The organism is Pseudoalteromonas aurantia 208 (assembly GCF_014858725.1).
GTDB classification, from domain to species: Bacteria; Pseudomonadota; Gammaproteobacteria; order Enterobacterales; family Alteromonadaceae; genus Pseudoalteromonas; species Pseudoalteromonas aurantia.
Map to the genome: position 1 here is coordinate 115,344 of NZ_AQGV01000015.1, position 461,373 is coordinate 576,716.

The 461,373-nt window shown below is 40.3% G+C and carries 331 protein-coding genes, 9 pseudogenes and 2 CRISPR repeat arrays (1 of these 342 cut by a window edge); of the genes and pseudogenes, 191 read left to right on the forward strand and 149 right to left on the reverse strand.

All coding sequences use genetic code 11. The features are described 5' to 3' along the window. The 9 genes from PAUR_RS19035 to melR all read right to left on the reverse strand — a co-directional run. On the reverse strand, window positions 1–334 hold the start of the coding sequence (locus PAUR_RS19035) for a M9 family metallopeptidase (protein ID WP_192509313.1). The gene continues 2,306 nt to the left of window position 1, outside the view; only the first 334 of its 2,640 coding nucleotides appear in the window; the start codon lies at window positions 332–334; its stop codon lies off the left edge, out of view. A gap of 94 nt (window positions 335–428) precedes the next feature. Further along, entirely contained in the window at window positions 429–4,703 is a 4,275-nt protein-coding gene (locus PAUR_RS23650; protein WP_318782637.1) for a PKD domain-containing protein, read from the reverse strand. Between the two features lie 219 nt (window positions 4,704–4,922). Beyond that, complete coding sequence (locus PAUR_RS19060) at window positions 4,923–5,987, reverse strand: hypothetical protein (protein ID WP_192509314.1); 1,065 nt, start codon at window positions 5,985–5,987, stop codon at window positions 4,923–4,925. A gap of 65 nt (window positions 5,988–6,052) precedes the next feature. Next, complete coding sequence (locus PAUR_RS19065; protein WP_192509315.1) at window positions 6,053–8,923, reverse strand: TonB-dependent receptor; 2,871 nt, start codon at window positions 8,921–8,923, stop codon at window positions 6,053–6,055. Window positions 8,924–9,289: 366 nt separating this feature from the next. Beyond that, window positions 9,290–10,480: a trans-sulfuration enzyme family protein gene (locus tag PAUR_RS19070; protein WP_192509316.1), complete on the reverse strand. Its 1,191-nt coding sequence runs from the start codon at window positions 10,478–10,480 to the stop codon at window positions 9,290–9,292. Next, the gene (locus PAUR_RS19075; protein WP_192509317.1) at window positions 10,464–11,948 is read right to left on the reverse strand and encodes a Na+/H+ antiporter NhaC family protein; all 1,485 of its coding nucleotides are present in this window, start codon (window positions 11,946–11,948) and stop codon (window positions 10,464–10,466) included. Before PAUR_RS19075 ends, PAUR_RS19070 begins: the two co-directional genes overlap by 17 nt. A 39-nt stretch (window positions 11,949–11,987) precedes the next feature. After that, window positions 11,988–13,973: a glycoside hydrolase family 97 protein gene (locus PAUR_RS19080; RefSeq protein WP_192509318.1), complete on the reverse strand. Its 1,986-nt coding sequence runs from the start codon at window positions 13,971–13,973 to the stop codon at window positions 11,988–11,990. Between the two features lie 59 nt (window positions 13,974–14,032). Continuing rightward, complete coding sequence (locus PAUR_RS19085) at window positions 14,033–16,036, reverse strand: hypothetical protein (RefSeq protein ID WP_192509319.1); 2,004 nt, start codon at window positions 16,034–16,036, stop codon at window positions 14,033–14,035. Between the two features lie 99 nt (window positions 16,037–16,135). Next, window positions 16,136–17,038, reverse strand: coding sequence for a transcriptional regulator MelR (gene melR / locus PAUR_RS19090; RefSeq protein WP_192509320.1), 903 nt, complete (start codon window positions 17,036–17,038; stop codon window positions 16,136–16,138). Between the two features lie 333 nt (window positions 17,039–17,371). Between melR and PAUR_RS19095 the strand changes: the two genes are divergently transcribed. Further along, window positions 17,372–18,913, forward strand: coding sequence for a sulfatase family protein (locus PAUR_RS19095; protein ID WP_192509321.1), 1,542 nt, complete (start codon window positions 17,372–17,374; stop codon window positions 18,911–18,913). A gap of 101 nt (window positions 18,914–19,014) precedes the next feature. Continuing rightward, window positions 19,015–20,226: a tyrosine-type recombinase/integrase gene (locus PAUR_RS19100; protein ID WP_192509322.1), complete on the forward strand. Its 1,212-nt coding sequence runs from the start codon at window positions 19,015–19,017 to the stop codon at window positions 20,224–20,226. A gap of 9 nt (window positions 20,227–20,235) precedes the next feature. Here the strand turns inward: PAUR_RS19100 and PAUR_RS19105 are convergent, their stop codons facing one another. Beyond that, on the reverse strand, window positions 20,236–20,796 hold the full coding sequence (locus PAUR_RS19105) for a hypothetical protein (RefSeq protein ID WP_192509323.1): 561 nt from the start codon (window positions 20,794–20,796) through the stop codon (window positions 20,236–20,238). A 247-nt stretch (window positions 20,797–21,043) separates the two neighbouring features. On the opposite strand from PAUR_RS19105, the pseudogene PAUR_RS19110 reads away from it, so the two are divergent. After that, window positions 21,044–21,642 (forward strand): annotated as a pseudogene (locus PAUR_RS19110) (tyrosine-type recombinase/integrase); the annotation flags it as partial. A 162-nt stretch (window positions 21,643–21,804) separates the two neighbouring features. Here the strand turns inward: PAUR_RS19110 and PAUR_RS19115 are convergent. After that, window positions 21,805–22,797, reverse strand: coding sequence for a hypothetical protein (locus tag PAUR_RS19115; protein WP_192509324.1), 993 nt, complete (start codon window positions 22,795–22,797; stop codon window positions 21,805–21,807). Between the two features lie 658 nt (window positions 22,798–23,455). Beyond that, the gene (ydiJ, locus tag PAUR_RS19120; RefSeq protein ID WP_192509325.1) at window positions 23,456–26,512 is read right to left on the reverse strand and encodes a D-2-hydroxyglutarate dehydrogenase YdiJ; all 3,057 of its coding nucleotides are present in this window, start codon (window positions 26,510–26,512) and stop codon (window positions 23,456–23,458) included. Window positions 26,513–26,680: 168 nt separating this feature from the next. Here ydiJ and PAUR_RS19125 point away from each other — a divergent pair, with 168 nt between their 5' ends. Continuing rightward, window positions 26,681–26,872, forward strand: coding sequence for a PGPGW domain-containing protein (locus PAUR_RS19125; protein WP_404821727.1), 192 nt, complete (start codon window positions 26,681–26,683; stop codon window positions 26,870–26,872). A gap of 42 nt (window positions 26,873–26,914) precedes the next feature. On the opposite strand, the gene ppsA is transcribed toward PAUR_RS19125, so the two are convergent. Next, window positions 26,915–29,290 carry a phosphoenolpyruvate synthase gene (gene ppsA / locus PAUR_RS19130; RefSeq protein WP_192509327.1) on the reverse strand — a complete coding sequence of 792 codons (2,376 nt, stop codon included), beginning with the start codon at window positions 29,288–29,290 and terminating at the stop codon, window positions 26,915–26,917. A gap of 142 nt (window positions 29,291–29,432) precedes the next feature. On the opposite strand from ppsA, the gene ppsR reads away from it, so the two are divergent. Next, complete coding sequence (gene ppsR, locus PAUR_RS19135) at window positions 29,433–30,242, forward strand: posphoenolpyruvate synthetase regulatory kinase/phosphorylase PpsR (protein ID WP_192509328.1); 810 nt, start codon at window positions 29,433–29,435, stop codon at window positions 30,240–30,242. Between the two features lie 34 nt (window positions 30,243–30,276). Here ppsR and PAUR_RS19140 read toward each other — a convergent pair whose 3' ends face one another. Then, a complete protein-coding gene (locus PAUR_RS19140; protein WP_192509329.1) occupies window positions 30,277–31,632 on the reverse strand; it encodes a class II 3-deoxy-7-phosphoheptulonate synthase in 1,356 nt (451 codons plus the stop codon). A gap of 2,772 nt (window positions 31,633–34,404) precedes the next feature. On the opposite strand from PAUR_RS19140, the gene PAUR_RS19145 reads away from it, so the two are divergent. Next, window positions 34,405–35,277, forward strand: a complete 873-nt coding sequence (locus PAUR_RS19145) for a DNA replication terminus site-binding protein (protein ID WP_192509330.1) — start codon at window positions 34,405–34,407, stop codon at window positions 35,275–35,277. Between the two features lie 4 nt (window positions 35,278–35,281). On the opposite strand, the gene PAUR_RS19150 is transcribed toward PAUR_RS19145, so the two are convergent. Continuing rightward, window positions 35,282–36,496 carry a replication protein A gene (locus PAUR_RS19150; protein ID WP_192509331.1) on the reverse strand — a complete coding sequence of 405 codons (1,215 nt, stop codon included), beginning with the start codon at window positions 36,494–36,496 and terminating at the stop codon, window positions 35,282–35,284. 694 nt (window positions 36,497–37,190) lie between these two features. Between PAUR_RS19150 and PAUR_RS19155 the strand changes: the two genes are divergently transcribed. The 6 genes from PAUR_RS19155 to rmuC all read left to right on the forward strand — a co-directional run bounded on the left by PAUR_RS19155 (window position 37,191) and on the right by rmuC (window position 45,392). Next, window positions 37,191–38,423 carry an AAA family ATPase gene (locus PAUR_RS19155; RefSeq protein WP_192509332.1) on the forward strand — a complete coding sequence of 411 codons (1,233 nt, stop codon included), beginning with the start codon at window positions 37,191–37,193 and terminating at the stop codon, window positions 38,421–38,423. Between the two features lie 18 nt (window positions 38,424–38,441). Further along, complete coding sequence (locus PAUR_RS19160; RefSeq protein ID WP_192509333.1) at window positions 38,442–39,404, forward strand: ParB N-terminal domain-containing protein; 963 nt, start codon at window positions 38,442–38,444, stop codon at window positions 39,402–39,404. Between the two features lie 178 nt (window positions 39,405–39,582). Next, on the forward strand, window positions 39,583–42,687 hold the full coding sequence (locus PAUR_RS19165) for a DEAD/DEAH box helicase (protein WP_192509334.1): 3,105 nt from the start codon (window positions 39,583–39,585) through the stop codon (window positions 42,685–42,687). Window positions 42,688–42,971: 284 nt separating this feature from the next. Further along, complete coding sequence (locus PAUR_RS19170; protein WP_192509335.1) at window positions 42,972–43,175, forward strand: hypothetical protein; 204 nt, start codon at window positions 42,972–42,974, stop codon at window positions 43,173–43,175. A 13-nt stretch (window positions 43,176–43,188) separates the two neighbouring features. Next, window positions 43,189–43,872 (forward strand): response regulator, encoded by a 684-nt coding sequence (locus tag PAUR_RS19175; RefSeq protein ID WP_192509336.1) that lies wholly within the window; start codon window positions 43,189–43,191, stop codon window positions 43,870–43,872. Between the two features lie 56 nt (window positions 43,873–43,928). Continuing rightward, complete coding sequence (gene rmuC / locus PAUR_RS19180) at window positions 43,929–45,392, forward strand: DNA recombination protein RmuC (protein ID WP_192509337.1); 1,464 nt, start codon at window positions 43,929–43,931, stop codon at window positions 45,390–45,392. Window positions 45,393–45,454: 62 nt separating this feature from the next. Here rmuC and PAUR_RS19185 read toward each other — a convergent pair whose 3' ends face one another. From PAUR_RS19185 to PAUR_RS19195, 3 genes are all read right to left on the reverse strand, one after another. Continuing rightward, complete coding sequence (locus PAUR_RS19185; RefSeq protein ID WP_192509338.1) at window positions 45,455–45,973, reverse strand: hypothetical protein; 519 nt, start codon at window positions 45,971–45,973, stop codon at window positions 45,455–45,457. A 124-nt stretch (window positions 45,974–46,097) separates the two neighbouring features. Then, on the reverse strand, window positions 46,098–48,071 hold the full coding sequence (locus tag PAUR_RS23930; RefSeq protein ID WP_192509339.1) for an ATP-binding protein: 1,974 nt from the start codon (window positions 48,069–48,071) through the stop codon (window positions 46,098–46,100). A 442-nt stretch (window positions 48,072–48,513) separates the two neighbouring features. Continuing rightward, window positions 48,514–50,118: an isocitrate lyase gene (locus PAUR_RS19195; RefSeq protein ID WP_192509340.1), complete on the reverse strand. Its 1,605-nt coding sequence runs from the start codon at window positions 50,116–50,118 to the stop codon at window positions 48,514–48,516. A 223-nt stretch (window positions 50,119–50,341) separates the two neighbouring features. Here PAUR_RS19195 and PAUR_RS19200 point away from each other — a divergent pair, with 223 nt between their 5' ends. The 5 genes from PAUR_RS19200 to PAUR_RS19220 all read left to right on the forward strand — a co-directional run bounded on the left by PAUR_RS19200 (window position 50,342) and on the right by PAUR_RS19220 (window position 59,805). Then, a complete protein-coding gene (locus PAUR_RS19200) occupies window positions 50,342–52,516 on the forward strand; it encodes a malate synthase G (RefSeq protein ID WP_192509341.1) in 2,175 nt (724 codons plus the stop codon). A 261-nt stretch (window positions 52,517–52,777) separates the two neighbouring features. Then, window positions 52,778–54,799, forward strand: coding sequence for a S9 family peptidase (locus tag PAUR_RS19205; protein ID WP_192509342.1), 2,022 nt, complete (start codon window positions 52,778–52,780; stop codon window positions 54,797–54,799). A 238-nt stretch (window positions 54,800–55,037) separates the two neighbouring features. Then, the gene (locus tag PAUR_RS19210; protein ID WP_192509343.1) at window positions 55,038–55,919 is read left to right on the forward strand and encodes a hypothetical protein; all 882 of its coding nucleotides are present in this window, start codon (window positions 55,038–55,040) and stop codon (window positions 55,917–55,919) included. Window positions 55,920–55,963: 44 nt separating this feature from the next. Then, a complete protein-coding gene (locus PAUR_RS19215) occupies window positions 55,964–56,425 on the forward strand; it encodes a TlpA family protein disulfide reductase (protein WP_192509344.1) in 462 nt (153 codons plus the stop codon). 101 nt (window positions 56,426–56,526) lie between these two features. Beyond that, entirely contained in the window at window positions 56,527–59,805 is a 3,279-nt protein-coding gene (locus PAUR_RS19220; protein WP_192509345.1) for an ATP-binding protein, read from the forward strand. 46 nt (window positions 59,806–59,851) lie between these two features. On the opposite strand, the gene PAUR_RS19225 is transcribed toward PAUR_RS19220, so the two are convergent. Further along, window positions 59,852–61,894: a beta-propeller domain-containing protein gene (locus PAUR_RS19225; RefSeq protein ID WP_192509346.1), complete on the reverse strand. Its 2,043-nt coding sequence runs from the start codon at window positions 61,892–61,894 to the stop codon at window positions 59,852–59,854. Between the two features lie 157 nt (window positions 61,895–62,051). Between PAUR_RS19225 and PAUR_RS19230 the strand changes: the two genes are divergently transcribed. The 4 genes from PAUR_RS19230 to PAUR_RS19245 are packed head-to-tail and all read left to right on the forward strand — an operon-like array spanning window position 62,052 to window position 65,297. Then, window positions 62,052–62,960 carry a MipA/OmpV family protein gene (locus tag PAUR_RS19230; RefSeq protein WP_192509347.1) on the forward strand — a complete coding sequence of 303 codons (909 nt, stop codon included), beginning with the start codon at window positions 62,052–62,054 and terminating at the stop codon, window positions 62,958–62,960. Continuing rightward, entirely contained in the window at window positions 62,950–63,345 is a 396-nt protein-coding gene (locus PAUR_RS19235) for a DUF3019 domain-containing protein (RefSeq protein WP_192509348.1), read from the forward strand. The genes PAUR_RS19230 and PAUR_RS19235 overlap by 11 nt, the downstream gene beginning before the upstream one ends. After that, window positions 63,345–64,034, forward strand: a complete 690-nt coding sequence (locus PAUR_RS19240; protein WP_192509349.1) for a response regulator — start codon at window positions 63,345–63,347, stop codon at window positions 64,032–64,034. Before PAUR_RS19235 ends, PAUR_RS19240 begins: the two co-directional genes overlap by 1 nt. A 9-nt stretch (window positions 64,035–64,043) precedes the next feature. Next, window positions 64,044–65,297, forward strand: a complete 1,254-nt coding sequence (locus PAUR_RS19245; protein ID WP_192509350.1) for an ATP-binding protein — start codon at window positions 64,044–64,046, stop codon at window positions 65,295–65,297. A 231-nt stretch (window positions 65,298–65,528) separates the two neighbouring features. Here PAUR_RS19245 and arfB read toward each other — a convergent pair whose 3' ends face one another. The 6 genes from arfB to PAUR_RS19275 form a co-directional block, all read right to left on the reverse strand. Then, complete coding sequence (gene arfB / locus PAUR_RS19250; RefSeq protein ID WP_192509351.1) at window positions 65,529–65,942, reverse strand: alternative ribosome rescue aminoacyl-tRNA hydrolase ArfB; 414 nt, start codon at window positions 65,940–65,942, stop codon at window positions 65,529–65,531. A gap of 95 nt (window positions 65,943–66,037) precedes the next feature. After that, on the reverse strand, window positions 66,038–67,243 hold the full coding sequence (locus PAUR_RS19255; protein WP_192509352.1) for an ABC transporter permease: 1,206 nt from the start codon (window positions 67,241–67,243) through the stop codon (window positions 66,038–66,040). Between the two features lie 11 nt (window positions 67,244–67,254). Next, a complete protein-coding gene (locus tag PAUR_RS19260; protein ID WP_225738518.1) occupies window positions 67,255–68,520 on the reverse strand; it encodes an ABC transporter permease in 1,266 nt (421 codons plus the stop codon). Window positions 68,521–68,578: 58 nt separating this feature from the next. After that, window positions 68,579–69,268, reverse strand: coding sequence for an ABC transporter ATP-binding protein (locus PAUR_RS19265; protein ID WP_192509354.1), 690 nt, complete (start codon window positions 69,266–69,268; stop codon window positions 68,579–68,581). 16 nt (window positions 69,269–69,284) lie between these two features. After that, a complete protein-coding gene (locus PAUR_RS19270) occupies window positions 69,285–70,565 on the reverse strand; it encodes an efflux RND transporter periplasmic adaptor subunit (protein ID WP_192509355.1) in 1,281 nt (426 codons plus the stop codon). Between the two features lie 966 nt (window positions 70,566–71,531). Next, window positions 71,532–72,353, reverse strand: a complete 822-nt coding sequence (locus PAUR_RS19275; RefSeq protein ID WP_192509356.1) for a chromosome partitioning protein ParA — start codon at window positions 72,351–72,353, stop codon at window positions 71,532–71,534. 104 nt (window positions 72,354–72,457) lie between these two features. On the opposite strand from PAUR_RS19275, the gene PAUR_RS19280 reads away from it, so the two are divergent. Beyond that, the gene (locus PAUR_RS19280) at window positions 72,458–73,351 is read left to right on the forward strand and encodes a response regulator (protein ID WP_192509357.1); all 894 of its coding nucleotides are present in this window, start codon (window positions 72,458–72,460) and stop codon (window positions 73,349–73,351) included. Window positions 73,352–73,384: 33 nt separating this feature from the next. Here the strand turns inward: PAUR_RS19280 and PAUR_RS19285 are convergent, their stop codons facing one another. After that, window positions 73,385–73,837, reverse strand: a complete 453-nt coding sequence (locus PAUR_RS19285; protein WP_192509358.1) for a hypothetical protein — start codon at window positions 73,835–73,837, stop codon at window positions 73,385–73,387. A 201-nt stretch (window positions 73,838–74,038) separates the two neighbouring features. After that, window positions 74,039–74,338 carry a hypothetical protein gene (locus PAUR_RS19290; protein WP_225738519.1) on the reverse strand — a complete coding sequence of 100 codons (300 nt, stop codon included), beginning with the start codon at window positions 74,336–74,338 and terminating at the stop codon, window positions 74,039–74,041. A 125-nt stretch (window positions 74,339–74,463) separates the two neighbouring features. Between PAUR_RS19290 and nhaR the strand changes: the two genes are divergently transcribed. Continuing rightward, the gene (nhaR, locus tag PAUR_RS19295) at window positions 74,464–75,363 is read left to right on the forward strand and encodes a transcriptional activator NhaR (RefSeq protein WP_192509360.1); all 900 of its coding nucleotides are present in this window, start codon (window positions 74,464–74,466) and stop codon (window positions 75,361–75,363) included. On the opposite strand, the gene PAUR_RS19300 is transcribed toward nhaR, so the two are convergent. Continuing rightward, a complete protein-coding gene (locus PAUR_RS19300; RefSeq protein ID WP_192509361.1) occupies window positions 75,360–76,283 on the reverse strand; it encodes a LysR family transcriptional regulator in 924 nt (307 codons plus the stop codon). The two genes, nhaR and PAUR_RS19300, sit on opposite strands and share 4 nt — an antisense overlap. A 204-nt stretch (window positions 76,284–76,487) precedes the next feature. Here PAUR_RS19300 and PAUR_RS19305 point away from each other — a divergent pair, with 204 nt between their 5' ends. Beyond that, a complete protein-coding gene (locus PAUR_RS19305) occupies window positions 76,488–76,952 on the forward strand; it encodes an OsmC family protein (RefSeq protein ID WP_192509362.1) in 465 nt (154 codons plus the stop codon). A 103-nt stretch (window positions 76,953–77,055) separates the two neighbouring features. Here PAUR_RS19305 and PAUR_RS19310 read toward each other — a convergent pair whose 3' ends face one another. Together PAUR_RS19310 and PAUR_RS19315 are read right to left on the reverse strand one after the other, a co-directional pair. Further along, window positions 77,056–78,150 carry a HAMP domain-containing histidine kinase gene (locus PAUR_RS19310; protein WP_192509363.1) on the reverse strand — a complete coding sequence of 365 codons (1,095 nt, stop codon included), beginning with the start codon at window positions 78,148–78,150 and terminating at the stop codon, window positions 77,056–77,058. Window positions 78,151–78,226: 76 nt separating this feature from the next. Beyond that, window positions 78,227–78,898 carry a response regulator transcription factor gene (locus tag PAUR_RS19315; RefSeq protein WP_192509364.1) on the reverse strand — a complete coding sequence of 224 codons (672 nt, stop codon included), beginning with the start codon at window positions 78,896–78,898 and terminating at the stop codon, window positions 78,227–78,229. Between the two features lie 71 nt (window positions 78,899–78,969). Between PAUR_RS19315 and PAUR_RS19320 the strand changes: the two genes are divergently transcribed. Beyond that, complete coding sequence (locus PAUR_RS19320) at window positions 78,970–80,697, forward strand: amidohydrolase (RefSeq protein ID WP_192509365.1); 1,728 nt, start codon at window positions 78,970–78,972, stop codon at window positions 80,695–80,697. Window positions 80,698–80,951: 254 nt separating this feature from the next. Next, a complete protein-coding gene (locus PAUR_RS19325) occupies window positions 80,952–81,890 on the forward strand; it encodes a class I SAM-dependent methyltransferase (RefSeq protein WP_192509366.1) in 939 nt (312 codons plus the stop codon). Window positions 81,891–81,893: 3 nt separating this feature from the next. On the opposite strand, the gene PAUR_RS19330 is transcribed toward PAUR_RS19325, so the two are convergent. Next, the gene (locus tag PAUR_RS19330) at window positions 81,894–82,376 is read right to left on the reverse strand and encodes a YbaK/EbsC family protein (RefSeq protein ID WP_192509367.1); all 483 of its coding nucleotides are present in this window, start codon (window positions 82,374–82,376) and stop codon (window positions 81,894–81,896) included. Window positions 82,377–83,145: 769 nt separating this feature from the next. On the opposite strand from PAUR_RS19330, the gene PAUR_RS19335 reads away from it, so the two are divergent. Next, window positions 83,146–86,559, forward strand: coding sequence for an ATP-binding protein (locus PAUR_RS19335; RefSeq protein WP_192509368.1), 3,414 nt, complete (start codon window positions 83,146–83,148; stop codon window positions 86,557–86,559). A 36-nt stretch (window positions 86,560–86,595) separates the two neighbouring features. Here the strand turns inward: PAUR_RS19335 and PAUR_RS19340 are convergent, their stop codons facing one another. Then, complete coding sequence (locus PAUR_RS19340; RefSeq protein ID WP_192509369.1) at window positions 86,596–87,168, reverse strand: DJ-1/PfpI family protein; 573 nt, start codon at window positions 87,166–87,168, stop codon at window positions 86,596–86,598. Window positions 87,169–87,345: 177 nt separating this feature from the next. On the opposite strand from PAUR_RS19340, the gene PAUR_RS19345 reads away from it, so the two are divergent. Further along, complete coding sequence (locus PAUR_RS19345) at window positions 87,346–89,508, forward strand: M3 family metallopeptidase (protein WP_192509370.1); 2,163 nt, start codon at window positions 87,346–87,348, stop codon at window positions 89,506–89,508. Between the two features lie 274 nt (window positions 89,509–89,782). Here PAUR_RS19345 and PAUR_RS19350 read toward each other — a convergent pair whose 3' ends face one another. Together PAUR_RS19350 and PAUR_RS19355 are read right to left on the reverse strand one after the other, a co-directional pair. Continuing rightward, complete coding sequence (locus PAUR_RS19350) at window positions 89,783–90,703, reverse strand: GGDEF domain-containing response regulator (protein WP_192509371.1); 921 nt, start codon at window positions 90,701–90,703, stop codon at window positions 89,783–89,785. A 186-nt stretch (window positions 90,704–90,889) separates the two neighbouring features. After that, complete coding sequence (locus PAUR_RS19355; RefSeq protein ID WP_192509372.1) at window positions 90,890–93,673, reverse strand: methyl-accepting chemotaxis protein; 2,784 nt, start codon at window positions 93,671–93,673, stop codon at window positions 90,890–90,892. A 475-nt stretch (window positions 93,674–94,148) separates the two neighbouring features. On the opposite strand from PAUR_RS19355, the gene PAUR_RS19360 reads away from it, so the two are divergent. Together PAUR_RS19360 and PAUR_RS19365 are read left to right on the forward strand one after the other, a co-directional pair. Continuing rightward, window positions 94,149–95,198 carry a hypothetical protein gene (locus PAUR_RS19360; RefSeq protein WP_192509373.1) on the forward strand — a complete coding sequence of 350 codons (1,050 nt, stop codon included), beginning with the start codon at window positions 94,149–94,151 and terminating at the stop codon, window positions 95,196–95,198. Window positions 95,199–95,355: 157 nt separating this feature from the next. Next, window positions 95,356–95,817, forward strand: coding sequence for a GNAT family N-acetyltransferase (locus PAUR_RS19365; protein WP_192509374.1), 462 nt, complete (start codon window positions 95,356–95,358; stop codon window positions 95,815–95,817). Here the strand turns inward: PAUR_RS19365 and PAUR_RS19370 are convergent. Next, complete coding sequence (locus PAUR_RS19370) at window positions 95,806–96,075, reverse strand: Rho-binding antiterminator (RefSeq protein WP_192509375.1); 270 nt, start codon at window positions 96,073–96,075, stop codon at window positions 95,806–95,808. The genes PAUR_RS19365 and PAUR_RS19370 overlap by 12 nt on opposite strands. 269 nt (window positions 96,076–96,344) lie before the next feature. Here PAUR_RS19370 and PAUR_RS19375 point away from each other — a divergent pair, with 269 nt between their 5' ends. Then, window positions 96,345–96,713, forward strand: coding sequence for a response regulator (locus PAUR_RS19375; protein ID WP_192509376.1), 369 nt, complete (start codon window positions 96,345–96,347; stop codon window positions 96,711–96,713). Between the two features lie 13 nt (window positions 96,714–96,726). Here PAUR_RS19375 and PAUR_RS19380 read toward each other — a convergent pair whose 3' ends face one another. Then, entirely contained in the window at window positions 96,727–97,515 is a 789-nt protein-coding gene (locus PAUR_RS19380) for a helix-turn-helix domain-containing protein (RefSeq protein ID WP_192509377.1), read from the reverse strand. Window positions 97,516–97,580: 65 nt separating this feature from the next. On the opposite strand from PAUR_RS19380, the gene PAUR_RS19385 reads away from it, so the two are divergent. Then, the gene (locus PAUR_RS19385) at window positions 97,581–97,964 is read left to right on the forward strand and encodes a DUF3224 domain-containing protein (RefSeq protein WP_192509378.1); all 384 of its coding nucleotides are present in this window, start codon (window positions 97,581–97,583) and stop codon (window positions 97,962–97,964) included. A gap of 9 nt (window positions 97,965–97,973) precedes the next feature. Here PAUR_RS19385 and PAUR_RS19390 read toward each other — a convergent pair whose 3' ends face one another. The 3 genes from PAUR_RS19390 to PAUR_RS19400 form a co-directional block, all read right to left on the reverse strand. Continuing rightward, window positions 97,974–98,528 (reverse strand): DUF3833 family protein, encoded by a 555-nt coding sequence (locus tag PAUR_RS19390; protein WP_192509379.1) that lies wholly within the window; start codon window positions 98,526–98,528, stop codon window positions 97,974–97,976. Continuing rightward, the gene (locus tag PAUR_RS19395) at window positions 98,525–99,046 is read right to left on the reverse strand and encodes a chalcone isomerase family protein (RefSeq protein ID WP_192509380.1); all 522 of its coding nucleotides are present in this window, start codon (window positions 99,044–99,046) and stop codon (window positions 98,525–98,527) included. Before PAUR_RS19395 ends, PAUR_RS19390 begins: the two co-directional genes overlap by 4 nt. A 62-nt stretch (window positions 99,047–99,108) precedes the next feature. Then, a complete protein-coding gene (locus PAUR_RS19400; protein WP_192509381.1) occupies window positions 99,109–100,029 on the reverse strand; it encodes a LysR family transcriptional regulator in 921 nt (306 codons plus the stop codon). 92 nt (window positions 100,030–100,121) lie between these two features. Here PAUR_RS19400 and PAUR_RS19405 point away from each other — a divergent pair, with 92 nt between their 5' ends. Next, entirely contained in the window at window positions 100,122–100,604 is a 483-nt protein-coding gene (locus PAUR_RS19405; protein ID WP_192509382.1) for a GNAT family N-acetyltransferase, read from the forward strand. Window positions 100,605–100,611: 7 nt separating this feature from the next. On the opposite strand, the gene PAUR_RS19410 is transcribed toward PAUR_RS19405, so the two are convergent. After that, window positions 100,612–100,995, reverse strand: coding sequence for a hypothetical protein (locus PAUR_RS19410; RefSeq protein WP_192509383.1), 384 nt, complete (start codon window positions 100,993–100,995; stop codon window positions 100,612–100,614). A gap of 95 nt (window positions 100,996–101,090) precedes the next feature. After that, window positions 101,091–101,663: a uracil-DNA glycosylase family protein gene (locus PAUR_RS19415; protein WP_192509384.1), complete on the reverse strand. Its 573-nt coding sequence runs from the start codon at window positions 101,661–101,663 to the stop codon at window positions 101,091–101,093. Between the two features lie 223 nt (window positions 101,664–101,886). On the opposite strand from PAUR_RS19415, the gene PAUR_RS19420 reads away from it, so the two are divergent. From PAUR_RS19420 to PAUR_RS24005, 3 genes are read left to right on the forward strand one after another with little or no spacing between them, the layout of a single operon-like run. Beyond that, on the forward strand, window positions 101,887–102,189 hold the full coding sequence (locus tag PAUR_RS19420) for a hypothetical protein (protein ID WP_192509385.1): 303 nt from the start codon (window positions 101,887–101,889) through the stop codon (window positions 102,187–102,189). Further along, entirely contained in the window at window positions 102,186–103,772 is a 1,587-nt protein-coding gene (locus PAUR_RS19425) for a PepSY-associated TM helix domain-containing protein (protein WP_192509386.1), read from the forward strand. The genes PAUR_RS19420 and PAUR_RS19425 overlap by 4 nt, the downstream gene beginning before the upstream one ends. Continuing rightward, window positions 103,769–104,101, forward strand: coding sequence for a DUF3325 domain-containing protein (locus PAUR_RS24005; protein ID WP_192509387.1), 333 nt, complete (start codon window positions 103,769–103,771; stop codon window positions 104,099–104,101). Before PAUR_RS19425 ends, PAUR_RS24005 begins: the two co-directional genes overlap by 4 nt. 537 nt (window positions 104,102–104,638) lie before the next feature. Here PAUR_RS24005 and PAUR_RS19435 read toward each other — a convergent pair. The 3 genes from PAUR_RS19435 to PAUR_RS19445 form a co-directional block, all read right to left on the reverse strand. Continuing rightward, window positions 104,639–106,285 carry a hypothetical protein gene (locus PAUR_RS19435; RefSeq protein ID WP_192509388.1) on the reverse strand — a complete coding sequence of 549 codons (1,647 nt, stop codon included), beginning with the start codon at window positions 106,283–106,285 and terminating at the stop codon, window positions 104,639–104,641. 77 nt (window positions 106,286–106,362) lie between these two features. Further along, a complete protein-coding gene (locus tag PAUR_RS19440) occupies window positions 106,363–108,258 on the reverse strand; it encodes an alkaline phosphatase PhoX (RefSeq protein ID WP_192509389.1) in 1,896 nt (631 codons plus the stop codon). Window positions 108,259–108,421: 163 nt separating this feature from the next. Continuing rightward, window positions 108,422–108,940, reverse strand: a complete 519-nt coding sequence (locus PAUR_RS19445; RefSeq protein ID WP_192509390.1) for a lipocalin family protein — start codon at window positions 108,938–108,940, stop codon at window positions 108,422–108,424. A gap of 111 nt (window positions 108,941–109,051) precedes the next feature. On the opposite strand from PAUR_RS19445, the gene PAUR_RS19450 reads away from it, so the two are divergent. From PAUR_RS19450 to PAUR_RS19460, 3 genes are read left to right on the forward strand one after another with little or no spacing between them, the layout of a single operon-like run. Further along, complete coding sequence (locus PAUR_RS19450) at window positions 109,052–109,504, forward strand: YaiI/YqxD family protein (protein WP_192509391.1); 453 nt, start codon at window positions 109,052–109,054, stop codon at window positions 109,502–109,504. Continuing rightward, entirely contained in the window at window positions 109,501–110,028 is a 528-nt protein-coding gene (locus tag PAUR_RS19455) for a DUF6942 family protein (protein ID WP_192509392.1), read from the forward strand. Before PAUR_RS19450 ends, PAUR_RS19455 begins: the two co-directional genes overlap by 4 nt. 41 nt (window positions 110,029–110,069) lie before the next feature. Continuing rightward, a complete protein-coding gene (locus tag PAUR_RS19460; RefSeq protein WP_192509393.1) occupies window positions 110,070–110,468 on the forward strand; it encodes a response regulator in 399 nt (132 codons plus the stop codon). On the opposite strand, the gene PAUR_RS19465 is transcribed toward PAUR_RS19460, so the two are convergent. Genes PAUR_RS19465 through PAUR_RS19480 form a run of 4 tightly spaced genes read right to left on the reverse strand, consistent with a single transcriptional unit; the run spans window position 110,425 to window position 116,256 of the window. Further along, complete coding sequence (locus PAUR_RS19465) at window positions 110,425–111,090, reverse strand: class I SAM-dependent methyltransferase (RefSeq protein WP_192509394.1); 666 nt, start codon at window positions 111,088–111,090, stop codon at window positions 110,425–110,427. The two genes, PAUR_RS19460 and PAUR_RS19465, sit on opposite strands and share 44 nt — an antisense overlap. A gap of 4 nt (window positions 111,091–111,094) precedes the next feature. Further along, a complete protein-coding gene (locus PAUR_RS19470) occupies window positions 111,095–114,748 on the reverse strand; it encodes an AAA family ATPase (RefSeq protein ID WP_192509395.1) in 3,654 nt (1,217 codons plus the stop codon). Beyond that, a complete protein-coding gene (locus tag PAUR_RS19475) occupies window positions 114,748–115,962 on the reverse strand; it encodes an exonuclease SbcCD subunit D (RefSeq protein WP_192509396.1) in 1,215 nt (404 codons plus the stop codon). The genes PAUR_RS19470 and PAUR_RS19475 overlap by 1 nt, the downstream gene beginning before the upstream one ends. Window positions 115,963–116,016: 54 nt before the next feature. Further along, the gene (locus tag PAUR_RS19480; RefSeq protein WP_192509397.1) at window positions 116,017–116,256 is read right to left on the reverse strand and encodes a hypothetical protein; all 240 of its coding nucleotides are present in this window, start codon (window positions 116,254–116,256) and stop codon (window positions 116,017–116,019) included. Window positions 116,257–116,805: 549 nt separating this feature from the next. Between PAUR_RS19480 and PAUR_RS19485 the strand changes: the two genes are divergently transcribed. From PAUR_RS19485 to PAUR_RS19500, 4 genes are all read left to right on the forward strand, one after another. Next, complete coding sequence (locus PAUR_RS19485) at window positions 116,806–117,306, forward strand: DUF6702 family protein (RefSeq protein WP_192509398.1); 501 nt, start codon at window positions 116,806–116,808, stop codon at window positions 117,304–117,306. Between the two features lie 108 nt (window positions 117,307–117,414). Next, the gene (locus PAUR_RS19490; protein ID WP_192509399.1) at window positions 117,415–118,047 is read left to right on the forward strand and encodes an HAD family hydrolase; all 633 of its coding nucleotides are present in this window, start codon (window positions 117,415–117,417) and stop codon (window positions 118,045–118,047) included. 93 nt (window positions 118,048–118,140) lie between these two features. Next, a complete protein-coding gene (locus tag PAUR_RS19495) occupies window positions 118,141–118,863 on the forward strand; it encodes a YebC/PmpR family DNA-binding transcriptional regulator (RefSeq protein WP_192509400.1) in 723 nt (240 codons plus the stop codon). A 180-nt stretch (window positions 118,864–119,043) separates the two neighbouring features. Further along, the gene (locus PAUR_RS19500) at window positions 119,044–120,606 is read left to right on the forward strand and encodes a serine hydrolase domain-containing protein (RefSeq protein ID WP_192509401.1); all 1,563 of its coding nucleotides are present in this window, start codon (window positions 119,044–119,046) and stop codon (window positions 120,604–120,606) included. Between the two features lie 126 nt (window positions 120,607–120,732). On the opposite strand, the gene PAUR_RS19505 is transcribed toward PAUR_RS19500, so the two are convergent. The 4 genes from PAUR_RS19505 to PAUR_RS19520 form a co-directional block, all read right to left on the reverse strand. Then, window positions 120,733–121,476 carry a 5-oxoprolinase subunit PxpA gene (locus PAUR_RS19505; protein ID WP_192509402.1) on the reverse strand — a complete coding sequence of 248 codons (744 nt, stop codon included), beginning with the start codon at window positions 121,474–121,476 and terminating at the stop codon, window positions 120,733–120,735. A gap of 10 nt (window positions 121,477–121,486) precedes the next feature. Continuing rightward, window positions 121,487–122,284: a D-glutamate cyclase family protein gene (locus PAUR_RS19510; RefSeq protein WP_192509403.1), complete on the reverse strand. Its 798-nt coding sequence runs from the start codon at window positions 122,282–122,284 to the stop codon at window positions 121,487–121,489. A gap of 20 nt (window positions 122,285–122,304) precedes the next feature. Then, window positions 122,305–124,095 (reverse strand): glycoside hydrolase family 3 protein, encoded by a 1,791-nt coding sequence (locus tag PAUR_RS19515; protein WP_225738520.1) that lies wholly within the window; start codon window positions 124,093–124,095, stop codon window positions 122,305–122,307. Window positions 124,096–124,420: 325 nt separating this feature from the next. Then, complete coding sequence (locus tag PAUR_RS19520; protein ID WP_192509405.1) at window positions 124,421–124,597, reverse strand: hypothetical protein; 177 nt, start codon at window positions 124,595–124,597, stop codon at window positions 124,421–124,423. A 76-nt stretch (window positions 124,598–124,673) separates the two neighbouring features. Between PAUR_RS19520 and PAUR_RS19525 the strand changes: the two genes are divergently transcribed. Both PAUR_RS19525 and PAUR_RS19530 read left to right on the forward strand, forming a co-directional pair. Then, complete coding sequence (locus PAUR_RS19525; protein WP_192509406.1) at window positions 124,674–127,139, forward strand: LodA/GoxA family CTQ-dependent oxidase; 2,466 nt, start codon at window positions 124,674–124,676, stop codon at window positions 127,137–127,139. A gap of 43 nt (window positions 127,140–127,182) precedes the next feature. Then, the gene (locus PAUR_RS19530; protein ID WP_192509407.1) at window positions 127,183–128,292 is read left to right on the forward strand and encodes an FAD-dependent monooxygenase; all 1,110 of its coding nucleotides are present in this window, start codon (window positions 127,183–127,185) and stop codon (window positions 128,290–128,292) included. Between the two features lie 1,190 nt (window positions 128,293–129,482). On the opposite strand, the gene PAUR_RS19535 is transcribed toward PAUR_RS19530, so the two are convergent. Continuing rightward, entirely contained in the window at window positions 129,483–129,857 is a 375-nt protein-coding gene (locus tag PAUR_RS19535) for a YybH family protein (protein ID WP_192509408.1), read from the reverse strand. A gap of 101 nt (window positions 129,858–129,958) precedes the next feature. On the opposite strand from PAUR_RS19535, the gene PAUR_RS19540 reads away from it, so the two are divergent. The 6 genes from PAUR_RS19540 to PAUR_RS19565 all read left to right on the forward strand — a co-directional run bounded on the left by PAUR_RS19540 (window position 129,959) and on the right by PAUR_RS19565 (window position 136,377). Beyond that, window positions 129,959–130,828: a LysR family transcriptional regulator gene (locus tag PAUR_RS19540; protein WP_192509409.1), complete on the forward strand. Its 870-nt coding sequence runs from the start codon at window positions 129,959–129,961 to the stop codon at window positions 130,826–130,828. Window positions 130,829–131,067: 239 nt separating this feature from the next. Beyond that, window positions 131,068–131,874 carry a hypothetical protein gene (locus tag PAUR_RS19545; RefSeq protein ID WP_318782638.1) on the forward strand — a complete coding sequence of 269 codons (807 nt, stop codon included), beginning with the start codon at window positions 131,068–131,070 and terminating at the stop codon, window positions 131,872–131,874. Window positions 131,875–132,026: 152 nt separating this feature from the next. Beyond that, on the forward strand, window positions 132,027–132,626 hold the full coding sequence (locus tag PAUR_RS19550; RefSeq protein ID WP_192509411.1) for a glutathione S-transferase family protein: 600 nt from the start codon (window positions 132,027–132,029) through the stop codon (window positions 132,624–132,626). Between the two features lie 242 nt (window positions 132,627–132,868). Continuing rightward, the gene (locus tag PAUR_RS19555; protein WP_192509412.1) at window positions 132,869–134,872 is read left to right on the forward strand and encodes a methyl-accepting chemotaxis protein; all 2,004 of its coding nucleotides are present in this window, start codon (window positions 132,869–132,871) and stop codon (window positions 134,870–134,872) included. Between the two features lie 53 nt (window positions 134,873–134,925). Next, window positions 134,926–135,285, forward strand: a complete 360-nt coding sequence (locus PAUR_RS19560; protein WP_192509413.1) for a hypothetical protein — start codon at window positions 134,926–134,928, stop codon at window positions 135,283–135,285. A gap of 228 nt (window positions 135,286–135,513) precedes the next feature. Further along, window positions 135,514–136,377 (forward strand): AraC family transcriptional regulator, encoded by an 864-nt coding sequence (locus PAUR_RS19565; RefSeq protein ID WP_318782639.1) that lies wholly within the window; start codon window positions 135,514–135,516, stop codon window positions 136,375–136,377. Between the two features lie 72 nt (window positions 136,378–136,449). Here the strand turns inward: PAUR_RS19565 and PAUR_RS19570 are convergent, their stop codons facing one another. Next, window positions 136,450–137,088, reverse strand: a complete 639-nt coding sequence (locus PAUR_RS19570) for a glutathione S-transferase family protein (protein WP_192509414.1) — start codon at window positions 137,086–137,088, stop codon at window positions 136,450–136,452. Between the two features lie 91 nt (window positions 137,089–137,179). On the opposite strand from PAUR_RS19570, the gene PAUR_RS19575 reads away from it, so the two are divergent. The 10 genes from PAUR_RS19575 to PAUR_RS19620 all read left to right on the forward strand — a co-directional run bounded on the left by PAUR_RS19575 (window position 137,180) and on the right by PAUR_RS19620 (window position 155,104). Continuing rightward, window positions 137,180–137,722, forward strand: coding sequence for a TetR/AcrR family transcriptional regulator (locus tag PAUR_RS19575; protein ID WP_192509415.1), 543 nt, complete (start codon window positions 137,180–137,182; stop codon window positions 137,720–137,722). 1,115 nt (window positions 137,723–138,837) lie between these two features. Next, window positions 138,838–140,245: a CRISPR direct-repeat array (repeat unit 28 nt; unit sequence GTTCACTGCCGCACAGGCAGCTTAGAAA). Window positions 140,246–141,756: 1,511 nt separating this feature from the next. Continuing rightward, entirely contained in the window at window positions 141,757–143,172 is a 1,416-nt protein-coding gene (locus PAUR_RS19580; protein WP_192509416.1) for a hypothetical protein, read from the forward strand. Window positions 143,173–143,395: 223 nt separating this feature from the next. Next, window positions 143,396–144,226, forward strand: a complete 831-nt coding sequence (locus tag PAUR_RS19585; RefSeq protein WP_192509417.1) for a helix-turn-helix transcriptional regulator — start codon at window positions 143,396–143,398, stop codon at window positions 144,224–144,226. Window positions 144,227–144,322: 96 nt separating this feature from the next. Then, window positions 144,323–145,324, forward strand: coding sequence for a type I-F CRISPR-associated endonuclease Cas1f (gene cas1f / locus PAUR_RS19590; protein WP_192509418.1), 1,002 nt, complete (start codon window positions 144,323–144,325; stop codon window positions 145,322–145,324). Beyond that, window positions 145,321–148,731, forward strand: coding sequence for a type I-F CRISPR-associated helicase Cas3f (gene cas3f / locus PAUR_RS19595; RefSeq protein ID WP_192509419.1), 3,411 nt, complete (start codon window positions 145,321–145,323; stop codon window positions 148,729–148,731). Before cas1f ends, cas3f begins: the two co-directional genes overlap by 4 nt. Then, complete coding sequence (gene csy1 / locus PAUR_RS19600) at window positions 148,722–150,071, forward strand: type I-F CRISPR-associated protein Csy1 (protein ID WP_192509420.1); 1,350 nt, start codon at window positions 148,722–148,724, stop codon at window positions 150,069–150,071. The genes cas3f and csy1 overlap by 10 nt, the downstream gene beginning before the upstream one ends. Before the next feature lies 1 nt (window position 150,072). After that, window positions 150,073–151,089, forward strand: a complete 1,017-nt coding sequence (gene csy2 / locus PAUR_RS19605) for a type I-F CRISPR-associated protein Csy2 (protein WP_192509421.1) — start codon at window positions 150,073–150,075, stop codon at window positions 151,087–151,089. 17 nt (window positions 151,090–151,106) lie between these two features. Beyond that, window positions 151,107–152,090: a type I-F CRISPR-associated protein Csy3 gene (gene csy3, locus PAUR_RS19610; protein ID WP_192509422.1), complete on the forward strand. Its 984-nt coding sequence runs from the start codon at window positions 151,107–151,109 to the stop codon at window positions 152,088–152,090. 9 nt (window positions 152,091–152,099) lie between these two features. Next, window positions 152,100–152,738 (forward strand): type I-F CRISPR-associated endoribonuclease Cas6/Csy4, encoded by a 639-nt coding sequence (gene cas6f / locus PAUR_RS19615; protein ID WP_192509423.1) that lies wholly within the window; start codon window positions 152,100–152,102, stop codon window positions 152,736–152,738. A gap of 149 nt (window positions 152,739–152,887) precedes the next feature. Further along, window positions 152,888–154,475: direct repeats of the CRISPR family, unit length 28 nt; unit sequence CTTCACTGCCACGCAGGCAGCTTAGAAA. Between the two features lie 485 nt (window positions 154,476–154,960). Beyond that, window positions 154,961–155,104 (forward strand): hypothetical protein, encoded by a 144-nt coding sequence (locus PAUR_RS19620; RefSeq protein ID WP_192509424.1) that lies wholly within the window; start codon window positions 154,961–154,963, stop codon window positions 155,102–155,104. 226 nt (window positions 155,105–155,330) lie between these two features. Here PAUR_RS19620 and PAUR_RS19625 read toward each other — a convergent pair whose 3' ends face one another. After that, on the reverse strand, window positions 155,331–159,170 hold the full coding sequence (locus tag PAUR_RS19625) for a sensor histidine kinase (RefSeq protein ID WP_192509425.1): 3,840 nt from the start codon (window positions 159,168–159,170) through the stop codon (window positions 155,331–155,333). Between the two features lie 431 nt (window positions 159,171–159,601). Then, on the reverse strand, window positions 159,602–161,176 hold the full coding sequence (locus PAUR_RS19630) for an ATP-binding cassette domain-containing protein (protein WP_192509426.1): 1,575 nt from the start codon (window positions 161,174–161,176) through the stop codon (window positions 159,602–159,604). Window positions 161,177–162,151: 975 nt separating this feature from the next. Between PAUR_RS19630 and PAUR_RS19635 the strand changes: the two genes are divergently transcribed. The 3 genes from PAUR_RS19635 to PAUR_RS19645 all read left to right on the forward strand — a co-directional run bounded on the left by PAUR_RS19635 (window position 162,152) and on the right by PAUR_RS19645 (window position 164,336). After that, complete coding sequence (locus PAUR_RS19635; protein ID WP_192509427.1) at window positions 162,152–162,349, forward strand: hypothetical protein; 198 nt, start codon at window positions 162,152–162,154, stop codon at window positions 162,347–162,349. 63 nt (window positions 162,350–162,412) lie between these two features. Then, window positions 162,413–163,675, forward strand: a complete 1,263-nt coding sequence (locus tag PAUR_RS19640; RefSeq protein WP_192509428.1) for an RNA polymerase sigma factor — start codon at window positions 162,413–162,415, stop codon at window positions 163,673–163,675. Window positions 163,676–163,916: 241 nt separating this feature from the next. Beyond that, window positions 163,917–164,336 (forward strand): hypothetical protein, encoded by a 420-nt coding sequence (locus tag PAUR_RS19645; protein WP_192509429.1) that lies wholly within the window; start codon window positions 163,917–163,919, stop codon window positions 164,334–164,336. 62 nt (window positions 164,337–164,398) lie between these two features. Here the strand turns inward: PAUR_RS19645 and PAUR_RS19650 are convergent, their stop codons facing one another. Next, on the reverse strand, window positions 164,399–165,334 hold the full coding sequence (locus PAUR_RS19650; RefSeq protein ID WP_192509430.1) for a DUF4097 family beta strand repeat-containing protein: 936 nt from the start codon (window positions 165,332–165,334) through the stop codon (window positions 164,399–164,401). A gap of 159 nt (window positions 165,335–165,493) precedes the next feature. Further along, window positions 165,494–165,850, reverse strand: coding sequence for a YciI family protein (locus PAUR_RS19655; RefSeq protein WP_192509431.1), 357 nt, complete (start codon window positions 165,848–165,850; stop codon window positions 165,494–165,496). Between the two features lie 469 nt (window positions 165,851–166,319). On the opposite strand from PAUR_RS19655, the gene PAUR_RS19660 reads away from it, so the two are divergent. The 18 genes and pseudogenes from PAUR_RS19660 (at window position 166,320) to PAUR_RS19745 (ending at window position 186,210) form a co-directional block, all read left to right on the forward strand. Next, window positions 166,320–166,994 (forward strand): M15 family metallopeptidase, encoded by a 675-nt coding sequence (locus tag PAUR_RS19660; protein ID WP_318782640.1) that lies wholly within the window; start codon window positions 166,320–166,322, stop codon window positions 166,992–166,994. 620 nt (window positions 166,995–167,614) lie between these two features. Then, window positions 167,615–168,190: an RNA polymerase sigma factor gene (locus PAUR_RS19665; RefSeq protein WP_192509432.1), complete on the forward strand. Its 576-nt coding sequence runs from the start codon at window positions 167,615–167,617 to the stop codon at window positions 168,188–168,190. 473 nt (window positions 168,191–168,663) lie between these two features. Then, window positions 168,664–169,215 carry a UpxY family transcription antiterminator gene (locus tag PAUR_RS19670; protein WP_318782641.1) on the forward strand — a complete coding sequence of 184 codons (552 nt, stop codon included), beginning with the start codon at window positions 168,664–168,666 and terminating at the stop codon, window positions 169,213–169,215. Next, window positions 169,208–169,636 (forward strand): glycoside hydrolase family protein, encoded by a 429-nt coding sequence (locus PAUR_RS19675; protein WP_192509433.1) that lies wholly within the window; start codon window positions 169,208–169,210, stop codon window positions 169,634–169,636. Before PAUR_RS19670 ends, PAUR_RS19675 begins: the two co-directional genes overlap by 8 nt. A gap of 6 nt (window positions 169,637–169,642) precedes the next feature. After that, the gene (locus PAUR_RS19680) at window positions 169,643–171,628 is read left to right on the forward strand and encodes an ATP-binding protein (RefSeq protein ID WP_192509434.1); all 1,986 of its coding nucleotides are present in this window, start codon (window positions 169,643–169,645) and stop codon (window positions 171,626–171,628) included. Continuing rightward, on the forward strand, window positions 171,606–172,241 hold the full coding sequence (locus PAUR_RS19685; RefSeq protein ID WP_192509435.1) for a Pvc16 family protein: 636 nt from the start codon (window positions 171,606–171,608) through the stop codon (window positions 172,239–172,241). The genes PAUR_RS19680 and PAUR_RS19685 overlap by 23 nt, the downstream gene beginning before the upstream one ends. A 121-nt stretch (window positions 172,242–172,362) precedes the next feature. After that, on the forward strand, window positions 172,363–174,396 hold the full coding sequence (locus tag PAUR_RS19690; protein ID WP_192509436.1) for a tail fiber domain-containing protein: 2,034 nt from the start codon (window positions 172,363–172,365) through the stop codon (window positions 174,394–174,396). A 27-nt stretch (window positions 174,397–174,423) separates the two neighbouring features. Continuing rightward, a complete protein-coding gene (locus tag PAUR_RS19695) occupies window positions 174,424–176,439 on the forward strand; it encodes an Ig-like domain-containing protein (protein ID WP_192509437.1) in 2,016 nt (671 codons plus the stop codon). 321 nt (window positions 176,440–176,760) lie between these two features. Beyond that, a complete protein-coding gene (locus PAUR_RS19700) occupies window positions 176,761–177,195 on the forward strand; it encodes a hypothetical protein (protein ID WP_192509438.1) in 435 nt (144 codons plus the stop codon). A gap of 148 nt (window positions 177,196–177,343) precedes the next feature. Further along, window positions 177,344–177,727, forward strand: a complete 384-nt coding sequence (locus PAUR_RS19705) for a hypothetical protein (protein WP_192509439.1) — start codon at window positions 177,344–177,346, stop codon at window positions 177,725–177,727. Window positions 177,728–177,831: 104 nt separating this feature from the next. Next, window positions 177,832–178,332: a hypothetical protein gene (locus tag PAUR_RS19710; protein WP_192509440.1), complete on the forward strand. Its 501-nt coding sequence runs from the start codon at window positions 177,832–177,834 to the stop codon at window positions 178,330–178,332. Between the two features lie 66 nt (window positions 178,333–178,398). Continuing rightward, complete coding sequence (locus PAUR_RS19715; protein WP_192509441.1) at window positions 178,399–178,767, forward strand: eCIS core domain-containing protein; 369 nt, start codon at window positions 178,399–178,401, stop codon at window positions 178,765–178,767. Between the two features lie 415 nt (window positions 178,768–179,182). Further along, window positions 179,183–179,959, forward strand: coding sequence for an HNH endonuclease (locus tag PAUR_RS19720; RefSeq protein ID WP_192509442.1), 777 nt, complete (start codon window positions 179,183–179,185; stop codon window positions 179,957–179,959). Between the two features lie 359 nt (window positions 179,960–180,318). Continuing rightward, window positions 180,319–181,327: pseudogene (locus PAUR_RS19725) on the forward strand (IS3 family transposase). A 128-nt stretch (window positions 181,328–181,455) separates the two neighbouring features. Then, window positions 181,456–182,964, forward strand: a complete 1,509-nt coding sequence (locus PAUR_RS19730) for a hypothetical protein (RefSeq protein ID WP_192509443.1) — start codon at window positions 181,456–181,458, stop codon at window positions 182,962–182,964. Between the two features lie 210 nt (window positions 182,965–183,174). Continuing rightward, window positions 183,175–184,014: an REP-associated tyrosine transposase gene (locus PAUR_RS19735; protein ID WP_192509444.1), complete on the forward strand. Its 840-nt coding sequence runs from the start codon at window positions 183,175–183,177 to the stop codon at window positions 184,012–184,014. A gap of 220 nt (window positions 184,015–184,234) precedes the next feature. Further along, on the forward strand, window positions 184,235–185,146 hold the full coding sequence (locus PAUR_RS19740; RefSeq protein ID WP_192509445.1) for a hypothetical protein: 912 nt from the start codon (window positions 184,235–184,237) through the stop codon (window positions 185,144–185,146). A gap of 257 nt (window positions 185,147–185,403) precedes the next feature. Beyond that, a complete protein-coding gene (locus PAUR_RS19745) occupies window positions 185,404–186,210 on the forward strand; it encodes a hypothetical protein (protein WP_192509446.1) in 807 nt (268 codons plus the stop codon). 444 nt (window positions 186,211–186,654) lie between these two features. Here PAUR_RS19745 and PAUR_RS19750 read toward each other — a convergent pair whose 3' ends face one another. Next, complete coding sequence (locus PAUR_RS19750) at window positions 186,655–187,413, reverse strand: hypothetical protein (protein ID WP_192509447.1); 759 nt, start codon at window positions 187,411–187,413, stop codon at window positions 186,655–186,657. A 292-nt stretch (window positions 187,414–187,705) separates the two neighbouring features. Here PAUR_RS19750 and PAUR_RS19755 point away from each other — a divergent pair, with 292 nt between their 5' ends. After that, complete coding sequence (locus PAUR_RS19755; protein WP_192509448.1) at window positions 187,706–188,080, forward strand: hypothetical protein; 375 nt, start codon at window positions 187,706–187,708, stop codon at window positions 188,078–188,080. Window positions 188,081–188,185: 105 nt separating this feature from the next. On the opposite strand, the gene PAUR_RS19760 is transcribed toward PAUR_RS19755, so the two are convergent. Genes PAUR_RS19760 through PAUR_RS19775 form a run of 4 tightly spaced genes read right to left on the reverse strand, consistent with a single transcriptional unit; the run spans window position 188,186 to window position 189,762 of the window. Next, window positions 188,186–188,962 (reverse strand): M48 family metallopeptidase, encoded by a 777-nt coding sequence (locus PAUR_RS19760; RefSeq protein WP_192509449.1) that lies wholly within the window; start codon window positions 188,960–188,962, stop codon window positions 188,186–188,188. Next, window positions 188,940–189,311, reverse strand: coding sequence for a TM2 domain-containing protein (locus PAUR_RS19765; RefSeq protein WP_138597432.1), 372 nt, complete (start codon window positions 189,309–189,311; stop codon window positions 188,940–188,942). Before PAUR_RS19765 ends, PAUR_RS19760 begins: the two co-directional genes overlap by 23 nt. Before the next feature lie 9 nt (window positions 189,312–189,320). Next, on the reverse strand, window positions 189,321–189,545 hold the full coding sequence (gene yidD, locus PAUR_RS19770) for a membrane protein insertion efficiency factor YidD (protein WP_138597431.1): 225 nt from the start codon (window positions 189,543–189,545) through the stop codon (window positions 189,321–189,323). After that, window positions 189,538–189,762 (reverse strand): DUF4177 domain-containing protein, encoded by a 225-nt coding sequence (locus PAUR_RS19775; protein ID WP_119860791.1) that lies wholly within the window; start codon window positions 189,760–189,762, stop codon window positions 189,538–189,540. Before PAUR_RS19775 ends, yidD begins: the two co-directional genes overlap by 8 nt. A gap of 776 nt (window positions 189,763–190,538) precedes the next feature. Here PAUR_RS19775 and PAUR_RS19780 point away from each other — a divergent pair. The 26 genes from PAUR_RS19780 (at window position 190,539) to PAUR_RS19905 (ending at window position 229,042) form a co-directional block, all read left to right on the forward strand. After that, a complete protein-coding gene (locus PAUR_RS19780) occupies window positions 190,539–190,955 on the forward strand; it encodes a hypothetical protein (RefSeq protein ID WP_192509450.1) in 417 nt (138 codons plus the stop codon). A gap of 920 nt (window positions 190,956–191,875) precedes the next feature. Continuing rightward, window positions 191,876–192,274 (forward strand): 3TM-type holin, encoded by a 399-nt coding sequence (locus PAUR_RS19785; RefSeq protein WP_192509451.1) that lies wholly within the window; start codon window positions 191,876–191,878, stop codon window positions 192,272–192,274. 320 nt (window positions 192,275–192,594) lie between these two features. Further along, on the forward strand, window positions 192,595–194,313 hold the full coding sequence (locus PAUR_RS23665) for a phage tail sheath family protein (protein WP_225738521.1): 1,719 nt from the start codon (window positions 192,595–192,597) through the stop codon (window positions 194,311–194,313). Between the two features lie 115 nt (window positions 194,314–194,428). Then, window positions 194,429–194,875, forward strand: a complete 447-nt coding sequence (locus PAUR_RS19795; RefSeq protein WP_192509452.1) for a phage tail protein — start codon at window positions 194,429–194,431, stop codon at window positions 194,873–194,875. Between the two features lie 51 nt (window positions 194,876–194,926). After that, a complete protein-coding gene (locus PAUR_RS19800; protein ID WP_192509453.1) occupies window positions 194,927–195,382 on the forward strand; it encodes a phage tail protein in 456 nt (151 codons plus the stop codon). Between the two features lie 26 nt (window positions 195,383–195,408). Further along, window positions 195,409–195,666, forward strand: a complete 258-nt coding sequence (locus PAUR_RS19805; protein WP_192509454.1) for a hypothetical protein — start codon at window positions 195,409–195,411, stop codon at window positions 195,664–195,666. A 5-nt stretch (window positions 195,667–195,671) separates the two neighbouring features. Next, window positions 195,672–196,406, forward strand: a complete 735-nt coding sequence (locus PAUR_RS19810; RefSeq protein ID WP_192509455.1) for a CIS tube protein — start codon at window positions 195,672–195,674, stop codon at window positions 196,404–196,406. Between the two features lies 1 nt (window position 196,407). Next, window positions 196,408–198,030 carry a phage baseplate assembly protein V gene (locus tag PAUR_RS19815; protein ID WP_192509456.1) on the forward strand — a complete coding sequence of 541 codons (1,623 nt, stop codon included), beginning with the start codon at window positions 196,408–196,410 and terminating at the stop codon, window positions 198,028–198,030. A gap of 18 nt (window positions 198,031–198,048) precedes the next feature. After that, entirely contained in the window at window positions 198,049–198,453 is a 405-nt protein-coding gene (locus PAUR_RS19820) for a GPW/gp25 family protein (protein WP_192509457.1), read from the forward strand. 239 nt (window positions 198,454–198,692) lie between these two features. Next, window positions 198,693–202,007 (forward strand): hypothetical protein, encoded by a 3,315-nt coding sequence (locus tag PAUR_RS19825; RefSeq protein ID WP_192509458.1) that lies wholly within the window; start codon window positions 198,693–198,695, stop codon window positions 202,005–202,007. Window positions 202,008–202,126: 119 nt separating this feature from the next. Continuing rightward, window positions 202,127–204,838 (forward strand): hypothetical protein, encoded by a 2,712-nt coding sequence (locus tag PAUR_RS19830; RefSeq protein ID WP_192509459.1) that lies wholly within the window; start codon window positions 202,127–202,129, stop codon window positions 204,836–204,838. A gap of 14 nt (window positions 204,839–204,852) precedes the next feature. After that, entirely contained in the window at window positions 204,853–209,829 is a 4,977-nt protein-coding gene (locus PAUR_RS19835; protein WP_192509460.1) for a polymer-forming cytoskeletal protein, read from the forward strand. Window positions 209,830–210,027: 198 nt separating this feature from the next. Further along, complete coding sequence (locus tag PAUR_RS19840) at window positions 210,028–213,597, forward strand: contractile injection system tape measure protein (protein ID WP_192509461.1); 3,570 nt, start codon at window positions 210,028–210,030, stop codon at window positions 213,595–213,597. A 44-nt stretch (window positions 213,598–213,641) separates the two neighbouring features. Beyond that, entirely contained in the window at window positions 213,642–214,250 is a 609-nt protein-coding gene (locus tag PAUR_RS19845; RefSeq protein WP_192509462.1) for a hypothetical protein, read from the forward strand. Window positions 214,251–214,384: 134 nt separating this feature from the next. Beyond that, on the forward strand, window positions 214,385–214,858 hold the full coding sequence (locus tag PAUR_RS19850) for a hypothetical protein (RefSeq protein ID WP_192509463.1): 474 nt from the start codon (window positions 214,385–214,387) through the stop codon (window positions 214,856–214,858). Window positions 214,859–215,133: 275 nt separating this feature from the next. Continuing rightward, complete coding sequence (locus tag PAUR_RS19855) at window positions 215,134–215,658, forward strand: hypothetical protein (RefSeq protein ID WP_192509464.1); 525 nt, start codon at window positions 215,134–215,136, stop codon at window positions 215,656–215,658. Window positions 215,659–216,247: 589 nt separating this feature from the next. Further along, window positions 216,248–216,706 carry a winged helix-turn-helix domain-containing protein gene (locus PAUR_RS19860; RefSeq protein WP_192509465.1) on the forward strand — a complete coding sequence of 153 codons (459 nt, stop codon included), beginning with the start codon at window positions 216,248–216,250 and terminating at the stop codon, window positions 216,704–216,706. A 210-nt stretch (window positions 216,707–216,916) separates the two neighbouring features. Next, window positions 216,917–217,525 (forward strand): GNAT family N-acetyltransferase, encoded by a 609-nt coding sequence (locus PAUR_RS19865; RefSeq protein WP_192509466.1) that lies wholly within the window; start codon window positions 216,917–216,919, stop codon window positions 217,523–217,525. A 2-nt stretch (window positions 217,526–217,527) separates the two neighbouring features. Beyond that, complete coding sequence (locus PAUR_RS19870; RefSeq protein ID WP_192509467.1) at window positions 217,528–218,625, forward strand: glycosyltransferase; 1,098 nt, start codon at window positions 217,528–217,530, stop codon at window positions 218,623–218,625. Beyond that, entirely contained in the window at window positions 218,615–219,790 is a 1,176-nt protein-coding gene (locus tag PAUR_RS19875; protein ID WP_192509468.1) for a radical SAM protein, read from the forward strand. Before PAUR_RS19870 ends, PAUR_RS19875 begins: the two co-directional genes overlap by 11 nt. Before the next feature lie 8 nt (window positions 219,791–219,798). Beyond that, window positions 219,799–220,476, forward strand: coding sequence for a glycosyltransferase (locus PAUR_RS19880; RefSeq protein ID WP_192509469.1), 678 nt, complete (start codon window positions 219,799–219,801; stop codon window positions 220,474–220,476). Then, entirely contained in the window at window positions 220,473–222,116 is a 1,644-nt protein-coding gene (locus PAUR_RS19885; protein WP_192509470.1) for a cyclic peptide export ABC transporter, read from the forward strand. Before PAUR_RS19880 ends, PAUR_RS19885 begins: the two co-directional genes overlap by 4 nt. A gap of 12 nt (window positions 222,117–222,128) precedes the next feature. Further along, window positions 222,129–223,229: a glycosyltransferase gene (locus PAUR_RS19890; RefSeq protein ID WP_192509471.1), complete on the forward strand. Its 1,101-nt coding sequence runs from the start codon at window positions 222,129–222,131 to the stop codon at window positions 223,227–223,229. After that, on the forward strand, window positions 223,226–223,957 hold the full coding sequence (locus PAUR_RS19895; RefSeq protein WP_192509472.1) for a DUF1796 family putative cysteine peptidase: 732 nt from the start codon (window positions 223,226–223,228) through the stop codon (window positions 223,955–223,957). The genes PAUR_RS19890 and PAUR_RS19895 overlap by 4 nt, the downstream gene beginning before the upstream one ends. Window positions 223,958–224,029: 72 nt before the next feature. Then, window positions 224,030–225,793 carry a carbamoyltransferase family protein gene (locus PAUR_RS19900; protein ID WP_192509473.1) on the forward strand — a complete coding sequence of 588 codons (1,764 nt, stop codon included), beginning with the start codon at window positions 224,030–224,032 and terminating at the stop codon, window positions 225,791–225,793. Between the two features lie 126 nt (window positions 225,794–225,919). Continuing rightward, window positions 225,920–229,042, forward strand: coding sequence for an amino acid adenylation domain-containing protein (locus PAUR_RS19905; protein WP_192509474.1), 3,123 nt, complete (start codon window positions 225,920–225,922; stop codon window positions 229,040–229,042). A 226-nt stretch (window positions 229,043–229,268) separates the two neighbouring features. On the opposite strand, the gene PAUR_RS19910 is transcribed toward PAUR_RS19905, so the two are convergent. Together PAUR_RS19910 and PAUR_RS19915 are read right to left on the reverse strand one after the other, a co-directional pair. Beyond that, on the reverse strand, window positions 229,269–230,744 hold the full coding sequence (locus PAUR_RS19910) for an alkaline phosphatase family protein (RefSeq protein WP_192509475.1): 1,476 nt from the start codon (window positions 230,742–230,744) through the stop codon (window positions 229,269–229,271). A gap of 49 nt (window positions 230,745–230,793) precedes the next feature. Further along, window positions 230,794–231,153 (reverse strand): hypothetical protein, encoded by a 360-nt coding sequence (locus PAUR_RS19915; RefSeq protein ID WP_192509476.1) that lies wholly within the window; start codon window positions 231,151–231,153, stop codon window positions 230,794–230,796. A gap of 648 nt (window positions 231,154–231,801) precedes the next feature. On the opposite strand from PAUR_RS19915, the gene PAUR_RS19920 reads away from it, so the two are divergent. The 5 genes and pseudogenes from PAUR_RS19920 to PAUR_RS19940 all read left to right on the forward strand — a co-directional run bounded on the left by PAUR_RS19920 (window position 231,802) and on the right by PAUR_RS19940 (window position 237,313). Beyond that, window positions 231,802–232,635: a tyrosine-type recombinase/integrase gene (locus PAUR_RS19920; RefSeq protein ID WP_192509477.1), complete on the forward strand. Its 834-nt coding sequence runs from the start codon at window positions 231,802–231,804 to the stop codon at window positions 232,633–232,635. Then, a pseudogene (locus PAUR_RS19925) lies at window positions 232,632–233,144 on the forward strand (IS91 family transposase); the annotation flags it as partial. The gene PAUR_RS19920 and the pseudogene PAUR_RS19925, both read left to right, overlap by 4 nt. Before the next feature lie 91 nt (window positions 233,145–233,235). Further along, a complete protein-coding gene (locus tag PAUR_RS19930) occupies window positions 233,236–234,252 on the forward strand; it encodes a transposase (RefSeq protein WP_192509478.1) in 1,017 nt (338 codons plus the stop codon). A 144-nt stretch (window positions 234,253–234,396) separates the two neighbouring features. Then, window positions 234,397–234,717, forward strand: coding sequence for a GNAT family N-acetyltransferase (locus PAUR_RS19935; RefSeq protein ID WP_192509479.1), 321 nt, complete (start codon window positions 234,397–234,399; stop codon window positions 234,715–234,717). Window positions 234,718–235,135: 418 nt separating this feature from the next. Next, window positions 235,136–237,313, forward strand: coding sequence for a M3 family metallopeptidase (locus PAUR_RS19940; RefSeq protein WP_192509480.1), 2,178 nt, complete (start codon window positions 235,136–235,138; stop codon window positions 237,311–237,313). Window positions 237,314–237,552: 239 nt separating this feature from the next. On the opposite strand, the gene PAUR_RS19945 is transcribed toward PAUR_RS19940, so the two are convergent. After that, entirely contained in the window at window positions 237,553–238,173 is a 621-nt protein-coding gene (locus PAUR_RS19945) for a hypothetical protein (protein WP_192509481.1), read from the reverse strand. Window positions 238,174–238,819: 646 nt separating this feature from the next. On the opposite strand from PAUR_RS19945, the gene PAUR_RS19950 reads away from it, so the two are divergent. Then, window positions 238,820–239,278 carry a nuclear transport factor 2 family protein gene (locus PAUR_RS19950; protein WP_192509482.1) on the forward strand — a complete coding sequence of 153 codons (459 nt, stop codon included), beginning with the start codon at window positions 238,820–238,822 and terminating at the stop codon, window positions 239,276–239,278. Window positions 239,279–239,447: 169 nt separating this feature from the next. Further along, window positions 239,448–239,708 (forward strand): annotated as a pseudogene (locus PAUR_RS24040) (helix-turn-helix domain-containing protein); the annotation flags it as partial. A gap of 230 nt (window positions 239,709–239,938) precedes the next feature. Here PAUR_RS24040 and PAUR_RS19955 read toward each other — a convergent pair. From PAUR_RS19955 to PAUR_RS19980, 6 genes are all read right to left on the reverse strand, one after another. Beyond that, complete coding sequence (locus PAUR_RS19955) at window positions 239,939–241,069, reverse strand: serine hydrolase domain-containing protein (protein ID WP_192509483.1); 1,131 nt, start codon at window positions 241,067–241,069, stop codon at window positions 239,939–239,941. Between the two features lie 682 nt (window positions 241,070–241,751). Continuing rightward, entirely contained in the window at window positions 241,752–245,165 is a 3,414-nt protein-coding gene (locus PAUR_RS19960) for an Ig-like domain-containing protein (protein ID WP_192509484.1), read from the reverse strand. A 41-nt stretch (window positions 245,166–245,206) separates the two neighbouring features. Next, a complete protein-coding gene (locus PAUR_RS19965) occupies window positions 245,207–245,995 on the reverse strand; it encodes a hypothetical protein (RefSeq protein ID WP_192509485.1) in 789 nt (262 codons plus the stop codon). 50 nt (window positions 245,996–246,045) lie between these two features. Beyond that, window positions 246,046–246,837 (reverse strand): hypothetical protein, encoded by a 792-nt coding sequence (locus tag PAUR_RS19970; protein WP_192509486.1) that lies wholly within the window; start codon window positions 246,835–246,837, stop codon window positions 246,046–246,048. 252 nt (window positions 246,838–247,089) lie between these two features. Further along, window positions 247,090–247,416: a hypothetical protein gene (locus PAUR_RS19975; protein WP_192509487.1), complete on the reverse strand. Its 327-nt coding sequence runs from the start codon at window positions 247,414–247,416 to the stop codon at window positions 247,090–247,092. 131 nt (window positions 247,417–247,547) lie between these two features. Beyond that, window positions 247,548–250,664 (reverse strand): fibronectin type III domain-containing protein, encoded by a 3,117-nt coding sequence (locus PAUR_RS19980; protein ID WP_192509488.1) that lies wholly within the window; start codon window positions 250,662–250,664, stop codon window positions 247,548–247,550. 434 nt (window positions 250,665–251,098) lie between these two features. On the opposite strand from PAUR_RS19980, the gene PAUR_RS19985 reads away from it, so the two are divergent. Then, window positions 251,099–255,370 carry an Ig-like domain-containing protein gene (locus PAUR_RS19985; protein WP_192509489.1) on the forward strand — a complete coding sequence of 1,424 codons (4,272 nt, stop codon included), beginning with the start codon at window positions 251,099–251,101 and terminating at the stop codon, window positions 255,368–255,370. Window positions 255,371–255,780: 410 nt separating this feature from the next. Here PAUR_RS19985 and PAUR_RS19990 read toward each other — a convergent pair whose 3' ends face one another. The 3 genes from PAUR_RS19990 to PAUR_RS20000 form a co-directional block, all read right to left on the reverse strand. Next, a complete protein-coding gene (locus tag PAUR_RS19990; protein ID WP_192509490.1) occupies window positions 255,781–258,141 on the reverse strand; it encodes an Ig-like domain-containing protein in 2,361 nt (786 codons plus the stop codon). A gap of 88 nt (window positions 258,142–258,229) precedes the next feature. Next, the gene (locus tag PAUR_RS19995; RefSeq protein ID WP_192509491.1) at window positions 258,230–258,970 is read right to left on the reverse strand and encodes a hypothetical protein; all 741 of its coding nucleotides are present in this window, start codon (window positions 258,968–258,970) and stop codon (window positions 258,230–258,232) included. 256 nt (window positions 258,971–259,226) lie between these two features. Beyond that, window positions 259,227–263,465, reverse strand: a complete 4,239-nt coding sequence (locus PAUR_RS20000; protein ID WP_192509492.1) for an SIR2 family protein — start codon at window positions 263,463–263,465, stop codon at window positions 259,227–259,229. A 481-nt stretch (window positions 263,466–263,946) separates the two neighbouring features. Here PAUR_RS20000 and PAUR_RS20005 point away from each other — a divergent pair, with 481 nt between their 5' ends. From PAUR_RS20005 to PAUR_RS20025, 5 genes are all read left to right on the forward strand, one after another. Beyond that, window positions 263,947–264,810 (forward strand): PhzF family phenazine biosynthesis protein, encoded by an 864-nt coding sequence (locus PAUR_RS20005; protein WP_192509493.1) that lies wholly within the window; start codon window positions 263,947–263,949, stop codon window positions 264,808–264,810. A 252-nt stretch (window positions 264,811–265,062) separates the two neighbouring features. Then, window positions 265,063–265,350: a hypothetical protein gene (locus PAUR_RS20010; protein ID WP_192509494.1), complete on the forward strand. Its 288-nt coding sequence runs from the start codon at window positions 265,063–265,065 to the stop codon at window positions 265,348–265,350. A gap of 227 nt (window positions 265,351–265,577) precedes the next feature. Further along, the gene (locus PAUR_RS20015; protein ID WP_192509495.1) at window positions 265,578–266,273 is read left to right on the forward strand and encodes a fimbria/pilus periplasmic chaperone; all 696 of its coding nucleotides are present in this window, start codon (window positions 265,578–265,580) and stop codon (window positions 266,271–266,273) included. An 8-nt stretch (window positions 266,274–266,281) separates the two neighbouring features. After that, window positions 266,282–268,741 carry a fimbria/pilus outer membrane usher protein gene (locus PAUR_RS20020; RefSeq protein ID WP_225738585.1) on the forward strand — a complete coding sequence of 820 codons (2,460 nt, stop codon included), beginning with the start codon at window positions 266,282–266,284 and terminating at the stop codon, window positions 268,739–268,741. Next, a complete protein-coding gene (locus PAUR_RS20025; RefSeq protein ID WP_192509496.1) occupies window positions 268,738–269,604 on the forward strand; it encodes a hypothetical protein in 867 nt (288 codons plus the stop codon). Before PAUR_RS20020 ends, PAUR_RS20025 begins: the two co-directional genes overlap by 4 nt. 188 nt (window positions 269,605–269,792) lie before the next feature. Here the strand turns inward: PAUR_RS20025 and PAUR_RS23670 are convergent, their stop codons facing one another. Next, window positions 269,793–269,981: a hypothetical protein gene (locus PAUR_RS23670; protein ID WP_225738522.1), complete on the reverse strand. Its 189-nt coding sequence runs from the start codon at window positions 269,979–269,981 to the stop codon at window positions 269,793–269,795. Between the two features lie 321 nt (window positions 269,982–270,302). Here PAUR_RS23670 and PAUR_RS20030 point away from each other — a divergent pair, with 321 nt between their 5' ends. The 5 genes from PAUR_RS20030 (at window position 270,303) to PAUR_RS20050 (ending at window position 274,930) form a co-directional block, all read left to right on the forward strand. Then, window positions 270,303–270,809, forward strand: coding sequence for a hypothetical protein (locus PAUR_RS20030; protein ID WP_192509497.1), 507 nt, complete (start codon window positions 270,303–270,305; stop codon window positions 270,807–270,809). 565 nt (window positions 270,810–271,374) lie between these two features. After that, window positions 271,375–271,881, forward strand: a complete 507-nt coding sequence (locus PAUR_RS20035; RefSeq protein ID WP_192509498.1) for a hypothetical protein — start codon at window positions 271,375–271,377, stop codon at window positions 271,879–271,881. A 230-nt stretch (window positions 271,882–272,111) separates the two neighbouring features. After that, a complete protein-coding gene (locus PAUR_RS20040) occupies window positions 272,112–273,071 on the forward strand; it encodes a DUF4350 domain-containing protein (RefSeq protein ID WP_192509499.1) in 960 nt (319 codons plus the stop codon). 387 nt (window positions 273,072–273,458) lie between these two features. Beyond that, a complete protein-coding gene (locus PAUR_RS20045) occupies window positions 273,459–274,241 on the forward strand; it encodes a hypothetical protein (RefSeq protein WP_192509500.1) in 783 nt (260 codons plus the stop codon). Window positions 274,242–274,606: 365 nt separating this feature from the next. After that, window positions 274,607–274,930, forward strand: a complete 324-nt coding sequence (locus tag PAUR_RS20050; protein ID WP_192509501.1) for a hypothetical protein — start codon at window positions 274,607–274,609, stop codon at window positions 274,928–274,930. 136 nt (window positions 274,931–275,066) lie between these two features. On the opposite strand, the gene PAUR_RS20055 is transcribed toward PAUR_RS20050, so the two are convergent. After that, a complete protein-coding gene (locus PAUR_RS20055; protein WP_192509502.1) occupies window positions 275,067–275,498 on the reverse strand; it encodes a TraR/DksA family transcriptional regulator in 432 nt (143 codons plus the stop codon). 305 nt (window positions 275,499–275,803) lie between these two features. Further along, a complete protein-coding gene (locus tag PAUR_RS20060) occupies window positions 275,804–277,153 on the reverse strand; it encodes a sphingomyelin phosphodiesterase (RefSeq protein WP_192509503.1) in 1,350 nt (449 codons plus the stop codon). A gap of 372 nt (window positions 277,154–277,525) precedes the next feature. Here PAUR_RS20060 and PAUR_RS20065 point away from each other — a divergent pair, with 372 nt between their 5' ends. Then, the gene (locus PAUR_RS20065) at window positions 277,526–277,759 is read left to right on the forward strand and encodes a hypothetical protein (protein WP_192509504.1); all 234 of its coding nucleotides are present in this window, start codon (window positions 277,526–277,528) and stop codon (window positions 277,757–277,759) included. A gap of 69 nt (window positions 277,760–277,828) precedes the next feature. Here the strand turns inward: PAUR_RS20065 and PAUR_RS20070 are convergent, their stop codons facing one another. The 3 genes from PAUR_RS20070 to PAUR_RS20080 form a co-directional block, all read right to left on the reverse strand. Next, a complete protein-coding gene (locus PAUR_RS20070) occupies window positions 277,829–278,719 on the reverse strand; it encodes a sterol desaturase family protein (protein WP_192509505.1) in 891 nt (296 codons plus the stop codon). Between the two features lie 9 nt (window positions 278,720–278,728). Continuing rightward, a complete protein-coding gene (locus tag PAUR_RS20075) occupies window positions 278,729–279,304 on the reverse strand; it encodes a hypothetical protein (protein WP_192509506.1) in 576 nt (191 codons plus the stop codon). 79 nt (window positions 279,305–279,383) lie between these two features. Next, the gene (locus tag PAUR_RS20080; RefSeq protein WP_192509507.1) at window positions 279,384–279,962 is read right to left on the reverse strand and encodes a TetR/AcrR family transcriptional regulator; all 579 of its coding nucleotides are present in this window, start codon (window positions 279,960–279,962) and stop codon (window positions 279,384–279,386) included. Window positions 279,963–280,103: 141 nt separating this feature from the next. Between PAUR_RS20080 and PAUR_RS20085 the strand changes: the two genes are divergently transcribed. The 4 genes from PAUR_RS20085 (at window position 280,104) to PAUR_RS20100 (ending at window position 285,847) form a co-directional block, all read left to right on the forward strand. Continuing rightward, window positions 280,104–283,193, forward strand: coding sequence for a YncE family protein (locus tag PAUR_RS20085; RefSeq protein ID WP_225738523.1), 3,090 nt, complete (start codon window positions 280,104–280,106; stop codon window positions 283,191–283,193). A gap of 1 nt (window position 283,194) precedes the next feature. Next, window positions 283,195–283,395, forward strand: a complete 201-nt coding sequence (locus PAUR_RS20090; RefSeq protein ID WP_192509508.1) for a hypothetical protein — start codon at window positions 283,195–283,197, stop codon at window positions 283,393–283,395. A gap of 21 nt (window positions 283,396–283,416) precedes the next feature. After that, a complete protein-coding gene (locus PAUR_RS20095; protein WP_192509509.1) occupies window positions 283,417–284,568 on the forward strand; it encodes an aromatic ring-hydroxylating oxygenase subunit alpha in 1,152 nt (383 codons plus the stop codon). A 112-nt stretch (window positions 284,569–284,680) separates the two neighbouring features. Next, the gene (locus tag PAUR_RS20100) at window positions 284,681–285,847 is read left to right on the forward strand and encodes a murein transglycosylase domain-containing protein (protein ID WP_192509510.1); all 1,167 of its coding nucleotides are present in this window, start codon (window positions 284,681–284,683) and stop codon (window positions 285,845–285,847) included. A 242-nt stretch (window positions 285,848–286,089) separates the two neighbouring features. On the opposite strand, the gene PAUR_RS20105 is transcribed toward PAUR_RS20100, so the two are convergent. Then, window positions 286,090–286,947 carry an alpha/beta hydrolase gene (locus PAUR_RS20105; RefSeq protein ID WP_192509511.1) on the reverse strand — a complete coding sequence of 286 codons (858 nt, stop codon included), beginning with the start codon at window positions 286,945–286,947 and terminating at the stop codon, window positions 286,090–286,092. Between the two features lie 311 nt (window positions 286,948–287,258). Here PAUR_RS20105 and def point away from each other — a divergent pair, with 311 nt between their 5' ends. After that, the gene (def, locus tag PAUR_RS20110; RefSeq protein WP_192509512.1) at window positions 287,259–287,804 is read left to right on the forward strand and encodes a peptide deformylase; all 546 of its coding nucleotides are present in this window, start codon (window positions 287,259–287,261) and stop codon (window positions 287,802–287,804) included. 104 nt (window positions 287,805–287,908) lie between these two features. On the opposite strand, the gene PAUR_RS20115 is transcribed toward def, so the two are convergent. Continuing rightward, a complete protein-coding gene (locus PAUR_RS20115) occupies window positions 287,909–292,366 on the reverse strand; it encodes a S8 family serine peptidase (protein WP_192509513.1) in 4,458 nt (1,485 codons plus the stop codon). Between the two features lie 328 nt (window positions 292,367–292,694). Here PAUR_RS20115 and PAUR_RS20120 point away from each other — a divergent pair, with 328 nt between their 5' ends. Then, window positions 292,695–296,321: an amino acid adenylation domain-containing protein gene (locus PAUR_RS20120; RefSeq protein WP_192509514.1), complete on the forward strand. Its 3,627-nt coding sequence runs from the start codon at window positions 292,695–292,697 to the stop codon at window positions 296,319–296,321. Between the two features lie 661 nt (window positions 296,322–296,982). Here PAUR_RS20120 and PAUR_RS20125 read toward each other — a convergent pair. Beyond that, on the reverse strand, window positions 296,983–297,486 hold the full coding sequence (locus tag PAUR_RS20125) for a hypothetical protein (RefSeq protein ID WP_192509515.1): 504 nt from the start codon (window positions 297,484–297,486) through the stop codon (window positions 296,983–296,985). A 659-nt stretch (window positions 297,487–298,145) separates the two neighbouring features. On the opposite strand from PAUR_RS20125, the gene PAUR_RS20130 reads away from it, so the two are divergent. Further along, a complete protein-coding gene (locus PAUR_RS20130) occupies window positions 298,146–298,847 on the forward strand; it encodes an NHL repeat-containing protein (RefSeq protein ID WP_192509516.1) in 702 nt (233 codons plus the stop codon). 75 nt (window positions 298,848–298,922) lie between these two features. On the opposite strand, the gene PAUR_RS20135 is transcribed toward PAUR_RS20130, so the two are convergent. Both PAUR_RS20135 and PAUR_RS20140 read right to left on the reverse strand, forming a co-directional pair. Continuing rightward, window positions 298,923–300,047: an FAD-dependent monooxygenase gene (locus tag PAUR_RS20135; RefSeq protein WP_192509517.1), complete on the reverse strand. Its 1,125-nt coding sequence runs from the start codon at window positions 300,045–300,047 to the stop codon at window positions 298,923–298,925. A 245-nt stretch (window positions 300,048–300,292) separates the two neighbouring features. After that, complete coding sequence (locus PAUR_RS20140; RefSeq protein WP_192509518.1) at window positions 300,293–300,826, reverse strand: methylated-DNA--[protein]-cysteine S-methyltransferase; 534 nt, start codon at window positions 300,824–300,826, stop codon at window positions 300,293–300,295. Window positions 300,827–301,529: 703 nt separating this feature from the next. On the opposite strand from PAUR_RS20140, the gene PAUR_RS20145 reads away from it, so the two are divergent. From PAUR_RS20145 to PAUR_RS20155, 3 genes are all read left to right on the forward strand, one after another. Further along, window positions 301,530–309,776, forward strand: coding sequence for an ExeM/NucH family extracellular endonuclease (locus PAUR_RS20145; protein ID WP_192509519.1), 8,247 nt, complete (start codon window positions 301,530–301,532; stop codon window positions 309,774–309,776). A gap of 448 nt (window positions 309,777–310,224) precedes the next feature. Then, window positions 310,225–312,324, forward strand: coding sequence for a TonB-dependent siderophore receptor (locus PAUR_RS20150; protein ID WP_192509520.1), 2,100 nt, complete (start codon window positions 310,225–310,227; stop codon window positions 312,322–312,324). A gap of 44 nt (window positions 312,325–312,368) precedes the next feature. Then, window positions 312,369–313,532, forward strand: coding sequence for a DUF1624 domain-containing protein (locus PAUR_RS20155; RefSeq protein WP_192509521.1), 1,164 nt, complete (start codon window positions 312,369–312,371; stop codon window positions 313,530–313,532). A 47-nt stretch (window positions 313,533–313,579) separates the two neighbouring features. Here PAUR_RS20155 and PAUR_RS20160 read toward each other — a convergent pair whose 3' ends face one another. Continuing rightward, a complete protein-coding gene (locus PAUR_RS20160; protein WP_192509522.1) occupies window positions 313,580–314,017 on the reverse strand; it encodes a GNAT family N-acetyltransferase in 438 nt (145 codons plus the stop codon). Between the two features lie 162 nt (window positions 314,018–314,179). Here PAUR_RS20160 and PAUR_RS20165 point away from each other — a divergent pair, with 162 nt between their 5' ends. Continuing rightward, window positions 314,180–314,929 carry a DNA alkylation repair protein gene (locus tag PAUR_RS20165; RefSeq protein ID WP_192509523.1) on the forward strand — a complete coding sequence of 250 codons (750 nt, stop codon included), beginning with the start codon at window positions 314,180–314,182 and terminating at the stop codon, window positions 314,927–314,929. A 72-nt stretch (window positions 314,930–315,001) separates the two neighbouring features. Here the strand turns inward: PAUR_RS20165 and PAUR_RS20170 are convergent, their stop codons facing one another. Together PAUR_RS20170 and PAUR_RS20175 are read right to left on the reverse strand one after the other, a co-directional pair. Then, window positions 315,002–315,448, reverse strand: a complete 447-nt coding sequence (locus tag PAUR_RS20170) for a GNAT family N-acetyltransferase (protein WP_192509524.1) — start codon at window positions 315,446–315,448, stop codon at window positions 315,002–315,004. A gap of 666 nt (window positions 315,449–316,114) precedes the next feature. Next, window positions 316,115–316,507, reverse strand: coding sequence for a hypothetical protein (locus PAUR_RS20175; RefSeq protein ID WP_192509525.1), 393 nt, complete (start codon window positions 316,505–316,507; stop codon window positions 316,115–316,117). A 292-nt stretch (window positions 316,508–316,799) separates the two neighbouring features. Between PAUR_RS20175 and PAUR_RS20180 the strand changes: the two genes are divergently transcribed. The 3 genes from PAUR_RS20180 (at window position 316,800) to PAUR_RS20190 (ending at window position 318,691) form a co-directional block, all read left to right on the forward strand. Next, entirely contained in the window at window positions 316,800–317,432 is a 633-nt protein-coding gene (locus tag PAUR_RS20180) for a LysE family translocator (RefSeq protein WP_192509526.1), read from the forward strand. 40 nt (window positions 317,433–317,472) lie between these two features. After that, window positions 317,473–318,012, forward strand: coding sequence for a hypothetical protein (locus PAUR_RS20185; RefSeq protein WP_192509527.1), 540 nt, complete (start codon window positions 317,473–317,475; stop codon window positions 318,010–318,012). Window positions 318,013–318,202: 190 nt separating this feature from the next. Next, window positions 318,203–318,691 carry a GNAT family N-acetyltransferase gene (locus tag PAUR_RS20190; protein WP_192509528.1) on the forward strand — a complete coding sequence of 163 codons (489 nt, stop codon included), beginning with the start codon at window positions 318,203–318,205 and terminating at the stop codon, window positions 318,689–318,691. 143 nt (window positions 318,692–318,834) lie between these two features. On the opposite strand, the gene PAUR_RS20195 is transcribed toward PAUR_RS20190, so the two are convergent. After that, entirely contained in the window at window positions 318,835–321,417 is a 2,583-nt protein-coding gene (locus tag PAUR_RS20195; RefSeq protein ID WP_192509529.1) for a M1 family metallopeptidase, read from the reverse strand. A 433-nt stretch (window positions 321,418–321,850) separates the two neighbouring features. Between PAUR_RS20195 and PAUR_RS20200 the strand changes: the two genes are divergently transcribed. The 4 genes from PAUR_RS20200 to PAUR_RS20215 all read left to right on the forward strand — a co-directional run bounded on the left by PAUR_RS20200 (window position 321,851) and on the right by PAUR_RS20215 (window position 331,846). Further along, complete coding sequence (locus PAUR_RS20200) at window positions 321,851–324,235, forward strand: ATP-binding protein (protein ID WP_192509530.1); 2,385 nt, start codon at window positions 321,851–321,853, stop codon at window positions 324,233–324,235. 456 nt (window positions 324,236–324,691) lie between these two features. Further along, window positions 324,692–327,199 carry a PKD domain-containing protein gene (locus PAUR_RS20205; RefSeq protein ID WP_192509531.1) on the forward strand — a complete coding sequence of 836 codons (2,508 nt, stop codon included), beginning with the start codon at window positions 324,692–324,694 and terminating at the stop codon, window positions 327,197–327,199. A 318-nt stretch (window positions 327,200–327,517) separates the two neighbouring features. Further along, window positions 327,518–329,551 (forward strand): bifunctional 2',3'-cyclic-nucleotide 2'-phosphodiesterase/3'-nucleotidase, encoded by a 2,034-nt coding sequence (locus PAUR_RS20210; protein WP_192509532.1) that lies wholly within the window; start codon window positions 327,518–327,520, stop codon window positions 329,549–329,551. Between the two features lie 117 nt (window positions 329,552–329,668). Continuing rightward, window positions 329,669–331,846 carry a DUF6359 domain-containing protein gene (locus tag PAUR_RS20215; protein ID WP_225738524.1) on the forward strand — a complete coding sequence of 726 codons (2,178 nt, stop codon included), beginning with the start codon at window positions 329,669–329,671 and terminating at the stop codon, window positions 331,844–331,846. 102 nt (window positions 331,847–331,948) lie between these two features. Here the strand turns inward: PAUR_RS20215 and PAUR_RS20220 are convergent, their stop codons facing one another. Continuing rightward, window positions 331,949–335,992, reverse strand: coding sequence for a rhombosortase-dependent M36 family metallopeptidase (locus PAUR_RS20220; RefSeq protein ID WP_192509534.1), 4,044 nt, complete (start codon window positions 335,990–335,992; stop codon window positions 331,949–331,951). Window positions 335,993–336,089: 97 nt separating this feature from the next. Between PAUR_RS20220 and PAUR_RS20225 the strand changes: the two genes are divergently transcribed. Continuing rightward, a complete protein-coding gene (locus PAUR_RS20225) occupies window positions 336,090–336,608 on the forward strand; it encodes a hypothetical protein (RefSeq protein WP_192509535.1) in 519 nt (172 codons plus the stop codon). A gap of 152 nt (window positions 336,609–336,760) precedes the next feature. On the opposite strand, the gene PAUR_RS20230 is transcribed toward PAUR_RS20225, so the two are convergent. The 4 genes from PAUR_RS20230 to PAUR_RS20245 form a co-directional block, all read right to left on the reverse strand. Continuing rightward, window positions 336,761–337,054 carry a YciI family protein gene (locus PAUR_RS20230; protein WP_192509536.1) on the reverse strand — a complete coding sequence of 98 codons (294 nt, stop codon included), beginning with the start codon at window positions 337,052–337,054 and terminating at the stop codon, window positions 336,761–336,763. A gap of 110 nt (window positions 337,055–337,164) precedes the next feature. Further along, entirely contained in the window at window positions 337,165–337,572 is a 408-nt protein-coding gene (locus PAUR_RS20235) for an MAPEG family protein (protein ID WP_192509537.1), read from the reverse strand. Window positions 337,573–337,656: 84 nt separating this feature from the next. After that, window positions 337,657–338,022 (reverse strand): GFA family protein, encoded by a 366-nt coding sequence (locus PAUR_RS20240; RefSeq protein WP_225738525.1) that lies wholly within the window; start codon window positions 338,020–338,022, stop codon window positions 337,657–337,659. An 8-nt stretch (window positions 338,023–338,030) separates the two neighbouring features. Beyond that, complete coding sequence (locus PAUR_RS20245) at window positions 338,031–338,915, reverse strand: NAD-dependent epimerase/dehydratase family protein (RefSeq protein ID WP_192509538.1); 885 nt, start codon at window positions 338,913–338,915, stop codon at window positions 338,031–338,033. Between the two features lie 320 nt (window positions 338,916–339,235). Here PAUR_RS20245 and PAUR_RS20250 point away from each other — a divergent pair, with 320 nt between their 5' ends. Beyond that, window positions 339,236–339,718 carry a hypothetical protein gene (locus PAUR_RS20250; RefSeq protein WP_192509539.1) on the forward strand — a complete coding sequence of 161 codons (483 nt, stop codon included), beginning with the start codon at window positions 339,236–339,238 and terminating at the stop codon, window positions 339,716–339,718. Between the two features lie 345 nt (window positions 339,719–340,063). Then, window positions 340,064–341,275 (forward strand): lactonase family protein, encoded by a 1,212-nt coding sequence (locus PAUR_RS20255; RefSeq protein ID WP_192509540.1) that lies wholly within the window; start codon window positions 340,064–340,066, stop codon window positions 341,273–341,275. Between the two features lie 430 nt (window positions 341,276–341,705). Here PAUR_RS20255 and PAUR_RS20260 read toward each other — a convergent pair whose 3' ends face one another. After that, window positions 341,706–341,984 (reverse strand): hypothetical protein, encoded by a 279-nt coding sequence (locus PAUR_RS20260; RefSeq protein WP_225738526.1) that lies wholly within the window; start codon window positions 341,982–341,984, stop codon window positions 341,706–341,708. A gap of 209 nt (window positions 341,985–342,193) precedes the next feature. Here PAUR_RS20260 and PAUR_RS20265 point away from each other — a divergent pair, with 209 nt between their 5' ends. Continuing rightward, complete coding sequence (locus PAUR_RS20265) at window positions 342,194–342,934, forward strand: dienelactone hydrolase family protein (protein WP_192509541.1); 741 nt, start codon at window positions 342,194–342,196, stop codon at window positions 342,932–342,934. A gap of 36 nt (window positions 342,935–342,970) precedes the next feature. Then, entirely contained in the window at window positions 342,971–343,588 is a 618-nt protein-coding gene (locus PAUR_RS20270) for a nucleoside/nucleotide kinase family protein (protein WP_192509542.1), read from the forward strand. 80 nt (window positions 343,589–343,668) lie between these two features. Here the strand turns inward: PAUR_RS20270 and PAUR_RS20275 are convergent, their stop codons facing one another. From PAUR_RS20275 to PAUR_RS20285, 3 genes are read right to left on the reverse strand one after another with little or no spacing between them, the layout of a single operon-like run. Beyond that, entirely contained in the window at window positions 343,669–346,767 is a 3,099-nt protein-coding gene (locus tag PAUR_RS20275; RefSeq protein ID WP_192509543.1) for an efflux RND transporter permease subunit, read from the reverse strand. Beyond that, on the reverse strand, window positions 346,767–347,873 hold the full coding sequence (locus PAUR_RS20280; RefSeq protein ID WP_192509544.1) for an efflux RND transporter periplasmic adaptor subunit: 1,107 nt from the start codon (window positions 347,871–347,873) through the stop codon (window positions 346,767–346,769). The genes PAUR_RS20275 and PAUR_RS20280 overlap by 1 nt, the downstream gene beginning before the upstream one ends. Then, entirely contained in the window at window positions 347,870–348,613 is a 744-nt protein-coding gene (locus PAUR_RS20285) for a TetR/AcrR family transcriptional regulator (protein WP_192509545.1), read from the reverse strand. The genes PAUR_RS20280 and PAUR_RS20285 overlap by 4 nt, the downstream gene beginning before the upstream one ends. 203 nt (window positions 348,614–348,816) lie before the next feature. On the opposite strand from PAUR_RS20285, the gene PAUR_RS20290 reads away from it, so the two are divergent. Beyond that, window positions 348,817–350,616 (forward strand): FAD-binding oxidoreductase, encoded by a 1,800-nt coding sequence (locus PAUR_RS20290; RefSeq protein ID WP_192509546.1) that lies wholly within the window; start codon window positions 348,817–348,819, stop codon window positions 350,614–350,616. Between the two features lie 184 nt (window positions 350,617–350,800). After that, a complete protein-coding gene (locus tag PAUR_RS20295) occupies window positions 350,801–353,122 on the forward strand; it encodes a glycogen debranching protein (protein ID WP_192509547.1) in 2,322 nt (773 codons plus the stop codon). Between the two features lie 44 nt (window positions 353,123–353,166). Here PAUR_RS20295 and PAUR_RS20300 read toward each other — a convergent pair whose 3' ends face one another. Both PAUR_RS20300 and PAUR_RS20305 read right to left on the reverse strand, forming a co-directional pair. Next, entirely contained in the window at window positions 353,167–353,970 is an 804-nt protein-coding gene (locus PAUR_RS20300) for a DUF2145 domain-containing protein (RefSeq protein WP_192509548.1), read from the reverse strand. 29 nt (window positions 353,971–353,999) lie between these two features. Further along, on the reverse strand, window positions 354,000–354,347 hold the full coding sequence (locus PAUR_RS20305; RefSeq protein WP_192509549.1) for a hypothetical protein: 348 nt from the start codon (window positions 354,345–354,347) through the stop codon (window positions 354,000–354,002). Window positions 354,348–354,479: 132 nt separating this feature from the next. On the opposite strand from PAUR_RS20305, the gene PAUR_RS20310 reads away from it, so the two are divergent. From PAUR_RS20310 to yiaA, 3 genes are all read left to right on the forward strand, one after another. Continuing rightward, window positions 354,480–355,223 carry a helix-turn-helix domain-containing protein gene (locus PAUR_RS20310; RefSeq protein ID WP_192509550.1) on the forward strand — a complete coding sequence of 248 codons (744 nt, stop codon included), beginning with the start codon at window positions 354,480–354,482 and terminating at the stop codon, window positions 355,221–355,223. A 1-nt stretch (window position 355,224) separates the two neighbouring features. Beyond that, window positions 355,225–356,586 carry an alpha/beta hydrolase gene (locus PAUR_RS20315; RefSeq protein WP_192509551.1) on the forward strand — a complete coding sequence of 454 codons (1,362 nt, stop codon included), beginning with the start codon at window positions 355,225–355,227 and terminating at the stop codon, window positions 356,584–356,586. 130 nt (window positions 356,587–356,716) lie between these two features. Then, the gene (gene yiaA, locus PAUR_RS20320) at window positions 356,717–357,148 is read left to right on the forward strand and encodes an inner membrane protein YiaA (RefSeq protein ID WP_192509552.1); all 432 of its coding nucleotides are present in this window, start codon (window positions 356,717–356,719) and stop codon (window positions 357,146–357,148) included. Between the two features lie 71 nt (window positions 357,149–357,219). On the opposite strand, the gene PAUR_RS20325 is transcribed toward yiaA, so the two are convergent. Continuing rightward, a complete protein-coding gene (locus PAUR_RS20325) occupies window positions 357,220–358,029 on the reverse strand; it encodes an AraC family transcriptional regulator (RefSeq protein ID WP_192509553.1) in 810 nt (269 codons plus the stop codon). Window positions 358,030–358,134: 105 nt separating this feature from the next. Here PAUR_RS20325 and PAUR_RS20330 point away from each other — a divergent pair, with 105 nt between their 5' ends. The 14 genes from PAUR_RS20330 to PAUR_RS20395 all read left to right on the forward strand — a co-directional run bounded on the left by PAUR_RS20330 (window position 358,135) and on the right by PAUR_RS20395 (window position 368,912). After that, window positions 358,135–358,728 (forward strand): class I SAM-dependent methyltransferase, encoded by a 594-nt coding sequence (locus PAUR_RS20330; RefSeq protein ID WP_192509554.1) that lies wholly within the window; start codon window positions 358,135–358,137, stop codon window positions 358,726–358,728. Between the two features lie 469 nt (window positions 358,729–359,197). After that, window positions 359,198–359,332, forward strand: coding sequence for a bacteriocin (locus PAUR_RS20335; protein ID WP_192509555.1), 135 nt, complete (start codon window positions 359,198–359,200; stop codon window positions 359,330–359,332). 360 nt (window positions 359,333–359,692) lie between these two features. After that, complete coding sequence (locus tag PAUR_RS20340) at window positions 359,693–359,827, forward strand: bacteriocin (RefSeq protein WP_192509556.1); 135 nt, start codon at window positions 359,693–359,695, stop codon at window positions 359,825–359,827. A gap of 215 nt (window positions 359,828–360,042) precedes the next feature. After that, complete coding sequence (locus tag PAUR_RS20345) at window positions 360,043–361,059, forward strand: hypothetical protein (protein ID WP_192509557.1); 1,017 nt, start codon at window positions 360,043–360,045, stop codon at window positions 361,057–361,059. Beyond that, window positions 361,059–361,766, forward strand: coding sequence for a glycosyltransferase family 2 protein (locus PAUR_RS20350; RefSeq protein WP_225738588.1), 708 nt, complete (start codon window positions 361,059–361,061; stop codon window positions 361,764–361,766). Before PAUR_RS20345 ends, PAUR_RS20350 begins: the two co-directional genes overlap by 1 nt. Next, the gene (locus tag PAUR_RS23935; RefSeq protein ID WP_192509559.1) at window positions 361,766–362,635 is read left to right on the forward strand and encodes a radical SAM/SPASM domain-containing protein; all 870 of its coding nucleotides are present in this window, start codon (window positions 361,766–361,768) and stop codon (window positions 362,633–362,635) included. The genes PAUR_RS20350 and PAUR_RS23935 overlap by 1 nt, the downstream gene beginning before the upstream one ends. A gap of 18 nt (window positions 362,636–362,653) precedes the next feature. Continuing rightward, on the forward strand, window positions 362,654–363,448 hold the full coding sequence (locus PAUR_RS20360) for a glycosyltransferase family 2 protein (protein ID WP_192509560.1): 795 nt from the start codon (window positions 362,654–362,656) through the stop codon (window positions 363,446–363,448). 51 nt (window positions 363,449–363,499) lie between these two features. Then, window positions 363,500–364,417: a polysaccharide deacetylase family protein gene (locus tag PAUR_RS20365; RefSeq protein WP_192509561.1), complete on the forward strand. Its 918-nt coding sequence runs from the start codon at window positions 363,500–363,502 to the stop codon at window positions 364,415–364,417. A gap of 18 nt (window positions 364,418–364,435) precedes the next feature. After that, on the forward strand, window positions 364,436–365,191 hold the full coding sequence (locus PAUR_RS20370; RefSeq protein WP_192509562.1) for a hypothetical protein: 756 nt from the start codon (window positions 364,436–364,438) through the stop codon (window positions 365,189–365,191). Then, window positions 365,155–365,709, forward strand: a complete 555-nt coding sequence (locus tag PAUR_RS20375) for a DUF6817 domain-containing protein (protein WP_192509563.1) — start codon at window positions 365,155–365,157, stop codon at window positions 365,707–365,709. Before PAUR_RS20370 ends, PAUR_RS20375 begins: the two co-directional genes overlap by 37 nt. 38 nt (window positions 365,710–365,747) lie before the next feature. Then, a complete protein-coding gene (locus PAUR_RS20380; RefSeq protein WP_192509564.1) occupies window positions 365,748–366,218 on the forward strand; it encodes a protein-tyrosine phosphatase family protein in 471 nt (156 codons plus the stop codon). Further along, window positions 366,215–367,795, forward strand: a complete 1,581-nt coding sequence (locus tag PAUR_RS20385; RefSeq protein ID WP_192509565.1) for a hypothetical protein — start codon at window positions 366,215–366,217, stop codon at window positions 367,793–367,795. Before PAUR_RS20380 ends, PAUR_RS20385 begins: the two co-directional genes overlap by 4 nt. Continuing rightward, window positions 367,785–368,216 (forward strand): hypothetical protein, encoded by a 432-nt coding sequence (locus PAUR_RS20390; protein ID WP_192509566.1) that lies wholly within the window; start codon window positions 367,785–367,787, stop codon window positions 368,214–368,216. Before PAUR_RS20385 ends, PAUR_RS20390 begins: the two co-directional genes overlap by 11 nt. 180 nt (window positions 368,217–368,396) lie before the next feature. Next, on the forward strand, window positions 368,397–368,912 hold the full coding sequence (locus PAUR_RS20395; protein ID WP_192509567.1) for a DUF2141 domain-containing protein: 516 nt from the start codon (window positions 368,397–368,399) through the stop codon (window positions 368,910–368,912). 386 nt (window positions 368,913–369,298) lie between these two features. Here PAUR_RS20395 and PAUR_RS20400 read toward each other — a convergent pair whose 3' ends face one another. From PAUR_RS20400 to PAUR_RS20505, 22 genes are all read right to left on the reverse strand, one after another. Further along, window positions 369,299–370,249 (reverse strand): hypothetical protein, encoded by a 951-nt coding sequence (locus tag PAUR_RS20400; RefSeq protein WP_192509568.1) that lies wholly within the window; start codon window positions 370,247–370,249, stop codon window positions 369,299–369,301. 94 nt (window positions 370,250–370,343) lie between these two features. Further along, window positions 370,344–371,363, reverse strand: a complete 1,020-nt coding sequence (locus PAUR_RS20405; RefSeq protein ID WP_192509569.1) for a hypothetical protein — start codon at window positions 371,361–371,363, stop codon at window positions 370,344–370,346. 134 nt (window positions 371,364–371,497) lie between these two features. Beyond that, window positions 371,498–372,454, reverse strand: coding sequence for a hypothetical protein (locus tag PAUR_RS20410; protein WP_192509570.1), 957 nt, complete (start codon window positions 372,452–372,454; stop codon window positions 371,498–371,500). Window positions 372,455–372,500: 46 nt separating this feature from the next. Further along, complete coding sequence (locus PAUR_RS20415) at window positions 372,501–373,424, reverse strand: hypothetical protein (RefSeq protein WP_192509571.1); 924 nt, start codon at window positions 373,422–373,424, stop codon at window positions 372,501–372,503. A 31-nt stretch (window positions 373,425–373,455) separates the two neighbouring features. Beyond that, window positions 373,456–374,508 (reverse strand): hypothetical protein, encoded by a 1,053-nt coding sequence (locus tag PAUR_RS20420; RefSeq protein WP_192509572.1) that lies wholly within the window; start codon window positions 374,506–374,508, stop codon window positions 373,456–373,458. A 57-nt stretch (window positions 374,509–374,565) separates the two neighbouring features. After that, window positions 374,566–375,627 (reverse strand): hypothetical protein, encoded by a 1,062-nt coding sequence (locus PAUR_RS20425; protein WP_192509573.1) that lies wholly within the window; start codon window positions 375,625–375,627, stop codon window positions 374,566–374,568. Window positions 375,628–375,842: 215 nt separating this feature from the next. After that, a complete protein-coding gene (locus PAUR_RS20430) occupies window positions 375,843–377,090 on the reverse strand; it encodes an NAD(P)/FAD-dependent oxidoreductase (RefSeq protein WP_192509574.1) in 1,248 nt (415 codons plus the stop codon). A 140-nt stretch (window positions 377,091–377,230) separates the two neighbouring features. Next, complete coding sequence (locus PAUR_RS20435) at window positions 377,231–387,073, reverse strand: non-ribosomal peptide synthetase (RefSeq protein ID WP_192509575.1); 9,843 nt, start codon at window positions 387,071–387,073, stop codon at window positions 377,231–377,233. Between the two features lie 2 nt (window positions 387,074–387,075). Then, window positions 387,076–394,950, reverse strand: a complete 7,875-nt coding sequence (locus PAUR_RS20440) for a non-ribosomal peptide synthetase (protein ID WP_192509576.1) — start codon at window positions 394,948–394,950, stop codon at window positions 387,076–387,078. Window positions 394,951–394,953: 3 nt separating this feature from the next. Then, window positions 394,954–399,486: a non-ribosomal peptide synthetase gene (locus tag PAUR_RS20445; RefSeq protein WP_192509577.1), complete on the reverse strand. Its 4,533-nt coding sequence runs from the start codon at window positions 399,484–399,486 to the stop codon at window positions 394,954–394,956. A 23-nt stretch (window positions 399,487–399,509) separates the two neighbouring features. Next, complete coding sequence (locus PAUR_RS20450) at window positions 399,510–400,262, reverse strand: thioesterase II family protein (RefSeq protein ID WP_192509578.1); 753 nt, start codon at window positions 400,260–400,262, stop codon at window positions 399,510–399,512. Continuing rightward, window positions 400,259–400,966 (reverse strand): hypothetical protein, encoded by a 708-nt coding sequence (locus PAUR_RS20455; RefSeq protein WP_192509579.1) that lies wholly within the window; start codon window positions 400,964–400,966, stop codon window positions 400,259–400,261. The genes PAUR_RS20450 and PAUR_RS20455 overlap by 4 nt, the downstream gene beginning before the upstream one ends. Continuing rightward, window positions 400,963–401,682 carry an SDR family NAD(P)-dependent oxidoreductase gene (locus tag PAUR_RS20460; protein WP_192509580.1) on the reverse strand — a complete coding sequence of 240 codons (720 nt, stop codon included), beginning with the start codon at window positions 401,680–401,682 and terminating at the stop codon, window positions 400,963–400,965. The genes PAUR_RS20455 and PAUR_RS20460 overlap by 4 nt, the downstream gene beginning before the upstream one ends. Before the next feature lie 13 nt (window positions 401,683–401,695). Further along, window positions 401,696–402,094, reverse strand: a complete 399-nt coding sequence (gene fabZ / locus PAUR_RS20465) for a 3-hydroxyacyl-ACP dehydratase FabZ (RefSeq protein ID WP_192509581.1) — start codon at window positions 402,092–402,094, stop codon at window positions 401,696–401,698. Continuing rightward, complete coding sequence (locus tag PAUR_RS20470; RefSeq protein ID WP_192509582.1) at window positions 402,091–403,206, reverse strand: ABC transporter permease; 1,116 nt, start codon at window positions 403,204–403,206, stop codon at window positions 402,091–402,093. The genes fabZ and PAUR_RS20470 overlap by 4 nt, the downstream gene beginning before the upstream one ends. Continuing rightward, window positions 403,199–403,966 carry an ABC transporter ATP-binding protein gene (locus PAUR_RS20475; RefSeq protein WP_192509583.1) on the reverse strand — a complete coding sequence of 256 codons (768 nt, stop codon included), beginning with the start codon at window positions 403,964–403,966 and terminating at the stop codon, window positions 403,199–403,201. Before PAUR_RS20475 ends, PAUR_RS20470 begins: the two co-directional genes overlap by 8 nt. Beyond that, window positions 403,963–406,146: a beta-ketoacyl-[acyl-carrier-protein] synthase family protein gene (locus PAUR_RS20480; protein ID WP_192509584.1), complete on the reverse strand. Its 2,184-nt coding sequence runs from the start codon at window positions 406,144–406,146 to the stop codon at window positions 403,963–403,965. Before PAUR_RS20480 ends, PAUR_RS20475 begins: the two co-directional genes overlap by 4 nt. Next, window positions 406,139–407,662, reverse strand: a complete 1,524-nt coding sequence (locus tag PAUR_RS20485; RefSeq protein WP_192509585.1) for an AMP-binding protein — start codon at window positions 407,660–407,662, stop codon at window positions 406,139–406,141. The genes PAUR_RS20480 and PAUR_RS20485 overlap by 8 nt, the downstream gene beginning before the upstream one ends. A 35-nt stretch (window positions 407,663–407,697) precedes the next feature. Beyond that, window positions 407,698–407,973: a phosphopantetheine-binding protein gene (locus PAUR_RS20490; RefSeq protein WP_192509586.1), complete on the reverse strand. Its 276-nt coding sequence runs from the start codon at window positions 407,971–407,973 to the stop codon at window positions 407,698–407,700. A 28-nt stretch (window positions 407,974–408,001) separates the two neighbouring features. Continuing rightward, window positions 408,002–409,615 (reverse strand): HAL/PAL/TAL family ammonia-lyase, encoded by a 1,614-nt coding sequence (locus PAUR_RS20495; RefSeq protein WP_192509587.1) that lies wholly within the window; start codon window positions 409,613–409,615, stop codon window positions 408,002–408,004. A 579-nt stretch (window positions 409,616–410,194) separates the two neighbouring features. Then, entirely contained in the window at window positions 410,195–410,854 is a 660-nt protein-coding gene (locus PAUR_RS20500) for a hypothetical protein (protein ID WP_192509588.1), read from the reverse strand. A 323-nt stretch (window positions 410,855–411,177) separates the two neighbouring features. Then, on the reverse strand, window positions 411,178–413,034 hold the full coding sequence (locus tag PAUR_RS20505) for a S8 family peptidase (protein WP_192509589.1): 1,857 nt from the start codon (window positions 413,032–413,034) through the stop codon (window positions 411,178–411,180). Between the two features lie 319 nt (window positions 413,035–413,353). On the opposite strand from PAUR_RS20505, the gene PAUR_RS20510 reads away from it, so the two are divergent. Next, complete coding sequence (locus PAUR_RS20510) at window positions 413,354–415,633, forward strand: aminotransferase class V-fold PLP-dependent enzyme (RefSeq protein ID WP_192509590.1); 2,280 nt, start codon at window positions 413,354–413,356, stop codon at window positions 415,631–415,633. A 72-nt stretch (window positions 415,634–415,705) separates the two neighbouring features. Here PAUR_RS20510 and PAUR_RS20515 read toward each other — a convergent pair whose 3' ends face one another. Beyond that, the gene (locus PAUR_RS20515; protein WP_192509591.1) at window positions 415,706–416,125 is read right to left on the reverse strand and encodes a hypothetical protein; all 420 of its coding nucleotides are present in this window, start codon (window positions 416,123–416,125) and stop codon (window positions 415,706–415,708) included. Window positions 416,126–416,399: 274 nt separating this feature from the next. Here PAUR_RS20515 and PAUR_RS20520 point away from each other — a divergent pair, with 274 nt between their 5' ends. The 3 genes from PAUR_RS20520 to PAUR_RS20530 all read left to right on the forward strand — a co-directional run bounded on the left by PAUR_RS20520 (window position 416,400) and on the right by PAUR_RS20530 (window position 418,663). After that, a complete protein-coding gene (locus tag PAUR_RS20520) occupies window positions 416,400–417,089 on the forward strand; it encodes a response regulator transcription factor (protein ID WP_192510153.1) in 690 nt (229 codons plus the stop codon). A 25-nt stretch (window positions 417,090–417,114) separates the two neighbouring features. Beyond that, a complete protein-coding gene (locus PAUR_RS20525) occupies window positions 417,115–418,359 on the forward strand; it encodes a sensor histidine kinase (protein ID WP_192509592.1) in 1,245 nt (414 codons plus the stop codon). 94 nt (window positions 418,360–418,453) lie between these two features. Further along, window positions 418,454–418,663: a DUF1289 domain-containing protein gene (locus PAUR_RS20530; RefSeq protein WP_192510154.1), complete on the forward strand. Its 210-nt coding sequence runs from the start codon at window positions 418,454–418,456 to the stop codon at window positions 418,661–418,663. A 136-nt stretch (window positions 418,664–418,799) separates the two neighbouring features. Here PAUR_RS20530 and PAUR_RS20535 read toward each other — a convergent pair whose 3' ends face one another. Continuing rightward, a complete protein-coding gene (locus PAUR_RS20535; RefSeq protein ID WP_192509593.1) occupies window positions 418,800–420,683 on the reverse strand; it encodes a methyl-accepting chemotaxis protein in 1,884 nt (627 codons plus the stop codon). Window positions 420,684–420,771: 88 nt separating this feature from the next. Between PAUR_RS20535 and PAUR_RS20540 the strand changes: the two genes are divergently transcribed. Continuing rightward, complete coding sequence (locus PAUR_RS20540; protein WP_192509594.1) at window positions 420,772–421,953, forward strand: porin; 1,182 nt, start codon at window positions 420,772–420,774, stop codon at window positions 421,951–421,953. Further along, a complete protein-coding gene (locus PAUR_RS20545) occupies window positions 421,953–422,756 on the forward strand; it encodes a substrate-binding periplasmic protein (RefSeq protein ID WP_192509595.1) in 804 nt (267 codons plus the stop codon). The genes PAUR_RS20540 and PAUR_RS20545 overlap by 1 nt, the downstream gene beginning before the upstream one ends. Before the next feature lie 99 nt (window positions 422,757–422,855). Here the strand turns inward: PAUR_RS20545 and PAUR_RS20550 are convergent, their stop codons facing one another. Further along, the gene (locus tag PAUR_RS20550; protein WP_225738529.1) at window positions 422,856–423,296 is read right to left on the reverse strand and encodes a winged helix-turn-helix domain-containing protein; all 441 of its coding nucleotides are present in this window, start codon (window positions 423,294–423,296) and stop codon (window positions 422,856–422,858) included. A gap of 184 nt (window positions 423,297–423,480) precedes the next feature. Further along, window positions 423,481–423,756, reverse strand: a complete 276-nt coding sequence (locus tag PAUR_RS20555; protein ID WP_192509597.1) for a SelT/SelW/SelH family protein — start codon at window positions 423,754–423,756, stop codon at window positions 423,481–423,483. 516 nt (window positions 423,757–424,272) lie between these two features. Between PAUR_RS20555 and PAUR_RS20560 the strand changes: the two genes are divergently transcribed. Beyond that, entirely contained in the window at window positions 424,273–424,443 is a 171-nt protein-coding gene (locus tag PAUR_RS20560) for a hypothetical protein (protein ID WP_192509598.1), read from the forward strand. A gap of 109 nt (window positions 424,444–424,552) precedes the next feature. Here the strand turns inward: PAUR_RS20560 and PAUR_RS20565 are convergent, their stop codons facing one another. Beyond that, window positions 424,553–425,179: an arylesterase gene (locus PAUR_RS20565; RefSeq protein WP_192509599.1), complete on the reverse strand. Its 627-nt coding sequence runs from the start codon at window positions 425,177–425,179 to the stop codon at window positions 424,553–424,555. Between PAUR_RS20565 and PAUR_RS20570 the strand changes: the two genes are divergently transcribed. The 10 genes and pseudogenes from PAUR_RS20570 (at window position 425,178) to PAUR_RS20615 (ending at window position 436,528) form a co-directional block, all read left to right on the forward strand. After that, window positions 425,178–425,891 carry an ABC transporter ATP-binding protein gene (locus PAUR_RS20570; RefSeq protein WP_192509600.1) on the forward strand — a complete coding sequence of 238 codons (714 nt, stop codon included), beginning with the start codon at window positions 425,178–425,180 and terminating at the stop codon, window positions 425,889–425,891. The genes PAUR_RS20565 and PAUR_RS20570 overlap by 2 nt on opposite strands. Next, window positions 425,881–428,382, forward strand: coding sequence for an ABC transporter permease (locus tag PAUR_RS20575; RefSeq protein ID WP_192509601.1), 2,502 nt, complete (start codon window positions 425,881–425,883; stop codon window positions 428,380–428,382). Before PAUR_RS20570 ends, PAUR_RS20575 begins: the two co-directional genes overlap by 11 nt. Before the next feature lie 281 nt (window positions 428,383–428,663). Further along, a complete protein-coding gene (locus tag PAUR_RS20580) occupies window positions 428,664–429,854 on the forward strand; it encodes a porin (protein WP_192509602.1) in 1,191 nt (396 codons plus the stop codon). A gap of 10 nt (window positions 429,855–429,864) precedes the next feature. Continuing rightward, window positions 429,865–430,269: a type 2 periplasmic-binding domain-containing protein gene (locus PAUR_RS20585; protein WP_192509603.1), complete on the forward strand. Its 405-nt coding sequence runs from the start codon at window positions 429,865–429,867 to the stop codon at window positions 430,267–430,269. Window positions 430,270–430,618: 349 nt separating this feature from the next. Then, a pseudogene (locus PAUR_RS23690) lies at window positions 430,619–430,831 on the forward strand (GNAT family N-acetyltransferase); the annotation flags it as partial. Between the two features lie 109 nt (window positions 430,832–430,940). Then, window positions 430,941–431,672, forward strand: coding sequence for a hypothetical protein (locus PAUR_RS20595; protein WP_225738531.1), 732 nt, complete (start codon window positions 430,941–430,943; stop codon window positions 431,670–431,672). A 73-nt stretch (window positions 431,673–431,745) separates the two neighbouring features. Then, complete coding sequence (locus PAUR_RS20600; RefSeq protein ID WP_192509605.1) at window positions 431,746–432,045, forward strand: helix-turn-helix domain-containing protein; 300 nt, start codon at window positions 431,746–431,748, stop codon at window positions 432,043–432,045. 91 nt (window positions 432,046–432,136) lie between these two features. Then, window positions 432,137–433,756: an FAD-dependent oxidoreductase gene (locus PAUR_RS20605; RefSeq protein ID WP_192509606.1), complete on the forward strand. Its 1,620-nt coding sequence runs from the start codon at window positions 432,137–432,139 to the stop codon at window positions 433,754–433,756. Between the two features lie 98 nt (window positions 433,757–433,854). Beyond that, entirely contained in the window at window positions 433,855–434,898 is a 1,044-nt protein-coding gene (locus PAUR_RS20610) for a PLP-dependent cysteine synthase family protein (RefSeq protein ID WP_192509607.1), read from the forward strand. Window positions 434,899–435,097: 199 nt separating this feature from the next. Beyond that, window positions 435,098–436,528, forward strand: a complete 1,431-nt coding sequence (locus PAUR_RS20615; RefSeq protein ID WP_192509608.1) for an EAL domain-containing protein — start codon at window positions 435,098–435,100, stop codon at window positions 436,526–436,528. A 178-nt stretch (window positions 436,529–436,706) separates the two neighbouring features. On the opposite strand, the gene PAUR_RS20620 is transcribed toward PAUR_RS20615, so the two are convergent. Next, on the reverse strand, window positions 436,707–437,630 hold the full coding sequence (locus PAUR_RS20620; protein WP_192509609.1) for a bile acid:sodium symporter family protein: 924 nt from the start codon (window positions 437,628–437,630) through the stop codon (window positions 436,707–436,709). An 877-nt stretch (window positions 437,631–438,507) separates the two neighbouring features. Between PAUR_RS20620 and PAUR_RS20625 the strand changes: the two genes are divergently transcribed. Beyond that, a complete protein-coding gene (locus PAUR_RS20625; protein WP_225738532.1) occupies window positions 438,508–441,642 on the forward strand; it encodes a M43 family zinc metalloprotease in 3,135 nt (1,044 codons plus the stop codon). 137 nt (window positions 441,643–441,779) lie between these two features. Here PAUR_RS20625 and PAUR_RS20630 read toward each other — a convergent pair whose 3' ends face one another. The 8 genes from PAUR_RS20630 to PAUR_RS20665 all read right to left on the reverse strand — a co-directional run bounded on the left by PAUR_RS20630 (window position 441,780) and on the right by PAUR_RS20665 (window position 449,147). Further along, window positions 441,780–442,694, reverse strand: coding sequence for a cyanobactin maturation protease PatG family protein (locus PAUR_RS20630; RefSeq protein WP_192509611.1), 915 nt, complete (start codon window positions 442,692–442,694; stop codon window positions 441,780–441,782). A 9-nt stretch (window positions 442,695–442,703) separates the two neighbouring features. Then, on the reverse strand, window positions 442,704–443,519 hold the full coding sequence (locus PAUR_RS20635) for a hypothetical protein (protein WP_192509612.1): 816 nt from the start codon (window positions 443,517–443,519) through the stop codon (window positions 442,704–442,706). A gap of 25 nt (window positions 443,520–443,544) precedes the next feature. Continuing rightward, a complete protein-coding gene (locus PAUR_RS20640) occupies window positions 443,545–444,525 on the reverse strand; it encodes a cyanobactin maturation protease PatG family protein (protein WP_192509613.1) in 981 nt (326 codons plus the stop codon). Window positions 444,526–444,630: 105 nt separating this feature from the next. Continuing rightward, complete coding sequence (locus PAUR_RS20645; RefSeq protein WP_010366567.1) at window positions 444,631–444,903, reverse strand: RebB family R body protein; 273 nt, start codon at window positions 444,901–444,903, stop codon at window positions 444,631–444,633. 538 nt (window positions 444,904–445,441) lie between these two features. Beyond that, window positions 445,442–446,827: an ATP-binding protein gene (locus PAUR_RS20650; protein ID WP_192509614.1), complete on the reverse strand. Its 1,386-nt coding sequence runs from the start codon at window positions 446,825–446,827 to the stop codon at window positions 445,442–445,444. 95 nt (window positions 446,828–446,922) lie between these two features. Then, window positions 446,923–447,315, reverse strand: a complete 393-nt coding sequence (locus tag PAUR_RS20655; protein WP_192509615.1) for a LysM peptidoglycan-binding domain-containing protein — start codon at window positions 447,313–447,315, stop codon at window positions 446,923–446,925. Window positions 447,316–447,379: 64 nt separating this feature from the next. Further along, window positions 447,380–448,087, reverse strand: coding sequence for a glycoside hydrolase family 25 domain-containing protein (locus tag PAUR_RS20660; RefSeq protein ID WP_192509616.1), 708 nt, complete (start codon window positions 448,085–448,087; stop codon window positions 447,380–447,382). Between the two features lie 217 nt (window positions 448,088–448,304). Further along, a complete protein-coding gene (locus PAUR_RS20665) occupies window positions 448,305–449,147 on the reverse strand; it encodes a glycosyl hydrolase family 18 protein (RefSeq protein ID WP_192509617.1) in 843 nt (280 codons plus the stop codon). A gap of 401 nt (window positions 449,148–449,548) precedes the next feature. On the opposite strand from PAUR_RS20665, the gene PAUR_RS20670 reads away from it, so the two are divergent. Beyond that, window positions 449,549–450,711 (forward strand): IS3 family transposase gene (locus PAUR_RS20670; protein ID WP_192509618.1). Its coding sequence is split into 2 segments (ribosomal slippage): window positions 449,549–449,804 and window positions 449,804–450,711, totalling 1,164 coding nucleotides; the frame shifts between segments, so codons are not numbered across the junction. A 38-nt stretch (window positions 450,712–450,749) separates the two neighbouring features. On the opposite strand, the gene PAUR_RS20675 is transcribed toward PAUR_RS20670, so the two are convergent. Together PAUR_RS20675 and PAUR_RS20680 are read right to left on the reverse strand one after the other, a co-directional pair. After that, a complete protein-coding gene (locus tag PAUR_RS20675; protein ID WP_192509619.1) occupies window positions 450,750–451,274 on the reverse strand; it encodes a hypothetical protein in 525 nt (174 codons plus the stop codon). 145 nt (window positions 451,275–451,419) lie between these two features. Beyond that, window positions 451,420–452,070, reverse strand: a complete 651-nt coding sequence (locus tag PAUR_RS20680) for a hypothetical protein (RefSeq protein ID WP_192509620.1) — start codon at window positions 452,068–452,070, stop codon at window positions 451,420–451,422. 150 nt (window positions 452,071–452,220) lie between these two features. Here PAUR_RS20680 and PAUR_RS20685 point away from each other — a divergent pair. Then, window positions 452,221–452,535: pseudogene (locus PAUR_RS20685) on the forward strand (transposase); the annotation flags it as partial. A 343-nt stretch (window positions 452,536–452,878) separates the two neighbouring features. Here the strand turns inward: PAUR_RS20685 and PAUR_RS20690 are convergent. Further along, a pseudogene (locus PAUR_RS20690) lies at window positions 452,879–453,583 on the reverse strand (IS256 family transposase); the annotation flags it as partial. Between the two features lie 64 nt (window positions 453,584–453,647). Between PAUR_RS20690 and PAUR_RS20695 the strand changes: the two are divergent. Beyond that, window positions 453,648–454,726 (forward strand): annotated as a pseudogene (locus PAUR_RS20695) (IS3 family transposase). 40 nt (window positions 454,727–454,766) lie between these two features. On the opposite strand, the pseudogene PAUR_RS20700 reads toward PAUR_RS20695, so the two are convergent. The 8 genes and pseudogenes from PAUR_RS20700 to PAUR_RS20735 form a co-directional block, all read right to left on the reverse strand. Beyond that, window positions 454,767–455,063 (reverse strand): annotated as a pseudogene (locus PAUR_RS20700) (transposase); the annotation flags it as partial. 127 nt (window positions 455,064–455,190) lie between these two features. Beyond that, entirely contained in the window at window positions 455,191–456,216 is a 1,026-nt protein-coding gene (locus tag PAUR_RS20705) for a hypothetical protein (protein WP_192509622.1), read from the reverse strand. A 233-nt stretch (window positions 456,217–456,449) separates the two neighbouring features. Further along, the gene (locus PAUR_RS20710; RefSeq protein ID WP_192509623.1) at window positions 456,450–456,884 is read right to left on the reverse strand and encodes an eCIS core domain-containing protein; all 435 of its coding nucleotides are present in this window, start codon (window positions 456,882–456,884) and stop codon (window positions 456,450–456,452) included. 522 nt (window positions 456,885–457,406) lie between these two features. After that, the gene (locus PAUR_RS20715; protein WP_192509624.1) at window positions 457,407–457,670 is read right to left on the reverse strand and encodes a hypothetical protein; all 264 of its coding nucleotides are present in this window, start codon (window positions 457,668–457,670) and stop codon (window positions 457,407–457,409) included. Window positions 457,671–457,736: 66 nt separating this feature from the next. Next, complete coding sequence (locus tag PAUR_RS20720) at window positions 457,737–459,290, reverse strand: hypothetical protein (RefSeq protein WP_192509625.1); 1,554 nt, start codon at window positions 459,288–459,290, stop codon at window positions 457,737–457,739. Window positions 459,291–459,293: 3 nt separating this feature from the next. Beyond that, window positions 459,294–459,836, reverse strand: coding sequence for a hypothetical protein (locus PAUR_RS20725; protein WP_192509626.1), 543 nt, complete (start codon window positions 459,834–459,836; stop codon window positions 459,294–459,296). After that, complete coding sequence (locus PAUR_RS20730) at window positions 459,836–460,903, reverse strand: hypothetical protein (RefSeq protein ID WP_192509627.1); 1,068 nt, start codon at window positions 460,901–460,903, stop codon at window positions 459,836–459,838. The genes PAUR_RS20725 and PAUR_RS20730 overlap by 1 nt, the downstream gene beginning before the upstream one ends. A gap of 20 nt (window positions 460,904–460,923) precedes the next feature. Further along, window positions 460,924–461,304 carry a hypothetical protein gene (locus tag PAUR_RS20735; protein WP_192509628.1) on the reverse strand — a complete coding sequence of 127 codons (381 nt, stop codon included), beginning with the start codon at window positions 461,302–461,304 and terminating at the stop codon, window positions 460,924–460,926. Window positions 461,305–461,373: the final 69 nt, after the last annotated feature.

The window sequence follows — 461,373 nt, forward strand, 5'->3', positions numbered from 1 at the left end:
ATAAAGTGTCTATACACTCTCTCCCCTTATTCTTTATTGCCGTTAAAAATACAGCACCTTGTAAACCGGTGAAGACATGGTCGGGACACATGGATTCTGCGTCAGTTGATTGGGTGTTTAGTATTGTCTGTGGAGATTGTTGCTTTTGGCGTTTTTCCATTAAGTGGGTATTTGGGTATAAAGCACTTGGTATGTAGCGCGAATTATGATCATGATGTGTGTCTATATTCACATGAAATACATGCTCTCTGGAATCTACCGCTGATGTATTTGCCCATGTGGCACTTGATACAAATGTTAGTAATATGAATGACAACTTATGGTAATTTCTCATAGCGTCCTCTCTTTATATGTTGTGTGAATTGTATTTCTACGGCATGAAAGAGGCCTAGCACGCAGTGCTAGGACTCAAAAGTAACAATGTAGTGTTAGTGAGTGTTTGAGCGGCAGCTTTGAGTATCAAAGTCCATAACGATTGTTGCCCCTTCAGAGATGCCAGATACATCAATATATCCCCAGTATCTTGCATTACTTGGTATATCGTAAATTAGGCATTGTTGCTCACCTTGTGCCACTGATTTAGCGTCAAAATGGTTGCGTGGTATAGAAGGTCGGCCACCGTTTTTGAAATACACTTGAGCGTCAGCAGAGGCATTTATCATAGTGATAGCAACACTTGTATGTTGGTCGACGGCTCTAAATGCATAGCTTGCACGGTTACCAATACAGCGAGCTTCTCCTGATAACAAATCTCTGGTGGTTTTGTCAGCATCACTGACAGAACATGCATCTGTTAAAGCTGGCATTGCAATTGTGAGAGACTTACTTGTACTAGAGACTAGGCCATCATCATCGGTGACAGTGAGCGTTACATCGAACAGCCCTAATTGGCTATAAGCATGAACAGGGTTTTGTTGAGTGCTGGTCGTGCCGTCACCAAAGTCCCAAAAATAACTGACAATATGTCCATCAGAGTCGTAAGAATTTGCAGCACTGAAGGCAACGTGTTCGTTTACAACACTGCCAGATATCACTATGTCGGCATGAGGAGCTTGCTTAGGTATATCATTGACCAGTGGTCTACATCCAGGTACATCATAATCCATAACGATGGTCGCCCCGTTTGGCTGGCCAGATACTTCAATATATCCCCAGTAGTTAGCATCGGCCGGAATCGTATAATAAATACATTGCTGATCGCCCTGTGTCTCAGATACAAGGGTATGATCGCCATTGCCTGTTTTAGGCCAGTTACCATCCCCGAAATAAATCCTTGAGTCATCAGGCGCATTGATTAAAGTAATTGCCACGTTTTTATGGTCACTATTTAAATCGCTAAAAGAGAAGGATTTTCGATTTTCAATACATCGTGGTGTCGATGGCTGAATATCTCGTGAATCATTGGGTGCATTATCACATGCAGAAACAAGCGGTGGATGATCAATATTAACGATAACGCGTGCGGTCGATGTCATGCCATCGTTATCTGTTATGCTTAAAATAACATCATAAATACCAGGCTTTGCAAATTGATGTGTAGGATTGGCAAAATCACTGTGAGTGCCATCTCCAAAGTCCCAATCATAAGTAACTATTTGACCATATTGATCTGATGACCCTTGGCTACTAAAGTTGATGGGACTATTTACTTGTACATCGTTTTGTAACGCTCTAGCGATAGCAATTGGTGCTTGCGGTGGTGGTGGAATATTTGTACAAGCATTGTAAGAACATAGTTCTCTGACTGCCGTGATATCTGCGGCATCAATTCTACCATCACCATTAATATCAAATGACGAGTCTATGGGGTCGTTGTTACTGAGGGCGGCATTAAATGCGGCAATATCATCTATATCTACGTCCCCGTCGTTATCCATATCACCAATCGGGAGAATTGTCACCGTCGCTTTATTTTCATGGGTTGCACCGTCATTATCAGTTACTGCTAATGTTGTAAAGTATGTCCCGGCTTGTGGGTAGGTGTGAGTAACAGATTGCCCTGACTTGATAACACCATGGCCAAAATTCCAAGAATGGTCCACTATTTGCCCGTCTTCATCGCTAGATTTGCTGCCATCAAAGTTAACGCGGTATGTTGCGCGACCGACATATTCCCCTCCAGCATTGGCCATGGGTAAACGGTTAGGTGCAGAATGGTCAGCATCATCTCGAATGTCGTAATATGCTCTAAATCTAAGTGAGTCGTAATTTAAAAACGGGTCAATCATGACATTAAAAATCCCGCCACTGGTAAATTGGCATAGCTCAGTCTGGCCCGGTGCTTCCCAAGGACGGCAATCGTACACTTCTTTAGAGACAGATTTATTTTGGCTCACATGGATATCTGGATCGCCATTGTAACGACTGACAAGTTCGTATGTTACTAAAGATGCAGCATCGGGCACTGCAAACTCATAATTGCGTGGTTGTGAACCAGCGAGTGCCGATAATTTAATTTCATCATTTAAATAAAAACGAGAGCAACCCGCACATAGTTCCGCATCGTTAGGTGAGTTTTCAGTGATGACGGCCGTGGTCGTTCCCACTACTGATGCGCCAGAGTTGTCAGTGACTGTTAGCTTAACTGGGTAACTTCCAACATTGTTATAGATGTGAGACGGGTTTGCTTGAGCACTTGAATTTCCATCTCCAAAGTCCCAAGCGTAACTGATTATATTACCATCTGGGTCATTTGAATTGGCACTACTGAATTCAATAGCATGCCCAAACGCTTCCTCATATTTTTTGCCGTTAGTGTTAGCAAAAGGGAGTTGATTTGCAGTATTTGAGGTTTCATAATAAACATGAAGTGACGCTTTAGTATAAGTTTGGAATGGGTCAATTAAGAGGTCAAACTTTCCGCCGCCATCAAACTCGCAGTACTCCGAAATACCTTTCCATGTAAATGGTCTACAGTCATAACTTTCGCGGCTAACTTCACTATTTTTACTTACGTATAAATCTAAGTCGCCATTGTATTTAATACTCCCATCGGCCATTTTTGGACCTTGATATCCCCCAGGGACTACCACCACCACTCGGCTTGCATCTTCAGGGATACTGAATTGAAAGTCGTGTGTTTTACCTAACCTGTCAGTCCACATACCATCGGTTTTATTTGCCCATAGATCATCGATTTTTAAAAGCGTGAATCGACGTTCACCCGCTTTAAGGAAAGGGTCGTCAGCTTGTATGACTTGTAGTTTAGAGTTACTAAAGTCACTAAAAGCATGCACCGATGCATAGTAAGGGACCTTTGTGTCGGGTTCATCAATTGATAACACTTCTGCATCACCTGGTGAATTAAAAGATGTGAAATCTGCTATCCAATCTTCAAAGCCTTCTGGTGGAGGAGTCGGGACAACTCCTTTAGATAAATACATATCTGGATCTTCAGTATGTCCGTTCAAGTAAAAAAGAATATTATTGGCCCCGTCTGGCAGGTTAATTTCAAACGTACTGATGTCACCTTTTAATCCAGATATGTTATCGAATGACATGAGTTCAGTACCTTCAGGCTCAACATCGATACCTGATATTCCGTCCCATGGGTGACCTGAATTGCTAATATATTCTTCTAACCCCGTCGCGATTAAATTGTCATTTGACCACAGAGTGTTTCGTGAAGGACCATGTAACGCAGCCGTTATACGGGCAACTTGGTCTGCAGTGAACATGGCATAGTTGTCAGAGTAATGCATAAAGTTTTCGGTATTTGTTGGTTCACCGAAACAATTTGGTGCGTTGTTTTGCATAGGGGACGGTAAAGACATCTGCGGAGTATCGCAATTTCTATCACCGGTAGACTCACACAATGTTTGATTGGTTATGGTGCATTGCTTATCTTCAAATGTATGGATTAAGTTTAACCAGTGGCCAAATTCATGGGTAAGTACTGATCTGAAGTTCTCATTGGTATTGCTGCCAACATAGTTACCGTTATAAACGACCCGGGCTGTACCAGCTTCTGACATGGCTACTTCTGGGTACCACGCAATGCCAGAATTATTACCTTTACCATTAGCGTGTAAGTCATTCATGATATACACATTCATGTATTTGAAGTTATCCCATGAATCTTGATTGATACGACTAAGCGTTTGTGCATCGTGGTTGCCATAGCCGGCCTCTTCTCTGTCATAACGTACGATACCATTGGTGTCGCGCCCTGCTGGATCTTTTTTGGGCAATACGAACTCAATATTGACGTTCTTTCGAAGTGCACTAAAAATTGGGGATATTTCAGGAGAGTCTACAGCTAAGCCTTGAAAATCATCATTTAGTTTACGTAGTGCATTTCTTATCTTAGCGTCAGTTAAGCACTTTTGTGTAGAGTCGCTGCAATTATAGGCTTGGCCGTAAATATGAAATACGACGGGAATATAATAACGACCATCTTCCGCAATACTGCTATTTAACAGGTCATCAGGAATCGCGTTAGTTCTGAGCTGTTCAGTTACACGATTTAGTTTTGATTGTTTTATTTGCGCGTTAAACTGAGACTGTAATTTGGACCAATTTTGGCCGTTGTGATCCGTTTGGCAATTATGATCGATATAGTTGTCTATGGCGGTTAAATCATGGGGGTGTTTACTGTTAATATCTGTGTGTTTATGACTTGCTTTGGTTGCTGCCAGCACCGATAGCGGACTCGTAAGCAGGGTAAATAGGCATAAACTTACAACTTTGCCTGACGTGTTCATGTTGTTTCCTTGTTAGTTAGTTTAATATTCTGCGAACAATGTTAAATTTATTCACGGTTACAAATTAACGTATCAAGTTATAAACTTCTTATTACTTATTAAATAAACATTCCTGATTTACACGCTTTTTTTACATTATTGTTTCATATATTCCCTATATACTTGGAGTTTATATGCAAAAAGGGAGCGTTAGCTCCCTATTGCACTGAAATAGTACCTTTATTTACATTGCTTTTTAACCTGTTGCCGGATTGTGCAGTTTAGAAACGTTTCAGGCCCTAATCCAGAATAACCTTTACCTTGTCTGACCTGACCTGATATGAGGTCTTCATACCAATCCATCCAAGGATATGTATAACCGTATTCTGAAGCGGCATGCAAGATGAGTTTGTCTTTGGGAGGAATAGGCACAGAAACGCCTTTATTCGGGTAAAATTGTTCAATAACAACGTGCAACCATTCGTGGGTCCATACACCCGGGTCGTCATTTAAATACTTATTTATACGTTGTTTTACACCCATTTCTCCTGGATTAAACTTTACCGTTACGTATCCTGTTTCAAGGGTGTCGGGGGATGTTGGTTCTAGCCAAGCTAGACCAAAGTATGGACTCTCAAAACTGCAATCTCCCATTTCCGCGCGCCAAAATAAGAATATCGTGTCGTAATCCCCAGGTCTTATATGTTTAAGTTGCGCCAAACCTTGTTGGGCTTCAAGCGTGTACCAGTCATTGTCCGGGTTATGAGTGAGTTCAACGGGGTCGATTAAGTCTTGTCGATTTATATCCCACTTTATCGTCCCGTACGAAAATGGCTCTATATGCTCTCGTAAATTTTGTTTAAAAAAATTGTACCCCTCATCCAATTCTTTCTTGGTAAAGTTGCTATGACATTTTTTATCGCCTATGCCAGCATATACAGACGGAACACCGACAAAAAGTGCTCGCCACTTTGAAGCTGGTTGGATTTCATCACGACTAAGGGTAACTTTCATTGGATTTTTTGGGGTATGTTTATCTAATATATGGATTTGTTTTTTTAAGTACTGCTTTTCTTTTTCAAGACCAACGCCAATTGCGTGTGTACCCTGTGGTAAATTTAATTTTGCGGGGGTATATTTTCCGGTGAAATGACCATTTAAATATACAGCCCCTTGATTGAAAGCGCTGATTTCAACATTACTTTTGTTGCATTCCTTGGCATTATCACATGACAATGTTTCAGCGTATGTCGAGTTTGTTACGAGTAATATATAAATAAAGCGTAAAGGGAATGTCTGTTTCATTTAACGACCTATGTACTATGTGGCAAGGTACAGCCAATTATTATGTATGACTGCACCTGATATATTTAAAATTTGTATCGAAGACCAACGGAGTAGCTTTTACCGTAACTGGCGTTCTCAAAAATGTAACTTCCTTCGTTTGCTCCGGCTGTTAGCAATTCTGTTTTTAATGCATTAACGGTTAATGTTTCATCAGGATCAAGCAGGTTATATACATCCGCTGTAACCCTTAAATTATCAGTAATGTCGTATGACATCCCAACACTCAAGTTTCCCCAACTTGGTGCAACAGCTTGCTCCGTATCAACCGAACCACCTGTTTCATATGTCCAGTGACTTACCTTTTTCACGCTGTAACTAGAGCGTTTGTTGTAAGCGATGTTTAAGCTCAAACCATTTTGCTCATAAAATAGATTTATATTCGATTGGTGTTTAGATAAGCCAAAAAATGGAATTTCTTTTCCTTCGCTGTCACTTTCACCTGAGGTACTATTGTTTAACGTATAGTTAGCAGATACACCGAATCCAGCTAATTGCTCTGGCAAATATTCGTCAAATGTTTGGAACCATGAAATCTCATACCCTCGAATTAGGCTATGGCGGTCGTCGTTGACTTCGCGCGTTGCGAGAAACTTATTGCCAGCGATGGTTTCTTCGAACTCATCATCTTTTACAAAGCCTGCAAATTGCTTGAAATATGATGCGAACGAAAGGTTACCATTTTCGCTATAGTACCATTCTAGGGCCGTATCAAACTGCTTTGATGAATATGGTGTCAACCCAGGATTGTTGTACTTTATGGTACGTCGCTCCTTGTCATCGTTGACGTCTTCTAACTCTGGATCAATTTTTGTATTTGGAATAAGTTGTGATAGAAATGGGCGTGATATTGCTTTTGCGGCGGCAAATCGTAATACCAGTTCTTCTGATAAGTTTAATTTGAGATTCATACTCGGTAATATATCTGAATAACTATCTTCAAATTGCTGTAAATCACGTTTTTTCCAGTCACTATTTGCAACCGAACCATCGTCATTGAAGGCTAAATTGGCCGGGTTTCGAGAGTAACTAAAAGAGGTAATATCAGTTTTTATATAACGCATGCCGATATCTAGCATATAAGGAAATCCAAACATATTATCTTCAAATTTGGATTCTATGTATGCGTGGATAGTTTCTTCTTTTACGCCATAAGTGTCGCCATTCTCAGAGGATTGTGGTATCAAAGATTTGGCTGCAATCGGATCTAATTTATTAAAGTAGGCAAATAAAGCCGATTGGTTAATACTTGGCCACACTTGTGGCACATTAGCACCCCCACCGAAACCATTTCCTGTCCCTGCAGAAATAACATCATTTGGTAATTGCCACATGGTATTCCCTCCAATATTGACGGTTGGTGCAGCAAATGTAGGGTTTACTTCATCACTGTGATCAAACGCGAATTTACTAGGGGAGGAAGGATAAAAGTTATATTTTTCTTTATCTTGTGAGTTGTAACCAATACCAAAAAATAGTGTACTCATAGTGCCACTAAGGGGCTCCCATGTACCGTCTATTACGAATCTAGATGTTTTGTCATCAACGGTATTACCAAATTTGCGAGAATGATGAGCACCATACACTGCATTTTCATCTAACGCCTGTGCTAGGGTCATATCTGGGATCGGGTGATTGCCATTAAAGTTAATTGTCGCACCACTGACTCCAGCTCTGACCACGACAAGGCTACCATTTCCATCATCTTCATTTTTTGCACCAGAAACTGACATATCAAAATTTAAGGTGATATCGTCAAGTACCCAATTAGTATTTAGACCCACTTGGTATGTATCACTTTTTCTCGGTACTCCAGTTTCAAGCAGTTCAACGGTTGCGTTATTCCATGATATGTTATCAACAAAGCCATCTGGACCAACATTAAACTCTGTTATTTTGGCGGCACCATCATAAGCTGGTAGCACAAGTGTCATCGCTTTGGCTTTGTTATCTACATCATAAGAGCTAAATAGCACATCAAAGTTGACGTCTAAATCGTCATTTGGAAGCCATTGTAGTGCCAGTGTGCCTCCAAGACGTTCACGTTCTGATTCAGTTTGAGTAATACGAGGCCAACGGGGCATTCTAAAGCTGTCATTGATATTTGCATTGTTGGGTGTAACCACGTCCTCTTGTTCAGAATTTGGATTTGCTGAGCTATATAGTTCGTGATATTGCCAATCATCCCAATTGGTAGATTTGTACTTATCGTAACGAGATATGCGTTTCGTGTGTACTAGGGATGCAAGTACGCCAAAGGTATCATCCAAAAATACATCACTTACTAAAAAAGATGTTTTTGGGTTATGTGATTTTGCTCGGGCATTGTATTCATTTTTAACTGAAAGACTCAACTCTTCACCAAGATCTAGCGGTTTACGAGAGTAAATATTAACGACTCCTCCAACGGCGCCTTCTTGAAGTTTGGCTTGTTGTGTTTTGTACACCTCTATTTTGCCAACTAGTTCAGATGCAATGACATCATAGTTGAAGTCTCGGTTTTCGCTATCAGTAGCTAGCTTACGGCCATTAAACGTTGTGATATTATACTTACCAGACATCCCACGAATTGTTACTTTTTGGCCCGCACCATCAGTCCGAGTGACGCTGATCCCTGGGATACGTTGCAGCGCTTCTGCTACGTTATCATCAGGGAATTTGCCAATATCTTCAGCGACAATCGCATCAACCACGTTATCCGATTGTCTTTTGATGCTTTGCGCCTCTCGCAGGCTCCCTAAAATTCCTAAGGTTGCTTTTACCTCAATAACTTCTATGTCGTCTTTTTTATCGCCTTGCTCAGCGTATGCTGAATGACTTAGCATAGTGCTTAATGCAAGTGCGAGAGGAGATAATATAAATATGTTATTTTTATCTTTGCGCTTACTTTTTTTCATATGACACGTTCCAATCTAATTATTATTTTTGAACTAACTTGCTTTGCAATAAATTAATTTGCTTAAACATTTCCCTGTACCAAAAAGAAAAACTTTTTGGCTCTGTTAATTCAATCATATGTAAGTAATTTGAACGTCTCGAATTAGTAGATATATATCCTGTTATATAACATGGTTGGATATAAGGTGGAAATTATTACGATGTAGCATAAAATAAGTTTATTGTGAGTTCTGCAATGGGAATATTAAATAAGATATGAATGTAATATATACATTAACTTTGTATTTATTCTATAGGAAAAGTATTGTGAAAGGGAGTGAAAAAATAAGTGCTTTATTCCCCACTCTCTTTCAAATGTGAATTCCTTACTTAATACAACTTAATGCTTGCTCTAAATCAGTGATCAAATCATCGCAGTTTTCAAGGCCAACCGAAATTCTCATATCACCAAGTGAAATCCCCATTTTTTCGAATTGATCAGGGGTTTGTTCTTTTATACAACTGATGGCAGGAGCATATATTAAACTCTCATGCCCGCCCCAACTAACACCTATCTGAAATAGTTCAAGATGATTAAAAAACGACTTAATACTGGCTAAGTGTTTTGTTTTTAGTTGAAAACTCATAAGCCCACTTACACCGCTCATTTGCGACTCAACTAAGGGCTTTTGCTCGAAGTTATCTAGGCCAGGGTAATTGACATGTTTGATTTTTTTGTGGCGATTTAAAAATTCAGCTATTTTTTTCGCCGTACTTTGGTGGCGATCCATTCTTAAGTGCAATGTTCTCAGGCTTCTTAGTAAATACCAAGCTTCAACGGGCGCCATTTTAGCGCCCAAAAGTTCATACTCACGTGCACAGATCGCACTAACCAACTTATCACTCCCAATGAGAACCCCTGAGACTATATCACTATGACCTCCAAGATATTTAGAACAAGAGTGGAGCTCTAAATCTATCCCCATATTTAGCGGCTTTTGATAAATAGGAGTACTCCAAGTATTGTCAATAATAGTTGCTATATGATTTTTTCTTGCTAACTGGGATATTTTACGTATGTCTTGCAGTGAAAAAACTACAGAAGAGGGACTTTCTAAGTAAATCAGTTTTGTATTTGACTGAATTGCTTGCTCTATCTCGTCATTGTCTTTTCCTGAGACAAATGTAACCTGAATGTTCATTTTTGGAATTAAAAAATCATTAATAAAACTGATTGATGGGCCGTAAATATTGTTTAACGTAATGATATGATCATTATACGATAAAAAGTGGAGCATTCCTGCAGAAACCGCCGCCATTCCTGAAGCAAAAAGTTTGGCTTTTTCACCATTTGCCAGTTGTGCAATTTTCTTCTCAACAATCGATACTGTTGGATTATTTCCTCTAGTATAAATTGCGTTGTTTATTTTGTCTTCAAATGCCATTTCAATGGCATCCCAACTATCAAAAGTAAATAACGAATTTTGGTAGATAGGTGGCACAACAGCACCAAATCGATCGTTTTTTTCTATATTATCATTGATTAATAATGTACTGGGTTTAAAGTGATTGGTCATAATTTTTTACGCCACCTTCGGATATTAATGATGTGGATTTAAAAACTCGGCTGTTGTAAAAACCAACGCCAAAAATAGCAAATATAAATGCGATAGATATATTAATTATTGATAGGAACTGCCATTGCCAGTAGTCAATAATAGATACACCTAATGTTGAGAAGATAAAAACCGAGGTTGTACTCCACGGAATCAAACTTTCTATCATGGTACCTGTATCTTCTAAAGAACGGGAAAGAACTGGTTTCGGTAAATGAAACTCATCATATTTGTTGCTAAATGCCTCGCCAATAATAAAACTATTAGCGTACTGGCTTGAAGTTAATGCATTTGTTAGCGCAGAAGAGAGTAAAGTGGTAATTACCAGCATGCTTTGGGTTTTTATTTTTTTTAAAATGTAATGTATGACCGTGGGTAATGCGTTGATCCGGTCAATGGCGCCGACATAGATAAACACCATAATGGTGATTATAATGGGGTCGATTAAGGCATATAGCCCACCTCGATTGAATAAGCTCGCTAACATTGGAGTAAGTGTGGTTGTTAAAGGTTGACTTTGGACCATGTCATACGTGAAACCTTTATAGACTGTTTGCACTATATTATCTAATGATGAAGATTGAATGATAGCGGCTAACACACATGCTAAAAGTGATGAAGCAATTAAGGTTGGCAACGGAGGTTGTTTTAATATTGAACCTACCATGATAATTAAAGGCGGGAGTAATAATAGCGCGTTGATGTTGAACATAGTTTCAATAGTGCTGAGCGTATTATTTAATAATGAAGCCGTATTTAGTTGTGCGCTTGTAGACGGGTAAAAGTAGTCAAGGGAAAAAAATAGACCGGCCGAAATAATTGCCGATGGGAAGGTTGTTGTTCTCATTGCTTTAATATGGTCTGTTAGAGGAACTTTAACAGCAATGGCGGCAATATTGGTAGTATCTGATAAAGGAGACATTTTATCGCCAAAGTATGCACCGCCGATGACAGCCCCTGCCGTAATACCTACATCGGCACCTACGACCGTGCTAACAGAGATAATGACTAATCCAATGGTTGCTATTGCGCCCCAAGATGTGCCTGTACACATAGAGAAAAGTATCGGAATAACAAACGCATAAAAATAAATGTGTTCGGCTGTAATTAGTTTTAAGCCAACATAGATCAGAAGTGGAATAGTACCTGAAATCATCCATGTGCCTATTAATATGCCAATTGCAAATAATAATAGTACTGTAGGTAAAGCTTGGGTGAGGCGTTTGGTGAGCGAGTCTTGAATTTGATCCCAAGAGTAGCCGAGAAACATAAGTTGGATAACGACAAATACTGCTGAGAACAAAAATATAACTTCTAATGAGAAAGCACTTTGTTCAAACATCAATGGTCGTAGAATTAACCCGTACACGACAGTTAAAAGCAATGACAAGATCGAAATAAATGATTGTAATACGTGCTTACTTTTCATAAATATCCCTATTGGTTAGCGGTAATACTATTGTGCATTTCATTGGGCTTCCTTAATGATTGCAGCGGCGCCACCGCTTGGGGCGAGGTTAAGTATGAAAGTAGAGTTATGAGTTACAGACTTAGTTTCAATTTTATGGTCACTGGCGAATTTATCGGCATTTGCCCCATCTTTAAATAATGTCATTTCAAAGCGCTTATTGGTGGGCAAAAATGATAGGTCAACATTGATTTTGTGCTCGTTACTGTTCCCCATGGCACCAAGGTACCATTGTGTACCGTTGCGTCTGGCAATAACAATATGGTCTGCCAGCTTCGCGGATATCACGTGAGTCTCATCCCATACGGTTGGAATTGCAGTTATAAACTCTGTGGTTTGTGACTCTTTAGCATAGGCAGAAGGACTATCGGCAAGCATCTGAAGAGGACTTTCATAAACGATATACATTGCGACTTGATGGGCTCTAGTTGTTTTGCTCATAGGTCTAGCAAAGCTTATTGAGAAATTGCTGGGCTGTGCATTATTTATTGCGCCTGGAGTGTAGTCCATCGGCCCTGCGAGCTGGCGAATGAACGGCAAGGTCAAATTATGTTCTGCCGTAATGTAATTGGCCCATTTATTATGCTCTAGCCCTCGTACCCCTTCACGCGTTATGACATTTGGGTAAGCTCTTCGTAGGCCAGCAGGTTTATAAGAGCCATGAAAATTCACAAGCAACTTTCTTTTTGCGGTTTCTTGTGCAATTTTCCAGTAGTAATTAACCATAGCTTGGTCATCTCTTTGCATAAAGTCGACTTTAATACCGGCAGCGCCCCAATGTGCAAATAGATCTAATGCTTCGGTGAGTTGGGTGTCTAACGTTTTCCAGATAACCCATAGGATAACGTCGACATTTTTTAACTTTCCATAGGCAATGATTTCCTTAACATCGATGTCTTCAACAACATTCGTAACACTATCTAAATGGTGCCAACCCTCATCTAGAATGATATATTCGATGCCGTTCTTTGCCGCAAAGTCTATGTAGTATTTGTACGTTTGAGTATTGATACCGGCAATAAAATCAACCCCATACAAATTGTTTGCATTCCACCAATCCCATGCAACTTGGCCAGGCTTAACCCATGACGGATTGATAGCTAGCTCGTTTGCCAATAAATAACTTAATTGGTTGGTTAAAAGCTCGCTGTCATCTTTGGATATAGCAAGAATTCGCCATGGAAAAGACCTTGAATTCGGCTGTGGCGCTAACTTTGATTCAAATATAAAAGGAGAACGCTGTTCAATAAGCTCATTTCTATCAGATCCTTTTTGTAATTTAGATGAAACTATTGTTTTTGGGAATGTTGCCCTTAAGCTTTCTCTTCCTGTACCTTGTAGCCACATACCAGGATAGTCTTTTAGCCCAGACTCGGTAATAACGAGTTTACTCTTATTAAACTCTACCATTAGCGGCAAACTTGCAAACTCACTCTCTGTTATAGTGCTTAGCTGTTTTGACTCGTAAGTACGTTCGTTATGGGAAACAAAACTATTTTCTGCGGGAAATAATGTACGCGTACTATCTATGAATTCGAACAGTGCAAGTTCATTTTTAATCGCAAAATGGTCATCCATAAAGGCGTTGAATCGATACGCAACGCCACTATTGAATACTCTAAAGTTAACAGTTTGCTGGTTATCAAAAATCATGGTTATTTGGTTGTAGTGTTCGACAATTTGCGCTGATTTTTGTTTAATATGTGGAGTTAATAATCTATTTTGTGATGACCTTTTTATATTTTTTACAGTTATAGGACTATGAGTCTCTTCAGGTTCGTTAAAATATAACGCTGCTGTTGCTTTAGAGATAATCATATTTCCTGAGACAGAGATAGAATATTCAATGGGATAGGTTTGCGATAGTAATACCTCTATGGAACCGTCAGGAGATGTGACTTGCAACGGTTTTGCAAACACCGAAACGTGAATATTGAAGAGTAAAAGCGTGATAAATACACAGATAATGCGATATAGATAATTCATAAGTATCTTTATTTTTATTTATTAATGATATGGGGGCTGTGAGCCCCCATTATAGGGTTTCAATCGAATGTGTAGGTAATGGGCGCAATGCCATCCCAGTCAAATTTATCTATTTGACTATCATGCGTAATGACAATTTCAAATTTATTTATTTTGCGTTCTACACAAATATCAAACTCTTGTTTAAACGCTTTAATTGATTTTAAACACATACTCGGCCATTCACTAGGAAGGTAAGGTGCAAGTTGAAAGCGATTAAAACCAAGTGGTTCGATACCGAATATACCTTCAGTGACAACACGCGCATACAGTGCGCTTTCAGCAGATAAGTGGCGTTGATTACCCTCAGGCCATGCTTCTACGGCGTATGGAACATGTTCCCCTAAAAGACGTTTCCTTGAGTAATATTTAAAATAACGCATGGCTATATCGGTTTCGCCCGCCGCAAAAATACCTCTAAATGCATATAAGGTTGCACGATCCCAAAACGTATTATTACCTGCTTCGGTGTAAATACCGTCAGCACTCCATAACTGTGGAGACAATAATGCATTTAAAGTGTCTTGTTTTTTATCAAAAATACCCATGGTTAAAGGCAGCGCAATCCAAGACCTTAATTTAGTGTTCCCTTTAAAATACTGGTAGGTATCATAGCCTTGTACGTTAGCTGAAAAGTAGTTATTCATATCAGCTTTAAGCTTAAATGCACGTTTGCTGTAACCAACTGACTTGACTTCATTTCCGAGCTGGTCGTGCAAATTTGATGTTGTCTTTAGCGCCCCATACGTTAGCATGTTAGTACTTAGATTGTACTGGCCTGTTTTAAACCTTCCTTCTAATTCATCACTGTCTGATCCTATGACACCTTCGCTATTCATTTGTTTAAAGCTGTACTCTAGGCACCAATCAATCAACGGCGTTAATTCGCGGGCAATTTTTTCATCAGCAAAACTTAGAGCAAAACGGCTAGCGCCATAGGCAATCATTGCGCAATCTCCCCGGTCACCGGCACCATTCCAGATGTCGACACCTTCAGCAATAATAGACGATGGTATGGGATCGAACTTATCATTCATAAACCGAGCAAAATGACGGTAACTATTTACTGCCGATTCATTGCCATTGTTATCACCTAGAAAAGGAAAAAACGGGTTGATATACTCAGCTTGGTCATTTGCCCATAACGCAGCATAATAACGCCCGCCACCAGGGCCGTGCATTAGTCCACCTTTGGTGCGATAAATACTTTCTGCGGCGCGCAACTTCGAAAATTGAAACATTTGATTTAATATCGGGTCGGGCGTTTCGAGTACCAAAGCATGATTTAAGCTAGCAATATAGCTCAGGCGTTTTTTCAGTTCGTCTTGACTGTTAAAATCTCTATTTTCAGCTGTTTTCGTCGCGACAAATTGAGCACTGAATTGGATAGAATCACCAGAATTTAGAGCTGTTTTAGGTATTGCATTACTTTTAGCTGTAATTGTATATGCGCCGTAAACCCCGTCTTTTGTAGGTGTTTTAAATTGGTAATTCAGGGAGGCAATTTCAACGTTTTGTGATGAATTACCTGTGTTAGTTATTTTATAGGTTTCAATTAAAGCTGGGTGTTTGGTACTTGGTGATAATACGCGAGTTAGCGTTAAATTATCGCGAAGTGAACTGGTCAATGTCAGTACACCATTAAAACTCACGTCTGTCAGTTTCTCTGACTTATAGAGGACGTCATTGATATAAATATTGGGTGAAATGGCGGTAGGAAATTCATGAATAAGACTTGCATGTGTATCATTTGGAACCGTTCGTAACATAGGCCAAACAATTTTCCGATTAAGGACTAAATTGCCTATTTCATTATTTCCATAATAGATGATTGCAGATAATTTTTCGCCGCTAAATTCCAAATGATCATTATGTTGATTCTTTACTTGCCAAGTGATCGTATCGTTGTCGAGTACCCATCGATTATTTAATGTGTTTGCTAAGTCATCAAGCTTATTATTAACCGAACAAGCAACGGTTAAACATGATAAGCCAACCAATATAAACGCTTTATTTCCTAACACATCCTACTCCAAGCTTTTTAATATTATAATTATTGAAGCATTTTGCTTTTGTAATAACGTATCGTTAATCACTTAATAGTTCCCAAAAACTAACTTTCGTTAAGTTTCTGCTGTAGTATTGTCGTGTGCCTTGGCGATATCATTTCTAAATTGTTGCGGGGTTTTATCAAACTCTCTTTGAAAAATATCGTAAAAACGGCTAATTGAGCCAAACCCTGCTTGTAACGCAATGCTTAGTACTGCGTCATTTGTGTCAATTAATAGCGCTTGGGCATGTTGCAGCCTTAATTTATTAATGTATTGTTTAATAGAAATTTTCATGACTCTATGGAACAATTTCATTGCGTAGTTCGGGTGCAGTCCGGTGATGTTTGCAACGTCATCTATGGTTATCTTTTGATCATAGTGGTCAGCGATATACTGTAAAATGACTTCTATATGACATAGGCCACTGACGATCGATTTTTTGTCTGTTAATTCTGTCGTATTGGATAGGTTAAATGTGCTGTAAGGCTCTAAAGACATTCTACGTATCCTGTTTCGGATTTCGTCAATGACTTGCATGATCAATGGTAATTTTTTACTCGCTAAATCATTTTCCCACATTGAGGTGGTTAGTTGGTCGCCCAGATGTAAGTTATCAGCAACCAGTACTTCACCATGTAATATCTCACTAATAAATTCATCTGAAAATCGCCAAGATAAAAATGCATGTAAAGGAATATATATATTTACCATTTCCCCATCACCTTCAGATGCAATCATTTGATGAGGAATTGACGCCCAAAAAATAATCATTTTCCCTTCAGGCACACTTATTTTTTGGCCATTTATCAGATAATCTGCAGAGCATCCGAATAGGTAATTTATTTCTACATGACCATGCCAATGGCTAGAATCCATAATTTTAGGGCTGTGTCGTTGGAACCCCCAAGAGTTTTCATGCCCCTGTACCTCTAATGGACTATTTTCATTAAATTTTATTCTACTGACCCAGTCCATATCGAACCCTTAGTTACGATTACGGTACAAACGCTAAACTAATCTATTGATTAAAACAATATGAAGGTTGTTTTTCGGGAATAAATAGTACAAAAACAGGATACGATGGCCGAGTATGCAAATTAAACTGGTTATAAGGTACAGGCCTTCTTTTACACAAATTAGTTACCTTATTATTCGGGAAGTTTTAATACGAGTTTAAGAAGTAAAGCGGTGTTATTGAAGGTTATAGTGAATTGATTCACAGCATCTAGGTACATCGTTGTAATATGTTTAGTTAAACTGAATCAGCCATCTAGGGTAACCACATAATAATTATTAGGCAGGTAAAGTATGATTCCTTGGTTCAAATATATATTATTCTTATGCGTGATAGCCGTATCGCTCATATCTAGTTTTTCATATGCAAATGAGCAAGTTAAGAAAAGGCCAAATATTCTTTGGATATACGTTGAAGATATTTCGCCGCACTTAGGCACATATGGTGAACCATTGGTAAATACACCGATACTAGACGAATTAGCCCATAATGGCGTTAAGTTTACGAACACAATTATGCCCGCACCTGTTTGTTCAGCGTTACGCTCGGCTATGATGACAGGTGTCACACAAACTAAACTAGGGTTACATAATCATCATAGTGCAAGAACCAAAGAGTCAGAGTTTTATTTACCCCCTAATGTAAAAACAGTACCTGAGTTATTTAAAGCAGCGGGTTACTATACTTTTAATAGTGGTAAAGATGACTATAATTTTTCATATAATCGTGCTGATTTATATAACGGGGATTATATGGTACATCCGTTATACGGAAAATCAGGGGTAAAAATCGATTGGCATAGTAGAAGTAACAAGTCACAACCGTTTTTTGGGCAAATTCAACTTAAAGGTGGTAAACACATTTTTAGTAAAACTTTTAAAAACAAAGTTAAACAGCCCATTGATCGAAGCGAAGTTGTACTGCCCCCCTATTACCCCACCCACCCTACTGTGACTGAAGAGTGGGCAAGATATCTTGAATCATTACAGATCACTGATTCTGAAGTCGGTGATATTATAAAAAGACTTGAACGTGATCAGTTATTAGATAATACAATCGTGTTCTTTTTTGCTGATCATGGAATGCGGTTTTTACGCCATAAGCAATTTCTCTATGAAGGTGGCATAAAAGTCCCATTTATCGTTTATGCACCGGGTTACAAAAGATTGATAAAGACTGGCACGCGAGCCGAGTTGATTAACGGGCTGAATATCAGTGCAACATCACTTGCATTAGCTGGTATAGAGATCCCCGACTATTTTGAAGGAAGTAATTTGTTTGATGAAAATTTTCAAGGAGATAAGCACGTTATTTCTGCAAGGGATAGGTGCGATTTTACGATTGACCGTATTCGTTCCGTAAGAACAGAAAACTATAAATACATTCGAAACTATTATCCAGAACGCTCGGCGATGCAGCCAAGTTATCGAGACGAATGGGAGTTAACGAAAGTGATGAAACAGCTTTATGAGCGTGGAAAACTAGACAAGGTCCAAGCTATGCATTTTTCGGCAACACGCGAAATTGAAGAGCTGTATGATTTACGAAATGACCCTCACGAAATCGTTAATTTGGCTGCTAAGCCGGACTATAAAACGACTCTAGACCAACATAGAAAAATTTTAGATAATTGGGTTAAAGATAATGATATGGGCCAATTCCCTGAGCGAGAAGAGTCATTAAAACTTATGTTGGGTATTTGGGGAGATACCGCAATAAATCCTGAGTTTGATAATTTGCGGAAACAGTACCCTAAGCTCTCTGGCTCTCAATATCATCTTAAAAATAAGCGTTTTAAAAGAGTCTTAAATAAAGGAAATAATTCTTATCAATAATAAAAAGGTTGAGTTTAATTAGGTATATATGTCCGATTTAGCTATACAAATTGGAGAGAACCCTCTACCATAATAGCGACTTAATATCGGACATATTGAATATGCTTACCCCACTTGTCGATACCTTGAAACAACTTCGTTATCAAATAGCACATATTGAAGACGATACACTTATTCAAGAATACCCAGAGCTTAATGCATATTTGTCTACACTGAACCATGATGTTCCGAGTGCGCTCGAAGATATTGAGTTTTTATACCAATTCTTATATGTTTATGGCCGAAAATCAGAAGCGACATTTAACCGATTTAGAAATGAATTGGAACGGTTCTATTTGTGGTCTTGGAACTTTAAACAGATGTCGGTCTTTGATTTAAGGCGTGAAGATATCGAGGCGTATGTTGAATTTGTTGTCGACCCAGATAGTAATTGGGTGTCGAATTCTGTGCAGTGGCGATTTAAAGATAAGCAAGGCGTGCGCTGTGTAAATATAGCATGGCGCCCATTTGTATATAAAGAGAATGGCCTAAGCCAACAAACATTTGCAGCCATGTTCACTGCACTTAATGTGTTTTATAAATTCGCAATTCTGGAAGAAAAAACGTTTGCCAACTTTGTACCAGTGGTAAAAAAAAATAGCCCCTATTTAATAACTGAATCGCAGATAAAATTACCTGATACATTGAGTAATTTACAGTGGGAATATGTGTTTGGTGTAACAAGGGATTATTGTGATGCTAAACCTGAGTTAGAGCGTAATTTGTTTGTGCTAGCCTGTTTAAAAGGCTTGTACTTACGTATTTCCGAATTATCGGAGCGACCGCAATGGTCTCCTGTTATGTCACACTTTTGGCAAGACCCTGATGGGTTTTGGTATATTAGAGTTATGGGAAAAGGTAATAAACTCCGAGATGTAACTCTGAGTGAAGACTTTATCGTATATTTGCGTCGTTACAGAGAATATCGAGGTTTACCTGCATTGCCGAGAGTTGATGAGCCCTCCCCGATTGTGCATAAATTACGTGGTCAAGGGGGAATGAATGTCAGACAAATTAGACGGATTGTACAACAAAGTTTTGACTTGGCGATTGAGTCTTTAAACCAAGATGGCTTTTCGGATGAGTCAGAGCAATTGAAAGCGGCAACAGCACACTGGTTAAGACACACAGGCGCGACTCATGATGCTCAACATCGCCCACTTAAACATTTATCTGAAGATTTAGGGCATGCCAAAATCGCGACCACTGATCAAATTTATATTCAAACTAACATTAAAGACAGAGCTAAATCTGGAGCGAAGAGAAAGCTCTGAGCTAATATATTAATAGGCTTCAACAATAGTTAGTTTAAATAAACCAGGAGCATCCTCATTTTCTGTTTCTCTATAGAGTGTAGCTTCGTAGAAGTAATCGCCTATGTACCATGTAACATACTCCCTAAAGTCATACTCAGTGTCTTTGCGTGAGACTTGAACATCGGCGGCCCCTTGTTGTTTCACTATTCTCACTAGGTCTTTCTTAAGCGTCCCGTGCTTATTGTCCTCGTCATCTCGAAACTTCAAACCTAACTTTTTCCACTTTCTTGGCATGCTATTGCTTAGTTCGAGAGAGCTTGATCCATTAAAGAAATAGAGTTTACTGACAATTTCATTTTGAGAACTGTAAACATAAAACCGATTTGACATGCTGTACTTTTCACATCGGAAATGGTTATCTTTTAGTTTTATTTCTCTTATACATGTACCTCTATTTTCTATTTCTTCATTGGTGGTTTTACCTATAACGATCCCAAAAGGCAGTGTCGTCAAATCATTTTTCGCTTGCACGAATGTTGAAATATTTAGTAGTGTAAAGAACAGCGCAGTTTTTGCAATGATATTCATAGTTAACCTTTAATTATCAATAAATTACGTATACTTTAGTAAAGTTTTTGCTACTAACTTTGAAGTTCGGTATTTGTGTTATTAGCAAAACAAAGTTCATAACGCCCTTCAACAATACGTTTAGCCATTTGTTATCCCAACATATTGAATTTTATTGTATTAAACAAAAAGTTGTAAATCAATAAGTGACACTTATTCATTAGAAATAGTACAGGTTAGTGACTCTAGATCTATTTTGTTACAGTAAGAATATGTGTTATGTGCAACAAGGGGAAATTGTGATGCTAAACCTGAATTAGAGCGTTTAGCCTGCCTAAAAGGGTTGTACTTACGCATTTTTGTATTGTCGAGCGGCCGCAGTGGTCCCTTGTTATGTGACACTTTTGGCAAGACCCAGTTAGGCCTTGGTATATATGAATAATGGGTAAAGTTAATAAACTCCGCGATACAACTCTGAGCGAAGACTTTGTCCTATATTTGCGTCGTTACAGAAAATATCGAGGTTTACCAGCTTTGCTGAGAGTTGATGAACCCACCCCGATTGTGCATAAATTACGTGGTCAAGGGGAATGACTGTTCGACAAATTGGCCGCATTGTACAACAATGTTTTGACTTGACAATTGAGTATTTAAAGCCAAGATGGCTTTTCGGATGAATCAAAGCAATTGAAAGCGGCAATAGTGCATTGGTTAAGACAAACAGGCGCGACTCATGATGCTCAACTTCGCCCACTTAAACATTTATCTGAAGATTTAGGGCATGCCAAAATCGCGACCACTTATCAAATTTATGTTCAAACTAACATTAAAGACAGGGTTAAGTCTGGAACTAAAAGAAAACTCTAATTAGATCTTAATCAGCATGTTCAGGAACTAAAAGCTATTAATGTGCATCATAATGTATAAGTTAATTAAAAATAGATAAAAACATCACGCCCTAATATCTAGGGCTTGATGTTGGGTCAAACTAATAAAAATCGTTCTGTAATACGATGATGTGCATCTAAGTTATAGGCCTCGTAATTTAGCAACTACGCTATTAAAGTCAGAGCCTTTGATCTCAGCAGCGTACGCGATCCGCATTTGGTTTAGGTATTCATATGCCATTTCTTCAGCTTCCATTCTACCTATTCTAGAGGCATTCCATGTTTTTGATGGTTTACCTGGAAAGCTTGCTGTTACTAGACAGTCTACTGGCGCCATAGGAGCATCTTCATCGATTTCAATTGTTACGCTGTTTAATGTTTGCTCTTGATATAAATTAGACTCTAAATTTGAGAATTCACCGCCCCAACATCTGCTACCTATACTACGAACATAGCCGCGAGTGTATGCATGACTGCTAGCTAAGCTACCAAGTTCCTCAAGTTTTGTCGCCATGAGATTACCTTGATTCTTAACATAGGCCGCGCTGATGAACCCCTTCACATGACGTTCGGTTAAAACTGCAATATTAAGGGCTGCCATTGTTGAATAAGAGGATGTTAATGCAAATGCTTTTGTATTGTAACTTGCCTCGTATGCCCTATGATGACGTAAAGAGTTTACATATGTTAATAAAGAAGTAAGAATAGATACATCAAATTGGTTACTATTTAGTGAGTCTTGATAGTAATCAAATGTTGTACTGAAAGCGGCTAGGTCACTTTTTGCATCATACACTGCATCATTGATCACCACACCTGACACAAGGCTTTCTATTTTTTCAAGGTCTTCAGAATGAAGTCTTACAATTTGGGGACCCGCTGGACCACCGCCAAATAGTAAATTTGAAATAAAGTCTTTAGCGCCCCCTTTTATTGCGCTCTTTGCACCATCAAGGATCCAACCTCTAATTAATGCGCCTGTTATAAAACCTTGTGCTGCAGCGGTATTTGCCTGGTCAATATTCAGTATATCAGCTGAATGTATTGCTGGATTTATTACTTCCTCAGTTGAAGCTGAAGTATTAAAAGAGCCGAAAAGTATAGCCATAGTAGCTGCGATTGTTTTTATTTTCATTTTATTATCCTTTAAAATTGCTTTTACTTATTAGGTTGGTAATTTCCAAAAACCTATTTATTATTAACTTTAAGCTAATGGACAGCCAAAAATTTAACAAAGAGCATATTGAATTTCAAATTTGGTAATTTAGAGTTATTGCTTTAAATATCAATGTGATGGATTTTTTGATGTTGCTACTCTAATGTTTTTATAATTAATGAAGGTTTTAAAATCAATGAGTTACTGCCTTTGGTTACTCAATGGTAATCTATTCTTATTGAATATTATATCGCGTTTATATATTGACTTTTGTTTGTTTTTTTCAAGTGGCAGGTCATTAATTGCACATGCATTACTATTAAGAAGGTTCTAATATTTTCATATCTTTAGCATTTATTATAAATAAATGATGTGAATTACTATGATTGAACTGTTTCATTTTTTTGGAGAGTTACAGAATAGTTGGCGAAGCAAACAAACAATTTGAGATTTATCTATCTCCAATACTTAGGAATATAGAATAGTTAAAGTGTGATTATATAATTACTGATGGAGCATTTGTAAAGAAAGAATACACTACTAGCGAGGTTATTAGTGTATTCTTCCCAGTTTTATATATTATGTTAAATTGTTGGTTGTGTGATTTTCACTTTCCCTAACCCTATTTATTTTAAAATCAAGAGCGTAAATTAGCGGCAATAAACTCTATTGGATGCTTAGGTTTCCTATTTTCATAGCGCTTTACTTGGCTTCGGCATGAGAATCCGGTTGAAAGAAGGTTTCCTTTGGCTGTTTTTTCTACATGTGGTTTCCAAGACATGTTGTAGAGTGACCTTGAGTTTTCTTGGTTTTGTAATTCATGCCCGTAGGTTCCGGCCATACCACAGCAACCGGTGACTGGGGTATTGAGTGTTACACTTAGCTGACTAAAAATGGATTTCCATATCTGGCTTGCATTTGGTAATGCAGTAGTTTCTGTACAATGAGAAAGTAAGGTATAGTGTTCTTTTTGACTGGCTTCAGTTAAAGATATACTTTGCCAATTTTGTTTTTCAAGCCACTCATGAGCGAGCATAACTTCAAAGCTACCACGTAAATCGCCAAGTAGAGTTTTGTATTCATCACGGTAGACCATAACGAGAGATGCATCCAAGCCAATCATTGGAATTTTATAATCATTGAGAGAGTTCAAAAAATCACACGCAGTTTTAGCTGTTGACTTAAACTCTTTTAAAAATCCCTTAACATGTTGTGCTTTACCATTTGGCAAAAATGGTAATAAAATAGGGTTAATTCCGAGCGCCGCAATAACTTTAATACATGAAGAAACCAACTCAGCTTCATAGAAACTTGTAAATGGATCTTGCACAATAAAAACTGAGTTTTCTCGTTCAGTCTCTGATATACGTTCTAGTTTTGTTTGATCGAATAGATATTTTTTATTTACTCGGTTAGCGAGAGTTGGCGTACTTAATAAGGGAGTGTCTACGTACCCAAATACTTTTTCTATTACATATGCGGTTGGTTTACTTTTGACTATCGGGTTAACAACAGGTCCTAACTTTGAAAGTATGGGCGCCGTCGTTTCTATGTTACTGACCAAATAATCTTTTAAAGGTCTATTGTATTTACTGTGATATAAATTTAAAAATCGAGATCTGAACGTGGGTACATCTACTTTTATAGGACAGGCTGTAGTACAAGCTTTACAAGCTAGACACTCATCCATCGATTCTTTAACTTCATGTGAAAAATCGTATTGGCCTTTATTTTTTTCTCGCGTATTTAAGTACCTTTCCCACCAAGTAATGTCATTCTCTTTATTGATCAATTGTTTTTCAACATCAATAATATTTACGTTCGCTTTTTCTTGTAACCGAAGCCATTCCCGAATTAAACTGGCTCTACCTTTTGGTGAATGTCTTCGGTCTTTTGTTACTTTATAAGAAGGACACATTGGTGAAGATTCATCGTAGTTATAGCAAAGACCATTACCATTACAGTTCATCGCATTTTCAAAACTGTCTCGAACTTTGATATTAATTTTTTTGTCGAACCAAGCTCGTTTTTGTGAGTCAACACTTACTAACTCATCAGTGCTTTCAATTGGTGTGCAAATTTTCCCTGGGTTTAATCTATTATTCTTATCAAAAACAGACTTTATTTTTCTTAACTCAGTAAAAAGTATTTCGCCAAAAAATTCAGGACCATATTCACTTCGATAACCTTTACCGTGTTCACCCCACATTAAACCTCGGTACTTTGCTGTTAAAGCGACTACGTGATCTGAAATTTTACGTAATAGTTTTTCTTGTTCTGGATCACACATATCAAGTGCGGGTCTAACATGTAGGACACCCGCATCGACATGGCCGAACATGCCGTAATTTAAATTGTGGGAATCTAATAAAGCTCTAAACTCTACAATAAAATCAGCGAGGTTTTCTGGGGGAACAGCAGTGTCTTCCGCGAAAGCGAGTGGCTTTTGTTTTCCTTTCGTGTTTCCTAATAGCCCAACTGCTTTTTTACGCATGGCATAGATTTTTAGAATATCGGCTTTATCATTTATAAGTTGGTAGCCGATCACTCCAGCCTGTTTATGTGCGATCAATTTGTCTAATTCTTTGCACAGTGATGAAATTTTCCCGTCCATTTCATTTTCGGTTTCACCGTTAAACTCGACCATATTGAGTCCTTGCATCTCGATGCCAGGAACACTGGTTATTAAGTCTGATACGGAATGCCAGACAATATCTTCTTTTGCTAAATTTAATACTTTACTGTCAACCGTTTCAACGGACGTTGCTTGAGCGGAAACTAGAAATGGTGAATTTCTTAATGCTGAGTCAAAACTATCATACTTAATATTGATTAATGTTTTGAGCGGTGCAATTGGTGTAATATTTAGTTTGGCTTCTGTGACAACCCCCAATGAACCTTCAGAACCTGTAATAATTCTTGATAAGTCAAAATTCTCGAGTGTATTATCGAATACGTTTTCAAGATCGTAACCCGTTAGGAAGCGATTTAGCCTTGGAAACTTAGATAAGATCAACGCTCGGTTTGAATGACAGCTTTCTATCACTTGTTGATAAATTTGTGACGCCCGTCCTTCTTGAGCGGCGATTAATTGTGCTTTTTCAATGGATATTTTTCGGGTATTAAGCTCGGTTCCATCAACCAAATAAGTTTTCAAGCCTAAAACATGATCACTGGTTTTGCCATATACAAGCGAACCTTGACCTGAAGCATCGGTGTTGACCATTCCGCCAATAGTTGCTCGATTACTTGTTGAAAGATCAGGCGCAAAGAAAAAACCATATGGTCTAAGGTAATCATTTAATTGATCTTTTATAACACCAGCCTGTACTTTAACCCATTTTTCTTCCACATTTATTTCTATGATTTCACGCATATGACGTGATAAGTCAATGACGATGCCGGGAGTAAGTGACTGACCATTTGTACCTGTACCCCCGCCTCGAGGCCCAAATGTTAACGACAAAAATGGATTTTGCTGAGCACAATGCAATGCGGTTTGAATATCTTTGTTATTTTTTGGATAAATTACGGCTTGTGGCACATTTTGATATATGCTGTTATCCGTGGCAGTTACTAAGCGAGTAGCATAACTGCTGTCTGTTTCCCCTAAAAAACCATTGTTTATTATAAGGTTAAGGTAATCATTGAGTAATTCACTTGCGGTATCTTGCTGATTTATATTGGCAATCATGACGGTAATAATTTATTGCTTTTAACTAATTGTACCACGGAGTGAAGGACAAAAAGTTGAGAAATTTAATCTTTGTTACATATTAAGCAAACTAATACATACTTTGGCTTGTATACTTTAATTGTGGTCATTTTGTTAAATAGGGAAAAGTAGAAGATGAAAAAAGTAATGGTCCTTGGGATAGGTGTAGTATTTGTATTTCTTGCGATTATATTTTTTGTTGTGCCAGGACCTTCAATCATATTCGCAATGGCTGCATTAGTGTGCTTTTCTATATATTATCCAACAGCGAGAAAGTATTTAAGAAAATTACAAAAGATATTTACTAAAGCGTGTCACAAACTTGATGGTATTAAATAAAAAAGCCGGCAACTTGAGCCGGCTTTTTCAGATTCTTAGATACTAGTCTTTTAGCTTGTCAGCTAGGTATAACCAAGTTTCTAATACAGTATCAGGGTTAAGTGAGACTGAGTCGATCCCCTGCTCTACCAACCAAGCTGCAAAATCTTCATGATCCGATGGACCTTGACCACAAATACCAACGTATTTGCCTTTTGCCTTAGCCGTTTGAATTGCCATCGATAGTAATTTTTTAATCGCTGGATTACGCTCATCAAATAAATGTGCAATTAATCCTGAATCTCTATCTAAGCCTAGTGTAAGCTGAGTTAAGTCATTTGAACCGATTGAGAATCCGTCAAAATACTCTAAAAACTCTTCAGCTAACAGGGCATTTGAAGGTAGTTCGCACATCATAATTACTTTTAGACCATTTTCGCCACGTTTAAGGCCATGCTCTTCAAGTAATTCAATAACGCGTGCTGCTTCTTCTAATGTTCTAACAAATGGGATCATTACTTCAACATTTGTTAAGCCCATTGAGTTACGAACACGTTTGATAGCTTCACACTCTAATGCAAAACACTCTCTGAAATCTTCAGAGATATAACGCGCTGCACCCCTGAAGCCAATCATAGGGTTTTCTTCTTCTGGTTCGTATTGTTGCCCGCCAACTAAGTTTGCATATTCATTAGATTTAAAATCAGACATGCGAACAATAACGCGTTCTGGTGCAAACGCACACCCTAGAGTAGAAATACCTTCAACAAGCTTAGATATATAAAATTCTACCGGCGATTCATAGCCTGCAATAATTTCTTTAATTTCAGCTTGTAACTCTGCAGGTTGATCAGCAAAGTTGATAAGGGCTTTAGGGTGGACACCGATCATTCTATTTATAATGAACTCAACACGAGCTAGACCAATACCTGCATGGGGTAACTTTGCAAAATCGAATGCACGATCCGGGTTACCTACATTCATCATTATTTTCATTGGTAGGTCTGGCATGGTGTCGACACGGGATGAAATAATATCAAACTCAAGTTGACCTTCATAAATAAAGCCGGTATCACCTTCGGCACAAGATACAGTAACTTCTTGATTATTTGTTATTAGATCAGTTGCATTGCCACAACCAACTACTGCTGGAATACCTAACTCACGCGCTATGATCGCTGCGTGGCAAGTGCGGCCACCTCGGTTTGTTACAATTGCAGCGGCGCGTTTCATGATTGGTTCCCAATCAGGGTCAGTCATGTCAGTTACAAGTACATCGCCCACTTGGACTTTGTCCATTTCGTCAATGGAGTTTAGTACGCGAACAACACCTTTACCAATTTTATGGCCAATTGCTCGACCTTCTGCAATGACTTTAGATTGAGATTTAAGTTGGAAGCGCTCCATGACGTTTGAATCTTCATTTGAACGCACGGTTTCTGGACGGGCTTGTACGATATACAATTTGCCATCGTTACCATCTTTTGCCCACTCGATGTCCATTGGACGTCCATAGTGTTTCTCGATAATAACAGCTTGCTTTGCCAGCTCTTGGACTTCGTCATCTGTTATAGAAAATTGTGCTGATTGTTCAGCGGCAATATCAATAATTTCAACTTGCTTACCATGAGACTCGTCTGATGAATAAACCATTTGAATTGCTTTAGAGCCAATGTTACGTCTAACAACAGCTGGTAACCCTTTTGCAAGCGTCGGCTTATGAACATAAAATTCATCTGGATTGACTGCGCCTTGGACAACCATTTCTCCCAGTCCATAACTAGAAGTAATAAAGACAACATCTTCGAAACCAGACTCAGTATCGATGCTGAACATAACACCAGATGATGCTTTGTCTGAGCGGACCATGCGCTGAATGCCCGCGGATAGAGCAACACCACGGTGATCGTAACCCTGGTGTACACGATAAGATATTGCTCGGTCGTTAAATAATGAGGCGAATACGTGCTTAATTGCAACCATGACGGCGTCAATACCACGTACATTAAGAAATGTTTCTTGCTGTCCGGCAAATGATGCATCTGGCATATCTTCGGCTGTTGCAGAAGAACGCACTGCGAACGAAACATCGGAATTTGTATCACCGTGAAGGGTATTATAAGCGTCGTGAATTGCTTTATTAAGTTCTGGTTGGAATGGAGTATCGATGATCCATTGTCTTATTTCGGCACCAACCTTGGCGAGTGTAATAACGTCATCGACGTCTAGTGTGTCTAAAATTGTGTGGATCTTTTCGTTGAGTCCAGATTGCTCTAAAAACTCATTAAAGGCATCGGCTGTAGTAGCGAATCCACCAGGTACTTGTACACCAGCGTTAGAAAGGTTCGATATCATTTCCCCAAGTGAAGCGTTTTTACCACCAACTCGAGGTACATCTTGCATACCTAACTCTTGATACCAGAGAACGTAGTCTTGCACGGAACTGTCTCCAAAACAAATTGTATTTAATGTGAGAGATTGTTTGACCTTTAGTATAGGTCAAGGGCATTCTACACTGGCAAGTACGCTTACGTAAACCACGGAAGCGAAAATTCAGCTAATTTGTAAGAACAAGGTTAAAATGAGAACTGCATTTTATATATCAGATGGTACTGCAATTACATCGGAAGTGTTTGGGCACGCAACACTTTCAATGTTTCCAGTGGAATTTAATCATCAAACAATCCCATTTGTTGAAACAGTCAGAAAAGCTGAAGAAATCAAAGAGCTTATTGACCTAAATGCAAAGAATACTGGCGAACGGCCACTCGTATTTTTCACTTTTGTGAATCCAGAATTGTCAGACATTATTTTGTCGTCTCAGGGGGTTTGTTATGATTTCTTGGCATTAGCTAGTAAGGTGGTTAAAAAGGAATTGAATGTAGAGCCTGTCCCAAAAATACATCGAACTCACTCAATTCATGAAGCGAGTTACGACTTTAGAATAGATGCTGTTAATTATGCGTTGGCAAATGATGATGGCGCTAATATAAAAGATTATGAACAAGCTGATATTATTTTAGTTGGTGTGAGCCGATCTGGTAAAACCCCGACGAGTTTATATTTAGCACTTCAGTACGGGATAAAAGCAGCTAATTATCCAATCACGGAGGATGATTTAGAAAAAGGTAACTTCCCTAAGTGTTTACTCACTTACAAAAAGAAGCTGTTTGGGTTGACAATAAATCCAGAAAGGTTAGCGGCAATAAGAGAAGGGAGAATGGCGAATTCTAAATACGCGTCACTACGTCAGTGTAGAATTGAAGTGAGAGAAGTAGAAATGTTATTTAAAAAGCATAAAACCCCTTACTTGAACTCAACAAGTCACTCTGTTGAGGAAATATCAGCGAAAATTATTTCTGAAACGGGTTTAACTCGTCGGAAATATTAAAAGGCTGTATTACAGCCTTTTTATTTGCCTTAACTTAGACTTTGTTTCGCGCATCTTTAAGTAAATCTGCGACAAGAAAACCGAGTTCTAATACTTGATCAGCATTAAGGCGAGGGTCACATTGAGTCCGGTAGCGCTGTGCTAAATCTTCATCAGATAAACCGTACGCCCCACCAACACATTCTGTAACGTGTTGGCCTGTCATTTCTAAGTGGACACCACCCGGATAAGATCCTTCAGCTTTATGTACTGCGAAAAATTGGCTGATTTCACGCAGTATATTATTGAAGCTTCGAGTTTTATACCCTGTACTCGCCTTTTCAGTATTTCCGTGCATTGGGTCTGAGGTCCAAACAACTTTTCTGCCTTCGTCTTGTACTCTACGAACTAGGGCTGGTAGTTTTTCTGGTAGTACGTCTGCTCCCATTCTTGTTATTAGCGTTAAACGTCCAGGAATGTTATCTGGGTTTAGCGCATCAATTAACTTTATGAGCTCATCAGGTGTCATGCCTGGACCTACTTTGACACCAATTGGGTTTTTAATGCCTCGGAAAAATTCAATGTGGGCATGGTCTAGTTGTCGTGTGCGCTCTCCAATCCAAACGAAGTGCGCAGAGCAATCATACCAGTCACCTGTTAGATGATCCCGGCGAGTAAGTGCTTCTTCATACCCTAATAACAGTGCTTCATGAGATGTATAGAGTGATGTTTCTTTTAGACTGGGTGCTACGCTTGAATCTATACCACACACTTCCATAAACTCGAGAGCGTCTTGAATTTTATCAGCCATTTGCTGATACTTCTCTTTAAGAGGGTTTGCAGCTACAAAGCTCATATTCCAACGGTTTACTTGGTGTAAATCAGCTAAACCACCTTGTGCGAATGCACGTAATAAGTTTAGTGTTGCAGCGCTATGGTGGTAAGCCGTCATTAATCTATTAGGATCCGGAACGCGAGACGTTTCGGTAAACTCAAAGTTATTTATTATATCACCACGATATGATGGCAAAGATACCCCATTAATTGTTTCAAAATTAGAAGAACGAGGTTTTGCGTATTGACCTGCCATTCTTCCTATTTTAACAACAGGACATTTCCCGCCATATGTTAAAACAACAGCCATTTGTAACAGTGTTTTAAAAGTATCGCGAATATTGGCTGCATTAAAATCAGAGAACGATTCTGCACAGTCTCCGCCTTGAAGTAAAAATGCTTTACCTTCACAAACATCTGCTAAACTCTTATAAAGACTTCTTGTTTCTTCAGCAAAGACCAAAGGTGGAGCTTTATTTAGTTGGTTCTCAATATCGATTAACGCGCTATTATCTGGGTATTCAGGTTGTTGAACAATTGGGAGTTCTCTCCAACTGTCTGGGTTCCAAGGTTTCATTAATTTTCCTCATTCCAATGTAGTGTTACCTCACCACGAAAGTAACGTATAGACGTACTCGCTTCAAGATAAATTTAGTATTTATTTCAGGAAAGAACACATCATCCTGAAAGGGTTCAAAAGTGTCAACTTTATAGCCCAATTTACACTGCCACACCCATTAAAGAACACATCATACTCAATCTTAAACACAAAATCTTAGCATCTCTCCAAATATAAAAAATGCTTATCAAAGTAACTAAGTAAAATTCATTCTTAAAAAAGTAAAAGAGCCGGTGATAATTACTACTCCTTTTATGGTAAAAAATAGAGTGGTCAACTCCCCCAAATTTGTATTGTTAAGTTACTCAGAAGATTAAAATAAGATGACCAAGAATTAAAAATTCATTATTTTAGCCTGCGTATAAGAAAGATAAATCACTAACTTTATCTGACGAGCCAAATCTTAGAAATATAAAAGAGCCGATTATTGGATTTCTAGTAACTACTAATATATTGGCTATATAAGTTAAACAAGAACACTTTTAAGCATAGCAAAGAAGAATTTGCGAGAGTACTAAAGCGTTATGGGTAATGGGTAATGGGTATCAATTAAAAAATATTATGTTAAATTAAGTGTCATTAGTAATTATTCTTATCGTTCCCTTGAACTTTCAATTGTAAATTTAGAAAATCGAACCTTGAGCATTAAATTTATAAAGTTAATTAATAAACTTTAACTCTATAAATCAAAGCCTAGCCTCTGAAGCATAGGCACCCGTTTATCTAACGGTTAAGCAATCTTTGAAAGTAACATAAGATAAAAAATGAAATAGAAATGTCTGTAACTCCAGCCAATTTTGTACAGCTATTCAGTAGAATTATACAGCCTAAAGGTAACCAATTAGTATCATGGGCGCCCCTCAAAATATAGATAACTCGTCACTAATCTATGATTTCACGTACTTCTTGAAGTGATTCAAGCAAGTATCAAGCTAACACTTCTTCGCATTAACTTTGGTTGAACATCTTCACACTGCCATTTTGATAAGCGCTACCCTGTTTTATATATTCTAGTTTGCTGTTTTTTCCAGAGCCAACTTTCCAGCCCTGTTGAAATAAATCCAAGACTATTGTCGACTCAAATCTGATTTAGTTTGCCGCGCCAAGCCGTGGGGTAATTTAGTGTACTAATTACTTTCTCAGCTTTTAAACTTGTTTAGCCCTTGTCGATTGAAGTCAACACATGTGTTCAATGTTTCTAAAACAATAACCTTAGCTTAGTACATCACTTATAAGTTTCATCGACCAAGATTCATTATATTGATTTTGCACTCTCAATGGCTGAGTTGTTCTCGTTGGTTGGTACACAGCGTTTTCCTTTGTTAGCATGTGTAGACACGTTCAGCACATTTTTTATTCCAAGGCTTGCCTTATTGCAAATACTTTTAAATAATTTTGCTACCCCGATCTTTTGAGTACGTCAATGAACTCATCATCTGGCGAAAGTTTATTTTTGTAATTAAAACTAAGCGACTTAGCCATCTTACTTGAAAAGGAAAATGCGACGCTCACTTCAAATTTGGCTATTAAATGTTTTACCGAGGCTCGGCGGCTACTTATCTTTACGCCTTTTTGCGATGATATCGTCAAGCATATCAAATACTTTTAGCTTACGGTTTTATTCTTCAGCTCTTTAAGTCGCCTAGCATCTGATGCTTCCATACTTTGAACGCCAGTTTTAAAAGGTGACCTGGCCGATGCCATGTTTACGATAAACTTCAGGAACATGAATACTCGATTCAATTTTATTTGTCATGCAGAGTTTAGAGTTTCAATGACCTTACTTTTTCTCATTGTAAATTTTCCTATTTTTGTTAATCGAGAATTCTACTTATGATTTGTTTTATTTTTGGGAAATTACATTGATTATTTTTACTGTAAAGGTGCACCTGTAATGATAAATTGAGTTAGCTTACTAAAGCTTAAATTAATTAAGTTTATTAGACATATTATTCTGTTCAATGTTAGAATAAGACAACAAGAACACATCATACTCTATAGTCTATACCAACAACGTAACCATTCAACCTAACTAGATAATATAGCTTACAGAACACAACCGTTTTTTCTGCTGCATAAATGGTTATTCGAGGCTTTCATCCGCTCTAAAGTAAGTAGTGCCCGCAATGATAAATTGAGTTAGCTTACTAAAGCATAAATTAATTAAGTTTATTAGACTTATTATTCTGTTCAATGTTAAAATAATACAATAAGAACACATCATACTTTATAGTCTATACCAACAACGTAAGCATTCAACCTAACTAAATAATATAGCTTACAGAACACAACCGTTTTTTCTGCTGCATAAATGGTTATTCGAGGCTTTCATCCGCTCTAAAGTAAGTAGTGCCCGCAATGATAAATTGAGTTAGCTTACTAAAGCATAAATTAATTAAGTTTATTAGACTTCTTATTCTGTGCAATGGTAGAATAGGAGAGTAAAGAACACATCATACATATAGTTTTAAATAAGAATCCTGATCATTTCACCTAAATAAATAATATAATTAACAGAACATACTCATTTTTGCTGCAACATGATCTAATCACCAGATTTTCAAAGCCCTCAGTAATTATTTTATCAATAGTAACAACATAGTAAATCGGTTAATCAACAGACAGAGTTTTGAGACCGTTTATTAGACTTGCCATTAGATTCAATGTTAAAATTATAGATAGAGAAAGAACACATCATATATGTATATAATAGGAACAATTGTCACTAACATGATAACACCATTTTCAATACGATCTCATTTTGATTATTTACACGAACAGATTTCTCTATTTTGCAACGAATTAGCGGAAGCTGATATCGTCTCTGCAGATTACTATCAGCTCCCTCTCATAACTAAAGAAGATGAAAACAAAGCGCCGGAAAGCATTCATGTAGAAAAAATCTCAGGAACAAGTGCGCTAAACAAAGCAATAAACGCTTATAAAGACCTTTATTTAGATAAAAAAATAAGCGGTAAAATAATCCAACGTCATCCAGGGCTAATAACGGTTAATGATAAAAATCTACATATACAATCAAGATTAAAAGAAGTAAACAAAGCCAAAAATGATTTTAAAAACCTTATCTTATCTATTGAAAATAATGATGCCCGCTTCGATGCTGTGCACAGTGCCATTCCTAATTTAGTTACTCTTGCAGCATATAGAAAAATCCATAGTGAAATAGCTGACCCTTACTCAGTTCGATTTACTTGGATGACAAAACATGCTATACGCACGTTATCAAAAGATACAGCACTAAAAATGTTGAATAACTCATCTAATTACACAAACCCAAGAATGATCGATCAACAGTCTTGGATATCTCTTGTGGAAACTGAAAAACTGAGAGTTTCAAAATTAAATGAAAAAAGTAAGCTAAGAATTAGAAGACCAACTAGAGTATCACCTGAAGTTAATATTCGCTTTACTGCAGAAAATAGATATCACGTTAGTGCAGCGCTCCCATTTATTTTGTTTAACCCTAGTAAAAATACAAAGCTTGGAACGCTAACTAATTATGAAAAAGTAGAAAATCACCCAAGAAAAAGAGCATACAACTTTCTTGTTGATAGAATATATTTAGAAAAATTAGCTGAATAATCGGTTATTTTTTGACTATCTGTTCAAGAATTTCTTCATCAATAACTTCTACATCTTCAACAATACGTTTGCCACCTTGAATTTCTATTCGTTTATTATGCTTATTTAGTGCCAATATTTCTTCACAAAACTGAGCTGAAGGATGCATTTCATACACATAATCTACGATTTTTCCACTATTATCGTCTTTAACATTGCTTATACTGTAATCAGAAATCGCACCTTTTTCAATCAAGTCCTTCATTGTTGTAGTCATATCTCGACGTAGTGCTTTTAATTTGTTCTCAACAATTTCATCTGTTGAATAAATAGAACCATATTTTTCCATTATTGATAAAAGACGGAAGTGGTAAGTTTTTCCTGGAGCTGCATAGCGCCATAAGTGATATAAACGAAGCATCATCCAACGGGATAATCCACGCTTTAACTCTTGTGCACTGTTAAAATAGTAACCTTTATACTCTAAATTATCGATCATATTATGTACAAACGCGTTGAGACATGCGACACATTTGATATTACCACCTTGCCCTTTTTTCCCACTAAAATGTAGGGAAGATAGGAAATTCATATTTGACTCATAAAATGAATCATCAATATCCGTATTTTTTGTATCTGTCGCTGAATATTTAAATGACAATTTAGAACCTTGCAATGCCTCTAAAGATTCTTTTATTTGTGGGTAAGGCATTGATTGTCCAACGGCTTTTAACTCTTGAGCCAATTCATTCATCGAAAAAATTACAGCATATTGAATACCGGACTTAAAATTTATTTTAACTATTTTGCCTTTTGAAGCTAGCCGAATAAGTGCCCGCTCTACTTTTTCTTCTCTGTCAGAAGGCCATACAAGATACTCGACATCTTCCCCTTCTTTTTTACTACTCACTACCGCAGGCGTTATTTTTATTTCACCTTCGTATAAAATGCCATCAACTTTTTCAGATATACGACGAGTAATGATTGTTTTTTTTGGTGCTTCTTCTAACGGTAGCTTTTTGTGCCCAGAGCGAACAAACCTTCCCCATAAATCATAATGATTAAAAGTATTAGAGTATGCACGTAACCCATGAGCTGCATTTTCTAATGATACTCGAACATCTTTATTATCAGTAAATAGCGCTAAACTTTCATTATCAATAGCACTTTCCACACCATGGATCTGACCACGCAATGAATCGGGCAGATTATCTACAGAGATGTTCACCTTTCGGCTCATTATATTACTTCCAAAATTTATGACAGCTAATAACAACATATTCATGAACAAAAGTTAATGATTTAAGTTAGTATAAAAGTGATCTGGACGTTTTTTTTTTCATAGATCCAATTTTTACCAACTAAGAAATATTTTGGATCAATATATTACTAACATAGAGTATATTTCCGGCCCAGCTTTCAAAAAACCTTTCAAATATACGTCAAAATAAGGCGATTCCTTAACGCTATGTGGATAACTTTAGTCTCTGTTGGTATAGATCAGATCTATACTTAGAATGGATCCGATCCTAATCTACTAGATCTATGAAGTACAAAAGAAAATGTTTATAACTTATTGAATTTACTTAGTATAAACACGATCCAACCCAATAGTTTTGTGAGTAACTGTGTGCATAAGCTGTGCTCAATTAACCTTTTCAGTTTATACTTAGTAGAATAGTGATCTGGGAGTACATAAAGATCGGATCTTTACTTCGTTAAAACCCGATCTAACATTTAAATTAATCTTGATTATTATCAATGGTTTAGTTGTTATTTTTATGCTCTATCCTTTAATACCTATATACTTAACCAATTTAATCTTCTTATTTATTCTAAAGTAAATTGAATTGATACTATGTCTTTATATTTTTATGTTTACTACTAAAGTAATGGACATTATAATGTTTGGTATCAAGTCAAGGATATCGCGTATGTCAATCAATAATAAAGCACTATCAACCTATCGTTTGTTAAAAGCAACCGCTGAGGTTGCTGAACAATCATTAGAAGGTCGAATTCAGCATTACAGAGCTCATTTAAAAACAGATGAAAAAGAGCTTAGAACATACACTCAAAAAGCAGCTGCCGACTTATTAGGTTGTAACAATAGAACATTGAAAAGGCGACATGATCAAGGAGACTTCGATCATTTGCATATTCAAAAAGGTGCAAATGGACATTACGCATATACATTGGCTAATATTTTTTCTATGGCTGACATACTTGGAGTTGCAGCAGATCAACGTAAGTCAACTGATAAATTACAAGTTATCGTTATCAATTCACTTAAAGGTGGTTGTGGTAAAACAACATCACTTGTCAATATCGCTGCTGCACTTGCAACAACAAATATTAAAAGATACAGAATTGGCATAATAGATCTAGATCCTCAAGGATCATCATCAAGCTTTTTTCCTGCGAATGATCCTGAACCAATTACGGTTGGCGATTTAATGAGAGATTGTATTGAATTAGATCAAGATGAAAGTTGGTCTGATGTTGTTACCAATGCTTTTAAAGAAACCCATATTCCAAATATTAGAGTATTACCTTCAGGAATGGATGATTTTTATTTTGAACATGAAACAGCAACAGAACTAAAAGAGAGTTCAAGCTATGATCAAACTCGGCATTACCATAAACTTTTAGAAAGAGTGATAACACCAGTTGAATCACAATTTGACATAATTTTAATTGATACTGCCCCATCATTAAATTTTATGTTTTATAATGCATTAATGGCGTCTACTGCAATGCTCATTCCTGTACATCCAGAGGCTGTCGATTTTGATGCGAATAACAAATATTTAAAAAGACTTGGTGAGATATACCATACTGTCGCAGCACTGGGTCATGAGGGCTGGGACTTTATGCAATTTTTGGTTACTAACTATGTTAAAGGTAATCATTCGCAACGAGATATTGTTAAAGACGTTCGCAGTGCATTTGGTCGACAAGTTATGAGTTATCCAATAAATCATAGCTCAGCAATAACCGCGAGTTCCTCATCGTTTAATACTATTTTTGATCAAAAAACATCTGATAGCTTAGCCAGTAGAGAATCTTTAGTAAAATCACAAGAAAATATAAAAGATGTTGTCGATGAATTAGAAATGTTAATTCGTTCTAATTGGTTATCTACACAATCATCACTCGGTCAATGATAAAAGGTTTTTAATAACATGGCTAAAAAACGTAAAAATGACACCCGTTTAGATCCTTTTGCAACTCCAGTAGAAGGAAGTAGTCTGGATGATCTATTGGATCAAGCTAAAATTGGTGATGTGATCACTATGCCTGCACCAAGTGATCCACAACGTACAATTACATTAACCTGCCAAGTGATAAAATCACATAATATAGAAAATCATACTCAGGTTTATGGTCAAAATAGACGTGAGCAATCATTACTAAATGAAAAGTCCGTCGCAGATATCTTACCAGCGATAAAAAATGATAAGAGAAACCTCCACCCGGCTCTGTGCTGGCAAAAAGGACAACAACAATGGGTCTTATCAGGTTCAAGGAGAAGAAAGGCCTGTATGCTCGCTGAGGCTGATTACGTTATACTCACTTCTTCTGATTTTAATGATCAAGATGCTAAAGCATTGGCTATTTCATCAGATCAATACATTGCACCGAGTCTATGGGAATTAGGACAAGCTTATCATGCCACCAAAGTTTATCTTATGGAGCAAGGCTTAAAGGGGTCATATCGCGAGATCGGCTCACTTGAAGGCGTATCTCATACAGCTGTTGCTGATGCTTTAAAAGCATTTGAATATATTCCAAAGGAAGTGCTTAGCTTGTATCCAACAGCCAATCATTTGGGTAGAGAAGCTGCAAAGAAATTAATTGAAGCTATTAAGATTAATAAAAATGCATTCGAAATTAATCATTTAAATATTCATGATCAAGAATTTTTGAATGATACAGTCAGTGATGAAAAGCGAGCAATGTTGATAACCCATTATTTAACAACATTTGAAAACAAACCGGCCCGCTCAGAAGCTTTGTTAGACAACAAATTCATTAAAGTTCAAAGGAACCTTAAAAGTGGCGACGTAACAATTAAAATTGATAGTAAGGTATTGACTCAGAAAAGAATTGATCAATTGCAAAAGCTATTAGCTAATTACAATTAATCCACATAATTAAGTTAGCAAAATAATAGAAAAATTTTAACTGGTTGAAATACAAGCAATGAGAATTAATTCGCTACTCCAACCAGTTAAAAATCGCGACTTTATTACGAGATAACCCTTTTGGTAGTTCCTATAATTTCATATACTGGCGAAATATTTCATTTTACATGCTGAACTGATGTCAACGCAGTTATCTAAAGAACAATTATTTGCATTGTTCGAAGAAATTAAACAGGAACAAGCAACACAATTTCCTTTGTCTGAACGGTTTTTGAAGCAGTACTTCAATAGCGCTTTATTAGTCAAAGCAAAGGAATATTTAAATAATTCGCAAATTAGTTACTTAGATCACTCGGATGACTTTTCTCGTATAGATTCTCAAGTATTAGGCAATTTTGGGAATACTTTTTCTCAGTATATTAAGATTTCTCAAGTTAATAATTCAGCTCGTGTAGAGGCCCAATGTACGTGCTCTAACAATCCCAAGTGTCGTCATATTGCTGCAGTGTTGCTTAAATTAAAAATAGAGCACTCAGGCGGGTTTGGAGAAGCTTATTTAGTTAACGACTGGTTTAATGAGCTTATTCAATTACAACAAGATAGCATCCAAGGCGCCAACAACGTTTTGTTATTTGTTTTAGAGCCTCATAACAAAGAAGTGCTGTTAAGCCCAAAATTATCACCATTGCGGCCTGATGGTCTGTATCCACTAGGCCGACCATTATCGGAACAACAACTAAATAGCCATATCCCTCTTCAAGATTTACTCGAATCAGACTTTAGGTTATTTAACTGGATCCGTTCGCAAAACCCACCGGGTCATTTCGAATTATTTGGACGCTGGGGGTTTACAGCGATTGAGCAACTGGTAAAAACAAAACGATTTTACCTACAAACTCAACGCCAACCTTTGACATTGGGTCATCAGCAACGGTTGCAGTTTGTTTGGGATATGAGCCAATCTAATGCGCAATTATGTGCTCAATTATCTTCCATTGATAACTGGTTACTACTTAGAACTGATCCGCCAATGTATGTAGATACAGATAAGTTGGTGCTTGGTAGGATAAACTCCGAACTCAGTGCCGCAGAAATCGCTCATTTACAAAGTATGCCTAGTGTTGCAAACGATCAGTTGCAGCAAGTCATGAAGCGATTTTCAGAGACATTTGCAACTGATGTAATTGGCAGTCCAAAAGGGGTCGTAGCGCCTACTCATTCAGTACATTTACGTACAAGGCTTAATATTGTAAAGCTCGCACCAAGTAAAGGCTTTTCATTGTCGATTGATAAAACTGATGAGCTTTCTAAAACGGAATATGCAAAATACATTAAGCGATGTGAAAAAGTACTATTAGGCTTGGGTCTTTTAATTGAAAATGGATTGTTTTTATTACCAGTAAATGATGCAAATGGAGTACATTGGTTTAATCACGAGGTGCGACCTAAACTGCAATCGCAAAATTGGCTTGTTGATGAGCTAACACATGAGTTAACAGTGCAAACGCCTAAAATTACATTGTTACTAAAGCGAGATAAGCAGCACCATATTTTAGGTAAATTGATGTTTGATGGTAAGTCTATCTTACTTGATTGGGATGTGACTGAGCCACTTGATGTCAATAATTTAGCTGATTTGCATCAGTATATTCAAATTGCAGATCAGTTCTATGCAATACCTACACTTACTTTTAATGAATTGCTTGGTTTGAAAGCTCGATTTAGTTATTACAGTTCAAGTCAACAGTTCAAGTTTCCTTTATCGTACGCCAGAAAGCTCTACGAGTTAGAGAATACCACAGTGGTAAGCTCAGATGCGAAATTGACTGACTATTTAGCTGAACTTGATTCACCCCAAAGCATTCAGTTTAATATCCCATCTACTGATAGCCAAACGTTTGTACTACGAGATTATCAAGAACAAGGAGTACGTTGGTTAAAGTTTCTGAATAAACATCAGCTTGGCGGTATTTTGGCTGACGATATGGGTCTTGGTAAAACACTGCAAGTGATTGCTTATTTTATTAGTCAACATAATACATTAATGACTCAGCCTAGCTTAATTGTTTGTCCTACGAGTCTGGTAAGCAATTGGCAGAATGAATTTAAGCGGTTTGCACCGCACTTAACATTAACTACAGTGCACGGCTCCGATAGAGAAAAAACGTTAGAATGTGTACATACAGCTCGGTTTATATTAACAACTTACCCATTGTTAAAGCGTGATTTGCATTATTACAAAGGCCTTAAATTTGATTCTATTGTACTGGATGAAGCTCAGTATATTAAAAACGAATCAGCACAAGTATCTAAATGTGTTAAGCAATTACAAGCGGAATTTAAATTGTGTCTTAGTGGTACGCCTGTTGAAAATAATTTATTGGAGTTAAAGTCATTACTGGATTTTGTGATGCCAGATGTTTTGGGAACTAAACAACAATTCAAGCACTACTTTCAAATTCCTATTGAAAAAGAACAAGATATTGCTCGTGCTAACGAGTTGAAAGCTTTAATTGCCCCTTTTATTTTAAGGCGCACAAAAGTGGATGTTGTTAAAGAGTTACCAGATAAAACGGAATTAATTAAAGAGCTTGAATTTACTTCAGAACAAGCGAATTTATATCACAGTGTCCAGACCAAAATTGAAGATAAGTTATTGACATTGTTTAAAGAGCAAGGAGCGCAAAAAAGTAAACTTGTATTTTTAGATGCGCTTTTAAAGTTGCGTCAGATTTGTTGTCACCCACAGCTTGTGGATAAGCAAGTTAATAGTGAAAGTGCTAAGTTTCAGTGGCTTTGTGAACACCTGCCCGTCATGCTATCGCAAGGAAGAAAAATAATTATTTTCAGCCAATTTACATCAGTACTGGAATTAATTGCAAAGCAATTGACTGAAAGTGAAATCGGATTTTCAACTTTAACGGGCCAAACACGAAACCGTGAACGTGTAATAAGTACGTTTACAGAAGGGCTATGTGATGTATTTTTGATTAGTTTAAAAGCGGGTGGCACGGGACTAAACTTGACACAAGCTGACACCGTGATCCATTTTGACCCATGGTGGAACCCTGCAGTAGAAAATCAAGCGACGGACCGAGCCTATCGTATTGGACAAGATAAACCGGTCTTTGTTTATAAACTTATTATGGCTAATTCTATTGAGCAAAAAGTGCATAGTATGCAGCAGCAGAAGCAGGCGTTGGTTGATGCTTTATTTGAAGATAAGAGCTTAAATTTAAGCCAATTTGATGAAACTCAGATGTTAGAAATGTTGAAATCATAAAATAATTTTGAAATGAGTGAAATAATTCTGAACTAACTTCAAAGTATGCTGTCTATTATTATGCTTATTGGCAGCAGTGAGCTTAACGTTGATTTCCCCCTTGATTACTTATTTGTAATAAAGCCAGCAGGTTTTGCTGGCTTTTTTGTTTCTGTCCGTAAATTTTATATTGGGTTTGAAATTCCACATTTGATCCACATTGTTTCGTTTAAATAGATACATTGAAATAAGGTAACTGGTTCATTGAACTAGTATTACTTAGTTAATCTAGAAGGTGAATATATATGTTGTGTCATGAAGAAACACCATCGCATCTAAACTTTATTGAACCTGTATCACAATGTGACTATGATCTACTGGTAGAGGTCGCAACCAGTGACGACCTAAATAGTATTTTAACAATGTTATTGTTTGACGAAACACTGTCTGATTCGTTAAAAAATGATGTGAAAAACCAATTAAAAGCAAATCAATTAAGTAATAATTAAGCAAAGAGAAATTATGCAGCACATCCTAATCGTTGAAGATGACTTTGATATAGCAGAGCAAGTTATGCTATTTTTTAAAGCATCGGGGTTTAAAACGTCACACATTGCTGACGGTGCAGATGTGGTTTCTTGGGTTGAGAAAAACAGCCCTAATGCAATCTTGATGGACATCATGCTGCCAAATCAAGACGGCGTTGAATGTATGAAGAAAATTCGTGCCTTTTCCATGGTGCCGATTATTATGATGACAGCTAAAGTAGCAGAGTCTGATCGGCTAAAGGGACTTGAATTTGGTGCAGATGATTATGTGTGTAAGCCTTTCAGTGCAGCAGAATTGGTAATGAGAGTGAAAGCTATTTTGCGAAGATGCGCACCCGCTGTTGAAACTGAGAAATTAGTGAATGTTGATGAGCAGCAACTCACTGTAACGTTAAAAGGTAGAATCCTCGCGCTAACGAAAGTTGAGTTTGATGTGTTTGCGCTATTGTATAATGCACCTAGCCGCGTTTTTTCAAGGCAGCAAATTTTAGATTACATTCAACCAGATAACTTCGATATCTCAGATAGAGTGATTGATAGTCATATTAAAAACATTCGAAAAAAGATCAAGTTGTTGGATTGTTCTCCAAAATTGGTCGGGTCTGTTTATGGCGCAGGCTATCGTTATGACGAACAACAAATCAATGACACTAATTAAGTGATATCAGTTAGGCTCTCAGGTATTATTAACTAAAAATATTACCTGAGAACATTATGTTAGATGCACTCTTTTCTCAATTATCTTGGTTGCATGGCACGTTATTCTTATCGGCGATTTTATGTCCCCTCCCCTTCTATTATCGAGGTCGCCACTTACTTAAAACGCAATGTACAGTGCTTGAACAACAATACATTCATTGTTTGAGTGCTAAAGAACAAGTGCAATCTCAGCTTCAAACTTTGCAAACTGAGCATCAGCAACTTCAAGCAGAAAAAGTACAGCTTCATGGTCATTGTCAGCAATACCAAGCAAGACTCACTGAAAAGCAAACCCAAGTTCATCAATTTCAGGAATTATGGCAGAAAAGTGAGCATAATTTGTCTCATGCTCAAGCTCACGCTCACAAACTTGAAATCGAGCTTACGGATATTAAAGCTATGTTTGAGCAGAAACAGCAAGCATTTGATGCACAAATAGCGCAACTAAAAAATTCAAAAGAGCAGTTAAAGCTGGAGTTTGAAAATATTGCCAATCAGATCTTTGAAGAGAAAACGGCACGCTTTAGTCAACAAAGCCAAGAGACAATCGACCAAATTTTAAAGCCTGTTCAAGGTGAACTAAAGGGTTTTAGAGACAAAATGGAAGCGATTCATAGCGAGGAGTTAAAGCAAAGAGCCTCATTAAAAACCGAATTGCTTCACTTACAAGAGAATAATCGAAATATTACCGAGCAAGCCAGCCAGTTAACAAATGCTTTGCAAGGCCAGAAAAAAGTTCAGGGTAACTGGGGCGAGCTTATGCTTGAAAATGTGTTAGATAGCGCAGGATTAAGGGCCGGGTATGATTATAAAAGAGAGGTTTCATTCTCCACAGATGACGGTAAATATCGACCTGATGTGGTAGTGTATTTACCACAAAAAAGACACCTAGTTATAGATGCGAAAACCTCGCTGAATGCGTATACACGATATGTTAATGCAACGAGCGAAATAGACGCGAATACAGCCTTAATTGAACACTCACAAGCTGTTCTATCGCGTATCAAAGAGCTCGGAGATAAATCCTACGAGAGGTTGCCAGGGCTCAACTCACCAGATGTTGTGATTATGTTCATTCCGATTGAATCAGCGTTTGTTGAAGCTATTAAGCACACACCGAATATGTATCAGCAAGCACTTGAGCAGAATGTGCTAGTAGCGACACCCACTACGCTGTTGACGAGTATGAATATAGTAAAGCAACTGTGGAGATTTGAGGAACAAAGTAAGCACAGTAGAGAGTTAGCGCTTCGAGCTGAAAAATTTTATGGCAAGTTAAATAGCTTTTTGCACAGTATGGAAGGTGTTGGTCGCCAGTTAGATAAGGCCAGAGAAAGTTATGATCGGGCTTTTTCACAACTCTATCATGGTAAAGGAAATTTGATTAAGCAAGCGTCTGACTTTAAAGAGTTGGGAGTATCGGTGAGTAAAGAGTTGCCAGTAGAGTTATTAGAGAAAGCCAATTTAGAGCTTGAGTAAGTTGTTTTTTGGTGTAAACCCCCTTTACAAAAGCTGTGTACAGGGGGCTAAAAAAGGGAGGATTAAGTTTGGCGGTTTGGGTTACTGCACTGCGCAAAACTTCCTTTTCTTGGTGAATCAACATAAAGGTTGATGAATAAGTTGTTTTTATCAATGTCCAACCAAACTCGGCTATTTTCAGGTGGACATAAAGAGTGTTTAATATAACCTTCCAGCTCATTCTTATTCATCGCAAGTTTTTGCGGGATGCTGATGAATATATTGACTTCACCAGTATCAAATTTTGCTTGTTTAAACTGCCAGCTGCCCATCATAAATTGTTTTGAAAAATAGCGGGATATCTTATTTTGAGCATTTGCATTTAAAAGTGAGCTGTGCGTTGTACTTTCTTCAAAAAAATACACCCAAGCGCTTGCTAGGATAATAAAACCAGCCAATAACATTGATACAATAGGGAATTGGGTTTTTTTATTCAATACTACTTTTTTACGCGACCCTTTGCGCAGTGATTGTTTTTTTTGCTCCGTGCGTGACTCGACGATTTTTACCCAATCACCATGCTTAATTGTTCGTTGTGTCATAAATTTCTCTCCAATATTCTATGTTGGTATTAAAACAATACAATGTGGAAGAAAAATGAAGTGAAAGGCCTTATTTAGGGCTTCTAAAGGTGAAACTGGTATGAACAGTATCGTAGTGAAGAAACTACATTGTGGGTGTTATAGGTAATTTCATGCGAACACATAGACCTCCGGATTTACCGTGATGTAAACATATTTCACCTTGCAGAGCTTGTGTCAAACTTTCACAAATTGACAACCCTAACCCAGATCCCCCTAATGCTCGACTGCGAGATTTGTCTATACGATATAAGCGCTCGAAAAGTTTATTAAGCTGCGCATCTGACACTCCTGGAGTGGTATCATCGATCTGAATAAAGATATGTTCAGTACATATTCGGACTTTTAATCTGATATGCCCTGGGGTATCTGTATATAAACATGCATTTTTGATTAAGTTAGTAATAATTTGATCTAGCTTTTGCTTATCGGTCGTTATATAGGTGTCATCAGCAATCTCAATATCAGCAATAAAGCGTAGATTATGTTGTTCAGCTAATGCCTTTGAGTCTGAGAGGTAGTAGGCAATAAGTGTGCTCAGCTGGTATTGTTGCCAGTTAAGCTGTAGTGCTTGGTTTTGTGCTTGTGACAGTTGATATACATCTGAAATAAGATTATTTAGTTGAGATATTTTATTATTAATTTTACTGTGCGCTAATACTTTATTATCTAACAGGTTATGTTCAAGTGCTTCAACATGTAGCTTTAGAACACTAAGTGGAGTTCGAAGTTCGTGTGATATATCAGCTAGCATTTGATCTTTTTGTTTGAGGTTAGTTTGATATAGCTTAGCCTTATACTGAGCGTTTCGGTGTTTGATGATGTACAGGTAAACAACGATAGCGCTAAGGAGGAGTACCATAATGCAAGCTAAGAGCCACGAGCGTTTTAGTAAGATTTGGTTCTTTAGCTCAACTTTCATTAATGCTGACTTTTGCTCTGTTTGCGCTAATTTTTGATATTGCACAAGTGCATTGACTTGTTGTTTGTATTGCTCTGTGGCACCTTGATTAACTTCAATGTCAGCTAATCGATGGATGGAAAATGCTTTATTTAAGTAAGTGTAGGCTTCTTTGTGTCGTTGTTTTAGTTTTTCGTACTTTGCTTTGTATAGGTATAGTTTTGCCTCAAAGATATGATTGTTCATTGTCTTAATTAATGGCTCAGCTTTGGCAATGTATAACTCGCTTAGGGCTATATTTTTTAACTTGAGATGATATTTGATGATATGTAAATATGAATAAGATTGTTGTATTGGTGATTGCGTTTTTAATGAATGATTTAAACTCTTTTGAATGCTACTTAGTGCCATATGATGATTGCCAAGTTCTATGTAGATTAAGTGTAGAGAGTTATAGGCTCTGGATAGATTAGAGTTGGCATCCAGCGGCGTTAAAATCTTTATGACATCTAAAAATTGCGATAAGGCCTGTGGATATTTTTTATTTTTCAACGTCACTTCAGCCAGCCGGATCGCAGTATCTGCGATATTCATTACTTGTTTACTTTTTTTGTCATTAATAAGCGCGTTGGTGAAAAAGAATTCAGCTTGTTCTAGGTTATGAATACGTACTGAAAGGTCTCCTAGATTGTAAAAGTTTGATGCTTTCACTTCCCAGTTAATAGAATCTTTTAATATCTCCTGTGCTTTGAGGTGATACTCCATTGATGTGGCTACGTTATTTTTTGTGTCGTATAGCGTGCCTAAATTATTATAAGATTGGCCTATTAAGGTTGTATCTTGGGTTAGTTTTGCCAATTTTAGTGCATCTAGATAGGTGCTTTCAGCCATATCTAACTGATGGTTTCTTCGGTAGTTGATCCCGCGCTCTTTAGTCACTTCATATTGAAAGAGCAAAGGTGCTGAAGGTGATAACTCTATTTTATTGAGTACGGCTATTGCTTCGACATACTTATGCTGCTTTCTTAAAATATTCGCGAATGTCAGTTGTATTTTATTTTGATTTTGCTTACCACTTGCCTCAACGGTTTTTAATGTAGAATAAGCTTGCTCTAATTGTCCCTGTGAAATTAAATTCTCAATGGTTGAAAGTGACACTGATGCCTCTGTGTTATAAGAGGTAATTAGTATGGTAATGAATATAAAATTTGCGAAGTAGTGCATTATAATTTGGTTTGTATATGGAGCTGTGCGTATTGTTAATCAATAATGTGGTTGAATTATGAAGAGTGTAAAGGGCCTTTACAGGTTGCAATTTATGCAACTATTGACTTTTTTGATGATAAATAGGAGTTAGTAAAATTGTAATTTATCCGATATGGGAGTTAGTAAAATTGTAGCCTGGGGAGTTGTTTATGTTAGTAAAATTTTGTTCCATGGCATGGAACACATCTGATAGTGTCGCAAAATGACGTTATTTTTAGTTCTGGCAGTGTATTTTCCGGTTTGTTCGTCATTTTTATAGAAGATAGTAAAAATATGATCCAAAGCTGGATATATGAAGAAGGGCCATAGGCCCCTCAAAGGTTAATTTATATAGTTAGAACTGGTTCATCGTATTTGCAGTTCCACCTGCTTTTAAGGCATTTTCACCAGAAAAGTACTCTTTATGTGTGTCACCTATATTTGAGCCAGCAAGGTCTTGATGTTTAACTGATGCTTGCTCCCTCCTAATTTCTTGACGCTGAACATCCCTGACATAAGCGAGCATCCCAAGTTCACCAAAATACCCTTCAGCTAAAATATCGGTACTTAGTGCAGCTGTATGGTATGTGGGTAAAGTAATTAAGTGATGAAATATTCCGGCTTCTCTGGCACCATCTTGCTGGAAGTTTTGTACTAATTTATCTGCTTCTCGTGCTAATTCTGTATTATCTAGTTCAGGAGCCATGAGGGCTTTAGCATTAACGTTTGGATTTGGGTAACGACTTAAGTCTTTTCCTTGTGTTTCCCATTGAGAGTAGACTTGTTCTCGAAACTTCAACGTCCAATTAAACGAAGGGGAGTTATTATAAACAAGCTTCGCATTTGGCACTTGTTCTTTAATGCTATTAACGAGCTCAGCGATTTGATTTACGTTGGGCTGCTCTGTTTCTATCCAAAGTAGATCCGCACCTGATTGTAAACTGGTAACACAATCTAAAATCACCCGAGCTTTTTCTGTGCCTTCTTTAAATTGGTATAGTCCATTATCTAATCTGACGGGTTTACACAGTTTACCATTGAGCTTAATGGCCATTTCCCCATCTGTGAGGTCGTTTACGTTATGTATCTCTGTGGTATCAAGAAAAGCGGTATATTGACTTGCTAGGTCTCCTGGAGACTGAGACACAGGGATTTTCTGAGTTAAGCTTGCACCAAGTGAATCGGTTCTCGCTACAATGACACCGTCTTCCACTCCAAGTTCTAAGAAGGCATATCGAACGGCATTGATCTTCGCAAGAAAGTCTTCATGTGGAACGGTTACTTTACCGGCTTGATGCCCACATTGTTTCGCATCTGAAACTTGATTTTCTATTTGAATAGCGCATGCCCCGGCTTCGATCATTTTTTTTGCGAGTAAGTAAGTGGCTTCTTCGTTACCAAACCCTGCATCAATATCGGCTATGATCGGAACCACGTGGGTTTCAAAGTTATTAATTTTGGCCGTAATTTCTTGTGTCGCTTGTCCTCGAGATTTTGCTTCATCCAGAGCTTTATAGAGGTGGTCAAGTTCTCTAGCATCTGCCTGTTTTAAAAAGGTGTAAATCTCTTCGATTAATGCTGGTACCGACGTTTTTTCATGCATACTTTGATCTGGTAATGGGCCAAATTCAGAGCGAAGTGCTGCTACCATCCAGCCACTTAAGTATACATATGAGCGTTTTGTGGTTTTTTGATGCCTTTTTACTGCCATCATCATTTGCTGAGCAGTGAAACCATGCCAGCAGCCCAATGATTGCGTGTATTGGCTATTGTCTGCGTCATAAGCCGCCATATCTTCACGCATAATGTTTGCTGTATATTTTGCTATGTCTAATCCTGTTTTGAATCTGTTTTGTAAATTCATTCGACTTGCAAACTCAGGGTTAATTGACTGCCATGAAGTGTTCTTGTTCTGACATAAAGTTGTGTAGTGGTCTATTTTAGATTGATAGTTTGTCATGACTAGTTGTCCTTCGAACGGTTAATTTTACGATATTTGATTGTGAGAGTGCGTTGAGTGGTCTGACCCCGCGCTTAATTAAACATTAGGCCTGAATTTAAAATTTTTTAAATTTATAGTTGTTATTACCAACATACATTTCATGAATGTCATTTGCAGTTTAATTTGAGTGTATTTGAGATATGGTTATTGAGGACCCGTTCAGCATAGTTAGGATTTAGATATGAGCATGACGACTCAACAATCAGGTTTAACCATCGACCGACAACTTTTCGATTTTGTAAATATGCAAGCATTGCCCGGCACTGATATCGAACAAGAAACCTTTTGGAGTGGCTTTGCAAAGCTTATTGAGACCCTCTCACCAATCAATAAGCAGTTATTGTTTAAACGCGATAAACTACAGTCTCAAATTGATGAATATCATAAGAGTAACCCCGTATGGAATGGTGATAAATATCGGACATTTTTAGTGGATATAGGCTATTTGGTGCCTTCTCCAGAACGAGTTAGCATTGATACTGACTCTGTTGACCCAGAGATAGCATCAATCGCAGGTCCACAGCTTGTAGTACCCGTGAGTAATGCTCGGTTTGCGCTAAATGCAGCGAACGCAAGGTGGGGTTCTCTTTATGATGCTCTTTATGGAACCGATGTATTACCACAAGAAGAAGGTGCCGAAAAAACACAGGAATACAACCCTGTACGCGGTTTTAAAGTGATGGCCTACGCTCGCCAATTCCTTGATAACACTTTTCCTTTGAGAAATGGCTCGCATATTGAAAGTACACATTATGCGGTGCTAAATGGGCAATTGGTGGTCACGCTTAATGATAGTAAACAAGTTAGCCTATTAGATCCCCAGCAATTTGTAGGTTATCAAGGTGAAGCGCAAAACCCTTCCTCATTATTATTAAAGCGCAATGGTCTGCATGTTGAGATCCAAATAGATCCGCATCACCCAATAGGTCAATCCGATAAAGCAGGGATCAGCGATCTTATTTTAGAGTCAGCCTTGACGACCATTATGGACTGTGAAGATTCCGTAGCTGCCGTTGATGCACAAGATAAAGTCGGTGTTTACACAAATTGGTTAGGCTTAATGACTGGCACATTGAAAGAAGAATTTAAAAAAGAAGATACTGTAATTACACGCGTTTTAAATAAAGATAAGCATTTTGTAATGGCTTCAGGGAAGATACTTAAATTAAAAGGTCGGAGTATGATGTTTGTTCGCAATGTCGGTCATTTAATGACAACCCCTGCTATTTTAGACCAAAATGGTGAACAAGTTTTTGAAGGCATTTTAGATGCGGTCATAACGTCACTGTGTGCATTACATGATTTAAAAGGCAATTCAGAATATCGGAACTCAATTTCTAAAAGTATCAATATAGTTAAGCCAAAAATGCACGGACCAGAAGAGGTTGCTTTTACTTCTAGACTATTCTCGGCGGTTGAAGGTTTATTATACTTACCTAACAACACCATAAAAATGGGGATAATGGATGAAGAGCGGCGAACATCGGTTAACTTGAAAGCATGTATTGAGCAGGCTAAGTCTCGAGTTGTATTCATTAACACAGGTTTTTTGGATAGAACAGGCGATGAAATACATACTTCGATGTTGGCGGGGCCTATGCTGCCTAAGTCTCGTATCAAGTCGCAACCGTGGATTTCAGCGTACGAAAAGGGGAATGTTGAAGTCGGGTTGGCCTGTGGGTTTAGCGGCAAAGCACAAATAGGAAAAGGGATGTGGCCAATGCCAGATTTAATGGCATTGATGATGAAGCAAAAGTTAGCTCATCCAGAGTCTGGTGCTAGTACGGCTTGGGTCCCCTCCCCTACGGCTGCAACGTTACATGCCATGCATTATCATACTATCGATGTTTTTCAAGTACAGGCAGCAATAGGTCAATATGAAGAGGCTGCTTTGACTGACTTATTGACCCCTCCATTGTTAGGTGAGTTAGTGTTAACGAAAGAGGACATTCAGGCCGAATTAGATAATAATGTACAAGGGATCCTTGGTTATGTGGTACGTTGGATTGATCAGGGTATTGGCTGCTCTAAGGTGCCAGATATAAATCATATTGGTTTAATGGAGGATAGGGCTACTTTGCGCATTTCAAGCCAACATATTGCAAACTGGTTGGTGCATGGAATATGTTCACCGCAACAAGTAAAAAGCACGTTTGCAAAAATGGCTAAGGTTGTTGATGGACAAAATCATCATGATGCGAGTTATATTTGCATGGCTGACAATGAAGTTAAGTTAAATGATAATTTGGCTTATCAGGCCGCTTTATCTCTCGTTTTTGAAGGTAAGAATCAGCCTAATGGCTACACGGAACCTTTATTGCACTCTTATCGTTTGAAACATAAAGCTTTCCAATAAAATACGATTTTAGAAGCCCTTTTGATGAGTGTAAGCCCCCTTTACACTCACAATGATCTCAGTATTCAATAATAGTTATGCGCCTCTAAAGGCTCGAACCAGTTACAAAGAAATGAAACGGATAGGTCATTTTGAAATCGCGATATTTTCATTTTGTAAATAACATAACTGAATATCCAGAGAGCTTAAGCATAAACAGTTGACTCGTCTTACCATATGAGCTTTTATGATCACAAATTAATGTCCCTTAAAGGAGTTTGTATGAAGTTATCACTGATAACGATTGGGCTCAGTTTTTTTGTAAGTTCAGCCTTTTGTGAAGCTTCACCACTGGAGCTTGATGATGTGTTTGACCTAGAGTACGCAAATCAGGTTGAGTTTAGTGAAGACGGTAAAGTCGTTTATTTTGTTAGAAATCGCATGGATATAAAGACTGACAAAAAGGTGGGAAATATTTGGTCAATCGATGTTGACACTAATCAGTTAGAACCTGTGACCTCGGGTATTCATATCGATTATGCTCCACAATTGTCTCCGGATGGAAAGCGGCTTGCCTTTATTTCCACCAGAGATGGTAGCAGTCAAATTTATATGAAATGGTTAAACTCTGGCGCAGTAGCCAAAGTGAGTAACTTAACACAATCTCCAAGTGGGATCACTTGGACACCAGATAGCAAGCATCTTGTCTTTTCTCAGTTTGTACCAGCAAAGGCTCGTTCACCTATTAACCTACCAGGCAAGCCTAAAGGCGCTAACTGGGCTAAACCCCCCGTTTTTATAGATGATGTCTATTATCGTTCGGATGGTGCAGGTTATTCTAAGCCAGGCTTTTCTCACTTATTTAAAATAGATGCAAATGGTGGTAACGCTCAGCAGTTAACGTCAGGTAATTTTAATCATAGGGGTACTGTCAGTTTTGATAAAGACGGTAAGGTACTCTATTTTAGTGCTAATCGGCATAAAAATCATGCTTTAAAACCGAATAATAGCGAGGTGTATGCACTAAATATGCATACTAGAGTAATCTCTTCTGTAACTGAGCGAGTTGGACCCGACAGCTTTCCACAAGTTTCACCTAATGGTCGGCTTTTAGCCTATATAGGTTATGATGATAAGCTAATGAATTATGAAAATTCAGATATTTATGTGCTTAATTTTAAAACTGGTGAGACAAACGTTATCACCGCAGCACTAGACCGAAATGTAAAAGACATTCAATGGGATAACAAAAGCAGAGGGCTTTATTATAGCTATGACTCTGAAGGGAAAACAACGGTAGCGCACCAGCCCCTAAAAGGAAAAGCGAAAGTGCTTACTGATGAAGTTGGGAGTGTCGCATTTGGTCGACCTTATTCTGGCGGCAGTTATGATGTTAGTGCTCGAGGTGATATTGCCTTTACACTTGCAGATCCAAATAAACCAGCTGACGTTGCGTTAGTTAAGCGTGACAAAACAACGCAATTGACAGACTTAAATAGTGATGCGCTTGCAAGTAAAACGCTAGGCAAAGTTGAAGAAATTTGGGTTAAATCTAAATATGATCAGTTGGATATTCAGGGGTGGGTTGTATACCCTCCAGGTTTTGATAAATCGAAGAAGTATCCTTTAGTACTGGAAATACATGGTGGACCAGTTGCAAATTATGGGCCTCATTTTAGCGCTGAAGCTCAGCTGTTTGCAGCGAAAGGTAATGTCGTTTTATATATGAATCCAAGAGGAAGTGATTCATATGGAAAAGAATTCGCGCAAAAAATTCATCATAATTATCCAAGTAATGACTTTGATGATTTAATGACTGGAGTCGACTCGTTGATTGATAAGGGCTTTATTGATGATAAGCGTTTATATGTTACGGGTGGTTCGGGTGGTGGTGTATTAACCGCGTGGATTGTTGGTCATACGAATCGCTTTGCAGCTGCGGTTGTTGCTAAGCCGGTAATTAATTGGTTTAGCTTTGTATTAACGGCTGACTACTATCCATTTTTTGCGGGCTATTGGTTTCCCGGTAAACCCTGGGATCATATGGAGCACTACATGAAATACTCACCAATTAGTTATGTAGGTAATGTGACGACTCCGACCATGTTATTAACTGGTGAAGCTGATTATCGCACACCAATATCTGAAACTGAGCAGTATTATCAAGCGCTTAAGTTACAGGGTGTTGAAACGGCGATGGTGCGTATTCCTGATGCATCACATGGCATAACGGCGCGTCCATCGAATTTAATGAACAAAGTTGCTTATATTCAGTGGTGGTTTGATAAGCATACAGGAAAGTAACCACCTATTTTGCGTAGATAGTTTGCTTGTTCGTTGCGAGTAAGCCATCTGCGCAGGACAAAATATTAAGGTTAAAAATTCAGAATATAATGCGTATATTACTATTTTAATCCACACTTACGCGTCTCTATTAATATTGCCTTTGATCACTTTTTTAAACAGGTAGTATACAATGAAGTGAGCTCGTAATTTTTGTTTTCCAAGGTGATGAGCCTACCACCTGTTCATTTGGAGCATTATGCAATCATTTAGACAATGGGTCAGATATAGAGCTGTGCTATTTTCTTTTATTGCGTTTAGCAATATAAGTATTGCTGAGTCATTACGTATCTATATAGATGATGAAAAAGATCTCTTGGTGTTTACTGGACAAGTTGCACCTTCAAATATTGCCGGCGCGACAAACAATATGCTATTTAACATGATTGATGGAGTGGATATTGAATTTGTGCCATCGAGTTATAAGCGTGCTTTGAGGATTATGAGTCAGCAGCCTGAACCTATTTGTGTTGTTAATAAAGTAAAAACGCAAGAAAGAGAAGCTGCATTTTTATTTAGCCTGCCAATTAATCTGTATCTAAGCCGACGGCTATATTTACAATTAGATGCAGAGCCATTGGCGCCTTCATTGCTTGATGAGCAAGGAAATGTAATCTCTTTGCCTAAACTATTTCATGCCCATAGACATAAATTAATTGTGCTTGCTGGGGCATTTTCTTATGGCCCATTTTTAGATAAGCAATTGGCGCAAGTAAGCAGCGCAAATAAAGTGATTCGAGAAGGCAGTAATCATTACGATACGGTGTATAGAATGTTTCACTTGCGTCGCGTAGATTTTTTATTGGCATACCCTGCAGAGGTGTATCGGCATGCTAAAACGGATAAATCACAGTACCAGTCATATCGAATGGCTAACTCTCCAGGGTTCATCTTGGGACACATTATGTGCAATGATACGACAGCGAGCCGTACGTTCATTAAGAAAGTGAATACAATAATGTTACAGATGTACAATCAAGATGAATTCACTAATGCGCACTTACACTTTTTACCAAAACAAGAGCATGATGTGACAAAACAATATATTGAACAACTTAAGCGTTATCAAATTCAGCCTTAAATTATATGATATGCGTAATTGGCAATGCTTAGGGGTATAAAATAATGCAAAATAGAGCGATTCTATGTGTTTTTGTTTGCTTTAGTTTCATTGGTAACTCTGCTTTGGCAATGTCGGCAGAGCAACAGCTGGAAGAGCTTTTAAGTCAACATAGTGGAAAAGTTGTATACGTGGATTTCTGGGCTTCATGGTGTGTACCGTGTCGTTATGCTTTTCCGTGGATGGGCAGTATACAGAAGCGGTTTTCACAAGATGTGCAAATTATTGCTGTTAATATGGATACCGATGTAGAGGATGCGAAAAAGTTTCTATTGGAAACTCCGGCTAATTTTCCGGTTATTTTTAATCCCTCGATGAGCATAGGTAAAGCAAATAAGCTCAAAGGTATGCCCAGTAGTATTATTTTTGATAGAACGGGTAAAAAAATAGTGCAGCTATCGGGGTTTAATGATGAAAAGAAAAAAGATTATGAAGCAATACTAATTCACTTGGTAAAAAGTCGCTAAATGCATCCGAGTTTAGGTAAGAGTATAGTGATAAAAGTTTGCCGTATCAGATGCATTAAGCTATAACAGCACATAGCTCATTTTATTTTTTGGAAAACTATTTGTATCGTTATTTTGTTGTGTTTATTTGCTTTTTTCTTGTTTCATTGCGTTGTTTTTCACAACATCAGTTACCAGCAAAAACCGACCATATTCTACCGACTAACTTAGGAGAAGCAAATTGGCAGCCTTTGTTTCAGGTGGAGTTACCCAGTGGTAAGCCTCGTTTAAAAAAAAATGAATTGCTCAACTTAGACCTTTCTTTTGCCTTTACACCTACGGCTCATCAACGTATTGAATCTCCTGAAATAGTATCTTCTGAGTGGGTCTCTTTTAAGTCTCAATTTAAGCCGTTTACGTCACCCGTAAAGTCATCTTGGAAGTCCGTCAAGCCTGCGCAATATGCGTTGAATGTGCAGTCGGATATTCGACACTTTTCAATACGGCAAGGCTTGCCTACTGGCGCCGTATATAGTGTGCAACAAGATGTTGACGATATGATTTGGCTTGGTACGAATGGAGAAGGAGCATGTCAGTATACAGGTAATTACTTACGCTGTTTAACGGACCAAGATGGTCTGAATAATAATCGGGTATGGGATATCGCAAAACACGTTAATGGTGAGTTGTGGCTAGCAACAGATCGAGGAGTGAACGTTTTTGATGGCAATGTGGTATCCGCGTTACAGATTGATGGTGCACTTTATACCCCTAAAGTGAATGATATTTTGTTTGATGATGATACCACTTATTTAGCATCAGATGAGGGACTATACCTAGCTAAACATGGTTCCCTTTCTCGTTTGAAAATCGGTAACTCTTTAAAAATAAATCAATTATTAAAAGGACCTGAGCAGAGTATTTGGCTCGCGACTGATATTGGGTTGTTTCAGTATCGAGAAAGTAAGCTGTATAAAGTCGAGTTGCCTGAGCCATCATGCCAAGGGCCTATCTTAGCGATGGCGAGCGCTCAAAATACCGTGTGGTTGGGAGTAAAAGGAACCGGTGTTTGCCAAGTTGATTGGAGTTCCAAGCAAATTGTTTTTTTATCGGGTTTGCTAATGCCGAATATTCAAACACTAGCATACGATCAAAATGCTGTAGCACTCTGGATTGGTGATGACAGCAAAGGCGTTATTCGGATTACGGGTAACTCAGCGCATACTCTTAATAGCGCTAATGGATTAAACGATCACCATATTCGAGATATTATGTTGGGTAGTCAAGGGAATGTGTGGATTGCAACGTATGGCGGTGGAGTTAACCGCCTTAAAGAACATAGTTTTCAATTGCTAACAAAACGCAATGGGTTATTAAATGAAAGAGTCAGCGCCCTCGCGAATATCAATGAGCGATTATGGATTGGGCAATATGGAACTGGATTTCAAATTTTAGATAATAGTCAATGGTTTAATTCTATTTATGATTTTTCAGATCAGTATGTGCATGCGATTAGCATAAGTGAAAATGAAAGTGTTTGGGTCGGTACTCGTGCAGGACTTATTGTTATTGGAAATAACGGTTATCAGCGGATGGACCGTCAAATGGGGTTGGACGCTGACATTGTGCACCGAATTATAGCGAGCCAAGACGGTTGTATGTATTTAGCTGCTCAAAGTGGGGTTATTCGTGCTTGTGAAGGTGCCTTTGAGAAATTGGTTCTACCAGATATGGCATATGTGGTCAGTATCTTTGAAGATACCAGCAAGCGGCTGTGGTTTGTCACAAATGGGCAAGGGATTTATTATTTAGAGCGCGGTACTTTGTTTCACATAACAGAAGCACAGGGGCTTCCTAGCAATTGGGCTTATAGTATCGCTCAGGTGTTAGATGATTTTGTCGCACTGGGTACCCGCAGAGGGGTTCTTTTACTTAAAAAAGACATCAATGGTTGGCGTAGCAGGCACGTGAGTGTGAGTGATGGGTTGAGTAATAACATTATTTTATCGTTGTTAGTGCAAGGTGATGTGCTCTGGGCTGGCACTGAGCGGGGCATAAACAGGTTTAAGCCACAAGCAATGTTTGGATCAAATAGTTCATCAAAACCCCAGCAGTATACGTATGATAATGGTTACATTGCTGTTGATAGTACTCTTAATACAGCGCTGCTTTTTAAAGGCAGTTACTATTGGGGGGCTGGGAAAGGAGTGTCTTATTTTAAGCCTGAGAGTGTAAAAATAAATGTGAATTCTCAAGTTAATTTATTGCGCGTTAGTGCGAGTCAAAGTGGCAGCCCTCGGCCTAAATTTAAGGATATAGAACATTTAACACACCCTCTAATTGATTTACCTGCGACGACATTTCAAATCCGTTTTCAATATAGCCATAGCGAATGGGGTAACCCAGAGAGGATTATGTATCAAACTCGTCTAATCGGTAGTAATGAATATTGGAGTGACCCTTCTTACGATGACGAGATGACCTTTACACAATTGTCACCGGGTAATTATGAGTTTCAAGTTAGAATATCAACGCAAGATAAGACAGCTGATTATGAGTACTTTTCTTTTGTAATTCAGCCACCCTGGTGGCAAACTTGGTGGGCTTTTTCTCTGGGCCTATTATTCGTCATTGGCGCTATTTATAGTTTATTAAAATTGCGATTTGAGTTTATTCAAAAGCAACAAAGAATAAGCGATAGAGCTGAGTTTTCTGAAGCGCTTTTAGCGCGGAAAAAACAACTGTTGGCGGAGGTATCTCATGAAATCCGCACACCATTAAGTGTACTGAAAATGCAAATAGAAGCACTCGAGTACAACCTTGTTGAAAATACGGAACAGACCTATGAGTTGCTACATCGTCGTATAGGCGATATTAGTACGCTTATTGCAGACATAGATCAATTAGCGATGACGGAGCTGTCTGAACTGAGCTTAAATATCAAAGTGATAGATGTCGTGCCTTGGTTGACGTCTTGGGCGGATGATGCACGTACACGGTCATCTCAGCTACGAGAGTGTGAGTTCAGTCATGTCGTAAAATTACCCAAAAACTTGTTTATAAACGCAGATCAAGACAGATTAACTCAAGTGCTTAATAATCTACTCTCTAATAGCCTACGATACACCACGCCGCCTATTCGTATTACATTTGAAGCTACTTATACCGAAACGCAGTTAGTATTATCTTTGAGCGACAGTGCACCTAGTGTATCAGAACACGAACTATCATGCATATTTACGCGCTTATACCAAAATGAAAGTAATAAGACGTTATTCAAAGGTGGAACTGGGTTAGGGTTGACTATCTGCAAAGACTTGATTGAACGCCATAGTGGCGAAATAGAAGCGCAACATAGCGAGCTGGGAGGGCTTACTGTTCGTGTTACCCTACCTAGGTAGGGTAACACGAATACCGACAAGTTATGCAGGCCCTAATCATAGAGCACTATAGCGGGCCATTATTAGCAGAGGGAGTTTGCCATAAACTGTGCCAAATATAGTTACCATGAATATAATAAATATCGTCGTTGTGAAGTACTGCCCGGTCTTCATTACCATATATTAATGGAATTTGTTGTGGGCCAGTTACTTCATATTTTATATGGCTACTGCCTATGTAAGCTAACTTTTTAGTTTGGCTATTTATTTCAAACAATGTTAATTGGTTTTGCTTTATCCAGTCATAGTTTTGAGGTGTATTACCTGTTTCAATCCATCGCTCAAGTGGCATCGTAAACCGGTATTGATATGCAGCTGTTTTAACGAAACTAAGCGAATGGTAATCTTGTTCTGCAGGAGTATAGGCTTCGGGGAATACCTTACTATCGAGTAAGATGGGAGAAGAGGTATCACTGATGTCAAATAAGCTTACTTTCGCGCCTTGCGTTATATTCGGCAGCTCAGGTATTGTGATATCGGCGACTTCTTGACCGATGCCAAGTAGTAGACTGTCTCCGATAGGATGAAGGTATGCAGAGTACCCTGGAATTTCTAGCGCGCCCTTAATCATAGGGGCTTCCGCATTCTTCAAATCAATAACATATAAAGGATCTGTTTGTTGAAATGTGACTATATAGGCCTGTTCATCAACAAAGCGAACTGCATAAATATCTTCGTCGACAATACCTGTTGCACTATTTACTTTTCCAATAGGCGTTGGGTGGGATTGATTTGGTAGTTCGGAGATCAACACAAGTTCTGAGCCTTGTTGACGCAGTATTCGAAGTTTATGCTCAAACCCATCAAACTGATTACCTTCGCTCGTCATTACGCGCAGCTGGTTGTTATACTCACTGAATCGTAAGTTACGCATATTTTGTCCGAAATGGCCTGATAGTTTGCCTGTGGCTGAATACTCAAATGCTTGTTCATTAATCGTAAATTTGTGAATTACAGACTTTGGGCCCTCTGCATTGAAGTGCGTACTATGTGTATAGATTGCTGTCTCTGAAGCATAAATCCCTTCAACTTCAGTATTTACGCAAAGTGAAACTTGCTGGGACGGGTCAGCTAACGATATACGCGTAATGGTCATTATTGAATCGTAACCATCGGTGTCGGAAGCGGTATCGGATAAATAGCATTCGTCAGCATTAAACAGCGGCTGGCTGTCACCCGATTGGCTATGGGTTATAGTCGGTATGAAGTGTGTAATAGGTGTGTCGTTGAGCGTTTGGTAGTTTTTTAACTGTGTTTCAGGCTGTGAGTTCGTCAGATCAAAACCGCTGAAGGAAGGTCTGAAATTGCTTACTAAATAGAGTTGGTTGTTAATGACTCGACTTTCAATGAGTTGCCCATCAATACTATATGTGTGTGATATGTCGGCTTGTTCTGGTGTGGTGACATCCGCAAAATTTAATTCAAATTGTGTATGGTTTAAGTTTGGTGCTGTTGAATTAGCGCTGAGGGGTTCAATTGTTGCGGTGCTAAAGATTGAAAACCAGCCGCTATTCGCACTGATGGATACGAGCGTATCTTGCTCTAAAAATAATTGTTGCTGTGCATACTCATTGGAAGAGGTTGGTAGATCTTTTACCGCTTGAATTAGGCCATTATTATTGCGTTTCATGATACGAATATAATGAGGTAATTCACTTTCATTTGGTTGCGTTAAATTATGATATTGATTTGCTGCAATGTACAAGTAATTACCATCATATTTTACTCGGTCCGCTTCATTGACGTTCTGCTCTTGTTGGTTTGTACCTGAAAATGCGCTTGATGTTGTGCTGGGATCCGATGTCTCCCTGCTATCATTTACTGGAGGCGTAATATCATGTTGGTGGTAACGCATGAAAACCCCATTTTTTATATGGGTTGTAAATTGTGCTGTATTGGCTTTTTTTAACGGGGCTGTAGAAACCGAGAATCCTGTAAAGTTAGGAAGCTTTTGGATTTTTTGGGGATCACTGGATATTGTATCAGTGTCATTACCGCAACCACTTAAAACGGTGAGCGCAGTAATTCCCAGTAAACGTGTATAATACATAGTACTTTTCCTTGAATGAAGAACTCAGCATTTACTTTACGAAATACGTTAGAAATAACTGTTACCTTTCACAAATGATTTGTTATTTAATGTAACCCTTTCTGGTAAATCACGAATACAATGTTAAATTAGCAGCGGTAATATAAGGAATTGCAAATTGAAATATTTTATTGCTGCAATAGCATGGCTGTTGTCCACATCTACTTTTGCGTCGAGCTCACTATGTAATAGTAGTGATAGTGACTGTGTGAACACCAGTCAGTGGCAGTTTTCAGTGGCTATTGGCATTGGTGAACTGACTAACCCATTAGCGGGTGGAGATAATATTCCTTTATTCGTTATCCCTTATGTTAGCTATTATCGAGACCGGTTTTTCTTAGAAAATACGACCCTTGGTTTTACATTACTGGATAAACCAAAATTCGATTTGAGCTTCATTGTAGAGCCTAATTCAGAGCAAGCATTTTTTGAACAGTTTCATTTACGCAATATTATTGCGCCAGGCTCTTACGTTGCCACCGATGGTAATATTGTTGATTCCCCCGATGGCGCTTTAGAAATACCAGATGACGTAACCCCTCCCATTGAGCAACGAGAAGTTACGGTTGATGATATAGCTAATAGAAAGTGGGCGATTGATTCCGGGCTTTTAGGGCATTGGTATATTAATGACAGCAGTAAATTATCTATGCAGTGGCTACATGATGTATCTGGGGTGTACCGAGGACATCATGCAAAAGTAACTTATCATTATGAATTCAGAGCAATAAGTAAATTGCCAGTAAATGTACGACTCATCGCAGGCGTACATTGGAAAGAGAATGCATTAGTTGACTACTATTATGGTTTAAGAAGTAGTGATGAAATAGATGAACAGTTATATTATCAAGGTCGTAGTGTACTAAACCCCTTCTTGGGCGCGACATTGCAATATAAACTCACAGATGATTGGCAACTAAAGGCCAGCGTTAAACGACAGTTTTTAGGTGCTGGTATAACGGACAGTCCGCTCATTAGAAAAGATGATGTAAATTACTTTTTTATTGGGGGGGTCTATGCATTCTAGTTCTGCTTGTTTATTTAGCCTAAGTCTATTTTTATCTTTTCAAGGTGTTACGCAGAGTGAGTTTGTTAATCAAGTCCCCTTTGATATTAAACCCGTTACGTGCATAGTTCACCAATTAGGTGAGCCTTGTCAAATGACGATAAGCCTTCAATGGCAAAACCCGCAAGTAATAGATGCTTGTTTGTACCAAGAAACCAATAAATTACGATGTTGGAAAAAGCAAAGCGCAGTGCAAGAAAAACTGAAGATTACATTAGCTCAAAGTATGAATTTTAGTCTATTCGATTTACACGGCAGGTTGTTGGCAACGCAAACTGTTAATGTACATGCTACCGTAAGTAAGCGGTACCGTAGAAAATTAAAAACTGATTGGAGTTTCTTTTAATGGCCCATATTATGCTCGTCGAAGATGACGAACGTCTTGCAACTTTGACTGCTCAATTTTTACAAAGTAACGAGTTTGAGGTAACGATTGTCAATGATGGTGCTGAAGCTGTTGAAGCCATTATTACCAAACAGCCTGATATTGTTATATTAGATATCATGTTACCTAATCAAGATGGATTTAGTATTTGTCGAGCTGTTCGGCCCCATTACAATGGCCCTGTGCTATTCCTAACCGCTAAAGACAGTGATTTTGACCAAGTAAAAGGGTTAGAAATTGGTGCCGATGACTATGTTATTAAGCCTGTTGAACCGTATGTGTTATTGGCAAGGCTTAATGCTTTGCTACGCCGGAGCTTTAGTAAAAAAGAAGCACTTGATAGCTTAGTGCTTGGTCAATTACGAATTGATAAAGCTGATCGAGCTGTGTATTTGGCTGACCAAGAAGTTGAGTTGACCAGCTATGAATTTGATTTGTTATGGGCTTTGGCAAGTAATGCAGGGGAAACACAAAGCCGGGAATATATATACAAACATGTTGTTGGTCGCGAGTATGATGGTTTGGACCGGAGCGTGGACGTGAGAATCTCTCGTCTTAGGAAAAAGCTAGGGGATAGCCCTGAGCAACCATTTAGACTGATAACTGTATGGGGAAAAGGCTATTTATGTTCTAAATCAGCCTGGGAGTAGATTAGAGATATGATCAGGTTATTGATCAGTTTATATTTTGTTGTGTTTATTAGTATTGTATTGATCAATCAAAGCAGTGAAGTAATTTGGCAAAGCTGGGGCCATCAGGCCCCAGATGAATTACGCCATGCTAAAGAGGTTGCAAAGACTCTCCAAACAAGTATTTCCAGTATTAAGCAGCTACCTAATCCCGTTAAGACGTTCCATGTAGGAGATATTGCTTGGTTACCAGAGCAGAGCGCTACCCTAGAAGCGGGAGGGATTGTTACCACGTTTACTGAAGATGGGCATGCACTGTTGACGTTCTCTGTTGATGATAGTGAACAATTAGCTCAGTTGGGACCTTTTCTGCCTGCACAGAGTCAATTAGCCAAGAAGTATTTGTTTAAGCTGTTCTCTTTTGCAGTATTAGCATTGTTATTGATTTTATGGCTAAGGCCATTGTGGTTAGACTTAATGCAGCTGAAACGTGTGACTGGGCAACTTGCGCAAGGGCATTTAGATATTTCTATTAGTCCATCAAAGTTTTCTGCAATTTCTAGTTTAACGAGTCAATTTCATGCTATGGCGAATAAAGTTGCGAGTTTAATGAGTGATCAGAAGCAGCTAGTTAACGCGGTATCTCATGAATTACGTACACCTTTAGCAAGGTTGAAATTTGCTTTGGCAATGCTAGCATCAAAAGACCCTAAAGAAGTACAAGCTATGTCTCAAGATGTGCAAGAAATGGAATTATTGATTGATGAAATGTTAGGTTATGCCAGACTTGAAATTGCAGCAGAAACTTTAGTGTACCAGCAGTTTAACCTAACAATCTTAATCGAATCTCAAATAGATAAACTACAGCGTACTTATTGCAAAGATTTACACGTTGCATTGATGCCTAATGTGATGATTGTCGCGAATCAACATTATCTAGCACGTGTTGTACAAAATTTACTCTTAAATGCATGCAAGTATGGAGATCGTGAGATCCACGTGTCGTTGTTGGAAAACAATCAACAGATAGAACTGATCATTGAAGATGATGGCCAGGGGATCAAGCCTGAAGATCGGGATAAAGTGTTTTCACCTTTTGTCCGTGTTGATAGTAGTCGAAATAAGGCCTCTGGAGGAGTTGGTCTGGGGCTTGCGATAGTTCAGAAAATACTAAACTGGCATCATGGGCAGTGTGAAATTCGCAGCTCTCAACTGGGGGGAGCTTTATTTGCAATTGGTTTACCCAAAGATGCTACCCGCCTTAAAGCAAAAGATCTGGCGTAAAACTTACCTCTGCATTTTCATCATTGTATTTAACCTCAGGTTTGGATAAGGGTTTTGGAATAGGAAAAATTTTGTAAGCAAACTTACATACAATCCAATGATGATATTTTGTTCAATATCAAGGCGCTTTTATGCAGTAATAGCGAGCTATTACAAATGAAAGCAACGCCGAGAGTGAGAGAAATAGCTTTATTTGGCAAATTCGCTCATCCAGAGCTGAGGTTAATTAGGCTAATACTTCAGCTTTTTACGTAAGCTTTTTGTTTGTCCGTGTTTTACTTTACTGTCAACGCGTTTTCTTTGAGAGTTTCGTGTTGGCTTTGTTGCTCGTCTGGTTTTTTCTATTTTTATAGCATCTAATATGAGTGTTTTTAAGCGCGTTAAGGCCTCTTCTTTATTCATTTCCTGCGTTCTATGGCTCTGTGCCTTAATGACAATGACACCCTCTTTAGTGATACGGCTATCTTTAAGTGACAGTAATCGAGATTTATAAAATTCAGGAAGTGAGGAGCGTTTAATATCAAATTTTAGGTGAATGGCGCTCGATACTTTATTTACATTTTGGCCACCTGCACCTTGTGCACGAATTGCTGTCATGTCAATTTCCCATGCAGCGAGTTCAACAGCATTTGATATTTTTAACACAATAATCTTCTCAAAATAAATACACAGACGCAGTTTATCATAATTGCCTAATGGAGCGCACTGCCGCTCTACTAGCGCCTAACATGATAGATAGATTAAGCGCCTCGTGTTGTTATTGCGGGAGAAACTTTAGCTGCTTGACTCACAGGATAAGCAACAGCTATTTGCCCTAATAACACAATAGCAATAGCGCCAAAGAGCAAAAAGTTTATCGGTACTGGTGTGAGTGAAAGTAGTTCTACAAATTGGTTATTTAGTATTATGGCTGCCAAAAAGCCAATGAAAACCCCTATTACTGATATGATGGCATTTTCCAACATAAAGTAGCTGATGACTTGATGCTTACTGGCTCCGAGTGCTCTACGAGTCCCTATTTGTTTTGTTCTACGACTGATACTGAACTTTGCTTGCCCTAAGATACCAAAGACAGTAATAATTGTAAGGCTGATACACACCGCTGTGAGTAATTTATTTGTAGCTAAATCCTCTCGGTAACTGCGCATTTTTACGTCAGTTAATAATTCAATACTTTCTATTTGTTTTTGAGGGTGTGTTAATAACCTCTCCGGTATCACAGCTATCACGTTTTCTATTTGAGCGGGGTCAACACGAATAACATAACGTTGAGTATCGTTGGCTTCTTGAACCGCAGAAATAACCGTATATTCTATTGCACTCCAAAAGTTCCAAGCATTTTGGAGTGTGTCCACAATACCAACAACTTCATGGGGTTCATTATGGTAATACAAGTTTTTGCCGAGTACCTCTAGCCAATCATCTGGGTATAACTTTTTAGCCAATGCTTGAGTTATGAGTAGCTTTGATGATTTGAATACGCCATCATTTTCAACTTTTTGAATATCAGAGGGCAAAAAGTTTTCACCTGCCACTAAAGTTAAGCCAAAGGTATCAATCAGCTGATCATTGGAGCCAAAATAGCCACCATATGCGACATCCTCGCCATTTGGTTCTAATTTAAAGTCTGTATACATACCCCAACCTTCCAGGGGGAGTCCGGTAATTGGAGCCGCATTAATAACACCATGAATACTTTTTAATATAGTTAAATCATGTTCTAACTGGGCTGTTAAATCGCCTTGCTGAGTAGGCAGGTTAGTAATGATGGTGAGTGTGCTCTCCATATTTGCCCCGATAGGGCGTGCAATGAGTTCGCTGCGTTGCGCAATCATGTAAATGGCATTGACGAGCACCATAAATGTGACCGCAATTTGAAATGCCATTAATGCAGGGGCCATTTTTTGCTTTTTAAAGGTTTTGAGTATGGGTATTAGGTCGCGCATATACTTTCGTCCTATAAACTTTTAAGTTGGCTCGATGGCTGCATTTGACTAGCTCTAATGATTGGGTATAAGCCGAAAGTTAAACTAGAAATAACGGCCAATACTACAGTACCAATAATAAGGGGGGCATTCATTTGCATCAGATCGGAATGTAGGTAAGAATAGGTGTTTGCTGCGCTAATGAGCCCAATCTTAGCAAATAACAACCCTAATAACCCTCCAACAGTACCGACAACGGATAGCTCGATAGAAAATTGCTTAATAATGTCTTGCTGGCTTGCTCCAATGGCTCGGCGTAAACCAACCTCCCCAGCTTTGGCGTGAAATTTAGCTATCATCAAGCTCATGCAGTTGAGCAAACACACTACAAGAAACAATGCGGCTAGCCATACGGCCATTTTACTATCATCACTTACCACTTCTTCGTCGATTAAGTATTGTTTTAATGGCACTAGCTTATTGTAAATACGATTTTGAAAACGACCCAAAGATTGTTGAACTAAAGCATGGTTATCTATAAATGATTGGTATTGTTGATGTATTTTTTTGCTGGGAAGTTCGACCCAAAAAATCACCCACATACATTCAGATGTTAATAAAGAGGAGAATGATTCATCATCTGGTTTTTTCCAGCAGTAATTACTTACTAACTTTTGAGAGAAAAGTTCATTTTTTACCTGTGTATTGAAAGGAATAAATAAGTCGTGAGGTTTTGTAAATGCCGTATGAGGAAGTGCATAGTACTTTGGAAGAGGATCCCATGAGTCCAAAACCCCCACAACTCGGTATGTGTCGGCGCCCAATTTGAATGTTTTACCAACCGAATTTTCCCCATTAAAAAGCCAACTATTTGTCTCTTTTGATAAAACTGCAATTTGTGCCGCATCTTTGCCATCTTGTTTACTCCAACCTGAACCATATAAAAAGGGCGTCTCAAACATACTGAAAAAATCACTGGTCGTCGTGCGAACTTTTAAGCTTTTAGGTGTCAGGTGTCTATTCGCTTCATGACTAACTCTCTGCTGGATTGCGGCAATCGCAACTTGGTATTTTGGTACATCTGAGTCAAGCAATGCTTGCGCATCTTGATATGAAATCATGGTAGGTAAGGTTTTTCCATCACCGTAAATTTCATCCATACTATCAAGTTGAACTTGAAATAAGTGTGCGCTCTTATTCGGGATTGGGTCTTTTGACATCATATAACTGACGGTATACGTTGTCATGGTTGCACCAATACCAATGGCAATCATCATCACCATGAGTAAACTTAACATGGGGGTTTTTCTTAGGCTGATTAATGCAAGTTTAAAGTAGTATGGGTACATGATTTACCTATGCAATAGCTTGTTGAGATTGCGAGTATTCAGATAGTTGACCGTCTTTAATTTGTATTACGCGGTTTGCTTGTGTCGCTTGAGTATTATCGTGCGTGACCATGATGACACTAGTACCTGATGTATTAATATCCTTTAGCAGTGACATTATTCCTTGCGCCATTTTTGAGTCTAAATTTCCAGTGGGTTCGTCAGCGAAAATAACCGTAGGTGTTCCTGCAATCGCTCTTGCGATAGCTACACGCTGCTGTTGCCCTCCAGATAACTGGGTTGGGTAATGATCTTTTCGGGTTGCAAGGCCTATTTGCTCAAGCGCTTGCATAATTCGTTGATGCCTTTGCTCCCGGTTAAACCGACGATACCGCAATGGCATGTCGACATTATCATAGAGAGTGAGTTCAGGAATAAGGTTAAAACTTTGAAATACGAACCCAATTTTTTCATTTCTATAGGCTGATTTCTGTTTATCTGAAAGTTCAGCAACATCTTTTCCATCGAGTGTATACAGCCCGCTTGAGTGCGTTTCTAGGAGACCCGCAATATTCAAAAAAGTTGTTTTCCCTGAACCAGATGGTCCGATAATACTGACAAATTCACCTTGCTGAATTGTTAGATCAAATGGATGGAGTGCTTGCGTTTTAATGTCATCCGTGTAAAACGCTTTAGCTAAGCTCTTCATTACTAACATTATTAATAGTTCCTTGTTACTGTAAAATGCGAACACTAGGAGCATCTTTAAATATTTCTGAATCAGATATCACAACGGTATCTCCCACTTTAAGCCCCGTTATCACTTCAACTTTTGCGAGGCTCCTAGAGCCAATTTTTATAGGTGTTTTAACGGCCGAGTTATTGGCTATTACATACGCAAACTGTCCATTGTAAGTATTCAAGAACTGGCCGCGAGGTAAATAATGTATGTTGTTCTTTTTCTCTAAAATAACGCGAGTGGTTAGCCGTTGATTTTGTCGTAACCCAGTCAATGACTCATCGTTAAAGCGAATTTTCCCTTGAACTCGGCCTTTTAAAATTTCAGGGGAAATCGCAACAAGTTCACCTTTATAGGTTTGTTGATTTAGTGTGATTTCAGCTTCCATACCCAGAGCTAAATCATCGGCGTAACTTTCAGGAATTTGCACTTCTAACTGATAACGAGATAAGTCAACAATACTTAAGAGAGATTGATTTTTCGCAACTGCATTTTTTTGCTGTACGTTGAGGTTCCCTACCAAACCGCTTACTGGGGATTTTATTTTAAGGCTATCAACCTGTCTTTTTAACTCAGTAACTTTGACTTGCTGTGACTTTAATTCCAATTCACGTGTTTTGATTTCAAACTTTTGACTTTCTTTTATGAGTTCAATTTCCTTAATAACGTGTTTGTACTCTCTATTGGCATTTTGTAAGTCGTCTTTTGCTTTTTGATAATCAATATCACTGATGACTTGATTTTTCATTGCGTTTTCAGAACGACGCATCTCCCTTCTAGCTGCATTAAGAGAGACATTCGCATGCCCGATTTGATTTTCTTGCTCTAAATTAGATCTTTTTACTTGAATTTTTTCACGTTCAAGTTGGTTCTTTAACCTTGTTAGATTGGCAACCTCTTGATTGTATTCGCTTTTTAACTGCGGACTTTCAATGATTGCAATAGTTTGCGTGGCAGCTACACTATCTCCGGGTTCAACGAGGTACGTCACGGTTCCTTGTGCTGAACTATATAATACAGGTCTTCTGGCAGCTATAACTTTACCTTGTACCGATAAGTCTTTAACAAATAGGCCTTTCTCTACTGTTGCTAGATGCAATTTTTCTTTATTGATAGCGCTTTGTCCTGTACTCCAATTAAGTAAAGAGGGCAAAATAAATATATAGCTCAATATCAAAACCAGTACCACATAACTCAATATGACTGTTATTTTCTTGATGGAATGAGGTGTAGCAATTTTTGTATCTTGCGCACTTGTATCAGCTATATAGCTCATTGTGGGTTAAGGCTTCCTTTCAATGGTCGTATTTCGATAGTTTAGATACATAAAAGTTACTTTTGAACTTCTAATCAAAGGCATTTCCGAAATAAACTACACTTTATTTTATCAAAAGTCACTTAAGTTAATTAAATGTTTATTTGGTTTTTTGTGGAGGGGGTTGTTATTCTTCGGTTATGGTTAGTTTGAATTGTTTTTTGTTCTTTTATGTTGTTGTTTTTGTGTGTTTTGTTTTTTAGTCTGATCATTTTTTATCTAATGAATTATTTTTGATAAATGTTGTTTTTAAAAATCAAGTGTTGCAATGTTGTAATATCTGGTGCGTTTTCTGGGTTTTAAAACGCTACGGCTATATCTGGAGGTTGCTTTCTATTGCTGGGAATCATCTGCAGCGTTTGTATGGTGCGCGCGAATATTTGCACTGACGATACCTTTTTATAGTACTGCCTGCTAAGTTATAGTCTTGATATTAAAGATTTTAGTGATAATTTTATACGCTTTTGCATTTATAATACGCTGTTTTTCTGTGTAATTTAGTTAAGCAAGGAAAAAGATTGCTGATAGTACATTGCCTTTTGCTTGTTGGTGTTTTTATTAGTGCAATAATGTGTTTTTTTTGCTCTGTTATTAATGGGATTTAGTTAATTATTTTTACGTTAATGGCTAACTTTAATTTAAGTGTTTGTTTTTTATATGTTTGTAACGTGCTGATTTATTACTGCGAATAACAAGAAAATATTAGGTTTTGTAGCACCGCGTTCCTTTACATAACAATCGTTAGATTGGTCGTAGGGTATGCTTAAAGTAACTAGTCGAACACAGATTGTTAGATACTCATTTTGGTTAGGTTTTGTATGGCATTCTTATTTTTTACGAAACGACAATATAGAGTACCTAAAACTGAAGCATCACAGAAACATACGCAACTGGATGCTCAGCCATAGGGCTTGAATGCGATTTAACTTATGGCTCTTTGTTTTCGTGTGTTTTTACAATATCTAAATATCGACTTTCAATAAATTTCTTCTCTTTGGTTAAGTGTTTTAGTGCTGACTTTGTTTGTGCTAATTCGCCCTGTAATTGAGCTAATGCAGGGCCATCTTCGGTATTGTGAGCTTGCAATGAAAGCTGCTCTAATGCTTGGCTTTGCTCCGATATTTGACGTTTATAGTTATTCAGCGTATCAATCATATCAGCTTTTTCTCGCTCAAATGAGAGCATCATATTCTGTACATGTTGAGGTGAAGAGTTTGTTTGCTCATTTTCAAGTTGTAATGCCTGGTATTTCTCTTCTAACTGCTCTTTTTCTTTTTGTAACGACTCCACCGTATCGTATTGATCGTAGAGTTTCTTCCGCGTTACTTTCAACTTATTGACACTTTTATCAAGATCGCCTTTTAGCTTGCGTATTAATGCATGCGACCTTGATAGCTTCTTATTAAGGTCTTTAATGGATTGATCTTCTTCAGGTGTTATATGGTCTTTTGTAGAGGCTCTTATATCGGTGAGCTGTTGTTCTAATGCAATTTGTACTTTTGCTAACTCTGCAATAGTATTGCTGTGGTCATTAATATAGCCTAGTGCGTTATCAACAGACTCTCTGCACATGATGAGCATTTGGTCATCTTGTTGCTGCTGTGGCTTGTTAGATACCACGCTTGTAGCAAACTTTCTGAACTCTCTCAGTATTAATAGTAAGATATAAAACCATGCAGCAAGGATCAATAATCCAAAATTAATGGCTAAATATTGGTAAACAGTAATCGGTAATTGTAAACTCGGCATAATGATGGTTTATTGTTAATTTTGTTGATCATATCTTTTCAGTTTAGTGATGGATGAAAAATATGCCTATAATAAAAAACAAGTTTTTATAAAAGTGGCGCAGAGTGAAAATCTTAATTGTTGATGATAGCCATGCAACTCTGGAAATCGTAAAGCGCGGTTTGGAGAAGTTCGGTTATCGTAAGTTGTTAATTCAAAAAGCAAATAGTGCGAAATCGGCATTGCAATATATAGGTAGTTGGAAGCCAGATATTGTTTTAACTGATTGGCACATGCCTGACATGTCTGGTTTAATTTTATTGCAAGCAATAAAACAACGGCAACTAAATATTACCGTTGCGATGATAACGACAGTCGATGAGCCGTCTCAAATAGATCAAGCACTTGAAGCAGGTGCAAGCTTTGTATTATCAAAACCATTCAGCGATGATGAATTACATGAAAAGCTGCTGCCTTTAGTACAAGGTGCGGAAGAAAATGAAATTATACTGGATGATATTGAGGTTAATGGTGAATTAGCTCTACCGAAATTAAGTCAGCTAGAACGTTTGATTCATAAACACATTGATGAATCTTTATGTATTAAACCGATTCAGTCACAAGTGTTTGATGAAACAAAAGTGCCTTGCGTTATGGCCGTTTATGAAGATCGAGAAAGCCAAAAAGTGAGAGCGATTGGGTTGTTAGATATTTATGCGACGTGCGTTATGGCAAGTGGTATTCGCATGATATCTGAGGCAGAAGCACAACAAGCAATCCACCAAAATTTGGTGTCTTCTGAGATATTGGAGGCGGGCAAAGAAGCCCTCAGCGCGACTGCTTTTGCATTTCTGGATAAGAAAACAAGAATGAGCTTAAGAATTAAAACGGTGAAGTTTATAGCATCTCCGTTTCGAAAGCTTGAGCTTTTATATCAAACCCAAGCAGATAGTAGGATCGATTTTAGCTGTCAGCGAGATGGAATGGCGCTCGGAAAGATTTTGCTAGTTGGCTTTTAGCATGTTAATTGAACACAGTTTTAAAACATTCTGTTATGCTATGGCACTGATCAATACGCCCGGATCGGTGATCCCAGCATCCTTCATTGCTTCTTTTACATTATCGACTAAAGTCAGTAAGTTCATTTGTAGCTGTGCGATATAATTGGCTTGTTGGAGTATCATATCTTTTTTAGTATCTTCGTTTAGATCTGTTTGATTTTTCAATTTTACTAAGCGCTCTTCTTCTTCTTTTATTTGTTCTTTAATACGCTCTATTTGTTCGAGCATTTTTTGAATATGTTGCGGTAAGCCGTCCTTTTTGGATTTTACTTGTTCAGAGTCGTCGGTATTACTCAACTGTTCTCGGTCTTTTTGAGAAAGGCGGAAAGTTGTCGATTTTTCATCTAATTCATTCTTGTTCTCAGTTTGGGATAATGCGTTTTGATGAACCTGCGAATTAGAGTGTGGTAGTAGGTACTGAGATGCCGGTTGCTGAATTTTCATCCTGTAAATCCATAAAATAATATAAGCTACTAAGTAATGTTATCGGCGCAGGATAAATTTTCTTTAGAAGAAATAGGCGGCATCCGTGCCGCTGCAAGTGCTTGGGAATTGCTGTATTACTGTTTCATGAAAATATTACTTAAATTCTAAATATATCAATTTTTTATTTATTATTGAGCAAAGCTTATAATGAGATTTTGGTTAAGACAATTTGTACTTTTGAGCAAGGACTAATTGACTATTATGGAGCGCTCGCATTAACGCTTGCAGTAAATCTTTGCCCTTTGCTTTGACTGAGATGTCGGGCAACCCTGGCATCACTAGGCTGATATGACATAGCTTTAAAGCGCCATGGCGAGCATGTCGTATATCACTGACTTGTATATCTATTTTTCGAATATTTGCCTTATATCGGATGAGTTGGCCTGAAACGAGCTTTGACAACTTGATCCTCATAGCGGCATTCATTACCTTATCTTTCACTGTCAATTTTAGCTTCATGGCTATATCCAAGTATAAATTTAGTGTAATTAGTCGCGCCTTTATTGCAGGCATGTAGTTAATCTACTAAGGTATATAAAAAGATTAAAGCTGATTATTTCTTACTTATTCATCGGTAAAAACGAATGATAACAAACATAAATTACAACCACCTCTACTATTTTTGGCAGGTAAGCAAGCATGGCAGTATCGCGAGTGCAAGTAAGGTCTTACATTTGACGCCGCAAACCGTCAGCGCACAGATTACCAGTTTAGAGCAGCGCTTAGGGAAACCATTATTCATACGCGAAGGGAGAGGGCTGAGATTGACTGAATTTGGTCAAATTACCCAACAGTACGCTGATGATATGTTTGCGATTGCTGAAGAGTGGTTAGAAACTACACAAGGAGACTTGGATCATATATCGCGAACGCTAAGAGTTGGGATTTCTGATGCATTACCTAAATCTTTGGTATCAAAGTGGTTATCACCGTTTATAGATAATGAACGGATCACGAATTTACATTGTATTGATGGTCAGCAAGCTGAGCTGCTTGCCCAGATGTCGATCCACAAGCTAGATTTAGTCTTAGCTGATAAGCCATTAGACAGCACATTGCCATTTAAAGCATTTTGTCATGAGCTCGGTAAAAGCCAATTAGGTTTTTTCGGTAATAGAGCATCACTTGATGCACTAAAAGAAAGCTACCCTAACTCTCTTGCCGATGTTCCTGTCATTCTCCCTGCTAAGTCAAGTCCGATGACGAGTGCAATTAAATACTGGTTAGAGCAACAAAGTATCGAAATATCTATAGCAGGTCATGTCGATGATAGTGCATTGATGAAGGCATTGGGTCAACAAGGCTTCGGCTTATTTGCAGCCCCGTTGCTTGTCAGTAAAGAAATTGAACGTCATTATGATGTGAGTCTAATAGGTAGCATTGACAATGTTTACCAGCACTATTATGCATTTACGCCAGATAGGTTAATTAAAGACTCTATCTATTCTGAATTTGTAAAATATGCGCAGCACATTCATATTTAAAGATTGTGTGGCTGAGATGTGTGAACAAATTTATGTTTTAACCATGATGTAAATTGATGAAGGTCTGATGCTTCCTGTGGCTTTTCTGGGCTTACTAAGTAATAGTTGTAATCGAGTTTTAACACTGTATGGTCACACTGAACCAGCATACCCCATTTTATTAAGTCTGAAACCATATGATGCCATGCTAACGCGAGCCCTTGTTTGTGCTTGGCAGCTTCGAGTGAAAGTCCTACATGGCTAAAATGGCGGTGTATCATTTTTGAGTTAACACAAATGTGATGTTTTGATAACCAATATTGCCAAGTTAAGTTACTCGGCCCATCCTCAAGTGCTGCGTTGTATTGTAATAAGGGATATTGAGAGACGAGCCTTGATATATGATTATCGCATCCCACCGTCAACAGATCTGGGTGGCAGACTGGATAAACGTATTCTGAAGCGAGAAATTGGGCATGGTTGTTTTGGGTATAGCCAGTACCAAAATGTAGGTGGGCGTCTATATGGGATGTGGAGAAGTTGACGAGTTGGTCTTGTGCATGTAATACGATGCTAATATCAGGGTGCAAATCATAAAAATCAGGTAGTTTTGGCAATAACCAGTTTTGCGCTAATGATGGGATGGCTGCAATATGTAACGTGCGCAGCTTTGTTGTAGAAATACTTTTTGAAACGCCCTCTTGAATTAATGATACACCTTTGTTGGCATTTTCCATCAGAGCTTTGCCTGCTTCAGTGAGCATGATCCCTTTAGATTGGCGCGTAAACAGTGATACACCAAGCTGCGATTCAAGTAATTTCATTTGATGACTTATTGCACTGGGAGTGATGTGTAAAATTTCTGCAGCGCGTGAGAAGCTCAAAGTTTGTGTGATAACCGTAAAAGTGTGAATTGCTGAGAAAGAGAATTGAGTTGTCATATCTTTGATGAGTTTAAATCATAGGTGTGCTGATTATGACCGTATATTTAAGTATAACTCAAGGTTTTACTGGGGCCATTATTTAAAAATTAAGTTGATATGTGAGTATTGCTCATATGAGGGTGATGAATTTTCGCTTTTTTTAGAGCCGCGAGTTACGCAAAATATGTGGTGTTGAATTACGATAAAGTTTGAGGAAAAAGCATGTCTAACTATCAGGCCGTTATACAGTGGAATAAACAAAGTACAGAGTTATTTGTTGATAGAAAATACAGTCGTGTACACCACTGGCTATTTTCAAGTGGCACACGCATAGCTGCATCATCATCACCGAGTATAGTCCCAGTTCCCTACTCTAATGAAGCTCATATTGATCCTGAAGAAGCATTTGTAGCAGCGCTATCAAGCTGTCATATGTTGTTTTTCCTTGATTTGGCTGCACAAAGAAAACTCATGATTGAGTCGTATTATGATGATGCACTCGGAACACTTGGTTTAAACCACCTTGGTAAAAAAGCAATGACGAAAGTTGTCTTAAACCCCAAAGTAATTTGGGGTGCAGGTGTTGAGGTTGAGCATAGCTTGATTGAAAGCCTTCATCATCAAGCTCACGAGTTATGTTTTATCGCCAACTCTGTACAAACTGATGTGTCAATTAACTTAGCTTGATATGATTTATTGGGTTAGAAAACAAAATCCTATGCCAATGTAAGTACCAACTTACATTGCGCGATGTATTTATTGCTACTCACTCATGGTGATACTTAGGTGATTAAATGGACTTGCTAAATATTACTTCTAACGAAAATAACGGAGGTTCATGTGCTATTTCATGGTGCCAATTGAGTTTTTGGCATATCTGCTTTAGTAATAATAGGCCTAAGCCAGAGCCCTTTGTATCCATTTTTGATGCAATGCAGGGGTTACTAAATACCATCCGTGTATGAGATAAAGTCGTGGTCACTTCGCCATTGCCATGTTGTAAAGCATTTCGATAAACTTGTGTGAGTAGTAAACTGACAAGCGGTTGATGTGCATTAATGAATGTCTCCTCGGTGGTTATTAGGTTGTGTATGAGCCCATGAGTGGTATATAAAGCTGCGACAGAGTTGATTGTTGCACTGAGGTTTATGGGTTTAATTTCATGAGGATTAAGGTGCCACAAAGCTAAAATGGCGGTACTCGTCTCAGTTAAATTAGCTTGAGCGCACTCTAATTGCTCGATGATTGATAAAGACTCAAATGGTAAATCATCTAGTTGTTGTAAACGGGCCAAACTGTGCCTAATTTGTGTTAAAGGTGTTCGCACTTCATGACTTAAATAGGCTGAAAGTAAGCGGTCTTTTTGTTGTGCATAACGCTCGGCTTGTCGTGAAATAACGAGTGCGTCAGCGATATTTTGTAACTCAATAAACTTAAATTCTAGTGCTTTGTGCTCTGGGGTTATTAACTGTTCTAGCTGGTGGGTTTGCTGTTTGATGCGGTAGGCTGCTTTACCTATCACATAAAGGAATATGGTCGTCAAAGCACCCATTAGTAACATCAGAAAAGGTAGAATCGGCGCCGATTCATACTCATCAAAATAGTGCATGACGAAAATCATTGGTGTATCAGCATCATGCTGATATGGCAAAATATAGACGGTGTCTTCTTGATAGTTACTAAAATATATGTCGTTAATAGGAAGTAGCTTTGCTTTCCATAGCGATAAGGCCCAAGCTGGTAAATCCTGTTCATCGGAGGTTATCAGCTTAAAGTCATCTATGTATGGTAATACCTGATTTTGTATAATGGCTTGTTCTGCATCATAAAACAGATAATGAGCTGCCGTTTCATCCAGAGCAAAGTCATAGCTTACTTTCACCATACAGCCCCATAGAAACATGACTATTAGCGCACATAACCCGAAACGCACAATAAGATAATGAAGGAGTGATTGGTTGTTACTCATCATCGCGCTCTTTAAGTGCTAAGCCTTGTTTCTTCAACGTGTGTAACAGTACTTTCTCGTTCGGCTTTGTTATATTTGTACGTAAACGTGTTACAAGTGATTTATACATATTATTATTAACATCTTGGTCTGGCCAAATTGTGGCAATGAGATTGTCTTTACTTACAGGGTTGGGGCTGTGGGTGATAAGCAGAGCCAATAGGCTCCATTGCTGGGGAGATAACACTATTGTTCGTTCGGCTCTTTTTGCTATCTTGGCATCTAAATCAACAAACAGGGAGTCGAGCTGGAACGTGGTATTTTTTGCCGGGGTGTTTTTTCGGGCAAGCAGTTTTATACGTACAGCGAGCTCCTCTAATGCGAAGGGCTTAGTGATGTAATCTAAGGCTCCGACAGAAAACGCAGCAAGTTTGTCTGTGAGCGCATTACGCGCAGATAGAAATAATATGGGGGCACTGTTTTTTTCTAGTGTTTTGGCAAATTCAATACCAGTGCCATCAGGGAGATTTATATCTAAAATAATGGCCTCATAATCCGTACCTTCTGAAATACTTCTAGCTTGTGTTAGTGAACTTGCATAATCAACTTCGATACCCTCTGCATTTAAAAAATCGATGGTTTGGGCTGCTAAGATAGAATCGTCTTCTACCAGTAATATAATCATAGTTAGCCTATGCTGTTACCTTATGGTTACCTCTATCCTGATATTGTATCGTGAAACTTAAGGAGTCAACTATGAGTAAACCAACGATGATATTAAGTACGACTTTATTGGCAATATCCTGTGCTATTTCTGGCTGTGATAGCGATTCGAATTCTGCGACAGCACCAACAGTCGAAAGTGATGGTGACTTATCTAGTCATGTAGTCGCAACAAAGGTGTTCACAAATGGTGAAGTGTATACGGTAAACCCTGAGCAGCCTTGGGCACAAGCTGTGGCACTCAAGGGAAACAAAATTATTTTTGTTGGTAATAACCAAGGCGTAAAAACGTATTTAGGGAAAAGTACCCACATTATTGACCTTAAAGGGAAGATGATGATGCCAGGTTTTCATGATGTGCATATGCACCCTTTGGAGTCTGCATCTGCAGCAACGCAATTCACAATTCCTGCCTATGCAAGTGAAGGAGAATACATTGATGCGATTTACACAGCGTCAGTGCAAAATCCAGACGCTCAATGGTTAATTGGGTATGGCCATGAAATTACTTCTTTACTTGAAATGGAAAGCGCTCCTTTGTCGGTTATCAATGAAGCCGTAGCAGATCGGCCCGTCATCATTATGGAGCAAACTTCTCATTCGATGTGGGTGAATGGCAAAGCATTGCAACTTGCTGGTATTAATGTCAATAGCCAAGATCCTATTGGCGGAGTTTATGGCCGGGATGTTTCCGGAAAATTAGATGGTATTTTATATGATAATGCCGGCAATCAAGTTATGGAATTAGCGATGAAGTCGCTGTCGAATGCACAGCAGCAAGATCATTCTGGCCTAATTGAATACACTATGCCTGAGCTAAATAAAGCAGGGATCACTTCGATTAGTGATGCGCGCACTTATTGGCAGCGAGGTCACTTAGAAACGTGGCAGCAAGTTGAAAAGGACGATAAGTTGACATTACGTGTCAGTTTGGGGTTATGGGCATATCCAGAAATGAATGATGAGCGCCAAATTTCAACGCTTAAGTCTTTGTACCAAAATGACCCACAGAGTTTGCTCAAAGTGGATCAAGTTAAGTTCTATATGGATGGTATTTTGGTTAATACGACTGCTGCGATGCATGAGCCATATGATACAAATTGGCTCGATTTGTATCAAAATAAAGGCTTGAATTACTTTACGCAAAGTCGTTTGGAAAAGTATATTAAAGCGCTAGAGACTACAGGTTTTGATTTTAATATCCATGGAATTGGCGATAGAGGCATTCATGAAGCACTGAATGCTATTGAGCGCGCATCAAAGGGTGATGCTCGACATCGTATAACCCATTTGGAAGTTGTTAACCCAGAAGACTATACACGTTTTGAAAAGCTGAATGTGATCGCTGATGCGCAAGTTGCAGGTGAGTTTACAGATCCTAACCATTGGCCTGATACCATACCACTGATAGGTAGCGAGCGCGCCCAAGACCTTGTGCCAATTAAAAATTTGCAGAGTGCAGGTGCTACCCTCACGCTCAGTAGTGACTGGAGTGTGAGTACTTTTAACCCATTTGTTGGCTTGAGTAATGCGATATCGAGGGCTCCACAAAACATTACACTTGCCCAAGCAATCGAAGCATATACAATAAATAGCGCTTATGCGATGCGTCAGGAGCAAGTGGTTGGTAGTATTGAGGTAGGAAAATTAGCAGATCTTGTTGTGCTAGACAGGAACCTGTTTGAGCAAAATGCATCTGAAATAAAAAATACCAAAGTTGAAATGACGTTACTAGACGGTGAGGTTGTGTATCAACGTTAACTCATTGACTATATTTATGTAATATAAGGGGAAAGAACGCCCCTTTTTCAATTCTGATTTAGTTCTTTGATTTAGCTCTGGGAAGTAGTTTGAATTTTGATGATAAATACCTTGCTAGGCTATACCGTTTTGTTACTCAATAAATCTCTCATAGCCGTGATTCCTAATTTATACGCGATTTCTTATTCGACTGAGCTGTTACTTTTTTTCAAGGCACGTACAATATGCATATTTGAAATTATGTGTACATTATTATGACCCCAGCAGCTCTAACAACGCTTGATCAGCACATTCGTGAGGTGAGTTATTTTGGTGATGAAGTGCGTCGCCTGTTTCATGGGCGAGGTCGGTTTTACCCTGGTTTAGAACAGCTCACTGTTGATTGGCTAAATGGACAAATATTAATTTCTTTGTTTAAAGAACCTTCAGTTGAATTTATTGATAAATTGACTCAACTAGTTGATAAATGGATGAAAATACCAATTTGGCAAGAGCAGGTTCGCAGTGTTTTATTGCATCACCGAAGCCGACAAGGTGCCCCTATGGATGTGCTATTTGGAGAGCTCACCCCAACTCAAGTAGTGATTGAGAATGGTTTAAAGTTTTCACTTGATTTAGGGTTAAAGCAAAATAATGGACTGTTTTTAGATATGAGAAACGGTCGAAAATGGGTAATGGAAAATGCCAGAGATAAAAATGTGCTCAACCTTTTTGCTTATACGTGTGGTTTTTCTGTGGCGGCAATCGCAGGAGGTGCGGCTCAGGTTGTCAATTTAGATATGGCAAAAGCAGCATTGAGTAAAGGAAGAGATAACCATCGTCTCAATGAACATGACACGGATAAAGTGAAATTTTTAGGTCATGATCTGTTTAAATCTTGGGGGAAATTGAAAAAGTCTGGACCTTATGATTTAGTCATAATTGACCCGCCAACATTTCAAAAAGGCAGCTTTGCTTTGACTAAAGACTATAAAAAAATATTACGCCGTTTGCCTGAACTGTTGAAAAGCAACGCTTATGTACTAGCATGTGTGAATGATCCAAATTTAGAGTCACAGTTTTTGATAGATGAAATGTTAGAACAGGCGCCAGAAGTAACATTTGTTACGCGATTAAACAATCCGCCAGAGTTCGTTGATAATAATATTGAAGGAGGGTTGAAGAGCTTACTATTTTCATATGGCAAAATTTAATGTTTATTTTGCAAGCTCTATCCATACGCCTTGAGTCAGTAGGTTAAAGTTACAGGCTTTAAGCTCAAAGACTGCATTGGGCGTCCCTGCGGCTGCCCAAATGACATTATAGTTTTTTAGTTCATTATCTAATATTGTGATGACTCGCTTATTTAATGCAACAGGAGGGACGCCGCCGATTGCATATCCAATTTTTTCCTTAACAAACTTGGCATCAGCCTTGTCTAATTCAATTCCTGTTGCGGCAAATACTTTGTCTTTACAGACCGCGTGCTTTCCAGAAGTGACGACTAATACTGGCTCCCCCGACTCTCTATTTTTGAAAATGAGAGATTTGGCTATTTGAGCGATATCACAGCCTAGGGCTTGCGATGCATCGAACGCAGTTCTAGTTGAATATGGGAGTTGTTTAACGACAAATGCGATATCAAATTGTGCAAGGTAGTCTTGCACTCGTTGGGCACTTCCTTTTAGCGTAGTTGACATCTTAACCTCACTCGGGCGGGAGACTTACTGGTTGCGTATTGTATTTATATCGAATGGGCATGTGATATTCAAGCTTGTGTTACATTCTGCAAGCTTTTGCAATGCTAGAAAATAAAATTAACTCGCAAAATTTAGCTAAATATTACTAGTTTTTGTTTTGGAAACGTAAATTTTATGGGGTTATTTAGATAAATTTAAATTTGAGATGCAACCCAACCGTGAGAATATTTCATGTTTTTATTGACAAATAATAATACTCTAGGGTGCTGAAATATAGGGTTTTAAGTTAAGTGTATTGACATAATGTTGTTGCTTTACCTACTTACTTAAGGACTCTGTTTAGGATATTCATCAAGATTCCGTTAATTGACCTGTTATTTAGACAGAATCATTTTTTACATAACACGTGATGAATGTGTGTTTTACGGTAGTAAGCGGCTTTGTTTAGCACTTTTGCAAAAAATGCACGATAAGAAAAATGTTGACCTAGTATTAGAGTGTAGGGCTAATACGTGTATTTTTAAATGAGTAACCGCTTCGATGAATGTGCAGTACTGCCGGTAAGAGTATGCATCAAATCTTGATTTATGTCCTAACTATAGAAACCAAAATAAGCAAGTGTGGCTTTATATTAGAATTGTTCAATCTGTATGGTTGTAAATTGATCTATATATCCTAAAGTGTAGTTAGAATTAGATGGTTTTGACTGAGTAGGTTGTGCAGTAAGTCAGCATCATCAGGGATGTTGTTAGCTGGTTTGAAGGAATATATGTACTCTCGTTACGCAATGCGACTTAAGCGGATGTCGGTACCATTCATCTTGTTGGTGCTAATTGGTACGCTGATCATATCTTTGTTCTTTTTTGAACAGAAAATTCAACGTGAGGCCCAACAAAGTGTTGATGAGTCTTTGACATTTTTATTGAAAAATAAAAAACAGCACTTGTCTGAATATATTCAAATAAATAGTGACTTTTTATTTTTTTTGTTAGATACCCCACCGATACAAGGCGTTTCCCGAGCGTTGTTGAATGAAGGGGTAGACCCCGTTGATGGTATAACTGTAACACGTTGGAAAGAGCGGCTAAGTACTATTTTTCAGTCAATGATGCACACTTATACTGATATTCGGCAATTGAGGTTAATTGATAGCAGCGATGGTGATGAGCTGGTCAGGGTTGATCGTTTCGGTGGTATTGTTAAAGTACAACTTGAACCTAAGTTACAAAATAAAGCAAGCAAAGATTACTTTACTGAAACGCTAAAATTAAATGAAAGAAGCTTGTACATATCTCAATTAGATCTAAATAAAGAGCGTGGTAAAATAGTACACCCTATCGAGCCTACGTTAAGGTTTGCGTTACCTGTTTATAATGATGATAACGTATTACTTACTGTACTGGTATTAAACCTCAATGCCGAAGAGCTATTACAAAATCTATACAGCAACGTAGAACCAGCGTTACAGTTATTACTGTTAACCCAAACGGGTCATTTCATTTATCATTTTGACGAGGCATTACGCTTTAGCCGTGATCTGAGCCCAGATACAACATGGCAATCTTTATATTCAAAAGAGCCTTGGCTGCATGGCGGCCTATCTCTTGTCACGTTAAAGAAGGATGAAAAGCAGCAGTTTATTTCAAAAGAGGGAGTTTTAAGAACATCATCGAGTGACCAGCATGGTTTAATTAAAATTATGGTGGCTATGCCTATTTCAACGTACACAGAATTATTATTTGAAAAGAGATTGAGTACTTATGGTTTGCTTGTGGTGCTGAGTTTGATCTTTGTGATTGTTTTGACAATTATATGGTTCTACTTTAAAAGCTCTCAAAAACTTATCGACACTCAGTCAGAATTTGCAGATATTATTGATGGGGCTTCTGGTGGCATTATTGGTTTTAATACGAAGCTACAAATAACCAGCTTTAATCGCACCGCGGAGCGGTTTTTTCCTGAATTGGCGCGCAATATTGGTATTGGGTATAAAATCTTAGAGCCGTATGTGGAACAAGGTTTTTTCCACCATGTATTAAATCAAGTCAGTAAAAGTCAAGTAATTAGCCCTTTAGAGGTCACTTTAGAGCGTGAAGAAGAGCAGGTTATTGACCTTGAGTTTACTATTTCTCCCATTCGAAATGCCAATACAACGATAAAAGGGTTTGCTTTATTCATTACAGATGTGACCGCTCAGAATAAGGCCAAAGACAAGATTAAGAATAATAATGCATTACTAGAGCAGCAAGTCACAGAGCGAACTGCAGAGCTTGAAAGTGCGAAAAAACGAGCTGAGGAAGCGTCCAACATAAAAAGCTCATTCATCTCAAGTATTAGCCATGAAATGAGAACCCCCCTCAATGGCATTCTGGGCACATTAAACTTGGTGTGTAGAGATGTCGTATCTAAACAACAAAAGAGTTACTTAGATATGATGAAAACCAGTGCACAAACATTAACGAGTTTAATTAATGATATTTTGGATTTATCAAAAATTGAAGCTGGGAAATTGGAGCTAGATAGTGAATTGTTTGATCCTATTTCTTTGTTGGAGCATGTCACTTCATCTATAGGGGTAAAAGCACAAGAAAAGCAATTAGATTATCAATTAGATGCTCTAGATATTGAGTATTTAGGGCTATTTGGTGATGCGAGTAGATTGAAGCAGGTGTTGTATAATCTATTAAGTAATGCAATTAAGTTCACGGATAAAGGTGGCGTATATGTAGTTTCAAAAACGGTGACAGATAGCGAGTATGTTTGGCTTGAAATAAATGTGCGTGATACGGGCGTTGGCATCTCGAGAGAAAATTATAATAAGTTGTTTCAAGCATTTTCTCAAGAATCTGCAACAGTCACAAGTCGATATGGTGGTACTGGCCTTGGATTATCTATTTGTAAACAACTGTGTAAACTGATGGGAGGAGATATCTCTTTTTCTTCAGAGAAAGGTTGTGGCAGTGAGTTTATATTGCGGTTGCCCTACCCTATTGAAAGTGCCAAACCACTTCATGTTATGCCTGTATTATCAGGCACTCGTGTTTACATTGAAAGCCCATCTCCTGAATTCGTTCAGTTTTTAGAAAAGCTAACGACCCGTTTTGCAGGCGAAGTAACGCATCAAGATAACGCTGATTATTGGTTTATCGATGCACCAAGTGGTGCTATGGAACGACATATTAAACATCCGTTGGCGAGTAAACGCTGCTGTGTATTTTATGATGCGATGAATTGTACTGTACCAGCTAATGTTCGTGCGAGTGTGGCCAAACCAATACGTTATCTCGATGTATTGGTATTAATTAATAAAGATAAAGCGAATATCATGTTTGATTTGATAGAAGACAATCAGCCTAATCCGCAAGAGCCCGAACAGTACCGATCGCTGAAAGGAAAGGTTGTTATGGTGGTAGATGATAATCAAATTAATCTTGAGGTAGCAAAAGGAATGTTGGTGTCACAAGGTATCGATGTATTGATGGCAAATTCTGGAATTGATTTATTAGATAAGCTTAATGTGGCAGCAGCCCAGTCTTTGGAGATTATGGCAATTTTGATGGATTGTAACATGCCATTAATGGATGGCTATGAAGCGACGAGTGCCGTTCGCGCTGGAAAAGGCACCGAGTACTACCGAAATATACCTATCATTGCGATGACCGCAGGTACTATGTCGGGTGAAAGAGAGCGCTGTTTGTCTATCGGCATGAATAATTACATCACTAAGCCGGTAAACCCCGATAACTTGTTCAGTACATTGATACTATATATCTCTGATGATATTGAGCGTGGAATAGAAAGTTCCACGACCTTTTTGGAAGTGCTTGAAGATGAGCAAACCCTCAACATTGAAGATGCATTAGAGCGCATGCAAGGTGATAAATCACTATATTTAATGATTTGTGAGTTATTTTTGGCTGACGCCCCTGCCAAGTTTGATGAAATAGCACTGGCAATAAAGAACGAAGCGCACGAAGAAATTAGACATTTAGCGCATGCGATTAGAGGTCAATCAGGTGATGTAGGTGCAGAAAAACTATTCTCGCTGGCGGTAGTGCTTGAAGAGGATGCTTGTACACAACGAACGATTGCTATTTATGAGGCGACGTACAACAAAATGCTTGAAGAGCTAATACGAGTCAATAAAAAGATCGATAGTATGCGTCATGTTAAAGCGAGCTGAAATAGTTGTTTTGCGCGCTGTTGATATTACTTATGTTTACGGGAGCCAATCATAGTCCATCTGCCGTGCAGTTTTATGGGCTATGTCTTTACCAAACTTAGATTGAATGATTGATAAGCTCATATCTATCCCAGCCGCTATCCCCGCAGAGCTAGTAAAATTTTGATCTACAACAAAGCGTTGGTTTTTTATTACTTCTAGTTCTGGGTAACTATGTTGGAGGTCACTCACATCACTCCAGTGCGTGGTGACCTTTTTTCCATCAATAATACCTGCTTGAGCAAATAGAAATACGCCTGTACATACTGATGCGCATGCGGGAGTGTGCCTCGCTGTTTCGGCCAACCATCTAAGGACTGTGGGGTTTTTTATGATACCTGTGTGTATACCTCCTGCAGCGATAAGTAAATCGAATTTCGGGTGACCATGAATACTGTAATGGGGGTTGACACTCAGTCCTCCCCTTGCTTTTACAGGGGAATGAGTTGGTGCGATTAAACTGACATTAATATGTTGTTCGGTAAAGCGGTTAGCAGTGCAAAATACCTCAAAAGGCCCACAAAAATCGAGTACTTCAACATTGTCATATATAAATATACCGATTTCCATATTTATACCAAGATCAGTTTCTTACTAACTTGCATCAATATGAGGACAATTGCAACAGTCATTTTTATTGACCGTGATAAATTGGCTTTTGCCGCGAATTGATTGCATGTTTTGATAGTAATATTAGACTAACGCCCATTGAAGGTTGTAGACATAACTAAATTGAAAGAGAACAATATGATTAAATCAACAATAACGGCGCTAAGTGTTGCTGTTGTTATCGGCTTAAGTGGCTGTAACAATACGTCAGAACCACAAGGAACTGATACGGTGAAAAAAGCAAATTATTCAAATGTTCTATTACAAGAATTCTCAGGCCCATTTCAGGGCGTTCCACAGTTCGACAAGATGAACCTTGTAGATTTGAAACCTGCATTAGAAATGGGGATGGCTGAACATTTGGCTGATGTAGATAAAATAGCAAACAACCCTGCATCACCAACATTTGATAACACCATTGCAGAATTAGAGCGAGCAGGGAAAAGCTTAGATCGCGTTTTTACGTATTACGGTATTTGGAGAAATAATAAGTCATCAGCCGAAGCGCGTGAATTGCAAAAAGAAATAGCGCCTAAGCTTTCGGTGTATGACTCAAAAATAATACAAAATAGTAAGTTATTTAATCGTGTTAAAGCGGTTTTTAATAGTGATGAGTATAAAGCATTAACACCTGAGCAGCAGCGTATTACTTGGCTAACTTATAATAGTTTTGCTCGAAATGGCGCTACATTACAAGGTAATGCAAAATTACGTTACGCAGCAATTAATCAGCAATTAGCCTCTTTGCAAACGAAGTTTTCTAGTAATGTCCTCGCTGATGAGGAAAGCTATGTTGTTTATTTAAATGCATCTCAATTATCAGGTTTACCGAAGTCATTTGTGGTAGGTGCGGCAGCGGCAGCTGCGGAGCGAGGCAAAGTTGGTCAATATGCAATAACAAACTCTCGTTCATCTATGGATCCGTTTTTAACCTACTCAACAGAGCGCTCACTTAGAGAGCAGGTATGGAAAAATTATTACAACCGAGGTGGGAATGGCGATCAATATGATAATAATGGAATAATTAAAGAAATCTTAACGCTACGCCATGAACGAGTACAGTTGTTGGGGTACGAGAACTACGCACAATGGCGTTTAGAAGATAGAATGGCGAAAACACCAGAGAATGCTAAGGCATTAATGGACCAAGTTTGGCCTGCGGCTGTTGCACGCGTAAAGGAAGAAGTTGCAGATATGCAGGCGATAGCGGATAAAGAAGAGGTAAAAATAACAATTGAACCTTGGGATTATCGCTTTTACTCAGAAAAAGTCCGTAAAGACAAGTATGCTTTAGATTCAAATGAAGTGAAGCAATACTTACAACTCGATAAACTTCGCGAGGCCATGTTTTATGTCGCTGGGCGACTGTTTAATTTTGAGTTTTCAGAGGTGGTAGATGGTTCGGTGCCTGTGTATCACGATGATGTACGTGTCTGGGAAGTAAAAGATAAGGCGTCAGGTAAACATGTCGGATTATGGTATTTAGATCCATTTGCGAGAAAAGGAAAGCGTTCAGGTGCTTGGGCAAATACATTTAGAAGTTATACCACGATGGATGGTGAAACTAATGTGTTGAGCACGAACAACTCTAACTTTGTAAAAGGGCCAGAAGGTAAAGCAACATTAATTTCTTGGTCTGATGCACAAACGTACTTCCATGAATTTGGTCATGCATTACATTTTTTATCTGCTGATGTTGTCTATCCTCAATCACATTCTGGTGTGCGTGATTACACTGAGTTTCAATCACAGCTACTTGAGCGTTGGTTAACAACTGATGAAGTGATTAATCAATTCCTAGTGCACCATGAAACGGGTAAACCGATACCCAAAGAGCTGGTCGCTAAGATTAAGAAGTCAGCAACCTTTAATCAAGGCTTCTCTACAACTGAGTATATGGGTTCAGCAATAATGGACTTATTATATCATAGTACGGATCCGACAAAGATTGACCCCGCTAAATTTGAAAAAGAGCAACTGACAAAGTTGGGTATGCCTGCGGAGTTGGTAATGCGTCATCGCAGCACTCACTTTGGGCATATTTTTTCAAGTGAAGGATATGCAGCAGCATATTATGGATACTTGTGGGCTGAGGTTTTAACTTCAGATGCTGCTGAGGCGTTTGCTGATGCGCCAGGTGGGTTTTATGATGAAGCACTGGCAAATAAGTTGGTTAAACACCTATTTTCGGTCAGAAATGCGATGGATCCAGCTCAAGCTTATCGTTTGTTTCGTGGACGAGATGCGGATGTTAGCGCACTAATGCGCGACCGAGGCTTCCCTGTTAAGCAATCAGATTAAATAAGTTTTGAAGAGAGCTCACAATAGTGGGTTCTCTTAAATTATGTGCTTATATCTGGCGAGGGGACGAATTGTCACGAACGTTTTTTTGGAAATAATTTCCACCAGAACATGGCTTCAAAAGTAAAGCCGCAGATTATAAAAATAAAAAAACCGCTTTTAATTCCAGCACTGTAGCTTGATAGTGCTGCTATAAGCAGCAAAAATAGAATCATAACCCGATATATAATATTCATAATTGCTTCCTGCTGTTGGTTCTAATTAACTTACACAACTATTCATTTAAGATTGAAAACTTATTTCGACCTGTTTCTTTCGCGTTATATAATGCAGCATCGGCGCGACTTAGTAACTGTTTGGTATCACATCGCTGACTTTCAGCTAAAAAGGTCATGCCCACACTCACTGTCACTACTTCCATAGGCGAACCGATGTTTATTATCGACAGGTTTTTAATTGCTGAGACAAGTTGGTTGGCAATACTTTTGGCGCCGTCTTGAGAGGTGTTGGGTAATAGTACAATGAACTCTTCCCCTCCATACCTAAAAACCGTATCTATGGGTCTTTTTATTTGGTTTTTCAGTGTTATGGCAACTTGTTTCAGTACATCATCTCCTTGTAAGTGGCCGTATTCGTCATTGTATTTTTTAAAAAAATCAATATCAATCATCATTGCGGCAAACGGCTGTTGTAATCGGGTTGTTTGCTTAAGTAACCGTACTATTTCCATATCGAAGAAGCGGCGATTGTAGATACCGGTTAAACCGTCGACAAAAGAGTATTTTTTTAATAAATCAGTTTGTAGCTTGTACTTTAAGTGTGTTTTTACTCGATTTTGTAATGTTTTTGGGACTATTGGTTTTGGTACAAAATCGACAGCACCAGAAGACCAACAAAGTTCTTGGTTGGCTTCGCTGGTGTTCGATGTGACAAAAATAACGGGAATTTCAGAAAGTTCTGAAATATTCTGCATTGTTTGACATGCTTCGATACCTGACATTCCTTCTAATATCCAGTCCATTAATACCAAATCAGGTTGAGAATCTTGGCAGACACGAATTGCCTCTTCCGCGCATTCAACGGCTGTTACTTTACACACGCTTCTTAAGCAACTCACCAGTAGTTGGCGCATTAAAGATGAGTCATCGACCACAAGTACCCAGCAGTCACCCATGTCATTCAAGCCTTGAAACATAGTCCTTTAAAACCCTTCTTCTGTGGCGCATAAGCCGTATTACTAACGTTACTTAATCCAAATTTAAACTAAAACAAAGATAAAATCACGTTAATATACGATGCGTGATAAATAAATACGCTTATACGCTCCTTAAATTAAGCACCTTATCAGTGCACCACTGTTGCTAAAAAGTATGACAGTTCATTATGAATTACCAGAGACCAATTGGAACATTTTTGGTGGCGTAGGAGCCGGCAATAACTCCTGGTTTTGTGATGTATTAAATGTTGATATTTGTTGTAAAAGATATCGTGCTTGTTCTCGCATTTCTTGTCCAGCTTGGGTTGATTGTTCAACCAATTGCATGTTCTTTTGAGTTAAATGATCAAGTTGGGCTACGGTAGATGAAACGGCTACAACACCATCGGATTGTTCCTTACCTGCACGAGCGATATCCATAATCATACTATTAACTTCTTGAACGACGAGGGTCAATTCTTTGAAGCGTTCACCGGATGTCACTACCAACTCACTGCCTTTGGAAACCGCTAAGCTGCTATCTTCAATTAGATTTTTAATTTCTTTGGCTGCTGATGCACTTCGTTGTGCTAAATTGCGCACTTCACTTGCGACCACCGCAAAGCCTCTACCTGCCTCCCCTGCTCTAGCAGCTTCAACAGAGGCATTGAGTGCAAGTAGGTTTGTTTGAAAAGCGATTTCATTAATTACTCCGATAATATCGGATATTCTGTTACTACATGCTTCAATATCAGACATGGCAGATACGGCGTTTGACACGGTTTCACCACCTTGTGACGCCTTCTCCATTGTAAGCTTAGTGCGTGCAGAGACATCTTGGGTGCTTTTAGCATTTTGTTGCACGGTTGCGGTTAATTGTTCCATGGTGGATGCCGTTTCTTCTAAACTAGATGCTTGGCGCTCAATACGTTTACTTAACTCTTCGCTGTCAGTCGCGATGTTTTGTGCACCTTGGAATACATTGTTTGATGCTGCGGTGATCTCATGAATCATGTTGTTTAGGTTGCGTGTAAGTCCATTCATTGCGTCTTTTAATATATTGAATTCACTCCCTAAATCGTCATGTATTTGATGGGATAGATGCCCCTCAGAAAGCGAGATGATGGCATCTTTAATACTCTTTATTGCTAACTTTCTCGCCGTGATATCGGTTGCGTATTTAACAATTTTAAAAGGTTTATCGTTGGTATCAAAGATGGGGTTGTACGATGCTTGGATCCAGATATCAGTGCCATCTTTAGCCTGTCGCTTATATTCTCCGCTATCGAATTGACCCTGATTCAATTTCTGCCAAAATAAACTGTATTCATTGCTAACAGCATAGTCTGGGTCGACAAATATACGATGATGCTTTCCTTGAATTTCTTCTAAGCGGTATTGGGTGGTTTTCAAAAAGTTGTCATTGGCATGAAGTATGGTGCCGTCCAAATTAAACTCGATAACAGCTTGTGATTTATTTATTGCACTGAGCTGCCCTGCATAGTTTGCGCTTTTGGTCTTTTGTTCTGTGATATCGGTGGCGAACTTTACGACTTTTATGGGTTGGTTATCAGAATTAAAAATTGGATTGTATGTTGCTTGGATCCAGATTTCCTTTTTACCTTTTCCGAGGCGTTTATACTCGCCTGAATGAAATTGACCTTGGTTCAATGAAGACCAAAAATCACGATACTCTTGACTATTGGCGTAACTTGGCTCGGCAAATATACTATGATGTTGGCCTTGTACTTCATCGAGCGTGTAACCCATAGCAGACAAAAAGTTGTCGTTCGCGGTCAGTATGGTGCCATCCATGTTAAATTCAATGACTGCTTGAGATCTATTGATTGCTTCAAGTTGGCCTTCAAAGTTGGTGGTTAATTGTTTTTGTTCTGTAATATCTGCGGCATATTTAACTACTTTAAAAGGTTTACCACTTAAGTCAAAAATAGGGTTGTAGGAAGCCTGTATCCATATTTCTCGTGCATTTTTGTCTAATCTTTTAAATTCTCCAGAGCTAAATTGTCCTGCGTTTAATTGCGCCCAAAAAGTGTGGTATTCATCGCTTTGGGCATATTGCGGGTCTAAAAATATTTTATGATGTTGCCCCACTACTTCATCAAGCGTATATCCCGTTGTAGCTAAAAAGTTTTCATTAGCAGAAAGGATTGTGCCATCCATGGCAAATTCTATCACCGCTTGAGATGTACTAATTGCATTAAGTTGACCTTCATAGTCGGCCGCTTGCAATTTGCTCGCGGTTATATCTGAGGCGTATTTTACGACCTTAAAGGGTTTATTTTCGCTATCAAAAATCGGATTGTAAGTTGCGTGTATCCATATTTCTTTGTTGTCTTTAGCTAGTCGCTTAAATTCTCCTGAGTAATATTGTCCTTGTTTTAAGTTACGCCAAAAGTCACGGTATTGCTCGCTTTTTGCGTAGTCTTGCTCGGCAAACATACTATGATGTTGGCCAATGACTTGATGACGTTCATACCCCATGGTGCTCAGAAAGTTATCGTTTGCTTTTAAAATATTTCCGTTTAAGTCAAATTCTATTACAGCTTGTGATTTATCGATGGCTTTAATTTGTCCATTGCTATCAATTTGTTGTTCTTTGTATGACGAAATATCAAACAGTATGAGTATTATTTTATCCCCAAGTGAGCTGTCAGTTGGCACTGTTGAGGTGACTCTAAACCAAAGAGTGCGGCCTGCTTTTGTGGCTACTTTAAATTCACCAGGTGATGTATTCGAGCTTGAGTGCTCGAAACCTTGCAATACAGCCTTGATGGGCGAACCGATTAAGTCAGTATCAAGGTAGCCGGTTAGGGATAAGAAATACTGGCTAAGGTGAATGACATTTCCAGCATTGTTGACTTCAATAATGGATTGACTATGTTCGATTAAACTTAACTTTGATTGTATCGCTATTTGCTTTAAGCGATCAGTCCTTGAAGTAAATATCATGGAAAACCACGTATATAAATGAGTTATTTATACAAAAAGATAGTTCAACATAAAGGTTCTGCCACTGTGCAGTTCGTATATTTCTAAATAGTTGGGTTACAGCCAACAGGGTGACAGTGTTTACCTACAAAACGGCTCAGAAGTTTTAATACTTTCTAAGTCTGCCTTTGTTTTTAGGTACAAATGAGAGAGAGTTATAGATAACGGCCTCTCTGGTCAGACCTGTGTGTAGGGTTATGAATTTATTATCGAAGCTGTGTATTTGTTTCTGTTTTAGGTATATAAAAACTAATACTAAAAAGTCATTTTTATTACTTTAACTAGAACAATGGGATTTATTTTGATACAAATGATGCAACTTTTGACATACTAAATAATAAAAAACTAATACAAAGGATTGTTTTGGCAAGCCTCATGGAGCAGGAAAATTGCTATATGTCACTTTTGATAGCTAATTATACTGTTGGAGGTCTTAATGGCTTTGTATCCGTCTTTTTCATTCACACCGTATGGTCGAAGTTCGTTGCCGAGTATTGTTTTAACGACACTGGTTTTATTATTAGTGACGTTACTGAGCTTTCCAAGCTATGCACATAAAGTAATGTCGGGAGAGCTGGCTAAGCATTTAAAGGCCATAAATTACGGCTCTAAATCGGATGATAAATGGGTACAACCAAGTCTTCATGAACAACAGCAGTTTGAGGCCGGATTTGCAGCTTTTATTTCGCAAAACTACCCGCTAGCCCAAGAGTTAGTCGCGCCAATTGGGTATGACGTAGCACAGTTTTTTGATACCAATACACAAACCACATATTATTTATTGCAAGAGCGTGCCACATTACCAAGTGCAGATTTCCGTGGTGGTGGTACGTACATTTATAACCCAAATGGATTAAACGCTATTTTACAAGCGCCACACCCCAAAAGAGACTCATTTACAGGTACGCAAGCCATTGATGCATTTCTATTTACTGAAACTAAATTATTGATGCTTGCCGGTACGCGTAGAGACAGTAGTCACGCATTAAGTTCGTGCACAAATGGGCATTATGAAGCCAGCGATGTGGCACATCAAACCGACTCATATTTCAACGTGGTACACAAATACATGAGTGACTTTGACGATAACTCAGTTTTTATTCAGTACCATGGCTTTGGGAAGACAACGCTTGCTAAGTTGCAAAATCAGTGTATGACAAACAATGATCTCATGCTTAATTTGAGTGAAAGTGTGAATTACAACACAACCGAGAATGAGCAAAGTATTTTGCACTCATTACGCCGAGCTGTTGAAGAGGATGGTAAAATTGCAGCATGCGTATATGGTAATGATACAAAAAGCTTGGGCGGAACTTGGAATGTACAAGCGCGGTACACCAATGGGTCTGCCAATATATGTTCGACAAGCTCTACGGCCTCGTCGAAGCGGTTTATACATTTAGAGCAAAGTTATAACGTCCGTAAGTTTCATCGAGATGACATGCAAAAATACTTGAAGAAAGCTTTAGAAAACCACTTTTTGTAAGTAAGTTGTTGTTTTATATTTGCTATTTTAGTGTCGATAGCGATGCGTAGTAAAAGGTTACAAATTTAAACTTATTTTACTTGTTACTCACTATTATGTCGGTATAGTTTGTCCTCACATTTGGAATGTTTCGTTAAACACTGAGTTGAGTGAGTATATGCAATTAGTTGATTTAAACCCTGAAGATAGCCATGTTATTGAATTATTCTCAGAAATAGATCGATTAATGAATTCCTTATATCCCGTGGCAAGTGCACAGTCACTTGAATTACCAGAATTAAAACAACCGAACGTACATGGCATTGGCTTAATGAACGATGATGGCATCGTTGCGTGTGGTGCAATTGTAAAGCAGTTTGATAATACCCTGTACGGAGAGCTTAAACGGTTATATGTGAAGCCGAGTTACCGTGGTAAAGGGTTATCTCGTCGCATAATGCAAACACTTTTACATTATGCAGGCGAAGCACAAATCCCCCTTATGCGATTAGAAACCGGTAGTAAACAAACAGAAGCTATCAACTTGTATGAAAGCCTCGGGTTTTCTCGATGTGAAAGGTTTGGTTTGTATCGTGACAATTCGTTAAGTGTGTTTATGGAATTGCCATTAAACTCGTAGGTAGCTGAAGTGGGGATTAGGCGTCAATACGTGTATTTCTGCGATAGTGTCTAATTCAATGAGTATGGGCTGTTCATCACATATTATGCATATGCACTGTTGCCGTTGCTGGTTATATTGCGTATCAAGGGCCCTACCTTGGTAGTTATCCGCCGAGCGAGTTGTTACTTTGATTGAATAGTTATACAGGCAAGCTATTTCAATAAAATCATGATCATCACATGTCATTACTTGGTTTACCCTTGTGCGGTTATTCATCGTGCTACGCTATTTAATCCGTAAAACGTGCAAATGTCACGCATTACATCTTTCTATTATTGTCTCATATCTGCTTTGACTAAAATTTGATAGACAACTTTTTAATACATTGACTTGCTATCTTAGCATTGCTTTCAAAGCGCAGAGATTGATATTTGAATTCGATGCTATCGCTTACTTTCAAGATAGTAGATATAGGCTACACTCATTACCTACTAAGTTTTAACTCGCTCATAATCGTTTGTTTTTAATCTAGGTAAGGAGGCCCAATGCGTATACTCGTAGTTGATGATATGGCATCTATGCGGCATGTGATGATAAATATGTTACGCCACGTTGGATTTAAAGATATTGATGAGGCGGTTGATGGTTATCAAGCAATGGTCTTACTAAAAAGTCGGCCATATGATTTAGTTATCTCTGATTTAAATATGCCTAAGATTGATGGACTACAATTATTGCAAGCGATCAGGCAAGATCGAATATTAGCGAATACACCTTTGCTAATGGTGACTTGCGAAAGTGATAAAGAAAAAGTACAGCAAGCGTTGTTAGCGAAAGTAAATGGCTTTGTGATCAAGCCTTTTAACATGAACACATTAGAAAAACAGCTTAATCGATTGCACTTGTTGGAGTAGATGTAAAACCCCTTTACAGCTTGAGGTATTGATTAGGTGTCAAGCCAAGTATTTTTTTAAATTCTTTAATTAAATGAGCCTGGTCGGTGAGACCGAGCAATGTAATTACATCATATATATCAAATTTTTCCTCTTCTAACAGTTGCAAAGCATGTATACAGCGTTGCTTTCTGATCAACCATTTAGGTGCAAGGCCAATATGTTTAATACATAGCCTTTGCAATGCTCTGACTGACAATTGAGATTGCTTGGCCCATTGCTCAACGGTATTTATGGTGGGGTTGTTTGCTAGAATTTGCCAAGTTCTATTCATTTTTTCTTGTGAATCGTCAGGTTGTGGAAGATGTGACAGAAGCTGGTTGAGAGTTGTAATACATATTTGATGATTTTCCGTGTTATGCAGTGCATCACTTTGGCATTCATCAAAAAGAAAGCCACTATTAAAATGCAAATTTTGCAGCTCCTGATGAGGATACGGAAGTATTGTATTGAGTGCACCGACACGAAACTTCACACCAATTAAGGTTTTGCTACCCTGTAACGGCGTTTCATATGCGTGCGTCATAACACCTGTACAATATAGACTTTGCTGGTCAAAAATTAAATGCATATTAGGGCTAGGTAAATTTCGCTGTATACAAGTAGCACCGTATTCGAGTTGCCATGATACAAACCAATAGCAATCAACGAGACGTTTTAAGTTTTCAGATGGTTGATATTTTTTTAGATTATAATTAAGTGTACTTTTGTTGGCATGGTATACGCCTGAACTTGGTTTGGAATGAGTATTAAGTTGTCGCATTTTTACAATTACCAACAGAGAAGGTCTTGTAATCTTGCCATACACCGTGAATTATAGGAAAAGTTATGACAAAATTTACCATAGAAAGTTGGCAAGAGAGTGATATCTGCAAAGAAAGCACGAATGAAACGACTATACGCAGCGCCACGATTAAAAAACACTATATAGGTGTTTTGCAAGGCAACTCCATAACGCATTATAGTTTATGCTATTTGCCCGATGGCAGTGCGATTTTTACTGGAATAGAAGTTTTTACTGGTGAATACAACAACTGCAACGGACAGTTTGCACTATCTCATGAAGGGAAATTCGAAAAGGGCGAGGCCAAAGGTTCTTTAACGGTTGTTGCAGGCAGTGGAATTGGACAGCTGAAAACCATATCTGGCCATGCTCACTTTTGTGCCGGAGAACAAAGTGAGCATGAATTACATACGTCGTTCACACTGTAAAAAAACCGACTAATGTGGGTCTTTTGTTGAGCGTTGCTTTTGCATAAAGATGGTTACTTCGGCCATTACGATGCCAAACTTACTGATATAAGAACGGTTTACAATAGTATCGCTATCAAACGCCCACATCCAGTCGTCAAAGTGTACGGTGTAACTTGTACTATTAACCGGTAGATCCATGTTGTAACTCCATTGCATGGCATTGCCGTACACTCTGCCTGTTGCGTTATTTTTTATATCAGATGCAGTGCCTCGAAACTGTTTAGCCCCCTCTTTTTCAATTTTCCATACTCGCTTTAGTGTGCCGTTACCGACACCGTATTTGAACGTTTCATCAAGGGTAAGTACATTGTTGTTGCTCACGCTACCGCGAATATTAACGGTGAACCTCTGTATGAGTTGGCCGGACCTATCTTGTACTATACCCCAAGCTTTTACGTCTGAATTGAAAAACTTGAATGGGTCGAAATATGGTGTAGCATCTTCATACACCTCACCTTTAATCGATACACCGCAGCCACTGATTATCATACATAGCGTTGCAGCAAATAACCCTTTTTTCATGGTGCTTCCTCAAGTGCCAATAATTCTTTTCTCATCATCGGCTCCGATGTGCGTTCGTTAAGCCAAATGGCAAAAAAGTGCGTAGTAAACTCAGTGTCACTGACTTGACCAATGAGCTGATCATCATTGTAAAAAAGGCTTTCTCCGGCTGCATTTCTAACACCTAATAATTGAGTGCCATTTTTAACATCAGGAAAAATGTTTTGCATAGTAACCCGCCATAGCTGTAATTTTTGATGATTGTTAAAACCTTGTTTTTCCATCTCATCAATCGAACGGTTAGCGATATCATGTCCAGACAAGTCTCTTAAGTAATTGAGCTTTAAAGCAAATGGTTTAGCCGCATCGTAGTGGCCATTTTGAGCATAGAGCGTTGCATCATAAATATCCCAAAATAAATAACTCATACGGCTTGTACTTCCTACTGCCTTCGGGTTTTCTATGAATAAGCTCATAGGGGTTGCGTATACCAACTTTATATTCATTAGCATGACAATGACAAACGCTATGGTTTTCATCTTGGATGTCCTTAATACGGAAGGTTTTTATACATACGTAATGTAAGGTGCTGTTGGTTCACTCACTCCTCAGTAATATGATCAAAGACTGTGTGTAGTGTATTTTTGAACCACATAATTTTTGGATCTTGTAGACGAGTTTTATGTATATAAAACTTTAAGTTGTAGTTTGGCACCGCGACAGGAGGTTGATGTATCTTTAAGGCCAATTGTTTTTTGACGAAACGGGCGTAATGTTGCGGTAATGTCAGTAACCAACTGGTGTTATTGAGCATATAGGGTGCATTTAGTACATAGGGGGTCGTCAGTGCTATTTTCCGTATTGTTCTATGCTTGACGAGTGCTTTATCTACGACTCCTCTCCCCTCGTTCCAAGGTGCGATCAAGACATGTTGATATGCAATAAAATCGTCTAAAGAAATGCTCTTTTGATCAGCAAGCGGGTGCTGTGTAGACATGACAGTAACATAATTGTCTGCAAACCAAGTCACACCTGAAATGCTTTGTGAAAGCTCAGCTTGGTGAGCAAAGCCACACGCAAGATCAATTTTCCCAGATTTCAATTTTTCTTCAGGGATCCGCTGTTCAAGTGAAACGAGTCGAATTGAGATATTGGGGTGATAACGTTGAATGTGCTCTAGCAATGGTTGCATGCACCATGCTGTGTAATCTGTTACAGCAATAACATAAGTTGTATCGGCGTTGGGGTTGAATTGCTCAATCGGTGTTAGTCCCAATTGCAATATCTCCATTGCTGGCAATATTTTTGCCGCTAAGTTTTCTGAAAACAGTGTTGGTTCCATTTTATTTTCGATGCGAATAAATAGGTCATTATTGAGTTTTTGCCGTAATCTAGTTAATGCGTGACTGCATGCAGATTGACTGATGTTTAACACATCAGCGGTATCACTGACTGAACCCGTTTGATACAAAACGGAAAAAAGTTTGAGTAAGTTTAAATCTATATTTGATATATTATGCATGGAATTCATTCGCTCAGTGCAATATATGCACTTAATACATGTGTTTTTTTAGCATACACTGAGGTTTGTTAATTCACTAAGGGAAAACCATAATGACACTGCAAATACGTGTAGCTGAGCAGTCTGATGCTGCAACGATTCTACATTTTATCAATGAGCTTGCTATCTATGAAAAAGAACCCGAGGCGGTGCTTAACTCAATAGCTGATATCGAAGAGAAGTTATTTGGAGAAGATGTGCGAGCTCACGCATTGATTTGTGAAGAGCAAGGGGAAGCCATAGGGTTTGCGGTTTACTTTTTTAATTATTCAACTTGGCTTGGGAAGTACGGGCTTTATTTAGAAGATTTATATGTTGCTCAAAATAAGCGTGGTAATGGCGCAGGTAAAGCTATTATGAAATATCTAGCCCGCCTGGCGATTGAAAAAGATTGCGGCCGTTTTGAGTGGGTGGTTTTAGATTGGAATCAGCCCGCGATTGATTTTTATCATAGCATTGGCGCCAAGCAGCAAAACGAATGGATAATTAATCGTTTGTCAGGAGAAGAGTTGCACGCTTTTGCATTTGAGTCATAAATTTGATTTATAATTGTGACTGAGTGACTTTTTTATTGGGCGCTTCATATGCATCTTGGCTAGAAGCGTCTTCCCGCCTGATCAAAAAGCTGCAAATACTCCCGATCACGAAAAATATGCCATACATTGAACCGATATAGACCCAGTCGGTTTGTTTGATAAGCAGCATAACCCGAGTGCCATCGTTAATTATGAAAACATTAATAACGGCAATCAAAAATACAAGTCGATAATAGAAGTAATTCCCTAAGTGACTTGCAAAAGCACTTATCAGTAGTGAGAAAAGACATAAGTAAAAGCCTATGACAGATAAAGCACCTGTTTGATAGCTGGGGAGTAACGCAGATAAAGCGAGTATAATCGCTGCCCAACCAGTAATTTTATAAAGCATATTCAAATCCTTTGAAAATGTTAATGTTATTATTATTATGGTGTGTTGATGGAATTATGCGTAATAAATCAAAAATACGCAATTGGATTCCGGGTTTATTTAACTTTTGTTATAACTTTGTGTGTTATTTTTTGCAGTTCTGGTAGTAGCTCGTTACTAAACCAAGGGTTTTTTTTCAACCAATGCTGATTCCTGGGACTTGGATGAGGCAGAGCAATCATGCTCGGAAGCAGAGATTGCCAAACGCGCGTTTGTTCCGTGACACTTGTAAAATTTGGAAAATGATATTGTTGAGCATATTGACCGATAACAATAGTCAGTTTTACTTGTGAGAATTGTTTCAGCAATTGTGAGCGCCAAGTTTTTGCGCAAATAGGAGGGGGTGGTAGATCTCCACTGCTCCCCTTGCCAGGGTAACAAAACGCCATGGGTACAATGGCGAATAGACTCGGATCGTAAAAAGTACGTTCCGTCACATTTAACCATGCTCTGAGTCGACTTCCACTGGCATCATTAAATGGTTTACTTGTTAGATGGACAGTTTTACTTGGCGCCTGTCCTGCGATAAGAATACGTGCACTTTCATTACCTTGAACAACTGGATTAGCACCTAGCTGCAAAGTGTCATGGCAAATTCTACATTTTTTAATATCATCAAAAATAGTCACAATAATGTCGTGCCTTACCTATCGCCATGGCATACGAATACCTTACGAAAGTATACACTGATTTTTACGTATTTCTTGATAGTTTGGGATTTGCGTAGGCAGTTTCTAAATAAACTTTCGAATATGCCATATTTACATATAAATACAAATGAGAATGACTATCTTTTTTGTGTCTAATTTAGCATAATTTATTTTTCAATTTGTTATTTCCTAGGGTTTTATAGTGGTTATACCCCAATTTAGTGCTTGGTTTCAAAGTGCTGCATTTTTAGTGTGCTCACGGTTTCTTGCGGCAATTCTCGGTGGCTATATATTTTCAGCAATATCAGTATCTCTTTTAGCTGTATTAGTGCCTCTATCTAAAACAGACTCCGTGTTACTCGCTGTGAGCTTGAGTGTTTTAGTGTATACATGTGTATTTATATGGGTGTTTAGTGTGCGCTCGCTCGTGAAAATATATGGCTGGTTAATTGCGTTAAGCGCAAGTCAGATTTTCTTGCTGGCTGTTATCAAAGGTTGGTTATGAAAGAGAATTTTTTCCGTTCAATGACATGGTTGCATACTTGGACTGGCTTACTCGTGTGTTGGCTATTATTTCTGATTTTCTTTGCTGGGACACTGAGTTTTTTTCGTCATGAAATTACGTTATGGGCACAGCCCGCCGCACACGATGTGCAGCCGCAATTAAATCGCGTTGCAGCTCAAAGGCAGCAGATTAGTACAGCTTTAGAGCACTTAGCTATGAAAGCGCCTGAGGCCGAAACTTGGTGGGTAGGTTTACCTAATGAGCGTAATCATACCATGGCCGTTTCATACCGAGAGAAGGGCGACGATGGGGTTCGAGGTAAATGGCAAGATAACTACATGGATCCTAATTCACAGTCGATCCTTGCTGAGTATCGAGATACCAAAGGCGGACATTTTTTTTATAGGTTGCATTTTGACTTGCACTATATGGATCGCACGGTTGCCCGGTGGATTGTGTCATTTGCTAGCTTGTTTATGTTAATTGGCTTAATTTCGGGTGTGGTGATTCACAAGCGCATTTTTAAAGATATGTTTCAATTTCGCAGTGCAAAGGGAGTTCGGACATGGCTAGATGCGCATAACTTATCGTCTGTCTTGGCGCTACCTTTTCATATTATGATCACATATACCGGTTTAGTAACGCTCATTTTCATGTTGTTCCCTTATCCAGCTATGACACAGTATGAAGGAGGAAATCGCGCTTTTTTTGCAGACCTTAACTCTGCGAGGCAACATGCTGATGCAACAGGTAAACAAGTCGAAATGTTACCCATGAAACAGCTTGTAGATCAATTTTATACTAACTGGCCAAACGTAGATATAAAGCGCGTTATTTTAGATCACCCTTTTGATGAAACTGCGATTGTGAAATTTTATGCGAACACCGGTACTCAAGTACAAGATGAGATGCCTGTGTGGGTATATAGTGCGGTCACTGGAGAATTAAAGACGTCGGCAAATACTGATTTATCACCGAGTGAAACATTATATGATGGCATGATTGCTTTACATACTGGGCGTTTGGCTTTACCTGGGTTGCGATGGTTGTATTTTATTTGTGGTATTGCTGGTTGTGTGATGATTGCAAGTGGTGCTGTAATGTGGGCGAAACGAATTCGCGCACGTATGAAATCCAATGAGCAACCAGGTTTTGGCTTAAAGCTGGTTGAGGCATTGAACTTGGCTACGCTGATGGGGCTACCTGTTGCGACGACTGCATTTTTCTATGCAAATCGACTATTACCTAATGATTTATCTAATCGTGCAGATATGGAGGTACATCTATTTTTTGTGACTTGGCTTTGTGTGACCGTGTTTGCTATATACCGAGCGGGTACAAAACAGTGGAAACAGTTGGCACAACTCAATGTTATTTTGTGGCTTTTGTTACCTATTTGCAATGCCCTTACGACACAAGGAAACCTGATCAGCTATCTACTCGAACAGCAGTGGATATTGGCAGGTTTTGACTTGCTTTGTATCTTGACCGCGTTCGGCTTTTTTATACAAATGAACAAACTAGCAACACAAGAAAAAGCAAATGTCGTTGGTACATTTAAGTTGAAGGAGAGAAACACATGACACAGTTACTTGCTTTTTTGCTGTGCTTTACAAGCTTCTCTTGTTTTGCATTGATAAAAAATAGTCACTGTAAAGCTGTATTTGCTAAAAGGGTTGATGCAGTGCTGGGGCGGCGAATGCTTATGATTGCGTGGTGTGCTTTAATCGCAAGCGTTATAATAAGTCTCTGGGATCTTGCTGGATATGGTGGTGTGCTGTTTTGTGGTTATATGGCTATATCAATCATTTTGCTGGCTTTGTTATTAAGTTATCACCCCACTAAATTGAGATCACTAATTTACGTACTGCCAACTTTAATCAGTACAACATGCATAGGTTTATTGCTTTAATCACGGATATTACTGCTTACTTTGCATTATTAAGGCTTATTTTCCATAACGAGTTGATTCAAGCCTTATAGAGATCACTATATTACCAACTAAGCTTAGTAATATAGTGATCTCAGTTTAAACTCCCTTCTTTTTGTTAGTAAAAATGTGATCTATTCAGCACATTTCTGAACTCATCTTAGTAAAAATCTGATCTTTAACTAGTTTTGAATTATATCAGTAAGTAAAATAGTGATCTCAAGGAGGCTTGGACATACTATCTAGCGCTTTTAGACTTATAAATCGAGGAAATATTTGACTTAGCAGAGCATTAAGTTGGTAAAATCATGATCTAAAAGGATTTGCTTAGTAAAATAATGATCTACCTTTGTACCTAGTTGGTAAAATACCGATCTATGAATACATGTTGGTAAAATGGTGATCTGAAAGAGTGAATATTTAAACATTTGCGTGTTGAGTACTCGATTAAGTTAGTAAAATATTGATCTGTACTGGGAGCGCTATTTTACTAACTTAGAAGAGTACGAGTCGTTTTCGTTATTGCTTAGCCCATGCTAATTGCATGTCCCACACATAGCGATGATTGGGTTTTAATGGTTGTTGGCTATCGTCAATATACTCTAATACGTTACGCGCCTTACCTAATGTTGCATCTCGGCCAAAGAGGTAGCTTTGTTCTTTTACGATGCTGAGGTACGCTTTATTTAATGCAAGTGCTCGAGTAGGCGAAGGCGTGATTAACTCATATAAGTTGGTTGCTGAGGTCACTTTTTTTATGTCAACCTGTCCATCTTTAGTGAACCAACGCATCAACATTTCTTGATTTTGTCTAAACTCGTCCCCTCCTCCAACACGCTGCATGTAGGTTAAAAACTCCCCTTGAGATTCTCCTTTGTTGGGCACATCAGTCATTGATTTTAAATCGATATAGCCCCAGCCTGCTGCGCCAGTGACTTTTCTAGCAAATGAAAATGTCTGGTCGTATGTCGCGCCAACTGTTTTGTGACAGCCATTACAAAATGCCAATTCTTGTTTATGCTGTGGTCTTAATTTTCCTTGTCCATCTTCAATATATCCATTAATTGTCCAGCCAAAGCTGTTATTGATACCAGCGTCACCTAAATACAGTGTTTGTGGTAAATTTTCGAATGCTTTCTCTTTAGCCTCACGATAGTAAGAAGTAGCAAGCTCTTGTTTTGATTTGAAATTGTGTTTTTTCATATAACGCACTTCTTTCATGCGAGGCGCATTGAATATGGTGCCGTTATCATTTACACCAATATAGCGTACCGTATGCAAAAACTCAGTTCCCTCAGGGTAGAGTTGGTAGGCGAGTGGTGATTGTGCATCGCCTACGTAATGCGATCGTACCTTGATGTTTTGAATAGTTGTATATTTGCCATCTTGGTTAAGGTCGATACCGATACGCTTTTCGTTTAATGGAGGCGTTGAAATATTTTTCAGGCCTTTTAGTGTCAATTCTACTAAGCTGAGATTTGCCAAATATACATCTTGATTGTAAACCCCTTGTTGTTGTCTATATTCGCTTGGTAACCGGATCATGACATCACCCGTAGAGCCGTTTGTGGGCCAAAATGTACTTGGGAATGGCTTGTAATTAAAGGCGACCCACCCGCTGCCATCTTCAGCAATACCTAGAGCGTTAAATGCTTTCTCTGGATATGCAAGGTTTTTAATGGGTGTGATCTCCCCTTTCCAATCTGTATTTGCTTGTTGGGTTTTAATGAATTCGCTGTAATTATCTTGATTGATCCAATCAAGAATTACGTCATCCGAAATACCACTGATTAAGTGTGTGCGATCAATAAATAGATTTTTCCAATGGTTTTTTGCGCCAAGGTCTGAGAACTCATACGCACCTTGTAAATTACCATCGGCCATTTGGTTTGGTCTGTGGTGATCTGTTGTGTCAGTTTGGTGGCAGGCATAGCAAGGGTTGTTTACGCCGTCCGTTTTAGTATAACACTGCGGCGGGATCACTGACTCTGCATTATAAGTTTCATTGTGTTTCATATAATCCAGCGCAGGGATATTATCGCCAGGTTGATACGGGGCTGACGTATCAGTAATAACAGGTGATTGAGTCGTTGGTAAGCTGTGCTCGGAGCACCCAAGCAAAAGCGTTGCTGGTATAAGTAATAGAATAAGTACGTGGCATTTCATTTTTATGACTTCTATTTTTGCTGCGAAAAAAGCGGTAACACCTTGGTTACCGCTATTGCGAGTAATAAGTAATTACACTATTTAGATTTTGGGTCGTACATCCATAGCGTATTGTTTTCTTGAAAACCATCTTCACCAATGAGAATGCGCCCATCTCGCATCACTATGACATTATCAGGCTGTGATAGCTGATTGACATCACAACGTTCAGCACCGGTGAGACTTGAGCGATATGTACCTCCCATAACGACGGGCTCAATACGAGTTAGGTTATAGTTGCTATCAATTGCTGCGCGATAAACACCACCACAATCTTTTACGCGTGGAGAGAGTTGGATGTCGCCTTCACTATCGGTCATGGTGTTATCTAAATCTGCAATGCCAATATACATATAGGCACTTTTAACAATTTCGTCAGCAATAACATTTTGGCCGGTAACGGCTTCCAGCACACGATCATGGTTGATGCTGATCCCTTCGAGTTTACGCCACTCAGCTGTAGCGCCTTTTAACTTAGCTGCTTGTCGTGACTCTAAAAAGGCAACTCGGTCGTCCATAGGCTTACCAGCAGTAATTGGGCTGCCACCTTCTGCAACGGATGGATAGGTTGCTTTACCATCAACCCACGCCTGTACATCAGCAACAGAAATGTAGCTGGTTTTGCCTTCTACATAGTCAGCGCTGGTAATATCATCATATTGCGCTACCCACGTTTCTATCTGTGCATTTGTATTAGACGCTAATTCTACCCACTCAATGTCAAACCCAGTAACGGCCGGATCACTAAGCCCAGTATCTTGGGTTAACTTTGCACCATATAATGTGCCTGAACTGAGATCTTCAGGCTGATCTGCAATGAATTTAAATAGTACGCCGCCGGTATCATCTTGTGATGAATACACTGTTTTACGGTCAGGCATCACGACTGAATTTTCATGTTCGTAGCGACCGATTGTAAAATGTTTAACAACGTCAGGTGTGTCGGTTGTTGGGTTTTGGACTTCAGCGATATATCCATAGCGGTAAGGGTTTGGAAATTCAGGTGCAAGAAATTGTCTGAAGTTTTCTAACCGAGATCCCACGTCGGTGGGCTTATTCCATGTCGGATTGGTTGTGGTGTCTACTGTGGAATTTACAATCCATTCTTCAGACGTCAGGGGAGTTCCCCATGGTGAGACAGAGCCAAAGCAGTTTGCAGCTGTACCTTTAACCGAATCAAAGTCAACCATCATTGCTTCTTCAACCGACCAAGCTCCATTGGTCGTTTTACTCATTTTCAAGCGGCTCATACCACCAGGGTAGTCTTCCCAGTTAGTAAATAAATAACCTGTGTTGTCACCAGTTGGGATAAAGCCATTAAAATCAGGCATGTTGTTTTTGATGATTTCTTGTTTTGTATTAAGGCCATATATGACACCTAATCCGCCAGACAGGCTTTTTTCGTTGAGTCCGGAGAAAGTATCACCGGTTTGACCCAGTATTTGGTATTGACCAATGGCGGATACAACCGTCTGCTGCTCAAGCGCTGATGAGGTGGCAGGTACGGGAGAGCTGACGATATTACGTGGTAATTCATTGAAGTTTACACCAGTAAGCACGCCCACAGTACCTGTATTAAAAGGTGTGTTATTGAGCGTGTCTACTTCGGTATTTGCGTCATTAGGGTGCTGGATATTAAAAAACAAATCCCCTTGCTTGGTTAAATGTAACCCTGTTACTTCTGCACCTGCAGGTACGGTCGCAATACGAATTAGACCAGCTCCACCATTAGTACCATTAGTGCCATTAGTACCATTAGTACCATTAGTACCATTAGTACCATTAGTACCATTAGTACCATTAGTACCATTAGTACCTGTTTCACCTTGAACTCCTTGTTCACCGGTTACTCCTTGTGCTCCGTCATCACCATTACAAGCGGTTAGCGCTAGTGTGACGGCACTTGCGATAAGAGAATATGCTACGCGATTCATCAGTTACTCCAGATTGCTATCATTCATTATTGTTTTAAACCGAATAGCAGTGTGGAGTGGACCTGTTACATGTACCTGACAGTTATATTAATTTTTTCAGACAGTTATAATACATTGATTGGTCTGGGTTATTGGCTGACTGTAAAGGGGGTTTACATATTACCTATTTAGTGTGATTCAAATAAATTAGAGATTGAACATCAAATCCTTTTGCTTGCGCCGTTGTTTTAAAGTGTTCAAGACGTTGTGTCGAAACCGTGGGAGTGCGAGCTAGCAGCCACAAATACTTTTTATTGTAACTGGTTACATAGGCAAATTGGTATTGTTGATGATCAAGTTCAAATATAATATAAGATCCATAAAAAGGGCCAAAAAACGACACTGTCAAATGGCCTACAGAGGTATTATGGGCAAATTTCGCAGTGCCAATAGCTTGTTTCCATTTAGACTTTTCTTCAATGTAGCCTTGGTTTATGACTTGTACTGTGCCGTCCGATAATACCTTATAATTTGCTGTTACGTGACTCATTCCTCTTTCAAACCGATGGTCAAGTCTGGCAATTTCATACCATTTACCTTGATATTTTCCTATATCTAAATTAGCAACGGGTTTGACTCCCTGAGGAATGCCGGTACAGGCGCTTAGTACACATGTTAAGGTGAATGTTAACATTTTACGCATGGGACTCTGTCTCGATTTATCGTTTTGAATTAATGCAAATTAAAGTAGGTTACGATTACAATAAGGGGTAAGATCACTATTTTACCTACCAACAATGATAGAGATTATATTATGCAAATTTGGGTTGATGCTGACGCCTGTCCTACACCGATCAAAGAGATTATCTTTCGCGCTGCTGAGCGAACTCAAACGCCAACAACCTTAGTCGCAAATCATGCCATGAGGGTTCCTGCGACGCGCTTTGTAAGTTTGTTACGGGTCAGTCAAGGCTTTGATATCGCAGACAATGAAATTGTGAAACGTGTGCAAGCAGGTGATATTGTCATTACCTCTGATATCCCTTTGGCAGCAGAGGTTGTAGAGCTCAATGTACATGCAATAAACCCCAGAGGAGAAGAGTACACTGAGCATAATATTAAGTCGATTTTAAATATGCGTGATTTTATGGATACCATGCGCAGTAGCGGCGTAGAAATGAGTGGCGGCCCAGCAAAGCTATCAGCAACGGATAAACAAGCATTTGGCAATGCACTAGATCGTATTCTGCAACGCGCCAAATCATGAAAATACTAACTCATGGTTTTGGTGTGAAAAACGGCATATTTGCTGTTTATATTGAACGCCCTCCTCCGATGTCGGAATATAATTATTTAGATATAATACAACCACTTGCCAGTGGAGAGATCACAGCTATAAATACGGCTTGTGGTAATGGTTGGCGGAAAATTTTTAATGTTTACGCTAAATTTCTCGCGGAATTCAATCATAAAGATCACGATTTTACTAAGCATAAAACGTGGCAAGAATATCGAGATAAATGCTTACTTCAGCAACATAGTCATGAGGTTTTGCTATTCAGCCCCCCTAATTTTGCTGATAAAAGCTACAAGTATCACATTATTGCAGGTCGAGGTTATGCAAAAAAAATATTGAGAGATCATATTTTTACTAACTCTTTGATATGGATAGATGAAGAATTTGCTATTGATCCAAAGTTAAATTTGGTGATTTGCCCTTATTTTGATTATAGGCAACTTAGCAATATCAAAATCAGTAAATTATGTGGCATTTTGAAAAGCCTAGACTAATCTCAAATTAATATTGTTGGAAAAAGAGTCATTGTTAGGGAATGAAAATACTCGTTGTGGATGATATGCCCTTAATGCGTCATGTGTTGATAAACATGTTGAGGCGGCTTGAATACGCTGATATTACCGAAGCAACCGACGGTATTCAGGCTATGTCATACTTAAAGAAACAGGCATTTGATTTGTTAGTGACAGATTTAAATATGCCGAAAATGGACGGCTCAACATTAATTGATAAAGTTAAGCATGAACTAAACTGTGCTGATACAGCCATATTGGTCGTCACATGTGAAGATAATAAGCGAATATTGCTCAAACTAATCTCTGCTAAAATTGACGGTATAATGGTGAAACCGTTTTGCTTAAAAACACTCGAAAAGCAACTTGCTTATATTGCTACAAAGCGCGGCAAGCAAAACCAGAAAAACCAAGTGCTTTGAAGTAACAGTTTGCACTTGAGAATGCAGCTTGGTCGAGTAGTTCAGCCAACCGCATCCGCTCTAGCGGGTAGAACTCGTGATTTAAGTTGTGTCGCATGCGTTGCTCCCCTACTTCAGTTAACCCCAAACTTCGACACATTAATAGCTGAGACTCTCGCTCAAATTGTGTTTCTGGGGAAACTAAATCGGCTAGAAAAAGAGGTGCTTTAGGCTGTAGATTTCGGTGAATCGATTTAAGTAATGCGTGCTTTTCTCCTGTATCAGGTAAAAAGTGCATGACGAGTAAGCAAATTGCAGCGTCAACGGGCGTATCTAGTACTGAGAGTGCGCCATAGTGAAATGTAACGCGTGAAGCAAGGCCGTGATGTGCAAGTTGTAGCTTAGCTATATTGAGCATGTCACAAGAAATATCTTGAGCAACAAAGTGCCAGCTGTCGTTATGCTGGGCAAGCTCAATAATATCTTTACCTGTGCCTGCACCAATTACGAGAATCGTTGATTCATCAGGCAATAAAGTAACCAGTTGTGCCGCTGTTAGTTGATGTAACAACTCATAGCCCGGTACCAACTTAATAATGTTTGAATCATATCGCTTAGCTTCATCACCCTGAAAATGAGGCATGGTTTTATCCTTTTACCGTAATACTTGAATAGCCGCCAGGTTGTTTTTTAACATGTATTTGTGTAGCAACGCGTTCGGTCATTTCACTCACATGAGAGATAACCCCTACTTTGCGCCCTTGTGCTTGAAGTGAGTCTAGCGCATCTAGCGCAACACTCAATGTTTCGGGGTCTAAAGTCCCGAAGCCTTCATCAATAAACAATGAACCAATTTTTACTTTATTTGATGATAATGACGCAAGTCCCAATGCCAATGCTAAAGAAACTAAGAAAGATTCTCCACCAGAGAGGGTATTAACAGAACGTTGTTCATCTGCCATGTCTTTATCAATAATTGCAATGTCTAGAGATTGACCAATCACACTGAGTTTATAGCGTTTGGATAAATTCTTTAGATGAAGGTTTGCATATTGCAATAGTATTCTTAAAGTTTGTGTTTGCGCGATATTACGAAGTTTCTTTCCGGTGGCATCGCCTAATAGCTTATCGAGCAAGTGCCAATGTTCATACGTCGCTTGTTGTTGTAACAGTTGCACTTTTCTCGACTGCAATTGTTTGGTGTTTTGAGTATGCTGTGTCAGTTGCGTATTACATTCTAGCCATAAGTTTTGAGTTACTTCTCGTTGTGTATTGAGCTCGTGATATTGTTCTTCTAGTGCACTCAATGGTAAATCAGTGAGAGCGAGTTGTTGGTGCTCAAGGTGTTCGCTTTGCAAGTGCGCTAAGGTTGCTTGTGTTTGATTCTGTTGTATTTTTAACTGCTCAAGTAATGCTTTTAATTTTACGAACTGAGTGTTGTCTTGAGACAAAATATCAAGTACGAGAGTGCTATTTAATTGAGGGTAATCATGTTGCTGGACTAAAATCCAGTCATTAAAGCGTTGCTCAACAATGTGCTGTTGTTCATTGTTTTGGCGTATTTGTTGTTGTAAGTTATCAAGCTTTAAGGTTTTTTCTTGCTGTGCTTGGGTAAGCTGCACTAAGGTATTTTGCAGTTTTTGCTGCTCGCTTTCAGCATGTTCAAGCGTATTTTGTAATCGCTGATGCCACTGGTCTGGGCTGTCATCAAGAGGCAATAACAGCGCCCGTTCAGCATTTAATTGGTGTGATAAAGCAGTTAAGGTATCAACGGTACTTTGCGTTCTTTCCAAATGTAGGCGTTGTTCCTTTATTTGAATCATGGTAACACTTAATTCATTTTTTAGCGTCAGTAGCTTGGTATTACACTCATTTAATTGAATGTCTGTTGTTTGCAATAGCGTGATACGGCTATCAAGCTCAGATAGAGCTTGTTGGTTGTTTGTTGAGAATACATTCCACCAATTTGGGTCCGTAAACAAAGTATGTGCTTGGTTGTACAATGCAGTTATATCATGACTTACCCGCGTAAGCTGTTGTGTATTATGCTGCTGTGTTTGCTCATTAGAGTGAAGTGATTTATCTAGGTCTTGTAGGGCTGATTGAGTTACTTGTAATTGGCTTTGATAAAGCTGAAATTGTTGCCAAGCAGCCTGCTGTTGTTGTGTTAGTGCACTGTATTGTTTTAGTTGCGATTCTATAGAATCTAGTTCTGATAAACAGTCTTGTGTCGTCCAATTAGCAATGTCGTCAAGTGCGGCTAATTGGTCTTTAATCTGCTGCCACTTTTGCTTGAGTTGGGCCTGTTGTTGTAGTGTTACTTGTAGCTGAGCGTTAATTTGTTCTATTGCACCAAGATGCTCAGAGTAACGTTGCTGCGCTAATTGATTCGCATGTTCTGCATGTTCATTCTGCTGCTTAAAATCATTTAAGAGGTTTTGCCAATGCTCGTCAATATGTTCAACACCATATGGATGCTCAGTTGCCCCGCATACAACACATTCTTTGCCAGGCTGTAACGCTGCACGTAAGGCACTGATATTTTCACTGGCACGTAATTGTACCTGATTGTAATTATCTTGTGTGAGAATAAGCCGTTGCTTCGATAATTCGGTTTGTTTTTCGGCATCTTTTAATTGTTGATTAAGTGTATGTTGTTGATGGCGTGTTTTATCTAAACGGGCTTGTAACTGGATTAACTCCGAATCGATAGTATTTTGTTCGTTTTTGTACGCTATGCAGTTTTGTAGTGCAAAACGACGCTTTTGCATGGCTTCATAATCGAGTTGATCTAGCGTTGTTTTTAGTTGCTCGAGTTGAGCTTCGCTTTGGTCATTGTCGACTTGATGTTGAGCGAGTTTCGTCAATAAAGGGGCGCGTTGCTCGCTCAGCTTTAGATGTTGCTGCACTGCGTCATTGTACTGTGTTTGTGTATCGTGCTGTTGCTGCGTTAATTGTGTTAACTGAGTGAGTAACACATTTAAGTGCTGCCAATGTGGTAATACTTGAGTGCCATTAGGGTCAGCCTCTAGGATCGAGTGCAGGCTGGTTTGAGTGACGGTGTTTTCATCTAAATCTTTGTGTAAGTTATGCTGCTGTTGTGTGGTTTGAGTCAATGTCGAGTGGGCTTTCTCAGCGAGCAGCTTCGCATTAGTCAGTTGAGAGTGGTTCTCTGAACGTTTGGTATCAAGTGCTCTTACAGCAATAATATCAGGCTGATATCGGTTAAAGTCAGACTTCGCATGCTCTGTTATTTTTGTTATTTCGAGCAGTCTTTTTTCTTGTTGAGATATGGCTTCTGCATGATCAATGGCGTTGACCTTTTTTAGCTCCGTATTTAAGGCTGTTATTTGTGAGTTTAACTGGTCCGCTTGGGTACGGTTATCAGCGATTTGTTGGACCACATCAGCTAGGTTCGCGAGTTCAAATTGGGCGGATTGGGCGGTTATTTTTTCGTTAATATCGTTTAACTTAACCGTATGGTTACTTACCTTAGAATGAAGTAACTCCCCAGCTTGTAGCCAACTTTTTTGCTGCTCGATACCTTGTTGCTGCTGTTTAAATAGTTCGAGTTCATTATGGTACTTACGGGCTTTATTTGTGACGTCTTCCAGCTCTTCGTCAGTTAACAAAGAGTATGCTTCTAAACTAAGGCGCAGTTGTTCTAATGCCGTTTTTTTCTGTTTGTGTTGTTCGAATATTATTTGCCCCAAGCGACTAAATTTATCAGTACCAGTTAAGCATTCGAGTAGTTGAGCTCGCTCATCGCTACTGGCTTTTAAAAATGCTGCGAACTCATGTTGAGCAAGTAATACAGCGCGTGTAAATTGATCGAAATTAAGACCGATTAACTGTTCGATTTTTTTTACCGCCGCTGACTTCTGTGCGAGTAAGGTATCATCGCCGAGTGCAAATACCTCATGTTCAGCCGTTTTTAGTCGGCCATCAACTTTATTGCGCGCGCGCGCTATTTTCCACCGGGCCATATAACGCATGTTGTCTTGACCTTCAAAGGTGACTTCAGCGCTCCCATTAGCACACCCTCGGCGTAGCAAATTTCTTGGGTCGTTTAACTTAATGTCGTCGCCATTAAAGGCTACGGTATTTTTTAAATCATTTTTAAGGCGAGCTGTTTTACCATAAAGCGCTAAGCATATTGCATCAAGTAATGTGCTCTTTCCTGCGCCAGTATCCCCTGTGATTGCAAATAAACCGCTTTGATGCAACGGGGCTTGCTCGAAGTCAATGGCGGCGTTTGTAATGGATGCTAAGTTATGTAATTTTACGCTGATAAGTTTCATTATTCACTGACCTCACTCAGAAAAGCAAGGGCTTCGCAGAGACATTTCTGTACTGATGCCGGCGCACATTCATCGCTATCCATATGTTCTTTAAACGCCAAATCGAGCAGTCTTACTGGGTCGAGTTGTTCCACCTGCCCCAAATCTTCAAGTTGTGAGTCATGCTTATTATGCGTACTACTTTTGACGCGTTCGATACCGCAAAAGAGAACGTGCTTATTCGCAAGTGCGTCGTCTATTTTTGCACGGAATTGGCTATCCGTTTCATTGGCATTTAACTTAAGTCGAATATATGGTGGGGGAGCATCAATATCACACTCAAGTTGCTCAATTAAATCACATAAATCGTCCAATGTGGCGCCTCCTGTTTCAGGAAGTAAACAAACATCTTGGTGCCTAGGAATGAGTATGGGGTCGACGGCAATACACGTGTGCTTATCAAATTGCGCGATCAGCACTTGATGTTGGTAATGTCGTTCGGAGAAAGACATTGGCATCGGCGTGCCACTATAGCGAATGAATTCGCTTTTTGCGACGCGTTGTGATTTATGAAGATGTCCTAAAGCGACGTAGTCAGCGTGCTCAGTAAATACAGTTGCGCTTATGGCGTCAAATCCACCAATGGTGATGTTTCGCTCTGAGTCACTGGAAATATCACCCCCTTTAGCATGTAAGTGGCCCATTACAAGTAAGGGCCCCTGTTTTATATCCACCGCGTAAGCAATACTGCTTTGATAAGCATTGTGAACTCCTTGCTGGTACGCATCGGGGTGTTGATTGTCGAGTGTCAAGTCGCCTGCACGTAGAAAAGGCATTGCAACCACTGTCAGCGGCCCATGCTGAGTGTGGAGGGTTAGAACAACATCTTCTGGACTATGTTTGTTGAATCGGCCAACAACATAGGTATCAAATGCTTGCAGTAATGGTTTCGCGGTCTCAATACGATTAGCGGAGTCATGATTACCCGCAATGATGATAATGTGTAAATTAGGGCAATGGCGTTTTGCTTGTTTAATGAAGGCGTAAAGTTGCTGTTCAGCGTGTGCTGGAGGTGTCGCGGTGTGATAAATATCACCTGAAATTAGTAACACATCAATAGCATGCTGCTTTAGTGCATTGCTCAGCCATGTTAAAAAGGCATCGTGCTCTAATGTACGATTATGTTCATAAAATTGTTGACCAAGATGCCAATCAGATGTGTGCAGTACTTTCATTAAACGTCCCTATACTCATAGAAACGCTAATATAGCATTGCAAAACGAATTTGTTTATCGAGTTATTTGCAACCAAGCAAAAATAATTATAGGTAAAACAAGTAATAACAACAAAGTAGGAGTTTTAAACAGCCTATTTTGTTTTGCCTGTTGCCTTTTTAGTGCAGATTTTTCGTTACAAGCAGCTATTTTATCTACATAAAAGTAGCCATCATCTAAGTACTGCTTGCAGTTTTGCTCATCTGCAGGGATGGCAACTAATTTTTCTTGTTTTTTTAGGATGTAAAAATCCATACTGCTCACCACATGTCTATTACTAAACGGGTATAATTAACAGAGCAAAACTAACGCCAACTTTTTGAAGTGAGTTTTACCTGAAATAAAAAAGAGCGCGATTTTAAAGATAAATTGGTCCAAATATCAACACTTTTTTTTCGCTTTCTTTATTTATTTAAAAAATAGGCATAATAACCACCAGAAATACCAGAGTGGCATGCCCGCCATTGCACGAATTAGCAACAGTAAAGTCGAATTTTACTCAAGTTTCTCTTGTACTTTAGTCTGTACTACTTAATCAACGCTGAATACCCTTTTTATAGGGTGTTTCTATATTTGTTACATTATATCAATATAACGAACAAAAATAGCTGTTTGCGCCACCGCTTATTTGGTAAGTTAGCTTTTATTTCTTGTTTGAATAAAGCGTATAGATAAAACGCGACGGGCAAGCATGTTCCCACTTTTTCAATTTATAACTGAGTGTTGTTGGGTTAATAAGTCAGTATGAAAAAGCAACTTAACCAAACAACCCATATTTTTGGTATTTCAAGGTGATGGTTTTTGATGAACACTAAATTGCTAATAATGTCTTTGCTGTTTGTTTCTTCGTCTGGGGTCGCACACCAATTAAAGTCAGCCAAAACGACTGTACATATAAACCGTGTTAATGGTCACGTTGAAGTGTTACATCGATATTATGTCCACGATGTAGAGCACGCTGCAGAGGTTTTATTTGGTACTAACACGGATATATTTACCAATATGGAAGCTCAAAAAAGATTTGCTGATTATGTTAGTGAGCATGTCCACTTTAAAGTAGCGGGAGGCAAGCGCTTGTCTCTTGTTAATTTGGGGACACATATTGATGGGCCGTTTTTTATTGTGTATCAAGAAACTCAATCATCAGGAAAACATGCTATTGTGAGTATGCAAAATCGTGTTTTGCAGGATATTTGGCCAGAGCAAATTAATATGGTGTATTTTGAAGAAAAAAACAGCATTCGCTCTTTGCACTTTGATAAGGGGGATGACTGGCTACCAATTATTTTTAATGAAGCCCGTTAGTTATGGCTTATAGCATAGTGAGAAAATTTCATCAACAAGTGATCTTTGCAAGTGGTGATAACGTAAACTAAAGTTAAATTCAAAATAGCTGAGAGGGCAAGGAATATTATGGCTCAAGCGACAGTACAACACGAATCGTCTAGTGTAGTCTCGTCATCTGAAATAAAGGGAGTTATATTTGACTTAGATGGCACCTTGGTAAGCTCTGGGCTTGATTTTTCTATCATCAAAGCTCAAGTTGGCTGCCCACATGAGCAAGACCTGCTTACATATATCGATAACTTACCTTCGCCTTACATGCGTCAAGAAGCAATGCACATTGTACATCAACATGAGTTAATGGATGCACAAGCTGCTGAGTTACTACCTGGGGTACGAGATTGCCTAGAAACATTAATTGATATGAGCATTCCGATGGCCATTGTGACGCGCAATTATACAAAAGCAGCAGAGCTTAAAGTACGCCATTGCGACATTCCCATAGCGACCATGATAACCCGTGATGATGCGCCTGCTAAGCCCGATCCAACTGCATTACTGCATATTGCTAAACTGTGGCATTTTAATGCCAAAAATTGTATTTATGTTGGAGATTATTTATATGATATCCAAGCTGCGCACAATGCGAGTATGAGAGCGTGTTTGTATGCACCAGAGTGCGTCCCAGCCTATGCATCGGAAGCGCAATTCGTTATGCATCATTTTAGTGAATTGCCTCGCCTGATTTTATCGACTCAATGATATTATCATTGGACAAAGTGAGATCCGCTCTAGCTCATTTGACTTAGTCTTGTTAAAATCTCGGCAATTTAATTTTATAAAACGAGAATTAAGATGGGCAGAGCATTTGAAGTCCGCAAAAACGCCATGGCAAAAACGGCGGCGGCAAAAACCAAAGTAAACTCAAAATACGGAAAAGAAATTTACGTTGTCGCAAAAAATGGTGGCTCTGATCCGGACACAAACCAATCTTTACGTCGTTTAATTGAAAAAGCGAAAAAAGATCAAGTACCGGCCCATGTTATTGATAAAGCATTGGAAAAGGCAGCAGGAGGGGCAGGTGAAGACTATTCTCCAGCACGTTATGAAGGTTATGGCCCTGGTAACTGTATGGTGATTGTTGACTGTTTAACGGATAATCCGAATCGCACGATTAAAGATGTTCGATTACCATTTACAAAAACTGATTCGAAAATTGGCAGCCCAGGGTGTGTTGCACATATGTTTGATCACTTTTCAATACTTGGCTTTGCTGGTGATGACGACGAAGCTGTGCTGGAAGCGCTGATGATGGCTGATGTCGATGTAACAGATGTTGAAGTGGAAGACGGTAAAGTGTCAGTATTTGCACCTCACACAGAGTATTTCAAAGCAAAAACGGCGCTGACAGAAGCATTCCCTGACATTAATTTTGAAGTAGACGAAATTACGTTTGTACCACAAACTCAAGTTGAAATTACCAATGAAGATGATATTGCAAATTTCGAAAAGTTTATGGGTATGCTTGAAGATTGTGATGACGTGCAAAATATTTATCATAACGCGATTGTAAATTAATTATTTTTACGATTGAGCTATTTTAAAAACCGGGCTCGAAGCTCGGTTTTTTTATGTCTGAATTATTCCTAACGCAATTTCACATTTGCTGACAAAATGCTAACTATTGACAACAGTTTCCTTTTTTACGCTGCACTATATTTTGGCCTTACTACTTTTTAAGCAAAGGAAAGGCATACAATGAAATTCTCGATAAAACCACTAACTCTCTTGGTTTCTAGTTTAATTTTGACGGCATGTGGTTCCAGTAGTCATGCACCGAAAATTACGTTAGAAAAAACTAGCTTTACCGCAATCGCAACAACACACTTAACAATTACCGCTGATATTACTGATGAAGATAATGACCTAAATGCAATTGAGTGGCAACAAGTTCAAGGGCCCGGTACTACAGAGTTTGTCGATCAAGCAGTAGGCTCTAATAAAGTGACTTTCATGTTACCGCACGAGGCCGGAGAGTACGTATATGTTGTCAGTGCCATAGATAAAAAGAACTTTAAACGCTCTGAACGTATTACGGTTCAAGTAGGTAGTTTACAAGAGCATATATTTGAACCCTTATCGACATTGTTTGATAGTACTTTTACGCAACACGAGGGTGAAATTATCAATATGGCTTCGCTCATTGATTTTGGAGACGGCATTGTTTGGCAAGATGCTGCGGGGTTAGCGCAGCAAGCGACGAGACAACCAATGACACCAGAGCATCAATTTCGGATCGCGAGTGTGTCAAAAACGTTATCTGCTGCGGTCACATTTAAGTTAATCGAAAAGGGGCTGTTTGCGCTGGATACACCAATTGGAGAGTTATTGACTGATACAGATATGCCACAAGGCTTTACGGTGGGCGATTTACATCACTCTGGCGACACTAAGCAAGGGGAAACAATCACAATAAGGCAGCTACTGGATCAGAGTACTGGAATAAGAGATTTTGTTTCTTACTTACAAGATTTTCAAGCACCAGACACGCGTGCCTTGTTAGAGGCGTTAACACAGCAAGATCATAATGTTCCTCAGCGGTGGCATTCTGATTTATTGATACAAGAGTTATTAGAGCGGGGGTTAACCAAAGAGCTAGAAACGATGCCAGGTTCAGCCTATTTATATGGGAATAGCAATTCTGATTTGTTGGCTTGGACATTAGAAAAATTTACCGATCAAACTTTTGAAGCTTTATTGGAGGAGCATGTTTTTTTGCCGCTTGATATGCAGCATACCTATATGGATTATCATCAAGCTAAAAAAGGACGGGGACCCATTGATCATCTCTTTATGATCCAAACTGATGCACCTGAGTATCAATATCTCAATGGCAATCATAATATTGTAGCGTTAGGTGTTAATACGTCATTTGCTTGGGCAGGAGGGGGAATAGTTTCAACACTAGATGATTTGAACGCTTTCTTTAGTGCACTACATAGTGACCAATTTATTTTAGATGCAGCATTACGATCCGAGTTGAAGTCGTATTGGCGAAAAACAACAACAGCTGAAGAAGAGCTTGAAGGACCAACTGAGTTCTATGGTTTAGCTATGGAAAAGGTGATAGAAAAAAATTATCAAACCGTCGGTCACTCTGGATTTTGGGGGGTGTATGCATCGCATGTAACACCGCTTGATGTGCATATGTACACATGGGCAGGGCAGCCATATAGCGATGCGGCGGAAACCTTTCAAGACCAAGCGATTAAGTTATTACATAGCAAAGGAATCAATGGCACCACGGTTTTTCAGCAATAAATTGATGATCATAAGACAACCTTATGGCTAGAGCAACAAATATAGCGTAGCTAAGTTATATTTGTTGCTATTCAATCTTGTTAGTGCGTTTGTCAGCGTGCCTCTATGTAAAGGGGCTTTACAAACTTAGCGTGAGATAGCAGTGTTGCTCAATAAAGCACGGATCTCTTTGACAAGCGCAATACTGTCTTCATTGTCACCATGAACACATAATGTATCAGCAGCCAAGGGCAGGGTCTTTCCTGAACTGGTTTGCACGCTCTGGTGAGTTATTAATTGTGTGACCTGAGCAAGTAAAGCTGTTTTATCATGCACCGCAGTAGGCATGCTTCTGGGGCTCAGCAGTCCATCATCTGTATATAATCGGTCAGCAAATGCTTCAAATAAAACAGCAACATTGTAGGTGTTAGCAAGTAGGCGGTGTTCACTTTGTTTGCGCGTTGCTAACATCATCAGCTTTAAATCGCTAGGGTAGTCGGCGATGGCCTGTAAAACACTTTTCAAGATAGCATTGTCACGCATCATATCATTATACAGAGCACCATGAGGTTTTACGTACTTGAGCGTAATACCATAGACTTTAGCCATGCCTTCTAGGGCCGCAATCTGATAATGCAGGCAATGTATTAATTCTTGGTGTTGCATCTGCATAGAGCGTCGTCCAAAACCTTGCTTATCTGGGTAGCTTGGATGTGCCCCGACAGTTACGTTATGCTGCTTGGCGAGTTGTAATGTGGCAGCAATAACATCTGGATCTCCAGCATGAAAGCCGCAAGCAATATTTGCACAGTCAATTTCTGCCATCGCTTTCGTATCAAGACCCATTGTCCACGCACCAAAGCTTTCGCCTAAGTCACAATTTAACAGCATGCTTTTACCTTTATTTGATTGCTAAGCTAACATCTTGTTGGTCGGTGACCAGCAAATGTTCAGGACTGTTAATAATACACAATTTGGGCGCTATTTTGGTAATTGCGAGTTGAGCTGTCATGTTCGATGTCCAAAAAACGGGCATGCACTTTTTATTTATGTCTATTGGTTCACCAAATACGGGTTTGTTTAAGTCATAAATACCGATGTCTTTAGGTTCGCCAAAATGTACAGGAAGGCCATGAGGTGATCGGTTAAGTGCTCCGATTTGTATTGCTTTTACAAGATCTGATGGGGTAAAAGGGCGCATACTCACCACATTAAATCCAGAAAATATTCCTGCGCTTTTACAAGGTAATGTTGAGATGTATAAAGGCAAGCCATGCAATGGGTTAATGGCTGAGCTTTTTAATCCTGCGCAATTTAGCGCATAGTCATAACTCAGGTAACTCGCTAACGCAAAAGTCACTAAATCTGCTTGCCAAATTGGAGAAAGGTCGTGTACATCTTCAATGAGTTGGCCATTTTTGAATACTCTATAACGCGGAATATCGGTACGAATATCAATATCTTTACCCAACGTTCCGAGAGTATATGAACCCGGTGAATCACTGTAAGCCATAAGTGAACATGCATCTGGATTTAAATGGCAAAATTGTAGAAAGTCATAAGCATATTCTTTCGGTAAGATAATAATATTACATTGAGTAAAACCTGGTACAAAACCGATGGTTGGGCCTGAATAATCGCCTTCCCGGATCATTTTTCGTATCGCATGAGGTGCGGTTAATGATGCCGATGGATCCATAGTTAAGGCCCTCAGAAAATTTATTTGTTAGGCAGAGTCACTGTAACGGGTAACACACCTTGCGCGTTATCAAGTCCTAAAATTACCCGAGCTAATGCTGTAAAAGCGGGACCAGAGACCTGATTTTTATTGTCTATATCAATATTATAGGCATAGCTAGCTAAAATTGCGTCACTGATAGCCGCGTACTCTGTAATTTCGTATGGTGCACGTAAGCTAATAAATAAGACTGGCTTTTTCAGGCGCTTCGCTAAGCTCATTTGTTGGTGCAATACTTTTGGTTGATCATGTCGAGATACACCATGATCTGATAATTCCGCTATGTCATCCATACCCCCTATTTCTACGGCACTTTGTTGTGGGCTGGCATGAGCTGCGATTATGATATCAGCGTGTTCAATCGCGTTATTAGTTGCTGTGGGGTCGAACCCTTGTAGGCTGCTACAGGTAATATGAAAGGCATGCTTACTTAACTTTTGTAATGCTTGTTCGAGTGCAATGCACTTGCGAGTATCAGGCATAATGAGGTGGAGGTGTGTTTTTTTAGGGTTGGTTGATACAGGCTTTATTGGTAATAGTCCTGAATTTTTTACCTCAGTAATGGCTGCAACTGCAAGGTTCGCTTCTAACTGCCGGTGACTTGGATTACCTAAGGTTGCGTGCGCTATGTTGATAGATGGGTGTGTTGAAGTGTTTAAAAAACGTTGTTTTAACGTAGCAATTCTCGTTGCCGATTGTGCTATGTCATGTTTGTTTAATTCTTGAGTGTTGGCGGCTGTTACCAAACTTGATATTAGTGAATCCAATTTTTGAATATCATGGGGGGTACGAATTGCAATAGGCATCAATGCGATATCAACGCCCGCTTTAAATGTTTCAATAACAGCTTGATCTGGGGTGAAAAAATCACTGATCCCGGCCATATCCAATGCATCGGTAACAATCACTCCCTCATAGCCTAGTTTGGTCCTGAGTAAGTCATGCATTATGGCCCGCGACATAGTGGCGGGTTTCAGCATTTTTTGCCCATGTTTATTCGTCAATTCGCTGTTATCAAGAGCGGGGTATTGAATATGTGCTGTCATGATCATGCCAGGCGCATGTGTATTAATGATGTACTTAAAAGGGGCTAAATCATTGTGCCAAATAGTGTCTTGGGTATGCGTAACCTTTGGCAACCCAGTATGACTATCAATGTGAGTATCGCCATGGCCCGGAAAATGTTTTAAAGCGGATATAACACGCTCATTTTCAAAGGCCGTCACTTGGGCAGCGCCCAGTTTAGCAACTTCATCGGGGTTTTCCGAAAACGAACGTACGTTGATGACTGGGTTTTCAGCATTCATATTGACATCAACGGTGGGCGCAAAGTTAACATTAACTCCCAAACTGTTGAGTTCTTTTCCAATGGCTTTGGCAACCTCAGTAGCATAAAAAGTGCCGTGTTTAGGGTACGTTGCACCAATGCTCATGTTGCCAGTAAAAGAGGTGGCAACTTCTCGGTTAATACGAGCGACACGTCCTCCTTCTTGGTCAATTGCAATAAATAAAGGTTGTTTAGCTGCACTTTGAAGTGCTTTGTTTAATTCGATTATTTGTGCGATGTCTTGCACATTTTCAGCAAATAAAATAACTCCTCCAATGTGGTATTTGGTGATGACTTGCGCCAGTGCTTTGGGGAGTTTTTTCATCGGTGTGCGACATGCTGAACTCTTGCCATTTTCACAGAAATAACGAAAATCTAGCATCAGCTTTTGGCCGAGTTGCTCATTGAGTGGAGTGTTTGCCATTGCAAGTTGATGAATTGTCATGCTGATAACGATACCTAAAGGTTTTAAAACTTGTGAGAGTGCCATATAAAACTTGTGAAAGACATCAAATAATTAGCTACTAATTTAACATTGAAATAGGTATGTATATAGCACATTGTTAAGCGAAGTTAATCGCATCGACAATTAATGTGTTATGAATGGTATTGGGTTATATTTCTATGCACATAGCGTAAATATCTGCATGAACTTACTTTTAGTCTCCCCGAATTCATTTTCCCTCGTCTCCCTGAATTCATTTTCCGTCGTCTCCCTGAATTCATTTTCCCTCGTCTCCCTGAATTCATTTTCCGTCGTCTCCCTGAATTTATTTCAGGGCCCATGCAGAAGGGGCACTTTGTGCTTGTGGATCCTGACCTGCGTCAGGACGACGGCTGGGGTGAGTTACACCCAGACCAACCTCAGGAGTACAGGTTCGGAAAGTTGAATGATGTAATGTCATGTAATCGATATTTATTCGTATTTGACTACACTGGTTATTCATAATCTATCTGGCACCCCCATCTGTATAGTCATATGCAATGGTGCGTGTTATCTCTCAAAATCGATAAGGAAACACCATGTCTGATCAGTATACCTATAAAATTTATCCACCACTTGGCGTGGCACGTGTTGGTAATGGTCCTGCTCAATCCGAAACAGCGGTTTTTACTCCAGAGGTACCTTGGCAACATTTATACGATACAAATGTAGAGTATTTGGTAACACTTGGAGATTTAAAAGCACTCGTACAAAGAGTATTTGCTGAGGGACTAGGTGACGCAGTTAACACTGTCGGTTTACAAGTAAAAGAATATGTCTCCGAGTCAGTTGTTACTGAACTGGCTGGTGATCATAAGAGTCAGTTGTCTATCGCAATCATCGAGTCTAATCTCGGGAAGGTTATCTCAAAACAGGAACTTGAGCGTAAGCTTGATGATGCGACTTTACCACAGTCAATCGTTAACTTCTCTTTACTGGGCCTTGTTGAAGATTTGGTTGTTGCAGTATTAGCGGATAAATATTTAGGGGCCGTTAAAAAACAAGCACAGCGCTTTTATCTTTATAAGTGTGACCTGCAAGGTAACCCAATAGAAAAAGTGACATTGGGAGATGGTGAGAAGGTGACATGGCATGTGAGTGTGGCTAACAAAAAAGCATTTTGGTACGACTATAATAATGCCCTCGATTTGTCATTATTATCGGAAGGAACAGGTAATTTGTCTAAGAATGTTAGTTTAGAAAGGCTGGCCCCAGCTCAAACAGCAAAGCGGCGAAATCCGAATGTACTGGGTAACAAATTGCGTCAGCAGTTAGTGATCCGCAGTAAGGGGATGGTATCGAGTAATCAGAATGACGTCGTTAAGTTAAGTGGCAAGTTTCCTGCTAATGAAGCCGATCAAGAGTGTCGTCTGACAAACTTGCTTAATATGACTGAGCGACACAATGTTTTGCAAGGGAGCATTAGTTGTTCAGACTCTGGTGTATTGTCTTTTTATGCTGGGGACGGGGTATCACAAGCAATGACTCCGTCGTCTTTAAACACCGACTTTGCAGACAATTCTAATTGGTATGATGATATTTGTGATGGTAGCGTAAGTGCTGAATTAACCTTAAAAAATGGTAATATTGTAAAAATAAACCAAGAAAACAATAGCGCATGGATTGCAACAGCGCCGCCTGACTTTGCGCCTCAAATTGAACCACTTGTCACTTTATACGATATGGTCAGTGGGTCACAATTTAAAGAGGCTGATTTAGCTGGATTAAAAACCCAATTTAGCGATGTATTTCCAATTTTATATCGTTTATACCGTATGCAATGGGTTAACCAAGCGGACTTCTCCGACAATCAAGTAAATACAGTGATGGGTGAACTCAGTAGTCAAAATCAGTTTGCAAAACTGCTTGATAATGGCTGCGCCACAAGTGAATTACGAGAAGAAATCTTTAAGCAATTTAGAAACCCGATGTTTGATGAAGCTGTAGATAAGCAAGACGCAGGTCAAACCGATAGTGAATGGATCAATACCAGTCGGATTATTCCAAGCAAAGATACCACGGACATTAAAGGGCGCAAAGCTACACACAAATTACAGCTGCCATTTTACCCCAATGATGGGGTGGATTATCCTGGTAGCCCAATGCAATGGTTTGCTATCCCACCGTTCATGTATCAGCACTTATTAAATTGGTCACAAGGTAACTTTACCGTTACGGATGATGAGAAAAGTCACGCAGACACAATTGATTCAATGGCTAAATTCTATATTGATATATTTGCAGACTCATCCCACCCAGCATTGCTATCGGCACGGGCAGCGTTAGATGCACTATATGGGGGTGGTTTTCACCCAGGAGTAGAGCTGACCTGGCCTATGCGTCATAAACATATTTACTCAGAAAACGAGAGAAAATCTGGTGTTAACGAGCAAATTAGCTTACTCGGTTTAAGTGAATTTAGATTAACTCAGGCAGCCAATGATTTGAACATGTATCAAGATTTTGGTCATGTAATACAAGTGTCTGATGTTGAAAAGTCGATAATACCTGACTCTGATGCAAGTTGGTTTTGGAAAAATACACCTGGAGATTTAACCAAATGGATGGGGATCCCTTGGCAATCAGATGCTGCGAGTTGCCAAGCTGTTTACACTCCTGAAGACTTTCCTATTCCAGCTTGGTGGGCAGCTAACTTGCCTGTACATATCGTGCCTCTTGCGCGTTACAACAAATTTAAAGATGGTAAAAACTCAGATACAGAAACCCCCAATGGTTTTGACCACAAAATTGCACAGGGCATGACAGAAGCATCATTTGATCAACTGCGATTGGAACAATATTCACAACGACTTGATTGGCTACATACTGCCGATTTGGGATTTGTTGGTTACCACGCAGAAGGAGGCTATACCAATGGCTTAATTCAGATGGTCACACAATGGAAGCATATGGGAATGGTAATGGCTCGACCTGTTGAACAAGGAGAGAATACGGGTATTCCTGAAGTGGTTTATGTTGCTTACAGCAAAGCGGATAAAAACTAAAATAAGATGCGCTCGTAAGGGCGCTATTTTGATGAGAGTAAAAATGACTGTAAAATTTGATTGCGCCGTAATTGGAATGGGAGTAAGCGGTGTATTACTGGCTAAGGAGTTAGCAACGCAAGGTTTCAAGGTTGTATTGTTTCATGATGATAAGCCTATAAACATGAGCTTAGCTGAAAGTTTGCCTGCAACGGTTAACCCATTGTTAGAGCGGCTAGGTTTGATGAAATATTTACAGCATGAAATACACTTTCCTTGTTCTGGTACTTTTTCATCATGGGGGGCTGCACAACTGCAGCACCCTCGTTTAGAGTCAACTATGCAAGGGCATGGCTGGAAAGTCGATAAACATGGCCTAGTTAGGCAGCTAGCATATGACTTACCAGACTCGGTAGTCAAACTGCATAAAGTAATCAGTATCGAGCGACAACCATCGCATTGGTTACTTGGTAGTAAAAGTAATGGGCAAGTTATTGAGGTGTGCGCGCGTTTTGTTGTTGATGCCAGCGGCCGACAAGGGTATTTACCAAGAGCTTTAAATATTTCGCGTCACTGTTTTGATAAGTTAATGGCATTTGTGGTGAATGTACCAAGAATATCAGGCGAAAAGCTCAGTCATCCAGTGCTTGTTGAAGCCCAGCAAAATCACTGGGGGTTGGTGTCTAAAATGAACCAAAATCAAAACATGTTGGCTATTTTTAGCAACCAAGCTTCACCTGATTTTGAGTTATATAAATCGTTTGAAAATTGGCATGAAATTAGTCAAGACTCACTGTACTTTAAGCAGTTTATTCCTCAAGAATATAGCACAAAAGTACGAATGGTGAATGCTAGCAGTCATATATGCAGTCAGTTAACAGGAGATAATTGGCTGATGGTAGGTGATGCTGCAATGTCGTTTGACCCCTTATCATCACACGGGATGACAACGAGTATGTATATGGCAGAGAAAGCATGTCATGCAATCATGCAGTCTTTTACGGGTAATCGTGCTGGGTTAGCGGATTACTCTGAACAAATGACTTCAATTTATAATACGTACTTAAATGAATTGGTGCAGCGTTATAATGCAGAGCAACGCTGGCAAGGGTCGCCATTTTGGCAAAGTAAGCAACAATTAAAAATGACAAACGAATGCATGTTAGTGAGTTAGTGAATAGTTTGCATACATGATAGCCTTTTCTCTATTAGGTCTTTTCTGAGAGCGGTACTCTTTTTAGCTTTGTGAACCTATTTTGGATGGCCTTACTCCCCATTATTCAGCGCTTTTACCTATCAGGATCCATTGAGGGCTTAACATTTTCGTATCTCTGACTTCATTTCAGAGCGTAAGATTTCGTCTCCCTGAATTTATTTCAGGGTCCATGTTTGAATACACGAAACGCAAATGGATCCTGACCTGCGTCAGGAAGACTGATTTGGTGGAAGACTGATTTGGTGGAAGACTGAATAGGAGGACGGCGCATAAGTTAACGGTAGTTGTATCAGTTGAAGGCTGTTGTGTCCGTTAAAAACTTACACTCCTCTATACTCTTTTTAGAGCTCAGTACCTTCACCTTTCTGAATGCATTCAAGGCTTAACGTCTTCGTCTATCTGAATTCAGGGCTAACATCTTTGCCTCCCTGATTTCATTTTAGAGCGTAAGATTTCGTCTCCCTGAATTTATTTCAGGGTCCATGTTTGAATATACGAAACGCAAATGGATCCTGACCTGCGTCAGGAAGACTGATTTGGTGGAAGACTGAATAGGAAGACGGGGCATAAGTTAACGGCAGTTGTATCAGTTGAAGGCTGTTGCATCCGTTAAAAACTTACACTCCTCTATACTCTTTTTAGAGCTCAGTACCTTCACCTTTCTGAATGCATTCAAGGCTTAACGTCTTCGCCTATCTGAATTCAGGGCTAACATATTTGTCTCGCTGACTTCATTTCAGAGCGTAAGATTTCGTCTCCCTGAATTTATTTCAGGGTCCATGTTTGAATATACGAAACGTAAATGGATCCTGACCTGCGTCAGGAAGACTGATTTGGTGGAAGACTGAATAGGAGGACGGCGCATAAGTTAACGGTAGTTGTATCAGTTGAAGGCTGTTGTGTCCGTTAAAAATTTACACTCCTCTATACTCTTTTTAGAGCTCAGTACCTTCACCTTTCTGAATACATTCAAGGCTTAACGTCTTCGTCTATCTGAATTCAGGGCTAACATCTTCGTCTCCCTGAATTTATTTCAGGGTCCATGTATGAATATACGAAACGTAAATGGATCCTGACCTGCGTCAGGAAGACTAAATAGGAGGAACCCTGATTAGGAAGAAAGCGTGTAAGTTAACTGCTCATATTTTCTACCGTTCCCCTTGCACCTCAAATTCATCGTATATTAAAACTGCTTTTCCGTTTTTTTGAACTTGCCAATGCTCTTTATGTACAACTCCATACGCTTTGTTCATTTGCCAGTGTGAAGTCAGTAAATAACCATCGGTACCTTCAGGTTGCCAAATGACATCGCTATATTCAACACTATGAAAACCTTGATCAATAATTTGCTGCCATAAAGCTTGTATTTGCTCAGTGCCTTTAAACGTCCCAAATGGTTTTGCCACCATCGTACATTCAGGGTGGTACTGGGCAGCACACCCAGCCGCATCTTGGTTATTAAATGCGGTTTGCCATTGTAAAATACCTGTTTTACAAGCTTCAAATACGGTTTGTGGTGCCATGTTCTATTATCTCTATTGTTTACTTGCGACCAAGTTTAGCGCTATGCTTTGTAAATAAAAACAAGACTAATAGAAAATACTGTTTAATTTGGTGAGACAATATGAATAAACTACGCCATATGAATTTATTTATGCGCATTGTGGAGGCTGGGTCGATAACTAAAGCTGCTGAGAAGCTAGGGCTCTCTAAATCGGTATTGAGTCAACACTTAAAACAATTAGAAGGTGAGTTAGCAACTACACTGTTAAAGCGCACTACACGTCGGCAATTGTTAACGCCTAGCGGTGAACGATTTTATGCCCACTGTGTGAAAATGCATCAAATTTCAGAACAAGCTTGGGATGAAGTGATGGCGCAACAAATCGAGCCAGCTGGCAAACTCACGATTACTGCCCCACATGCATTAATGGACTCCCTGGTAGTACCTGCATTAACCAAGACATTTTTAGCGCATCCAAAAGTACGTTTGTCATTGATTTGCCAAGATGAACAGTTGGATCTGATGCATCATGATATTGATTTAGCGATTCGTGTGGGTAGGAGTCAAGACAGTCGCTATAAGCAACGGCTTATTGGCCAATTTTATGATGTGTTATGCAAAGCTAAACATCATACTCCTGATTTAAGTGCTGAGACTTATATTGCGAATCATTGGCAAGGTACTCAGATAAATCATACATTTTATAAAGCTGGTGGGTCATCACAGAAGCTGCAGTTTATGGCAACACATATTACAGACAACATATACCAAACAATATCGCTTATTAGCGCTGGATTTGGCATCGGGATTGTGCCGAATATACTACTACCTCAATATACCCAGTTAGCACCGGTCTACACTGACCAGCACTTAATGGCAACAGATGTGTATACGGTGCATCCATACACAAGTGCCGTGCCTACCACAGTCAAACTTGCACAAACAGCCATTAAAACTGCTTTTGATGACTTAATGTTCAATATAACGTAATAGTTTGAGATGAAAAATGTGCGAAACATCATAGTTAGAATATACGTATTTGATGTGAGCGTTGACAAATAGATACGCGTATTTACGTTTCAAATATAGATACTCTGCTATAATGAACGCAGTTTTTAAAGGAATGATAGAGTTTTATGGTTGTGAGTAAGTGTCATGGATTGTTGCTTTTTTTTATATTAATGCTGTTTAGTGAGAATTGCGAAGCCATTGATACGGTGAGATACAACGTGTCTCATAAATTTGTTGATCCAAAGCAAACCTATTATGTTGACTTATTACGGTTGGCACTCGAAAAAAGTACGCCTGAATATGGACCATATCAATTAATTGAAAACCCCCTTGAAGATACCCCACAGGCCAGAACATTAGATCTGCTTGCTAAAGCCGATTTAATTGATGTGCATTGGAGCATGACCTCGATTAAACGAGAGCAAAAATTAGGTACCGTTTATATCCCATTGCTAAAGGGCATGATGGGGGCGCGTATTTTTATTATTCATAAAGACTTACAATCAAGGCTAAAGAAACACCAATATGCAACTGCATTGTTGGATTATCGATTCGGCAGTGGTAATGATTGGCCTGACTCAAAGGTCTATGCATTTAATAGTTTGACTGTTGAAACCGCTGGGGCGCAGAATTTATTGAAAATGTTAGAACAAAAGCGCTTTGATTTGTTTCCCAGAGCTCTGCATGAGCCTTGGTCTGAAGTGGTTGGCCACCCTAAGCTACAGATCGATAGCCGTTTTGGTTTGTGTTACCCCTCTGCGATGTATTTTTTTGTGAATAAAAATAATCATAGGCTACGCAAGCGCTTAACCGATGGGCTGCACAGGGCAATAAATGACGGCAGTTTCGATCAGCTATTTAGTCATCACCCAATCACAAAAGATGCACTCAAAAACGGTTATTTTGAAAAACGAAAAGTGTTAAAGCTACGCAACCCAAATATGAGTATTAGAACGCGCGACACTCTACACTCGGGACGTTATACGTGGCAGCCATTAGCCGAATGTGTCAAGCCCTCATTATAAGCATAACGTACACCCCTTTCGTCTTTGTGCTGCTATGACATCAGGTAACAGTGTCTTTGTTAAGTAAAGTTCATATTATTACTCTTTGTTTTTAATGGGATCTATTGTTTAATGTTTGATTGTTGTACACCATTAATTATTAAGGGCTTATTATGGAAGATATTAAGTTATATGGACATCCGCTATCTGGGCATACTCATAAAGTGTCATTGTTTTTATCAATACTTCAGCTGGAGTATGAATTTGAAATCGTTGACTTAAAGGCTAAGCAGCATCAATCAGACGCATTTTTGAAGTTAAACGCATTTGGCCAAGTACCGGTTTTGAAACATGCAGAACGCGTTATTTGTGATTCTAGCGCTATCTTAGTTTATTTGGCTAAAGTATTTGATAACTCTGGAATTTGGTACCCATCTTCCCCTGTGAAACAAGCGATGATACACAGGTTATTAGCGGTTTCATCTGGTCCGTTAGTGATGGGGCCCGCTATGCTAAGAGGCATTAATCAACTGAATAACCCCGGTGATTATGAGCAAGCGGTTGTAGTAACAACGCAGTTATATCAGGGCTTAGAGCGTTTACTTCACTCTCATGATTGGCTGGCTTGCGGTACGCCCACTATTGCAGATATTGCATTGTATAGTTATATTAAATTGGCTGAAGGCGCCTCTGATATTAATGGAAAATTCCCAAGTATACTTAATTGGCAGTCGAAAGTTGAATCTCTCCCAGGCTTTATGGCGGTCCCTTAACTCCTTATTTTAGTTCATCGTTTGCATCAATAAACCATATACCAATCAAAAGCCAACGCTGCGCACGTTAGTTGGCTTTGTTTCAGTAAACAGGTTGGCTGGTGTTTGTTTAAAGCTTGATACAAACTGCACCGCTGCACATTATTGTTGCTGTGTTACATTAACTGAGTTTGCCTTTGGAATTCGCAAATTTTGGGATCTTTGCTATACATTGAGTATTACCAATCTGTACGATAAATCATATGAATTTAACTGTTACGTGGCGAATATTTGGTGGCTTCGCGGTCGTATTGCTTTTGTCTGTTATTTTGTTTTCTGTATCTATAATGGGCATATCGAATATTGGTAAGGGAATACAAAAAGTATCGACTAAAAGTGTCCCAACTTTAATATCTGGTGCTGCACTGTCAGAAAGTGTTTTGGCAACCGAGCTGAGCTTAATACAGCTATTTGCGACAGAGCGTCGTAGTGTAGCAAATACCATTAAAGCTGATTTCGACAAACGATACGATGAAAACCAAACCAATTTACAAGCACTTGCATTACAGTTAGATAGCCTACCTGAGTTTGCAGAAATACTCTCTAAATTAGAGAAAACCAATGCAGCGCTTTACACCACGTCAATCACCAGCATCACTAACTATTTGGCCATTTTGACCCAAATTGAAAAAACCAATGAGTTGGCACAAGAGTTCGGTGATATGGGCGATGAAAGCTTAAGTTTTGCATACGATTTAGAAGGAATGGCAGAGCAAGAGGCGACCATAAACCTCTTAGCGACCTTTGTATCACTTATTGAAAGCGCGGTAGATAGTGCCAACTCAGTGCTACGCTCACAGATTGTGTTTGAGGTGCTTGGTGTACAGTCTGAATTACAAGGCAGTGTTAGCGAAATTGATGAATTATTTAATAAAATACAAATGGCAAGTGAGTTGCAAGGAAGTGATGAACTGGCATCAATGCATCAAAACCTAACGAGCTTTAAAAATGCATTAGTGGGCAGCGATAGCGCTATTAGCTCAAAAGTAAGTGTATTGAAACAACTTGGCAAAGTTAAAAAAGACTTCGGTGTTATTAAACAGCATGCTAAGGAAACCAGAGAATTAATCGCTGAGCTCAAGAAACAAATAATGACTTATACTGGCTCGATTCAATCACAGGCTGAAAGTACAGTGTCTGATAATCAATTTGTGATCACAATGTTGGCTGGGTTGATCATTGTGTTGTCTATTGCAGTGTCATTTGTAGTGACTCGTTCAATCAAAGTACCGTTAGCTATGTCAATACAACAAATTAAAACCGCAGCAACGGGCGACATGACTGTCCAGTTTGTAAAAGAGCAAGAAGATGAGTTGGGTGAGATGGCGCAAAGCATGCAGCAACTCGTAAATAGTTTGCGCGATACGTTAAATGAAATATCGGATAACTCGCAGTTGTTGGCCAGTACAGCAGAACAAACCAGTGTGATAGCTGATCAAAGCTTTAATAGTGCCAATGAACAAAGTTCACAAATGCACGCAATGAGTACGTCGATCAACGAAATGACAGAAACAGTCTCCTCTGTTGCTGCAAGTGTTCACAGCACGTTAGAAGAAGTTGAAAAAGCCAGTACTGAAGCTGAACAAGGGGAAACCGTGTTACTGAAGAACGTAGAGAGCATTTCAGCGTTGGGTAAAACTATAGAAGGCTCGGCAAACGTGATTCAGCAGCTAAATAACGATACGGTCAGTATTAGTTCGGTATTGGCTGAGATAAAAGGCATTGCAGAACAGACCAATTTATTGGCACTCAATGCTGCAATAGAAGCGGCTAGAGCTGGAGAGCAAGGACGTGGGTTTGCAGTGGTGGCTGATGAGGTGAGGTCATTGGCCAGCCGTACTCAAGAGTCAACACAAGAGATTCAGTCTGCCATTGAAAACTTGATCAGTGGTGCACAGCAGGCCGTTGAGAGTATGACCAGTTCTCAGCAAGCCTCAAGAGAATGCGTCGATGGGATCAATAGCGTGAAGAATATGTTGCAGTCTATTGTGCAAAGTATCCAAACTATCCGTGACATGAGCCAACAAATTGCAGCGGCTTCAGAGCAGCAAACTGTTGCCGCAAACACCCAGTTAGAGAGTGTAAATAGTATACGAGATATTACCAATACAACCACTGAGCAAGCCAAAGATAACCAACAAGCAAGCCTACAGTTAGCCCAAATGGCTGAAACCCAGCGTACTTTATTGACCAGATTTAAAACCTAGTAGCTGAGCAATTAGTTACTTTAATTCGGCTTATTTATTGAGAGGACCGTTATATGAAATTTAAAATTGCGAGTTTATTTATTGCGTTTTTTGCTTATTTTTTTATGGAAGTTGCGATCGCTGGGACGTGTGAAATTCAGTACACAAGAACGTCATGCCCCGGAAAGGAAAAAATAAGTTATAAAAAGTGTAAAGGTAAGCAAAGTTGCTCTAAGTTTAAAGAAGCGGCGAGTGCTGCAGAGTGTGGTGCTATGGCTGTCAAATCATGTAAAAACAAAAGACTAACGATCACTAAAAGTAAAGTGATTAATGCTATTTTTGACGGTGGAAAAATTACAGCAACGAATGGTAACGATGACTTTTGTACCGTGTATGCCAAAGCCAGTGAAGAGTTCAATAAATGTGGTGGCTAAGGTGAACTAATTTTTACGAATTCATAAATGGCCATTGATGTTGCGCTCAATGGCCATTTTTATGAATGATATAAAGCGGAAGCCGAATTGTGCGGTTTAACATTGTGGTAAATGCGTATTTTGATTCAGGTAATATGGTTTTTTAGGAAAGCGCAACCTTGGTCAAGTATCACTTCTGTTGTTTTGCGATACTTCCCACAGTTTAGGATCAGTTATTGAGTGTACAAAGTGAAGAATAGGGTAGTACCGCACCGAAGTATTCAGCGTGTTTGTGATTATATTGCACAAAACTTAGATATACCTATGAGTATTGAGCACTTAAGTGATGTAGCCGCGTTGTCGAAATATCATTTTCATCGTTTGTTTGTTGCCAACATGCATATTACAGTGAGTAAATATATTCTGTTGGCGAGATTAAAACGTGCCTCGTTTGAGCTGGCATTCGAAACAGATAAGAAAATCCTCGATATCGCGATTAAAGCAGGTTTTGATAGTGCTGAAGCGTTTACAAGGGCCTTTAAACGCACATTCAATCAAACTCCTTCGGGGTTTAGGTGTACACCGCAATGGCCACAGTGGCATGGCGTGTTTGAGTGTAATATTACGAGTATGCCTGTGGAACAGCTTGATGTTATCGTTGACGTTTTTCCGAAAACGATGATTGCTTTTATTGAGCATAAAGGTGCTGCTGAACGGGTATATGAAACGGCTGGGCAATTTGTGAATTGGAGAAAAACGACTGGGTTATCGCCTATTCGCAGCAGCAAAACATTTGGGATCCCAAATGGTGACCCAGGTTCGATGGCGTCTGAAGCATTTCGATTTAAAATATGTGGCACGGTGCTTGAGCCGGTGCCAAATAATGCGTTTGCAGTAAAAAACGCGGAGATCCCCAAAATGCGCTGTGCTAGAGTGCGCCATATTGGCAGCCATGAGACATTAGACAATACAATTAATGCCTTTTATCAGCAGTGGTTTATTGATAGAGATGAGCAGCCAGCTGAGCACCCATGCTTTTTTCAATATATCAACTTGATCCATGAAGTGGATGAATGCGATTTGTTGACCGATATTTTTTTACCACTGCGGTAAATGCATAATGGGTGCAGTGGTAAAAATGGGACGACTGAAGTTAGGCGTGACAATTATATTAGTTACCATCGACTAAAAGGTATGTAAAACCCCTTTACAAAATGGCATAGCATGAATGCGCTTGTAGTATGCGATGACGTTAGGGAACTCAGCCAGTAAGTTCAAATGTGCAGGTAAATGCATATGGTAATCTAACATAGGCAGCGCTATCGCATCCGCTAGTGAGAACTGATTGGCAACCAAATAATGATTGTTAGCCAATTGTTTATTGATATTGTGCAAAGTTTGCAAAGCGGCAGGTTGTGCAGCGGTTAATTTAGTCATATCAATTTGGTTGTTTGCACCACTGGGGTATTTTATTTCAATAATGTAGTCACTAATAAGTGCACGGAAAGCGTAAATAGATAACATACTGGACCACGCATCTATTTGCCCATAAACCTGAGGGTTACTATGAAAGATACTGGGCCCGCCAAAATGCTCAAGGTAACGTGCAATTGCGTTAGATTCAGGCAAGATATAACCCTCATCGATTAAGATTGGCACTTTTTTATAAGGATGTAGTTTTGTTAGGGAATCGCTACTGACTTCTAATGCTTTTCCCTCATGCTCAAGACTAAGTTGGTAATCTAATCCTTTGTATTTGCAAATTAACTCAATGCTTTTAACAAAAGTCGAAAACTCCGGGCCAATAATAGTGAGTGTATTCATGGTATTTCCTTTAATGGACTTGATGGTTGACCTCATAATAAAAAGCATGACAATATGTTCAAGAACATATTATTAAACTTTTGAGAAAAACATGCCTTGGGATATAAATCATAAACAGAAATCTCGTCAGCGTATTTTAGAAGCTGCCGCCAAATTATTTGTCGAGCAGGGGTTTGATGGTGTTGGCATTGATGAAGTGATGGAAAAAGCCAATATGACCCGAGGTGCTTTTTATAGCCATTTTAAATCTAAATCGCAGTTGTATCATGAAGCGATTCCTGTTGCAGGTTTAGTGGCAAAACAACAGCTAGAAGTTGGTTGTCAAAATTCATTTAAGGCGCTCAAACATAATTATTTACACCAAAGCAATGATACTCAAAAAACGCAACTGTGCCCCATTGCATTACTCATTTCTGATATTCGCCATAGAGACCCTGAGATTCGTAAAACATATGAAAAAGTATTTTCTGGTTTTGTCGATTACATAGACAGCCATATGGATGACCGAAAAGGAGCGCTTGTTCAAGCGGCGACTATGATTGGTGCAGTGGCTTTAGCGCAAACATTAACAGATGAAAGCTTAAAAGAAGAGCTGTTATCGGCATGTGAATCAGCGGCTCACAATGATATGTAACATGCTCGTTATTGTTTTTCTGAGCTCGCTTCAAGATCGAGCGAAAGCGAATAGTGAGGGTGAATAGTAACAGCTGACAGGGGTAATTTTATTGTCTTCTTGTACTAGATTCAAGATCCGGTGAGAATGAATAGCAACAGCTGACAGGAATCAATTTGATTGTCTTCTTGAACTTGATTCAGGATTTAGTGAGGGTGAATAGCAACAGTTGACAGGAACTAATTTTATTGTCTTCCTGAACTTGATTCAGGATCTAGTGAGGGGGAATAGTAGCAGCTGACAGGAATTAATTTTATTGTCTTCCTGAACTTGATTCAGGATCTAGTGAGGGGGAATAGTAGCAGCTGACAGGAATTAATTTTATTGTCTTCCTGAACTTGATTCAGGATCTAGTGAGGGGGAATAGTAGCAGCTGACAGGAATTAATTTTATTGTCTTCCTGAACTTGATTCAGGATCTGGTGAGGTTGAATAGCAACAGCTGACAGGAATTAATTTTATTGTCTTCTTGAACTTGATTCAGGATCTAGTGAGGGGGAATAGTAGCAGCTGACAGGAATTAATTTTATTGTCTTCCTAAACTAGATTCAGGATCTGATGAGGGTGAATAGTAACAGCTGACAGAGATTAATTTTATTGTCTTCTTGAACTTGATTCAGGATCTTTTGAGGGTGAATAGTAACAGCTGACAGAGATTAATTTTATTGTCTTCTTGAACTTGATTCAGGATCTTTTGAGGGTGAATAGTAACAGCTGACAAGGATTAATTTTATTGTCTTCCTGAACTTGATTCAGGATCTAGTGAGGGTGAATAGTAACAGCTGACAGGGATTAATTTTATTGTCTTCCTGAACTTGATTCAGGATTTAGTGAAAACGGAAAATACAATAATAGGCATATGACATGTTTGAATTCAGTAATGTGTGGTTAATTATTAGCAGGTGCGGATATTGCATGTCATTATCGAATCTAACATGATGAAAATACCCTATTATTTTGGCTCTTTAAAAAGTAATTATAAAACAATCAGTTAGAGTTAGTTGTTTTTTATATGGTTAAAATGGTATTTTGACCGTAACGAATTGTTGTAACTTATTTTTATGATGATAGTCTATTGTTCACTGCCGCACAGGCAGCTTAGAAAATCAATAAAAGGCTTCAGACCCACTTTTAATAGTTCACTGCCGCACAGGCAGCTTAGAAATTCAAACATGCTGTTAGACTCAACGTCCCAACGTTCACTGCCGCACAGGCAGCTTAGAAATTTAATCTAGATAGTAAAGTTGTGATGTTTTCGTTCACTGCCGCACAGGCAGCTTAGAAATGTGACTGCGCCCAATTCGTCACCAAATAATAGTTCACTGCCGCACAGGCAGCTTAGAAAAGTCGACGGCGGTGGTGGCGGCGGAACTCCTCGTTCACTGCCGCACAGGCAGCTTAGAAATTTTGTCTTTGGCCAATAGCGAAGAGCAGGATGTTCACTGCCGCACAGGCAGCTTAGAAAGCTGATAAGGCAGGGCCGCAAAATACATACAAGTTCACTGCCGCACAGGCAGCTTAGAAAGTTATCATTTTTATAATGGATTTGCTGGCTTTGTTCACTGCCGCACAGGCAGCTTAGAAAGAAATAAGCAGCGCTTCTGCTATCTTCATTGCGTTCACTGCCGCACAGGCAGCTTAGAAATTTAACGCTTTGTGATGCCGATTCTTTAACCTGTTCACTGCCGCACAGGCAGCTTAGAAAAGCTAAGAATAAATCCTTCATACCTAAGTCGAGTTCACTGCCGCACAGGCAGCTTAGAAAATTAGCACTTGTTGCACTGATGTTAACTTACTGTTCACTGCCGCACAGGCAGCTTAGAAATTTTGTGTAGTTTCCTATACCTGGAGACTTAAGTTCACTGCCGCACAGGCAGCTTAGAAAATTCTCCACTTGTCTGAACACTCAACTCTGTCGTTCACTGCCGCACAGGCAGCTTAGAAAATGCTTGAGCCGTAGCCTTTCATTGTGAAATCGTTCACTGCCGCACAGGCAGCTTAGAAATTTAGTTTTTGGTCTTTCAACTGAGCGAGCTTGTTCACTGCCGCACAGGCAGCTTAGAAATGTTATGGAAATGGAATCAAGCAATAGCAGATGTTCACTGCCGCACAGGCAGCTTAGAAAAAAAGCATCGAGTACCACGTCACCCTCTCTGCGTTCACTGCCGCACAGGCAGCTTAGAAAAAACCAATATTCTCAGGCGCAGTTTTCTCAAAGTTCACTGCCGCACAGGCAGCTTAGAAATTCTTTCTGTTTACGCTTAAAGAATGTATTTTGTTCACTGCCGCACAGGCAGCTTAGAAAATAGTTTGTTGCATTGGGACAACTTCATTGTTGTTCACTGCCGCACAGGCAGCTTAGAAAACATAGAAACCGTCAATTTCTTCAACATGTAAGTTCACTGCCGCACAGGCAGCTTAGAAATGTGCTGCTTGCATTGTATCAAGCTGTCGTTGGTTCACTGCCGCACAGGCAGCTTAGGCGATGAGTGACCGAAACGTAGTTTCGCAGCACGAAGAAGTGAGGTCATGGATGACCGATGTGACCCAGCTCCATGGATGGATTGTTTACGCTTAAGTGGCAACTTTATGGACCCTGAAGCAAGTTCAGGGCGACGAAGATGGGTGATTCGGTATATTTACTGACGCACAGGCAGCTTAGGTGTTGGAGGAGCGAAACACTTTCATCTCATAGATGGCGCGGCACTTCGATGTGAGGTCATACACACCCCGTCGTCCTGACGCAGGTCAGGATCCACAATACCGCATATGTTTCAACATGGACCCTGAAGCAAGTTCAGGGCGACGAAGGTGGGTGATCCTGTATATGGACTGCCGCACAGGCAGCTTAGAAAATCATCGGCCCAGCGGCGAATACTGCGGCCACTGTTGGAGGAGCGAAACACTTTCATCTCATAGATGGCGCGGCACTTCGATGTGAGGTCATACACACCCCGTCGTCCTGACGCAGGTCAGGATCCACAATACCGCATATGTTTCAACATGGACCCTGAAGCAAGTTCAGGGCGACGAAGATGGGTGATTCGGTATATTTACTGCCGCACAGGCAGCTTAGGTGTTGGAGGAGCGAAACACTTTCATCTCATAGATGGCGCGGCACTTCGATGTGAGGTCATACACACCCCGTCGTCCTGACGCAGGTCAGGATCCACAATACCGCATATGTTTCAACATGGACCCTGAAGCAAGTTCAGGGCGACTGAAGCAAGTTCAGGGCGACGAAGGTGGGTGATCCTGTATATGGACTGCCGCACAGGCAGCTTAGGTGATGAGTGACCGAAGCACTTTCGTTTCATAGGTGGCGCGGCACTTCGATGTGAGGTCGTACACATTCCGTCTTCCTGACGCAGGTCAGGATCCACAATACCGCATATGTTTCAACATGGACCCTGAAGCAAGTTCAGGGCGACGAAGATGGGTGATTCGGTATATTTACTGCCGCACAGGCAGCTTAGGTGTTGGAGGAGCGAAACACTTTCATCTCATAGATGGCGCGGCACTTCGATGTGAGGTCATACACACCCCGTCGTCCTGACGCAGGTCAGGATCCACAATACCGCATATGTTTCAACATGGACCCTGAAGCAAGTTCAGGGCGACGAAGGTGGGGGAAGGGCGATGAAGGTGGGTGATCCTGTATATGGACTGCCGCACAGGCAGCTTAGGTGATGAGGGGGCGAAACGTTTTCGTTTCATAGGTGGCGCAGCACTTTGATGTTAGGTCATAGACCCCGTCTTCCTGACGCAAGTCAGGATCCATTGACTCAGGGTCACATTACCGTGCAGGCCGTTTAAATGATTAACACTTAACACATCTGGCTCTTTGCAAATGAGAATACGTTAGGTCGTTGTGGCACAATATAAACTCTTTCAGCTAACAGTCTACGTAAAAAGAATTGGTTTTTGTGGTTGATTTGTTTCTGTATGTTGGTAGTTTGTATATTAAATAAAGGATATAAAAGTTGGTAATTCGCAATGGTCATTCGCAAAAGAAACATATTATTCCTATGTAATGCATTTATTCTTTCAGCATGCAGCTTTAATCAAAACCCTGAAGGCTCTTATAGCGGGGGAGACCGCGTTAATATGGCTGGTGCTGCACAACTATTGCCACCAAATAGTTTTGTGACGATTGACTTACCTCCCATGATTGCTGATATGACTCGAGCAGAGTTGGTCAAAGCGATGCATGGAGAATTGGATATAACCAACATTCAGAAAGATGACTCTGAGGTGAAGGCTCTATTAAAGCACTATGGTGATTATGATGTGTGCACAAATGAGAGTGATGTTGATGACGAAGGCTGCATTTTAGCGCGCGCAGAGCTTAATTTTGCAATCAAGGAATTTTATTCAGGTTCGGATGATGGTAAAAGACAACGGATCCGTAATACGGTACAAGATAGGATTGTTGCAGCCTCTAAACAACGCTGTAATGTATATAAAATATATATGAAACGTGTTGAATCTCGTAATAATTTTTGGCTTGGCTCGGTCACCACGTTACTCGGTGGCGCGGGGGCGATGTTCACGAGTGAAAGTGCCTCTCGTGTATTGGCTGGATTAGCTGGGGTTACAAGCGGTGTTCGGGCTGAATTTAATCAAGCGTATTTGGCAAACCAAGCGACGGAGCTCATAGCGAAAGGGATTGATTTGAAAAGGGATGAGCTGAAATCTGCAATGCAGCAAAAAAACCAACAAACACTTGATAGCTACTCATTATATGATGCGATTGGAGATGCAATTAGTTTTCATGGCGCATGTAGTATTTTAACGGGGCTCGAAGTTGCAGGTAAAGCGGTCGATAATATGCAAGATCCCGGGTTTAATGTATTGGCAAAAAACTTGTATAAAAGTAAGCATTTAGAGGAGGTGATAGAAGGTGTTAGCCCAACTGATTTTAAATACGCAGAGTTGGCTAATCAAAGTTCAGCAGCCTCGAATGAGATACTACCAAAAGATATGTTTATGCGTGTATTTGTAAATAGTTTAAGTACCGTAAAAGATGATTTTAACAACGAATTGACTAAGTTGGTTACCGATAAAAAAATGACGGCAGCTCGGCAAACCGCAATTGCACAATTACAAGATAGCCAAGGCATTTTGTGGCAAAGCAAGTTAGATACGCGACTGCAAAAACATAAAGCCAATCTAAAGGCAAAGTTTGAAAAACTTAAGAGCGCGGTTTACTTCGTGGAAGACTCAAAACCTCAAGAAGTGAAATTAGCTGAGGTTGAGCTGAAAATCGTATTGCAAACGCTAAAGTTGTTTAGCGACAGAGTACAATTCAATTTAGCGTTGTTACACAATGCAGATGTCGATTTGCAAGACGATAAAGCGCTATTAAAAATATATACTCAACTACATGATGCGATCCCTGAATCACTGTAGTGAAGATATTTTGAATTTGCTTTAAGCCTTGAGTACTCCTTGTTTTAATGAGGAAATACTCAGGGTGTAAATTACCGCAAAACATCAAATTATGTGTCGCTGATTTTCAATCTATGCTTTAACGGTCGCAGGTTTAAGAAAATAATGTATTTTGTCGTAAATCAATGTCCCTCTACTTTTATTCTGATACATTAACTTAACAATAATTTCACCAAAGTGATTTATGCAGGCTAAGGAAGAGCAGTATTTTAGGTATATTGAGGCAGTTTTGTTTTGGCACGGGGAAATTCAAACCGGTGTATTTCAAGATAAATTTAAACTTTCAAGGCCGAGTGCTAGAAGGTATTTAAATGACTTCATTGAACGTCATGATATTGCTGCGCGTTATGATGAATCAGAAAAAGCCTATGTATTGGCAACCCCCTTTACACCGAATTATATTTCTCAAGACTTTTCTGAATATGCGCATTTGATTGGTGAGCAGTATGTGCACCAACTAAGTGCCTCACCGATCAGCGCTCTGGCTTTACCTCATCGCAAACTTAACCCCACCATTATACGGCCCATTTTAAATGCTTGCCGTCGGCAAAGTGTGCTCGATATCCGCTATCAATCTATAAAAGAGAACGGAGAAACTGACCGGATTATACGCCCACACACACTGGTGAATTCGGGCCTGCGTTATCACTTAAGGGCCTATTGTGAAGACGCAAAAGGGTTTAGAGATTTTTCACTGTCTCGCATCTTAGCTGCGTGCCCTGAATTTAAATGCAAGGCACAAAAGTACAAACAGGACGATGATGCTTGGCAACGCGAAGTCATATTGACCATTATGCCAGACCCTCGGCTCAGCGAATACGCACAGCATGTTATTGCACACGACTTTGATATGCAAAGCCATAAAAAACACCTTAAAACCAACGCGGCACTTATCAATTATTTGATCAGTATTTTACGTTTAGATGTACAACACCCAAACCCTGAAGCACAGCAAATTGTGATGGAGCCCACCTGTTATAGCGAGTTAAGAGCACTAGGATTGTTATGGAATTAACGAACCTATAAAAAAATTAACTGGTCAAAAGAGCAGCATTGTGGGTGCAGCGTTGTGCCTGTAAATTAGTGAAAAGCCCAAAGGAGAGGGAAAGTAATGGACGATTTTAGCCCGTCAGATTTAAAAACTATTTTGCATTCGAAGCGCGCCAACATGTATTACCTCGAATATTGCCGAGTAATGCAAAAAGACGGCCGAGTGCTGTATTTAACGGAATCACTTTCAAGTAAAGGGAATGAAAATCAGTATTTTAATATTCCCATTGCTAACACCACAGTAGTGCTGCTTGGTAATGGCACATCCATCACTCAAGCGGCAATGCGCATGCTTGCTCAAGCTGGGGTATTAGTCGGTTTTAGTGGCGGTGGTGGTACACCCTTACATATGGCCTGTGAAGTTGAGTGGTTTACGCCACAAAGTGAATATCGGCCCACAGAATACTTACATGGTTGGATGCAGTTTTGGTTTGATGATGATAAGCGCTTAGTGACTGCAAAGCAGTTTCAACAAGCGCGCATTACGTATTTACAAACCGTATGGCAAAAAGATCGAGATTTAAAAGGCGAGGGATTCGATTTTGACAGCGCACAAATACAAACCGCCCTCGACACGTTTCATACCCGAACCGATGCTGCCAAAAAGCAATCAGACTTATTACTTACAGAAGCCCAGTTAACCAAAGTGCTTTATAAATACGCGGCGAATAATACCCATGCACAGGGGTTTACCCGTCAACATCAACCCGAAAATAACAGCACCAGTAAAGCCAATGACTTTCTAAATCATGGTAATTACTTGGCTTATGGCCTAGCGGCAAGTTGTTTGTGGGTGCTCGGTATACCGCATGGCTTTGCGGTGATGCATGGAAAAACCCGCAGGGGAGCTTTGATATTCGACGTAGCCGACTTAATTAAAGATGCTGTTGTTTTACCTTGGGCTTTTGTATGTGCTAAAGAAAACGCCACAGAGCAAGAATTTCGCCAGCAAGTATTGCAAGCCTTTACCGATCATAAATCGTTAGATTTTATGTTTGATACAGTAAAGCGTGTTGCACTACAAACATACACCACAGAACACATTGAGGCCAACCAATTATGATGGTGACGTTTGTATCACAGTGTGGAAAAAACGCGTTAAAAAAGACCCGACGCGTGCTCGACGCATTCGCAAACCGAATTGGTGACAACACATGGCAAACTTTGATCACAGAAGATGGCCTGTTAACGGTTAAAAAAATGCTGCGCAAAACAGCCAGCCGTAGCACTGCGGTGAGCTGTCATTGGTTGCGTTCACGTTCGAGAAGTCAGTTGTTATGGGTGGTGGGGAACAGGTCTAAATTTAATAGTGAGGGCGTAGTCGCGGTAAACAGAACTTCACTCAACTTAGACCATAAAGAATGGGAGCAAGGCTGGTATTTAAATGAAATCGTGGTTTTGGCTTCAAGTATCGCTGGGTTATTTCATGACTTTGGTAAGGCCAATGATTTATTTCAGCAAAAGTTAAAAGGGTTAACTGAGTCAAAAGGTGAGCCTTATCGCCATGAATGGGTGTCACTGCGCTTATTTGAGGCATTTGCAAAAGAGAAAACAGATAACGATTGGTTAAGTCAATTAGCCAGTGCATTTGAGTCTGGTCAAGGGACGCATATTGAGAAGGAGGTGCTAGGTAAATTATTTACTGACGAGAAAGGCAGTCAACGGGCGTTTGATAACCTTGCACCTTTTGCCAAGTTAGTGGGCTGGTTGATTGTATCCCATCATCGATTACCTATGGCGAATGGTGACTCAGTTCAAATTAGTGATATTGATAAGTGGCTTTCTCATTGTTTTGATTGTCACTGGAATTCACCTAATGCTATTGACCTTGATAAATATAGCGCGAAGACCTTGTCTAAAAACTGGTTATTTAGCCAAGGTACCCCGTTTATGAGTAAACCTTGGCAACATAAAGCGAGTCGCTTAGCACAAAGGGCTTTAAATACACCTTTATTATTCACAGACGAAATTCAGTGGTTTGAACAACGCTTTGTAAGCCACATGGCTAGACTGTCGCTCATGCTTGCTGATCATTACTATTCTTCATTGCCTATTGAAAAGTCAAAAGTTGTATGGCGAGATAAACACTTCACAGCGATTGCCAATACAGATAGGCAAAACACTCAGAAAACCTGTTATAAACCAAAGCAACATCTAGATGAACATAATATTGGTGTCGCTGTTAATGCACAGCGATTTGCACAAAATTTGCCAGCGCTAAAATATACGTTACCCAGAATTGCACAGCATAAATTATTTAGTAAACACGCGGAGCATGAAAAATATCGTTGGCAAAATAGTGCTTTTTCTCATGCAAAAGCCATTGCAACGTCGACCGAAAAACAGGGGTTTTTTGGTGTAAATATGGCATCAACTGGCTGTGGGAAAACGATTGCTAATGCGCGAGTCATGTACGGGTTAGCCAATGAAAAAGAAGGCTGTCGCTTTTCGGTTGCACTTGGTTTGCGTACATTGACATTACAAACGGGTGACGCTTATCGCGCGTTATTGAAACTTGGAGATGATGAGCTAGCTGTATTGGTTGGCTCGCAAGCTGTCAAAACATTACATCAACTTAATAAAGAACCAGAAAAAACTCATTCAGGAAGTGAATCATCGGATGCGTTGTTTGAGCAGTTATTTGTGAGCTATGAAGGCCAAATATACGATGGTCGCTTGAAGCATTGGTTGAGTACGAGCCCTAAGTTAGAGCAGCTAATTAGCGCACCAGTATTAGTGAGCACTATTGACCACTTGATGCCAGCGACAGAGAGTAAACGAGGTGGAAAACAAATAGCACCTATGTTGCGTTTACTGACCTCTGATCTGGTTTTGGATGAGCCCGATGATTTTGGTTTAGAAGACTTACCCGCATTATGTCGATTAGTTAACTGGGCTGGCATGTTAGGATCTCGGGTATTACTTTCCTCAGCAACGCTGCCGCCATCATTAATTAAAGCATTGTTTGATGCTTACCGTGCTGGACGCAAGCACTTTAATCAAGCTCAGTATTCCCAAAATAGAGATATGCCCATTCACTGTGCTTGGTTTGACGAATTTAAAAGTCAAACAATTGAAATTATTGACAAAGAAAGCTTTATAGCTGAACACAGAAAATTTATTAAAAAGCGCGTAGACAATCTCACTCGTGAACAAAAAGTATTACGCAAAGGCGACATCATCAACATTAAACCTCATGTATTAGAGTCTGGTGCTAACGGTGATGTTGTGTGTGAGTTTTTAAGCACCGCACACGCTATTTACGACCATATGCACCAATTACACCAAGCGCATCATATAGTGCACGACTCGGGTAAAAAAGTCTCGTTAGGTGTGGTACGTATGGCCAATATTAACCCTATGGTGGAAGTCGCTAAACGATTAATGCAGATAAAGCCTCAAGCAGATCACCATATTCACTTTTGTGTTTATCATTCACAGTTTCCTTTGGCATTACGCTCATTTAAAGAAAGTCGCTTAGACAAGGCATTGAGTCGCCATGATGAACGGCAGCTATGGCAACAACCAGAAATACAAGCAGTGATAAACAATAGCACGATTAAAAATCATATGTTTGTTGTGGTTGGCACATCTGTGGTGGAAGTCGGCCGTGATCACGATTACGACTGGGCAATCGCCGAGCCGAGCTCTATGCGTTCTATTATTCAGTTAGCCGGCAGAGTACAAAGGCACCGCCAGCAAGTACCAAACACGAGCAATGTACGGGTGCTAAATAAAAACATCCGAGCTTTGAAAAATGAACACCCAGCTTATTGTAAGCCTGGTTTTGAAAGTAAAGTTTTGCCGTTAGCAGCACACGACTTAAATGAGCTCATTACTCACGAATTAGCGAATATTTCTGCAATATCTCGGATCATAGAGCCCAAATTTATCCCCAGAGATTTTGAAGCATCGAAAAAATATGGCCCTGCATATGCGGTGAGTAATTTTATGGTTCAGGAACACCGTTCGTTACGCTTTCATTTAGAAGTTATGAATGGTGAAAAACTTGGCAAGACGTTTTATCGTAATTACAAAGAAGCTGATATTTGGTGGCATGACGCCACGGCTACGCATGCGAGTTGGAGTGGGGAATTTATTCGTCAAACTGAGTTTAGGCAATCTCAAATGCAAGAAGCGTTCATTTTACGTATCAATGAAGATGAGTTATTCATATGGAGTCAGTTAGACACCACGCAAAAACCCTATGTGTATACACCTAAAAATAGCCGTTTTAATCACGAAGACATGACGTTAGCACCAGGATGTCATTGGTGGTTTGATGATACGCTAACAGATATTTATCAACACTTTGCTGAAGCCTTGAATTGCACTCAGCAAAAAGCCAGTGAGAAATTAGGTGAAATAAATTTAAGAGCAGAAAAAGAAGAGCAACTGATCACATGGTCATGGCATCCGCAATTGGGTGTTTATGAACAACCAAAAAGTAAGGAAAACCAATGGAATTGACTTTAAGTGATGCGATTGCCGATTATATCGAGCAGCGCAAACAAGTTAAATTAGAGCCTCTGCAAAAGGCGCGCGATAAGGTATTGGATAAAACAGATGACCCCACCGCTATAAGTGTTGCTAGCGCGCAATATCACGAGTCTGCTGCGCCAATTGAAGAAGCGTTTAAAGCGATTAATTGGTTAACCGATGCGGCTAGGCGGGCGAAACAAATTAGTTTGGCAACACATGCGGCCAAGTTTACGCATAGTGATGCCAAAGCAAGCAGTATTTTAGTCACCGAATTTGAACAAGATAAAATCGGCTATATCACCACGGCGAGCTTAACTAAAAAAGCCATTGATGCAGTGGGCAATGCTGCGGTACTTGATGTGGCAAAGCTTTTAAAAATATCGGTTAATAACCAAAGCTTAGTTGATCAGCTACAGAGTAAACATGTTAATGCGTTAAAGGCGTTTACTGACGATCCTGCGCTACTTAGTGAGTGGCGAGCAGGTTTTGAAAAAGCACTCGGGGATGAAAATATTGCAGGTCACACCCTCACTAAGCAGCTCTATTACCCTGTTAATTTAGGAAATGATGAGGCAGGGTATCACTTGTTATGCCCGTTGTTTTCATCATCTCTTGCGCATGAGCTATATCAGCAAGTGAGAAAAACCCGATTTGGCGACTCTAAAGAAATTCGTGATGCACGAAAAAAAGGGTACTTTCATGCGGAGTTGGCAGAGAGCTTTCCATCGACCGCAGTACAAAAGTTTGGTGGCTCTAAACCGCAGAATATTTCTCAGTTAAACAGCGAGCGCTATGGGCAAAGTTTTTTGCTCAATTGCGCCCCTCCGACGTATCAGGCTCAAAACACTCCTCCTATGGCTAGCAGCACTATTTTTAATCGTGAATTTAGCTATGAAACGTCTGCTTTGACACGCGAATTTAAAGCATTTTTAACGGGCCTCACCGAGCAAGATAGAAATTTTAAAACCCGCTATAGGCGAGACTATGGCTTTGTTCAGCCACTCCTAGATAGCTTATTTAACTATGCGGTAAAAATTCAAAACTTAAGTGAGTATGCTGGTTGGTCAAATGACAGTGAATGCCAAATGAAACGTGAGCATGTACTTTGGTTAGATGTAAATAACCAACAGGTTGCTTTTCAAAGTGCCAGGGAAAAGGGCGATTGGTTAGAGGTTGTGGCCAATGATTTTGCGCTTTGGTTATTACGTAAGCTTGAAAATACACAATGTTATTTACTGGGAGATGTTGAGCACAAATATTTTAAAAAGCTGTGTTTAAGCGAATTGAAAGCGTTTGAGCGTCATACACCAAAGTTGGGGGAGCAATAATATGCAGCAGTACATTTTACTGAAAAAGCTCAGAGTACAAAATGCAAATGCCATTGCAGGTTTAACCTATGGTTTTCCTGCAATAACAAATTTTTTGGGCTTTGCGCATGCGCTGTCTCGCAAATTACCTGCAAACTTACAGATAACGTTGGGTGGAGTGGCAGTAATTAGCCATAAGAATGATGTACATGCTCGTCAGCCAAAAGGTTGGGGGGATTATGTGTTTGCATTAACACGTAATCCACTTACACAACAGGGAAAGACTGTACCAATTAACGAAGAAGGGCGTATGAATATGCAACTTTCTTTATTGATTGAAGTAGAAGGCTTAGTCGCGGGCGATAAAACAACACAGCAAGCGCTAGTAGAAGAACTGACTACTTTGATCCCTTCATTGCGCTTGGCAGGTGGCCAGATAACTGAGTTTGAGTCTTGCGAAGTTCTGAACGACGAAGCGGCACAACAAAAGGCTCTGAGACGTTTAATGCCTGGCTTTGTGTTATTAGATAGGAGCGATTATCTTGAAGCCCACTTTTTGCAATTGCAAGCCAAGCAGGAAAGCGCCAGCCGCTTTGACGCTTGGTGCGATTTTTCGAAACTAAAATACCAAGCAACAGCTTTAAAGGCTGAGCAACTAGACGATGAACAATCAACTTCTATTGAACAAGATGAATTAAGCATAAACCTGAAAGCCACATGGGCATATTTAGCAAAGCCTAATGCAGGCTACTTAGTGCCAATAGCGGCGGGTTATTACGCAATTTCAGAGTTGTACTCAGCGGGTGATGTAGACAAAGTGCGCGATAAAACTGTGCCAGTAACCTTTGCTGAAACGGCTTATAGTGTTGGAGAGTGGCAAAGTGTGCATCGGCTAAAAGAGATTAATACTGGTGTGTGGCGTTATACCCATCAATTTCCTTGGTACTTAGTTAAAGCGCAATCAACTAGCCTTGAGGTTGTTGACCCTGATATAGACGAAAGTGCGAGTGACGACGCATTTGACCCAGACTTTATGTAATAAACGGAGATTTAAACATGACAGACGCAAAACTTAAAACACCTTCAGTATTGGCTTTTGAAGCCAAATTAATTCCTTCAGACGCATTGATGTTCGCCGGTAATGAGGCTGATGCATGTTGGGAGCCAATCATCGTTGGTGAAAAAGCAGTACGAGGTACGATTTCAAATCGACTCAAAGCAGCGAAGGCCAATGATCCAGCAAAATTAGATGCGGAAGTATCAAAAGCTAACTTACAAACGGTTGATGTGGCCGCTTTAACTCATAATACTGACACGTTAAAGCTGGTGTTTACGTTGAGAGTATTAAACAACTTACATATGCCTTCAACGTGTAATGACCCCAGATATCAGTCTGCATTGGCATCACTAGTAAAACAATATCAAACCGATACAGAGTTTAAAGAACTTGCAAAACGCTATGCCCACAATATTGCGAATGGTCGTTTTTTATGGCGTAACAGAGTGGGGGCTGAACAAGTCAAAGTGGTCGTGAGTGCTGAAGGAAAACAGTTCACTTTTGATAGTTACGATTTTAGCTTGAGAGAGTTTGAAGAGAATTCACAAATTGCCGAGTTAGCCCAGATAATACAATTGGGTTTAATTGAAAAACATGCATTTATTAAAGTCGAGGCCTACAGCAAGTTGGGGCAAGGCCAAGCTGTATACCCATCGCAAGAGCTGGTTATGGGAGGAGAAAAAGGTGATAAAAGTAAGTTTTTATATCAGCTAGGTGGACAAGCTGCCATGCACTCACAAAAAATTGGTAATGCCCTGCGAACGATAGATACATGGCACCCTGAAGCGGGTGAAATTGGGGCAATTGCTGTAGAGCCATACGGTTCAGTGACTAATCGCGGGGCGGCATATAGGCAACCCAAAGAGAAAAATGATTTTTATAATTTATTAGATGCATGGTTATTAAAAGGTAAAGTCCCAGCGATTGACCAACAGCATTACATTATGGCGATGTTAATTCGAGGCGGCGTGTTCGGTGAATAAGGAGTTGTAATGAATTACTACCAAGAAATCACTTTATTACCGGACGCAGAGATCTCACTGGGATTTATCTGGCAAAATGTGTTTCAACAAGTGCATATTGCGCTTGTTGAACATAAAGTTGCGCAAAATCGTTCCGACATTGCGGTTGGTTTTCCTCAATATCAGAAAGTTAAGTTTCCACTAGGCAGCAAATTACGGCTGTTCGCTAAGGAGCAATCGCAATTAGAGCGCTTGAATATAGCAAAGTGGTTAAACCGACTTGAAGATTACGCGCATGTTAAAGGTATAAAACCTGTGCCAGATGAGGTCAGTTATGTGAGTTTTACGCGAAAAAATGTTAAAAGCCCTGAGCGTATTGAACGTGAAATGGCAGAAAAAGCTCAGCGGTGGTCTCAAAAAAGCGGTAAGCCATTAGAGGAATGCCTAGCTGAACTTGAGCAGACAAAACCTGAGTTAAATATCAAGCACCCCTTTATCTTTTTGCATAGCCAACAGACCAAAGCGAAAGCACCAGGTAAAAACAGTAAGTACCCACTATTTGTTACTATGCAAGAACGCGAGAATGATACAAATGGCACATTTGATTGTTACGGATTGAACGCAAAGGTAAATGATGAAAACTCGGCTGGGTGCGTGCCTCAGTTCTAATAAAAGAAAGGGTTTTTTACCCTTTATTTTTGCTCTTTAAAAATTGGCAATAAAAACAATAAGTTGTGACATGCTATTTTTAACAAGGTAAAAATAGGTTTTTTACCTTAATAGTCTGTTGCAACTTATCTTTTTTCATTTATTCTATACTTCACTGCCACGCAGGCAGCTTAGAAATTTGCCGCCACTAATACGCTCAGGCATAACAACTTCACTGCCACGCAGGCAGCTTAGAAATAATGGCCTGCGCGCCTGAAATGTATGGTTATCTTCACTGCCACGCAGGCAGCTTAGAAAGGTAATTAAGTATTCAAGACTTGCGCTAATTACTTCACTGCCACGCAGGCAGCTTAGAAATTGCACATCAAATGAGTTTGCTTGAACGTTAGCTTCACTGCCACGCAGGCAGCTTAGAAATTACTTCTGTACACTGCTATCGCATCAACTTCCTTCACTGCCACGCAGGCAGCTTAGAAAAGGTTTTAAAGTTAATCATATCCATATCTGAGCTTCACTGCCACGCAGGCAGCTTAGAAAAATAAAATCATCGAGCCAATCTGAGTTTTCATCTTCACTGCCACGCAGGCAGCTTAGAAAAGTATAAAGATTTGTCTGTCGATGCTTCGTACCTTCACTGCCACGCAGGCAGCTTAGAAATTTAGTGCTTGCAGAGGGTGGCAAACGGTACACTTCACTGCCACGCAGGCAGCTTAGAAAACTCCAATTCATCAACATGGATACTCTCAATTCTTCACTGCCACGCAGGCAGCTTAGAAAAGCAACGGATGGGCGTATACCCGAATCAATATCTTCACTGCCACGCAGGCAGCTTAGAAAACTTTGTGAACCGTGAATTTGAATGATTGGCACTTCACTGCCACGCAGGCAGCTTAGAAATCAATGGCGACTTGCAATCACTCAACTCAGCCCTTCACTGCCACGCAGGCAGCTTAGAAATGACTATGACGGCCCACAAACAATACAGTTAACTTCACTGCCACGCAGGCAGCTTAGAAACAAAGCGCTGCGCTGTCTTCAATACATTGGATCTTCACTGCCACGCAGGCAGCTTAGAAAACTTGGATGAACCAAGCAGAGTTTCCGAATATCTTCACTGCCACGCAGGCAGCTTAGAAATCAACTCAGCCTACGAAGGTTTGCAGATAGTCCTTCACTGCCACGCAGGCAGCTTAGAAACTAAATTTTAGGCTGCTGTCCCAGTTGCTGTCCTTCACTGCCACGCAGGCAGCTTAGAAACCTGACGCGTCCACAAATTCAGGCATGTTGTTCTTCACTGCCACGCAGGCAGCTTAGAAATCAATCGGGGGCCGTAAATGTCTTAAGTGCGACTTCACTGCCACGCAGGCAGCTTAGAAAAGCCGCATATTTATAATTGGCTTAATGGCAATCTTCACTGCCACGCAGGCAGCTTAGAAAATATGGTACCACTCAGTGCAAATGGGATACGTCTTCACTGCCACGCAGGCAGCTTAGAAAACCTCTTGCGTTTTTACATCAATTGAAAAGGCCTTCACTGCCACGCAGGCAGCTTAGAAAATCATACTGTCTTCAGTTTGACTTGACGTTAGCTTCACTGCCACGCAGGCAGCTTAGAAATTATTAGCCCGTAGTTATTGCGTTCAATTTGCCTTCACTGCCACGCAGGCAGCTTAGAAACAAATTGAGGCTGCTTTCAAATCAAGCGTGGCATTCACTGCCGCACAGGCAGCTTAGAAAAGAAACAGACACCTCGCCACCATCTTTCACAGATTCACTGCCGCACAGGCAGCTTAGGTGATGAGTGACCGAAACGTTTTCGTTTCATAGAGGGTGCAGCACTTCGATGTGAGGTGATACAAACCCCGTCTTCCTGACGCAGGTCAGGATCCACAATATCGCATATGTTTCAACATGGACCCTGAAACCAGTTCAGGGCGACGAAGTTGGGTGATTCGAACACAGGCAGCTTAGAGGTTTCGCGTATGTCTCAATCACCTCGTTCTTGTGTTCACTGCCACGCAGGCAGCTTAGGTGATGAGTGGCCGAAACGCTTTCGTTTTCATAGGTGGCGCGGCACTTCGATGTGAGGTCGTACACATTCCGTCTTCCTGACGCAGGTCAGGATCTACAATACCGCATATGTTTCAATATGGACCCTGAAACCAGTTCAGGGCGACGAAGGTGGGGAAGGTGGGGCAAGGGCGACGAAGGTTTAGTTTAAGATGAAGGATAGGGACACAGAGCGTTTTTTATGGCTTAGTGTTGAAGTAACAGTAGCAACTAAAAATATCGTTGTAAGTTGGGCTTACTATGCTGACTCAGGCGCTTTAGATATTGCTTTCTCAGGTTTATCCTTGCCATTTTGAATTTGGGCTGCGTGTTGCTGTGAATACATAAAAAACCATATGTGCCTTCTTCGCTGTGTCATTTTTTTCATAGTGCAAACCCTTTGCATGACTTATTTCACTTTCCCCGAAGGGGGTTCTATTTGGTACTTCACAGTGTACCGTGGGCCTATTTAATAGCACATATGCGATAAGGTGTCACAGTTTTGCTTATGAAATATTTTCTGGTGTTATGCTTATTTATTGACTAGGTTTCCGGTTTGTTTAGAAGCGCGTTAGCGGGCAATGCGACTTCGACCAATGTACCTTGGTTTAGTTCACTGAAGCATTTTATGGTGCCGTTGAAATGTTGATGAATAATGTTGTACGCAATGCTTAAACCTAATCCAACTGCGCCATCTTGTATGGACGTGGTATAAAAAGGGTCGAAAATTTTGTCAATGAGCTCAGGGGCGATGCCTTGCCCATTATCTTGACAGCGAATAATGAGACGTTGCTCAATAAGATGGTAACTCAAGCGAACTTCTTTAGAGGCCTGTTCGGTAAATGCATGCTGTAATGCGTTATGTATTAATATCAGTAACACTTGGTTAAGCGAATTTGAACTGGCGAAAATATGGAGGGAGTCTTGAGAGTCTAAGTACAAACTGATGTTTTTGGTTTGGGCTTGTGTTGCGGCTACTGCGATAACTTGTTTGCATAGTGTATGTAAGTCAATTTTACCGATTTGTGTATCACTGCTATTTGCTGCTACTTGTTTAAATTGTTGAATTAATTCGGCGGTTCTGTGCAGGTTTGGGGTCATTAAGTCATGTGCTTGTTGGTAGCGCTCAATAAATACTTCTAAAGTTTGGCGTTTAAGTTGGTTGCTGGTGAAATCGAGCTCTAGTTTTTTGAAGTCTTCATCTAATGTTGAAAGTGCCGTCATGGCAATGCCTAATGGGGTATTTACTTGATGAGCAACTCCCGCGACCAGATGTCCAAGACTGGCCATTTTCTCTTGCATAACCAGCTTTTCTTGGGTGGTTTTTAATTGCTCTACACTGAATTTTAGTTGATCATGTACTTCAATTAAATTTTGATGTGACTTGGCATTAGCAAGTGCAATCGCGGCATATGATGCGAGTGTTTCAAGTACGGTAATATCATTTTTAGAGTAGCTGTTTTCTCTAAAACTTTGCATACCAATTACGCCAATGACTTGTTTTTGAATGCTCATTGGAACATAAATCATAGAGACCGCTTGTGCACCGGTTTTGCCATTGCTGAGCGTGTGAATAGCTGAGTCTGGGTTTGGGTGATACAACTCAAATTGCAGGTCATAATTATTGATTAAAATACTTTGGTTATTAATGGCGCAATGTACCGCAAGCTGGCCAAGGTTATTCAAAGAGCGCTTATATGTTTCAAACCGTATACCTTGCTCTGTTGCAAACTCAAAGACCAAATGTTCTCTGTCTTGATCAATTAAGCCAATACCAAAGGTGTCAGCACACGCTATTCCGGCCATGTGCTCATAAATATCATGAAACACTTCATCTAACGTTAAATGACTGGTGAATTGCCGACCTATTTTGTTAATTGCAGCGAGCTCTTGGGTACGCTGACCAACTAATACTTCCAAATATTTTGCCCGAGCTTTAACAATATCAATGCGCCATTTAAACAACCCACTGATAATTAAGGTAACACTCATGGCAATCAGTAACTTAAACCACTGGGTTTGCCAAAATGCCGGCATAACATTGATAGGCAGCTTTAGGGGTTTAACTTGTCCAGCAAGGTTATTATAGTGTGCACGTACTTCTAATTGGTAATGTCCTGGGGTTAAATTTGTGTAACTGATCCATCGACTATTTTCATCTAAAGGCAGCCAGTGCTCGTCTAAACCAATAAGTCGATATTCGTAGGTAATGTGTTTCGCGTACACTAAATCAATAGCAGCGATTTGGGCACTGAATGTGCGCCCATTAGGGTCTAACGTCGGCACTGTATCGGTGGGTACGGCATAAGTCTTTCCTCCTTGTCGCCATTTACGTATCACAATCTCGCTGTTATGGGTTGGGGCATTGTAGCCGTCAGGTTCAACGATGAGTACGCCTCGGGTACCGCCAAACAACATGGCACGGCTGGTTTTTTGCGCATAAGATCCGAGCCAAGTTGTACCAATACTGGCCCCTTCGTCTGCGCCATATTGATGTAACTGACTTTTATCAAACTCTAAAATTGTGGCGCCGCTCCATAAGCGACCATTACTGTCTATTAATGCATTACCACCAGGTTTATAAGAGCCTAGCCCCATCGCGTTTTGTTTATCAAAAAATTGGGGCGTATCTGCATTGGCATTGGGAATTTCATCAAACCCGGTTGATGTGACCACGTATAACCCATCTGCTTTATTGGTGATCAACCCCAGTACATAATTGTTACTAATATCACTGTTATGGGCGCTATATTGTTCAAATAACGTGGCATTAGGTCTTAATCTAAACAATCCCAAATGGCACGTAACCCAGAGGTTTCCAAACTTATCTTCGTATAGGTTGGTAATACTATCGAGTAAAGGCTGGTTATCAGGTTTATTAATAAAATCGCAACGGGAGAATGCATCATTTATGATACATGCACCTCTGTTCGTGCCAACTGCAATTCGACCATCACTCAACCCCAATAATCGAAAAATGGAGACAGACTGTAACCCTGCTATTTTTTGTGTAATGGCCTTTTGGTTGGGAATATCAAGTCGCATAATACCCTGTGCATGTGTGCCAGCCCACACTGTGCCTGAGTCGTCTTGCGTTAAAGCGATAACGCTGGTGAGCTGTTCGCCGCTCACGGTTTTAGAAATATGGGCAATTTTACCTTTATAAGGGTTAAATATGTCGATCCCTCCATTTTTACTGCCAAACACCCAATGGCCGTTGTTGAGTATGGTTACGGCGCGGATATTTCCATTGCTTAATCCGGTGTTGGTCATTAATGAGTGGCGAATGTGTGCGAAATGTCCGGTGCTGTTTAGGTCTAAGCGTTGCAGCCCCCCGCCCCAACTGCCGATCCACAATGAATTATCAGGACCTTTAATTATTTTGCCTAAATCGTTAAAGGTGAGGCTAGATATGTTTGATGGGTCGTGCACGAATTGGCGTAAGAAAGTCTGTGATTGAACGTCAAACAACCAAATACCTTCACCGTAATTTGACGCCCAAATATATCCATCATCTGACAATACGGCATTTCTAAAATAAGACTTCTGCGCCGTGCTAGGCATGTTCTTTGGCGCTGATACATGGTTTTTACCATCCCAAATCCACAGTCCTCTGTGGGTGCTAATCCAGTAGCTACCGTGTTGGTCGGCAATAATGTCTCTTACATTTAAATGTGATACGGCAGCAATAGTTTGTACTGAATCATTTTTTATTTCTACCACACCATAGGTGCCTGCGATCCAAATAACATTGGGACTGGGCTCAAAAATACGATAGGTAATGCCGGTTATATTATGAGGTAAGGCATATAATTGACTCACTTTACCTGTTTTATCTAGTTTATTAACACCTTTGTCGTGCCCTACCCATATAGACTGCTGTGAGTCAACGAATACACTGCGTAAAGAGTTACTGGCCAATTTTGCAGGAACAGTTGTGGTGTTATAGCGGGTTACTTTGGCATTTTTAGGGTTTAGACTGGCCAGTCCGTTACTGCGAGTGGCAAGCCAAATAAGGCCTGACGCTTGCTCTGCGATGCTAAAAATATAGGAGCCCGGTAAGCTGTTGATATCGTCTTTTTTATGCTTATATCGATTGAAGTGATAGCCATCATATTCGACTAGGCCGCTTTGAGTCGTCAACCACAATACGCCATTATTGCTGACCAACCCTGAGGTAACAACCCCATTAATGATTTGCTCTTCATCATCAATGTTTTGAAAAGCGGGCTGGCTAAATGGGAAGTTAACGAGTGGGCTGGCATTGGCATAGCCAAATGCGCCAATGAGCAGAGTAAACTTGACCATTGCTGATAAAATACTATTTCCATAGCGGCTTTTCATCCATGCAACAGAGCAAATACGCACTGGTTTTCTTTTCATAGTTGTTACCCTGTTCGGGATGATCAAAGTATACGCTATCAGTATTAAATGCCAATTATTGCAGCATTAAAAACGATATGAGACAAATGAGGGAGAATTATGAATACCCACTTCTATTTCGTTTTTTAATGATGATGGGTGGTATTGCGTGTGTACATTATACCTATTTTTCGAATTACCTTATTAAAAGTAGGTACAACCGAGCACATATCAATAACGACTAAAGTGTAAGCCCCCACCATGTTATAACAATATCTAATAGTGTATAAGTATGGCACTTACAGCGTGACCTGCGCAGGTTTATATACATTAAATCTATGGAAAATCAGTGTGGCGTACAACAAGTAACAATAATAAGCACAGTGCTGGTGATAAAAAACACCAACACTGTGCTTATATTTAGAAGGTTTGGTTGCATTCATATGTCTCAATTATAAATTGAGCGTGTGGTCAATGTTTACATGAGCAATAAAAGCAGGGTCATGACTGACGAGTAATATGGCACCTTGATAGTGTCTGAGTGCGCTGGCGAGTTGGTGTTTTGCGTCAGCATCTAAGTGATTATCCGGCTCGTCGAGTAATAATATAGGTTGATTGGGTTGATGACTTACAATGAGCATAGCTAATTTCATTTTTTGCCCGCCACTTATATGCATTGTAATGGTGTGAACATGGTCTTTTTTGAAGCCAATACCTGCCAGTAAGGTACGCGCTTCACTTATACTAAGAGTTGGGCAAAGCGAAGTCAAATTGTCTAATACGCTGTGATTGAGCTTGAGCAACTGATAGTTTTGATCTAAACAAAAGGTCGTTGCATTGAGCTGCAATGTGCCCGACGTAGCTGGTATTTTTTGTTGTAACACATTCAATAAGGTTGATTTTCCAGCGCCATTGTTGGCACTAATATGCCATTTCTCACCCTCACGTACGACAAGATCAACGGTGGATTGTGTGCCATAGGGGAGTTGTAGTTGTAGCGCTCTTATTAAGGTTTTTCTTTTGCGGGTTACGTGCGACTGTAATGCAAAATGGGTAAGTACAGTGTTGGTCTGTTTAGCAAGGAGTAGATTGGCTTTGTGTGTTAGTTTAGCATGTTGTTGCATGGCCGTGATTTTTTGGCGCTTTGTATTGGCTGAGGCGTGGTCTTTTTTGGCATCCAATAACACTTTTGCTTGGCTACCTTGCTTACGTAAGGCATTACCTTGTGCTGCGCGTTGTTGGGCTTTTTCATGATTTGTTTGTGTAGCCAATTGTAACTTACGTTGTTCGCGTTTCATGTGATTAATTTGCTGATTTAAAGCCTGCTCAAGGCGTCCTTTGTGCTCTAAAAAATCGTGATAACTGCCTGAAAATGCCGTTAAACCATGGGGAGTAAGTTCATAAATTTCCGTCATTTCCTGCAGGAGTAGTGGGTCATGACTAACAATTAATATTGCGCCACTAAATGATAGCAATTGCTCAATCAGCCACCGTTTCCCCTGGAGATCTAAATGGTTGGAAGGTTCATCGAGGATGAGGGCTTGATGGTTGGCGTTAAACAACTGCCATAATTTTAATCGTGCAAGTTGACCACCACTTAGGCTACGGCAGTGCTGCCAGTAATCAGTACTAATATTAAGCGCATTAAGTTGTGTTTTGAGCTGCTCAGCCAATAACCAGTTATCACCAACAGTGGCAAAGTCTTTAGGGTCGCAACTCCCCATGGAGATAGCATCTAAGGCATGTAAATTCGCTGAAAGCCCTAAAAATTCGGCAATGGTCAATGTTGACGTGGGCGATTTTTCTTCGTGATGCTGGGTAAAATAGCCAATATTTGTATGACAAACCACGTCACCTTGAGTTGGGGGGATCTCACCTCGAATTACTTTAATTAATAAGGATTTACCTATGCCATTACGACCAACAAGTGCTGCACGCGATGCCGTTAAGTTCCAAGATAAATTGTGAAAAAGGGCGTCTCCACCTGAGAGCTGCAAACTGAGATTATGAATTTTAAAAATGGGCACAATGAGCCTCCTGATAAAAACAGGCGCAGTGAGGTAGTCAATATGCGAGATGTTGCGACACTGTCGCGAACTTATTTAATAGGTATAGAGCTACGCCCACTAACCCTGTAGATCCAAAAAAGAATGAGAATTCGGATAACAGGACTTAGTTGTTCATGACGGCGTACACTCCACAATAGAAAGAGGCACCCAGTGTAATGGATTTATCAATAAAAATTCAAGCGCTTACTGATGTTTAATAGCTGGCTCTATAGGCTTTTGGTCAGCTCAGCAAAGAGTCAAGAGCGTTTTTTGTAATAGAGCATCAAAATTACGAACGTTCAGTTATTATGGTAAAAGGTGACGTTTTCGTTATTCATGATGGTGATAAGCAATTGCATTGGTGAGGCCGTTGGCTGTGGTAGCCAGAGTACTCTGGCTACGCTTAGCGCTAAGGTCATATTAAGCTAGCAACCCGAGGTGTAATCCCAGCATTTCCATGCACCAGTACATAATCGTGTATCGTCGCATTGCCGCATTGTATCGCAAAATGCTTAATTTGGGCCACCTCCAGCTATTTTTGGTGTTTGCGCATGACCTAAGCCTTTACCTTCTTGGTATAAACATTTTAAGTGAGTCTTAGTCAGTTTTAGTTTCATAAGTATTTCCTTCTATTCTGATGTTAAATTACTACCCAACATAAATTGCATACAATATATTGTCAATGTGTTTTCAATTCATTTACAGTGCACCGCTGTCGGCTTGCGTCATATTATTATGAGTTTAATTGCTGTGATGTTAAGAAGCTTGGCCAAGCTATTACGCGTTATGGAAAAGTGGCGCTCGATGATTGACTGTTAAGGTTTTTAACTAACCTCAGGTTTGGCTAAGGGTTTTGGAATAGAAAATTTTTGCAAACAAACTTACGTACAATCCCATGATGATATTTAGTGCAATATCAAGGCGCTTTTATGCAGTAATAGCGGGCTATTACAAATGAAAGCAACACCGAGAGTGAGAAAAATAGCTTTATTGGACAAATTCGCTTATCCAGAGCTGAGGTTAACTAACGAGTTGCATGTTTACACAACACAGTGGATAAACAATAAGCGTTGGGATTACATGGCTTCGCAATTTATTTATGACACTGAATACACGCTAGTGGTGATAGGTACAAATAGGGAGGTATCGTAGATATAACAAAATGTGATTTCTCGTGTTAAGTTATTAATACGTGAACGGCAAAGGTATTACACTGTGTGGCAACAGCAGCTTGCATTACTCTATAAATCTCAATATCGTAAAATTATTGCGGTGCTCGTCAAGCTCTTTGGTGTTCATAATATTCAGCTTGCTGAAGATGTAGCTCAAGATGCTTTTAATAAGGCATTATTGAAATGGCCAAATGAAATGCCCGATAACCCCTGTGCTTGGTTGCTCACTGTAGCTAAGAATCAAGCCTATGATGTACTACGAAAACAACAAACCCACGACCAATATAGTATGCAAACCATAGCTTGGCAGGCCAGTAACACTCCCCTTGCACGTTCATTGGATGATGCTTTTGCTGAATCACAAATTCAAGATGATCAACTCCGTCTCATTTTTTGTGTATGTCAGTGTGATATCAATATTGAGAATCGCATTGGGTTTGCTCTAAATGTGTTATGTGGACTATCAAGCGCAGCGATCGCAAGAGCATTGTTACTTAAAGAAGAAACAGTAAAAAAAAGACTTTACCGCACAAAAAAACGCTTAGCACAAAGTCAGTTTGAACTGCCAGAAAACCATAAACTTAATGCGTCATTAGAGGCCGTTCACACCATTTTATATCTATTGTTTAATGAAGGGTATTTAAGCTCGAGTGAACGAGAGCCATTTAATGAAATGCTCTGTGCTGATGCCATTGGCATGACTAAACTATTGTTACTTAATGATGATACCTTTAATGGCGAGACCTTAGCGCTATTGGCATTGATGCAGTTTCACTTTGCACGTTTTAACGCTAGAAAAGATAGCCAAGGAAAAGTTGTATCACTTGATTTACAGCAGCGTTCGTTGTGGTGCAAAAGTCTTATCGGTGAAGGGCAAGAGTTATTAGCTTTGTCTTTAGCATATCAACCAAAAATGCTTGGGCGGTTTTTAATTGAAGCACAAATAGCGCAATTACATTGTATGACAGCTGATTTTAAACACACCCCATGGAGTATGATAATTCGTTTGTATTCTATGCTGTATCAAGTAACGGGATCTGCACATGCATTGCTGAATAAAGCGATAGCACTTGGTTATGCAGGGCAATGTGGTGAAGCGATTGGGTCATTGGAAAACCTGACTAACAACAGTGAATTTCAACAAAGCCATGCGCTTGATGCTACTTTAGCACACTTATATGCGCTAAAAGGCGATAGAAATATGGCGTTAATACATGCTGAGTTGGCAAAAAAAAGAGGTGGGACTATATTAGAGCATCAAATTATCCGGCAACAGTTGCAACGCTTGTTGGATGGTTTACATTGATTTAAATATATATGTGCAGTTTAATTAAATGTTATTAGTAAATTAGCAATAAATTGGTTGTGGTTTTTGTTTTTTTAGAATTTAATTTGTTTTTTACTTTTATTTACATAATGTGAATTATGATGTTCTTGTTTTTTATTTGTACCACTAAAGTCTAGCTATTAAGTATTAATTTATTTATATATTTTGTAATTGAGTCAGGAAGGCTCAAATTGATATTATTAAATTATAAGGTAATAAAATGAAAAATACACTGGTAGCAATTGCAGCATTAATGTCTTTCAATACGCTTTCTGCGGATTTAACCTTTCAAAACACAAATGAAATGAGCTATGCAGAAATTAACGATGTAAGAAATAAACTTTCTGATTCTGAATTATTAAAATTTGATAATGCTGTCAACATGCAAATGAGAATGGCTGTAGTATATAATGATATGAACTACCGATCTCAGTATCGAGTTATTGTTGAAGATACGCCAGATTTCCGAGTGATTGGTTTTAATGACAATACCACGGCAATTAAAGTTTATAATGCGATTGGTGTGACTGTTTATCAAAAGGCGAATTATGGTGGTCAATATAGAACGATCATAGGGGATTTAGCCGACTTTAGATTAATTGGTTTTAATGATGATACGAGTTCTATGAAGTTCTTTTAACGGGCATAGCCAATAATGAAGTCGACCTTGTTTGAGGCACTTCATTATTGGGTGAGGTTTGCTTATTGGTTTAAATCACCAGAAATACGGCCTTGGATATTATCGATACTCACGCTACCAGATCCTGCATCTGAAATATGTAAACTGCCAGCGTGGTTTACTTCTATGTCTCCCGAGCCGTCTTCAATCGTGACTTTACCCGCAATTTTTGCCACTGAAATACTGCCACTGTCATCTTCTATTTCAACATTCTTTTGTGCACGGTACACGTTTAAATCACCACTGCCATCATTGATGGAAATATTACCTTGCGCGTTTTTGATATTGAGGCTGCCTGAGCCATCTTTAATGTATATTTCACCCACTGTGTCGTGAACTTTCATATCACCTGAGCCATCCACGATATGAATATCGCCTTGTGCGTTTTTGATATTGAGGCTCCCAGAGCCATCCTTAATATCAATTGCATAGCCACCATTGATATTAATATCACCTGATCCGTCATCAATATTAATATTGTGACCGCCGTTGATATTGATTCCACCGGAATTATCTTCAATGTTGATATGGCTTGTTATTCCCTGAATATGGATGTCGCCAGAGCCATCATCAATATCCAACGCCATAGTCTCTGGTACATAGACGACTAAATCAATACGGGGGCTTTGGTTACCGACGACCCAGACATTACCACTGCGAGAACTGGTTTCCGCAATTAACTTGGCTGTGCTGCCAGAAGTGTCTAATGTAAAAGTGTACCCTGACCCGTCGTAAGTATAAATATCGGCATCAACTTTGATTTCAGACAGGTTTGGCGCGCCTATTACTTTTAAAGAGCCAGCACCAAGGTTGGCATCAAGAGATGTCAGTCCTGCAGTGCTTACTGCCAATTGTTGTGTTTCATGCTTGTCTGCTTTTGCCGCGGCACCGCCAACGTGAACAATACAGCCACTTAAGACTAAAGCTGCACATATTGGAGTAAGAATCTTGATCATCATTTTATTCCTTTGAAGGAGTTTGCTTTTATGTTGAAGAAGCAATCATAATGCCAATAGTTAACTTATTGATAATTAATGTTTTGTAGTTTTTTTATAACGTCCGATGCGGACATCGGACGTCCGTTTAACCAAAAAATCGCCTTTTTGACGAATTAATATTTAGCTGTTGTCGGTACACATGATTTGTCGAATTTCGACTTCAACACCAGGATAATCAAATATTGGGCACGATTTAGCCAATGTGGTTGCATCATTTATATTGTTTGCTCGAATAATTGAGTACCCTGAAACCAATTCTTTGAATTCAGCTGCAGCAATATCAGTTTCAACTTTATCATTTGAAAGTCGCTTACCTGAATAATCAAGTGGTGAACCGCCACTGACGAGTTGTTGAGTCGCTTCTAATTGCGTCATCCATAGCCCCCATTTTTCCATACTTTTGGCCATGTCTTGTTCTGTTGTATTTGCCATCCAATCTGGATCGCCGCCTTTATAAATCAACATAAATTCATTCATGATATATCCTCGTTTTATTAAATGAAGTGTAAGTGTTCTATAAGTAGACGTCGTGAGTGTGTTATCGAGGACAAAGAACAGACATAAATTTATTTTTTTATAGGCACTCAGTATTATGTTTTGACAGTAAAGCGTCTCAGTGGTGTTTGAGCACAGTGGTAGGCCTGTTTTTACGCTTTATAGTTTGTGTTTCGGTTTTTTATTGAGTTGAACTATCACAACCTTCATGTACTCGTTGATTGCCTTTATGCTATTTGACCAATTTTTTATCAGCCTTAATAAGAGCCAGGCTAATTTTCCGGCTCTGTAAATGGGGGCGACTGATGGACGGTAAGTCTTGTTTTAAATGAGGATTGAGGTGAATTGTTATCAAGGTACTTTTTCTCTTGAGTTTCATAGTGCTGGCGCTTCATACTTGATTCATATTGTTTTGATATATTTATAAATAAGCTACATATAAGGGGTTTTCGTGATTAAGTCGATATTTTTAAGCGCTATTTTTGGTGCTTGCATGATCAGTGGGCCGCTTGCAGCGAATGAGTTGTATGATGTAAAAAAAGCCATTCCCTCAGTGCATTTTGATATTCGGTACTTCGGCAGCAATAACTTTGTTGGTACTCAGATTGATGGATATTCCGCCCCCAATTGTTTGTTATCTATTCCTGCTATCGCAGCGTTAAAAGTAGCGCAAACATCGGCTAAACAATTTGGCTTGAGCTTAAAAGTGTTTGATTGTTACCGACCCCAGCGTGCAGTAGATCATTTCGTAAAGTGGGCAAAAGATTTAACCGATAATAAAAATAAAGCGATTTTTTATCCTCAAGTAGAGAAAGCGCAACTTTTTGAGTTGGGGTATATTGCGGCAAAGTCGGGTCACTCTCGTGGCAGCACATTAGATATCACGCTGGTTGATAGCCGCTCAGGCGCTGAACTTGACATGGGAACCGGTTGGGATTTTTTTTCTACGTTATCATGGCCTTCTTCTATGGAAGTCACCACACAGCAAAGAGCAAACCGCATGTTGCTAGCGAGCATTATGGCTAATTCAGGTTTTAAGGGCTTAAAAGAAGAGTGGTGGCACTTTACCTTGAAAAATGAGCCTTTTAAAAATCGTTATTTTGATGATGAAATAGCCGATAACTAAGCGATAATGTATCGTATTATTGCGTGATTGTTATTGGCGGTAATTTGACGCTAAGACAGAAAATATCGATTATTTGAGTTTTTTTGATGTGCATTTGATGAAAAATAGCACGTGTAGGCAATTAAATTGTAATGCCAAACTTAAAGTGACATCTGGTGGTTTTCGGTATTTTAGCGTGCATCTAGATGTGTTTTCATTGAAGTGGATGGCCTCTTTATTTGTTGTTGAATTTGCATTTATTTTGTGATTTATGTAAAAAATTTACATCTAACTCTTTCAATATCTAATACTAAATCATGTTTCAAAACAAGGTGGTATAAACAGCGAGTCATCACTTCTTTGAAAGTTAATCTATATACTTTAATTTCATAACCTTAAATAATAGGGCCGTTTTTATGAGGCTTTTATTGTACGCTGTAATCCTATGTAATTGATATACTATACCGCCTATATATAATCTTCCCAGCACGATCATTACTATTTCTTGAATTATTGTCAGTATTCCTTTTTTATGTAATTTTAGCGTTAATGCTTGGTATGTAAAATGCTAAATAAATATTTTCACATGATTTTTTATTCTACGTCATTCCTCCGATATTTAATTATAAATTGGAGAAGTGATGTTGGTTTCAAAGGATTATTCTTCCGCGGATATTCGCGCGTTTCGAGGACACAGTGATTTTTGGGTTTTATGGAGTGAACACGAAGAACGACTTGTGCGGTGTTGTTATAAATGGTTGCACAATGATATAGATAAAATAGAAGATGCGGTGGCGCAAGCGTGTGAAAAAGCATATAAAGCTTATACAGCACGTGAGGACGATATTGAGAACGCTTTTGCGTGGTTGTGTCGTATTGTACACAACACGTGCATGGACGTACACAGAGCGAATACCAAACAACAAGAGCTCGTAAATCAAGTCTCAGAGCTTCCACAGGAGTTTTTTTTTGCTGATAGCTATTCTAAAACATTAGAATCAGAACTTATTCAATCCAATATTTACCATCGACTTATGCAACAAATCTCCTATTTACCTGCTGAATTACGTCAGGTTGTCGAGTATAAATTTATGCATGATTTAGAGTATCCAGAAATTGCAAGTAAAATGAAGTTAAGTCAGGAGAATGTACGTAAACGGGTGCAGCTGGCACGGAAGAAACTGTCAGGCCTTAGGGAGGAGTATCGCGCTGGATAATATTAACTAACCTCAGCTCTGGATAAGCGAATTTGCCCAATAAAGCTATTTTTCTCACTCTCGGCGTTGCTTTCATTTGTAATAGCCCGCTATTACTGCATAAAAGCGCCTTGATATTAAAAAAAATATCATCATTGGAATGTACGTAAGTTTGTTTTAAAAATATTTCCTATTCCAAAACCCTTATCCAAACCTGAGGTTAACTATTCGTTTTTCGCAAGATGTTACCAGTATTTTGCGCGAAGGTTTATTATCGAATCATTTTATTTTTAACCACATCAAAAAATTAATTTCCTGATTTTTAAGTTTATAAAAAATATAGTTACTCTCCTAATAATCAATACTTATTTCACAACACTGCAAGTTCTCCGTTAGTTTCATAACAGAAGTTGATTCTGGTAAAAAACTCAGCAAATAGCGTGTATTTGTTGTACTAAAAAAATTGTTTCATATTACTTCATAACGGGAGTGATGTGGCGGAGCTTACCTGGACCTTTGATATGACGACAGAAAGACAATGGTATGTGGTGTATACCAAACCAAATACAGAGAAAAAATTTGCAGAGCAGGTTGAGCGCTTACAAAGTGACTGCGAAGTATTTCTGCCTTTAATAACTCAAACGCGTAAATGGAGTGACCGAAATAAAACTATCAGCACAGTATTGTTTAAATCATATGTATTCGTGTATTTAGATGGTAATGAATTTCAGCATATTAAGAGAATGGCGGGCTTTGTAAATTATGTCAGATTTAATAATCGGCCAGCGACAATTGCCTATGAACAAATTACCTTAATTAAACGTTCACTAAATACTGGATACGATATTTCAGTATTAGCGAACCGCTTAATTAAAGGCGCACGAGTAGAGATCATTGCAGGAAGCCTGCAAGGCTATGAAGGAACATTGATGGAGCTAAATAGCAAGCATGTTGTGGCGGTTGAAGTACATGGTCTTGAGCAAAGTATGCTCGTGAGTGTGCCCATCGAACTCATAAAAATTGTAGGAGAAGCGCACTATGGCTGAACTATCTCAACATGGGCTCTATGCATTAAAAGCACAGCTGATCTGTCACGAAGGCTTAGTGTGTAAGCCTTACAAATGTACTGCTGGTAAGCTTACCATCGGTGTCGGGCGTAATTTGCAAGAGCGGGGAATTACTGAGCAAGAAGCGGAATACTTACTCGATAACGATATTACTATGGTACTTGGACAAGTAAGTAAGCAGCTTCCAGTGTTTAATCAACTGTCAGAAGTACGCAAGTTAGTGCTGTTAAATATGGCTTTTAATTTAGGTATACAGGGCTTAAAGCGGTTTAAAAAAATGCTCGCAGCGTTATGTGTCGAAGAGTTTAATCTGGCAGCTCAAGAAATGTTGGATTCTAAGTGGGCTGAGCAGGTTGGGTATCGTGCCAAAGAGCTGGCCGATATGATGGCAAAAGGATAATGTGCTATGGCATCAATACAGGAAGAGCACAACGCTATCGTTGCCGCTGAGCGCCACTTGGCGCAATGTTTTTATGCATTTGGACTCGCTTTAAAAGAGGCGAATGAAGATCTAGAACCAGCTGCAACACAACTTCATAATGCCACGACTACGCTTGCCAAAACCACTCGTTTTTTAGGAGTAAAAGCGTGGTTTGATTTAACTGACTCTGAAGTTACGTTACTCGCTTTGGTGTATATTCAAACTCTGGACCCCGACTGTGTAGCGCCATTTATAGGTCTGAGTTGGTTTGAGCAAGGGCCGACTTTAAGCCTCGACAAGTTGTTAACACTAAATGATAAGTATCTGAGTAAACGTACATTATTGGCAGAAAATATTGGTTCATCTCGCTTATTTACATTAGGCTTATTGAATCAATCGAGTCACTATATGAGTTTATCTTGTGCAGTTCAGATATCGCCATTGTTACAGCAATATTTACAAAGCGGCTGTGTATCGAGCTCGGATGGCGCATTATTTAGTGCAATAAAAAAGTATGGCATTGACCCTGTTTTTAGCTGCAGTTTTGCCAAAGAACAACATAAAATAATCGCAAAGTATACGCTTTTGAACCATGACAATGCCGAACAAGCACTCTGGTATGGTATGCAATTAGCCGCTCATTCAACACTTTCAGTGAGTCAGTTCATTGGCGAAGCAGAAGAAGGAAAGCAGTACGATAGTCAAATACTGCAGGTGGAATTGGCTGAGTTACTGCTTAAAAATAAAGGCCAATCGGTTGTAATATATTGGCCTAATTGGGTGAGCTATTTACACATAGCCTATCAAAATTTGCGAGCCATTATACAGCAATTGCCGCAGGTATATATTGTCACTATGGCTGAACCGCAACAGAGAAAACATGACATTGAGCATGTTGATGAGCGTGTAATTGTGATGCCAACTCAAGAAAAAGTCGCAAGCAGCTGGTTGGCATTGGCACCAGAATCTCAGGCTAGGTTCGAAGCACGTGCTTGGCAATTGGCAACGCATTACCCCATCGCGCTTGAACGTATGAACACACTATCACAACATGCTATTCAATTAATGCATACGCCAGAAGATTATTGGAGCACATTACAAGCCCAATGTTTACAAACACAGAGTGTAGGGTGTGATGAATTGGCAAAGCTCAGTCAGTCGCGTTTTACTTTGCAAGATATGGTACTTGCCAATAGCATGGCACAACCATTAAAAGAGCTCGTGGCACGGGTGCGTTATCAAGCTGAATTAAAAGCGCGATTGCCTCGACTAAATAGTGGCTGTAAAGCGCTTTTTTGGGGCAAGCCCGGCACTGGAAAGTCGATGGCGGCAGAAGCAATAGCGGGAGAGTTACAGCTGCCTTTATATTTGGTTAACCTAGCAAATATTGCCAGTAAATGGATTGGTGAAACGGAAAAGCACTTAGCCAAGCTATTCGATTCAGCAGAGCGCCATAATGCGGTGTTGATGTTTGATGAGGCTGATGCCATTTTCGCCAAACGCAGTGAGGTAGAGTCAAGCCATGATAAAAATGCCAATATGGGAGTGAGTTATTTACTCCAGCGTATGGAGCATTACAGTGGTTTACTGTTACTGAGTACCAACTTTAAAGCAAATTTGGATGAAGCGTTTTTACGCCGATTTCATAATGTGGTTGAGTTTACTTTTCCCACCGAAACAGAGCGAATGACCTTGTGGCTGCATAGTTTAGGCGGTAATGCGGACGACGATTTACTCGGCGTGATAACGCCTCTAGCCCATCAGTTTGAGCTCAGCGCTGCACAGATAATAAATATTACCGAAACAGCACTATTACAAAGTTTAATGGCAGGTAGAGCATTAATAGTTCGCTCAGATATTGCCTGTGCGTTAAAGCGAGAACTGGCAAAACATCACGCCGGGTTTATGGCCCAACAAGACATTTTAAAGTGGTTACAAGGAGGGCATCATGGACCCGACGCTATTGTATAAATTACAGCAAGCATTACACGCGTTTATTACAGAACGAATATTGGCGATAGATCCGACTCAACAAGCGCTTTCGCAACCAGAACAAGGGGTTCAACTGAGCTTTAAAGCCCCTGATAAAGCATTTTTTGATAAAGTAGTCAGTGATATTCCTATGGTGAATTGTTATTTGATTGGCGTAAGTGAAGATGTTGCTCGTCGACAAAGTGAAATTCCGAGAATGGAAGTGAATGATACGCAGTCAGGCAGTGTTTATTATAAAGAACCTAAATTTGTGACACTTACCTATATGCTGACCATCTGGAGTAAAGATGAAGAAAAAAGTGCTGAAATAGAGCACTTAATTTTAAGTTATTTACTCTGTGGTTTAGGACGTTACGACTTTTTACCTGCAGAAATATTAAACGCGCATGATATTCAACTAAACCCCTATGGCATACGCGCCCAGTTATTTGGTAATGAGCAAAGTGACAAGGTCAGTGGTCAGGTTTGGCAGGCATTGGGTTCATCACCGAAACCAACATTACTATTTTCACTGTCATTACCTATTCCGGTATTTGAACCTGTTGAGTTACCAATTGTACGTGAAATAAATAATGTATTAGATAAAAAATAACAGTTACGCGCATTTCACAGTTAACTTCTCGAACAAGACCAAACTTTTTACTTATCCGTATTAGGCAATCTAACTAATGCCCAGCAGCTCGTGTCTGAGCGAAAAAACCAAAGGGACCAACATGAAACATTCAGAACTGAATACTGAACTCAGAGACTACTTTTCACGCGGAGATATACCGACACAGGAACAGTTTTATCAGCTCATTGATGCAGCAACAGATAATCAAGCGACGTTTAGCTTAATAGCACATTTATTTGGTATGACCGTTGATTGTGTGGTGACTGAGCAGCTAACGACGTTGGATGGCAATTTATATGAAGAACCAAAGCTAAAAAATTATAATTTGGCAACGGGTGAAACTGTGTTGATTTACTTGCAAGATGACCCAGCTGTAAACGGGGTTTACACGGTATTGATTGCTGACGATGTGGCAACACTAACATTGCAACAGCAAAGTGCTGATTTTACGCATGGATTATTATTAAAAGCGAATCGTTCACAAGGAAGCAGTGCGAGTTTTTATGAATATAGATTCAATGTAGATGATGCTATCGATGAGTGGGTATCGTTAAAAAGCTTAGATATACCTGAATATATGACTACACACTTGTTGAATGCTCGTTTACCCGCTCACGTTGATTTAACCCAAAACGGCGCAAACTCAAAAGTCACCGCTACGTTGTTCGATGGCAAATTTGACGGTCATTTTTATGGTGATGGGAGTGAGATTAGCGCACTAAATGCAACAGAACTCACATCAGGAAAGGTAAAGCCGGAACGGTTCAATTTTGCAATGGTAGAGGACATTCATAAAGGGGTTGATGCAAAAGTACTGAGCTCTGAGAGTGGTCGCTGGCTTAATCATAAGTTAGAAGCATTGGCCTGCCCACAATTGCTGAATATTCAGGTACGTTGTGCAGAAACCACCGAGTCTATTGATGTGTTACAACCGCCCACAGACATCGACCAAATCATATTAAATCATAGTGATTATGTCTTGCTTACGGCGCAAAATACGCCGAGCCAAAATGGCGTATGGCAACTCGATACACAAATGAGTCCGGCGCAACTCATTCGGGTAAATACCGCAGAGCTATCCTCTCTTTCGACGGGGAGTGCGATTGCTGTAAAGGAAGGAAGTCAGCATCAAGGTCAGGTATTTGTAGTGGCAGCACAATACAGTTATGGTCAAGCCGCTGAGTATTATTGGCAGCCCTCTTCGGCAATCGCAATGGCAGGTATTGGTTTAAAAAATCAAAATAACCAAATCAGCGTAGATTTTGCCTCAGTACAAGATGTACAAAGTGCGACGGCTGAAAAAGTGGTAGATGCAAGTGTATTAGCGGCGCAGCTTGCCGCGACCTCAACGGAGCTTACTGATGACTATACAGAACGAGTCAACACGCAAAAGCTCAGAATTGACAGTATTTTGTCAGCCAGTGATGCTGATAAAGACTCTTTTGCCGAAATTGTTACTTTAATTAACTCGGTAGACACAGAGTCAGATACTGCATTTGCTAATTACGCGCAAACGAATGATGCGCGCAGTACGTCGCTGGAAAATAACTTAGTAACAGAGTCGCAATCACGTATTACACAAAACAGCGCATTAGAGACGGCAATTCAGAATGAATCTCAAGTCCGACAAGAGCAAAATACAGTGCTCACTGAGGCGCTACAAAATGAAGTGACAACACGAGTATCTCAAGGGAGCGAACGTTATACCAAAGTAGAGTCGGATACTCGATATATTCAAAAAACCGGCGATACACTCAGTGGTCACTTTAATATAGAGACTGCCAATTTAGTCGGAAATTTGAATGTTGAGGGGGCCATTGTTGCAACTCACGATGTGACTGCCTTTTCAGATCAAAGATTGAAAAGTAACGTGATGCATATTGAAAATGCACTTGAACGCATTACACAGTTGCAAGGTGTGACCTTTACTCGCACGGATTTATCTGAAGAACGTCGATTTTCAGGACTGATAGCGCAACAAGTAGCCAATGTGCTGCCGGAAGTAGTGCATCAAGAAGGTGAGTACCTCAGTGTAGCCTATGGAAATATGGTGGGGTTATTGGTTGAGGGAATAAAAGCGCTCAATAAAAAAGTCGCTCATTTAGAAACCCAGCTTGAAAAAAATGATTGTTAATATGTGCTGCTACAGTGAGGAAAGAGTATGTCATTGCAAAATATAGGGGCTATTTCATTAGCAGATATCGGGCAAGAATATAGCACGCAGCCGCCATATGCGCTAAGCGTGTACAGCGAACATATTAATAAAATACCAGGGCAAAGTATTGCTGTTAGTGAGTTTTATGGCGCATCTGCACATACCATTTTTTTGCTTGATAAAGTATTTGATGTGTATAGCAATCGAGAGGCCACGATACCTATTGCCAATATTCTAGCAGGTAGTTTTGATGAGTATAGTGATGGTCAAGAGGCCATAAGGCTCGTGAATGTGTTAAATGCCCAATATGGCAGTGTGCGCATAGATGGTGTGAATGTGGTATTCACTTCAAGCAGTGGTGTGAACAGTGCAGCTCGGTTTGACTTTGTGGTAGAGAACAGCATAGGAGTTAGGAAGACCCATTTTGTCAGTATGCGTGTGTTGGCTATTCCACCGCTCATATGCAACCCTGATACCTTTAGCTTGCAGCAAGGGGAAACGCTATATGTGAGCGCCTCTCAACTGATCGTAAATGATGAAGACAGCTCTAATTCAGGCATCACTTTGGTGTCGGTTAGCGGCCCTATTGGTGGGAGTGTTAACCTAGTGGGGGATAATATCACCTTTATTTCTACGGGTTTGGCAGAGCAGCCAGCACAATTTACTTATCATATAAAAAATGGCTTAGATGAAACGCAAATAGGGACTGTGTTTATAAACATTACACCTTTGCCAGAGCTTGAAGCGTTTGTTTATCGCACCCAAGCTGAAGTATCTACTGCTATTGCCAGTTATAGCCCGCCAACAATGGAAGACGTATTCAATAGTTGGGCCCGGTTTGCTGGGGCAGCCTATTTCCCTGATGCAAATACTGCAACCGGGGAGGCCGCCGATTGGCAATTTTTACGAAGTCCAGATAGGGTGTCTATGCCAACCAATACTAGCAGTGGTTGTGGTTTTATATCACCGGATAAATTGGATAATTTCTCTTTTGAAGCAACACTCACTTCACCAGCGGCAGACGATGATACTATCGGACTGATTGTTGCCTTTGTACGAGAAGGCGGTGTTAATAAATTTTTGGCGTTAGTCAGAACAAAAGGCGGGATGGGGCCAAATCAAGGGTATGGGCTGATTTATAGTGAAAATGGACCTTGGCCACCGACTTGGGTGATTAATGATATAAATATTGATGGCGTAGCAGGTCATTTTGATGGTGCGAAAACCCGAGTAAAAATACAGCGCCAAGGTGATGTCATTACATGCTATACCACCAACTGGAATGACGTTGATAATTACCAGGCAGGTTCAAAAATAACCCTTGATTTAAATAGTGACAATCGCCTCAATATTTTTAAAGGGCCGCAGCAATATGGTTATTATACCCATTCACAAGCAGGCTCTACTTATCTAGACATTGATTTTAATGGTGGCTTAGATGCCAGTAAAATATACGATGCGCAAAACAATCAGTGCTGGGAATACACGGGTGGCAGTTGGCAATTGGTACAAGGTACAATACAAAGCCATTTGGGGTATATTCGCAAGGTATTTAACCCTGAAACATTAGAACGCTTTTTGATATCGAGTACTGTCATTACTCATTTGGGCTACTTAGTGGACGAAGCACAATGGATGAAAGAAAAGCTCATTGATCAGCGGCAGTACGTGCTTACTAGGCAAAGTACTGGGCAAAATGGTGCTGTAAGTGGCGTACGCGTACTGGCTATATATGCGCTGGATCAAGAACAAAGTAATCTATTGCTCACTAAACCAGAGCTGCTAACAATATCAGAGCATGTGCATCATGATAGCGCTTCAGGGTTCAATAATGTTGGTGTCAAAAACTGGTTTGAATCGCAGAGTATAGACTTAGTTGGTACTCAATTTATTGGTGGAACGGTGGTGCTCGAAGGCGGAATAGTTGGGCGTATCACGGACATTGGTAACGATAATGGCACCAGCGCTTATATATCTTATGACACTGCTACTTATCAATTATTTGATTTAACAAGCTCGTAATAACGTTTTAATTATTCTTGTGTTTATACCCATGGTATTTAAATAATAGTCAGTAATGCGACAAGCACAGGGTGAAGTGATGGCGAAAAAAACTTCACGATATCGTACTTCCTTACGTCATATTTTATCCAGTTAAAGCGTCAACGCGTATTTTTGAATACTCAATACTTTTATGAAATCGGTTTTACACACTGTCACTTATCTGCATAGCAGTACACCTTTATGTTTATGAGCCAAGCCAACATGGCATGCCATGAACATAATCAACAGTGCATTATCATTTATTACAGACGATGCACTCCCCATATTAGGAGGCCATTTATGGCGAATACACTATCACTATCAGCACGATTAGCATCTTTACAGGGCAATGTTCCTGGACGAGAAGATAAAATTATAGATAATACCGAACGCGCAAATTCACTTTATCGGTATTTGGGAATTATTCAGCAGGTTGAGACTGTTGAAGAAGTTGAGACGCCACTGTTAGCTTATGCAAACCCACTGGTTGAGGTTGGTCAATATGTATTACTAGTAGGTCAATCAGTCGGATTAAACAATGGTATTTATAAGCTTGAAGTAAGCGGTGATTTAGCCAAAGTTGAGCGTCCTTATGATGTAGGCAACATGGTTGATGACTTAAATCATAATAACGACGAGCAAACGGTATTATGGCGACTAACCAGTAAGGATGATGTATTAGGACAAGTTTGGAGCAAAGAAATTTACCACGATACACCCCCTGTGGCTGTGTAGCGCATATAGAGCAGCTCAATATAATTATGAGCTATTGATGAGTGTGCAGAGGCGTAATAATTCGTCTCTGTACATATTTTTATATACCTTCTATGTGCCATCAACGATGGAGTAAGGTAATAAGAAGTGTGCATACACTGGAGCGATTATGCCTATAGACTATTTCAATCTTAACGATATGTTTGCAAGCGTCGTTAGAAAAGCGCAGCACTTAGAGCGATATATAGGTGTTAAACAGGAAGTGGATGTTATTCATAATGACAACGTCGATATTAACCAAATCGCTTCACCAAAACATTGGCAAACCATGCATTTGCTAACGCAGCAAATTGATGCGACCCAAAATGGCGTGTATCTCATTCGTGAGACAGGGCAATGGCAGGCGCTACGTGGCGATTTAGAAGTTGGCAATTTGGTGACCAGTAAACACCCCGATGAATTTGGGCAATACACTTATTATGAGCTGGTGGCAAAACAAGGCGAAGTATACACTTGGCAGCCGTTTACATTGACCGACCTTAAATCGAACTGATGATGTGAATTACCCTATATTATGCAATTTTTGCCTTTGCAGTCCAGCGTATTTCGACGGAGCAATGCCTCGTCATGTTACCCCTTTAGTCAGAGTAATACAGTATGATCGATACCGTGAGAACCAAACTTAAACGCTTTTTTTCAGCGGGTGCCAAACCGACAGGGGCGCAATTTGCTGAGCTGATTGATCATTGTATGATTGGAGAGGATGATGGTATTCGAATCGACGAGCATGGCAATGCTGAACTAACCGACAACCTAACAGTACGAGGAGACTTAAGAGTTGATGGTACGGTTTGGCTTGCGAGTAGATCAAGTAATACCGAAGCGAGCGCAACAAATCACAGTAAGGGCAATGCACATAGCCTACCTGTAGGGGCCATTATATTATGGTTTGGTGAAGGCCTTCCTGATGGGTATGCGCTTTGCGATGGCTTGCAGGGACGGCCCACAATGTTATACGAACATTCAGTTATGAATAATAAACGTATGAATAATGTGCGAATGGATAAAGTACAGGTGGACAAGCGGAGCAGCGCTATGGAAACCCCAGCCAAAACAACGGCACTCACTGATGTGAAGTATATTATCAAAATTCGTTAAAGCAGTATTTTTCATTACTTACGCTTATTGTGTAAGCGATTTTCTCATTTCTATCAAGGAACCTTTATGTATCAGTCACGTAATCATGAACAGTACGAGCAGGACGTATTTCCCATACAGCGCCAAAGCATGAGCCGAGAAGCGCGTTTAAAAGACAACGTAGGTAGCATGATGGGCGTTGATTTAAGTCATGTTGCAGTGCACACCAATTCATCAAAGCCAGCGCAACTTAACGCTCACGCGTATGCACAAGGCAGCGAAGTACACATCAGCCCAGGTCAAGATCGTCATTTAGGGCATGAACTCGCTCACATTGGCCAGCAAATGCAAGGCCGAGTACAAGCCACTACCCAGTTTGCAGGGCAAGCGGTGAATGATGACCCAAAACTCGAGCACGAAGCGGATGTGATAGGCGCAAGGGCTGAGAGTATGTGATTTTTTGGGGCTAAGTAAAGTATTGTGGATCAAGTGACTTGACCCCTTTCCTTATTACTGGATGACGATGTTCGGCTGTTGAATGATATAAAAAGTAATACTAGAGGAATGCGGCAATGAGGGCCTTGAAAAATACACGTTAGTCATAGATAAACTCATAGGCGTGATAAATTGTGTGACAATGTTTAGGTGCAATTACCATTTTTTAATGAGGCCGTAAACATAGGGAAGAAGGGAGCAAGCAGCTTGATTCATTATACTTTTTCTACACTAAATGTCAGTCATCTAGGCATTCCTACGACTCAAGCACATAACTGAACCAAAAATCCATTGAAAGCGTTTGTTAGCCCAATAGTTATAGGCAATGAAGAAAGCCTATTACAACGATTAAAGAAAATTAATAAAGGTTTGCGATATGTATGCCCAAAAAGAGAAGTCAAAAGAAAATAGGAGTAAAGCGGTTGTTAATACAGTTGCTCAGAAGAGAAGTAATTTTAAGCAAGGATTTGGACCTGTTGATAATCGGCAAGATAAAGAAAAATTCGGGAGTATGAAACAAAATTTTAGTAATTTACCAAGAGTTAATCAGTTGGAAGGTGTTAATCAGCATATTAGCTTTAATACTTTTGCTCCCAATAACTATGTCGTTCAGAAAGTTGATGATTCTCTGGAAGAAGACGGTGATACTCACGAAGATATGAGTGATACTGCTTTTGACGTAGCGAATGAGACAATTATTTATGAGGGAGGTGGCGCTATTCAGTTAGCAAGAAAGCCTGATGCATGGAGTGGCCCCAAAGATGTAGGAGGGCATAAAGATCTTTGGTATTTTCGTGATGGTGGTGGAAACATAGACTTTCAAACCCCGCTTAATAACCACGGGAGTAAGGATGACGATAAATCTAGTATGAAAGCGAGCAAACATACCGCACTTGACACATTTACTAAGGGGGGAGCTTTGGTGGATTTAGGAACGGTATATGATACGAAAAACCGCACGGAGCACTTTAAACGCGCAAATACAATATGTAATAACAAAGGTATTAAAGTAAATGGCGGGTTATTCCCAATTGCTGGGGTGTCACCAGACAATTGGACTTGGCATCATTTATCAGCCAAATATAGAATGATATTGGTAAACAGAGAGGCACACAGAAGGTTTGGCCACAATGGGGGGGTTCATATTTGGTAAATAATTAATAGAACAGGCGACTTAAGAAATTGCTCTAATCTTACAGTTATCTATTTTAATTCGTCGAAACTCTACACCATGACGAAACTTATCGAATATGCAACTAGTGGCTATATCGCTAGTAAATAGGACGTTGGAAATTAAATGTGTGAGTGATCTGGATAGAAAAATCCAGCCGTCGGCTGCAATGTCACCGAGGAGGAGTCTGAGTGTGTATTAAGGCATAATGTAGCCTGATATTTTCCGTCTTTTAGTGTCTGCTTTGCGATAAGCATCGAATCTGTCGACCTGTAACTCCCCCAAAAAATGAAACAGTTCATAAGTAGAATTTTCCATTAACTAAAATAGGAAAATTTACGATGAGAAAAAGTAAGTTCACCGAAACTCAAATTGTCAGCATGATCAAAGAAGCTGGATCAGGTATTCCAGTGCCTGAAATTTGCCGTAAACATGGCATCGGCCAAAGCACATTTTACAAATGGCGCTCAAAATATGGTGGTATGGAAGCGTCTGATGTTAAACGCCTCAAAGAACTTGAAGAAGAAAACCGTAAGCTAAAAGATATGTTTGCAACGCTGAGCTTAAAGCACTCGATGCTTGAGGATATCATTGCAAAAAAGCTGTAAAGACAAGTAGACGCAGAGCTTGGGTTGAACATTTAAGATCCCAATTTAACGTCAGCATCGCATTTGCTTGTGAAGTGGCTGGGCTAAGCCGCTCAGGTTTTTATTACAAACATAAACGGCCATCAGATGATGAAGTTGCATTGCTAGCATTGGTCGAACGTCACCAAAGATGGGGGCTGCCCAAACTATTTAAAAGGCTTCGCAACAAGGGTAAACCTTGGAATAAGAAGCGTGTTGAACGAGTTTACAACATGCTAAAACTCAACTTAAGACGTAAAGGAAAACGCCGTGTACCAACGAGAGCGCCAGAACCGTTAAGTGCCCCAGCAGAACATTGAATGTACTCGATGACTTCAATCGACAAGCATTAGCGATTGAAGTTGATACCAGTTTAACGGCTGAGAGAGTAATTAGGACACTAAAACAGATCATTGCTTGGCGCGGCAAACCAAAACAAATTAGAGTAGACAATGGCCCAGAGTTTACTTCCACTATGCTTGAAACGTGGGCGATGGAAAACAGTATTAAGCTAGAGTTTATAAAACCTGGTAGCCCTTATCAAAATGGCTTTGTGGAAAGGTTTAACCGAAGTTACCGTGAAGAAGTGCTAGATTTATACTTGTTTGAGTCACTACAAGAAGTACGTGAAATCACAGATGAATGGTTAGATATTTATAATTATGAACGACCCCATGATTCACTTGGTGATATGACACCAATTAGTTATCTTGAGGCTGCATAAAATTCTGCAAAAGAGCTGTACTAAATTGGGTGGAGTTACACCATTAAAACGTCTTTTAGCCCAATTGTTATAGGCAATGAAAGAAAGCCTACAACAATGATTAAAGGCCAATTAAGAAGGATTGAGATATGTATGCACAAATAGAGAAGCCGAAAGGGCATAAAGGTAGGGCGGTTGCAAGTACTGTTACTCAAAAGAAAAGTAATGTGAAGCAAGGATTTGGATTTGTGGATAATCGACCTGAGACTATTATACAAAGGGCTCCTATGAATGTAGAAGTGACATGGGGGGTTACCCATCTAGTGAAAAAGACAGATGGGAGTCTTTTGGGGCGTGGGAATTACACAGATAACGAAATTGGTAAGAAAGGAGAGTTGATAAGTGGGGAAAAACTATTAATTGATGATGATAAAATCTTTAGATCTAGGCGAGGCGCTAATCAAGAAAACACCGTAAATAGGGAAAGAAACAATAATTCAGTACCCACAACGATTTGGTATCACGTATTGAATTCGCGTAATGAGGATGTCGCAGCACAGAAATTGTATATTCGATCAGGTACGTTTACAAAGTCGGACAAGAGCGATAACTTTGGGGCGAAACACCCTCTGAATGAAACACAAGTAAAGGATACACGAGCCACATCAAAATATGGTCAGGCTGCGGAAGAAGCTTTAGGTAGTTACGATCTAGATGTTGAAATCGAAGAGCTACTGTCACAAGTAAGGGCGGCTCCAACAAAGGTATTTTTTGATAATCGTCCTGAATTTAACAACTGGACTCCAGAGGATCTTCAAACTTTACCGATTGAAAACATTATTGATAAGGAAACTCAAATGCTTGATACGCATGTTCCCCTTTATCATGGACAAAACCTTAGTCATTGGGCCAATACTTATTTTATAAATGCATTTATGCAAAAAGCATACACTGACCCTGAGCTAACGGACAAAATATGGCTTCGTAACCCTTTTGATTCTCAAAAATTAAGGTTTCAGTCGGTAGCGGATCGAGCCAAATATCTTTCAGATTCTGGGGAACAATTAGACGTTAGCTCTGGAAAAACCGATAATGATCCTAATAAGGCGAGAGTTTTATTATCAACAAATCCCTCCTTAATGCAAAACAGTGATGAAGACGCAATGGAGTCAACTGCCGATTTTGTCTACAGCAATATGAGTGTTTTAAAACCAAGTGAAACGAACGCTCTAACGTCTTTGTTTGAGAAAATAAACCAAAAGGAATTGGGTGAAAAATATACTCTTGAAATTGATAGTTTGGTTCAAGAACATCTATCGATGGAAAATACGCGAGGAGTTTTGTTTCAGATTCTTATACCGCATCATGAAGTTAGAGATTTGGTGTATATATCAGGTAAAAATGGAGTAAGGGATCAGAGTAATTTAGATTCGCTAAAAACCCTAATAGGTATGCAGCTTGGGACTAAAGATAACCCTGTTAATAAAAATACATTGCAGGCACGTATTCTTATGGATCCGCTTATGGATCCCAGAAGAAAAACAGGGGTTAAGATAATTCCATATTTCGATAAAAAACCAGAAGTACAACGGGCAATCAGAGTAGTTATGAAATCAATCGATCAAATGGTATCCGCACTTTTGCGAAGTTTTGAGTGATTTTTTACACCTCGAAGATTGTTAACAGGGCAGGCGACTAAAGGAGTGACCAAATATCTGTAAAAAATAAAAGTGATAATTTCAAAAAAACAATGTGTAGATCGATAAGCTATCATCTTTGGGGTCAGGTCTTGCTTTTTGCCTTTTTAGTCCTTTCTCATCACATCAACTATACTCAATACTCCAACCATATATGTTCATGGAAGAACAATGGCAAGACCACTACGATTGGAGTTTGCAGGGGCGTTATATCACGTAACGTCGCGCGGTAACGAGAGAAAGCCGATTTATCTTGAACCGGCGGATTTTGACTTATTTTTAGCGCAGCTAGAACGAGTATGTGAACGGTTTAATTGGTGCATTCACGCTTATTGTTTAATGACCAACCACTATCATTTGCTTGTTGAAACACTGGAAGCCAACTTAAGTGCAGGTATGCGGCAGCTCAATGGGGTTTATACCCAGTCTTTTAATCGCGCTCATTGCCGAGTAGGGCATTTATTCCAAGGTAGATTTAAGTCTATATTGGTGGATAAAGATGCATACCTACTCGAATTAAATCGTTACATTGTACTTAACCCTATCAGAGCGAATATGGTTGAAACACTGGAGCAATGGCCTTGGAGTAGCTGGCATTGCGTGATGGGTTTAAGTGATGCGCCCAACTGGCTCGATGTTGATAGCCTTTTAAGACACTTTTCGACCAACCGCCAGTTGGCTCGTTCACGCTTTGCTGAGTTTGTTGTAAATGGAATAGGGATAAATCTGTGGCAAAACATTACTAACCAAGTGTTTTTAGGTAGTGATGCTTTTGTTCAGCGTTTTTTATCAAACGAAGAGATGCTGAAGGCTGATTTATCAGAAGTTCCTAAAAAGCAAGTTCGGGCGAAAGCATTAACCTTACGACAATATGAGCAAACCAGCCGAAATCGCAATGAAGCAATACAACAAGCCTACTCATCAGGGCACTATAGCCAAAAAGAGTTAGGAGAGTTCTTTAATCTTCATTATTCTCGGATCAGTCGAATAATAGCAAAAGGCAAGACCTGACCCCAAAGTTTGACCCCAAAGTTTCCCCCATTTTTTTTGAGAACTCAATAAACATACATTCGAAAATATAACGTAAATACGATGTAGGTTAGCAATGGCTAATTTACACCTTCCCTTACTTATTGCCTGCTATTTGTTAATTACGCGTAAATCTATCCAAAACTTTTTGAAGTAAACCTGCACCCCCCGAACTTTCAAATTCTTAAAAATGAGGCGACTTATGTATAAGCACAAACCAATATTAAAATCAGAGCCAATGGCTGAAATACCGACAAAGCGAGAGTCATATATAAACACAGCGCCAGTACAGCGAGCTCTTATGAAAGGCAAAGAATCGGTAAGTTATGGTGAATTTATCGCAAATTTAAATATAGTGCGCAGAGCTGGTGGTATTAACCCGCACAACTTAGCGATTGATAATATGTTTGCTCAATATGTATATCAATTTTTTAATATTATAAAGGGGCGAGAAAACATCGCTATAGGCACTGCGTTGCGAGGGTACTGGCGGGCAATGACAGAGGGGCATGACTATTTGCAAAGTAGTGCCGTGTCACAAGCCGCACTTGAGCTGGCTTACACTGGCAGTGAAAACCAACAGCGTTTGAGTGAAATATTGTCGGGGTCAAGTGGCGCCCTCACACTCATTTTTCGTGGGACTAACTCGAATCAAGCGAAGAAAATACTCGCTAATCAAACATTAGGGGGGGAGGTCAGTGCTGGCCAAGATTTGCCAAGTCCGGGTGAAGCCGCCGCAAAAGCACAAACCGGACTAAATATAAAAGAAACGGAGGAAGGCCGTATTGAGGAGTGGTCCACTAAGTTTGGTGGTTTAACAGGGTTTGCGACAGATGGTGTCATGCTTGTAGCCTTAGTAAATCGTGACTCAATTGCGACAAGTGAGTTATCAATAGGTGAGCAAGGCGCAACTGGTTACGCCAAGCAACCATTAGTCAGTGTTGCGATATATGAGATTGGGCGAAAATCAGAAATACCTGATAATGTGAAGTTTTTTGATACAGTGAAAAAGTCTTTCAATTTAGCACATGGTGGACAAGATAAGACTCAAGCTAAACCACATGTAGCTAAACCAGTAGCTAATTTTGATCCATCGGATAAATTTTTTGATTAATGTGAGTAACGCTATAAGTAAGAGGGCGTACAGCGGCAATGTATTTTGTTTCGAAAAAGATACGCTGTATTTTAGAGCTCTTTTGCTTTGGGTTCAGTGAGTTGTATTACTTTGTAAGTTGGGCAAAAACACAGAAAGAACGCGTAATTTCCAAAAAGATTACATGCTGTTTTTTTAGGGGGCGGCGAAACAAGCGGTTTGTTCCTACTGACCTTTGGGCGAATAGGATAAATCCAAAGTAAGAAAAGGGTTGAGATATGCATATGCAAAGAGAAAAGCCACAAGAGAATAAATGTAGTGAGGCTACGGATTCTATTGTGCAGAAAAAGTGTCATGTGAAGCAAGCACGTAGATTTGTTAATAGTTGGTCTAACTCAATTACACAAAGGAGGCTGCACGAAGCAAAGGAAAATAACCGCCCGAGGCAGATGATGGGTAATAATGATTCCAACACGATTGTACAGAGGATGGGGTATGAGCAAAAAGACGGATCAACGATATACTCAGAATTAAAAGAGGACGATAGCGAGATTAGTTTTGAAGGGGCAATTCGTAATAGTGAACAACAAGAAACAGCGATTAGTGCCCGTTTGGCTTTTAATGAAATGACAATACCCTTGGCGAATGTTCAAGCGGGACTGGGGTTTTTGGATAGAAAATTCAAAAGTACAACCGCATTGAATATACAAACATTGGATGCAACGCCAAGAGGCAGAAAAATTGGTCAGATATTAACATTTCACTTGGCTGAGCGAGCAAAAAATAAGGGTGTTCCGTATGTAATTGCAGGTGGCGTTAGTGACGCAAGAACGCCTTTTTATACCCCGCTTGGATTTAAAGATATGCTTAACGCACCGCCGTGGATCGATTTGGTACAGGAAAAGGCTGAATTGGAAAATGAATTACGAAAGGAATTGTCAAAAAAGCAAAGTGAACCACTATTAAAGCGGCATCAAGAAATATCTAAATTGATGGAGTCTAATAGAATTTACATCGCTGCAAATGATTTATCATCGAACTCAAAATCAAAAATGGATGTTGTTTGGAACACATCATTGTTTTGATTAGTAATATGGCTAAACTTTAAAGAAAGGGATTCAAGATATACGTCAATAAGCGTTAAACGAGTCAGTATATTCGATAATTCACAGTTGGGGGAGGTCTTAACGGATTGAGTACGAGTACACTTTTTATCATATGATGAGTTGTAGACGTAGGTGGAAAAGGTCCGTTCATAAGCTGTCGGCTAGCCAGCCTTTTTAATCACGCTGCGTGAAACACACTCTCGGTTTGATTACGTTGCTCCATCCTATAGTATGATGTCTTGTTACCATTTTTTGTTGATTGAAGCGCCGAAGGCGAGTTTAGGTATGGTTTATACAGCCGCACATATCCTTGTATGCCAATAAGTGGGTTGAAGTATGCAATTTGGCGCAGCGCATAAACGTCAAAGGATTTCGTTATTTAATGAAAAATCAAGGGGCTAAAAGCAGCCCCTTCAGTTTGAATTAAAGTGAATAAATGTGTATTTCTCGGTTTTGTTGCTGCTCGGTAATTTCCCACACCTCGACTGCGCGAGTGGTACCGCCAGTGCTTTTACAAGTAAGTTCATTTACGAGCACGTTGACAACGGCGTCGTACTTGGCCTCACCGTTGACGGTGATCACATCACTGTAAAAACCGGTGTTATGGCGCTCTGTAAGCAATGTTGGGATTATACCTCTAAAAGATTTGGTGTGGCAGAAGCCATCGGGTTCGCCATTATCAATATTAAGCTGGGCTTGATAGACAACGCTGTCATAATAACCAGGACGAAAGCCATTGGAATCTATCCAGTTTGCAACCGTCAGTTGGCTTGTGAAGCTAATTTTTGGTGCCGGTGCTAATTTGTGTCTGAGCGTTTGGCTATTACCTTGTTCGTCCGTGCAATTGGCTTGTACATATTTTACTTTGTCTTCATGTCCTCGAGGGATTTTTCCCGATAGGGTTTTGTTGGTTACTGACAACGTTACGATCAATGTGTCGGTATTTTGGTCATACACGGCTGCGCTTTGACAAGGCATGGGGTTGGTATAATGTGGCGTGTATACACTTAAATCATACGTAGAGCTTGATTGCGTTACCATTGCCGAAATGGGGGCGTTGTTATAATAAGTGACGCGGCCCGCGCTACCGTCAGTATCATAAATGAGTTGCGATGCAGCAGCATTATCGTTTGTAATTGTCAGTGCAACGCCTGTTGCAATGATGAGCATTAATTTTTTCATAAGTATTCCTTTTTATAAATGAAGCGTGAATTAAATGTAAGTTAAGTGTTCGCTTATACAATACGGGGTAATTTAATTTATGAATAATGAATTTTTTGCGAATTGTCTTTTTATAACATAATAATTTTATTTATATTACGATGTTTATCACAGCGCTGTTTTTGTAAAAATAAACTGTGATGGTGTTAAAGAATATTTATCTAATTAATATTTAAATTTCACAACGCAGTATAGTTCGCGTCCTTGTTATTGAGTCAATAATGACTTTTAAATAATAATTAAGGAATTAACTATGTCAGATAATAATTGTGGTTGTGCACCAACAGAGTCATCAACTATTTTTAACCCTGAATTTTCAAATCTTAAAATGAAAGTTGTTGAATATACTGCTGCAGCGGGTGATACCTGCTTCGATAGTTCATCGGTAGTTACGTTAGCGGCCGGTACCTGTATTAATGCAGATGATGTACAACTGACAAAAGCGAAGTTAAGTGAAGTGGTTTCACCTGAGTATTTAGATGTGGTTAATGCACTATTAGCTGGTGTTGATTTTGCGACGACGCCAAATACTTATACAGTTGATATTGCAGGGGCGATGAGTCAAGTCGATCTTAAACTTTTGATTAAGGTTAACGCTTTGACTAACCTACAAGTTGTGACACCATAACCTATAAATACGTTTGGTAAATTGACGCGGTTAGGGGTTACCTAACCGCTTTTTATATTGCTCTAAACAGCTTCGGTTGGTGTTAAACAATCGACTAAATCGGATTTATGGCTCGGTATTTTGAATTTTCTCAATACGCTCATCAAAACTAGGATGTGTGCTTAACCAACTAGACTCATCTTGGTTTTCTGTTGCGAGTTTTTGAAACACGGCGCTCATAGCATTATGGTCACCATATTGGGCTATTAAATGCTCAGATGCATATTTATCTGCTTCCAATTCAGCCTGTTTGGAGTAACTTTGCGTTATACCAATAATGGTACCTTGCAGTAACACATCTGAAAGTGCGGTAACATCTCCCAATATGACACCTAAGCCAACAAATACGAGGGAAGAACTGACAATAGATTCCATCACATGATTGTGTTCAATATGACCAATTTCGTGTAATAAAATCGCGCTTAACTCTTGTTGATCAGCTGCCAACGCGACCATTGCATCGGTAATAATAATGGTGCCGTTTGCTAGCGCCATGGCATTGGCTTGATCTTCCCAATTGCGAAACTCAAGTGTATACACATGTTGGGCCTCGCGTTTATTGTCGATTAATTGTGAAAAGAGTGTGCTGATTTCTTGCTGTTTAAGCTCACTCAATTGGGTTTTTGAAAGTTCAGTATCATCGAGGGTAGTCAGGGTATGCTTATCGACGGCTTGATAAACGGGCTGAGGAATGGCGACGGCAATCTTTTGGGCCAAATAGGGAATCGCTTGGGTATAAAGCTGATAACTTGCAAACAAAACAACAAGCAGGGCGCTCATTGCGATCCATAGCCACTGCTTTTGTTTTTCTTTTCGTATCCTATGTTCTAGGTTGGAGTTCATTGATAACGTTTTCCATCACTTTAATATTGTGCTTTCTGATAATTGTTTGGCTACGAAAAAGCTGAGGTAATTCGATGACGATGACAAATAAAATAATAAAAAAGCCAATGCTCGATAGGGTCGCCAAGCCGATGAGCATAAGGGCCAAATTCATTATCCCTTTTAATGTTTTACCTAGATAGAAATGATGTAGCCCAGCCGCGAAAAAATAATTTAAGACGGCATAAGTATCGGGGTCTTTGACGAGCGTTTGTTCTAATTGATAGTAGCGTTTTCGGGCCTCTTGCGGTAACAATGAAACGGCTTGACGCAATGCTTCCTCTTGGTCTCTTAAACTCGAATCATCCATTTTTCTCTCCTAAGGTAGAGGGTCAGATTTAACATCAACACAGTCTGGGTCGTTACAACGTCGAATGCGATTTATTCCAAGCCGTAGGCCCTTTCGTAAGCCATATTTCTCAATTGCTTGATAAGTATAGGCAGAACATGACGGTGTGAAGTTACAAGATAAATTAAAGTGTGCTTTGGCGCCGCCATTGGCCTGATAAGCGGCAATGGCACGCAACACAAAGCGTTTAAGCACGTTTTCGGCCAAGCGTGAGAATAACAGCTTCACGGCTCCAAAATAGCAAAAAGCGTTTATTTTCTATGACTTGAAATACAAGCTGCCAGCCGTCTTGTGCTTCGCGATTAAGCGTGGCTTCTAGCTTCTTTAATGGTAAACCACTTGAGCCTAATAATAACGTACCACAGCCACCTTCAACGACATGGATCACTTTATATTCATCATATTGAGTCATAATACTTCCTTGATTTTATTAATTATACAGACGTATTTTATCGTTACAGAAATAAGGAAACAACCATTTTGTTTTTTCGCGATGGGAACTATTACCTCGTCGCTCTGAATGTGCTTTAGGGTCTATGCTGAGCGTGGTGTTCGAAAACGAACTTTGGGGTAAAGTCTACATGGATCCTGACCTGCGTCAGGAAGACAGGGGAGTCGCTAATGTTTTGTGGGAGTCTCTAATACCATATCTGCGTCATTAATATCTTGTCTGTGTCATGAATATTTGATCGGCATGATTAACACCTCGTCGCCCTGAACGTGTTTCAGGGTCCATGCTTGGTTAATGTGCACGGTTAAGCGCTTTGGAAATAAAGCAGATGTGGATCCTGACCTGCGTCAGGAAGACAGGGGAGTTGCAAGTATCTTATCAGTGTCATCAAAATGTTGTGTCATTGCTCCCTTGTCACCATGAACGTGTTTCAGGGTCCATGTTTGGCCAACGTAGAGGTAGAGACAAAGCCCTTATGTATCCAAAGCTGCGTTAGGAAGACAGGGAGTCGTTAATACCTCATTCTCGTAGTCAATATCTTGTGAGAGTCACTAATATCTGGTTGGCATGATTAACACCTCGTCGCCCTGAACGTGTTTCAGGGTCCATGCCTATTCAGCGTGCACGGTTAAGCGCTTTAAGAGCGAGAAAGTAATCACATGTGAACGTTGATTTATCACAATGCATAAATAGCCGCGTCTTAGTCATATTGAGTAATTCAGTGTGAGTAAATATCTATGCCTCTTGTATGTGTTGATGGAGCGGCCATAAAAATCACGGTTAATGGTGCACAACAATTAGTGAAAACCACGGATAACATCCCATCGGCGACAAAAAATAAACTATCGCAAGGAAAAAAGCCGGTATTAACGGAAGACGACGTCAAGCAGTGGCTGCAAAAGTTTCAATCAAATTATGATAATGCGGCATTTAAAGGCGGTATTGCGATGGGAAAAGTGATCTCAGGAAAACCAAATTTAACCGTTAAGGGAAAGTCAAAAACCGCATTGGTGACTAAAGATACCAAAATAATGGCGATGTTACAGGTATCTAAGCCAGCACAAAACCCACAGGGTGTGCCAGATCCGGTACCCGTGATCAATATCTCTATTGAGTTTACTGATGCCGCACAAACCAAGCTGACAATTGCATAGTCAAGTCTTCGCTAACGTATTTGTTACTTGGTTTAAGCAGAGTCGCCTTGAGCATGTTTCAGAGTCTATGCTTAGCGTGGTATTCGAAAACAAACTTAGGGGCAAAGTCTACATGGATCCTGACCTGCGTCAGGAAGGTAGGGGAGTCGTTAATGTGTTGTGGGAGTCGCTAATACCATATCTGCGTCATTAATATCTTATCGGCGTCATTAATATCTTGTCTGTGTAATGAATATTTGATCGACATGATTAATATTTCGTCGCCCTGAACGTGTTTCAGGGTCCATGCTTGACCAATGTATCTGGTTAAGCACTTTGGAGGTAAGTCTACATGGGTCCTGAGCTGCGTCAGGAAGACAGGGGGGTCATTAATGTTTTGTGGGAGTCTCTAATACCATATCTGCGTCATTAATATCTTGTCTGTGTCATGAATACTTGATCGGCATGATTAATATCTCGTCGTCCTGAACGTGTTTCAGGGTCCATGCTTGACCAATGTATCTGGTTAAGCACTTTGGAGATAAAGTAGATGTGGATCCTGACCTGCGTCAGGAAGACAGGGGAGTCGCTAATGTGTTGTGGGAGTCGCTAATATCTTATCGGCGTCATCAATATCTTGTCTGTGTAAGGAATATTTGATCGACATGATTAATACTTCGTCGCCCTGAACGTGTTTCAGGGTCCATGCTTGGCCAATGTATCTGGTTAAGCACTTTGGAGGCAAAGCAGATGTGGATCCTGACCTGCGTCAGGAAGACAGGGGAATCATTAATGTTTTGTGGGAGTCGCTAATACCATATCGGCATCATTAATATCTTCTCGGCGTCATCAATACTTTTTCTATGTAAGGCGCTCCTTGTGAGCGGCCTAACAGACTTCAACAATTTTAACAGCTGATTTTATCGTAAAGAGGAAGCAATATGGGATTTTTATCAACTCTATTCTCTACCAATACACAAGCCCCCATGGTTGCCATTGGCACATTATTAGATGAGCTTTTTACCAGTGATGAGGAAGCACTTAATCTGGCAATATTAAAGCAACGAGTCGCTCAGCAGCCTAATTTAGTACAAAGCACGGTTAATCAGGTGCAAGCCTCTCACCGCAGTTTGTTTGTTGCAGGGGCGCGGCCATTTTTAATGTGGGTGTGTGGCCTCGGGTTTTTATTTGCATTTGTGATAAACCCCATTTTGCAATGGATTTGGCCCGGTATCGGCACTCCGAGTTTGCCTTTAGATGCCATGCTAGAACTCACGCTCGCCATGCTAGGTTTAGCGGGGCTGCGTACTGTAGAGAAGTTAAAAGGCGTGGCGAAATAAGTGTGAAATGTTGCCAAATATCGACCAATTACCGTGTCACGTTTGTAGTCGCAATTAATTTAAAATTTAAATTCACAGCCATCGGTTGATGGCGTCTTCATTGTACAAAAAGATAAATACGTACACATCAGCTGGGACTGATGTGGCGGAGCCGTGGCAAAGGCTCACTGTCTTTTGGGGAACAAGTTTGGCCCACAGGTTAAGTTCCCAACCACGGCGCTTGTGGGTATGCCTTTAAAATAATCGAACTTGTTCCCCATCCCTTAAATTCTTGCCGACTCGGCGCTTAAGAATATGTTTATTCAACGAAAGGAAACATTATGTCTCAATACAAAACCCCTGACGTCTACGTTAGAGAAAAGTCGATTTTGCCTCCTTCAGTGGCGGAAGTCGCTACGGCAATCCCCGCGTTTATTGGCTATACCACAGCACAAGATCAAGAGGATTCAACGAAAGCTTTATTTGAAAATATGCCAGTGCGCATAAAAAGTATGGTTGAGTTTGAAGGTCATTTTGGAGGGCCGCATCAGGAAGGCTTTACCGTTATACCGAACTCTACGGGTGGCTTTGATATTTTTGAAAGTGACGACGATACAGATAATACTAATGATACAAACAACCCGTTAATTGCGGCTAAGTTCTTTTTGTATCAAGCAGTAAGCCACTTTTTTTCTAATGGGGGCGGCGCGTGTTACATCGTGAGCGTTGGTTTAGCTAAAAACGGGTTAATTGATGCGAAGGATAAGTTTGTCGCGGCAATCAATTTGTTAAATAAAGTCGATGAAGTTACGTTAATTTCTTCTCCAGAAAGCATAGGTTTAGATAAAGTAGATCATTATGAAGTGCAAAATACCGCATTAAAACATGCAGCAAAACGCATGGATCGATTTGGGTTGGTTGATGTGCAAATGCAAGGCCCGCAATCAGGCCGCTCCGAAAGCGAAAATGATGCTCAAGAATTGCGAGCAAACATTACGCAGGGCCTAAAGTATGGTGGTGCGTATTACCCATATCTGCAGACAAATATAGCGCGTAGTTATGCCGAAGAAAGTGTTAAAGTCCACTCTTCAGTACCTGTGGTTATCAATAATACCCCTAGCTATAGTTTAGAAGTCTTTTTAGGTGCTAAGGACTCTACTGCAATTATGTCAGTGATTGATGATAATTATACTTATACGTTAGGGGATGTCACTCACGTCGCCCATGTAGATCAAGTATATATCAAAGCAACAGCAGGCCAATATTATTCATTAAAAGGACTTTATGAAGTCGAATTTGATTCAACGAATAAACAATTTAAGAAGAAGGAAAGTGGCACTTATTTTGCTGCAGCCAATTTAATGTATGGAGAGCCTACAGGTGGTGTACACAAGCTCTCTGATTTAGGGGACCCAAATTATCCATTTGCTTCAGCTGAAGTGTATAACATGGTTAAATCTCGTCTCGCTAAAAATTATCTTGTACTTCCTCCGTCGCCGGCAGTAGCTGGTGCCATAGCGAAAACGGATAAGGAACGCGGAGTATGGAAGGCACCCGCTAATGTCGCATTGGCGCAGGTGTTGGCTCCGGTACTCGCCATTGACAACGACGATCAAAAAAATCTGAACGTTGATGCTACTTCCGGCAAATCAATTAACGCTATTCGTAGCTTTGTGGGTAAAGGCACTTTGGTTTGGGGCGCTCGTACGCTTGCAGGTAATGACAATGAATGGCGTTATGTATCTGTCCGTCGTTTGTTCAATACTGTCGAAGAGTCGATTCAAAAAGCCACGCACTTTGCGGTATTTGAGCCAAATACACCGTTTACCTGGCTAAAGCTTAAAACCATGATTGAAAGCTACCTCGAAAATCTGTGGCGAGCAGGCGCATTTTTTGGTGAAACTCCAGAGCAAGCATTCTTTGTCAATGTGGGTCTGGGCCAAACGATGACCGAAGATGATATTAACAATGGCATTATGAATATCGAAATCGGTCTAGCTGCGGTGCGACCAGCAGAGTTTATCGTCTTGACTTTCTCACATAAAAGCATAGAAGGCTAAGCCCTCTAACTCAATGATTGGGTGAGGTTATGCATTCAATCAATACACCCACTCAATCAATCTCATTTCTTATGGGCAGATGCTGCTCACACAATACAAATTTTGGAGTTTATATATGGCTACAGCAAGAACGGATATTGAAGCGGAGTATCCTATTCCAGTTTACCGCTTTGTGGTAAGTTTTGGCGAAGAGAGTATCCCGTTTTCAGAAGTTTCTGGGCTAGATATTGGTGTTGAAACAATTACTTATAAAGATGGTCATGGCAAAAAACACATGCCTGGCCAACCGACAGATGTGAATATTACCCTTAAGCGCGGCTTAGTACGTCAAAAAAGTCAATTTTACGATTGGATTTCGTCGATTAGCCTAAATTTGGTGGATAAAAAAGACATTACCATTTCATTGACGAATGAAGATCGCTCCCAACCGTTAGTAACGTGGAAAGTGATTAATGCCTTCCCTAAAAAGCTTACAGCGCCAAGCATTAATGGCGGCTCAAATGAAGCCAGTGTTGAGTCACTAGAAATGATGGCTGACGATATTAAAATCGAATTCCATTAATCATTACATTCTCCTTGTGTCAGGCACTTCGGTGCCTTTTTAGGACATATTATGATCCAAGATCTAGGCATTCCTTTAGTAGGGTATCGATTTGCAGCAGTGATCATGACTGCCGGCATTCCTAACCCTATAGATATATTCTTTAAAGAAATTAGTGGACTAAAGTCAGCTCGAGGCGTGGAGCGTAGCGGAAATCGCGTATCTATCGCCAATACAAAGCAAGCACGGACTTTGGTTCTTAAGCGTGGGGTATTGAAAGTACCAAGCACGGTACAAGAAGGTAATTTAGTGAATTTGAATTACTGGGATATGTACATGATGCGTAACGATATTCTAATTACGTTATTGAACGACAATAATTTGCCGCTCAAAGCATGGTTTGTACAACGGGCGTTTTTAGAAAGTTGGGAGTGGGACAGTCTGGACGCAACTCGGAATGATGTTCTGATTGAGTCTATGAGTTTTAGTTATAGCGACTTAAAGTCAGTATCGATCCCAATTCCCTAATGATGTGTGAATGCAAAGGAGAGAGCGTGGATATTAAATGTGATCAAATTCAAGTTAAAGCAAAGTTAAAGACACAAGAACCGACTTCGAGTTCAGCTTCTGCCGATGTGGATAATGGCGAAATTAATGAGGCATTAACACCGGATGAAAATTGTGAATGTGCCCCTGAGAATGAAACACTCAATGAAGATGATTTAGCCAGATGGTCAAGCAGTGTTGCTGTGGACCTTAAACGCTATGTTGATCTTAAATTTGCACAATTTGTAAGACAAAAGAGGCCATAGATAATATGAAAAATAATGGCATAACCGCGGATGGTTTACCGCTTTGTAAAATTACCTTCTATACAAAAGTTGAACGCGGAGCAGGTAATAAAATTGCTGAATTGACGCTCCCTTACGATTCTAATTCTTTGCAAAGTTCGTACAAAAATAATGTAACCAGTTCAAACGTTGTGGGGGCCGAAAGTGGTGCCAGTCAATATCAAAAGTCGGCACCATCTACTTTGAAAATGACTTTTTTATTGGATGACTCCGTTGTTGAAACACCCAATCAATTGCTTCAGCGTGTAATGGGTGACAATACGACTGAAACACATATAAAAACGTTATTGAAATATGGCACTGCGGTACAAGGGAAAACCCATGTGCCTGCGTTTGTGACAATTACCCCACTCAATATGGCACTTAATGCGGGCGCTGATGGCAGCTTTAGCGGTATGTTTTCCGAGGTAGAAGTCAAAAATGAGCTCGTTGATAGCAAAGGCCGCCGGGTGAAGGCCCAAGTGAGTTGTTGTTTGACGGAATGTTTATCAGAGAAAGAAATAAAATTAAAGTCAGGGAAAAGCTCACCAGATTTAACGCATATTTTTCAGCTTAAAGCAGGTGATAAGGTGTTGGTACAGGCGGCGCAGATCTACGGCTCTGCGCAATTTGTTCACCACGTTGCATCAGCAAATAATCTGGCATCAGTGCGACGGGCAGAGATCGGTCAGCAGATAACTTATCCCCCGTTGGAGCGATAGCATGGATATACGGTATACCATTACAGTGGCAGGTAATGCGGTATCTGAAAAAGTCGCCGTGCGAGAGATAAAAACGTGCATGGGAGTGAATCAAATTTCGCAACTGACGCTACTCATTGAAGATGGTGATATGGCGGCCGAGTCGTTTTTTACGACGGATGCTGATTTATTCAAAATGGGTAAGGAAATTGTTGTCAAAGCGGGGATTGCAGAGGCGCAACAGCAGATAATTTATATAGGCGTTATCACCGAACAATCGATTGGTTATGACCGTGCAACTTACCTTCAGGTGATTGCGCGTGGCGACGTTAATAAGCTTTGCCAAGCAAAGCTAAGTAAATTGTATGACCCAAAAACATCAGATACTGACATCATTACGGATTTGCTATCTGGAGCTGGGGCGAGCGCAGGTAAGATTGCTAAAAGTGAGATTAAACACCATCAATTTCTAATGATTGAGCAATCGCCGTGGGATATGTTGATGCATCGGGCTTTGGTGAATGGCTTTGTATTATGCGATGAAGGCAAAGCTGATGTTGTTGACCTTAAAAAACACCAACCAGGCACCCATACGTTTAATTTGGCAATGGATGGATGTATTGACTTTGAACTGTCTGTAGACACAAGCAGCCATTTAAAGAAAACACAATACACCGGTTGGGATATAAAAGAGCAAGCCTTGCTTGCGAATGCAGATCCTCTTGCGAGTAGTTATAAATATCCAAAACATGCAGATGCCGATGCCGCGTTTAGTTTGCCTGCTCAGTTATGCCATGCGCAAGCCCCCGTTGATAAAACTGAGCTTGCCGCGAGTGCGACAGCGGAGGTCAATTTTCGTTTGTTGGATATGTACCAAGGTCGCGTTCGCATTGATATGTCGAGTAAAAAAGCATTAAAAGGGGTGAAATTACTCGATGCGTTAACTGTATCTGGCGTTGGCAAGCTCAGTGCTGGAGAGTATTTAGTGGGGGAAATTCACCACCATATCAGTGACAGAGGCTGGTACTGTGAATATGTATTGGGTGTGCCATTAACACGAACACTTTGGTCACCATGGCAGACGTTACCTCCAGCAGCCCCTGTTATGGCAAAAGTGGCCGCTTTTCAAAAAGATGATGAAGCGTTACAACGCATTCCGGTGTTATTACCAACGGCAACCAACAAGAAGGTCGTTTGGGCGCGATTGTTAACGCCGTTTGCAGGCAAAGAGGAAGGCGTTTTCTTACCGCCAGACCTTGATACTGAAGTATTGGTGGACTTTATTGGAGGCGATGCACGTTATCCTGTGATTATTGGTGCATGTCATAACCCAAAAGTCATGCCGCCTTTTGCATATGATGACAAAAATGAACAGCGGGGCATCTTTTTTAAAGAACCAGCGTTGGCTGTTCAATTTACATTAAAAGAACCGCACTTACTGCTGAAAGGTAGCAAAGATCAAACAATTACCTTTGGGCAAAAGCAAGGCTATGCCCTTGCGCAAAAAGATATGGCCACGATAACAGCAAAAGACACGCTTAATTTGATGAGTAAAGATAAAGCGATGGTTGATTTAAGTAAAGATATTCACCTCAAAGCGGATGGCAATGCCACCATAGAAGCCAAAGCGACAGACGTTAAATAGTACATAAAGGAAAAATTCATGTCACAAAGTGCATTTTTAGGACAAGGCTGGGCGTTCCCTCCACGCTTTGCAACCTCCGAGTCAGGACCCGCTATAGCGTCAGGTGAAGTTCTATTGCAACAAGCCATCTATTTGGCGTTGCACACGCTCATCGGCGAACGTCCACTGTGGCCCGAAATGGGTTCTGGGTTGTCTAGTTTTACTTTTGCAGAAGCCGCAGAGCAAAGTTTAGCAGATCTAAAACAAGAGATAGCGACTGTATTACTTAATTATGAGCCAAGGATCACATTACAAGACATTGTATTTGATAGCTCAGCGTTATATGACGGCATACTCACTATTGAATTGCAGTATTTGATTCGCCAAACGAATAGTCGCAGTAATATGGTTTTTCCTTTTTATCTACTTGAGCAATCTGTATAGCTTCATTGATTGTTACTTGGGCTCAAAGAGTTCACGTTTTACACCTCTCGTTCAATGCGCAACGCTTTTGAACTGCATATTCAACATCGCTTCGTACGCTAAAGATGACGTTAACCTAATCGTACCGAATTTTTCGAGTTTATGCGCTGTATTCATTTCGTGGTTATTGCAAAACCAGCACCTTAGCTTGGATTTGTAGGCATTGCTTTAATTTTAGAATGATAACTTAAGGTTTTATCATGACTGAAAAGTCTAATTATCCTGTACATATATTATCCCCTTTACACCAAGGGTTAAGCCAATCTCAGCGTCGTACAGAGCCACTGTCGAGTGCTTTTTTTCAAATTGAAGCACGCACGATTGAGCAGTGGTTGGTGTACCTGCAACAGCTAGCAAAACAAGTACGTTTTATTGATGAAGCAAGTGTGCCGAATTTACAGACTTGGGAGCAGGTTTTACCTGATGCCAATCAGTTAGCATCATTAGCCAACATGCTAAAAAACCAAGTTGTTAGTACTGATACTCAGGCATTGGCGAGTCGACCTGATCTGGCGTTATTGCTGACGTTCATTGATTTGTTACAACATACAAGTGCACAATTTAATGCGTTTGTGAGTCGGCATTTGGATCATTATTTTCATGATGTATTGCGTTTTACTAAGCAAGTTGCGCAACCGGATAGTGCGCATGTTGTTATTACACTCGGTGATATCGCCTCAATGACGCTTGCTGAAGGAGTTGAGTTGGATGGTGGTAAAGACAGTGAAGGTAATGCGCTAATCTACCATACAACGACACCAGCAGCGATTAATCATGCCCAAGTTGATTTTGCAGCCACCTTAAATCGGGTGATCACATCAGAGTCGGGTCAACAGGCATCATTGCAGGTGGCACGCAATGTCATCTTTGATGCTCAAACAGGGCAAATACTTGAACAGAGTGTGCCAAGCTTAGGGACGTTATCAACCGAAGAAGGTCAACCTGAGGTTGAGCTAGGGTTTAAAGTCGCCTCTCAGGATTTGTTTTTGCTAGGCGGCGAGCGCGTAGTCACATTGCAGTTTGCGACGGATAGGCTGGGAAGTACGCCCGTAAATGTATCCGATTGGCAGAGCGTATTTGATATTTATGCCAGTACTGTAGATGGACCAAGGTTATTGGCTGCTGATACGTGGGCATTTGAAAGTCATGCGCAAAGTGTTGACCAAACTCGACTTCAGATCACCTTATCGCCTTTATTCCCTGCGTTATCTCCAGCTGATGATGAATATATTGGTGGCCATTTGCATTTACCCTATTTATCGTTTGTATTGAAAAGCGATGCATATTTGTCGGTTTATGGTGAACAAGCATCGAATCAAGGGTTACTGAGCCAAATTGGCATAGAGCATATTAAACTTAATGTGAAAGTGACTGGCGCATCAGGGGTTATTGCGAGTAATAGCGAAGGCGCACTGGATACACAAAAGCCGTTTGATCCTTTTGGTCTAGACCCTAGGCTTGCGGCTAAATTTCATTTTACCCATCCAGAGTTATTGTGCAAAGACATTACTTACGCCAGCTTATCGTTTACTTGGTTAGATAGACCCAGTGACTTTAATACGTATTACAAGCCATATAGCTTCTACCTCTTTACTCAAGCGGATCAATCACAGAACTCTGAGTTCTTTAATGAAAGTGGCCGTTGTACTGTGGAAGCGTCTGATTCGACTCGCGCGGAAGAAAAGGTATGCAGTGCTGTGACGTCGTTTGACTTAAACACATTATTAGATAGTACGTGTGATTGTTTAACTTGGCCCGATAGCGAAGTGAAGATTTATCAATCGGACAAAGCGCTGGGAAGTGAGTTAGCATCAGAAGCACTTTCTGGGAAAGGACACAGCACGAAACTGTTTTATGATGATTATGATCAGGATACATTGCCAATCGTTGTCAACAATAAAGCCGCAAATACCATAGAGTTTACGACAGCCGATAATAATGTAGCGGCAGACTATGGCACGTTGCCAATGGCTGAATTAGATGCGAGGCAGTGGCCAAAATGGTACAGCCTCGAATTAACCAGCCAAGATTTTGGTCACAAAGACTACACACGTGTTGTGGAGTACTTTGCTTATCAAAATGGCATAGCGTTGGGCAAATCACCAGATAACTTCATACCCATTCAGGTTTCTCCCCCTTATACACCGCATTTGGAATTAGTTCAGTTGAATTATGAATGTGAAAGCGTCACTAGCGCCCATAGCGCGGTAGTTGGGAATACCATTTGGCTTGAGCATATAGCGCCTATTGGTCGCCAAACACTGGCATTGAATCGTATGGCACAGGCTAAATTGTTGCCAGAAATTGATAAATTAGGGTATCTCTATATTGCTTTAAAAGACGTTGTGTCTCCTGGGCAAGTGAGCATGTATTTTCAAATAGATCCCATCGATGGTTATAACATGGGGCACTCGCCTAAATTTTTGTGGGAATATTTTGATAATGGTCATTGGCAGCGATTAAAGCGAGAAGATTCACAAGGCGAGGCAGGCGAAGGGCGTATTTTGCAAGATAGCACGTATGATTTACTTGACTCGGGTATCATTATTTTTTATTTACCAAAAGTTGGCTTGGAGAATAGCTTTAATCATGATGGCCGGCTGTGGCTTAGAGCAAGTATTGAGTATGACTCCGTTGAATACCCGACCAATGAGTCTTCAATATATCCCATTTATTCACGCATACGTGGCATGTTCACACAGGGTGTAGAAGTCACATTAAAAAGTATTGAACACCCACAAGCACATTACGAGAAACCCTTATCGGCCGAGCAAATTGTAAAGTTAGCGCAACCAGATCCAATGGTTAAGCAAATTAGCCAGCCTTATCCAAGTTATGATGCCAAAGTCACAGAAACGACAGCAGCATTTAATCAAAGAGTAAGTGAGCGTTTACATCATAGGGGAAGACTGTTAACAGCGTGGGATTTTGAACATTGTGTATTACAAACTTTCCCACAATTACATTCAACACGAGCGGTACATACTTCCCAAGGGGTAACCTTGATTGTGATCCCATTAAATTATGATCCAGATGTGTTGCAACCAAAGGCACCTCGATATTTAAAACGAGAGGTACTTAATCTGATTGAAGCGCTCACAGTACCTGGGTTAGCTGTGAAGGTTGAAGATCCAAATTATGTAGAGGTGCAAGTTGAGCTGATTGTAAAAATTAATCCGCTTTATGATATCCAAAGCTCTGTTATCGAGCTCAATCAACTGGTCATAGATACATTAACACCGTGGAATAAGTCAGAGTCCGAATTGTCAAAAACGATTTATTTAACAACGTTAGCCCAAGTGTTAGAACAACATGTTGCGGTAGATATGATCCAAGTGATCAGAGCGAAACGCGCGGGTGACAATCAGAACGAATATAGTGCATTAGCACCAAAGGATGCGCAAGAGATCCTAGTACCGGCTCGCAACCATAAGATTTCATTAGCCAGTGTCTCGGGCGATGTGTTTGAAGGCATTGGTAAATGGGAAATTGAGCATGACTTTAAAGTGCAGTAATACAGCAACCCCTTGCTAATCGAATACATAACATTGCGACGCAAAGCTTAAAAGAAAGTTTTCACAGCTTTTCGGTCAGCGCGTCTTGCGTATATCACCTCTATTTTATTAGGTAAATTATGGTTTCTAATCCATTGAAAATCTCTAATGATCTTGTTTTGCATCGTGGACAAGATCTCGAGGGATTGAGAGTACAAGCACTTGAGCGGCTGCAACAATTTGCACCAAATACGTGGACTGATCACAACCGTTTTGATCCCGGTATTACGTTACTGGAGGTATTAGTCTATGTCCTGTCAGATTTAAGCTATAAATTCAGTTTTCCTGTAGAAGACCTGTTGTCTCGTGCAGAAAGTGATGCGAATCGCGGGCAGCAGTTCCTCGCACCAGAAACGGTTCTATTCAGTCATTGTGTGACAGCTGATGATTATCGACGCTTATTTTTAGATATTGCAGAAGTAAAAAATGTTCATGTCAAAGACATAAATACAGGAACGGGGAGCGCTAGCGATACCTTTGATTTGATGATTCAGCTGTATCAAAGTAGTGATGAAATACGTGCACAAGTCATCAGTAAAATCCATCAAGTATTTATCAGTAACCGAACGGTTAATCATCAACTCGGCCAAATTGGCTTTTATGGGGTGGAAGATATATTACTGACTGTCAGCTTAGATTTAAACAACGTCGATGATGTAGTTGAAACGCTGGTGGACATTTTTCGACTGATAGACAATGAAATATCACCGAGTGTTCCTCAATATACCGCGGCGCAACTACAGCAAAAAAACATCAGCTTAGAGCAAATTTATAATGGACCAAAGCTAAATAATGGGTTTGTATTAGATTCAGATTTAGCGAACACAGCCCAAAAACGGCATCTTTATAGTTCAAATATTCTCAGTGTGCTTGATGGCCATCCACACATCGCCAATATTAGTGAATTTAAGTTTATAACCGCATCATCTCAGCAAGGGTATGAATACTGGCAAACAAAAATCCCGCCAAATGCAAATGGTGATGTGTGCCTGCCTGCGTTATTTTTCCAAAGCCCACAGTTTTTTGATGCAATCAATATCACCATTGAACAGCAAGCTTACACGTTAACAACAGATGAAAAAGTTCGAATTCGTGCTGCGTTAGATACATTCAAATCGGCACCGTTGAATGAAAGAAATATATTATTAGCGCCGCATAAACAAGGTGAGCATCGTCCATTGAGTCACTACGATTCATTGCAACACGAACTACCAAAGGTGTTTGCGGTTACCGAAAAAAGCTTAGATCAACTTATTGACTCAGGGCAAAAAGCACAGCTGTTGCAGTTTAAAGGTTATTTACATTTATTCGATCAGATACTAGCGGACCAACACAAGCAACTTGATGTGCTCCCCCATATTCTGGCATTGCCAAGCCCAGACAGCTATCAGGTTATTGCGTCTTTATTAGATGACATGCTGGCCAGTGAGTCAATTAATCAAACGCAATGTGTGGCATTTTGGACCTGTGTAAATGCACTACCTCACTCTCAATTGAGTCAGGCACTGCAAGGAATTAGTGGCTTAGCGCATCTAATTACTATGCCAATTGAAACGTATCAGAATGAAGGTATGCAGCGCACTTTAGAAGCGCATTTTAGCTTAGCCCAACTGACGCGCCTCAATCGCAGTACAGCACACTTATTGGCCCGTTTTTGTATTACAGTACCAGACCCTAATTCATTGAAGTACCAGAATGTTTTTGCCTTGTATGGAACTGAACTTGCAAACAATGAATTAGATCAAAGTGGTGAAGAATGTTTGGTGGCTCGTTTAGTTTTACTTCGACAGTATATTGATAAATGTCGATTACTCAATGAAATAGGAGAGCTTGGGTGCCAACGGGGAATGGGGTTTAATTATTTATCACGTTTACCACACTGTGATCAATTAGCTGGGCTCAGTAAATATATTATGCGGCATATTGGGCTCTCCCACCCAGGACAAATGCCGCTTGCGACCAATAATAAGGAAAGCTTCTATTTGCTTGAATCAAGCTTGCTTAATACCGATTTAAAAACCGGTAGCATATCTGAACAGCCCTTAGTGACTCAGCTACATTTTATTTTGCCAGATTGGCCGACGCGGTTCCAAAACATTGAATTTAGAGCCTTGGTGTCTTCTCAAATTAGGATGTATACACCACTGCATCAAAGTGCCCAGAGTATGTGGTTGGACAAAGAAACTATGAGTCTTTTTGAGCGCTTGTATTATGGGTGGCTGAATTTTTATGGCGAAGCTCAGCGGAGCCGGTTCATGCAATTCAATGAGTCTGTTATTGCGGTTGCAATGAGACTGAATACGCTATTAAAGCAGTTTCTTAGGCAACCAATAGATGCGGCATCGGACAGCGCCGAGCATCGTTGGATGCTGGCTTCATTGATTATAAATGAAACGAATGAGGAGGCTGATTTCGAGACCATTAAGCAGGTCATGTATGACATATTACAGACGTACTCAGAACAGACATTACCAGATGAGCTCGAGATCGACGGCGTCGTTTTACCTGAAATTCATCGTTCAGTTACCGCTATTATTGCAAACGAAAACTTTGAATTTCCAATCGGTTTTAGTGCCGATACAGTATTTTATCTGACCGCCCAGCACTGTATTGACGAAATATGTAAACCCAGCCTGTTAGACAGCGCTAATAATCATCGCCGTTTTACTGTGGGTTATACCCCATTACCATATTTAACGCCTATTTCACCGGTATCACTTTCAAAAATAAACCCTACAAGCCCAGAGGCTTCTAAATTTACTGTCGCCAAAAGTACGGCAAATCGAATCTAATCAAGGAACTACTTATGACTACCTCAACAGAGCAAGATATTGAGTCGAGCACCGAATCATCAACGCCAGCACCTGAAAGCCGTGCGTCATTAATTGGCAAATTTGATGATTTACAAACCCCGACAGGTGATGATTTTGAGTCATTAATTCGCTCTAGCTTTAACCAAGTGGATGATCCCTTAAAAGTGACAGGTGCCGGTGACGATGAAACGTTGGAAGTGACTGCGCCTCTGAATATAAAGCGCAAGGACTTGGCGCCAGGTTCAACGGCACCTAGCGCGAACATTACCATAACACCAGAGCAACTGATAGTTGCAGGAGCCGATGCTGAAGCAACCATGGTGAAAGTTACGGCAGACGCTGTGTCAGTAGGCGAAAATGGTAATTTCACGGCCAGTGCAAACACGTTAAATGCATACAACGTATTAGAAGTGAACGCAGATACCTCAATGGTCAAAGTGACTGGTGATATTAAAACGCAGTCACTGACAAGTGAATCGGCTCACATGACAACGGTGCAAGCTGATCAAGTAAACACTGAAAAGTTAATTGTTACCACAAATACGACCTTAGGTCCGAACACCACGGCAGAGCAGTTAAGCGTAAGTGGTGCAACTACGCTGAAGGACAGCTTAGCTGTTACTGGGGCAACCAATCTTGAAGGTAACCTCATTGCGAATAGTGCCATTTTTAATCAACATCTGGAGGCACATAAGGCGCTGGGTGTTGGTATCAATAAAGACAGCACTAAGGCAATACTGCATATTAATAAATCAAGCAGTGACATGGATGCATTGCTACGTGTTGATGATGAGAATAATGATGACACGCCGTTCATTATCGACTCTGAAGGTAAAGTGGGTATTAATACATCTATGCCTGATAGTCATTTGCATGTGGATGGATCGTTTTTAGTTGGCGTCAGTAAAGACAGCGCCACAGTACATCTTAAAAATGATGGGCCGAGTCAGTTTAATAACGAGGTGCAAATAGCACAAGGGCTTGCAGTACAAGGTGGTGTATCAGTAGGAACGTCGCTGGGAGCTGTTGCACAAGGTAATGCAGCCATATCGGGGAAAATCGGCCTTGGCACGCATCAACCTGAGGCATTGCTGGATATTCATGCGGCGCAACCAGGTAGCATGCTCAACATGCAAAACGGTGATGATAAGTATATTAAAGTCACGAGTGCACCTGTGACCGATGAAACAGAAATAACGCTATATAAGCCAACTAAAATAGCACAAGATTTATATGTATCGGGCCGGGCGACCAGTCAAACATCTGTTGTCGAGGGCAGCTTAACCGCACAGAATACAGAGGTAGAGACGCTTCATGTTTCAGACTCTGCAACGGTATCAGGGCTCACTCAAAGTAAAACATTACTTGTGGGAGAACAATCAGGCACCACGGAGCCTGAACGCGCAGCAGGTGCTTTGATTAATGCCCCATTGACTGTTAAGCACAGCGCTCAATTTCAAGATATTACTGCAGCAACAACTTTGCAGGCGACTGACGCAGTGATACGTGAACGGTTAAATGTAGGTCATGCACAAGGTCAAAGTAACGCGCGGGTTAGTATTAATGCGCAAGGTGCAGATGAAACCACGTTACTCATCAAAGATGATGAAGATAAAGCACTATTACGTGTTAAGAAACAAAAAGTCACACTGGGCAGTGAAGGGGGGAGTTTACCTCTTTGTGTTGAAGGCAGCATGCATGCGACAGGCAAAGTCAGCGCACCATCACTCGATATTTCAGGACATGTCAATGCCAATACTTCGCTGGTTAATGAACAAATTAAAGTTGCCGCGTTATCGTATGCTCATGGGTTTACGACGTCAGCCAAATTTGCTGTACTGGCGGATGAGATGACGACATCAGGCATCGATGTCAGTTATAAAAACGGCAATGCAACCACCTCTGTGTTGGTAAATAAAGCAGAGTATGTGGGGGTTCATAAGGCAGATCCGCAAGTTCATTTTCATGTTGGCTCAGAAAGTATGTTTGAGGGACATGTTACGCTTCGAAACACCCTAGAGATTACACAGAGCGAAAATAGCCTACCGGCTTTTCGTGCCAGCTTAACACAGACACAAGTTGGTTCCGATGCAACGGATGCTCAGTTTATGGTGTATGGCGACACCGAGTTACGCGGCGCGTTCAGTGTCTTCAGTGATGATGGCAATTTTATTCGTACTAACGACTCTCAGTTGCAGTTAACGCAACTTGGTGTTGAACCGGTGTTTAAAATCAGTGACGAGACAAACGCGCAGGTGATTTATGCGCAACCAGGAAAGTTGGCAATTAATCAAACCATCGATATGAATAGTGCCGACTTTTCTCTCACGGGTGAGGCGAAAATAACCGGAACACTCGCAATTGAAAATCCTGAGCTAGCATTGCAAGTGAAAGGTCGAACAGATATAGAAGACAAATTACAGGTCATTGGTGAAACGGCGCTACGAAATGGCCTTGATGTCAGTGTCACAAACAACACTGCAGAGGCAGCAAAAGACGCATTATCGGTATCAGGTTCCAGTGTGTTGAATGGCACATTAACGGTAAGTGAGGCGACAGACATAGCAGATACCCTCACAGTGGGTAAATTGGCGCAATTCAATGACGCGTTAACTGTGACTGCGCATACACAACTCAATGATACAGTGACCGTAGAGGGCGTACTTGTTGCACAAAGTAACGTCGTTATTAAAGGGGAAGTGGGTGATAATGCCTTAACGGTTGATAATAAAGCCGTATTTAGAGATGACGTGAGCATCGGCGGTGATCTGAGCTTAACACCTTACGAAGCATCAGCACGGGTTCATATCTGTGAACAGCAAGCGCAAGCGTTACGCATAGATCACCATAATGGTGAGGTGGGGTTAGTATTCTCACAAGGAAACTTGGGCTTAGGGTTAGAGCGACCAGAGTACATGTTGGATGTGGCTGAGGACAGCCGTTTCCATAAAGATTTAACTGTGTCAGGGCGTGTGGAAATTGATGACAGTTTGCATGTAAATGAATACGCCAGCTTTCGTAGTAACTTGAATGTTTATGGTAATACGGAGCTATTGGGCGAGGCCCGTGTAGGTTTGGCATTTCATCATCAACAAGATGATTCATCGTCAGCCAGGTTGGGTAATGCGCAATTAAGTATTGAACAAAACCATTTTGATAAAGCGTTGGCTGTTTATCACCAAGGCAGTGACCCCGTGGTTGTCAAAGAGGGCCGACTGGGTATTGGGACAGAAGACCCCCGAGCACACTTAGATGTGACTGGCAATGTTACTGTAACAGGTGATATTGAGTTAGACGGTGTGTTAAAAGGGGCGGGTCGTTTAGAGTGTTTAGACGGCGCAAAGATTTTTGGGGATGTTGAATTACGTTCTGATTTAACCGTAAGTGATGACGTTCTACTCAAAGATAGCTTAACAGTCGAAGGCCATGCTGTATTCACACGTAAAGTTCGCGTGGAAGGAGACAGTGATTTTGTCAAAAATGTCGCCGTTGCTGAATCTCTCACTGTAGAGAAACGTACTAGCTTGAAGGATAATTTACATGTTGGCAAGCATGCGACTATTCAAGGTGGCGTTAATATTGAAGGTTTAGAAGCCGACAGTAAAGTATTGATAAAACCAGACACAGCACTGATGGGTTGTTTGCAGGTGAATGGTCCAGCTGAGTTTAACACGACCTTGAGTACAAGGTCGTTGAGTGCGCAAGATACATTAAATATAGGAGATACGCGAGCGTCGGCAAAATTGGCAATAAATAGCGAAGAAGGGTTAGCTGGGTTAGATATTGCGATAAGTGGTGACACGCAGCTACACCTCAATTGTGAAGGTCAATTAGGCTTAGGCACAGCACAAGCAAGTCATAAGCTGGATGTAAATGGTGATGCGCGAATTAGTGAAGCCCTTTCGGTTGAGGGACGTTTGGAGGTAGGCAACGGTGCGCAAATAGCGGGGGATTGTCAGATTCAAGGCGCGTTATCGGCTGATGATTTATCTATTGCAGCGGTCAATTTACCAAATAGTCCGACGATTAATATGGTTTCTCAAGACCCGCTACTCGGTGGTGAACAAACGTCAAATAACACATTGGCCACGCAATCAGCGGTAAAAGCGTATATTGATGAGCATACTTGGCAGCTGAGCCATGGTAAGAAGGTCATCGCGATTCATGATCAGCAAGAGTTTGATGCCGTGTTTGAACGTGGCACGTTGAATAATGTGACTATTTTACTCTATCCACACAACAGTCACCCTCAAGTAACCCGTGCGTACAAGCTTAATCAAGCTGTAGAAATAGGCTCAAATGTGAGTATTGTCGGCTTTAACGAGCAAGAAACACGTATTGTTAAAGCACACCCAGGGTGTCGCTTTATTCTGCGGGGAGAGCGAGATGCGAAGGTGAAAAATGTACAGATGAAAGGCTTCACTTTTGACGGTACGATTGCCGGTGAACCATCTCGCTTTGAAGGCAGTGGTGGCGCGTTTAGTTTACGTTATGTCGAAAATATTCAACTTAACTGTGTGATAGAGCATCATTGTGTTAGCCATGATGGTGGTGCGATATATGGAGATGTTGAAGCGACTGAGGTACAAGCGTTGAACATTAGACAATGTAAAGCGGGTCGCCAAGGCGGAGCAGCCTATGGCTTGAAATACTCAACAATTGATGCTCAATTTTGCCAAGCTGAACGTGGAGGTGCTGTGGCACATTGCGATAACAGTGAAGTCTTGGCAAAACATAACAGCGCGTCGCTTTATGGTGGGGGGGCGTATAAATGTGAGAACTTAATGTGTACAGGCCACTGGCGTAACAACCGCGCAAACGGGGGGGAGGGTCAACACATATACAGTGCTGGGTGTGAGCATGGTGAACTACATGAACAGCCGCATCAAGAAGGTTATTTATGGCATGCCGTGTATCTTGACCACGCGCTTACTTGCGCGCATGGTTATTGGCGAAATGATCATATTTAACCTCAGGTTTGGGTAAGGGTTTTGGCATAGAAAATGTTTTGTAAACACACTTACGTACAACCCAAGGATGATATTTTGTTCAATATCAAGGCGCTTTTATGCAGTCATAGCGGGCTATTACAAATGAAAGCAACGCCGAGAGCGAGAAAAAAATAGCTTTATTGGGCAAATTCGCTTATCCAGAGCTGAGGTTATTTAATGATGCAATTACACGTTAATAAAATAGGGGTCGAACTTGAGACCCCACACAGTGTGTTAGAGCACTCAGGTAAGTCTTTAACTGATTTAGAAGCGACATTTAATCAGTGGTTATCCAAAGGGTTATCATTGTTGCAACTAGAGCTGCCTGAACTATCAGGCACAACAGAGCACATTCAGCATTTATCAGATATAGAAATAGTATTACCCGAATTGGATTGGCAGGCCATTGAGCAGAATTCACAACCGTATTTTAATGCGGTTGTGAAACCCATAATCATGGCAAGCTTACAATCAGAATTTGATTCAGGTGTGCATGATGTAATGCTAACTCAGGGGGGGTATTCGCTACCGAGCAATGGCACTTTAGGGGGTTCACAAGGGCCATACAGTCCGCTTTGGAGCCATTTTGTTAAGACTTATTGTGCGCATCCGGCACGCGACGTTGTTAATACACAGAGAAATAACCTACAGGGGGTAATTGCAAGCCACTTTAAGTTAGACAAAGTCATGTTAGAAAAATTGATTCAAGATGTTGATTGGCCCGCTACGCGAGGTCGTTTGATCAATTTATTTAATGATAGTCGTACAATTTTGGCGAATATTATGTTCCCTTTATTGCATGTTATACAGCGGAATATGCATGGGGGAAACAAAACTGAGTTGTCGTATTTCACGGATATATTGATGAAGCTGTCGGTACATGATGTTGAGCGATTTTGGATGTATTTAGAGCAAACTTATATTCAATGTGTGGCACAGCCATTACACCATGCTCAAACAGTTTCAACGATACTCAAGAGTTATCATTGTTATGTATTTTGTCATGCGTTTACGCAGTCACACTTGCAACGTGTATTAGCTGGTTTGAGTTCAAAAGGGTCACAGTTAAAGCTAAATACATGGTTTGCACTTCACCCTCAAGGTACTGTCAATCATCATGCGCTAATAGGCCTTGAACGTATTTTGGATGATATAGAAGTGCATTATCAAAGTACGAGTGCAAATCAAGCGATTCAGTGGGAAAACGAGGTAACAGAAAAGAAAAAGCCAGCTTTAGGCCTTAATGTATATACAGACATGTCTCACTATGACCAATTGCCTGAATCGTCATTGCTCAGTATGGCCGTTGATAGAGCGGCGTCTGTGCACTTTAGTGCGCGTTTGTATCAATTGCAAAGCACGTATCGACTATTAAATACATTGCAAGTTGGCGCGATGTTACCGGCTATGTTTACTATAAAGTGGTCACAGTTGCTGCAGGCGTTACAAAGCAGCCACCAACTCCCCATCCAGTTTCGTATGGCCTTAGAAGCTTTTGTGTTATCGGCCAGACCCGAAATAGACACGCATCGATATGTAATACAACGTCTTGAATTGTTGCACCTCTATATCAACCGTGAGGTGACACAGCTCAGCTTTGCTGATAAGCCGCAACATCTAAGTAAAATAAGAGTGTTACTGAGTAGCTTTTCAGATGCGCCAGTTGCGTTAATTCTTAAGCTCACAGAACTGATACTGTCATCAAATGATGTGTCTGATGCGCTAGCGCGACAGCGCAAGGGGCATGTGTTAAATGAGGTTGCGCTTTGGTTGGAACACTATCAGAAACGCGTGCAATTGCGTATAACGCGGCATTCTGAAAGCTATTTGCCTGCGTTTAACATTGATCAGAATAACGAACGGGCTCAGGTTAATCGCACCGAGAGTGTGGCAACTGACTTACTGATGACTGGCATTGAAGCTATCGAGGCAAATATTGGTGAAGCTGACTATTTCTATTGTGATATTCGGGTTCGCTTGAAATATCTTGAACCTCTTTTAACACAAAGCCAATGGTTGGGCGCTCAACAATACCTAGTTACGCATGATTATGTCGGGTTACTCCAATTCATAAAAGACCCAGAGCATATGGCCATTGCAACGCAAAGGTCGACGACGAATGCTGCAACAAGGTTTCGTTCAAGGGGGCTTGTTGCTACGGATAAAATAAATCATGAGTTTGAAAAAGAGCAAACTCAGCATTTAGCTGGTGTATGTGCAGCATTGGCAGCTCGATTGAATGACATACAAACCAATAATGGTAAGCGAGTTGAAAGAGCGAATAATCAAGGTTTGAGTCATCAAGGCTATGAGGAGGTGTCAACGGGTGTGCCGGTTTTATCTACAATCGTGTTAGATTTGATAAAGTCGATGGCAATTCATTTAGAGGCTATATCACTTCAAAAAGGTGATTTTGTGCCGTCACAGCACCAGTTATATGAGCGACTTACTGAACTACTGATCTGGCTTAATAGTCAATATCAATTGTGTGTTAAGCACAGAAATACTTTGCCTATTCTTAATGAAATCATTGTGTCAATTGAACAGTTGGTCGAGATTAAAAAGCGCTTTGACGACATCAACCCGAGCCTTAGTCGCGCATTACAACGCGGCATATATTGGACTCTTCCTTTAATAGAGTGGGGGGCTGAAGCGCTTATAGAGTTAGGTCAAACCAACGCGAAAAAAACCATGCAGGGTGACTGTGAACCGAGTGAAGATGACCATCCCGTTGTGCATGTACAAACTGCATCGTTAGAGAAGAATCTCTTAGAGGTTGACACTCAGCGTGATGATAACAGCAGTGTGAGTGTGTTGTCAGGCCAAAGGGAGTCGGCACTGATACATCAAGTATTGTCATCTATTGAGCCAATTTTTTGTATCCATAATTGGCAAGAGGCGAAAAGGCAGTTAAAGCAGCTACGGCGTATGGCAACGAGACAACTACCAACGGTTAATAACACCCTGTTTGAGGGGAAGGCCGACCACGGTGTTTTTGAGCTGCAAATGTTACATGACGCGGGAAGTGCAGAGACACCTTATCAAATGCCAAACTCAGAGGGGCTAATTCAGTCATTGAAAAACGCTGTTTCAGTGATCGAAAATAACCTGATGACTCAGAACAACAAGTACAGGCAGCAACTGTGTGAGCATGGCCTTGAACAATTGTTAGTTCAGGGGGAGCAAGCCATCACCGCGATGCGCTGCCAGTTAATGGATAATGAAGCATTAGCTAGTGCTGATGCCGGCATTGTTTTGCTCTGGCCTTTTTTAACGCCATTGTTTGCTAAATTAGGACTATTGGATATGAAATCGGAGCCTACGCAGGGGCAATTTGTCGACGAACGAGCCCGTGCGAAAGCGCATAGTATACTGTGCTCTATTGTGGGGGTAGACCCTATGGTTCATGCGACTTACACCATTAACGCATTACTTGGGTTACCACCTACATGCGTTGTGGAAACTCCAGAGGAGGTGCTTGAAAGTGAACATAGTGCAGTTGAACATATGCTCGCAGTGGTGATTTCGCGTTGGCATGCACTGCAAGATATGTCTGTTGCGACGTTCTCTGCATTGTTTTTACAGCGTGAAGGGCAAGTGCAGCTGACAGAAAGAGGACTTGCGATCAGCATTCAAAACAAGCCGCAAGATGTACTAATGATGCGTATGCCATGGGGACTTGGCTTAATTCAGTTACCCTGGTTGCCCGAGTTATTAATTGATGTTAAATGGCACAGCGGCTTTTAACACTGCAATATACCGTAAGCATTTATACTATTTGGAGGACAGTTATGTCACTAGTTCAAAATTCGACGCTACATCAACTGATCAATGATCATCAATCACGTTATGAGCAATATGAAATAGCACGCCAAAAAGCTGAAGATCAAGCTCAGCATACAAAGGAGCACTGGTACTTTACATTAAATACGCTGTTTGTTAGTTATGTATTACCGCAATTGGAGTCAGTAAAAGGACTATTGGCTGAGCACGGCTTTGAGTCAAATATTGTGGTTCAGAGAAAGGCAATACAAGCAATGGATGGTTCAGTAGCAGATGCCATTACACAAATTACTTTTTCATTATCGGGTTTACACAGTAGTGATAATACATTGATAGAGCAAAATAATAATATCAACCGCTTATTGTTTTTTACAGCTGAACATTCGATGCACATACATGCGCGTTATATTACTGATATTGCATCAAGTGAAACACAAATGATGTATTTCTTAGACGAAAATGCAGCATCAAATACGCAAAGACCGCCTTGGACTCATACGCCGGAACAGCACCAATATTGCCCACCTTGTTATGATCATGGCAGTGAATCACATAGCGTGATCAGTGATTTCATTAATTTTGTATTTTTACAAATTAGAGGAAAATTGAACCCATAACACCTTCTTTATCAACGATCTGCAGTTGGTTATTTCAAACTTTTTTTCATAGTGTTTATCGAACACATTGCATTTTTCTTCACACATTCTGCACTACGACGTCTTCAATTTGAACAAACACATTAAGGTGACTTATGGCTGACTATATCAGTACATTTAATCATGTATTTACCAAATCGGAAGTTGAAGTTGATATTTTTAATGTGGACATAAATACATTGGGGTGTTGGCAAACGTTACAACAAGCGGGTTTTGAGCCTGCAGAGCTACTGACCATATTCCGTCAGCAATATTGTGTTGAAATTTGGCAGCAAATAAAAGGTGAGTGTATTCGCGATCAGTTTGTTGCTGATCTGCTATTTAAAGCTGCGGTGAGAGGTTACTTAGAAAATTTACTTTTACGGTTACAAAATGCCTACTCGTTACCTTGTAACGGCATGTTGTGCAACAGTACTTTGTACATTCTAAATCATGGTAAAAGCTGCGGCTTAGATGAGTGGTTAGTATGGAGTATTGTTTATTTAGATAGCATTCAAAGCGCTGCTGTAGAGTCAAACTTTGTGTCAGGCAATCACTATTGTGGCGATATATTCAGCACGCGGCACTAAAATTCAGTCTTACTTTATACCCTGTTTTCTAGTTTATATTTGCGTGCTAAGTGCAAAGCAATGCGATACCTAGACTCTGGCTTCTTTATCCCCCACCATCTCCTGCTTTTGATAATTAAAGTAGCGACCAATTATGGGAGCATCAGCTCCCCCTTCTTTCTCAAGTGAGCTTTACCAATCATTTTCCTTCTCTTTAAGGCCGTTCCCAGCTATGAAATAACCCCTTTAAAGTTCAGTTTGAGTCAATATTTTTAGTCATGATCGGAGTACTCAATATGAAACCAAAACCTAATTCTGAAATTACGCGTATTCAGCTTGGTCCCACAGCAAAAGAAAAAAACCAAACAACAAAAAAAAGGATGCACCGACCTCGCTTACCACAAGACATTGTGATGGTCATAGTAGGCAAGTGGGCGATGCCAACAACGGTCGTTTTGGTGCTAATAACCTGCTTATCGGGTTATTACCTGGATGTTGAAGCGTTTACGCCTGTGGTTGGTATGATAGCACCTGTCATAATGGCGTTAATCATGGTGATCAGGGAGGCATCGGTGGGCAAAGATGAAGATCAGGCTTTGGCTGACCGAAAACGTGAAAGAGATGAAAGAATAAAACAATATCAAATAGAAAAAGAGCTTAAATTAGCGCAAATGGCATTGGAAGAAAAAAGGCACACGCAAGAACTGGATGAAAAAGCGAGGCAATTTGATTTATCACAAGCAGCAGCCAAGGATGTGGTTGAGTTAGCCAGAGAGATGAATTCGAGTTTAGTAGACATTATGAAAAAAGAATCAGATTAAACTGAATCAAAAATACAGGTGTCACCTATCTACATGATTCATTATTAAAATTAGAGGTGAAACAGTACAAAAATAGGGCGCGCTTAATGAGAGGAAAGCATTTATAGCATGTAGATAGGTTTGTGTAAAAATGCAAGTTGGCAAAGCTTAGCGATGTGGGAATGGTTAACTATCTATTCTTATTAATGCACTTTTTGTGAACTTTTTATTTTTACTTTAATTACCATTTGTTAAATTATTAAACTTTTTTGTTTTCATAGTGTATTAGTTTTGTTCAAGTTTTTTAATGTTACATAATATCATTGTTGCAATTTTTCGCTTGTAAATTCACCGGTGACTGTTTCTTAAAGTGGTACTATCCTTTCATTGATGCAATATGTGCCATAGTTGGTTTAAATCTTGATCTATTTATCTTTAATATGTTTTTTTTATGTCCTTTTTTTTACTTATTTTAGTATTTTATGATCAAGAACAATTATTAGAATAAATCATGGGTTTTAGTTGAGTGTTATATTCATTATTAAAACTTATGAGAGTAAGATCAGCATCGCTTTTATAATCTAAATTGAAAGGAAGTATAAGCGCTGTCATGTTTTATGAAGAATCTAATAAAAATCAGTTTAAAAGGGCTTTTTTGGGTCCGTTTACACTTGATAACCGTTCTCAAACACTCAAGCTAGGGAATGCCTTGATAAAGGTTGAACCGCTTATTTTTGAGTTGTTAGTATACTTTGTGCTGAATCCGGGCCGAGTAATATCTAGAGATGAACTTGGAGAGAAAATTTGGCAACAAGAATTTGTAGATAATAACTCTATAAATCGTGCGATTTCTGAATTACGGAGAATTCTTTCGCATGAATCGTTACCTGAAAATGTTATTAAAACCCACTATCGAAAGGGCTATAGTTTTAACTTAGACGTGAGGTTTGATCCTCTGAACTTATTTAGTGCTATGTCCTTAGAGATCCCTCACCTGAACCGTCAAAATATCCAGTTGTTTTTTCTTGCATCGTTATTAATAATCCTACAGTTAGTCATTATTTTTTAATTATAGATTTTATTAATATTTTCATAAAAAGAGGCTTTAAGCCTCTTTTTTTGTTTGTTTTTTAATCCATAAGCTTTTCCGAAGACAAAATTGTCATGTCATAAGCAAAAATATCCCCTTCATAAGCGACATTTTAGGTCAGTCGCGTCATCTTGTGCCCGTCGAAATTTAGCGCCATTTTTATTCAAATATTACAAAGAGCACAACATTATGGAACAACAATTTGTTGATAGAAGAGCATCGCTATTAGCTAACAAAATAGCGCGTACCAATTCATTTATACAACGTCAAAACATTCAAAAAGTCCCGGTCACTTTTGAGGGTGAACAGCTCGATTTTATTCGTTTGGCAATGGTCGATGGTATAAATGAGGATGCCTTAAGAACGATTGACTTTCACCAGCGTTGTTTAGGCGCTGAAATTGACAATGGTCGACAATATTGGTGTATGAAAAAAGGAGATGAAATTATCGGTTTGTCGGGTTTCCATTATCGTTTATGGGATCCAAAAAGTATCGTATGGGGAGGGTGGTTTGTTGCGCAACCGAATGCGTCGGCGATGACTAAAATTGCCATGTTGCTTGATACACTCAAAGTCTTGTTAGAAGAGACCAATTATCAGCAACTGTATATTGAAGTTTTTGCCGATACAGAACAATCGAATATTCTCGGAATTTACCAATCTTTATTGTTTACTGAACTTTCACGCTTCGAAAGTTTTTATGGGCCTAACCAAGATATGGTGGTGATGAAGCTAGAACTAGATGATTTGCGTAAGCATTGGTTAGATGTAACCCGTTGTCAGCAATTGGTGCAATAAGTATGTTGATTTTGTATGTAGAGTCAGGGGCAGGCTCTCGAGCATTGGCACTGACTATGCAACAACATTTACAGCGCAGAGGCGAATCATCAACGCTTGTGTCGTTGTCTGATATTTTACCGTCATGGCTAACTCGGCTATTGTTTGACCAATACTATGACTGGTGTTTAGAGGGTAAGCAACATCATAGTAAGTTGTATGGCAGCCGCTGGTTTTATCCTGTGCTATATAAGTTACTACCTTGTATGTTGTGGTTTAAAGGGAATGATAAACAAGCCATAGCAAAAAAGCTGTTCAGTGAACATCAACAAGTATTAGCGTGTAGTTATTATGGTGCTTTTTTTGCGCGCTATTATTGTAATAAATTCTCACTTAAGCGGTCCATCCATGGCGTACTTGGTGATTACAGTATTTCGTCAGGATGGCAAACACCTGTTGATAATTTATTTGTGTCGCACGCATACAACAACAGCGTGTTTGATTGGCATAGAAGTCGTTTGGCAGCGGTACACGCCAGTGGGATCCCTGCACTTGTAAGCGATACGAATAACCTATATCAAGTAAAACGAGGTCAAGTCATGCTGTGCGGAGGTGGTTGGGGCTTAGGTATTACTGCATCAATCGTCAGTGCGTTACTGGGCACTCATAAAGTCACTCGATTACAAGTTGTTTGCGGTCAGAACACAGCCTTATTTACACAACTCACACGTGAGTTTTCAACATATATTGATGCACAGCAATTACAGGTGATGGGGTTTGTTGATGACTTAAGTCACCTGTATCAACAAGCTGAAATACTGATCACCAAATCTGGGGGTATTACCTTAACGGAAGCATCTTTAACCAATACTTGTATGGTGATCAGCTCAGCATTACCAGGGCAAGAGCAGCATAATCGCGCCGTTTTTAAAGAAGCCGGTGCGGTGGCTGTATGTGACTCGGTTGAGTCATTACGAGATGCTGTTGAGCAGCTGCTTGGCAATACACAACGAAAAATTACCTTAACAAACAATGCCGCGACATTGGTGCGGCACGATGCGCCAGATTACATCTGCAATGTGCTTTTAAATTATTATCAGGAGAACCGTCATGTGGACTAAAAAAGCCACACACTTAGAAAACTCAGATTTACCACAAGGACATCTGAATTTTATCGAACGTAACCCCAGCTTTATCAAGCATCATAGGGCAAGTTCAGAACGGGTTGCTAATGCGTTAGCACGTTATGCTGAGTCTGAAGTTGTGGCAGAGGAAAACATTTGTAAGTTAGTCGTTAAAATGACAAGTAGCTGTAACTTACGATGTGAGCAGTGTTTTCAGTGGCGTGAAGGCGGTTTTCACAATGGCTTAGATCCTACGGCGATACCTTATGATGAGAGTGGCAACTTATTCGATTTTATTGACCGTAATCAGTGCGATATTATTTTGACAGGTGGTGAACCAACTTTACACCCTGACTTTCCCAAGTTTTTTAGGCGCTTAGCAGAGGCTGGTTGCTTTATTTATATCTGTACGAATGGGTTGCTGATAAAGCGCTATTTTGAGCTGTTTAGTGAATTTTCAGATCAGCTGGCATTTTTAATCTCAATTGATGGCCCAAGTGAAATCCATGACTCTATTCGTGGCAAAGGCACATTTAGGAAAACCATTCAGGGCATAGAGATGCTCGCCAAGGGCAAGCAAGAAGATGGCAAAGGCTGGCTAATTGGCGTTGAAAATACCTTAATGGCAAAGAATTTAGATCAATCCATTGAGTTGCTCAAAGTGTGTGAAACACATGGTGTAGACTGGATGATCTTCAATCACCTATGGGTGGTGGATTTATTTGCGCGTAGTGAGTATCACAAGTTTTGTGAAGAGTATAATGTGGTACCGAACTCATATACTGGTTTTGATATGGGAGACTTTAGTCATGACTATATCGAAAAAGTTATCTCGACTTTGGCGCAACTACGTGAATACCCCGCACAAATTCCGGTGCTATTTGGCCCCGATTATAGTGACGATGAATTGCGTAAATACTATCGAGGGAAAATGCCTGCTCGTGAGAACTATTTAAAAATGGGCGTGAAGTTAGATGTTGATATTGGTGGGAAATTGGTGATGACAAAACAATTTCCAGATCTGGTTTTTGGCAGTGTACTGGATGACACTTTAGAAGATTTAATGGCGTCAGACGCTTACCAACGTGCGGCTAAATCAATGCGTGAAGGTTCTTTGAGGGTACTCAATGCCTGCCCTGATGCCCATAACTTTTTAGTGTAGGTATTTGCATGTTATCGGTCATTGTACCTGCACATAACGAGGCGTCGGTGTTGTCACACACACTGTCGTCTTTATGTGAACAGTTAGCCCCAGAAGATGAGCTGATCGTGGTGTGTGATACCTGTCAAGATATCAGTGTTGATATTGCGCGTACCTTTACGTGTCATGTGTATGATGAGCGGCTTGGCTCAGCCGCACAGACACGTAATTTTGGGGCACAAAAAGCCACCAAAGACGTGTTGGTTTTTATCGACGCTGATACTCACTGTGCCAAAAACTATGTTGCTGCAATAAAGCGCTCAATGCGCGGTGGTACTGAATATGGTTGTGCACCTTTAAAAAGTGAATCAGGGCATTGGTTAGGAGAATGGATAGCCAAGAGTATCAATCGATTTAATTACACACACCGTACTTTTGGTGGAAATTGCTTTGTGAGTACACATTTGTTCAAACAGTTAGCCGGTTTCAACGAGGCGTTAATGAAAGGCGAAGATACTGATTTGGGTGAACGGCTATGTAAACTCAAGGCTCGATATGGGTGGCTTGCGCAGAGCTATATTGTTCATAACGAGCGCAAGTTTAAAGAACAGGGCTACATACGTTATTTCAGCAAGCTGTGGCTGGAGTCGGTGTTATGGCAGGTGGCACCAAGCGTCTATCAACGTGTCGTAGGAGTGAAAGGATGATTTCTGCACTAAAGTTATTGTTTGCTGATATTAGTAGCCGCTTGATGATGGTGAGTGCAATCAGTGCAGTGACCACACTGGGTATTGTGCATAGCATTAATATTGCGCTACAACATCGCCATGGTGACACCCAAAACTTACTCCACAATGGGATGATATTTTCTGTGGCGTTTTTGGCGTATTTTATCATTCAGCTATTTTTTCAACGCCGTACTTTGCAGCTAACTGAGCACACAATAATGCGCGTTAGGTTGTCAATTTTAGATGCAGTTCGCGCTGCACGGTTAGCCAATGTTGAGAAAATAGGGCCGCAAAAGATTTTGGCAGCCATCGCTTATGATGCGAACGTTATGAGCCAATTGAACCGCTTTGTTGTGGTGAGTGTTGGTCAGCTATTTACGGTGATAGCAGCATTAATGTATTTGTGTGTGGTATTGCCTGTGGGCGCGGTGATCGCGTCGATATTATTTGTACTGGCAGCACTGGCTTATAAATATCGTTTAAAGGCCATAGAGCACGCTATGGCTGAGGGTCGTCATGCTGAAGATGGCTTTTTTGACAGTATGCATCACTTACTCACAGGTATTAAAGAGAATAAGCAAAACCAAGGTCGCAGCGATGCCCTCTTTCATGATATATCAACCCAAGCGCGCTCAGTACGAGATAACAAAGTATTGGCAGACTCTCAGTTTATTAATAATCAAATGATACTCATGGCTGCAATGTACCTTGTGGTGGCTGTTGTGGTATTTGTGGTGCCATTGTATGGCTGGCTCAGTTCTGAGCAGCGTATGAGTTTTGTGATCATCATTCTTTTTCTAGTGAGCCCATTCCATAGCAGTATGGAGTTATTTCGGGTATTAGCGCAGTTACGAGTCTCTAAAGCAACCCTTGATAATTTGTATGAGCAAACTAAGCAAGCGCAAGAACCCGTGTGTTGTGACAGCGCAGTACAATCGAGTGCCCAGCCTGTTAGCGTACTGGCATTTGAAAATGCGCACTATGCGTACGACAGTGATGGTGCATTTAATATCGGACCCATTAACTTTTCAGTGAACGCGGGTGAAATCGTGTTTATTTCTGGTGGTAATGGCTCAGGGAAAACCACTTTATTGAAAATGTTAACTGGTCTATATACCCCAACGGAAGGGGCCATATTACTCAATGGTAATGTGCTCAGTAAAACGCAATACGCCCATGAACATCGTCAGTTATTTGCGACGGTGTTTGCAGATAGCGTGGTATTTAAACCCTTTTACGGTGTTAATAAATTAGATAAAGCAAGGTTGCAGCATTGGCTAACACAAGCCAATTTGGCGGATAAAGTACAGTGGAATGAACAAGGGTTTTCAACGACTGAGCTGTCAACTGGGCAACTGAAGCGGTTGGCTTTGGTGCAGGCTTTAATGGAACAAAGACCGTTCTTAGTGTTGGATGAGTTTGCAGCCAACCTCGACCCTGAGTTTAAACATATTTTTTATACACAATGGTTGCCGCAACTAAAAAAAGCAGGAAAAACCCTTTTAGTGATCACCCATGACGAGCAATATTTCGATGTGTGTGACCAACACCTTTTGATGCGAGAAGGGCAGTTACATGCTTATGTGCCTTCTGTGCAGCCACTCTTTCATGCAATGTAGAGCACTTTACTGATGAGCTATTCTTTATCTTGGTTACACCAAAATACACAGGCCAATAAAACCGCAATATTGGTCCCTTTTTTCAATGAAGCGGGCAATGGTACTCATTTTAAACAGCGGCTAGCTTACTTTGATGCGCTGGCAAGTAGTTTGCCTGTCGAGATAGACATTATCTTAATTGATGACGGTTCGAGTGATAATCCTCAGCAATATGTTAATGCCCATTATCAAAGGTTGAGTGTGGCGAGCGTGAGCCCAAATGGACAAAAGATAGGGGCGTTGCAGCGCACGATTGAAGCACTCGATCATGAGTATATTATTTTTACCGATTTTGATACTGAACTTGAAAATTTGGCGCAGTTAACACACACCTACAACAAGTTAGCCGCAGATGAAAATTGTATGGGGTGTTATTTTAAAATGATGCCGATTGCCAATTCAAAGCCGGTGGTGCAATTTCAATTGCTGGAATATGCCTTAGAGCGTGCTGCGTACCATTTTAACGCCAATGAAGGGTCTGTGCCAATAATGCCAGGTGCGGGATGTTTATATAAAAGACCCATTATTGAAGCATTATTGGCACGCCATAGTGGTTTGCGCAGCGGCGAAGACCGGGAAACTTGTTTACTCGGGATTGAACAAGGGTATACCGTTTTCTATGAAGCTGAGGTTGTTGCGATGACCGCGCCTCCCCAATCTTGCTGGGCGCTATATCAACAACGGGTGAGGTGGTCACGTGGGTTTATTGAGGTAGCCATTAACAAAAGCGATTTTTATGGTCAGCAAATGCGTAAAAAGACCGTGCTAGGGCGGCGTCATTTACTCGATATTATTTCGGTCAGCACATTCTTAATTGCGCCCTTATTATTGCTATTTTTGTTCTTATTAAACGAGACAGTTGGGTGGGGGTTTTTAGGCGTATGGAGCCTGATTGGCATTATTGAAACCTATGCGGTGTATCGTGTTGCCAAGCAGGAATTTAAGCAACTTCCCCAACATCGCTGGCAGTTAGTGCTGATGCCATTTGCCCGCTTATTGCTTGAAGTGCCTACTTGGTGGAGTGTGAGCAGTGCCATGATATGGCAAAAATTGCGTAGTAGGAGCACGGTATGAGTCAAGCGCAAGGTATGAAATTAAGCCCGGCCGCAGGGGAGTATGATTGTATCTATAGCTTGGGTATGGACTGTCGACCTAGACATATTATGAAGCAACTGGACTTAAAAAGTCGACGAGGCCCGTTTGACTGGATAGGCAGTTGTGCTGTGGCATCTATTATAACGGCGTTAAACACTCGGTGTGAAGATGTTTTGAAAAAAGAGCACTTGCAGCCTTTTGACACGGATTGTAAGGAGTACAAAAAGTATTGGGATCCAGTGACTCAATTTTTGAGCACCCATGACTTTGCGTTAATTGATGGTGATTTAGAGCGAGAATATCCTGCGTTTAGAGTCAAATTTGATGGGATCAGCGCACGTTTTTTTAATCATATTAAGCACAGTCGTCGCGTGTTGTTTTTCTTAAATATTGGTATTGAACAGCAACCAGAATTTGAGAGCGAGTCTATCAATGAGCTGAAAGTCTTGTTACCCAAATTACAGCAGTGTTTAACTGGTTTATGCGCGGGAGAAGCCACTTTATTGGTCGCGACTTTTCACCGTGAATTGGCCGCATTAGTTGCTCCTCATATTCATTTTGTGATTAAGCAGAGTTTCTCTGAATCCTCTGAGTGGATGGAAGGTGAAGAGCGACAGCAATGGGCGGATATGTTGACCGGTGTCAACGTGCCCAAAGATACCAGTGTGAGTCACTCTCATTCGCTCACGGCACACTCACAGCCGTGAATTCGGGTATAAAAAAATTTAATTAATGACCACTTTGAAAGACGATTTATCAAGGAAAATAGGGTACTAAGTATGAACAGCGATAATGCACCACTGGTTATTTTAGGCGTAAATGGCGTATACCACGAATCATCCGCGGCGATAGTGATTGATGGACACACTAAATTTGCGATAGAAGAAGAGCGTTTAAATCGTGTAAAGCACGCTAAGCCAGCAGGGCTAGATAATCCGCACGTGTTACCACATAACGCTATTTCGGAATGTCTTAAGTTTACTGAGCTGAGCATGAAAGATGTGGATATTATCGCATTTTCATTTAATCCAGCGAAGCGTTTATCAAAGCATCGTCATGTGCAGGAATCAAGCGAAGAGAATGGCTGGGGTACTGCACAGGCTGAACGTGCATACTTCGATAAACTAATGACTGTGCCACGCCAGTTTTCGGAACTCGGTTTTACTGGTCAATTTATGTGGGTCGATCATGAAATGGCCCATGCCGCATCGGCATTTTACCCAAGCCCGTATGAACAAAGTGCGATTATCTCGATTGATGGGATAGGTGAGTTTGAATCAGCGTCCATTGGCTATGCCCAAGGTAATGACATTCAGTTTACGCATCATATTAACTACCCGCACTCTATTGGCTTTTTATGGGAGAAAATGGCCAAATATTTAGGGTTTTCTGAATATGACGCATGTAAGGTCATGAGTGTGGCGTCTTTTGGTGATGGTCAGCGATATAAAAAGCAGATGCAAACATTGTTATACCCAGAGGGGTTTGGGTTTAAAGTGGATGCAGACACATTGTGCTTTCGGTTAGAAGATTACAGTCATTTAACGGCTTTGTTTAATGTATCGAGGCGTCATGATCATGAGCCATTATTAGCGGTACACCATGATATTGCTGCGGCATTACAGGCGGTTACCAGTGAGGTGTTACTGCATTTGGCTAAATCGGCCCATGAACTAACAGGCAGCAATAATTTATGTATGGCGGGTGGTGTTGCGCTTAACTGTGTGGCAAATACCGTTTTATTTGAAGAGGGGCCTTTTGAAAACCTATACATACAACCCGCTGCGAACGACGCGGGTACTGCTTTAGGGGCTGCACTTTGGGCATATCATGGCGTACTTCAGTCAAACACGCGAGTGCCACAACCAGAACATACTTATTTGGGGTCATCATTTGATGACGTAGAGATACGCGCAGTATTAGACAATGCGGATGTGTCGTATACCCAACATGATGACTTGGCTGAGCAGGTTGCGCAATTATTAGCCCAAGGAAAAGTCATTGGTTGGTTTCAAGGGGCGATGGAGTTTGGGCCACGGGCATTGGGTAACCGTTCTTTATTGGCAGACCCTCGAGACCCAGAAATGGTGAAGCGCTTAAACCGTTTGGTGAAACATCGTGAAGATCATCGACCATTTTGCCCTTCCGTATTGACTGAGTATGCGGATCAGTGGTTTGAAATAAAAAAGCAGGCTGAGGCTGCTCGATATATGTTGATGGCGTACCCTGCGAATGAACAATTAAAAGATAAAATTCCCGCCGTTGTTCATATTGATGGTACTTCGCGTATTCAGCGTGTAGATAAGGTAAGTAACCCAAATTATCACGCATTGATCAGTGCATTTAATCGCCTCACGGGTGTACCCATGTTATTGAATACGTCGTTTAATGACCGGGAGCCAATTGTGTGTACACCGCAAAATGCAGTTAATACCTTGATGCGTACAAACATCGACTTCTTGGCCATTGGCTCTTATTTAGTGCTCAGCAATGCTAAAAATACACGCACTAAAAATAACGCGAAAGCACAGGCGTTGGCCTAGTTTTTATTAGCCGTAATCGTGCGAGTGAATGTAGGTAATATACATTCACTCTATTAACCTAAGCGTGGTTAGGCACAAACCATCCGCTCTTAGATTGTGTAATGTATCGTTTTGAGTAACCCCTTTATGCTTAATCAACCCGTACTGCCTCAAAGCCCGAATGAGTCGGATAGTTTAACGCCAACATTAGACCAACTGGTGTTGGATATTATGACGCAAAACCCAAATGCTCTGGCAATTGTAAGCCCGCAATGGCAATGTAACTTTGCGCAACTAAGACACCATGTTGCGCAGTGTTTAAGAATGATGGATGACCATGTAGCATGTCACTCAAAACCGATTGGCATATACAGTAAAGACCAACGAGTGATTATAGCGAGTATGCTTGCTTGTATGATCAGACGCACCCCGTTTGTGTGTTTAGACTCGAACTTTCCTGCTTTACGAGTGAATTACATGGTTAAGCATAGCCGAGCAAGTTACGTACTAACCGACTGCACAGAAACGACTTTTAAAGTGCCTAGTTTACTGATGAACCTGACGGAACCAGACGCCAGTACAGATAGTTTGTCATGTTTAATTGGCCATAATATCGCATGGGGTCAACACCATAGTGAGTATAAACATCAAAGTGAAGCCAGCTTAATGGCCTACGTGGTTTATACATCGGGTACCACAGGCCAACCAAAAGGCATCGCAATATCACGCGCAAGCTTGGCACATAAACTGGCGCACGCGCATCGCTTTTATAATCTTACCCAATCAGACCGTTCATTGTGTATGGTCTCGTGCTGCACGGATACCTTTATTCAGCAATCAGCCATGACGTTACTCGGTGGTGCGAGTTTACATTTTAGTGCACGTTCATTAGTTGACCCTGAAGACTTTGTACAGTTTTGCCAATTGCACCATATTACGTTTACTGACTTAGCTCCGAGCTTTTGTTTGTCGTTGCTCAGTGATGAACGCGCTACGATGTGGTGGCAATATTTGTCACTGAAAACGCTGGTACTTGGTGGAGAAGAGCTTAACCAGAGTATTGTAAGTAAGTGGCATCGGTTAGGGTTATTCTCACGGTGTAGGCTGGTGAATGAGTACGGACCTTCTGAAACGACCATCACCTCGGTAATTCATCAAGTCACCGCGGCAGATCGGCATACTGAACGAGTACCTATCGGGCGTGCAGTGGGTGATAGCCAATTACTTATTTTAGATAAACATGGCAATGAATCTACACAAGGCGAGCTCTACATTGGAGGGACTAGTGTTGCCATTGGGTATTTACATGATGCGCAGAAAACCGCAGAAAAGTTTGTTTATTTAGACGTAAATGGCGTATCTCAACGTTTTTATCAAACCGGTGATTTGGTAACACGAGATGAACAAGGTCGATTGACGTTTCTAGGTCGCTTTGATAATCAAGTACAAATTATGGGGCAGCGCATCGAACTCGATGGCATAGAAGCAGTTCTTGAGAAGTATCCGCAAGTGACACTCAGCGCGGTGATATGTGTGGAGAATACATTGATAGCCTATGTTACTTGCATGGGTCAACTAGACAGAACACAATTACACGCGCACATTAATGCACAGCTTCCCGCTTATATGCAGCCTAATAAAGTGATTGTATTGAACGCCTTACCGCTTACGCCGATAGGTAAAATTGATAAAAAGGCGCTTCATGTGAAATACCAAAGTGCGTTGCAACAACGCACTGTTGAAAAAGCGCAGACGCCAAGTAGTGTATTCAGTGCCATTGCTGAAGTGCTAAATATTTCTGTATGCAAATTAAATGTGTCACGCAGTTTTCGTGACAATGGCGGAGATTCATTGCGCGCGTTAGCTGTACAAGCGCGCTGTAAGGACTGTGATTTACCAGTAAAAGTATGGCAGCTTCTGTCAGATACACCGCTAGAAGCATTAAAAGGGGAAGAAACATCGACCCACAATCACATATTTGATCAATCGCTATTAAACTATACCCTGCCTAATAAGTTGTCGATGATTGAAAGCCCTGCGCTGGCAAAGTGGTTAGTGACATTTAGCTTATATTGCGCAGCGCCGTTTGAGGTGAGTAAAGTATCGCAAGTGCTGACTATTTTATTGCGTAAATACCCCAGTTTGCGATTGGGCTTTAATACTGACCCAGAGCCATCTCAGCATTTAAACGCGTTTACTCAGGTACACTACAATCAATTGGATTGTGAAAGCGACGATGAGTTTAAGCGTGCGGTAAAAGACCACTTTAGTGCCAGAGTGGAGCAAATGAACATCAGTGATAATTTGCTGATAGTACATGTATTCGACAGCGCATTTGGTCAGTATATTTGTTTTGCGATGAACCATATGTTGGTGGACGATATCAGTTTGTCGCAGCTATCTAGTGATACAATGCTGCTCTTGCACACGCCAGCGCAATTTTGCCGTAAAACTGATTTAGGCTTGTTTCAATGGCAAAAACAGTTACATGATATTGCAATACAAGGTGGCTTTAATGATCAAGCTCAGTATTGGTTAAATGCCTTAGATCATGCCTCGATATTTTTTGCACAGCTTAACGGCAGAGCCGCACAAAATACCCGAGTGTCACAATACACAGCACGGAAAACTGTTTTCTCAGCTGCACAAATGACGCAAATTCAGTCAAAATTGGCCGCTCAAGGAGTGAACATTATTCATGGCGTGTATGCGGCACTCATGGAAGCATTTTATTGGTTAACTGGCGAAAGTGAATTGCTGTTATCGCAAGATATGCACGGCAGAACCGCACTTGATAATTGTGTAGATGTGAGCCAGTCTGTGGGGTGGTTTGCCAATAGCGTGCCGATATTACTCACGCGGCATGCCAACTCATTATTACAACTGTCGCAAGCAAAGCAAGATATTGCCGAGCTCCCTAGCGGTGGACATAGCTTTTTGCAGTTACTGTGTTTTGCTCAGCACGCAGCATTGGCCCAAAAAATGAAAAGTGCTCGACCCTATGTGCATGTTGTGTATGAGAACAACGCTTTGTTTGATTTAAACACCTTATTTGAATGCAAAACGTTAGGGTTAAGTACCCATAAACTGCTTGATGAGCACCGTTTATCACCAAATGAAGCCTTGTATCATTTAGTGCAAATTACCATATCTGAAAGCGAAACGGATGGATTACACATTGCAATTGCGGCATCCAAACACATTTTGAATGAGCAAATTATAGAGCGACTATTAGACAACACCATTGCCGCACTTGAGGTGCTGGTATAACGCAATGGCAAGTAAAGCGCACTAAAAATTGATGTGGGTGCGCTTTATTTTCGTTTATTTGTGTTTTTTTAACATGGTTTTGATTCTGAGAGTACTCGATAATATCCAGTCGGTGGCTTTACTAAGTGTGTTTTCTTATACGACTGGACTGTATATATATGAGATATCAACACCCTCTGCAATGCTGATATGTCGACCACAAGCATCCAATGGATTGTGACAAACCTCAGTGGGAAGCAGGTTTACCCTGTTTACCCTCCACAAAATGATCTCGTCTGGTCTGAATATCATTTTTGGCAGTATTGTTTAAGATAGCTTCATTGGTGTGAGCAAAAGGGTTCACGTCGATGGTAGGAATATCTTTACGCAATGCATTGCTACTAAACACATGTTCAAAAGTCGGAGCATTGGCGGTTCTGCTACCCAAACCCCATTGGGATTTGGGTATTCCCATCATTTTAAGAATAGTGGCGATCACTGAGGTATGATCAAATGGCACCTCAGATGCTGAGCGAAACACACAAGACTCTGGGACCCAAGGCGAAACCAAAATTAGTGGTACTCGCACCCCAAAGCGATCAAATTTAAAGTCATGTTCATAAAGTTCAGGCTGAGTAGTATCGTCATCTTGCCATGGCGGGGCAGCATTCCATGGGGGGGGCACATGATCATAAGTACCACCATGCTCATCAAAGTTGATGATAAAAAGGGTTTTCTCCCATGCTTGCGGATTGGCCGTTAAGGCATCATAAATCTGTTTTACAAAGGCTTCGCCAGGTGCCAGATTGGTCGGTGGGTGATAGTCATTTCCTTGGCCCTCCAACAACTGACTAAAACCACCGCCCCACTCAGGCTCTAAGAAAGAAACTGATGGCAATTGACCATCGGCGGCTTTTTTAAAGAAGCTATCCATGGTCGAAAAGTGTGGGTCAAAAGACTTATCTTGTAATTGTTCCATCAAATCTCTGGTATAGCTGTATCCTTCAACTCCCAAAAGATCTTTTACCTTGCTACCAGAGCTGTTATATATAATCCAATCTGCAGGGGTATTTTTACCATGCTCACTTAGCACATTCCAAAAAGTTTTTTGATTAAACTGCTGCCCTTCAGGATGACCAGCTCCTAATAAAGAAGTATTGCGATTGTTGACCCAAGCTTCAAGTTTGCCATTATTTAACCCCAATGAATTACCACAAGCGGCGAAGGCGCGATTACAATTGGTCTGGGTCGGCACTGATGAGAAGTAACGGTCTGATACTGCAAAGTTTTTCGCCAATCCATTTAACACTGGTAATTCTTTTGGAGTGTAACTCATCATGATCTCATCGGTAACAACACCAGAGAATTCTTCCGCCGGATTGGAGAAATAAGAAAAATCTTGATAAAAACCAGACATGGTAGCTTGGGTTAGTTTATTAGGGTTTTTCTGATGACCAAATAATTGCTTGTTCACATGCGAGTATTCTTCATGAGGGTCGCAACTTGGTACGTGCATATTGTTATTAGTTCCCTTGATCACATAGTGTTTGTTGCCCTGTTGATCAAGATTAAAGTAAGTCGGTTTTAATCCGTCATAAGTTGGCTTTTCTTGTGCCGGAATAGTCACTTTAGGTGGATGATTGTCATCATAAAGCCAACCCAAGACGTTATCAAAAGAGCGATTCTCCAACATTAAATAAACCACATGTTTGATATTATTCATATTACCTCCCATTAAACCCGAGGGATTTATCCCCGGGTTAAGTCAATCACTAGATCAGAGAAACAGTCACTGTATAATCGCTGCTGGATGTATCACCACCTGGGGTATAAGCGAAAACCTCTGTATTACCGAAGCTAAATGAATGTGCACCAACGGCCGGATCATCAAAAACAATATTGCCTATTTCGAAATTGGATTGGCAGATAAAACTAATATCACAACCACAACCTCTGGGGGCTAAAAATACCGAACTATTACCCATTTTTAACTTTTCGCTACTGCCATTCTCAATCACATCACCAACAGATATACCGCTAAAGGTTGCGTCATCATTGACATGAGAACATTGAGTAATTTTAATGGCTGAGCCCGTTTTGTTTATTAGTGTAACGCTTGCTGATATCGACATGATATTTCCTTTTTAAATTTGTTAATTAATGAGTCGAAAGCATTCTTGCTTTCGATATCTAGAATATTCTGTAGGCAGAACATTGAACATTACAACGGCATTACAGCTAAAAGAGAAAAAGCGTCAGAGTAGTGAAAAAGGACGGTAGGAGTAGTGAAAAAGGACAGGCATAAATTTCTTGCGGTAGTGAAAAAGGACAGGCACAAATTTCTTGCATCTGCGGTGATTAAGATGCTCTATGGCTGTTTTTATATACAGTTGTAATTTAATTTCTCAAAATTGCTAACCTCTCTCCTCGTTATGTAATTTAAAAAATGCACGTTTAAATTGACATGTAAACTTAATCGACTGAATTATATATAGTTTTTACTTTAGTAAAATGACATAACGACCCAAATGATTCTTGGTTAAGTAAATTCTCGGTTTCATCATTGGTGGGAGGTGATTGTTGTGTGTTAGAAAAAATGTTAAGTTACTAATATATATTAAATTAATTGGCGGTTTTGGTGTCCTCTCAACGAAATGGGTTCAGAGTGTTTATCGGCATTCACGCTAATACACTGTTGAACTAAGCCGCTACGCGGAGATCCTATTCTTACCATTTGAGCCACACTTTCTCTGAGTTATTTCACAACTTAGAGGTCAAAAATGCATACACTCATTGAACAGGTCAAGGCAGAAATAACCTATCGAGGTTATTCACAAAGAACAAGTAAAAGCTATTGCGCGCACTTACTTAAACTCAGAAATTACTTTAATAAATCATTGGATTTAATTACAGATGAAGAGTTGAATTCATTCTTTCAAGATCCGGCGATTCGCAAGCTTTCTCGGGCAAGCCAAAAGTTACAGATAAACAGTATTTGGTTCTTGTTTAAGCACATTTTACATCGGCCATTGAACTTAGATATTACCTTACCAAAAGCGAAGTCTCGAGCACCCATTTATTTATCTCGTAGCGACATACAACGGCTGATAGAAAGCTGCACAGATATGCGATTAAAGACGCTAATTATGGTGTGTTATGGCTGTGGTTTACGTATTGGTGAGCTATTACGCATTAAAGTTACAGACATAGACGGTCAACGAAAAACCATTTTAATTGAGCAGGGTAAAGGAGATAAATCACGTTACGTTGTTGTGTCAGAGAGTGTATTGAAGCAGTTACGTTGCTACTGGAAAATGTATCATCCTACAGGTTGGATGTTCTATTCTCGGTGGTTTATGGACAAATCGATGTCGCCATCGAGCTTCAGAAAGTCATTAAAAAAGCAGTCACACAGCATTGGTTTGCAGCAGTGTAACCCGCATGCACTTCGCCATGCTTATGCGACACATCAACTTGAATCAGGCATGCCGCTTCATCAATTGCAACATCAGCTTGGTCACAGTGATATTAAAACGACACAGAGTTACTTGCATTGGTTACCTGAATTAGGCCATGGCGGTATTGATTTACTAGCCGATTGGGCAAAACAATGAGTAGGTTACACCTTGCTGATATTTTAAAATTAGGGTTAGATGATTATCGGCAACACCACTCATTGAATTACCAGCAAACACGGGTCTGTCAACATCTTCAATCATGCAGGACAGGCAAGTTAGGGTATCAATCATGGCAATGTGATACGTGTGGCGAGGTAAAACAGGTCGGGTGCAGTTGCCGAGACCGACACTGCCCACGCTGTCAAAGTATGGCAACCGCACAGTGGGCGCAAAAACAGCAAGCACGTTTATTGCCTTGTCGCTACTTCCATCTTGTTTTTACACTGCCACATGAGCTGAATAGTGCTGCGCACTATGACCCAAGTACGCTTTATCAGTGTTTATTTAAAGCAGTATGGGATACCCTAAGTAAATTTGCACAGCGTAAAGGACATGGGCAGTTAGGGATGACCAGTGTATTACATACCTGGGGGCAAAATTTAAGCCAGCATATTCACTTGCATTGCTTGGTGCCAGCGGGAGGGCTAACGCAAACTCAATGGCATGAAAGAGAATAAAAAAGGACAGGCACAAATTTCTTGCATAATTGAGTGGTTTAACTACTGTTTATATATCCAGTTTATTTGAGTGATTAAAATGACAAGAGCACGGAATGCTTTAATTGATTTGTCTGCAACGCCTTATTACCATTTAATAGCACGGTGTGTACGCCGTGCTTTTTTGTGTGGGGAAGATAAGTATTCAGGAAAGAACTTTGACCACAGAAGAGAATGGTTGGTCGAGAGAATGAAGTTGCTCAGTAACGTATTTGCAATAGAAATAGCGGCTTATGCGATTATGAGCAACCATTATCACATTGTTGTGAAAGTAAATAAGCAAACTGCGCTCGATTGGTCAGATGATGACGTTATTAAGCGTTGGTATCAACTTTACAATGGTGATTCATTGGTAGACAGATATATCAATGGAGAAGTATTCGATGATGCAACGATGACTTTCTTCAATGAAATAGTGTCAAAGTGGCGTTTGAGGTTGTATGACATTAGCTGGTATATGAAGAATTTGAACGAATTCATAGCCAAAGAAGCGAATAAAGAAGATAACTGTACGGGTAAATATTGGGAGGGCCGCTATAAGTCACAGGCATTACTTGATGAAAGTGCGCTACTAAGTTGCATGGCGTATGTAGATTTAAACCCAATCAGAGCGAATATGGCAAATACGCTTCAAGAGAGCGATTTTACCTCAATTCAAGAACGGTTACTGCATTTTAAAGCCCAGATAAAAGACAATAAAAAAGTACAATTAAATCCTTCTCAAAACATCCCTCAAAAAGATGACCCAGCCCATATAAGTCAACCTGCGGAATTAAAACCACTTGGTGGAGAGCACATAGCAGGGGGCATCCCATTTAGCCTACTAGATTATTTTGAATTGGTAGATTGGAGTGGCCGCCATGTACACCCAAAAAAGACAGGCTATATAAGCCACTCGATACCAAGAGTATTAGTGACTCTCAATATAGAAGAAACGATATGGTTAGAGCAGGTACAAAGCTTTAGACGACAATATGCAAACTTTGCAGGGAGTAAACACGCTTTATGCCGACAGGCGGCAAAGAATGACGTCAAATGGTACAAAGGAGCTGGGTAACCAGTATTTTATCTATAGAATATCAAAAAACATCAATACGAACCTAGCAAGCACATCAGCTTGCTGTTTTGCTTTCCGTGTTATGAATGAAGTTACTGGTGTGCTTCCAGATTGCACGTGGCTTGTAATGGTGAATTTACAATTATGTGCCTGTCCTGTTGTTGCTATATATCGCTTAGAATTGTCAATCATAACGCTAAAATTGCTGAAGTAGGCTTTATGATTAAGGTGAGTGCTCAGGGGAAAGGCGTTGGTAGTAAAGCGCTTAAACTTATTAAGCAATACGCATTTGACACATTAATGCTAAATAAACTCGTTGCTTTTTGTTCTGTACATAACTCAGGCTCATTTAATTTATTAGAGAAAGAAGATTTTTCCCGTGAGCGCTGTTTAAAACAAAATACTTTAATTAATAATCATTACAGAGATGATTATGCGTATGGCTTATGTAACCCCGCTTTATAAAATATATGAACCTTCTCCGATTAGGTAAGAATAACAGTTATTTTTAGTCGATAATTTGTCTTCGAAAACTATTCACTGTTTTAATTCGCTATGTTTGTTAGCCATTAAAATTGTTTACGGCAAAAACATATTGATGGTCTCTTAATGTGCGTTCATCGCAGCCTCAGTTTGTAGGCCATCGTTTAGGGCTTCGATACCTAAATGGATTTAGATAGCAGGACGCCAGAGCTGGAACATTCATCAGTTAACCTTACTCTGGTATAACAATGCTGTTTTTGCACTTAAAAGCTAACAGTTTGGTAATTGAGCTGAGTGGTGATTTTTATGCGATAAAAGAGGTGACTGCAATTATGATATAACATATCATTTGTTGCTATTCTTACACCAAATTAAAACGCATTATTAAAGGAGGCTTATAGTGTTAAAAAAAACACGTGTAGCTTTAGTAATCTCTGCCGGTTTTTTGTTAAATGCCTGCTCAAAGCAACCAGAGCAAACCCAAAGTAATAAAGTAGACACAGTCGAAACGGCAACAGTACAGAACCCTTTTTTCCAACAGTGGAATACCCCTTTTGGCGCACCGCCATTTGACGAAATTGAAACAAAACACTTTTTGCCAGCTTTCGAAAAAGCCATTGCTGAACACAACAAAGAAATTGCAGCTATCGTTAATAATGAACAGCCAGCAAATTTTGACAATACCATTGCAGAAATGGAGTTGGCCGGTGCATTGCTTTCGCGTATATCGGGGGTGTTTTTTAATCTAGCGAGCACTGAATCTAATGATGAAATGCAGGCTTTGCAGCGTAAAGTTTCTGGTATGTTAACCCGCCATAGAAATGAAACGCGTATGAATGAAGGTTTGTACAAGCGCGTTGCAACGGTATATAAGCAGCGCAACTCGAACGATTCGAACTCAGAACAAATACGCAAAGCTGAATTAAATTCAGAGCAAATTCGTTTACTCGATCGCATTCACCGCAGCTTTGTACACACAGGGGCGAATTTGGCGCCAGAGCAGCGTGCAGATCTTGCAACGATAAACGAGCGTATTGCAGCACTGGCCACTGAGTTTGGTCAAAATGCCTTAAATGATTCTCGCGCCTTTAAATTGGTTCTTGAAGAGTCAGATTTGGCGGGTTTGTCAACAGCACAGCGTGATGCAGCCGCTGCGGCAGCTGCAGCGAGAGATTTGTCCGGTAAGTATGTGATCACGCTAAACCGGGCCAGTGTTGAGCCATTCTTACAGTTCTCTGAACGTCGTGATTTAAGAGAACAAGCTTTTAATGGTTGGGCAAAGCGCGGTGATAACGATAATGAGTTTGACAACAAAGCGATTATCGCTGAAATGGTAGAGCTGCGTGCCAAGCGCGCACAGCTATTAGGTTATAAACACCATTCTGAATATGTGTTATCTAATGCCATGGCAGGTAAACCGGAAACGGCAATGGACTTGCTATTAAAAGTGTGGGAGCCCGCTGTTGCTAAGGCTGAGCAAGAACGCGAATGGATAAAAGACATTATGGTCAAAGAGGGCGCAACACACGAGCTTGAGCCTTGGGATTGGCGCTTTTATGCTGAAAAAGTTCGCAAAGACAAGTTTAATTTGGACCAAGGAGAAATCGCGGAGTATTTTGAACTTGAGAATATGCTAGAGGCTAAGTTCTACGTTGCTAACCGCTTATTTGGTCTTACCTTTGAAGAGCGCAATGATATTCCTGTTTACAATCCGGTGGTGAGGGTATGGGAAGTCAAAGACAGCACTGGTAAATCTATCGGTTTATTCTTTGGGGATTATTATGCCCGCTCTACTAAGCAATCGGGTGCCTGGATGAGTGCGTTCAGAAATCAGCAAAAGTTAGCTGGTGATGTTAAGCCGCTGATCGTTAACAATATGAACTTAAATAAACCAGCTGAGGGTGAAGCAACATTGATGAGTTACTCTGACGCAGTGACGCTATTCCACGAATTTGGTCATGCCCTACATGGTTTACTCTCAAATGTAACGTATCCTACTCTTGCCGGTACCAGTGTTCCCCGCGACTGGGTAGAGTTCCCAGCCCAGTTGTTTGAGCACTTTATCGCTCAACCTGAAATGCTGAAAAAGTTTGCGCTTCATCATAAAACAAGTAAGCCTATGTCTGCTGCGTTGTTAACACGAATTAAGCAAGCCAGCACCTTCAATCAGGGGTTTGCTACGGTTGAATTTACGGCATCTGCATTAGTCGATATGGCTTACCATCAAATGAGCGAAGTGAAAAACTTGGACGTGCGCGATTTTGAAAACACAGTGTTAAGTTCTTACGGTAAACCAGAAGAGATCATTATGCGCCACCGCAGTACGCACTTTGGGCATATTTTTGCTGGGGGTTATTCATCAGCGTATTACGCCTATATGTGGTCTGAGATATTGGATGCAGATGGCTTTGACGCTTTCATAGAGAAGAAAAATATCTTTGATAAAGAAACCGCTGAACGGCTGTATAAGTTTATCTACAGCCGCGGTGATACCTTGGACTACTTTGAAGCTTACGAGGGCTTTAGGGGCAGAAAACCAACAACGGATGCCCTGTTACGCAACAGAGGGTTAGATTAATTTTCGCATTTTAACACTAAAAATCGAAGCCACAGTGCTTCGGTTTTTTTATCAACTCGTTGACGGTGTGCTCGTTATAGAGATACTTAGGTAGCGAATATTCGTTCTGTTGATGTAGTTAATGACAGCTTGGTTATGGCGAAGCATGACTTTTATAGGGTTGGAGCAGTGATAATACAGGCATAAGACCCAATCGTTTTATGCCTGTTTTTTAACTCAATGACTACGGGCCTTTTGATTTAAAAATCTACGTCACAGAGTATAAGCATACCGCCTCTTCTGCACTGTTGAATCATTGGCGGCCTAATACTTCTTGAAGTAACCGTTACATTTCCATCGTTATCAGTAACGCGCAATTTGACTGTGGCTGGTGAGGTAATATCTACATGGCCACGTGTGGTGCTCACGCCATCGACCCACTTTTCTACTTTTTGTACTTGACCGTCGCGATCACTGTAGTTGAAATCAGCAACTACAATCCCTGCGGCATAATAAGTTGTGTCCGTGCGTGAATCGTACCTTTCAGTTACCAAGTGCTCTTTTATGATGGCTTTAGGTGTGTATTGGCAAGATTCACTAGTTACTCTGTCATAGCCAACGCTAGGTAGGATAGAGTTGCATTGATAGGTAGTCCATTGACCACTTTCAAATACAGTTTCCTTTATTGTATGCCATTGAGAAAAGCTTTTAGTTACGTGTTCTTGCATGTGTCTTCCGGAGGCCCAACAACTAGCCCAGCCATAGTAGTATGGTACTTCTGTAGCATCCGTTTGGCAGTTTATTTTTTGATCGCCTGCGGCAAATGCATTAATGGATAGTACTGAGAGTGAACTAATAGCGAATATAGTTAGTAGTTTCATAATAATCCTTATTATATTTATTTTATGGTTTCAATAATTCCAACTTTGTAAAGTTGGAATTCAGATTTATAGCATCCTAAAAGAAGTTAATCAAATGTAAGATTATATGAGGCAATGTTTGAATTTAATTTCGAGCTGATTTTTTACGATTGCCCGTTCAGCTATTGCTATGCTAGTGCCTGTCGCTTAATTAACTTAAGTTGTTAGAATTTATCGCTATTTAAATCTTATTTATATCACGTTAAATCACGCTTGTTACTTTTTTAAGACTTAAATTACTTGCAGATAGAAAATCTATTGGGGGGGGGCTTATTCGCTTTATTTTGAAGTGTTTCTTTGTGGAGGTTATTTTAATAAAGATCCCAAAATCCTGATTTTTCTAGTATGCATTCAGGGTTTTCTATTTAGGAACTTTGTATTTTAAATAGCATATAGAGATTTTTAATGTAGAAAAACAGTTAGCCTGTTACGCCTAGCTTGCTTTATTAGATCTAGTTTGGCACGCTTTTCTTCATTGTATAATTGACTGAGGTGTTGAACACTCATAAATTGTAACAATTGTAATGGTTTACTTCTTTTCTATTTGCGTATCAAATAGCATAGCTATAAAAACGAAACTTTGAACCTATTCGAGAGATAAAATAAGATGAATAAAATAAAACTAACTTCAATGATTGTTGCGTTTTTTACTTTTTTATTGCCATCGCTTAGTTATGCTGAAGCTGTAACTGGTAAGGAATACCAAGCAGTTATACAAACCGCCTATAACTATTTTAATGGGGCTGCAAATGGAGACCAAACGCTTCTTTCAAGCGCTTTTGATCTAGAGTTTGGCCATGTGAAGATGATTACCGAGAATGAAGAGACAGCGAAAGAAACCATTAGAACTGTTCCGTTAAAAGAGTTTTCTGGTTATTTTAAAAAAGCGACTAAAGATACTTGGGAAGCGAATATTCTTTCTGTCGATATAGTTGATGACAAAATGGCTATGGTGAAGCTTGATTTTGATACGCCAAAAACACATTACGTTGACTATCTTGTAATGTACAAACGCGAAGATGAATGGCGTATTATCAATAAAACATTTATTGCCAAGAAAAAGTAACCGAAACCTAAAAAGTTACTCAAAAAAGTTGTAAGTAATGGGGTATGCAGAGCCCTCGCTGCTGAGTCAGGCCCGAATTCAGATAATAAGTGCACCACTGATGGTTAAACAGTGGGAAGAGGCCTGTCGGTGGTGCTTCTGTAATCGCTAGAAAACAAGAGTTGATACCATGAGTTACAAGCAGTTGAACGCAGGGCAAAGATATCTGGTTGAGGTTTACTTACGCGAGGGGTTTAGCTATCGAGAGATAGGGTAAAGGCTAAAAGTAAGCCATAGTACAGTAAGTCATGAAATTAGGCGCAATCGTATTCGAAGTTATTACTTGCTAGAAGTTGCTCACTCAAAGGCGTATAAACGAAAGCGTCTAGCGGCCAAGTATTTCATGCGATCACTCACAATTGCGTACATAGAGCGGGCGCTTAATGCGAGGCCGAGAAAGTGTTTAGGGTTCATGCAACCTGCAGCGTAATTCGATGAATTACGCAAAGCAGTATAATTTAGCGAGTGGTGCACTTTGGACTTAAATTCGCGTTTAGTTGATCACGATAACCCTGATTTTTGAATCCAGTAGGTGATAATAGAAATTATCACCTACTAAGCATGTTGCGTGCATTGTGGCTCAGAGTTGATCACTCAACAAAAATATCAGCTCACTACAAGCTAATTATTGAGTACAACTTTTCTGATCATACTTGCATAATCTCTGGCATCTAGATGTTCGCTATTACAAAATACGATACTAGAATACGCTTTGCCTGGAATACGCTCATAATTAGTGACTGTGCCTAACCAGCCACCACTATGGGTATATATTTTACCAAACTCACTGTCGACCACCATTTGCCCATTAGCGTATTCAAATCGTTCATGTCTTATTTCACTATTCGGGGTTAAAAACTGTCTAAGTAACGCTGTGGGGTTATTTCCTAAGGTTGGGTTATAGAAATAACGATCCCATTTAGCCATATCTTCTACATTCGTATGTAATCCACCATCACCTACCCAAAATAAATTGGTCATGCTGTTGATATAGCCACCTTGTTCAGATGGACGATATCCACTTGCTCGCCTTTTAACAATTTCGGTTGGCTGATCGCTAAAGAATGTATGGGTCATATTAAGTGGTTTGAAAATACGCCGTTCGGCATAATCTCGTAGTGACTCGCCTGAGACTTTTTCTACCAGCATCGACAATAAGAAATAGGCATAGTTACTATATTGCCATTTTTTTTCTGGCTCATGACGCAAAGGCACTGTTTTCACGTAGTCGTAGAACTCACTAATCGTCAAATAATCTTCGTTACCTAATCTAAATTTATTGCCAGCAGACGAACGCAACTTCATTGCGTCTGGATCTTCTAGATTATCAACAAAATCATAATCTCCCATCCCTGCAACATGGCCTAGCATGGCATTAATTGTAACCTCTGACCCATAATTTCTCAGCTTTGGTAAATATTGACGTATATCTGCAGATAACGATATTTTACCTTCATCAGCCAATAGCAAAACGGCCATAGCAGTAAATTGTTTAGAAACTGATGCAATTCTATGCACATGAGAGCCATCTAATGAATTATTAAGCTCTAAATTGGCGAGCCCGTAACCATCTTGATGCACTAGTTTACCATGCTTTATAACACCAACAGAGCAACCTGGACCATTCTCAGGCATATTAGCAAATATGGCATCTATTTTATCATCAAGGTCGTCGGGTTTATTATCTGCCTGAACCGAAAGGGATGCCGCCCCCATGAATAATGCCAGTGAATATTTTAATGCCTTTTTCATATTAAGTCCTTTCCTATATATTTATTAGCTTTGCTATGATTGGTCTTTGCTTCTAATGTGGTGTAGTTAAAGAATAAAGGCCAAATGTTAAAAATTAAATGTACCTTTTTTATGTTCTAAAAAGCAAAGACAATTTAATTAATAATTGATTTTTTATGTTTGCTCTTTTACTCCTCATTTTAAAATAAATAATAGGATAGTCATATAATGCTAAAACGACTATGAATAATAAGAAACAACGGGAGAACATGGGGTTCAGTTATAGGAAAGGCATACGTGTATTAGGTGGGAAGTTCAGACCCGAACTCATGCTGCAAGTGCACCACTTTGAGCTTTAATTTAGGAATCAGTAGTCTTAGCGCCCTAAAACACTGATAGTAAGCAAGGCTGACATTATCCATCGAAAGGCGCACATCTTAAAATTACAATTTATACTCACAATACCGGATCACTAGGGTCGCTATCGTATAGAAAAGTGTTCATTTTTTCTAAAAAGGAGGAGATTTAACCAGCCCCCCCAGAGTTGATTGCTTTTTACTGATCACGCAGAATCTGGAAGTGCACCAGTAATTTTATCATTAGATTTTTGAAAGATATAAAAACTAAAACACAACCCAACTAACAGTCATAAATTTAACTGGTAACAACTGTTAATTAGGTTGGTAGTACGCGTTATTTCTTACTAGTTCGTCTCAGCCACTGGACTCCCCAACAAATCTGTATGAATAAAAAGCGTCCTTTTCCTTTTATCTACTGGGTAAATCCAACTCGAACAACTTCCGTCACTAAAACAGACCTTAATACGATATGTGGCTCCACTATCTTGAGGCAATGTGTAACTCTGCTGATCACCATCTAACGTGGTTAATACCTGCCAGCTTAAATTTGCAATATCAGCGCAATTCGTTGTGCAGGTAGCACTCTCAATCACAAAACTCTTCGCGCCTGATTCACTAGACCAAGTAAGTAATTCACCTGAATGCTCAAAAACAAATTCAGTATTAATAACCTCAACGTGTACTTCATTTTCCCAGCGTGAACTGCATGCTTTTACGGTACGCCTTGATGTGCTTGATGTGCTTGAGGTGTCCAAAACCATGCCACACGCTTGCGTAAAGAACCGGTAAGTACCTGATTGAACGAACTGATAATCGAAAAAGCCAGCTTGGTTATTGTCTACTTGGTGCAGTGCTATGACTTCATTGCTACCTGGTGGAACAACGTAAAGCGTCGATGTCAATATCGTCTTAGGCGTAGCTATAAATGCCCAAGTTATTGTCTCTGTTCTATTAATAAATGTGTACGTAGGCACTGATAACTTAATAGCAGGCGTGTCTTCTGGTAATCCTATGGTAGTGTATTTATCAGTTGGTGCTGACCACGCGGAACATATTGCGTTATCAATACTGCCAATGCATGAACGAATTTTGTAAGCACGTATGCCGCCATCAGCATCATTGAATGTTAACTGGTTAGTACCAGCTTCATTTCCACCGGGAGATATAAAACGACCGGGTAAAGTCCATTCATTTTCATTGAATTTAATCGAGATATCATAATAACTTGCATTAGGAATAGCGCCCCATTTCAGTGTTGTGGAGCTTCCATTAACCGTAACATCATGTATCCAAACTGGGGTTAGTAAAGCATTAGACTCAGTGGTCCAATCAGAGCAATTAATTAAACCATCATCACAGCGTCTCACTTTATAACTTCTTTTACCTGATGGCAGGCTTGACCAAGCAATGCTGCTTTTAGTGCTTGTATAACGTCCAGGTTCAGTCCATTCATTACTGTTATATTTAACCAGAATGTCAAATACGCCTTCTTGAGCACTCCCCCAGTTCACCATCACGCCATTACTCTCTGTCAATGTTGCTTTTGGCGTTGTCACAAAGCTTTTTGTTGGTAAAGATAATTCCGACCATTGCGAGCACGCAGCAAGGTGACATGCCTTGATTGAATACTTAGAATACCCATTTACTTTATCAATAAGGGAGATTTGATTTGTATCACTTCGATATTCTTTCACTGATGAAGAAAAATCACTCCATTGCCAATGCTCTTGCACTATATAGTGAGTTGCAAAATCGACCTTAGTCCAAGTAACGTGATTCTCACCCATATTAAGAGAAGCGCTTGGTCTATGTGGAATAGCAGGCACAGGCGCATTCATAACGATTGTCCCCATATTAGATCGAACCCCACCATTATCTGTCACCCAAAAAGATACAGTGTCTTTTACAAAGTTTGGGTTAGGAATGTATTTAAACACACCGTGAGGCTTACCAGGCACCCGCACAAACTGGCCTCCGTCTGTTTTATGGTCAATGCTGCCTTCAGGTATAACAAATTGATAAGTAAACTGATCAAACAAACTTGGCGACTTACTTGCCTCAGGGTCTACTACCAATTCAGACCTGATGTCAATTTCTATACCCTGCAAATTAGTCACCGTTTCTTCTAAATCAAAAACAGTCGGTGCCTCATTCACTGAAATAAGTGATACTGGAACAACAAATGTGTTCGAATTACTCACGCCATCACTCACTTGAACAAACACACTTAACGAAGTCTCCTCGTATAGTGGATCAATGGTAATAAGCTCTGTGACAGGATCATAAGTATATGGCCCTAATGTATCGTCCACCACAAGTGTTAAGTCACTATGTCTGTTCATTGACCCTTGATATCTGATATGAAGGTCATTAATAGAAAGCTGAAAAGGCTGATCCTCTCTTATCTCAGTCAGCGTGTTAGAACGTATGATCACCGGTGAAGAAGTATGCTCTTTTATATCAAGTACAATATCGCCTCGGCCCGACACCGCGCCTTTGTCATCATATACAAAGAAAAACACGTGATCTCGGCCAATAAAACCAGCCGGTGGTGTATATTCAACCACTCCGTTTTTAGCACCCGGTACTTGTAAAAATCGCCCTCCTTTGTTTGTCCCCCCGCCGTGATCTTCTCGCACTGCTTGTTTAGAAAAAATATACTTAAACTGTTCTAACCTTGGATCGTTTAATCCGTGTGGACCAAAAGTTATGTCGGGGTCGTGCATCATTGCGGACATGAATAAAGTAAATTTTTCGTCTTTGACAGACTCCAATAAAATTTGCCCTGCTTGTGGGGAATCATTGACGTCATTAACCGTTATCAGCAACATGTATTCTAATGAGCGGTGTTTTGCATCAAAGAGTGTAACAGGAACAAATAATTCACCAGAAAAATGCTGCTTAGGGGTGAGCGATAAGCCATTGAGAGTGTAATTTTCCCCCTCAGCTAATTCCAATACAATATCACCATGAAGTGAATCACTGTCTGTATAGTTAATATGATCAAGTGTTAATTCTAACGTGGTGTCTTCATCCATAAATAAGGGCTTTTGACCGATGATCACAGGCGCAGACTTATTTTCTTTAAGCACAGTCATATTTACTTGGGCACTCGATTGCGCACCCGATTTATCTGCAATGGTATAGTGAATGACATCAGCACCATCAAAACCCATATTAGGCTGATATTCAATACTATTGCCATTGTTCAACACTATGCCATACATCGCCGATGCCTGTTTAACGGTTAATACATCACCGTCAACGTCGGTATCATTATCAAGCACCTCGATGGTAATTTTGGAATTTGCTATAACAGTGGCTGCATCATTATTTGCAACTGGTGCATCGTTTACCGAGTTAACTGTAATATAGGCTTGCCCTGAGAGGGCATTAGAGCGACCATCTGATAGCCAGTAAGTAATTCTATCTTGGCCTGAAAAATTATGCGGGGGCTGATATTTTACCTGACCATTTGGCATTAGCTCAACTTCGCCAAATAATGCACTGACCGAGACAATCTTAAGCGCATCTTTGTCCAAGTCGTTATCATTACCCAGCAGATTTAGTAAGCCCAACTCATCTTCACTCAGTGTAATGTGATCGTCTGTCACAACTGGTTTATTATTGGTCTGAGCTTGAGCATGTAAATTCTTTAGCATGAAATTTAAATGCGTTGGAAAATCAAAAGCAGATAATGCGCTACCACTAAACACACATATATAAATAAAGAGAATACCAAGAATGACTCGATTCACTACAATCCCTTAAAAAATTTTATTTGTTTTTATAATTAGGTTTATTTAATCCAGCACGGTGTACTACCACATAGTGGGTGTTCCGTTTTCTCAAGCTTTACCGCTCTGGTAGATTGATAAGCTAAGCTGCGAGTTTCTTTAGTACAACCCCCATTTGTATCCCCTCTATAAAAGTGAACGTGACCATGATCAGCTAAACGGTTTCCTTTGATAGTTGAATCCGAGTACGTTAAATAATGATTTACTGGCTTAACAAACTTCAAATACTCATAGCCATGATAATCCAGATAAGGATCTCCCTTACACTCAGCATCTAAATAAGAAAAACCATTGTTATTTTCTACAATTTCGGGGCGATAAAGGTGCATTTTAATTGTGCCCCCAATGGGTGCATACTGATACCATCCACTGTCACCTGATATGACCTTGCCCACTTTGGTGAAACCGTCGCCTTTATAAAGCCATGCGCCATCATGTCTGCCATTTGAGCTTTGATTAATACTGAGTAAAATACGTGCGGCTTGTTCAACACCCGCCAACGACTCGCATCGCATTGTTGAGTGCACCGAGACCAACTGTTCTTTAGACACCGCAGTTACTAACAAGCTATACATAGCTTGGCCTTGCAAAGAACTTAAATTTATTGCCCACTGGTTAGTGCGTTCAGCAGTAACGCAGCTTGGTACGGTATGGGTTTTTGGCTCTGATAATGTAAATGTGGCCACTTCACCTTCCACTGTAAGTTGCGATACTGTAGAGGCCGCTAACGCCATACTAGGTGTCATTAAGGCAATTAAAGGTGCGATTAAAGGTGCTATTAAATATTTCATCTTCTTCCTTTGGTTATTCATTGCTTTCTTTCATTAACACGGGTCATTTTTTATTTAATAATACACGCGCTCTCGCCACATAATGGATGAGGGTATCGAATTACCTTAGTTACACTTTCTGAATACATACTGGCCATAAAACCCTTATATCGACAGGTTGTTTCAGGCACCGTATCAATATATTCTACCCTGGATTCGTATACTTTAACCTGCCCTTTAGTATTGAGTCGGTCATCTATGTTATCAGGGTGACTTTTCGCACCATAATAGTCTAAATTTCTAATATAAATGGGACGCTTCTGAAGGCCATACTCTGAATATGCTTCCCCACGACACTGTGCATCTAAAAATAATAGCCCTGTGGTATGTTCATAAAGAATATAAATGCTCGGTCCTTTACTACCCACCTCAGATGCATAATAAGTCTCATTTCTATACTGCCCAATAATATTTCCTAACTTGGTTACACCATCACTTTTGTACAATGCGGGTACTTGGCTGCTTGCTTGAGTGGGCTTTTTATGGAGTGCCACGCCAGCGGCCTGTTCAATGGTTGCGATTGATTCACATCGCTGTGTTGAACTGACTTTAACTGGCTGTTCTTTAGAAACCGCGGTCACCAGTAAGCTATACATGGCTTGACCTTGCAAAGAACTTAAGTTGATAGCCCACTTGTTATGATGTTCAGCACTGACACAACTGGGCACTTGGTGAACTTTAGGTTGAGATAAGGTAAAAATAGCTGTTTCACCGAGTACCTCTAGCTCTTTAATTGAAGAGGCTGAAAAAGCCATTAAGGGTATAGATGTCATCGTAAATAAAAATAGTAAGCGTTTAATCATCGCTTTGCTCCGGGATTAAAAAATAAAGGTCTATCAAGTGGTAATTTATTCTAGAGTTAATCCGAAGGTAAATAATATAACTTCCCTTGCAAAATATTGGACTCTATTGTTTGTATAATTAGTTAAATTTTATATATGGTAACCACATTAGTAACGGTGGGGTGGGGGGGAATTATAGCCTCCCTCTTAATTTAAAAATACGCTAAAAAATTAATATCAAGATTAAAAAGCTAGCAGTACATATTTAAAGCTCTAGCGAGCGACGGTGATCTTCTCGACTATTTCTAGCTCAGTACCTGTTGCACAACGGCCTGAACCTACAATATTTAACCCTAATTGGCTATCAAATGCACCTAACACTAAACTCAAAAGATTGGCGCTTCCTTTGCTGTTTAGGTCGATTAACCACTGATCCATTAATTCAAGTCGAGAACAAGATGTTAAAGCACTGCGTTTTTGGTTAGTTTTAAACCACACTTGATCATTTTTAACTTCAACCTCAGTAATATGATATTTTTCATCCAAGCTGATACAAGAGAAGCTAGCAAAAGTAATCACTAAAAAATAAATAATCCGCATTTAAACTCACAAAAAATAAAGTTAATGCCAATTATAATTAAAAAAACAAAAAGGTACAATCATAAATAGAGCCAATATATAAAAACCCTTCATTGAAAATGTGATAGAAAAATAAAATTAAAGCAAACTGGTTATATAGTTTCAGCCATTGGGCTACCTAGTAAGTTAGTATGAATAAATATGACGTCCTTAATCCTAGGTATATAAAAAGCAGGGTTGCTCCAACTAGTGCATCTATTTGCACTAAAGCATGCCTTTACTCTGAATATTTCATTGTCTTTAGCATTATATGCGTAACTCAAAACCCCTTTATTATCAGTTGCTATTACCTCCCATGTAACATTATTAAAATCATGACAAGGCTGTTTACATTTTGCTATTTGAATAATGTAGGAAGTAGCATTCGGCACCTCTGACCAACTCATGGCAGTGCTTTGAACTTGCAAATCAGGCGGGAAATCAACGAATAAGTCTAATGAGACAGTGTTACTCCACCCAAAACAAACTCCATCTATCTTACAGCCCCTCACCCTGAATACAGTCAAACCGGTGATAGAACCAAACTGACTTTCAAATAAATTACCAACCGGTATATTTGATTTAATGGTTTTCCAAACCAATCGGGCTTCGTTTTTCTTACAATCACCATCACAAGCCGCAGCTTCGATTTCTATATATTTAATCGATTTCTCTTGTAATGCACACCAACTGATTGTATTTTTTTCTTCAGCCGCAGAGAGTTTAGGAGTAGAACTACAAACAGGCACTGCATAATACAACGCACCTGACTCTGTATACCCTCCAGCACAATCCATTTCATTTATTTCCCCTATACATGCTTTTACTCGATATTTATAACTTCCTGTCATTTTTGGCTGGTGTGAGAAGTCAACATACACTTTATTACCTAGTTGTGGCTGCAATACATCAGTAACCTCTAACCAAGGTTGACCGTCATAACTTAATTGTACTTTGTAAAAAGTCGCACTTTGCACAACACCCCATTTAACCTGAATTTCATCATTATACTTTTCAACGGTTACAGAATCTGGGTTCGAGTAATCAAATGGGACTGTATAGTTAATGCCTTCAGAATATGTAAAACCCCTAGAGCACACCTCCCCCGAACTTAATTGGATACATGCTGACACCCTATATTGAAAATTCCCAGAGACATGCGGCTTATGGGTATAAGAGGCAAAAAGCCTATTGCTACCGGTTGGCATTTCGATGATATTGACTTCTTGCCAAAACTCATTTTCATGCATCAGTTCAAGTTTGTAATGCGATGCGCCCTTAACCAAGTCCCACTTAACCGATACCGTTTTATTGGTACTTTCAACAATTACCCTATTTGGTGGTTCAGATACGCTACTTTGATCATAAGTCTGAATAGGGTAAGAGCTAACAGAAAACTCCGAGCAATTTCCTTGTTCACATGCTGCTACTTTATATGAATAAACGCCATGCGGCCGTGTCGTTGAGAAGCTGTTTGAGGTTGAGCTTTGAAGTTGCTCACTAATATCGACCCATTCTAGGCCATTCATACTTTCTTTTAATATGTATTTATCAACATGAGATACAGGTTCCCAGCGAACTGTCACTCTATCTGATTTAGCTAGACCTGAAGGCTGTGTAGGTACTTTTGGTTTAATATATTGCCCTAACCAATTTGAGGCAGGTGAAGGCTGTGAACACACTAATTGATTACATGCAATCACCCGAAACCGTACCCAGCCGACCTTATGTTGTAGACCTACAATTGAAAGCGGTGAAGTAAAGTTTAGATATTTGGTATAATTCACCCAATGTCCGTTAGGTAGATATATTTCTATAAAGTACTGTTCAGCAGCTGTTACCGGTTCCCAATCGATGAATAAACCATCAGGCGTATTATTTACAAAAGGGGCCTGAGGAGGACTTAATTCATCCATAAATTCGACCCTGTTTGAAGGGGCTGAAAATGAGGAGCACACGCTCGCACTGCAGGCAGCAATACGAAACTGCCTTTTGCCTGATGGTTGCGTGCCAAATACCGCTTTATTTAAATGTTTATTTCCTCTATTTTCCGCCGCAATGTAATGTGAATCAGTAGCGGTAACCCAGCTCCATTCATTCTCTTTCATTTCTATTTCATAATGCAGTGCACCAGAGACATGGTCCCAATCAATGAGAATTTCATTGCCGCTTTTAACTGCTTTTACATTTTGCGGAGGCGTAACTTCTTCGACTAAAAGCACACTAGAGTATGCCGAACACTCATTAGATATCTGATTGCAGGATTTCAGTCTCACTCTTTTGGCATGTGCAATATACTTGTTAAAATTAAATTCGAGCTCTTGAACAGGGCTTAATACGTGCCAATCGCTATTAGAGTCAGTACTTGGGCTGTATTCAACAATGTAATAATCTGCGTAAATTACATTATTCCAACGGAGTACACTTTCGTTTATCTTATTTAATAACAGCTCGGGTTGAGGGCTGTTTAAACGCTTTAATGTAACGGCTTTGGAATCTGAGCTAAAAGTTGAGCAAGGCCGAAGATTTATACATTCTTGTCCTTTAAATATAAATCGAGCGTAGTTGAAGCCTTGCTTTAATTTGTATGTTGCTTTCCATTTGTAATCACCCCATTTTCCAGAAATTTTAAATGGGCTTACAACTTCAAGAGACGAATCCTCATCAATTGGTTTACCATTCGCTAAAATATTCATATGTGCATCTGAAAAGCGTCCAGCAGTTGTTGAATTTAATGTGATTTCAAAAGTTTGATTATCTATAGCTCGAAGCGTTGGTGGTGATACCGTATATAGATCTCCCATGTTAACCGTCGATGTTCTAGAAGAGTTATAATTTAGGCCTCCAGTGTAATTTGAACATCCGTTTTCATTACACGCCTTCACCCTAAAACTATAGCGCCCTCCTGACATATCAACAATCTTAGCTACCCCAACCTCCTGAGGACCATAAAAACTACCACCCGATATAAACAAATCAACATTTAGCCTTTCATATTCTTGTGCACTATCATCCAATATATTGAACCAACCTTTTCCTGACGGTGTAAGTGCCTCTATTGCATAGTGAGTAGAATCTTTAGAAGTTGTCCAATATATTAATACCGACTGCAATGGTTTGTTGGAATTTTTTACTACATGAACCCACTCAGGGGAAATCGGGTGGGAAGCAAATGATAATGAAGAATAAATTAGTACAATAAAACAAGCTAAACGCTTATAAAAAATCACTGAAAATCCAATTAAAAGAAGAGGTGGCTATTAACTTTACCATAAATTAAGTTAATTAAAAATCATTAGAAATAAACAGTCACAAAAGCTCGCTAGTTTGCAACTTCATTATGTCATTTCAAACTATAGCTATATGTTAACCAGTGAATTAAAAATTCTTTTCGGGTGTTTTTGTCGTGAATCATGTGAATTACTAACTAAAATCGATCATTTAATGTGCATGAATTGAAGGTGTTTTTCCTACCATATATTAATTTAATATCTTAAAAACTTTGTATTTGCGATATAAAGCGACGTTTGAATTTATTATGGTATTACATATTTGCAATTGCATTGTAAATGCAGTGTTGCGTTTGTGTCGCTGTTCTATTCTATTCTGTTCGTTTTTAAGTTGAGTGATGGTATTATTCGTCGAAATATAAAAAGGACTGCTAATGCATTTTAAAATAATTAATTTTTTCATTCTATTTTTATCGTTTAACGTGATTTCAAAACCACTGGCCCCATTTATATCTGGCGGCTATGAGTACGAATATAATACTGTAAGCCGTGTCTCTATAGTAAAAGTTACAGGAGCAAGTTCATATAAAGTTTTTTTTAATGGTGATTTCATAGGCTCTACTACTCAAGATACATATGACTATTTTGTACCTTGGCAAAAAAAAGGGGATGGTTATTTTGAAGTACAGGCTTGCAATGAAAGTGGCTGTAGTGGATTTAGCAATAAGCTGCTTATTCATGTATACCCCAAGTTATATGAGCCGATCCAATTTGATACGCCTAGAGCGCTTTATACAGATGAGAACTTTTGTGTTGATTTCCCCATGATGCCCTATGGGAAGAATTACCACCCGTACTTACAAGGTAAGATGAAAGGCTCCACACGTGGCGGCACACAGTGCTATACTTTAGATAGGCTAGGTTCGCATGCCTATCATGTTAAGAATAACTTTACCTCATTCAGTGCAGTTCATACGATTCAGTCAATTTTACGTTTTCGTTCGAGTGATAACCCCCAAATACCCGAGCTTTCTGCGCCTAAGTCGACGTTTTTTCGTTCTGCTTTTGATCTTACTATATCGCCTGTTAACGGTGCTGTTCGTTATGAAGTGTACGAAAATGATGCACTGCTTTTAAGTACAGCCAATAACTCAGTATTAATTAGGCCTATTGGCTATAGTCCAATAACTCGCAGCCTCAAGGTGAGAGCCTGTACAGAATTTACATGCTATCCATTTAGTAATGAAATACAAATCGCGCTGGTAGATCTTGGACCTGTTAATGTTCAGGCACCATTGCTTGCTGTTGAAGGAGAGAGTACGTGCATTAACTATGAGAAGGTAAATAATGCTAATAGATATTATTTTAAATTTAGAGGTGCGGGTAGTGGAACTCGAATAGGCACTTTTCATTGTATAACCCCAAAAAAGCCGGGCGAGCTTGGGTTCACCATAACAGCTTGTAGTAGTGTGTCGTGCTCTAGTGAAAGTGCGATAATATCGATGTATGTGCTGCCAAAACCTTCTTTAGATTACAACATTGCGATGTCATTGAGTGAAAATAATATTGTGTTAGGGGATGAAGTAAGCATCACTTATTCTGCTCCCACAAGTACAGTAGGAAATACATACTATCAGCTTTTTAGTAATGATAATTTTGTTGCTCAGAATAAAGGGAGTACATTTACTTATACACCGGTTAAGGTTGGGCTTGAGTCTTTATCTATCGCGATGTGCAATGATAGAGGGTGTAATAAGAGCTCAGCGTTATCAAAGTTAACCGTAAACCCACCGCCTGTCGTACTTGCCCCTTTACCTAAAGTAACTTTAATTAATAGCAAGATCACGTTGGCATGGTTACAAAACTATGAGTCAGCACAATATAGTATTATTCATTATGGGCCTAATAACCTAAAACGTAATTATCTAGTCACACCGGGAAATAAACTATTTGATATTAAAGATTCATCAAAAGAAGGCGAAGTATGTTTTGTGGTTATTTGGAAAGAGAACAGCTTGTCGGGTCGTTCTAATCCTGTGTGTACGTTAATAAGAGCTCAAAATACTATTAAATCTCAGAACACAGCACCTCATATACTAATACAAAATGAATCTTTTACGCTAGCAAAAGACCTCTTCACGTTTAATTATAATCGTCATATGCTGCCGTTTAAAATTGAAGCGGGCGAAAACTACATACTTAGTGATGATAAACTGACATTAACCCCTCTACCTGGCTATTTCGGTGAAATTATGGCGCCCGTTATTTTTAAAGATTCTTATGGTGTTCAATCCAAGCCCTACATATACAAGTTGAACATAATTGATGGTAGACCTATTACTATGGGCGATGAAACATATAAAATAGAGTATGGTGCTGCACCCATATGGATAGCCCCCTATAAATTAGGGCAGGCGGATCCAAGGGGGCTTGAAATCGTCAGTACAAAAATCACATGGTATGCTGAGTATGGTCAATTAAATGTTACACATGAAGGAAAAATTATACAATATAAGAGTGTTGCTTCTAATTGCCAAAAAGAATCGACTTTTATAGACACTTTTGCTTATACCATTACGAATAGTGCAGGCTTAGAATCTCGCCCAGCGACGGTTAAAATATTAACCCGCTGCCCATATTCTCCAGAACCGGTTGCAATAGGGGATGTTTATCAATATCAAAAGAATAAGCCGTTAGTTGCAAATGTAATCGATAATTCATGTAATGATGGTTACCCAAAAGGCGCGATTTTACCAAAGAGATGCGTGCCAGACGATTATGACCCTTATGGGCGAAAAATTCATATGGGGGAAATAACGCAGTCCCCTCACAGTGGCACTATAGTTAACACGTACCATAATGGCGAAGTATTGTATGTACCAAACAAAGACAGCTGTGTTGTTGATTGGTTTAAGTATACTATCGTCAATGATACAGGGTTAAAATCTGCTCCCCGCTTAGTTAGATTAGATTGTGGTACGTACGCCCCAAATGCTGAGTCAGATCAAGTCATACTTGGAAGTGGGCAAGAAGTCATAATTCCAATTTTGTCGAACGACACAGATTTAAATACACCCGCTTTAGATATTAGTGCGCATGAAATTATCACTCTGCCAAAGTATGGCGAGGTAAGTATATCAACCGACAAACAGTCAGCTATCTATAAACATGACAATGATAGCTGTATAAGGACTGGTTTACAGCAAGACAAGTTTGAATATCAGATTATTAACACTCAGGGCGCAGTGTCTCCACCTGCGACTGTTAAGGTTAATACTTATTGTCACAGTTTAGCTTGGCAAAGCCAAATCTTAGAACTGGGGTTATCCAATGAGTTTTCCTGGGCTTTACCAGAAGGTTTTGGGTGTTACTCGCCTGAGTTAGATAAAAATATTGTTGGCGAAGGGACGTTAACACATTCTTTTATTGAAGAAAAAACTTACTCCATTACATGGCATTGTAAAAATTCAGCGCTTAACTTTTCGTTTGATAAAGAGCACTTAATTAAAGTCGAAAAAGAAGAAGTTATCGCCATTAATATTGATGTACCAAAGCGGGTATTTAAGCAGGCAGAAAGTACAATTAATTGGCATTTCAAATCAATACCTAAACAGTTGTTTTATACAACACTCTCCGTTAAGCCCCCAGGAGGGAGTGCGCTTATAGCATTGTCTACAGTGATGAATAATGGTTCTGGACAGTTCGCTTATACTTTTAATTCCCCTGGTAGGTATGAGTTTTACGTGCATGCGTGCAAAAGCTCAATTACCCAAGTAGGGCAGGTTCAACCTTGCCGAGGTTTAAATGAAACGTCAGTGGTTGTGGAGACTTTGGATTATGTGTTTTCATTTGAAAAGGTAGGCTCGAAATATACTTGGACACCTGTTCATTTAGCTATGAATTATGACCTACAAAAGTGTGAAGCTAATTGTCAACTTAGTAGTAATTGGAAACAATTTAAAGTATATGATAGAGATGTTACTAGTTTTAAAGGTACGATGACCGATAGTGGAATATACCGTATTAGAGTCTGTTTTAGTGAAGGTGCTTGCAGTGGTTGGTACTCTTTAAAAGAAGTTGTGCCAGCGTTCGCTCTACAGTTAGCTAATAATTCTTTTATTAATTCCATTGATAATATTGGTTGGACATATAATACCAAGAATACTGAGAAATATGCATTTTCCTTATATGTCAAGCCACCTAATGGTAAAAAATTAGAAATGTTAATTGATAACGTCCTAGAGAAAACAGGGACTATTAAATATAGATATGCTTCCTATGGTCTTTATAGCTTTAATGCTAAATTGTGTAGTGTTGAGGTTGGAGCTACTCGAGGTTTAGAAAAATGTAGTGAAATTAGTGATTATGAAGTTCAAGTGCATAATACTAAATTTAAACTAAGTAAAAGTCCTAGTGCCTTAGAGTGGTCGCCTGTGAGTGATGCAGAGAAATTTGTGATTGAAAGTGCCTTATGCAATGAGGAGTGCACCAGCAATATTAACTTGGACTGGAATGAGTTGATAATACTTTCTGGCAGCGTTACTAGTCATGTTTTAGCAGAAGGGGTTAAGAGGGCGTATCGTATAAAAACGTGTTTCAGCAATGGTACTTGTACAGCTTGGAGTTACTTTTCAAATAAAAACAAGGATGTATTATTTATTCATACAGATATTCTTGGTAGTTCTGTGGCAGAGACAATGATGTAATGGACTTGCAAAGCTACAGTAGCTATTTTATTTTCTAAATACCTAGCAGAATAACGAATGCTATAACTGCCACCATAAACGCGACTTTGTAGTATTTATGGTGGCGGCTTTATAAGCCAGAGTCTACTAGAGCAATAATTTGGTCAGGTAATCTGTTGTGTGATAGTGCCAACATAATCGATTAGATATACGACCCGGAAACAGAGCCTTATTGATCAAAACTTTACGAATAATAATTTTAAGAAGATGTGTTGTGGTTCAATCATTCTGGACACTATTTGATTTTTGAAAAAAACGGAGCTTTCATGCTCCGTTTTTCTTTTTATAATGTGTGAATATATTTAAATATAGGTGATTTTAAGCAGCTGTTCCGACCCGGTGGGTCGGATTTCCCTGCACCTTTTTATAGATTAAATAGTTTCTCCATTTTTATCGGTTTCAACGACTGGTGAGCCCAATAGATCTGTGTGGATAAAGATAATGTTTTTACTCTTGCTATTGTCATCTTCAATGGAGACAGATATTGCTTCAACCTTAGAATATTCTCCTTCGTTATCCTTTGCTCGCAAAGTTATATCGTATTGCCCTGCTGCCAATAAACCTAAATCAAAAGAGTATGGGGCACTAAGACTTACTTTTGGTGCGCCGTTGTTTACCTGCAATTCAACCAGCACAATGGTACCGTCGTCGTCCACAGCATCGACATTGACTATGACAGGTGTTGCCGTCGAAAGTATGTCTTTGTGTTTAGGTGTATTACCAATGATGCGAGGGGGTTTGTTTTCAATGGTGACAGATATTGCTTCAACCTTAGAATATTCTCCTTCGTTATCCTTTGCTCGCACAGTTATATCGTATTGCCCTGCAGCCAATAAACCTAAATCAAAAGAATAGGGAGCGCTATAACTTACTTTTGGTGCACCATTGTTTACCTGCAATTCAACCAGCACAATGGTGCCGTCGTCGTCCACAGCATCGACATTGACTATGACAGGTGTTGCCGTCGACAGTATGTCTTTGTGTTTAGGTGTATTGCCAATTATTCTAGGCTGTTTATTGGGCTCAACTGTGATAGCAAACGCAGGTAGAGACTTGATCGCTTTTGCGTGAGAGACCGAAATAGTGATGTTATTGTATACACCTTGTTCACTTTCTATTGGTGTACCTCTTAGCTCACCCGTTTCCACGTTAAAAACAGCCCACTTGGGTTTGTTTTGAATACTAAAGGTGATTTCACCTTTCTCGATTGTATTGATGGTGGGGGTAAAGCTATATAAAGTGTCATAACGTGCTCGTTCAGGTGCTTTGCCTGAAATGATTATTGGTAAGTTCACTTCGGAGGTGGGGGTAGGCAATGACCAAGGTGAACAAATATCTGGCTCAATACACCCCCTAACACGATACCGGTAGTCACCTGATATATGAGGTGCCATATCAAAGTTTAGTTGCGACGTTGTTTGAAGTAAGGTTAACCATTCTTGCTGATTTAACGCAACTGAAAGTTGATAATAATTAGCGACGGAAATACCACTCCATGCTATGGAGATCTTATTATTACTGTTGCTAACTATAAGATTTTTTGGCACATCGATAAGATCACCTGTTGTCAGCTCAGGAGTAGGTTCAGACCAGTGGCCACAAACTGTTTCTTGATTGATGACAAAGCATGAGCGGACACGATAACTGAACCTACCAGGTTGTGAAACCCGGTGTGAAAAAGTGGTTTGTTGTTGTGATCTAAACGTTGACCACGATATGCCATCACTTGAAATCGACACTTCATATATAGCCGTATCGTATACCGCATTCCATGAAATTCTGTGCTGATCACCAATTCTTTGTGCTGTGACATTTGTAGGGGTTGAGTTATTTGAATTATTAAATATCACGTTAGAGACAGGGGATACTGGTGAGCACACCGACTGTGAAAATTGTTGGAAACACGCTGTGATACGGTATTGATAAGCGCCGTGAACCTGAGGTGAATGTTTAAAATAGGTATTCAGTAAGCTTGTAACATAAACCCAATTGGCGTTGTTAAATGATAATTCAATGCGGTAATCGTTTGCATGTTCAACCGCTTGCCACTTTATAATATTTTCACCTGTAGTGTCAGAGCTCGTTGCAACAACAGTTGTTACTGAATCATGGACTAGATTGCTGCTAACTGTTTCCGAAAGCGTACTCCAAGGGGAACATTTGTTTTTTAACGTATCGCAAGCTTTAACACGGTACGTGATAGGGTCATTAATAATGGTTTTAAGCGTCAAGTATGTTTGTTCTGTTGATTGATAGGTTTGCCATTCGCCTTTGCCGATTGATAGTTCTACGTGGTAAAGCGTTGCCTCAGTAACACTGTTCCAGTTCACTACATGAGTATTGTGTTGTTCAATGGCTGTTAAGTTTTTAGGGGCTTTAATAGGTAAATCTATCGTAATGTATGCTGAATTTGTAACTAATTGACATTTATCATTATTACAACCTTTTACACGATATTGGTAATCAGCGCTTTGTGTTTTAACTAACTTTATATCGGTCTTGTTTCCTTGATAAACTGGGGTCCAGCTATTTTTGGTATTGTCTCGCTGGTATTCTTCAACTATCCAATTAGTAAATGTATTTTTTGACTGCCAACTTAAGTAAATTTCACCGTTGGTACTGTCAGCTTTGACAGCGATTGAGCCTGTAGATTCTTGCTTGATATCATGTTGTATATAATCGATAACTAAAGGAATAAATCCATTACTGGCATAGCTTTGGGCACTCATCATGATTAGGGTAAATACCATAATCAATTTTATTGGTGGTTGATTCTTGTTGTGGATTAATCGAGTAAACATATTGGTTAGGCCGTTATCTTTACAATATAAGGCATGCGTGCTCACCACATAGCGGGTCAACGTAGCTAAAATCAATAGAATGTAGGTTGTACGTAGTTCGGGGTATTTTGCTGCAAACACCAGTAGTGGAGCTGCTCTGAGAGTTAGCGTTTATCGAGGTGTAGCTATTACTGGTTTGATAATATGATTTTTTGGACAGATCGTAATAGATCGCATTTCTATACGTTGAATAGGGAGTTCCCGAGCAATCCTCGCTATTATAATAAAATTGACTAAAGTCTCGAACCCGAAGCTTATAGTGTTGTACTTTTCTAGGCTGTATTGAGTCGAGATAGAAAATACTTGAATTTTGGTAGGTCAATATTGGACCTATACGGGTTGTACCATCTCCTTTGTACAAGCTTACTTGTGAACCTGAATCTGGTGTTCTCATTGCTGTGACAGGTTCAACGGTAATGCTAAGAGCTCGTTCTACATTAGGAACGTCTGCACAATCTTGTGCGCTGACAACTGAAACATTGAGACCACTGGCTAATGAGGTTGCCAGCAATGAGTAGAGTGTACGCCCACTGGCAGAGGTTAAGGACACTGACCATTTATCGGCTTTTTCGAGCGTTACACAAGTTGGGCTTTGCGCTGTTTTTGCTTCGTTAGTTGCAAATATAATTGTGTCTCCCTCGACATTTAATGAGGTTACTTTTGCAGCAGCAAAGGTCAGGCTTGGAATTACTAGCGCAATAAGCGGTAATAAAAATTTCATTAATGGGTTTCCTTTTAAAAAATGAGTGGCACGTCAAAGTCTATTTGTAAGGTTCAGTAGTATTAAATGATTAGGTTTGGCGAAATAGAACTTTTTAGAAATAATTACAATAGCTTAGCATTATATCAATTAATTTTTGTTGTCGCTATAGGGACGAAAGCTTTTTTGATTCGAATGTATAATTATGTGCCTGTCCTATATTACTCTCTTTGCCCTATATTTCACTCTTCCTATTTTACTTTTATTCAACTACGCCTTATTCATCATTTAACTTCAAATAGAAGTCAAAAGCCAAAAACTCAGATGCTTTGATATTGGAGTTATTTTTTATTTCATTAACCAATAAATTTTCATTATTTTGAGACGTCAAGCCATTAATTGAATGGGCGATTTTGGCAATGGACTGAGAGTAATTCCCTTTGCTAACGTGTTTTACTATTTGATGCCCTTTAGTGTCTAATTCAATCAGGCCATAATAGTAAAATAACAGCAGGTTAAATATCTCCCTTTCATCTGCCCTATTGCATAATATTTTTTCAAACACATTGGTAAATAGCAGTTTGTAGTCCAAGTCTAGATATTTTTCGAAATATTCACAGTGCATAAAGTCAATAGTCGCTTCTTGTTCGCTCGTATTTGTTATTTTTTTATTTTTTACCAAAAGTTCAGCCATCATAAAGCACAGATCTTGAGGCAAATAATTAATAACAAAATAAACCGCGGATAAAATATCATCCTTGCTTATCAAGCGGTCGAAATTATACAAAAACATGGTGAAGCCTGTTTCACCACTTTTAGATATAAAGTCAAAAGCGCCTTCTAGCCCGCCGAGCTCAGCAAAGCTGGTTTCAAAAAAGTAAAAAGACAAAGCGCGTACATGCTCATACTGAGAATTACAGATACAATAAAGAAACTTATCATATTCTTCTTTGTTCAAATTACCTTTGATAATAGACACGGAAGATATCAAAGTGTCGAATAGTAGTTTTTCATTTGATGAGATAAGAAATAAAAGCTGATAAAAATTATCGTGAGCAATTGCATTTTCTAACACTCGCTTTTTAACATCAGAGCTGCGTGTTGATATCAATATGGGGATTAAGCAGTCTGAATCCATTTTGTAATCAAGTAACTTAACCGCAGCCTTTTCAAAGTGACAAATTAGTTCGCTTGCTGTATTAGTTATAACTTTACAAAATTGCGTTATCAGCTTTTTTCGAGCGGCTTCTGTAACATTGCTCAATTCTAGCCTATTAATTAGAAGTAATATTTTATAATCAGTAAATAAATATATTTTACTCAATATTAGTTTGCTAAATTCATCTGTATGGTGCTCATCAAAAATAAAATCAGTAACGATATTAATCATGAATTCAGTTTTGGCGATGCTAAGCATTTCAAAAAGATGTGTTCTTACTCTAAAGCATAGCTCGCCCTTTGTGTGTATCGCACAAATTAGAACAACTTTGAGGTTGAAGTTATGCTCGTTGTCTAAGAAAGTTTTCATCATATCTATATTGAGCTGTTCATTCGTATCGTTTAATTTTATTTGCTGAGAAACCTCAGAGTATAGCTTAGTATCACTCACTGAATAGTCATTAATATATGCGTTATAATCAAACCCTAAACCATCTTTAAAAACATGAGATAGGTATACAAATAACCTAAAGTGATGATTTGAAATGTTTTGTGTGTTGAGCTGCCTTAAGTGATTTTTTACATGAAAATTTGGGATTAATTTGTAGAAAAATTTTAGTTTTGTGTCATTATCTACATCTAAATGATAAAGGGACTCTATAAAAACATCAAACACATCTTTGTTAAATATAAAGTCACATAGCATTTCAGCTAGATTCCTATTAAACAACTGGTTTTTTTTCGCAATTCGAGATAAGAAAAAATTCATCGCTTTTTTATTTTTTAGAGACGATTTTATTGATTTTAAACAGTCAGATTCATCTAAGGGGAAAGGGCAATGGTTGACTATATAGTCAAATAACTTTGTACGAGTAAAATCTGTTTTTGATAATATATTCAATAGTCTTTGAATTTTATAAGAAAGTTTCTCCAGTTCATATGTCTTTTTAACTTTTCTAAACTCTTGATAAGCTGCATTGATCAATGCACAGTCTGCCTCTGTATTGCCAAACTCAATAGACAGTAACAGAGCGAGTTCAAAGCGGGAGCTGCTAACCTTTATTGTGCCTTTTTCTTTAGCGACAGCTAAAATACATTGCACCATGTAGAAGTCATTTTTTATTGATGCAAAATACAATGTCCAGATTTCATACCATGACTGTTCATCACCAAATTGTCGAAACAGGCTTACCGCTTTTTCACAGGCTCTGTTTATTGACAGTGCACATAAATATTCTTGAAAAGTTAAATGAATGAAGCTAAACGCTTTTTCAAGTCCATTGTCTTCTTTTTCAGAAAAAATACCTAAATGAGACTTACAAATTTTGTAGAACTTTTTTCGCTCTTTTGAGATGCTAACCTTACTAAAGTCATTCGCTTGCAAGTAGTCATCAAGTAATTGGTCGATTTCAGTTTTGGAAAAAATAACTTGGTTTGTTTGGCACCCATAGGAAGCTACTTTTGAAAGAAATCCTTCAAGTGAAAAGTCAGGCAGTTCAGAGTCGTTGTAATGGCGTTCAACCTCATTAAAGAAAGAGTCGGTGACTTTAGCATAGAACTCCCATTTGTCTTTTGGTAACTCTCTAAAATCATTTATAAATAAAATGATAAATGTTAAGAAAAGAGGATTGCTACGTAAATCTCGAACGCCGATGTTACCACTGGACTCCGTAAGCATTGCTTTTATATCAATAGAAAAGTTGAGATGATTAGAAATTTGTAGCTGCCACTTGTCAATGATCTCCGTGGACTGAGATTGTGTCAGTGGTGCTAAGTTGAGTATGGTCCAACCACTACTAAATAACAACCGGGGAGCATCTGAAATACGGCTCGATATAACGAAACGGTCTGTTGGCCGAGTAGTCTTGAGCAACGCTATGTCATCACATACTTTTTCACGTATTTCTTCGCCTCTAATTTCGTCAAATCCATCAAGTAACCAAACCACTTTACAGTGTTCGATGATAAACTTGAGATCATTTGGGCTAATAGAAAAATTACCAGCTAACTGACTGATGGTATAGCTCATCAAATTCCCATCGAGTATTGATGAGCGAGAATTAAGCTTTGCCAGTTTTAGGTGAATTGGAAAGTACGGACCATTACAAGAAAAGTGGTGCCTAATGAACATTTTAAGTAATGTGCTTTTACCTTGCCCAGGCTCACCCAATAAAATAACTGCGTGACTTTTATTTATTACGCTAAATGCAGGAACTCGCTCTGAACCACTAAAATGCTCAGCATATTTTTCAGTTTCGCTGTATTTTAAATACTCTCCAAGAGGAATGCTTTTATCTATTGCTTCATCGTTGATATAGCTAGAAAATTTATCAAAGTCTTTGGTTTGAAATTCGTTTACCTTTTGTTCAATATGAGACTCACTACTGTGCTTGAAAACATCTGGCTCTATAAAAACATGCTCTAGCTTTACATCTAAAAGAGAGCGACTTTTTGTAATTCCGCCAATCGTCCTGGAGTCAATGGCATTATTGACTTCATTTAAAAATGCATAATATTTTTTTTGCCAGGTTGTGTCGATATGCGCACTTTCATTTGGCACCAAGTTTACCTCATCAGATAGCTGCATGATTAAGCCTTCAAGTTCGCTTTCTGATGTGTAAGGAACCACTTCGATATTATAGGCAGTGCGCCATGATTCTAGCTTGAATATATCTGGGTTATAAATAAAAGCATGGAATTTTTTAGCTTGTCGCTTGGAGGTGTTTCTAGCGACATTTAGAATATTTAAAATATGAGGATCACTGAGGCTGTAGCCTATAAATAAAAAATGCGAATTCACCATTAAATTAGTTAAAAAGTTACAAGCTGTACTTCTTTTTTGCGCCCAGCCTTGGTAGTCCTTATTCGTTAAAGTGTGTTGATCATATAAGTCGCCATGCAAATGAATGGTGCTTTTCTCACCAATTGATAATCGCTCATAGTCATTTTCGTTAACAATGGGGGGGTTATCGCAATAACGCGACAGTAAATCATCATAATTTGTGGTGGTTATATATTTGAAAGGCATGCTTAACAAAGCACTATGAGCACTTGATGGCTCGAACAGCTCAGCATTTAACGCAACTCTGATTTTTTGCTCAAGCTCATTACGTCCAAAGTTACTTTCGATATAATCAAAGACTTCTAACGCAGAAGTGGATGCCGTAATCTTATCGCTAATATTATATATCTTAGCAACATCAACCATCAAATCTCGCCACAGAGGCATTTTTTTGTCTTTGTGAATTTTATGCTCGGCAAGTCTAGATAACCCAGCACCTGCAACCAAAACTAAATTGTTTGTTTTTAATTTGCTGCTTAATATAGATATTTGTTCTTCGGTATTTGTTGTTTTCATAATTAGGGGAGATAAAGGCCTGAGCATCACGACGAAAAGGACTTATTTATCTCATTTTTTTAACATTATAACAACGTTTTTCAATGGGTGTTGCTAACTATTCTAAAGATGAAAAGTTAACATATATAGGTGCTTAGTTTTTGTTAAACAAAGCAATCAAGGTGATTTTTCTATAATATTTAATTGCACAACCCTTAACCATGTCGTTGTGCAATGTAAAAGGCGCTGAGTCCATATACAATTCGAATTTATTTTAAAATGCCCGAATTCAAGTTCCAAATGCACCACGGATAATAATTAGATACTTCTCAGCTTCTGCTAATGTGCGACCAAATACAATGCTTAAACAGGTTAACGATTAGTAAGCTATAAAATCACTAAACAATTGAATTTAAATAGGAATCCCGTTATGGTGGCACACTAATTAAAACCAATTTTAAAATGAGTAATTCTACAGACTCGTTATAAGGAGAGGGAAGCTTTGGAGCGTATCGAAGTCACGTTAGTCAATTCATTTACCGACAATGGAACAGGTGGTAACTCTGCGGGGGTTGTTTTTAACGCCGATAAATTATCAAATACGCAAAAATTGAAAATCGCGCAGGCTGTTGGGTTTTCGGAAACCGCTTTTGTTTCAGAGGATAACGAAGCGGATTTTGAAGTCTCTTTTTTTACGACTACCAGTGAGGTCGACTTTTGTGGTCATGCTACGCTCGCTGCGTTTTCAACAATGTATCAAAAAGCTATTATCCCTGTTGGAAACTATGTTCAACGCACCAAAGCTGGAATGCTTGCTGTGTGTATTGATCCAAATGGCAAGATAGTTATGGAGCAACAATTACCACAAAAGTTGCGTGATTTTTCATATCAAGAAATATCAGATGTGCTTGGTATTGAAGTTGATATCCTAGAAAGAACGACATTGCCTATAGAAGTTATTTCAACAGGACTACCCGATGTCATTATTCCTGTTCCGTTAGGTTTTTTAGATAAAATAAAGCCAAACGATCATAATATTGCCGAATTTTGTAGAAAACATAAAGTGGTTGGCTTCCATGTTTTTGAACTTTACGAACAGCAAAATACATTAACCGCAAGCTGTCGTAATTTTGCACCACTGTTTGGAATTTCTGAAGAGTCGGCAACAGGAACTTCTAACGGTGCGTTAGCCTGTTATCTCGCCGAACATTTAGACATAGGGTGCGACTACGTTTTTGAGCAAGGTAGGGCAATGAATTGTACTTCAATCATTACCGCTTCTGTGCAAATAGAAGAGTCACAAGTAATCGATGTGAGAGTCGGTGGGTTCGCTGATGTTATTGATACTGTTGAAATCTCTATATAACAAGAAAATAATAACGCCGCTGGGTAGCTAGGAACGCTATTCTAGAACTGTTATCAATCAACGACTACGATCTTTTTGATTCACAACCCCTTTGATTCGACATACTCGTTATGGTGCTGGCTTATTTTTAAGCTACCACTCGAAACCGGAGGTGAATACCAAGGGGAATAGTTTGTGGTGCTAAATTAGCTTACTGTCAGCAGTATGTCGTGTATTTTTCGTCACCGACACTTATTAACAGCGGAAGTTACAGTGATAGATAAAAAATCTGAACATTGGAAAGCGCAGCATTGGTTCTTTAGAATATCAGCTTTGGGCACTGCATCACGAAAAGCTCAAATTAGAATCGAATTGGTACTTTTAGGTTTGGTTATTTTGGAAACCATCATGAGCTACTTCGATCCTATACATACACCCGTAGCACTGATATTGATGTACAGTCTTTATAGCCACGTTGTTTTTATTAGGTATGGTGATAAGAATCATGCTTGGGACACGCAAAATACAAGGCATGTTAAAAGTTCTAAAGCGGTGGGTTAGATGTTGCTTTGCGAAAGAGGTGGGGAGATGAATTAATGATGAGGTTGTTAGTACTGATTTAAATTGCAGTGTTAAATTATACCCCTGCTAAAGTTGCGTATATTAAGACCCTCTGGCAAATTTAAAAGACGAAGTAAGATTACTAAATTACAATTTACGCTTGTATTAACGAATAGGCAGGGTATCGTATAGCAAAAATTCTACCTTGTTTTTAAATTGGAAGTCTGATGCGTAAACTGTTGTTATTGCTTTTATGGTTGTCGACCCCGGCTATGGCCTATCAAGTTCAGCCTATGATCGTTGATCTTGCATCACAGGGTAAAAAGTCACTCGTCACATATCGACTGCAAAACCCCAGAGACACTGCTCTGCCGATTGAAATTGAGGTGTTCAAGCGTACATTCGATGAAAACCAAAAAGAAGTGTTGGTACCAGCAGAAGATGACTTTATTGTACTTCCTCCACAAGTAGAAGTACCTGCAAAGAGTTATCAAGTATTTCGCGCTAAATATTTAGGCTCCCCTGAGTTAAAAGAAACCAACTCCTACCGCATCGTTTTTAAACAATTACCCTTACCTAACGAAGATGAAGAATCCGGTGTTAAAATGGTATTCAACTTTGCAACCTTAGTTTTTGTCAGTCCCGACGGCGTCAATGCGCAACAAAAAAGTACGCTAAACTGTGTGCAACTAGACGACTGCACATTGACAATTAGTAATGAGGGTCAACGCGTGCTAAACCTTTCGCACTTTGACTACCATTTTCATCAGGGTAAAACCATTGTGCAATGGGCACAATTTCAATCTATCACACCCGGGCGCTTTATTATGCCAGGGCACAAAGTAGAGCTAGATCTGAAGCCCCTGTTAGGGGAAAAGCCTACGAAAAGTGCCGCGCTTATCAACCTGTTTAGTAAAAAGTAAGATAAGTGATGATTAAACTGGGCTTTTTTACTCAGCCTGCTCAGTATAAGTGTGTCATTTTTTCACTACTACTATTTTGGGCTTGCTCACCTTTTGCGGCAACTTTCAATATGGACTTTCCCGTGCGGCTAAATGCTGCCGAAGTGGGGCAAGTTTCTGCCGCAACTAATGGGGTTCAAATTACCGCTATTGTTGCCTCTGACTTTAAAAACAGTTTGCAAACTGTACTTAGTGATAAGGTCAATGACTGGCTAACCAAAAAAGGAAATGTGCCCATTACGATAGAGGAATATGCAGAACAAGGCATTACTCTAAAAATGCAGGCTCAAGACCTCACCATAGAGATGATGTTAGCAGAAACTGCGATGGCCACTGGCAGTTTAACGTATGGTAAACAAAAGCACTTCGATAGACCAACTGGTGAAACTAGTTGGGCGATGTTAAACAATTTTAACTTAAACCATGAGCGCAGTAATAATAACCATGATTACAGGTCGCAGCTTGAATGGCTGATGAATGCCAATGTTGGCGGCAGCGACGGAGTTAATATGCGAGGTTCATTGTTTTGGGACAATAGTAACAGCCAAGCGAGTGATCTATATCGCGGTGATATTGCTTTGTTTTATGACATACCTGAAGCGCCGCTGCGTTTTACGCTTGGGGATACGCAATTCAACAGTACAGGACACCTCTCCGGTGCTCAGCTTGGTGGGCTTAGCATTGAAAAAGCCTATTCTAGATTACAACCTCAACGCAAGATAACGCCGAGTAATAGTCAACAGTTTGTGTTGCCTCGTGCCGCCAACCTAGAAATTTATATTAATGACTTTTTGATTTCTAGGATCAGACTAAAAGCAGGACGCTATGACCTGAGTGACCTTCCACTTACGTCAGGCGTCAATAATATTCAAGTCGTTGCAACTTACGCCAACGGTGAAACGCAAGAGTTCTATTTTACCACTCATTACAATGCAAGGCTGCTTGCAAAAGGGTTGAGTGATTACGCGTTTACCATAGGCCGCCTTTCTTCTATAGAGCAGGACCGTTACAAGTATGACGACGACCTGTTTGTTTCTGGCAATTATGAGTATGGTGTAACCGACAGGCTCACACTGGGGATTAACGCCGCAGCGCATTCGACAGGCTATGTGGTGGGCACTATCGCGACCGTAAACAACTTTGTAGGCAATCTTTCTTTTCGTTATTCACAGAGCAAAGTGAATCATGCTCAGTCTGGCAATATCTATTCTATTGAAACAGAACATAGTATTTTTGGCCATGGTAATTTTGGCTCACCCAATCTGCGACTCGGGTACGAAGCTAGGCAAGATTTTACCAATACACCGTGGCAAGAATTCAGCACTATCTCTAGTAGCAAAAGGGCATTTGCAGATTATAGTTACTTTATAAATGAGCACGTGGATTTTAACCTAAGTGTGTCTCGTGACCGAGGTGATGATCATATTGTTACCGACAATGCAGCTCTTGAGCTTAACTTGCGTTATGAAGATATGCGCGTTCGCACTGGTTTTTCGCATACTGATAGCACCGACACACGCATTGTGTCTGAAAACCAGTTTTTCTTAAACTTTACCTGGAATCATTATAATCGAGACACGAGTAATAGAGCGCGAGCACAATATAGCAGCAAAGATAAAGTGGCCAGCGCAAGTTATGCAAAAACAAACAATAACTTCGTCAACGACTACGGCTATGAAGTACGGACAGAACATGGAAGTGACTTTAGACAAGAGCAAGTGGATGCAAGCTATACCGGCGCATTTATAAGAGCAGATGTGAGTGCAACTAACTTTACTCGCGAGCAACAGCAGGGTGACAGCCGTTCCAGTATCAATATATCAACCAGTTTAGGGGTTGCTGATGGCCATTTTGGCATGGGAGCCACAACAACGGCACCCTTTGCTGTTATTAGCAAACATAACACGCTAAATGACGCAGATGTTTTAGTAAACGTGGACCGCCATGGGCGAGCTCAAACTAAACCAAGTGACCATATTGGTGCGCTTGTGGAGCTTGGTACTGGTTATACTAGCGCACAGTTGAACATTGATGTGCCAAGCGCTCCACTGGGTTATGATTGGGGCCCCGGCGTGTATGTTTTGGTCGGCGGCGCCACAACAGGACACCATATTCAAATTGGCTCAGAACTCTCTTATACAGCAATAGGAAACTTATTGGATGACAAAGGCATACCTATTGCAATGAAACGAGGGACGGTGTTTAAAAAACAGCCCCTAAATAGTAAAGATAAAGCCCTAACAGGCATCGCAATATTTACCAACCGCACAGGGCGCTTTGTTGTCGAAGGCATTGGTGTAGGCAAGTATATTGTTGAAATAGGGGGTATGATCGGGCACTTTAGTATTACTGACGTAGAGCAACGTTTTATAAGGCTTGGGTCGCTTGAACTTGCGAAAAGCCAACTGAAAGGAGGTGATAACAAATGAAGTTTACAATCTTTACTATGCTAACTCTGAACTTTTTGTTGTCTGCACAGAGCGCATTCGCAAGAGGAAATGATTGCGATGGCAATATGTTTGCTACCTCAAACCCGTCAGATATTATTGAAGAGTACAACAATCGAGTCACGGTATACATTCCAATAAAAATACAAGTTTCAGACAGTTTATTGAACTGTGCGGATGAAATATGGGTTGAGGATGTTTATTACTACTCAATGGTGTTTTCAGGCCCGACTCAAGACAAGTATGCAAAGTTGTACAATTCGCAGTTTAAAAAAATTAAGGTAAGAAATGGCATTTGGCGATCCAACCTAAAAGATCGTGCAACACAAATGTGGGTTAGACTAAGACATTATAGTTTATTCCCTGCCGGTTCCTATACGGGTCATGTCGTTGTATCTGTTGTCAAAAACAATGAAATCATTGATCAACAATACTTAGACTTAAGCTATTACTCTGAACCACAGGTTGCTATTTCGCTGTCAAATTCGAGCAAAGGCAAAGTGTCGGGTAACAATGGCAATTACCATATCGATTTGGGTGAATTGAAAAGTAATATGCGCTTTAATTGGGGCATTAAAATATTGAGCAACAGCTCGTACGATATAGTCGTTGATTCTGAATATAATGGATTACGTCACGAAACCAACAAACAAGCGCTGATAGACTATTCAATTAAGTTTGATAACTCACAAGTCTCATCGTCTGAGCGGCTCTATCGCAGCTATAATTTCTATCCTGGTGTAAAAAACAAATGGTACGGGTTTGAGTTTAAGCTTGGCAACGTTGAGCTGATGCCAGCGGGAACCTATCAAGATAACCTATCGCTGACGGTATATCCTAGGTAACCTCAGCTCTGGATAAGTGAATTTGCCTAATAAAGCTATTTTTCTCACTCTCGGCGTTGCTTTCATTTGTAATAGCCCGCTATTACAAATGAAAACGCCTTGATATTGAACAAAATATCATCATTGAATTGTACGTAAGTTTGTTTTCAAAACATTTTCTATTCCAAAACTCTTATCCAAACCTGAGGTTAGGTAGATAGTGCTGAGTTGTTGTAGTGTTGCTCAGCATGCTGCAACTGTTGGTTAACTGGCTTCATGTCAAAGCTGTATTTTACAGGCCAATTCGTATTTACCTTCTTCTGTATTTCGCCGTGCACGTGAACAAACATAGCCCCTAACATACTGAGCAATCGTACTCTGTTTTCTATATCCGTCAAAATATCGACATCTAAAAAGAGCCGCCTTCAAAAGTTAATTTCTCTGCGTCAAAAATACGTGATAGGGGCTTTGACCCTTAAAAAATTAGGCTGCGGCTAATGGTCTCAGAAATAGGATGATTATTTTATCTTTTTTAGAATGCGCCTAAGTTGTTGTTATTAAATTATTTAATTGGTTTTTGTTGGCATAAATAAAAAATAATTAATTATTTTTTCATTCTTGGTATGCCTATTGCTTTTAAATAATCAAAAGGTGACAACACCTCATCATTAAAAACCAAATAAAAACTAATCCAGTGTTTAGTTAAAAGGGAAAAAGCCATGAATACATTACTAAAATCGTTATTAGCTGCAACTGCAATCACTTCAATGGGCGCTGCGGCGGCAGTATTAGATACCTCTGGTACTGAAGCAAAATTTACTTTCGAAGGCACTATTGAGCCACTGTGTAAAACAAGCAGCGGTAACAACAATAGTGTGACTAGTTTAAAATTAGATTCTTCACAACAAACACAAGAAATTGGTACCCTTGATGTTTGGTGTAACACTGGTGAAAATGCAACAACGGAATATACCTCTGCAAACGGTGGTTTCTTAGTCGCCAATAATACTCAGGGCAGCAAAATTGCTTACACTCTTAACATTGGTGACACAGTAGGTATTGATTTACAAACAGGTGCATACAAACACTCTAAAGCAACAGCTGCAGGTACTGGCAGCACAGGTGATACACAAGCTACATCACTTAAAATTACACCTCAGTCAAATGGTCTAAATGATGCAGGTACTTACTCAGATACAATCACTGTTACAGTAAGCCCTAACTAGTTTCAAATTTAGGCAGCACAGTTTATGGCTTAATCTAGACTGCCTGAACTATCAAAAGAGCTAACTATTGTTTGTAGTTGGCTCTTTTTAATACACGTGCTTGTACGACTGCTCCCATCTAAAAACCTTCTATTTTCAGCGTTCGCTTTAGACTATTTCTTATTATCATCACACTCCTATTTTTGGATGCCATTGTATTTTTGAAGAGGCTATCTTCATTAAACCCATTACCATTTAACCGGTTACAATGTTAGGTGATTATTAACGATGCTACGCAACTTAATTTATCAGTGTGGGACTCGCTGGGCCTTTATTGTTTTGCTGAATTGATACAAGATAATTGAATGCGCTATGCTACACTAAGTGAGAGGCTGTTGTTTAAATATCAATAATGAAATAAGGTGAGATAGGGTGGGAGTCAGGTATGACGATATTAATATGTGCCCTGTATTACGTTATCGACACCGATTGGTACTTGTTCTCCACTTCAGAAGTTGTTATAAGACCTTTAGTAAGTGGAATGAAACAGGTATAAGATACCATTGATGGTTTAAGGGTAAAAGCGATGAGTACATTACTAAAATCACTGCTAGTTGCAACTGCAATCACTTCAATGGGCACAGCTGCGGTAGTATTAGATACATCTGGTATTGAGGCTAAGTTTGCTTTTGAAGGTACGATTGAACCCTTGTGTAAAACAAGCAGTGGTAACAACAATAGTGTGACAAGCTTGAAGTTAGACGCTTCACAGCAAACACAAGAAATCGGTACGCTTGATGTGTGGTGTAATACAGGCGAAAACGCAACAACGGAATATACGTCAGCAAATGGTGGTTTTCTAGTTGCTAGTAATACTCAGGGGAGTAAAATTGCTTATACACTCAACATCGGTGATACCGCTGGTATCGACTTAGAATCGGGTACATACAAGCACACTAAAGCAACTGGAGCCAGTACAGGCGACACAGGTGAAACACAAGCGACATCACTTAAAATTACCCCTCAGTCAAACGGTCTAAACGATTCGGGTACTTATTCCGATACAATTACGGTCACAGTCAGTCCTAACTAATCTTCAATTTATGCTGCCTAAATGGTATAAAGATCAAATCTTTTATATGGTGAGTGCTTTTTAACACTGTTACGCGTACTACCGCTTCAATCTAAAAAGTGTCCTATTTTCAACGCTGCTTTGTTAATATTTCTTGTTACAATCTAAACCCTTCTTGGGTATATTCGCTTTCTGTAGAGGTGTAATCTTAATTAAATCTGAAACGGGTGTATTCAATAAGGAAATGGAAAATGAGATCATTAAAGACCTGTTTTGTTGGTGTCACTCTGAGCGTATTACTCGGTTGCTCTGATAGAGCTCAACAAGCCGACTCAAACTTTGTTCCTCAAAATACCCAACAAACCTTTTCAAGTAAAAACAGCCCTATTGTATTTATAGACGAAGCTCACAATAATTTTTTAACAACAAATGGGCGGTTCAGGCCTTTTGCGCAAGTTCTTGAGAGTGATGGATATACTGTTCGACCTAATCAGGAACGTTTTTCTGCAAAGAGTCTACATCGCGCTGATATACTCGTGATTGCGAATGCGCTAGATAAAAATAGAAAAGACTGGGCCCCGCCATTTACGGATGCACTGACTGACGAAGAAGTGTCCATTGTTAAAATATGGGTACAACAAGGAGGCTCACTTTTTTTAATTGCAGATCATACTCCATTTCCTAAAATGATTGAAAATCTAGCCGGTCAATTTGGCTTTAAATTCAGTCATGGCCATGTGAATAATGCGATGTTTTACGCTCATGACAAAACGCTCGGTGATCATATAATTACCGCTAAAGTTACTCAGAGTGAACAACTTCGTTATTTGCCGACCGGTGTCACTGAAACGGTAAAAAGTACGATTCAACCTAATAGCATAGAGCGGGTGAGAACATTTGGTGGTTCAGCTTTTAAAGCACCACCTGAGGCGACATCACTTTTAACTTTTGGTGAAGGCGCTTTTTCTATTGTCCCTGACATACCTTTTCAAGTAAACGCGGATACGCCTAGAGTGTCTATGGACGGGTGGAGTCAAGGTGCTGTATTAGAGATTGGGAAAGGTCGAGTAGCTGTATTTGCTGAGGGAATGATGTTTTCGTCTCAGTTAGATACTGAATCAGGAAGAACATTTGGTTTAGCATCTAAAGGCGCTGAACAAAATGAAATGTTTTTATTAAATTTGATGGCTTGGCTTGCTGGTGTGATTTAAAGGTGCAGCAAATACTATTTAATAAGCTATTTTATCTTTTTCAAGAGGTGTTGATGCAATGCTGCGCCTGTTGGGCACGCTAGCAATGATTTTTTATGGATCTTAATATACCTGCTCATAACTTTCTGATTTTGTTATCAGAAAGTAGCTTGTGTGTTTTAAAATAGACCCCTAATATAGACTGAGTATGCAGGGATAGCTTACAAAAGTTCAAATAGCACATTCGCGTTTGATACAGCGTACGCCATAAAAGAAAAATTCCCGTAGCATAAACAATATAATTCTAGGCACACAGGGCAAGTATCGCCTTTGTTTAGCATATAATTATGCGTTGCAAGCTAGGTGCCGATTGAATACCAAATTATGAACTTTTAAGGAGAGTATAAAGTGAATTGGGCGTCTTTTGGTGCATTTCTAAAAAGTGTTTTTATACCGCTTGTTACGGTTGCAACAGCGACGATGGTTGCTTTTTTGAATTCTTCAATTTCACAGGTAGACCACGAGCTGAAGCAGCGGATTGCCGCTGTAGATATTGCGATTAAGGAAGCGCGAGATGAACGTGAAAAAATAGATGCCGAGCGTGAGTTTAATTTTAAAATTTATGACCTCGTGCAACAATCTCTAGAAGAAAAAAATGAACGCAAGCAAGAAGTCGCAAAACAGTTTGTGCTAGTTATGGTCGATGGCGAGTTAAGGCGCCGTCTGTTGGGCGTTTTAGAAGAAGGTGGTACCCCAACAATTAAACAAGAAGCAGCAAACATAATTGTACAAGAAAAAGAGTTTCAGCGTGATGAAAACAGTAACTTAAGAATCAATAGAAGTGTTAAGCCCTCTTTTGATTGGGAGGATTGGGATTATGATATTTTTTGGTGTACGTCATCTGGAACTCATGCGAAAGAACAAGCTAATTTTATAAAACAAGAACTTGAGCGAGAAGGAGCGAAAGGTCGAATTAGAGTTCGAGAGTTATACCCTTCAGTCAATTCACGCACTGGGTATAAAGTATCAGGCTACGCAATTAGGCGAAGTGAAAATGAAACGACACAGGCTAATGCTTTAGAAAAGCTTGCGGAAACAGTGCTATCAGAAAAAGGCTATCCGGCAGTATTCAAACAGCAACTCACTAGCCAGAATACTAGATGGTATATCAGCGCTTTCATATGCCTGTGATAGGTTAATGTGTTTAGATTATCTATGCTTTTCACTTGTCTTGTCGTAGGAAATTTAGAGCCTATTGTAAGGCGTACTTTTATTAAGTTTGCGTAGTTATATAAGGGGATGTTTTGCGATATACGATAGCGTTCGCACTGAGTTTTTTATTTTTTACAGGGTGTAAATCTACTGAAGGACTTGCCCCTGTTTCTAAAATAAAATCTGGAGTTTCGAAAGAGGGCTAACTTGCAAATACAACGCTAATTTTAGATGTTAAAGCTGGTTTAGAAAAAGAGATTGGTACTACCATCAATAACTCAGAGCTATTCAAGTTTGTTATTCAACAACCCGTTGGAATCTCAGATTCTCAATCTTGGCGTGAAATGTGGGTTGTCAAAAAAGCCAATGAAGTGACCCAATACCTTATTACATTCAAAGAAGTTGGTTTAGGTTCAGCAAACTTCGAAATAACAAAAATGTATGAAAACACCACAAGAAAAGAGTGCCCCAAATCTGTAGATGGGTTTGACCAAGGTCAATCTAATTTATTCATTAAAGTATGTTTAGGTACACCTGATTACATAGACCATAACTCAGATGGCCGATATGTCTATTTGTACCATCGGCCAAATGGTATCGCCCTCACTTATTTATTTAACAAGGAAAACAAGCTTACAAAGCTTTCCGTTTACCAAGACTACACGTGAAATGAGATATGTATAAGATACCGTAGGAGGGAAAGTCGATGGTGACAAACCATTGATGCCAAAAGTATTGACTGAAAAACAGACTAAATGAAAGGCGACGAATAGTCGTGGTTGTATTTAGCCTATTTATTGCTGCTTATTCTTGTCGCATATGCTCTTTCATTTCGAGTACTGCTTTAACATCGACAGAATACTCTGTAGTCGGCCTCGCTAATAGCCGAGGGATCCCGATTGGCTCGCCCGATTCTTCACAAAAGCCGTATGTGTCTAGACGAATGCGTTCAAGTGATTGTTGAATTTTTGGTAACAGCCTTTGCTCGCGTTCAACAATGCGGATTAACAAACTACATTGCTCTTCCCAGGTGGCTTTATCACTTGGGTCGGTTACGTCAGGTTTATTCAGTATTTGTGTTTTTGCATCACGAATATGTGCCCTCGTTTCGTCATGTAACTCTATAAGTCTTTGTTTAAAAAACGCCAATTGCTCCGCATTCATATAATCTTCCTCAGGTGCGTCGAGGATTTTTTGCTCTAGCGCTAATTCAGATACTGATTTACCTGCTTCCATATTACCCATCCACATTACTTTAAAATATTAATATTATGTTATAACATATCATCCATAGCATATTATAGCCTTCTATTTGTTGTTTGGTTATAAAAATAGTGTTGTATTGGCAAACAGAGAGTGATGCCAAAAGTGCGATGGTAAATCTACGTATGGTCAATTTACCCTTGTTTATAGAGTGAAAATGCGTGGCCAGCCACTTAAAAGAGGTGCGTGTTCTTGGTCATGAAAACACCAAGAACACTTTACTAATGAAAGTTAAGGGTTTCAGTTAAGAAGCCCCATTTTTAAGGTTACCTGAGGCTTCAAAAAGGCATATACTCAGGAGGCAAGGGAAACGCAAAGCGTCCTTCTACCGGGTAGTGATCAGACAAATCCCAGCTTTTCCAGTGTTGACTATCGATACTGCGCGGTGTCAGCATTTTATTTTCTGATGCGTAAGGTGTCAGGTGGCCATTGCTATACAGCACGTAATCCAAATATTCATTGAATTTATCGTCTGCATATATATTAACTGGGCCAGCGTAAGAGTAAGGATAAGCGCCAGTGGCTTGTGGCTCTGTTGCATCTAATAATGCAAGGAAAGCCAAGTGCTCTTGTGGATAGTTGATTTTATCTACGTTAAAGTCACCCGCCATTATCACTGGCTCTTCATACGGAATGTGTTTGCTGTCAATGAAGCGCTTTAACTGTGCCAGTTGTTCAAAACGAACCGTTACATCTTGCTCACTGGTATAAGCGTGAGTATGGGTGCCAAAAATATGGAAAGCATTGCTGCCTTTTCTTATTTTTGCATAGTTCATTCCCTTACCAGCCAAGCAGCCATCAGCTCGGCAAGCGTTATAAACAACGGCATCTTGGGTTTCAATTGGCCAGCGGCTGGCGATGAATGAGCCACCTGTCAAAATCTTACCTGCTTTCCATGGAATTTCGGTCATGTACGGATAGGTTTTTGCTACATTTGCTCTGAACTTAGCCGTCAAGATAGGGTCAAAAACTTCTTGAAATACAACTACATCGTAATTATCCATATACTGAGCGATGGTATCGAGCCGGTCGCCTGTATTTTTAGAGGCCAGTGGGGGTAATAATGCCCATGTGTTATAAGTCAGTACATTTAATTCGTTTGAATACTCAGATTTTTCAGACTTGGCGAATTGGTTATGAATGACGTAGTGAATGTCATCTCCCGAGGCTCTGGCTGAAGATGATTTAAACGCCAAAGTTTGTTGTTGACCGTCAATCGAGACATAGTGAATATCGCGATCATCGTACCATGGGTCATTTTGAGCACTGAGCGACATTTTACTGAATGTCATGGTACCGAGCAGCTTCTGCTTTAGGTAAACCGGTTGTTCAGTACCATTAACCCTTGTTGTGAAAACATACTCTTTCCCCCACTTAATACCTTGGTCTCTGTTAAAGCGTAAGAATTTAACCGTGGCTAAAGGGGGAACTTCCGTTGCCAATTGTTGCCACTGATCACCATGGCGAATATTGTTATGCCCCGTTTGCTGGGTATTGAGTGTGAGGGGGGCCATGGTGTTATTGGTTAAATACATATAGCTTTCTGCCAACGCTTGACCGGATAATAAGCCAGACAAAATACCAACGATGATTAAACCGAGTGCTCTGCACTGTTTAAGGGGGATCATGTATAGTTCCTTTTTAATTGTTAGGTTGATTGCTCTACTTCTTGCAAGGTAGCTTATATATTATTGATTTTTAAAATCATAAAAAGTTTTTGCAGTAATAAAACAGAGCTTTATCGGAGGAAAGTAAACTATAATAGTTACATTATTATTACATTTGGGGGGTTTGTCGCGTGCATCCGCTATAAAGGGATAATTAACCAAGTTTACCAAACTTACTCATGACAGCATCATAACAACAAGGCTAAAAGTACCTCTGCTAAATTGTTAACTAATGTTTTAATGGAGGTGGAAAGTAAGCGGAAGGTGGTGTGTGGGTTGAGTAAGTACTAAGTTTGAGTTAATTTTGTTGGTGTAACTAAAAGGAGATAGTAAATGAAATTAAAATTTAGCAAGAAACCGCTCAAGTGCTTATCAACAAATACTAACCGTTTATCAATTGGTAATACCCCGCTGATTGCGGGGGGAGCAGGGCAAAATACCGGTAACACAGCTTACTGTGACCAAGAGTCAAATCAGAACCAGTGTGGCCCCACTATTCCAATTGTTTTAACCGCTTATACAGCGTGTGACTGCCCAACAGCATTAAATGTATGTGGTCCGAACTAGATATTTTGTTAGCACTTACACTTTGTATAAGTGCTAACATAGCAATTAAGGGTAGACTCTTGTATGAGTCTACTTTTTTTGTTTTTGCTCTTCTTGCCATGCCCATGTAGGCGATTTTACCAGTAAGTTTAGCCTGTAACCCCAAGTCGGCGCACGCCATAGCCTATTTATAAGTGTGAGATAACCCGAGAAAAACACTTTCAGTGGGTTAACGCTATTTAACCTCGGATAAACTCCGTAGGTTACTGGCTCATTTTCTTGTGCGAATGTGCCAAACATTTTGTCCCAAATGATAAATATACCGGCATAGTTTTTATCAAGATACTGTTTATTGGTCGCATGATGCACTCTGTGATGAGATGGGGTATTAAAAATTGCTTCTATAGGACGAGGCAGTTTTTTTATCGTCTCGGTATGCAATAAGGTTTGAAACACTTGTACGACTATTTCGGCTAAAAATATTATAAATGGGTGAAAGCCCAACAGAGCCAAAGGTAAGTGAAAAAACAGTGGAAAAAACCAGTCCAGTGGACCATGGCGATAGGCTACCGAAATATTAAAATGCGGCGAACTGTGGTGCACAGTGTGCGTAGCCCAGCCAAAACCATTTTTATGTAAAAAGCGGTGCTCCCAATAATAAGCGAGATCAGCAATTACAATACAACAAAGTATGCTCCAGCCATTTAGTGGTAAGTCAGTAATACGAAAGTGATTGTAAGTATATAAAAATATGCCCGCATAAGTGGCCGCGACAACAGCGACGATGAGGATAAACATGCCCAATGTAACAAAGTTGGCCACACTGTCCCCGAAAAAATTTTTAGTAAACTGCTTTTTCACCACGTAGCGCAGACATTCAACAATAAATAAGCCGATGGCGATAACGAAAAACCAATCATCAATCCAAGCCTCTAGGCCCCATATTTCATTTGGTGTAAATAGTTGTGTTAAAAGTTCCATGCTCCGCTCCTAGTTGTACGACACGAACACTTGCGTTGATGTTGTTTTGCCAGATAGATTTAAAGCATGTACTTCAAGTACATATGCTACTTTTTTACTATAGTCTATTTCTTTCCAGGCGTTAGTTAATTGAGTTTCAGTATATTTATCAACAGGTAATAGTTCAGTGTATTGGTGCGTATCTATTGTGTAGGGTTTATCGAACTGGCTTAGGCTAATTATGTCATAACCTATGACTACGTCAGCTTGTTGATAGTTATTTGATAACGCTGAATATAAAACATAGACTTTTTGAGGGGCTTTTTTAAGCGCTTGGTGCAACGTACTGTGTTGATTAAAGTGCTGCCATAACTGCCCGATATTATGCAATGGAATCCGCTTGCGCACGCCGGCAATACGGATTGTATCTGGCGCGATTTTATCGCTTTTGTTATCAATAGTGGCTACCTTATTACGCGCTATGATTTGTGTGCTGGGACTTAAGTTGATTTCTTGGGCAGCTGCATTATTTCCTTGAAACAACGCGAGCCCCCAAAAAAGAACAACAATAATAACGCTTGTAAATATTGCACTAAATAGATTCATACAACACACCATATATAAGAAGAGATGGTGTAATTTACGTTATTTAGCTTTAAATTGTCAATGTGAAAATTTATAGTTTTTACGTTAATTGTGAGCAAAGTAATACAGATGTTTGTTTGAACTTATAAATTTCATCAAGTAAACCTAACGGTAATAAAGACTCAGCCATAAGATAATTAGCGTAAATACCATAGGCAATAAGTTCTACTCTCTTTGATTCAGCGTCAGGGTATTGTATTTGAAACTCATGAATAAGATGTTGAATGAACTCCTGCATAATGTGCTGTTGGTGGACTTTGATGGGGGCAAGCCTTTTTGCTTCGGAAAATAAAGCCTCACCAATGATTGTGGTATTGATACTTTCTTTACTACGAGAAGAAAACAGCGAATCTATGAGTGCTTCAGCTCTGTTTGATGATGGTAGCCATGTTAATAATTCCTGCCATTGCTGAGTATATTTATCTCGCCACCGTTCACTTAATAAACAAATTATGTCGTCACGATTACCAATGTAATGCCTTAAAATAGTGCGTTTCATTTTGGCTGTCTCAGCAATGTTTTCTAGTGACGTTGCTTGAATACCCTTTTCTAAAATACAAACCTCAAGTGCATCGAGTATTTCTTCTCGACGTTGTCCTGCGACGCTCGGCCTTGCCATTGTTCTCTCCCATTACATTTATATCTCTACTATAGCGATCCTCTTTTAAATTGTCATGTTGACAATTTAAAAGAGAGTAAGGTAAGCTATAAATTGTCTAGTTGACAATTTATGATTCAATATGTCGAGGTAATCATCTATATGAATAGAATCACTCAGCTAATGGTGCCGCTATCACTCATGTTATTTATCGGGTGTGGCGCAAGTGAACAAACAAAAATAGTGTCAGTAGTTCAAGCAATGAATGCTTCTCCAAGTATTGTTGCCCCCCCTTTGGCAAGGTCTGAATTTATTGGTTTTGAGTCAGCACCGGTTAGACCAATCGCGAAAACAGCGGATGGCAAGCGTTTATTGGTTGCGAATACATCTAATAATAGCCTCGAGATATTTACTGTATCTGTTGATGGGGCGCTTACCCATCAACAATCGCTTACGGTTGGTTTAGAGCCTGTTTCAGTCGCTGTGATGCAAAACCAAGCATGGGTAGTCAACCACCTTTCAGACTCTGTGAGTGTGGTTGACCTTAGTCGAACAGTTGCACAAGTCACACGGACGTTACTGGTAGGAGATGAGCCTAGAGATATTGTGTTTGCGAATAATAAAGCATTTATCACCACAGCGCATCGTGGTCAGCAAAGGCTGTACCCAGCGTTAAAAAATATTGATGGAGCTGGTGATCCTGCATTGCATCAAGCGGGACAAGGGCGCGCTGATATTTGGGTCTTTAACGTAAATGATTTAGGGAAAACATTGGGTGGGCAACCGATAAAAATAGTGTCCCTGTTTGGAGATACGCTACGTGGCTTGGCGGTTACACCAGATCAAAAAACGATTTATGCAGGAGTGCTGAATTCGGGTAATCAAACTGCGGCTGTCCATGAATCTGTGATGTGTGCTGGTTACGAAGATGATGAATATGGAGCTTACCCTTGTCAAGTATTGGATGGGTTAACCAGTCCCAACGGATTAGAGGACGGTTATTTACCTGGTGGAAGAACGGCGCCGGGCATTAATAAAGACGGGGTTGCTCAGCCTTGGACCAGTATGATTGTCAAATATGATAACCGCACAAAGCAGTGGTTAGATAGTAAACGTAGAAACTTTTCAAATGGCATTCGTTTCAACTTACCAGACCTAGATGTGTTCGCAATTGATACTGTCTCCTTAAGCCAGCGTGCTGCGTATAAACATGTGGGAACAACCTTGTTTAATTTGGCAGTAAACCCCCAATCAGGCAATGTATATGTTTCAAATACACAAGCAAATAACGCTACGCGTTTTGAAGGGGCTGGCGCATATGCTGGATCAACTGTTCAAGGGGACATTGCACGAAGTCGTATTACAGTTATTACTCCAAGTACGCAAGAAGTGCGTGCAAGGCATTTAAATCGACATATTAACTATACTGACCTTAAAGGCAATGCTTTGGTTAAGCAGCATAGCTTATCGACGCCTATGCAACTGGCGGTATCACAAGATGGGAAAACGCTTTATAGCGCTGTTATTGGTTCAAACAAAGTAGCAGTATTGCCAACTTCGCAGTTAGAAAATAACCAGTTTTGGGATAATGAAGGCAAGGAGTTTGACCCTATGGTATTGAGCCAGGGATATTTTTCCGTTGAAGGAGGCCCAGCTGGGTTGCTGCTTGATGAAGCTCAAAGTGCATTGTATGTATTTACACGCTTTGATAATAGTTTGGTTAGTATTGATTTAAATAGTAAGCGTGAAAAGCAACGGTTATATATGCCGACTTTAGAACCGCAAGACTTTAGTGCGGGCCGAGCAATGTTGTATGACGCCAACCGCTCATCATCAAATGGAGAGTCTTCGTGTGCTAGCTGCCATATTTTTGGTGATACCGATCATTTGAGTTGGAATTTAGGCAATCCTGATGCCTCAAATGGTAAAAATCCGCAACCATTTCCGACTCAAAACATATCAGAGCTAGGGTGTTCGCTCGTTGGACCAGCTGATGAAAGCTGTCAATTACTCGATGTTATTAATGGCAATGGGGATTTACAGTCGTTTGCAGCGATGAAAGGCCCAATGGGAACACAAACCCTTCGAGGGATGCGTAATCACGGACATATGCATTGGCGGGGAGACCGTTCAGTGGGTTACTTCGGTGAGGATAGTAAACAAACGCTCGACGAAAAAAGCTCATTTAAGAACTTTATTGTCGCATTTGAAGGCTTACTCGGGTTAGATATTAGCTTGCCAGAGTCAGTAAATACGACTGAAAAATCGCCTGACGTGATTGCGCTTGAGAAAGATATCGATACATTTGCTGATTTTATGCTGCGCGTGGCATTACCACCGAATCCGATCCGCAATTTAGACAATACGCTGTCTTTGTCGGCCCAAAAAGGCGCTGGTTTTTTTCATGGTTCTCGACGGTCTGATGGTGCAGCAGAAGACACTTCTGTTAATGGTGAAAGTACAGATGGGGTAAATTGTCAAGGGTGTCATGGCGTTGATCATGCACAAGGCTTTTATGGGACTCGCGGTGAGGTGGCTCACGGTGGCGAGATTCAAATATTGAAAGTGCCTCAGCTTAGAAATCTATACACCCGTGTTGGCATGTTTGGGCTGCCTGATAGAGAGGGGTTTTTACCATCACATACGAAAGAACATCAAGGTGATCAAATTCGAGGCTTTGGTTTTTTACATGATGGGGCAACAGATCAACTCGGAAACTTTTTAAAAGGCGCGGTTTTTGATAATGGCGAAAAAGGGTGTTTACCGGGAACAAATGAGCGTCATGGTTGTCATTTCAATTTTGGAAAAGTGGGGATCCCTGATGCCTCAACGCGTCAAGGTTTGGTGGATTATATGATGGAATTTGACAATGATTTGGCTCCCATAGTCGGCCAACAAATTACCCTATCGGCGCTGTCAGGAGCAGGTGTGCTCAACCGTATTACGCTATTAGAACAACGCGCGAAAACGCCGTTTATTTCTAAAATTTTAGGGGGGAAGGTGACAGAGTGTGACTTGATTGCATTAGGAACGATTAACAATCGCAAGCGAGGCTACTTATTTGAGAGTAAAACGCAAACATACCGCTCAGACTCGGCATATGAACAGCCGTTATCATCGATACAAATACGTTTATTGGCAAGGGAAGAGAACAATAACTTGACCTATACTTGTACTGTGCCAGGCAAAGGGTGGCAGTCAGCGCTAGATTATGATTTAGATGGCATTTTAAATGCCGATGAGGAGAAATAGTATGTGGCCTACATTACCATGGAGTTATTGGTTAGGATTTGTGCTAATACTATGGCTGTTATTCGATTTGATCCGTGGCGAGGCGTATATTTGGAAGGCATATCGTAGAGAGAGTGAGCCAGGGATGTATTGGTTTACCATGCTTGTATGGGCTGTGGTGGCCGCAAGCTGCTTTATATTTCCTTATTGGCCTTATGATTAGGTCTGTTGTAAAGGTGTTGTTATGAATACACAAAATGGTTTACCGCTTGATGCTTATATTTCACCACAGTTTTTTGCGTTAGAGCAGCAGCATATTTTTTCAACTACATGGGCTTTTGCTGGGTTAGTTGAAGACTTAAACGTTGAAGGTGATTATCTGACAGTGCAAGCAGGGTTGAATAATATTTTGGTGATTAAAGGTAAAAGCGAGCAGCTTTTGGCTTTTCATAATATGTGTCGCCACAAAGGCACCAGACTCCGTGATGGCAAAGGCAAAGCAAGCAATAAACTTGTTTGCCCTTATCATGATTGGACCTACGATTTAGAAGGGAAGCTATTATCATTGCCTAAAGCAAGCAGGGAGTTTCCGGCCTTAGATAAAAGTTGTTATGGCTTAAAGAAAGCGAATGTGGGCATTTGGCGAGGGATGATTTGGGTCCATCCAGATCCCAACTCTCAATCAATTGAGCAATGGTTTTCGCCAATAGCACCTTATTTAGGGCCTCATAAAGTTGAGACATTAATTGAACCTGAAGACAGTATTATCATTGAAGATATAGAAGCGAATTGGAAGGTTGTTGTTGAAAATTATATTGATCACTACCATTTAGCTCACCTTCATGTTGGCACATTGAATATGTATGATCATAAACGTGCCGAGTTTGGTTTTATTGGACCGCACTTTCGGTTTTGGGAACCATTAACAAAAGAGTATCAACAAGACATCAAGCAGAATTCGCCTTACCCACTTATTTACGATACAAAGATAGAAAAACTAGGCACTTGGGTGCCGATGCTATTTCCAGGTATCGGGTTAGCTGAGTCTGAGTCCTCATGGTCTGTTTTTCAGATAGTCCCAGTCGCTGTCGATCGTAGCAAAGTGATCATTCGCACAAAAATGAAGAATGGTTCTGCATTAGAATTTATGAAGCAAAGTATTCGCTCAGCAAGTTACTGGAACAAAAAGGTTAAAGCGAAAGACTCTGGGTATGATGATAAGCATGGGCTTGGATCTGCGAACTTTTTGCAAGAAGATATTTATGTGTGTGAACAATTGCAGAAATCTTTTTCTAGCCCGTTTTTTGAGTTTGGGCCAAGCGCAGAATATGGAGAGTGCCCTGTGAGAGAACATAAAAAGCTTGTGTGGGAGTGTATTAAACCGCACTGGCGATGATTATCTTTTAAGGCAGGTTGTTGTTATCTTTGATGTAATTGACACGCAATTTCATGTCATATCGATTACAATGAAAAAATAAGGCATTTTGCAGCGCTAAGAGAGCAAATATATGCACAGAGGAGTTGTAAAGACACTGACAGCCGTGATGGTGTTGTTTTGGGTCGCGTCTTGTCAGTCAACGTTAGATCTTCAGTCTGCGAACGAAATTAAAAAGCTGACTAAACAAGTTAGTCAAGACCCAAATGATATCGTGGCGATAGTGCAAGGAGTAAAGCGCTCTCAGCAAGCAATTAGTCAAGATACAGTCAAAGTGCAGCAATTACTTGCTAATTTAGACACAATCATTGAGCAGGTGTGGGGTGAGGGAAATAAAGAATTGCCCAGTAATACCCGCTATGTGAAGTATTCAAATGACTATAAAGCCCGTGCTATTGTGGATTTTGATACAGGGTGGGTCAAAATTGAAACCATTGCCACCAAAAAAATCAGTGAAAAACTCTCACAGGCGGTATTTGAAACACTATTAACTTCTGATGACCCTAGTCAAACGGATATTTTTTCTAGCCAATCCCCTAAGGTTGCAGGTGACCCTTTTTTATATCCCCAAGTACGAGACCAAGATGGTCAGTTAGTCCGTTTCGAATGGCGGGCTCGGCGGTATGCTGATTATTTAGTTGCCAATAAGCTGAAAACGACGTTTGAAGGGGATAAAAAGATATCTCATGTCGGGTTTAACTTAGTGCGTGACCACAAACACTTGCGTCACTTAAAGTACAGTGAATATGTGTTAGCGTCAGCTAAAAAATACAACATAGCCCCAGCACTCATTTACGCGGTGATTGAGACTGAAAGCTCTTTTAACCCTTATGCCGTTAGTCATGCCAATGCCTATGGGCTGATGCAGGTCATTCCGGCAACAGCAGGTCGAGATGTGTATAAAATAGAGAAAAAACGCACGGGGCAGCCCACAAAGTCAGTGCTTCTGAACCCCAAGCAAAACATTGATATTGGTACCGCGTATTTGAAAATTTTAAACACACGTTATCTTGTGGGAGTAAGTCATCAGCAAAGCAGAGAGTATACCATTATTTCAGCCTATAATGGGGGGGCGGGTAATGTGTTCAAAACTTATCATCCAAACCGTACAACAGCAGTACAAAAAATTAATGCACAGTCTCCGTCTAGTGTGTATAAACGCCTTCGTCACCAGCATCCACGTGATGAATCGCGCCGTTACTTAGAAAAGGTGACCAAAGCCAAGGAAAAGTATTTATAGACGGTCACATTGCCGTTATGAGTACAGCTTATGGCATAATAGTATGTCAATAAACAAATATTAAGGCCTTTGAAACTAAAGTCTCATAGGCCTTATAGGGGGCTTAATTTATGCTGTACACTGAATCGGCGTTAATAGTTGTGCCTTTTATTACTTAACCTCAGGTTTGGATAAGGGTATTGGAATAGAAAGTGTTTTGAAAAATAGCTTTATTGGGCAAATTCGCTTATCCAGAGCTGAGGTTACTTACTTTGTTGGCCGCTGATGAGTGCTGATAGCCAGCTAATACTGCGCACGCCGAGCATAGGAAAGGAATCGCTATGGCCTGCGGACTCAATGACAATTTTTTGCAATTTTAAGCTTTTATCATTTCTTTTGTGCAGCAACTCCACAAACTCATTGACGTGAATACTTAACTTATCTTCCAACGCACCGTATGAGATGAATACATTGGCATTGAGTTGCTTATGTTGAGTGCCAAGCTCTAATAAGTGAGGAATATCGCGCCAAAGAGATGGACTGCCGAGAATATAGTTTTTGAACGTATCAGGCTGCGCCATTAAGATATAGCTACCAAATAATCCACCAAACGAAAAGCCGAAATAGGTACGATTATTTGGGTCAGCGTTATATTGGTTTTCGATATATTGAATGATGTCGTTTCGTATAAATGCTAGGTGATTATTTGCTTGACCCAGCTGATGTTTGGCTTGAACTTTGGGGTCGCTTGATGCTCTTATTGAGAAATCACGACCACGACTTGCACTGGCCTCTTTGTCTTTTAATGCCCCCTTGGTGTTTATTTGCCAGGAAATCCCAACTAAAATGGCATTTTCCATAAGAAATGCAGTCGCACCTGATAACAACTCCATATGCCACTGAGCGTCGGTGTAATAAATGACAGGATAAGCTGTATCTTCATGTTTGTTATATCCCTCAGGCAACTTTATATACAGTTCGTATTGCCTGGCTTGCTGTGTGTCTTTAATTGGTATTACGTGTGTATGGGGTAACGTGAAAGAGCTTGCGCCACTTACATTTGCCGTAAGTAGGAGGAGTATACAAGCCAAAGTGATTACCCAATTATTTTTAATGTTCATTATGTTACTTCCTTATTAATTGCTAAGCCATATTGAAGACGTGGTTTCAGGTTAAAGACTCAAGCTCACTGTATCGGCATTGTGTTTAAAAGACCTGACGTTTAGCTGATTTGTATATGATATGATGTGTTGAATTTTATTGTATTAATTATCAATCGGTTATATGTAAATGTGTGATGTGTAGAGCCGCCTTGCCTGTGTATGTAACATCCCTCACATGGCCTTGTTTCAGTGTTTATATAAGCGGTGCTTGCACTTTTGTATTGAGACTTTGATAATATTTGTAATTAAAGTGGTGAAAAGAGACCTGAATGAGTACAACTAAAAGCAGTATCTATTCTATAGCGCAGCTCGGACATGCAGCATTAAGGGCGCGAGCTGTTGAAGTTGAAGATATTCTCAGTGATGAATGTCAGCAACTCATCAATACCATGATGTTGGCGGTATCTGAAGCGGGTGGCGTGGGTATTGCTGCTCCGCAAATACATCATAGTAAGCGTATTTTTATTATGTGCTCAAAGCCCAATACACGGTATCCACAAGCGCCACTAATGGCACCAACTGCGATTATTAACCCTGAGATTTTGCATTATTCAGATGAAAAGGTAAAAGATTGGGAAGGGTGCTTAAGTGTGCCAAGTATGCGAGGCTTAGTGCCAAGATATAAGCAGATAACAGTACGGTATTTGGATCAACAAGGTCATGTGCGTCAGGAAACGTTGACAGGCTTTATTGCACGTATTTTTCAGCATGAGTTAGATCATTTAAACGGGCTCACGTTTATTGACCAGTTAGAGTCGATGCAAGATTTAATCAGCGAAAGTGAGTGGTATCGTCAGTTTGCTGACAGCAACTGAGCGAAACTTCAATGGAGAAGTTGCAGCCAATAAAGGCGCATGCCCTTGGCTAACTTACAACGCCAGATATTAACAGACGTTGTAAGTTAGTATTCATGTAAAGCTTATTTATGTTTGCGACGACGCAGTACCGCGAATGGTGCCGCTAAAAGTGCAAACCAAGCAAGAGAACCAGACGAAGACTCTGATGATGCTTGAGTCACTGTTGGCGTAGGAGTTGGCACAGGTGCAGGCTGCTCTGCATCGGTATCCACGACATTCTCAATATTTATTGTGATGGCAGCAGGGTCTGATGTATTACCTAACTTATCGATAGCAACGACCATCAAAGTAGCGATATTGTTCCCCGCTTCAAAATCAAGGACTGCTGAATTAGCAACAACGATTTGGCCATTATTATTAACTGAAAAAGCGGTGTTAGTTGATGACTTTACTAAATACTCAGCAATTTCAAGGGTATTTTCTTGCGTTACCGATTCAAGTTGACCAATCACTGTACCAGTGGCTGTATTTTCCTCAACTGAAAACTCAGCAGCAATGAGTTTTGGTGGAGTATAATCCGCCGCGCTGTCAATCACATTCTCAATATTTACCGTTACTTTAGTCGCTTCAGATTCATTACCTAATGTATCAACCGCAATGACCATGAGTGTTGCTGTGTTATTACCCGCTTCGAAATCAAGTTCACCAGCGACTAACACTTCACCTTTGTTATTCACGGTCAACGCAGTATGTGAAGACGATTTCACTGTATATGTTTTTACTTCAAGGGTATTTTCTTGTGCTTCTAACTTTAGTTGTCCAATAACGGTATCTTTTGCGGTATTTTCCGCAACAGAGAACTCGGCAGCGATGAGTTTCGGTGGCGTATACTCTGCAGCACTGTCAATCACATTCTCAATATTAACTGTCACTTTAATGGCTTTAGATTCATTACCTAATGTATCAACCGCAATGACCATGAGTGTTGCTGTGTTATTACCCGCCTCAAAATCAAGCTCCCCAGCGACTAACACTTCACCTTTGTTATTGACGGTTAATGTAGTATGTGAAGACGACTTGACTGTATATGTTTTTACTTCAAGGGTATTTTCTTGTGCTTCTAATTTTAGTTGCCCAATAACGGTATCTTTTGCGGTATTTTCCGCAACAGAGAATTCGGCAGCGATGAGTTTCGGTGGCGTATACTCAGCAGCGCTATCAATCTCATTTTCAATGTTTATGGTTATTTCAGTTGCTTTAGATTCATTACCAAATATATCCGTTGCAACAACCATTAATTTCGCGGTGTTATTACCAAGCTCATAGTCAAGTTCGTCAGAATTGACAACGACAATTTCACCCTCTTCATTAATTGCAAATGCGGTATGTGTTGACGCTTGGATTTCGTATTGAGTAATCTTTTGGTGAGCTTCAAGGTCGCTAATAATGAGTTTGCCAATCAGAGTATCTTTGGCCGTGTTTTCAGCAACAGAAATCGTCATAGGCAGCAGTAGGGGGCCTCTTAATGGGTTTTCAAACTTTAGAATTGAAGGAGTAATAGGCAATAATACCCCTTCTAGTTCACCAGAGGTGAGTGCAAACGCAGAGTCAGCATTGATGTACGCTGTTTCACCTTGTTTAATCTCAGTGACAGTTTCCCCCGTTGCATTTGTGAATGTTGCAGGAGAGGTTGCGAATGTGGTTGTACCCTTGAGTGTATCGGTGACGGTATCTATCGCAATCTGATAACCATAGCCTACAGAGGCTTCAATCGTGATAGCATCTCCAAGGTTACTACTGGTAAGGCCGATTAAGTCTGAGCACCCTGAGAATGTGACAGTATTTGAGCCTGAGGTATGATACATGTCCGATAAAAATGCCCATTGTGGTGCACCATCAACAATAGGTCCACTTACTGTGCGTGAGCGACCCGGTACTGTAGCACTGCGGCCTACATCACTATACTGCGCTAATGCGTAGTCGTACGTGTCGTCGTTATCAAGGTCTAAGTTCAAAGCATAGCCCCCCGCCTGACGCAAGTGTGTTAGCTCATCACGTAGCATAATTGAAGCCGTAAATGCCACGCTAGTGCCACACCCATCAGCCGTCACAGCGTTAAATGTAGTGGCTAAAATGTTGAAATCTTTTTCGGATTGACTCACCTTAGTACCGGTTGCAACTAACTGCTCTGACATAGGGGTAATATCTTTGAAGCCATTGTTAGTCAATGCGACTTTGAAATCACCCGCTACACGTTCATAACTTAGTTTTAAACCAACATGTGCTTTCGGTAGGACATGATAAACAAGGTGTAAATCATGGTCACCTTTAGTAGTTGGGTCATCAAAGACTAATGCGCCATCAAATTCAGATAAAGTCAATGCAGGGCTACGCTTAGCTAGCTCATCCGCATTAAGTGGGTTCTTCAGTTTCCACTGTGGTAACTTAGCAGGGTCAATCGTCAAGGTTACATCAAACTCAACAGTTTGAGCTGCTGGTACAGTAACAGATTCAGGCATTTCCCAGCTAGCAGCCCCCGTTGCAGCATCATTTTCATAACGCGCTTGCGTGCGAAGGTTATAGGTCTTAGCTTCGTTTGAGAAGTTTTTCAATGTCACAGTTTTAGTGTATGCCGTTACTTCTGACACATTCTCAAAACCAAATGACAACGCCGCTTGGTTAGTATCAAACTCTGAGTGATAGACCCATGCCGCAACCGGTGATTTAACTGCTTTATCAACATTCACTAAACCTGCACCAATCAAACTAATCGGTGCTAATGGTGAATCAGGGTTAACCGATGTTGCTTCAACTTTTACATTCAGATCAGCGGTGTTCATGATGGTTGCTTTAATTTCTGAAGCATTACGCTCTGGTAACGCTTCACGAACAAGTGCCACAGCACCTGCTGTCATTGGGCCTGAGAACGAAGTACCCGTTGCGCCTGCCACTTTATCTTGCGTACCCGTTGCTGCAACTTGAATGTTCACACCTGGCGCTGTGATTTCTGGCTTTAATAGACCATTCACTGAAGGACCACGTGATGAGAAGTCTGCCACTGCACCAGCAACATTCTTCATCACTACTTGGATTGCGTATTCTGCTGTTTCACCCGCTGCTAGTTTATCTTTTATTGCTTTACCCGTTTGGAAGTTCACACCCACAGAGAAGATAGTGATTTCTGTAGAGCTGCCACCCATTGGTGCTGGAGTACCATCAACGTTATTATTTGCAACAAGTACAAATGCCGCGCCTTTAGCTTGTGCATTTAATACTTTTGTTGTAAATGCACATGCACCACGGTCAATCAATACCGCCTTACCTGTGAAGTCCACATCGTCAGCAAATGCATCACAACCATTTTGGTTTGCATCAGGATATACAAGCTCTGTATTCGTGTTGCTGAACGTGAACGCGCCTTGTGGACCAAAGCTTGCGGCTTGAATAACCGTCTCAGTACCTGCAACAGTACCGGATGCAAACCCTTCTTCTAATGTTGGGTGTGTCATTGCACCCACAGATAGTGCATTTGGTGTCGTACTTGGACCACCAATACGAAATGGGTGGTCACCATCGTTACCCGCTGAAACGACCACATTCACGCCTAAGCCAACCGCACGTTGAATAAGGTATTGTACACCGCTACCTGTGTATGTATTACCGAACTCACCACCGAGAGACATGTTGATCACATCGACTCGGTCTGAAATATCGCCATCCCCATTAGGATCCATTGCTGACTCGAGTGCCGCAGCTTGTGCTGCGCTTGGACAACCACCACCACAGACAGAATATACATATAGCTCAACGTCTGGTGCAATGCCTGTCACCGAGTGAGATACCGGTGTACCGTGACTTGTTGGTGAATCTTGTTCAGAAGGTACCGCTGGATCATTCTCAATTGGATCGGCATCGTTACGCATATAATCGTAACCGCCTTTGACTTGACCTTGAGGCCATGCAACCGTTGTTGGATCGGCTTGAGCAGCGTCATACGCTTCAACAGTACCGGCAGCTTCATTGAAGATTTTGTGAGTATAATCAATACCCGTATCTAGTACAGCGACCTTTTGGCCCATACCTGTAGCCAAACCTTCAGTACGTACTGGCGTTGCTTTAATGTAGTCAGATGATTCTGCAATGTGCAATTCAGAATCAAACATAGGTAACACACGTTCTACGCGTGCGTCTTTTTCAATCGCTGCTAGCGCTTCTTTTGACGCTTCAACAATCAGTGTAGGGGCTAAAACATGTGTTTGACCCAGCACTTTTGCATTGAAGTCTAAACTGTTTAGTTCAAGCGTTAACGCCTCTTGAAGTTGTGAAATTTGCGCCATTGTTGCACGTGCATCACCCGACTGGTATGTACCCTGAGCATATAAATTTGCTGCAGACGTTGCTTTTAGCACAATTAAATAGGATGTTGGCGCATTCTTTTTCGTATCTTGAGCTGCAAATTTTACAGCCTCGAAATTGGTAAAATTATTAACCATATTGGCAGTATTAGCAGAGACACCCGCTGTGAGTAATACACTACCAACCGCAGCTGCAATTGTTGATTTTTTTATAAGCTTAGACATACATTCTCTAGGAGTCATTGGTAACTGATTCTAACGATCGTTACTTTTATTGTTAACAAATATGCAGGTATTTGTTTTTTTTGTTCCTAGTATTATACATGCGAAAATGGACATAAATATAGTGTAAAAATATCAATAAAGTTATTTTGTATTTAATTCATACTTAACTAGTTTGAGTTTTAACCAATGTTGCCTCCTCACCCGTTTTATTATAACGGAATATTAAAGCAACTCTTAAACTAAAAAGTCAAAGCTTGCATAGCTATGCGAAATAATATGGCATGATTAATTTGTTCAATATAGCCAACAATAACAATAAGGAAAGTTCATGGAATTTGAAGTAGCAAGAGATACATCAAAAGCGTTGTGTGATATGCCACAGAAAACATTTTTACCCAGTGGAACCATTATTAGCTTGATTGCTGAGCAGGCGAAGCTTACACCAGAAAAAGTGGCGATCATAGAAGGTGATTTGTCGGTAAGTTATGAGCAGCTGCTAGCACGCTCAGATGCTTTTGCAGCGGCGCTAGCTGAACGAGGCGTGAAGTCGGGTTCCTTGGTCGGGGTGTGTATGAGTCGTTCATGGGAGCTAATTGCTACTTTATTGGGGGTTTTAAGGGCGGGGTGTGCTTATGTGCCCCTTGACCCAGCATACCCACAAGAACGAGTCCGTTATATGTTGTCACATTCCAAAGCATCAGCAGCCATTGTTGAAAATGAGCATATGGCGCATCTATGCCAGATAGCGCGGGAAGTCATTCATGTTGATACGATTAAAAATCAAGCCATTGATAATGTTCTGGGTCCAGTACCCACTGATTTAGCGTATGTGATCTATACCTCGGGGTCTACGGGGAAGCCAAAAGGGGTTGCGGTTGAGCATCGCAATGTGGTAGCGATGAGTCATGCTATGGCAGAGCTGTTTAGCACTGAGGAGTTATCTGGGGTATTGGCTGCCGCTTCAGTGTGCTTTGATACATCGGTGATGGAGATTTTCGGTACGTTGTCACTTGGTGGCACTATTCTGATGGCAGATAACGCATTGGCTCTACCTAAACTTCCTTATGCAGATAAAGTAAAAATGTGCGTTATGGTACCTTCATCGATGCAAACCTTATTGGGCACCGATACGCTTCCTGATAGTGTTCAGTGTGTGGTGTTTGGGGGTGAAGCTTTGAAAGCGCCGCTAGTGAATCAAATTCATAACTTGGCATTTAAACCAAGGGTTATGAATGCGTATGGTCCGACCGAGGACACTGTTTTTTCTACAATTAATGAAATTCCTGAAGACACTACTCGTATTACAATTGGTCGCTCTGTCGTAAATTCAAGGGCATATATTCTAAATGATGCAATGCAGTGCACAGCGATTGGTGAACCCGGTGAATTATATTTAGCTGGCAGTAAACTCACTCGGGGTTATCTCAACGATGAGAATATGACAACGTCACGCTTTGTCACTCTGACGCCGACTGACCAGATACCTGAAACTCGCTTATATAAAACGGGAGATCTATGTCAGTGGAGTGAAAATGCAGAGATAGAGTTTTTAGGCCGTATTGATCAACAGGTTAAAATACGAGGTTTCAGGATAGAGCTAGGGGAAGTAGAGTCAGTACTTGAATCGATGAGTGAGATAGATGTAGCAGCGGCGGCTGCGCTTGATAGTGGGACTGGTCAGCAAATTTTAGTAGCTTATGTGGTAAACCAAAAAGGTAGCGTAACGAGTAAGGCTGTGAAGGCGTTTTTGTCAGAGCGATTGCCAAAATATATGGTGCCTCAGTTTATTATGCAGATGAGAGCGTTACCTTTTTTACCAAATGATAAGTTGGATCGTAAAAGCCTCCCAGATCTTAATACTGTGCGTTTAGCTGCTCAGCATGAAGCAAGCGGTCAAGTGAGTAATAAACCGCAAGCGGGCTATGAGTACAGTTCAGTGTTACTAACGATTCAAACGGAAGTGGCGAGCTTGCTTAATATAGCAGAACCAGAGCAAGTGCTTTGCGACCTACCATTTGATAGTTTTGGTATTGACTCACTAAGCTCGCTAGAGTTACTCAGTCGATTACGAGCGGCATTAGAGTATAAGTTACCACAGAACAGCCTTGTTCTATACTCGACCCCTCGTGCTTTAACACACTTTTTTCTAGACCGAATGAATCAAAGTGCAAATCAAGCATCCTCTGAATCTAGTTTAATGATAGATCATAACAATCCTAAACTTGAAACACTCTCCGGATTTCAGACGCTATTGCAATCTAGTCACCCGACTTTTCAATCAGCGAGCGCCCCATCTTGGAGTATCGCCGATAAAAGTGTATTGGTAGAGCAAGTCACTGACATGGTCAATAATAATCAACGTAACCCATATGGAAAAGTGCTCCGTACGGGGAGCTCTGCCACGGGGGTTATTGGTGATTCATATAATAAAGAACAAGATAGGAACGCTATTATATGGTCAACGAATTTATACTTCGGTTTAAATCGCGACCCAAGAGTAATCAATGAAGCCGTTCTTGCATTAGAACGCTTTGGTACTGGCATGGGGATTTCAGCCGCCGCGACTGGCATGACAGACCAACATGTTGAATTTGAAAATGAGTTTGCAGAGCTTGTGGGTAAGCCTAGCGCATGCCTATTTCCAACAGGGTATACCGCTAACTTAGGGGCTATTTCGGGTATATTAGGAAAAAATGATACGGTCGTTATTGACCAGCTTTGTCATGCCTCTATTGTGGATGGTGCGCGCTTAAGTGGCGCTAAAATTAGAACATTTCAGCACAATAGCGCGAGTGACTTGGCGTCGGTGCTCGCCTCTGAAACATCACCTTATCATACAACTTTAGTGGTGTTAGAAAGTGTCTATAGTATGGGGGAAGGGACTGCGCCAGTTGCAGAGATAGTTCGAATCGCAAAACAATATGGTGCGTTGACTTTAGTGGATGAAGCGCACTCTTTTGGCTTCTATGGTCACTCTGGAGCAGGTGTTTGCTCACAGCAAGGTGCAACGGATGATGTTGATTTTATTATGACAACGCTGAGTAAAGCACTGGGAAGTATTGGTGGGGTAATAGCTGCGAGTAAAAAGCACATTGCACTGCTGAAGTCATCTTCACGAGCGTATATTTTTCAAGCGTCAATTAGCCCCGCTGATATTGCAGCTGCTCTGGCTTCTTTAAGATACTTACGTACTGATGATAGTTTGCGTGAACAATTATGGGACCGAACGCGTTATATGCGTAAGCGCTTTACAGAGGCTGGGTATGATTTAGGCACTGGCGATGGTCCAATAGTGACCCCTCACTTTGGTGATAAAGATAAGCTCTATGCGATCGTGCAAGGGCTATATGAGCGCGGCATTCAAACGCTGGCGGTCACGTATCCGATTGTTGAAATGGGGCGAGGACGATTAAGGTTTATTTGTTCAGCAGCACACACACATGCTGATATTGACCGCACACTTGAGGCACTTATTGAGACAGAGCAAGAGGTGAATCGAGCTTTTGCGGCATCAGAAGATACATTAATAGCAGCGTGTGAAAGTAATTTAGACCCTCTATCTATGAGTACAAATATTCAAAACTGGGTAAATGATTTTTCAGCTTATTTGAAGCTTGTTTGTAAAGCATCAATAGAAACTGCACCTGAGTTGGTGTTATCGATAGTTGCTCATGAAAGTCAGGCTCCAATCTCGATTATGCTTAGGGGCGGTAAAATAACCTTAGAAACAGAATATTCTGTTGATTTGCCGTATTGTACTGTGTCTATTGCAGATCCTCAGATGATAAAAGGTTTATGTGAAACTAATGTGCAAGCCTTGCTAAATAGCATTTGTAATGGTGTATGCGTTGTAAAGGGGCAAACGGAAGTCTTTATTTGGTTTATAGCGCGTTTGTGTGAGTATCAGCAGTATTGTTTTGGAAAACCATCTCAAAGTGGTAAGGTTAGTAACTAGGTTGATTCTATTTGATATTGATATTTTTATAAAAAAGCAAAGATTAGTGTTGCATTGTATTTGTTAAATAAAGTCAAATAATAACTCTAAATAATGTTGGTGCGGGAGCGCACCAAATAACAGGTGTAAAAGTGGAACTTGAAGCTTAATAGGGGCTTTATATTGAGGTTGGTTACGCTAATGGATTTGAAAAAAGCACACTGAGAAGTATTTTTCATATGTTAATTGTTCTCTATTTTTTATGGGGGTATGTGTAAGGCGTTTTTTATATTAATTAGCATAAGTTGTGCTTTAACATGGTTTTAAATAAAGGGATTTTTAATTGTTTTCAGGTTTGTGTTTTTTAACCGCCCCCCCCCCACACACAAGCATCATACACACTCCTTATTTGTTTTGTTTGATATGTTTTTTAATTGGTTTTTTAGACAATAAATTAAACTAGGGTTGCATGGTTTTCTGTGAGTATGTGAATTTTAGATAGCCAGACCAATGTGATGGGAATAATAGGTTTAAGTTGTTTTTATAGCTTTTATTTATTTTCTATAGATTTCAGTCGTGTTAAAAAGCGCGATACAGCGCTTTTTATACTCACTATTTATTTGATTTTTTATGGAATAAAATAATTAATGTTTATATTGTGATAAAAAATCAGATATTAACCTTAATCTAAGGCTTCAGAAATATAGATAAACATATCGAAACTAGGCTTCACTCCATGCGCTTCATCACCATAGCTTTGAGCGCTGACTTTTAGCTCTTTACACCGACCGAATGTATTTAATGTGCGAGTTAGTTGCGCTGAGGTGGTTCTCCATTGATTCATATTTAGATAGTTGTTGGTTCCATAATCTCCACAACGAACAGTAAAATCAAATCGTCCAGTTCCTGAGTGTGCAAAGACATCGAACGTTAATCGTCTTTGTGCATCAAATTGGGGATCGTATTCCGCATCAGCCACGACAGGTATTGTGATATTGTACTCATAGAATAACCCACATGGTGATGTTGGAAAAATACATTCGTGCGCTACATCGGACTCTCTACTAAAGTCAGTATCTGTTAAAACATATTTAGTTCCACCGATAAATATTGGATCGGGTGCGGCATACAGTGAAGATGAAATTGAACACAATAATGAACCAAAAAACACAATGCTTTTCTTCATATTAACTCCGTTTATTAATGTTATTTGTTTATTGTATAAAATATACACTTTGTGTATTTCATTAATATTACATAGATGTGTTAAGTGCCATTTTCTTAAAGTTTATTATTTTTAATAGCCAAGAGGTGGCCGTACTGAATTATAGGAGGGTAAGCTCATTTTAAGTTGCAATATCTTCCATGCAATATTATATGAGTTTTGTTGTTTTTCGATTGCTACTTAATCTCGTACTTAGGTTTGAATGATGCTTTTAATGTATTGCATCTTCCTAAGTTATTACTGAGTTATACCCCGTACATAAAAAATCTTACATATAAGTGATTTTGCCTTTATTTATTAAAGTAGCTTGAAAGCCTTAAAGATTCATTTCTAAGCTGTTTGGAATAAATAAAAATACTTGGTACTTACTTATATTTATAAAATTGATAATGCAACTGAATAAAAAGCACAGCAAAGCGTGTTAAAGGCTGTAGATTTACGGACAAAGGAAGTGTACGGTATTGTTGTGAATTACAGTGTTATCAACTAAAAATGTAGTTCAGAATCATGTGAAATTAAGCGTTACGATAATGCTCGTTCAGCCCTGTAATGCCCTGTAATTCAGTTGGTAGCTAATTTATGTAATAATCCCCCTATTATAAACATAATAAAATTTCACTATGGAACGTCGCACTTTCTTAAGAACAACCTCAGCACTATGCTCAGCTGGTTTATTTGGCCTTTCTATGCATGCTAATGCTAATGAAAAGACTATTTCAGGGGATGATAAAACAGAACGTATGTCTATCGCGAAGTTAAGAGATCTTAACATCGCTTTTCCTACAATGATTGCTGTAACCCCAACTGGTGAAACCATAGAAGTGCAGCGCAAACCGCGGATCATTCGTCGGTATGCACAACATATTTATGTTTACTTTGAGCAATCGAAAGAAATAAGTGTATTTTCTTTGGCGGGTGAACGTACAGGCAAACTTCCTTTAACAGACAATCTGCAGGCAATAAAAGATTTTGCAATTGATACACAGCTGCAATCACTGTACGTTATTGAATATGGCCATCACCAAATTACAGTACTCGACTTTTATGGGCAAAAGGTGGGAGATATTGGTGAGTTCGGTATTGAGTTATTACAGGATTTAAATGGGCCAAAAAGTATCACCGTCGATGAGCGTGGTAAGGTGCATGTTTTAACGGGTAACGACAATATTATTCGAGTGTATTCAGCCAATGGCGCATATGTTTCGTCATACAATCATATTCGTCGTAGCAGCAGTAAGCTCAGGCAGTTAGATGGATGTAAGATGATCACTGGAGTGGGCGGCAAGTTCAATGATAGTGTGACCGTGTTATCCGGTTATTAACCTGTAAAATGTATAAGCACCGCCTTTTTATTTTTAAGCGGTGCATGATTGATGGGGTGTAGGGGTTTACTTAGGTCAGTCATCTGCCAGCAATTTTCTCCAACCGACCACATTTGCAGGCCCTTTACGGCGCAAGATAAAGTTTCTGACTAAACGGCCTATAAAGCTTTCCCCAAGCCCTGCAAGTTTAATTATCTTATTTGATTCATTGACTGTCCAAGCTATTCTGGCACCGCGTGCTTTTTCGTAATTAGACAGAGCTTGTGGCAAATTATCTAGGTGATTGATCACTTGGTCAGCCAAGCAATTAACATCTTCCAGTGACATACCCGCACCTTGTTGTAAACTGGGCGGGCAGCCATGTAATGCATCCCCTATTAAAACGACACCTTGAAACACCGAGTCAGTTTTCATGACACTTTTTAGCTCTCCACGAATAATGTGTTCACTAGATGGCATGGTATTCAAGCAGTGCAAGACCGGCGCGGTATAGTTTGCAAAAAGGCTGTATAACGCTTCTTTCGTTGGCATGTCGTAATAGATTTTTGCTGTGTCAGTTACATGCGCATAGCAGTACACCTCATCCTTACTGATTGGGTAAATCATGAATAACGTAGTGTTACCGACATAATACACGGGCTGAAAGTTGTCGGATGGTGCCGGTGCAATAAAGCGCCAATTAGTGACCTTATGCTTTAATAAAGACGTGTCAGGCTGCACCATTTGCCTAACCTGAGAGTTTATGCCGTCGGCAGCTACTACAAGGTCGTAGGTTTTTGAGGGCCCGTGATTCAATGTGACGAATACACCATTTTCAGTTTGTTGAATATCTGTTGGCCAAGTATGAAGTTGAATCTTATCAGCGATACCGGCCCTTAATATACGCATTAACTCATCACGTTTTAATGCGACAAAAGGGCCCTTGCTTAATGGCGCTTCCATGAGCGATGCTTTGGCCAATGTCTCGCCATTCGCTAAGGCATACTCAATGGAATTTACTTGATGGGCGCATTTGATAATTGTGTCTGACATACCTAATTTATCAAGCTCTATCATAGCGTTAGCAGGTAAACAAATTGCGGCGCCTTCATTGGTTAATACGGTCGATTTTTCGATAATATCAACATCAATAGTATGTGACTTTAAGCGGTGGAATAATGCGCATCCAGCAATTCCAGCGCCAACGATGAGTACCCGCATAGTGTTTGACCTTAATTTAGAGTGTTCTTTGCATTATATTATTTATTTTACAACGACATACTAACAGGAGTGTAGTGAAAAATATGATTTCTTATACTTGATGATAAGTTGGGGTTGTCGTAATGGGTTGTGATAGCACCATAACCAGGAAGCAATGGCAGGTGTGCTAGCAACAACGTTTTTGTTACGTGCCATATATGCAAAATACAGAGAAAAAAGTGCGAATGGTGCTCAGTGACGTTCAATTATTTTAAGTACTGTGTTTTTGATTGGCGTTTTGTAATCACATTTTTTATATCTAACTGTGTGTTCTCTCGCGAGTCTTTAACATTTATGCCTTCATGTTTTAACAGCCATAACTTTCGTTCGATACCACCGGCATAACCAGTAAGCGCACCATTACTAGCAACAACACGATGGCAAGGAACGATGATACTGATCGGGTTTCTGCCATTAGCACCACCGACAGCTTGTGCGCCTTTTGGGCGATCCACTTGTTTGGCAATATCTAAATAGGAGCGAGTTTCACCAAATGGAATTGCGCCAAGAGAGGCCCATACCTGCTGTTGAAATGCCGTGCCGATGGGGTCAAGTGGTACGGTAAAGGCATTGCGCATACCGCTAAAGTACTCTGTGAGCTGCTGTATACTTGTTTGTGTTATATGGTTTTTATTCTTAGGTTTAATTTCATCCCCACAAAATATGACATGTCTTAGCCCAAGGTTTGATGATGCACATTCAATCATACCTAGGGGGGAATTAACGTAATCGATGAACATAAATGTATCTCCTAACAGATATAATATATGCGTTGCTTAAAGTGCTTTTGTTGGCTTATGTATATCGTGGTTAACATCATACTGGTTTTTGGAAGAAATACTGGCTGGAACTAGAACTAATTAGGAAAAATTGAAAGTGGGTGTGTGCAAGTGGGGAAATAATCACAGGGAGTATGTCTATGGGTAAAGCCTATTGAAGTTTTGTCTGATTTTTACTCTAAATGTAAATGAATGTGAAAATTAAACCGTTCCATGGTGTGTGTAATTTGTTTCTGGTGTTTATTTTTTGTATTAATTTTGTTTTTTTTAATTGTTATTGATTTGTCTTTAATAGGTACTTAATCTTAGTTTTTCGTGCTGTGTTAATTTTTGTATTTTAAATCAATTATTTGTGGTGGTTTGGTCGTAAGTTTTTTAACTCAACGTTCTATGTTTTGTTAACAGGCTTGGGTTGTTTTTGTTGCTAAAAACAACTGAGTAATTAATTTAATTTTAATAAAAATTTCATAATAGATTATTATATTCCCAGCCCATTTGTCAGATGGGCTTTTTTGTATAAAAAGTAGGCTAAAAGTCTCGGTTTAAATAATTTTAACAAAACCAAAGAGATAACACACACGGGAATATTATGTTTAACTACACACGGGCTCGCGGGCGACTGCGACATTTAAGGCGCTATATTATAGCGGGAGTTTGTTCCAGCATGACGGCAGGTCACGCTGCTGCCAATGTTATTTTCACTGAATATGTGGAGGGAGGCGGTAGTAATAAAGCGATAGAAATTACTAACGTTGGTACATCTAGTATTGATTTGAGTAAAGTGTCAATTGCGTTAACAACCAACGGTAAAGCGTTTGCTGATGTAACGCCAATTACCCTAACTGGTACTTTGGCAGCAGGAAGCAGTCATGTATTAACCAATGGGGGTGCCGTCGATGCGTTAAAAGCACTAAGTAATGCGACGAGCAATGCAACCAGCTTCAATGGTGATGATGCCTTAACTTTATTGTTAGATGGCAAAATTGTAGATAGTTTTGGTCAAGTTGGTACCGATCCGGGTAAAAACTGGGGGAGTGGTGACACAAGTACTAAGGATAGAACCTTGCGCCGTAAGGGCAGTATACTCGTTGGTGATTTGATATCTGATGATGCGTTTAACCCAGCCAATGAGTGGGTTGGCTTTGCCAAAGACACCTTTGATGGGCTCGGTTGTTCTGGCGTTGCTGCATGTGGTGGTGATGGCAATATACCATCGAAAATCAGCGGTATAGCAAAAACAATCGTCAATGCAGATAGTCGTTATGATTTTACGCCACATGTCACTAATCTCGATAATGATACGCTGAAATTTAGTATTGAAAACAAACCAAAATGGGCTGATTTTGATACGAGTACAGGCAGACTGTCAGGAGAGGTTAAGGCGGGCGATATTGGCAATTATAACAATATTGTCATCATCGTGAACGACGGCACTGCATCTGATGCACTTGCATCTTTTTCTATACTGGTTAGGCCAGCAGGGACAAACGATGTACCAAAAATTACAGGTACACCGTTATCGTCGATTCAAGCGACTCGGTCATATAGCTTTATACCGAATGCCACGGATATTGAAAATGATACACTGGTATTTTCGATTGAGAACAAGCCTATTTGGGCCTCGTTCGATGCGCAATCAGGTAAACTCACCGGTGCACCGAATGAGTCGCAAGTGGGCGTGTACGCTGATATTGTCATCTCAGTTGCTGATGGTCACAATACAGCGCAAAGTCTTCCCGCATTTTCTATTTCGGTAACTGATAAGCCGGGCAGTAACTATGATTACAATCAATATTATGCGACTGCAATAGGTAAATCGGGCCCTGATCTTGAAGCCGCGCTTGCTTTGATTGCACGTCAAGGGCAAAAACAAATGACCTATACACAAGTATGGGATGCGCTTAAGTATACTGATGAAGACCCTGCAAATATCAATAATGTGATTTTGTTTTATACCGGTCGCAGTCAAGCCAAAAACACCAATGGTGGCGGCACAACAGATTGGAACCGAGAGCATAGTTGGCCAAAGTCACATGGTTTTCCAGAACAAAACCAATTTGGGTATACTGATATTCATCATTTACGCCCGACCAATGTGAAAGTCAATTCAGCCCGCAGTAATAAAGACTACGATGATGGCGGCGCGCCTGTCAGTAATGCGCCAGGTAACTTTACTGATGATGACTCTTTTGAGCCACGGGATGCCGTAAAGGGGGATGCTGCCAGAATGATGTTTTATATGGCGGTAAGGTATGATGGTACCGATGGCAATATGCCTGATCTAACGCTTGTAAATGCCATTAGTGGCAGTAAATCTGCAACATTGGGGGTACTATGTAATTTAATGCAATGGCATCGTCAAGACCCTATTGATACGTTTGAGCGCGAACGCCATCAGCGTATTGTGGAGCAACAAGGTAATCGTAACCCATTTGTAGATAACGCTGAATTTGCCGAAACACTGTTTGCGAAAACGTGCCCAACTTTAGGGAAAACGGCTCCAGTTATCAGTGGATCGCCGACACTTGAGGTTGGTGCGGGTAGTGCGTATCAATTTACGCCATCAGCATCAGATGCAAACCGAGATACATTAATATTTTCAGTCACTAACAAACCGAAGTGGGCCAACTTTAATAGTGTAACAGGTACGTTGACAGGCACACCAGGAATAGCTGATATTGCGGTATACCAAAATATTCAAATCTCAGTGAGTGATGGTGAGTTAAGTGCAAACTTGGCTGCGTTTACCATTAATGTTGTTGATCCAAAGACTATTAAGCACCCACCAACTATTTCGGGCATACCGAATACCGGCGTATTAATTAATCAAGTCTATCGCTTTCTTCCTACAGCAAATGATGTAGATGACGATACGTTAACGTTTAGTATTGTTAATAAACCAAGCTGGGCAACCTTCAATACAACGACAGGTGAGCTGACAGGCACACCGACAAAAAGTGATGAAGGCAACTATGGCGGGATTGTGATAAGTGTTACAGATGGTAATACAGCCGCGGTTGAACTTGGCGCTTTTGCAATTTTGGTGAGTAATGATACGCCAGCTACGAATGTAATTTTTACTGAATATATTGAAGGCAGTAGCAATAATAAAGCGATTGAAATCACAAACTTCACTGGTAGCACGCTTGATTTAAGCCGAGTTAAAATTGTACTAGCCGATAATGGCAAGCCTTTGTCGACAAGTGGCTTACGTACACAGAGCCTGTCAGGCTTGTTAGTTGATAAAGCAAGTCATGTGATTGTTAATAGTGGTGCGAATGATGAAATAAAAAGCCGCCAAAATAGCACGAGCACAGTGACTTATTTCAATGGTGATGACACTTTAGTCCTTATGGTGGATGATAAAATAACGGATGTGTTTGGTCAGTTGGGCACAGATCCTGGCAGCAGCTGGGGGACTGGTGATACCTCGACAAAAGATAAAACACTGCGGCGTAAAGTGGGTATTGTTGCAGGTGACGTTAACGGATCTGATGCGTTTGATCCGAGTGTCCAATGGCAAGGTTTTGAAAAAAATGTGGCTGATGGCTTAGGATGTAGTGGGGTAGCTGCATGTAGTGGCAGTGGTACATCACCAATTGAACTTGGTCAATGTGGCGATAGGGCGACGCTGATAAGTGAAATTCAAGGTGCTAAGAGTACCAGTCCACTAGTGAATAAAGGTGTGATTGTTGAAGGCATTGTGGTGGCAAGTTACCAAGGTGCAGGTCAACATGGTGGCTTCTTTTTACAAGAAGAAGATAAGCAAAAAGACAAAAGTGACGCAACATCTGAAGGTATATTTGTCGCGCATACCGCCACGCAAGTGACTCCTGGGCAGCAGATCAGGTTTACGGCTAAAGTGGCGGAAAAATATGATCTCACTCAATTAGTCGAGGTAGGAAATATTACGACTTGTGCTACCAATGCGCTAGCGATGGTAACGCCTACGGCCGTAAATTTACCGTTTGCTGAAAATTTTGATCAAGAGTCTCTAGAAGGCATGTGGGTGACGTTACCCCAGAAGCTCCATGTTACTTTGAGCCATAATTTCACCAGATATGGAGAGGTATTATTATCTAAAGGCCTGCGGATACAACCGACGAATAAGTTCCCGAAAAATGACCCGAAGCGTCAAGCGCTTGCCGATTTAAACGCCCGAAATGTACTCTTAGTTGATGATGATTCTACACAACAAAATCCGGAAAGTATCAGTTATTATCCAGAGTTTAGTGCAGACAAACCGCTTCGTTCAGGGGCAAATGTAGCCGGTATCAGCGGTGTTATCCATTATGGGTTCGGAAAATATAAACTATTGCCGAACAGCGTACCTAAATTTGAAAATGTGAATGCACGACGTAGTAAACCGTTTGACCGTAAATCATCAGAGCATATTCGTGTCGCAAGTTTTAATGTTTTGAATTACTTCCTTGACTTTAAAGGCCGAGGTGCAAGTAATGAGAAAGAGTTTAAGCGCCAGCGAAGTAAGATTATTCGTGCTATTACAGCAATGGATGCCGATGTTATCGGGTTAATGGAAATTGAAAACAGTGGGTATGGCAGCAGCAGTGCAATTCAAAATCTGATTGACGGATTAAATGAGCGAGATAAACAACACACATGGCGTTTCATTAACCCTAAATTAGAAAAGGTTGGCTCTGATGCGGTAACCGTTGGGCTTATTTATAGAAGTGATAGAGTCCTTCCTGTTGGTATACCAGAGGTCGTAACAGATGCCCCTTTTGATGAACAAACCAAAGCACATCGCCCACCTATGATGCAAAGTTTCAAACCGCTTAACGGTGGCAAAGAAATCAAAGTAATTGTGAATCATTTCCGCTCTAAAGGCGGATCTTGTGGTGCTGACATGGACGATGATGTGCAAGGGGCGTGCAATGGTCAACGAGTGTTGGCATCAAAAACACTATTGAAACGGCTTGGAAAAGAGGTAAAACCTAGTAGACCAGATGCTTCTATCGCTATGGCGCAACGATTGGCAATACAGGCTGGTGATGAGCCAATATACGCAATCTTAGGGGATTTTAATGCATACGCATATGAAGACCCAATGATGGCATTTTATGATGCAGGTTTTGCTAATTTAAGTGTTGAGAAAGAAACAGGCAATAATTATTCATATTATTATGGTGGTATTGCAGGCAGTTTAGATCACTTATTAACTGCAAATACAACACTTAATAGTGTGGCACAAGTGATGCATTGGCATATCAATGCTGATGAAGCGACCGCTCTTGATTATAACACTGAAAATAAAACGGATGCCCAGCAAACAAAGTGGTTTGCTGAAACACCTTATCGCTCATCGGATCATGATCCTGTTATTGCAGACTTTGATTTAGCCGCGGTTGTGTTACCGGTAAATCAAGCCCCGACAGCAAACGATGATAAAACATCTATAAAGCAAGGGGAAACGGCGAGTGTTAATGTACTCGAAAATGATATAGACCCGGATTCGGATGTATTAAGAGTGACTTCGGCAACGCTTGTATCGGGTTCTGGCAGTGTGAGTTTCTCTGGGTCGGTTGTTTCATTTATCCCGATTGATAACTTTCTAGGTGAAGCGGTTATTAATTATAGTATTGATGATAGTAATGGCGCAATTTCAACGGCGACTCTAACAGTAACTGTTTTAGCAAAAAATGCACCGCCAGTTGCCAATGATGACAATGCAAGTACCTTAGAAGATCAGCATGTTATATTATCTGTTTTGGATAATGATCAGGACGAAGCGAAGGCGTTATTGCAAATTACCGGTGTCAATGTATTGTCAGGAAAAGGAGTCGCAACTCATTCAAAAACAGCAATTACCTTTACACCAGAAAATAATTTTAATGGTGAAGTACGACTTAGCTATGATGTACAGGATGTTGAAGGAGCCTCTGCGACGGGGAGTGTGACGATAAATGTTGCGGCGGTGAATGATGCGCCGATTGCCAAAGATGATATCGCCAGCACGTTTGAAGATCAAAACCTGATACTCGCGGTATTAAGTAATGATATTGATGAAGTTAAATCGTCACTAAAAATTACAGGAGCAAAGGTGTTATCAGGTCGAGGCGTTGTGACCTACTCTGAAGCAATGATTACCTTTACACCAGAAAACAACTTCCATGGTGAAGTGCGACTTAGCTATGATGTACAGGATGTTGAAGGAGCCTCTGCGACGGGGAGTGTGACGATAAATGTTGCGGCTGTGAATGATGCACCAACTGCAAATGATGATATTGCAACAGCATCAGCACGTAAGGAAACTGAAATTGATGTATTGGCAAATGATGTTGATGTGGATGGAGATGCGCTAACGATTACTTCAGTAATCGCTGATACCGGTACTGTGCGTATTGAAGGCAGCAAGCTAATTTATCAAGCGAGCGCATTGAATACGGGATCCGCGACTATTCGTTATGATATTTCGGATGGGACCGAGTCAGCGTCCGCAAATGTTAAAGTGACTATTAGCACGGTCAATATAGCGCCGATCGCTCACAACGACGTGGCGACGCTTAATTTGGGCGAGCAGTCAATTTCTGTTTCTGTACTTGCTAATGATACCGATGCGGATGGTGATACGCTGACAATTGCAGAAGTGCGCACAGATGTGGGTACGGCTGTGATAGAGAATAACCACATCTTGTTTACAAAAACCGACTCGTTTAATGGTACCGCACAAGTAAGTTATGTTGTGTCTGATGGGTTTGGTGGTCAAGATAGCGCTATTTTGGAAATCACGTTAGTTCAGGGCTTAACCCCAATAATTATAGTCCCTGCCCCCATGACAGTGAATGCTGTAGGGCAATTTACAGAAGTTGACACTGGGGTTGCAACTGCAGTTAACTCAAGCGGTGAGGCAATAGGAGTGCAGCGCCTCGATAGTCACTTTTTACGTTCAGGTGCAAATCAAATAAAATGGCAAGCATGTGACGCTGACAATGTCTGTTCTGAGGCGGTGCAACATGTGAATGTGAGGCCATTGTTGAGCTTTGCGTCACCAAGTCAGGTAACACTTGAGGGGACAAAGGCTGTGATCCCTGTGTTATTGAGTGGTACACATTTTGAGTATCCAGTCACGGTTAGCTACACGTTGACAGGTACCGCTAACGAGGATGATTTTAATACAGTTGCGACTGAGATCATTATTACTCAGGGCACGCAAGCTGATATTGAAATAGATGTATTACCAGACGAATTGGTTGATACTGATGAAACCATTGTTATTACACTCGATGCCGAAAATGCGAATCTAGGTGCGCAAATAGCACATACAATTTCAATTTCAGAGTCAAACCTTTCGCCTGTTGTGACTTTAACTATGGTGCAAGCAACGCAATCGCGTACAGTGATGTCTCAGCAGGATGGTATCATTCGCATTCAAGCACTTGTAAAAGATCAAAACCCTGACGATACCCATACTATTACTTGGAGTCTATCGGGTGGATTAGCGGGCGATACCTCTGTCCTTAATGAAGTCAGCATTGATCCTACATCAGTTCAGCCTGGTACCTATCAAGTAGATGCGGTTGTAACGGATAATGGTGGATTGTCTGATACACAAAGTGTGTATTTTAAAGTTGTTGCTGCAGCGCCTGCACTTGATGCGTCGAAAGACTCTGATGGTGATATGATCAATGATGCGTTGGAAGGGTTTGCAGATGATGACCGAGATGGCATTCCTAATTATCTAGATCCGATTGATGCTCCGTGTAATGTTTTGCCAACGAACACAAGTGACTGGCAAGCGGGTTTAATCGAAGTGGAAGCTGGAGTATGTATCTCTTTGGGAAGCGCCAGTCTTGGTAGCGCCAGTGCCGCGTTAACGGATGAGCAAATTCAAAATAGTCCACAAATATCCATTGATGAAACGATGGTTAATCATGGCGGAATTTTCGACTTTGTGGCAAATATTGCTTCTGGCATGCAGCAAGTTAAAATCGTGCTGCCTTTACAGTCAGCTATTCCGGCCAATGCGCTATATCGAAAATTCTTACCTGAACAAGAGTGGATTACCTTTGTATCAGAAGGGGGGAACGAGTTGCACTCGGCACCAGGTCAGCAAGGGTATTGTCCTGCAGTTAACGATGGCAATTGGCAGCCTGGGTTAGTTGAAGGGGCTTGGTGTGTGCGTTTAACTTTGGTTGATGGCGGTCAATATGATGCTGATGGTGTTGTTAATGGTAAAGTTGTCGACCCAGGAGGTGTTGGGGTTGTATTGAACAATAACGCAGCTCCTGTCGCTATAGATGATAAGGCTGAAATAAAGGTTAACCAGCATATAAATATTATGGTACTGAGCAATGACTCAGATATCGACAATGATGTATTAACTGTCATTAGTGCCAGTGCAAAACTTGGCTCTGTTCATATTAATAGTGATTCAAGTCTTCAGTATCAAAGCGCGCCTGATTTTATCGGCAATGATACAATTTCTTATACGGTAAGTGATGGGCAAGGTGCGATAGCAAGTGCACAGGTGCTGGTAACCGTGATCGCTGAGACGCTTTCGCAGAATCATGCCCCAACGGCTGTGAACGATAGTATTACAGTGTTTAATGATGAAATTTCAACCATTGACGTACTGCTTAATGATACTGATGTAGATGGAGATCGGTTAGTGTTGCGCAGTGCTACGACGGGTACGGGCTATGTCTCTATTGTGGCCAATAAACTGCGCTATCAGCCCATTGCTGGTGGTGCGGGGCAAGTACTCATTAGCTACGTTGTTGCGGACTCCCTTGGTGCGCAAAGTACAGGTAGTGTTGCTGTTTTGGTAAAAAGTAGACCAATTGAGTTACCTGTAACGGGACAAGTAAAATCAACAGCCAGCAGCGGATCTACACCACTGTTAATTTTGATATTACTGTTTCCTGCATTATTACGACGAAGAACCAAGTAACATCGTAATATAGGCAACTGCATAAATTAAAAAACCCTTGCTAGGTAACCCTAGTAAGGGTTTTTTTATCGCTAATTTATGATTGCAATTGGTTGTTGCATTGAGTAACGATGGAGATAACAAAATAAGGTTTCAGAATTAAATACTTAACCTCAGGTTTGGATAAGGGTTTTAGCATAGGAAAGATTTTGTAAACAAATTTACGTACAATCCAGTGATGATATTTTGTTCAATATCAAGGCGCTTTTATGCAGTAATAGCGGGCTATTACAAATGAAAGCAACGCCGAGAGTGAGAAAAATAGCTTTATTGGGCAAATTCGCTTATCCAGAGCTGAGGTTACTTAGCACGGGTGTACCATTCATTGGTGGGATAAAGCAAAAAACTTGAAATGTTATAATGTAACAATTAATATGTCGCGATAATATAACATAGTAGTAATTATACAATGAAAAAACGGTTACCCTCTCTTATCGTAAGCATGCTTGTTTCTGGCGTGGCGTTTGCAGAAAATGAGACCCAGTCAATGGAGTTGATTGAAGTCATAAGTAAGAAACAAGCGTACCGTGGCAACGTGGATATTGCGCAGTTACCTCAATCAGTGTCAGTGGTCACCTCTGAGCAATTAGACTCTCTCGGCATTAATAACTTTCAACATGCGCTTAATCAGGTGAGTGCTATTTCGACACAGAATAACTTTGGTGGCTTATGGGAAAGTTTCGCAATACGAGGCTTTGCTGGCGATGAAAATTTACCATCGGCTTATTTAATTAATGGTTTCAGTGCGGGTCGCGGCTATAGTGGTTTACGTGATGTGTCAAACATACAAGCGATTGAGGTGTTAAAAGGCCCTGGCTCTGCGTTATACGGTAGAAGTGAGCCTGGAGGCACAATTAACGTGATCACAAAGAAGCCATTATTTGATCAAAGTGGCTATGTACAGTTGTCACTGGGTGAGCATGATTATCAACGTCTCGAAGGTGATTATACAAATGGGGTTAATGATAAAACGGCATTCAGAGTAAATGGTGCATTTGAAAAATCAGATAGCTACCGAGATACGATTACCACTGAGAAGGTGGCACTAACACCGTCTTTTTTAATTAAGGTCAGTGAAGGTACACAACTGACTTATGAACTGGAGTATGCAAATCAAGCAATTCCTTTTGACCGTGGTATACCTGTTCTACCTGATTTAGACCTCCCGTCGAGTCGGTTTTTGGGTGAGCCACATGATGGGGCAATGAATGTTGATGCCATTGGTCATCAATTAGAAATATCACACCAGGTTAATGCAGTTTGGACAGCCAATGCCGGTGTAGGTATAAGAGAGTCGTCTTTAGAGGGATACTCATCAGACACTGAGCTGTCTCCTGGTAGACAGCTACTCTATGTCGATGGTCAAACGGTTAATCGACAGCGCAGATATCGAGATTATGATGCGACTGACCTTTCAGCCCGTGCGGAGCTAAGCGGTGCTTTGACGGTATTCGGTTATACCCATAACTTAATGTTTGGTGCAGATGTATATGACTATGAACTCGAGACGCACCAGCAACGATATAGAGTGGCATGGGGTGCTGGAGAAACTACATATAGTGTGAATGTGTTTAATCCAATGTATGGTCAAGTGGCGCCGGAGCTAGCTGCAACGGTCAATTATTTAGAGCAGCAAGATGCATGGGGGGTATACTTTCAAGATCAAGTAAAGATGACGGACAAACTTCAGGTATTACTGGGTGCTCGATTTGACCGATTTAAACAAACCGTTGAAAATCACTTAGCGAATACGCATAGTGAACACACTGAATCTGAGTTTAGTCCAAGAGTTGGGGCTGTCTATAGCGTATTCAATAACCTCGATGTATATGCGAGTTACTCGTCAGGGTTTAGGCCTAACTCAGGCGCTGACTATTTAGGCAATACATTTGCACCAGAAAAAAGTAGATCTTTTGAAACAGGCATTAAGTGGCTAAAAAACGAGAAAGATGTTGAGCTGACGCTGGCACTTTTTCGGGCGACAAAATCGAATATTCTAACGGCCGATCCGGTAAATTCAGGTTTTAGTGCCGCCTTAGGTGAAGCGCAAAGTCGTGGTGTCGAGTTAGATTTTATTTGGAAATTGACGAACAATACAGAACTCACGAGTAGTTACGCTTATGTTGATGCGCATACGGTAAACGATATGGTGAATACTGATTGGGGAGTGAGTATTCCAGCCGACAGTCAACTTATTAATGTGCCTCAGCATAGCTACAACATGATATTGCGTCACTACACGCAGTTTGCAGGTTATGGTGTTGATTTTGGTGTGAATGTACAACATGTAGGAAAAAGGTTAGGAGAAACAATTAACCCAGACTATGAATTACCAGCTTACACATTAACCAATCTATTTGCGAATATAACGTTATCAAGTGCGTTTATGTTGCAGCTGAACATCGATAACGCACTGAATAAACACCATTATACCAATTCATATTCAGCGTTGTGGACTATGCCAGGTCAGCCTTCGCTGTTTCGGGCGAGTATAACCTACCAATTCTAAATTATTACAGGATCAGGGCGTACTAATACTGCGCCTTTACAGTTATGACAAACAATACATTAAATAAACGGTTAGTATCGATTGATATACTGCGTGGCTTAGTGATAGTAATTATGTTAATTGATCATGCTCGGGAGCGGTTCTTTTTACATCACCAAGTGGCTGATCCGATGGATATTCAAACCACGGATCCAACGTTATTTTTTACTCGATTACTCGCACACTTTTGTGCGCCAATTTTTATCTTTCTGACTGGTTTATCAGCATTTTTGTACCAAAACCCCTTTAATCAACCACAGCGAGCCGTGCAGAGCTTTTTGTTAAAGCGCGGTGCGCTATTGATATTACTTGAAATGACAATCATTAACTTTTCGTGGTTTGCTGCCTATAACACATTATATTTGCAGGTTATGTGGGCGATTGGCGTCAGTATGATATCTCTGGCCGTATTGAGTTACCTACCTAGAATATGGTTAATAGGGCTGGGAATCGCAATTGTGTTTGGGCATAACGCGCTCTCACCAGTGACATTTTTACCTGATGAAATGGGCTATACACTTTGGACCATACTCCATGATAGAGGTTATTTGCTAACTGATGGGTTTATAAAAATCAAAGCATCGTATCCAGTGTTGCCTTGGATTGGTGTGATTGTGCTTGGTTATGTGTCAGGCCCGTTATTTACTAAATCTGTTGATGTTGCAACGAGGCAAAAAACTTTAATTGCTGGAGGTATTGCGTGTTTGATTTGTCTATGTATTTTAAGGTCACTTAATGTGTATGGGGAAGTAATAGACTGGCAAATACAAGATACCTTGGTGATGTCGGTTATGTCATTTTTAAATTACACTAAGTACCCACCCTCATTACCTTTTTTACTCTTTACTCTGGGGGTGGGCGCGCTGTTACTTGCATACCTAGAAAATGCACAAAGTAAAGTGAGTGAGGTATTACGTACATTTGGATCTGTGCCATTATTCTTCTATATAGTGCATTTATATGTATTGTTATTGAGCTATTTTGTGCTATTTCAAATTTTTGGGCCGACGTTACATTTTGGTGCCAATAATACCCCGTACTTGGCGTTTCCTAATATAGAACTGATATGGTTAACTGCCGCGGTCCTTACAGGGTTACTTTACAAGCCATGCAAAGCGTTTGCTAAATTCAAGCATCGCAGTGAACTGCGGTGGGTGAAGTATTTATAGGCATATTTAAAGTAGAGAGGGCTTTATCGATATGGTCCTCTTTTCCTTTAAGTTGGCAGATGAAGTTCAAATAAATACGTCTCATGCTCATAAGTTTTATTACACCACTGGTGCTTTTCGATTATCGCTTTTGGGATCTGTTGGTTGGTGGTTAAATGGAAACCGAAACGTTGATAAAAGTCTGCCAAGTGAGAGAATGGCAAACAATAAAGATGTTCGTACTGCTTCGTATGTTTCAGTAGAAAACGCACTATACTCTCTGCGAGTTTACGCCCTCTGAAATGTTCATTTACATACATCCCACCAAGTTCGGCATTGCTACTATCGATACGCTGTAGCCGACCTAACACTACTTTTTTTCCATCTAAGAGTGCAATCGCAATCACCTCACGATTAGATTGAGAGGGCCGAAACCCGATCCTCTCATATTGTTTATTGACCCACTCTAATTCATCTAGTTTGGCTCGTCGCACAGTGATATTCATAATGGTGTGCCTTTATATTGGGTTAGTAATGCATAAAAATTGTACAAAAGGAGTGGTATTATCTGTTGTTGCGCATTGATGCTGCGACGCTGATTATTACATTGATAATTCAATGTGCTACGGTATGGTTTAGATTATCATTGACTCAGATGGAAAGCTAATATGGCCATCGATAGTGTGCACGCGTATATTTTGTACGTGAAAAGTGCATTAATGCGACGCGCTACAGCGGAAAAAGCGCGCGCGAGTGAACGCTACTTTCCAAATGGCGCTGTATGCTTAGGCGCAAATGCTGCAGACATAAAGTATACGATTAATGAGTTTCATCAAGTTTATGCCGATCTTACCGCGAATGACATGTTAGCCATAGTTGAAGCGCTTTTAGCGGATGCAAAGTACAATGAAGAAGTGCTTTGCGCGTTTGGGTTGCTCAATAAATTTGTAAAGCGTCACTATGATGACCGTCTGTTAGATAGGTTTAAATATTGGTTAGAGCATTACGCGAGTAACTGGGCTATGGTCGATGATTTATGCATTAAAACCATTTATTTATTTTTGTTGTCTCGGCCTCACTTGATAGAAGAAACACAGCATTGGGCGCACTCAGAGGTCTGTTGGTGTCGTCGCGCGAGTAATGTGGTTTGGGTAAAGTTCATCGAAAGAAAAATTGGTAATGAGGTATATCGATTAGACAAAGGGCTAGTGTTTAAAAATTGCGATATCTTGTTAAGTGATCCGGATGAATTCGTGCAAAAAAGTATTGGGTGGTTACTGAAAGTAACGGCAAAATATCACCAAAATGAGGTAGTTGGTTATATACAGCGTAATATTACCCAATTCCCGCGTGCAACACTGCGCTATGCAATCGAAAAAATGGACATCAATGTGCGCCAACGACTTTTGTCATGTTAGCGGAGGGCTCACTTTGTACAGAGACTATGAAAGAGTCGAATTGTATAAAGTGAACCATTTAATCAGGCGTAATTATAGGTCTAAATAGAGCATCAGCATGTCTTTATGTTGGATCCCATTTTCAAAAATGGCTTCTCGATAATGTGTGAGGAAATGGTTTTTTACGACACTGTCGACACGAAACCCCAGTTGCTGGTAGTAACTTAATTGATAACCGAAACTACCGGTACCTAACTCAATGCGCGTCACGTTTTTCGTACGTATTTGTTGCAATGCAAAAGAAAGTAACTCAGAGCCAATCCCTTGTTTTTGATAGTCGGGCTCGACTGATATATTGAACACTTGAGCAGTGCTTTGTGATGTCAGCTTTGCTAAGCAAGCTGCTACGACTTGGCCGCGTTCCTCATAAACAAAGCACCATGAATCATCGCGGTATTTGCGAATGCTTTGTTCACATGGATCAGCTTCTAATAAAAGTGATATAGGTACATCATAGCCAGAAACTTCGCTAAATTTCATGGGATATTTCCTTTGATCAAATCTCACTAAAAATAGTATTGTTAAATTCAGCACTTAAAGCGATGAGTGCTGTGTGTCGTTTTACGCCGTACGTAAATTACATTACCTCAAGCTATGACACATGTACAATAATAGATACCTCATAATGAACTATCATTCCAGCTAGTTAGCTTATTGTCTCGCTCCTTATTGCGACCGTCACTTATGGCAAGTTGTGAGTACTCATCATTGATATTCTGGGGACTCGGTTAACTGGAAGAGAAATAACTCATAAAAATGACAACGGTTTTTTGACATACTGGAGTGTTTTATCTAGCTTACCACGGAGTCAAATTTATGTTTAATTGGACTTGCTTAAACGCCTGCGTAGTGAAGATTACCAACAATACTCATGACTCAAGAAAATGTCAGCATTAAAGCGGCTTCACTCTTTAAATAAGACTGCCGGTTAATATGACATGAGTGTTCAGAGAAATTGGGCACAATTGGTCATGGATATTCAAGTTCTACGTTAATAATATCTCGGTAGTGTGTGAATGCATACTACTATGCGTATTTATTGGGTCAGTGCGGAAAATTAAAATGTTATCTGCTGTTACAAACACAGCTGATTTGTAATATCAGGTAGTGCATCGCGTTGATGCACTACCTATAAATCGTGAGTGGTTAATATACAGTAAAGTAGCCTACAGTGACGTCACCTTCATGGTACAGCGCGTTACCCTGATGGTAGTAGACTTTCATGGACAGCTTGGCATAGTCGGTTTGCAAAGACATGCCGCCAGTATCTCTAGGTATAGAATACATACAGTGGGTTTCGCTATAAAAATAGTATGGTTCACTTGGTTGAACAAAATAGTTGACTTGATTTTCGGAGCAATTTTGCAATACGTAGCCAGCATTGACCAGCTGTTGTTGGACTGCCCGTACTTGCCGACCATATTCAAGTACCTCGGAGGTACTATAATAGCCTGATGCTAAATCTACATTTGTTGCCATAGACGATAAACTAAACACACAAGCTAAGCTTGTCAACGCAGCAGTAACTAAATTTTTCACAAAAATATCCTTCTAATTTTCATTGCGTGAAGGCCAGTTAACATTGAAATAATGTTAACTATGGCGCTAAGTATTAGACGATTTAAATATTAAAGTTTTCTTAAATCAGCATCTAAAGTTAAAGCTCTAAATTTTGACTTTTGTAATTTTAATTTTGCAAGTGTAAATATTATGATGCTTTTTCACTGTGGATGACTTATGAGCATAAGCTTGTATTTGTCATTATTTATCTGTACATTCCTTCGCTTTTTTTGGGAATTGGCTACCATAATTTATCTAGGAAGGAGTATATGTGTTGGATGTTTCGGTGTTGCCTATGTTTTTAGGGGCTTGTCTGTTATTGGCAGTATCGCCAGGACCTGATTTGTTATTATTAATGAGTTACTCATCAATTAAGGGGTTTAAAGCAGGCACTGCCATTGCCGGTGGTATATTTTTAGCAGGGTTGCTGCAAAGTGTTTTAGTTGCAGTCGGGTTAGCTAAGCTGTTGCAGCTTGTTCCTGTTTTAGCTGTTATGATTAAGCTTGTTGGCGCGTTGTATTTATTATGGTTAGGGACAAAACTCATTAAAAATTGGCATAATGCTGGAACACCATGCACAAACGCATCAAAGCATGTTGATAAAAGTATGAGGCAGCTATTTTTACTGGGCATGTTAAATAATCTATTGAACCCTAAAGCGCTGTTATTTTTTGCCTTATTTTTACCTCAATTCATCAATGCTCAAGCACCGATATTGACGCAAATTATGTTATTAGGTGTATTACTTAGTATGGTTGCGTTAATGATTAACGTAATGGTGAGCTGGATGGTGAGTATAGCCACTAATGAATTTACAGCGAAGATAAAGCCAGGGCGTTATGTCGATGGTATTTTGGGTATGTTGTTTGTCGGTTTGGCTGCTCGACTTGCTTTGAGTAAATAAATAATGGCAGTGTGCTACAACTGGCAAGGGGCTTTACAGTATGGTTACTAGTTTGGGGAATCAAAATCTCATTGATAACCAACTATGGCAGGTTTATTGTGATATTTACTTTTCTGGCTATTTGAGAAAGCAGCCTTTACTACATTCACTCAATAATAAAAAAGGGGCTGTTATTAGTATTTGGAATCCGTTAGGTGGGCATTTTTGCCAACTAAAAAACAATCAATTAGGACGGGCTAAACGAACGTTATTGAGACATGTTAATCATACACATTTTTTGCTGTGGGGCTGCTCTAAAGATTTCACGTATAGAGAGTTAAGTGTGTTTATAGAGGTTAATCAAAACGAAGCTCAACGGTTTGCGAAGTTAGCGCAACAATTGGCGTACTATTATATTGAAGATGGTATGCTGGTACTAAAAAGTACTTATCAAGTAAATACCCAGCAGGAGTTGGGGAAATTATCGAAACACATAATAACAAGACCGAATTCATTAGGTTTATCTAATTTAACCTCAGGTTTGGGTAAGGGGTTTGGAATAGAAAATTTTTTGAAAACAAACTTACGTACAATCCAATGATGATATTTTGTTCAATATCAAGGCGCTTTTATGCAGTAATTGCGGGCTATTACAAATGAAAGCAACGCCGAGAGTGAGAAAAATAGCTTTATTGGGCAAATTCGCTTATCCAGAGCAGAGGTTAATTTAGCTTTAGATAACGATAATGCATGACAAATAGATAGAAAATGAGGCTTAAAGGGAATAGTTGATGATAAGAATCATGACCAAGTTAGATTTTGTTGAGTTTTGGCCTACGTTTGAGGCCATCATTTTAGCGCAAGAAACTTACGCATTTTCACCGAGCATGAATTGCGATGAGGCATTTTCGTTGTGGTGTGAAAGCGCATTAGTGGCCTTTGTTTTTGAAGAAAAAGGGAAAATATTAGGGACGTATTATTTGAAAGCCAATGGGATGGGCCCAAGCAGTCATATCAGTAATTGTGGTTATATGGTTAGTGCAGATGCTAGAGGTAAAGGGATTGCTCGACAAATGTGTATACACTCACAAGAGGTTGCGGTTGAAAAAGGCTTTAGTGCAATGCAATACAACTCAGTAGTGTCGTCAAATCAAGTGGCAATTACACTGTGGCAAAAGCTGGGGTATAACATTATTGGCACAATTCCAAATGGATATTGTCATGGTCAATTGGGGTATATCGACAGTTATATTATGTACAAACAATTATCAGCTGTATAAAGCGCAGTTCTTTATATAAATGACATAAAGGCCCCTATGAGGCCTTTATATCATTGAGTAAAGTATTGATCATTCTAGCGCTAACCGACTTATGTAAAGTAACGACATAGCGAGTTTTTTGCCTTGTTATTACACCACTTACTTTAAAATCGAGCTAAGAATTTATTCACTGACTCTAATTCCCTACGTTTCAGGGCGATACAGGTATGCACACTTTCACTCACTTTCTCTAAGCTACGTTGGTAACCAGGTACAGCAGACACTTTCTCTTTAAAAAATGCTTGGGTTGTTTTCAAATCATGTATTTCACACCCATTTCCGGTATAGCTAGGCAGTGTTGGTAACATGAAAGGTGGCATTTTTTTACTAAGGGCCGGATAGTTTTCATATATCCAAGTTCTGAAGTGCTTTTTCCGAGATTCAGTATAACCTTGGCCTGAAAATATAATTCTTAAATCTGACGGAGTGACTTTGTCAGTTAATGCATAATCAAGTACTTTGCTTTGCAGTGTTTTACTACCAAAATAACTGAGTGCAGCCAATAAGTGTGTCCGTGTTTGTGGCTCTTTAGTTGTCTCAAAAGCATTTTGGTATGCTTTGAGTAAATCGACATCGCCATGATAGGCCGCCAATTTTAAGAACGTACCCGCAAGATATGGATCCACTTTTGTCGAGTCTGTTAAATACAGCGCAGTTTGTTGTTGAGCTGTTGTGATTATGCTTTGATCTTTTCCATCAAACCCTTGTAGAGCGATAACAATGGCACGCAAACTTGAAATGGCGGGTATTTCTTGCGGTTTCGAGGTCAAGCCATATTGAGCAATGGCTGGCTGAATACTCCGGCGAATGAACCCAGGCCAAAACTCTTCATTTTGTTTCGTTTTAAAGGTACTTTTTTGCGCACGAAGTAGTCGAATCGCATTGCTTGCAACACGAGGGTGTTGGTCACTGGCAAATTGTTCTAATGCAGCCATAAGCTGCCCTGCATTTATTTTACCTGCATCAAGCAGCGCATCAGCTGCAGAAAGCAAGGCGAGTCTTTCTCTGTCCGATAAGGCACTTTTAGCATGTTTCAATAGAGTATTAAATTGTCGCTCTTCTAACATCCAGCGATAATAGCCTAATGCACCTTTATCTGGATAAATCCATTGTGGTTCGAAGTCTAATTGTACTCTTTGTGATTCTTTATTGAGCAACATTTGTGTAGAAGCCACTTTATCACCTTTACCATATTTGATGGTGACAGGGACATTCCATAGCTGCTTGGGCGCCTCTACGCCAGCATTGGCGAATCGTTGTTGTGATAATGTGAGCATTTTCCCGCTTTTAGTCACAGAAATGAGTGGGAATGACGACTGTTCTACAAATGAACTTAAAACACTTGCAACATCTTTGTTAGATGCGAGGCTTAGCTCTCGCCATAAGTCAGCAGCTTCAGCATTTTTGAAGGCATATTTTTTCATATAAGCACGCATTCCTTTTTGGAAAGCGTCGGCGCCAATCCAATTTTCGATCATGGATAAGACGGCGCTCCCTTTACTATATGCAAGGCCAAGTCCATCCATGATATCTGCTTCGGTTTTAATGGGTTTCCTGATCGGTTTAGTTGATAATTGTGCATCGAGTGCCATAACGTAATTTTGTGGTAAGTCTAAATGGCTGTTAAACTCAGGGTTGAGCTGTTGGGTCACTTTAGCAGCCATCCAACTCGCAAAAGCCTCATTAAGCCACAAGTCATTCCACCATTTCATGGTGACGAGATTGCCATACCATTGGTGTGCCAATTCATGCGCAATTACAGATACATTGGTTTGCTTTTGGCGACTCGTTGCGTTGTTAGGATCAACCAGCAGTATATCTTCACGGTACGTTACTAAACCTGAGTTTTCCATAGCGCCAAAGGGGAATTCAGGTACCGCCACCGAATCTAATTTCTTATAAACGTAGGGAATACCAAAATAGTCTTCTAGTACCTTTAAGACTTTGGGCATATTGTCGATGGCGTAATCTGCGAGCGCGAGCTTACCTTGTGGCGTGATCACTTTCCCTGGAATTGGCATACCTGTGATGGCTTTTTCTTCAAAGGGTCCCACCGCCATAGCGACTAGGTAGCTGGGGATAGGGGGAGTTACGTCGAAAAAGTGTGTGGTATTGGTTTTGTTTTTCTGTGCTTTTATCAGCGGTGTATTGGCGTATACCTTTTGAGCATTCGGCGCTGTGATGGTTAATTGAAACGGAATCTTATATTGCGGTTCATCAAACACAGGGAATGCACGGCGCGCATCACTCATTTCAAATTGTGTAAATAGATAGGCTTTACCTTGATCTATGGTTTTATATAAGCCAACGCTTTGCTGATTATATGGGGCATCAAAATTGATAGTGAGCGTGTATTTACCCGGTTGTAACTGTTGGTCACAGTGCAGCCTTACCTTGCCTGTTTTCAGCATGGTATTGGATAAATCACACTCTGTATTGCCAATCAGTTTTGCAAGTTCAATAGCATAATCTAGCCCATTAATTTCAATATAATGAGTCGCTTCTAGCACGCTTAGCTCTATGCGGCTGATACCACTAAAGGTATCTTTATTAGGGTCTAATGTGAGGTGTACTGATTGTGAGCTTGGCTTAGCGAGTGGTTCAATAATGTAATCATTGTCTTCACTGGCGTGCGCAGTCTGCATTGCTAAGCTAATAGCGAGGGCTAACAAGCGTTTATAAAACATGGTTGGGGGTCCTTAATTATTCTTGTTATTCGGTTACCTGAATACAGGTCTAAATATAAAATTGTTATTACTACAGACTATCAGTTCACTCATAGACATGGAAGCGTATGGGTAATAGTCAGAGCACTGTTTTCACTGACAGACATGAAGTTAAGTAACCTCAGGTTTGGATAAGGGTTTTGGAATAGAAAATGTTTTGAAAACACACTTATGTATAATCCAATGATGATATTTTGTTCAATATCAAGGCGCTTTTATGCAGTAATAGCGGGCTATTACAAATGAAAGCAACGCCGAGAGTGAGAAAAATAACTTTATTGGGCAAATTCGCTTATCCAGAGCTGAGGTTAAGTAGTTGAAAGAACCTTAGGTTAGTGATATTCGATAAGCTCGTCTAAACTAATGACATATCTCTTTAACAGGGTGGGTTAGTATGCGCTTGAAAGTGCGTTTGATTGCGGTGTTACTGTTTACTTCGTTACTGCCGTTATTAGTTGTATTTGTATTGAGCATTACGCACAGCTCTGAACAAGCGCGTCGCTTAAGCATCCAAGGGGCGTTGGCGCAAGTAGGAAATGCCGCGGCGCTGTTTGAGCGATACTTTATTCAGCGTAAGTCAGAAATTGCGCTAATGGCGCGAGACCCTCGTATACAAAGCATGGATTTTGTAGCCATGCGACCTTTTTTGATCGAAGAAAAACGCTTGCAAAACAATGTATATGAGAAGTTTATCGTCGGTACCAAAGACGGCAGTTTTCATAATACGGAGGGAGGAAACCCTCATCAAAAGATGAAACGGACGTTTGATGATAGTCAACCCTATTCGATGCAAAAAACCATTAAGAAACGGGATTATTGGAAAACAACGGTAGGTGAGAATGTTGATAACAAAGCAATGACGTTCGTTTCAGATCCGATGATTTCTTACACCACCGGCGTTCGGCAAATTGTGGTGAGTGCGAGTATTTTAAATAAAGAGCAAAAGGTAGTTGGATTGTTAGGTGGCAGTATCCCATGGCGAGAAATTGACCGATTGGTATCATTGGTCCAATCAAAAGTAATGACGCATTTCGATAAAGAAGCACGTTTCATGTTGGTCTCGAATTATGGGTACTATATGTACCATTGGGATCCAAGTAAGGTGATACAACTTAAGCGTCATAATGATACTTGGGTACTAAATGAAATTGGAGAAAAAGTATCGGTAAGATTAAAAATAAATGAGGAGCCGAATGAAGCGATTAGGGGTTTGGGCCTAAAGATGCTCGCAGGTCACACTGGGGTTATTGAGCTTAATGATCCGGATAGTTACGAGCCACAACATGTATTTTTTGCCCAGATCCCAGCTGCTGGTTATAGTATAGCGGTGGCTGTACCTAATTCAGTTATTTTCGGGCCTGTTCAAGAGTTGAAAGAGCTTCTATGGGGCACCTTCATTGTGGTGCTTGTCATTATAATAGGCTTGGCGATAAAGTTATCAGCACAGATTTATGCACCAATACATAACTTGATTAAGGCGTCTAAAGCACTTTCTGGAGGAGACTTCACTTACAAATTGTCGGGCTATAGAGAGGATGAATTAGGAGAACTGAGTCGTGCATTTATGAAAATGCGTGATCAAGTGCACATGCGCGAAAATGAGTTAGAAAAGCATGTGAAAGAACGTACCCTTGCATTTGAGCAGGCAACAGAAGAAGCACAGCATGCGGTACTGATTAAAAGTCGTTTTTTAGCCAATATGAGTCATGAAATTCGAACGCCTTTGAATGGCCTACTGGGTATGCTTGAGTTATTACAAATGCAATCGACGCTGAGTGCGGATCAAATAAAATTATTAAATATGGGGACTACCTCGGGGCAGCATTTGTTATCTTTAGTGAATGATATATTGGATATTTCTAAGTTAGGAGAGGGCCAAGTAGAACTCGTCATTGAAGATTTTTTTGTTTCAGACATGTTGGATGAAATTTTAGTCATGCTAGCACCTACTGCGGAGCAGAAGTCACTTGGATTGGTCGTTAATTGTGATGCAAGCGTACCAAGCGAGATAAAAACAGACAAAGTTCGATTAAAGCAAGTCTTGGTAAACTTGATCAACAATGGGATTAAATTTACATCACAAGGGAGTGTGCAAGTACAAATATCTGCCAGCCAAGAAGCGACTCAGTGGCGCTTGCAATTCAGTGTGATAGATACAGGGATAGGGATTAAACCAGAGCAATTAGAACGGATCTTCCAACCATTTCAACAAGCTGATGACAGCACAACTCGAAAGTTTGGTGGCACTGGACTTGGGCTGAGTATTTGTCGAGAATTGGTCACATTATTGGGGGGCGAAATCGCTATTCAGTCACAATATAACAGTGGCACGCAGGTTACGTTTGACATTTCAGTGTTAGCAGGTGAAACGCGCATTAAAAATGGCGTTTTATCCATTGCAGAGCAGCCTTTAGTAGGCAAAGTATTGGTTGCTGAGGACAACCCAATCAATCAGATGGTCATCAATGCAATGTTAAGTAAATTAGGGTTGGAGGTGTGTCTTGTTGAAGATGGAGGGTTAGCGGTTGAACAACTGGAATTGGAAGCTTTTGATTTGATTTTGATGGATATGCATATGCCTAATTTAGATGGTATTGAGGCAACAAAACAGATCCGTCGAAGTCAAAAATGGCGAGGTATCCCAATAATAGCCACCACAGCAAACGTTTTACCGCAAGATATAGCACTATGCTATAGCGCAGGAATGGATGATCATTTAGGTAAGCCACTACAAATCAATGAACTACGGAAGGCGCTGGTCCGTTGGCTTCCTAAGTAGTTAAAAACCTTTATATATTAATTGCTTACAACCTAATTCAGTGTGTATGGTTGAGTGGTTGTAATTAACCTCAGCTCTGGATAAGCGCATTTGCCCAATAAAGCTATTTTTCTCACTCTCGGCGTTGCTTTCATTTGTAATAGCCCGCTATTACTGCATAAAAGCGCCTTGATATTGAGCAAAATATCATCATTGGATTGTACGTAAGTTTGTTTTCAAAATGTTTCCTATTCCAAAGCCCTTATCCAAACCTAAGGTTAACTAGGTTGCTTTAGGGGTGATCCCTTTTTCTTCATTATGCATAATTTTTGCACATTTACTTTCTAAATTTCCCATTATGGTTGTGGCAATTGCGGTACTTTTTGCCAACACTTACTTGATAGATATGATAGATATGATAGATATGATAGATATGATAGATATGATAGATATGATAGATATGATAGAGAGCAAATTATGACAAAGCAAAGCCTTCTAAGTTTGATATTTTTCTGTGCGAGCGTATTAGGTGGCTGTGGTGGGGGAAGTGAGGGCTCCGGATCAACGCCAGTTCCAGATGATACGGGAAGTGTGGTTAATAATACGGCCCCTACTGCGGTGGCGGGGGCGGACCAGTTTGTGTCCGTAGGTGAACAAGTAACACTTAATGGTTCACAGAGTTCCGATGTTGATGGTGATACTTTGTCATTTAACTGGAGAATTATGAGCCAGCCTAGCACTAGCCAAGCGAGTTTGGACAGTTCGGCACAAAGCTTGGTTACTTTTTCTCCCGATGTCGCGGGCACTTACATACTGGGTCTTATTGTGAATGATGGCTCGGTTGACTCTGTGCAAGACACGGTGACTGTGAGTGCGGAGCTTGTAAACCAAGCCCCAGTGGCGAATGCGGGGAATGATCAAGAAGTCACATTGGGCCAGTTGGTGATGTTGTCGGGTTCTGCAAGTGTAGACCCTGACGGGACAGAGCTACACTATCAATGGACATTTTTATCAAGGCCAACAGGAAGTTCTGTCACCTTGGTTAATGCTGAAACAATTCGCAGCGAGTTTACAGCCGATGTTGCTGGTAGCTATTTAGTTGGGCTGATTGTTAATGATGGCGTTATTGATTCGGCGCAAGATAGTGTCTCGATTACAGTGATGCCTGCGGTCATAAATCAACCACCAATTGCGAATGCGGGCGTAGATCAACAAGTTCCGTTGGGTCAGTTAGTTTCTTTATCAGGCATTGCGAGTCAAGACCCTGATGGGGATCAATTAACGTATAACTGGGTGTTTGTGACTAAACCTGGTGGCAGTAATGCCGTGCTTTCTGACGCTCAGACGGTCAATGCACAATTTAATACAGATGTCGCGGGGAGTTATCAAGTTGGCTTAATCGTGAATGACGGTCAAGTTGACTCGATGCAAGATATTGCGGTTATTACGGTGTCGGCAGGAGATACCAATCAAGCTCCGGTAGCAAACGCGGGTAATGATCAATCAATTACGGTCTCAGAGGCAGTAACGCTTTCTGGGTCACTGAGTAGCGATCCTGACAACGATACGCTGAGTTATCTGTGGAGCATTGTTAGTAAACCAGCACAAAGTAGCACAGTGCTTTCTAATACGACCTCTCAATCAGTTCAAATTACGCCAGATTTGGCGGGCACATATCAAGTTTCTCTCGTTGTGAATGATGGAAAGTTAAACTCTATCGCGGATATAGTCGTTATTACAGCACAGGCTCAACTCCCAGTAGCTCATGCCGGTGCTGATCAGGACGTCACTGTGGGGGATTTTGTAACTTTGGATGGGGCTCAGAGTACGGGAACTGATTTGACGTACCAGTGGCAGATTGTGAATAAGCCGGATAATAGCATGGTTGAGTTAAATAGCGCAGATCAGGTCAGTATCGAGTTCAATGCCGATATTAGTGGGACCTTTGAACTGAGCTTAACGGTCGCTGTAGGGGGGAGCGTATCAACGGCGGATATTGTGAAAGTAACGGCCAGCAATACGAACGTTAATATTACCGACAAAATTTTTACCAATGAAGCGGTAAGTTGCCGAAACTATGAGGGCAGTTACTTTTCGAATGTGACGGATATAAAAAGGTCGGCAGATTTCACTGGTGATGTGGTAATGAGTGTGGGTAATACAACATGCACCATCACAATGAATGCCATTCCTAATCATGACTTTAATGATAATACTGCGTCTTTTGCGACAGACACATCCGCACAAAATCTAGTGTACACTTTACCAATTACGGCGAGTCCAGCTGCGACGATTACACCGCAAGGGATTGGGATCACGGAGGGCATATTACTTAATGGTGTGACCTTGGATCTATTGCCAGCAGCCTGTTATGGCGTAGGCAATGAGCCAATTGGTAGAGAAAAAATAGGTTGTGGTGCAGATCAAAATGATAATCCATGGCGTTATGACCCAATGTCACCTCTTAGTACCTTTGGAACGGATGCCCACAACGCACATACTCAACCATCAGGAAAATATCATTATCATGGCAACCCTGTTGCTATGTTCAGTCAAACATGTGGCAGCAGAGCATCAGCAGTAATTGGGTTTGCAGCAGATGGTTATCCGATATACGGTAGCTGTTTCAAAGACCCGGCTACCGGCAATATTCGAAAAGCAACGTCTAGTTATGTTTTAAAAAATAGTGGTGGGGTACGTCAAGCCGTGACAGGCTATACGACTCCTGTCGGTGGCACAGGTGCCGTCGCGAGTAATAATTACGATGGGCAATTTAGAGGTGATTGGGAGTATCAAGTAAATGCGGGTGATCTTGATGAGTGTAACGGTATGAGTATTGATGGGCAGTATGGTTACTATGTGACCAATGCATTCCCATGGGTGCTGGGTTGCTTCAAGGGCAGTTTAGACAGCAGTTTTACAAGACCTCAAAATTTAGAGAGGCGCAGTCATAGCCATGATGACAGTGCTGAACATCACCATTAGATAATTGCTCTAAATAATGGAGCTGGTGCAACAGATATGCGCAGTTGCACCAGTCTATTTTCGTATCGTTTTTTTATATTCCACAAAATAGTGCCATGACTAGAGCAATGACGCAATCACGTGGGTCATAGCACACTTTTCTCGCTACTTTAGCTTCGTTATCGAAGGTGTTACTGTAATGTAATTCAAATATTGTGCATATCATAGAGCACTATAATTTGTCATAAATCTGGCACCAATTTGCCACGATTTATTAGCCTAATTGTCTTTTTTTCCTTCTATAGTGGTGTCTCTAAAACCGATAAAAGAGAAGGGATTATGAAAACAAAACTACTGCAATTGGCTGTTTTATGCGGTACTTCTGTATTATTTACAGGGTGTTCAGGCTCAGATAATAACCATGAAATAAATGCACCAGTGCCAACCCCAGTACAAGGCACGCAAATAGAGCTGCGTTTATTAGAAACCACGGACTTACACGCGAATTTACTTAACTATAATTACTTTGCAGACAAGCAAGACGATAAAGTAGGTTTGGTAAAAACGGCTGCTTTAATTCATCAAGCCCGAGAGCAGGCGACCAACTCGGTATTGGTTGATAACGGCGATTTAATTCAGGGTAGTCCGCTTGGCGATTATATGGCGAAGGTTAAAAGCTTGCAGGCAGGTGATGTGCACCCTGTCTATAAAGCGATGAACACGTTAAATTATGACGTGGCTAATATTGGTAATCATGAATTCAATTTTGGCATCGACTTTTTAAAAGAAGCAATCAATGATGCTAATTTTCCCTATATTTCCGCCAATGTTTTCATCGATGACGGTGATGCTGACGAGCACAATGACGAGCCACTTTTCTCCCCTTATTTAATTCAAGAAAAAACATTTAAAGATACTGAGGGGAATAGTCACACTGTCAATGTTGGTTTTATTGGGTTTGTACCGCCACAGATCATGCAGTGGGATAAAGCAAATCTAGAAGGTAAAGTAATTGCCAAAGATATTGTTGCGATGGCCAATAAGTATGTACCTCAAATGAAGTTAGAGGGGGCAGATATTGTGATTGCCATTCCACATTCAGGTTTGGATATCGCCGAGCATAAAACCATGGAAGAAAATGCCAGTTATCACTTATCTAAGGTGGCAGGTATTGACGCGATATTATTTGGTCATGCACATGCCAATTTCCCAGGTAGCCGTTATGAGGGGATGAGTGACAAAGGCATAGATATAGAAAAAGGGACTGTGAATGGTGTTGCAGCGGTTATGCCTGGGTTTTGGGGTAATCACCTTGGCGTAATAGATTTGACGTTGCAATATGATGATGGTCAATGGCAAGTGAGTGATTCACAGTCATCACTTAAAGCGATTTATGAGACAGATGATAATCGTCAAACTATCGCATTGGTTGAGAATGATCCTGAAGTTGAAGCCGCAGTGACTCACGAACACGCCGAAACTCGAAGCTGGGTTAATGAACCATTTGCCAAAGTAACGGGACCTGTAAATAGTTTTTTTGCATTAGTAAACGATGACCCATCAATACAAATTGTAACGGATGCGCAGACTTGGTACACACAAAAAATAGTTCAGGGCACAGAGCTTGCCGAATTACCGATTTTATCCGCAGGAGCGCCGTTTCGAGCTGGGCGTGGTGGCGCAGATGACTATACATCCATTGCCCAAGGGGACATTGCATATCGCAATGTTGCAGACCTATATATTTATCCAAATGTACTTAAGGTACTGAAGCTTAGCGGCCAAGAAGTTAAAGAATGGCTGGAAATGTCGGCCGGACAATTTAATCAAATTAATGCGCACAGTACCACGACACAAGTATTGATTAACCCAGCGTTTCCCTCGTATAACTTTGATGTGATCGATGGGGTAACTTATAAAATTGATGTTGCACAACCCGCTAGATATAACAGCAAAGGAGTGAAAGTATCCGATGGTGAGCGTATTGTGTCGTTACAATATCAAGGCAAACCAGTAACCGCTACGCAGCAGTTTTTGGTCGCAACTAATAACTACAGAGCCTCTGGTGGCGGTAATTTCCCTAATATTGCGGCTGATAAAATTGTCATTGATTCACCCAATGAAAACCGTCAGGTTGTTGCTGATTATATTGCTTACCAGAGTCAGAAGAATGCTGGAAAAGGACTTGACCCATCGGCGGATATGAACTGGGAGTTTGCCCCAAACAGCCACAGTGACATTCAGTTTTTTAGTTCAAACAGTTTAGATGCAAAAGCTTATAGTAATCAATTTGGGCATATTCAAGCTTTGAATGAGACCAATGAAGACGGTTTTGCACTTTATAAACTTGATTTAACCCAACCTAATAATTAGCCCTTATTTTAAGAGCAGATTCAGTATCTGCTCTTATTTTAATCGTACCGGATGAAGTCGGTATGACAGGTATTTTCATTACATAACACACTCAACGGGAATTGAAGAATGATTAGTATGAATAAAACGACGTTGGCGATGATGTTGACTGTAGGTTTGTTTTCATCAATGAGCAGCGTACAGGCAGCAACATATGACTGGAACAAAACAGCACCAGTAAAAACACCATCCGCGCATACCAATAATGGTAAAACCATATATTTCGATGTATCTCATGGCGGCGTTGAAGGCAACGCAGACTGGGTGATTGATGGGGCTTTTTCTGACTTTGCAGACGCATTAGTGCAACAAGGCTATACCGTTAAAGAGTATCGTGGCATCGATTTAAATAATGATGGTGTGATCCGCTTTCATGATGATAGAAGTAATAGTAATACACAAAATGAGGCGGTTATTACTTTTGATGCAATAAAAAATTCTGATGTGTTCGTTTTAGCAGAAACCAATAGACCATTTACTATGGCTGAGCAAGCAGCACTAGAGCAATATGTGGCTGCGGGTAAAGGTGTTTTTTTTGTTGCGGATCATTACGATGCAGATCGTAACCTTAATACATGGGATGCAACAGAGGTTTTCAATGGTTACAACCGCTCTGATTTAAGCAAATATAACTTGGGTGGAGAATATGGTGATTGGCGTAACCCTAAATCAGCAAATGCGGGTTGGTTAGTTGAAAACTTTGGGATCCGGTTTCGATTTAATGGCGTCGACTACAAGCAAGGTGTCAGTGGTGTTGAGCCAAGTACACAAACAGAGGGGATCACACAAGGAGTGCAACCTATTCTAATGGCGGCTGGGGCTACATTGGCGGTTGTTGATCCACAAAAAGCGAAGGGGTTGGTGTATTTCTCAGAATCAGATAATCCAGTTAAATGGAGACATGCAAAGGATCAAGGGTTGTACTTTGGTGGTAAAGCGGAAGGTCCTTACGTCGCCATTGCGAAATCGGGGGCGGGTAAAGCAGCGTTCATTGGAGATTCGTCTCCTATCGAAGATGCAAGCCCGAAATACCGTCGCCAGGATACTGGCAATAGTAAAAAGACCTACCCAGGTTGGACGGATGCAGGTAATGCAGCAACACTTGCTGTGAATATTATTAATTGGTTAGCAACACCTGAAAGTTACCAATATTTTGATAATAATAATGGCCATAAAAGTGGCTTTGTAACACCAACCCCAATGGCATCGCAAGAAATGGCAGATCCAAATAATGGCCAGCCATGGGGGACGCCTGCTAGTGGGTTTAATCCTTGGAATACTGATACCTATAAATATAATTCGTTTAATGCACCTAATGGTGATTCACAAACGAACCCAGACCCTGATCCAGACCCGACACCAACCCCAGGTGGCACCCTATCGGTAGTTGAAGCATTAGCCGCAACGCAAGGCGAAGCGTTGGTTGTGATGGGTAAAGTAACGGCAGCTGTAAACGGTATTTATGGGTTAGAGCTTAGTGATGTAAATTCACCTTCAAAACATATTTTTGTGAAGCTTGAAAGTAGCCAACGCGCAGATTTCAACCCTCAGCTAAATCCTGCGATTTTGAATAAGAATATTATTGTTACGGGCAAACGCAATAGTTATATGGGTGAAGCGGGAGTTCGCTATGTCAGTGATATTAAAATTGCACCTACAGCTTTATCAATCGAACAAGCATTGAATACCGCGCAGGGGGAGTCTTTTGAAATAATAGGTCGTGTTAAGTCTGGCCTAAATGGTATTTATGCATTGGTGTTAGAGGACATTAATGATGCCAGCTTTACCATTAATGTGAAGTTAGAAAGTGATCAGCGAAACCAGTTTAGTCCACAATTAAATCCGGAATTGCTTAATGCAATTATGGTTGTTAACGGTGTGCGCGACAGTTATATGAGTCAAGCGGGTGTACGTCAAGTTTCTAAATTACGTATCACCGATGATGCGGGTAGTGATCCTGTAAGCGGTTCTGGTATGTCTGTGAGTGAGGTTTTAGCGTTGGCCAATGGTGAGCCTGTCACTGTGGAAGGTAAAATAACACGTGGCGTCAATGGCAAGTATGCACTTGAGCTGACAGATGACACTAACAATAGTGAATCGTTGTACATCAAACTAGAATCATCCCAACGCACTATGTATAGCCCATTACTCAATGTGGCTTTAATCGGAAAACGGTTACGTGTTGAGGGGATTAAGAACAACTACATGAGTCACCCTGGTGTTCGTAACGTAAGTCAGTTGATGCTCATTGACTAACGTTGCCTGTATTTAAAGGGTTTATTGTAAATCTTATTGTGAAACAAAAGACAGAGCTGTAATTGGCTCTGTCTTTTTATTTAGTTAACGTATTGAAATGACCTATTTACGGCGACGTAATAGTCCCGCCCCGGCAAATAACAATGCAAACCAACCCATCGAACCTGAGGAGTTACTATTGCTATCAGGTAATTTAGGCGGAGTGACAACTGGCGGGGTGACAACTGGTGGGGTGACAACTGGTGGGGTGACAACTGGTGGTGTTTCATTTGTTACATTGACCGTAGTTGCTGTTTTCACGTGCTCAGAACCGTCACTGACCGTTAATTCAAACTTCAGCGCTGTGTCTTCAGTAATACTAGGTGGTGTAACCGTCAATGTTGCAGAGTCGTTGCCTGCAAGCGTTGCACTTGGGCCTTCAATTTGCGTCCATGTGTAGGTAAGCGAATCGTTATTTCGATCTGTTGCGCTTGCGGTAATCGTGGCAGTTGCAGATTCATTGACATCAATTGAGTCAGGCACTGACACCATTGGTGCAACATTGTCACACGTATTCACATCACCGGCCACAGTTGAATGAAATTGCGATGACGCAACATTTTCAAATTTTACTTGGTCAATAAACCAACCAGTTTCGGCTGTGCCACCATCTGCGGAAATGCGGAATCTGAATTTTACCGTTTGGCCATTTAAGTGATCACCAAAACTCACTTTTTCCATATTCCCTGTGCTTTGAGGTGTGAAATTTGAGCCTGTAAATGCAGGACGGTTTTGGAGTGCTTGTTGCGGATTTTCAATTAATGCGGTGGTGTTATAGCCTGTATCGAAAGTCCCACCTGCAATAGTTGAAGTCACATCCACCCAATTACCATTGTTAATACTGATTTCAAGTACACCACCATCCCAATTATCTTCTAATAGATACAAATGCCAGAAGCTGATGGAGAAATCATTACCAAAACCGACTTCAAAGTTTTTACTTTCAACGGTAACGTCCGATTCGAACCCATTGTTGCGTAAGAACATCGTTTGTTCGCCAAATTCAACGTCAGGGTTACCGGCTGAGAAGAAAGCAGTATTGCTGGTGTTAAAGTTTTGTGTGCCTTTGGCTAAGTCGCCACCAGTCATCACATGTTCTTTAAAGTCAGCAAAGAGGTTATATCCTTCCATATCGACTAATGCTGAAGTGCCTTGGTGCGCTTTTACTGTGAAGTCATAGTTGACCGTTGATGATACTGCCATCTTAGTCTCGCCAACCATTTCTTCACCATCAAAAGTGACTTCAAATGTTAGGTTCTCAGCGGTGCCAGCCTCATTGAGTGTCACCATCAATGGCACACTTGTGGCCGAGGTAAATGGTGCTAAAGCATCAAACGTGATCATACCGTCATTTTCAAGTGTTACGTTGTGACCACTGGTCACGACCACTTTAGCTGAAATACTATTTAATGTGGCATCACCTGCATTCTTAACTGACACGGACAGTGTCCCAGTTTCACCTTTATCCAGGATCTCGTCATTTGAACAGTAACCTAGTTCAACGCCATTATAGTTTGTATTCAAGGATACAGAGGTTGCTTGGAAAGCTGATAATGTTGTTTTGTTCGATTCAATAACACCTGAATTATCATCGCTGTTACGCGGGGGCGCAATGGCTCCTAAGCCAAGTCCTCGGTCTGCGAACGCTTTTAAGGCAATGGTGAAATCTTCCATATCTGTGGCATACACCGATGCTAAGATTGCATCACGTGCTTCAACATAAGTTGGAGAAATTGGGGTTGCCTTATAACCTGATATTAAATATGTCGCCATTCTGTCTTGTGCTTCTTGGAAGCCATGCTTGTTTATCAAGCCAACATATACGTTCCATAGCATGTTTGCCCATACTTCACCTGCTGCGTGAGGTGAGCCGCCATTCGTTGGTGGGAGGCCATCTACTTCAGCCCCACTGGTAATGTGCTTAAATGTAAGTGGGTTAACCGACATATCTGTAGAATACGGTGCACGACGAATACCGGTTGTGAAGTTCTCAACAAACGTGCCTGTCGCATAAGGTAATTGGAATTGATCGTTGCCTGCAATGGTTAAATCAGACTCTAGAGCAATGAACATTAAGGAATGGAAGTCCCCCCAGCCTTCACCCATCGCACGGCCTTGGAAGTTATTTAAACCAGCACCATTACCGACAAGACGATTCGAAATATAGTGACCCCATTCATGCGCAATAATACCATTATCAAACGTGGAGTCTTTTAACGGGAAGGTGCTCATTAAGTTTACGGTGACCATTTCACCGCTGTCCATTAGATCGTAAATTTTCTTTCCGTCTTGGAAGCTTAAGCCCATAGATACAACGGTTACGCTGTCATCGGTGCCACCCATAGGTGCCGGTGTGCCGTCATCCACATTATTGATGATGATAACGCCTATTGCTCCAGCTTCTTGTGCGTGTTTAGCTTTCGCTGTAAATGCACATCCTCCTCGGTCTATTAAAGCGATTTTTCCAGCGAGTTCAGCACCATTGGTTGCAGGTTCACAGCCATCTGTTGCGGTATCAGTACTATCATTCAGTCTTACTGTCATACCTGACAAGTCATATTGTACAGGTCCAAATGAAGCAACTTTTGAAGATTGCAGTAGTCCTACTTGCGAGTGAGATGTGACAGTCACCGCAAAATCAGTACCGACAATAGCATCTTTGCTATTCCATAAATATTGTTGCATACGTGGGCTTCTGCCGTCAGCAGGGGTAGACATATTCGCGTTGTTTAAGCCGGAATAATCTTGTGCCTGTACATGCAAAGGGTCATTTTCTTCCCCGCCTCGTCCATAATTAGATAATTGCGCATTACCGGAAGCTTCATCAAACCCATAATCATAGAAAAAGTCGTGTAAGAAGTTATTCATGTAAAACAAATTGACGATCGCTGACTTGCGATTATTCAAGCTTGTTGGAGATTGGCTAACTTCATATGGGTAATCGAAGGTATTTGCAGATGTAAGCTCTGCACTGAAATCACCTTCGGTAAAACCATCCGGTGCAACAACATCAGCATAAGCAAATACATTGTTTCCTGATGTCATGGTTGCATCTTCAGCAAGCCATGGGTCTTGTTTGCTGATTTTTGAATAATGCGAAAGGGTAACGAGCGGCGCAGCTTCAATTTCAGTTTTGTCAGGGCCTGTATCTAGTTTTGGGAGCACATCGCCATGTGGACCTTCCATGGGATAGCCGTTTTGGTTTGCATACACGCGATACGTATAATCATTACTATGCGCGATTAAGTTGTTTTTGAATAATACTTTGCCGGAGTTTGATGCGATCACATACCCATAGGCCTCGGACTCAACACTATTTTTTGGCGCGACTTCTACCTCAACATAGTATGCAGCGACTAATTGTGTTCCATCGTCAAAGAATACTTTTTTAGCACGAGGCGAAAATGCATTGACAGTACCCGAGGCATCTTGCGCTGTAAATGACGTGAATTGACCTTCGAGCTTCTCGTTACTTAGTTGCAGATCATTGGTCTCTGCGCCAATATTTTTAGCGGCAATACCAATTGCTTTTGCAGCACTACCAAAATGAGTGAAAGCGGGGTTGGTTGAATTGGCAGCTTTAGTATGTGATACAAAACCTGATGAAGCGACAAGATTGTACTCTTTGTCTATCATCACGTTGTACTCACGGTTGAAGACTTCTATGCCCCCAACAAGCTGTTTATACTTTGCTATGGCAGGGCCGCGCTTTGATTCGTGTAAGTTTGTTAATTGCGCCCCATCTAAAATAGCTGACTTACTGGTTTTTAATCCTGTCAGCTGTTGTAAGTAATAATCAGCTACAAATTCATTTCGCTGTTCAATGGCAATGTTTGCTAGGTTAGGCGTTGTATGTGCTTTGCTGGCCCACACAAAGGTGGCTTTACCGAGTTCTTTGTCATAGTGGCTGGCCATACCTGAAACAGTGGCCTGTGCTGCAAGTGCTTGTTGTTGTGCTTTTACCTGGTCAGCTTGACTGCTGGTATTGATTTGCGCTTGATCGATTAGCCCTGACTGTGCATCGTAAGTTAATGCCGAAGCCGTATTGGTACCAAAAATTGTAACCATCGAGGCTGCAATTAGAGTTATTTTTGGTTTGTTATTCATTATTTACCCTGTATTGTTGTAATAAAGACGTTATTAAAATGAGTCTTTTTCAATGTTATTTCAAAGTTTTTTTACTTTTAAGGTGATTTTTTAACTTATGAATGTTTATTCCAATACTTTATTACTTACTTTATTGTTTATGTTGATGCTTGTGTCGGGATGTTCAGCGTTTGTTTATGATCAACCTGCGGAGGTAAAAGTCAGGCAAGAAAAGTCCAATGACTTGGCGAAGCAATCGCACATTAAAGGCGATGCTTACAGTGCAAAAATTAAAAATAGTGAGAGCACTTTGGTACGTCATGTCCAAGTTACGCCGTCAGATAGAATTAAGCTTAAAGGCCATACAATTAAAAAGGGCGATCGAGTTTACAATATTACAACGGGTCAAATCGGTACTGTCACGGGGGAGTTTGTGGTTGAGCTATACGGTTCACAACAAGCACCAGACATAAAGCAATTCGTTAAGCAGCCAGTGACAGGTGCTATCGTACGCTATAAAGTGATATCAACAGACGTTGATTTATTAAGTCGGCTTGAATCACTTCGTGGTTCTGAGGCGGTCAAAAGTGTTGAACTACAAATCTTTTACAATGGCAGAGTTAATAATGAGTATTAGTCTATAAACGTGGCGAGTTAGTGGAATAGCCATGTGTGGAGGGGTTATAAATATCACTTTTGGTATAAAAGTTAAAGAGCGCCGTTGATGCTTTGTGGTGCTCTTTAATGATGTTCTTTAACGACTCTATTTAAGGTAGGTGGTGAACGTGATTATGGTATTTGCTGTAAGAAATTTAACTTATGAGTCGTTTTCGAAGGGATGAATTCAGTGACCTCGTAGGTCGCCAATTTGTGCTGCTGAAATGGATCGTTTTTTAATGCTTCTTCTACCTCTAGTGTTTGGGTTGTATTTGCAATAATAATACCCCCCGTTCTTGGTTGTTTTCTACCAGAGATGAGAAATAGGCCGCTTTCATAGTATTTATCTAAAAATAGTAAGTGTGCCGCTAAGTGTTTTTCAACTTCATGTAATGGGACTAAATAAGTTATCGAAATAATAAACATCGTGATCCTTATGAATAGTTAAAACATTATTTTAACTATAAGTATGCGATTTTTAATAGCGCTTTTGTACATTACGATTGTGTATTAAAGTAATCGCAAACCGTGTTAAGTTATACCCACGCAGTGAGTCCTGTTATTAACATACTAAGTAGTCCAATTAACCCTAATCCAAATGCACAACTGCGCGCAAGTTGTAGGTTCATATAATAGAAACTCATATGCGCAAGTCGAGCAATGCCATAAAGTCCAGATGAGAAAGCCAACCAATCGGGGGCGCTTTGTGATAGAAGCCCGAAAAGTAGCAGTAGTATATAAATGGCGATACTTTCATTGGTATTTGCATGTGCTCTGGTTGCACGAAATACAAAGCTTTGATGATCTGATTCAATAGGATGACCCGCTAGGTGCTTGTTAAAAAACAACACTATGTCGGCAATGATCAACTGCAATAAAAAAAGTGTTGCTATCAATCCGCAAATTAAAATTGAAGTGTGATAGGTGACAAATATATCTGCCATAATACAAAAAGCTCCTGTTATCTTGGTCTATGTCGAGTGCTATTTATCCTACCAATACGGCGATAGATTACTATCTATTTATCGTTATTCATCAATAAATTGCCATGTATTCGCACCATCGAAGTGACGTACTCTAATTTGCTTTAAAAGTTCAGGGTTTATCATCTTGAAATTCATGGCCATACGTTGTGTATTTCCCATATCGGTTGGTGTGTAATGGGTTGTGCACCCGCACAAAGCACAGTGATGAAACTCAATACACTGATCCCCGTGGCAATAGCTGATAGGCGCTGAGCGGTGAAAACTGACAGACACATTGTTGGGGTGGGTGTATCCCCAAAGAGCACCAAGTCTATGACAAATACTGCAATTGCAGCTCGTAAGCGAATCAATTGAAGCATCAAATGTAACGTTAATATTACCGCAATGACAGCTTGCTGAAAAAGTCATGATGTTCCTTACTTTGAGAGGTTAATGACGGGCAACACTTCGGGTAACTCGTTATCGAGCATGGTCAACACGCTTTGGTAACCATGCATTGGTTGCCACTGTAACTCAGTTTGCGCCAATGCTGAATCATAGACTCTGTCGAGTGAACAAGGCATAGACCACTGACGTCGTCTAAACTCGGTTGCTAAGTCGGGCATTTTTTCATGGATAAGAGTGTCTGCATCCGTATAGAGCATTTCACAATCTTTCGGCGTAAAGGGAGTTGAACCCGATATAATGTATGTTTTAAAACCCGGTAGGCGCAGTTCAACGGCGCAGGCATGCGCTTGTGCAACGTCCCGTACGTCTATGCCACGAGTTGATCTGTATATACTCATTAAGTCTGCTGTCTCGGGGAAGCATCGAGACATTCTCAGCACAGTAACCGGTAGGTTAAATAAATGAGAGAGTTGCGCTAATTTTTTTTCAGCGGCTATTTTTGAAGTATGGTAGATGGTTTTCGGTTGCGGAGTAATGGTTTCGTCAATCCAACTCGCTTGATTCTCTTGGGTTGAAGCAAAGCCATATAATGCGGTGGTGCTGGTAAAGATAAAGTGCCGTAGGCCTTGTTTTATACCTTCTAAAGCTAATTGCTCAGTTGCCATAATATTAATAGAATTAAAATCTTCATCAGCAGCAATATTCACATGTGGAGCATGTAAGGCCGCACAATGTATCACCACATCAATATTGATTAATGCGTGGCGAATCCGTGTCAAATCACGGATATCAGCAACTATATCAACCGTCGAACACGGTGTGATATCTACTCCAATAACATGGTGCAGTTGCATTAGTTTAATGTAAATAGCACGCCCAACGCGTCCAGCAGAACCCGTGATGAGTATTTTCAAGTTATCTCCTAAATATGAGTGCAAAGCATAATATGAATGAATCAAGGTTTTTTACCTGTACAGCATATTGAAGCTTACACCGTGAAATTTGAAGGCATTATATGCTGTCAGTCAGCATCGCACTATGTATTCTATCAGCCTCCCTTTGACGTAAAAGTAAATTTCGGTGTGTTTTCTTGTGCTTTGTCTCTTTATTCAAAACGGCGTCTTAGAAGTTTTTAGTGTTACGGAGAATGTATTTATCACTGTTTTAAAATCATAATTATTATTCGTAATATGTACTGTTGCGACTATTCTTTAATGAAAAAAGGAGCAAAGTTATGAATTGGTATGTGATTGCTTTTAGTTTTTTTATGAGTGCGCAAGTATATGCAAAATGTGTCAGCGAAGCGTATCGACATTTTGATTTTTGGGTCGGTGATTGGCAAGTAAAGACGCCGGATGGAAAAATTGCAGGACGTAATGTAATCACGATTGACTATGAGGGATGTGTGATTAAAGAGCGCTATAAGGGATTGTCGGGATATCGTGGAGAAAGTGTGAGTTTGTATGATGTTACGCGCAATTTTTGGCACCAGATTTGGGTTGATAACACGGGACTATTGCTTCAACTAGGAGGAGGCTTGCAAGGTAATAAAATGGTACTTACAGGAACCTCTTTTGACAGAGAAGGTAACTTGCTAGATGAAAGGATAACATGGACCCCTAATGCAGACGGCACAGTACGTCAGGTATGGCGTACCAGATCGCAAGATCAAAAATGGCAAACCATATTTGATGGTTTGTATATTAAGAAAAAATAGTATTTTGCCACTAATATTTTGTTTTATATTGCTTTTAATACGAGATGGTTGACGAAAACCAATACTGTATATTGGTGATGATGCAATTAGATATCGTAAACCCCCTTTACAATAATTCAGTTATGAATGTGTGGGTAATCGCTACAAGCAAGAGTAAGGCTGGTTGTTTCTGTGGCATTTTTTAGCGTTTATTGACATGAGCCCTAACCTAGCCTTTCATTTACGTGTTTTATTAAACTCAATATCTTTAATTAACGGTGAAACACTCAATAATTTAAAGACTTATATATTTTGGGATACTGTGAAATACTGATAGGCTGCAGTGTTTTTAAATGTGTATCGGATATGATAGAAAACGTATTGAAATTATGGACTCGATGTATCGGTGTAAGCTGTGTGTTGTGTACCGTGCTTGCTGAAGCCAGAACCGTGGATATGAGCGCTTTATTTCCTTCATTACATATCTCTCAACAAGCTACTAATAATCGGCATGGCGTATCGGGCATAGATAATCCTCGGGAAATTGCAACCTCTCGCGATAAGAAATCCATCTTTGTAGTGAGTGGAGATGATGATGCATTATCTGTATTCCAGTTAGACAGTGATGATCAGTTGTATTTCAAACAAACATTTAAAAATATTGATGATAATAGATATAAATTGGCAGGGGCATCTGACGTTATTGCACTTGATAATGGTAAGTGGTTAATCACTGCTAGTTTTTACGATGGCGCACTGTCACTTTTTAGCAAAGTTGAGCAAGGTGGTTATCAATTTGTTCATTCATTAAGTGATGATTTATCAGCAAAACGCGTATTCAAAGACCCGACGCCCGTTGGTGGGCTGGATAACTTAAAGCTACTTGCACCATGGAGTATACTTAAGCTTGATGAGCAGCATTTTGTGGTAGCCAGTTACAAAAGTGACGCAGTACGTTTCTTTAAGTTATCCAATGGACGAATTGTAACGAATGAACCCGCCAATAAAGGGGTCAATAAGCAACAGTTCGGTTCACCCGTCGCTGTGCAACCAATAATGAACAAAGAGACAGGACAGAAGAAGCTCATTGTGGCTGGTTTTAACGACTCTACACTGACCTTATTAGATAAAGGTGATACACAATATTATGCTGTGAGCCAGCGTATAAGTTTAAAAGAGTATGGATGTTTAAATCCTCAAGCAATGCAAGCTGTAGAGATAATAAATAAATTATATGTAGCCTGTTCAGGTAGCGATAAAATTTTAGTGTTGCAAGAATCACAACCCAATCAATTTAAAGTGATTCAGGTTGTGGCCCATCCGCATTTGCAAGGCGTTAATAGCTTAGCTATGGCGCGCGATGGAAGATGGGGCTATGCGGCTTCCGAAAAAAGCAATGGTGTGATTGTTTTACAAAATAAACCATTAACGGGTTTATCAGTATCAACTGTAGTATTGGATAACACGCCAGTCGTTTCATCTATTTCATCACTGACATTAACACGTCCAGATTTATTAGTTGTGACTTCAGCGAAACAAGATACGCTATATTTATTGAATGTCACTGCACCACATTAGCTATAGCTTGCCCTGATGTATGGATAAGCTCAGTTCCTCACGTATCATAAGGACATATGTTTCCGTGACTTTGTAGCGAGGGCACGTGCTATTTTGCAGATTTAACCCAGCCGATACTCAATACATAGCGTGTACCTAGCTCTACTTTTGACACCGCATGCTCACATAAATCGGGTCGAAATAACTTAATTCTAGACGTGTTAACTAAAGGGTGTTTGCAAATAAACTGACCACCTTTTATCGACTTTTTAGCACGATATTTAGGGGCTGTTGATCTTTTAGGTTCATTTTTGCAGCAGTTTGATTGGCTTTTATACAAGGCAGAGGCTGCGTAGCATGGTTATTCCATGTGAGTCAGCCGATAACATAGTAGAAAAGCCAATCAAGCGCTGCCTACCGGTTCTTTTGAGCATCCCTTTCTCTTTGTTGCTTAATATTCGCTTAGATTACTAGGCCACATATTAAGCGCCGCGATAAAAGCATGCTCAAAGAGAACAAAAATAGAACAGCAAAGTTCAACAGCCCCTAGTCTGTAATGCTTGCCTTTTTCAACTTTATCCAAATGTGGTGCTATGACACTGCCTTTGGGGAATTTGAGTAAGTACACATCAAACTTTATTGGCCAATACGCACCACATAGTAGCATTTTATGGTAACCAGACTGCTGACGACCTTGCTGCCAACGAAAAATATGAGAGGTTATGTTCATCTTATCCTCAACGGTATAGAGCTGATAGAGTATTAGAGACACAGAACACCACAAAACGCATGCCGATGTGCTTTATTCAAAGGTGTTTAAGAGATAGAAATGATCATATCTCATAATGTGGTGTTGAACCACATTGATAGTAAATAATGTTACTTTTTGTGCCTAAATACATTACTCTACTCCGTAACTTTTTTGAACTGTGACTTTTTATGGTAATTACACACCAGACTCACGATATTAAAACGCCTACGGGTGTCATGCGCACGTATCATTATCAGCCCGCCGAGCAAGGCAGTTATCCGTGCATTATTTTTTATTCAGAAATCTTCCAACAAACAGCACCGATTGCGCGCTCAGCTGCCATTTTAGCTAGTCATGGTTTTCATGTGTTGGTACCTGAAGTGTTTCATGAGTTGAATCCGATTGGTACGGTACTCGCTTATGACGATGAAGGGAAAGATAAAGGCAATGAAGATAAATGGACTAAGCAATTAGAACATCATGATAGTGATACACTGGCCCTCGTCGATTTTGCAGAACAATTAGCTGGATGCAATGGACATGTTGGTGCGATGGGCGTGTGTATTGGTGGTCACCTAGCATATCGAGCGGCATTAAACCCCGCTATTAAAGCTGCATTTTGTTTATATGCAACAGACATACACAGTGACTCTCTCCCCAGTGAGATTGGTAACGGAACATTGGAAAGAATGAAAGATATTCAAGGTGAAGTGCACTTCGTATGGGGGAAACAAGATCCGCATGTGCCAATGGAAGGTCGGTTACGGATATATACGTCATGTCAGCGTACGGGCATTAATTTCCAATGGCAAGAAGTCAATGCACAACATGCATTTATGCGAGATGAGGGCGATAGATATGATGCGGCATTGGCTATGTCTATGTATCAAGACGCTGTGGCACTCTTTTCACGATGCTTAACACTGTAAAACGTATTTTCGAGCGTTTGTGGGGGCGATTAAGAAATGGATCGGATTGTAGTGCCAGCTAAACATATCGGGCTTAAGCTAAGACGCCAAGAGTGTCCTACCAAGACGCGTGTTATTGCGATATCAGGGGCATCTGGTGCAGGTAAAACATCGGTTATAAAAAAGCTTGCGCAACAATTTGACGCGCCTTATCTGCTCTTTGATAGCTATGTGGATAATGACACGTATCCAGCAAATATGAAGCGTTGGTTTGCTGACGGTGCGAATGTATCTTTAATACATACACCGAAATTTACGCTAGCACTGAAGCACCTTGCTGAAACGGGGCGACACCGTTATATTTTTATTGAAGAACCTTTTGGCAGGCAACGATGTGTTATGGATGAACTAATCGAATCGGTGGTATTGCTCGATATACCATTAGAGCTGTGTTTATCTCGGGTTGTTCGACGTCATACGTCTGCTCAAAGTATAGATTCACTGGCGGCCTATTTAGATAAATATGAAGACTATTTTAGAGATATTTACTGTGCGGTAGTTGAACAGGTTAGGAGCAATAGTGATTTGGTAATGAATGACGTGCAATCGCTTGATATAACAGTTAATCGGGTGCGTGATTGGCTGTTAAGTGTTGACACTAAAGTTGGTATCTAAAGGGGATTTTCTTGTCGTTTATTGGTTGCTAAAGCTCCAAAATGAGGAAGGCAGTACACTTGTACCGCCTTCTCACGTATTTACAGTGCCGTAGGAACTGGGGTAGTGGTTAGTGCGTGCTCAGACTCCACTTCACCACGATGGTCTTTTGCTATGAGTTGATATAATAGCGGCAAGATAATCAAGGTAAAGAAAGTACCAATTAGCATACCTGCAACGAGAATGATGCCGATACTGTTCCGTGCTTCAGCGCCAGCACCAGTTACTAGCACCAAAGGAAAATGACCTAACACAGTTGCGCCTGTTGTCATCAATATTGGACGTAAACGGGTACTTGCTGCACCTTTTACAGCATCAAGCTTTGATTTACCTTCTAATTGTAGATGATTGGCGAATTCGACGATTAAAATTCCATTTTTAGCAATTAGTCCAATCAATGTGATTAACCCGATTTGGCTGTAAATATTGATGGTTGTTAATGATAAAAATGGCAACATTAATGCGCCCGATAACGCCAAAGGGGCACAGCCCAATAACACGACGAGCGGATCTCTAAAGCTATTAAATTGAATGGCGAGTACAAAATATACAATGATCATGGAGACAAACAGCACCCCAACCATGGTATTACCTTCTTTACGCAACTGTCGAGACTCACCTGCATAATCAATTGAATAGTTGGTCGGTAATAAGTCATTCGCAATGGCTTCAATATTGGCAAGACCCTGCTCCTTGGTGATATGGGGTAGAACACCCGCAAAAATTCTAAATGATGCTTGCTGGTTGAAAGACCCGAGCACTCTCGGACTCGTGAACGTATCAAGACTTGCAAATGACGAAACGGGTATGAGTTCACCATCTGCTGTGCGAATTTTCATATTTAAGATACTTTCAGGGTTATAACGCTCCCCACTGTCAACAACGGGAATAACGCGAAACGCCTTGCCTTCTTTATTAAAGTAGTTAACAAAATTATTGGACATCAAGACACTGAGTTGCTCATTAACTGACGCCAAATTCAGCCCTAAATCGGCCACTAATTCACGGTCTATTTTTAGTTCGGCTTGTGGCAGGTCGAGTTTCAAATCTGTGTTAACAAAGAGAAAGCTGCCACTGGCGTTCGCTTTTGCGATGATCTCATCGGCATACTTTTTCATCGTAATGGCATCGTCATTGGCACGCACCACCATTTCAACATCAAATTGGCCTGCAGTTGGCAACGATGCAGGTAAAATTGGGAATAAACTCAGGCCTGTCACGCTGCCTAGGCGGCCATATAAATCGAATAATAAATCATGGACAGAGTGTTCTCTCTCCTCAAAAGGAGCAAGTTCTACACCACCAAACCCAGCTGCCGCAGTGATTATTTGCCAAGTGAACTTTCCACCTTCGGTGTTATTCATAACCTCAGCTGTGTCATTCATTTTGCTCGCAGTGTAGGCTTGAGATGATTCAGGTGGCGCCTCAACGACCACTTGAATCGAACTTTGATCTTCAATTGGCGCAAGCTCTTTTTGAGACAATAGATAAAAAGGCACAGCTAATAACGAGAGTATCACGGCAATAAAAATAAGTTGTGGACGCATACTGAACAAGGTGTCAAAAAGCTTGAAGTACGCATTTTGTAAGCGGTCAAAATAGCTATTTACTAATCGTGTTAACCGACCTTCCTTACCTCCTTCAGGGCTGACATAGGCACTCATTATTGGAGATAAAGTGACCGCAACGACACCAGAAATTAACACGGCAATTGCCAAAGTAAATGCAAATTCTCTGAATAAGAAACCAGTTAACCCTGTCAGGAAGCCAATAGGTGCATAGACGGCGGCCAGTGTTAAAGTCATTGCGATCACAGGAACTAGCAATTGGCGTGAACTAATTAAAGCAGCTTGCAACCGTGGTTTACCTTCACGCATGTGACGAGCAACATTTTCAACCACCACAATAGCATCATCAACCACAAGGCCAACAGATAATACGATTGCTAATATAGTGAGAAGATTCAGAGAAAAACCAATCAACGAGATAACAGCAACAGCGCCAAAAATAGAGATAGGAATAGTGATTAGTGGCACGAGCGCAGTTCTAAATGATCCCATCATAGCCACGACGACAATCCCAACTAGCAGCACAGTTTCAGCTAATGTGGTGAATATTTCTTTAATCGAATCACGCATGTATAACGTGCCATCATACCCAATGGTAATTCGCATGCCATGCGGCAATTGCTGATTCAGTTCATCTAGCTTGGTGTAAAGTGCATCACCAATGTCAATTTCATTGGCTCCAGGCAGCGGCCAAATAGCGAGGAATACTGTGTCATCATAATCAAGTCGAGCCGTAACCATCCCTTGTGCTTCACCGATCTCTACATTTGCAACTGTACCGAGTCGTAATTGGCTGCCATTTACTTCTTTAATTATAAGGTTATTAAAATCAGCAACACTTTTTAAGCTAGTATTGGCCAGCAAATCGATACGTTGACGCTTGTTTTCGCTATACCCTAAGGTTGCGATGGTGTTGTTAGCCTGTAATGCGGCAAAAATATCGTTGGCACTTAGGTCATAAATAGCAAGTTTGTCGTTGTCTAACCAAATACGCATCGCAGGATTACGTCCCCCTTCGAGCGTGACTTTTTGGACGCCTTTGATATCGGTCAGTCCCGGTACTACATTTCTGGTTAAGTAGTCACTTACTTCACCACGAGGTAAAGATTGAGACTCTACATTGAGATAAAAAACAGCATAAGGACTGTCAGCTCGAACAATCTCAATCGCAGGGTCTTCGGCGCCAGTAGGCAGCTCAAACTTAATTTGTCCAAGGCGAGTACTCATTTCAGCCAAGGCATCGGTGGTATTATGGTTGAGTTGAAGCCATGCTGTGACTTTACTTAAGCCCGATGTAGTTACTGAGTCGACATAATCAACGCCTGGTACAGAGGAGACAACCCGCTCAATAGGTTCAGTGACATAGCCTTTGACGACATCAGCCGAAGCACCAGTATAAACGGTATTAATGACCAGAGAGGCACTTTCGATTTTTGGATATTGTTGTATTGATATTTTATTGGCGGCATTGAGTCCCGCCATAATGATGAGTAATGATAGAACTATCGAAAGAACGGGACGGTTAACAAAAATATCCATAAATGAGGGTTTGTTTTCATGTAGTGCACTCATTACTCCCCCTTAAGCGATGTGTCAGCTGGAGCTTGAGTATAAACAAGCAGTTGGTCTTTGAGTTTAAATGCCCCTTCGGTTGCTATAAATTCGTGACCTGCTAAGCCGTTGGTGATGATTTGTAAATCCCCTTGGCGTTCACCGAGTTCAACTTGAATCGATTTAGCGCGCCAATTCTTGGTGTCATCTTGGCTTAATGTAAAGACGAAAGCACCGAGGTGGTTTCGTGCGATAGCATTGGATGGCACTGCAAGAACTTGGTTACTTGGTGTAGAAACGACCACTGATACCATTTGATTATGATGCAGTTTTTGTTGACTATTTTTAAGTTCAGCCCGATAAGCAAGTTGCCTTGCTGATACATCAATCGTGGCGCTCTTAGCGATAACTTTTGCTATGAGTAATTCAGACTCACTGATGTTGGTCGATACGATACGGATATTAACCTCATCCCCTACGATTAATTGGGGGAGTGTTTGTGGTAATTTAAAGTCGACCCATATCGTGTTATCAAGTGCTACGAGCGATGTGAGCAGTGTATTTACATCTAGAAGTTGCCCAGGTTGATATTGCGTCAATCCGATTTGTCCATTAAACGGTGCTCGGATGGTTTTCTTATCGATAACCGCGGTTAAATTCGCTATTTCAGCTTTGGCTATAGTGACATCAGCGTCTGCTTGGTCAACTTGGTCTGGGCTAACGCGTTTTTGTGCTAATAGTTTAGCAAGGCGTGTTTGCGTCGATTTTGCTAATGTTAATCTCGCATTGGCGGCTGCAAGATTCGCGCGCTCAATAGTGGTATCTAGCTCAAACAAAATTTGACCCTGCGTCACAAAATCGCCCGGTTGATAGTTTATTTTTACAATTAAGCCGGCATATTCATTGCGAATATCTAAGGTGCGTTTTGCTTGAAGTTGGCCAATGACTTTACTTTTTTTACTGTATTCGATGCGTTCCACGTAACTTGATTTTACCGATGCTGACGGCTCTGGGAATGACTCGCCAAAGGCTATCGCAGCTTGTATCTGAGTAAATTTCATAAAGCCTAATGAGGCGATAATAATACCCAAAATGAGTACTGATATTAGCCAACGTTTAATGTTCATAATGCCCCCTTAGGGTCGCGTAAGTGAATGCTTTCCAAACTGGTTTGTATGGTTTTTATGGATTCTTGGGTCAGTGGCTGTTGCCAAGGGTAACTGTTGAGAAATCGCATGGAACTACGAATAATAGGGTCATTCTCAGACAACGGTTCAAGTAGAGAATCTGTGCCTTCACCGATTTGCCTAAATTGCTTAACGCGTTGAACCTGTTGATAGCCAACAGACAGAGACCATGAGCCTATCATTATTTCTTCAATGGCCTGCGACAAATTAAGTTCAGTGGTGAGCTCTCCGGAGTTAATACCATCGGTTAAAGCTAACTTAAACAATTGCTCACAAGCGGTATTGGCTATGATCATTTTTTCTGTCCATGTTGCGGAAGCGCGGCTGATCACGGCTTCATTGGTCGCATAAGAAAGCAAATCGTTATCGAATCCAAAGCACTGCATTTTTTTGGGATCAATAAACTCGATTGCAAGGATTTTCTCTGGTGTGGAAATGGGTAAAGACAAGACTTGATTGAAAATACCGCTGACATGTGAGAATGCACGGTGAGCGAGCGCAAGCACAATGTCTTCCTTACTTTGCACATGCTTATAAACAGACCCCATAGATAAACCAGCTGTTCTAGCGATTTTAGCCATAGTGAAATCGGTCACGGATGATTCGTTAATGCATTCTTCCGCGGCATTTAAAATCATTTCAAGTTGTTTTTCATGACTGAACTTGGGAGCTGGAGCCATATATACCTCGAAGTTAAACTGCTAAATAACATCATTCGAATGATGTTCGAATGATGTTATTGTAAATTTTACATCCTTAAAGTCAAGCTTTCTTAAATGCACAACTCGAACTAATGTAAGACTGTGTAATGTTATTTCAGTTATAAATTTTGAATACTAAAAGAAATGAACACTGACTATTTAGCCTATAAGGAATTGCAGCCATGCAGAGTGAACAAGACAGAATACAAAAGCTTGTCGATACATTGAGTAACCATTTAGCGCGTGCTGGTACATCTGAAAACCCGGACCCTCAACAACAACGAAATGCGATTCAAGGTGTATTTGCCACCACAGTAAATAATTTTAACTTGTTTTATCAGTCAGCCATTGAAGGCGGGTTTTCAGCAAAGCGTCTTTTAACTCAAAAGCTAAATGGGCTGAGTGATGTTGCGGGTTTAAACAATTATCAAACAGAAGCGATGGTGTTTAATACACGTTTCCAAGCCCATCCATTTGCCATTGCATTGTGTGAAACCACACTTGAAGTGCAATTTATTTATAAACTCGCTATTGAATATAACTTACCGATTAGAGTGCGCTCAGGAGGCCATGACCATGAAGGGGAATGTAGTGGCAGCAATACTATTTTGATTGATGTCAGTCGAATTAAGCAATTTTGTTACGATGAAAAAACGGAAGTTGCGACGATTGGCGCAGGTTATCGTTTCTACCAATTAACACCATTGCTTGCTGCTGAAGGCAGAATGATTGCTCATGGTACGTGTGCAACGGTTGGTTTAACTGGGTTTATTCAAGGGGGAGGTTGGGGACCTTGGACCCGAAAACACGGTATGTGTTGTGAATATCTTGTTGGTGCAACCGTGGTATTAGGCAATGGTGAAGTGGTTGAAGTCTCAGAGACTTGTCATAGCGAAATATTGTGGGCATTACGTGGCGGCGGCGGTATGAGCTGGGGGATTATTACCGAGTTAAAAGTAAAAACATTTGTGTTGCCAGATGAAATCCATCGATTTGAAATTGTTTGGAATCAGTTCGTGAAACCAGATCCGGCGATTGAAGTGTGTGTGCCGTTAGAAGATTGTCCAACGATTGATATACTCAAAGCGTGGGAAGCGACGATCCAGTCACAAAAAACGGCAAACTTGTTGGGTACCAATTTAAAAATTAATGCAATTGCAAAAGTACCCCACTCAAACATTAATGAGTTATATCATCCCTGCACCATGTTTGGATATTGGGAAGGCACAAAGGAAGCATTGGACAAGTATATCAATGATACCTTCGTTAATCCGATGCACGGTAGACCTCGTGTTAGTACATCCAAAGTGGGCGGAAAGCGATTGATTCTTAGTCAAAACAATAAGCAACAATATGATTATGATCATGCATTACTCAGCCATTGGGCACGCGAAAGTATTGCCGATTATAACACATTATTACACTCAATTTTAGGGCGGCATCAGCACGCGTTTACCCCTGATTATGATGCGCCTGCACCGCATAAAATCACTTCAAAATTGGTTAAACCCGAAGGTTTAACACAGCGTGGTTATGAACAATTGCTAAGCACGTTGACCTCAGAATTAGTGAAGAGTGAAAATAGTGGGTTAGGGTTATTTAGCTATGTCACATTAGGGGCGATTGTTGGAAATTTTTATCAGCAATTAGATCAAAAGAAGCCACAGCTTGGAGTGTCATTTCCGTATCAAAATTGTTTATATACGATTCAATATCAAACATGGTGGAACGAAGAATTAAAGAATAAAGTTGAGCAGCAAAATAATGCTGTTTATGTTGATACAAATAGAGCTATGGACTGGATCTCCGCCAGTAGAAGTGCAGATATTGAGGGAGCTTATGGTGCGTTTATTAGTTTCAAAGATGCCTCAATACCGACATCTGAATATTTTCAGCAGAATTATGGAACACTTGTAGAAATTAAAAAATGTTATATTAATGATCAATATAATCACTTGCGCACTCGCAAAACCATTATTTAATTGTTAACAATGCTCACGCCAAACACGGTTTTGGCGCGAGTCCATTCGGTGCATGACCCGACCCTACGTGCGGTTTAACTTACTGCTCTCACCTCTTATGAATACGTATGTAATCCATTGCTTTGTTGTTTTGTTATTCGTTACTGTTGTCGTCTGTCTAAATATTAACCAGGAAGTTAAAGTAATGACGTTTAACCTTATCAAAGCCCAGTCTCGGTTCTACATTCAGTGTCTACTGCTGTGCTGTAGTATTGTGACTTCTTACTCGGTGTCAGCTGCAATCAACCAACATCAGTTAGGGGTTACCCATCAAGAAAGCAATAACACGTTAACCTTTCGAATATACTCTTCTAGGGCCACTCGAATGGCCGTTTATCTTTATGCTAATGCAACTGGTAGCCATGAGGTAAACCACTATGCCTTGACAAAAAACAGTGATGATATTTGGTCTGTCACGTTAGATAAAGCGCGTTTAGATAGTCGTTTACAGGGAACCGTTTATTATGGCTACAGAGCATGGGGGCCTAATTGGCCGTATCACCCTTCGTGGCAGAAAGGGAGCAATATCGGCTTTATTAAAGATGTCGATAGGTATGGCAATCGCTTTAATCCAAATAAATTACTGATTGACCCATATGCAAAGGAGTTGAGCCATGATCATTTAACACCACAGTGGGATAGTGGCAATATCTATGCTTCGGGCAATCGTTTTCGGAATCTGGATAGTGCGTTAAAAGCGCCTAAAGGCATTGTCGTTGCACATTCACATCAGTCTACCGGAGTGAAACCTACTGGTGCGTTAAAAGATGACGTCATTTATGAGGTTCATGTTCGCGGGTTGACTAAAAATGATGAGAGTATTCCTGCTACTTTGCGAGGAACTTACCAAGGGGCGGCGTTAAAAGCTGGATATTTAGCTGATTTAGGCATTACCGCGGTTGAGTTTTTGCCTGTACAAGAAACACAAAATGATACCAATGACGTTGTTGCATCCACTGAAGGTGACAATTACTGGGGTTATATGACGTTGAATTACTTTGCACCAGATAGACGTTATGCGGCTGATAAGTCTCCCGGAGGTCCGACAAAAGAGTTCAAAAGTATGGTTAAAGCTTTCCATGACAAAGGGATCAAAGTATTCATTGATGTTGTTTACAACCATACTGGAGAGGGAGGTGCATGGAAGCAAGGTGACGCATCAACGTATAATCTATACTCTTGGCGCGGATTAGATAATCCAACGTATTATTCATTAACAGCAGACAGACAACATAATTGGGATAACACGGGTGTTGGAGGGAATTACAACACCTTAAATCCGATTGCCCAGAATTTGATAATAGACTCTTTAGATTATTGGCAATCAGAAATGGGCGTTGATGGTTTTCGCTTTGATTTAGCGTCAGTGTTGGGTAACAGTTGTGAGCATGGCTGTTTTCACTTTGATAAAACGCTGAAAAATAATGCACTTAATCGCATCATTGATGAGTTTACGGAACGACCGGCATTGGGAGGGCAAGGCACTGATTTTATTGCTGAGTCATGGGCTATAGGTGGTAATTCATATCAAGTAGGCGGGTTCCCTAAAGGGTGGTCGGAATGGAATGGAAAATATAGAGACACCATTCGCAAAGACCAAAACCAAATGGGGCAAGAATCTGTCAGTTTAGGAGAGTTGGCGAACTTCTTTACAGGCTCTGCGAATTTGTACCAAGATGATGGTAGAGCCCCCTGGAATTCCGTTAATTTTATTGTGGCCCATGATGGTTTCACACTAAAAGATTTATATTCTTGCAATGAAAAAAACAATCAGCACCTTTGGCCTTTAGGACCATCTGATGGCGGTGAAAATAGCAATCATAGCTGGGCACAAGGGTGGCATAATCAAGCGCAAGAGCAACGTAAAGCGGCGCGAAATGGTTTTGCACTATTAATGCTCAGTGCTGGTACACCGATGATGACGGGGGGAGATGAGTATTTAAGATCGTTAAAGTGTAATAATAACCCATATAACTTAGATTCATCTGCAAACTGGTTGAGTTATCGTTGGAGTACGCAACAGCATCACTTTAATGCTTTTGCAAAAGGGATGATTGCATTTCGAAAAGCGCACCCTGCTTTACGTCCAGCTCACTTTTATTCAGATAAAGATAACAATGCGAATGTAATGGAGCAATTACGATGGTTTAAAAGTGATGGTTCAGTTGCAGATACTGGTTACTTTAATGATGCAAATAATCATGCAATTGCCTATCGAATTGATAGCAGCGAGTTTTCTGAGTCAACAGCGGCAATCTACATTGCATACAATGGGTGGTCAGATCAAGTTGAATTTACGCTTCCTTGGCCTGGACAAGGCAAGAATTGGTACCGAGTCACGGATACCGCGAACTGGAATGAAGGGGCTAATTCGGTTAAGTCCCCAGGCAATGAAGAGTATATTGGCGGCGAGTATACTCAGTATGGGTTAGCAGGTCGTGCAGTATTAGTGTTGATCGCAAAGTAGTAAGGTGTAGGGCGGGCTTTTTATTTAGCCCGCTTAAGAACATGTTAATTAAACAGAGGCACGGCGTCTTTTTTGTGCTCAAAAATCACGGCGCTTTTAAGCAAACCAAACTCTTGTAAGTATTGAGCAATGCTCGTAAAGCTAGCTGTCTGTATTATGTTGTCGTGATCTTTAGTGGTAACTCCGTCAGCAAACCAATTTCCTAATGCTAATTTGATACGACTGACCCTTACTGGGGTTGCTTGAAAGTATGCTTTTGCATTCGCTTTTAAGCGCGCCATATTATCTGTTTGATATAGCGCTGCATTAATGACATTTAGCGTATGTTCAGTACAGTTTTGATATGCGTTATTAAATGGATTAGCAATCAAAGAGTAATGAGGGTTATGAAGCGACTTATTTACCCCTGATTGAATGGCTGCTATTAGTCGGGTTTGCAATTCAATGGTTGGGATAGCAATACCGGCTGTTAATGAATCAGCCCCCCAAAAAAAATCGACTGGGTAATCCGTAACTAATAAACTTTTGTTTGCATCTGTTTGTTCTTGATAGAGGTTGTGTATTGCATAACCTTTAACGCTTTCTCCGCTGTCTAACTGTATTTGTGAATAAACTGCAATTGCGGTATGAGTAAATTGAAAGCCTGCCGGTAACTTCTTTTTTGGCTGTCCACGCCGAGCTATAATGAATGAGCGAGCACCATTTTTTGCCGCGTATTTTTCAACATCTTTTGCAAACAAAGCGGTGGTGCTGGCATCAAAGCGAGTGTGCTTGGTTTGCGTGCTGCCTGCATATGTTGAACCGTGATAGAGAAGTATTAAGAACGTTATAGCAAGTCGTGTAGTCATATTACCGCCTTTTATTTTAGTCGCTCGATTTAGTTTTGATTTTTAATCGCTTCATTCGGCGCTCTATCAACCGTAATGGTAATTTCAGTTATTTCTAAAGGTGTATCTTGAGGCGCGTGAGAATGGCGATGAGTGCCACTTGCAGCGTCAATGAGTTTAGTGCCGACTGCATGTGACGCTGAAGCTGTGCTGCCAGCAATGAGCAATGGCACAGCAACGATGCCACTGGCAACCTGTCCTGCTGATACAGTGCTATGACCCAATGCTAATGCAGCATGTTTGCTTGCTGTACTGGCATGTTCAGAGGCAGACTCCGCAGCGCAAACAAATGAGGATAGGATACATAATGTGCTGAATAAAAGAGTTGATGTTTTCATAGTAGCTTCCCTGTGATTAAGTTGCACCTAACTTAAATGATAGTATTCATTAGGTAAACCATATTGCTTGATGTATTAGAATAAACGACTTAAAGTATTGTAATAATATTCTTTTATGATTTAGGGTGACTGATGAGTCAAATTTCGTTGGTGAGCGACACATTAAAAATGCTGTTGAAACAGCGTAAGATGACCTACAAAGATATTGCAGGTGAGTTAGATATGAGTGAAGCGAATATTAAACGCATTTTTGCAAACCAGAGCTTTACGTTACAACGCTTAGAACAGATTTGTAATCTATTGCAGATCAGCTTATCCGATTTATTTTCTATTACTCAGAAGCAGCAAAGTCAGTTAACTGAGCTGACATTTGAACAAGAACAAGAATTAATCGATAACCCAAAATTGTTATTGGTTGCGGTATGTGTAAGAGATGCGTGGGATTTTCAAGAGATCATAGCGCATTATGAAATTGATAAATTTGAATTGATCCAACTTTTTGCGCGTTTAGATAAAATAAAGTTAATACAGCTACTCCCTAACAATCACTATAAGCTATTGATAGCCCAAGATTTCAGATGGTTAAAAAATGGGCCGTTAGAGCAGTTTATGGAACAAGAAGTATTACATCGTTTTATGGCGAGTAAGTTTGATGAGCCGAATAGTTTTAGGTTTTATTTGCGTGGTCGATATTCACAATCCTCGATTGAAGTTATTCAACGCAAACTTAATCAATTAACTAAAGAGTCGGCTATTTTGAACCAAGAAGATGCCAGTTTACCATTATCAACAAGGGAACATATGGGATTATTATTTGCTATGCGTCCTTGGGAACCTTCATTGTTTGAACAATTCAGAAGAAAGAAGGATATATAATATGAAGAATACGCTATTTGTTGGGTTCGCTTTACTGTTGTTGAGTTCAGGCGAGTCGCACGCCCAAGCCTATATTGTGGATTGCGTGTCACTTAATACCAATATGAAGCATATTGAGTCACTGGCTGATTCTGGGCAGTATAGGCAAACATTAGAGCCTGAAAAAAAGCCGTTTTTTGATTATTCTAAGCAAGGGCCGTTTTCAGATTATTTAGAGTATGAACGTAATAGAATTCTTGCTGAAAATCCTAAAGGCCGCTTGCCTTGCCCAATAGCAACATCGGTTAGCACGCATTTGTATGACGACAAGTCGCTACAGGTGGTGGACTTAATTTCGCCTTTTCAGCTCAATGCACCGAAAAATAAGTCAGAGCCTACGCATAGGGGTGTCTTGCTGATACATGGTTTAACCGATTCACCTTATTTGTTTCATGATTTAGCTGAACAGTTTTTTCAGCAAGGGATCACTGTGCGTACATTGTTACTGCCAGGACACGGTACCGCACCTTCAGCATTGGTGGATGTGTCACAGCAGCAATGGCGTATTGCAACACGCTATGCCGTTGCAGCGATGTTAGAAGATTTTGACACTGTGTATTTGGGGGGATTCTCTACCGGCGGTGCATTACTCATCGATTATCTTAACCAGCACGACTTGACTGTGGCCGAAGAAGCGAAAATTAAGGGGTTGATGTTGTGGTCGCCTGCCAGTCGTGCAAAATCGAGTATGGCGTGGGCGGCGCAATATATGGCATGGTTTAAAGACTATATGGAAAGCAGCGGCGATATTGACTTTGCAAAGTATGAGTCTTTTCCATTTAACGCAGCTGCGCAAGTGCATAATTTAATGCAGCGCATTCAGCCCGAAAAGCTTACTTATGTGCCAGATATACCGCTATTTTTGGTTGCTGCGCAGGCTGATCAGACTATCGATACGCAAAGCACATTGTCATTGTTGACGCATTGGCATCTCAGTGGTGCACGTAAAAGCAAAGAGCAAGATACGCTGATATACTATGGTGAAAACGCTTGGCTTAAATCATTATCCAGAAGTATAACAGTGTATAACCCCACAGAATGTCGAGGTGACGATTATTGTGGTTCTATAAAAGGTATATCCCACACCGCAACGACTAACGCACCAACCAATCCACATTATGGCTGGGGTGGAGCATATCGTAACTGTGAGCATTTAATGGGGACTGATAACTACAGAGTCTGTAAACAAACAGACACGCCAATATTGGGTGAAACTACGGTGGAAACACTGCATGACACGCCCCAGTTACAGCGACTGACCTTTAACCCTTACTTTGAACAAATGACTGACGCGCTAACACAGTTTATTAAAATCACGCAATGAAGGTATTAAATTAATATACTTAAAGTCGAAAAATATTGACCTTTCTTTAAATAGGTTTACTTATATGCTGATGTTATCAATACTGACTCTATCGTTTTACAGGGCGCACAATTTAATAACGGAGTAAGTGATGACTATAAGTAAACCAACCAAAGCATTTAGATTGGCATCAATTTTTGCATTATTAGCGGGTGTATTCGGATTCTTAATTGGCTTGATGAATGCTCAAATGCAATTGAACGAAAAAGGCTATTATTTTGCAATTTTATTATTTGGGCTATTTTCATTTGTGTCCTTACAAAAAACGGTGCGAGATAAACTTGAGGGGCAGACTATTTCTAAGCCCTACCTTTTAATGTGTTGGGTAGCTGTGGGCGCAGCAATTGCTATGCTGGGCATCGGGCTATATCACGCAGAACTATTATTGAGTGAAAAAGGGTTCTATGCCATGGCGTTTCTATTGAGTGGTTTTTCAGCAATTACTGTACAAAAAAATGTTCGAGATACGATGGTACTGGAAAAGTCCCAAGCACCTAGCGTGCTGATGGAAGAGGCTAAGTAAGGCCATGATAGAACGATACTTACCCGCTAAGTATCGTTCTGAGTAAGTTGAAGCGTTGTTGTGTCAAACGTTTAATCGTGCGTTTGATTTTTATTAGTACGGCGCCATGCAGAAGGGGTTTGCTGATACTGCTTTTTGAACTGTCTTATAAAGTGTGTCACATCTCGCCAACCAGCTTGATAGCCAATAAGTTCTACCTTCTCATCGGTATTTAGCAACAACTCCACTGCCATTTTTAACCGATATTTTAAGATCCACTGACCTACCGAGTACCCCGTAGCTTGCTTCATTTTACTCGCAAGATGGGCCGAGTTGATATGCAGAGCATGCGCAACGTCTTTTAATGAGATCCCTTCACTGCTATGTGCTTGTATGTAGCGCATCGCTTTATCAATTTTTGTGTGGCCATTGATTTCAATTGCGGTTAATTCTGATGCTTTGTTAGCTTCATTGAGCACGAGATAAATTAAGCTCTCTAATACTTTATGCGATTTGCCTGTGGCGAGCTCCGTTTGGATTTCCAAAAATAGTGAAGTGACATAACTTACTCGCTCTTCAGCAAGTTTGCAAATAGGCAACGCGCCATTCCTTATAGCTGTAAATGATCGCATAAACTCATTTTTTTCATCTAACTGGAAAAAGCGGCCAGAGAAACTTAGCCAATGCACTTGCATGTTTTTTCCTTCTAGTAGCGCGTGCGGCATACCCGCAGGCACGAGCGTCAGCATACCAGGGGTAATGTTGACGCACTGCTTGCCCTTTAGTTTGACATAACCTGCGACCATGAGAGTGACGATATAATCTTCATGGGCATGATGTTCATCATGACTTAACTCTGATATATCAGAGAAGCCAGAATCTATGTGTATGTATGAGGTCAAAATCAAAAACCAAAAATAAGCCGATTTAAACCAAAGTTTAGCACTATATCGAAAAGGAGAACTAAGCGAAACTTCAGTTACACAAAATGAATTGAGGTTTATCTGATGAGTCACTGGAATAATGAACACGCGTTATCTTATGATGAAAAATGGGGGGAGCTTGCATTTCATACAGAAATACCGACCTTAGCTGGGGTGGCTGACAACTTTCGCATTGCTGAAATAGGGTGTGGTGGTGGGTATCTAAGTATGTGTTTAGCACAAAGCGCAGAGGGGGTTCAGGTGCTGGCACTTGATCCAACCGATACGATGATTGAACGGGCAAAAAGCAGACAAAAAAAATCTGATTTACGTTTTCCACAACTTCAATTTATTAAAGCAGGTGCTGAAGAGTTGCAGGTAAACACCGGCTCTTTAGATTTGGTTATTGCGGCATTTTCGATACATCATTGGCAAAATGCTGAGTTGGCGTTGTCATTAATTTTTCAAGGACTAAAACGAGGCGGTCGAATTTGGTTATGTGAGGATGTTAATGCGCCTAGTTCGGGGGATTTGATGGTTGACGTAAATTTGAAGACTTTTTCTGGGGTTAAAGAACGGCTGCAAAGTGTCGGCTTTGAGAGTATTGTGAAAAATGCCCATGTATCAAGTGAAGGGGAGTTTTTGATCATTGAAGCACTCAAACGTACAGACAAATAGGTGGCGCAATGTAAAGTCATAATAGTGCTTTATCGAACCCAAATTTCTGGGTGGCGCTAATTTAATGTTTTTTGTTAGGTTAATTCATTATTTGGCTCATGCGAAATTAGTGATGTAGGGTGCGAGAAAATCACTGTATTAAACGACATAGAATATGGTGTTTTGTAATAAATACGTCCTAAGTGATTATGTTTACTATAAATATTATTAGCTTACATAAATCTCCGCTTGATATATTTATTACTATTTGTTTTAACTTTTAACTTTTAACTTTTAACTTTTAACTTTTTACTTTAAGTATCACGTCGTGTAACGGGGGAAATGTAGTAATAACGGGATACTGGTTTAACCTATATATGTGACAGTTATGTAACAAGTTAGTGTAAGTAATATTAAAGCGCAAGGTGTTTGACCCTATCTGCTTTTATTGATAATGTTTGGTTTCAATTGTGAAAACAAGGAAAGAAAAATGAAAAAAAATATTGCGTTAAAAGTAAAAAAGTTAACTGCTAAAGAGCTAAAAAGTGTTGTTGGTGGCGATGCAAGAGATGTTCAATACCGTATTGCTGGGGCAGACGGCCAGGAAGGCATGGCTTTTCATTAAGCTAAAATAATGAATAAGAGGTTTGAACTTTCGTTTAGACTTCTTTTTTAATTAACCAGTATTTTATATTTTGTAATATTTTCTATTTTTTAAAGTAGAGAAAGTAAGTTTATTTAATTACCTTTCTAACCTACTAAGCGCAACTAATATGAGTGTTAATCTCTTATTTTGTGTAATCATTGGCGTTTTTATTTGTTTATGTATGCTATTTTTTGTAGGTGCGAGAGTTTCGTATTTATGTGCTTATATATTATTGGACCAAGTCGATTAAATTATCGGTTGTTTATGAATCTATACGTTTGACTGAGTATGTTTTTATTGATAGGGTTTAGTTTCCATTTTGTTAAGAAGGAAACTGAAATGAAAAAAAATATCTCATTAAAAGTAAAGAAACTAAACTTAAAAGAACTTAAAAGTGTTGTTGGTGGCGATGCAAAAAATGCGCAATATCGTGCTGTAGCCGTAGAAGCTAGTGAATATAACGCTTTTTACTAAGTTGATATAGAACATGGTAGGTTTAAGCTTTGGCTTGAGCCTATTTTTAAACTGTAGTATTCCTATTACGAATCCCCGCAACTGTAAATTTATAACCAATTAAGCCATTGGCGCTTTGTGGTTTTTTAAGTGGATGATTTTTAAAAATTGAAGTGAAGTGTGCTTCATTTGTTTTTTGACTTAGAGTTTTATTAGGTTTTTTACATGGATTTAAAATGAAAATCTACTTTTATATTACTGGTAACCTAGCTGCTGAAACACTGATGCTTGCATCTGACACTTTAAGAAAAGAGCGAGCAGATTTAGATGTTTATTTGATGACAGACGGAGTGTTACCAACCGTATCAGATGACCATATCTTATCCACCTTGTTAACACATGATTTTGACAATAAAAAGATGGGGCTATCCCGCGGTGACTTAGTGATTACAGGCATGATGTGGCCAGGTAATACAGAACGAAAAATTTTTAATGAAGCGCAGCAGGTCGGCGCTTTATCTATCGTAATATTGCCGGATATTGCTGGCGATGCTCAGAAATTTTTTTATAACGATAGATTGTATCTCCCTAATTATATATGTGTTTCAGATAAACTTACTTACAATAATTTACAAGGAATAGGTGTTCCTACCAATATTATCATATCAATCGGTAGCCTCTACTTAGATAATTTATTTAAGAGTTGCATTCTTGTGAACGAAAATAAAAAAAGCTTATGTATTGGTTACCTTTCAGTTCCTAATAGAAATGATTTTATTAATTGGGGGCATGATTATGGCTTTAATGAAGTTGAAATTGCAGAGGACCTCATTGAAGTTGGTGTCCAATTAGGCATGAATTTATTAATCAGAAAACACCCTAAGGAACTTCATTCGAAAAAATATGATTTTCTTCAATCAGAGCAATGTATTGTCTCTAGCCATGATATGGCCTCTATAATAGATTTTATCGAAAAGTGTGATGTCGTAGTAAGCACCTATTCTACTTCTTTAATTGTAGCAAAGAGGATGGGCAGAAAAGCAATATGTTATCAGCCATATTGTAAGCACCCTTTTAGAGCTGATATATATGAAAATATAGGCATACCGATTGTAAAATATCCAGAGCTATTGTGTGACGCGATAAGCGAGTCTGGCCCAATTTTATTAGATAATAAAATAAGTGATTTATTATATAACTCAAATAACTCTAATGATATGTTTGTTGATTTTATTAATGGTGTGACTTTGTGATGGATATTATAATTCCTGCAACGAATAAACCAGAGTTGGAGAAAACGCTTTTACACTTAACCTCCCTAGGTGAACGTATTGGGAATGTTGTTGTTGTTGATTTTAATAAAGAAACCCCTTCATTGTCAGAACATAAAATAGAGATGCTTAGAAAGCTTGTAGATATTAAATATATATTTGTTAATGGGTTGGAATATTTTAATAAGTCTATCGCTATCAATGTAGGATCTGATTTTGTGAGTAGCGAATATATATTGTTGTGTGATGCAGATGTTTTACTTGATAAGAGTTTTTTTACAATTTCTAAATGCTATTGGCGAGCGTTAGATGCAAAGCCCGCTGTTTTTTCTCCGCAATATGTTGTGGAATCAGATAATGGGAAGATTAGAAAAGGGCCTGGTATTTGCTTTTTAAAGTATGAACACTTTAAGGCTATAGAGGGTTACTCAGCAGACTTTATAGGGTGGGGAATGGAAGATGTTGATTTTTTGCAAAGGCTTGAGTATGTGGGTGTGGAGAAAAAACTTATTTCACATGCAATACATTTAAGTCATTCAGATGATGCCAGAACCAGAAATTACCACTCTAAATCAGTTCAAGAGATGCGACTAAAAAATCGCGCGTTGTATAAAATTAAACATGAAAAAAAGCAAATATATGGGTCACTGCGTCATGACATATCAAGTATTTCTCGAGAGGAAGCGTAGTGTTAGATAAATTCGAAGAGATTAGAATAGAGAACACGAATCAATGCGGATATAAGTGTTTTTTTTGTCCCAGAGAAGAACTAACCAGAGATAAGGGGTATATGAGTACACAAGATCTTGAGTTAATTCTAGAAAAAATGGACGTGTATGACGGAAAAGTTGATTTACATGGGTTTGGTGAGCCACTACTAGATAAAGATCTTGCTGATAAAGCGAGGGTTATAAAAAAAAGGTGGCCACTGTCTTCGTCAAGGATAATCTCGACACTTGGTGTGCCTTTAACTGATAACTTTATTGATTCTTTAGTACAAAGTGGTTTAGGGACTATAGAAGTGAGCTTTTACGGGGTCGATGCGCACTCCTACAAAGCAGCGCATGGCGTTAATAAATTTGATCGTGTAAAAAAAAATATTCAAAGGATCATGCGTAGAGTGAGTGAGTTAGGTTCGGAATTAGAGTTGGTAATTAGAGAGTTTCCAACACATGATGATGTGACTCAGCCAGGCTATGTACAAGATAAAAAAGAACGACTCGCACAGTGGTTACATGATCAAGGGGTCAAAGTATTTAGACAAAATGTTATTCATAACTACGGTGGAGGTCGTGCTTATAATAAACCTGAGACCAAAGGCGTTTGTTCGGTCGTGTGGGGGTTTAGAAAGCGGATCTTACAAATCACTTGGGACCTAGATGTGATCCCATGTTGCTTTGATTCTAATTCAACAGTTAAATTTGGGAATTTAAAAAGCCAAAGTCTCCAAGATATTTTTGAATCACAACAATACAAGCGCTTTATTGACGCGCATATAAATAATGAAATAGCGGATTATGACGTGTGTGTTAAGTGCGAGCGTTGTTTTAAACCATAGGTAGTGAATCATTGTATTATGAATAAAACCAACCCTTTAATCTCTTGCTTATGCATAACCGAAAATCGACTGGAGCATTTAAAAAATGCTTACCAGTATTATAAAAATCAAACTTACAACAATCGGGAGTTTGTTGTGGTATGCCGCAGTCACGATAGCACTACTGTAGCGTATTTATACACACTCGAAGCGAGTGATGAGAGTGTCACCTTAATTGTTGTTGAGTCTGATTGCAGCATCACATTGGGAGAGTTGAGGAACCGTTCTATTGATGCAGCCCAAGGTGAGTATATTTGTATTTGGGACGATGATGATACTCATCACCCAGATAGATTGACACTTTGTCTATTTGAAGTCGAAAAGTTTGCTGTACCCGCCGTCGTATTGAGCAATATCATCATGCATGATGTCGGAAATGAAAAATCATATATTTCTCCGTATCGAGGCTGGGAAGCAACACTATTTTGCGAAAAACGCTTTCTTATAGCAAATGCGATAGCATATCCGAGTTTGAACCGTGGTGAAGATACGCCGCTTATTGAAGCTTTAGGGGATAACGTTATGCTGATTTTTTATCCTTATTTGTACATTTATAAAATACATAGCCAAAACACTTGCCCAACGGAGCATTTTTCAAAACTAATTTATCGTTCTGTTCCTCTTTTACCGCATGAAAGTGATTGGGTTAATAGCATTTCATCACACCCTAGAGAAGATTTTTTAGATATTGTTAAACTGAAAGAATTCGATTTTACACCTGCACATAGAAAACCATTTAAAAAACTAGTAAGTGAACTTGCAATTGAAATTTGATTTTATATTAAATTAAACTGGAGTTTGTTTTTATTAAAGGATTATAACAAAGTGAAGATTATTTTAATGTTAATTGTGAGTATGATACTTTCATTATGTCATGTTGTCGCTGGTGAAATAGCATTGTCATTTGATGACGCCCCTACTCAAGGCAATTCTTTTATGAGTGGTATGGATAAAACTCGGGGTATAATAGAGGGTTTGAAGTCGAACAATGTCAAAGATGCTATTTTCTTTGTTACAACAGGTAATATTGTTGATGATAAAGGAAAAGAGAGAATTGAAGCTTATACTCAAGCTGGATTTCACTTGGCCAATCATAGCCATAACCATTTATCTGCCAACAAAGTAGATGTAAAAAAATACTTGGCTGATTTTAATCAATCACATCTGGTACTTCAAGACTATAAAAACGTATTGAAGTTGCATCGATTTCCTTATCTTCATTATGGGAGTACGACTGATGTTAGAAAAAAACTTGAAAAACATTTAAATGGTATGGGTTATAAGTTTGGTTATGTCACGGTAGATAACTTTGATTGGTATATAAATGGTCGTCTATTATCAGCGCATCATAGCAAGAAAGTTATTGATTTTAATAAACTTCGTCAGCTCTATGTTGAGACGATTTGGCAGTCAATCCACTTTTACGAGCAACTCGCAAAATCCCATATTGGGAAACCAGTGAAGCATATTCTTTTATTGCATGAAAATGAATTGGCTGCATTGTTTATTGGTGATTTAGTTAGCCATATACGTAGTCAGGGATGGAAAATAATATCGCCAATTGAAGCATACAAAGATGAAGCTTTAAATGTGTATACACCTGAATTTAGCTTTAATAAGCAAGGTAGAGTGGCTGCAATTGCACACCAAAAAAAAGGCATTGCTAAGACAAAATTAAGACATGAAAGCGAAAATGCGAAATTTTTAGATAAAAAACTAGAAGAAAATGGCATCTTTAAATAGAAATTGGTTGTTGTTTATATGAAAAAGGTATTTCTAATTGGCTTTGATTTATGTGGTGGATTAGCACTACATAGGTATTTTATTGCAAATAAATTTCAATCTACTTTCGAAGATGAAGATGGTTTTTCTAGCACTGCAATAAGTAATTTTAAACAAGGAATTGAAATTCTCAGTGGCTATGAGGATTGTCAGTTTTTTTCTCAAATGCAACATGAAACAGCAGACGGTCAATTTATATATTCGAGTGAAATATTATGGGCGCAGCTATATAAAGAAAATCCAAACGCACTATTTATTTTTAATAGTTTACCCGTTGAAAAGTGGTTAGAAAAACGCAAAGCGAGTTATGGTTATCTCCCAAAAGTAATGACATGTCTAAATTTGGAGGAAGCGCAAGTATTGGCTGTGTGGAGGAAAGCATATGATGACCATAAAAGCAAAGTACTCGGTATGCTTTTAGGCATGAGTACATTTTTTTATTATGACTATTCGGTACACACGATATCGGATTTAAATAATTTTTTTTCTAGACACAACATTAAGTTAGATGGAAAGAAGTTCGAGGCGGATTCGGAGGTGAGAGGAAGTGTTGAACAACGCTTTCATATCCAAAACATCAGGGAGGCGGCGTTGTATTATCGATATCATCGGTTTGATATTGATACGGCGATTAGTTTATTAGAACAAGCTGAAAAGCATCAACCCTGCCGCTACTACTTCAAAGATGAGTTAGAACAATGGAAATTAGAAAAAAAAACCTGGATGAAAGAGTAAAGCAGTTGCAGAGTTTTGGGTCGGAAGAATTCGCTCATATTAATGGAACACTGACACAGCACTTAGTTGGAACTTACAAGATCCTTGAAGGGTGGAATAGGGAAGAAGCACTTTGTTTAGCTGGTTTGTTTCATGCAGTTTATGGATCTGACTCAACAAGGGCTGAATTGCTAGGTACAGATCAGCGAGTTGAAATTGCAGAAATGATAGGGCAACGAGCTGAGGCATTGGTCTATTTGTTTTGTTCGTGTGACAAGCCTTACGTATTACCACAGATTGGCTCAGAGAGTCGTGTTAACTTTCGGGATAGGTTTAGCGGTGCCGTTATGCAGTTCCCGTCAGAATTATTAAATGATTTTTGTGAGTTAACAATCGCCAATGATCTTGATGTGGCAAGAAACAAAGAACAGGAATATTATCACGAGGATATATTGGATATGTTTCGTCGCATGTATCCAATGGTTAGCGCTGAGGTACGGTTAGAACTGGATGGTCTTTTCGATAAGTTTTGCACTTAACGACTCGTATACCGTAATTTACAAGGAGTGAACTGGATTTGATTAGCAATGTATTTGATATAGAAAGCTTATCTAATTTATCGTGCCGTTATCGAGTAATTAGTGAGTATTTAGTCGTCGGAGGAGAGCCCAGCCAAAAGGATGTACAAATACTAAAACGTCAAGGAACCGTTTTTTTTATTAATTGTTTGCCTGTACGAGAGCAAAGTTGGGACGAATTTACGTATGTAACGCAGCAAGACTTAAACTACGAAAGATTGTCGATAGAGCGCGATAATGGCATCCACCTTTTGAATGCACTGAAGCTACAATCTATATTAAATGCACATGCCCATGAGCAGGTATTTTTACACTGTGCAACGGGGAATCGAATTGGTGCGCTCATTGCTGTATATCAGTATTACGCATTGGGGAGAACCGCGAAGCATGCTATCTCAGTAGGTGAGCATTGGGGTTTAAAAGACAAAGAGAAAATAAGTAACATGTTACTTGAAGGGAAATTAAAGTGAGTAATTATATAAAAATAGAGTCGGTAGAACTGGAGAATGTTAATCGACCAAACAGCTTTATTCTATATCAAAGTAAATCACTATTGGACTTGGACTTTTCGAACCCTGAATTTGAGCGATACGGTGGACGAGGGTTAAACTCACATGGAGGAGGTGCTAGGGCCGCTAATTATGGGCACTATCAAGTAAAAGGAGTTGGCTTAACCCCATTAGCTGGTGTGATTGAAGGCGTCAACTATAACCATGGAACTGTGCCATTAGAAGAAGCATTATTAGAAGCCATATACTCTGAAGTATTAGCAAACGTGCTACCTGTTGGTGTCGCTGACTTTTATGGCGTTATTTATACGGGGCAGAATACCGCATTTGAGTTTAATGAAGACCGAAAAGAGTCACTAGTAGCAACTCATGGGGCATTAATTGTGCGGGAAAAGGCCATTAGGCCTGCTCATTTTATGCGTACAAACAATTTCAAAATTCAAGAAAAATATCAAGCTGAAGTCATTTCGGATGTACACCGGATCCGCAATGTAATTCACGCACTCGCGGATAGTTTCGATTCACATGACCAGTTCATCGAATATGTGGGTGAATTTCTGCAAGGTTGTGCTGAACAGTTTGGCTTTGCCCATATTGCGGGTATTACCCATGGCGCGATGACACCGTCTAATATTTTGATGGATGGCCGTTGGATTGACTTGGTAACACCAAGCTTTATTGATAGGGGAAGAAATTACCGAGTGGCAAACTTGACTTTCTATCATGAGTCGAGCATTGCAATAGAAGTGTCTCAAGAGCTTTGTGACACATATAGTAAATTCACTGGTATCTCATTTGATACCTCTATATTACATGATTATTTTAAATCCTCATTGGCATTGAGCATTGATTATCACTTGCCATACGTTTTGGGCTTAGACAGGGAGATTGCAACTTCTATTGATAATGATAGTAAAGTCGCGCCTCTGTATCATCGACTAAAATCTTTGTTCAAACAGGAAAGTAAAGTCTACTTCACCCATCACTTGGACGATGAGCATTCAGTTAATCTATGTCGTGATATTATCAATGTGGTCGATACAGTTTTATATACTAAGGAGTCTGCAGAAGAGCACCTTTATCGGTATTGTTATCTCCATTATAAGCATAAAGATACAATTAATTTTCGAGGGTTCGTAGCTGTTTGTTTAATAAAAGCGTTAAAGCGAGATTTACTCGCTAAGCTATATTATCGAACCAAAGTTGAATCTTGTTTGCAAAAGCTGTCAGAGAAGGCCATACCTTCTCAGATCAAATTCTTTGTTGAGTCGTATAAAGCCAGTTCACTTTGGGTTTTCGATGATACGTTCTTGGATAGTGAAATATTATATCAAAGTACCGATAAGGCATGCAGTCTTGTTTTTGACGCAGATAAAATGATTGTTAGTACGACGCGCAATAAAAACACACACTTTACTGCTTTGGTTGGGAACATAGCGGATCTACCATGTGATTTCTTTAGAGCGAACTCTCTCATATTTGGTGAGTATTTTGACAATATAGATAAGCTACTAAGGAAGTTATCTAATGAACAATGAACAGCATGATGTAACCCTTGCTGCAGTTATGCGCTTTAGAGCTGCATTAAACCAGTCTACAGATGTGGAAACATTTCGCTTGATAGACTATTCGATTAATCAAGGTACTTGTCACCTTATGAGAGATAAAGCGACCAAGATATTAATGGGGTATGTTATTTGGGCGAATGTAATAGAAGAAACTTGGCAACGGTACGTGGAACAGGATATCACACCAATTTATCGTCATGAGTGGCAAGAAGGCGAAATTGGTATGGTATTAGGCGCAGCTATTAACCCAGTTTACAAATTGAACTTGCTCGAAAATTTGCCTGAATTTTTCTATGAAAAACGCTTTATTTATAAAAAAAGACGAAAAACACATCAACTTTCCAAGGTCTTGAAAAAGTATGCGGGCTATAAAGGCGCTCTGCGTGTGTGAAGCTGTTGCTCAGTTCAGAGTGTTATTTACATTAACACTCTGAGAGATTTTTTAATGGGTGTGTAAGCGACTATATAAGGGTCTACAGTTTCTTACAAAATAAGCGGGTTGAAAACATAAAATTTACAAATTTAACGTGTTATTGTTAGCTGTAAACTTAATTAATGTAAGGAATACTCAATGTTTAAACTACCTTTAATGGCACTGTGTGGGTTACTGATGTTATCGGGTTGCCAGTCAACAAGTTACAAAAGTGTCAATGATGGGAATGGGGAGCCGACACGACTGATTGTTAATATTAGTAATGTGCAAAATACGGACGGCCAATTAATAGTGATGATCCATGATAATAGTGGAGACTATCATGCAGACTTAAACATTAATGATCCTGAAGCTAAGTTTTACTTAAAAAAGATAGTTACCCCAACTATGCCAAATACCTTGATTACATTTGAGAATGTGCCTGCCGGACAGTACGCCATCAACGTGATCCATGATGAAGATGCTGATGGAGGACTAGATCGCATGCTTTTCCCATTTACAGGAATGCCAAGCGAACCGTATGCGTTATCGAATGATGTTTATGATAATTTTAGTAAAGGGGACTTTGAAGATGCATTGGTTGAGATTGGTGCTCCGACATCTCAAATTGACTTACGTTTAGCCACACATTTGAAAAAAGTAGTCGGCATGTAGTTAACCTCAGCTCTGGATAAGCGAATGTGCCCAATAAAGCTATTTTTCTCGCTCTCGGCGTTGCTTTCATTTGTAACAGCCCGCTATTACTGCATAAAAGCGCCTTGATATTGAACAAAATATCATCATTGGATTGTACGTAAGTTTGTTTACAAAATGTTTCCTATTCCAAAACCCTTATCCAAACCTGAGGTTAGTTATGTATTTGCAATAGACGCCTTACAGCAGAGCTTTTGTCATGATGGGTTTGAGTTGGTGGAGGTTTATTTGGCTAGATTATTAAGTGGATTTTCTTAGTGAGTTATTTAATTTGTATTTGCAGTTAATTATTTTAAATTGCTCAGTTTTTTAATAGGCATGGGTATTTTATACCCATGCCTATTTTGTTATCTCCTTGGGGTATGCATATATTCGATTGAGATGGTGTTGTCACCGTCTTTCATAGAAACAAACCCACGCCTAACATTCAGTTCATACAATACATGCTCACCGACGTTGTAACCATTAAGTGGCTTTATTTGTACAAACGTTTCCGGTTCAATGTTAACGATATGCTGAATAGCTTGTGGAATACTTTGTGACATATCGACCCCAAAAAACTCAAAAACATCAGTCACGATTCTACCGAACTCAGTTTGGAGTTTATTGAAAATTTCAGGGATTAAGTCATCTAAGATTTTCAAAAAGAAAGGCAATTTCACTTTAGTGTAAACTTCGGGTTGGTAGCTTGAAATGCTTGGGGTCGCAATGAGCTGACCAGTATGCACGTTATACTTTCCCTTTACGACCAAGTTGTTGTATTTAATGTTGATATAAATATGTATTTTCATGCCAAGCTGATATTTTCTGAGCTTACCGACGCCGTGCATACCAAAATTACTAAAAGTAACAGGGACATAACCTTGTGAGTCAACGACACCATCAATGCGCATTTTCATCAGGCCTGTCAGATTGGCTGATATATTTTTTACATTGGCATCTGCTTGCGCAGCAGCGTTATAGATAAATTGTGTGATAAGTTCTTTGTAGTTACTTTCGACTCGTCTAAATTGCGGGAGCACTTGGCCCATAATTGCGTTGTATGTGCTCTGTATAGGACCGTTTCGTTCAACAACACACCCATCATCTGAATAGGCTAACATCATAGGGTCGTTGCCCGGGCCGCCTTTATCCATTAATTTCCAGATGCCTTTACATGTGTATATATGGGGGGGAGAAGCGGTATTTTGATGGCTTTGCAGTGCGAGAGATGTTGGTTGGCTTATTTGTGATTCAAGGCCTGATGCATGACTATGGATGGCTATAAACAGTAGTATCGATGAAAAAAGGGTTTTCATTTTATATTCCTTTAAAGTTATGGTTTATATGGTGGCTTGTTTTTTTTATTATGTTTTTAAGAGAGGGTTCATAGGATGAGCCCTCTCTATTTTATTAATAGCCTAGGCGGAAAAGTACGATTTGCATGACCGTCGTGTTATGCCCATCTGAAAGTGAAGCATATCTACGATTTATATTGATCTCATAAAAAGCATGGTCGCCTACTTTATATTGATTTAAGGGCTTAATTTCGACCACAGTGTCAGGGATTAAATTGGCAACATGCTGAACCGCTTGAGGTATATCTCGCGACATATCAACTCCTAAAAACTCAAAGATATCAGTGACAACACGACCAAACTCCGTTTGAAGTTTGTAGAATATTTCAGGTGTGATAGCGTCAAGAATTCTTAGGAAAAAAGGCAGTTTTACTTTGGTGGATACCTCTGGCTGGTAGCTGGATATATCTGGGTTCGCAATTAATTGACCTGTGTGTACATTGTATTTTCCTTTCATAGTCAAATTGTTATATTTAATATTAATATAAATGTCTATTTTCATGCCAAGCTGATATTTGCGCAGCTTTCCTATTCCATGGATCCCAAAGTTACTGAACGTGACAGGTACATAACCTTGAGAGTCCACTATGCCATCAATGCGCATTTTCATGATTCCAGTGAGGTCAGCTGAAACGTTTTTGACATTGGCATCAGCTTGAGCTGCGGCATTGTTGACAAATTGGGTGATCATTTCTTTGAAGTTATGCTCAACTAAATCAATTTGCGGATTTATTTCCGCCATAACAGATGTATACATATCAATGACGGGGCTGCCGCTACCGTGGAGACCTACGGCACACTCGTTATTTGAGTTGACTAAAATGACCGGATAATAAGGCATGTCATCACCACCAATATTGGATGTGAGATCTCGACAAGATGCTGAATCCCACGAAACCCCACTTGTGGTGGCGCGCGTAAGTGTTGCGACGTCCTCAAAATTTTTAGCGTTAATATTTAGCGTTTCTAAGTGATTGTCTAGGTGACTAATTGATTGGTAGTCTGGTGTTGCCAAGTCATTGGCTTGGCTATTAAATGCTGCACACAAGAGCATCGCGGGTAGGGTGAATTTCATTGAATATTCCTTTCGTGCTTTAATATAGTGGACTTTAAAGTTGCTATCTTCCTTGATTGGATAGCTGTGCTTGAAAGTGTGCGCTTTGATAACAAAGCGCACACTGTTATATGGAAGTACTTGGTAACATTAGATTAGAAAAAAACAGGGACTAACTGCATCGTGGTGGTGTTTTGACCATCACTGAGTGCTGCAAATGTTCTGTCGACGCTAATCGTATAGGAGACGCGTTCGCCGACTCTGCTGTCTTCTAACGCTTTAATTGGAATAATGGTACTCGGGATGATATCAGCAACATGTTGTACTGCTTTTGGTATATCTTGAGACATATCAACACCAAAAAATTCAAAAATATCAGTGACGACACGGTTAAACTCAATATTTAACTTTTCAAAAATAGCTGGTGTTATTGCATCAATAATTGCAAACAACCAAGGTAAATCAACATCGCTATATACCTCTGGTTGGAAGCTTGAGATATTGTGCTCAGGAATTAACTCATTAGTGAACACATTATACTTTCCTTTAACGACCATATTATTATATTTAATATGAATGTATATATGGATCCGCAGGCCTAACTGATACTTGCGTAACTTTCCTACACCATGAATATTAAAGTTACTAAAAGTGACAGGCACAAATCCATCAGCGTCGACCACGCCATTAATGCTCATTTTCATTGGGCCATCAAGCTCAGCTGAAATGTTTTTTACATTGGCATCAGCTTGTGCTGCGGCGTTATTGACAAATTGAGTGATCATCTCTTTGAAGTTATGCTCTAATTTATCAATTTGTGGATTTATTTGATTAGCAAACTGCTCGTATGCTTCTCTTGGTGCACCATTGGGAGAAATCAAGCATTCGCCATTGGAGTTCATTAACACCATAGGAATGATGTTATGGCTGCCAGTGCCGATATTGGCGGTTGCACGCCGACAAGAAGGAGAATCCCATGTAATACTTGATGTGCTCACAGACTGAGTTGATGTGGGTTTTACATCACCAGTTGAATACTTTAGATTGCTTGCATGGATCGTTTGAGCGAAAAGAGACCCAAAAAGTGCCAATGCGGGTATAACTAATTTCATCGTAATTTCCTGTTTTTTTTGATTGTAAATGTTTTATGTTGATTGCTTAGAAACGGATACTGATCAATCCCAGTTTGATCCAATTGCGTTCATCGCGAATTTCAAAATTTTCATGATCCATGATCATGGTGTACTTCACTCGCTCACCAACACGACGGTTATTTAGCGACTTTATAGGCACAATAGACTGCGGGATTGTTTGGGCCACATGTTGAATTGCTTGCGGTACTTTACGGCTCATATCGACCCCTAAAAACTCGAATGTATCGATGACGATTCTATTAAACTCACGGTTAATTTTTTCAATGATAGGTGGCGTTAACTTATCAAGAATACGTAGGAAAAAAGGTAATTTAACATCGGTATAAACACGTGGACGAAAGTGCGATAAGTTGTTTTGAATGGTGATTGTATGGGTATTTACATTGTAGTGACCTTTTAAAGAGACATTCTCATACTTAACGTGCAAATAGATTGAAATACCCATACCCAGCTGGTACTTTTTCATTTTTCCAATACCGTGGATATCGAAATTATTCAGTGTCACAGGCACGGTACCATTGCTGCTTACCACCCCATCAATCTTCATATGGATACTCCCTTCAACACGCGCGGTAATACTTTTGACACTCGCATCGGCTTGCGCTGAGGCATTGTAAACGTATTGGGTGATGGTCTCTTTGAAGTTATGCTCAATCAGGTTGATTTGTGGTTTAACCACATCACGCACGCTGTTATAAAGCTCTGCAACTTCTGGTCCTGCAGTAAAGCCAGGTACGTAGCAGTTATTGTTTTGCATTACGATAACGACTTTTCTACCAGGGCCTAGAATGGATCCTAATTGATCGCAGGTACTGGAGGCGCTGGCGTAGTCATTACTGCGCGCTTCTAGTACATCATCTGCGGTAACGGCTAAGGTGGTGCAGGATGTGCACGCGAGTAACGTCAGTATTTTTGATAACAATTTCATGTTAGTCCTTTATGTTGAGTTTAATGGTTAATTATTCTGCTAGCGATTTTAAAAATGCGAGCTTCTGTTTTTCATGGGCGGATGGCTGATAATCCTGCCGGTCCAATCCGTCTATGTAAAAATCGTTTATGTCATACTGTTTAACTTTTGAATCTCCAAATTGTGCTTTTTCGCCGGGTAATGAACTCATTTTTTCAATTACAAACTGAGTCAAAATGAACTGTGTTGCCGTGCTAGCAGAGCTTTGCTGAAAGAACACCGATTGATGTGCCGCCAATTTAATTGTTTGTAAGCCATCTTTTAAACGCGCTTTTGAGACTAAATGAGAAATAGGATTATTATCTTGGTCTAGTAAGTTTGCTCTGACTCGGTAAATGCCTTTTTGGTGAACATCAAGTGTCAGGTCAAACACCATATCAGCGTGTTTGGTATAGGGAGGGTGAACCTTAACTAACGTTGCTGAGGGAGCTTGATATTGAAAGTTGGCAACTAAGTTAACTTTGTCTTCTGGCGTTTGTGCCTTTACGGTTAAAGACAAGGATGCTGGCCAGTTTGATTTGCCTGCAATTTTACCACTGTAAACCCCGTTTACAGGTGTTACTTGAACCTGACTTAGAACGGTGCTGCTTGCTTGTTCTGAAATGATAATTTGTGCCGTGGTAATATCACCAGTTAGTAAGTATTCAATCGTTTCGGGCGGGTGATATCTATATTTACTCAGCGCCAAAGAGATTTCACTGCCGGTATCGTTGGTGGGCATTTTTATCGGATAAAAGTGATTCGGGTTTAGTAACGTAAAGTCATTGTGTGACAATGGTTGTGAGTATGGCGGAAACGTTAATGTATGCGCATACATAGGCACGATATTTTGGGCTGCTTGTGCAAGAGGGAGTGCTTGCTTATTTATTATTTCAGTTGTTTTTAATGCAGGTTGCGCCACTTTAGGTGGCAACGTTATATCTGAATTTTGCGTGTCAACAGTTGATACGTTCGGTGTAGTGACCCCCGTATTTTGGTCCAACCACACATAGCCGACAAGTGCCATTATGAATAGCAGAGAAAAAACTAATACGTATTTCTTCATAGTTTGATACTTCGTAAAAAGTGGCAATCATCATGATTGCCACACGGTCCAAATAGATTAAAGCGAGTTCAAAATAAGAGTTGAATAGCTTTGTTGCTTAGATTCACTTACCAAACGGTAAGTTTTTTTCCAAAACCAGCTTCCCGTGGTTTTTTCATATGTGTTGTATGAAATGTTTTTGTAACCCGGTAAGTTGATTTGAGTTGTTGCTGGCGCAACCGTACCTTGGTATGCAGAGTCGGTAATGTTGCCGTGACTATATTCATCACTCATTAGCAGTGGGTAGTGATATGGCATGAACCCAGATACTGCGTCACTTTGTGATTTAAGGTGGCCGTCTAAATCAATATTACTTGAGCAGCTACCAAAGCTATCTGCACGGCTTGCACCACATGATGAGTGTGTCGCAACTACACCGTCATCATTACCAGCGATGAAAGGAGAGGTGAGATTTAGGAAGTCGCTGTCATCAGCGACGAAGCGTAAACGAGGTGCATTATCGCTTGGTAGTTGTGCTGTTTGACGTGCATTATTAACTTTCAAATCATGTAATACGCCTAAACCACTTTGCGGGATTTCCCCTAACCACAACTCAATAGCCTGTCTCACTAAACTGCCAACAGCGGACGGATCTGTTGCTGCGTTGACTGCGATATCGGCAAGCTCACTGCCACCGCCTGCGCCTGCCAAGTCAAATGTAGCCACGATATTAAGTGGCTGCATAGATGCATTTTCTAGCCAGTTTGCTTGATTATCTAAAATATAGCGTGCGACAAGATCGCCCGTTGAGTGGGTTACAAATACACACCCTGGGTTACAGACATTGTCACGTGATAATTGCTGTAGTTTTGGCCAAATATAATCAGTGGCTATTTTGCCTTCAAGACGTTCATATGATGGCCAGTCAATACGCTCATCAGCGTGATTTAACCAAAATGATGACCAGTATTGCTCTCCGTCTAACGCAACGTCAGTATTGCTTGCATTTGCTAATTGGTCTGCTTGAAAACCATGAATGAGAATGGTTTTGTATTGACCGGCATAAGCCGTTTGAGTAGCGCAGCTTAGCAAGGCAATTGAGCCAAATATCAGCGTTAAAGGTTTTTTCAGTAAACTCATTTTTAAATCTCCGTATAGTATTTTTAGTTTATTTTTCAATATCCTTTTGCTTTTAGAGCACAGCGAGTCGCCAATAGTGGTCACACTATCGGTATTCTCAGCAACTAAATGCAGTGGGAGGGGAATTCACTAATTACATATGTTATTTATTTGCTGTAATTAGTTGTGTTAAATAGCAAGCGAGCAGAGCTTGCTATTTAAGTCTTACACCGCCGTTATGCTGAACTCGTTTCAGTTTCCCCAGAGGTTAATTCAACAAATAAATCAATGGTGCGCTCGCTACGACTTACGAATGGGTTACTTCTGTCCCATACATAACCTGCTAACACAGAAGTGATTTGGCGTTTGATTTTTTCTGGTTTATCGACGCTAAAAAATAACGATTTAAGCCTGCCGTCGTACCAGCTGTCGATATAAGTACGCATTACATCGATGCCTGACAGCATGTGTTGCTGGTAGTCTTGCTCCCAGTCAACTTGCTCGCCATTAAGCTCTTTTGTGACTAAATCTGCTGCGACCGCACCAGATTCGATGGCAAACATAACACCCGCAGAAAACACGGGATCGATAAACTCACTGGCATTACCGGTTAACACGTAGTTTTTACCGTATAGCTGTTTGATGCCTTTTGAGTAGCCATGGATGGCTTTTGGCGCCATACATAGAGTAAGCCCTTCGATCATTTGTGAGGCATTTTCATTTTGCGACAGTAGCGTGAGGAAATGCGTTTCATCATCACCGTCTGGACTTTTTAATACCTCAGGGTTTCCAACAAAGCCGACTGATACACGGCCATCAGAGAATGGAATAAACCAAATCCACACATCTTCTGCATGCACTAAAATGGTCACTTTGCCATTTTCTTCACCTTCGACAACCCCATTTTCAGGCTTGAACTGGGCAAAGATAGTCCCTCTGACAGGCGATGATGACGGTTCATTGAGGTCTAAGTGATTCGCTAAGACTCGACCATAGCCACTCGAATCTACAACAAATTTACTTTGGACTTCTTTATGAGTACCAGCTTCATCAACCACTTGAACGATAGGGTGCTCTGGTTCGAAGTTAACATTGGTCACAGTGGTACCAAATTCGATATTAACCCCCATTTTTTGAACTTCTAGTGCGAGTACGTTATCAAAGTCATCACGTGGTACTTGCCAAGTCCATGTCCATCCCTCGGTATAGTTATTCGAAAAATCAAAAAACTCTTGAAATGGGCCCTGCTTAAAGTTGGCGCCTATCTTTTTTTGATAACCGCGTTCAAGTAACGCAGGCATAAAGCCGGCATCTTCAAGGTGTGCCATACTTTGTGGTAATAAGCTTTCACCGATCACATAGCGGGGAAAGTGACTGCGTTCAACTATTTTGACTGTTAAGCCTGATTTGGCTAATTTAGCCGCTGTCATAGTTCCTGCTGGTCCAGCACCAATAATGAGTACGTCTACGAATTCCTTGATCATTAAGTATTCCTTAATCGCTTGAATATTATTAAAAATAAATACAACAAATTAAATACTGTGGTGTGGAATAACTAACCTTCTTAAAACTTGAAATGCTAGCCATCCCACCATGTTTGTTGTATTAATGTCCTGTTGCCCTGTTAAGAGGCGAGTGTGTTTAAAAGTGTTGTAACTTGTATGATGTCCTCTGGATTTTTTATCCAATCATTATGATTGGATTTCAAAGTCAAAATACTCGGCTGTGAAGTGTCGACGACTTCATTCAAAAAGCTATCAGGGACTGTTAAGTAGTAATTAAGTAAATGCTCCACTAATAACTGCTTATCCCGATCTTCAGCGTTTTCGTTTGGTATCACTTTGCTGGTCGCCTTAAGCACAACCGTATGAGCGTTGGTTATTAACTTGTTAGCGGGGGTATATTCGTAGTTAATTTTGTCTGGTATCACATCGGCTAAATGCGGGTGAGTGTTGAATATCTCATTATTTACCATGTGGTAATTGAAACACGGGTCTGCAAACACCAAATGACTGACCTTATCACCTGCATATTCTAATTGTTTCGCGATTTCCACAGCGAGCGTTGCACCAAAGCTCCAACCAAATAATCGATATGGACCTTGTGGCTGGAGTTGCTTGATGTGCTGTACATATTGGCTTGCTAGCCTTGAAAAGTCATAAAATTGAACGGCAAACTCACCACCTTGCTGAGTCTGTGCGGCATAAATATTGTTAAAACAATGGCAAGGGCCTTGTAGTTTTGGTACAAGCGAGTTGATATAGCTTTCTGCACCACCCCCTCCAGGAGGCAGCAAGAACCAGGGAGTAGAGGGTTGATCGAGGTTATAGCTTAGCACTGAGTCAATATCTGATAAGGTGGTTAAGCCGCCTTGAGCAGCTGCGTCACATGCTTCCTTGATAACTTGCTCTAACGCGGTTTTAAACTGGTTTTTAAATGTGTCACTTTGCGCATCACTGAGTCGACTGGCAATACTAACTTGCAATTGACCAACTCGAACTTCTGCATTGATAATTAAGGCCATTAAATCGACATTACGCGGATCACTGGCCAAACCGGCGGACTCGGACAGCAGGGATAGCCCCTCACTTTTTGATGATTTCTTCGTATCTAATTGGCCTAAATAGTTAAAACTAATGTTTGGTAGCGCACTGGTATTTAAAAGCTGTTTAGAATTTAACACACCAAACCCAATGCCCTTATCTGGAATATTTCTCAGCATTTCTTTGGTATTAATAATGGTATCGGCGATTGTATGTTGTGACGAGAGCCGCACAGGGTACATGCTGGTAAACCAGCCAACGGTGCGAGAGATATCGATATTTTCTGCTAATTGCTCTCTACCGTGACCTTCCAAGGTAATATGACTTGATGTTTGGTCAAACGTTTTATTGAGTGCCAAAGATAAGGCTGCTAACAATAAGTCATTAATTTCGGTGCTAAAGCCTTTGGGGGCTTCTCTAAGGAGCTTATGCGTCAGGTGAGTATCAAAGCTAAAATGTGTGCGTACCACTTCTTGTGCAATTGGTGCTGTAGATATGTTTGTACACACGTCGTTCCAATAAGGCTGTTGTTGCTCAAAAGGGTATTGCTCTAACGTCGTTGCCCATTGTCTATAGCTGCTGGTTTTTTCCGAGATAGGCGCATTTAACAGAAACTTACTGAGATCTTCAATTAAGATCCGCCACGAAATACCATCAATAATTAAATGGTGAAAAGCCAGATACAGTTTAGATGTGTTATCGACATGGTTATTGAGCACAGCACAACGCCACAATGGCCCCTTTTGCAAGTCAAATTGGCTTTGCATCGTGGTTAACTTGGTTTGAACATCGTTGTCATCAAGGTGAGTAACATCCACAATTACTAAGCTTGGAGACGGGCAACATTCTAAATTTTGGTAGTTTTGGATGACCCCTTCGTTGTCAAACGTATACTGTGCGCGCAACATATCATGGTGAGAATGTAACCATGATATGGCGTCATTAACGCGCGTTATGTCTGTCTGTTCGGGTAGCTGTATCAAACAAGATTGATTGAAATGCGCTGGCTTTGCGAATTGTTGTTCAAAGAACCACTTTTGAACTGGCAGTAAGCCTGCTTCTCCTTCTAACACCCCTTCTTCACGTTCTATTTCAATACATGGGTCTTTCGAATTGATCTGCTGCGTTAATTGGCGAATAGTTGGCTGCTCAAATATATCTCTTGTAGTGAGCTGGTAGCCACTTTGTTTGATTGCTGACATCAATTGAATACTGATAATTGAGTCGCCGCCGATTTGGAAAAAATTATCATCAATACTGACTTTATCCAGGCCCAGCAAATGGCACCAAATTTTAGCAAGCGTCTGTTCTACTTCATTGCGTGGTGCAACGAATAATGCTTCAGTTGAGAAGTTGGGTTCAGGGAGTGCACGTTTATCGATTTTTCCATTCACAGTCATTGGTAATGAAGCAATCGCTTGAATGGCCGAGGGCATCATATAACTCGGAATTCTTTGCGTTAATTGTTGTGAGATGACGGCAGCATCAAATGGTGCATTGTCGTCTATCACGACATAAGCGACAATACGTTTAAACTCCTCATTAGAGAAGACTTGCACCGTTGCTGTGAGGATGTTGTCACATTGTTGTAGTGCGTTTTCAATTTCGCCTAATTCAATACGATAGCCGCGAATTTTTACTTGAAAATCATTTCGGCCAATATATTCTAGCTGCCCATCTTGACTCCATTTAACTAAATCACCACTTTTATACATGCGGTTCATACCGCGCTGCAGATGTTCCGGTGTTGCAAATGGATTGATTAAGAAAACAGAGTCAGTCAAATCAGGCCTGTTTACATAACCACGTGCCATGCCAACGCCGCCTATATACAACTCGCCAACAACACCAGGCGGTAGTAGGTTGCCAGCAGGCGATAACACCAAGGCTTGTTTATTATTAAGCGCACGACCAATAGGGGCTGATGAGGTATTACTGCTGAGCTTGCAGATGGTGGCGTAAACAGATGTTTCTGTTGGGCCGTAAGCATGGTACATCGTGAGCTTAGGTGCAATTTCTTGAATTAACTTCACTTTATCTAAGTCTACTTGTTCACCACCAAAATTGATTTGCTTTAATGGGGTATCGACAAAAAAGGTGGTACTGGCAAAGCGGTTTAACAAGGCGGTTGTCATGAACAAAGTATCAATGTTGTTTTCAATACATCTGATTCTTAATGAGTCAGGGTCAACAACGTTACCATGGTCAATCAGATGCATTGTGCCCTGATTACAGAGGGTTACAAAGCAGTCAAAGATGAAAGCGTCAAAGGTTATGCTCGACAAGCTCGCAACATTTTGTAGTAGGTTATGGTCTATAATGCTTGAATCGGTGGCAAAGGAAACGAGGTTTTGATGACTTATTTCGACGCCTTTTGGATTGCCTGTAGTCCCTGATGTATAGATGATATAAGCAAGATCGTGTGGGGCCCTAGGTATACTCAAAGGGGTTAATTGTGTGTATTCCGATTCATGGTGAGTATCAGATAATATGCTTATTACTGTCTGACTTTCACCCGCCAAGCAGCTTTGTAAAGACGCTTGTGTGTCGTGTTGGGTTATCGCAACTTTTGCCTGACAATCATTTGCGATGTACTGCACACGCTGTGCGGGAAAATCTGGTGAGATAGGCACATAGCAGCCACCGGCTTTTAATATCGCTAATATGGCGACAATCGAGTCTATTCGCTTATTATGAAACAGTATAACTGGGAAGTCGTCATTATCAGAAACCGCTTGAGCGCGCTTAACCTCAATTAAGCGGAGTGCTAAGCGGGTAGAGCGTATTTCTAAATCTTCATAGCTTATTCGATCGTTATTGCAAACCACTGCGTCACGCATTTGTGACTGTCTACTAAGGTGCGTTATTAATTCATGCGCGGTGGTGTCATGTGGGAAATCTGCGAAGGTATTATTCCAATCAGCTAAAATCTGAGTCTGTTGCTCAGCTGTGCATATGTCAATGTGTGCATGCTCTAGGTTAGGCTTTTGCCCTATCTGAGCAAGAATAAGTAACAATTGATCTATTAATACTGTCGCCTGTGAGTGTGCAAGCCACTGTTGGTTATACTGCAAAGTAATATCAAGACTTTCGGTCTCTTTTACCACAAGCGTTAACGGAAATTCTACACGTTCTGCGCTGGCTGAAAACTGCCACTTTTTCGCTTGTTGCTGCGCTTGCGGATCATCCATGCTGGGATAGTTTTCAAATACAAGCAGACTATGAAATAAACGTTCGCCGTTATTTTGTAATTCAGCGAGACCAATATTACTGTGGCTATTTAATTCTAAAATCGCATTTTGGATAGTGGTGAGCTGTTCAGAAATACTGTGCTTGTTATCCCAATTAATCGCCAATGGTAGGGTATTAATATAGGCACCAACACTTTGCTCAACATTAGGTACAGGCATCTCTCTGCCGGCAACGACAGTGCCTACAATTGTTTGTTCGTCCCGTGTGTAAATTTGCACGAGTTTGTGCCACGCCAATTGAATTGCACTATTAAGCGTCACCGCTTGTTTACTACAAATATTCTGTAATGCACCGTAGTGATGATTGGGTAAACGAGTGCTAATCTCGTTTGCCGTAGTATTTACACGTGATTTCTCCAAGTCGACCGTGATGGAAAACATACTGTTTAAATCATTTGCTGCAACGAACTCTTTCGTCTTCTTTTGCCAGAATTTACGCGTTTGGGTTTGCGTATCTCGCAGGTGAGCTTGCGCTAAATGGTAGGCTTCATCAGGTATCACCGAAGGTACAACATCACGCAGTAATGCGCTGTAATACTGATGCACACATTGCATGAGTATTGGGCCACTCCAGCCATCACAAATGCTATGATGCTCGGTTTTTAAAAGTCTGTAGTGTTGCTCGGTATGTTTGATTAGTTTGAGTTTTAATAGCCCAGGTTGAGAGAAATCAAATGGGGTATGTAACATCTCATACTCTAACTTCTCTATTTCTTGGTTATGTAGCTCTGGCGAGAGATGAGTTAAATCAACGACGTCATAATTGTGTGTATCAACACCGGCCTCTTTACTGATGATTTGCACAAGCGCTTGCTGATAATCATAAGCGGTGCGCAATGCGGGATACCGCATAGAAGTCAAAACCCAAGCTTGACGATATTTTTCTAGATTAATTTCGTCAAAATATTGCATTTGAGATTGAACTCGATACGCCACATCTTCGGGATAGCTCAGTTGATGCAGCACAAAGCCCTGCTGTAAATTATTGGCAGGATAGAGGGCTTCAATAGCATAGCGGTGCTGTAAAGATTGCAAGTGTGACATTGATATGTTGGTTAACTTATAGTCACTTGGAGTGTTTGTACTACCTAATTTGGCTTGCTCACAACAGAGTTCAATCGTTGTCAGTAACTGCTGTTCGAACTCAGCAAGGAACTGTTGCGTTTGGTTATTATTAAGCTGACTATTGACGTTAATGGTCAAACTATCGGCTATCACAGCGGCATTGATATCCAGGGCGAATTCAGAGGTGTTTATTGGTGAAATTGCACTGCCAGAGTGCTTATCTACTAAGTATGCACCGTCAGGTTTTTTCTGTTTGCTGTTATTACCTACTTGACCAAGATAGTTAAAGCAAATGGTGGGTAATGAGCCAGTAAGTTGTTCTGAGAAATAACATGGACCAAAACCAACGCCGTTGTCAGGAATTGCACTTAGCGCCTCTTTTATGTCAATAATCGTTTGTGTTTCACTGTCACGGGTTGTTAACAGTACGGGGTAAATCGATGTAAACCATCCAACGGTACGAGAGACATCTAGCGCGTCATCAATGGCTTCACGTCCATGTCCTTCCAGCATCACTAAGTTGTTTTTATTGCCTGTTAATTTGGTCAATGTGCTAGAAAGTGCACTTAGGATCAGATCTCTAGGTTGCGTGTTAAAGCCATGGTTAGCTTGCGTAACAAATAGGTTAGATGTGGTTTGGCTTAAAGTTAATTGCACTTGCTGTTGCGATGCAATTGGCTGCAATGGTGCGCTATTATGATCTAATATTTTTTGCCAATACACGCGCTGCTTAGAATGCTCCGTAAGGTAGTTATTGAGACCTGTTTGCCATTGGCGGTAACTACTGGTTTTGTTATTAGCTAGGTTTTTACCCGTTAACAACGTGTTGAGGTCCTCAATAATGATCCGCCAAGATACAAAGTCGATAATGAGATGATGAAAAGCACACAATAGATAATCAGTATTGTTTGCGATGTCAGACAGTTTGGCCACCTGCCATAATGGTCCCGTTTTTAAATTGAATTCACTCTGCAGCTGTGTGGCTAATGCGTGATATTGATCGTCGTTTAACTCTGAGATATCTCGTTCGATAATATTCGGTACAGAGAAATGCGCTTGATATTGTTGTACCACGCCCTCATCAGAGTCTAGAAATTGGCACCGAAGAATATCATGTTGCTCTGCGAGTTTAATGAATGCGTTATGCAGCGTTTCACAGCTGACTAAAGGCGGCAGCGCTAACACAAAAGTTTGGTTCCAGTGATTCTCATTGGCTAACTTTTTATTGAAAAACCAGTGTTGAATGGGGAGCAATTCAAATGTGCCAGTGAGCATACCTTGTTCAGCATCAATATGACGCTGGGTTGTATTACTTGTTTTTAGCAAGTACGCCAGACGTGCTGGCGTAGGTGCGTTGAAAACATCTTTTACTTGCAGTTGTATATCTTGCTCTCTTAACTGAGACACAAGTTGAATACTGACAATGGAATCTCCCCCAATTTGGAAGAAGTTATCTTCAATGCCGACTTGTTCAATTCCCAAAACCTCCTGCCAGATGTCACACAGTTGTTGCTCTAGCTCATTACGAGGTGCAACGTAGTTGTTCTCATCAGTGAAGGTGGGAGTAGGGAGCGCAGCTCTATTGAGTTTCCCGTTGCCAGTTAATGGCAGGTCTTCAATTATAGTGAAGCTACTAGGCACCATATATTCAGGCAGCTGCTGCGATAAACTGACGCGTAATTGTGCAATGTCTACCTCGTCAGCATTGTGCGGCACGATATAGGCAGCTAAAGCTTGGCCTGCATTGTGTGCTACATCAATCACCACCGCATTTTTAAGTTCAGGAAGTGCACTTAATACGGCACTTATCTCACCGAGTTCAACACGATAGCCCCTGATTTTAACCTGCTCATCGTTACGACCTAAGTATTGAATATCGCCGTTATTCAACCAACGCGCTAAGTCACCGGTTTTATACAGTCGTGTATGGTTAGGTTGATGAGAGAACGGATTAGCAATAAAGCGTTCTTGATTGAGCTCGTCACGATTTAAATATCCTTTAGCGACACCACAACCCGAAATATAGAGTTCACCCGGCGCACCAATAGGCACAGGTAATAAGGCATCAGATAATACATGCAACTGCACATTACTGTAGGGTTTACCAATGCCCTGATGTTGGCGCGGATAGGCTTGCGCGAGCATCGCGCCAACGGTGGCTTCGGTTGGGCCGTATTCATCAAAGATGGCATCGCAATAGGGGGCGAGTGTTTGTACACTTTGCTCAGTGAGGGCTTCGCCCCCAAGCATGAGCGTTGCAACTTGAGTGTCACTGTCAGGGAAAATAGATAATGCCAAACTCGGGGTGGTTTTAACAAACTGTACATTAAGCGTACGGATATGGTCGCGGTAAGCGTCGACATCGAGAATATCACCGGTATATAAGCAGATCTGTTGTCCGTGTAACAGCGGGCATAAAGTGGTGGTAACAGATAAGTCAAAACAGTAGTTAGATGAGAAGTCGATACGTTGGTATTGTTTGCCAAGAGCGTGTGTTAACGCATCAAGGTAATACAGTGCATTACGCTGACTTAGCATGACACCTTTTGGTGTGCCAGTGGTCCCAGAGGTGTAAATGATATAGGCCAAACGCTCGAGGTTATTAGGTCGAGTCAGGGTAATATCGACCAATGGGTCGGTACACAGGTCCACATTAATACACTGAGCTTGGTCAAGCATCGGTGCCAAAGTATCACAGAGTGTTGTATCAGTGAGTACTAAAGCTGTTTGTGTATCTTCTAAAATAAACTCAACACGAGAGTGTGGGTATTGAGGAGATACAGGCACATAAGCGCCACCGGCTTTAAGAGTGGCCAATATGGCAACGAGCATGTTGACGCTGCGTTCAAAATACAATGCGATGGGACAATCAGCAGGTAAGCAGGTGTCGGCATCAGGGTGAGATTCAATAATATAGGCTGCGAGGGTATCTGCCCGGTGATTGAGGGCTTGATAGCTCAAGGTCTCGCCGTCAGCGGTTGCAATGGCAATGGCATTCGGTGTTGCTTGGGCGTGCTGCTCAAATAATGTTGCTAGGTCGAAGGTCGCATCGAACGCTCGCTCAGTGTTATTCCAGTTTTGTAGTAAAGCGTGCTCATGATTTAATAGCCCTGCTACGGTAGAAATAGGCTGAGTTTCATCGTCTAATAGTTTATCGAGCATGCACACAAACCGCTCGCTAAGGGCCTCGATAAACGGCTTTGAATATACCGCAGTACTATAATTTAAATCACCGAAAACACCTGAATCGGCATTTTGTAACAGTAAGCTGATATCAAACTTTGCCACTTTATGAAGCGCTTTTATTTGTTCTTGAGGAACGGGCGCAAACAACTGTTGGCTATCTTCGCTATTATTGGCGAACTGTTCTAGGCTAAACATCACTTGAAATAAAGGGTGTTGCGCAGGATCTCTGGTTAATTTGAGTGCATCGATCAGCTTATCAAAAGGTAAGTCTTGATGGTTTTTAGCTTCAATGAGTGTTTGGTGTGTTTGTTTTATAAGTTCTACCCAATTTAACGCTGGGTTTGCAGATATCTTGAGTGGTAAACTATTTACAAGAAAGCCGACTAAGTTTTGAGTTTTAGAGTAATGGCGATTATCAGATGGAGTCCCAACAATGATTTCAGATTGATTACTTACTTTATTTAAAGTGAGTGCCCATGCGCTGATTAATACGACATATAAACTTGTTTCATGGCGCTGCGCGAGATCTTTTAGTTTATCTGAACGAGTTTTACCAAGCTGTATTGGGTGATCAGCACCTTGGTAACAAAACTCTTTAGGTCGATTTAAGTCGCTGTGTAATGTCAGTTGTTCAACACCATCAAATTGTGATACCCAGTAATCGAGCAGTTGCTCAAGCGTTTCACCTTCTAGGTGATTTCTTTGCCAATTGGCATAATCGCGATAAGTTAACTCAACAGCAGGGAGTTGCACTTCTTTACCGGCTTCACGCATATAATATGCTTGATGTAGATCCCGCATAAATATCTCTGTAGACCAGCCATCAAAAGCAATGTGATGCCAAATGAATAGCAAGTATTGTTTCGTGTCTGTATGCCAGGCTAATACTCTAATACTTGCTTCATTATTTAAGTCGAAAGGCGTATGAATCGCTTCTTGTACTACAGCGTTTAAAGCATCATGTTCGTTATCTATTAAGCGACTTTGCAATTCTAGGGTGTAATCAATTAGGGTTTGATAGTCGCCGTTTTGATCGCTTTTAAAAACGGTTCTGAGTGCATCATGACGTGTTACCACATGTGTGATAGCTTGCTGCAATATATCGATAGAGGTATGGTCATCTAGCGCGACTAAATATGGAATATGATAGGCGCTGGTCCCTTGTTCGAGTTGTTCAATAAACAATAAGCGTTCTTGCGCAAAAGAAAGTGGTGCACGATTGAGCTCTGTTAGCTGGTTAAACAGCTGCTTAGAAAACACCTTCCGATGCTCTAAAAACTGCATTAGCTGAGGCTTGTGTGCTTTTAATTTACCAATCAATGCAGCATCAGGCGTGGTGTTTCCAAAAGATAACTCAAGACCACCATCTTGTAACCAGATTGATAGATTATTCTGCTTTAGCTCATTCAATAGCGACAACATAGTTATATCCTTATGCTATTTGTTTGTTCTTCAATATCTGAATTATTGGGTACGTCAATGTCAGGCCCTTGTGCTTGGGTATGACAATTATCAGCAATCGCAGCAACAGTTTTGTGTTCAAATAAAACGGTAATTGGAATTGATAATGACAGTGTTTTGTTACACTGGTTCATTAAACGGATTGCTGTAATTGAGTCGCCACCAAGGCGGAAGAAGTTATCTTCAATGCCGACTTGTTCAATTCCCAAAACCTCCTGCCAGATGTCACACAGTTGTTGCTCTAGCTCATTACGAGGTGCAACGTAGTTGTTCTCATCAGTGAAGGTGGGAGTAGGGAGCGCAGCTCTATTGAGTTTCCCGTTGCCAGTTAATGGCAGGTCTTCAATTATAGTGAAGCTACTAGGCACCATATATTCAGGCAGCTGCTGCGATAAACTGACGCGTAATTGTGCAATGTCTACCTCGTCAGCATTGTGCGGCACGATATAGGCAGCTAAAGCTTGGCCTGCATTGTGTGCTACATCAATCACCACCGCATTTTTAAGTTCAGGAAGTGCACTTAATACGGCACTTATCTCACCGAGTTCAACACGATAGCCCCTGATTTTAACCTGCTCATCGTTACGACCTAAGTATTGAATATCGCCGTTATTCAACCAACGCGCTAAGTCACCGGTTTTATACAGTCGTGTATGGTTAGGTTGATGAGAGAACGGATTAGCAATAAAGCGTTCTTGATTGAGCTCGTCACGATTTAAATATCCTTTAGCGACACCACAACCCGAAATATAGAGTTCACCCGGCGCACCAATAGGCACAGGTAATAAGGCATCAGATAATACATGCAACTGCACATTACTGTAGGGTTTACCAATGCCCTGATGTTGGCGCGGATAGGCTTGCGCGAGCATCGCGCCAACGGTGGCTTCGGTTGGGCCGTATTCATCAAAGATGGCATCGCAATAGGGGGCGAGTGTTTGTACACTTTGCTCAGTGAGGGCTTCGCCCCCAAGCATGAGCGTTGCAACTTGAGTGTCACTGTCAGGGAAAATAGATAATGCCAAACTCGGGGTGGTTTTAACAAACTGTACATTAAGCGTACGGATATGGTCGCGGTAAGCGTCGACATCGAGAATATCACCGGTATATAAGCAGATCTGTTGTCCGTGTAACAGCGGGCATAAAGTGGTGGTAACAGATAAGTCAAAACAGTAGTTAGATGAGAAGTCGATACGTTGGTATTGTTTGCCAAGAGCGTGTGTTAACGCATCAAGGTAATACAGTGCATTACGCTGACTTAGCATGACACCTTTTGGTGTGCCAGTGGTCCCAGAGGTGTAAATGATATAGGCCAAACGCTCGAGGTTATTAGGTCGAGTCAGGGTAATATCGACCAATGGGTCGGTACACAGGTCCACATTAATACACTGAGCTTGGTCAAGCATCGGTGCCAAAGTATCACAGAGTGTCGTATCACTGAGTACTAATGCTGTTTGTGTATCTTCTAAAATAAACTCAACACGAGAGTGTGGGTATTGAGGAGATACAGGCACATAAGCGCCACCGGCTTTAAGAGTGGCCAATATGGCAACGAGCATGTTGACGCTGCGTTCAAAATACAATGCGATGGGACAATCAGCAGGTAAGCAGGTGTCGGCATCAGGGTGTGATTCAACAATATAGGCTGCGAGGGTATCTGCCCGGTGATTGAGGGCTTGATAGCTCAAGGTCTCGCCGTCAGCGGTTGCAATGGCAATGGCATTCGGTGTTGCTTGGGCATGCTGCTCAAATAATGTTGCTAGGTCGAAGGTAGCATCGAACGCTCGCTCAGTGTTATTCCAGCTTTGTAGTAATGATTGCTGTTTGAGTGTTTGCGTAGCAAGCTGAGAATGAGGCTGTTCAGGGTTTGCACATAGCTTTGATAAGATCAGACTTAATTCATTCAGTAAGTCATTGGCCCTAACTGTGGTTAACCAGTTGGGATTGAAGTGCATTTTGAACGACAGTGAATCGCCTTCTTGTTGTGCAACAACGGATAAGGGGTAATCCCCTTTTTCGATTGACTCTCTAAAGTGCCAAGCGCCAGTTGTCTCAGGTGCCGGGTAGTTTTCAAATACGAATAGAGAATGAAATAAGCGTTCTCCATTATTTTGTAAGCGAGATAAAGATACGTCGCTGTGGCTATTAAGTGACGCAACACGCTTTTGTATTTGTTTGAGTATGTCTCTACAGCTGGCATCGGCAGGCCAATCAATTGCCAAAGGTAAGGTGTTGATGAACAACCCCACAGCTTGCTCTATCCCTTGTACTGGAATTTCTCGACCTGAGACGGTTGTACCAACAATCGTTTGCTCATCTGCACTATAAATTGCAATGAGTTTGTGCCATGCAAATTGTAAGGCCGCGTTTAATGTTACCCCTTGTTGTTGACACACACTTTGTAATTGCTGCAGCGGTTCACCTTGCAGTTGCAGTTCAACGCACTCAACCTGTTCTAGAGTCCGATTAATATTAAAATCGATGGTATTATCGAGTAATGCGTTAATGGCATTGGCATTGCCAAATCGTTGTTTTTCTTGCTGCCAGAATGACTGTGATCTATCCGCATGCTTTAGGTAATATGCCTGTGCATTCAAATAGGTTAATTGCTCTGTTACGTTAGGGATATTGCCATCTAGCAGTTGTCGGTAATGTTGCGACACCGCTTGTAACAACATCGGCCCACTCCAACCATCGTTGATACTGTGATGTTCTGTTTTGATTAATGTGAAATGATTGGCTTGTTGCTTAATGAGCTTAAAGCGTATCAATCCGGGCTGTTGTAAATTGAACCCAATTTGGCGATCCTGCTGTTGTAGCTGGGTTATTTCTCGTTCGATACAGTTACGGTCTAAATGACTTAAATCAATGATTTCAAAGTTATTGTGGTCAATACTTGGCTGCTTAGTGACAACTTGCAGTAACGTCTCTTGCCAATCGAAAGCAGTTCTTAAAATAGGGAACTGCTGTGAGGTGTAATGCCAAGCTTTAATAAACAATTCGACATTCAGTGTTTGTTTTATGTCCATAACCAACTGAACACGGTAAGCATCATCGTTAGGGTAGTTGACACTATGATAAATAAAGCCTTGTTGTAGACTATTCGCAGGGTAAATTGTTTGAATGTCGTATTTAGCTTGTAGGCTTTGCAAGTGCTGCCAAGAAAGATCTTTTATCCCATAATCAGCCGGTGTATTCAAGGTACAAATCTGTGCTTGTTTACATGCAGTATCAATAACTTGATGTAACGCAGACTTAAAATGTTCTAAAAACGCTAAGGTGTGATTCTGATCGAGCTTTGACACGACCGAGAAGTCCAATTGACCATTCCTTACGGCGCCATTGATGTTTAATAGCAATGGGCTGTTAGCCTGCGCATTTTCTTGTGTCATGACGTAACCGACGTTTTGATCACTTAAATGCCACTCGCCTTCTGTGCTGTTATTGTTTAATTGACCAAGATAGTTAAAGCATACCTGTGGTGTGATCGCTTGCATCTGTTGTGTGAGGCAAAAGCTACCAAAACCAATGCCTTTATCAGGTATTTGGCGTAAGTTTTCTTTGGTATGCACAATCGTATCAATGGTGTTTTCAGCAACATCTAACCGCACCGGGTATGTGGTTGTAAACCAGCCAACAGTTCTACTGACATCAAGTTGAGGGTCGATAAGCTCTCGTCCATGCCCTTCAAGTTGAATGTGGTTTGTACTTTCGCCAAATGTGGCTTTGAGTGCAATTGCCAATGATGACAATAACAAATCGTTTATTTCAGTATTTAAGCCAGTATTTGCTTCACGTAGTAACTTATCGGTATCACTTTGCGCTAATTGGATGGTGTATTGTTGCGCGTCGGACGAACTTTCGAGAGGCGAGAAGTCACTTTGTACTTGCTGCCAATATTTTAGTTGCGCTTGATTGTGCGTAGCATAATCTTGGACTGCGTTTACCCACTGACGATAACTTGTGCCCTTATCAGCTAAGGTTTCATTTTTAAGTAATGTTTGTAAGTCTTCACTAATTACACGCCATGAGACAACGTCGATGATGCTGTGATGAAAGGCTAAGAATAAGCGGTTATGCTTGCTGGATTCATGGGTGATCAATGCGGCACACCAAAGAGGTCCTTGGTGTAAATCAAACTGGCTTTGTAATTCGGTTAATGTCGCATGGATACCCTCATCGCCAGTGCTGAGATCGCTGGCATTGATATGTATGAGTATGGGTGCCATGTGATCTGCTTGATAGCGTTGCACAGTGTTGTTTGAGTTTGTCTCGAAAGTACACCGCAGCATGTCGTGCTGCTGGTTGAGTTGCGCGAGTGCTTGCTGGATGTGTTGATGCGTATACGTCGTGGACACATTGAGCGTGAATGCTTGGTTCCAGTGGTTTGGGTTAGGGGGCAAATTGTCAAAAAACCAATTTTGAATCGGGAGTAATTCAAACTCACCTTCAAGTAGCCCTTGCTCTGTCATGATAGTAACTTCATGGCTTTGCTGGGTTTGTAATAAATAAGCTTGCTCAGCAATGGTGGGCGCTTCGATGATGTCTTTTACTTGAAGCACATGCCCAGCTTGGCGTAGTGCACTGACTAATTGAATTGAAACTATTGAATCTCCGCCGATGCGGAAAAAATCATCTCGAACGCCGATTTTTTCGATCCCCAGTACTTGTTGCCATATCTGACAAAGCTGTTGTTCAAGTTCACTTGTTGCCTCGATGTAATTATCGCTCGCGGTAATACTCGGCTGTGGCAAAGATTTGAAATCAATTTTACCGTTGTTATTCATGGGTAAGTGTTCTACTTCCATGAAATAGGTCGGTATCATATAGTCAGGCAGCGCTAATGCGAGTTTTTCACGTAATTGGACTTCGCAAAAAGCTTCTTTTTCATTGCGAATAAAGTAAGCCAGTAGTTGCTTGTTACCCGCTTGTTCGAAAACAGTAACAACCCCTTGCTTTATTTCAGTTTGATCTGTGAGAACCGTTTCAATCTCAGGTAACTCAATGCGGAAACCGCGCAACTTAATTTGATGGTCGTTGCGGCCAATATACTCAAGTTCGCCTCTAAAGGTCCAACGAACGAGATCACCAGTTTTGTATAGCTTGTCATACCCATTTTCGATATCCGATGCACTTGCAAAAGGGTTATCTATGAAGCGCTCAGCAGTGAGCTCAGGCTTATTGAGATAGCCCTTGGCTAAGCCAGCTCCACTGATATAGAGTTCACCAGCAACGCCTGTTGGAACTGGCGTGAGGTTATCATCTAATAGATATACTTTTCGTTGGTTGATTGGCTGACCAATGGGTACTGAACCGGTAAAATCAGCGCAATTGTAGAACGTTGCAAAGGTGGTACTTTCGGTTGGCCCATACGCGTTAATTAATCGGGTTGGGCGGTTATCGCGGGCAATAATGTCTTTTACTATGTGTGGGGTTAAGGTTTCGCCGCCAGAAATTACACATTTCAACCCATCATAGATGTTATTTTTTTGTACATATAATGAATCGAATAATGTTCGGGTCAACCACAGTATGGAGATGGCATTTTTCTGTAAAAGTGTGGCAATTTGATCCGGTTCAGCACCACAGTGGGCAGGTGCTACAACAAGCTTTGCCCCTTGTACGAGAGGCGCCCATACTTCAAATGTGGCAGCGTCAAAATTTGGGTTCGACATATGCAAGTATACGTCATCACGAGTCGCATTAATCACGTCAGTCGATTCAACAAGTGAGACAATTGCTCTATGCGGTACGACCACGCCCTTTGGTTCTCCAGTGGTGCCAGAGGTATAAATAATATACGCGTCATCAACGCTGCTTGTTGTGGCAATTTGGCATCTTGATTGCTCAAACAGTTGCACTTTGTCAATGGGAACGGTATTACAGCTAAAGGCTTTATTAAGGCGTTCAAAACGCAGTTGTAAATCAGATTGGGTCAATACCAATGTGCACTGTGTATCATCCAATATATAGCTGATCCGCTGATCTGGATACTCTGGGTTGAGTGGCGCATAGGCATAACCTGCTTTTAATATAGCAAGCATACTGACAACCATGTCAATAGAGCGTGTTGCAAAAATACCGATAAACCGACTCGGGTTGTCACTGCGTGCTTGTTCAGCTTGTATGTGTGAAGCGAGCGTGTCAGCACGTTGGTCGAGCTGTGCATAGGTTAACGTATTAGAGTCATCTTGCAGTGCAATATCGTCGGGATAGCGCTGCGCATTTTGCCACACCATATGGTGAACCGTTGTTTTTAAATTTACTGATGGCGTGTTGTTATGGTCAATTAATAGGCGTTGTGATTCAGCTTCATCTAGAAATACAATGTCGTTATGTGATTGATTTAAATCTTGTGTTGTCGCAACCAGTACTTTTTCCATTTGTTGTAAAATACGGTTAGCTTTAACTTGAGTAAGCCAGCTTTGGCAAAAGCTCAGTTTTAGTAGTAACACATCTTGCTGCTCTACCACGCTGATTGTAAGTGGGTAGTCCACTTTTTCGATCATTTTATTAAATGACCAAGCTAAAACATCAGTGCCTGTTGGGGTAGGGTAATTCTCAAAGACAAATAAGCTGTGGAATAGCCGAGAACCAGGGTCTTGTAATTCAGACAAGGCTACCCCACTATGGCTGTTCATTTGAGCAATAGCGTGCTTTAGCTCAGTCAGTAAGTCGCCAATAGACTTTGACTGAGACCAGTTCAGTGCTAGCGGTAATGTATTGATATACAATCCAACGCTTGAGTGGATCTCATCAATCGGTAACTCGCGCCCAGACACGGTTGTGCCCACAATTGTTTGTGTATCTTGACAATATAATTGAATAATTTTATGCCAAGCAAATTGCATAAGCACATTGAGAGTGAGACCTTGCTGTTGCGCAAGTTTTTTGAGTGCACTGTGTAAATCCGAAGGCAGTTTGAGCTCGCAGCTTCCAGCATTGGTCAAAGCCACTGACTTAGATAAATCGACATGGGTACTTAACATGCGATTCAAGTCATTTGCATGTTCAAATTGCTGTTTCTGAGTTTTCCAATATGTGTTATCTGTCAGTGTTTGCTGTGCATAATGGCGCTGAGTTGCTTCATATGCTGTTTCCTCAATGACAACTGCAGGTTTTTGTTGAGACAGTAATTGGTAATTCTTGTGCACAGTTTGCAGTAGTACAGGAAAACTCCAACCATCACTAATACTATGGTGCTCTGTTTTTAATAATGTAAAGTGTTGCGCGCCGCGCTTTATTATCTTAAAACGCATTAAGCCAGATTGACTGAGATCAAAAGGGGTATGCCTATCTGATTTTATAATGTCTTCAAGCTGTTGTTGTTGCTGTTGAACCGTTTGATTGGACCAATCAAGGAATGAGAAATGGCCGTCAGTGAAGCCTGCTCCCCCTTTAATTACTTGTAATATGTCATTTTCCCAGTCAAATGACACGCGCAATGCAGGATAACGCATAGAGGCAAGGATCCATGCTTCTTTATATAAATCTAAATCGAGAGATTGGTTGTAATCTATGATTAATTGGACTCGATAAGCATCATCATCAGGTTGTACTAAGTGATGATATATAAACCCTTTTTGCATGCTATTAGCAGGGTAAATTCCTTTTATTTCGCTATCAGAAGCAAGTTCGTTGTCTAAAGCTTGTTCAAAATCTGATTCATTAAAGATACGTTTATCATTTAAAAACTGTAGTAACGTACTTTTGTTTTCTGTTAACCATTCAATCCACTGCGGGCTCACGCCAGCATCTGAGTGTGCTATTTGTACTTTGTCGCCATTGGCCCAAACTGCGACATTATCCTTTGCTAGTAATTGGCATAAGTTCAACATAATTTAGATCTCTAACTGCTGGTTTTTGGTTGTTTTAGGAGTTTTTGCTTTAGGTGCTGCTGATATCACTTTATTCTTTAATTGGGTAAGGTGATCGACACTCAAACCTTTGACATCAAAGTCACTGGGAGTGGTCACCGTGCCTTTTTGCGCTGTCTCTAAGGCGACTTGAACGACACGTTTGATTGCTTCTTGAAGCGCCTTTTTAAAATTAAACGCGGTCTCAGGCGGTAATTGAGCGTCAATTTTGATCCGCAGTTTCTTATCTTGAATAAGGGCATTAATGTCTAGCAATAAATGACTGGTATTGCGGTGATCCACCGTACTTGTTTGCAGTGACCCATCAATTTGCCACTCAGATTGCGTTGCGTTTGATAGCTGACCAAGATAATTAAAGCTCAAAGGGGGAAGCTGCCATTGAGGGTTATGAGTATGATGGGCCCCAAAGCCCACACCTTTGTTAGGCACTTTTCTTAATGCCTCTTTAACTTGAATAATGGTCTGGTTGATAGTCGTGGCAATATTGAGCTTTAAAGGATACAAGCTTGTAAACCATCCAACGGTGTTGTTGATATCTAAGTCATCACACCATAACTCTCGGCCGTGGCTTTCTAGCGTAATAATTGGGCTAGATTGTTGTAATGACGTGCCAAGACTTATGGCCAGAGCACTGAGTAACAATTCTTCGATATTGGTGTTGAATCCTTTGTTCGCTGATGTCAAAAGTTGGTCAGTGAATTGGTTATCAAATTCAAGCCATTGAGTTTGCTTTTCATGGGCTTTGTCTGGTAATTGTGGGGCATGGCTTAACGTATCCAACCAAAACTGCTGTTCATCAGCATGTAATTGAGCATAGTTAGACATCGCATTTACCCATTGACGATAGCTGCTTCTTTTCTCAATGAGTGGTTGTTCTTGTAACAGACTTTGTAAGTCTTGCGCAATGATGCGCCATGAGACAGCGTCAATAAGTAAATGATGTACAGCAAAGAAAACACGATTGAAGGTCTGTGAGTCATCAGTTAATAATATGGCTTGCCACAAGGGACCGTCGGTTAAGTTAAAGTTGGCTTGGTAGTCATTTAATTGTGCAATGAGCGTATCTTCACTGAGCGCAGTCGTATCAATGCTAAGCAGTTCGGCCATACCAGTTTCTAGCACATATTGCTGTTGGTGATTTTCAGTATCAAAGCGACAGCGCAGCATATCATGCTGCGTACTTAGCTGCTCAAGGGCATGTGATAGTGCATCATAACTCACTGACTTAGGGACGAGTACACTAAAGCATTGGTTCCAGTAATTTGGATTCTCTAACGCTAAATTAAAGAACCACGACTGGATCGGAAGGAGTGAAAAGGATCCTGTTAGCGCACCTGTTTCTGTTACTATATGTCGTTGGTTTTCTTTTAAATCGATTATTCTCAATGCTAATGTTTGTGCGCAAGTACATTCAAAAATGTCTTTCACTTGTAACTCAATTGACTGCTTTCTGAGTTGCGCGACAAGTTGAATGGTGAGAATTGAATCACCACCGATATTGAAAAAGTCGTCTTTGATGCCGACTTTCTCTCGACCCAATAACGATGCGAACGCATTACATAAGATTTGCTCAAGCTCTGATGTAGGCTCACAGTATTGACTATCACTTTCGAAGGTTGGCAAAGGCAGTGCTTTACGGTCAATTTTACCGTTACTGGTTAAGGGAATTTCATCTAACTCTGTAATGGTTTTTGGGCACATATAATCAGGCAAGTTTGCGACTAAATATGTGCGCAGCTCTGAGGTTGATATCTCTTTATTTGCGGATTTTTTAACATACGCGGCTAAGTACTTAGAGGCTTGCTCTTGTCTATCAATAACGACAGCCTGGTCAACACTTGCATGCTGGCTTAAAATACTTTCTATTTCTCCCAATTCTATTCGATACCCGCGTATCTTTACTTGGCCATCATTTCGGCCGATGTATTCAAGTTCACCCTGTGGCAGTTGCCTAACAACATCACCTGTTTTATAGAGACGGTTGTAGCCAATACTTTGTTCATCAGCAGTTGCAAATGGATTTGAGATAAAGCGCTCAGTTGAGAGGTCATCGCGATTTAAATACCCACGTGCTAACCCAGCTCCCCCAACATAGAGTTCACCTAGAGCACCGACCTCGGTTTGCTGCATGTGTGAGTTGAGTACATAAGCAGTCATATCACTAATAGGACGGCCAATAAAGGATGCTTTGGTGTTGCTGTGTACTGTGAGCTCTTTGTAAGTTACGTGCACGGTCGTTTCTGTAATACCATACATGTTGATGAGCAAAGGGTGATTGTTGCCATAGTGTTGCCACCAAGGAAGGAGCATTTCAGAGTTGAGTTTGTCACCGCCAAAAATAACGAACCGCAATGCACTAAAGTCTAACGATTGCTCAATAGCTTGATTGCTAAATTCATAAAAAGCACTCGGTGTTTGGTTTAATACCGATATTTTTTGTTGTGAGCATGTTTTAGCAAATGCGGCAAAATCTCTGATCTGTGACTTTTTAGGAATGAATAAGGCCCCCCCATGGAGCAGTGCGCCCCACATCTCCCAGACGCTAAAGTCGAATGTATAAGCGTGGTAAAGTACCCACCGATCTGAATGAGTAAATTGAAAGTTCTGTGCTGTAGAGGTGAACAACCTAAGGACGTTATGATGTGTTTGCATGACGCCTTTTGGTTTTCCTGTGGTTCCCGAGGTGTATATGATGTAGGCAATATCTTGGCTTTGTGGCCCAGATTCAGCGAAACACTGACTGCATTCCATAGCTGCATCAACTTCAATTAATTGCGTTGTTATATTAAGCAGTTCAATTTTTTGCTGAACTTCTTGGTGCAACTCACTATCGATGATGAGTAGGGCAGGTGCAGTATCTTGTAGAATGAAATCAGTACGAGTACTGGCATGATCCGGAGACAATGGGATGTATACAGCGCCCACTTTAACAATCGCTAAAATGGCAATTAGCATATCAACGCTCGGCTCCATATAAAGCGCAATGTGTGCCTGAGCGGGCGTCTGCCCGAGATGCTCAAAGCGGGCATTAATAAGGTTGGCTACTTGATTTGAACGTTGTTCAAGCTCTCGGTAGCTAAGTTGTGTATGCTCAGTAAAAATTGCGATATTGTCAGGATGAGTATTCACTTGTTGCTGGAATGTGTGGCTAAGAGAAGTCATCTCGGTGTAGTTTTTAGCTGCATTATTACCATGACTCAGTAACGTATTCTTCTCTGCTTGAGTCAGAATTGGTAAGCTTGCGATACAGCCTTGTTGTTGGCTTTGCAGCGCTTGTAAAAACCGAAATTGCACATCCCCAAATCGCGACAAGGTTTCAGGTGCAAACATTGCTTTATTAGCGACAATTTTTCGACCTAAGCCACCAGAAGTTTCAAAGTGTGTGAATTCAATATCAAATTGCGCAATACTTGGTTCGACCGGAATACCTTTGACGATCACGTGTTGTTGACCAAGCTGAGTTTGATAACCTTTACGACCAATCATAAGTGGCGTAATGTCTGCGCGTATACCTTTTGTTTTGAGTTTTGCAAGATAATTACAGGTTACATTTATGTATTTTGCGGCGTTACTGTTGGGCTCGTGACTCAGTAATAACTGTGTGAGCCCACTAGATACTTTCAATACAAGTTCAGACAAACTGAGTGTATCTATGTCAGAAATAGAAAGTGGCTCGACATCAGAGTAATGACCTAGTAGCAAACGTGTTTTTCTGGTACGTCTTGCCATAGGAATACCAATGGTTAAATCGGTTTGACCTGTCATGTGATATAAGGCGGCAAATGTACTTGCGAGCACGACACTAAACGCGGTTACACCATAGTGCTTCGCTGATTCTTTTACCCAGTCGAGCCCTTCGCAGCTTTCCACTCGCGTTGACACCCCATCGAAGTGATGTTCAGTTGGTATTGTATCGGGTGTAAAAAATTCAACCGGAAATAGGTCTAAATCAACATCACTGGTCTTATCTTGGTATGAATATTTGTATTGAACGTCCAATAAATCGTGCGCACAGTTGTCTAATACCGATTCTAGGCATGCTAATAAGTCACTGACGAGTACTTGCAAAGACCATTGATCGCAATTGATATGGTGGCCTTTGATCACAAGTATATGCTGGCTATCGTCATTCAATAAATAAAATTGAAAGGTTTCTTTTTCAATGTCAATTGTCTGTTCAATTAACTGCTTGGCGATATGTGTAGGAGGTTGCTCACGTAAGTCTTTGGGCACATCTAAGAACGAGAATAAACCATTTTTAATTGCAAGTTGTGGATGATCATCCCCTTGCGAAATTGAACTATGAATGACAGGGTGGCGATCAATCAGTAACCTTAACGCTTGGTTAAACTGTTCACGCTCAATTTGGCCACTAAAAGACAGCGCACACGCGACATTGTAGACAGGGTTTAAAGCATCAAGTTGCTGCGCTTGCCACACATGTAGCTGCCGATGGCTTAGCGTTTGTAGTTCAACTTGTGATATATGCTGAGTCATTTATCAATCCTTTCTTAAAATGGTTAGCAAAGCGGCATTGGCCACTTATCGTTGTAATTATTATTTGGTGGAGTTGAGTTTATTTGTTGATTTTCAAACGAATGAAGTAGGTCAATTACGGTATGTCTTTGATTCTCAATATACATATGGTCACCGTTGAACTGGTGAAAACAATGTTTAACACAAAATTGAGGCCATGAAGCAATACTCCTATGTGGAACTACAGTGTCTTTATTGGCATGTAAGATATGCACGGGCATTGTTAATAACGCATCTTTTGTCGCAGTAGGCGGGAATTCTGCTAACTTAAAGTCGCTTCTGAATACGTCTGTAATGAGTTTTGCGACATCATCAGTTAACTTCCTATTAGGCAGTAAACCATGCTCAATTAAAGCGTGATAAAGTGCTGTGTCACAGAGCTGACTATAGTGCGTATGCGGCTTTTGTTGTGGGGCGCGACATGCGGAAAGAAACAAAGCTGACGGCAGTACTTTCTGCTTTTTAATCTGATCGCAGGTCAAGTAATACGCGATCATGGCACCAAGGCTGTGACCAAAGAACACTGACTTATTATTTTCATTTAGAACGACTTCGTGATTGAGATACTCCAAAAGAGCAGGCCACTGATCCAATGGTACAGTACCTGCTTTTATTCCGCGTCCCGGTAAGTCCACTGCGTGAAGTGTCCAGTTATTAGGCAGCAATGTTTGCCATTGCCGATATAACACAGACGAACCACCAGCATGATGAAAACAATATAAGTCAACCTTGTTCACAGCTTCATCTCCAAGCAAGGTGTGAAGGCGATACATTGACCATTTAGCAGCGAATTAGTCGTTACAAAATCAGTGATATAGCGTGTTATTTCTTGGTAACTGCTGACTAATGGGCGTGCACCTAGCACGCCGCCTTTTAATTCACGTTTGCGCTTTTTGGCCTGCTTAGTATCTGCGGCCATCATAGGTAGAACGAAACTGTTTGCAGTAAACCCCGTGCCCTGATACTCGCGTGCTAACGTCATCATGAAGGCGTTTTGAGCATGATTGCAGACACTTGATGTTGCACTGTGTTGGTAATTCAAAGTGTCTGACTGCATGAGGAATACTAAGTTTCCACCGTAGACACGAAAGCCGTCAGCCAAGGCTTTCATAGCTTGAAAGCCTTGATTTAAGTGCCGAGTAATAGCAAAACCAGCTGCTGTATCTGTTGTGACTGCGCGCTCATCAATATTATTTACGGCATGAATAACATGCAAAGGAGATTGCTCTGCACGTTGGTCAATAAAGTCACTTAATGCATTACTTAACTCAACTTGAACAGTGTCGTTAAACTTAAATTGTGGTAACTGGGTGAACTGGACAGATAAATTATCTGCTGGGTTGATCAGTACCACTAGGTGTTGCTGCGCAATAAGTGTTTCAATTGCGTGCGCATCAAATTCATTGTTCGCATGAAAATACAAATATGTACGAGAGGTCATACTGCAAGGCCTCCATCTAAACGCACAACAGCACCAGTTTGATAGTTTGAAGCAGTAGATGCTAGGTATAGTGTGGCATCGGATATTTCCTGTACACTTCCTACTCTGCCAAGTGCAGTATGCGATAGCACGGGTTCAATAATAGATTGAGGTATATGGTCAATCATATCGGTGCTAATAAAAGTGGGCGAGAGGGCATTACAGTAAATGCCATCTTTACCATATTGGCGGGCAACAGTCCGTGTTAACCCGATAATAGCGCCTTTGGAGCACGCATAATTGGCTTGACCTTCTCTGCCACTCACGCCACTTTGAGATACCATATTAATAATTTTGCCTTTTTGAGCTTTTTGCATATGCGGCAAAACCGCTTGTGTTAAATGCAATGTGCCCAAAAAATTAGTAGAGAGGACGTGGTCAAATTGTGCAAACGACATTGTTTGAAATAGGGCATCTTGTGCTACCCCTGCGTTATTGATTAAGACATCGATTTTTTGATGACGGGCAATAATTTCGGTAATAGCAGAGGTAATAAAAGCTTGATCTGTTACTGAACCTGAAAGTTGCGTGAAACGGTCATTTTCCAGGCCATCAATCGGGTCTGTAGAGCGACATATTCCGTAAACTTGAGCGCCTTCTTGTAAAAAAGAATGCGCAAGACCTTTACCTATACCGCGTGATACACCGGTTATTAAAACAATTTGCTGACTAAACACGTCTGTTTCCTTACTAATTTACGTAACTAATAACTAAATCGGCTTTTGCGACAAGTTCATCATCGACATAAGCCTGTGCTTTGAATTTGGCCATACTGCCAAATTCAGTCGTAAGATTTGACACTACTTTAATGATGTCTCCAGGGTGTACTGGCCGAGAGAATTTTGCTTTTTCAATACAAGAAAGCATGCCACCAGATTTACCCGTACCGCAGCACAATCCGCTGATCTGAGCCATTGTTTCAATGATCAGAACGCCAGGGAAAATAGGCTGATCAGGGAAATGTCCTTCTAGGCCTGGCTCGTTGTGAGAGACAAACTTCAGTCCAACAATTTGTACTGAAGGCGTCAATTCAACAATTTTGTCGGCAAATTTGAATGGTGCCTTATGTGGTAAGTTATCTGTGATCATGCTTTTTCATCTCCCCAATCAAAGCAAAGGTAAACAATTATGAAGAACACGATGCTCGTGGCGGCTAAAATATATAGCTGCTTCGCAACACTTGCTAAGTCTGCTCCTTCGTTTGCCACCAATCGCAGCGCATCTAAAAACGCTGTAGTTGGTAAATAAGACACAATTTCGCGAAGGAGGTCTGGGAAGTTAGCAGTATCAAAATAGATACCCGATAGAAACATTAAAGGGAAGTAGAGTAAGTTTGATATTCCAGAAGACACCTCAACTCGCTGACTTCTGGCACCAACCAGTACGCCCAACATACAAATACAGAATGAGCCAAGTGTCATTACAGCCACAATATTTATGATGCTGCCTTGTAACGAGTAATTGAATAATAAATTAAAGGCTACAAATAAGATTATCATCTGAAAAACAAGAAGAAATAGTCGAGCTAATACAATACCAATGATATAGTCCCGGCGCTTAAATGGAGACAGACGCATACGCTTGAAAAAACCATTCTGTCTATCTGATACCAAGCTATTTGCAACAGATACTAAAGCTAGACCAAGAATTTGTAATACGATGATCCCTGGGATCAACCAATCCGTGTATCTGTAGCCTTTAATGCTGATCACTGAACTGTGAACTTCTTGATCCTGTGCAGCTGCCTTTAAGTGCATAAGGTAATTGCGGGCTTTTAAGGTTTCGTCAGAATTGTGTGTCGAAAACATGGAATTTGGCGTGAGATAGACTTGAGGACGCAACTGGCTTTGCAGTGTGCGTAGCAAGTCACTTGGATGCTCAATAGGCTGCTCTACATCTGCATCAATAAATGTTTGTTCTAGTGCTTCTGATTCAGGTTGGTTGAGCGAAGTCACAGACACGAGCGGATCTTGGCGCATAGCTTTTAACCAAGCAGCATCAACTTTTGCTTCATGCATGACCACAACGTTAACTGGTGTCATATGCGAGCCACCAGAAAATGCCTGGATCAGTAAAAGTGCAATTAAAATTGGCAAACCAAAGGTCCAAAGCAGCACGGCTCTGTCTCTAAAGAACGGCCTTATATTGATTAGCATTAACTGCCAAAACGGATAGAGTTTAGCTGGAGTTGCGTTATGCATAACTTTCCCTTGAAATTGAAGATCCTGTTAACTTTAAAAATACGTCGTTGAGTGTGGCTTTTCGTGGTTCTTTAATAATGGGCGCTTCGAACGTACGATTGATAATGTCGTTAGGGCGACCAGCCTCGATAATTTTCCCTGAATTAATAATGGCTAAGTTGTCACATAGGAATTCCGCTTCATCCATATAGTGCGTTGTCATCAAAATGCAGGTACCAGATTCTTTTAAATCTTTGATGATATGCCAGAAGTCTTGTCGGCTAGTCGGATCAAGCCCAGTGGTCGGCTCATCGAGAAAAACCAATCGAGGTTGTCCAACAACCGCCATGGCTAAAAAGACGCGTTGTTTCTGACCACCACTTAACTCACTTAACCATGCATCTTTTTTCTCGAGCAAATTGAAACGCTCGAGTAATTCCAGTATGGGCGTATAGTTTTGATAGAAGCTTGCAAACAGTTCAACACACTCCTTAACTTTGAGTTTGTCGTACAGGTTGTTGTGTTGCATGACACCTCCCATCAGGCCACGCAATTGTGTTTCATGTTTTTGCCATGTGTAGCCAAATAAAGTGATTTCTCCAGAGGTCGGCTTACGCAAACCTTGAAGAATTTCTAAAGTGGTTGTTTTTCCGGCACCATTTGGGCCTAGTAAACCAAAACATTCGCCTTCTTGAACCGAAAATGAGACATCATCGACTGCTACTTTATTGGTCCGTGAATACACCTTTCGCAAAGATTTAACTTCTATGACGCTTGTCATGTGATTTCCTTATTTTTTAGACTTTTTAAAATACAGGCGCTCAGTGCCCCAGTAAGATTGACGCTGACTACTAAGGCATATTGCGATTTATTCATTTGCAACGCTTGGTGAATTGAAGGGCCGATTGCACAGGTCACAGAAGCGGGTTTATTTTGTGTAATTCTCGCTTGTGGGAAGGCTTTATCTAAATAAGTAAGCAGTGAAGGTATGTGACTATCGTTCAGTACGGTTAAGTAAATATCTTCAATCATAACCCCTTGTTTTTGCAGTGTATTTAATTGAGTGAGGCAATGGGCATCATTTTGGCTATCGGTAATATTCAAGCACTTTATGACTTCTGCAATAGGGTTATCGTTCGGTGTTAATTGTGTTTCGTTGGCAAGTACTAGGCTACAACTGTAGGCCCCTTGATTTAATGGCTCAATTGGTGCTGTTTCAAATGCTGTTTTGCTGATGGTATTAATATCTTCAGCGCTACAAACAACCCCGTATGCTTGCCTTCCTTCTCGCAAATGAGCGTAGGCAAGATTGAGTGCTTGTAGGTGGTCATTACCTAGATCACTAATACAGGTTGCACTGCCTTTAAAGCCAAATGTAATAGCAAGTTGACCAAGAGTTGCGTTAACGACAGTATTAGGGAAAACGGTGCTTTTTAGTTCACTAATGCCCTGTGTGAATAAGGTATTTATATTTTTATCAAGCACATCCGCAGAACCTAAAGAACAAGCGAAATAAGCCCCAAAACTATCAAACTCAGACTCGGTAAATGTTCGATTACAGTCTTGTAGCGCATAGGCTGTTGCACCCAATGCAAACTGTGAAACAGTGGTCATGCGTCTTTGAAAAAGTGTAGGGAAGTGATCTTTCAGTACAAAAGGGTTTGGTAAGGTAATTTCGGAGCTTTGACTCTGCAAGACAGTGGTGTCTGATAAATATGCACTACCAAGAATAAACACACGATGTGTAGGCACAGGCAGTGACTGGACATTATTTTTACTGACAATGAGCGTTGTATTGTGACCACCAAATGCAGAGTTGGTGACAGCAAAGTGTGCGGTATTTTGCTGCTTCACATCATTTATAATAAGGTTGTAGCCTTGACAATCGGGCCTGATATTCTCCCCATTTAAGGTGGCTGGTAGGAAACCATTGTCTATAGCGACGGCTGAAGAAATAAACTCAATCGCGCCTGCAGCGCCTAAAGTATGCCCGAAATAAGACTTTGAACTTGAGATAGGAACACGTTGAGCGAGTTCTTGGCCAATTGCATTGGTAATACCGTTTAGCTCAGAGCCATCATTTGCTGGTGTGCCAGTACCGTGACTATTGATGTACTCAAGTTGCTCTGCCGTTATAGCTGAGTATTTTAATGCCTGCTTGAAAGAACGGGTAACGCCAGCACCTTCTGGGTTCGGAGCAGTTGCATGAAACCCATCTAGGCTTGAGCCTGTCGCCAAAATACGATATTTAATGTCAACATGTCGGTTATGTGCGTGTGTCGCAGATTCTAATACTATAAATCCGGCACCCTCACCCAAACTCAGACCCGTCTTATCATCATAAGGAGAGCACACATCATTACTTAGTGATTGTACAGAATGAAACCCTCCATATACTAGCTCTGCGAGTGCGTCTGTTCCCCCTGCAATGACAATGTCCACTTCGTCAGATTCAATTAACCGTTTGCCATGCGCGATGGCGCTGCTACTGGCGGTACATGCAGACGTAAACGTGATGGTTGGGCCCAGTATATTGAAGTGAGATCTCACTGATTCGGTAATATGGTGCGGCGGAAAAAACTGACAACGTTCAGGTTGGTGATTTCTAATACCATTTAAAAATGAATATTGGCCACAATTTGCATTACCAAGACACAATGCGACGCGGACATTCATTAACTGCTCACACGTCAAGTGTGCTTGCTCTAGGGCTTCTTCAATTGCCTGTATGGCAAAGTGCGTAGCTAAGTCTTGGTGCTCAAAATGATTGCCACTGATATTTTCTACCTGTTTAACGAGTGCCCCTTTGCGGTTTACCAATCCATCGGTTGAAAATCGTTCTATATCACCAACTCCGGACAGTCCTGCGACCATAGCTTGATGTAAAGATGAAGTACTTTCACCAATTGAACACAGTACACCGTACCCGGTAACTACTGCCGATTTATCTTGCTCAATCATGTATCATTTCCTTAAGCGCTGAAAGAGTGGTTTTGCCCATGTCATTAATGGGAAAGCTTTTTATAAAATTAATTTTAGGTATCGGGAGATCTACAAAGTGATGTTGAAAATCAGCAAAATCGGTTAATGACAGTTTGGGGCTTTCTACGAATGCAACGAGTTCACCACCTTTGATGTTGCGAGTATCTTCGATAAAGTAAACTTTGTTATTCAAATCACTAAACACATGACTTAGAACATCTTCTACCGCTTTGATTGAGACGCGTTTACCAGCGTATTTAAATATTTTGTCTAACCGACCAAGGTGTTCGAAGGTATTCTCATCAATGAAGTTGAGTTTATCTTGCAATGAAAACGTCGTTAGTCCAGACGCGAGAAAGGGAGACGTTATTTGATACTGTCCATTATCTGCTAGTTTGAAGTTGACGACGTTAAAACGCGTAAAATAGCGAGAGGTCGTTTTAAGCGTTCGGTATCCAAGCGCACCTGTCTCGGTGCTTCCAAGTACTTCAATTGCGGGACATATAAGTTGTTTTTCTTTTTGTATTTCTTCAAGTTTTGCCGTTCTTTGTGCACCAAATGCGGCACCTGAACTGACGAGCAACTTGGTTTTTGAGCATAGTTGTTCAGCAGCAAAGTCCCATAATGTAGGCGTGACAATACAGGCATTATTTTGCTGCTTAACAGGGCACAATTGTGGTGTATTACTGTGCTGATAATGAACGGGTATGTTAAGTTTTAATGGGAGCGCAAAGCCCCATACAAAGCCATACATATGGCGAAGGTCGACACAAGCCGTTATGTAGTCAACATCAGAAAAATCAAAGCTCTGAGTAAAAGTATCCGCTTCATTCAAGAGTGCTCTTATGGATTTAAACCATTGCTGTGGTGTTCCTGTACTGCCAGATGTTTCGAAACCAATGTTATTGTCGATTAACTCCATTTGCAGAAATGGCAATAATTGATGCCTGTTGTGGTTTATATTAGAGGGGTTTTTGGGTAACTGTTGCCATGAAAAGGCGTTATTTGGCGCATGTTTCGCGGCGCTCAATATAGGTGTATAACCAAGAGACAGCAGTACACAGACTGTTTTTATAATATCCAAAGGTGATGAGTCTTTAACGTACACGTGTCCAGACTCATTATTTGGTTTAATATCTATATTGGAATATGCAGCCAAGGCGATTAAATCTAATACACTCCCTTCAGACAGAGGTGTATTTTGGTTATCGTAAAAGTAACCTGTTTGCACTGGTAACGCTTGATGTTTTGCTGAATCAATAATGGCAGTCGCAAGCTGTTCAAGAGAAGGAAAACTTGGTTCAGATATTACTGATAGCGCAAAGGTTTTTTTGCACTGTGCATAAAGTTGCATTAGGTCTACAGAGTCTAGAAATACCGGGGTTTCTAATAAACTCTGAGAAATACTCAAATTTGCTGCTTGTTCTGGCAATACTTCTAAATCAGAAACAAGCATCACTTTGAGCTGCGTGATAATAGTATCGACTGACTGCATGGGATCCTTCCAGCTAGATAATAGGGTAAGGGCAATTATTGCCCTTGTGTTTGCTCGTAGATAAATTGACTTAATGAATTGATATTTTTCATCTTGTCTTGGATAACCGTTTCAGGAAAATCCTTAAACTTAAAATTGTATTTTTTCTCTACTGAGACCACTAAATCTAAAACTTCGATGCTATCAAGGTCTAATCCGTCACCTACCAATTGCGCATTGCTATCGATTTCTTCAACACTGTCGACAACCTCAAGGCTGTCGACAATAATATCTTGTTTCAGGAAGGTGCTGATTGATTCTAAAGTACTCATTTTTATCATCCTTTTCTGTTTAGAGTGGTTATTTACCAAATAATGCGTCGACCATTTTCACAATTTCACGGTCCATTGGGCGGTCTTCAATGACTGGCTCAAAGTTACTGCTTAGTAGGTCAAAGAATTCTTTTGATAAAGGGTTGAGATCCTGCGCTTTTTTATCTGCACCATGAACATAATAGGCTTGTCTAACGGCCATTGCCTGAATTGCAATAACAGGTTTGATAAGTTCAACAATGCGTTTTAAATCACGTGCTGCGATAGTTCCCATACTGACAATATCTTGATTAAGCGCTTCGGTTGTACGAGAAAATACAGAGGCAGGATTTGCTTGCTTTAATGCTTCGGCAACCAGTGCAGATGCAGAAATTTGCATCGCTTTGAAACCATGGTGGATCCACGCTTTATCGCCAAGATCTTCCGTCGCGACTAAGTTATTAGCGATGCCGCCATTGAGTCGATCATCGACTAAAATACCCAGCTCTCTTTCAAGCAGCGCGCCCATATTTGCGACCAAGGGCTTTAAAGCATCACAAACAGACGCAACATGCCCGCCGTAGAAATGACCTGCATTTAAAATAAGGTCTTGTTCATTGTCAAATAATGGGTTGTCGTTTACCGAGTTTATCTCGGTTGTCATGATTTTCTCAGCCCAAATTGTTGCATCGACAAGTGGACCAAGAACCTGAGGAGAGCAGCGAATAGAGTAACTATCTTGTAGTCTGAAAGATTCTTTCTTACCATGCTCAATATTGTCATCTGTGCGGTTACGACGACCAAGACGTTGTTCAGGATCTTTTAACCTTTCTAAAATTTTAGCGGCGACACGTTGTTGCCCTTCATGTGGTTTTAATTCATGAACGCGTTTGTGAAATGGTGATGTGCGACCTTCAATCAGCTCAACAAATAAGGCGATAAGCTTGCAGCTAAAATCAACCGCTTGATTGATTTCTTTAATTGCATTAACAGCAACACCAGACATGACCGATGTACCGTTCATTATTGCTAAACCTTCTTTAGGCTTTAATTTATATGGGGCAATGTTAAGTTCAGCTAATACCTCAGCAGTTGGTCGAATTTGGCCTTTATAATACACATTTCTTTTACCGCCAAGTGCTGCGCCAATATATGAAAGTGGTGTTAAGTCGCCACTTGCTCCAACTGAGCCCATTGAAGGTATTGCTGGAATAATGCGGTGGTTTAAAAACGTTTCCATTTGTTCAAGTAGTTGCCAACTTACACCAGAATAGCCTTTTGCATTACAATTCATGCGAATAAGTAATGTTGCGGCACAGTCTTCTTCAGACAAATACTCACCGACACCACAGCCGTGATATGCAATTAAGTTTTGTTGCAAGTCTTCTGATAAACTGGGGGAAATTCGATTACTCGCAGAGTTACCAAATCCTGTTGTAACACCATAAATGTCTTCTTTGTTTTCTAGCTTGTTATCTAAATATTGTCTATTACTCAGTATTTTATCTTTCAGCTCAGCGCTATCTAATTTGATAATTGATAGTGGCTTTGATGCGTATTGTTGAACTGCTTCTAGTGATAAAGTTTGTTGTGAAATAAACACTATATTGCCTAACTGCTCTTCAACTTTGATTTCATCATTAATGATGTGACTCTGATCCATGATTGTCCTTGTAAGTGTCAAGTGTGTGCAATGAGAAATAGCAAAACACGTCCATTTATATAATGAATGGCATCGTGTTTTTTATAGCTAGATCAAACCTGCTTTGTATTATTTATTAATGAATATATTAATACTTTTTATTTAATTGGTTTCCAATAATGAAACGTTAAGTAAGGGGTTAGATAATCTATACTACGTTTTATAAACCCCAAGTTTCGAAAGCGGAACAAGGTTAAGTCCATGTTTAAATTATGTCAATGGCAAAAAAATACTAAATTTATAGTCGTTGTAAAATGAGGGATTAGAGTATGTAGGATATATGAAGTTTTTAATTTTAATGCTTTTAAGTGGTTGGTTTTTATGTGTTTTATTTTTTTACTTGAACGTTGGATGTCATACTGAGAATTAATAATTTAATAAATTGAAATAATTAAATTAATGATAATTTTTGTGAATGCCCGTTTGTTGTATAATGAATTCGTTTTTTTGTTTTTTATATTTATAATTTGCTCCCCTTGTGGGTATATATGATTAGAATTAATATTCTAACCATATATTTTTAGAGTTTTTATACTATGGCTATTCTTCTAATATTATTTCTTCAATATCTTTATTGTTCATTACTAATGTATAAGATTGGTCTAAAGAAATAGCACAAAGGTCTAATGGCTTCTCATTTATTATTATGTCTGAATTACAGTCATCGACGTAATACCAACTTGTTACTTCACCTTTATTGGTATTTATAGCTTGATCATTGATGGTGATAGTCAGCGTTTCATTGGACAGTATGCGAATGGCAAAGAAATCGGCTTTATTTTGTTTTTGCTTTTCGAGTAACTTGATTTGAATTTTTTCGGCGTCATCTTGCCAAGCAATAACATGATAGTTTTGTTTATTGTTAACTTTAAGCTTTTCTTGCCTAAGCATGCCTAATTTATTTACAGACTTGGCGTAGAAGCTTATACGGCGGTTTGTGTTGTGTTCATGACGTATTCTTGCCGGTGTTGAATCTCGTGCGAGTGTCGCAACATGATACTTGTCGTTACTCACATCTCGCTCATCTCCATCTAGCTCTGTATTGGCCATGTGAAACGCGACTTCATATTGCGTGGCATTAACGTAGTTATAATCATTCTTGTAGGTATCAGAGCCGAAATTAGCCGTTTCAATATCTTCTGACGAGCAAGCAACGAGTAGACTAGATAAGATGGGTATGTATAGCTTTAGTGCTTTCATAGTATTTATATCCTTTAAATTTTGAGAGTGAGTATCTGTACCGTTAATGGGTACCTGTTAAAGTGTTAAGTTATTGTAATGGGTTAGGGTCGTATTATAAAAAATGAAGTTGTATTAAATTGTATTTTTTTATAACGAGTTTTTACATTTACCAAACAACTTGTATGACTAGATACTTAGTACTTTGATTTAGTTACAAGTATTGGATTTGTGAGGGGTAATTCAGAATGGGGCAGACTGAACGTTTAGGTGAGTCGTTATGCTTGATATGATCAAAAAAGGGCCAACTCATTGGCCCTAATATAGTTCTACCGCGTCACTCGTTAGTATTGACCGAGTAAAGTCAGGTTCGAAAATGCAGAGTAACCCCTTAGCATAATGTGGTAAGTACCACCTTGGCCTGAATTCAGGCTACAATTTTCAGTATTTCCGTTTGCATAAGGGCGACAATCGTAACTGCTTGTGGTCGGTTTAGAGCCCTTACGGACATATAGGTCGGCATCACCTGAACCGCCAGATGTGCTGACATTTAATGTGACGTTTGCAGGTACGTCGATGGTGTAAAAAATCTCTTGATTTTGACTACCAGAAATATTGTTGATTGGTGTGCCATTGTCAAGACAGTTACTACCACATCCACCTTGTGTATCAAATGAAGCAGTTAAAGAAGCATTTGCGTATTGGCTATATCCGTTAAGTAAAATATACCAGTCGCCAGCTGAAGGGTCTGTAAAGCTACAGCTCTCGCTATTGCCGTTCTTATAGGGTCGACAATTGTAGCTTGTTAGGGTTGGCTCTTGGCCTACTTGTGTGTATAGATCAGCATCGCCTGTGCCACCCGCTAGATTAATAGATAAAGAGCTGCTTCCTTGAGGGACTGCTATTTTATAGAGCGTTTGGGAGCCATTGGCACCACTGGCAGAAACAGATTGTCCATTATTAAGTTCAATGACCACTGGCGGTGGAGGAGGTGGTGTAGAACCCGCTAATGTATACAGCAATTCATTTGGCGAGCCAGACTTGGCATCAGATACTTTATTTTTAGAGCTTCTTTGGCCCAGTAGGCTGTCAATTTGCGATGGTGTTAAACTCGGGTTTTGGTCTAAGTATAATGCAACAGCGCCAGCAACATGGGGTGATGCCATAGAGGTGCCACTGATTGTATTCGTTGCGGAATTAGAGTTATACCATGCGGACTTAATGCTTGAACCTGGTGCGTAAATATCGAGGCAGTTACCGTAATTTGAAAAACTAGAGCGGCTATCGCTGCTGGTTGTTGAACCGACCGTGATTGCGTTGGCAGCGCGAGCTGGGGAGTAATTACAAGCACTGCTATTGTCATTTCCGGCCGCAACAACAAAGCTGATACCTGCTGCTACGGCATTGTTAACTGCATCATCTGTTGCTTGAGATGCGCCGCCTCCTAGACTCATGTTGGCAACAGAAGGCCCTGATGCATTATTTTTAACCCAGTTGATACCAGCGATAACACCAGAGTTAGTCCCTGAGCCATTACATCCAAGAACTCGTACACCGACAACATTGACATTTTTTGCAACGCCGTAGCTACTGCCACCCACTGTACCCGCGACATGCGTACCGTGGCCGTTACAGTCAGTTGCATTTGAATCATTATCAACAAAGTCATAACCATGACTTGCTCTATTACCAAACTCGTTATGACTGATAAGGACACCAGTGTCAATTACATACGCAGTGACACCTGAGCCATCATAGTCGTAATGATAATTAGAGTTAAGCGGTAAGTCAGTTTGGTCAACTCGGTCTAAACCCCAGATTGCGTTTCCTTGATCCGCTTTTGCTGAGACCAAAGGTGTGATGGATACAATTTGATCTTGCTCAATATATTTAACGCTCGGATCATTAAGTAAGGTATGAATTTGCTTGACTGACGCGTCAACCAAAACGCCATTTAGCGCAGTACCAAACTTTTTCTCAACCGTGACATTGTATTTGCTGTTAAGCATATTCACTTGTTGATCTATGTAGGTCGCAATGGCTTTTTCATCGAGATTGTTAATTATTTTTGGTGTATCGAATACAACGATATATTTGCCTTCAATTGCTTTCTTTGGGTCTACATCAACCATTTCAGCAGCGAAACACTGGCTAGATAAACCAGTGAGTACAGCAAGTGTAAGTGAACTTAATTTACGCATTGTGTTTCCTTTACATGTTGTTGTGGTTAAAAAACACACAAATTATTATCATTGTTCACAAATAAAACAAACATTTTTTTTACTTAGTTGTAACTTTATGTGCGATTTTTGTATTGTTTTGTTTACGGTTGTAGTGTTTTGCAGTGAGTTCGGTGGGTGCATCATGGGGTTTTCATGTGTGGTACAGACGTAATAAATAGCAAATTAAAGGTTGAATATAATGCGTAACTTCCTTAATATTACTTAAAGTAATTACATATATTATTTAGTTATAAACACTAAACTCTATATAATTAGTTCTCAATATTGAGGTCAGTTCATGCGTAACCCTGAAGTACTAAAACAAATCTACTTAGATGCAAATGCGACTACACCGGTGCTTCCAAGTGCAGCGGCAGCGGCAATGAAGACGATGGAAACAATGTTTGGTAACCCAAGTAGTAGCCATGTTTGTGGTTTGCAGGCAAAAGAGATTATGGTTCAGTCAAGACGCAAAGCAATTGAGGTGTTAGGTGCTGGAGCTGGCCAGGTTATTTTTACCAGTGGTGCGACAGAAGGTATTCAAACGGGTATTTTATCTGCTTTGTATGCAGCAAAATCTCAAATGAAAGTGGGTGAGCAATATTCTATTTTATATGGCGCAACCGAACACAAGGCTGTACCGGAGTCATTAAAACATTGGAACCGAATTTTAGAGATTGACGCTAAAATTGTAGCGATCCCTGTTGATGATCGAGGTACGCTTGATATGGCATTTATTGCTCGAGAAGTGCCTAATGCGTTAATGATTTGTACTATGGCAGTCAATAACGAAACTGGTGTATATCAAGACTTGCTGTTACTTGAAAAAACGATCCGTTCCTCTAACCCTAATGTTTATTGGATGGTTGATTGTGTTCAAGCATTGGGAAAAATTAAAATGGACTTGGCGAATATCAGCATTGATTATGCGCCATTTAGTGGTCATAAGCTTTACGGGCCTAAGGGGATCGGGTTTGTTTATATACGAGAAGGTGCGCCTTTCACCCCCTTTATAGCGGGGGGGGGTCAAGAGAGTGGATTGCGCTCAGGCACTGAAAACCTGCCAGGTTTAGCTGCATTAAGTGTTATTTTTGACGAAATATTGGATCTTGGTGAAAAGCAATTTTCCCCTACCTCAGTGCTCGAACAGTTTCGTGCTCAGTTGGCTCTATCGCTTAAACATGCTTTCCCTACAGTGGTATTTAATCACAGTTTTGATAACAGCGTGCCAACTACGCTGAATTTTTCTATCCCAGGGTTCACTTCTAAAGAGATCATGGACTTGTTTGATGCGGCAAATATACGTGTAAGTTCCGGTTCCGCATGTAGCTCGAAAGTCACTCGTAGTTTTGTATTAGATGCTATGGGTTTAGCACAGTGGCAAAGCGAATCGGCAATCCGTATGTCATTTGGTCCTGCAATGACACAGCACCAAATCGATGCTGCTTGTGAAAGAATTCAACATTGTGCCCAAGCGCTAGGCCACAGCTGTTTATTGCGTGCCGACGGCGCTATTGACGAACGTGAAGAGTTAGAAGGCTTATTGCAATTAAAAGTGGGTGGAAGTTGCACATGGCTATATGCTGATAAACGCACTCATAGCGCAGTAGTTATTGATCCCCTCCCAGAATTAAGCAACCGTTTACTGACTATTTTACAATGTCAAAAGTTGTCGCTCATAGCGGCGATTGATACCCATGGACACGCAGATCATGTATCAGGTCGCGTTGCTTTGGCGCAAACGCATTTAGCAGATCAAGAGTGTGATGAATTAGGGTGGCCATTAAACAGCGCGAGTAACACATTTGAGGGTCAGTCTTTTAACTATATTGAGTTTGGCGAACACTGTTTAGTGCATGTTGCTACGCCAGGACATACAAGTGATAGTATCTCGTTATTGTTATGTGATAAAAGCGAATTCTTTAAAGGAAACTTGGTCCCACGCTTTACATTTTGTGGTGACTTAGTCTTGATGGGGAGTGTTGGTAGAACGAATTTTGAATCTAGCAACGCGTCGGCGATGTATGACAGTTTAAGGTCTTTAGCTAAGTTAACGGCTAAGCAAGGGCTATTATGTCCAAGTCATGATTATCACAATGAGTTTGTAACCACCTTTGATGCAGAGCTTAATCGCAATGCCCTGCTGCAAAGTGTGATTGACGCGCAAATTTCAGCTGATGAGTTTATTAGTGCAAAGACTGCGTTAGATAAGCACATTGATGATGAGCAGGGCAGTGAAATTATGTGTGGGGCGTTTATAGAGCCATGCTCTCGCGTTAAGGTGAGCGAGTACGATAGTGATTCTCTTGCAGTCAGAATGCAAAGTCACCACAATATTAAACTGATTGATATTCGTGAACCACATGAGTATGCATTAAGTCACGACCAATCATTTAATAATAACGTGCCATTGACGCGGTTAGCGAATTTTATTGCACAACAAAGTTACAAAAAGGGCGAGGAAATTATTTTGGTTTGCCGCAGTGGCAGCCGTTCACAGGTGGCGGCGAATGCATTGACTAGGTTGGGCTTTGAGCATGTAGGTCATTTAAAGGGTGGCTACGCGCTAAGTCATTAATGACTTCAATAAGGGTCGTTAAAGCCACTGTGGATGTGGCTTTAACTCTACAAACTGAGTGTATGACTATACTCAGTTTGTCATGTCATTCTCTATGCTATTTTCTGGTTTAGCCAGCAAGTCATTCCAATTTATAGGGCTTAATTCAAATACTTGATCTGATGAGGTATCGTGTGTGTTACAGACGTTATCTTGTCCGATTACCCGCACTGGTAATTGTTCACTATATGACCTCATGAGTAAGTCATACTGTTGTTGAAATACAGGGGACTTGAGATCTAATTCCCAAACTATGCTGGCACCCTTGACCACACATTTTGCGAAAGTTGAATGGGTGCTATGGGCATTTAAACGAAAATAAATAATGTGATCATTATTTAACTTATCAGAGCGTATGCTCATTTCACTGACTGTGCCAGTTAAATCATTCGTCGCTGTGGCAGCAAAGGTTGTTAGTGTCATCAAAGATAGAAGTAATGCTTTAAGCTTCATTGTAATTCCTTGTTGATATTGTTATTTTTTATCCATATGGCGATAGTATACCTAATTTATACCTTAAAAAGAAACTGAGGTGTGATGTCTCGTATGGTATAGATGAACTCGGACGCCCTTACTTTCTCAGGTACCGCTTCATCGTTTACACCACGAAAGTAAGGGAGAATAAAGTCTATTCTCGCTGAGAAGCGATAGCGCGCGTTTCACATAATTTTCACGAAGCCTATGCCACCATTTTTCGCCAGCACTTAGCATTAATGCACAAGGACACATTACATTGGCCAATTCATTAAAAATCTTGATAGTTGAAGACCATAGCGATATTAGTCATAACATTGCCGATTATTTTCAGTTGCATGGTGCAGTGACTGACTTTGCCATTAATGGTGAACAAGCAATTGAGCTGGCACTTGGTGAATATTATGACTGTATCGTGTTAGATATTATGCTGCCAAAAAGTAATGGGTTAGAGGTCTGCTCTGCTTTAAGGGCAAACGCGACGCGACATATACCGATCATTATGCTGACGGCCAGAGACACGCTCGAAGATAAGTTAGTTGGCTTTAATATGGGCGCTGATGACTATTTAACAAAACCTTTTGCGTTAGAAGAGTTATGGGCGCGTTGTAACGCACTATCACAACGTCATTTATTAAATTGTACACATACATTACAAGTTGGCCCAGTGTCTTTAAATAAGCAAACTCAACAGGTTGTCCGTGATGGGCAGGCTATTATGTTGCAACCGATACCACTACAAATTTTGACAGTTTTATTAGAAGCACACCCTCGGGCAGTGAGTCGCAGCGAGCTATGCGATAAAATTTGGGGGGATGAACACACTGATTCAGATGCTTTGCGCTCGCATGTTTATCAATTACGCAAAGTACTAGATAGGCCATTTGATAAACCTGTTATAAAAACGCTCCATGGTGTTGGATTTGCGTTAGATAGTTTATAACGAAGCTGATATGGATGATTAAAGAATGAAAACGGATCAACTGAGAAACCGGGTAATAGGGTACTTCGTTTGTACTACAGTCGTAATTAGTATTTTGTATAGCGTAACGAGTTTTCTATTTGCATATAATGTAGAAGACAACTTTTTCTATGCGCTATTGAAAGATGAACAAGTGGTAGTTGAAAAGCAGCTAGCTCAAGGGAATTTACCCGATCCGAGACTTGAGTTTATTAGGTTTTACCCTAACGAGGACACGTTGCCCCGCACCGTCCGTCTATCTTGGTTAAATGACCCAACAAGTGCAGAAGTGTCTGATGGTAACGGGTTACATTATCACTTTTTATCTTTGACCCCTGGGTTTTTGGTGGCTGAAGTCAGTGATCATTTGATTGTTAGAAAGTTCAGAGAAGGTATGTTGTATTTTTTATTCGTTATGTTGGCGATTGCAATATCAATTGCGGTTGTTATGGCGTTAGCATCATATAGTGTGGCTAAAAGGTTACTCAAGCCACTTGATAGCTTAATGGCAATTATTGAAACTGCGCCAGTTGAGAGGCTTCCTTCAGGATTTGCTCATAAGTTTAAAAATGATGAAATAGGCACTTTTGCAATGACATTGGAAGCTGCGTTGAAGCGAATTCGCTCATTTGTTACCCGTGAGCAAAACTTTACCAGAGACGTGTCGCATGAGTTACGCACACCAGTAACGATTAGCCAAGGTGCGATTACCTTGCTTAAGCAAACAAATTTAGATGAGCAGCAGTTAAAGTTGATGTGTCGTATAGAAAATGCACAACATCAAATAGAGCAAAGTTTGCAAGCACTGCTTGCGTTGGCAAGAGAAGATCATGAAACCAAAGGGACGAGTAAATTATTAAAGCTAGTAGAGCAAAGTATTTTACAACAATATCAATACTTGAAGAACCCAGAAATTGATATTGATGTGGTAATCAATAGAGAATGTGAAGTACCTATAGAGCCAATGAGCTTGTTGATTTTACTGAATAATTTAATCGGAAATGCATTCAAGTACACAGAACAAGGTTGCGTTAGTATCCGCTATTGTGCGCCAGTATTAACCATTACGGATACTGGTAAAGGAATAAGTTCAGAGTTACATCCTCATGTACTTGAGGCTGGCACTAAAGGGACTGATAGTGAAGGGCTAGGACGAGGACTAAATATTGTTAAAAGGCTCTGTGAACAACTTGATATTGGCTTTGTACTAGATTCAACCAGAGATGGCACTCAGATCAGTTTAACGTTTTAACACCGAACTCCCGTTATTAGGTATGTTTTATTGTGTTGCACAGTATTTTAGCCCATGCTTAAATTTATAGTGCTTCTTAGTAATGGAGAGTATGATGGTCTCGGTTAAATATACTCACTCTATAACGCTTACCCAATCAATTGATATACCGTGTGTAAGACGCTGTTGTTTGGATAATAACGATGTATGTATCGGCTGTTATAGAACACTCCAAGAAATTTTAGACTGGCATGAGTTATCGACTGAACAAAAGCACTCGGTAATACAACAGTGCAACCAGCGAAAGTTGAGCCGTGAGCGCTAGAGTTGGCTATGCTATTTTTCAGCAGAGCATTTTACTAGGCATACTGTGAAATAAATACTGTCAAGTACGCGTTGGGCATCGATATATGTCGCAATAGCTCATCGCTAATTTTTTGCGATTGTTGATTGTACAGTGCTTACAATGTGAACTTAGAAAGCAGTGATTCTTGTTCGTGTGCATGGCCTGCTAATTTCCCACTCGCCGTAAATTGCTTATCAGCAAAGCTTCCGACTTCTACACTAATGTCATTGATATAGCTGGTATTCTTATTGATCTCTTCAATAACGACACTCTGTTCTTCTATCGCAGTGGCAATTTGAATATTGCGATCCATAATCTCTTTAACAGATTCAGAAATGTCGCTGAGCATGACGGTGGCCTGCTCTGTTTGTTCGACGCACGACTGTGTTTTCTCTCGACTTGAGCCCATTGCGCTTTGTACTTGGTTTGAAGAAACCTGTATTTGACCAATCATGGATTTTATTTCAGTGGTTGACTCTTGTGTTTTAGACGCAAGCGAGCGAACCTCATCAGCCACGACTGCAAACCCTCGCCCTTGTTCACCTGCGCGTGCCGCTTCTATTGCTGCATTAAGGGCAAGTAAGTTAGTTTGTTCGGCAATGCCATTTATCACTGATAAAATGTTCTCAATGCTTTTACTATACTCGGCTAATTGCGTGCTTAATTCATGTGACTTAGATATTTCGTCAGATAAATCCGTGATATGGGAGCGAGCCAAACTGAATACCTCTTGTCCTTGCTCGGTTTTTTCATTCACTTGAGTGATAGAGGTTGCAGCTTGCTGTGCACTACTTGCAATTTCCGACGACGTGGTACTCATTTGATGCATCGCAGTTGCTAAGCTTTCAATTAAGCTTACCTGCTGATCCAATCGTTGTGTTGACTGAGTCGATAACTCTCGGGCTTCATCACTACTATTAACAACAAGATCGGCGCGCTCTTTAACGCTTTTTACTAACAGCTGTAGTGATTCCAAAAAGCGGTTAAATTGTCGAGCAACCGTTCCACATTCATCTTTGTTTATGATCTCTAATCGTCTGGTTAAATCTCCTCCACCACTGGCCATTGTTGTAATGGTTTGCTCTAAATCTCGTAGTGGCTGAAGCAGCTTAATCGCTAAACTTCTCATGATGACTGATCCGAACAAAATAGCCAGTATAGCGATCACAAGTGAGTTCACCGTGATATCAGTTAATGTACTATAAACTAAGCCTTTGTCCATGAGTACTGCCAGGTACCAGTCAGTCCCAAACTCATTTTTCAGCTGGTGTAAATAAAATATTTTTTGACCATCTCTGGTTGCTATTTCAATGAGTTGATCAGATTGGTTGGTATTTAAACCAGGGTACAAGCTATTGACGTTTTTACCATTATAATCGCTTTCTTGGTGAGAAATAATGACCCCACTTTGGTCGACGAGAAAGGCGTATCCGGTATTATCAAAATTCACTGCGTTCACTGTTTTAGCAATGGTATCTAGGCTTAAATCTCCCCCGATAACACCGGCAAAGCCATTCGCGGTGTTTATCGGAGACACAACAGACAGTAACAAGTCACCTGTGGCAGCGTCGGTATATGGGCTTGTAAAAACCGTACTTTGTTTTGATCGCGCGAGCTGGTACCAAGGTCGTTGTTTAAAATCCACATTCGGAGGGTTTTGTCTATTTGGGTCATTAGAGCGTAAGCCGGTCTCTGTTTCTAGCGTCCCAAAACTGAGTAAAAATGCGGTACGAAAGTAAGGAGTGTCCAGTACTCGTTGAAATTCACTTGGGCTAAAATTTTGCTCTAACTGACTTTTTACAACTTCTATTTGATGTGCTTTGGATGCCAGCCAGTTGTCAATACTGATGGAAAGTAAAGCGGCATTATCCGTCACATATGCGCGTGTCTTATTTTTCATCGAGTCATTGACGAACCAGTATGTCGATAATGTTGTAACGCAAATGATAGTCAGAATAACGAGCGCTGAGGCGACGGAAAACTTAGTACGGATTTTCATTATAATTTCTACCGCTGATTAAAAAACACTCATGTATGCAAAGTGTTGACTATAATTCGATTATTCGCAACCCTTAAATGTGAACAAAATGGAAAATGTAACTTACTCAAATATCAGGGTGTTTTGTGTATTGATCAGTTGCGCAACGATACCTGCATATGCAGCACAAAGACCGGTAACAATGGCTGATATTCAAGCACTTGAAGCACAGCTTGCCGAGCTTAAAGCTCGCCTAATAGCACAAAGTTCTAACTCTCAGTCAATTCAAGCGGTGAAAAGGCCACTAGCAAAAGACAAAACGAGAGAGTTATCGGCGTTACATTCGACAACACAAGTAGAGCCTAAGCGTGAGAAAGAGGTACGAGTTTATGCAACGGTAAGGCCAACATTTGGGTTAATTGATGAGCAAGATGAAAGTAACTTAGATGTGCGAGATGCGCTATCTCATACCGGTATTAAGGCGGTTCATGAGTTTCAACCCGGTTGGCGTGCTGAATTGCACGGTGAGTGGAGCATTGATTTGGCGAATGAAGGCAACTTTGGTCGCTCTAGACGCGCTTATACTGCTTTATCTACGCCTTATGGGCGTTTTGGTATTGGCAAACAAAGACCCGCTCAGTACTTATTTATAGCTGAGTATGTGGATATTTTTAACCATGGTGCGAGCCCTTTTGCCTATGACCCAGAAAGTATTTTCTTCGTCGATAACTTGGTGACGTACCGTTATGAAACGGGTCCTGTTACGTTTATTGCCGTGGGGCAATTTGACGGTAAGGAGGGGGATAACCAAGCTGACTTAATTAATATCGGTTTGAGCTACGATAAAAATGGCATTCATGCTGCTGTAACATATCAACATAATACTGCCTATGAGCAAGAGCAAAAACTGGGAGACAGCACGTTGTGGTCAGGGGCATTGGCTTACCAGTTCACCGATGATTTTTATGCAGCGCTTGCTTATCAAGCGAAGGAGTATGATTACTTTACGGGAAACCGAGATGGGCATACTTTTGACCTGTCGATGGCTTATCAGCTTACTAAACACTATAAGCTTAAAGCAGGCTTTTTTGATTTTGATGACGGGCATATAAGCCTAAATCCAAATAACCAGAGCTTTGACGGATACAATCTAACGTTAGAATGGCTACCTGTTGATTCGCTGCGCTTACATTTGGAGTACCTAACGAAATCGTTTGATAATAAAAATGAATTTGACTCGATTTCTGTTGGTTTTAGATATGATTTCAGTACAAAGTGGCAGTATGAATAATGGGATATAAAGTACTTTTAGTGATTTATTGTGTGGCCGTATTAGTGAGTTCAACGCTATTCGCACAAACAACATTAGAATCTAAAGTGCAAAAAGTAACTATTTTAGTGGATGATAGTTACCCTCCATATACCTATGAAAGTAATGGCTACTTATATGGGATTTATGTTGATTTAGTGCGCCAAGCTGCACGTTTACTAAAAGATGAATACGAGATAGAGTTACAACCTGTGCCTTGGAAGCGGGGTGTTGCCGCGCTGGAGCAAGGGGCTGCATTTGCGTTGATGCCCCCGTATATTCATATGAAAAAAAGGCCTTTTATTTGGCCTTATTCCATCGCATTACAAGAAGAAGCGGTGGTTGCTTTTTGTAATCAAGGTAAGACCCTTGTCAATGTGTTATCACGACCTGATTCAGCTGAGCCAATTAATGTTGGGCTTAACGCTGGTTTTATGATTTTAGACGCTGCACTAATGGAGGCGCAAAAGCGTGGCAAGATCAAGGTATGGGAAAATAGGAATATACGTTCAAATATAATGAAGATGAGTAAACAGCGTATCGATTGTTATATTAATGATAGGTTATCTACGCTTATTGGTTTGAATAATATCAGGCATTCAGATCCGAGTATTCGACTAGAACAGTTTATTGAAGACAAAGTGATATTACGGCGTACAGCACATATTGGTTACTTAAGGGAGAAAAGTAAAAAATACCCATTTAAATATGATTTCATCAATAAAATGGATGATGCGCTAAAAATAGTATTAGAACGCCAAGAAGATGGTGTTAAGCTCCAATAAGCCGGTTTGTATTATTCTAATAGTACGATTTACATAAACAATGAAGCTGGCACGTTGCGTCACCATGTGTTGTAAAGGCTAAAATGTTTGGCTACAAAACTAGTAGCCGAACTTTTGTTGTATTTTACCTAATGCACGTTTGAACCAAGGTAAATTATCAGCGTTGTTTGATGTAGGCTCACTAGTAACATGTGAAGATGTTGCTTCAGGCGTATGGTTCGGTTTGTCACTGTTTACTTGTTGATTTACCGACTCTAATGGTAATTGCCATTGATAGCCTTTGCGAGAGAAAGTCTTTACTGCGTCATCCCCAAACAGGGCTCTGAGGTGTCCAATACTTTGAAATACCATTTGATCAGAGACGGTTTTCTCTGGCCACACCTTTTTAAGTAATTCGGCTTTGCTGTGCACTTTGTCTGTATCGAGTAGTAATATCGCGAGCATTTGCGCATGCTTCTCTTTAATGGAAAACTTTTTACCAGCATTAAAAAGCGTGAGCGTATCGCAATCAAACTCAAAATCATTAAATCTGAATTTCATGATATTTTTCATACCCCAATTGGGACGTACCTGTTTTTATTTTTTTGCAAGCATAACATATTCATTACAAAATCGGGATGTAATCGTTAAAAGTTATTTATATAACTGAAGATAAATCATATTAAGTGCATTGAATTACTACTAAAGGCAGATATGCTGGTGTTTTTTAAGCACTTTATGGTTGTTACGTATCTATGTGCCCCAGAGACCTTGATGGGTCTAATTGATCACGCACACGGCGCTTGAGTATTTTCGCCTCAGGAAATCCTTCATCTAACTCCCTGCACCAAATCAGTGTGTTATTGTAATATATTTTAAATGTTCCTTTGCTCGCGGGTGACAATGATACTTCAGCTAAGTCATCAGAGAATGTAGAAAGAAGCTCTTGAGCTAGCCAACCGCTACGAAGTAGCCACTGGCATAACACACAATATTGAATTGTTATTTTAGGTTTGTGCAATGAGTTCAGCCTTATTCTTACGATGCATAAAGGGGAAATTACCTGATGCGTAGGTAAATGAAAAGTCTTATCGCAGTTTATGAGCAGGAGACAGGCCAAGTTTAAATTAAACTTCTAGCAAAAGTATTTTTTTTGTACATTGCTCTTGAAAACAAATAAATCACCCACAGTAATGTTTAAGCTTATGGAAATAGTGAACATTGAGTTTGGGGAAACAAGGATTTGGAATTCCATTAATTTTTTTGTTGTGTAGTTGATTTTTATTTGGTATATTTCTTCTCTTGATTTTAATAATCATTATTGTAATGTCCTTTCTTACCCTGATCCAGTAAGCCAGCATTAAAAAAACGAAAGCTGAATTATTGTACGGCGACCAAAAGCAAGACTCGAAATCTCGTTGCTAAAGTAAAGTCCTCTTGAACATGTTTACATGTTGGAATATCGTCAAAACTGTAGTGAAGCTTATATTAAATTAATCCAGTATAGAGTCTGGATACAAATTATTGTGAGTTTTCTATGTCATATGAATATAACGGATCTATGATCCAAATCGCACATCCAGTGCAATCTATTTCTGTAAATAAAAGTACCGTAATTTATGCGGACAGAACAGGAATGAAAAATACTCGGTTCGCCACAACTGGTGATGCCCGAAGTTTTATTAAATGGCTTACTGCAAAGCATTAAGCCATGTATGCTCAGTATTCACAAAGTGCTTGTCTTTTTTAATTAAGAAAGGGCTTTGTGTTTACTAAACCTTCTTATCTTTGCGATTTCTCGCCTTTCCTGTAAAGTTTTACTTCGAACTAGCTAGCCATTTATCTATCTCTGTATACATAAAATCACGAATAATGGGTTGTGCCTTGGCATTTGGATGTAAATTATCATTTTGCATCAGAGAGTTATCGACAGCGATTGAAGTCATAAAGTACGGCATTAAATATGTATTTGTTTGCTCTGCCACAGACTGATAGCTTTCGGTAAACATACGGGTATATCGCGGCCCCAAATTCGGCGGAATTTGAATCTCCATTAGCGCTACTTTGGCACCTGATTGATGACTCTTTTCGACTAATTGCGTGAGATGCTTTTTTAGTACCTTAATTGGAAAACCACGAATCCCATCATTACCACCGAGTTCAATTAAAACGTGACTTGGTTTATGTGTTTGTAGCCAGGCGTCAATTTTGAGTAAGGCATTGTCTGTTGTCTGCCCACTAATGGCTGTATTGATTATTTCGATCGGCTTTTTTTCTGCTGCGTATTTATTTTGTAACAAATAAACCCATGCTTGGGCTTGTTTCAAGCCGTAGCCTGCGCTTAAGCTGTCACCAATGAGCATTATTTTGTCTTTTGCGACGCTAGTAAATGGAAGCAGCGTTAAGATAAATAACACCGTAAACTTTAGGAAAAAACGAGTCATGTCAGTACTTTCTCAATTAAATATAATTCAAGTCGCTGGGTTAACCAAACGAGTGAGTACCCTCGAAGGGGACCTTACTATCCTTAGCGAAATTAATTTTTCTGTCAAGTCTGGGGAGTCAGTTGCTATTGTAGGGGCATCAGGCTCAGGTAAGTCAACGCTACTGAGTTTATTAGCTGGGTTGGATATTGCGACTGACGGTGACATACACCTTGATGGTGATGCTTTAAGTACATTAGATGAAGAAGCAAGGGCACAAGTTAGGGCGCAAAAGGTAGGATTTGTGTTTCAATCGTTTATGTTGGTGCAAAGTCTTACCGCATTAGAAAATGTGATGCTTCCGGCAGAGCTCGCTGGTGATGTTAATGCCAAGGAGCAAGCGATTGCGTTACTTGAGAAGGTAGGGTTGTCTCATCGATTGGCACATTACCCCTCTCAACTTTCGGGAGGAGAGCAACAAAGGGTGGCCATAGCTCGCGCTTTTATTGGTGAACCGAAGATTTTATTTGCGGATGAACCCTCTGCAAATTTAGATAGCAAAAATGGCCAGTTAATTGAAAAACTATTGTTTGATTTGAATAAACAAAATGGAACCACATTAATTTTAGTGACGCATGATGAGCACCTTGCGCAGAGTTGTCAACGTGTGATTCATATCGAAGGAGGCAAGTTAGAGCAGATCAGTGAAGGGGGAGCGGTTAATGTGGGTTAAATTAGCATTTAAATTGTTTGCTCGAGAGCTTCGTCGCGGTGAGTTGACGATTATATTTGCGGCAATTGCTTTGGCGGTTTTAACGGTATTTAGTTTGTCCTCAGTCACTGAACGAATAGGTTTAAATATTGAGAAAAAAACCAGTGACTTCATTGCAGCCGATCGCAGACTATCTAGTAACCATGCTTTTACTGACAATTATATTAATGAAGCCAATCAGCAAGGGTTAGAAACGGCGTCACTGTTATTTTTTGACTCAATGCTATTTGCAAATGATGAGCTAGTTTTGGGGTCAGTGAAAGCAGTCACTGAGCAGTATCCATTACGAGGCATGGTGGAAATAAAAGACACATTAGAGAGTGTGGGTTATGAAATTCGTGGCGGGCCTAAAAGTGGTAATATTTGGCTCAGTGAAGGGCTATTTTATACCTTGAACGTGAATGTTGGTGACACAGTTGAGCTTGGAGCTGGTCAATTTACCATTAGCAAAGTCTTGGTCAGTGAACCTGATGCGCCGTTTTTTTCACTCGCTGGTAATAAACGCGTATTGTTAAACTATGCCGACATTGGCAGTACAAAAGCCGTTCAAGTTGGTAGTAGGGTATTTCACCGTTTGTTGTTTGCGGGTACTGACGCACAGTTGTCTGACTATTATTTATGGCTAAAGCCACAATTGAAAGAAAATCAAAATTGGGAAGGGGTTAAAGATCGCCAATCACCATTAGGTGAAAACTTGGCGCGTGCGGAGCGATTTTTATTACTGGCTGGCTTGTTCGGTATTATGCTTGCAGCAGTGGCAATGGCTGTCTCTGCAAAACGTTATTGTGAAAGGCAATATGACCCTGTGGCAATGATGAAAACACTCGGAGGAAGCCGAGTTGTAATACGCAAAATATTTTTAACGCATCTCGCATTAGTGACGAGTGTTTCAATTATTATCGGGTTGAGCATCGGCTTTGTATTGCAGTACTTCGGTGCAAATTACCTAGCACAGTTTATGGGGGCGGAGTTACCTAGTGCAGGCATAAAGCCATGGTTATTGTCTGCATTTATAGGTATGACTTGCGCTTTAATGTTTTCATTAAAACCTTTGCTTGATTTGTTTGATATTCCACCTCTGAGGGTCTTGCGCCGAAATTTAGGTGACCGCTTAGCGATAAGCCGTATTCATATGGCATCATCTTTGTTCACTATTTTTTTATTAATGTGGCTATTCAGCGGTGAAATAGTAATTACACTTATTTTGTTTGGATCTAGCTTATTGGTAATTGGAGTATTATTTGGTATTTCTAGGGCGCTTTTCTCATTTGGGAGAAAGTTAGGTTTAAGCCCTGGGTCAAGTTGGTCACTGGCAATTGCAACCTTACAAAAGCGGGCGAATGCCAATGCGGTGCAGCTCATTAGTTTCGCTTTGGCGATTAAGCTGATGTTATTTTTAGTCGTTCTAAAAAATGACATGATTTCAGATTGGGAAATGCAAGTGCCAGCTGACGCACCAAACGCATTTTTCATCAATATTGCTGAACAGGATATTGAACCAATTACCACTTTTTTCAATGATAACAATATAACCCATGAAGCATTTTACCCCGTATTTAATGCACGGGTTAATGCCATTAATGGCGAAGAGCTTGCACGTCGAGTATCAAAACAAGAGGGAGAAGAGCGCGATGAAGATGCTCGAGAGGGTGTTAGCCGAGAACCAAATTTAACATGGCTGTCAGAAATCCCTGAAGGCAATGAAGTGATTGAAGGTGAGTGGTTTAGTAATGGTGATGACATTGAAGTGTCGGTATTTGAAGGCTGGAAAGAAGTACTCGATCTAGAACTGGGTGATACGATCTCATTTTTGGCTAATGAACGGCGTTTTGATGCGAAAGTGACCAGTTTTAGAAGTGTCGATTGGGGCACGTTGAAGCCTAACTTTGTCATGATATTAAGCCCAAATATGGCAGGTAAAACGCCGGTAACTTATTTCAGTGCCGCTAAATTGGAAGCACAGCATAATAAAGGTGTGAGTCAATTGCTGCAGCGTCACCCAACGATGAGTATGATAGATATTAAGAGTCGCTTGGAGCAAGCACAATCAATCATCGCGCAGGTATCGCTTGCGATAGGGTTTGTATTGTCGATTGTATTAGTCAGTGGCGCACTGGTCTTGATCTCTCAAGTCCAGGCCAGTTTAGCTGAACGTATGCAAGAAGTGGTGATTCTAAGAACCTTAGGGGCTAGAGGGCGCTTAATTAAGCTGGCGACACTGTATGAATTTGTATTGCTGGGGGCTATTGCTGGATTTGTTGCTGCCCTTGTGAGTGATGTGGCGTTATTGCTTATTCAGCAGCAGCTTTTTGACGTTGCTGGGCGGTTACATTGGTATATATGGCTTTTAGGGCCAATCAGTGGTGCCGCGTTTGTTGCGACAATCGGATACTTGATGGTGGCAAATACAATGCGGCAAAATACGCAAGGATTATTGAGGAATTTATCTTAAATTGAGGCGAGTATTTTGTTTACATTAAGGCCACATTTCAGTGGCCTTTTTATTGCGTGAATAATCATTGCCTCTCACGCTTGGGCTCTTGCGAATAAGGAGTGAGCATCGGCATCCGTACTCAGTGACTGTTAAGTTAAGTACCTATTTAAGTTATTAATCATATGGTTATATTCTTCAGTTCGGTTTTTTACAACCAGCAAATAAATCAAAAAAGTGGATTCTAGCGTCTATACTCACATTGCAATCAACGTAAAATTTATTAAGTATGGAATGATGCTATGAAGAAACGACTACTCGCTGCTGTTGTTAGTTTGGCTTGTATTAGTCTAAATGTACAAGCTGAAATTAGGATTAATGGTTTTGCATCCATTGTTGCTGGTCAAACGTTAGATGACGATACGAGGTTGTATGGTTATGACGATGATATTTCTTATAAAAATGAGAGTATGTTTGCATTACAACTGTCGTCTGACTTACAAGATAGACTGAGTGCCACAGCACAAATTGTCGCTCGAGGTAACAAGGATTTTGACGCCGAATTTGAATGGGCTTATGTGAGTTATCAAATCAATGATGACTTAAAAGTGAGTGGTGGAAAAATGCGGATCCCATTCTATCGCTATTCCGATTTTCTAGATGTTGGATATGCTTATCGCTGGGTGAGGCCTCCTCAATCTGTTTATAACTTTGCTTTTTCAACATATGAAGGTTTAAACCTATTACACTCGACCACATTGGGCGATTGGGACTCGACAACTCAGCTTATATACGGTTCATTCTCGGGTAGGGTCCCCTCTGCAGCGGGGGCGACTCCAGAACAAGTTGAGTTGAATGACTTAGCGGGTATAAATTGGACTATATCCTATGACTGGTTTAGTGCAAGAGCTGCTTACATCGTTGCTGAAACGACAATCAGTGCCTCTAGTGTTGTCGGCTTAACCGCGGCTCTAAATGGATATGGCTTGAATAATCAAGCAAATAGTTTGCTAATCAGTGAAGATGATGGGGCGTTTTTTGGTTTAGGGTTTTCTATCGATTACGATAATTTTCTGTTTGATGCAGAGTATACCGAAATAGAAGTTGAGAATAGCTTATTGCCAGATCAAACACAGTATTATGCATCCGTTGGGTATCGAATAGATGACTGGACCGTGCATTTAACTTACGAAAATAACGATGATGAGCATGATTCTAATCGGTTAAATACAGTACCGGCTTCCATTTCTGGGCCGAATGGAACAGTTATTCCCGTGTCACTAGATCCAACGAATGCAAATTCACCATTATTACGAGATGTCACTAACCAAGTTTTGTTGGGAGCTAAGCAGGAGAGCAGTACTGTGAGCGTAGGTGCTCGCTATGATTTTCACCCTTCAGCTGCGCTTAAAGTTGATTTAAGCCGTTATAATGATGATATCACTGATCAAGATATAGATGTGTTGGCAGTGGCGATAGATTTAGTATTTTAAGGAGTGAACAATGAAAAGCCAAATTGCTTTATGTTTATTTATGAGTGCCTTTTATGTCAATGCTGAGGTTGCTGTAATCGTGAACGCCAGTAATGGCAATAGTTTAGATAAAAGTGCGATATCAAAAATATATTTAGGCAAGTCGAAATCTTATGCTGATGGGACGAAAGTGAAAGCTGTGGCTCAAACAGGCACATCTGTTGCAAAAGCATTTACGCAAAATGTGGTTGGCAAGTCGAATAGTCAGTTTAAGGCTTATTGGTCTAAGTTGATTTTTACGGGCAAAGGCACACCACCAAATCCATTAAGTAATGACCAAGCCGTCATTGATTTTGTTATGAATAATCCAGAAGGTATTGGCTATATAGATAGCGCCAAAGTGACAGATAAAGTGAAAGTGGTTGGTAAGTTTTAGCTCAACTATATTTTTAAATACAAAAGGCACCACTAAGGTGCTTTTTATGTTTATCGGGCATAAAAAAGATACCTTAATATTCAGAGTGAATTAAATAATGGGTATTAACATGACTTTTCGGGTTGCAACATTAGAAGACTTATTTCGATTGGAGCAGTTTGAATAAGCGGTAGTTGAAGCTGAAAGACCATTCAATGACGCCTTGAAAGCGCAACAAGCACGCTATTATGACTTACCTTTTCTTATCGCCGATAGCCAAACTTATTTACAGGTCGTAGAACACCAAGCAACTATCATCGCGACCGGTTATGTTCAAATTCGCACTTCAAAGTAATCGGTTTTACATGAAAAGCATGGTTATTTAGGGTTTATGTATGTTGTACCAGAGCATCGTGGAAAGGGGTTAAATAAAGCGGTTATTGAACATTTAATTGATTGGTCAAAATCAAAAGGGATATGTGATTTTTATTTGGATGTGTATAGCGAGAATGTCTCAGTGATTAAGGTATATGAAAAGCTTGGTCTAAGGAGTTCACTGGTGGAAATGAAATTGCATTTATAAAGGCAATAAAAGGGTTTTTATGCGTGCATTTGTTAATGCGTACTAAAGTGGCATTTGTTCTAATCGCGAGCCGAGATATAGTTAATACCATGTAAACATTGAAGATTGAATGTATATGCAGGGTGCAGAAGCCGAGCTGTTTAAAGCCCTTTACGTGGCATGTATTGCTGTTGGCGGTTTTATTTTTGCTTTGTTATTGTCTCATCAACATAGAGGTCGGCCTGGCAATAAAACACTGGCTGCATTTATGTTATTTATTCAAGTGCCAACGCTGAGTGCGTATAGTCAGTTAACATTTGGGCAGGTCCCGTTTGCGTTGCAAGCTGCTAGTCAGTGTTTAATTTTGATATACGGACCTATCATTTATCTATTACTGAAAGCGATTTTAAAACCAGAACGCCCGGTAAAGTGTGCTTATTTACACTTTGTCCCTTTTATTACTATTTTCTTACTCAAGTTTCTTATTATTCCCGATTATGGTCTGTATGTTTGGATCCCATTTGTGATCCTTATTTTGGTATATTTACTTGTTAATATAAGGCTCCTTATTACATCTCGGGAGCAGTTTTTTCAATTACATAGTGGTTATAAAAATACAACGTTCTACTGGTTTAGCTTCGTTGTTGGTGGGATTAGCGTACTAACTGTGTACGATATTATCATTATTTCTTTATACTTAAATGGTATATATCTTGGTTTTAAGTGGTGGAACATCATGACTTTCAGTTTGTGTGGTTACCTGACAATAGTGAGCGCCTTTTCTATCTGGCGACCAACCATTTTTTATAATGTACTGAAGAAAAAAGTAAAAAGTAAAAAGTCAAAAAAAGTTAAATGGTAGTGCATATCTACTTGCTAATAGCGCCATAAAGCCACTTGAGTTAACTGTTCATCATGTATTGAAAGACAATGAATTGTATAAAGATAATGAATTGACGCTCTCTAAGTTAGCTGATGCGACAGGTGTTTCAAGTCATATGCTATCAGAGCTGTTAAATGTACATATGCAGACGAATTTCTATGAGCTAGTAAATAGATACCGACTTGAGTGTGCCATTGGCATGCTGCAAGTAGAGGCTACTAGCAGTTCTATTATTGATATTGCGCTTTCCGCTGGATTTAATAATAAAAATACATTCTATCGGGTATTTAAGGAGAAAATGGGGGTTACGCCATCAGCGTATCGTAGTCGCAATAGAAAAATGGCTTCTTAGTAAGAAAATATGTCATTTATTATCTAGAGTGACGCTTTCACGTGACAGTTTTCGTAGTTTTTACTTGTTTATCAAACAACAAGGAAAAATTATGACGAATAAACTTAACATGAGTACACGGCGAAGTTTTTTAAAATCCTCATTAGGCATAGGTGCCGCACTTGGTGTAACACCGCTTAGAGCCTCATTTGAAAGTACATTGGAGCAGCAAACAGGAGATGATTACCGTCCAGCATATATTTACCCTAATGACACGAGGTACACCGCATTTTTATCAGGTTCAAATTATCGTTTTACCTCACTACCAAGCTGGGTTTCAGTATGTTCTTCGGCCCACGAAGTTTATGTAGCAGCGCGTAAAGCAATTACTGACAACAAGCGTATAACCGTAAGATCTGGCGGCCACTGCTATGAAGGGTTTGTAGACAATGATCAAGGCAATATCATTGATTTAGGTAACATGGACAAAGTCTATAAAAAAGGAAAGTACTATGTTGTCGAAGCGGGTGCACGTTTAGGGAATACTTACGAGACATTACTCAAAGAGTGGGGAGTGATGTTACCGGGAGGGTCTTGCTTTAATGTCGCTGTCGGCGGGCATGTGTGTGGAGGAGGTTTTGGGGCAATGTCTCGTAAATATGGCCTGACCGTAGATTACTTAGTGGGTGTTGAAATTGTTACCTTCTCTGAATATGGCGGGCAAGCGAACTATCCGCGTAGTTATTTTTTGGGTGAAAATGAAAAATCCGATGATATTGTTTGGGCACACCAAGGAGGAGGGGGTGGAAATATGGGGATCGTAACCAAATATTATTTTGAAAGTTTACCATCTGTTCCAGCTATGATGAGTATTCAACAGCTGTCTATCCCATGGGATATATTAGATAAGCATAGCTTTGCTGCATTGTTACAACGTTATGCGCATTTTTTCGCGATAAACCGCGGTGAAAATAATAAGTACAATGGACTACATACGTCATTTACATTGAATAAAAAAGTAGGTCCAGCCAGCTCGCTGGATTTAATGATCACTTATAGCGGTGATACGCCAGCATTAATTGACGATTTTATTATCGCTATTTTTGATGAGCCACAACTACGAGCTGCAGAAGTGAGTTTCGCGCCACACCGAGAAGCTGCTCGCAGCTTAGTGCCAAACTCTCTAAATGCGCCACAGCCTTTAGGGAGTTATTTAACGATTCCATGGTGGATGGCAGTAACTGTCGGTGGTGGTGGAGCTGGTGGCGCAAGGGCCAAGTATAAATCCGCGTATATGAATGATGTTTTTCCTGAACATCAAATAGACACTCTTTGGGAAATGCTCACAGCTGATGGTTTTATAAACCCTGCAGCGGCGGTACAAATATCGTCTTATGGTGGGAAAATAAATACTATTGGGAAATATGATACGGCCGTATCGCACCGTGATTCTATTTTAAAATTACAATATCAAGCGTACTGGTTTTCACCTTTTCATGATGACTATAATATTGACTGGATGCGTAAGCTTTACACTCGAATGTACGGTGCATTAGGGCCTGTCTCAGATGGAGTGATGGATGGGTGTTATGTGAATTACCCTGACGTTGATTTAGATAATTGGCAAGAGCTCTATTATAAGGATAATTATCCTCGCCTACAGCGGATCAAAGCTCAGCTAGACCCAAAAAATAGATTACATCATACTCAGTCAATTGAAGGACACGTTTAATTCAAACAGGCTTAATATTCAGCGTGAACTTTTGCACTGGCATCAAAAAGATGCCAGTCTTAGAGCACTATTGATGTGAATGAGCTCGGGAGTAAATTATGAATCGACAGTGGATAAATTGGGCGATTAAAACAATTGAAGCAGACTACACTCGCTCTGCAGACACCCACCTGATTAGATTAGACTTAAAAAGCCATCCTAATATACTTATTTACTTAAAAGATGAGAGCACGCACCCAACGGGTTCTTTAAAGCACCGTCTAGCACGTTCATTATTTTTATATGCGTTGTGTAATGGAAAAATAAATGAGGATACCCCCATCATAGAGTCATCCTCAGGGAGTACAGCAGTATCAGAAGCTTATTTTGCTAAGCTATTGGGTTTACCGTTTATTGCTGTCGTACCTAAGTCCACGGCGCGGGAAAAAATAAAGCAAATTGAGTTTTATAATGGACAATGTCATTTAGTTGAACAAACCGATCAGATCTACGCCGTCTCAAGGGAGCTTGCTGAGCAAATGGGAGGGTTTTATATGGACCAATTCACGTTCGCGGAGCGGGCTACTGATTGGCGGGGAAATAATAACATTGCGCAAAGTATTTTTAAGCAAATGGCAGATGAACCTTTTAGTATACCGAGCTGGATAGTGATGAGCCCAGGTACAGGGGGGACTTCCGCGACGCTAGGTCGATATATACGTTTTCAGCAATACGAGACAGAACTCATGGTTGTTGATCCTGAGCATTCTGTTTTTTATGATTATTATCAGACACAAGATGTGACCTTGACGCATCATTGTGGCAGTAAAATAGAAGGGATTGGTCGTCCCAGAGTTGAGCCTTCTTTTATACCTGGTGTAGTCGATGAAATGCTCAAAGTACCGGATCAAGCAAGTATTGCAGCGATGCATTGGCTGAGTGCACAGCTTGGACGTAAGGTGGGGCCTTCATCAGGGACGAACATATGGGGCGTATTGCATCTTGCTGATAGGATGAAACGTCAAGGAGAAACGGGTGCCATTGTGTCATTGATTTGCGACAGTGGTGAGCGCTACCTAAATACCTACTACAATGACCAATGGGTTACGGAGAATATTGGAAACGGACATCATCATAATGATTATTTAGCACAGTTTTTTTAGTCATTTAGCTTCTGCGGAAATTGTTGAATATACGTCAGATGATTCAACAATATTTAACAAGTAGGGTGCTTAACCGGTCGGCTAACAAAGTGCCGCGCTGATGAAGTAATTATTCTGAACAGTTTCTATAATAAACACATACTTTCTTCACTTTTGTATTGTTTAATGCGAGAAAATTTTTCGCATTAAAGGATACACCATGAATAATCTATTTTTATTACTGGCAGTTGGTGTGGCTGTGGTCAGTATTGTGGCTTTAGTACGGATGAGTACTTTACGGAAAAAAGATCAAAAAGCATTACGAGAAATTAAAAAAGCAAAATCGGCGCTGAACAAAAAGATTTTCTATCACGGTGATAGTGATATTCCAAACTACCGTCAATTTATGCAAAAGCTGCTCAAAGTTGAGCGAAAGTTTACTCGGTACCACATATCTTTGATTAAGTTAGGTAAACAACCTGTTTTTGATGACATAGATGAGCAGTTAGCGTCTTTTTCTGAGTTGTTTAATACGATTAGTAAGTCTTGTGAGCCTTTCGCATTAGCTTTATACGATTCTGAATATATGTTGATGGCATTTGTCACTCAAGGTACAGGGGCAAATACGCAAGAAGCCATAGAAAAGCAAAAAAACATATTACATAAACTACCCGAACAGGTTTTAATCAGTGGTACCAAGGTACCTATTGATTATGCGATATCATCGTTAAGTTTGACGGGATATTCGGCGATTTACGGTATGGACAAAGTGCAACGTAGGTTAACTTATTCGATGGATCACGCATTGGAGAGTGAAGATGGCACTTTTTTTCATAATGAGCAATTGTATAAAGCTGAAATGTATAAAAAACACGTACTTAGAAAGCTCACGAGCAGCATCTCGTTTAATCCAGATGATTTTTACTTGGTGTTTCAGCCAATGTACATTCCGAGTGATCTGGACAAACCCAAACGCTATGAAGCATTGATCCGCTGGAAAAATCATAAAAACCTTGGACCAAAAACTTTTATCCCGATGCTTAAGAGTCAACCCGGTTTACAAGAGGGAATGACGGAGATTGTGCTTAACCAAGTGTTTTCTTTGCTCAAAGTCCAGCTAGATAGCAAAAAGGATCTGACGCCCATTCATGTCAATATTACTAAGCAAGAGCTAAACACTGAGCACTTATTTGGTCATCTTAAACAATTACTAAAAGGTGCCCCATCAATTGCGAGCTTTATTGTTTTTGAGGTTGAGCAAAATGATACTTTGACAGAGAGCGAATTGATTAAAAGTAATATGCGCAAAATTATCAATTTAGGGTGTCGATTTTCAATCGACAATTTTGGCAATGATAGAAAGAGTTATCAACTTCTCAGTAATGGTTACTACAAAACAATAAAAGTAGACAAATCTTATATAGGCGAAGTACGTGACAGGCACGCCACCTCTAAATCGCTTGAACAGATCATGTCGACGGCGAAGCGCTCTAAACTGACCGTCATTGTAGAGGGCGTTGAAAATCGATATCAGCTGGATTACATAAAAAGTTTTGAAAATGCGATGTTGCAGGGTTACTACATTAGCGCCCCTTTGAGTGCACATGACTACCTATCAGTGGAAAGTAAACAGTCAGTTACATTAAGTTGATAAAGGACTTTTAACGTATCGCTTATTATTCAATCTAACCGAGAGGACAGACTTAAATTACTGTATTTGCTGTTTAAAGTCGTGTTTAATTATCATGCTTTACGTTGAACTAACTTGTTATAATGGTAAGACTGTGCAATATAACTCAGTCTTACCTAGGTGGCCTATGCGACTGCTGCTATTTCTTCGTTATATTAGGCACTGCTGACTTTTGCCATATACTCGCAAGTAATGACCCACTGACATTATGCCATATTGAAAACAAAGAACCGGCGACAGCTGCGCTGGGTGTAAAGAACTTCATTGCCAAAGCAACCGCTAAGCCAGAGTTTTGCATTCCGACTTCAAAGGCGATGGTTCTGCAAACTTGTTCATCACACCCAAGGCGCTTAGGTACAAAATATCCGAGCAGTAGTCCAATCCCATTATGTAAGATCACCGCAAGCATAATGACCAGGCCCGTACTTTCTAATTTGGCTTGATTCAGTGCCACCACAATGGCAATGATGAAGACAATTGCGCCCATAGATAGCATTGGTAATGCCGGTAAGCTCTTCGTGATGAGCTTATTGCAGTATCGGTTTAATATTACCCCCAATGTGACGGGGAGCAACACAATTTTGAATAAGCTAACGAGCATATTTATGATTGGAATATTGACCAGTTCGCCAATAAGGAGTGTGGTTAGTACCGGCGTAAGTATGACACCTATCAAGGTGCTGATGGCTGTCATGGTTATTGATAAAGCAACATCACCTTTAGCGAGATAGCATAACACGTTGCTTGCGGTACCACCCGCTACGGTGCCAACTAATACGAGCCCTATCAATGATTGGGTGTCGAAATTCATGCCTTTTGCCAGTAAGAATGCCAAAATAGGCATGACTGAAAATTGCAGTAAGATACCGATAAAAATTGCTTTTTTATTCTCTGTGGCACGCAAAAAATCTTTGGGTGTCAGTGTGAGCCCCATGGTGAGCATGATCACCATAAGTAGAGGAATAATCATATTTTTCAGATCAACAAAGTAGATAGGAAATACAAATGCGAACGCTGAAAATAAGATTGCCCATAGCGGGAATAATTGTACGGTGATAGCCATTGATTTTAAGATTTAAATTAAGTGTGATCAGATACTATCCTGAATTTTTGACCTTTACGAGTTACATGGCTTTTAGTAAGTAACCTCAGGTTTGGATAAGGGTTTTGGAATAGAAGATGTTTTGTAAACAAACTTACGTACAATCCAATGATGATATTTCGTTCAATATCAAGGCGCTTTTATACAGTAATAGCGGGCTATTACTGCATAAAAGCAACGCCGAGAGTGAGAAAAATAGCTTTATTGGGCAAATTCGCTTATCCAGAGCTGAGGTTAGGTAATGACATGAGCGTACGATGCCACATAAATGTGTCTCACTGCCCTTTGAGTATGAGTACAAAGTTATGGCTGAGCTGATGCTACATCTAAGGTCGTGTGAGTGATAGGCCTACTTGTTATAGGTTTCCATTCTCCGTACTGTACTGAATATAAGTGCTAGAACCAATAGCTTATGCATTGCTTTCACTTTATTTCAGTCTTTTACCCATAGATTATTCCGTTTTTCAGGTTTTCTTTGTAAATTAATTCTTCACCAAATGTTCATGTTAAGTAAACTTAAATGTAAAAATATAAATTATATTGTATACAAAGATGGTTTTGTATTGTAGTTTTAATAAACAAGCTGACAGTTTGAAGTCGTATTTGCTTGTGTTGTTTTTTCTGTTTACTGATTCAAAAAGTGTATTTTGACTTTTCAAAGTATGAGTTTGAAATGTCAAAATGCGCAGCGGATATAAAAATAAAGTCGTCAGCTATATGGCGACACAACAACATGTAAAGATACTCACAGGAGAGAATCATGCTATTTAATTTTAGGGGTTTATGCGGCCTAAGTAGGCAAAATATACACGGGCATAATTATAAAAAAAGCTACCTTATGATGTTACTAGCAGGTATGTCGTCGACTTCAGCCTTTGCCGGTGAAATAGTAGAGTCTAAGTCATTTCAAAATCTGACGGCGCAGTCGCAAAGCAGTGTGTCACTTGAGTCTAGTGCGTTTCATAAAGCGAGCTCAGGGCAGATTTGTGGTACAGATACGAATTTGCAAGATTGGAACGTATTACAAAAAGAGAATGCACGTCAAGCATTACTCCCAAGCAGTTTGACAAGCCAAATACAACAACGTATGGCACAAGCATCAGATGAAGCAGCAGCCAACGGTAATGGCGTGGCTGGACGTTACTATATTCCCGTTGTTGTACATGTATACGGCGATAGATACAACTGTGAGACTGGCACATATTGCTTAACTGAGCAAAAAATAATTGATGGTTTAAATAAAACCAATGAAGACTTTAGAGGGTTGATCACGGATGATGGCCCTATTGCTGCCCAGTTTCAGGCAATCCGAGAAAATCTAGATATTGAATTTGTTTTAGCCAAGAAAGATCCCAGTGGCAACGCCACTAATGGCATCGTGCGCCATGCAGAGAAAGCAGGATATGGGGATGGTGAGAAAGCTGACGCGCAAATTGCAGCTGATGCATGGGACAACTTTAAATACATGAATATTTACATCCAGCATGACTTATATGCGGATGGCGAAACCAATAACTCAGGTGTGGCATGGTACCCTCAGGTCAGCATGTCGGAAGCCGGCTTAGCACGGGTGGTATACAATGGGGACTATGTTGGTGCAAACACCAATGAAAATTTCCGCTCAGTATTAACACATGAATTTGGTCACTTTTTAAACCTTCCTCACACTTTTGATGGTGAATGTACAGTACATTCACAGCCATTTTGTAGTGCTACGGGGGATGGTTCGTGTGATACACCGCAAATGAGCAGCAGCGTGTTGCAAGATAATGCGACAAACTGCTTAGGTGAGCCAACTAACACCGAAAACTTCATGCATTATTCAGACAACTACGCGATGTATACTCAAGATCAAGTTGAACGCATGACAGCAGCATTACACGGTTCAGCACGAGCGACGCTTTGGTCTAATAGTAATTTGATCGCAGTTGGCTTAGACGACTTGACCAGTAACGCCGATCATCCTTGGGATGGACTAGGTGGCAACCCAAAACCACAAGGTACTACGGTTCAAACATTTAATAATATATCAGCACAAAAAGGCGAAGTTGATAATTTTGAGATGTCGGTGCCAGCGGGCACTGAAGCAGTTGCATTTTATCTTGACGGGTACGATGAAGATCCTGACATGTATGTGTCTAAAGGCGCAGCCCCTACTAAAACGGGTGATAACTGGGATGCTGATTTTATCTCGTTTAGAAGTGCAGGCTCCCCTGAACTAGTGACGGTTTCTTCTCCTTCAAGTACTGAAACTTATCATGCAGCAGTCGATGCGTTTTCCGCTTATTCTAATGCCACATTAAGCGTCATTACCGCCCAGGACAGTACATTGTGTAATGGCTGTGAGCGAGTATTTTTAACCGAAGTGAAAGACTTGGCGTCAGCCAAAGGAGCACCGGTAAAAACGTATCAATATCAAATACCGGCAGATGCAGTACGCACCGTTGCGGTTATGCCTGGTGGTTATAAAGGCGATCCCGATGCTTATATGAGTATGAATGCGACACCCGATAAAACCACGTATGATTGTGGGCCTTTCAGCGCGCCGCGTCTAAGTGAGTACTGTGAGTTTGGTGCTGGTGGCGGTACACTCAATATTATGATTGACCCATTTTTAGAATATAGCGGTGCTTCACTGGTCGTTTATTATGAACGAGGTGCGGCATCTGGACTGCCAATCGCTGAGGCGAATGGGGATTATTCAGCACTGATAGGTCAAGATATTACATTTAGCAGCACAGGCTCGAATGACAGTGATGGCTCAATCACGTCATATTTATGGGCTTTTGGTGATGGTGCCACTTCTACGCTTGCGAATCCAACACATAGCTACCAATCAGCGGGTAACTATAGTGCCTCGTTACAGGTGACAGATAATGATGGTAACACCGCAACGGATGCGGCTAATGTCACAATTACTGCGAGCAATCAAGCTCCGGTGGCGAATGCCAATGGGCCTTACTCGGTTGAACTTGGCAAAGCCATTACGTTCAGCAGTGCTGGCTCATCTGATCCTGATGGTTCAATTTCCGCCTATGCATGGGAGTTTGGTGATGGACAAACAAGCACCAGTGCTACTCCAACTCACACTTACGCAGCGGCTGGCAACTATAGCGCTACGCTTAAAGTGACTGACAACTTAGGACTGACAAACACGTCAACTGCACAAGTTACAGTGAGTGAGTCAAGCTATTGTGAAGCGTCAGGTAATACGCGCTATGAGTGGATTGCGAATGTGCAATCGGGCAGTTTTACGAACCCGTCTCAAGGTGTTGGTTACCAAGACTTTACTAGTAAAGTCATTGAGTTGACTGAAGGTAAGAATACGCTGACATTAACGCCAGGTGGTACTTACACTGAACATTGGACTGCATGGTTAGATAGTAATAATGATGGCACGTTCAGTGACAATGAAAAAGTACTCACAGGTGTGTCTGGTAAAGGTGCTGTCAGTGGTGAGCTGAGCGTTCCAGCAGGCTTAGTTGGCCAATCTTTAAGAATGCGCCTTGCTATGAAATATAGTAGTGCTGCAAACACCGCATGCGGCAATATTGGTGATGGTGAAGTAGAAGATTATACCGTATTGGTTAAAGCTGGAGGTACAACTCCACCAGTTTCACAAGTACCAAATGCCTGTTTGACACAATCGCCTATCACGGGTGGTCGTTTAGAAGCGGGCACAGCCAGTTGCTTAGGAGGCAATGGTACGCTTTGGTTAAGTATTGCTGATGTGTCTGCAGCACAAAGCGTAGCAATTACCACAGCGCATGGCCAAAGTAACTTAGAGATCTTATACAAAAATGGTGGCTGGCCAAGTGACACTGATAATGATGCGACATCAAACAGTGGTACGCAAACGGAGTGTATTTATATTCCGGCAGGGACTCAGCATTGGTCATATTTAAAAATTAACGGTGATGCGAGCAATACCAGCATTATTGTTGATTTTGATACGGCAGCTTGTCGTAAGTAACCCGAGTTTTATTTCCCCCGACTAAAGCAGCGCGTAATGCGCTGCTTTTTTTATTTTTTTGCGGTGAATAATTTGTTTTAAATGATTGATTTTAATATTAAATGGTGAATTTATGCTTGTTGCGCTATTGAGAAACACTACAAGTTATCACTCGGTAAATACTGTTGCCAAGGCTGCACGATAAAAGGATATTCACCAGTCACATCAACGCGACAATACCAATATTGTAGTGCACCCGTATTGATCCCCTGGTATTTAAAAATCACATTGACGACAATACGGTCTCCACTGTTTAACATGTCAGTGTCTACACTGAGCAACTGATAACCACTGGGATTGGGTCCATCTGAACTTGAGTTATAGTATAAGTTATAAGAATGATTATACACATCAACATTGTTATACAACACAAAGTTAAGCGCTCGCGTGTTATCTGTGTTGCCAGCAGAACTATCGAGGGCAGTAATTTCCCCAACAAGTTGCGTGAAATGTGTATTTGTGCTTTTTTCACCATGACACACTTGGCCATAGGGCATTACCGCTGTTGGCATAATCGCAGTGACGTGCATCTCGTATGCACCAGAGGCTACGCCAATCACGACAACTTGCCCATCAGTAGATGACTCGTTACGGCCCAGTGCTGAAATACACTGCGTAAGCAATTCATCGTTAGTCAGAATAAGTTTATATTGCTGTTCATTAAAGCGGTTATCTAGCACCCAATCCATCGCCCGTGCAATGTAGTTATTTTGCGGTTGACTGAGGCCTTTAAAGAGGGCTTGATACAATTGCGTATTCCGGTTTAAGCGTGCTAATGCAATATTATCATTCACGTTTTCAAGCATGGGTAATGGGTTAGATGACATGATGCTGTTTTGGTTTAGTTCTTTTTCTAAATTTAACGTAGGAAATTTAGCATTGATATTACCCACGCAATACACATATTGATTACTCATTGGTTGCGTCTCAAATTCAATTTTTCCGGTGAGTGCACGTTGTAACACCATTGGGTTTTTAAGGTGTTGATATATTGATTCATTCTTGTGATACATAAGTAACTCCTAGCTGCTTTTAGCAAAGGGGGCGAGCTTAGATGACACAAAAGGGTACGCGTTTGTCACATCAATATTACACGCAAATCGGGTGTCATTCGGATTAGAAAGAATAACCTCTATAATGGAGCGGTCATCATGCAATGACACATGTTGAAAATGCACGGCGTTGACGTTATCGATGATCTCATTTTGCGTTTGACTAGTATTGATTTGATCAAAATGCGTGACTAAATAATTGCTAGCGCGCTCCAAGTTTGAACGGCCTATATTGGGTTTTAATTGTGCTAACGCACCTTCTCTGGTTTTTTTGGGTGGACTTTTTGTACCGTCTACAGTATCAATTAAATGCTCGACCAGAACGCTAGGGAGCGCTTCTGAACCATGGCTGCCAGCCACAGAAATACGCTCGACTAACCCGACTAAAATAACCTCGTTTTTAGTTGACGCTTGGATCAGCGCATTTAATTGTGTGAGTGTTCTTGGGTATAACGTATATGTATCAACATTATTAATGGTAAATACCCAAGTTGCTTGTTGTGCGAGGTACAAAAAAGGGCGAATACGAAGATTCGGCTGCTCATTAGGCGACGTTACATAGTTAAAAATCTGATCAAAACTGGTAGTAGATTGCTTGGTAAATTCTGCGGCGGCCTCGTACTGTTTTTCTAAATCTATTGTTGCGAAATACGGCTTAACATAGCCTATTGCATACACGTGTCCATGGGGGTGTTCACGGTTACATTGCAGCGTTTCTTGAGTTTGGCTAGTTGTGTTGACCACATCTGGTTGAGCTGCATTGTGCGTCTCATCTGATAAATTCATTTTTTCGATCCTCAAAGAACAGTATTCATATCAAAGGCTGTACTGGGGTGAAAGCTTGGATAGCAGTATTAATAAAGGGGTACAAACCAGTCACATCTATCCGACAATAATAATAATGCTGCTTGTCTGAACTGTTCTCTTGATAGACGAATGTCATATCGACAATAGAGTGGCTTGACACAGAATCAAACATAGTCATATCAATACGTAACAATGATGCGCTTTGTGTCGTGTTTGATCCGGTTTGCATTTTATGGGTATGTTCATACATATCAGGGTAGCGAAATGCCACAAAATTACGTGCTCTATCGAAGGGGGTCACCCCCATATTTGGTGTAACCTCTAACTCTTTAATGACACCTTGGATCGCTATGGTTTGCGCCGATGATACTTCCTTAATGGTACGGTGCAATTCATCCAAGGTCTGAGAGTAAATTTGTTCACAAACAACTTCAGGCAGGTTCAGACTATTGTCACTTATATAACTGGTACCAATCACACTGCTATAAACAGTCTCTAGTGTGTCGCTGGGTGCTTTAAGTGATGCGATAAATGAAGCTAGTACCTGCTGCGTTGCAGGCACGAGTAAATACTGATAATGCGCTTTTATAGAGAGTACCCATTGCACTTGTTCGGCAAGATATAAATATTTGTCACGATCTGTGTTGGCATTATTATTAGTAAATACCCCATAATAGTCTTGTTCATTAACGCCAAGGGTGCGGGCAGCGCTTAAAAATTGTTTCTTTATGCCTTTATTCGGAAAACGTACTTTTATTACACCAAGTGCGTAGATAAGATCTGAGTGCTGGCGTTGAATTATGGGGTCAAGACTTTCAAGCAGTTTATTGTCAGTCTCAGGCGTTTCGACAATTGGCGTTGCTTGCGCAGTTATAGCCATCGCATCGTTCGTTTTTGCGTTTATCTTGTCAGTATTTAAGTCAAGGGTTGTGTCGTTTTGTTCGATGTGGCTTTCAGTGGCTTCATCGGCATCTTTATCACTCATTTTTTCACCTTATTAATTGAGCCAAAGCACCGGCCTAGGCCAGTGCATTTTGCTTGTGCTATTGCTATCTAAAATGTCAGGGGGGGTATATTGAATTGTTAAAAATCAACCCGCACCTAATATGGTCTTTGTGGCTTCACCGGTACTGGCTGTGTCGATTGAATATAACGTCGTTACACCCATTGTGGTGGCAGCTTGCCCGGTAATGGCCATTTGTTGTTGTGCGGTGGTCGCATTATGCGCTGCATTCGCCAGTGCTTGAGATGTGGCTTGAAATAGGTTGCCCATTGACATAGCGGGTGCATCACCTAGTACTTTCACATTGGCTTGTGTAACAGCGTCGGTGATCTGATCATTAACTGAGGTTGGAAATGCCATAGTTGTTCCTTAATTATAATATGTGGTTACGTTAAAATTCAGGAGTAATTGTAGAGAGATTATGATGATAAGTTTTGGATGAACTTACCGATTAGATGGTAAATAACGTGTTTTTTTAAATCGCTATTTTTCACAGCTAAGCATAGATAAGCTTAATGACTCAAAAGAGGTAACATGCCAAAATTAGCCATGTTACCTCTGCTATTCATTTGATTAATGTCCGATTCACCAGTAATAAGTCAGCCCCATTTGATTCACACCTTGGTCATGCGAGTGAGCTAATTGACGCGTCAACGGCGCTAAAAATTATGTATGTTAAATAACTACATAGCGAGTTTTGCCGTGTTATCATGCCAATTACTTGCTGCATTTTCTGACCCTGTCTTTCATGCCGTGGGTATAGTCTCAAACCGATATAACGAGCTACGCCAATCGAGGTTACTTAGTGTTGGCATTTCCAACCTCAGTAGGACTTAGTCATTATATAACTGATGGGTTTTACCAACTTGGTAAAAGTTACGATTAAGCGCATTTAGTCTTACCATCGAGGTTGGGTATGATGAGCTTGGGTCCGGGCGATGGCATCATGTATGTCACGAGGGTGCACTTCAGATCGGCCTTGTGATAGTAACTTCAACGACACACATCGAATGATATTAACAATATCAGCGCCACTTAATGGGTATTGGTCGGCGAGTTGCTGAAAGTTAATGTCTGGAGAAAGTCGGGTTTTTTCGCAAAATCCATTTTGCCACATACTTAAGCGCTGTGCGGGCTTGGGGGATTCAAAATGCACAATTGATTCAAAGCGTCTAAAAAAGGCATTATCAATATTGTCTTTAAAGTTAGACGCCAAAATGACAATGCCATTAAAGCGCTCGATACGTTGTAGTAAATACGCCACATTTTGGTTGGCAAATTGATCGTTGGAAGAGTTTGATGCTTGCCGCTTACCAAATAACGCATCGGCTTCATCAAAAAATAATATCCAACGGCGGTGCTCAGCCAAACTAAACACCTTTTCTAAGTTTTTTTCTGTTTCACCAATGTACTTTGAAGTCACCATCGATAAATCGATTTTATAAACAGCCATGTCGACCGCTTGCCCTAGCACGCTGGCTGTAAGCGTTTTTCCAGTGCCGGGTGGGCCATAAAATAACGCGCGATATCCAGGGCGCAGTTGTTTGCCTATTTGCCATTCTGTAATGAGCGTTTCTCCATGCTTTACCCATTGAATGATGTCGTCTAGTTGGCTTTGAATTGACGTAGGTAAAACAAGGTCTTGCCACGTCATATTTGATTTGACAGGTGATGCAGCAAAGGTGCTGTCTGACTCAGGGGTATACGCCGTGGCGGTGGTCAGTGTTTGCACATACTCAGCGGTTAAGGCTAATGGTGCACTTAATAGGCTGGGGGCATGCCCATCGTCATAGTGTGATAAAACCCGCTTTAACAACGGGCTTGTGTGTAACGTTTTTAATACTTGGCATTGAGTCATCACGTCATTTCCACCCAGAATAAATGCGGCTGTGGCAGCGCTGGCGTATAGGGTTGCGTCACGCTCAACTATACCAAACTCAGTAAAAGGGCGGTTTGTTTGTTCATTTATACTTAATAGCACATCAAAGAGGGAGGGGTTGATCACCGGGGTTAATGCCAAAATGATCAGGAGCCGCTCTAAGGTACTAAGTTTATTAGATTCAATGAAGTGACCATAGGAAGACAGCGCAGACGTGAATTCTGCAGGTTCAATAATGTGCCATTCAGTTGCGTGCTCACTTTGCTCAAAATAGTGCGTTATGCGTGTGTGGAGTAGCTGTTTTAACCAGCTACATTCTTGCGTTAAATCACGTGCATTATGTGAAAGCGCGCTTGTCTTTTGACAGGCCTCAGACCTTAAACGGTTTTTATGGGTTTGCCACATAGGTGTGTCCTTATAAGTCATATCACAGACGATGGACATAGCGTATAAAAAAACGGGGTGTTTCTCTTGGCAAAGATGCGGTGCTTATTGGTATATCATGGTATGGCTGTTACATCATGTAATGCCGGTGAGTAAGGGACAGATAAAACTTGGTTTAATTTTAACTTACTCAGATTTAATGACGCTTTGTGTTTACTTATGGCGTAATTGTGATTAATTAAGTCGAGTACCGTGAGTGATGCTGCATTGGCTAACCCTTCGCAAATTGAGGTGATTGAATCGCCGATACGAGTTTGGTATATAAAGTGCCCACCCGCGCAACAATAGGGTATTTTGAGTAAAGTGCGCTCTGATAAAAACGCGACGTTCACTTGTGGATTAGCCTTGATAACATCTTTGGCTTTAACCCCCGCACTGGCTCTAATTGAAATCGTGATCAGTGCAAGTGTGTCACCTGGTTGAACGGTATATTTGAGTACAGTATGCATAAAGAATACTCTAAGTTAAGAGCAGGTTTGGTATGGCTTGCCTGCTCGTATATGAAAGGGAGTATTATTGAATAGCCCAATAAATCGGGTATGAGCCAGCATTGTCACCAATGGTAATAGTACGTATTTGGGTGTTGCTGCTAGATTGCTCAAATGGTGTATAAGTAGACTCCAGTACTCGGCCATTTGTTTGCTGTTGTTGCTGCACTTCGTTACCTAATATTCCCACGGAGTAACCAGATTGAAAAATCTGCTGTTCTACAGCCTGAGTTTGGCCTGAACCTGAACTACTCTCCGTGCTTGTCAATTGTAACCAAACAGTCGTGCCGATTGGGATCGCGGCTTCACTGAGTAGATTAAGTACACTGCTAGCGATATCAGATGGAGCTATTTGTCCAGTGCCAGTACCAATTTTGCTTGCGTCTTGATGATATACAGGCATTAAAGCAAGCCCGTAACCATGTTTGTCATTTGCACCGGTGATTCGATTGGTTTCTTGCGCCGTCAGCGGTATTGTGCTTGGCCCTGAACCTTTAGCAGTTGGGGGGGATTGAGTCGTTGGTGCGTTAAGACTGCGTATACAAAAGCTATAACCTTCACTTTTGTACTTATCTGCAATGCTCGGCTTCATCGTACCATTGTATATAATCCCTTTTGCGTGAGGGTCTGCAATCTCAGCATAAGTTAACTGTGGAACCGGTGGATTAACTATTTTGACTAAGGTGGGGTTTTCCGTTGTAACTTTATTCTCTCCGGTGGTTGGGCTGCTCATAAAAAATCCTATTTTCTTGAATGTTGTTGATCTGAAGGTGAAAAACCAAATAAATTGGTTGAATTAACTATAAAAGAGGGGGGTTTTACCAACTTGGTAAAAGTGGGGTTTAAATTGGTATATTCTACTTTAATGGAGAATTCTTTAACTCTTACTTGCGCCCTGTCGCAACATAGGCCACTAAAAGCGGCCTATATTCAACAAATCATGTGTTGGTTTAGCTATTCAGCGATTGTGCAATGGCTTTGATCCAATCACCATTGTGGTCACTTGAGAACTGCCAATTCATAATGCCGCCAAGGCTAGATTGTTGTTGGATAGGCTTAATCACTTCATTGATGATTGTTTGCACTGGCATATACCCAGAACCCGCATCGTTCTGCGTGACAGGAAAGCCAGCAATAACCTTCTCTGGAGACATATTAGGGAGCTTTGTATAATTCAAATATGAGCTAACAATTTGATCAGGGTTAGCACTCCATGGCGGGTTGTTGTAAAACTGCACATTTAACCAGTCAATCTCTTGTCCCACCAGCTCTACCACTTCAACATAACCTGCCATGTATCCGCCTTGCTCCAAATAAGGAGGTTGAGGTGCATGAGAAATGATGTAGTCAGGGCTCGGGAGGCGCTTTCTGAGCTCCTGAGTTAAAGAAATCAAAAATTGTGCGCCGTCGTACCCTGCTTGACCAGTGAACGCGGCCGTATCTTCATAATCTATATCCACGCCATCTAACTGATTATTTTTCACAAAGCTTGCCAGCGAGTCAGCCAGCTTGGCCGTGTCTTCTGACAACGAACGATAAGCGTTGGAACCCATGGTGCCGCCACCAAATGAGATCAATACTTTCTGCCCCTTGTGTTGCATTACTTTTATGGCCTCAATGGTATTAGTCGTGAAGCTAGATTCCGTTGCAGCGATGGCACCACTTAATACTAAATTGAACGGGTTGTTAGACGAAGAAGACAGGAATGCTAGGTTCACCACATCATATGGCAGTTCGCTGGCATTAATGAGCGGGACCGCGCCCGAGTTATAATAGGTAATGGTTTTAGACATCATAGTTCCTTATATCTACTTAATTGAAAGAGAAGTTACGTAATTAGCTTAGCTGCACCCGACCCACTTGACTTGGTAAAAGTAACGATGCTCAGCACGCTGAGGATTAAATGCCCCCTTTGGCTTAAGGTGATTTTTAATCATCATTAGGGGGGAATACGTTATTTTCTGAAAATCTAGCTCAGTGAGTAGATATTTGGTATTACAAGCAATTACATTATCGCAAGTACTTACTTTATTGAAGTTGGCTTTTTATAGGGCTTTGTTTGTTGTGGTTTTTGATGGGGGACACAAGGACGGCCTTATTGTGCAGCTATCCTTGTTGTGCGGCCTTTGTTGTGGTTCAATAATTCCGGACACTATTTTAGGTGGTATCATTACCACTCAATCAGAGGTGTCCTATGGCAAAAAAACGCAGAACATTTAGTAAAGAATTCAAACTTGAAGCCGCTTGTTTGGTTTTAGACCAAGGCTATTCACTTCAAGAAGCATGTCGTTCATTGGATGTTGGAGAAACGGCTTTAAGGCGCTGGGTTCAACAACTTGAACTTGAGCGAAATGGTGAAACACCTAATGCCAAAGCTTTGACTCCAGAGCAACAAAAGATTCAAGAACTTGAAGCCAGAATCAATCGTTTAGAACGAGAGAAATCAATACTAAAAAAGGCTACAGCTCTCTTAATGTCAGAAGAAATGAACAATATTCGTTAATAGACCAATTAAGTGAGCAAGAATCGGTAGAGGTGGTCTGCAGTGTCTTTGATGTTGCTCGTTCAAGTTTTTATGACTACAAAAACCGCCGTAACACAATTGACGCTAATGAGGTTGAACTCAGAGCGCAGTTAAATGCTTGCTTTAAGCTTAGTCGTGGCTCTGCTGGAAGTCGCACGCTCTTAGCAATGCTTGCAGATTTAGATATTGATGTTGGTTTATTCAAAGTCAGACGACTGATGCGTGATATGCAACTGGTATCAAAGCAACCGGGGCCACACGCATATAAAGTGGGGGAGAATGAACGGCCTGATATACCAAACCAGTTAAATCGAGAGTTCGATGTGCATAGCCCAAATCAAGTATGGTGTGGAGATATTACGTATATTTGGACTGGTCAGAAGTGGTCATATTTAGCAGTAGTAATTGATTTATATGCAAGGCGGGCTATTGGCTGGGTCATGTCAGAAAAGCCAGATACAGCCCTAACTATCAAAGCATTAGATAGAGCATATGAACAAAGAGGCAAACCTAGAGGGGTTATGTTCCATTCGGATCAAGGCAGTCAGTATAGTTCAACAAAATTCAGGCAAAGGTTATGGCGTTATCAAATAACACAAAGCATGAGCCGCAGAGGTAATTGTTGGGATAATTCCCCGATGGAGCGCGTATTCAGAAGCCTCAAAACAGAATGGGTTCCAAGTACGGGCTACAACTCATTTAAAGAAGCAGAGCAAGATATTAGCTTTTATTTGATGAACTATTACAACTGGAGCAGGCCGCATAGTCATAATGATATGAAAGCCCCTGCAGTAGCAAAAGAAAAACTTAATTCACTGTCCGGAATTAGTTGACCACTACACTTAGCGTCAGACAAGCGCTGTACCTTGAGTTAATTCAGGTGCTCTTTAAGTTGATGTAAGCGCCTTTCATATTCACCCATAATATTGTGTACTATCCAGCTGGCGATCACGCCACTGCCAACATGTGCCGCCCGAATTGCCTGATATTCTGGGTAAGTATGTTGTAGCCACTCAACACCTGCGCTGATTGTACCGCCAACGGCAAGCCCTAGTAGACTGGCATATTTGCTATAAAAGCTTCGCGCAGAATCCATCGCTTCTTTGGCAATCGGCAGATCTGACGTTTTCAGTTCATCCAAGCCAAAGTTTAAAATACGATTTGCGATGATCACATCATCTCGTTGTGGGTTGGTAAATCCGGGGAAAAACGCCAGTAACTTGGCAATTAATGCCAGTGCAGTGGTTTTTTGTGTGGTGAAAATATTGAGACTAGCCGTAGCCTGAGTTTGCACCTTTTCAGGTTGAAGTGCTATAGCGGCTTCATATTGTTCCGAATTGTCCAAGTCTGTTTGCTCGGCGTCATTGGTATTAGGTGGTGAATGTAACGTATCCATAACTTATCCTTTTGTGGATTTAACATATTAGTGGTTCGGTTATGAGTAACTTAGTATGTAATTTTGCGTATGACTTGGTATTTTACAGGTTTTGACGAAGAGCGGGGTTACACAATGCAAACCCAGACTCGTTGGTTCCGATTACTTAGTATTCATCTGTGTAATCTTTGTACATTTTAGACCTTTTTTCCTTTGCTTTCTGTTTGTTATAATGGTTCCCGTTGTACTCTTTCCTATTATCATTCTTTACAAGAGTGACCTTCGTTATATCTGTATCAACTATCAAATCACTCACACTTACCTTCAACTCATTCGCTAATGATTGTTTTATCTCTCTATATATAGCAGCCCTTCCTGTCATGCCTGTATCTACAGCATAATTTACCGTCCACGCTCTATTATCATTTCGTATCATTGGGTCACAGTACTCACCACAAGGTGTCCGCTCAGTGTATATAGATATATCACCATTATTTTTTGAGCTAAATATTTGCTGCTCTGCATGATTCCCACTCTCACTGTAATATATTTTTTTAGTATCATAGTCTTTTGCATAATTACCCATAAGTGATGCTTCACCAGTTTTTAACAAAGATTGAACCATTGCATTTACCCTGTACGCTAAAACTTCATTATCAAACCCAACCCTCGTGGGTGAGCTCTCTGCGTAAATTCGTTGAATGGGTACTCCTGCACTTTTAAGGAAGGCAGTCCTTTCATTATATCGCCTTGTAATCCCGTGAGTTGTGGGACGGTCAGCCCGATTTTTTCTAGTTTTGAGTTGATAAAACGCCATAATTATTGTCCAGTTAATTATTTGTTTTAACTATAAGCGAGCAGCGATGAGAACGGTTGGTAGAAAAGCGGTATTAATTGGTATTTATAAGGGAGATAAATATATTTAGAAAGTGTCAGGGTCAAATTAGAGTGGATGTTTTGTTATTTAATTAGCGTCTGGCTTGGCCTTACGCCTAGGCAATATGCATCTGGTGAAACAAATCGTTTGGGCACAATTACTAAACGTGGAGATGGATACCTCAGAAAACAACTTATTCATGGTGCTCGAACTGTTGTGAACCACGCGCATAAAAAAGACGATGACCTGAACCTATGGGTCACTGCCATCAAGCAAAGGCGCGGGGTAAATAAAGCTGCGGTTGCAATGGCACATCGTCTGGCAAGGTTAATGTGGATATTACTTCAAAAAAACGAATATTACCGCCCCATACGTTCATGCAATCAGGTTCAAGGTGATGTTTAAATACAGAGTTAGATTGACAAGCAGCTCGTAAAAGACAAGGGTGACTTAACCCGAGTGGGTGTTGAGAGCACTTGCCAATCGCCTATCATTGTTCGCTACAGTTAGATGAAAAAAGGCCTAGCCTGCCTATACAAAACCCGACAAAGGCACGGTATATAAACCGCTTGGGTGTATTCAAATTAGGGTGTATGGGCTCGAAGCTCATTAGGGGCACTGAAATAACAGTTAAGCCCGGATATATGTCAGAGCAACGCTTTATTGCAAATGGGTCAAACAGTGGCAGCGACGAAATGAAAAAACGAGGTAGTTGACCCTGTAAATAATTCTGTGTAACTGCTCTTGGTTACAAGTATTCAGTTAGTCGGTCTTCAAACATAATCATAAAACGGTTTAGAGCTTGCCTCCAGTGATGAATAGGCATTGTCCGCCTCTTGGAAGCATCCATTATAGCTAAGTACACCACCTTGCTAGCCGATTCATCTGTCGGGAACAGTTTACGTTTCTTGGTCGCTTTTCAGATCACACTGTTCAGAGATTCAATAGCATTTGTCGTGTAGATAGCTTTACGAATATCTTGAGGGTAGCTAAATAGAGTATTGAGATTATCCCAATGAGCCGTCCAGGAGCGACTGATTTGAGGGTACTTTTCATCCCATTTATCACCAAAGTGCTCTAACGCCAACAGGGCTTCATCTTCAGTTGTTGCTTGATAGATTTCTTTTAAGTCAGCGATAATTGCCTTGTAGTCTTTCCATGGGACGTATTTCATTGAGTTGCGCACTATGTGTACGATACAGAGCTGAATTTGAGTTTTTGGATAAACAGCATTGATGGCATCAGGAAAGCCCTTGAGGCCATCTACACACGCGATGAGGATATCATTCACGCCTCGATTTTGAAGTTCGGTGAGCACACTAAGCCAGAACTTCGCCCCTTCGGTTTCGGACATCCACATCCCAAGAAGTTCTTTCTGACCTTCCATATTTACGCCAAGTGCGAGATAAATGGCTTTGTTGATAACCTGTTTGTTCTGGCGTACTTTTGTAACTCCCCCAAAAAATGAAACAGTTCATAAGTAGAATTTTCCATTAACTAAAATAGGAAAATTTACGATGAGAAAAAGTAAGTTCACCGAAACTCAAATTGTCAGCATGATCAAAGAAGCTGGATCAGGTATTCCAGTGCCTGAAATTTGCCGTAAATATGGCATCGGCCAAAGCACATTTTACAAATGGCGCTCAAAATATGGTGGTATGGAAGCGTCTGATGTTAAACGCCTTAAAGAACTTGAAGAAGAAAATCGTAAGCTAAAAGATATGTTTGCAACGCTGAGCTTAAAGCACTCGATGCTTGAGGATATCATTGCAAAAAAGCTGTAAAGACAAGTAGACGCAGAGCTTGGGTTGAGCATTTGAGAACTCAATTTAACGTCAGCGTCGCATTTGCTTGTGAAGTGGCTGGGCTAAGCCGCTCAGTTTTTTATTACAAACATAAACGGCCATCAGATGATGAAGTTATCGACGCATTGCTAGCATTGGTCGAACGTCACTAAAGATGGGGGCTGCCCAAACTATTTAAAAGGCTTCGCAACAAGGGTAAACCTTGGAATAAGAAGCGTGTTGAACGTGTTTACAACATGCTTAAACTCAACTTAAGACGTAAAGGAAAACGCCGTGTACCAACGAGAACGCCAGAACCGTTAAGTGCCCCAGCAGAACATTACGAATCTTGGTCAATGGACTTTATGAGTGATGCATTAAGCTATGGACATCGGTTCAGAACATTGAATGTACTCGATGACTTCAATCGACAAGCATTAGCGATTGAAGTTGATACCAGTTTAACGGCTGAGAGAGTAATTAGGACACTAAAACAGATCATTGCTTGGCGCGGCAAACCAAAACAAATTAGAGTAGATAATGGCCCAGAGTTTACTTCCACTATGCTTGAAACATGGGCAATGGAAAACAGTATTAAGCTAGAGTTTATAAAACCTGGTAGCCCTTATCAAAATGACTTTGTGGAAAGGTTTAACCGAAGTTACCGTGAAGAAGTGCTAGATTTATACTTGTTTGAGTCACTACAAGAAGTACGTGAAATCACAGATGAATGGTTAGATATCTATAATTATGAACGACCCCATGATTCACTTGGTGATATGACACCAATTAGTTATCTTGAGGCTGCATAAAATTCTACAAAAAAGAGCTGTACTAAATTGGGTGGAGTTACACTTTCACGACGATGCAATCGAGATAAACGATGGGGTAGACCGCATCATGCGGGCGAGATTGCCACTCAACCACTTGTTCTAAAACAGCATCTGTAACTTTAGATATTAGACTGGCGGAGATATCCGCATCGTACATTTCTTTGAATGTTGCGACGATTTCACGGGTGGTCATTCCTTTGGCATATAGGCTTAAGATCTTGTCGTCCATCGATTGGAATCGGGTTTGGTGCTTACGAACGAGCTTGGGTTCAAAGGACGCGTCACGGTCACGAGGGACTTCTAACTGGATCTCACCATCGTCTACTGGCTTAATTATAAGCAGATACACAATTTAAATTACAGGCTCAGGTAGTCTATTCTACCCCGCCAGAGTTATTTTGTTTGACATACTCGGAGTGTCCATATATGTCTGGTTATTTAATCTATTGCAGACATATGACATCAACTTTACCGTCATCAGGCAGCAACTTCCCAAAGGCCCCTAAAATTTTTACATTTTCTGTTACACCACTTAGTTTTTCAGGTTGTACACCATTCTCTTTTGCAGTTTTGCTCCTTATTTCCTCATCTTTTATATCAGTCTGATAATCGAAGTAGATGGGCATTGTTCCTTGCACTTGACCTGCTGTCCAATGTGCCATAGCTCCGTGGGACGCATAAATCAAGAACCGTGTGCCTTCTTTTTGAGTCTTTAAAAACGACTCTGCCTCCTGCACATTAATTCCTCTTTCAGTAATAGGTTTTTGCTTTAATTTTTGTAATAAATCCACCATTCCTAAAAACTGTAGTTCTGTTTGATTAGCTAAAGTAACGATTTTATCAGGCCTAGTGATTTGTGCGAATTTTGTTAGCAGCATAACCTGATCTATTGTATCTATCTCTCTATCAATTATAGTGGTTTCAAAGTCAAGGTCATCGTCGCTTTTGATTTGATCCCGTTTATAGTTTTTAATTTCTTGTTTTAAAAAGTTTGCCATTTTCTCAGGAGTTTCTCCAAAAAGGCTGCTTACCGAGCACAGTGAGCAATTACTAGCAGCATCTTTGGAATTGCCCGCATCATTTGTACTTTTTGACTGCCTATGGGCTGATATTCCGCCATATTCTTGAACATTACTTTTGGCAACTTCACGATCTTTTTTAGCATTTCTCCATTGGTTTATAGTATCAATAATAGCATTTATTGTGGTGTCCCCATTACTTAAGTAATGAGTTACATACTCTACTTCATTTGTATTTAAACTCCCTAGTTTTGGATTTAAGTCTTGAAACAATTCCAGTGAATTATTTATACCCTCAATTTTTAGCTGTATTGTATTTATCTGTCCTGCATTTGATTTTGAAGCCTTTGAACGATTATCAATGAACCTTGAAATTGGGTTTACACCTCCTATCTTCTGAGCAACCGCTCTACTTGTATTCTCTTTTGATTTCTCTACTTGTTCATACATATCTCAACCCTTTCTAATTTTATTTTATGCAATGTTATAAGCTTTCCTCATTGCCTATAACATGCTAACAAAGCCACCATGGACTTTATTCAGACTATCTCATTATCACTTTATGGTCTTTTAACGCCCTATCTAGCCGTTAAAACACCACGCTTATTTAAAGAACGACTTTAAATCTTACTGGCTCTTGAACATTTGCTATGGCAACAACGTAAATTAGCCCCCATCCTCACCTACCCCTGCCCACCTAAACGAACCGCCATCTCACCCCAGTCTGTCGCTTGTTGCTCAAGGTTTGGATCGTCATTGACCGGCATACCATTGACTTCGGTGGTGGGCTTTACCATCCCCAGTGCTTGCTGGGCTATGTGCCCCAGTTCATGGGGGAGGTGTTTTTCTTGCCCTGGTGATAAATAAATGTCCTTGCCCTGCGCATACGCATGCGCCTGCATCTGCGCTGGTTTGGGGGAGTTATAGTGTACTTGCACATTAGCTAGGTTCACGCCGGTGAGTTTTTCCATGCCGCGTTTTAGCCGTGGTGGTAACCCTTGTGTATGTGGGCGAGTGAGTTCCTTTGCAAAGCGATGCGTTTTACGCTGCATTAAGGGGCTGGCCGTTGTGCTGGGCAAGGCCCTGTGTACTGCGCATTTCGCTTGAGTTAACCACATAATTCGTGTTCGCTATTGTTAATAAGAAGCCGTTTGATGTAAATACTATAGGCAAGATCCAGTGCATGTGATTGGTATTTGTTGTGGAGGTGTTTGGTATATTTTGCCTTTTATTATGCTGCGAATTGATATGGGCCCTGACCTACGTCAGGGAGACGAAATTAGAGACGGGGTAGCTGGGAGAGGGTAACAAAATTAGCAGAAGTTGCATGAAATCAAAGACGAATAATGGTGACTTTAATTTGTATGGGCCCTGACCTGCGTCAGGGAGACAAAATTGGGGGGCGGAGACGAAATTTAGGGTTGGGAGACGAATTGGGGCAGGAGGTGAATTGGGGATGGGGATAAAATTAGGATGGGGGATGAAGTTATATGAAGCGGCTGTTATCGGGTCAATATGAACATGAGTATGGGTGATGATGTCCATAATAAAGATAAAAAACCGCCTTACTCGATTGGGTGAGCATGGCGGTTTTTGGTGTTAGGTGAATAACACGTTGCTGGGCATTAACCCATAGGGGGTTATTCGTACTCGGTTGCTGCAACGGCTTGGGTTGCTCGTTGCTCAGCCTCCACTGGTGAGTTGTACTCAGCCTCACCTTGGAGTTGATCAGCGGTTGCGTTGATGGCATTGACAACCGCATTGGTGGCCACTTGCTCCGCTTGTTCAGGTGTGCCGGTAGCATAGCCAGTACTTTGTTCTGCTACTAAAGTGTCGGTATATTCAACGGCGTTCGTTGCTTGTTGCTCTTCTTGATCTACAGTGCGCTCTATTGGTTGGCTCATTACGGTATTTCCTTGTTGGTTGGTTAAAAATAACTAAATAAAAAAACCTATGCTAGGTTGGTTTCATCACTTTGGTGCTAAGGGCGAGAAGGGCCCTTCCACCCAGATTTCATTGTGACTGAATAAATCAGTGAGCTGCTGCGCCCGTGAACATGCAAGCTCTGCAAAAGACGTCTCCCAAATATTTCGATGCGATTTTACTTTAATCACTTTATGTTGGTCGGCTAACCAGTCAATCGCTAAAAATACGCTCTTTTCTATCGATTTTTGTCCATAATGCGCATCTTGACCTGATAGGAATACCAGCTGACGTTTGTCCTGTTGCGTGAGGTGCGACTCCCCAACACAGTACCTAATGCATGACCTAAACCACATGGGAAATGCCCGAACTGCCGCGATTGCTTCATCGGAAGGGTTGTTGGCGTTTTCTAGTGGCTGCTTTATTACATCATGAACAAGAGCGGGGAGTTGTTTCACGCCGTGTTGCCAGCTATTTAACGCGTCTATTGCAAAGCTGCGATATCCATTGGGTGGAATCTCAGATAGCGGGTGAGCAGGGCTTGTTTCAGTGTTGGGTGTGTTTGTACTTGTTTTCGGAGCAGTGTTTTTATGCTGACTTTTGGACTTTGCGCTGTGTGTGTGGGTATAAAATGACATCAGTTGCGCACTAAATGCACGCCTTGCATTTACCAATGCTGGGCGATTAAGGCCATAGCTGTCAATGCTTAGTTCGCCACGGCTTAAGTGTATTTGGGTTTGGTGATCGAGTGTTGCAAACCAAGATGAAAAATCGCGCTCTTTGGCGGTATCACAAAGTATACTCGTGTAGGCTTGCATGGGGATCACATCCGGTTGTGACCAAATTAACTGCTCAACCTCTGGCGCGGTTAATTGACGGGTTGCCATTAAAAAAGCGGCTACTTTGTCATAGCTATATGCTTGACCGGTAAATGGGTTAAAGCGAATATAGTCACGTGGCTTGTCATGGTATGGGCTGACCAGTAAAGGATGCTCATTTTCGATGGCTACTTTAGGAAACCGAGGGCCGGTTACAGGGAAAAGACCAACTTTGTGTTGTTCATTACACGCACTGCACACATAAAGTAAATTCTCTTGCTCGTAGGCCAGGGCATAGTAAGGTGAACATCGAGATTGGATAACTTGTTTATCAATTGCGGCGTTATCAAGGAGGTCTACCGGTCTAAAGTGGCCAATTTCACCGCACTGTGTGGCGGCTAATGGGCTCTCACAGAGCGCGCAGCATCCGTGTGATAATTGCGCAAAATGCGCTTTAATGGTGTTACTGGCAAATAGCGCAGGGTCAAACGCAGCATAATTGAACCCCAACTCGAGGTCATCTTGGCTATCAGACTGTACCGCTTGACTGTCGTAGCTTTTTGGCCGCGTGAGCATTCGCTCGGTGATAAAAATTAAGTTATCGACCAAATCACGGGCATAGCCTTCTTTAATCAGTAGAGCGCGATCTTTTGCTGTGAGAGTGTGATACTTTGGTGCGCTTTCTAAGCGCGACATGAGCGCGCGCATTTGTTTCACTGCGGCCTGCTTTTTGACGTCTTCATCGGCAGAGCATTCGACGCTTGAAAATTCAATGGCTATCATCGTTTAGCCCTGCGCTTGATTAGGTTGTGGGCCTTGGTTATGCGCCTCATGAGATGCTACTTTTTTTGCGACAGACGCTTCATAGTGTTTGCTCTGTGCTAATAATTGTTGCTGCATCTGTTTAATCGCGTCATCCATGGTTTGTTGCGCAGTCTGAGCAGCCTCTAATGCCGCGGTTTGTTGTGTCGTGATAGAGGGCGTTAAAATATTGCCTGTCGACTCACTTTCTGGCTGCGGGGTTGTTTTACCTAGGGTATAAGTATCGTGCTCAGGCCGCCCTTGATTAAGCCCTAGTTGGCTGCTATGAACGGGTTCTTGCAGTTGTTCAAATTGTTGTAATTGCTGACGAGAATGCTCTATCAACGCAGTTGATTGTTGCAAAGAGCTATCAATTGTATGCTGTGCATTGGCCAGCATAGTATCTATCCCTGCAAGTAAGTCATTCAGCCCTGCTGGCATTGCAGCATGGGCTAATTGATCTAAATTATTTTGCATGGCGGTTGATGTGTTTTTTGCTATGAGTTTATTATCAGTCGGGGTAGCCATTATGCAGCTCCTTTAGACGCGTTAGAGGCAGTGTTGATAGGGGGAGTGATTGGCTTTTTTGAGGGCCTATCACTGTCGATACTTAAGCACCCATCTGCGTCCACACTCATTACCACTGTGCGGTCAGTTAATGCAAGCACGTAATATTTTGCCAACCCTGCTTGCCCAACAAATTGTTCGCTGGCGAGTGTTTTGGCCAGCAGTTTTTGTAATGTCGTTATATATAGGTTAGCTTGTGCGACAAGCTCACTGGAGTCTGATAAGTCGATGTGTAACATCATGCAGAGTAACCCAGCAGAGACACTGGCAAAACCAAGGGCGTTATCTGCTTCTTGCCACTGTGCAATGGCGCGATTTAAGGTGTTTTCGTCTAGTTCAAAGGTAACGGTTGGACAGTTTAAATGAGCAAGCGCCAGCGGCATGAGTTGCGCAACCACGGTATCTATGGGAGGCGTTTTAGCTGTGCTGCGTTGATGCCACATTAAATGGATACAGTAGTAATGTGCAAATTCACAGAGATTTTGTGCTTGGCTTAACGCCCAGTGGCAGGCATTTCGTATTTGAGTATTGGAGCTTGAAAAGGTTTTTTCACAATACGCTAGCGTTTGTTGCAACGTGATCTGACCTTGAAAATCAGCAGCCCATACAATTGAGTTGTCATGCAAATTGTTACGTTTATAAAAAGCATTAACGGCACTAAAGTCGTGCCTATTAAGTAAATGGTACTTTTGTAATAATTGCCGGTGTTTTTCCATCGACAGGTTATTTTCATCTCGATTCATACCATATGATAAATCTCGTAGGTCATTGGTACTTAAATCTAACAGTTTTTTTATGTCTGCAACGAGCTCTGCACTGGGTAATAAAACGAGTGACGAATTGCGAATGCCCAGTGCAAGCTGCTCTACAAAGCTGTCGGCTGAATTAAAGCTGAAGTTCTCATCTTGATTACTAAGTAGGATTTCAAACGCACTGTCACCGTCGGGGATCAACTGGATTAATGTTTGAACCTTATCGGGTAATTGATCTAACGCTTTGACCTCACTCTGGTTTATCATAATCGTCATAATATACTCTCTGTTTTATTCTAACTATTTGATGAAGGCGGCGTGTTGGCACCGATTGGGAACTGATTCAACAATGAACCGGCATTGGTACCCACCGTTTTAAAGTTATCAGCGCCGTTTACGACCATGGTATTGGCGACGGCAATAATTGGGTTATATTTGGCGACATCCCCAGTGGCTAACATTTGCGCCATGGCAACGCCCATTGCGGTGGTGGCCATAGTATTTATATTACGTAAATTATCGGTCGCATCTTGTATTGCAATGGCCGAAGACTGTGACACGGCTTGAAAGGCTTTGCCAGCTCCAGACAGCTTTGCGGTTTCACCAGATAATGCATTGTGCTGAATAACCTCCAGTGCATTGACAACTTGTGGGTTAACTTGTGTGGTATTGGACATGGTTAGTTACCTTTTTATCTATATTCACTGAAGTGCGTTTTTTACACACTCAATACCTGTTTTTATTTA

Excerpts from the sequence above, each read along its gene's own strand:
- PAUR_RS23650 (WP_318782637.1), bottom strand. The coding sequence starts at position 4,703 with ATGAACACGTCAGGCAAAGTTGTAAGTTTATGCCTATTTACCCTGCTT.
- PAUR_RS19060 (WP_192509314.1), bottom strand. The coding sequence starts at position 5,987 with ATGAAACAGACATTCCCTTTACGCTTTATTTATATATTACTCGTAACA.
- PAUR_RS19065 (WP_192509315.1), bottom strand. The coding sequence starts at position 8,923 with ATGAAAAAAAGTAAGCGCAAAGATAAAAATAACATATTTATATTATCT.
- PAUR_RS19070 (WP_192509316.1), bottom strand. The coding sequence starts at position 10,480 with ATGACCAATCACTTTAAACCCAGTACATTATTAATCAATGATAATATA.
- PAUR_RS19075 (WP_192509317.1), bottom strand. The coding sequence starts at position 11,948 with ATGAAAAGTAAGCACGTATTACAATCATTTATTTCGATCTTGTCATTG.
- PAUR_RS19080 (WP_192509318.1), bottom strand. The coding sequence starts at position 13,973 with ATGAATTATCTATATCGCATTATCTGTGTATTTATCACGCTTTTACTC.
- melR (WP_192509320.1), bottom strand. The coding sequence starts at position 17,038 with ATGGACTGGGTCAGTAGAATAAAATTTAATGAAAATAGTCCATTAGAG.
- PAUR_RS19095 (WP_192509321.1), top strand. The coding sequence starts at position 17,372 with ATGATTCCTTGGTTCAAATATATATTATTCTTATGCGTGATAGCCGTA.
- PAUR_RS19100 (WP_192509322.1), top strand. The coding sequence starts at position 19,015 with ATGCTTACCCCACTTGTCGATACCTTGAAACAACTTCGTTATCAAATA.
- PAUR_RS19105 (WP_192509323.1), bottom strand. The coding sequence starts at position 20,796 with ATGAATATCATTGCAAAAACTGCGCTGTTCTTTACACTACTAAATATT.
- PAUR_RS19115 (WP_192509324.1), bottom strand. The coding sequence starts at position 22,797 with ATGAAAATAAAAACAATCGCAGCTACTATGGCTATACTTTTCGGCTCT.
- ydiJ (WP_192509325.1), bottom strand. The coding sequence starts at position 26,512 with ATGATTGCCAATATAAATCAGCAAGATACCGCAAGTGAATTACTCAAT.
- PAUR_RS19125 (WP_404821727.1), top strand. The coding sequence starts at position 26,681 with ATGGTCCTTGGGATAGGTGTAGTATTTGTATTTCTTGCGATTATATTT.
- ppsR (WP_192509328.1), top strand. The coding sequence starts at position 29,433 with ATGAGAACTGCATTTTATATATCAGATGGTACTGCAATTACATCGGAA.
- PAUR_RS19140 (WP_192509329.1), bottom strand. The coding sequence starts at position 31,632 with ATGAAACCTTGGAACCCAGACAGTTGGAGAGAACTCCCAATTGTTCAA.
- PAUR_RS19145 (WP_192509330.1), top strand. The coding sequence starts at position 34,405 with ATGATAACACCATTTTCAATACGATCTCATTTTGATTATTTACACGAA.
- PAUR_RS19150 (WP_192509331.1), bottom strand. The coding sequence starts at position 36,496 with ATGAGCCGAAAGGTGAACATCTCTGTAGATAATCTGCCCGATTCATTG.
- PAUR_RS19155 (WP_192509332.1), top strand. The coding sequence starts at position 37,191 with ATGTCAATCAATAATAAAGCACTATCAACCTATCGTTTGTTAAAAGCA.
- PAUR_RS19160 (WP_192509333.1), top strand. The coding sequence starts at position 38,442 with ATGGCTAAAAAACGTAAAAATGACACCCGTTTAGATCCTTTTGCAACT.
- PAUR_RS19165 (WP_192509334.1), top strand. The coding sequence starts at position 39,583 with ATGTCAACGCAGTTATCTAAAGAACAATTATTTGCATTGTTCGAAGAA.
- PAUR_RS19170 (WP_192509335.1), top strand. The coding sequence starts at position 42,972 with ATGTTGTGTCATGAAGAAACACCATCGCATCTAAACTTTATTGAACCT.
- PAUR_RS19175 (WP_192509336.1), top strand. The coding sequence starts at position 43,189 with ATGCAGCACATCCTAATCGTTGAAGATGACTTTGATATAGCAGAGCAA.
- rmuC (WP_192509337.1), top strand. The coding sequence starts at position 43,929 with ATGTTAGATGCACTCTTTTCTCAATTATCTTGGTTGCATGGCACGTTA.
- PAUR_RS19185 (WP_192509338.1), bottom strand. The coding sequence starts at position 45,973 with ATGACACAACGAACAATTAAGCATGGTGATTGGGTAAAAATCGTCGAG.
- PAUR_RS19195 (WP_192509340.1), bottom strand. The coding sequence starts at position 50,118 with ATGACAAACTATCAATCTAAAATAGACCACTACACAACTTTATGTCAG.
- PAUR_RS19200 (WP_192509341.1), top strand. The coding sequence starts at position 50,342 with ATGAGCATGACGACTCAACAATCAGGTTTAACCATCGACCGACAACTT.
- PAUR_RS19205 (WP_192509342.1), top strand. The coding sequence starts at position 52,778 with ATGAAGTTATCACTGATAACGATTGGGCTCAGTTTTTTTGTAAGTTCA.
- PAUR_RS19210 (WP_192509343.1), top strand. The coding sequence starts at position 55,038 with ATGCAATCATTTAGACAATGGGTCAGATATAGAGCTGTGCTATTTTCT.
- PAUR_RS19215 (WP_192509344.1), top strand. The coding sequence starts at position 55,964 with ATGCAAAATAGAGCGATTCTATGTGTTTTTGTTTGCTTTAGTTTCATT.
- PAUR_RS19225 (WP_192509346.1), bottom strand. The coding sequence starts at position 61,894 with ATGTATTATACACGTTTACTGGGAATTACTGCGCTCACCGTTTTAAGT.
- PAUR_RS19235 (WP_192509348.1), top strand. The coding sequence starts at position 62,950 with ATGCATTCTAGTTCTGCTTGTTTATTTAGCCTAAGTCTATTTTTATCT.
- PAUR_RS19240 (WP_192509349.1), top strand. The coding sequence starts at position 63,345 with ATGGCCCATATTATGCTCGTCGAAGATGACGAACGTCTTGCAACTTTG.
- PAUR_RS19245 (WP_192509350.1), top strand. The coding sequence starts at position 64,044 with ATGATCAGGTTATTGATCAGTTTATATTTTGTTGTGTTTATTAGTATT.
- PAUR_RS19255 (WP_192509352.1), bottom strand. The coding sequence starts at position 67,243 with ATGCGCGACCTAATACCCATACTCAAAACCTTTAAAAAGCAAAAAATG.
- PAUR_RS19260 (WP_225738518.1), bottom strand. The coding sequence starts at position 68,520 with ATGTTAAGTTTACTCATGGTGATGATGATTGCCATTGGTATTGGTGCA.
- PAUR_RS19265 (WP_192509354.1), bottom strand. The coding sequence starts at position 69,268 with ATGTTAGTAATGAAGAGCTTAGCTAAAGCGTTTTACACGGATGACATT.
- PAUR_RS19270 (WP_192509355.1), bottom strand. The coding sequence starts at position 70,565 with ATGAGCTATATAGCTGATACAAGTGCGCAAGATACAAAAATTGCTACA.
- PAUR_RS19275 (WP_192509356.1), bottom strand. The coding sequence starts at position 72,353 with ATGCCGAGTTTACAATTACCGATTACTGTTTACCAATATTTAGCCATT.
- PAUR_RS19285 (WP_192509358.1), bottom strand. The coding sequence starts at position 73,837 with ATGAAAATTCAGCAACCGGCATCTCAGTACCTACTACCACACTCTAAT.
- PAUR_RS19290 (WP_225738519.1), bottom strand. The coding sequence starts at position 74,338 with ATGAAGCTAAAATTGACAGTGAAAGATAAGGTAATGAATGCCGCTATG.
- nhaR (WP_192509360.1), top strand. The coding sequence starts at position 74,464 with ATGATAACAAACATAAATTACAACCACCTCTACTATTTTTGGCAGGTA.
- PAUR_RS19300 (WP_192509361.1), bottom strand. The coding sequence starts at position 76,283 with ATGACAACTCAATTCTCTTTCTCAGCAATTCACACTTTTACGGTTATC.
- PAUR_RS19305 (WP_192509362.1), top strand. The coding sequence starts at position 76,488 with ATGTCTAACTATCAGGCCGTTATACAGTGGAATAAACAAAGTACAGAG.
- PAUR_RS19310 (WP_192509363.1), bottom strand. The coding sequence starts at position 78,150 with ATGGTGAAAGTAAGCTATGACTTTGCTCTGGATGAAACGGCAGCTCAT.
- PAUR_RS19315 (WP_192509364.1), bottom strand. The coding sequence starts at position 78,898 with ATGATTATATTACTGGTAGAAGACGATTCTATCTTAGCAGCCCAAACC.
- PAUR_RS19320 (WP_192509365.1), top strand. The coding sequence starts at position 78,970 with ATGAGTAAACCAACGATGATATTAAGTACGACTTTATTGGCAATATCC.
- PAUR_RS19325 (WP_192509366.1), top strand. The coding sequence starts at position 80,952 with ATGACCCCAGCAGCTCTAACAACGCTTGATCAGCACATTCGTGAGGTG.
- PAUR_RS19330 (WP_192509367.1), bottom strand. The coding sequence starts at position 82,376 with ATGTCAACTACGCTAAAAGGAAGTGCCCAACGAGTGCAAGACTACCTT.
- PAUR_RS19335 (WP_192509368.1), top strand. The coding sequence starts at position 83,146 with ATGTACTCTCGTTACGCAATGCGACTTAAGCGGATGTCGGTACCATTC.
- PAUR_RS19340 (WP_192509369.1), bottom strand. The coding sequence starts at position 87,168 with ATGGAAATCGGTATATTTATATATGACAATGTTGAAGTACTCGATTTT.
- PAUR_RS19345 (WP_192509370.1), top strand. The coding sequence starts at position 87,346 with ATGATTAAATCAACAATAACGGCGCTAAGTGTTGCTGTTGTTATCGGC.
- PAUR_RS19350 (WP_192509371.1), bottom strand. The coding sequence starts at position 90,703 with ATGTTTCAAGGCTTGAATGACATGGGTGACTGCTGGGTACTTGTGGTC.
- PAUR_RS19355 (WP_192509372.1), bottom strand. The coding sequence starts at position 93,673 with ATGATATTTACTTCAAGGACTGATCGCTTAAAGCAAATAGCGATACAA.
- PAUR_RS19360 (WP_192509373.1), top strand. The coding sequence starts at position 94,149 with ATGGCTTTGTATCCGTCTTTTTCATTCACACCGTATGGTCGAAGTTCG.
- PAUR_RS19365 (WP_192509374.1), top strand. The coding sequence starts at position 95,356 with ATGCAATTAGTTGATTTAAACCCTGAAGATAGCCATGTTATTGAATTA.
- PAUR_RS19370 (WP_192509375.1), bottom strand. The coding sequence starts at position 96,075 with ATGAATAACCGCACAAGGGTAAACCAAGTAATGACATGTGATGATCAT.
- PAUR_RS19375 (WP_192509376.1), top strand. The coding sequence starts at position 96,345 with ATGCGTATACTCGTAGTTGATGATATGGCATCTATGCGGCATGTGATG.
- PAUR_RS19380 (WP_192509377.1), bottom strand. The coding sequence starts at position 97,515 with ATGCGACAACTTAATACTCATTCCAAACCAAGTTCAGGCGTATACCAT.
- PAUR_RS19385 (WP_192509378.1), top strand. The coding sequence starts at position 97,581 with ATGACAAAATTTACCATAGAAAGTTGGCAAGAGAGTGATATCTGCAAA.
- PAUR_RS19390 (WP_192509379.1), bottom strand. The coding sequence starts at position 98,528 with ATGAAAAAAGGGTTATTTGCTGCAACGCTATGTATGATAATCAGTGGC.
- PAUR_RS19395 (WP_192509380.1), bottom strand. The coding sequence starts at position 99,046 with ATGAAAACCATAGCGTTTGTCATTGTCATGCTAATGAATATAAAGTTG.
- PAUR_RS19400 (WP_192509381.1), bottom strand. The coding sequence starts at position 100,029 with ATGCATAATATATCAAATATAGATTTAAACTTACTCAAACTTTTTTCC.
- PAUR_RS19405 (WP_192509382.1), top strand. The coding sequence starts at position 100,122 with ATGACACTGCAAATACGTGTAGCTGAGCAGTCTGATGCTGCAACGATT.
- PAUR_RS19410 (WP_192509383.1), bottom strand. The coding sequence starts at position 100,995 with ATGCTTTATAAAATTACTGGTTGGGCAGCGATTATACTCGCTTTATCT.
- PAUR_RS19425 (WP_192509386.1), top strand. The coding sequence starts at position 102,186 with ATGAAAGAGAATTTTTTCCGTTCAATGACATGGTTGCATACTTGGACT.
- PAUR_RS24005 (WP_192509387.1), top strand. The coding sequence starts at position 103,769 with ATGACACAGTTACTTGCTTTTTTGCTGTGCTTTACAAGCTTCTCTTGT.
- PAUR_RS19435 (WP_192509388.1), bottom strand. The coding sequence starts at position 106,285 with ATGAAATGCCACGTACTTATTCTATTACTTATACCAGCAACGCTTTTG.
- PAUR_RS19440 (WP_192509389.1), bottom strand. The coding sequence starts at position 108,258 with ATGAATCGCGTAGCATATTCTCTTATCGCAAGTGCCGTCACACTAGCG.
- PAUR_RS19445 (WP_192509390.1), bottom strand. The coding sequence starts at position 108,940 with ATGCGTAAAATGTTAACATTCACCTTAACATGTGTACTAAGCGCCTGT.
- PAUR_RS19450 (WP_192509391.1), top strand. The coding sequence starts at position 109,052 with ATGCAAATTTGGGTTGATGCTGACGCCTGTCCTACACCGATCAAAGAG.
- PAUR_RS19455 (WP_192509392.1), top strand. The coding sequence starts at position 109,501 with ATGAAAATACTAACTCATGGTTTTGGTGTGAAAAACGGCATATTTGCT.
- PAUR_RS19460 (WP_192509393.1), top strand. The coding sequence starts at position 110,070 with ATGAAAATACTCGTTGTGGATGATATGCCCTTAATGCGTCATGTGTTG.
- PAUR_RS19465 (WP_192509394.1), bottom strand. The coding sequence starts at position 111,090 with ATGCCTCATTTTCAGGGTGATGAAGCTAAGCGATATGATTCAAACATT.
- PAUR_RS19470 (WP_192509395.1), bottom strand. The coding sequence starts at position 114,748 with ATGAAACTTATCAGCGTAAAATTACATAACTTAGCATCCATTACAAAC.
- PAUR_RS19475 (WP_192509396.1), bottom strand. The coding sequence starts at position 115,962 with ATGAAAGTACTGCACACATCTGATTGGCATCTTGGTCAACAATTTTAT.
- PAUR_RS19480 (WP_192509397.1), bottom strand. The coding sequence starts at position 116,256 with ATGGATTTTTACATCCTAAAAAAACAAGAAAAATTAGTTGCCATCCCT.
- PAUR_RS19485 (WP_192509398.1), top strand. The coding sequence starts at position 116,806 with ATGAACACTAAATTGCTAATAATGTCTTTGCTGTTTGTTTCTTCGTCT.
- PAUR_RS19490 (WP_192509399.1), top strand. The coding sequence starts at position 117,415 with ATGGCTCAAGCGACAGTACAACACGAATCGTCTAGTGTAGTCTCGTCA.
- PAUR_RS19495 (WP_192509400.1), top strand. The coding sequence starts at position 118,141 with ATGGGCAGAGCATTTGAAGTCCGCAAAAACGCCATGGCAAAAACGGCG.
- PAUR_RS19500 (WP_192509401.1), top strand. The coding sequence starts at position 119,044 with ATGAAATTCTCGATAAAACCACTAACTCTCTTGGTTTCTAGTTTAATT.
- PAUR_RS19505 (WP_192509402.1), bottom strand. The coding sequence starts at position 121,476 with ATGCTGTTAAATTGTGACTTAGGCGAAAGCTTTGGTGCGTGGACAATG.
- PAUR_RS19510 (WP_192509403.1), bottom strand. The coding sequence starts at position 122,284 with ATGGATCCATCGGCATCATTAACCGCACCTCATGCGATACGAAAAATG.
- PAUR_RS19515 (WP_225738520.1), bottom strand. The coding sequence starts at position 124,095 with ATGACAATTCATCAACTTGCAATGGCAAACACTCCACTCAATGAGCAA.
- PAUR_RS19520 (WP_192509405.1), bottom strand. The coding sequence starts at position 124,597 with ATGAATAACCAGTGTAGTCAAATACGAATAAATATCGATTACATGACA.
- PAUR_RS19525 (WP_192509406.1), top strand. The coding sequence starts at position 124,674 with ATGTCTGATCAGTATACCTATAAAATTTATCCACCACTTGGCGTGGCA.
- PAUR_RS19530 (WP_192509407.1), top strand. The coding sequence starts at position 127,183 with ATGACTGTAAAATTTGATTGCGCCGTAATTGGAATGGGAGTAAGCGGT.
- PAUR_RS19535 (WP_192509408.1), bottom strand. The coding sequence starts at position 129,857 with ATGGCACCACAAACCGTATTTGAAGCTTGTAAAACAGGTATTTTACAA.
- PAUR_RS19540 (WP_192509409.1), top strand. The coding sequence starts at position 129,959 with ATGAATAAACTACGCCATATGAATTTATTTATGCGCATTGTGGAGGCT.
- PAUR_RS19550 (WP_192509411.1), top strand. The coding sequence starts at position 132,027 with ATGGAAGATATTAAGTTATATGGACATCCGCTATCTGGGCATACTCAT.
- PAUR_RS19555 (WP_192509412.1), top strand. The coding sequence starts at position 132,869 with ATGAATTTAACTGTTACGTGGCGAATATTTGGTGGCTTCGCGGTCGTA.
- PAUR_RS19560 (WP_192509413.1), top strand. The coding sequence starts at position 134,926 with ATGAAATTTAAAATTGCGAGTTTATTTATTGCGTTTTTTGCTTATTTT.
- PAUR_RS19570 (WP_192509414.1), bottom strand. The coding sequence starts at position 137,088 with ATGAATACACTCACTATTATTGGCCCGGAGTTTTCGACTTTTGTTAAA.
- PAUR_RS19575 (WP_192509415.1), top strand. The coding sequence starts at position 137,180 with ATGCCTTGGGATATAAATCATAAACAGAAATCTCGTCAGCGTATTTTA.
- PAUR_RS19580 (WP_192509416.1), top strand. The coding sequence starts at position 141,757 with ATGGTCATTCGCAAAAGAAACATATTATTCCTATGTAATGCATTTATT.
- PAUR_RS19585 (WP_192509417.1), top strand. The coding sequence starts at position 143,396 with ATGCAGGCTAAGGAAGAGCAGTATTTTAGGTATATTGAGGCAGTTTTG.
- cas1f (WP_192509418.1), top strand. The coding sequence starts at position 144,323 with ATGGACGATTTTAGCCCGTCAGATTTAAAAACTATTTTGCATTCGAAG.
- cas3f (WP_192509419.1), top strand. The coding sequence starts at position 145,321 with ATGATGGTGACGTTTGTATCACAGTGTGGAAAAAACGCGTTAAAAAAG.
- csy1 (WP_192509420.1), top strand. The coding sequence starts at position 148,722 with ATGGAATTGACTTTAAGTGATGCGATTGCCGATTATATCGAGCAGCGC.
- csy2 (WP_192509421.1), top strand. The coding sequence starts at position 150,073 with ATGCAGCAGTACATTTTACTGAAAAAGCTCAGAGTACAAAATGCAAAT.
- csy3 (WP_192509422.1), top strand. The coding sequence starts at position 151,107 with ATGACAGACGCAAAACTTAAAACACCTTCAGTATTGGCTTTTGAAGCC.
- cas6f (WP_192509423.1), top strand. The coding sequence starts at position 152,100 with ATGAATTACTACCAAGAAATCACTTTATTACCGGACGCAGAGATCTCA.
- PAUR_RS19620 (WP_192509424.1), top strand. The coding sequence starts at position 154,961 with ATGAAGGATAGGGACACAGAGCGTTTTTTATGGCTTAGTGTTGAAGTA.
- PAUR_RS19625 (WP_192509425.1), bottom strand. The coding sequence starts at position 159,170 with ATGAAAAGAAAACCAGTGCGTATTTGCTCTGTTGCATGGATGAAAAGC.
- PAUR_RS19635 (WP_192509427.1), top strand. The coding sequence starts at position 162,152 with ATGAAAGCAACACCGAGAGTGAGAAAAATAGCTTTATTGGACAAATTC.
- PAUR_RS19645 (WP_192509429.1), top strand. The coding sequence starts at position 163,917 with ATGAAAAATACACTGGTAGCAATTGCAGCATTAATGTCTTTCAATACG.
- PAUR_RS19650 (WP_192509430.1), bottom strand. The coding sequence starts at position 165,334 with ATGATGATCAAGATTCTTACTCCAATATGTGCAGCTTTAGTCTTAAGT.
- PAUR_RS19655 (WP_192509431.1), bottom strand. The coding sequence starts at position 165,850 with ATGAATGAATTTATGTTGATTTATAAAGGCGGCGATCCAGATTGGATG.
- PAUR_RS19665 (WP_192509432.1), top strand. The coding sequence starts at position 167,615 with ATGTTGGTTTCAAAGGATTATTCTTCCGCGGATATTCGCGCGTTTCGA.
- PAUR_RS19675 (WP_192509433.1), top strand. The coding sequence starts at position 169,208 with ATGGCTGAACTATCTCAACATGGGCTCTATGCATTAAAAGCACAGCTG.
- PAUR_RS19680 (WP_192509434.1), top strand. The coding sequence starts at position 169,643 with ATGGCATCAATACAGGAAGAGCACAACGCTATCGTTGCCGCTGAGCGC.
- PAUR_RS19685 (WP_192509435.1), top strand. The coding sequence starts at position 171,606 with ATGGACCCGACGCTATTGTATAAATTACAGCAAGCATTACACGCGTTT.
- PAUR_RS19690 (WP_192509436.1), top strand. The coding sequence starts at position 172,363 with ATGAAACATTCAGAACTGAATACTGAACTCAGAGACTACTTTTCACGC.
- PAUR_RS19695 (WP_192509437.1), top strand. The coding sequence starts at position 174,424 with ATGTCATTGCAAAATATAGGGGCTATTTCATTAGCAGATATCGGGCAA.
- PAUR_RS19700 (WP_192509438.1), top strand. The coding sequence starts at position 176,761 with ATGGCGAATACACTATCACTATCAGCACGATTAGCATCTTTACAGGGC.
- PAUR_RS19705 (WP_192509439.1), top strand. The coding sequence starts at position 177,344 with ATGCCTATAGACTATTTCAATCTTAACGATATGTTTGCAAGCGTCGTT.
- PAUR_RS19710 (WP_192509440.1), top strand. The coding sequence starts at position 177,832 with ATGATCGATACCGTGAGAACCAAACTTAAACGCTTTTTTTCAGCGGGT.
- PAUR_RS19715 (WP_192509441.1), top strand. The coding sequence starts at position 178,399 with ATGTATCAGTCACGTAATCATGAACAGTACGAGCAGGACGTATTTCCC.
- PAUR_RS19720 (WP_192509442.1), top strand. The coding sequence starts at position 179,183 with ATGTATGCCCAAAAAGAGAAGTCAAAAGAAAATAGGAGTAAAGCGGTT.
- PAUR_RS19730 (WP_192509443.1), top strand. The coding sequence starts at position 181,456 with ATGTATGCACAAATAGAGAAGCCGAAAGGGCATAAAGGTAGGGCGGTT.
- PAUR_RS19735 (WP_192509444.1), top strand. The coding sequence starts at position 183,175 with ATGGCAAGACCACTACGATTGGAGTTTGCAGGGGCGTTATATCACGTA.
- PAUR_RS19740 (WP_192509445.1), top strand. The coding sequence starts at position 184,235 with ATGTATAAGCACAAACCAATATTAAAATCAGAGCCAATGGCTGAAATA.
- PAUR_RS19745 (WP_192509446.1), top strand. The coding sequence starts at position 185,404 with ATGCATATGCAAAGAGAAAAGCCACAAGAGAATAAATGTAGTGAGGCT.
- PAUR_RS19750 (WP_192509447.1), bottom strand. The coding sequence starts at position 187,413 with ATGAAAAAATTAATGCTCATCATTGCAACAGGCGTTGCACTGACAATT.
- PAUR_RS19755 (WP_192509448.1), top strand. The coding sequence starts at position 187,706 with ATGTCAGATAATAATTGTGGTTGTGCACCAACAGAGTCATCAACTATT.
- PAUR_RS19760 (WP_192509449.1), bottom strand. The coding sequence starts at position 188,962 with ATGAACTCCAACCTAGAACATAGGATACGAAAAGAAAAACAAAAGCAG.
- PAUR_RS19765 (WP_138597432.1), bottom strand. The coding sequence starts at position 189,311 with ATGGATGATTCGAGTTTAAGAGACCAAGAGGAAGCATTGCGTCAAGCC.
- PAUR_RS19775 (WP_119860791.1), bottom strand. The coding sequence starts at position 189,762 with ATGACTCAATATGATGAATATAAAGTGATCCATGTCGTTGAAGGTGGC.
- PAUR_RS19780 (WP_192509450.1), top strand. The coding sequence starts at position 190,539 with ATGCCTCTTGTATGTGTTGATGGAGCGGCCATAAAAATCACGGTTAAT.
- PAUR_RS19785 (WP_192509451.1), top strand. The coding sequence starts at position 191,876 with ATGGGATTTTTATCAACTCTATTCTCTACCAATACACAAGCCCCCATG.
- PAUR_RS23665 (WP_225738521.1), top strand. The coding sequence starts at position 192,595 with ATGTCTCAATACAAAACCCCTGACGTCTACGTTAGAGAAAAGTCGATT.
- PAUR_RS19795 (WP_192509452.1), top strand. The coding sequence starts at position 194,429 with ATGGCTACAGCAAGAACGGATATTGAAGCGGAGTATCCTATTCCAGTT.
- PAUR_RS19800 (WP_192509453.1), top strand. The coding sequence starts at position 194,927 with ATGATCCAAGATCTAGGCATTCCTTTAGTAGGGTATCGATTTGCAGCA.
- PAUR_RS19810 (WP_192509455.1), top strand. The coding sequence starts at position 195,672 with ATGAAAAATAATGGCATAACCGCGGATGGTTTACCGCTTTGTAAAATT.
- PAUR_RS19815 (WP_192509456.1), top strand. The coding sequence starts at position 196,408 with ATGGATATACGGTATACCATTACAGTGGCAGGTAATGCGGTATCTGAA.
- PAUR_RS19820 (WP_192509457.1), top strand. The coding sequence starts at position 198,049 with ATGTCACAAAGTGCATTTTTAGGACAAGGCTGGGCGTTCCCTCCACGC.
- PAUR_RS19825 (WP_192509458.1), top strand. The coding sequence starts at position 198,693 with ATGACTGAAAAGTCTAATTATCCTGTACATATATTATCCCCTTTACAC.
- PAUR_RS19830 (WP_192509459.1), top strand. The coding sequence starts at position 202,127 with ATGGTTTCTAATCCATTGAAAATCTCTAATGATCTTGTTTTGCATCGT.
- PAUR_RS19835 (WP_192509460.1), top strand. The coding sequence starts at position 204,853 with ATGACTACCTCAACAGAGCAAGATATTGAGTCGAGCACCGAATCATCA.
- PAUR_RS19840 (WP_192509461.1), top strand. The coding sequence starts at position 210,028 with ATGATGCAATTACACGTTAATAAAATAGGGGTCGAACTTGAGACCCCA.
- PAUR_RS19845 (WP_192509462.1), top strand. The coding sequence starts at position 213,642 with ATGTCACTAGTTCAAAATTCGACGCTACATCAACTGATCAATGATCAT.
- PAUR_RS19850 (WP_192509463.1), top strand. The coding sequence starts at position 214,385 with ATGGCTGACTATATCAGTACATTTAATCATGTATTTACCAAATCGGAA.
- PAUR_RS19855 (WP_192509464.1), top strand. The coding sequence starts at position 215,134 with ATGAAACCAAAACCTAATTCTGAAATTACGCGTATTCAGCTTGGTCCC.
- PAUR_RS19860 (WP_192509465.1), top strand. The coding sequence starts at position 216,248 with ATGTTTTATGAAGAATCTAATAAAAATCAGTTTAAAAGGGCTTTTTTG.
- PAUR_RS19865 (WP_192509466.1), top strand. The coding sequence starts at position 216,917 with ATGGAACAACAATTTGTTGATAGAAGAGCATCGCTATTAGCTAACAAA.
- PAUR_RS19870 (WP_192509467.1), top strand. The coding sequence starts at position 217,528 with ATGTTGATTTTGTATGTAGAGTCAGGGGCAGGCTCTCGAGCATTGGCA.
- PAUR_RS19875 (WP_192509468.1), top strand. The coding sequence starts at position 218,615 with ATGTGGACTAAAAAAGCCACACACTTAGAAAACTCAGATTTACCACAA.
- PAUR_RS19880 (WP_192509469.1), top strand. The coding sequence starts at position 219,799 with ATGTTATCGGTCATTGTACCTGCACATAACGAGGCGTCGGTGTTGTCA.
- PAUR_RS19885 (WP_192509470.1), top strand. The coding sequence starts at position 220,473 with ATGATTTCTGCACTAAAGTTATTGTTTGCTGATATTAGTAGCCGCTTG.
- PAUR_RS19890 (WP_192509471.1), top strand. The coding sequence starts at position 222,129 with ATGAGCTATTCTTTATCTTGGTTACACCAAAATACACAGGCCAATAAA.
- PAUR_RS19895 (WP_192509472.1), top strand. The coding sequence starts at position 223,226 with ATGAGTCAAGCGCAAGGTATGAAATTAAGCCCGGCCGCAGGGGAGTAT.
- PAUR_RS19900 (WP_192509473.1), top strand. The coding sequence starts at position 224,030 with ATGAACAGCGATAATGCACCACTGGTTATTTTAGGCGTAAATGGCGTA.
- PAUR_RS19905 (WP_192509474.1), top strand. The coding sequence starts at position 225,920 with ATGCTTAATCAACCCGTACTGCCTCAAAGCCCGAATGAGTCGGATAGT.
- PAUR_RS19910 (WP_192509475.1), bottom strand. The coding sequence starts at position 230,744 with ATGAATAATATCAAACATGTGGTTTATTTAATGTTGGAGAATCGCTCT.
- PAUR_RS19915 (WP_192509476.1), bottom strand. The coding sequence starts at position 231,153 with ATGTCGATATCAGCAAGCGTTACACTAATAAACAAAACGGGCTCAGCC.
- PAUR_RS19920 (WP_192509477.1), top strand. The coding sequence starts at position 231,802 with ATGCATACACTCATTGAACAGGTCAAGGCAGAAATAACCTATCGAGGT.
- PAUR_RS19930 (WP_192509478.1), top strand. The coding sequence starts at position 233,236 with ATGACAAGAGCACGGAATGCTTTAATTGATTTGTCTGCAACGCCTTAT.
- PAUR_RS19935 (WP_192509479.1), top strand. The coding sequence starts at position 234,397 with ATGTGCCTGTCCTGTTGTTGCTATATATCGCTTAGAATTGTCAATCAT.
- PAUR_RS19945 (WP_192509481.1), bottom strand. The coding sequence starts at position 238,173 with ATGAAACTACTAACTATATTCGCTATTAGTTCACTCTCAGTACTATCC.
- PAUR_RS19950 (WP_192509482.1), top strand. The coding sequence starts at position 238,820 with ATGAATAAAATAAAACTAACTTCAATGATTGTTGCGTTTTTTACTTTT.
- PAUR_RS19955 (WP_192509483.1), bottom strand. The coding sequence starts at position 241,069 with ATGAAAAAGGCATTAAAATATTCACTGGCATTATTCATGGGGGCGGCA.
- PAUR_RS19965 (WP_192509485.1), bottom strand. The coding sequence starts at position 245,995 with ATGAAATATTTAATAGCACCTTTAATCGCACCTTTAATTGCCTTAATG.
- PAUR_RS19970 (WP_192509486.1), bottom strand. The coding sequence starts at position 246,837 with ATGATTAAACGCTTACTATTTTTATTTACGATGACATCTATACCCTTA.
- PAUR_RS19975 (WP_192509487.1), bottom strand. The coding sequence starts at position 247,416 with ATGCGGATTATTTATTTTTTAGTGATTACTTTTGCTAGCTTCTCTTGT.
- PAUR_RS19985 (WP_192509489.1), top strand. The coding sequence starts at position 251,099 with ATGCATTTTAAAATAATTAATTTTTTCATTCTATTTTTATCGTTTAAC.
- PAUR_RS19990 (WP_192509490.1), bottom strand. The coding sequence starts at position 258,141 with ATGATGAGTGCCCAAAGCTATGCCAGTAATGGATTTATTCCTTTAGTT.
- PAUR_RS19995 (WP_192509491.1), bottom strand. The coding sequence starts at position 258,970 with ATGAAATTTTTATTACCGCTTATTGCGCTAGTAATTCCAAGCCTGACC.
- PAUR_RS20000 (WP_192509492.1), bottom strand. The coding sequence starts at position 263,465 with ATGAAAACAACAAATACCGAAGAACAAATATCTATATTAAGCAGCAAA.
- PAUR_RS20015 (WP_192509495.1), top strand. The coding sequence starts at position 265,578 with ATGCGTAAACTGTTGTTATTGCTTTTATGGTTGTCGACCCCGGCTATG.
- PAUR_RS20020 (WP_225738585.1), top strand. The coding sequence starts at position 266,282 with ATGATTAAACTGGGCTTTTTTACTCAGCCTGCTCAGTATAAGTGTGTC.
- PAUR_RS20025 (WP_192509496.1), top strand. The coding sequence starts at position 268,738 with ATGAAGTTTACAATCTTTACTATGCTAACTCTGAACTTTTTGTTGTCT.
- PAUR_RS20030 (WP_192509497.1), top strand. The coding sequence starts at position 270,303 with ATGAATACATTACTAAAATCGTTATTAGCTGCAACTGCAATCACTTCA.
- PAUR_RS20035 (WP_192509498.1), top strand. The coding sequence starts at position 271,375 with ATGAGTACATTACTAAAATCACTGCTAGTTGCAACTGCAATCACTTCA.
- PAUR_RS20040 (WP_192509499.1), top strand. The coding sequence starts at position 272,112 with ATGAGATCATTAAAGACCTGTTTTGTTGGTGTCACTCTGAGCGTATTA.
- PAUR_RS20050 (WP_192509501.1), top strand. The coding sequence starts at position 274,607 with ATGTGGGTTGTCAAAAAAGCCAATGAAGTGACCCAATACCTTATTACA.
- PAUR_RS20055 (WP_192509502.1), bottom strand. The coding sequence starts at position 275,498 with ATGGAAGCAGGTAAATCAGTATCTGAATTAGCGCTAGAGCAAAAAATC.
- PAUR_RS20060 (WP_192509503.1), bottom strand. The coding sequence starts at position 277,153 with ATGATCCCCCTTAAACAGTGCAGAGCACTCGGTTTAATCATCGTTGGT.
- PAUR_RS20065 (WP_192509504.1), top strand. The coding sequence starts at position 277,526 with ATGAAATTAAAATTTAGCAAGAAACCGCTCAAGTGCTTATCAACAAAT.
- PAUR_RS20070 (WP_192509505.1), bottom strand. The coding sequence starts at position 278,719 with ATGGAACTTTTAACACAACTATTTACACCAAATGAAATATGGGGCCTA.
- PAUR_RS20075 (WP_192509506.1), bottom strand. The coding sequence starts at position 279,304 with ATGAATCTATTTAGTGCAATATTTACAAGCGTTATTATTGTTGTTCTT.
- PAUR_RS20080 (WP_192509507.1), bottom strand. The coding sequence starts at position 279,962 with ATGGCAAGGCCGAGCGTCGCAGGACAACGTCGAGAAGAAATACTCGAT.
- PAUR_RS20085 (WP_225738523.1), top strand. The coding sequence starts at position 280,104 with ATGAATAGAATCACTCAGCTAATGGTGCCGCTATCACTCATGTTATTT.
- PAUR_RS20090 (WP_192509508.1), top strand. The coding sequence starts at position 283,195 with ATGTGGCCTACATTACCATGGAGTTATTGGTTAGGATTTGTGCTAATA.
- PAUR_RS20095 (WP_192509509.1), top strand. The coding sequence starts at position 283,417 with ATGAATACACAAAATGGTTTACCGCTTGATGCTTATATTTCACCACAG.
- PAUR_RS20100 (WP_192509510.1), top strand. The coding sequence starts at position 284,681 with ATGCACAGAGGAGTTGTAAAGACACTGACAGCCGTGATGGTGTTGTTT.
- PAUR_RS20105 (WP_192509511.1), bottom strand. The coding sequence starts at position 286,947 with ATGAACATTAAAAATAATTGGGTAATCACTTTGGCTTGTATACTCCTC.
- def (WP_192509512.1), top strand. The coding sequence starts at position 287,259 with ATGAGTACAACTAAAAGCAGTATCTATTCTATAGCGCAGCTCGGACAT.
- PAUR_RS20115 (WP_192509513.1), bottom strand. The coding sequence starts at position 292,366 with ATGTCTAAGCTTATAAAAAAATCAACAATTGCAGCTGCGGTTGGTAGT.
- PAUR_RS20120 (WP_192509514.1), top strand. The coding sequence starts at position 292,695 with ATGGAATTTGAAGTAGCAAGAGATACATCAAAAGCGTTGTGTGATATG.
- PAUR_RS20125 (WP_192509515.1), bottom strand. The coding sequence starts at position 297,486 with ATGAAGAAAAGCATTGTGTTTTTTGGTTCATTATTGTGTTCAATTTCA.
- PAUR_RS20130 (WP_192509516.1), top strand. The coding sequence starts at position 298,146 with ATGGAACGTCGCACTTTCTTAAGAACAACCTCAGCACTATGCTCAGCT.
- PAUR_RS20135 (WP_192509517.1), bottom strand. The coding sequence starts at position 300,047 with ATGCGGGTACTCATCGTTGGCGCTGGAATTGCTGGATGCGCATTATTC.
- PAUR_RS20140 (WP_192509518.1), bottom strand. The coding sequence starts at position 300,826 with ATGTTCATCGATTACGTTAATTCCCCCCTAGGTATGATTGAATGTGCA.
- PAUR_RS20145 (WP_192509519.1), top strand. The coding sequence starts at position 301,530 with ATGACGGCAGGTCACGCTGCTGCCAATGTTATTTTCACTGAATATGTG.
- PAUR_RS20150 (WP_192509520.1), top strand. The coding sequence starts at position 310,225 with ATGAAAAAACGGTTACCCTCTCTTATCGTAAGCATGCTTGTTTCTGGC.
- PAUR_RS20155 (WP_192509521.1), top strand. The coding sequence starts at position 312,369 with ATGACAAACAATACATTAAATAAACGGTTAGTATCGATTGATATACTG.
- PAUR_RS20160 (WP_192509522.1), bottom strand. The coding sequence starts at position 314,017 with ATGAATATCACTGTGCGACGAGCCAAACTAGATGAATTAGAGTGGGTC.
- PAUR_RS20165 (WP_192509523.1), top strand. The coding sequence starts at position 314,180 with ATGGCCATCGATAGTGTGCACGCGTATATTTTGTACGTGAAAAGTGCA.
- PAUR_RS20170 (WP_192509524.1), bottom strand. The coding sequence starts at position 315,448 with ATGAAATTTAGCGAAGTTTCTGGCTATGATGTACCTATATCACTTTTA.
- PAUR_RS20185 (WP_192509527.1), top strand. The coding sequence starts at position 317,473 with ATGGTTACTAGTTTGGGGAATCAAAATCTCATTGATAACCAACTATGG.
- PAUR_RS20190 (WP_192509528.1), top strand. The coding sequence starts at position 318,203 with ATGATAAGAATCATGACCAAGTTAGATTTTGTTGAGTTTTGGCCTACG.
- PAUR_RS20195 (WP_192509529.1), bottom strand. The coding sequence starts at position 321,417 with ATGTTTTATAAACGCTTGTTAGCCCTCGCTATTAGCTTAGCAATGCAG.
- PAUR_RS20200 (WP_192509530.1), top strand. The coding sequence starts at position 321,851 with ATGCGCTTGAAAGTGCGTTTGATTGCGGTGTTACTGTTTACTTCGTTA.
- PAUR_RS20205 (WP_192509531.1), top strand. The coding sequence starts at position 324,692 with ATGACAAAGCAAAGCCTTCTAAGTTTGATATTTTTCTGTGCGAGCGTA.
- PAUR_RS20210 (WP_192509532.1), top strand. The coding sequence starts at position 327,518 with ATGAAAACAAAACTACTGCAATTGGCTGTTTTATGCGGTACTTCTGTA.
- PAUR_RS20215 (WP_225738524.1), top strand. The coding sequence starts at position 329,669 with ATGAATAAAACGACGTTGGCGATGATGTTGACTGTAGGTTTGTTTTCA.
- PAUR_RS20220 (WP_192509534.1), bottom strand. The coding sequence starts at position 335,992 with ATGAATAACAAACCAAAAATAACTCTAATTGCAGCCTCGATGGTTACA.
- PAUR_RS20225 (WP_192509535.1), top strand. The coding sequence starts at position 336,090 with ATGAATGTTTATTCCAATACTTTATTACTTACTTTATTGTTTATGTTG.
- PAUR_RS20230 (WP_192509536.1), bottom strand. The coding sequence starts at position 337,054 with ATGTTTATTATTTCGATAACTTATTTAGTCCCATTACATGAAGTTGAA.
- PAUR_RS20235 (WP_192509537.1), bottom strand. The coding sequence starts at position 337,572 with ATGGCAGATATATTTGTCACCTATCACACTTCAATTTTAATTTGCGGA.
- PAUR_RS20240 (WP_225738525.1), bottom strand. The coding sequence starts at position 338,022 with ATGACTTTTTCAGCAAGCTGTCATTGCGGTAATATTAACGTTACATTT.
- PAUR_RS20250 (WP_192509539.1), top strand. The coding sequence starts at position 339,236 with ATGAATTGGTATGTGATTGCTTTTAGTTTTTTTATGAGTGCGCAAGTA.
- PAUR_RS20255 (WP_192509540.1), top strand. The coding sequence starts at position 340,064 with ATGATAGAAAACGTATTGAAATTATGGACTCGATGTATCGGTGTAAGC.
- PAUR_RS20260 (WP_225738526.1), bottom strand. The coding sequence starts at position 341,984 with ATGAACATAACCTCTCATATTTTTCGTTGGCAGCAAGGTCGTCAGCAG.
- PAUR_RS20265 (WP_192509541.1), top strand. The coding sequence starts at position 342,194 with ATGGTAATTACACACCAGACTCACGATATTAAAACGCCTACGGGTGTC.
- PAUR_RS20270 (WP_192509542.1), top strand. The coding sequence starts at position 342,971 with ATGGATCGGATTGTAGTGCCAGCTAAACATATCGGGCTTAAGCTAAGA.
- PAUR_RS20275 (WP_192509543.1), bottom strand. The coding sequence starts at position 346,767 with ATGAGTGCACTACATGAAAACAAACCCTCATTTATGGATATTTTTGTT.
- PAUR_RS20280 (WP_192509544.1), bottom strand. The coding sequence starts at position 347,873 with ATGAACATTAAACGTTGGCTAATATCAGTACTCATTTTGGGTATTATT.
- PAUR_RS20285 (WP_192509545.1), bottom strand. The coding sequence starts at position 348,613 with ATGGCTCCAGCTCCCAAGTTCAGTCATGAAAAACAACTTGAAATGATT.
- PAUR_RS20290 (WP_192509546.1), top strand. The coding sequence starts at position 348,817 with ATGCAGAGTGAACAAGACAGAATACAAAAGCTTGTCGATACATTGAGT.
- PAUR_RS20295 (WP_192509547.1), top strand. The coding sequence starts at position 350,801 with ATGACGTTTAACCTTATCAAAGCCCAGTCTCGGTTCTACATTCAGTGT.
- PAUR_RS20300 (WP_192509548.1), bottom strand. The coding sequence starts at position 353,970 with ATGACTACACGACTTGCTATAACGTTCTTAATACTTCTCTATCACGGT.
- PAUR_RS20305 (WP_192509549.1), bottom strand. The coding sequence starts at position 354,347 with ATGAAAACATCAACTCTTTTATTCAGCACATTATGTATCCTATCCTCA.
- PAUR_RS20310 (WP_192509550.1), top strand. The coding sequence starts at position 354,480 with ATGAGTCAAATTTCGTTGGTGAGCGACACATTAAAAATGCTGTTGAAA.
- PAUR_RS20315 (WP_192509551.1), top strand. The coding sequence starts at position 355,225 with ATGAAGAATACGCTATTTGTTGGGTTCGCTTTACTGTTGTTGAGTTCA.
- yiaA (WP_192509552.1), top strand. The coding sequence starts at position 356,717 with ATGACTATAAGTAAACCAACCAAAGCATTTAGATTGGCATCAATTTTT.
- PAUR_RS20330 (WP_192509554.1), top strand. The coding sequence starts at position 358,135 with ATGAGTCACTGGAATAATGAACACGCGTTATCTTATGATGAAAAATGG.
- PAUR_RS20335 (WP_192509555.1), top strand. The coding sequence starts at position 359,198 with ATGAAAAAAAATATTGCGTTAAAAGTAAAAAAGTTAACTGCTAAAGAG.
- PAUR_RS20340 (WP_192509556.1), top strand. The coding sequence starts at position 359,693 with ATGAAAAAAAATATCTCATTAAAAGTAAAGAAACTAAACTTAAAAGAA.
- PAUR_RS20345 (WP_192509557.1), top strand. The coding sequence starts at position 360,043 with ATGAAAATCTACTTTTATATTACTGGTAACCTAGCTGCTGAAACACTG.
- PAUR_RS20350 (WP_225738588.1), top strand. The coding sequence starts at position 361,059 with ATGGATATTATAATTCCTGCAACGAATAAACCAGAGTTGGAGAAAACG.
- PAUR_RS20360 (WP_192509560.1), top strand. The coding sequence starts at position 362,654 with ATGAATAAAACCAACCCTTTAATCTCTTGCTTATGCATAACCGAAAAT.
- PAUR_RS20370 (WP_192509562.1), top strand. The coding sequence starts at position 364,436 with ATGAAAAAGGTATTTCTAATTGGCTTTGATTTATGTGGTGGATTAGCA.
- PAUR_RS20375 (WP_192509563.1), top strand. The coding sequence starts at position 365,155 with ATGGAAATTAGAAAAAAAAACCTGGATGAAAGAGTAAAGCAGTTGCAG.
- PAUR_RS20390 (WP_192509566.1), top strand. The coding sequence starts at position 367,785 with ATGAACAATGAACAGCATGATGTAACCCTTGCTGCAGTTATGCGCTTT.
- PAUR_RS20395 (WP_192509567.1), top strand. The coding sequence starts at position 368,397 with ATGTTTAAACTACCTTTAATGGCACTGTGTGGGTTACTGATGTTATCG.
- PAUR_RS20400 (WP_192509568.1), bottom strand. The coding sequence starts at position 370,249 with ATGAAAACCCTTTTTTCATCGATACTACTGTTTATAGCCATCCATAGT.
- PAUR_RS20405 (WP_192509569.1), bottom strand. The coding sequence starts at position 371,363 with ATGAAATTCACCCTACCCGCGATGCTCTTGTGTGCAGCATTTAATAGC.
- PAUR_RS20410 (WP_192509570.1), bottom strand. The coding sequence starts at position 372,454 with ATGAAATTAGTTATACCCGCATTGGCACTTTTTGGGTCTCTTTTCGCT.
- PAUR_RS20415 (WP_192509571.1), bottom strand. The coding sequence starts at position 373,424 with ATGAAATTGTTATCAAAAATACTGACGTTACTCGCGTGCACATCCTGC.
- PAUR_RS20420 (WP_192509572.1), bottom strand. The coding sequence starts at position 374,508 with ATGAAGAAATACGTATTAGTTTTTTCTCTGCTATTCATAATGGCACTT.
- PAUR_RS20425 (WP_192509573.1), bottom strand. The coding sequence starts at position 375,627 with ATGAGTTTACTGAAAAAACCTTTAACGCTGATATTTGGCTCAATTGCC.
- PAUR_RS20430 (WP_192509574.1), bottom strand. The coding sequence starts at position 377,090 with ATGATCAAGGAATTCGTAGACGTACTCATTATTGGTGCTGGACCAGCA.
- PAUR_RS20435 (WP_192509575.1), bottom strand. The coding sequence starts at position 387,073 with ATGTTGTCGCTATTGAATGAGCTAAAGCAGAATAATCTATCAATCTGG.
- PAUR_RS20440 (WP_192509576.1), bottom strand. The coding sequence starts at position 394,950 with ATGTTGAACTTATGCCAATTACTAGCAAAGGATAATGTCGCAGTTTGG.
- PAUR_RS20445 (WP_192509577.1), bottom strand. The coding sequence starts at position 399,486 with ATGACTCAGCATATATCACAAGTTGAACTACAAACGCTAAGCCATCGG.
- PAUR_RS20455 (WP_192509579.1), bottom strand. The coding sequence starts at position 400,966 with ATGACCTCTCGTACATATTTGTATTTTCATGCGAACAATGAATTTGAT.
- fabZ (WP_192509581.1), bottom strand. The coding sequence starts at position 402,094 with ATGATCACAGATAACTTACCACATAAGGCACCATTCAAATTTGCCGAC.
- PAUR_RS20470 (WP_192509582.1), bottom strand. The coding sequence starts at position 403,206 with ATGCATAACGCAACTCCAGCTAAACTCTATCCGTTTTGGCAGTTAATG.
- PAUR_RS20475 (WP_192509583.1), bottom strand. The coding sequence starts at position 403,966 with ATGACAAGCGTCATAGAAGTTAAATCTTTGCGAAAGGTGTATTCACGG.
- PAUR_RS20480 (WP_192509584.1), bottom strand. The coding sequence starts at position 406,146 with ATGATTGAGCAAGATAAATCGGCAGTAGTTACCGGGTACGGTGTACTG.
- PAUR_RS20485 (WP_192509585.1), bottom strand. The coding sequence starts at position 407,662 with ATGCAGTCAGTCGATACTATTATCACGCAGCTCAAAGTGATGCTTGTT.
- PAUR_RS20490 (WP_192509586.1), bottom strand. The coding sequence starts at position 407,973 with ATGAGTACTTTAGAATCAATCAGCACCTTCCTGAAACAAGATATTATT.
- PAUR_RS20495 (WP_192509587.1), bottom strand. The coding sequence starts at position 409,615 with ATGGATCAGAGTCACATCATTAATGATGAAATCAAAGTTGAAGAGCAG.
- PAUR_RS20500 (WP_192509588.1), bottom strand. The coding sequence starts at position 410,854 with ATGAAAGCACTAAAGCTATACATACCCATCTTATCTAGTCTACTCGTT.
- PAUR_RS20505 (WP_192509589.1), bottom strand. The coding sequence starts at position 413,034 with ATGCGTAAATTAAGTTCACTTACACTTGCTGTACTCACTGGTTTATCT.
- PAUR_RS20510 (WP_192509590.1), top strand. The coding sequence starts at position 413,354 with ATGCGTAACCCTGAAGTACTAAAACAAATCTACTTAGATGCAAATGCG.
- PAUR_RS20515 (WP_192509591.1), bottom strand. The coding sequence starts at position 416,125 with ATGAAGCTTAAAGCATTACTTCTATCTTTGATGACACTAACAACCTTT.
- PAUR_RS20525 (WP_192509592.1), top strand. The coding sequence starts at position 417,115 with ATGAAAACGGATCAACTGAGAAACCGGGTAATAGGGTACTTCGTTTGT.
- PAUR_RS20530 (WP_192510154.1), top strand. The coding sequence starts at position 418,454 with ATGGTCTCGGTTAAATATACTCACTCTATAACGCTTACCCAATCAATT.
- PAUR_RS20535 (WP_192509593.1), bottom strand. The coding sequence starts at position 420,683 with ATGAAAATCCGTACTAAGTTTTCCGTCGCCTCAGCGCTCGTTATTCTG.
- PAUR_RS20540 (WP_192509594.1), top strand. The coding sequence starts at position 420,772 with ATGGAAAATGTAACTTACTCAAATATCAGGGTGTTTTGTGTATTGATC.
- PAUR_RS20545 (WP_192509595.1), top strand. The coding sequence starts at position 421,953 with ATGGGATATAAAGTACTTTTAGTGATTTATTGTGTGGCCGTATTAGTG.
- PAUR_RS20550 (WP_225738529.1), bottom strand. The coding sequence starts at position 423,296 with ATGAAATTCAGATTTAATGATTTTGAGTTTGATTGCGATACGCTCACG.
- PAUR_RS20560 (WP_192509598.1), top strand. The coding sequence starts at position 424,273 with ATGTCATATGAATATAACGGATCTATGATCCAAATCGCACATCCAGTG.
- PAUR_RS20570 (WP_192509600.1), top strand. The coding sequence starts at position 425,178 with ATGTCAGTACTTTCTCAATTAAATATAATTCAAGTCGCTGGGTTAACC.
- PAUR_RS20565 (WP_192509599.1), bottom strand. The coding sequence starts at position 425,179 with ATGACTCGTTTTTTCCTAAAGTTTACGGTGTTATTTATCTTAACGCTG.
- PAUR_RS20575 (WP_192509601.1), top strand. The coding sequence starts at position 425,881 with ATGTGGGTTAAATTAGCATTTAAATTGTTTGCTCGAGAGCTTCGTCGC.
- PAUR_RS20580 (WP_192509602.1), top strand. The coding sequence starts at position 428,664 with ATGAAGAAACGACTACTCGCTGCTGTTGTTAGTTTGGCTTGTATTAGT.
- PAUR_RS20585 (WP_192509603.1), top strand. The coding sequence starts at position 429,865 with ATGAAAAGCCAAATTGCTTTATGTTTATTTATGAGTGCCTTTTATGTC.
- PAUR_RS20595 (WP_225738531.1), top strand. The coding sequence starts at position 430,941 with ATGTATATGCAGGGTGCAGAAGCCGAGCTGTTTAAAGCCCTTTACGTG.
- PAUR_RS20605 (WP_192509606.1), top strand. The coding sequence starts at position 432,137 with ATGACGAATAAACTTAACATGAGTACACGGCGAAGTTTTTTAAAATCC.
- PAUR_RS20610 (WP_192509607.1), top strand. The coding sequence starts at position 433,855 with ATGAATCGACAGTGGATAAATTGGGCGATTAAAACAATTGAAGCAGAC.
- PAUR_RS20615 (WP_192509608.1), top strand. The coding sequence starts at position 435,098 with ATGAATAATCTATTTTTATTACTGGCAGTTGGTGTGGCTGTGGTCAGT.
- PAUR_RS20620 (WP_192509609.1), bottom strand. The coding sequence starts at position 437,630 with ATGGCTATCACCGTACAATTATTCCCGCTATGGGCAATCTTATTTTCA.
- PAUR_RS20625 (WP_225738532.1), top strand. The coding sequence starts at position 438,508 with ATGATGTTACTAGCAGGTATGTCGTCGACTTCAGCCTTTGCCGGTGAA.
- PAUR_RS20630 (WP_192509611.1), bottom strand. The coding sequence starts at position 442,694 with ATGTATCACAAGAATGAATCAATATATCAACACCTTAAAAACCCAATG.
- PAUR_RS20635 (WP_192509612.1), bottom strand. The coding sequence starts at position 443,519 with ATGAATTTATCAGATGAGACGCACAATGCAGCTCAACCAGATGTGGTC.
- PAUR_RS20640 (WP_192509613.1), bottom strand. The coding sequence starts at position 444,525 with ATGAGTGATAAAGATGCCGATGAAGCCACTGAAAGCCACATCGAACAA.
- PAUR_RS20645 (WP_010366567.1), bottom strand. The coding sequence starts at position 444,903 with ATGGCATTTCCAACCTCAGTTAATGATCAGATCACCGACGCTGTTACA.
- PAUR_RS20650 (WP_192509614.1), bottom strand. The coding sequence starts at position 446,827 with ATGTGGCAAACCCATAAAAACCGTTTAAGGTCTGAGGCCTGTCAAAAG.
- PAUR_RS20655 (WP_192509615.1), bottom strand. The coding sequence starts at position 447,315 with ATGCATACTGTACTCAAATATACCGTTCAACCAGGTGACACACTTGCA.
- PAUR_RS20660 (WP_192509616.1), bottom strand. The coding sequence starts at position 448,087 with ATGAGCAGCCCAACCACCGGAGAGAATAAAGTTACAACGGAAAACCCC.
- PAUR_RS20665 (WP_192509617.1), bottom strand. The coding sequence starts at position 449,147 with ATGTCTAAAACCATTACCTATTATAACTCGGGCGCGGTCCCGCTCATT.
- PAUR_RS20675 (WP_192509619.1), bottom strand. The coding sequence starts at position 451,274 with ATGGATACGTTACATTCACCACCTAATACCAATGACGCCGAGCAAACA.
- PAUR_RS20680 (WP_192509620.1), bottom strand. The coding sequence starts at position 452,070 with ATGGCGTTTTATCAACTCAAAACTAGAAAAAATCGGGCTGACCGTCCC.
- PAUR_RS20705 (WP_192509622.1), bottom strand. The coding sequence starts at position 456,216 with ATGTATGAACAAGTAGAGAAATCAAAAGAGAATACAAGTAGAGCGGTT.
- PAUR_RS20710 (WP_192509623.1), bottom strand. The coding sequence starts at position 456,884 with ATGTGGTTAACTCAAGCGAAATGCGCAGTACACAGGGCCTTGCCCAGC.
- PAUR_RS20715 (WP_192509624.1), bottom strand. The coding sequence starts at position 457,670 with ATGAGCCAACCAATAGAGCGCACTGTAGATCAAGAAGAGCAACAAGCA.
- PAUR_RS20720 (WP_192509625.1), bottom strand. The coding sequence starts at position 459,290 with ATGATAGCCATTGAATTTTCAAGCGTCGAATGCTCTGCCGATGAAGAC.
- PAUR_RS20725 (WP_192509626.1), bottom strand. The coding sequence starts at position 459,836 with ATGGCTACCCCGACTGATAATAAACTCATAGCAAAAAACACATCAACC.
- PAUR_RS20730 (WP_192509627.1), bottom strand. The coding sequence starts at position 460,903 with ATGACGATTATGATAAACCAGAGTGAGGTCAAAGCGTTAGATCAATTA.
- PAUR_RS20735 (WP_192509628.1), bottom strand. The coding sequence starts at position 461,304 with ATGTCCAATACCACACAAGTTAACCCACAAGTTGTCAATGCACTGGAG.